At 72.7% G+C, this 413,289-nt stretch carries 374 protein-coding genes, 1 tRNA gene, 1 pseudogene and 2 riboswitches (1 of these 378 running past the window's edge); of the genes and pseudogenes, 187 read left to right on the top strand and 189 right to left on the bottom strand.

All coding sequences use genetic code 11. The annotated features are described in order from the left end of the window. Positions 1-92: 92 nt before the first annotated feature. The 5 genes from VQH23_RS15585 to hemC all read right to left on the bottom strand — a co-directional run bounded on the left by VQH23_RS15585 (position 93) and on the right by hemC (position 5,043). Positions 93-167 (bottom strand) — tRNA-Thr (locus VQH23_RS15585). A gap of 113 nt (positions 168-280) precedes the next feature. After that, complete coding sequence (locus tag VQH23_RS15580) at positions 281-1,573, bottom strand: heme biosynthesis HemY N-terminal domain-containing protein (RefSeq protein ID WP_338661656.1); 1,293 nt, start codon at positions 1,571-1,573, stop codon at positions 281-283. Continuing rightward, entirely contained in the window at positions 1,573-3,225 is a 1,653-nt protein-coding gene (locus tag VQH23_RS15575; RefSeq protein WP_338661655.1) for a mitofilin family membrane protein, read from the bottom strand. Before VQH23_RS15575 ends, VQH23_RS15580 begins: the two co-directional genes overlap by 1 nt. Positions 3,226-3,253: 28 nt before the next feature. Next, positions 3,254-3,994: a uroporphyrinogen-III synthase gene (locus tag VQH23_RS15570; protein WP_338661654.1), complete on the bottom strand. Its 741-nt coding sequence runs from the start codon at positions 3,992-3,994 to the stop codon at positions 3,254-3,256. 35 nt (positions 3,995-4,029) lie between these two features. Beyond that, positions 4,030-5,043, bottom strand: a complete 1,014-nt coding sequence (gene hemC / locus VQH23_RS15565; protein ID WP_408904218.1) for a hydroxymethylbilane synthase — start codon at positions 5,041-5,043, stop codon at positions 4,030-4,032. A 48-nt stretch (positions 5,044-5,091) separates the two neighbouring features. Here hemC and tsaD point away from each other — a divergent pair, with 48 nt between their 5' ends. From tsaD to VQH23_RS15550, 3 genes are read left to right on the top strand one after another with little or no spacing between them, the layout of a single operon-like run. Then, positions 5,092-6,126, top strand: coding sequence for a tRNA (adenosine(37)-N6)-threonylcarbamoyltransferase complex transferase subunit TsaD (tsaD, locus tag VQH23_RS15560; RefSeq protein WP_338661652.1), 1,035 nt, complete (start codon positions 5,092-5,094; stop codon positions 6,124-6,126). A gap of 29 nt (positions 6,127-6,155) precedes the next feature. After that, positions 6,156-6,980 (top strand): 23S rRNA (adenine(2030)-N(6))-methyltransferase RlmJ, encoded by an 825-nt coding sequence (locus VQH23_RS15555; RefSeq protein ID WP_338661651.1) that lies wholly within the window; start codon positions 6,156-6,158, stop codon positions 6,978-6,980. Further along, positions 6,977-7,975, top strand: coding sequence for an NAD(P)H-dependent glycerol-3-phosphate dehydrogenase (locus VQH23_RS15550; protein WP_338661650.1), 999 nt, complete (start codon positions 6,977-6,979; stop codon positions 7,973-7,975). Before VQH23_RS15555 ends, VQH23_RS15550 begins: the two co-directional genes overlap by 4 nt. On the opposite strand, the gene VQH23_RS15545 is transcribed toward VQH23_RS15550, so the two are convergent. From VQH23_RS15545 to ccmA, 4 genes are read right to left on the bottom strand one after another with little or no spacing between them, the layout of a single operon-like run. Continuing rightward, the gene (locus VQH23_RS15545) at positions 7,920-9,134 is read right to left on the bottom strand and encodes an alginate lyase family protein (RefSeq protein ID WP_338661649.1); all 1,215 of its coding nucleotides are present in this window, start codon (positions 9,132-9,134) and stop codon (positions 7,920-7,922) included. The genes VQH23_RS15550 and VQH23_RS15545 overlap by 56 nt on opposite strands. Positions 9,135-9,165: 31 nt before the next feature. Further along, complete coding sequence (locus VQH23_RS15540) at positions 9,166-9,579, bottom strand: hypothetical protein (RefSeq protein WP_338661648.1); 414 nt, start codon at positions 9,577-9,579, stop codon at positions 9,166-9,168. Between the two features lie 32 nt (positions 9,580-9,611). After that, a complete protein-coding gene (gene ccmB, locus VQH23_RS15535) occupies positions 9,612-10,265 on the bottom strand; it encodes a heme exporter protein CcmB (protein ID WP_338661647.1) in 654 nt (217 codons plus the stop codon). Positions 10,266-10,270: 5 nt separating this feature from the next. Beyond that, entirely contained in the window at positions 10,271-10,870 is a 600-nt protein-coding gene (ccmA, locus tag VQH23_RS15530; protein ID WP_408904216.1) for a heme ABC exporter ATP-binding protein CcmA, read from the bottom strand. Between the two features lie 94 nt (positions 10,871-10,964). Here ccmA and acnA point away from each other — a divergent pair, with 94 nt between their 5' ends. From acnA to VQH23_RS15515, 3 genes are all read left to right on the top strand, one after another. Then, the gene (acnA, locus tag VQH23_RS15525) at positions 10,965-13,670 is read left to right on the top strand and encodes an aconitate hydratase AcnA (protein WP_338661645.1); all 2,706 of its coding nucleotides are present in this window, start codon (positions 10,965-10,967) and stop codon (positions 13,668-13,670) included. Positions 13,671-13,825: 155 nt separating this feature from the next. Then, positions 13,826-14,728 carry a diacylglycerol kinase family protein gene (locus tag VQH23_RS15520; RefSeq protein WP_338661644.1) on the top strand — a complete coding sequence of 301 codons (903 nt, stop codon included), beginning with the start codon at positions 13,826-13,828 and terminating at the stop codon, positions 14,726-14,728. 10 nt (positions 14,729-14,738) lie between these two features. After that, complete coding sequence (locus VQH23_RS15515) at positions 14,739-15,500, top strand: metallophosphoesterase (protein WP_338661643.1); 762 nt, start codon at positions 14,739-14,741, stop codon at positions 15,498-15,500. A 41-nt stretch (positions 15,501-15,541) separates the two neighbouring features. Here VQH23_RS15515 and VQH23_RS15510 read toward each other — a convergent pair whose 3' ends face one another. Further along, complete coding sequence (locus tag VQH23_RS15510; protein ID WP_338661642.1) at positions 15,542-16,705, bottom strand: MFS transporter; 1,164 nt, start codon at positions 16,703-16,705, stop codon at positions 15,542-15,544. A gap of 134 nt (positions 16,706-16,839) precedes the next feature. Here VQH23_RS15510 and VQH23_RS15505 point away from each other — a divergent pair, with 134 nt between their 5' ends. From VQH23_RS15505 to VQH23_RS15485, 5 genes are all read left to right on the top strand, one after another. Continuing rightward, positions 16,840-19,869 (top strand): helicase-related protein, encoded by a 3,030-nt coding sequence (locus VQH23_RS15505; RefSeq protein WP_338661641.1) that lies wholly within the window; start codon positions 16,840-16,842, stop codon positions 19,867-19,869. Between the two features lie 10 nt (positions 19,870-19,879). Continuing rightward, complete coding sequence (locus VQH23_RS15500; protein WP_338661640.1) at positions 19,880-20,173, top strand: S4 domain-containing protein; 294 nt, start codon at positions 19,880-19,882, stop codon at positions 20,171-20,173. Continuing rightward, the gene (locus tag VQH23_RS15495) at positions 20,170-22,125 is read left to right on the top strand and encodes a hypothetical protein (protein ID WP_338661639.1); all 1,956 of its coding nucleotides are present in this window, start codon (positions 20,170-20,172) and stop codon (positions 22,123-22,125) included. Before VQH23_RS15500 ends, VQH23_RS15495 begins: the two co-directional genes overlap by 4 nt. Positions 22,126-22,263: 138 nt before the next feature. Continuing rightward, entirely contained in the window at positions 22,264-22,596 is a 333-nt protein-coding gene (gene fdxA / locus VQH23_RS15490) for a ferredoxin FdxA (RefSeq protein WP_338666110.1), read from the top strand. Between the two features lie 239 nt (positions 22,597-22,835). Continuing rightward, positions 22,836-23,918, top strand: a complete 1,083-nt coding sequence (locus VQH23_RS15485) for a CarD family transcriptional regulator (protein WP_338661638.1) — start codon at positions 22,836-22,838, stop codon at positions 23,916-23,918. A 13-nt stretch (positions 23,919-23,931) separates the two neighbouring features. Here VQH23_RS15485 and VQH23_RS15480 read toward each other — a convergent pair whose 3' ends face one another. Beyond that, positions 23,932-24,549 (bottom strand): pyridoxamine 5'-phosphate oxidase family protein, encoded by a 618-nt coding sequence (locus VQH23_RS15480; protein WP_338661637.1) that lies wholly within the window; start codon positions 24,547-24,549, stop codon positions 23,932-23,934. Positions 24,550-24,686: 137 nt separating this feature from the next. On the opposite strand from VQH23_RS15480, the gene VQH23_RS15475 reads away from it, so the two are divergent. Both VQH23_RS15475 and VQH23_RS15470 read left to right on the top strand, forming a co-directional pair. Then, positions 24,687-25,580 (top strand): dihydrodipicolinate synthase family protein, encoded by an 894-nt coding sequence (locus VQH23_RS15475; protein WP_338661636.1) that lies wholly within the window; start codon positions 24,687-24,689, stop codon positions 25,578-25,580. Positions 25,581-25,589: 9 nt separating this feature from the next. After that, on the top strand, positions 25,590-26,060 hold the full coding sequence (locus tag VQH23_RS15470; RefSeq protein ID WP_338661635.1) for an Rrf2 family transcriptional regulator: 471 nt from the start codon (positions 25,590-25,592) through the stop codon (positions 26,058-26,060). An 18-nt stretch (positions 26,061-26,078) separates the two neighbouring features. On the opposite strand, the gene VQH23_RS15465 is transcribed toward VQH23_RS15470, so the two are convergent. Next, complete coding sequence (locus VQH23_RS15465) at positions 26,079-26,426, bottom strand: hypothetical protein (RefSeq protein WP_338661634.1); 348 nt, start codon at positions 26,424-26,426, stop codon at positions 26,079-26,081. 24 nt (positions 26,427-26,450) lie between these two features. Here VQH23_RS15465 and VQH23_RS15460 point away from each other — a divergent pair, with 24 nt between their 5' ends. Continuing rightward, positions 26,451-27,101, top strand: a complete 651-nt coding sequence (locus tag VQH23_RS15460) for a Fe2+-dependent dioxygenase (RefSeq protein WP_338661633.1) — start codon at positions 26,451-26,453, stop codon at positions 27,099-27,101. A 43-nt stretch (positions 27,102-27,144) separates the two neighbouring features. Here the strand turns inward: VQH23_RS15460 and VQH23_RS15455 are convergent, their stop codons facing one another. Beyond that, positions 27,145-28,563 (bottom strand): alpha/beta hydrolase fold domain-containing protein, encoded by a 1,419-nt coding sequence (locus tag VQH23_RS15455; RefSeq protein ID WP_338661632.1) that lies wholly within the window; start codon positions 28,561-28,563, stop codon positions 27,145-27,147. A gap of 19 nt (positions 28,564-28,582) precedes the next feature. Beyond that, the gene (locus tag VQH23_RS15450; protein WP_338661631.1) at positions 28,583-29,767 is read right to left on the bottom strand and encodes an L-dopachrome tautomerase-related protein; all 1,185 of its coding nucleotides are present in this window, start codon (positions 29,765-29,767) and stop codon (positions 28,583-28,585) included. Positions 29,768-29,948: 181 nt separating this feature from the next. Here VQH23_RS15450 and VQH23_RS15445 point away from each other — a divergent pair, with 181 nt between their 5' ends. Next, entirely contained in the window at positions 29,949-30,836 is an 888-nt protein-coding gene (locus VQH23_RS15445; RefSeq protein WP_338661630.1) for a dienelactone hydrolase family protein, read from the top strand. Here VQH23_RS15445 and VQH23_RS15440 read toward each other — a convergent pair. From VQH23_RS15440 to VQH23_RS15410, 7 genes are all read right to left on the bottom strand, one after another. Then, positions 30,833-32,023, bottom strand: a complete 1,191-nt coding sequence (locus tag VQH23_RS15440; protein ID WP_338666109.1) for a TIGR03862 family flavoprotein — start codon at positions 32,021-32,023, stop codon at positions 30,833-30,835. The two genes, VQH23_RS15445 and VQH23_RS15440, sit on opposite strands and share 4 nt — an antisense overlap. Beyond that, a complete protein-coding gene (locus tag VQH23_RS15435; protein WP_338661629.1) occupies positions 32,016-32,798 on the bottom strand; it encodes a succinate dehydrogenase iron-sulfur subunit in 783 nt (260 codons plus the stop codon). Before VQH23_RS15435 ends, VQH23_RS15440 begins: the two co-directional genes overlap by 8 nt. A gap of 14 nt (positions 32,799-32,812) precedes the next feature. Continuing rightward, positions 32,813-34,639 carry a succinate dehydrogenase flavoprotein subunit gene (gene sdhA / locus VQH23_RS15430; RefSeq protein ID WP_338661628.1) on the bottom strand — a complete coding sequence of 609 codons (1,827 nt, stop codon included), beginning with the start codon at positions 34,637-34,639 and terminating at the stop codon, positions 32,813-32,815. A 166-nt stretch (positions 34,640-34,805) separates the two neighbouring features. After that, positions 34,806-35,213 (bottom strand): succinate dehydrogenase, hydrophobic membrane anchor protein, encoded by a 408-nt coding sequence (gene sdhD, locus VQH23_RS15425; protein WP_338661627.1) that lies wholly within the window; start codon positions 35,211-35,213, stop codon positions 34,806-34,808. Between the two features lie 13 nt (positions 35,214-35,226). Beyond that, positions 35,227-35,676 carry a succinate dehydrogenase, cytochrome b556 subunit gene (sdhC, locus tag VQH23_RS15420; RefSeq protein WP_338661626.1) on the bottom strand — a complete coding sequence of 150 codons (450 nt, stop codon included), beginning with the start codon at positions 35,674-35,676 and terminating at the stop codon, positions 35,227-35,229. Between the two features lie 152 nt (positions 35,677-35,828). After that, positions 35,829-36,833 carry an aspartate-semialdehyde dehydrogenase gene (locus tag VQH23_RS15415; protein WP_338661625.1) on the bottom strand — a complete coding sequence of 335 codons (1,005 nt, stop codon included), beginning with the start codon at positions 36,831-36,833 and terminating at the stop codon, positions 35,829-35,831. Between the two features lie 90 nt (positions 36,834-36,923). Beyond that, positions 36,924-39,239: a methyl-accepting chemotaxis protein gene (locus tag VQH23_RS15410; protein ID WP_338661624.1), complete on the bottom strand. Its 2,316-nt coding sequence runs from the start codon at positions 39,237-39,239 to the stop codon at positions 36,924-36,926. 141 nt (positions 39,240-39,380) lie between these two features. On the opposite strand from VQH23_RS15410, the gene VQH23_RS15405 reads away from it, so the two are divergent. The 5 genes from VQH23_RS15405 to VQH23_RS15385 all read left to right on the top strand — a co-directional run bounded on the left by VQH23_RS15405 (position 39,381) and on the right by VQH23_RS15385 (position 44,055). Next, the gene (locus VQH23_RS15405; protein ID WP_338661623.1) at positions 39,381-39,809 is read left to right on the top strand and encodes a DUF1489 domain-containing protein; all 429 of its coding nucleotides are present in this window, start codon (positions 39,381-39,383) and stop codon (positions 39,807-39,809) included. Between the two features lie 64 nt (positions 39,810-39,873). After that, positions 39,874-40,725 carry a lysophospholipid acyltransferase family protein gene (locus VQH23_RS15400; protein WP_338661622.1) on the top strand — a complete coding sequence of 284 codons (852 nt, stop codon included), beginning with the start codon at positions 39,874-39,876 and terminating at the stop codon, positions 40,723-40,725. Next, positions 40,722-42,077 (top strand): 3-deoxy-D-manno-octulosonic acid transferase, encoded by a 1,356-nt coding sequence (locus tag VQH23_RS15395; RefSeq protein WP_338661621.1) that lies wholly within the window; start codon positions 40,722-40,724, stop codon positions 42,075-42,077. Before VQH23_RS15400 ends, VQH23_RS15395 begins: the two co-directional genes overlap by 4 nt. A gap of 7 nt (positions 42,078-42,084) precedes the next feature. Further along, positions 42,085-43,074, top strand: a complete 990-nt coding sequence (gene lpxK, locus VQH23_RS15390; RefSeq protein ID WP_338661620.1) for a tetraacyldisaccharide 4'-kinase — start codon at positions 42,085-42,087, stop codon at positions 43,072-43,074. A gap of 132 nt (positions 43,075-43,206) precedes the next feature. Beyond that, positions 43,207-44,055 (top strand): DUF2272 domain-containing protein, encoded by an 849-nt coding sequence (locus tag VQH23_RS15385; RefSeq protein WP_338661619.1) that lies wholly within the window; start codon positions 43,207-43,209, stop codon positions 44,053-44,055. A 55-nt stretch (positions 44,056-44,110) separates the two neighbouring features. Here the strand turns inward: VQH23_RS15385 and VQH23_RS15380 are convergent, their stop codons facing one another. The 10 genes from VQH23_RS15380 to VQH23_RS15335 all read right to left on the bottom strand — a co-directional run bounded on the left by VQH23_RS15380 (position 44,111) and on the right by VQH23_RS15335 (position 52,926). After that, positions 44,111-45,595 carry a carboxypeptidase M32 gene (locus tag VQH23_RS15380; protein ID WP_338661618.1) on the bottom strand — a complete coding sequence of 495 codons (1,485 nt, stop codon included), beginning with the start codon at positions 45,593-45,595 and terminating at the stop codon, positions 44,111-44,113. Next, complete coding sequence (locus tag VQH23_RS15375) at positions 45,592-46,281, bottom strand: SURF1 family protein (protein ID WP_338661617.1); 690 nt, start codon at positions 46,279-46,281, stop codon at positions 45,592-45,594. The genes VQH23_RS15380 and VQH23_RS15375 overlap by 4 nt, the downstream gene beginning before the upstream one ends. An 87-nt stretch (positions 46,282-46,368) precedes the next feature. After that, complete coding sequence (locus VQH23_RS15370) at positions 46,369-47,238, bottom strand: cytochrome c oxidase subunit 3 (RefSeq protein ID WP_338661616.1); 870 nt, start codon at positions 47,236-47,238, stop codon at positions 46,369-46,371. Positions 47,239-47,364: 126 nt separating this feature from the next. Further along, positions 47,365-47,964 (bottom strand): cytochrome c oxidase assembly protein, encoded by a 600-nt coding sequence (locus tag VQH23_RS15365; RefSeq protein ID WP_338661615.1) that lies wholly within the window; start codon positions 47,962-47,964, stop codon positions 47,365-47,367. 4 nt (positions 47,965-47,968) lie between these two features. Beyond that, positions 47,969-48,121, bottom strand: coding sequence for a hypothetical protein (locus VQH23_RS15360; RefSeq protein WP_338661614.1), 153 nt, complete (start codon positions 48,119-48,121; stop codon positions 47,969-47,971). Next, positions 48,121-49,077: a heme o synthase gene (locus VQH23_RS15355; RefSeq protein WP_408904215.1), complete on the bottom strand. Its 957-nt coding sequence runs from the start codon at positions 49,075-49,077 to the stop codon at positions 48,121-48,123. The genes VQH23_RS15360 and VQH23_RS15355 overlap by 1 nt, the downstream gene beginning before the upstream one ends. A gap of 53 nt (positions 49,078-49,130) precedes the next feature. Next, positions 49,131-50,741: a cytochrome c oxidase subunit I gene (gene ctaD, locus VQH23_RS15350; RefSeq protein WP_338661613.1), complete on the bottom strand. Its 1,611-nt coding sequence runs from the start codon at positions 50,739-50,741 to the stop codon at positions 49,131-49,133. Between the two features lie 23 nt (positions 50,742-50,764). Next, positions 50,765-51,682 (bottom strand): cytochrome c oxidase subunit II, encoded by a 918-nt coding sequence (gene coxB, locus VQH23_RS15345; protein WP_338661612.1) that lies wholly within the window; start codon positions 51,680-51,682, stop codon positions 50,765-50,767. Between the two features lie 151 nt (positions 51,683-51,833). Continuing rightward, entirely contained in the window at positions 51,834-52,115 is a 282-nt protein-coding gene (locus VQH23_RS15340) for an ArsR/SmtB family transcription factor (protein ID WP_408904341.1), read from the bottom strand. Positions 52,116-52,233: 118 nt separating this feature from the next. Then, entirely contained in the window at positions 52,234-52,926 is a 693-nt protein-coding gene (locus tag VQH23_RS15335; RefSeq protein WP_338661610.1) for a hypothetical protein, read from the bottom strand. 121 nt (positions 52,927-53,047) lie between these two features. On the opposite strand from VQH23_RS15335, the gene VQH23_RS15330 reads away from it, so the two are divergent. The 4 genes from VQH23_RS15330 (at position 53,048) to VQH23_RS15315 (ending at position 56,568) form a co-directional block, all read left to right on the top strand. After that, a complete protein-coding gene (locus VQH23_RS15330; protein WP_338661609.1) occupies positions 53,048-53,707 on the top strand; it encodes an outer membrane lipoprotein carrier protein LolA in 660 nt (219 codons plus the stop codon). Positions 53,708-53,800: 93 nt separating this feature from the next. Then, on the top strand, positions 53,801-54,607 hold the full coding sequence (locus tag VQH23_RS15325; protein WP_338661608.1) for a gamma-glutamyl-gamma-aminobutyrate hydrolase family protein: 807 nt from the start codon (positions 53,801-53,803) through the stop codon (positions 54,605-54,607). Positions 54,608-55,046: 439 nt separating this feature from the next. Next, complete coding sequence (locus VQH23_RS15320; RefSeq protein WP_338661607.1) at positions 55,047-55,730, top strand: fumarylacetoacetate hydrolase family protein; 684 nt, start codon at positions 55,047-55,049, stop codon at positions 55,728-55,730. Positions 55,731-55,737: 7 nt separating this feature from the next. Next, positions 55,738-56,568: an exodeoxyribonuclease III gene (locus tag VQH23_RS15315; RefSeq protein WP_338661606.1), complete on the top strand. Its 831-nt coding sequence runs from the start codon at positions 55,738-55,740 to the stop codon at positions 56,566-56,568. Between the two features lie 9 nt (positions 56,569-56,577). On the opposite strand, the gene VQH23_RS15310 is transcribed toward VQH23_RS15315, so the two are convergent. From VQH23_RS15310 to VQH23_RS15295, 4 genes are all read right to left on the bottom strand, one after another. Continuing rightward, a complete protein-coding gene (locus VQH23_RS15310; RefSeq protein ID WP_338661605.1) occupies positions 56,578-57,060 on the bottom strand; it encodes a hypothetical protein in 483 nt (160 codons plus the stop codon). 73 nt (positions 57,061-57,133) lie between these two features. Next, on the bottom strand, positions 57,134-59,812 hold the full coding sequence (gene ppdK / locus VQH23_RS15305; protein WP_338661604.1) for a pyruvate, phosphate dikinase: 2,679 nt from the start codon (positions 59,810-59,812) through the stop codon (positions 57,134-57,136). Positions 59,813-59,823: 11 nt separating this feature from the next. Continuing rightward, positions 59,824-62,061 (bottom strand): glycine--tRNA ligase subunit beta, encoded by a 2,238-nt coding sequence (gene glyS, locus VQH23_RS15300; protein ID WP_338661603.1) that lies wholly within the window; start codon positions 62,059-62,061, stop codon positions 59,824-59,826. After that, a complete protein-coding gene (locus tag VQH23_RS15295; RefSeq protein ID WP_338661602.1) occupies positions 62,061-62,960 on the bottom strand; it encodes a glycine--tRNA ligase subunit alpha in 900 nt (299 codons plus the stop codon). The genes glyS and VQH23_RS15295 overlap by 1 nt, the downstream gene beginning before the upstream one ends. A 146-nt stretch (positions 62,961-63,106) precedes the next feature. On the opposite strand from VQH23_RS15295, the gene ubiM reads away from it, so the two are divergent. Next, positions 63,107-64,300 carry a 5-demethoxyubiquinol-8 5-hydroxylase UbiM gene (gene ubiM, locus VQH23_RS15290; protein ID WP_338661601.1) on the top strand — a complete coding sequence of 398 codons (1,194 nt, stop codon included), beginning with the start codon at positions 63,107-63,109 and terminating at the stop codon, positions 64,298-64,300. A gap of 9 nt (positions 64,301-64,309) precedes the next feature. On the opposite strand, the pseudogene VQH23_RS15285 reads toward ubiM, so the two are convergent. Next, positions 64,310-66,586 (bottom strand): annotated as a pseudogene (locus VQH23_RS15285) (heavy metal translocating P-type ATPase); the annotation flags it as partial. A gap of 45 nt (positions 66,587-66,631) precedes the next feature. Between VQH23_RS15285 and VQH23_RS15280 the strand changes: the two are divergent. Then, on the top strand, positions 66,632-67,057 hold the full coding sequence (locus tag VQH23_RS15280) for a helix-turn-helix domain-containing protein (protein WP_338661600.1): 426 nt from the start codon (positions 66,632-66,634) through the stop codon (positions 67,055-67,057). A gap of 49 nt (positions 67,058-67,106) precedes the next feature. Here VQH23_RS15280 and panC read toward each other — a convergent pair whose 3' ends face one another. Further along, entirely contained in the window at positions 67,107-67,955 is an 849-nt protein-coding gene (panC, locus tag VQH23_RS15275) for a pantoate--beta-alanine ligase (protein ID WP_338661599.1), read from the bottom strand. A gap of 117 nt (positions 67,956-68,072) precedes the next feature. Here panC and VQH23_RS15270 point away from each other — a divergent pair, with 117 nt between their 5' ends. Next, positions 68,073-68,456, top strand: coding sequence for a hypothetical protein (locus VQH23_RS15270; RefSeq protein ID WP_338661598.1), 384 nt, complete (start codon positions 68,073-68,075; stop codon positions 68,454-68,456). Next, the gene (locus VQH23_RS15265; RefSeq protein WP_338661597.1) at positions 68,456-68,851 is read left to right on the top strand and encodes a DUF167 domain-containing protein; all 396 of its coding nucleotides are present in this window, start codon (positions 68,456-68,458) and stop codon (positions 68,849-68,851) included. Before VQH23_RS15270 ends, VQH23_RS15265 begins: the two co-directional genes overlap by 1 nt. Positions 68,852-68,869: 18 nt before the next feature. Here VQH23_RS15265 and VQH23_RS15260 read toward each other — a convergent pair whose 3' ends face one another. Further along, positions 68,870-69,373, bottom strand: a complete 504-nt coding sequence (locus VQH23_RS15260) for a ferritin-like domain-containing protein (protein ID WP_338661596.1) — start codon at positions 69,371-69,373, stop codon at positions 68,870-68,872. A gap of 200 nt (positions 69,374-69,573) precedes the next feature. On the opposite strand from VQH23_RS15260, the gene VQH23_RS15255 reads away from it, so the two are divergent. Continuing rightward, positions 69,574-69,804 (top strand): hypothetical protein, encoded by a 231-nt coding sequence (locus tag VQH23_RS15255; RefSeq protein WP_338661595.1) that lies wholly within the window; start codon positions 69,574-69,576, stop codon positions 69,802-69,804. A 6-nt stretch (positions 69,805-69,810) separates the two neighbouring features. Here the strand turns inward: VQH23_RS15255 and VQH23_RS15250 are convergent, their stop codons facing one another. The 3 genes from VQH23_RS15250 to VQH23_RS15240 all read right to left on the bottom strand — a co-directional run bounded on the left by VQH23_RS15250 (position 69,811) and on the right by VQH23_RS15240 (position 72,681). Continuing rightward, the gene (locus VQH23_RS15250) at positions 69,811-70,185 is read right to left on the bottom strand and encodes a hypothetical protein (protein ID WP_338661594.1); all 375 of its coding nucleotides are present in this window, start codon (positions 70,183-70,185) and stop codon (positions 69,811-69,813) included. Positions 70,186-70,282: 97 nt separating this feature from the next. Continuing rightward, the gene (locus VQH23_RS15245; RefSeq protein ID WP_338661593.1) at positions 70,283-71,923 is read right to left on the bottom strand and encodes a glycoside hydrolase; all 1,641 of its coding nucleotides are present in this window, start codon (positions 71,921-71,923) and stop codon (positions 70,283-70,285) included. 110 nt (positions 71,924-72,033) lie between these two features. Beyond that, positions 72,034-72,681: a hypothetical protein gene (locus VQH23_RS15240; protein ID WP_338661592.1), complete on the bottom strand. Its 648-nt coding sequence runs from the start codon at positions 72,679-72,681 to the stop codon at positions 72,034-72,036. Between the two features lie 196 nt (positions 72,682-72,877). On the opposite strand from VQH23_RS15240, the gene VQH23_RS15235 reads away from it, so the two are divergent. The 5 genes from VQH23_RS15235 to VQH23_RS15215 all read left to right on the top strand — a co-directional run bounded on the left by VQH23_RS15235 (position 72,878) and on the right by VQH23_RS15215 (position 77,259). Beyond that, positions 72,878-73,324 (top strand): CoA-binding protein, encoded by a 447-nt coding sequence (locus tag VQH23_RS15235; RefSeq protein WP_338661591.1) that lies wholly within the window; start codon positions 72,878-72,880, stop codon positions 73,322-73,324. 94 nt (positions 73,325-73,418) lie between these two features. After that, the gene (locus VQH23_RS15230) at positions 73,419-74,261 is read left to right on the top strand and encodes a DUF2076 domain-containing protein (protein WP_338661590.1); all 843 of its coding nucleotides are present in this window, start codon (positions 73,419-73,421) and stop codon (positions 74,259-74,261) included. 87 nt (positions 74,262-74,348) lie between these two features. After that, entirely contained in the window at positions 74,349-75,215 is an 867-nt protein-coding gene (locus tag VQH23_RS15225) for a LysR substrate-binding domain-containing protein (protein WP_338661589.1), read from the top strand. Positions 75,216-75,293: 78 nt separating this feature from the next. Then, a complete protein-coding gene (locus VQH23_RS15220) occupies positions 75,294-76,535 on the top strand; it encodes an MFS transporter (protein ID WP_338661588.1) in 1,242 nt (413 codons plus the stop codon). A gap of 7 nt (positions 76,536-76,542) precedes the next feature. After that, positions 76,543-77,259, top strand: coding sequence for a TRIC cation channel family protein (locus VQH23_RS15215; RefSeq protein WP_338661587.1), 717 nt, complete (start codon positions 76,543-76,545; stop codon positions 77,257-77,259). On the opposite strand, the gene VQH23_RS15210 is transcribed toward VQH23_RS15215, so the two are convergent. Together VQH23_RS15210 and dctA are read right to left on the bottom strand one after the other, a co-directional pair. Beyond that, complete coding sequence (locus VQH23_RS15210; RefSeq protein ID WP_338661586.1) at positions 77,157-78,263, bottom strand: hypothetical protein; 1,107 nt, start codon at positions 78,261-78,263, stop codon at positions 77,157-77,159. The two genes, VQH23_RS15215 and VQH23_RS15210, sit on opposite strands and share 103 nt — an antisense overlap. A 78-nt stretch (positions 78,264-78,341) precedes the next feature. Beyond that, positions 78,342-79,667 (bottom strand): C4-dicarboxylate transporter DctA, encoded by a 1,326-nt coding sequence (dctA, locus tag VQH23_RS15205; RefSeq protein ID WP_338661585.1) that lies wholly within the window; start codon positions 79,665-79,667, stop codon positions 78,342-78,344. 451 nt (positions 79,668-80,118) lie between these two features. Between dctA and VQH23_RS15200 the strand changes: the two genes are divergently transcribed. Then, positions 80,119-81,753, top strand: a complete 1,635-nt coding sequence (locus tag VQH23_RS15200; protein ID WP_338661584.1) for a glycerophosphodiester phosphodiesterase family protein — start codon at positions 80,119-80,121, stop codon at positions 81,751-81,753. A 71-nt stretch (positions 81,754-81,824) separates the two neighbouring features. Here the strand turns inward: VQH23_RS15200 and VQH23_RS15195 are convergent, their stop codons facing one another. Then, the gene (locus tag VQH23_RS15195; RefSeq protein ID WP_338661583.1) at positions 81,825-82,958 is read right to left on the bottom strand and encodes a pyridoxal-phosphate dependent enzyme; all 1,134 of its coding nucleotides are present in this window, start codon (positions 82,956-82,958) and stop codon (positions 81,825-81,827) included. A 68-nt stretch (positions 82,959-83,026) separates the two neighbouring features. Here VQH23_RS15195 and VQH23_RS15190 point away from each other — a divergent pair, with 68 nt between their 5' ends. Together VQH23_RS15190 and VQH23_RS15185 are read left to right on the top strand one after the other, a co-directional pair. Further along, complete coding sequence (locus VQH23_RS15190; protein ID WP_338661582.1) at positions 83,027-84,142, top strand: M20/M25/M40 family metallo-hydrolase; 1,116 nt, start codon at positions 83,027-83,029, stop codon at positions 84,140-84,142. Between the two features lie 362 nt (positions 84,143-84,504). Beyond that, entirely contained in the window at positions 84,505-85,011 is a 507-nt protein-coding gene (locus tag VQH23_RS15185; protein ID WP_338661581.1) for a DUF4142 domain-containing protein, read from the top strand. A gap of 25 nt (positions 85,012-85,036) precedes the next feature. Here the strand turns inward: VQH23_RS15185 and VQH23_RS15180 are convergent, their stop codons facing one another. The 4 genes from VQH23_RS15180 to VQH23_RS15165 all read right to left on the bottom strand — a co-directional run bounded on the left by VQH23_RS15180 (position 85,037) and on the right by VQH23_RS15165 (position 88,624). Continuing rightward, positions 85,037-85,621: a cob(I)yrinic acid a,c-diamide adenosyltransferase gene (locus VQH23_RS15180; RefSeq protein WP_338661580.1), complete on the bottom strand. Its 585-nt coding sequence runs from the start codon at positions 85,619-85,621 to the stop codon at positions 85,037-85,039. Between the two features lie 8 nt (positions 85,622-85,629). Continuing rightward, positions 85,630-86,574 carry an energy transducer TonB gene (locus tag VQH23_RS15175; protein WP_338661579.1) on the bottom strand — a complete coding sequence of 315 codons (945 nt, stop codon included), beginning with the start codon at positions 86,572-86,574 and terminating at the stop codon, positions 85,630-85,632. 82 nt (positions 86,575-86,656) lie between these two features. Further along, positions 86,657-87,544, bottom strand: a complete 888-nt coding sequence (locus VQH23_RS15170) for a cation diffusion facilitator family transporter (protein ID WP_338661578.1) — start codon at positions 87,542-87,544, stop codon at positions 86,657-86,659. A 147-nt stretch (positions 87,545-87,691) separates the two neighbouring features. After that, positions 87,692-88,624, bottom strand: coding sequence for a metalloregulator ArsR/SmtB family transcription factor (locus VQH23_RS15165; RefSeq protein WP_338661577.1), 933 nt, complete (start codon positions 88,622-88,624; stop codon positions 87,692-87,694). 58 nt (positions 88,625-88,682) lie between these two features. Between VQH23_RS15165 and VQH23_RS15160 the strand changes: the two genes are divergently transcribed. Together VQH23_RS15160 and VQH23_RS15155 are read left to right on the top strand one after the other, a co-directional pair. After that, entirely contained in the window at positions 88,683-89,051 is a 369-nt protein-coding gene (locus tag VQH23_RS15160) for a hypothetical protein (RefSeq protein ID WP_338661576.1), read from the top strand. 103 nt (positions 89,052-89,154) lie between these two features. Beyond that, entirely contained in the window at positions 89,155-90,153 is a 999-nt protein-coding gene (locus VQH23_RS15155) for a tripartite tricarboxylate transporter substrate binding protein (RefSeq protein ID WP_338661575.1), read from the top strand. Positions 90,154-90,195: 42 nt separating this feature from the next. On the opposite strand, the gene VQH23_RS15150 is transcribed toward VQH23_RS15155, so the two are convergent. The 7 genes from VQH23_RS15150 to VQH23_RS15120 form a co-directional block, all read right to left on the bottom strand. Continuing rightward, positions 90,196-90,534: an NIPSNAP family protein gene (locus VQH23_RS15150; protein WP_338661574.1), complete on the bottom strand. Its 339-nt coding sequence runs from the start codon at positions 90,532-90,534 to the stop codon at positions 90,196-90,198. Between the two features lie 111 nt (positions 90,535-90,645). Continuing rightward, a complete protein-coding gene (locus VQH23_RS15145; protein WP_338661573.1) occupies positions 90,646-91,164 on the bottom strand; it encodes an N-acetyltransferase family protein in 519 nt (172 codons plus the stop codon). Between the two features lie 64 nt (positions 91,165-91,228). After that, on the bottom strand, positions 91,229-92,419 hold the full coding sequence (locus tag VQH23_RS15140) for an amidase (protein ID WP_338661572.1): 1,191 nt from the start codon (positions 92,417-92,419) through the stop codon (positions 91,229-91,231). Positions 92,420-92,505: 86 nt separating this feature from the next. Continuing rightward, on the bottom strand, positions 92,506-93,873 hold the full coding sequence (locus VQH23_RS15135) for an esterase-like activity of phytase family protein (protein WP_338661571.1): 1,368 nt from the start codon (positions 93,871-93,873) through the stop codon (positions 92,506-92,508). Positions 93,874-93,977: 104 nt separating this feature from the next. Continuing rightward, on the bottom strand, positions 93,978-94,418 hold the full coding sequence (locus VQH23_RS15130) for a DUF3429 domain-containing protein (RefSeq protein WP_338661569.1): 441 nt from the start codon (positions 94,416-94,418) through the stop codon (positions 93,978-93,980). Between the two features lie 52 nt (positions 94,419-94,470). Beyond that, positions 94,471-94,833, bottom strand: coding sequence for a hypothetical protein (locus VQH23_RS15125; RefSeq protein WP_338661568.1), 363 nt, complete (start codon positions 94,831-94,833; stop codon positions 94,471-94,473). A 112-nt stretch (positions 94,834-94,945) separates the two neighbouring features. Continuing rightward, complete coding sequence (locus VQH23_RS15120) at positions 94,946-95,656, bottom strand: GNAT family protein (RefSeq protein WP_338661567.1); 711 nt, start codon at positions 95,654-95,656, stop codon at positions 94,946-94,948. A 167-nt stretch (positions 95,657-95,823) separates the two neighbouring features. Between VQH23_RS15120 and VQH23_RS15115 the strand changes: the two genes are divergently transcribed. The 8 genes from VQH23_RS15115 to VQH23_RS15080 all read left to right on the top strand — a co-directional run bounded on the left by VQH23_RS15115 (position 95,824) and on the right by VQH23_RS15080 (position 105,121). Beyond that, on the top strand, positions 95,824-96,597 hold the full coding sequence (locus VQH23_RS15115) for a ferredoxin--NADP reductase (RefSeq protein WP_338666107.1): 774 nt from the start codon (positions 95,824-95,826) through the stop codon (positions 96,595-96,597). Positions 96,598-96,735: 138 nt separating this feature from the next. Further along, entirely contained in the window at positions 96,736-97,872 is a 1,137-nt protein-coding gene (locus tag VQH23_RS15110) for a TRAP transporter substrate-binding protein (RefSeq protein ID WP_338661566.1), read from the top strand. An 18-nt stretch (positions 97,873-97,890) separates the two neighbouring features. Next, on the top strand, positions 97,891-98,559 hold the full coding sequence (locus VQH23_RS15105) for a TRAP transporter small permease subunit (RefSeq protein WP_338661565.1): 669 nt from the start codon (positions 97,891-97,893) through the stop codon (positions 98,557-98,559). A gap of 28 nt (positions 98,560-98,587) precedes the next feature. Continuing rightward, positions 98,588-99,988, top strand: a complete 1,401-nt coding sequence (locus tag VQH23_RS15100) for a TRAP transporter large permease subunit (protein WP_338661564.1) — start codon at positions 98,588-98,590, stop codon at positions 99,986-99,988. Next, positions 99,985-100,635, top strand: coding sequence for a hypothetical protein (locus tag VQH23_RS15095; RefSeq protein ID WP_338661563.1), 651 nt, complete (start codon positions 99,985-99,987; stop codon positions 100,633-100,635). The genes VQH23_RS15100 and VQH23_RS15095 overlap by 4 nt, the downstream gene beginning before the upstream one ends. Before the next feature lie 205 nt (positions 100,636-100,840). Beyond that, the gene (locus VQH23_RS15090) at positions 100,841-102,541 is read left to right on the top strand and encodes an MFS transporter (RefSeq protein WP_338661562.1); all 1,701 of its coding nucleotides are present in this window, start codon (positions 100,841-100,843) and stop codon (positions 102,539-102,541) included. A gap of 124 nt (positions 102,542-102,665) precedes the next feature. After that, entirely contained in the window at positions 102,666-103,481 is an 816-nt protein-coding gene (locus VQH23_RS15085) for an enoyl-CoA hydratase (protein WP_338661561.1), read from the top strand. Beyond that, positions 103,481-105,121: an AMP-binding protein gene (locus VQH23_RS15080; protein WP_338661560.1), complete on the top strand. Its 1,641-nt coding sequence runs from the start codon at positions 103,481-103,483 to the stop codon at positions 105,119-105,121. Before VQH23_RS15085 ends, VQH23_RS15080 begins: the two co-directional genes overlap by 1 nt. A gap of 9 nt (positions 105,122-105,130) precedes the next feature. Here the strand turns inward: VQH23_RS15080 and VQH23_RS15075 are convergent, their stop codons facing one another. Beyond that, a complete protein-coding gene (locus VQH23_RS15075; RefSeq protein WP_338661559.1) occupies positions 105,131-105,508 on the bottom strand; it encodes a hypothetical protein in 378 nt (125 codons plus the stop codon). 194 nt (positions 105,509-105,702) lie between these two features. Between VQH23_RS15075 and VQH23_RS15070 the strand changes: the two genes are divergently transcribed. Next, on the top strand, positions 105,703-106,761 hold the full coding sequence (locus VQH23_RS15070; RefSeq protein WP_338661558.1) for an ROK family protein: 1,059 nt from the start codon (positions 105,703-105,705) through the stop codon (positions 106,759-106,761). A gap of 47 nt (positions 106,762-106,808) precedes the next feature. Then, on the top strand, positions 106,809-107,687 hold the full coding sequence (gene bla / locus VQH23_RS15065; protein ID WP_338661557.1) for a class A beta-lactamase: 879 nt from the start codon (positions 106,809-106,811) through the stop codon (positions 107,685-107,687). Here bla and VQH23_RS15060 read toward each other — a convergent pair. The 6 genes from VQH23_RS15060 to VQH23_RS15035 form a co-directional block, all read right to left on the bottom strand. Then, positions 107,674-108,645 carry a tripartite tricarboxylate transporter substrate binding protein gene (locus VQH23_RS15060; protein WP_338661556.1) on the bottom strand — a complete coding sequence of 324 codons (972 nt, stop codon included), beginning with the start codon at positions 108,643-108,645 and terminating at the stop codon, positions 107,674-107,676. The two genes, bla and VQH23_RS15060, sit on opposite strands and share 14 nt — an antisense overlap. 89 nt (positions 108,646-108,734) lie before the next feature. Beyond that, positions 108,735-109,289, bottom strand: coding sequence for a DUF1643 domain-containing protein (locus tag VQH23_RS15055; RefSeq protein WP_338661555.1), 555 nt, complete (start codon positions 109,287-109,289; stop codon positions 108,735-108,737). Beyond that, positions 109,286-109,681 (bottom strand): DUF3592 domain-containing protein, encoded by a 396-nt coding sequence (locus VQH23_RS15050; RefSeq protein WP_338661554.1) that lies wholly within the window; start codon positions 109,679-109,681, stop codon positions 109,286-109,288. Before VQH23_RS15050 ends, VQH23_RS15055 begins: the two co-directional genes overlap by 4 nt. Positions 109,682-109,691: 10 nt before the next feature. Next, positions 109,692-110,822, bottom strand: a complete 1,131-nt coding sequence (gene prfB / locus VQH23_RS15045; RefSeq protein ID WP_338661553.1) for a peptide chain release factor 2 — start codon at positions 110,820-110,822, stop codon at positions 109,692-109,694. Between the two features lie 112 nt (positions 110,823-110,934). After that, entirely contained in the window at positions 110,935-113,580 is a 2,646-nt protein-coding gene (locus VQH23_RS15040; protein WP_338661552.1) for a PBP1A family penicillin-binding protein, read from the bottom strand. 258 nt (positions 113,581-113,838) lie between these two features. Then, entirely contained in the window at positions 113,839-114,960 is a 1,122-nt protein-coding gene (locus tag VQH23_RS15035; RefSeq protein ID WP_338661551.1) for an N-acetylmuramoyl-L-alanine amidase, read from the bottom strand. Between the two features lie 651 nt (positions 114,961-115,611). On the opposite strand from VQH23_RS15035, the gene VQH23_RS15030 reads away from it, so the two are divergent. From VQH23_RS15030 to VQH23_RS15015, 4 genes are all read left to right on the top strand, one after another. Continuing rightward, positions 115,612-118,710 carry an Rne/Rng family ribonuclease gene (locus tag VQH23_RS15030; RefSeq protein WP_338661550.1) on the top strand — a complete coding sequence of 1,033 codons (3,099 nt, stop codon included), beginning with the start codon at positions 115,612-115,614 and terminating at the stop codon, positions 118,708-118,710. A 33-nt stretch (positions 118,711-118,743) separates the two neighbouring features. Continuing rightward, positions 118,744-119,772: a bifunctional GNAT family N-acetyltransferase/(deoxy)nucleoside triphosphate pyrophosphohydrolase gene (locus VQH23_RS15025; protein ID WP_338661549.1), complete on the top strand. Its 1,029-nt coding sequence runs from the start codon at positions 118,744-118,746 to the stop codon at positions 119,770-119,772. 212 nt (positions 119,773-119,984) lie between these two features. Continuing rightward, entirely contained in the window at positions 119,985-120,659 is a 675-nt protein-coding gene (locus tag VQH23_RS15020) for a hypothetical protein (RefSeq protein WP_338661548.1), read from the top strand. A gap of 226 nt (positions 120,660-120,885) precedes the next feature. Beyond that, positions 120,886-121,659: a competence/damage-inducible protein A gene (locus VQH23_RS15015; RefSeq protein WP_338661547.1), complete on the top strand. Its 774-nt coding sequence runs from the start codon at positions 120,886-120,888 to the stop codon at positions 121,657-121,659. 15 nt (positions 121,660-121,674) lie between these two features. Here the strand turns inward: VQH23_RS15015 and VQH23_RS15010 are convergent, their stop codons facing one another. Together VQH23_RS15010 and VQH23_RS15005 are read right to left on the bottom strand one after the other, a co-directional pair. Then, positions 121,675-123,297 carry a hypothetical protein gene (locus VQH23_RS15010; RefSeq protein WP_338661546.1) on the bottom strand — a complete coding sequence of 541 codons (1,623 nt, stop codon included), beginning with the start codon at positions 123,295-123,297 and terminating at the stop codon, positions 121,675-121,677. A gap of 70 nt (positions 123,298-123,367) precedes the next feature. Continuing rightward, a complete protein-coding gene (locus VQH23_RS15005; protein WP_338661545.1) occupies positions 123,368-124,303 on the bottom strand; it encodes a succinylglutamate desuccinylase/aspartoacylase family protein in 936 nt (311 codons plus the stop codon). Between the two features lie 157 nt (positions 124,304-124,460). Here VQH23_RS15005 and VQH23_RS15000 point away from each other — a divergent pair, with 157 nt between their 5' ends. After that, positions 124,461-125,624 (top strand): aminotransferase class V-fold PLP-dependent enzyme, encoded by a 1,164-nt coding sequence (locus tag VQH23_RS15000; protein WP_338661544.1) that lies wholly within the window; start codon positions 124,461-124,463, stop codon positions 125,622-125,624. Between the two features lie 238 nt (positions 125,625-125,862). Here the strand turns inward: VQH23_RS15000 and VQH23_RS14995 are convergent, their stop codons facing one another. Further along, positions 125,863-126,792, bottom strand: coding sequence for a LysR family transcriptional regulator (locus VQH23_RS14995; protein ID WP_338661543.1), 930 nt, complete (start codon positions 126,790-126,792; stop codon positions 125,863-125,865). 284 nt (positions 126,793-127,076) lie between these two features. Here VQH23_RS14995 and VQH23_RS14990 point away from each other — a divergent pair, with 284 nt between their 5' ends. Next, on the top strand, positions 127,077-127,718 hold the full coding sequence (locus tag VQH23_RS14990; RefSeq protein WP_338661542.1) for a hydrolase: 642 nt from the start codon (positions 127,077-127,079) through the stop codon (positions 127,716-127,718). A 198-nt stretch (positions 127,719-127,916) separates the two neighbouring features. Here VQH23_RS14990 and kynA read toward each other — a convergent pair whose 3' ends face one another. Both kynA and VQH23_RS14980 read right to left on the bottom strand, forming a co-directional pair. Beyond that, positions 127,917-128,813, bottom strand: coding sequence for a tryptophan 2,3-dioxygenase (gene kynA / locus VQH23_RS14985; protein WP_338661541.1), 897 nt, complete (start codon positions 128,811-128,813; stop codon positions 127,917-127,919). Next, positions 128,806-129,597 carry a DsbA family protein gene (locus VQH23_RS14980; RefSeq protein WP_338661540.1) on the bottom strand — a complete coding sequence of 264 codons (792 nt, stop codon included), beginning with the start codon at positions 129,595-129,597 and terminating at the stop codon, positions 128,806-128,808. Before VQH23_RS14980 ends, kynA begins: the two co-directional genes overlap by 8 nt. A gap of 209 nt (positions 129,598-129,806) precedes the next feature. Between VQH23_RS14980 and VQH23_RS14975 the strand changes: the two genes are divergently transcribed. The 4 genes from VQH23_RS14975 to VQH23_RS14960 all read left to right on the top strand — a co-directional run bounded on the left by VQH23_RS14975 (position 129,807) and on the right by VQH23_RS14960 (position 134,728). Then, a complete protein-coding gene (locus tag VQH23_RS14975) occupies positions 129,807-131,234 on the top strand; it encodes a gamma-glutamyltransferase (protein ID WP_338661539.1) in 1,428 nt (475 codons plus the stop codon). Positions 131,235-131,358: 124 nt separating this feature from the next. Next, complete coding sequence (locus VQH23_RS14970; RefSeq protein ID WP_338661538.1) at positions 131,359-132,483, top strand: aminotransferase class I/II-fold pyridoxal phosphate-dependent enzyme; 1,125 nt, start codon at positions 131,359-131,361, stop codon at positions 132,481-132,483. 39 nt (positions 132,484-132,522) lie between these two features. After that, positions 132,523-133,521 carry a hypothetical protein gene (locus VQH23_RS14965; RefSeq protein WP_338661537.1) on the top strand — a complete coding sequence of 333 codons (999 nt, stop codon included), beginning with the start codon at positions 132,523-132,525 and terminating at the stop codon, positions 133,519-133,521. 157 nt (positions 133,522-133,678) lie between these two features. After that, a complete protein-coding gene (locus VQH23_RS14960; protein WP_338661536.1) occupies positions 133,679-134,728 on the top strand; it encodes a tripartite tricarboxylate transporter substrate-binding protein in 1,050 nt (349 codons plus the stop codon). A 48-nt stretch (positions 134,729-134,776) separates the two neighbouring features. Here VQH23_RS14960 and VQH23_RS14955 read toward each other — a convergent pair whose 3' ends face one another. The 3 genes from VQH23_RS14955 to VQH23_RS14945 form a co-directional block, all read right to left on the bottom strand. Then, on the bottom strand, positions 134,777-136,375 hold the full coding sequence (locus VQH23_RS14955; RefSeq protein ID WP_338661535.1) for an alpha-amylase family glycosyl hydrolase: 1,599 nt from the start codon (positions 136,373-136,375) through the stop codon (positions 134,777-134,779). 236 nt (positions 136,376-136,611) lie between these two features. Next, positions 136,612-137,139 (bottom strand): chromate transporter, encoded by a 528-nt coding sequence (locus tag VQH23_RS14950; RefSeq protein ID WP_338661534.1) that lies wholly within the window; start codon positions 137,137-137,139, stop codon positions 136,612-136,614. Continuing rightward, positions 137,140-137,727, bottom strand: coding sequence for a chromate transporter (locus VQH23_RS14945; RefSeq protein WP_338661533.1), 588 nt, complete (start codon positions 137,725-137,727; stop codon positions 137,140-137,142). 173 nt (positions 137,728-137,900) lie between these two features. Here VQH23_RS14945 and VQH23_RS14940 point away from each other — a divergent pair, with 173 nt between their 5' ends. Both VQH23_RS14940 and htpG read left to right on the top strand, forming a co-directional pair. Next, positions 137,901-138,113, top strand: a complete 213-nt coding sequence (locus tag VQH23_RS14940; RefSeq protein ID WP_338661532.1) for a hypothetical protein — start codon at positions 137,901-137,903, stop codon at positions 138,111-138,113. 91 nt (positions 138,114-138,204) lie between these two features. Next, on the top strand, positions 138,205-140,037 hold the full coding sequence (htpG, locus tag VQH23_RS14935) for a molecular chaperone HtpG (protein WP_338661531.1): 1,833 nt from the start codon (positions 138,205-138,207) through the stop codon (positions 140,035-140,037). A 322-nt stretch (positions 140,038-140,359) separates the two neighbouring features. On the opposite strand, the gene argJ is transcribed toward htpG, so the two are convergent. Further along, positions 140,360-141,595, bottom strand: a complete 1,236-nt coding sequence (gene argJ / locus VQH23_RS14930) for a bifunctional glutamate N-acetyltransferase/amino-acid acetyltransferase ArgJ (RefSeq protein WP_338661530.1) — start codon at positions 141,593-141,595, stop codon at positions 140,360-140,362. A 13-nt stretch (positions 141,596-141,608) separates the two neighbouring features. Further along, on the bottom strand, positions 141,609-142,628 hold the full coding sequence (locus tag VQH23_RS14925) for a peptidylprolyl isomerase (RefSeq protein ID WP_338661529.1): 1,020 nt from the start codon (positions 142,626-142,628) through the stop codon (positions 141,609-141,611). Between the two features lie 280 nt (positions 142,629-142,908). Here VQH23_RS14925 and secA point away from each other — a divergent pair, with 280 nt between their 5' ends. The 3 genes from secA (at position 142,909) to VQH23_RS14910 (ending at position 148,074) form a co-directional block, all read left to right on the top strand. Next, on the top strand, positions 142,909-145,653 hold the full coding sequence (gene secA, locus VQH23_RS14920; protein WP_338661528.1) for a preprotein translocase subunit SecA: 2,745 nt from the start codon (positions 142,909-142,911) through the stop codon (positions 145,651-145,653). Between the two features lie 114 nt (positions 145,654-145,767). Continuing rightward, positions 145,768-146,865 (top strand): hypothetical protein, encoded by a 1,098-nt coding sequence (locus tag VQH23_RS14915; RefSeq protein WP_338661527.1) that lies wholly within the window; start codon positions 145,768-145,770, stop codon positions 146,863-146,865. A 201-nt stretch (positions 146,866-147,066) separates the two neighbouring features. After that, positions 147,067-148,074, top strand: a complete 1,008-nt coding sequence (locus VQH23_RS14910; protein ID WP_338661526.1) for a tripartite tricarboxylate transporter substrate-binding protein — start codon at positions 147,067-147,069, stop codon at positions 148,072-148,074. Between the two features lie 31 nt (positions 148,075-148,105). On the opposite strand, the gene VQH23_RS14905 is transcribed toward VQH23_RS14910, so the two are convergent. From VQH23_RS14905 to VQH23_RS14880, 6 genes are all read right to left on the bottom strand, one after another. Further along, on the bottom strand, positions 148,106-149,614 hold the full coding sequence (locus VQH23_RS14905) for a lyase family protein (protein ID WP_338661525.1): 1,509 nt from the start codon (positions 149,612-149,614) through the stop codon (positions 148,106-148,108). 92 nt (positions 149,615-149,706) lie between these two features. Beyond that, a complete protein-coding gene (locus VQH23_RS14900; RefSeq protein WP_338661524.1) occupies positions 149,707-150,687 on the bottom strand; it encodes a tripartite tricarboxylate transporter substrate binding protein in 981 nt (326 codons plus the stop codon). A gap of 64 nt (positions 150,688-150,751) precedes the next feature. After that, positions 150,752-151,882: an acyl-CoA dehydrogenase family protein gene (locus VQH23_RS14895; protein ID WP_338661523.1), complete on the bottom strand. Its 1,131-nt coding sequence runs from the start codon at positions 151,880-151,882 to the stop codon at positions 150,752-150,754. A gap of 13 nt (positions 151,883-151,895) precedes the next feature. Then, positions 151,896-153,098: an acyl-CoA dehydrogenase family protein gene (locus tag VQH23_RS14890; protein WP_338661522.1), complete on the bottom strand. Its 1,203-nt coding sequence runs from the start codon at positions 153,096-153,098 to the stop codon at positions 151,896-151,898. An 11-nt stretch (positions 153,099-153,109) separates the two neighbouring features. Next, positions 153,110-154,288, bottom strand: coding sequence for an acetyl-CoA C-acyltransferase (locus VQH23_RS14885; RefSeq protein WP_338661521.1), 1,179 nt, complete (start codon positions 154,286-154,288; stop codon positions 153,110-153,112). Continuing rightward, on the bottom strand, positions 154,285-155,934 hold the full coding sequence (locus tag VQH23_RS14880; RefSeq protein WP_338661520.1) for an AMP-binding protein: 1,650 nt from the start codon (positions 155,932-155,934) through the stop codon (positions 154,285-154,287). Before VQH23_RS14880 ends, VQH23_RS14885 begins: the two co-directional genes overlap by 4 nt. Positions 155,935-156,122: 188 nt before the next feature. Between VQH23_RS14880 and VQH23_RS14875 the strand changes: the two genes are divergently transcribed. The 4 genes from VQH23_RS14875 to VQH23_RS14860 all read left to right on the top strand — a co-directional run bounded on the left by VQH23_RS14875 (position 156,123) and on the right by VQH23_RS14860 (position 159,116). Then, entirely contained in the window at positions 156,123-156,938 is an 816-nt protein-coding gene (locus tag VQH23_RS14875; protein WP_338661519.1) for an IclR family transcriptional regulator, read from the top strand. A gap of 35 nt (positions 156,939-156,973) precedes the next feature. Continuing rightward, on the top strand, positions 156,974-157,450 hold the full coding sequence (locus VQH23_RS14870; RefSeq protein WP_338661518.1) for a nucleoside deaminase: 477 nt from the start codon (positions 156,974-156,976) through the stop codon (positions 157,448-157,450). A gap of 198 nt (positions 157,451-157,648) precedes the next feature. Next, positions 157,649-157,837: a hypothetical protein gene (locus tag VQH23_RS14865; RefSeq protein WP_338661517.1), complete on the top strand. Its 189-nt coding sequence runs from the start codon at positions 157,649-157,651 to the stop codon at positions 157,835-157,837. 118 nt (positions 157,838-157,955) lie between these two features. Then, positions 157,956-159,116 carry a PHB depolymerase family esterase gene (locus tag VQH23_RS14860; protein WP_338661516.1) on the top strand — a complete coding sequence of 387 codons (1,161 nt, stop codon included), beginning with the start codon at positions 157,956-157,958 and terminating at the stop codon, positions 159,114-159,116. Here the strand turns inward: VQH23_RS14860 and VQH23_RS14855 are convergent, their stop codons facing one another. The 8 genes from VQH23_RS14855 to VQH23_RS14820 all read right to left on the bottom strand — a co-directional run bounded on the left by VQH23_RS14855 (position 159,117) and on the right by VQH23_RS14820 (position 167,250). Then, on the bottom strand, positions 159,117-160,103 hold the full coding sequence (locus VQH23_RS14855) for a Gfo/Idh/MocA family oxidoreductase (RefSeq protein WP_338661515.1): 987 nt from the start codon (positions 160,101-160,103) through the stop codon (positions 159,117-159,119). Next, entirely contained in the window at positions 160,100-161,068 is a 969-nt protein-coding gene (locus VQH23_RS14850) for a zinc-binding dehydrogenase (RefSeq protein WP_338661514.1), read from the bottom strand. The genes VQH23_RS14855 and VQH23_RS14850 overlap by 4 nt, the downstream gene beginning before the upstream one ends. Before the next feature lie 97 nt (positions 161,069-161,165). Beyond that, entirely contained in the window at positions 161,166-162,074 is a 909-nt protein-coding gene (locus VQH23_RS14845) for a glycosyl hydrolase (RefSeq protein WP_338661513.1), read from the bottom strand. Further along, entirely contained in the window at positions 162,071-162,841 is a 771-nt protein-coding gene (locus VQH23_RS14840) for a TIGR04290 family methyltransferase (RefSeq protein ID WP_338661512.1), read from the bottom strand. Before VQH23_RS14840 ends, VQH23_RS14845 begins: the two co-directional genes overlap by 4 nt. Next, positions 162,838-163,953 carry a glycosyltransferase gene (locus VQH23_RS14835; protein WP_338661511.1) on the bottom strand — a complete coding sequence of 372 codons (1,116 nt, stop codon included), beginning with the start codon at positions 163,951-163,953 and terminating at the stop codon, positions 162,838-162,840. Before VQH23_RS14835 ends, VQH23_RS14840 begins: the two co-directional genes overlap by 4 nt. Then, positions 163,950-165,062, bottom strand: a complete 1,113-nt coding sequence (locus VQH23_RS14830) for a glycosyltransferase family 4 protein (RefSeq protein WP_338661510.1) — start codon at positions 165,060-165,062, stop codon at positions 163,950-163,952. Before VQH23_RS14830 ends, VQH23_RS14835 begins: the two co-directional genes overlap by 4 nt. Then, positions 165,059-166,141: an SDR family NAD(P)-dependent oxidoreductase gene (locus tag VQH23_RS14825; RefSeq protein WP_338661509.1), complete on the bottom strand. Its 1,083-nt coding sequence runs from the start codon at positions 166,139-166,141 to the stop codon at positions 165,059-165,061. The genes VQH23_RS14830 and VQH23_RS14825 overlap by 4 nt, the downstream gene beginning before the upstream one ends. After that, positions 166,138-167,250, bottom strand: a complete 1,113-nt coding sequence (locus tag VQH23_RS14820; protein ID WP_338661508.1) for an NAD-dependent epimerase/dehydratase family protein — start codon at positions 167,248-167,250, stop codon at positions 166,138-166,140. Before VQH23_RS14820 ends, VQH23_RS14825 begins: the two co-directional genes overlap by 4 nt. Positions 167,251-167,597: 347 nt before the next feature. On the opposite strand from VQH23_RS14820, the gene VQH23_RS14815 reads away from it, so the two are divergent. The 5 genes from VQH23_RS14815 to VQH23_RS14795 are packed head-to-tail and all read left to right on the top strand — an operon-like array spanning position 167,598 to position 173,236. Continuing rightward, the gene (locus VQH23_RS14815) at positions 167,598-168,677 is read left to right on the top strand and encodes an inositol-3-phosphate synthase (protein WP_338661507.1); all 1,080 of its coding nucleotides are present in this window, start codon (positions 167,598-167,600) and stop codon (positions 168,675-168,677) included. Between the two features lie 7 nt (positions 168,678-168,684). Continuing rightward, positions 168,685-169,284, top strand: coding sequence for a histidine phosphatase family protein (locus VQH23_RS14810; RefSeq protein WP_338661506.1), 600 nt, complete (start codon positions 168,685-168,687; stop codon positions 169,282-169,284). After that, positions 169,281-170,369, top strand: coding sequence for a glycosyltransferase (locus VQH23_RS14805; protein ID WP_338661505.1), 1,089 nt, complete (start codon positions 169,281-169,283; stop codon positions 170,367-170,369). Before VQH23_RS14810 ends, VQH23_RS14805 begins: the two co-directional genes overlap by 4 nt. After that, complete coding sequence (locus VQH23_RS14800; RefSeq protein WP_338661504.1) at positions 170,366-171,463, top strand: glycosyltransferase; 1,098 nt, start codon at positions 170,366-170,368, stop codon at positions 171,461-171,463. Before VQH23_RS14805 ends, VQH23_RS14800 begins: the two co-directional genes overlap by 4 nt. Before the next feature lie 21 nt (positions 171,464-171,484). Then, positions 171,485-173,236, top strand: coding sequence for a hypothetical protein (locus tag VQH23_RS14795; protein WP_338661503.1), 1,752 nt, complete (start codon positions 171,485-171,487; stop codon positions 173,234-173,236). 22 nt (positions 173,237-173,258) lie between these two features. On the opposite strand, the gene VQH23_RS14790 is transcribed toward VQH23_RS14795, so the two are convergent. Further along, positions 173,259-173,636 carry a RidA family protein gene (locus VQH23_RS14790; protein WP_338661502.1) on the bottom strand — a complete coding sequence of 126 codons (378 nt, stop codon included), beginning with the start codon at positions 173,634-173,636 and terminating at the stop codon, positions 173,259-173,261. 218 nt (positions 173,637-173,854) lie between these two features. Here VQH23_RS14790 and VQH23_RS14785 point away from each other — a divergent pair, with 218 nt between their 5' ends. Together VQH23_RS14785 and VQH23_RS14780 are read left to right on the top strand one after the other, a co-directional pair. After that, positions 173,855-174,019 (top strand): hypothetical protein, encoded by a 165-nt coding sequence (locus VQH23_RS14785; protein WP_338661501.1) that lies wholly within the window; start codon positions 173,855-173,857, stop codon positions 174,017-174,019. A gap of 63 nt (positions 174,020-174,082) precedes the next feature. Continuing rightward, positions 174,083-174,229: a hypothetical protein gene (locus VQH23_RS14780; RefSeq protein ID WP_338661500.1), complete on the top strand. Its 147-nt coding sequence runs from the start codon at positions 174,083-174,085 to the stop codon at positions 174,227-174,229. Positions 174,230-174,283: 54 nt separating this feature from the next. Here VQH23_RS14780 and VQH23_RS14775 read toward each other — a convergent pair whose 3' ends face one another. Next, positions 174,284-175,240, bottom strand: coding sequence for an acetyl-CoA carboxylase carboxyltransferase subunit alpha (locus VQH23_RS14775; protein WP_338661499.1), 957 nt, complete (start codon positions 175,238-175,240; stop codon positions 174,284-174,286). A 168-nt stretch (positions 175,241-175,408) separates the two neighbouring features. On the opposite strand from VQH23_RS14775, the gene VQH23_RS14770 reads away from it, so the two are divergent. Both VQH23_RS14770 and VQH23_RS14765 read left to right on the top strand, forming a co-directional pair. Next, complete coding sequence (locus tag VQH23_RS14770) at positions 175,409-176,398, top strand: tripartite tricarboxylate transporter substrate binding protein (protein WP_338661498.1); 990 nt, start codon at positions 175,409-175,411, stop codon at positions 176,396-176,398. 7 nt (positions 176,399-176,405) lie between these two features. Further along, positions 176,406-177,143: an SDR family oxidoreductase gene (locus VQH23_RS14765; RefSeq protein ID WP_338661497.1), complete on the top strand. Its 738-nt coding sequence runs from the start codon at positions 176,406-176,408 to the stop codon at positions 177,141-177,143. A 17-nt stretch (positions 177,144-177,160) separates the two neighbouring features. On the opposite strand, the gene VQH23_RS14760 is transcribed toward VQH23_RS14765, so the two are convergent. Then, positions 177,161-178,048 carry a tyrosine recombinase gene (locus VQH23_RS14760; RefSeq protein ID WP_338661496.1) on the bottom strand — a complete coding sequence of 296 codons (888 nt, stop codon included), beginning with the start codon at positions 178,046-178,048 and terminating at the stop codon, positions 177,161-177,163. A 15-nt stretch (positions 178,049-178,063) separates the two neighbouring features. After that, on the bottom strand, positions 178,064-178,210 hold the full coding sequence (locus tag VQH23_RS14755; protein WP_209369910.1) for a hypothetical protein: 147 nt from the start codon (positions 178,208-178,210) through the stop codon (positions 178,064-178,066). A gap of 88 nt (positions 178,211-178,298) precedes the next feature. Here VQH23_RS14755 and aroB point away from each other — a divergent pair, with 88 nt between their 5' ends. Together aroB and VQH23_RS14745 are read left to right on the top strand one after the other, a co-directional pair. Further along, a complete protein-coding gene (gene aroB / locus VQH23_RS14750; RefSeq protein WP_338661495.1) occupies positions 178,299-180,017 on the top strand; it encodes a 3-dehydroquinate synthase in 1,719 nt (572 codons plus the stop codon). Between the two features lie 47 nt (positions 180,018-180,064). Beyond that, on the top strand, positions 180,065-180,610 hold the full coding sequence (locus tag VQH23_RS14745) for a DUF2889 domain-containing protein (RefSeq protein ID WP_338661494.1): 546 nt from the start codon (positions 180,065-180,067) through the stop codon (positions 180,608-180,610). Between the two features lies 1 nt (position 180,611). On the opposite strand, the gene VQH23_RS14740 is transcribed toward VQH23_RS14745, so the two are convergent. Both VQH23_RS14740 and VQH23_RS14735 read right to left on the bottom strand, forming a co-directional pair. Further along, positions 180,612-181,604: a hypothetical protein gene (locus VQH23_RS14740; protein WP_338661493.1), complete on the bottom strand. Its 993-nt coding sequence runs from the start codon at positions 181,602-181,604 to the stop codon at positions 180,612-180,614. 172 nt (positions 181,605-181,776) lie between these two features. Then, positions 181,777-182,049: a BolA family transcriptional regulator gene (locus VQH23_RS14735; protein WP_338661492.1), complete on the bottom strand. Its 273-nt coding sequence runs from the start codon at positions 182,047-182,049 to the stop codon at positions 181,777-181,779. Between the two features lie 103 nt (positions 182,050-182,152). Between VQH23_RS14735 and VQH23_RS14730 the strand changes: the two genes are divergently transcribed. From VQH23_RS14730 to VQH23_RS14710, 5 genes are all read left to right on the top strand, one after another. Then, positions 182,153-182,743 carry a J domain-containing protein gene (locus tag VQH23_RS14730; RefSeq protein ID WP_338661491.1) on the top strand — a complete coding sequence of 197 codons (591 nt, stop codon included), beginning with the start codon at positions 182,153-182,155 and terminating at the stop codon, positions 182,741-182,743. Between the two features lie 49 nt (positions 182,744-182,792). Further along, complete coding sequence (gene cobS / locus VQH23_RS14725) at positions 182,793-183,797, top strand: cobaltochelatase subunit CobS (RefSeq protein ID WP_338661490.1); 1,005 nt, start codon at positions 182,793-182,795, stop codon at positions 183,795-183,797. Positions 183,798-183,923: 126 nt separating this feature from the next. Beyond that, positions 183,924-184,553, top strand: a complete 630-nt coding sequence (locus VQH23_RS14720) for a glutathione S-transferase family protein (protein ID WP_338661489.1) — start codon at positions 183,924-183,926, stop codon at positions 184,551-184,553. Continuing rightward, positions 184,550-186,427: a cobaltochelatase subunit CobT gene (gene cobT / locus VQH23_RS14715; RefSeq protein ID WP_338661488.1), complete on the top strand. Its 1,878-nt coding sequence runs from the start codon at positions 184,550-184,552 to the stop codon at positions 186,425-186,427. The genes VQH23_RS14720 and cobT overlap by 4 nt, the downstream gene beginning before the upstream one ends. Next, a complete protein-coding gene (locus VQH23_RS14710) occupies positions 186,424-187,467 on the top strand; it encodes an esterase-like activity of phytase family protein (RefSeq protein ID WP_338661487.1) in 1,044 nt (347 codons plus the stop codon). The genes cobT and VQH23_RS14710 overlap by 4 nt, the downstream gene beginning before the upstream one ends. A 13-nt stretch (positions 187,468-187,480) precedes the next feature. On the opposite strand, the gene VQH23_RS14705 is transcribed toward VQH23_RS14710, so the two are convergent. From VQH23_RS14705 to VQH23_RS14690, 4 genes are all read right to left on the bottom strand, one after another. Beyond that, complete coding sequence (locus VQH23_RS14705; protein WP_338661486.1) at positions 187,481-188,242, bottom strand: ATP-binding protein; 762 nt, start codon at positions 188,240-188,242, stop codon at positions 187,481-187,483. Positions 188,243-188,388: 146 nt separating this feature from the next. Continuing rightward, positions 188,389-188,685 (bottom strand): 50S ribosomal protein L28, encoded by a 297-nt coding sequence (gene rpmB, locus VQH23_RS14700; RefSeq protein ID WP_209369901.1) that lies wholly within the window; start codon positions 188,683-188,685, stop codon positions 188,389-188,391. 116 nt (positions 188,686-188,801) lie between these two features. Further along, on the bottom strand, positions 188,802-189,059 hold the full coding sequence (locus VQH23_RS14695; RefSeq protein WP_338661485.1) for a hypothetical protein: 258 nt from the start codon (positions 189,057-189,059) through the stop codon (positions 188,802-188,804). 166 nt (positions 189,060-189,225) lie between these two features. Next, the gene (locus VQH23_RS14690; protein ID WP_338666106.1) at positions 189,226-191,145 is read right to left on the bottom strand and encodes an ABC transporter ATP-binding protein/permease; all 1,920 of its coding nucleotides are present in this window, start codon (positions 191,143-191,145) and stop codon (positions 189,226-189,228) included. Between the two features lie 227 nt (positions 191,146-191,372). Here VQH23_RS14690 and VQH23_RS14685 point away from each other — a divergent pair, with 227 nt between their 5' ends. Together VQH23_RS14685 and VQH23_RS14680 are read left to right on the top strand one after the other, a co-directional pair. After that, positions 191,373-192,218 (top strand): DUF4743 domain-containing protein, encoded by an 846-nt coding sequence (locus VQH23_RS14685; RefSeq protein WP_338661484.1) that lies wholly within the window; start codon positions 191,373-191,375, stop codon positions 192,216-192,218. Beyond that, positions 192,215-192,856: a VOC family protein gene (locus VQH23_RS14680; RefSeq protein ID WP_338661483.1), complete on the top strand. Its 642-nt coding sequence runs from the start codon at positions 192,215-192,217 to the stop codon at positions 192,854-192,856. Before VQH23_RS14685 ends, VQH23_RS14680 begins: the two co-directional genes overlap by 4 nt. 25 nt (positions 192,857-192,881) lie before the next feature. On the opposite strand, the gene VQH23_RS14675 is transcribed toward VQH23_RS14680, so the two are convergent. Beyond that, on the bottom strand, positions 192,882-193,616 hold the full coding sequence (locus VQH23_RS14675; RefSeq protein ID WP_338661482.1) for an SDR family oxidoreductase: 735 nt from the start codon (positions 193,614-193,616) through the stop codon (positions 192,882-192,884). Positions 193,617-193,734: 118 nt separating this feature from the next. On the opposite strand from VQH23_RS14675, the gene VQH23_RS14670 reads away from it, so the two are divergent. Further along, a complete protein-coding gene (locus VQH23_RS14670; RefSeq protein WP_338661481.1) occupies positions 193,735-194,955 on the top strand; it encodes an MFS transporter in 1,221 nt (406 codons plus the stop codon). Here VQH23_RS14670 and VQH23_RS14665 read toward each other — a convergent pair. The 4 genes from VQH23_RS14665 to VQH23_RS14650 form a co-directional block, all read right to left on the bottom strand. After that, the gene (locus VQH23_RS14665; RefSeq protein ID WP_338661480.1) at positions 194,933-195,739 is read right to left on the bottom strand and encodes a lipid-binding SYLF domain-containing protein; all 807 of its coding nucleotides are present in this window, start codon (positions 195,737-195,739) and stop codon (positions 194,933-194,935) included. The genes VQH23_RS14670 and VQH23_RS14665 overlap by 23 nt on opposite strands. Positions 195,740-195,845: 106 nt before the next feature. Further along, on the bottom strand, positions 195,846-196,484 hold the full coding sequence (locus VQH23_RS14660) for a histidine phosphatase family protein (RefSeq protein WP_338661479.1): 639 nt from the start codon (positions 196,482-196,484) through the stop codon (positions 195,846-195,848). A gap of 47 nt (positions 196,485-196,531) precedes the next feature. Continuing rightward, complete coding sequence (locus VQH23_RS14655; protein ID WP_408904213.1) at positions 196,532-197,347, bottom strand: ABC transporter permease; 816 nt, start codon at positions 197,345-197,347, stop codon at positions 196,532-196,534. Then, entirely contained in the window at positions 197,344-197,718 is a 375-nt protein-coding gene (locus tag VQH23_RS14650; RefSeq protein WP_338661478.1) for a hypothetical protein, read from the bottom strand. Before VQH23_RS14650 ends, VQH23_RS14655 begins: the two co-directional genes overlap by 4 nt. Before the next feature lie 121 nt (positions 197,719-197,839). Here VQH23_RS14650 and VQH23_RS14645 point away from each other — a divergent pair, with 121 nt between their 5' ends. The 8 genes from VQH23_RS14645 to VQH23_RS14610 all read left to right on the top strand — a co-directional run bounded on the left by VQH23_RS14645 (position 197,840) and on the right by VQH23_RS14610 (position 207,555). After that, a complete protein-coding gene (locus tag VQH23_RS14645; protein ID WP_338661477.1) occupies positions 197,840-198,895 on the top strand; it encodes a spore photoproduct lyase family protein in 1,056 nt (351 codons plus the stop codon). Positions 198,896-198,965: 70 nt separating this feature from the next. Next, positions 198,966-200,042, top strand: a complete 1,077-nt coding sequence (locus VQH23_RS14640; protein WP_338661476.1) for a spore photoproduct lyase family protein — start codon at positions 198,966-198,968, stop codon at positions 200,040-200,042. A gap of 141 nt (positions 200,043-200,183) precedes the next feature. Then, entirely contained in the window at positions 200,184-202,637 is a 2,454-nt protein-coding gene (locus VQH23_RS14635; protein WP_338661475.1) for an EAL domain-containing protein, read from the top strand. A gap of 85 nt (positions 202,638-202,722) precedes the next feature. Next, entirely contained in the window at positions 202,723-204,162 is a 1,440-nt protein-coding gene (gene radA, locus VQH23_RS14630) for a DNA repair protein RadA (RefSeq protein ID WP_338661474.1), read from the top strand. Positions 204,163-204,279: 117 nt separating this feature from the next. After that, positions 204,280-204,858, top strand: a complete 579-nt coding sequence (locus tag VQH23_RS14625; protein ID WP_338661473.1) for a CvpA family protein — start codon at positions 204,280-204,282, stop codon at positions 204,856-204,858. A 5-nt stretch (positions 204,859-204,863) separates the two neighbouring features. Further along, positions 204,864-206,342: an amidophosphoribosyltransferase gene (gene purF / locus VQH23_RS14620; RefSeq protein WP_338661472.1), complete on the top strand. Its 1,479-nt coding sequence runs from the start codon at positions 204,864-204,866 to the stop codon at positions 206,340-206,342. After that, positions 206,339-207,046: an SDR family NAD(P)-dependent oxidoreductase gene (locus VQH23_RS14615; protein WP_338661471.1), complete on the top strand. Its 708-nt coding sequence runs from the start codon at positions 206,339-206,341 to the stop codon at positions 207,044-207,046. The genes purF and VQH23_RS14615 overlap by 4 nt, the downstream gene beginning before the upstream one ends. 86 nt (positions 207,047-207,132) lie before the next feature. Next, positions 207,133-207,555 (top strand): hypothetical protein, encoded by a 423-nt coding sequence (locus VQH23_RS14610; protein ID WP_338661470.1) that lies wholly within the window; start codon positions 207,133-207,135, stop codon positions 207,553-207,555. 26 nt (positions 207,556-207,581) lie between these two features. Here the strand turns inward: VQH23_RS14610 and VQH23_RS14605 are convergent, their stop codons facing one another. The 4 genes from VQH23_RS14605 to VQH23_RS14590 all read right to left on the bottom strand — a co-directional run bounded on the left by VQH23_RS14605 (position 207,582) and on the right by VQH23_RS14590 (position 212,333). Beyond that, positions 207,582-208,553 carry an FkbM family methyltransferase gene (locus VQH23_RS14605; RefSeq protein ID WP_338661469.1) on the bottom strand — a complete coding sequence of 324 codons (972 nt, stop codon included), beginning with the start codon at positions 208,551-208,553 and terminating at the stop codon, positions 207,582-207,584. A 65-nt stretch (positions 208,554-208,618) separates the two neighbouring features. Continuing rightward, positions 208,619-209,977: a ribosome biogenesis GTPase Der gene (der, locus tag VQH23_RS14600; protein WP_338661468.1), complete on the bottom strand. Its 1,359-nt coding sequence runs from the start codon at positions 209,975-209,977 to the stop codon at positions 208,619-208,621. Positions 209,978-210,316: 339 nt separating this feature from the next. Continuing rightward, positions 210,317-211,663 (bottom strand): PQQ-binding-like beta-propeller repeat protein, encoded by a 1,347-nt coding sequence (locus tag VQH23_RS14595; protein WP_338661467.1) that lies wholly within the window; start codon positions 211,661-211,663, stop codon positions 210,317-210,319. A gap of 16 nt (positions 211,664-211,679) precedes the next feature. Beyond that, entirely contained in the window at positions 211,680-212,333 is a 654-nt protein-coding gene (locus VQH23_RS14590; RefSeq protein WP_338661466.1) for a tetratricopeptide repeat protein, read from the bottom strand. 158 nt (positions 212,334-212,491) lie between these two features. Here VQH23_RS14590 and VQH23_RS14585 point away from each other — a divergent pair, with 158 nt between their 5' ends. The 3 genes from VQH23_RS14585 (at position 212,492) to VQH23_RS14575 (ending at position 214,835) form a co-directional block, all read left to right on the top strand. Next, the gene (locus VQH23_RS14585; RefSeq protein ID WP_338661465.1) at positions 212,492-212,860 is read left to right on the top strand and encodes a hypothetical protein; all 369 of its coding nucleotides are present in this window, start codon (positions 212,492-212,494) and stop codon (positions 212,858-212,860) included. Between the two features lie 128 nt (positions 212,861-212,988). Beyond that, positions 212,989-213,333, top strand: coding sequence for a hypothetical protein (locus VQH23_RS14580; RefSeq protein WP_338661464.1), 345 nt, complete (start codon positions 212,989-212,991; stop codon positions 213,331-213,333). Between the two features lie 56 nt (positions 213,334-213,389). Then, positions 213,390-214,835, top strand: a complete 1,446-nt coding sequence (locus VQH23_RS14575; RefSeq protein WP_338661463.1) for a hypothetical protein — start codon at positions 213,390-213,392, stop codon at positions 214,833-214,835. A gap of 58 nt (positions 214,836-214,893) precedes the next feature. Here the strand turns inward: VQH23_RS14575 and VQH23_RS14570 are convergent, their stop codons facing one another. Next, positions 214,894-216,228, bottom strand: a complete 1,335-nt coding sequence (locus VQH23_RS14570) for a dihydroorotase (RefSeq protein ID WP_338661462.1) — start codon at positions 216,226-216,228, stop codon at positions 214,894-214,896. Between the two features lie 132 nt (positions 216,229-216,360). Here VQH23_RS14570 and VQH23_RS14565 point away from each other — a divergent pair, with 132 nt between their 5' ends. Continuing rightward, positions 216,361-217,455, top strand: coding sequence for an AbrB family transcriptional regulator (locus VQH23_RS14565; RefSeq protein ID WP_338661461.1), 1,095 nt, complete (start codon positions 216,361-216,363; stop codon positions 217,453-217,455). Positions 217,456-217,463: 8 nt separating this feature from the next. Further along, positions 217,464-217,679 (top strand): DUF1289 domain-containing protein, encoded by a 216-nt coding sequence (locus tag VQH23_RS14560; protein WP_338661460.1) that lies wholly within the window; start codon positions 217,464-217,466, stop codon positions 217,677-217,679. Positions 217,680-217,684: 5 nt separating this feature from the next. Here VQH23_RS14560 and VQH23_RS14555 read toward each other — a convergent pair whose 3' ends face one another. Further along, positions 217,685-219,037 (bottom strand): hydrolase, encoded by a 1,353-nt coding sequence (locus VQH23_RS14555; protein WP_338661459.1) that lies wholly within the window; start codon positions 219,035-219,037, stop codon positions 217,685-217,687. Between the two features lie 427 nt (positions 219,038-219,464). On the opposite strand from VQH23_RS14555, the gene VQH23_RS14550 reads away from it, so the two are divergent. Then, positions 219,465-220,721, top strand: coding sequence for an O-antigen ligase family protein (locus VQH23_RS14550; RefSeq protein ID WP_338661458.1), 1,257 nt, complete (start codon positions 219,465-219,467; stop codon positions 220,719-220,721). Here the strand turns inward: VQH23_RS14550 and VQH23_RS14545 are convergent. Genes VQH23_RS14545 through VQH23_RS14535 form a run of 3 tightly spaced genes read right to left on the bottom strand, consistent with a single transcriptional unit; the run spans position 220,663 to position 223,483 of the window. Then, positions 220,663-221,775, bottom strand: coding sequence for a glycosyltransferase family 4 protein (locus VQH23_RS14545; RefSeq protein ID WP_338661457.1), 1,113 nt, complete (start codon positions 221,773-221,775; stop codon positions 220,663-220,665). The two genes, VQH23_RS14550 and VQH23_RS14545, sit on opposite strands and share 59 nt — an antisense overlap. Beyond that, positions 221,772-222,545 (bottom strand): glycosyltransferase, encoded by a 774-nt coding sequence (locus VQH23_RS14540; protein ID WP_338661456.1) that lies wholly within the window; start codon positions 222,543-222,545, stop codon positions 221,772-221,774. The genes VQH23_RS14545 and VQH23_RS14540 overlap by 4 nt, the downstream gene beginning before the upstream one ends. A 32-nt stretch (positions 222,546-222,577) precedes the next feature. After that, positions 222,578-223,483, bottom strand: a complete 906-nt coding sequence (locus tag VQH23_RS14535; RefSeq protein ID WP_338661455.1) for a glycosyltransferase family 9 protein — start codon at positions 223,481-223,483, stop codon at positions 222,578-222,580. 120 nt (positions 223,484-223,603) lie between these two features. Between VQH23_RS14535 and VQH23_RS14530 the strand changes: the two genes are divergently transcribed. The 3 genes from VQH23_RS14530 to VQH23_RS14520 all read left to right on the top strand — a co-directional run bounded on the left by VQH23_RS14530 (position 223,604) and on the right by VQH23_RS14520 (position 226,162). After that, positions 223,604-224,419, top strand: a complete 816-nt coding sequence (locus VQH23_RS14530) for a folate-binding protein (protein WP_338661454.1) — start codon at positions 223,604-223,606, stop codon at positions 224,417-224,419. Between the two features lie 68 nt (positions 224,420-224,487). Continuing rightward, positions 224,488-225,273 (top strand): GntR family transcriptional regulator, encoded by a 786-nt coding sequence (locus tag VQH23_RS14525; RefSeq protein WP_338661453.1) that lies wholly within the window; start codon positions 224,488-224,490, stop codon positions 225,271-225,273. After that, complete coding sequence (locus VQH23_RS14520; protein ID WP_338661452.1) at positions 225,185-226,162, top strand: D-glycerate dehydrogenase; 978 nt, start codon at positions 225,185-225,187, stop codon at positions 226,160-226,162. Before VQH23_RS14525 ends, VQH23_RS14520 begins: the two co-directional genes overlap by 89 nt. Before the next feature lie 4 nt (positions 226,163-226,166). Here the strand turns inward: VQH23_RS14520 and VQH23_RS14515 are convergent, their stop codons facing one another. The 3 genes from VQH23_RS14515 to VQH23_RS14505 form a co-directional block, all read right to left on the bottom strand. Further along, positions 226,167-226,418, bottom strand: coding sequence for a hypothetical protein (locus VQH23_RS14515; RefSeq protein WP_338661451.1), 252 nt, complete (start codon positions 226,416-226,418; stop codon positions 226,167-226,169). A 49-nt stretch (positions 226,419-226,467) separates the two neighbouring features. Continuing rightward, positions 226,468-227,253, bottom strand: a complete 786-nt coding sequence (locus tag VQH23_RS14510) for a DUF1194 domain-containing protein (protein ID WP_338661450.1) — start codon at positions 227,251-227,253, stop codon at positions 226,468-226,470. A gap of 155 nt (positions 227,254-227,408) precedes the next feature. Next, entirely contained in the window at positions 227,409-229,622 is a 2,214-nt protein-coding gene (locus tag VQH23_RS14505; protein WP_338661449.1) for a glycosyltransferase, read from the bottom strand. Between the two features lie 141 nt (positions 229,623-229,763). Here VQH23_RS14505 and VQH23_RS14500 point away from each other — a divergent pair, with 141 nt between their 5' ends. Together VQH23_RS14500 and VQH23_RS14495 are read left to right on the top strand one after the other, a co-directional pair. Beyond that, the gene (locus VQH23_RS14500) at positions 229,764-231,137 is read left to right on the top strand and encodes a glycosyltransferase family 1 protein (RefSeq protein ID WP_338661448.1); all 1,374 of its coding nucleotides are present in this window, start codon (positions 229,764-229,766) and stop codon (positions 231,135-231,137) included. Positions 231,138-231,249: 112 nt separating this feature from the next. Continuing rightward, positions 231,250-231,537: a DUF3297 family protein gene (locus VQH23_RS14495; protein ID WP_338661447.1), complete on the top strand. Its 288-nt coding sequence runs from the start codon at positions 231,250-231,252 to the stop codon at positions 231,535-231,537. Between the two features lie 67 nt (positions 231,538-231,604). Here VQH23_RS14495 and VQH23_RS14490 read toward each other — a convergent pair whose 3' ends face one another. After that, positions 231,605-233,164: a cation:proton antiporter gene (locus tag VQH23_RS14490; protein ID WP_338661446.1), complete on the bottom strand. Its 1,560-nt coding sequence runs from the start codon at positions 233,162-233,164 to the stop codon at positions 231,605-231,607. A 261-nt stretch (positions 233,165-233,425) separates the two neighbouring features. On the opposite strand from VQH23_RS14490, the gene ileS reads away from it, so the two are divergent. The 6 genes from ileS (at position 233,426) to VQH23_RS14460 (ending at position 240,564) form a co-directional block, all read left to right on the top strand. Then, entirely contained in the window at positions 233,426-236,254 is a 2,829-nt protein-coding gene (gene ileS / locus VQH23_RS14485) for an isoleucine--tRNA ligase (RefSeq protein ID WP_338661445.1), read from the top strand. After that, complete coding sequence (gene lspA, locus VQH23_RS14480) at positions 236,254-236,772, top strand: signal peptidase II (protein ID WP_338661444.1); 519 nt, start codon at positions 236,254-236,256, stop codon at positions 236,770-236,772. Before ileS ends, lspA begins: the two co-directional genes overlap by 1 nt. A gap of 66 nt (positions 236,773-236,838) precedes the next feature. Beyond that, on the top strand, positions 236,839-237,414 hold the full coding sequence (locus VQH23_RS14475) for a DUF3035 domain-containing protein (protein ID WP_338661443.1): 576 nt from the start codon (positions 236,839-236,841) through the stop codon (positions 237,412-237,414). 81 nt (positions 237,415-237,495) lie between these two features. After that, the gene (locus VQH23_RS14470) at positions 237,496-238,935 is read left to right on the top strand and encodes a pitrilysin family protein (protein WP_338661442.1); all 1,440 of its coding nucleotides are present in this window, start codon (positions 237,496-237,498) and stop codon (positions 238,933-238,935) included. Then, on the top strand, positions 238,932-240,194 hold the full coding sequence (locus VQH23_RS14465) for a pitrilysin family protein (protein ID WP_338661441.1): 1,263 nt from the start codon (positions 238,932-238,934) through the stop codon (positions 240,192-240,194). Before VQH23_RS14470 ends, VQH23_RS14465 begins: the two co-directional genes overlap by 4 nt. 79 nt (positions 240,195-240,273) lie before the next feature. After that, positions 240,274-240,564, top strand: a complete 291-nt coding sequence (locus VQH23_RS14460) for a hypothetical protein (RefSeq protein ID WP_338661440.1) — start codon at positions 240,274-240,276, stop codon at positions 240,562-240,564. A gap of 40 nt (positions 240,565-240,604) precedes the next feature. Here VQH23_RS14460 and VQH23_RS14455 read toward each other — a convergent pair whose 3' ends face one another. The 5 genes from VQH23_RS14455 to VQH23_RS14435 all read right to left on the bottom strand — a co-directional run bounded on the left by VQH23_RS14455 (position 240,605) and on the right by VQH23_RS14435 (position 245,542). Further along, complete coding sequence (locus VQH23_RS14455) at positions 240,605-241,219, bottom strand: superoxide dismutase (protein WP_338666104.1); 615 nt, start codon at positions 241,217-241,219, stop codon at positions 240,605-240,607. Positions 241,220-241,338: 119 nt separating this feature from the next. Further along, positions 241,339-242,046: a hypothetical protein gene (locus VQH23_RS14450; protein ID WP_338661439.1), complete on the bottom strand. Its 708-nt coding sequence runs from the start codon at positions 242,044-242,046 to the stop codon at positions 241,339-241,341. Next, positions 242,043-243,155 carry an ABC transporter permease subunit gene (locus VQH23_RS14445; RefSeq protein ID WP_338661438.1) on the bottom strand — a complete coding sequence of 371 codons (1,113 nt, stop codon included), beginning with the start codon at positions 243,153-243,155 and terminating at the stop codon, positions 242,043-242,045. The genes VQH23_RS14450 and VQH23_RS14445 overlap by 4 nt, the downstream gene beginning before the upstream one ends. Before the next feature lie 39 nt (positions 243,156-243,194). Beyond that, a complete protein-coding gene (locus tag VQH23_RS14440) occupies positions 243,195-244,280 on the bottom strand; it encodes an extracellular solute-binding protein (RefSeq protein ID WP_338661437.1) in 1,086 nt (361 codons plus the stop codon). 107 nt (positions 244,281-244,387) lie between these two features. After that, positions 244,388-245,542, bottom strand: a complete 1,155-nt coding sequence (locus tag VQH23_RS14435) for an ABC transporter ATP-binding protein (RefSeq protein ID WP_338661436.1) — start codon at positions 245,540-245,542, stop codon at positions 244,388-244,390. A 267-nt stretch (positions 245,543-245,809) separates the two neighbouring features. On the opposite strand from VQH23_RS14435, the gene VQH23_RS14430 reads away from it, so the two are divergent. Further along, positions 245,810-246,829, top strand: coding sequence for an enoyl-CoA hydratase/isomerase family protein (locus VQH23_RS14430; protein WP_338661435.1), 1,020 nt, complete (start codon positions 245,810-245,812; stop codon positions 246,827-246,829). A gap of 2 nt (positions 246,830-246,831) precedes the next feature. Here the strand turns inward: VQH23_RS14430 and VQH23_RS14425 are convergent, their stop codons facing one another. Continuing rightward, a complete protein-coding gene (locus VQH23_RS14425; protein ID WP_338661434.1) occupies positions 246,832-247,398 on the bottom strand; it encodes a chalcone isomerase family protein in 567 nt (188 codons plus the stop codon). Between the two features lie 74 nt (positions 247,399-247,472). Further along, on the bottom strand, positions 247,473-248,360 hold the full coding sequence (locus VQH23_RS14420; protein WP_338661433.1) for an S-methyl-5'-thioadenosine phosphorylase: 888 nt from the start codon (positions 248,358-248,360) through the stop codon (positions 247,473-247,475). 179 nt (positions 248,361-248,539) lie between these two features. On the opposite strand from VQH23_RS14420, the gene VQH23_RS14415 reads away from it, so the two are divergent. After that, positions 248,540-250,354, top strand: a complete 1,815-nt coding sequence (locus VQH23_RS14415; RefSeq protein WP_338661432.1) for a GGDEF domain-containing protein — start codon at positions 248,540-248,542, stop codon at positions 250,352-250,354. A 156-nt stretch (positions 250,355-250,510) separates the two neighbouring features. Here VQH23_RS14415 and VQH23_RS14410 read toward each other — a convergent pair whose 3' ends face one another. From VQH23_RS14410 to petA, 3 genes are read right to left on the bottom strand one after another with little or no spacing between them, the layout of a single operon-like run. Further along, positions 250,511-251,323 (bottom strand): cytochrome c1, encoded by an 813-nt coding sequence (locus tag VQH23_RS14410; RefSeq protein ID WP_338661431.1) that lies wholly within the window; start codon positions 251,321-251,323, stop codon positions 250,511-250,513. Further along, positions 251,323-252,600, bottom strand: coding sequence for a cytochrome b/b6 (locus VQH23_RS14405; protein ID WP_338661430.1), 1,278 nt, complete (start codon positions 252,598-252,600; stop codon positions 251,323-251,325). Before VQH23_RS14405 ends, VQH23_RS14410 begins: the two co-directional genes overlap by 1 nt. An 11-nt stretch (positions 252,601-252,611) precedes the next feature. Beyond that, positions 252,612-253,223 carry a ubiquinol-cytochrome c reductase iron-sulfur subunit gene (petA, locus tag VQH23_RS14400; protein ID WP_338661429.1) on the bottom strand — a complete coding sequence of 204 codons (612 nt, stop codon included), beginning with the start codon at positions 253,221-253,223 and terminating at the stop codon, positions 252,612-252,614. A gap of 209 nt (positions 253,224-253,432) precedes the next feature. Between petA and hemF the strand changes: the two genes are divergently transcribed. Continuing rightward, complete coding sequence (gene hemF, locus VQH23_RS14395) at positions 253,433-254,377, top strand: oxygen-dependent coproporphyrinogen oxidase (protein ID WP_338661428.1); 945 nt, start codon at positions 253,433-253,435, stop codon at positions 254,375-254,377. A gap of 2 nt (positions 254,378-254,379) precedes the next feature. Here the strand turns inward: hemF and VQH23_RS14390 are convergent, their stop codons facing one another. Further along, positions 254,380-254,553 carry a hypothetical protein gene (locus VQH23_RS14390; protein ID WP_338661427.1) on the bottom strand — a complete coding sequence of 58 codons (174 nt, stop codon included), beginning with the start codon at positions 254,551-254,553 and terminating at the stop codon, positions 254,380-254,382. Positions 254,554-254,640: 87 nt separating this feature from the next. Between VQH23_RS14390 and VQH23_RS14385 the strand changes: the two genes are divergently transcribed. Continuing rightward, the gene (locus tag VQH23_RS14385) at positions 254,641-255,630 is read left to right on the top strand and encodes a tripartite tricarboxylate transporter substrate binding protein (protein WP_338661426.1); all 990 of its coding nucleotides are present in this window, start codon (positions 254,641-254,643) and stop codon (positions 255,628-255,630) included. A 71-nt stretch (positions 255,631-255,701) separates the two neighbouring features. Here the strand turns inward: VQH23_RS14385 and VQH23_RS14380 are convergent, their stop codons facing one another. Further along, the gene (locus VQH23_RS14380; RefSeq protein WP_338661425.1) at positions 255,702-255,917 is read right to left on the bottom strand and encodes a hypothetical protein; all 216 of its coding nucleotides are present in this window, start codon (positions 255,915-255,917) and stop codon (positions 255,702-255,704) included. A 3-nt stretch (positions 255,918-255,920) separates the two neighbouring features. Continuing rightward, positions 255,921-256,121 carry a hypothetical protein gene (locus VQH23_RS14375; protein WP_338661424.1) on the bottom strand — a complete coding sequence of 67 codons (201 nt, stop codon included), beginning with the start codon at positions 256,119-256,121 and terminating at the stop codon, positions 255,921-255,923. Positions 256,122-256,214: 93 nt separating this feature from the next. On the opposite strand from VQH23_RS14375, the gene VQH23_RS14370 reads away from it, so the two are divergent. After that, positions 256,215-256,877 (top strand): tyrosine-protein phosphatase, encoded by a 663-nt coding sequence (locus VQH23_RS14370; protein WP_338661423.1) that lies wholly within the window; start codon positions 256,215-256,217, stop codon positions 256,875-256,877. A 48-nt stretch (positions 256,878-256,925) separates the two neighbouring features. Here the strand turns inward: VQH23_RS14370 and VQH23_RS14365 are convergent, their stop codons facing one another. The 7 genes from VQH23_RS14365 to VQH23_RS14335 all read right to left on the bottom strand — a co-directional run bounded on the left by VQH23_RS14365 (position 256,926) and on the right by VQH23_RS14335 (position 262,617). Next, positions 256,926-257,474, bottom strand: a complete 549-nt coding sequence (locus VQH23_RS14365; RefSeq protein ID WP_338661422.1) for a HutD family protein — start codon at positions 257,472-257,474, stop codon at positions 256,926-256,928. An 11-nt stretch (positions 257,475-257,485) separates the two neighbouring features. Further along, positions 257,486-259,255 carry an ABC transporter ATP-binding protein gene (locus VQH23_RS14360; RefSeq protein WP_338661421.1) on the bottom strand — a complete coding sequence of 590 codons (1,770 nt, stop codon included), beginning with the start codon at positions 259,253-259,255 and terminating at the stop codon, positions 257,486-257,488. 84 nt (positions 259,256-259,339) lie between these two features. Further along, the gene (locus VQH23_RS14355; RefSeq protein WP_338661420.1) at positions 259,340-259,738 is read right to left on the bottom strand and encodes a DoxX family protein; all 399 of its coding nucleotides are present in this window, start codon (positions 259,736-259,738) and stop codon (positions 259,340-259,342) included. A 45-nt stretch (positions 259,739-259,783) separates the two neighbouring features. Next, the gene (locus VQH23_RS14350; protein ID WP_338661419.1) at positions 259,784-261,067 is read right to left on the bottom strand and encodes a CCA tRNA nucleotidyltransferase; all 1,284 of its coding nucleotides are present in this window, start codon (positions 261,065-261,067) and stop codon (positions 259,784-259,786) included. A gap of 10 nt (positions 261,068-261,077) precedes the next feature. Beyond that, complete coding sequence (locus VQH23_RS14345) at positions 261,078-261,329, bottom strand: hypothetical protein (RefSeq protein WP_338661418.1); 252 nt, start codon at positions 261,327-261,329, stop codon at positions 261,078-261,080. Between the two features lie 41 nt (positions 261,330-261,370). After that, the gene (locus VQH23_RS14340; protein ID WP_338661417.1) at positions 261,371-261,973 is read right to left on the bottom strand and encodes a CoA pyrophosphatase; all 603 of its coding nucleotides are present in this window, start codon (positions 261,971-261,973) and stop codon (positions 261,371-261,373) included. Next, positions 261,970-262,617: a DUF1285 domain-containing protein gene (locus VQH23_RS14335; RefSeq protein ID WP_408904212.1), complete on the bottom strand. Its 648-nt coding sequence runs from the start codon at positions 262,615-262,617 to the stop codon at positions 261,970-261,972. The genes VQH23_RS14340 and VQH23_RS14335 overlap by 4 nt, the downstream gene beginning before the upstream one ends. Before the next feature lie 116 nt (positions 262,618-262,733). Between VQH23_RS14335 and VQH23_RS14330 the strand changes: the two genes are divergently transcribed. The 6 genes from VQH23_RS14330 to VQH23_RS14305 all read left to right on the top strand — a co-directional run bounded on the left by VQH23_RS14330 (position 262,734) and on the right by VQH23_RS14305 (position 272,135). Then, a complete protein-coding gene (locus tag VQH23_RS14330) occupies positions 262,734-263,750 on the top strand; it encodes a MoxR family ATPase (RefSeq protein ID WP_338661415.1) in 1,017 nt (338 codons plus the stop codon). Positions 263,751-263,775: 25 nt separating this feature from the next. Continuing rightward, positions 263,776-264,621, top strand: coding sequence for a DUF58 domain-containing protein (locus VQH23_RS14325; RefSeq protein WP_338661414.1), 846 nt, complete (start codon positions 263,776-263,778; stop codon positions 264,619-264,621). Positions 264,622-264,661: 40 nt separating this feature from the next. Next, positions 264,662-267,379, top strand: coding sequence for a DUF4159 domain-containing protein (locus VQH23_RS14320; protein ID WP_338661413.1), 2,718 nt, complete (start codon positions 264,662-264,664; stop codon positions 267,377-267,379). Further along, positions 267,379-269,460: a glutamine amidotransferase gene (locus tag VQH23_RS14315; protein WP_338661412.1), complete on the top strand. Its 2,082-nt coding sequence runs from the start codon at positions 267,379-267,381 to the stop codon at positions 269,458-269,460. Before VQH23_RS14320 ends, VQH23_RS14315 begins: the two co-directional genes overlap by 1 nt. Before the next feature lie 33 nt (positions 269,461-269,493). Further along, a complete protein-coding gene (locus VQH23_RS14310; protein ID WP_338661411.1) occupies positions 269,494-270,450 on the top strand; it encodes a nitronate monooxygenase family protein in 957 nt (318 codons plus the stop codon). Positions 270,451-270,545: 95 nt separating this feature from the next. After that, the gene (locus VQH23_RS14305; protein ID WP_338661410.1) at positions 270,546-272,135 is read left to right on the top strand and encodes an ABC transporter substrate-binding protein; all 1,590 of its coding nucleotides are present in this window, start codon (positions 270,546-270,548) and stop codon (positions 272,133-272,135) included. A 29-nt stretch (positions 272,136-272,164) separates the two neighbouring features. On the opposite strand, the gene VQH23_RS14300 is transcribed toward VQH23_RS14305, so the two are convergent. Together VQH23_RS14300 and VQH23_RS14295 are read right to left on the bottom strand one after the other, a co-directional pair. After that, on the bottom strand, positions 272,165-272,830 hold the full coding sequence (locus VQH23_RS14300; RefSeq protein ID WP_338661409.1) for an RraA family protein: 666 nt from the start codon (positions 272,828-272,830) through the stop codon (positions 272,165-272,167). 7 nt (positions 272,831-272,837) lie between these two features. Then, positions 272,838-274,115, bottom strand: coding sequence for an ArgE/DapE family deacylase (locus tag VQH23_RS14295; RefSeq protein WP_338661408.1), 1,278 nt, complete (start codon positions 274,113-274,115; stop codon positions 272,838-272,840). 178 nt (positions 274,116-274,293) lie between these two features. Here VQH23_RS14295 and VQH23_RS14290 point away from each other — a divergent pair, with 178 nt between their 5' ends. From VQH23_RS14290 to VQH23_RS14240, 11 genes are all read left to right on the top strand, one after another. Next, entirely contained in the window at positions 274,294-275,310 is a 1,017-nt protein-coding gene (locus VQH23_RS14290; protein ID WP_338661407.1) for a tripartite tricarboxylate transporter substrate binding protein, read from the top strand. 76 nt (positions 275,311-275,386) lie between these two features. Further along, positions 275,387-275,761 (top strand): hypothetical protein, encoded by a 375-nt coding sequence (locus VQH23_RS14285; RefSeq protein ID WP_338661406.1) that lies wholly within the window; start codon positions 275,387-275,389, stop codon positions 275,759-275,761. Positions 275,762-275,858: 97 nt separating this feature from the next. Continuing rightward, positions 275,859-276,596 (top strand): ankyrin repeat domain-containing protein, encoded by a 738-nt coding sequence (locus VQH23_RS14280; RefSeq protein WP_338661405.1) that lies wholly within the window; start codon positions 275,859-275,861, stop codon positions 276,594-276,596. Between the two features lie 32 nt (positions 276,597-276,628). Further along, positions 276,629-277,237 (top strand): chemotaxis protein CheW, encoded by a 609-nt coding sequence (locus tag VQH23_RS14275; protein WP_338661404.1) that lies wholly within the window; start codon positions 276,629-276,631, stop codon positions 277,235-277,237. Between the two features lie 7 nt (positions 277,238-277,244). After that, complete coding sequence (locus tag VQH23_RS14270) at positions 277,245-278,723, top strand: protein-glutamate O-methyltransferase CheR (RefSeq protein WP_338661403.1); 1,479 nt, start codon at positions 277,245-277,247, stop codon at positions 278,721-278,723. Continuing rightward, on the top strand, positions 278,723-279,328 hold the full coding sequence (locus VQH23_RS14265) for a chemotaxis protein CheW (RefSeq protein WP_338661402.1): 606 nt from the start codon (positions 278,723-278,725) through the stop codon (positions 279,326-279,328). The genes VQH23_RS14270 and VQH23_RS14265 overlap by 1 nt, the downstream gene beginning before the upstream one ends. A 5-nt stretch (positions 279,329-279,333) precedes the next feature. Then, on the top strand, positions 279,334-281,004 hold the full coding sequence (locus tag VQH23_RS14260; RefSeq protein ID WP_338661401.1) for a methyl-accepting chemotaxis protein: 1,671 nt from the start codon (positions 279,334-279,336) through the stop codon (positions 281,002-281,004). Positions 281,005-281,022: 18 nt separating this feature from the next. Then, positions 281,023-283,287 (top strand): response regulator, encoded by a 2,265-nt coding sequence (locus VQH23_RS14255; protein WP_338661400.1) that lies wholly within the window; start codon positions 281,023-281,025, stop codon positions 283,285-283,287. A 30-nt stretch (positions 283,288-283,317) separates the two neighbouring features. Beyond that, positions 283,318-284,370 (top strand): chemotaxis-specific protein-glutamate methyltransferase CheB, encoded by a 1,053-nt coding sequence (gene cheB / locus VQH23_RS14250; RefSeq protein WP_338666103.1) that lies wholly within the window; start codon positions 283,318-283,320, stop codon positions 284,368-284,370. After that, on the top strand, positions 284,367-286,124 hold the full coding sequence (locus VQH23_RS14245) for an ATP-binding protein (protein WP_338661399.1): 1,758 nt from the start codon (positions 284,367-284,369) through the stop codon (positions 286,122-286,124). Before cheB ends, VQH23_RS14245 begins: the two co-directional genes overlap by 4 nt. Beyond that, positions 286,121-288,001: a response regulator gene (locus VQH23_RS14240; RefSeq protein WP_338661398.1), complete on the top strand. Its 1,881-nt coding sequence runs from the start codon at positions 286,121-286,123 to the stop codon at positions 287,999-288,001. The genes VQH23_RS14245 and VQH23_RS14240 overlap by 4 nt, the downstream gene beginning before the upstream one ends. A gap of 7 nt (positions 288,002-288,008) precedes the next feature. Here the strand turns inward: VQH23_RS14240 and VQH23_RS14235 are convergent, their stop codons facing one another. Continuing rightward, entirely contained in the window at positions 288,009-288,203 is a 195-nt protein-coding gene (locus VQH23_RS14235; protein ID WP_338661397.1) for a hypothetical protein, read from the bottom strand. Positions 288,204-288,298: 95 nt separating this feature from the next. Further along, positions 288,299-288,673: a glyoxalase superfamily protein gene (locus VQH23_RS14230; RefSeq protein ID WP_338661396.1), complete on the bottom strand. Its 375-nt coding sequence runs from the start codon at positions 288,671-288,673 to the stop codon at positions 288,299-288,301. Positions 288,674-288,798: 125 nt separating this feature from the next. Here VQH23_RS14230 and VQH23_RS14225 point away from each other — a divergent pair, with 125 nt between their 5' ends. Genes VQH23_RS14225 through VQH23_RS14210 form a run of 4 tightly spaced genes read left to right on the top strand, consistent with a single transcriptional unit; the run spans position 288,799 to position 292,589 of the window. Next, positions 288,799-289,929, top strand: coding sequence for a TRAP transporter substrate-binding protein (locus VQH23_RS14225; RefSeq protein WP_338661395.1), 1,131 nt, complete (start codon positions 288,799-288,801; stop codon positions 289,927-289,929). A 23-nt stretch (positions 289,930-289,952) separates the two neighbouring features. Beyond that, positions 289,953-290,501 (top strand): TRAP transporter small permease subunit, encoded by a 549-nt coding sequence (locus VQH23_RS14220; protein ID WP_338661394.1) that lies wholly within the window; start codon positions 289,953-289,955, stop codon positions 290,499-290,501. 28 nt (positions 290,502-290,529) lie between these two features. Continuing rightward, on the top strand, positions 290,530-291,939 hold the full coding sequence (locus VQH23_RS14215) for a TRAP transporter large permease subunit (protein WP_338661393.1): 1,410 nt from the start codon (positions 290,530-290,532) through the stop codon (positions 291,937-291,939). A 2-nt stretch (positions 291,940-291,941) separates the two neighbouring features. Next, on the top strand, positions 291,942-292,589 hold the full coding sequence (locus VQH23_RS14210; protein ID WP_338661392.1) for a GTPase: 648 nt from the start codon (positions 291,942-291,944) through the stop codon (positions 292,587-292,589). Between the two features lie 6 nt (positions 292,590-292,595). On the opposite strand, the gene VQH23_RS14205 is transcribed toward VQH23_RS14210, so the two are convergent. Then, a complete protein-coding gene (locus VQH23_RS14205; RefSeq protein WP_338661391.1) occupies positions 292,596-293,312 on the bottom strand; it encodes a hypothetical protein in 717 nt (238 codons plus the stop codon). Between the two features lie 19 nt (positions 293,313-293,331). Between VQH23_RS14205 and VQH23_RS14200 the strand changes: the two genes are divergently transcribed. The 3 genes from VQH23_RS14200 to VQH23_RS14190 all read left to right on the top strand — a co-directional run bounded on the left by VQH23_RS14200 (position 293,332) and on the right by VQH23_RS14190 (position 296,497). Beyond that, positions 293,332-294,777: a GTPase gene (locus tag VQH23_RS14200; protein WP_338661390.1), complete on the top strand. Its 1,446-nt coding sequence runs from the start codon at positions 293,332-293,334 to the stop codon at positions 294,775-294,777. Between the two features lie 75 nt (positions 294,778-294,852). Next, complete coding sequence (locus VQH23_RS14195; protein WP_338661389.1) at positions 294,853-295,824, top strand: alpha/beta hydrolase; 972 nt, start codon at positions 294,853-294,855, stop codon at positions 295,822-295,824. Between the two features lie 127 nt (positions 295,825-295,951). Continuing rightward, the gene (locus VQH23_RS14190) at positions 295,952-296,497 is read left to right on the top strand and encodes a hypothetical protein (RefSeq protein WP_338661388.1); all 546 of its coding nucleotides are present in this window, start codon (positions 295,952-295,954) and stop codon (positions 296,495-296,497) included. Between the two features lie 74 nt (positions 296,498-296,571). Here the strand turns inward: VQH23_RS14190 and VQH23_RS14185 are convergent, their stop codons facing one another. Next, the gene (locus VQH23_RS14185) at positions 296,572-297,390 is read right to left on the bottom strand and encodes an aspartate dehydrogenase (RefSeq protein ID WP_338661387.1); all 819 of its coding nucleotides are present in this window, start codon (positions 297,388-297,390) and stop codon (positions 296,572-296,574) included. Positions 297,391-297,501: 111 nt separating this feature from the next. Here VQH23_RS14185 and VQH23_RS14180 point away from each other — a divergent pair, with 111 nt between their 5' ends. Further along, a complete protein-coding gene (locus VQH23_RS14180) occupies positions 297,502-298,299 on the top strand; it encodes an SDR family oxidoreductase (RefSeq protein ID WP_338661386.1) in 798 nt (265 codons plus the stop codon). 80 nt (positions 298,300-298,379) lie between these two features. Next, positions 298,380-298,757, top strand: coding sequence for a response regulator (locus VQH23_RS14175; RefSeq protein WP_338661385.1), 378 nt, complete (start codon positions 298,380-298,382; stop codon positions 298,755-298,757). Between the two features lie 89 nt (positions 298,758-298,846). Here VQH23_RS14175 and VQH23_RS14170 read toward each other — a convergent pair whose 3' ends face one another. Beyond that, a complete protein-coding gene (locus VQH23_RS14170) occupies positions 298,847-299,137 on the bottom strand; it encodes a hypothetical protein (protein WP_338661384.1) in 291 nt (96 codons plus the stop codon). A gap of 200 nt (positions 299,138-299,337) precedes the next feature. Then, positions 299,338-300,183 carry an aldo/keto reductase gene (locus tag VQH23_RS14165; RefSeq protein WP_338661383.1) on the bottom strand — a complete coding sequence of 282 codons (846 nt, stop codon included), beginning with the start codon at positions 300,181-300,183 and terminating at the stop codon, positions 299,338-299,340. A 73-nt stretch (positions 300,184-300,256) separates the two neighbouring features. Here VQH23_RS14165 and VQH23_RS14160 point away from each other — a divergent pair, with 73 nt between their 5' ends. The 3 genes from VQH23_RS14160 to VQH23_RS14150 are packed head-to-tail and all read left to right on the top strand — an operon-like array spanning position 300,257 to position 301,964. Then, positions 300,257-300,889: a hypothetical protein gene (locus tag VQH23_RS14160; protein WP_338661382.1), complete on the top strand. Its 633-nt coding sequence runs from the start codon at positions 300,257-300,259 to the stop codon at positions 300,887-300,889. A gap of 29 nt (positions 300,890-300,918) precedes the next feature. Beyond that, positions 300,919-301,464: a hypothetical protein gene (locus tag VQH23_RS14155; RefSeq protein ID WP_338661381.1), complete on the top strand. Its 546-nt coding sequence runs from the start codon at positions 300,919-300,921 to the stop codon at positions 301,462-301,464. Further along, positions 301,464-301,964, top strand: coding sequence for a hypothetical protein (locus VQH23_RS14150; RefSeq protein WP_338661380.1), 501 nt, complete (start codon positions 301,464-301,466; stop codon positions 301,962-301,964). Before VQH23_RS14155 ends, VQH23_RS14150 begins: the two co-directional genes overlap by 1 nt. Before the next feature lie 26 nt (positions 301,965-301,990). On the opposite strand, the gene VQH23_RS14145 is transcribed toward VQH23_RS14150, so the two are convergent. From VQH23_RS14145 to VQH23_RS14135, 3 genes are all read right to left on the bottom strand, one after another. Further along, complete coding sequence (locus VQH23_RS14145) at positions 301,991-303,646, bottom strand: caspase family protein (protein ID WP_338661379.1); 1,656 nt, start codon at positions 303,644-303,646, stop codon at positions 301,991-301,993. Positions 303,647-303,764: 118 nt separating this feature from the next. Then, positions 303,765-304,475: a VTT domain-containing protein gene (locus tag VQH23_RS14140; RefSeq protein ID WP_338661378.1), complete on the bottom strand. Its 711-nt coding sequence runs from the start codon at positions 304,473-304,475 to the stop codon at positions 303,765-303,767. A 64-nt stretch (positions 304,476-304,539) separates the two neighbouring features. Beyond that, on the bottom strand, positions 304,540-305,268 hold the full coding sequence (locus tag VQH23_RS14135; RefSeq protein WP_408904340.1) for a glycosyltransferase family 2 protein: 729 nt from the start codon (positions 305,266-305,268) through the stop codon (positions 304,540-304,542). A 258-nt stretch (positions 305,269-305,526) separates the two neighbouring features. Here VQH23_RS14135 and VQH23_RS14130 point away from each other — a divergent pair, with 258 nt between their 5' ends. From VQH23_RS14130 to VQH23_RS14100, 7 genes are all read left to right on the top strand, one after another. After that, positions 305,527-306,609, top strand: a complete 1,083-nt coding sequence (locus tag VQH23_RS14130; RefSeq protein WP_338661376.1) for a COX15/CtaA family protein — start codon at positions 305,527-305,529, stop codon at positions 306,607-306,609. Then, on the top strand, positions 306,606-308,099 hold the full coding sequence (locus VQH23_RS14125; RefSeq protein WP_338661375.1) for a PAS-domain containing protein: 1,494 nt from the start codon (positions 306,606-306,608) through the stop codon (positions 308,097-308,099). The genes VQH23_RS14130 and VQH23_RS14125 overlap by 4 nt, the downstream gene beginning before the upstream one ends. Next, the gene (tldD, locus tag VQH23_RS14120) at positions 308,096-309,544 is read left to right on the top strand and encodes a metalloprotease TldD (protein ID WP_338661374.1); all 1,449 of its coding nucleotides are present in this window, start codon (positions 308,096-308,098) and stop codon (positions 309,542-309,544) included. The genes VQH23_RS14125 and tldD overlap by 4 nt, the downstream gene beginning before the upstream one ends. 1 nt (position 309,545) lies before the next feature. Then, positions 309,546-310,256, top strand: a complete 711-nt coding sequence (locus tag VQH23_RS14115) for a TSUP family transporter (protein WP_338661373.1) — start codon at positions 309,546-309,548, stop codon at positions 310,254-310,256. Positions 310,257-310,261: 5 nt separating this feature from the next. Then, complete coding sequence (locus VQH23_RS14110) at positions 310,262-310,708, top strand: GNAT family N-acetyltransferase (protein ID WP_338661372.1); 447 nt, start codon at positions 310,262-310,264, stop codon at positions 310,706-310,708. 114 nt (positions 310,709-310,822) lie between these two features. Then, a complete protein-coding gene (locus VQH23_RS14105) occupies positions 310,823-311,896 on the top strand; it encodes a TRAP transporter substrate-binding protein (protein ID WP_338661371.1) in 1,074 nt (357 codons plus the stop codon). Continuing rightward, the gene (locus VQH23_RS14100; protein WP_338661370.1) at positions 311,886-313,469 is read left to right on the top strand and encodes a methyl-accepting chemotaxis protein; all 1,584 of its coding nucleotides are present in this window, start codon (positions 311,886-311,888) and stop codon (positions 313,467-313,469) included. Before VQH23_RS14105 ends, VQH23_RS14100 begins: the two co-directional genes overlap by 11 nt. Here VQH23_RS14100 and VQH23_RS14095 read toward each other — a convergent pair. The 4 genes from VQH23_RS14095 to VQH23_RS14080 are packed head-to-tail and all read right to left on the bottom strand — an operon-like array spanning position 313,466 to position 316,291. Next, entirely contained in the window at positions 313,466-313,903 is a 438-nt protein-coding gene (locus VQH23_RS14095) for a hypothetical protein (RefSeq protein WP_338661369.1), read from the bottom strand. The two genes, VQH23_RS14100 and VQH23_RS14095, sit on opposite strands and share 4 nt — an antisense overlap. 5 nt (positions 313,904-313,908) lie before the next feature. Beyond that, complete coding sequence (locus VQH23_RS14090) at positions 313,909-314,214, bottom strand: nucleotidyltransferase domain-containing protein (RefSeq protein WP_338661368.1); 306 nt, start codon at positions 314,212-314,214, stop codon at positions 313,909-313,911. After that, complete coding sequence (locus tag VQH23_RS14085) at positions 314,211-315,554, bottom strand: glutamate--cysteine ligase (RefSeq protein ID WP_338661367.1); 1,344 nt, start codon at positions 315,552-315,554, stop codon at positions 314,211-314,213. Before VQH23_RS14085 ends, VQH23_RS14090 begins: the two co-directional genes overlap by 4 nt. An 8-nt stretch (positions 315,555-315,562) precedes the next feature. Further along, positions 315,563-316,291 carry a 16S rRNA (uracil(1498)-N(3))-methyltransferase gene (locus tag VQH23_RS14080; RefSeq protein WP_338661366.1) on the bottom strand — a complete coding sequence of 243 codons (729 nt, stop codon included), beginning with the start codon at positions 316,289-316,291 and terminating at the stop codon, positions 315,563-315,565. 17 nt (positions 316,292-316,308) lie between these two features. Here VQH23_RS14080 and ubiA point away from each other — a divergent pair, with 17 nt between their 5' ends. From ubiA to VQH23_RS14065, 3 genes are all read left to right on the top strand, one after another. After that, positions 316,309-317,220, top strand: a complete 912-nt coding sequence (gene ubiA / locus VQH23_RS14075) for a 4-hydroxybenzoate octaprenyltransferase (protein ID WP_408904339.1) — start codon at positions 316,309-316,311, stop codon at positions 317,218-317,220. A 20-nt stretch (positions 317,221-317,240) separates the two neighbouring features. Beyond that, the gene (locus VQH23_RS14070) at positions 317,241-317,864 is read left to right on the top strand and encodes a 50S ribosomal protein L11 methyltransferase (RefSeq protein WP_338661364.1); all 624 of its coding nucleotides are present in this window, start codon (positions 317,241-317,243) and stop codon (positions 317,862-317,864) included. A 143-nt stretch (positions 317,865-318,007) separates the two neighbouring features. After that, positions 318,008-318,427 carry a response regulator gene (locus VQH23_RS14065; RefSeq protein WP_338661363.1) on the top strand — a complete coding sequence of 140 codons (420 nt, stop codon included), beginning with the start codon at positions 318,008-318,010 and terminating at the stop codon, positions 318,425-318,427. Here the strand turns inward: VQH23_RS14065 and VQH23_RS14060 are convergent. From VQH23_RS14060 to VQH23_RS13995, 14 genes are all read right to left on the bottom strand, one after another. Next, positions 318,398-319,807 (bottom strand): PAS domain-containing protein, encoded by a 1,410-nt coding sequence (locus tag VQH23_RS14060; protein WP_338661362.1) that lies wholly within the window; start codon positions 319,805-319,807, stop codon positions 318,398-318,400. The genes VQH23_RS14065 and VQH23_RS14060 overlap by 30 nt on opposite strands. Positions 319,808-319,900: 93 nt before the next feature. Next, on the bottom strand, positions 319,901-322,705 hold the full coding sequence (gene treY, locus VQH23_RS14055) for a malto-oligosyltrehalose synthase (protein ID WP_338661361.1): 2,805 nt from the start codon (positions 322,703-322,705) through the stop codon (positions 319,901-319,903). Further along, positions 322,705-324,738: a 4-alpha-glucanotransferase gene (gene malQ / locus VQH23_RS14050; RefSeq protein ID WP_338661360.1), complete on the bottom strand. Its 2,034-nt coding sequence runs from the start codon at positions 324,736-324,738 to the stop codon at positions 322,705-322,707. Before malQ ends, treY begins: the two co-directional genes overlap by 1 nt. Before the next feature lie 2 nt (positions 324,739-324,740). Continuing rightward, positions 324,741-326,498 (bottom strand): malto-oligosyltrehalose trehalohydrolase, encoded by a 1,758-nt coding sequence (gene treZ / locus VQH23_RS14045; RefSeq protein ID WP_338661359.1) that lies wholly within the window; start codon positions 326,496-326,498, stop codon positions 324,741-324,743. Further along, positions 326,495-328,606, bottom strand: a complete 2,112-nt coding sequence (gene glgX, locus VQH23_RS14040; protein WP_338661358.1) for a glycogen debranching protein GlgX — start codon at positions 328,604-328,606, stop codon at positions 326,495-326,497. The genes treZ and glgX overlap by 4 nt, the downstream gene beginning before the upstream one ends. Positions 328,607-328,625: 19 nt before the next feature. Then, positions 328,626-330,764, bottom strand: coding sequence for a 1,4-alpha-glucan branching protein GlgB (glgB, locus tag VQH23_RS14035; RefSeq protein ID WP_338661357.1), 2,139 nt, complete (start codon positions 330,762-330,764; stop codon positions 328,626-328,628). Then, the gene (treS, locus tag VQH23_RS14030) at positions 330,761-334,033 is read right to left on the bottom strand and encodes a maltose alpha-D-glucosyltransferase (protein WP_338661356.1); all 3,273 of its coding nucleotides are present in this window, start codon (positions 334,031-334,033) and stop codon (positions 330,761-330,763) included. The genes glgB and treS overlap by 4 nt, the downstream gene beginning before the upstream one ends. A 14-nt stretch (positions 334,034-334,047) precedes the next feature. After that, positions 334,048-337,308 carry an alpha-1,4-glucan--maltose-1-phosphate maltosyltransferase gene (locus VQH23_RS14025; protein WP_338661355.1) on the bottom strand — a complete coding sequence of 1,087 codons (3,261 nt, stop codon included), beginning with the start codon at positions 337,306-337,308 and terminating at the stop codon, positions 334,048-334,050. Between the two features lie 207 nt (positions 337,309-337,515). Beyond that, positions 337,516-338,973 carry a Ppx/GppA family phosphatase gene (locus VQH23_RS14020; protein ID WP_408904338.1) on the bottom strand — a complete coding sequence of 486 codons (1,458 nt, stop codon included), beginning with the start codon at positions 338,971-338,973 and terminating at the stop codon, positions 337,516-337,518. Between the two features lie 75 nt (positions 338,974-339,048). Further along, the gene (locus VQH23_RS14015) at positions 339,049-341,262 is read right to left on the bottom strand and encodes an RNA degradosome polyphosphate kinase (protein WP_338666102.1); all 2,214 of its coding nucleotides are present in this window, start codon (positions 341,260-341,262) and stop codon (positions 339,049-339,051) included. 385 nt (positions 341,263-341,647) lie between these two features. Next, positions 341,648-342,394: a chromosomal replication initiator DnaA gene (locus VQH23_RS14010; protein ID WP_338661353.1), complete on the bottom strand. Its 747-nt coding sequence runs from the start codon at positions 342,392-342,394 to the stop codon at positions 341,648-341,650. Further along, positions 342,394-343,431 (bottom strand): AI-2E family transporter, encoded by a 1,038-nt coding sequence (locus VQH23_RS14005; protein ID WP_338661352.1) that lies wholly within the window; start codon positions 343,429-343,431, stop codon positions 342,394-342,396. The genes VQH23_RS14010 and VQH23_RS14005 overlap by 1 nt, the downstream gene beginning before the upstream one ends. Before the next feature lie 164 nt (positions 343,432-343,595). Continuing rightward, entirely contained in the window at positions 343,596-344,255 is a 660-nt protein-coding gene (locus VQH23_RS14000) for a CDP-alcohol phosphatidyltransferase family protein (RefSeq protein WP_338661351.1), read from the bottom strand. Next, entirely contained in the window at positions 344,239-344,958 is a 720-nt protein-coding gene (locus tag VQH23_RS13995) for a hypothetical protein (RefSeq protein WP_338661350.1), read from the bottom strand. The genes VQH23_RS14000 and VQH23_RS13995 overlap by 17 nt, the downstream gene beginning before the upstream one ends. 150 nt (positions 344,959-345,108) lie before the next feature. Here VQH23_RS13995 and purM point away from each other — a divergent pair, with 150 nt between their 5' ends. Genes purM through VQH23_RS13980 form a run of 3 tightly spaced genes read left to right on the top strand, consistent with a single transcriptional unit; the run spans position 345,109 to position 347,060 of the window. Then, on the top strand, positions 345,109-346,185 hold the full coding sequence (gene purM, locus VQH23_RS13990) for a phosphoribosylformylglycinamidine cyclo-ligase (protein WP_338661349.1): 1,077 nt from the start codon (positions 345,109-345,111) through the stop codon (positions 346,183-346,185). Next, positions 346,173-346,889: a phosphoribosylglycinamide formyltransferase gene (purN, locus tag VQH23_RS13985; protein WP_338661348.1), complete on the top strand. Its 717-nt coding sequence runs from the start codon at positions 346,173-346,175 to the stop codon at positions 346,887-346,889. Before purM ends, purN begins: the two co-directional genes overlap by 13 nt. A 12-nt stretch (positions 346,890-346,901) precedes the next feature. Beyond that, positions 346,902-347,060, top strand: coding sequence for a preprotein translocase subunit SecE (locus VQH23_RS13980; RefSeq protein WP_338661347.1), 159 nt, complete (start codon positions 346,902-346,904; stop codon positions 347,058-347,060). 151 nt (positions 347,061-347,211) lie between these two features. Here VQH23_RS13980 and VQH23_RS13975 read toward each other — a convergent pair whose 3' ends face one another. The 4 genes from VQH23_RS13975 to VQH23_RS13960 form a co-directional block, all read right to left on the bottom strand. Then, positions 347,212-347,871 (bottom strand): hypothetical protein, encoded by a 660-nt coding sequence (locus VQH23_RS13975; RefSeq protein WP_338661346.1) that lies wholly within the window; start codon positions 347,869-347,871, stop codon positions 347,212-347,214. Between the two features lie 64 nt (positions 347,872-347,935). Then, entirely contained in the window at positions 347,936-352,141 is a 4,206-nt protein-coding gene (locus VQH23_RS13970; protein ID WP_338661345.1) for an AAA family ATPase, read from the bottom strand. Continuing rightward, the gene (locus VQH23_RS13965; RefSeq protein ID WP_338661344.1) at positions 352,141-352,797 is read right to left on the bottom strand and encodes a thioredoxin domain-containing protein; all 657 of its coding nucleotides are present in this window, start codon (positions 352,795-352,797) and stop codon (positions 352,141-352,143) included. The genes VQH23_RS13970 and VQH23_RS13965 overlap by 1 nt, the downstream gene beginning before the upstream one ends. A gap of 76 nt (positions 352,798-352,873) precedes the next feature. Then, a complete protein-coding gene (locus VQH23_RS13960; RefSeq protein ID WP_338661343.1) occupies positions 352,874-353,323 on the bottom strand; it encodes a DUF721 domain-containing protein in 450 nt (149 codons plus the stop codon). A gap of 124 nt (positions 353,324-353,447) precedes the next feature. Here VQH23_RS13960 and VQH23_RS13955 point away from each other — a divergent pair, with 124 nt between their 5' ends. Continuing rightward, on the top strand, positions 353,448-354,566 hold the full coding sequence (locus VQH23_RS13955) for an A/G-specific adenine glycosylase (protein ID WP_338661342.1): 1,119 nt from the start codon (positions 353,448-353,450) through the stop codon (positions 354,564-354,566). Next, positions 354,563-355,081 (top strand): biotin transporter BioY, encoded by a 519-nt coding sequence (locus tag VQH23_RS13950; protein WP_338661341.1) that lies wholly within the window; start codon positions 354,563-354,565, stop codon positions 355,079-355,081. The genes VQH23_RS13955 and VQH23_RS13950 overlap by 4 nt, the downstream gene beginning before the upstream one ends. A 65-nt stretch (positions 355,082-355,146) precedes the next feature. Here the strand turns inward: VQH23_RS13950 and VQH23_RS13945 are convergent, their stop codons facing one another. Further along, on the bottom strand, positions 355,147-355,545 hold the full coding sequence (locus tag VQH23_RS13945; RefSeq protein ID WP_338661340.1) for a rhodanese-like domain-containing protein: 399 nt from the start codon (positions 355,543-355,545) through the stop codon (positions 355,147-355,149). A gap of 82 nt (positions 355,546-355,627) precedes the next feature. Here VQH23_RS13945 and ftrA point away from each other — a divergent pair, with 82 nt between their 5' ends. Next, the gene (gene ftrA / locus VQH23_RS13940; RefSeq protein ID WP_338661339.1) at positions 355,628-356,716 is read left to right on the top strand and encodes a transcriptional regulator FtrA; all 1,089 of its coding nucleotides are present in this window, start codon (positions 355,628-355,630) and stop codon (positions 356,714-356,716) included. Here ftrA and VQH23_RS13935 read toward each other — a convergent pair. Both VQH23_RS13935 and VQH23_RS13930 read right to left on the bottom strand, forming a co-directional pair. Next, positions 356,610-357,671, bottom strand: a complete 1,062-nt coding sequence (locus VQH23_RS13935) for an Ldh family oxidoreductase (protein ID WP_338661338.1) — start codon at positions 357,669-357,671, stop codon at positions 356,610-356,612. The genes ftrA and VQH23_RS13935 overlap by 107 nt on opposite strands. Positions 357,672-357,674: 3 nt before the next feature. After that, positions 357,675-358,685, bottom strand: a complete 1,011-nt coding sequence (locus VQH23_RS13930; protein WP_338661337.1) for a tripartite tricarboxylate transporter substrate binding protein — start codon at positions 358,683-358,685, stop codon at positions 357,675-357,677. A 120-nt stretch (positions 358,686-358,805) separates the two neighbouring features. On the opposite strand from VQH23_RS13930, the gene VQH23_RS13925 reads away from it, so the two are divergent. The 3 genes from VQH23_RS13925 to VQH23_RS13915 all read left to right on the top strand — a co-directional run bounded on the left by VQH23_RS13925 (position 358,806) and on the right by VQH23_RS13915 (position 361,591). Then, a complete protein-coding gene (locus VQH23_RS13925; RefSeq protein ID WP_338661336.1) occupies positions 358,806-359,711 on the top strand; it encodes a LysR substrate-binding domain-containing protein in 906 nt (301 codons plus the stop codon). Positions 359,712-359,918: 207 nt separating this feature from the next. Further along, positions 359,919-360,305, top strand: coding sequence for a DUF2231 domain-containing protein (locus VQH23_RS13920; protein ID WP_338661335.1), 387 nt, complete (start codon positions 359,919-359,921; stop codon positions 360,303-360,305). After that, positions 360,302-361,591, top strand: coding sequence for a sorbosone dehydrogenase family protein (locus VQH23_RS13915; RefSeq protein WP_338661334.1), 1,290 nt, complete (start codon positions 360,302-360,304; stop codon positions 361,589-361,591). The genes VQH23_RS13920 and VQH23_RS13915 overlap by 4 nt, the downstream gene beginning before the upstream one ends. 51 nt (positions 361,592-361,642) lie before the next feature. Here VQH23_RS13915 and VQH23_RS13910 read toward each other — a convergent pair whose 3' ends face one another. The 12 genes from VQH23_RS13910 to VQH23_RS13855 form a co-directional block, all read right to left on the bottom strand. Continuing rightward, positions 361,643-362,287, bottom strand: coding sequence for a hypothetical protein (locus VQH23_RS13910; RefSeq protein ID WP_338661333.1), 645 nt, complete (start codon positions 362,285-362,287; stop codon positions 361,643-361,645). Positions 362,288-362,333: 46 nt separating this feature from the next. After that, positions 362,334-363,428: a site-specific DNA-methyltransferase gene (locus tag VQH23_RS13905; protein ID WP_338661332.1), complete on the bottom strand. Its 1,095-nt coding sequence runs from the start codon at positions 363,426-363,428 to the stop codon at positions 362,334-362,336. Between the two features lie 104 nt (positions 363,429-363,532). Then, the gene (locus tag VQH23_RS13900) at positions 363,533-364,207 is read right to left on the bottom strand and encodes a ribonuclease HII (RefSeq protein ID WP_338661331.1); all 675 of its coding nucleotides are present in this window, start codon (positions 364,205-364,207) and stop codon (positions 363,533-363,535) included. Positions 364,208-364,217: 10 nt separating this feature from the next. Next, entirely contained in the window at positions 364,218-364,976 is a 759-nt protein-coding gene (locus VQH23_RS13895) for an SDR family oxidoreductase (protein ID WP_338661330.1), read from the bottom strand. A 60-nt stretch (positions 364,977-365,036) separates the two neighbouring features. Beyond that, positions 365,037-366,230 (bottom strand): pyridoxal phosphate-dependent aminotransferase, encoded by a 1,194-nt coding sequence (locus VQH23_RS13890; protein ID WP_338661329.1) that lies wholly within the window; start codon positions 366,228-366,230, stop codon positions 365,037-365,039. Between the two features lie 80 nt (positions 366,231-366,310). Beyond that, a complete protein-coding gene (locus tag VQH23_RS13885) occupies positions 366,311-367,294 on the bottom strand; it encodes an acetylhydrolase (protein WP_338661328.1) in 984 nt (327 codons plus the stop codon). Continuing rightward, the gene (locus tag VQH23_RS13880; protein WP_257716739.1) at positions 367,267-367,716 is read right to left on the bottom strand and encodes a GNAT family N-acetyltransferase; all 450 of its coding nucleotides are present in this window, start codon (positions 367,714-367,716) and stop codon (positions 367,267-367,269) included. The genes VQH23_RS13885 and VQH23_RS13880 overlap by 28 nt, the downstream gene beginning before the upstream one ends. Further along, positions 367,713-368,288 (bottom strand): NUDIX hydrolase, encoded by a 576-nt coding sequence (locus VQH23_RS13875; RefSeq protein WP_338661327.1) that lies wholly within the window; start codon positions 368,286-368,288, stop codon positions 367,713-367,715. Before VQH23_RS13875 ends, VQH23_RS13880 begins: the two co-directional genes overlap by 4 nt. Further along, on the bottom strand, positions 368,285-371,179 hold the full coding sequence (gcvP, locus tag VQH23_RS13870; protein WP_338661326.1) for an aminomethyl-transferring glycine dehydrogenase: 2,895 nt from the start codon (positions 371,177-371,179) through the stop codon (positions 368,285-368,287). Before gcvP ends, VQH23_RS13875 begins: the two co-directional genes overlap by 4 nt. After that, a complete protein-coding gene (gene gcvH / locus VQH23_RS13865; RefSeq protein ID WP_338661325.1) occupies positions 371,176-371,553 on the bottom strand; it encodes a glycine cleavage system protein GcvH in 378 nt (125 codons plus the stop codon). The genes gcvP and gcvH overlap by 4 nt, the downstream gene beginning before the upstream one ends. Beyond that, positions 371,550-372,665, bottom strand: coding sequence for a glycine cleavage system aminomethyltransferase GcvT (gcvT, locus tag VQH23_RS13860; protein WP_338661324.1), 1,116 nt, complete (start codon positions 372,663-372,665; stop codon positions 371,550-371,552). The genes gcvH and gcvT overlap by 4 nt, the downstream gene beginning before the upstream one ends. Before the next feature lie 47 nt (positions 372,666-372,712). Next, positions 372,713-372,806, bottom strand: a riboswitch (glycine riboswitch). Positions 372,807-372,809: 3 nt separating this feature from the next. Beyond that, positions 372,810-372,913: riboswitch (glycine riboswitch) on the bottom strand. Between the two features lie 90 nt (positions 372,914-373,003). Next, a complete protein-coding gene (locus tag VQH23_RS13855) occupies positions 373,004-373,564 on the bottom strand; it encodes a hypothetical protein (RefSeq protein WP_338661323.1) in 561 nt (186 codons plus the stop codon). 160 nt (positions 373,565-373,724) lie between these two features. On the opposite strand from VQH23_RS13855, the gene ispH reads away from it, so the two are divergent. From ispH to VQH23_RS13810, 9 genes are all read left to right on the top strand, one after another. Further along, positions 373,725-374,744 (top strand): 4-hydroxy-3-methylbut-2-enyl diphosphate reductase, encoded by a 1,020-nt coding sequence (ispH, locus tag VQH23_RS13850; protein ID WP_338661322.1) that lies wholly within the window; start codon positions 373,725-373,727, stop codon positions 374,742-374,744. A gap of 63 nt (positions 374,745-374,807) precedes the next feature. Then, entirely contained in the window at positions 374,808-375,797 is a 990-nt protein-coding gene (locus VQH23_RS13845; protein ID WP_338661321.1) for a homoserine kinase, read from the top strand. Then, positions 375,787-376,260 (top strand): ribonuclease HI, encoded by a 474-nt coding sequence (gene rnhA, locus VQH23_RS13840; protein ID WP_338661320.1) that lies wholly within the window; start codon positions 375,787-375,789, stop codon positions 376,258-376,260. The genes VQH23_RS13845 and rnhA overlap by 11 nt, the downstream gene beginning before the upstream one ends. A gap of 313 nt (positions 376,261-376,573) precedes the next feature. Then, a complete protein-coding gene (locus VQH23_RS13835; RefSeq protein WP_338661319.1) occupies positions 376,574-376,828 on the top strand; it encodes a hypothetical protein in 255 nt (84 codons plus the stop codon). Positions 376,829-377,281: 453 nt separating this feature from the next. Further along, on the top strand, positions 377,282-378,136 hold the full coding sequence (locus VQH23_RS13830) for a GIY-YIG nuclease family protein (protein WP_338661318.1): 855 nt from the start codon (positions 377,282-377,284) through the stop codon (positions 378,134-378,136). A 51-nt stretch (positions 378,137-378,187) separates the two neighbouring features. Further along, on the top strand, positions 378,188-378,859 hold the full coding sequence (locus VQH23_RS13825) for a hypothetical protein (RefSeq protein ID WP_338661317.1): 672 nt from the start codon (positions 378,188-378,190) through the stop codon (positions 378,857-378,859). 620 nt (positions 378,860-379,479) lie between these two features. Further along, complete coding sequence (locus VQH23_RS13820) at positions 379,480-381,864, top strand: TniQ family protein (RefSeq protein WP_338661316.1); 2,385 nt, start codon at positions 379,480-379,482, stop codon at positions 381,862-381,864. Between the two features lie 106 nt (positions 381,865-381,970). Beyond that, positions 381,971-382,636 carry a hypothetical protein gene (locus tag VQH23_RS13815; protein ID WP_338661315.1) on the top strand — a complete coding sequence of 222 codons (666 nt, stop codon included), beginning with the start codon at positions 381,971-381,973 and terminating at the stop codon, positions 382,634-382,636. Positions 382,637-382,644: 8 nt separating this feature from the next. Beyond that, positions 382,645-383,331 (top strand): hypothetical protein, encoded by a 687-nt coding sequence (locus VQH23_RS13810; RefSeq protein ID WP_338661314.1) that lies wholly within the window; start codon positions 382,645-382,647, stop codon positions 383,329-383,331. Positions 383,332-383,524: 193 nt separating this feature from the next. Here VQH23_RS13810 and VQH23_RS13805 read toward each other — a convergent pair whose 3' ends face one another. Next, positions 383,525-384,919, bottom strand: coding sequence for a hypothetical protein (locus tag VQH23_RS13805; protein ID WP_338661313.1), 1,395 nt, complete (start codon positions 384,917-384,919; stop codon positions 383,525-383,527). Between the two features lie 326 nt (positions 384,920-385,245). Between VQH23_RS13805 and VQH23_RS13800 the strand changes: the two genes are divergently transcribed. The 5 genes from VQH23_RS13800 (at position 385,246) to VQH23_RS13780 (ending at position 391,081) form a co-directional block, all read left to right on the top strand. Further along, complete coding sequence (locus VQH23_RS13800; RefSeq protein WP_338661312.1) at positions 385,246-387,456, top strand: P-loop NTPase fold protein; 2,211 nt, start codon at positions 385,246-385,248, stop codon at positions 387,454-387,456. 1,209 nt (positions 387,457-388,665) lie between these two features. After that, the gene (locus VQH23_RS13795) at positions 388,666-389,391 is read left to right on the top strand and encodes a hypothetical protein (protein ID WP_338661311.1); all 726 of its coding nucleotides are present in this window, start codon (positions 388,666-388,668) and stop codon (positions 389,389-389,391) included. Positions 389,392-389,537: 146 nt separating this feature from the next. Then, entirely contained in the window at positions 389,538-389,846 is a 309-nt protein-coding gene (locus tag VQH23_RS13790) for a hypothetical protein (RefSeq protein ID WP_338661310.1), read from the top strand. 67 nt (positions 389,847-389,913) lie between these two features. Then, complete coding sequence (locus VQH23_RS13785; RefSeq protein WP_338661309.1) at positions 389,914-390,318, top strand: DUF4186 domain-containing protein; 405 nt, start codon at positions 389,914-389,916, stop codon at positions 390,316-390,318. Positions 390,319-390,325: 7 nt separating this feature from the next. After that, the gene (locus VQH23_RS13780; protein ID WP_338661308.1) at positions 390,326-391,081 is read left to right on the top strand and encodes a hypothetical protein; all 756 of its coding nucleotides are present in this window, start codon (positions 390,326-390,328) and stop codon (positions 391,079-391,081) included. Positions 391,082-391,267: 186 nt separating this feature from the next. Here the strand turns inward: VQH23_RS13780 and VQH23_RS13775 are convergent, their stop codons facing one another. The 4 genes from VQH23_RS13775 to VQH23_RS13760 all read right to left on the bottom strand — a co-directional run bounded on the left by VQH23_RS13775 (position 391,268) and on the right by VQH23_RS13760 (position 397,315). Beyond that, complete coding sequence (locus VQH23_RS13775) at positions 391,268-392,368, bottom strand: energy transducer TonB (RefSeq protein WP_338661307.1); 1,101 nt, start codon at positions 392,366-392,368, stop codon at positions 391,268-391,270. A gap of 257 nt (positions 392,369-392,625) precedes the next feature. Further along, positions 392,626-393,756 (bottom strand): serine protease, encoded by a 1,131-nt coding sequence (locus tag VQH23_RS13770; protein ID WP_338661306.1) that lies wholly within the window; start codon positions 393,754-393,756, stop codon positions 392,626-392,628. Positions 393,757-394,460: 704 nt separating this feature from the next. Further along, positions 394,461-396,290, bottom strand: a complete 1,830-nt coding sequence (locus tag VQH23_RS13765) for an ATP-binding protein (protein WP_338661305.1) — start codon at positions 396,288-396,290, stop codon at positions 394,461-394,463. Beyond that, positions 396,251-397,315, bottom strand: a complete 1,065-nt coding sequence (locus VQH23_RS13760; RefSeq protein WP_338661304.1) for an SIR2 family protein — start codon at positions 397,313-397,315, stop codon at positions 396,251-396,253. Before VQH23_RS13760 ends, VQH23_RS13765 begins: the two co-directional genes overlap by 40 nt. 138 nt (positions 397,316-397,453) lie before the next feature. On the opposite strand from VQH23_RS13760, the gene VQH23_RS13755 reads away from it, so the two are divergent. The 4 genes from VQH23_RS13755 (at position 397,454) to VQH23_RS13740 (ending at position 405,234) form a co-directional block, all read left to right on the top strand. Continuing rightward, positions 397,454-398,734 (top strand): DNA repair exonuclease, encoded by a 1,281-nt coding sequence (locus VQH23_RS13755; RefSeq protein WP_338661303.1) that lies wholly within the window; start codon positions 397,454-397,456, stop codon positions 398,732-398,734. 7 nt (positions 398,735-398,741) lie between these two features. Next, positions 398,742-402,248 (top strand): AAA family ATPase, encoded by a 3,507-nt coding sequence (locus tag VQH23_RS13750; protein ID WP_338661302.1) that lies wholly within the window; start codon positions 398,742-398,744, stop codon positions 402,246-402,248. Positions 402,249-402,412: 164 nt separating this feature from the next. Beyond that, positions 402,413-403,477 carry a DUF4011 domain-containing protein gene (locus VQH23_RS13745; protein ID WP_338661301.1) on the top strand — a complete coding sequence of 355 codons (1,065 nt, stop codon included), beginning with the start codon at positions 402,413-402,415 and terminating at the stop codon, positions 403,475-403,477. Between the two features lie 1,247 nt (positions 403,478-404,724). Beyond that, positions 404,725-405,234: a C39 family peptidase gene (locus tag VQH23_RS13740; RefSeq protein WP_338661300.1), complete on the top strand. Its 510-nt coding sequence runs from the start codon at positions 404,725-404,727 to the stop codon at positions 405,232-405,234. An 845-nt stretch (positions 405,235-406,079) separates the two neighbouring features. Here VQH23_RS13740 and VQH23_RS26625 read toward each other — a convergent pair. Then, entirely contained in the window at positions 406,080-406,301 is a 222-nt protein-coding gene (locus tag VQH23_RS26625) for a KTSC domain-containing protein (RefSeq protein WP_408904337.1), read from the bottom strand. A gap of 158 nt (positions 406,302-406,459) precedes the next feature. On the opposite strand from VQH23_RS26625, the gene VQH23_RS13735 reads away from it, so the two are divergent. Further along, complete coding sequence (locus VQH23_RS13735) at positions 406,460-408,547, top strand: AAA family ATPase (protein WP_338661299.1); 2,088 nt, start codon at positions 406,460-406,462, stop codon at positions 408,545-408,547. 35 nt (positions 408,548-408,582) lie between these two features. Further along, positions 408,583-410,313: a class I SAM-dependent methyltransferase gene (locus tag VQH23_RS13730; RefSeq protein ID WP_338661298.1), complete on the top strand. Its 1,731-nt coding sequence runs from the start codon at positions 408,583-408,585 to the stop codon at positions 410,311-410,313. 82 nt (positions 410,314-410,395) lie between these two features. Here the strand turns inward: VQH23_RS13730 and VQH23_RS13725 are convergent, their stop codons facing one another. After that, positions 410,396-410,815, bottom strand: coding sequence for a hypothetical protein (locus VQH23_RS13725; RefSeq protein WP_338661297.1), 420 nt, complete (start codon positions 410,813-410,815; stop codon positions 410,396-410,398). 765 nt (positions 410,816-411,580) lie between these two features. Here VQH23_RS13725 and hxsA2 point away from each other — a divergent pair. Beyond that, complete coding sequence (hxsA2, locus tag VQH23_RS26620; protein ID WP_408904209.1) at positions 411,581-411,859, top strand: His-Xaa-Ser repeat protein HxsA2; 279 nt, start codon at positions 411,581-411,583, stop codon at positions 411,857-411,859. Between the two features lie 361 nt (positions 411,860-412,220). Continuing rightward, positions 412,221-413,289: the 5' portion of a His-Xaa-Ser system radical SAM maturase HxsB gene (gene hxsB, locus VQH23_RS13720; RefSeq protein ID WP_338661296.1), read on the top strand. 389 nt of this gene lie beyond the right edge of the window; only the first 1,069 of its 1,458 coding nucleotides appear in the window; its start codon is at positions 412,221-412,223; the stop codon falls past the right edge of the window.

The raw sequence follows: 413,289 nt of genomic DNA, 5'->3' as shown, positions 1-413,289 counted from the left end.
CATGAAGCCCGAGCATGCCAAGCAGTCCGCACAGACCTGGGACACTCGTGCTCGACAGGAAAGTGTCGGCAACTGCTTCGGAGCGAGAGAGGTGGTGCCGGGTGCGAGAATCGAACTCGCGACCTATCGATTACGAATCGATTGCACTACCGCTGTGCTAACCCGGCCCATCCAGGCGCGCCGATCTTCTCCGGCCCGCTGCGGTGCCGCGCCTTCTAGCGGCAGCCGCGCCCCGGGGCAACCTCACCCGCGCGAAAACCCCGCGCGGGTAAGGCACGTATCAGGTGGTGGCGACCGCGCCGCCCTTGCTCGCCACCCCGCCCGTCCACTCGATCCGGCCGGGCGTGCCGCACGCCTCGCAGAGAGGTTCCCACCGGGCGTGCACCGTCCCGCAGTTCAGGCACTGCCAGCGCGGCTCGGGTGGCGCGGCCGCGGCGGCGCGCAGCCACTTCGCCTCGGCGGCGCGCCCGGCCGCGCTTTCGCCCAGCTCCACCGCGTCCATGTCCACCATCGCCAGGAAGGCGCGGCGGTCCGCCGTGCCGGAGTTCACCAGCGCCTCCAGTTCCGCCCTGGCCCGCCCCGTCAGCCCGGCGGCCAGGGCCGCGCGGCCGAGGACGAGGCGGCTCTCCGGATGTCCCCGGTTCTCCTGGGTCAGCGTCTCGGCGCCCTTCACCCGCGCCAGCGCATCGACCTCGTCCGAAAGATAGGCCTCGGCGATGTCGGGGTGCGGCGCCGCCTTCCAGGCGGCCTGCAGAGTGGTCTTGGCCCGGCGCGGGCTGCCCTCCCCCGCCTGCCGCCGTGCCACCGCCAGGGCGGCCGGCGCGAAGCCCGGATCAGCCGAGAGCGCCTGCTTCTCCAGGGAGGCGGCCAGCGCCGGCTCAGGCTCCTGCAGGGCGGCCGACAGCGCCAGCGCCGCGCGCCGGTGCCCTGTCAGCTGGTCGGAGGGCGAGAGCGCCAGCGCCTCCCGCCAGTCCCGCGTGCGCAGGGCCAGCGCCGCGCGCTCCTCCTTCACCCAGGCCGCGCCGGGCTGGGCGGCCTCGGCCTCCCGCGCCAGGCGCTGGGCGGCGGGCCAGTCCTCGCGCTGCATGGCGTCCCGCAGCAGCCCGCGCAAGCCAAGGAACTTGCCATCCTCCCGCTGGGATAGCAGGCGGAAGGCCTCGTTCGCGGCGTCGTTGCGCCCGGCCATGCGCTCGGCCTCGGCGGTCAGCAGCAGGGTGTGCGGCGTGTCGCCCAGAAGGCCACGGGCGCGGCGGATCTCCAGCCGCGCCTGGTCCGGCGTGCCGGCGGCCAGCGCCACCAGGGCGCGGGTCACGGCGGCGTCGCCGTCGCGCCGGTGCCGCGCCTCGCGCCGCGCGCGCAGGCGGGCGGGCCAGCCCCGCAGGGACTTCCAGCCCGAGAGAAGGCCGTGCAGCACCAGGAACAGCACCACCAACCCCAGCAGCCCGAGCCAGACGGGCACGCCGATGAAGGTGTTGCCGACGGTGATCTCCACGTTCCCGCCGGTCTCGCGGAGGAAGAGCGCCGCCCAGACCCCGAGCGCGAGGAGGAAGAGAAGCCAGATCGCGCGGAGCATCAGTTGCTCCCCGCGCCGGTGCCGGTGCCGGTGCCGGAGGCGCCCGGGGTGCCAAGGTCGCGCAGGGCCGCCCGGGCCTCGACGAGGTCGCGCGCCTGCCCGATCCAGCCCGCCATGGCGTTCCGGGAGGGCGGGGGCAGCCTTTCCAGCCGCGCCACCGCACCGGGCAGGTCCCCGGCGTCCAGCGAGCGCCGCGCCTGCTCCAGCTCGCCGGAAACGGCGTCCCCGACCACCACCTGCTCGCCGCGCCGCACCGTCACCAGCCCCTGGAGCCGGGCCAGCGCCGATTCGGTCACCGTCCCGCCCTGCGGCTCGGCCGCCAGCCGTGCCGCGCGGGCTGCATCCTCGAAGGAGAGGCGCAGCGCGGACTCCGTCGGCGGGGCCGCCTGCCGGTAGCGGGCCAGGGCCACCGGCGGCTCGCCAGAAAGGCCGGAGAGCGCCTGCCCGAGAGGCCGTCCGGCCTCCAGCGCCGTCTGGATCTGCCCGCGCGCGGCCAGCGCGCCCAGTCGGCGCTCCGCGGCCTCGGCCTGGCCCAACCGCTGCTCGAACCCCTGAACCCGCCCGGCCAGCCCGGCCTCCTGCGCGGCGATGCGCTCGTTCAGCGCCGCCTCCGCGCGGGAAAGGCGCTCATCCATGGACCGGGCCGCCGCGTCCACGCGGCCGGTCATCGCCTGCCCGGCCGCTTCCACGCGCTGGTTCAGCGCCTGGTCCAGCGCGGCCAGGCGCGGGCCGAAGGCCTGCTCCGCCGCCGTCACCCGCGCGGCCAGGGCCTGCTCCGCGCCGGTCAGGCGATTCGCGAGCGTCCCCTCCGCCTGCGCGATCCGGGCCTCGGCGCGGCGGCTCTCCTCGGCCATCCGTGCCTCCAGCGCGCCCAGGCGCTCCTCCTGCCGCCTCTGCGCCTCGGCGGCAGCGTTGCGCGCCTCGGTCACGGCGTTGCGGGCGGCCTCCAGCGCGGTGTTCAGCCCGGCCACGCCGCTGCGCGCCTCGGGATCCACCACGGGCTTCGTCGCCAGTTCGCGCGCGGCGGCCTCGGCGGCGTCCAGGCGGCGCTCGGCGTTGGCGGCGCGCTCGGCCAGCCCCTGGGCCGAGGGCCGGGCCTCCAGCGCGGCGATCCGGGTCTCGACGGAGGCGGCGCGGGCCGCATCGGCCTGCTGCACGGCGGCCGGCGCCGGCTGCCGGTCCCGCGGGCTGGAGACGAGGTAGGCCACCGCGCCGCCGAGCACGACGACGGCGGCGGCGATGGGGAGGATGGCCGGCTCGAAGCGGCGGGCGGGGGTGTTCAGCGCCGCGGGCGGCGGCGGGGCCGGAGGCGTCACGGGGGCGGCGGCCGGCGCGGTTCGGGCCGCCGCCGTCTCCCTGGTGCCGGCGTCCGCGGACCGGGAATCGGTGCCGGACGGTTCGGGCACCGCGCCCTGCGTGGGGGGCACCGGCCCAGGGGCGGTTCCGGCCGCGGCCTGCCCGGCCGCAGGCGTCGCGCCGGTGCCGGCGACCGGTGCGCTCCCTTCCGCCAGCTCGGCGGCGGAGGGGACGGGTTCGACAGGATTGGCGGCGCCTCCCGCCTTTCCACCCTTCACGCCGGGACCGGCGGGGCTGACCTTGGCGCGGGCGCCGCCCATTGGAGCTTCCCGGGGAGGCTTCGGCGTGTCGCTCATGGGATGAGGGTCTATCCTTCTGGTCGGGCTAGGAGGCCGGCGAGGGAGCGGGACCGAGCAGGTCCAGCAGGGCGTCCTGATCCGGTCGCGGCGCCACGTCCAGCCCTTTCCATGTAAGTTTTGTAAGGGCCTGGTCCGTGAGAACCTGGGCCACGCGGGCGCTCAACGCCAGGGCGCGAATGCCGGTTGCTGCGGCGCCGAGCCCGGCCGCCTCCAGCAGGGCGACCGCGGCGCGGGCGCTGCGCGGGGAGAGGAACAGGGCAGCCCCTACCCGCCCGGCCCGGAGAGCATCGCGAACCTCCGGCGGCAGTTCGGTCGCCTCGGCCGCCGCGTAGGCCTCCCGCAGGATCACGGCGAATCCGCGCGCGCGGAGGTCTGAGGCGAGCTCCTCCCCGTAACCCCGCCCGGCCGCCAGCAGCAGCGGCCCCGCGCGCGGGTCCAGCCGCGCCGAGGCGAGGGCGGCGAGCGAGGCGGCATCGCCCCCGGCCGCCTCCACGGAAGCGAACCCCGCCGCCCGCGCCGCGGCGGCTGTTCCCTCCCCCACCGCCAGCACGGGCAGTCCGGATGGGACAGCCGCGGCCAGGGCGGGAATGGCGGCCGCGCTCGGCAACAGCGCCGCCCGGGCGCCCGGCACCGGCTCGATGGACAGGGGGGACAGGATCAGGGCCGGCGCCAGCACCGGCCGCCATCCCAGCGCAGCGACCCTGGCCGCGGTCGCGGCGGCGCCGGGCTCCGGCCGGGTGATGAGGCAGGCCAGGGTTTCGGGCACCCGGGCGGCATTGCTGCCCGGCTCGGCCAAGCGGATCAGCCGAAGATGTCGGCCGGGCTGTCGGCGCGCAGGCTGTCGCCGAGCTCGGCCCCGATCGCCTCCGCATCCGCCACCGCGCCGTGCAGGCCCCGCTTCAGCAGGAAGGAGCCGTCGGGCCGCGCCACCAGCCCCGTCAGGTGCAGGCGCCCGTCCGGCAGCAGCCGAGCATGGCCGCCGATCGGCGTGCGGCAGGAGCCGTCGAGCGAGGCGAGCAGCGCCCGCTCCGCGCGGGAGACGGCGCGCGCCTCCCGGTCCTCGATCCCGCCGAGCAGCTCGTGCAACTCCGTGTCCTCCTCCCGCACCGTCACGCCGATGATGCCCTGGCCGGCGGCCGGCACCATCGCCTCGGGGTCCAGGATCACCATGCCCGGCGGAGAGAGGTCCATGCGGCGCAGCCCGGCCAGCGCCAGCAGGGTGGCGTCCGCCTCCCCCTCCGCCAGCTTGCGAAGCCGCGTCTGCACGTTGCCGCGGATCATCCCAACGGCCAGGTCCGGGCGGGAGTGCAGGATCTGCGCCTGCCGCCGCAGGCTGGCCGTCCCCAGCCGGGCGCCGGCGGGGATGCTGCCGATCGGGTCCGCCGGGTCCAGGGCCGCCATGCCCGGGCCGGGAATCAGCACGTCCCGGCTGTCCTCCCGCTTCAGGGTGCAGGCCAGCACCACCTCCGGGGGCATCTCCGTTTCCAGGTCCTTCAGGCTGTGGACCGCGAAGTCGATCCGCCGGTCCAGCAGCGCCTCGTGGATCTCCTTGGCGAAGAGGCCCTTGCCGCCCACATCCGCCAGGCGCCGGTCCTGGATGGCGTCGCCCGAGGTCTGGATGACGTGCTCCTCGAAGGCGCCGGCGTTGCGCAGCACCGGGCAGAAGCGCAGCACCATGTCCAGGAAGCAGCGCGTCTGCCACACCGCCAACGGCGAGCCGCGCGTGCCGACGCGCAGCGGCAGGCTCCGCATCTGCGGATGCGGACGCACTCGCGAGGTACCCGTCGGGGCCTGGGCAGGGTGGGCAGACGACATGGCGGCGTCTTAGAACCGCGCCGCGAAACGTGGAAGGCATGTGACGGAATGGACCTCAACGGTCCCGTCCCCGGACCCATCCTGGGAATAGAGAGCAGCTGCGACGAGACGGCCGCCGCCGTGCTGGCGCCGGACGGCACCATCCTGGCCGAGACGGTGTTCAGCCAGACCGAGGACCACGCCCGCTACGGCGGCGTGGTGCCGGAGCTGGCCGCGCGCGCCCACCTGGCCCGCCTGCCGGACCTGGTGGCGGAGGTGCTGGGCCGCGCCGCCGTGGCGCCGGGCGACCTGGGCGGGGTGGCGGCCACTTCCGGGCCGGGACTGATCGGCGGGCTGATCGTCGGCGCCGGCTACGGCAAGGGCCTCGCCATGGCCCACCGCCTGCCCTTCGTGGCGGTGAACCACCTGGAGGCCCATGCCCTGACGCCGCGCCTCCCCGGCCTGCTGCCGGAGGGGGCGCGCTTCCCCTACCTCCTGCTCCTTCTCTCCGGAGGCCACTGCCAGTGCGTGGCGGTGGAGGGGCTGGGCCGCTACCGCCGGCTGGGCACCACCCTGGACGACGCGGTGGGCGAGGCCTTCGACAAGGCCGCGAAGCTGCTCGGCCTGCCCTGGCCCGGCGGCCCGCACCTGGAGCGGCTGGCCGGCGAGGGCGATCCCACCCGCATCCCCCTGCCCCGCCCCCTGATGGGCCGGGCGGGCTGCGACTTCTCCTTCTCCGGCCTGAAGACCGCCGTGGCCCAGGCCGTGGCCAAGGGGGGCGACAGGGCGGACATCGCCGCCGCGTTCCAGGCCTCCGTCGCCGCGGTGGTGGCGGACCGCGCCCGCCACGCCCTCGCCATGGCGCCCGGCTCGACGGCCCTCGTCGTCTCCGGCGGCGTCGCGGCCAATACCGGCCTCCGCACCGCCCTGGCGCGGGTGGCGGAGACGGCCGGGCTGCCCCTGGTCGCCCCGCCCATCCGCCTCTGCACCGACAACGCCGTCATGGTCGCCTGGGCGGGGATCGAGCGGCTGCGCGCGGGCCTGACCGACCCCTGGGACCACGCCCCCCGCCCGCGCTGGCCGCTGGACGAGCTGACCGCCTGAGATGAACGAACACCGATGAACCCCCGCGCATGAACTACAGGCACGCCTTCCACGCCGCGAACTTCGCGGACTGCATGAAGCACGCCCTGCTCCACGCCCTGGTGGCGGCGCTGGCCCGCAAGCCCGCGCCCTTCCGCGTGCTGGACACCCATGCCGGCATCGGCCTCTACGACCTGCAATCCGAGGAGGCCCGCCGCACCGGGGAGTGGCGCGATGGGATCGGGCTGCTGGAAGGCGTGGCGGAAGGTCCCCTGCTGCCCTGGCTGGAGGTGGTGCGATCCTTCCCGCGCGGCACCTATCCCGGCAGCCCGGCCCTGATCCGGGCCATGATGCGGGAGGATGACCATCTCGCCCTCTGCGAGCTGCACCCGGAGGACGCCGAGACCCTTCGCGCCGCCTACCGGGGCGACCCGCAGGTCTCCGTCCACCGCCGGGACGCCTACGAGGCCCTGGCCGCCCTCACCCCCTTCCCCGAGCGCCGGGGCCTCGTGCTGATGGACCCGCCCTTTGAGCGGGAGGGCGAGTACGAGCGGCTGGTGGCGGGGATGGGGAGCGTCGCGCGCCGCTTCCGCCCGGCGGTGCAGGCCGCCTGGTACCCGGTGAAGCACCGCGCCCCTGTTCGCGCCTTCCACGATGCGCTGCGGGAATCCGGCCTGCGGGACGTGCTGGCCCTGGAGCTGTGGCTGCGGGAGCCGACGGACCCCACCCGGCTGAACGGCAGCGGCCTCGTCGTCCTCAACCCGCCCTTCGGCTTCGCGGACACCGCCCGCGCCATCCTCGCCGCCCTGGGCGCGGCTTTCAGGACCAGCGAGCCCGGGCAGGGCTGGACCGTGACGGAGATCGTGCCGGAATGAGCGGGGATGCGCAGCCGGCCGGGAAGCTCGCCGTGATCGGCGCCGGCGCCTGGGGCACGGCGCTGGCGATCCAGGCGTGCCGGGCGGGCGGGGAGGTCTCCCTCTGGGCGCGGGACCCGGCGCGGGCCCTGGCCATGCGGGCCCTGCGGACCAATGCCCGCCACCTGCCCGACACTCCCCTGCCCCCCGGCCTGGCCGTGACGGCCGATGCGGGGGAGGCGCTGTCCGGCGCCGCGCTGGCCGTGCTGGCCGTGCCCACCCAGCACCTCGGCGCCGTGCTGGAGGACCTGCCGCGCCTGCCGCCCCTTGTCGTCGTCGCCAAGGGGGTGGAGGTGGCGACCCTGCGCTTTCCGCTCGAGATCCTGGCCGAGGCCCGCCCCGGCCTGCCCGCCGCCGTCCTCTCCGGCCCGAACTTCGCGCACGAGGTGGCGGGCGGGCTGCCCGCCGCCGCCGTGGTCGCCAGCGCCGATGCCGGGCTGCGCGCCGCCGCCATGGCCCGGCTGGGCACGCCGGGCTTCCGACTCTACGCGGGGTCGGACCCGCTGGGGGTGCAGGTGGCGGGGGCGGCGAAGAACGTGGCGGCCATCGCCGCCGGCGCCGCGATCGGTGCCGGGCTGGGGGAGAACGCCCGCGCCGCCCTCGTCACCCGGGCGCTGGCCGAGATCGCGCGCCTGGCCGTGGCACTGGGCGGGCGGGCGGACACGGTGGCGGGACTCGCGGGGCTGGGGGACCTGATGCTGACCTGCTCCGGCGCCGCCAGCCGCAATTTCTCCCTCGGCCTCGCCCTCGGCCGCGGGGAACGCGCGGAGGATGTCCTGGCGGGCCGCACCTCCGTGACGGAGGGCGCGGCCACCGCCCCTGCCCTCCTCGCCCGCGCTGCCGCAGCCGGGGTGGACCTGCCGATCTGTGCCGCCGTAGCCGGGGTGCTGGAAGGCCGGCTTACCGTGCGGGGGGCGATGGAGAGCCTTCTGGGCCGCCCCCAGACGGCTGAGTAGCGGGCGGAGCAGCGATCGGCGCGACGGGGAGCCACCACCCCGTCACCTCGCCCCCCAGCCACGGATCGGACAGGGGCCGGAACGGGGCCAGGGCGGCCTCCGTCTCCGGGTCCGGCATGGCGGCGGCCGCGATCTCCAGCCCCGCGGCGCGGGAGAGCGGCGGGGCGTCGCCGAGCCAGGGGTCGGACTGCTCCACCCCCGCCAGCGCGCGCATCCGCGCCGGCTCCCGCGCGTGCACCAGGCAGAAATCCCGCAGACGGCGATAGGCGGCGCCCTCCGCCTCCGTCAGCCGGGCCCCGTTAGCGGCGCCCAGCCGCTCCAGCGCTGCCACCGCCGCCAGGGCGCGCAGATGGCCGTGCAGGGCCAACCCGGCGCGCCGTATCTCCTGCGGCAGGGCGCCGCGCTCATCCACCCCGGCAAGCTGGGCCCGCATCTTCCCCAGCCCCCAGTCCAGCAGCGCCGTATCCCCCGCCGCCACCCCAGAGGCGGCGGCGGCCAGACCGGCCCAGGCGGCCTGGTGGTTGCGGGTGTCGCTGATCAGCGCCTCGGAGCGGCGGTCGTAGCGGGGCCGCGCCTCGTTCGCGACGGCTGCCAGCCAGCGCGCCACCCGGTCCACCCGCGCCGGCACCAGCCCCGGCGCCCCCCGCAACGCGAGGAAGGAGAGCGAGGCCCCCGCCAGGACTTGGATCCGGTGATAGCCCGCCTGCAGATTGAAGGCGCCGAGCAGGGCGTCGTTCCGCGCCCAGCTGTCCATGGCCTCCATCGCGCAGGCCGCGGCGCCGGCCGTCCCCGCCCGGTGTGCGGCCAGGGCGCGCTGCACCACGGCCAGCCAGTCCCGCAGTGGCTTCGCCGCCGCCTCGTCCATCGCGAAACGGCTGGGATCGGGGCGGGAGAAGGCGGGGTCGAGGAAGTAGCCGAAGCCCTCCAGGTTCCGCACCGGGCGCCCCACCGCCTCGCAGGCGGCATTCGTGCCGGAGGAGGCGGGCGCCGGCCGGAAGGGGCCGACCAGACGGCGCCGCTCCGGCCGGGGGCCGAGCGGCGGCGGGCTGGCGGCGGGCGGGCCGCGCCGGTTCCCGGTTCCAGCCTGGGAGAGGGCGGCGCCCGGCAGCAGGGCCAGGAGCGCGGGCACGGCGAGGACGGCACGGCGGCGGGGCGGCATGGCCCCATTCTGCCCGCGCGAGAGGGCCGCGTCAGGTCTCCGGGAAGAGGGGCAGTTCCCCGTTCTCGCCATGGCGGCGCCTGAGGCGTGCCGCCTCGGCGGCCCGGTGGCGCAGCAGCTCGTCCAGCAGCCGGTCCATCGTCTGCCAGAGCGGCTCCGTCCCCTTGCGCTCCTTCATCATCAGCGCGTGGGCGGCCAGCGTCACGTTGAGGGTGCCCCGGGTCGTTTCCGGCCGCGGCATCCGCATCTGGACGAGGGCCTTCTCCACCTCCTCCAGCGGCGCGCCGATCGCCTCCGCGATTCGCGCGGGCTCATGGCCCAGGCGGCGCAGGCGCCGCGCCTCGTCCCGCTGCTTCGGCGGCAGCGCGATCGCGGGACGCAGCGCGACCGTGCGCCGCGACATCTCGCCGGAGCCCGAGCCGGGCGGCTTACCCTTGAAGGCCATGGCTTTGACAACGCACTAAAACCGGCGGGGATTCAACCCTCCCGCAGCGCGGCCCCGGTGGCGAGGGGCGCGAGCGGCAGGGCGGCGGCCAGGAAAGCGGCCAGCAGGAGCAGAAAGGGGCGGGGTTCGCCGCCCCCCGCCCCGGCCTCGATCGCGCCGGCGGCGAAGATGACCACGGGCACGGCCAGGGGCAGCACCAGCAGGGGAAGAAGCACGCCGCCGCGCCGCGCGCCGAGAGTCAGCGCCGCCCCGAGCGTGCCGAGCAGCGAGAGCACCGCCGAGGCGAGCCCCAGCGCCAGGACCGCCACGCCCCAGCCCTCCACCGGCAGGGCCAGCAGCGCCGAGGCGACCGGCGCGGCGAGCAGGAGCGGCAGGCCCGTGACGGCCCAGTGCGCCGCCGCCTTGGCGAGGGCCAGGAGAGCCGGCGGCAGGCCGGAGGTGAGGAGCAGGTCCAGCGAGCCGTCCTCCGCCTCTCCCGCGAAGAGTCGGTCCAGCGGCAGCAGCGCCGCCAGCAGCGCGGCGGTGACAAGGGCGCCCGGCGCCAGCCGCGCCAGGGCCTCCGGGGAGGGCCCGACGCCGAAGGGGAAGAGCGCGCAGACGATGACGAAGAACAGCACCGCCGCCAGCGCCTCCGCCGGGTGGCGCAGGGCCAGGCGCAACTCCCGGAGGAAGACGTGACCCGCCATCGGGATCACAGCCGCAGCTCCCGCGCGCCCGGCAGGGGCAATGGCAGGTGGGTGGCGGCCAGCACGATCCCGCCCCGGGCCCGGTGCGCCGCCAGCAGCCCGCCCAGCCGTTCCACCGAGGCTGCGTCCAGGCCCAGCGTCGGCTCGTCCAGCAGCCAGAGGGGGGCGTCGCCCAGCGTCAACCGCGCCAGGGCCAGGCGCCGCCTCTGCCCGGCCGAGAGGGTGCGGCAGGGCAGCGCCGCGAGGGGGGACAGGCCCACCGCCGCCAGCGCCGCCTCCGGATCGCCGCCGCGCAGCCGGGACCAGAAGCGCAGGTCCTCCATCGGCGTCACGGCCGGCTTGATCGCGTCCTGATGGCCCAGATAGCGGGTGCGGGCGCCGTGGGCTGCCGGGTCCGAGGCCACGTTCTCCCCTTCCCAGGTCACCTGACCCTCCGCCGGCCGCAGCAGCCCGGCCAGGGCCCGCAGCAGGGTGGACTTGCCCGCCCCGTTCGGCCCCAGCAGCAGCAGCGCATCGCCCGGCGCCGCGGAGAAGGAGAGCCCGGCGAAAACCACCCTTCCGCCGCGCCGCGCGGCAAGATCCATTGCCGCCAGCAAGCCAGCCATACCCCCCGCGAAAGGTTCCGGCCCCTGGACCGGAACCCCCACGCCATGCTTCAAGCGCCCTTGAATTTCAAGCACGCGCGGGGAATTGCGACGCATGAGCAAGTACGGCCAGGACACCCTCAAGACGAAGCGCACGCTGGCGGTGGACGGGAAGACCTACCACTACTTCTCCATCCCCGAAGCGGCGAAGGCGCTGGGCGCCGATTTCACCCGCTTGCCCAATTCCCTGAAGGTGCTGCTCGAGCACATCCTCCGCTTCGAGAACGGCGGCTCCTACAAGGTCGAGGACGCGAAGGCGATCTCCGGCTGGCTCGAGAAGGGGCAGTCCTCGAACGAGGTGCCCTTCCGCCCCGCGCGCATCCTGATGCAGGACTTCACCGGCGTCCCCGCCGTGGTCGATCTCGCCGCCATGCGCGACGGCATGCTGAAGCTCGGCGGCGACCCGCAGAAGGTGAACCCACTGGTCCCCGTGGACCTCGTCATCGACCACTCCGTGATGGTGGACGTGGCCGGCACGGCGGACGCGCTGACGAAGAACGTGGACCTGGAGTACGAGCGCAACGGCGAGCGCTACGAGTTCCTGCGCTGGGGCCAGGGCGCCTTCAACAACTTCCGCGTCGTGCCGCCGGGCACCGGCATCTGCCACCAGGTGAACCTCGAGTACCTGGCGCAGGTGGTGTGGACGGACACCGACGCCGGCGACGTCTACGCCTACCCCGACAGCTGCTACGGCACGGACAGCCACACCACCATGGTGAACGGCCTCGGCGTGCTGGGCTGGGGCGTGGGCGGCATCGAGGCGGAGGCCGCGATGCTCGGCCAGCCCATCGCCATGCTCATCCCCGACGTGATCGGCTTCAAGCTGGTGGGCAAGCTGAAGGAGGGCGTGACGGCGACCGACCTCGTGCTCACCGTCACGCAGATGCTCCGCAAGAAGGGCGTGGTCGGCAAGTTCGTGGAGTTCTACGGCGCCGGCCTCACCAACCTGCCCGTCGCCGACCGCGCGACCATCGGCAACATGGCCCCCGAGTACGGCGCGACCTGCGGCTTCTTCCCCGTGGACGAGGCGACGCTCGGCTACCTGCGCCTCTCCGGCCGCGACGAGCACCGCATCAACCTGGTGCGCGAGATCTCCAAGGCGCAGGGCATGTGGCGCGACGACAGCACGCCCGACCCGGTCTTCACGGACACGCTGGAGCTGGACCTCTCCACGGTTCTGCCCTCCATGGCCGGCCCGAAGCGCCCGCAGGACAAGGTGGTGCTGACGGAGATCTCCAACTCCTTCGCCAAGGAGCTGCCGAACCTGGCGGTGGAGGGTGCGCCCCCGCTCGGCGCCCGCGTGCCGGTGGCTGGCGCCAATTACGATCTCGGCCACGGCGACGTGGTGATCGCCGCCATCACCTCCTGCACCAACACCTCCAATCCCTACGTGCTGGTGGCCGCCGGCCTCGTCGCCCGCAAGGCGCGTGAGAAGGGGCTGACGGCGAAGCCCTGGGTAAAGACCTCCCTCGCCCCCGGATCCCAGGTGGTGACGGACTACCTGAACGCCTCCGGCCTCCAGGCGGACCTCGACGCGCTGGGCTTCCAGACCGTCGGCTATGGCTGCACCACCTGCATCGGCAATTCCGGCCCGCTGGAGGACTCGATCGTCGCGGCGATCGAGGATCACAAGCTGGTCGCCGCCTCCGTGCTCTCGGGCAACCGCAACTTCGAGGGCCGCGTGCACCCGAACGTGCGCGCCAACTACCTCGCCTCCCCGCCGCTGGTGGTCGCCTACGCCATCGCCGGCACCATCACGAAGGACATCACGACCGAGCCGCTGGGCACGGGCAAGGATGGCCAGCCGGTGTACCTGAAGGACATCTGGCCGGAGCAGGCCGAGATCAACGACACGGTCCACCGCGTCCTGACCCGCGAGATGTTCCAGTCCCGCTACGCCGACGTGTTCAAGGGCGACGAGCACTGGCAGGCGATCAAGGTCGATGCCGGCACGGACACCTACCGCTGGAATTCCGGCTCCACCTACGTCCAGAACCCCCCCTACTTCGAGGGCATGGGCGTGGAGCCGAAGCCCGTCGCCTCCGTGCGCGGCGCGCGCGTGCTGGCGGAGCTGGGCGACAGCATCACCACCGACCACATCTCCCCGGCCGGCTCCATCAAGAAGGCCTCGCCCGCCGGCGAGTACCTGCTGGAGCACCAGGTTCGTCAGGCCGACTTCAACTCCTACGGCGCCCGCCGCGGGAATCACGAGGTCATGATGCGCGGCACCTTCGCCAACATCCGCATCAAGAACGAGCTGGTCCCGGGCATCGAGGGCGGCATCACCAAGCACTACCCCTCGGGCGACGTGCTGCCGATCTACACGGCGGCCATGCGCTACAAGGAGGAAGGCGTGCCGACGGTGATCTTCGGCGGCAAGGAGTACGGCACGGGTTCCTCCCGTGACTGGGCCGCGAAGGGCACGATGCTGCTGGGCGCCAAGGCTGTGATTGCCGAGAGCTTCGAGCGCATCCACCGCTCCAACCTCGTCGGGATGGGCGTGCTGCCGCTGGTCTTCAAGCCGGGCGAGGACCGCAAGACCCTCGGCATCACCGGCGAGGAGACGGTGGACATCCTCGGCCTCGAGGACCTGAAGGCGCGGATGCTGCTGGACATCGTCATCCACCGCCCGGACGGCACGGAGACCCGCACCCAGGTGCAGTGCCGCGTCGATACCGCGGACGAGGTCGAGTACTACAAGCAGGGCGGCATCCTGCACTACGTGCTCCGCAGCATGGCCGGGGTGAAGGTCGCCGCCTGATCCGCCGCGCAGAACGGACATGAAGGGGCGCGGGCCGAAAGGTCCGCGCCCTTTTCGCGCCCGCGGCGTCCCTGCCGGCCCGGCGGCGCAACCCCGCAGCGGGCGCCGCGTTCGCCCGCCGGCAGAGGGGTTCGGGTACGCATGATCGGCGACGCATGAGGCGGGCCGTCTTGGTGATGAACGAGCGGGCCGGAACCCTGGCCGGGCGGCCGGACCTGCCCGCCCTGATCGAGGCCGCCCTGCGCCGGGTCGGCTTCGACCTGACCGTCATCCACGGGCACGGCGACGACATCGCCGCCCGGCTGGAGGTGGCGATCGCCACCGATGCCCCCATCGTGCTCGTCGGAGGCGGGGATGGCACCATCCGCGGCGCGGCGGCCCGGCTGGCCGGCACGGACCGCGTGCTGGGCGTGCTTCCGCTCGGCACGCTGAATCTTCTCGCCCGCGACCTCGCCATCCCGCTCGACCCGCTGGCGGCCGCCGAGGCCCTGGCCCGCGCCGAGACGCGCCCGATCGACGTGGGCGAGGTGAACGGCCAGGTCTTCCTCTGCCAGTCCGTGATTGGCATCCCCAACACCATCGGCCGCACGCGCCAGCGCTTCCGGCGCAAGGGCGGGCTCTACGCCGTGCTGCGCGCGGCCCTGGCGGTGCTGCGCGCCCTGCTGCGGCAGCGCCCGATGCGGCTGATGGTGAACGCCCCGGGGTGGCAGAAGCCCTGGCGCCTCTGGACCCGCGCCATGTCCATCGTGAACAACGGCTACGAGGAGGGGACGGGGCTGATGTTTCATCGCTCCCGCCTCGATAGCGGCACGCTCTACCTCTACGTCAGCAAGAACTTCTCGATCGGCTGGACGGCGAAGATGATGATCGCCATGGCGCTCGGCATGTGGAAGCGCCGCAGCGATATCCACATCCTCACCAGCCCCGCCTTCGCCATCCATTCCCGCCGGCGGCGCCTGCTGGTAATGAACGACGGGGAGGGGTCGGTCCTCCGCACCCCGCTGCAATACGCGCTGCGCCCGCGCGCCCTCCACGTCCTCTCCCTGCGCGCGGCGTGAGCGGGCGGGCATGCGGATCATCGACCACATCTCCGACCTGCACTTCTGCCGGGTGGACGGGCGGGCGGCGGACGCCCTGCTGGCGCGCCTCAACGCCGATCCCGCGCACCTCGTCGCCGTCTCGGGCGACCTCACGATGCGGGCGCGGCGGCGGGAGTACCGCGCCGCCCGCGCCTTCCTGGACGGGCTACAGGTGCCCTGGGTAGCGGTTCCCGGGAACCACGACATCACCGCCTACTATCCGTGGGAGCGCTTCCTCTCCCCCTTCGGCCGCTGGGAGAGCTTCATCGCTCCGGACACGGAGCCGATGTTCGAGGACGAGGAGATCCAGGTGATCGGCCTCAACACCGTCTCCCGCGGCGGGCTGCACCTGCAGTGGGAGAACGGGAAGGTCCCCCGCGCCGGGCTGCTGCGCCTGCTGCGCCGCCTGCGCCGCCTGCCGGAAGGGCCCTTCCGCATCGTGGTCGCGCACCATCCCTTCCTGGCCCCGCCGGACCAGCCGGGCACGCCCGTGGTGCAGCGGGGGGAGCGCGCGCTGCGCGACCTCGCGCAGGGCGGCGTGCGCCTCGTCCTCTCCGGCCACCTGCATGTGGGCTTCCACAACATCCACAGGATCACGGCGGAGGAGGGGGACCGGCTGACGGTGCTCCAGGCCGGATCCGCCATCTCCACCCGGCTGCGCGGGGAGGCCAACTCCTACAACCGCGTGGTGGTGGAGAACGGCCGCGCCCGCTGGACGGTGCACCACTGGGACGGCGAGGCCTGGCGTTAGCCAGGCTGCTGCCGCGCGGCCGGACGGGCCGGGGCGGATGATTACCGCCCGGCCCTCCACGCAAGGGCGACGGGCACGGCCAGGGCGCAGAGCGCGGACATGGCCAGGAAGGCGCCGGCGCCGGCCTGGGCGTAGAGCCATCCCGCCATCAGCAGGCACAGCGCCTGCGCCCCCGTGGTGCCGAGCGCCGCGTGCAGCGCCTGCGCCGCCAGGGCCTCCCCGGGCGGCGGGTTGGAAGAGAGCCACCGCATCGCGCCCATGTACTGCACCCCGAAGGTCAGCGCGTGCAGGAGCTGCAGCGGCACCAGCAGCGGCAGGGCGGTGGTGGCCGCCAGCGCCGCCCAGCGCACCACCCCCGCCCCGGCCGCCAGCAGCATCAGCGCGCGCGGGGAGAGGCGCCCGAGCAGCGGCCGCGCCAGCAGGAAGAGCAGCACCTCCGCCGCCACCCCGATGCCCCAGAGCAGCCCGATCGTCTCCGCCGAGTGCCCGGCTTGGGCCCAGTGGATGGAGGAGAAGCCGTAATAGGCCGCGTGGCTGCCCTGGATCAGCGCGGAGAGGAGCACCAGCCGCCCGAACCCCGGCCGCCGCAGCAGGTGCAGGGCGAAGGCGCCGCGCAGCCCGCCCCGCCCGACCGGGACGGCCTGCGGGGCGCCCCTCTCCGGCCGCGGCAGGGCGAGGGCGGCCAGCACCGCAGTGGCGTAGCACCCCGCCAGCAGCCAGGGCACCGCTTCGTACCCCTTCCACGCCGCCAGGCTTCCCGCCCCGACGGAGCCGAGGATGAAGGCGACCGAGCCCGCCGCCCGCACCGGCCCGAACTCCGCCCCGGCCCGCCGGGTGGCGGCCAGGGTCATCGCCTCCCCGATCGGGCCGAGGGGCGCCACGGCGGCCGCCATGACGATCTGCACGGCCAGCAGCGCCACGAAGCCCTGCGCCGGCAGGAGGAGGGGCGCCGCCAGCGCGGCGAGGAGCGCGCAGGGGATCATCACCCGCCGCCCGTCCCCCAGCCGGTCCGCCAGCCGGCCCAGCGCGGGGCTGACGAGGAAGCGGACCAGGGAGGCGGCGAAAAGGAGCTGCGCCACCGCCTCCGGCCCCAGTCCTTTCGCGGCGAGGAAGGGCGGCAGGAACGGCATCGTCACCCCCACGCCGAGGAAGCTGGCGGCGAGGAGGAAGGCGAAGCGGCCCAGGAAGGTCGGGGCGGAACTCATCTGGGCGTCAGAATCCCGGACGGGCGAGGGCTTGCCAAGGGCGCCGCCTCCGATGCCCGGCGAGCCATGTTCAGCCCCCATGTTCAGCGTATGTGCTTGCCAACCCGGGTTCGGCCCCCCACACCTCCCCGCAGATGAGCTCCTTCTCAGACCGCCAGATGTTCGCATCCCGGGTGAAGGCCGTCCTCGGCCCGACCAACACCGGCAAGACCCATCTGGCCATCACCCGCATGCTGGCCCATTCCAGCGGCATCATCGGCTTCCCGCTGCGCTTGCTGGCGCGGGAGAACTACGACCGGATGGTCGCCGTGAAGGGGGCGAAGCACGTCGCCCTCATCACCGGGGAGGAGAAGATCCTGCCCCCGGACGCCAAGTGGTTCGCCTGCACGGTGGAGGCGATGCCGCTGGACCGCCGGGTGGAGTTCGTGGCGGTGGACGAGATCCAGCTCTGCGCCGATGCGGATCGCGGCCATGTCTTCACCGACCGGCTGCTGCACGCCCGCGGCATGGTGGAAACCATGTTCCTGGGGGCGGAGACAGTCCGCCCCCTTCTCCAGCGCTTGGTTCCGCAGGCGGAGGTGGAGAGCCGCCCCCGCCTCTCCCAGCTCACCTATGCCGGCCCGGCCAAGCTCACCCGCCTGCCCTCCCGCTCCGCCGTCGTCGCCTTCTCGGCCGGCGAGGTCTACGCGATCGCGGAGGCCATCCGGCGCCGGCGCGGCGGCTGCGCGGTGGTGATGGGCCGCCTCTCCCCCCGCACGCGCAACGCGCAGGTGGAAATGTACCAGAACCGGGAGGTGGACTTCCTGGTGGCGACGGACGCCATCGGGATGGGGCTGAACATGAACGTGGACCATGTCGCCTTCGCCTCCATCCAGAAGTTCGACGGCCACCGCCCCCGCCAGCTGACGGCGCAGGAGGCGGCGCAGATCGGCGGCCGCGCGGGCCGCGGCATGCGGGACGGCACCTTCGGCGTGACAGCGGACTGCCCGCCCCTGCCGGAGGACATGGTCCACAAGATCGAGAACCACCATTTCGAGCCGCTGACGCAGTTGGCATGGCGGAACAGCGACCTGGATCTCTCCAGCCTGGACGCGCTGCTGACCGGCCTCTCCCTCCCCCCGCCCCGCCCGGGCCTGGCGCGGGGCAACGACGCGACGGACCACATTACGCTGGAGCACCTCTCCCGCGACGCCGAGATCCGGGGGCTGGCGCGGGGCCGCGCGCGGGTGCGGCTGCTGTGGGAGGCCTGCCAGATCCCGGATTTCCGCAAGCTCTCGGACGAGTCACACACTCGTTTCTGCGCCCGTGTCTTTCGGCATCTCGTGGAGGATGGCAATCTGCCGGCGGACTGGGTCGCCTCCCAGATCCGGTACCTCGACAACACCGAGGGCGACCTCGATACACTCATGGCCCGGCTTGCGGGGATCCGCACCTGGACGTATGTCGCCGCCCGCTCCGACTGGCTGAAGGATGCCACCGCCATGCAGGAGGCCGCCCGCGCTGCCGAAGACCACGTCTCCGACGCGCTGCACGAACGCCTCACCGCCCGCTTCGTGGACCGCCGCGCGGCCCACCTGATCCGCAAGCTCGACGAGGGGGAGGAGAACCTCCTCTCGGCGGTCGCGCGGAACGGTGAGGTCACGGTCGAGGGACACGTCGTCGGCTCGGTGAAGGGCTTCCTCTTCGAGACCGCCGCCGACGCGGAGGACGAGGAGGAGCGCAAGGTCATGCTCCGCGCCGCCCGCCGGGCGTTGCGCGAGGAGATGCCCCGCCGCGTCGCCGCGCTGGAGACGGCGCCGGACGACGCCCTGAGCCTCACGAAATTTCAGCGCATCGCCTGGAAGCCGGAAGGCGCGGACGAGGCCGCCGAGGTGGCGAAGCTGAAGCCCGGCACCACGGCCGAGAAGCCGGTGATCGAGCCGATCGATTCCGAGTTCGTGGACGGGGCCGAGCGCGAGCGCATCCGCGCCAAGCTCGCGGCCTGGTTCGAGGCCCTGGTCGCCCGCGACTTCGCGCCCCTGATCGAGGCCGAGAAGAAGGCCGAGGAGGACGCGGAGCTGCGCGGCCACCTCTTCCGCCTGCGCGAGTTCCTGGGCCTGCTGCCCGGCGGCACCGAGAGGGAAATCACCCCGGAGATCCGCGCGAAGCTGAAGGCCATCGGCGTGCGCGCCGGCCGCTTCGCCCTCTACATCCCGGAGATGCTGAAGCCCCGCCCCATGGCGCTGCGGGCCCAGCTCTGGGCGCTGAAGGCGAACCAGGCGGTGCCGGAGCTTCCCGGCGGCGGCCTCGTCTCCATCACGCCCCCGCGGGACTGGCCGCGCGGCTTCGGCGCCACCATGGGCTGGGTGCAGGCCGGGCCGATGCTGGTGCGTCTGGACGTGGCGGAGCGCATCGCCGGCGAGCTGGGCCACCTGACCCGCCGCGCCGCCGCCGCCCTGCCCGTGGACGTGGCCAGCCGCCTGGGCGCCAAGGCCGATACGCTGCCGGCGGTGCTGACCGCGCTCGGCTTCCGGCTGGTGACGCCAGAGCCGCTCGCCGAGGACGTCTTCGGCCCGCCCGCGCCGCAGCTCGTCGCCGCCCGGCGGGAGGAGCACCACCACAACCGCGGCGGCCGCGGCGGCGAGGGTCGCCGCGGCGACCGCAACCGCCAGGGGCAGCGCGGAGGTCCGGCCGGCGCGCAGGCCGATGCGAAGCCCGCCGAGGGGGCTGCCGAAGGGGCCGACGCAGCGCCCGCCGACGGGGCGGCCATTGAAGGAGTGGCCGCCGGGGACGCGACCGCCGAGACCGGAACCGCGACGGAGGCGCGCGAGGCCCGTCCGCAGCGCGGCCCGCGGCGCGACGATCGCGGCGGCCAGCGGGACGGCCATCGTGGCGGCGACCGCGGCGGGAACCGTGGTGAGCCTCGGGGTGAGCATCGGGGCGAGTATCGCGGCGACCGCGGCAGCCGCGCCCCCGGCGAGGATCGCGGCCCGCCCCGCAACGGGCGCCCGGAAGGCCGCCCGGAAGGCCGCCCTGGCGGCGGCTACGGCAACGGCCCGCGCCGCGACCGGCGCGATGACGGCCCGGCCACCCCGCGGCCCGTCTTCGAGCCCGCGCGCGGCAAGGGCCCGGACCCCGACAGCCCCTTCGCCGTGCTCGCGAAGCTGAAGCTCGGGAAGAGCTGACCCGGCGCGCATGGCGGAAGCGGAAGACCGGGACTGGCAGCGCCTGGACAAGTGGCTCTGGTGCGCCCGCCTCTCCAAGACCCGCTCCGCCTGCGCAGCGCTGGTGGAGGCCGGCTCCGTCCGACTGAACCGCCAGCCCGTGGACAAGCCCCACGCCCGGCTGCGGCCGGGTGACGTGCTCACCCTCGCGCTCGGCGGGCCGGAGCGCGGCGTGGTGAAGGTGTGGCGCGTGCAGGCCCTGGCCGGGCGCCGCGGCCCGCCCGCCGAGGCCCGCGCCCTTTACGAAGAGATCGCCCCGGGTTGAGCCCGGCCCCCGCCGGCCGTGTCTGGCGCGGCGCCGCCGGCGCATGGGCCATCGGCTTTCTCGTCTTCGCCGCCTGGGCATTGTGGGCGGGCGAGGACACGAACTGGGACCTGCAGAACTACCACGATTACGGCCCCTACGCCCTGCTGCACGGGCGGCTGGGGTTGGATGTCGGCCCGGCGGGCATCCAGGGCTACTTCAATCCCCTGCCCTACCTTCCCCTGTACGGGCTGCGACAGCTCCTGCCCCCGCCGGCCGTCGCCGTGGCGGTGGCGGCGATCCAGGCGCTGACCGTCGCCGCCGCCTGGATGCTGGCCGGGGCACTGGGCGCGCGGGACGGCACTGTCCGCGCGGTGGCGGTGCTGGCGGGCGCGACGGGCGCCATGGCCATCTCGGAGATCGGGACGAGCTTCGCCGACCTGGCCCTGGCCGCGCCGGTGCTGCTCGGCCTCCTCGCCCTGATCCGGGGATGGGAGGGAGACCGGCGGCTCTTCCTCCTCTCCGGGGTGCTGGTCGGGGGAACGGTGGGGCTGAAGCTGACCAACGCTGTCTTCATCCCGGCCCTGGCCGCGGCGGCCCTGCTGCCGTGGCGCGGCTTCGCCCCCACCCTCGCCGCGGTCTGGCGTGTCGCCGCCGGCGGGGCCGCCGGCCTGCTGCTCACCGGCGGCGCCTGGGCGGCCTATCTCTGGGCGACGCTGGGCAACCCCGTCTTTCCCGCGATGAACGGGCTGTTCCGCTCGCCCTCCGCCAACCCGGACTCCTTCGCCGACCTCCGCTTCGTGCCGCAGGGGCTCGGGCAGGCCTTGCTCTACCCCTGGTGGATTGCGACGGGCGCGCATCCCACGGCGGAGTTCCCCTCCGCCGATCCGCGCCTCCTCCTGGCCCTGCCGGTCGCGCTCCTGGCGCTCGCCGCCACCCTCATTCGGCCCCATCGCGCGCGGGAGGAGGAGGCGCGGCAGCGGGCCATGCTGTTCCTGGTGGTCGGCGCCGCCGTCTGGCTGCTCGGCTTCGCCATCCACCGCTACGCCATCGTGCCGGATCTGCTGGCGGGGATGCTGCTGGTGATTCTGGCCGCCGCCGCCCCTCCCATGCGCCTGTCCCTGCCCGCGGCGCTGGCCGTGGCCGCCCTTCTCCTCGCGGCCACCCGTGCCCCGGACTGGGGCCACCGGCCCTGGGGGGAGGCGCGGCCCCTCGTGCCGCCCCTATCCCTCGGAGCCCCCGCCGCCGTCCTCGTCACCGCGCATCCCATGGGGATCTGGGGGCCGGTGCTGCCGCGGGAGTCCCGCCTCCTCGCGATGACCGACACCGGGCTGGCGACGGGCGGGCCGCTGCGGGCGAGGATCGAGGCCGGGCTGCGCGCCCCGCCGGGCGGACGGCTCCTCACCCTCGGCCCGGACCTGCCGATGGAGGAGTCCACCCGCGCCACCCTGGCCGCCTACGGCGTGGTGCCGACCGGCCCCTGCGAGCGAGCCCCGGGCGCCGCCGGCACCCCCGCCATCGCCTGCGTCGCTGCCCTGGCGCCGCCCCGCCGCCTTGCCGCGCCCGATCTGGCGGAGGGAGAGGCGGTGGACTTCACCGCTTCCGGCCCGGGTTGGGTCCACCTCGTCGCCCGCCCGCTGCCCGCCGCCCCGGGGTGGGACCCGGCCGGGCCGGAGGGAACGCGGGCGGCGGACGGCGCCCGGCTGGTGCTGCGCCTCGTCCCAGGGTCCGGCCCGGGGCCGCACCGGCTCGCCTTCGGCCTGCGCGCGGCAGGGGATGGGCCGGCGCGCATCACCGTCTCGGCTGGCGGCCGCCCGGCGGCGACCTGGGCGCTGCCCGCTTCCGGAGAAGCGGAGGGCCATCTCTGCCTGACCCAGGCGCCCGGCGTGGTCGAGCTCTCCTTCTCGGGCGGCGCCTTCCTGCTGCGCCGCATGGCCCTGCGCGCGGCCGGGCCGGGGGAATGCCCGGCCTGATGCCCGTCCGAGTTCCGGCCACCCGGCCCGGCGCACCGCTGCCCCGACGAAAGCCTCGCTTGCATGCCGCGCCGCAACGGTCCATCTGCGGCGCACGGGAATTCTGCTCCGCCCCGCGGGCCGTGAAGGGACGTGCTTGTGACCTACGTCGTCACCGAGAACTGCATTCGCTGCAAGTACATGGACTGCGTCGAGGTGTGTCCGGTGGACTGCTTCTACGTCGGCGCCAACATGCTGGTGATCCACCCCGACGAGTGCATCGACTGCGGCGTTTGCGAGCCCGAATGCCCTGCCGAAGCCATCTTCCCCGACAGCGACGAGCGCGCCACGGACTGGGCCGAGCTGAACCGCACCTACGCTGCCCAGTGGCCGAACATGTCCCGCAAGGGCGAGCCGCCGGCCGACGCGAAGGAGTGGGACGGCAAGCCCGACAAGAAGGCGCTGTTCGACCCCGCTCCCGGCGAGGCCTGAAGGCGCCTCAACCGGGGGCCGCGCGCCGCGTTGCCTTCACGTGGACACGGCGGCGTGACGGAATCGACATCCTGTGATAGGGTGCCGCCTGGAACGCGAGCGCCCCGCGCCGGACCGGCGCGGGCCTGTCGTGCCGCAAGGCAGCAACGGCGCCTGCGGGGCCAGGGCAGCCCCGGGTGGCCGGCGCTCCCGGCACCGGCAGCCCCGGCACCGGCGGCGCCACTAGGATCGCGGAGAGCATGATGAAGGCACCCGCCGGAGGCAAGGCGTCCGACAGCAAGGGGGCGGGCAAGGCCCCCGAGGCGGGCGCCGGCAAGCCCGCCGCGCCGAAGCCCGCCGCCAAGGCCAAGCCCATGGCCACCGCCCGCAAGAGCGAGGCGCCGCAGGCCGAGCCGAAGCCGGTGGCGAAGGCCCTGCCCGCTGCGAAGCTCTTGTCCGCTGCGAAGCCCTTGCCCGCTGCGAAGGCCGATGCCGCGGCACCGGCGGCCAGGCCACTCCCCGCGGCGGCGGCGGCGAAGCCCCTTCCTGCGGCATCCGCCAAGGCAACCGCCCCGAAAGCCGCCGCTGCCCGCGCCAGCAACCCCGCCAAGGTCGAGCCTGCGCCCCGGACCGCGCCCGCGGAGCCGGCCGAGACCTCCCCGCCACCCTCCCGCGCCACCGCTCGCCCCGCCGCCCCCACGGGCGCCGCGGAGCCCCCGGCGCCCGCACCGAGCATGACCAGCACCACCCCGTCCGAGCCCGTCATCCAGGCCCCCATCCGCCCGGCCCCGCCGCCCAAGCCCCTCGGCAATGCCGGGAAGGACTTCAAGGCGGGCGACCACGTCGTCTATCCCACCCACGGCGTCGGCCAGGTGCAGGGGATCGAGGAGGTGCCCGTGGCGGGCCTTACCCTCAAGGTGATCGTCGTCACCTTCGAGGAGAACCGCATGACCCTGAAGGTCCCGATGGCCAAGGCGGCCTCCTCGGGCCTCCGCAAGCTCGCCTCCGACAAGGTGATGGGCGAGGCGATGGACACGCTGAAGGGCCGCGCGCGCATCAAGCGCACGATGTGGTCCCGCCGCGCCCAGGAGTACGAGCAGAAGATCAACTCCGGCGACCCGATCGCGATCGCGGAAGTGGTGCGCGACCTGCACCGCAACGCCGGCCAGCCCGACCAATCCTTCTCCGAGCGCCAGATCTACGAGCTGGCGCTGGATCGGCTGGCGGCCGAGGTCGCCGCCATGGACCGCACGGACAAGGCGGTGGCCACGCAGAAGCTGCTCGACCACCTCAAGACCGCCGACAAGGGCGAGAAGCCGGAAAAGGCCGAGAAGGAGAAGTAGGGGGTTCAGGCCCCTACCACATCGTCTCCTTCGCCCGCGCCGCCCAGCCGGCATCGTAGGGCTCGCCCCCAACCTGCCCCTCGCTCAGCGCGGCCAGGATCCGGCCCGGCGTGGGCAGGCGCCCCGGTGCCACTCGCGCCTCCGGGTCCCAGAGCCCGGCGCGGATCACCGCCCGGGCGCACTGGAAGTAGACGCTCTCCACTCTCACCACTGCCACGCTGCGCGGCGCCTTGCCCTCTACCCCGAAGCTTTCCAGCAGCGCCGGGTTGGCCGAGAGGTGGGCGCGCCCGTTCACCCGCAGCGCGTTGCCGTGGCCGGGGATGAGGAACATCAGCGCCACGCGCGGGTCCCGCACGATGTTGCGCAGGGAATCGATGCGATTGTTGCCGCGGCGGTCGGGCAGCAACAGCGTCCGCTCATCCGCGATCCGCACCAGCTCCCCCGTCCGGTCGCCGCGCGGGGAGCAATCCAGCCCCTCCGGCCCGACGGTGGCCAGGGCGAGAAAGGGCGAGGCCTCGATCATCGCGCGGTACTCCGGCGTGATCCCGGGCACCTCCTTCACCGTGGAGGCGTCGTTCGGCACGCCGTAGAGGGCCTCGAGGGCCTCGACGGTGTCGATGCGATGGGTCATGGCGGATTCCTTTCGCCCCCGTGCTGCGCCCGCCGTGCCCGGCCCGCAAGCGCGCCGTGCAGGCCCTCGGCGCATCCCCGCGCCGGCGTTGCGCCGGGGCCTGGACAGGTGGCGAACCTGTCGCCTTAGCTCGCGCCATGCAGGACCTTCACGGCGTCTTCCCTTACCTCGTCTCCCCCATCGGCCCGGACGGGCGGGTGCTGGACGAGGTGCTGGCCCGGCTCTGCGAGCACCTGATCGCCGCCGGCGTGCACGGCCTCACTCCACTCGGCAGCACGGGGGAGTTCGCCTACCTGAACGCGGAGCAGCGCCGCCGCATCATCGAGGTGGTGGTGGAGGCCGCGGCCGGCCGCGTGCCCGTGGTGGCGGGGATCGCCGCAAACACCACGGCCGAGGCGGTGCGCCAGACGAAGGAGGCGGCCGCACTGGGCGCGGACGGCGTGCTCGCCATCCTGGAAGCCTATTTCCCCGTGCCGGAGGCGGGGGTGGTGGACTACTTCACCGCCGTGGCGGACGCGACGGAGCTTCCGGTGGTGCTCTACACCAACCCGCAGTTCCAACGTTCCGACCTCTCCCTGCCCGCCCTCGCCACCCTCTCGCGCCACCCGCGCATCGGCTACGTGAAGGACGCCTCCACCAACACCGGCCGGCTGCTCTCCATCATGGACCGGACGGAGGGGCGGATGCGGGTCTTCGCGGCCTCCGCCCATATCCCGGCGGCGGTCATGCTGATCGGCGGCGTGGGCTGGGTGGCCGGGCCCGCCTGCGCCATCCCCCGCCAGAGCGTGCGCCTCTACGAACTCTGCCGCGCGGGCGACTGGGCGACCGCCATGGAGCTGCAGCGCCGGCTCTGGCGCCTGAACGAGCTCTTCGCGCGCCACGCCCTCGCGGCCTGCATCAAGGGCGCGCTGGAGATCCAGGGCTTTCCCGTCGGCGTCCCCCTGCCCCCGCAGCCCGCCCTCTCCGCGGCGGGCCGCGAGGAGGTGGCGGCAGCCCTGGCCGATCTGGAAATTCACGCGGACGATGCGTAGATAGGGCCGATGCAGCCGAATCTCCGACTTCTACGCCAGGACCGCGCCCTCACGGCGGTCTCCGTCCTGCTGGACGTCGCCTTCCATGCCGGGCGCGGGGGCAACGGGCCCGTCGCCGGCGGCGCGGAGGTCGCGGACCGCCTGGGCGCCGCGCGCCGGGGGATCGAGCCGGTCTTCCAGGCCCTGTCCCGCGCCGGCCTGCTGGAAGGGGTGCGCGGCCCGCGCGGCGGCTACCGCCTAGCCCGGCGCCCGCGCGACATCCGGCTCTCCGAGGCCGTGGCGGCGGTGGTGGACGGGGCGGAGGCGGGCAGCGACCTCTCCGGCCCTCTCCACGCCCTTGTCGTCACCCCCCTCTGGGCGGAGCTGGACGAGGCGCTGCGCGAGAGGCTGGAGGGGCTGACCCTGGAGGATCTCCTGCGCCGCTCCGCGGCCGCCGGGCTGAACCCGCCGGCCTCGGAGCCGCTGAACTTCGTGATCTAGGCCGGCGACCCGCGCCGCCTAACGGCGGCCTTCGCCCTCACCCTCGTTCTCCCCTTCACCCTCGCCTTCGCCGCGCTCACCCTGGCCGAAGAGCGGGCGTCGCCGGTCGCGCTCCCCCTCGCCCTCCCCTTCGCCCTCACCGCGACGATACCTGCCCTCGCCTTCACCCTCTCCCTCCCCTTCGCGGCGGTAGCCGCGCTCGCCCTCGCCGCGCTCGCGCTCACCGATGGGACCGAAGAGCTGCGCCGGCCTGACCGGGCCGGCGGCCGCAGAGGCCTCGGGGCGGGGAACGGGGTTGGCCGCAAGAGCCTCTGCCGGCATCAGGGAGAGCAGGCCGAGGCCGGCCCAGAGCTTTACGCGCGTCACGGAGATCCCCCGATGGTACTGTTCATGTCAGACCTCCTAGACGCGGCGCTCGTGGCGGAGTTGCGGCGCTGGCTGGACGGGGCCCGGTTCGCCGATGGCCGCGCGACCGCCGGGCGCGACGCGCGGCTCGTCAAGCACAACGAGCAGGTCGGGCGCGACGATGCGGACGGCGCGGAGATGGGTGAGCGGGTGAGCGAGGCGCTGCGGCGGAACCGCCTTTTCGCCGCCGCGGCCCGGCCGCACACCATCCGGCCGCCGATCTTCTCGCGCTACGTGCCGGGCATGGAGTACGGGACGCACATGGACGACGCGCTGATGGGCGGGATGCGGACCGACCTCTCGCTCACCGTGTTCCTGTCCGATCCCGGAAGCTACGACGGCGGCGAGCTGGTCATTGAATCCAGCGCCGGCGAGCAGGAGGTGAAGCTGCCCGCGGGGTGCGGCGTGCTGTACCCGACGGGCGCCCTGCACCGGGTGGCGCCGGTCACGCGCGGGGAGCGGCTGGCGGCCGTGACCTGGGTCCGCAGCCTCGTACGCGACCCGGGCGCGCGGGAGATCCTGTTCGACCTGGAGAACGCGCGGCACCTGCTCAAGGAGAGGCTGGGGCAGACGCCCGAGATGCTGCTCCTCTCGAAGGTGCAGGGAAACCTGCTGCGCCGCTGGGTGGAGGACTGAGCGAGGTCCCCCGCCGGCCGGGCCGCTCCACCCGCGCCCGCGGTCAGTTCACCTCGCGCCACTCCCGGCGGGCCTGCTCCGCGGGCATGGAGAGCAGCACCCGGCGCCCCTCCACCGCCGCCACGGCCTCCAGCCCCAGCGCGTGGTGCTTCCCGCCTGAGGCCGGATCGCTCTTCGTCAGCATCAGGCGGCCGCCATCAAGGTAGTCCACGGTGCCGACAGGGCCGCCATCGCTGCCGACGACCTCCATGTGCTCCTCGATCCGCGCGGCGAGCCCGAGCCGGCGCGCCGGGCCGGCGGGGGGCAGCTCCGGGCTGACGGTGCCGAAGGCGGTGCCGAGCCGGGCGGCGACATAGGCCTGCGCGTCGGCCGCGGCGTGCACCACCGGCCCCATGCCGAAGAACTCGTGCGTCACCCCCGGGTAGTTGCGGGAGGCGACGGGCACCCCCGCCTCCTGCAGCTTGTCCCCCAGGGCCTGCCCGTCGCTCCGCAGCGGGTCGATGCCGGCGGTGACGATGGTGGCGGGCGGCAGGCCCGCCAGGTTGGCGCGGCCGATCAGGTCCACCCGCGGATCCTGCCGGTCGGCATCGTTCCGGAGGTAGTGGCCCATGAACCAGCCCATCATCGCCCGGTTCAGGGGCTGGGCGTTCGCGCTCTCGCGGTAGGACTCGCGGTTCATGTCCACGCCGGCCATGGGATAGACCAGGACCTGTGCCACGGGAGCCTGCACCCCCGCGTCGCGCGCGGCGATGGCGGTGTTGGCCGCCAGGTTGCCGCCCGCGCTCTCCCCCACCACCGCCACGCGGCGGGGATCGCCGCCGAGGCTGGCGGCGTTCGCCACGACCCAGCGATAGGCCGCGAAGGCGTCGTCATGCGCCGCGGGGAAGCGGTTCTCCGGCGCCTGACGGTAGCGCACCGCCACGGCGATCGCGCCGGTGAGGTGGGACAGGGCGCGCGGCGTCGCATCGTAGGTGTTGAGGTCGGCGATCACGAAGCCTCCGCCGTGGAAGTATACGATCACCGGCCGCGCCACGCCCGCACCGCCCGCCACGGGGCCGTCCGGCGTGTAGACCCGCGCCGGCAGCGCCCCGCCCGGCCCGGGCAGGGTGATGTCGCGCGCCGCCACGCCCCGGCTGGGCGCGGGGGGCTGGTTGTTCCGGCGCAGCAGTTCCTGCACCGCATCGGCGGCGCCCGGCTGGCGGCGCGCCTCCTCCGGCGAGAGCTCCTCGATCGGTCTCGGCTTCAGCTCGTTGAGGGCGGCGAGCACGCGCAGCATGTCCCGGTTCGCGTTGGCGGCGGGGTTGCCGGCGATGGCGCGGGTGGCGTCGCCGAGGCGCTCCCCGAGGCTCGGGGGCTGCTGGGCGGCGACCGGCGGCTGCGGCGCCGGGGCGGGGCTGGTGCCCTGCGCCAGCGCGGCGGCGGGGGCGAGCAGCAGGGCGGCGAGGGTCGCGGCGGGCTTCATGGCCGTGTCATTCCCTGCTTCAGCGCGCGGGCTGCACGCGCCACAGCGCGTAGGCCTGCTGCGGGGTGGCGCCCCTCTCATGGTAGCGGGCCATGTCCTGGATCTGGGAGGAGGTGACGTAGATCGCCCCGTCCGGTCCCTCGGCCAGGCTGTCCGGCCAGCGCAGGCGCCTGTCCTGCACCAGCACGTCCATCCGCCCGTCCGGCCTGCGCACCTTGAGGGAGTCGTCCTCCGGGCTGGTGACGTAGAGGTTGCCGGCACGGTCCATCCAGTAGCCGTCGGCCACGCAGGTGGTGCCGACCTTCTCCACGGCGGAGGCGAGGCGCGTGGGAGGGATGCTCTCGTCGGTGAGGGAGGCGACAGGGAGGCGGTAGAGGGTGCGCCCCGTCAGCGCCTGCCAGTAGAGGTACCGGCCCTCCGCATCGAGGGCGATGCCGTCCGCGGCGAAGAGGGTGGGGCGGCCATCCGTGCGGCGCAGCTCCCCCCCGCCCGCCTTCACAATCACGTCCGGCTCCGGCTGCGTCGGGCCGGCGCCGTCCAGCACGCGGCGCGCGCGACCGGTGGAGAGGTCCACCACCACGATGGCGCCGCGCTGGCCGCTATCCGTGATGAAGGCCCAGCGCCCGTCCGGCGTCACGCGCACGTCATTCAGGTAGGAGCCCTGCGGGGCCGAGGCGCTGTCGAAGGCGACGGTCTGGACCACCTTGTTGCTGCCGAGGTCCACCTTCAGCATCTTCACGCCACCGGGCATGTTGAACTCGTTCCCCGGCGCGGCCGGGTCGAGGATCCACAGGAAGCCCTGCGGGTCCACCGTCACGCTCTGCACGCAGATGAAGTGGTTCGCCAGGTCGCGCGGGGCGGCGTTGCGGTAGGCGTTCCACTCCGCGTCCGGATAGGGCTTGAGGGAGCCGTCGCGCCCGACCTCGGCGACCGAGATCTCCACGTCCTTCTCCCAGCGCGGGAAGCAGACGAACATGCGGCCGTCCTTCGAGACGGCGACGCCGGTGACCTGCGCCTCGAAAGCCGCCACGCGCTCCAGCCCGGCGCCGGGCGCGGCGGCCTGCTGCGGGGCGGCCGCCAGGGGTCGGGAGGTTTGGGGTTGGGAGGTTTGGGCTTCGGCAGCGGCGGTCCGCAGCGCGGCGAGGCTGGCGGCGGCGCCGAGCAGGGCGGCGCGGCGTCCGCCGGCAGAGGCGTTGGAGGGCATGGGAGTCTCCTCGGACGTTCTGGCCCGGGTGTCCCGGCTGGACGGACCGGGCAGGGCCGTTGCGCGATAACGCCGGGGCGTCGCGACCGTTCGTCCGGGCCGGGGATGAAGCTTCCTTGAAGGCAGCGCGCCGGAGGGGGCGCCGCGTGTAAGCTGCCGCCATCCCGAGAGGAAACGACCCATGGACCGGCTGCCCGAGACCCCGCCCGCCGGGGAGATGATCTCCCCTCCCCTCCTCGAGCGCCTGGGCCGGCGCGGCTTCCTCGGCTCCTCCGGTGCCGTGGCGGGCTACACCCTCGCCGCCGGACCGGTGATGGCGCAGACGATCGTGACCACCCCGGCCGACGGGCTGGTGGCGGGGGACGTCATGATCCCGGCAGGGGACCGCGACATCCCCGGCTACCGCGCCCGCCCGGCCCGCGGGAGCGCCTGGCCGGTCGTGGTCGTGTGCCAGGAGATCTTCGGGCTGCATGAGTACATCAAGGACGTCTGCCGCCGCTTGGCGGCGGAGGGCTACCTCGCCGTGGCGCCGGACTACTACGTGCGCCAGGGCGACCCGAAGAGCGCGGAGAACGTCCAGGCGGCCGCCGCCATCGCCATGCGCAAGCCGGATGACGAGCTGTTCCGCGACCTGGACGCCACCTGCGCCTGGGCGGCTTCCGACGGCGGCAACGGCGAGAAGCTCGCGATCATCGGCTTCTGCCGGGGCGGGCGTAACGTCTGGGCCTATGCCGCGCAGAACCCGCGGCTGAAGGCGGGCGTGGCCTGGTACGGGCCGGTGGCCGGGCAGGCCAGCGCTCTCACCCCGCGCGTGCCGCTGGATATGGCGGCGGACATTAAGTGCCCCATCCTCGGCCTCTATGGCGAGGCCGATACGGGCATCCCCGTGGAGGGGCTGCGGACGATGGAGACCCGGATGCGGGAGGCCGGCAAGCGCTTCACCCTGGTGATCTACCCGGGCGCACCGCACGGCTTCCACGCCGACTACCGCCCGAGCTACCGCGAGGAGCCGGCGAAGGCCGGGTGGCGGCTGATGCTCGATTTCCTGAAGGGGAACGGCGTCGCCTAGCGCCCCATCGCCCGCAGCATGCCCCGGGCAGCGGCTCGCCCGGTGGCGAGACAGGCCGTGAGGAGGTAGCCGCCCGTCGGCGCCTCCCAGTCCAGCATCTCCCCGGCCGCGAAGAGGCCGGGGATGCGGCGGACCACGTAATCGTCGCCGATCTCCTCCCACCGGATGCCGCCGGCCGAGGAGATGGCGCGGTCCAGCCCGGACACGCCGGTGACGCGGAGGTTCAGCGCCTTCACCGACGCTTCCGGCGGGCCCTCCCCTTCCCGCAGCAGGGCGATGGCGGCGGGTGCCAGGGAGAGCTGGCGGCGCAGGTGGTTGGAGAGGGACTGGCCGCGGCGCGGGGCATCCATCCGGCGCGCCACCTCGTCCGCCGGAAGGTCCGGGCGCAGGTCGAGGGTGATCCGCGCCTCGCCATGGGCGGCGACGGCGTCCCGGATCGCGGCGGAGAGCGCGTAGACCGCGCCCCCCTCCAGCCCGTGCGCCGTGACCATCGTCTCACCCCGCACGGTGCGCCCGCCGAAGGTGATGGCGATGCGCTTGAGCGGCGCGCCGGCGAAGCGGCCCCGCAGATGGGCGGACCAGTCGATCAGGATGCCGCAATTGGCCGGCGCGAAGGGCGCCACCGCCACGCCGCGCGCGGCCAGGATCGGCGCCCAGCCACCATCCGAGCCGAGCCGCGGCCAGGACGCGCCGCCCATGGCGAGCAGCGCGGCGTCCGGCACCAGGCGCAGCGGCTCTTCGCCCGGGCGGTTGAACAGGAACGCGCCGGACTCGTCCCACCCCGCCCATTCGTGGCGGGACAGCAGCGTGACGCCCCGCCCCGCCAGCCGCGCGAGCCACGCGCGCAGCAGCGGCGCGGCCTTCATTGCATCGGGGAAAACCCGGCCGCTGGTGCCGGCGAAGGTGGGCTGGCCCAACCCCTCGCACCAGGCGCGAACCGCATCCGGCGGGAAGTCGCGGATCGCCGGTTCCAGCCTCTCCCGCACCACGCCGTAGCGGGCCAGGAAGGCGTCCAGCGGCTCGGTATGGGTGATGTTCAGCCCGCCGCGCCCGGCCATGAGAAGCTTGCGCGCGGGGCTGGGCATACGGTCCAGAACAGTGACCGCGATGCCCGCTTCCGAAAGGAGTTCCGCCGCCGCCAGCCCCGCGGGGCCGGCGCCGACGACGATCGCGGTCAGATCAGCGATCGCGCTCGACCAGCAGGGTCTTGATCTCGCCGATGGCCGCGGCCGGGTTCAGCCCCTTCGGGCAGGTCCGGGCGCAGTTCATGATCGTGTGGCAGCGATAGAGCCGGAACGGGTCCTGGAGCTGGTCCAGGCGGTCGCCCTGGTACTCGTCGCGGCTGTCGGCAATCCAGCGATAGGCCTGGAGCAGCACGGCCGGGCCGAGATAGCGGTCGCCGTTCCACCAATAGGAGGGGCAGGCCGTGGAGCAGCAGAAGCACAGGATGCACTCCCACAGTCCGTCGAGCTTCGCGCGCTCCTCCTTGGACTGGCGGCGCTCCTCGTCCGGCGGGGCGGCCGTGTCGGCCTTCAGCCAGGGCTCGATCGAGCGGAGCTGCGCGTAGAGCTGGCTCAGGTCCGGAACCAGGTCCTTCACCACGGGCATGTGCGGCAGCGGGTTGATCCGCACGTCGCCCTGCACGTCCTCGATCGGCTTGAGGCAAGCCAGGGTGTTCAGCCCGTCGATGTTCATCGAGCAGGAGCCGCAGATGCCCTCGCGGCAGGAGCGCCGGAAGGTGAGGCTGGTATCCACCTCGTTCTTGATCTTGATCAGCGCGTCCAGAACCATCGGGCCGCACTTGTCGAGATCGATCTCGTAGGTGTCCATCCGCGGGTTCTCGCCCGTGTCCGGGTCCCAGCGGTAGATCTTGAAGGAGCGCACGTTCTTCGCCCCGGCCTCGGCCTTGTAGGTCTGGCCGGGCTGGACCGTGCTGTTCTTCGGGAGGGTGAAGGTCGCCATGGTTCCGGGGCTTCCTAGTAGACGCGTGCCTTGGGCGGGAAGACCTGGACCTCGTTGGTGAGGGTCCGCATCTTCACGTCCCGGTAGTCGAGCTTCACGCGGTACTGGTCGTTCACCCAGGCCAGCGTGTGCTTCATCCAGTTCTGGTCGTCGCGGTCGGGGTAGTCCTCGTGCGCGTGGGCGCCGCGGGACTCGTGCCGGGCCTCGGCGCCGACCACGGTGGTCAGGGCGTTGCCGATGAGGTTGTCCAGCTCCATCGCCTCGACGAGGTCGCTGTTCCAGATCAGGCTGCGGTCCTTGATGTGGATGTCGCTGTAACCATCGGCCACCTTCGCCATCTTCTCCACGCCCTCCTTCAGGAGGTCGGAGGTGCGGAACACCGCGGCGTGGTTCTGCATGGTGCGCTGCATGTTCACCCGCAGCTCGGAGACCGAGGTGTCGCCCTTCGCGTAGCGGACGCGATCCAGCCGGGCGAGCGCGTTCTCGCCCGCGCCCTCCGGCAGCGGCGCCTGCACGGCGCCGGGGCGGATCGTCTCCTTCGCGCGGTGCGCGGCGGCGCGGCCGAACACGACGAGGTCGAGCAGCGAGTTGGTGCCGAGGCGGTTGGCGCCGTGGACCGAGACGCAGGCCGCCTCGCCCACCGCCATCAGGCCGGGGACCGTCGCGTCCTGGTCCGTCGCGGTGGGGCGCAGCACCTCGCAGTGGATGTTCGTGGGGATGCCGCCCATATTGTAGTGGACGGTCGGGAGCATCGGGATCGGCTCCTTCGTCACGTCCACGCCGGCGAAGATCTTCGCCGTCTCGGAGATGCCGGGCAGGCGCTCGTGCAGCAGCTCCGCGCCCAGGTGCTCCAGGTGCAGGTGGATGTGGTCCTTGTGCTCGCCCACGCCGCGGCCCTCGCGGATCTCCATCGACATGGCGCGGGACACCACGTCGCGGGAGGCGAGGTCCTTCGCTGTCGGGGCGTAGCGCTCCATGAAGCGCTCACCCTCCGAGTTCGTCAGGTAGCCGCCCTCGCCGCGCGCGCCCTCGGTGACGAGGCAGCCGGAGCCGTAGATGCCCGTGGGGTGGAACTGCACGAACTCGTTGTCCTGCAGGGGCAGGCCGGCGCGCAGCACCATGCCGCCGCCATCGCCGGTGCAGGTGTGGGCGGAGGTGCAGGAGAAGTAGGCGCGGCCGTAGCCGCCGGTCGCCATCACCGTGGTCTGGGCCCGGAAGCGGTGGATGGACCCGTCCTCGAGGTTCCAGGCCATCACGCCGCGGCAGGCGCCGTCCTCGTCCATGATGAGGTCGAGGGCGATGTACTCGACGAAGAACTCGCAGTTATGCTTCAGGCTCTGCTGGTAGAGCGTGTGCAGGATCGCGTGGCCCGTGCGGTCGGCCGCGGCGCAGGCGCGCATGGCCGGCGTCTTGCCGTAGTTCTGCATGTGACCGCCGAAGGGCCGCTGGTAGATCTTGCCGTCCTCCGTGCGGGAGAAGGGCACGCCGTAGTGCTCCAGCTCGATAATCGCCGGCACGGCCTCCCGGCACATGTACTCGATGGCGTCCTGGTCCCCGAGCCAGTCGGAGCCCTTCACCGTGTCGTACATGTGCCAGCGCCAGTCATCCTCGCCCATGTTGCCGAGGGAGGCGCCGACGCCGCCCTGGGCGGCGACCGTGTGGGAGCGGGTGGGGAAGACCTTCGTGATGCAGGCCGTTTTCAGCCCCGCCGCGCCCATGCCGAAGGTGGCGCGAAGGCCGGCGCCGCCGGCCCCCACCACCACCACGTCATAGGTGTGGTCCACGATCCGATAGGCGCCGCCGTTGAGGCCGGGGCGCGGAGGCTGGCTGATGGCGTTCATTGCGGGTTCTCGTACGTCCTGGCGCCGGTCGCGGCGCATGTCGTGGCACCCTGGCGGGCGCTGAAGCACTTGCGCCCGGGAAGGCGCGACGGCCGGGCGCGCGAACGCCCGGCGAACATATGGGAGGTCCCCGCGCGGCCCGGAAGGTCTTGCCGCGCCGGGCGCATCAGACCGCCAGCCTGACGACGGCCAGCGCGGAGAGGAGGCCGAGGACGAGGCAGATCCCCTTGATGACCAGCCCCGCCACCATCGCGCGGCGCTCGGGGCGGATGTAGTCCTCGATCACCACCTGCAGCCCGGCCTCCGTGTGGTGGAAGGTGATCCCGATCAGCAGGATCATCAGCACGGCGTTGAAGGGCCGCCCGACCCACTCCGCCATCACCTCCCAGGGGGCGCCAGCGTGGATCGCGATGCCGAAGACGAACCAGAGCGTCAGCGGCAGCAGCGCGACGGAGGTGACGCGCTGCATCCACCAGTGGTGGGTGCCGTTCCGGGCGGAACCCGAGCCGCGCACGCGGCCGAGCCCGGTCTGCATGCTGGTCTGGCGGTTCGCCGCCGGGATGTGCTCGCTCATCGGCGCGCTCCTCTCACGAAGCCCAGGCGATGATGCCGACGATCCAGGTCAGGACCGTCATCACCCCGGTGCCGATGATCACGGCCCAGCCCGTGCGGTAGGTGGTCGGGATGTCGTAGCCGTAGCCCGCATCCCAGACGAGGTGCCGCACGCCGTTCAGCGTGTGGTACCAGACGGTGGCAGTGAGCCCGAGGAGCACGATCACGCCGACGAAGCTGCCGAAGAACCACTGGGCCCGCGCGTAGGATTCCGGCCCCGCCGCCAGGGCGAGGATCCACCACACGAAGAAGACCAGCCCCACCGACCAGGCGCTGCCGGTGATGCGGTGGGAGATGGAGGTGGCGCTGGACATCTGCAGCATGTCGTAGACCTGCAGATGCGGGGAGAGCGGCCGGCGGACGGTGGTGCCGTCCGTGCGGGTGCCGATCATGAGGGCTTCGCGCGCGTCGGGGTTATGGGCCATGCGGCGTCCTGCAATGCTGCCGGGCGCGACACGTCCGCGCGGGGCTGGCCGCTTTTATGGTGCGGCACCGCGAAGCGTCAATCTCACGAAATCAAGGCGTTGCGAAGGGGTCGCAAGTAGAATGCCGGGGGGCTTGCCATACCCCTGTAACTTCAACCCCGTAGGGCGCCGCGCCGCAACAACTCCTCAGCGATCTGAACCGCGTTCAGGGCGCCGCCCTTGCGCAGATTGTCCCCCGCGCACCACAGGGCGAGTCCATTGGGCACCGTCGCATCGGGCCGGATGCGGGAGACAAAGATCGGGTCCTCCCCCACCGTGTCCAGCGGGGTGACGTAACCGCCATCGTCCCGCCGATCGAGCAGGGTCAGGCCGGGCGCGCCGCGGATCGCCTCCCGCGCCTCCGCCTCATCCACCGGCCGGTCGAAGGTCGCCTGGATCGTCAGGCACTGCCCGATGAAGACCGGCACCCGAACGCAGGTGGCGGCCACCGGTACGCCGCCCAGCAGGCGCCCGGCATCCTCCGCGATCGCCTCCTCCTCATCCGTCAGCCCGCCCTCGCCGAAGGCGCCGACCTGGGGGATGAGGTTGAAGGCGATGGGCTTGGGGAACTGCTCCGGCACCGAGGGATCATTCACGAAGACGCCGCGGGTCTGGCTGAACAACTCATCCATCGCCTCACGCCCCGCCCCCGAGACGGGCTGGAGGGAGGTGACGGACACCCGCACCAGCCCGGCCAGGGATTGAAGGGGGTGCAGCACCATCGCCAGCAGAATGGCGCCCGCCACAGGGGAGGCGACGATCCGGGGATCGGCCGCCAGCACGCCCGGGTTCACCTCAGGCACCATCACCGGCGCGTCGGGGTTGGCGAAGCCGCTGGCATCCACCACGGCGCAGCCGGCCGCCGCCGCCTTGCGAGCCAGGGTCACGGGCCCGACCGTGCCCGGTGCCAGGAAGAGAAGGTCGGTCCCGGCCCAGTCGTGCCGCTCCACCGCCTCCACCTTCACGTCCCGTTCCCCGAAGGAGAGCGAGCCGCCGACCGAGCGCCCCGAACCGAGGGCGGCCATGGAGGCCACAGGGAATTCCCGCTCCGCGAGCGTCTTGATGATCTCCCGCCCCACCTGCCCGGTGGCGCCGGTGACCGCGATCCGATGAGCCATGCCCGAAACCCCTCCCCGCCAGCATCCCGGCCGGGAAGGGCGGGCCGCAGATAGGGTGGCGCGCCCCCCTCCTGCAACCCGCCTTCCGCCTCAGGCGGCGCGCACCGCCCGAAGGAAGCCCGAGGACTTCTCCCGCAGGATGGCCGTCTGCCCCGCCAGCGCCTCGGTGGCGGAGAGCATGCCGCCGGCAGCACTCCCCGTCTCCTCCGCCGCGGCGCGGACGCCCGCGATGGCCTGGTTCACCGTGTCCGTGCCCCCGGCCACCTGGGCGGCGCTGCGGGCAATCTCCCGCGTGGTCGCGCCCTGCTCCTCCACTGCGGCGGCGATGGCGGTCGCGATGCCGCTGGTGCGCTCCACCGTCTCCCCGATGCCGCGGATCGCCTCCACCGCCCCGGTGGTCGCCGCCTGCATCTGCTGGATCTGGCTGGAGATCTCCTCCGTCGCCTTCGCGGTCTGGGCGGCCAGGGTCTTCACCTCGCTCGCCACCACGGCGAAGCCGCGCCCCGCCTCGCCGGCGCGGGCCGCCTCGATGGTGGCGTTCAGCGCCAGCAGGTTTGTCTGCCCGGCGATGTCGCCGATCAGGCGGACCACATCGCCGATCCGCGCGGCGCCCTCGGCCAGCCCGCGCACCGTGCTATCCGTGGCGCGGGCCTCGGAGACGGCCTGGGCGGCCACCTCGGCGGCCTCGGCCACGCGGCGGGTGATCTCGGTGATGCTCGCGGCCATCTCCTCGGCCGCGGCGGCCACGGCGCCCACCTCGCCGCTCGCCCGGGCGGCGGCGTCGGCCACCTGCGCGGCCTCCCGGCCGGACCGCCCGGCGGTGTCGTGCACGCCGCCGGCGGCGCGGCGGAGCGATTCCACCTCCCCGGCCAAGGCCTCGACCACGCCGCCCACCTCGGCCTCGAAGGTGTCGGCCAGGCGGGCCTCCTCCGTCACCAGGCGCCAGGTCAGCATCGGGCCGGCATAGGCGCCCGTGCCGTCGGTAATGGCGCTGGCCTGCAGGTCCACCATCTCCTCCCCCACGCGCAGCCGGGCGCGGTGCGGCAGGGCGGCGGGGTCCGCCAGGGTGGCGCGCAGCCCGGCCATCCCCTCCAGCGGCAGCTCCTCCAGCGCGCGGCCGACCACCGGCTCCGTCACGCCCAGGCGGGACAGCACCTCGGCCATCTCCGCATTGGCGTGGGTCACGCGCAGCGCGGGATCGGCGGCCATCAGGCCCAGCGGCATCTGCTCGATCATCTGGGCCTGGGCGAAGGCGCGGCCCACCGTGCCGCGCAGCTCCTCCAGCGCGGCGGCGATGCGGCCCGTTTCGTCGCGCCCCTCGCGGTCCCGCGTCTCGTCGGCTCCGCCCGGGCTGGTGTCGCCGGAAGCGATGGCGCGCACCCGCACCGCCGCGCGGCGCAGCGGCCCGCCGATGGCCCGGCTGGCGGCCCAGGAGGAGAGGAGCTGGATCAGCGCCACGGCGGCGCCGATCCAGAGGGTGAAGCCCACCACGCTCCCCAGCCCGGACGCCATCTCCGCGCTGCGCCCCGCGGCATCCTCCTGCAGCAGGCCCGTGGCCTCGCCCAGCCTCTGGCGCAGCGCGGCGGCGGCGGGCCCGGTCTCCTCGGCCTGGACCTTCGCCACCTCCGCCAGGGAGGTGAGGATCGTCTCGCAGCCCTCGGCCAGGCCGGCGGCCACGGTGCCGATCCGGGCCACGTCGTCCTTCAGCCGCGCCGTCACGGCGTAGGACTGCACGCCCCGCAGGTGGACGCGCTGCTGCGCGATCGCGCGCCGCACGCGGCGGGCCTGCCCGTCCTCCCCGGTGACGAGGAAGCGCTGGATCGCCAGCCGCGCCTCGTTCACCGCGTTGCCGAAGGCCATCACGCGGCCCCGCACCTCGTCCACCTGGGAACGGTCGGGCACCTCGAACTCCAGGGCGCCGAGCACCGCCTCCATCCCCTGGTCGAACTCGGCGGTCAGGCGGTAGAGCCGGTCGTCCCGCGCCTCGATCATGCGGGCGCGGGCCTCGAGCATGTGGCCAATGGCGGCCTCGTAGCGGCGCGTCTCGGGCAGGGCGGCCAGCGCGGCCTCCCGCGCGGCGGGAAGGGTGATCTCGGCCGCGGCCTCCTCCACCAGCTTCCGCGCGGCGCCGAGGGCGGTGCCAGCTTCCGCGGCGGCGGCCCGGGCAGCGGGCAGGTCCTGGGCGTTGCCCAGCTGCGCCTCCTGCACCGGCGCCTGGGCGGCCCGGCCGGCCGCTTGCTCCATCACGGCCTGCACGCGCGCCGCCACGCGCAGCCGCTCCTGCTGCTGCGAGACGTCCTGCAGCTCGGACCAGACGAGGCCGACAAGGCCCCCGAGAAGGCAGAGTGTGAGCCCGGCGGCTGCGCCGAGCTTCCGGGCAACGGAAAGGTTCTGGAAGGCGCGCATGGCCTGGAAGGGCTCCTCGGCTGTGACCGTGCCCCGATCATCCGTGCGAATCCCTAACCGCCGGATAACCCCTCGCCCCGCCCCACATCCCTAGCGCCCGGTCCCTTGCACCCGTGGGGGCGCGGGCGCAGATCGGGCGCCGTGCTGCACCTCATCAAACTGGCCGTGGGGCCGAAGGACGTCGCGGCGATGGAGCGCGGGCAGGTTCTGCGCGCCCGCGGGCCGGAAGGGCTGCGCCACGTCACCCGCATGGCCCCGAAGCGCGCGGCCGAGATCCTGGAGGGCGGGGGCTCCCTCTACTGGGTGGTGGCCGGGGTGCTGCGGGTGCGCCAGCGCATCCTGGCGATCGAGCCGGTGAAGCGGGCGGACGGCGCGGCGGCCACGGCCCTCGTCCTCCAGCCCGGGCTGGTGCCGGTGCATCCCCGCGCCATGAAGCCCTTCCAGGGCTGGCGCTACCTGGAGGCCGCCGACGCGCCGAAGGACCTGTCGGAGGGCGCAGTGGGGGTGGAGGGCATCGAGGAGCTGCCGCCAAAGATGCGGCAGGCCCTGGCGGAGCTGGGTCTTCTGTAGGGGCCGGAATCTGGCCCCCGGCCCCGGCCCATGCTAGGCCGCGCCGACCCATGGCCCCCCCTTCATGCTCAAGCGGCTGACGCGCCACCCCCGCTTCCTCGCCGCCATGGCGTGGCTGCTGGGGCTCTACATCGCCCTCGTCCACCGGACCACGCGCTGGACCCTCGTCGGCGACGCGGCCCTGGAGGCGCTCCGGGCGCAGCCCGGCAACATCATCCTCTCCTTCTGGCACGAGCGGATCGCCCTCGGCCCGCGCCCCTGGCTGGACATCATCGGGCAGATCCCGGCGCTGCGCCCGAAGCGGCCGCAGGTCCTCGTCTCCCGCCACCGGGACGGGGTCTTCATCGGCAACGTCGTGGCGCGCTTCGAGCTGGAGACGGTCCACGGCTCCACGTCGAAGGGGGGAAGCCAGGCGCTGCGGACGATGCTGCGCATCCTGCGCGGCGGCGGCGTGGTGTGCATCACGCCGGACGGGCCGCGCGGGCCGCGGCGGGTTGCGGCACCGGGGGTGGGGCAGCTCGCCGCCGTCTCGGGCGCCATGGTGCTGCCCTATGCCGGGATCACGACCCGGCACATCCGCCTGCGCTCCTGGGACCGGATGGTGGTGCCCCTGCCCTTCTCCCGCGGGCTGATGCTGCTGCATCCCATGTTCGCCGTGCCGCCCCACGCGGCCGAGGCCGGGCGCGCGGCGGTGGAGGCGGCGCTGACCGAGGCCTGCGAGGCGGTGGATGCCTGGGCGGCCGCGCGCCGCGCCGGGGGCACGGGCGAGGCGGAAATGGCCGCGGTGCGGGCCATCGCCCGGCGCGCGCCTCCAAGCTTTCCCGTGCCGGCCCCTGCCGCCCCGGGGAGGCACCCGGCCGAGAGGCCCACCCCGCCGGATGATGCGCCCCACGCCTCCGGGGACAGCGCGGCGTGACAGGCGGGGTTCAGGAAGCGGACCGGCGCGGCGCCCTCCCGCTGCTGGCTTGGCGCGCGGCGACGACCCTGGCGGCACCGCTGCTGCCCCTCTGGCTCGCCCGCCGCGCCCGCCGGGGCAAGGAGGACCCCGCCCGCCTGCGGGAGCGGTGCGGCGAGGGGGCGGAGCGCCCGCCCGGACCTCTTCTCTGGCTGCACGGCGCCAGCGTGGGGGAGAGCCAGTCCGCGCTGCCCCTGATCGAGGCCCTGGCCGAGGCCCGCCCGGCGCTGCGCTTCCTCGTCACTACCGGCACCCTCACCGCCGCGCGCTTGCTGACGGATCGCCTGCCCGGGGCGCTCGCCGGCCGCGTGCAGCACCGCTTCGCGCCGCTGGACGTGCCCGCCCACGTCGCCCGCTTCCTGGACGGCTGGCGCCCGGACGCCGCGGTGTTCATCGAGAGCGAGATCTGGCCGAACCTTCTCCTCGCCGCCCGGGCGAGGGGCATCCCGATGGCGCTCATCAACGCCCGCATCTCCGACCGCTCCGCGCGCGGCTGGGGGCGCCTGCCCGGGGTCGCGCGGCGGCTCTTCGGGGCCTTCGACCTCGCCATCGCCCAGACCGAGGCCGATGCCGAGCGCCTGCGCGCCCTCGGCGCCCGTACGGCGCGCGCCTGGGGCAACCTGAAGTTCGCCGCCCGCCCCCTGCCCGCCCCGGAACCCGCCCTGGAAAGGCTGCGCGCCGCCATCGGCGCCCGGCCCGTGCTGCTGGCCGCCAGCACCCATCCCGGGGAGGAGGCGCAGGTGGCCGAGGCGCATGCGCGCCTGCGGCAAGACCTTCCGGACCTGCTGACGATCATCGCCCCCCGCCACCCCGAGCGCGGCCCGGCCCTGGCGCGGGAGCTGGAGGGCTTCGACCCGGCGCTGCGCTCCGCCGGCGCTCTGCCGGGGCCGGAAACGGCGATCTACCTCGCGGACACGCTGGGGGAGCTCGGGCTGCTCTACCGCGTCGCCGGAGCGGCGCTGATCGGCGGCTCCCTCGTGCCCCATGGCGGGCAGAACCCGCTGGAGGCGGCGCGGCTGGGCTGCCCCGTGCTGCTCGGCCCGCACACCGGCAACTTCACCGCCATCGCGGACCGGATGCTGGAGGCGGGTGCCGCGCTCCGGGTGGCCGATGCCGCCGCGCTGGCCGAGGCGGCGGGGGGCGTGCTAACGGATGCGGACCGGGCCCGGTCCATGACCACGGCCGCTGCCCGGATCGCGGCGGATGCCGGGGCCCTGCCCGAACGGATGGCCGCCGCGATCGGGACCCTCCTGCCCGCCCCCGCCCCCGAAGGGGACGGTGACGCGGCGGCACACGGATATAAGGACGCCTGACGGCACCATGCGTGCCCCCGACTTCTGGACCGGGGATGGCGGCGGAATCGCGCCAGTCCTGCTCTCCCCCATCGCCGCGCTCTACGCGGCCGCCACGGCGCGGCGCGTGGCGAAGCCTGGCTGGCGCGCGCCCGTGCCGGTGATCTGCTGCGGCAACGCCACCGCCGGCGGCGCGGGCAAGACCACCCTGGCACTGGACCTCGGGCGGCGCCTGGCGAACCGCGGCATCGCCGTGCACTTCCTCACCCGCGGCTACGGCGGCACGCTGAAGGGCCCCGCGCGGGTGGAGCCCGGCCGCCACGACAGCGAGACGGTGGGCGACGAGGCCCTGCTGCTGGCGGCCGAGCGCCCGACCTGGATCGCCGCGGACCGCGCCGCCGGCGCCCGCGCCGCGGTGGAGGCCGGGGCGCAGGCCATCGTCATGGATGACGGGCTGCAGAATCCGACGCTGGAGAAGGACCTCTCCTTCCTCACGGTCGATGGCAGCTACGGCTTCGGCAACAACCGCGTCATCCCCGCCGGGCCGCTGCGCGAGCCGGTCCTCGCTGCCGCCGCCCGGTCCGGGGCCGCCGTGCTGATCGGGGCCGACGAGGCCGGCGCTCTCGCCATGCTTCCGCCCGGCCTGCCTGTGCTGCGCGCCCGCAACGTGCCGGGGCCGGAGGCGAAGCAGCTCATGGGGCAGTCCGTCTTCGCCTTCTGCGGCATCGCCAATCCTCGGAAGTTCTTCGCCACCCTCTCCGAGTCCGGCGCCATCATCGCGGGCCGCGCCCCTTACGCGGACCACTACCCCTTCGATGCCGGCGACATGCGCGAGCTGCTGGCGGAGGCGGACCGGCTGCGCGCCATCCCCGTGACGACGAAGAAGGACTTCGTCCGGATCCCCCCCGCCTTCCGCGCGCGGGTGACGGTGGTGACGGTGGGGCTGGAGTGGGAGGAGCCGGCGATGCTGGAGGCGATGCTGGAACCCCTGGTCGGGCGCGTGCCGGTCCCGGCCTGACCGGGGCGCCGCGCCCGTTCCCGGGCCGCGCATCTGTGGCGGGCGGGCATCACCGCAAGGCCGATCGCAGCGCCGGGAACATTCCGCCTGTCCGGTACGAAACCGAACCTTGCTGCGGCGCGATACGCGCCCATGCGCCGGCTGCTCCTTCTCCTCCCGATCCTTCTCGTGGCCGGCTGCGCCACCACACCGCCATCCGACCCCAAGCCCGCGGAGGCGCGCAATGCGCCGGCCCGCCAGCTGGCCGGGCCCGGGGCCGCGCAGCTCGTCGCCGCGGCGGAGCGGGAGTGGCGGGACTGGGGGCGCATCGCCGTCGAGGGCTGGCCCGTGGCGCTGGACCGCACGCCGGACGCCACGCCCGAGCTCTTCGACAAGCTGATGTCCTACTGGTCCGCCACGCCGGACGGGCCGGGGATCATCAACGCCCACATGCATTTCCGCGACACGATCGCGGTGCCGAGCCTCGCCTCCGCCTCGCTCGACCCCGTCTCCGGCCTGCCCTTCAACGTGGTGCCGGCGAACGTCGCCATCTCCTCCTACAACACCCCGGCCTGGTCGGCGGCCTTCATCAGCTACGCGATGAACTCGGCCGGCGTGGCTCGCTCCGACTTCCGGCCCTCCTCGGCGCACGTCTTCTACATGGACGGGATGATCGACAACTTCCTGGCGGACCCGCAGGGCGCCGCCTTCATCCCCCACCACGTCCACGACCACGCGCCGCGCCCGGGCGACCTGCTCTGCTACGACCGCTCGGCCAGCCCCCTGTCGAACTGGGAGGCGCGGATGGCGGAGCGCGGGCGCTCACGCCCCTCCCACTGCGACATCGTGGTGCGGGCGGGCGGGGGCACGATCGACATCATCGGCGGCAACGTGATGGACGTGGTGCTCCGCCGCCGCATCCCGACCGACGCGCAGGGCGTCGTCCTGCCGCCGCCGCTGGAGCGGCCGCCCTTCTTCGTGGTGTTCGAGAACCGGCGCTGAGCGCGGCCAGGGCAGCTTCCCGCTTTCTGGCGGTGCCGCCCTCCAGCGATCTCCTCTAGGCCGTGAGGTAGCGCGCCCGAAGGTGGTCCATGAAGGCCGAGGGGTCCAGCGGACGCCCGGTGGCGGCCGTCATCAGCTCCTGGAAGCCGAGCAGCGAGCCCTTGCCGTGGACCGAGGTGCGCAGCCAGCCCAGCAGCGGTCCGAAATCTCCCTGACCCAGCGCCGCGTCCAGCCCCGGCAGCGCGGCGCGGGCGGCCCCCATGAGCTGCGCCGCCGCCATGGCGCCGAGGGTGTAGGATGGGAAGTAGCCGAAATTCCCGTCGTACCAGTGGATGTCCTGCAGGCAGCCCCGCCGGTCGTCGGGCGGGGTGATGCCGAGCAGGGATTGCAGCCCTTCCGCCCAGGCGCCGGGCAGGTCGGCCACGGTGAGGCCGCCGCCGATCAGCGCGCGCTCCAGCCGGAAGCGCAGGATGACGTGGGCGGGGTAGGTGATCTCGTCCGCCTCGGTGCGGATGTACCCGCGCTCCACCCGGCGCCACAGCCGGCCGAGATTGGCGCCCGAGTAGGCTGCCGGGTCGCCGCCGAAGGCCGCGTGCAGCTCCGGCCCAAGCCAGGCGAGGAAGGCGTCGGAGCGCGCCGCCTGCATCTCGACGATGAGGCTCTGCGATTCGTGGGCCGCCATGCCGGCGGCCTCGCCCACGGGCTGGCGGGCATAGGGCTCGGGCAGGCCGCGCTCGTACAGGGCGTGGCCGGTCTCGTGAAGGATGCCCAGCAGGGCCTGGCCGAAGGAGTCCGGCGTGTAGCGGGTGGTCAGGCGCACGTCGGTGGGCGTGCCGCCGCAGAAGGGGTGTGCGCTCTCGTCCAGCCGGGCGTGCTCGTAGTCCAGCCCGGCGCGCTCCGACAGGCGGCGGCCCAGGGCGCGCTGCACCTCGGTCGGGAAGGGGCCCTCGGGTTGCACCGGCGCGGGGCGGGCGGCCTGGATCGCCTCGGCCCGCGGCAGGGCCTCCGCCAGGAAGGCCTCGTAGGCGGCGAAGACCGGCTCCACGTCGGCGGCGGCGATGCCGGGCTGGTAGGCGTCCATCAGCGCGTCGTAGGGCGAGAGGCCGGTGGCGGAGGCCAGCGCGGCGGCGGTCTCGCGCTGAAGCCGCACGACATCCTCCAGCCAGGGGCGCACGGCGGCGAAGTCCGATCGGGGCCGGGCCTCGCGCCAGACCTTCTCGCAAGCGGAGTTGGCGCGGGCCACCGCTTCCACGAGGTCGGAGGGCATTGCGGTGGCCCGGCGATGGGCGCGGCGCATCAGGGCGAGGTTCGCCTCGTCCCACGCGCCCTCCGCCACCGCCTCGTCCAGTTCCCCGGCCACCTCCGGCGCGACCAGCATGGCGTGGGAAAGGCCGGCCAGCACCGCCAGCTGCTCCCCCCGCGCCGCGCCGCCGCCGGGCGGCATCATGGCGGAAGCGTCCCAGCCCAGCATCGCCGAGCACTCCCCGAGGGTGGCGATGCGGGCGAAGCGGTCCTTGAGGCGGGCATAGGAGGCGTTCACGCGTCGTCCTTCCGGATGATCCAGGCGATCAGCACGCCCAGCAGCGAGGCGGCGAGGCCGTACCAGGTGATGACGTAGCCGAGATGGGAGTTGGACGGGCGCGGCAGGGTCGCGGCGGGCTGCGGCAGGGCGTCCCGCGGGGTGTCGGGCGCCCGCAGGGCCACCAGCATGTCCGGCATCGTTCCGGGCAGGCCCAGCGCCGCGCCGATGGCCGGCGCATCGGCGGTGTAGAAGCGCCGCCCGGCCGTGTCGTCCGTGGCGGCGAAGAAGTCCCGGCCGTGCGGGGGGGAGACGTAGCCGGTGACCGTCACCGGCCCCTCCGGCCGCGCGATCGCGGCGCCGCCCCGCTCCAGCGGCGCCCAGCCGCGGTCCACGAGGATGGGGGGCAGCCCCTCCGCCTCCAGCGGGGTGACGAGTTGCGTCCCGAGGACCGTGCCGCGCACCTGGACGCCGAGCGTCGCCTCCAGTTCGTGGCGGAAGCGCCCGGTGACGGAGACCTTGGTGAAGGGCTGCGGCGCGGCAGTGAGAGGCACTGGCGGCCCGGCTTCCGCCGCCGCGATGGTGGCCAGCAGCTCCGTCTTCCAGTGCAGCCGCCGCACCTGCCAGGTGCCCAGCGCCAGCAGGACCGCCAGCACGGGGATGGAGGCCAGCACGGCCGGGAGGATGCGGCGCCGGCGGGGCGTCATGCGGAACCCTTCAAGGACGAACCCCGCCCGGACGGCCGAATACTTTCGGCCATCCGGACGGGGTTCGGTGATCCGTGGGGCCGGGGCTTAGTGCTCGGCGATGGGCCCGGCGCCCCAGACGTAGATGCAGACGAAGAGGAAGAGCCACACCACGTCCACGAAGTGCCAGTACCAGGCCGCCGCCTCGAAGCCGAAGTGCCGGCGCGGGGTGAAGTCGCCCCGCCAGGCGCGGAAAAGGCAGACCGCCAGGAAAATCGTGCCGACGATCACGTGGAAGCCGTGGAAGCCGGTGGCGAGGAAGAAGGTGGAGGGATAGATGCCGCCGCCGGAGAAGGCGAAGGGCGCCTCCGCGTACTCCACGGCCTGCAGGAAGGTGAAGAACAGGCCGAGCCCGACGGTGAGGGCGAGACCCTGGATCATCCCCTTCCGGTCACCCTCGATCAGCGCGTGGTGCGCCCAGGTGACGGTGCAGCCGGAGAGCAGCAGGATCATCGTGTTCAGGAAGGGCAGGCCGAAGGGGTCGAAGGTGTGGATGCCCTTGGGCGGCCACATCGCCTCCGCCGCGCCGGAGACGTGCTCCGGGTAGAGGGCGAAGTGGAAGAAGGCCCAGAAGAAGGCGACGAAGAACATCACCTCGGAGGCGATGAACAGCGCCATGCCGTAGCGCATGCCGATGCGCACGATCGGCGTGTGGACGCCCGGCTGCTTCGATTCGCGCAGCACGTCCCGCCACCAGAAGAACATGGAGGCCAGCGTGCCGAGGACGCCGAGGCCGAACATCCAGTGGATGTTGTAGTGCGACCAGAGGACGATCCCGAAGAGCAGCGCCGCGCCGGAGAAGGAGGCGACGAGCGGCCAGGGGGACGGATCGACGAGGTGGTACGGGTGCTTGTGCGGCGCCGGCGGCTCGTTCGGGTCGAGCGTGATATCGGCGGTGGTCGTATCGAGGGTCGCCATAACACGTCCTGGTTCTTGGGTCTCGTTGTGGGGAGCTGTGCCCCGGCGCGTTCCCGCATCAATCCCGCAAACGGGGATGGGGATCAAGGGTTCGCCCCCCAGAACAGCGCGGCGGGCTGCCCGTCCTCAGGGCGTGGTGGCGCGCCCGACATGCGGCCCGGCGCTGGCGAGCGCGCCCGTACGCTCCGCATCCGCCAGCGTCCGGAAGAAGGTGTAGCTGAGGGTGATGGTGCGGATGTCCCGCGTGTTCGGGTCCTGCGCGATGGCGGGGTCCACCCAGAAGGAGACGGGCATGTCCACGGACTGGCCGGGCTGCAGGGTCTGGGCGTCGAAGCAGAAGCAGGCGGTCTTGTGGAAGTACTTGCCCACCACCTCCGGCGTCACGTTGTAGGTGGCCACCCCCTCCACCGGCCGGTCCGTCCCGTTCTCCGCGCGGTAGAAGGCCAGGCCCTGCTCGCCGAGATGGACGGGCATGGAGCCCTGCGAGGCCTGGAACCGCCAGGGCAGGCCGGGATGGGTGGTGGCGGCGAATCGGACCGTCACCTGCCGGTCCGTCGCGCCGGGTGCGGCCGGGCCGCCCGTCTGTACCGTGCCGTTGTAGCCGGTGACCTGGCAGAAGATGGCGTAGAGCGGCACGGCGGCGAAGGAGAGGCCGGCCATCCCGGCCACCACGCCGAGCACGGCGATCCCGGTGCGGCGGTTCCGGCGGGCGACGGGGTCCTGCACCGGCTCAGCCCCCTGAGGTCAGCTTGGCCATGGTGATCGCGTAGAAGATCGCCACCAGCGCGACGAGCACCACCAGCATCCCGATGTTGCGGCCGCGGCGGCGGCGATAGAGGGCGGCCACCTCCTCATCCGACAAGCGGGCGGGTTCAGGAGCCATCAGCCGAGAACTCCCGCCAGGTGCAGCCAGTGATCCAGGGCGAGGGCCGCGAAGAGCCCGGCCAGGTGCATGAGGGAGAAGCGGAACGCCCCGCGGGCAGCCCGGTCGCCCTCCAGGGACACCCCGGCGGCATCCTGTCGCTCGCCCAGCACGCGCCAGGCGTGGAGGAGGAAGCCGGCGCCGAGGGACAGGGCGTAGGCGCCGTAGACCCAGCCCGCCAGCCCCAGCAGGGTCGGCGCGAGGCCGAGGGGGGCGAGGAGGAGTGTGTAGGCCATGATCTGGCGCCGCGTCTCCCGCGCCCCGGCGGTGACGGGCAGCATCGGCACGCCGGCCCGCTGATAGTCGTCATGCGCCCACAGGCTGAGCGACCAGAAGTGCGGCGGGGTCCAGACGAAGACGATGGCGAAGAGGAGGAGCGGCAGCACGTCCACCCCTCCCGTGACCGCCACCCAACCGATCACCGGCGGGAAGGCGCCGGCGGCACCACCGATGACGATGTTCTGCGGCGTCCGCCGCTTCAGCCACATGGTGTAGACGAGGACGTAGAAGAGGATGGATCCGGCCAGCCAGGCCCCGGCGGCCGCGTTGGTCGCCAACCCCATCAGCAGCACGGACATCACGGCGAGGACGATGCCGAAGGCCAGGGCCGCCCCGGGCTCCACCCGGCCGGCCGGGATGGGGCGGCGGGCGGTGCGGCGCATCACCGCGTCGATGTCCCGGTCGTACCACATATTGATGCAGCCGGCCGCGCCCGCCCCGACGGCGATGCAGAGGATGGCCACCGCCCCGAGGGTGGGGTGGATATTGCCGGGGGCGACCAGCATCCCCACCAGCCCGGTGAAGACAACCAGCGTCATCACCCGGGGCTTGAGGAGCGAGATCCAGTCCCGCAGCTCCGACCAGTCGGCGGAAACGTCGAGGGGGGCCGCAGCCCCCCTCCTCATCAGGTCACTCATGGCGGGTGTCTTCTACCCTTCCGAAGCCTGAAATCGCAATGGAAAGCTGCGCTTCAGCGGATGCGCGGCAGTTCGTCGAAGGTGTGGAACGGCGGGGGAGAGGAAACCTGCCACTCCAGCGTCGTCGCGCCTTCGCCCCAGGGGTTCGCCTCGGCCCGCTGCTTCCGGACGAAGGTCAGGAAGACGACGTAGACGAAGAGCAGGAAGGAGGCCGCCGAGATGTAGGAGCCGACCGAGGCCACCATGTTCCAGCCGGAGAAGGCCTCCGGGTAGTCCGGGTAGCGGCGCGGCATGCCCTGGGCGCCCAGGAAGTGCATGGGGAAGAAGGTCAGGTTCACCCCGATGAAGGTGAGCCAGAAGTGCAGCTTCCCCCAGAACTCCGGGTACTGGTAGCCGCTCATCTTGCCGATCCAGTAGTAGAAGCCGGCATAGATGCCGAAGACGGCGCCCAGCGACAGAACATAGTGGAAGTGGGCGATGACGTAGTAGGTGTTGTGCAGGATCACCGTGACGCCGGCATTGGCCAGCTTCACGCCCGTGACGCCGCCGACGGTGAAGAGGAAGACGAAGCCGATGGCGAAGAGCATCGGCGTCTTGAAGGAGAGCGAGCCCCCCCACATCGTCGCGATCCAGGAGAAGATCTTGATGCCCGTGGGCACCGCGATGATCATCGTGGCGGCCATGAAGTAGGCCCGCGTGTCCACCGAGATGCCGGAGGTGAACATGTGGTGCGCCCAGACCACGAAGCCCACCACGCCGATCGCCACCATGGCGTAGGCCATGCCGAGATAGCCGAAGATCGGCTTGCGGCTGAAGGTGGACAGCACGTGGGAGACGATGCCGAAGGCCGGCAGGATCATGATGTAGACTTCGGGGTGGCCGAAGAACCAGAACAGGTGCTGGAACAGCACGGGATCGCCGCCACCCTCGGGCTTGAAGAAGGCCGTGCCGAAGTTGCGGTCCGTGATCAGCATGGTGATCGCGCCGCCGAGGACCGGCACCGAGAGCAGCAGCAGGAAGGCCGTGACGAGCATCGCCCAGACAAACAGCGGCATCTTGTGCAGCGTCATGCCCGGGGCGCGCATGTTGAAGATGGTGGCGATGAAGTTGGCGGCACCGAGGATGGAGGAGGCGCCCGCCAGGTGCAGGGCGAAGAGCGCCATGTCCATGGAGGGGCCGGACTGGTAGGCGCTGTCCGAGAGCGGCGGGTAGATCGTCCAGCCCGCGCCGGCGCCCTGGCCGACGAACATGGACGCGCCGAGCAGCATGAAGGCCGGCACGATCAGCCAGAAGGAGATGTTGTTCAGCCGCGGGAAGGCCATGTCCGGCGCGCCGATCATGATCGGCACGAACCAGTTGCCGAAGCCGCCGATCAGGGCGGGCATGACCACGAAGAACACCATCACCAGCCCGTGGGCGGAGACCATGGCGTTCCACATCTGGCCGTTGGCGAAGATCTGCATCCCCGGCTGCTGCAGCTCCATCCGCATCAGCACGGAGAGGCCGACGCCGAGGAAGGCCGCCACCACCGAGAAGATGATGTAGAGCGTCCCGATGTCCTTGTGGTTCGTCGAGAAGAACCAGCGCGAGACGAAGCCCGGCGCGTGGTCGTGGTGGTCGTGCCCGTGATTGTCGTGGGCGGTGTCGTGCGCGGCGTGCGCCATGGTTGTCTTCCTGTCAGGCCGCCTTACCGGCGGGCCTCCCCGGGGGAAGTGGCGGAGGAGATGGTGTCGGTGCCGAGAGCGGCCACGGAGGTGGCCCGGTCACGCTCCGGCCAGCCGGGCCCCTGCCCTTCGGCGAACCTCGTCCGGGCCTCGGCCGTCCAGCGGTCGAACTCCTCGCGGGGCACGGCGCGGACGGCGATCGGCATGAACCAGTGGTTGTTGCCGCAGATCTGGTTGCACTGGCCGTAGAAGGTCCCCTCCCGGTCGGCGCGGAACCAGGTCTCCAGCGTGCGGCCGGGGATGGTGTACTTCTGCACGCCGAGCGAGGGCACGAAGAAGCTGTGGATCACGTCGTGCCCGGTGGTCATCACCCGCACCGTGGCGCCAACCGGCACCACCAGGGGGTTGTCCACGGACAGGTTGCGGAGCTGGCCCGGCTTCAGGTCGGCATCGGCGATCGGGTAGCTGTCGAACTCGAAGTTGCCGTTGTCCGGGTAGCCGTAGTGCCAGTACCACTGCCGGCCCTGGACGTTGATCGTCATGTCCGCGTCCCGCGCCCGGTCCTCGTAGTAGATGAGGCGGAAGGACGGGATGGCGATGATCAGCAGGATCAGCACCGGCACGACCGTCCAGGCGATCTCCAGCATCGTGTGGTGGCTGGTGCGGGAGGGGACGGGGTTGCGGCGGGAATCGTAGCGCCAGATCACCCAGGCCAGCAGGCCGGCCACGAAGATCGTGATGGCGATGATGATATAGAGGACGAGGTCGTTGAAGCCGTGAATCGCCGCCTTCACCGGCCCGAAGGCCTCCTGCAGCCCCAGCCCCCAGGGTTGCGGCACGCCCAGCGCCTCGCCGGCCGGCACGGGGGCCTGGGCCATGGCGACCCCGGCAAGGCCCAGCAGGGCCGCCAAGGCCAGGGCTGTTGAGAGAATCCGCCGCATTCCGCTGTCCTGATCCGGTTTTCCGCCCAGCCGTCCCGCCCGCCATGGCGCGCGGCCGCCCCGCCCCCGCCAAGCTGAACGCGGTACGGAACGCAGCCGGACACTAATCACGCGGCGCCCCGTGACACAAGGTTGCGGGACGCGGCTAGCCTCAGTTCGGGGAGGCGACCTCGCCCTCCGCCTCGCCCTCGGCCACGTGGTCCACCATGTCCGTCAGCATGGAGCGGATGTGCTCGTCCATCACGGCGTAGAAGACCTGCCGCCCCCGCCGGTCCGCCTGGAGCAGCCGGGCGGCCCGCAGCAACCGCAGGTGGTGGGAGACGAGGCTGCCGGAGATGCCGATCCGCTCCGCCATCTCGCCGACCGAGGCCGGGGCGTCCAGGCAGGCCAGGATGATGCTCAGCCGCGTGGGGTCGCTCATCAGCCGGAACATCTCGGCCAGCTCCACCACCTGGTCCTCGCCGATTCTGCCCCGCACCTGCCACCTCGCGTTTCCCGGGGCGAGTCTCGGGGCGGCGGGCGGGTCTGTCCAGGGCGGGGCGATGCCCGGCTCAGCCGGGAACGGCGCGCAGCCCGGCCGCAGCAGGGCTGCGCCAGGGGGACCCGCGCTCCGTCCAGGCCGCGCCGGCGCCCGCCCGCAGGCCGCCGGAGGTCCACCCTTCCATCGCCGCCTGGGCGCGGCCGGAGAGCGCGACGGGCAGCCGGGCGCCGGCCAGCAGCCTCTCCCAGAAGCCGGCGCGGCGGGTCACGAGGTCCGCGCCGTCCCGCAGCGCCGCCAGCAGGGCATAGGCCCAGCGCGGCGTCACCGGGCGGCCGGGGGTGGTGAGGAGCAGCGGCGCGCCCGGCACCCCGAGGGTGACGGCCCATGCACCCGCCTGCCGCATCGCCAGAACCGTATCCCCCAGCCCGTCCTCCACGCGCAGGGGGAAGGGGTAGCCCGGCGCCAACCCCTCGGCCACGGCCAGCGCCTCCGGTTCCGCGGCCAGGATCAGCACGGCGAGGGAACCCGGCGCGGCGGGCAGGTCGCCCGCGCCGCGCGACCTCGCGAGCGATTCGAGCACCGCTCCCAACCCGCGGGTATGGCCTGGCGGGACGGGGACGAGCACCAGGGCCAGGGGCGTGGCCAGCGTTCCGACCGGGCCGGGAACCCTGCCGAATCCGGCATCGGCACCAGCACCCGGCGCCGCGCCGGGGTGCGCGCGGGAAACGACGAAGCGATCCGAATCGGCGGTGAGAGCGTCCATGCCCCGCAGGGGACGCCCGCGCCCCTTGCCGCGCGGTTAACGCGCGCGGGGATGCAGGGGTGACGCAGAGGTGTGCCGCACGCCCCTTCCCCCGCCGCGCCGGCCGCGCCATCTCCCGCCCATGCGCCGCCGCCAGATCCTCCCCGCCCTCTCCCTCCTGCCGCTGGCCGCGCCGGCGCTCGTCTCCGTGTCGCTGGCCCCCGCGGCCCTCGCGCAGAGCGCCCCCTCCGCCCGGGACCGGCCCGACCTCCAGCGGGTGGAGGCCTATCTCAACGGCATCACCACGCTGCGCGCCCGCTTCATCCAGATCGCCCAGAACGGCGCCACGGCCCAGGGCACGGCGCTGATCTGGCGGCCCGGCCGGATGCGCTTCGACTACGACGCGCCGGAGCCGCTGCTGCTCGTCGCGAATGCCGGGCAGTTCATGCACTACGACAAGGAGCTGCGGCAGCCCTCCATCGTCCCGGTGGGCTCCACCCCGCTCGGCATCCTTCTGCGGGAGCGCATCACCCTCTCGGGCGAGGTGACGGTGAGCGGGCTGCAGCGCGAGGCCGGGTTCCTCCGCGTCACCCTCTTCCGCACGGCCAACCCCTCCGAGGGGCGGATCACCCTGGTCCTTGCCGAGAATCCCATGGAGCTGCGCCAGTGGCTCGTGGTGGACGGCCAGGGCCACACCACCCGCGTGACGCTCTCGGGCATCGAGACGGGCATCCGGCTGGAGCGCGCGACCTTCGATTTCAACGACCCGCGCTTCATGCAGGGGCCGGTGGACAACAACTAGGGCCGCCAGCCCCCTTTTTCGGGGAGGCCGCCCCGCGATTTCGGCGAGTCTTTCGCCTTGAAGCCGCCACGGTGCATCCGCAACATATCGGTCATGCGGCCCCTGATCGGCATTTCCTGCTGCGTGAAGCCCTTCGGTCCCACCGGGATGCCGAACCACGCGGCGTCCGACCACTACGTCCGGGTCATCCTTGGCCCCGTGGGCGGGATGCCCGTTCTTCTGCCCGCGGCGGGCGAGGCCATCTCGCGGGAGCTTCTCTCCAGGCTGGACGGGCTGCTGCTGACGGGCAGCCGCTCTAACGTCTGCCCCGTCTACTACGACGGCCCGGTACACGCGGAGGGCACGCCGGAGGATGAAGCGCGGGACGCCACCACCCTCCCCCTCATCCGCGCGGCCGTGGCGGCCGGGGTGCCGCTCCTGGCGATCTGCCGCGGTTTCCAGGAGCTGAACGTTGCGCTGGGCGGGTCGCTGGACCAGCGGATCCAGGACATGGAGGGCCGAATGGACCACTCCACCCCGTCCGACCAGGCCATCGTCCGGGTGCGGACGGGCAAGGCCCATTCCGTGCGGGTGGCACCGGGCAGCGGGTTGGCACGGCTCTGGGCCGGGCTGGACTATGATGCGGCGGCGGTGCCCGTGAACTCGCTGCACAATCAAGGGGTCGCGCGCCCCGCGCCCCGGTTGCGGCCGGAAGCCTGGGCCCCCGACGGCACGATCGAGGCTGCCAGCATCGACGGGGCGCCCGGATTCGCCGTAGGGGTCCAGTGGCACCCCGAGTATGACTGGGACCGGGATCTCCTCTCCCGCCGAGTCTTCGAGCGCTTCGGAGAGGCGGCGGAGTCCTTCGCTCATCGCCGGGCAGGGAGTGGGGCGATGGCCACTGCCGTAGCGGCGGAATAACTCCCCGCGGCGACGCCGTTCCCCGCGTCAGGAATCCTGCCCTCCCTCACGGTCCTGTGATTGTGGAGGCGCTTCCGCGCTTTGCATTCCTCCTGTGGATATGGGTAATGTTCCTTCGCCGGCCCAAAGCCGGTGGTGCTCCGGTATCCCCTGCCGGCTCACCCGACCAAAGAGAACTCCGATCGGAAGTAGCGTATCCGGCGCCCGGTGACCCCCCTCACCGGGCGCCATTTCTTTGCTCGGTCTGGGGCTCTCTCGTCGCGTCTAGCCCACTCGCCGGGCTTGCCTGGGCTGCCAACAGCGGGCGGCGGGGCTGGTTGCATCCTCGCGGCACCTTCTCCGCCACGGTGGCCGGGCGGGCACGCCCCGCCGGGGTATCCCCGCCGAGCGGGCGGCTTTATATCCTGGCGCCGTCCCCAGAACCGGATCGGATCGTCCCATGGCCGACTACGTCATCGCCCCGCCCGCGGTCGCCGCCCTGCCCGTGCGCGGCGGCGGGCTATTCCCCGTGCGCCGGATCTTCTGCGTGGGCCGCAACTACGCCGAGCACGCGCGCGAGATGGGCAGCGACCCCGACCGCGAGCCGCCCTTCTACTTCACCAAGCCGGCCGATGCGGTGGTGACCGGCGGCGCCGACATGCCCTACCCCAGCATGACGAAGGACCTGCACCACGAGATGGAGCTGGTGGTGGCGATCGGCGTCGGCGGCAGCGACATCGCGGAGGCGGACGCGCTGAACCACGTGTGGGGCTACTGCGCCGGCCTGGACATGACGCGGCGCGACCTGCAGGCCGAGGCGAAGAAGGGCGGCCGGCCCTGGGACATGGGCAAGGGCTTCGACCACTCGGCCCCGATGGGCGAGCTGGTGCCGGTTGCCGGGGTCGACGTGAGCAAGGGCCGGATCGAGCTGAAGGTGAACGGCCAGGTTCGCCAGACCTCCGACCTCTCGAAGCTGATCTGGTCCGTGCCGGAGGTGATCGCCAACCTCTCCCGCCTCGTGCGCCTGGCTCCGGGCGACCTCATCATGACCGGTACGCCGGAGAACGTCGCCGCGGTGCAGCGCGGCGACCTGCTGGAGGGCGTGATCGAGGGCGTGGGCACCGTCACCGCCCGGATCGCCTGATCCCCCCGTGACCGTACCGGCCGCGGTGGCCACGCCCCTGCGCGTGGCCACCTGGAACATCAACTCCGTCCGCCTGCGCGCGCCGCTGATGCGGCGGCTGGTGGAGGAGCTCGACCCGGACATCCTGTGCCTGCAGGAGACGAAGACCCCGGACGAGCACTTCCCGCACGAGGCGGCGGAGGCGCTGGGCTTCGCCCACCGCATCATCACGGGGATGAAGGGCTACAACGGCGTCGCCGTCCTCTCCCGCCATCCCCTCACCCGCATCCCGGACTGGCAGGACTGGTGCGGCAAGGGCGACTGCCGGCACCTCGGCGTCGCCGTGGACCTGCCGGGCGGGCCGTTGGAGGTGCACAACTTCTACGTGCCCGCCGGCGGCGACGTGCCGGACCGGGAGGCCAATCCCAAGTTCGCGCACAAGCTGGACTTCCTGGCGGAGGTCACGGCCTGGACCGCCGCGCGCGGCCCCGCCCGCCGCTCCGTGCTGGTGGGCGATCTCAACATCGCCCCGATGGAGCACGACGTGTGGAGTCACAAGCAGCTCGTCGACGTCGTTTCCCATACGCCGGTGGAGGTGGAGGCCATGGGCCGCTGGATCGCGGCCGGGGACTGGTACGACGCGCTGCGCCATTTCGTTCCGGCGGACCAGAAGCTCTACACGTGGTGGTCCTACCGCGCGAAGGACTGGCGCGCCGCGGACCGGGGCCGGCGGCTGGACCACATCTGGGTCAGCCAGGACCTGGCTGGCGGGCTGCGGCGGCACGCGGTGCTGAAGGACGCGCGCGACTGGGAGAAGGCGAGCGACCACGTCCCCGTGCTGATGGAGATCGCCCCCTAGGGCGGCGCCTCAGCCGCGGGGGGAGCCGGCGGCCCCTGCCGCGGCAACCTTCGCCTGCAGGGCCTCAATCGCGTGGATAATGTCCTGCGCGGGCTTGTTGAGGTCGGCGGGCTCGTGCTGCCCCTGCACGCGCTGGGTGATGGTGCGGACCCGCCGCTCCGCCTCCTCGTACTCCGGCTGGTTGCGGTAATCGGCGGGCGCCGTCCGCACCACGCCCACCGCCTCCTGCATGGTGCGCAGCACCTCCTGGCGGGCAACGCGCTCGCTGCTCCCGCCCTCGGTCGCGCTCCTCGTATCCGGCCGCTCGGCGGCGCTGCGGAGCTTCTCCAGCACGGCCTGCAACTGTCGGCCATAGGTGGGCAGGTCGGGCGCGGGGGTGGAATCGCCGGCCGGGGCGCCGCTGATCGGGCCGGACTGGCCCAAGGTCTGCGCCGACAAGGCCGCCGGAGAGGCCGCAAGGGCAAGGGCCACCATCATCGCCGTCGCGCGCATCGCCGCCTCCAAACCCCTGGGGAGAGGGGAACGAGCGGCCTCGGCGCGGGGTTGCGGCCCCGCGCCGGCGGCTTCAGGCCGTGCGGTCGGCCATGGCGGGCGCGGCGTTCGCCAGGGCCGCCTGCGCCGCCGCCAGCCGCGCGACCGGCACGCGGTAGGGCGAGCAGGAGACGTAATCGAGCCCGATCCCCTCGCAGAAGCTGATGGAGGCCGGGTCACCGCCGTGCTCGCCGCAGATGCCGAGCTTCAGGCCGGGCTTGGTGGCCCGCCCTTTCTGCGCCGCGATCTCCACCAGCGCGCCCACCCCGTCCACGTCGATGGACACGAAGGGGTCCTTCGGCAGGATCCCCTTCTCCACGTAGAGCGGCAGGAACTTGCCGGCATCGTCGCGGGATAGGCCGAAGGTGGTCTGCGTCAAGTCGTTCGTGCCGAAGGAGAAGAAGTCGGCGGTCTCGGCGATCCTGTCGGCGGTGAGGCAGGCGCGCGGCAGCTCGATCATCGTGCCGACGAAGTAGTCGATCGTCATGCCGGCCTCGGCGAAGACCTCGCGCGCCACCTTGTCGATCCCGGCGTGGCTGATTTCCAGCTCCTTCTTGGTCGCCACCAGCGGCACCATGATCTCGGGAACCGGCGCCTCGGCCTCCTTCGCGACAATCACCGCCGCCTCGAAGATGGCGCGGGCCTGCATCTCCGCGATCTCTGGGTAGGTCATCGCCAGGCGGCAACCGCGGTGGCCGAGCATCGGGTTGGCCTCCGACAGGTCGGCGGCGCGGCGCTTCATGGTGGCGAGATCGGCGCCCAGGCTCTCCGCCACCTCGGCCAGCTCCTCCTCCTTGTGGGGCAGGAACTCGTGCAGCGGCGGGTCCAGCAGGCGGATCGTCACGGGCAGCCCCGCCATGATGCGGAACAGCTCCACAAAGTCGTCGCGCTGGAAGGGCAGCAGCTTCGCCAGCGCGTCGCGCCGGCCGCCCTCGGTCTCGCTCATGATCATCTGCCGCACGGCGGAGATGCGCGCAGGGTCGAAGAACATGTGCTCCGTGCGGCAGAGGCCGATGCCCTCCGCGCCGAACTTGCGCGCGGTCTCGGCGTCCAGCGGCGTCTCGGCATTGGCGCGCACCTTCAGGCGGCGCACCTCGTCCGCCCAGGACATCAGCGTCTCGAAGTCGCCGGAGAGCTTCGGCTCCACCATCGCGACGGTGCCGGCGAAGACCTCGCCCGTGCCGCCGTCCAGCGTGATCGTCTCGCCGGCCTGAACAACCACGCCACCGGCCGAGAGGGCCTGGGCGGCGTAGTCCACCACCACGCCGCCGGCGCCGGCCACGCAGGGCCGGCCCATGCCGCGCGCCACCACCGCCGCGTGGCTCGTCATGCCGCCGCGGGTGGTGAGGATGCCGCGGGCGGCGTGCATGCCGTGGATGTCCTCCGGGGAGGTCTCCACGCGGACGAGGATGACGCTCTCGCCCTTCTGGGCGCGCACCTCGGCCTCATCAGCGCTGAACACCACCACACCGCTGGCGGCGCCCGGGGAGGCGGGCAGGCCGCGCGTCAGCACCGTGCGCTTCGCCTCCGGGTCCAGCGTGGGGTGCAGCAGCTGGTCGAGCGAGCCGGGGTTCACCCGCCGCACGGCCTCAGAGTGGTCGATCAGCCCCTCATTCGCCATGTCCACGGCGATCTTGAGCGAGGCGGCGGCCGTACGCTTCCCGTTGCGGGTCTGCAGCATGTAGAGCTTGTTGCGCTGGACCGTGAACTCGATGTCCTGCATGTCCGCGTAGTGCTTCTCGAGCGTGGCGCGCACCGCCACCAGCTCCGCGTAGGCGGCGGGCATGGCCGCCTCCATGCTGCGCTCGCCGGGCTTGGCGCGGGCCTCGCTCATCGGCTGCGGCGTGCGGATGCCCGCCACCACGTCCTCGCCCTGCGCGTTGATCAGGTACTCGCCGTAGAAGATGTTCTCGCCGGTGCTGGGGTCGCGCGTGAAGCACACGCCGGTCGCGCAGTCGTCGCCCATGTTGCCGAAGACCATGGCCTGGACGTTCACGGCCGTGCCCCAGTTCGCGGGGATGTCGTGCAGGCGGCGATAGGTGATGGCGCGCTGGTTCATCCAGCTGCCGAACACGGCGCCGATCGCGCCCCAGAGCTGGGCCCAGGGGTCCATCGGGAAGTCCGCACCCGTTACCTGGCGGACCATCTCCTTGTAGCCCGCGGCAACGCCCTGCCAGTCCCCGGGGGTGAGTTGCGTGTCCTCGTGGACGCCGCGGGCGAGCTTCGCGTCCTCGATGATCTCCTCGAAGCGGTGGTGGTCCACGCCGAGCACGACGGAGCCGTACATCTGGATGAAGCGGCGATAGCTGTCCCAGGCGAACCGGGCATCGCCGGAAGCCTTCTCCAGCCCCACCACCGTCTCGTCGTTCAGGCCGAGGTTCAGCACCGTGTCCATCATCCCCGGCATGGAGACGCGGGCCCCCGACCGGACGGAGACGAGCAGCGGGTTGGCGGCGTCGCCGAAGCGGGCGCCCACCGCGGACTCGATGCGCGCGAGCGCCTCCTTCACCTGCGCGTCCAGGTCGGCGGGATAGGCGTTCCCGTTCTCGGTGAAGTAGGTGCAGACCTCGGTGGTGATGGTGAAGCCGGGCGGCACGGGCAGGCCGATGGAAGCCATCTCCGCCAGGTTGGCGCCCTTGCCGCCCAGCAGGTTCCGCATCTCCGCGCGCCCGTCGTTGCGCCCGGCGCCGAAGCCGTACACCCAGCCTGTCATGACCTGATTCCTCAGCCTTCGATGCGGGCGATGTCCGCCACTTCGTCCATGGCCGCGCGCAGCAGCGCCAGCAAGCCTAGCCGATTCGCGCGCTGCGAGCGATCCGGGTCATTGACGGTGACCCGGTCGAAGAAGGCGTCCACGGGCGCGCGGAGGGGGGCCAGCGCCGTCATGGCGCCCGCGAAATCCTCCCGCGACAGGGCGGCGCCCACCGCCGGGCGGGCCGCCTCCAGCGCGGCGGCCAGGGCCATCTCCTCCGGTGCCCGCAGCAGCCCGGGATCGATGGCGGGCGCGTAGGCGCGGCCGTCCTTCTTCTCCTCGATCCGCAGGATGTTGGCCGCGCGACGATAGGCGGCCACGAGGTCCGTCCCCGCCTCGGTGGAGAGGAAGTCGCGCAGCGCGTCGGCGCGGGCCAGCAGCCGGTTCAGGTCGTCGTCGCCGGAGGTGCCGAAGGCGGCGGCCACGAGATCGTGACGCAGCCCCTCCGCCCGCATCTGCACGCGCAGGCGCTCCGCCAGGAACTCGATCACCCCCTGGGCGAAGGCGGCCACCATCGGCGGGTGGGCCGGATCGGCGGGCGGCTTCCAGCCGGCGTTCATCCGCTCCGCCGCCACGGCCATGCCGAACTCCGGCGTCGCGGTGCTGCCCTGGGCCATGGGATAGCCGAAGAAGGCCTCCGCCAGCGCGTCCGCCAGCGGCAGGCGCAGCCCGTTCTCGCGGATGATGCGGATGACGCCGAGGGCGGCGCGGCGCAGCGCGTAGGGATCGCCGGAGCCGGTCGGGCGCTCATCCGCCGCGAAGAAGCCGGCGAGCTGGTCCAGCTTGTCCGCCAGCGCCACGGCGATGGCGGTGGGCTCGGAGGGAACGGCGTCGCCCGGGCCGAGAGGCCGGTAATGCGCGCCCACCGCCTCCGCCACGCGGGAATCTTCGCCGGCGTGCAGGGCGTAGTAGCGGCCCATCACGCCCTGCAGCTCCGGGAATTCGCCCACCATGCCGGAGGCGAGGTCCGCCTTCGCCAGCCGCGCGGCGCGCCCGGCCAGGTCCGACTCCGACCCCACCATCGGCGCGAGGTGACGTGCCAGCCGCTCCAGCCGCCGCACGCGGTCGCCCTGCGTGCCGAGCTTGGCGTGGAACACCACGGAATCGAGCTTCGGCAGGAAGGCCTCCAGGTTCCCCTTGCGGTCCAGGTCCCAGAAGAAGCGCGCGTCGGAGAGGCGGGCGCGCAGAACGCGCTCGTTCCCGCCCACGATCGCCGCGCCGCCGTCCGTCGCGTCGATGTTGGCCACCAGCGCGAAGCGGGCGGCGGCCTCGCCGTTCGGCTTGCGCAACGCGAAGTAGCGCTGGTTCACCCGCATGGTCGTCCGCATCAGCTCGGGCGGCAGGTCCATGAAGGCGTCGTCGATCCGGCCCAGCAGCGGCACGGGCCACTCCACCAGCCCCGCCACCTCGGCCAGCAGGCCGCGGTCCGGCACCACCTCAAGCCCCTCGGCGGCGGCAAGGGCCGTGATGCCCTCCTCGATCATCCGCTCGCGCTCCGCGGCGTCGGGGATCACGGAGCGCTCGCGCAGCCCGGCCTCGTACTCGGCGGCGGACGCCACGGCGAAGGCGCCGGGCGACTGGATGCGGTGGCCCTCGGTGACGTCGGCGGAGTGCAGGCCGTGCGCGTCGTCCGCGCCATCGCCCAGCCTGAAGGGAACCACCTTCCCGTCCAGCAGGCAGAGGATGCGCTGCATCGGGCGCACCCAGATCAGGTCCGAGGTGCCCCAGCGCATCGACTTCGGCCAGGGAAAGCGGCGGATCAGGGCGGGGATGGCCTCGGCCAGCACCTCCGCGCTGGAACGGGCGGGGTTGGCGAGGCGCAGCAGGAAGGAGGCGCCGGACTTCTCCGGCCGGGCCAGGATCGTGAGCCCCTCCCCCTCATAGACCGGCGCGTCGGAGGCGCCCGTGGCCGCCCGCATCGCCGCCACCGCCGCATCCGGCAGGGAGAACTTGCGGGCGAAGCCCCCCAGCGCCTGCTCCGGCGCGCCCAGGCGGGGGCCCTTCTCCTCGCGCTCGGTCGCGGGGGTCGCCGCCGGCATCTCCGCGATCAGGGCAATGCGGCGCGGGCCATACAGCGTGCGCGCCCCCTCCAGCGCCAGCCCGGCGGGCTTCAGCGCCTCGGCGGTCAGCCGCGCCAGGTCCTCCGCGGCGCGGGCCTGCATGCGGGCGGGAATTTCCTCGGAGAGGATCTCGAGAAGGAGCTCGGGCATCACACCGTCTCCCCGGCGAGCCAACCTTCGCAGCACCGCTTCGCCAGCGCGCGGACACGGCCGATGTAGGAGGCGCGTTCCGTCACGCTGATCGCGCCGCGCGCGTCGAGCAGGTTGAAGGTGTGGCTGGCCTTGATGCACTGGTCGTAGGCCGGCAGCGGCAGCTCCGCGTCGCAGAGCGCGTTGCACTCGGCCTCCGCCTCCGCGAAATGGCGGAACAGCACGGGGACATCGGCGCGCTCGAAGGAATAGGCGGAGAACTCCCGCTCGTTCCGCAGGAACACGTCGCCATAGGTCAGGCCGGCCGAGTTGAAGGCCAGGTCGTACACGTTCTCCACGCCCTGGATGTACATGGCTAGGCGCTCCAGCCCGTAGGTCAGCTCGCAGGAAGGGACGGCGCAGGGGATGCCGCCAACCTGCTGGAAGTAGGTGAACTGCGTCACCTCCATCCCGTCGCACCACACCTCCCAGCCCAGCCCCCAGGCGCCGAGGGTCGGGCTCTCCCAGTCATCCTCCACGAAGCGGATGTCGTGCAGCATGGGGTCGATGCCGATGGCCCGGTAGCTCTCGATGAGGAGGGATTGCGGGTCGGGCGGGCTCGGCTTCAGGATCACCTGGTACTGGTAGTAGGCGCCCAGGCGGTTCGGGTTGTTGCCGTAGCGGCCATCCGTGGGGCGGCGGCTCGGCTGCACGTAGGCCGCCCGCCAGGGCTTCGGCCCCAGGGCCCGCAGGGTGGTGGCGGGGTGGAAGGTGCCCGCCCCCATCTCCAGGTCGTAGGGCTGCAGGATGGCGCAGCCCTGCTTCGACCAGAAGGCGTGGAGCGCCAGGATCATGTCCTGGAACGGCAGGGGCGTGGTCTGCCCCACGGGCGGCTGGTTGGACAGCGTATGATCGGCCATGGCGCGCCGGTATACGGCCCGCCCCGGAAAGCCCGCAAGGAAGCCTCTCGGCCCGCCGCGCGGGGCTGCCGCATTGCCCCCGGGCGGCTCCGCCCCAAATTGCGGGACCTGCCCGGAGATCGGGCAGGCGTGAAGGAGCAACCCCATTGCACGACGTGGCGATCATCGGTGCGGGTCCGGTCGGGCTGGCCCTGGCGGTGCTCCTGGCGCGGGAGGGGCTCTCCACCGTGCTGGTAGAGCGCCAGCCCGAGGCGGCGCTGGCGGACCCGGCCTACGACGGGCGGGAGATCGCCCTCACCCACCACTCCCGCGCCCTGCTGGAGAGGATCGGCGCCTGGGACCTGATCCCCGCCGAATCCGTCTCGCCCCTGCGCCAGGCACGGGTCCTGAACGGGACCGACCCCTTCGCGCTCACCTTCGACACGGGCGGGGCCCCCGGCGGGGCGGAGGCGCTGGGCTTTCTCGTCTCAAACCACCTGATCCGGCGGGCCCTGCACGGCGTGGCGCGTTCCGTTCCGGCCATCGACCTGCGCACCGGCACCGCGGTGGAGCGCGTGGCGACCGGTGCCGCGTCCGCCGAGCTGCGCCTGCGGGGCGGAGAGGTCCTGCGGGCGCCGCTGGCCGTGGCGGCCGATACGCGCTTCTCCCAGGCGCGGGAGCAGATGGGCATCACCGCCTCGGTCCGGGATTTCGGGCGCTCCATGCTCGTCTGCCGGGTGGAGCACGCCGCGCCGCACGGGCATGTCGCGACGGAGTGGTTCGACTACGGCCAGACCGTCGCGCTGCTGCCGCTGAACGGGGGCGCCTCCTCCCTCGTGCTGACCCGCGCGCCGGAGGAGATCGCCCGGCTGATGGAGCTGCCCCCGCCGGCCTTCGAGGCGGAGGTGATGCGCGCCCTTCGCCGGCGCGGGCTCGGCCCGGTCCGGCTGGCCGGCACGCGGCACAGCTACCCACTGGCCGCGACCTACGCCCGCCGCTTCGCCGCGCCCCGCTTCGCCCTGGCGGGGGACGCCGCCGTGGGAATGCTCCCCATCACCGCGCACGGCTTCAACCTCGGCCTGCGCGGGGCGGAGACGCTGGCGGACGCGGTGGCGGAGGCGCGGCGGCGGGGCGAGGACATCGGCGCCCCCGCCATCCTCCGGCGCTTCGAGGCGGCGCACCGGCTGGCCACCGGGCCGCTCTACGCCGCGACCAACGCCATCGCCGCCCTCTACTCGCGGGAGGACCTGCCGTCGCGGCTGGCGCGCCACGCGGTGCTGCGGATCGGCGGCGCGCTCTCCCCCATCCGCCAGGCGGTCGCGGCGATGCTGATGGACCGGGGGGCGGCGCCGCGGCGCTGAGGCCTATCCCCGCCAAGCCAGCAGCCGCATCGCGTTCGCCGTCACGAGCACCGTCGCCCCCGTATCCGCGAGGATGGCGGGCCAGAGGCCGGTGACGCCGGCCAGGGTGGTCACGAGGAACACCGCCTTCAGCCCGAGGGCGATGGCGATGTTCTGATGGATGTTCGCCATGGCGGCGCGGGAGAGCGCGACCATGCGCGGCAGGTCCGCCACTCGCCCGTGCAGCACCGCAGCGTCCGCCGTCTCCAGCGCCACGTCCGTGCCGCCGCCCATGGCGATGCCGATATCGGCGGCGGCCAGGGCGGGGGCGTCGTTGATGCCGTCCCCCACCTTCGCCACGCGCTTCCCCTCGGCCTGCATGGCGCGGACGATGCGCTGCTTGTCCTCCGGCAACAGCCCCGCGCGCACGGGCAGGCCGAGGGAGGCACCGATCGCCCCGGCGGCGCGGGGGTTGTCGCCCGTCAGCATCACCGGCGCGACGCCGAGGGCCTTCAGCGCGTCCAGCCCGGCCCTCGCATCGGCGCGGGGCTCGTCCCGCAGGGCGATCACGCCCTGGAAACGCCCGTCGGCGAGCAGGGCGGATACGGACTTGCCCTCCAGGTGCAGCGCCTCGATCCGCGGCGCCCAATCCGGCGGGACGGCGTCGCCGGCGGTCGCGGAAGCGGGCGCGCCGAGGAACAGGGCCTGCCCGCCCGCCCGGCCCGCCACGCCCTCGCCGGGCCGGGCGGCGGCGTCGGTCGCGGGGGGTATCTCCAGCCCGTCCGCCTCGGCCCGCGCCAGGATCGCAAGGGCCAGGGGGTGGCTGGAACCCGTCTCCAGCGCGGCGGCGCGGGCCAGCAGGGCGCGCGCGTCGCCCTCGGCGGGAAGGATGTCCGTTACCCGCGGCCGGCCCTCGGTCAGGGTGCCGGTCTTGTCGAGCGCGATCGCGTCGATCCGGCCCAGCCCCTCCAGCACCGCCCCGCCCTTCATCAGCAGCCCGCGCCGCGCGCCCGCGGAGAGGCCGGCGGCGATGGCGGCGGGGGTGGAGATGACCAGGGCGCAGGGGCAGCCGATCAGCAGGATCGCCAGGCCCTTGTAGATCCACTCCGCCGGGGCACCGCCCAGGACCAGGGGCGGCAGAACCGCCACCAGGGCGCCGAGCGCCAGCACGGCCGGGGTGTAATAGCGGGAGAAGCGGTCGATGAAGCGCTCGGTCGGCGCCTTGCTCTCCTGCGCCTCCTCCACCAGCCGCACCACGCGGGCGATGGTGTTGTCCTCCGCCGCGGCGGTCACGCGCAGGCGGAGGACCCCTTCCCCGTTCACCGTGCCGGCAAAGACCGCGTCGCCCGGCGATTTGCGCTTCGGCACGCTCTCGCCCGTCACCGGCGCCTCGTCCACGGCGCTCGTGCCCTCCACAACCGCGCCATCGGCCGCGATCCGGTCGCCGGGGCGGACGAGGATCGTGGCGCCCACGGCCAGTTCCGCCGCCGGCACCTCCCGCGTCCGCCCGCCCTCCTCCAGTAGCGCGGTGGCGGGCACGAGGCCGGAGAGCGCCCGGATGCTGGCGCGGGCCCGCCCGGCGGCCATCCCCTCCAACATCTCGCCGACGAGGAAGAGGAGGACGACGGTGGCCGCCTCCTCCGTGGCGCCGATGAGGGTGGCGCCGATGGCGGCGATTACCATCAGCGTCTCGATGGAGAAGGGCGTGCCCAGCTGCGCGGAGACGAGGGCGCGGCGCGCCACCGGCACCAGCCCGACGAGCATGGCCGCACCGAAGGCCCAGGGCGCCGACGCCGGAATCAGGCGCCCGAGGACCCAGGCCGCGACGAGGGCCAGGCCGCAGGCGATCGTCAGCAGGGCGCGCGGATTGCGCCACCACGGACCATCGATGGGTCCGTGGTCGTGCGCGTGCCCATGCAGGCCGGCCTCCGCAGCCTCGTCGTGATCGTGGCCGTGGTCGTGGCCGTGTTCATGGGCGTGGCCGGCACGGGCGTGCGCATCGTGGCTGCGGTCAGGCGCGGTGCGGCCCTGCTGTGCGGTGGCGGGGCTGCGCGGCGGCAGGGGTATCGCGGCGTAGCCGCCCAGCGCGCCCACCTGCCGCAGCACCGCCTCCTGAAGTCCTGGCTCGTCGGCGTGGCGCACCGTCATCGTGCCGGCGGTGACGGAGACATCCACCTCCTCCACCCCCGGTACGCGCCTGACGGCCGTGCTGATGCGCGCGGCGCAGCCGGCGCAGTCCATCCCGTCCACGCGGTAGCGGGTGCTGGTCCCGGCCATCGCCCTCGCCTTCTCCATCCTGCCCGCCATGCCTACATCCTCCAGCGACTAGAGGATCAAGCGGAAAGGACGGCCATGGACGGGGACCGGACAATCGGGGCGCTGGCCCGGCTGGCAGGGGTGAAGGTGCCGACCATCCGCTACTACGAGGCGATCGGCCTCCTCCCCGCCGCGCCGCGCACGGAGAGCAATCGGCGCCTCTACGGCGAGGAGGCGGTGCGGCGCCTGCGCTTCATCCGCCACGCGCGGGACCTGGGCTTCGAGGTGGAGGCCATCCGCCAGCTCCTCGCCCTGGCCGACCAGCCGGAGCGGCCCTGCGCGGAGGTGGACGGCATCGCCCGCGCCCACCTGGCGGAGATCGACGACCGGATCGCCCGCCTGACGGCCCTGCGCGCGGAGATCGGGCGGATGACGGAGGGCGGATCCCACGGCCGGGTGGGCGACTGCAGGGTGATCCAGGTGCTGGCGGATCACGGCCTCTGCGCCCACGCGCGGCACTGAACCACCCCGTGCCCGCCCCCATGCCCTGCCCGGCAGGCGGCCCCCGGGCCTACCCCGGCAGGCAGGCCGGCATGTTGTCCAGCAGCCGCACGTCGCCCAGCCGTGCGGCGGCGAGCAGCCGGGCCTCGCCCGCGCCGCCCGCCGGCCAGGGGCGCAGGGTCTCCGGCTCCACCAGCGCCAGGTAGTCCGGCGCGAAGCCGGCCGCGCGCAGGCGCGCCAGCGCGGCCTCCAGCGCGGGTTCCGGCGCCTCGCCGCCCTCCATCGCCGCGATCGCGCCGCGCACCTCCCGCGCCAGGATGGGCGCCAGGGCCCGCTCCTCCGACGAGAGGCGGGCATTGCGGGAGGAGAAGGCGAGCCCGTCCCCCTCTCGCACGGTTGGGTGGCCGACGACCCGGATGGGCATGTCGAGGTCCGCCACCACGCGCCGCACCACCTGCAGCTGCTGCCAGTCCTTCTCCCCGAACACCGCGGTCGCCGCGCCGGTCTGCTGGAAGAGCTTCGTGCAGACAGTGGCCACACCGCGGAAGTGGCCCGGACGCGCCGCGCCCTCGAAGCCCTCGGCGGGGCCGCCCACCTCGATGATTGTGGCGGCGCCCGGCGGGTACATCATCTCCACGCCGGGCATCCAGACGAGGTCGCAGCCGGCGCCGCGCAGCTTCTCCAGGTCGCCCGCCTCGTCGCGCGGGTAGCGCGCCAGATCCTCGTTCGGGCCGAACTGGAGCGGATTGACGAAGATGGAGACGGCCACCGCCTCCGCGTGCCGCCGCGCCTCCGCCACCAGCTCGAGATGGCCGCGATGCAGGGCGCCCATGGTGGGCACCAGGGCCAGGCGGCGCCCGCCGGCGCGCAGCGCGGCGGTGGTGGCCCGCAGCGCGGCCAGATCGCGGATGACCTGCACGGCCCCCTCCCCTTCCCGATGGCGCCGATGCCATGGGCCAGGGGGCGGCGGCCGGTCAACCGGCCTGCCACGATGTTGCCGCTTGCGCGCGGGCCCCGATCGCGCGATCCCCGTGCCATGCGCGCCACGAAGCACGACCTGATCGCCGTTCTCGCCGTGGTCGCGGCCATCGGGCTGATAGTGCTCTACCGCTACCTGCAGGTGGAGCCGCGCCACATGGGGGCGCTCTGCCTCGACCTCTCCACGGCGCCCTTCGCCTGCAAGCCGCGCGCGGCGCTGCTCTGGCTGCAGCACTGGCAGCTCTGGGGCGCCGGGGCCCTGGCGCTGGGGATCTGGGCCTTCATCGGCGCGCCATTCGCCGTGCGCGCGGCCGCCGTGGCGCTGGGCGTGATCGCCGCGCTGAACTTCAACGCGACCTGGGGGATGCTCGGCGCCGCGCTCGGCGCCTGGGCCTGGGTGGAGGCCGCCGCGCGCGCGGCCGCGGCGCCCCGCCGCGCCTGATGGCCGGAGCCCCGCGCGAAGCGCCCTGGCGCCCGGTGCCGGGCGGGCTGCAACTGCGGGTGAAGGCGCAGCCCCGCGCACGCCGGCCCGGGCTGCAGGGCCTTGCGGAGAGCGCCGATGGCCCGCGGATCAGGGTGGCGGTGAACGAGGCGCCGGAGGACGGGCGCGCCAACCGCGCGATCCTCTCGCTGCTGGCCGAGGCGCTGGCGGTCCCGCCCTCTCGCCTCGCCGTGACGGGCGGCGCCGCCTGCCGCGAGAAGACGGTGACCGTGAAGGGCGAGGCCGGCCCGCTGGCCGCGCGCCTGGCGGACATCCTGGCCCGGAAAGGGGAAGCGCCGGTCCTCATCCCCGATCGGGATGATGGCCGGCGCCCCTTGCCCCTGGTGGATCGATAGAGGCCTGCCCCTAACGACTCAGGCCGCCATCCGGTTCACCTTGCTCTCGGCGAGCATGGTCAGCTTCTTGTCCGTCGCCTTTTCCTCGGCAAGGTTCTCCTCCAGCACGGAGGCGCAGTCGTTGCGGCCGAGCTGGCGGGCGAAGGCGATCAGCGTGCCGTAGCGCGTGATCTCGTAGTGCTCCACGGCCTGGGCGGCGGAGAGCATGGCGGCGTCCAGCACCTCCTTGTCGCCCACCTCGCCCATGATCTCCTCGGCCTCGGCCAGGATTCCGTCCATGGCGGCGCAGGTGACGCCCTTCACGGGCTCCCCGTGCATCTGGAACACCTTCTCCAGGCGGGTGATCTGGTTCTTCGTCTCCTGCAGGTGCAGCTCGAAGCTCTGCTTCAGCTGCGGGTCCGTCGCCTTGTCGATCATCTTCGGCAGCGCCTTCGTGATCCGGTTCTCGGCGTAGTAGATGTCCTGCAGCGTGTGGACGAAGAGGTCGTTCAGCGTGTTGATCGGCTTCGAGAAGAGGCCCATGGCGGTCTTCCTTCCGGGAAATCTGTCATCTCAGGGGGGGGTGGCCGGCCCATTCGCCGCCGCCTCTGGAACGCCCGGGCCCGGGTGGATGTTGCAGGCCATTCCCAGCCGGTGCGGCTCAGACCCCTGCCAGGGCGTACCCCGCATTTCGGTGGCTGGCGGCCCCGGATTTTGGTTTCATTCCGGCGGAGGAACCGGACATGAACGCCACCACGGAACCCCTGGTGCTCGACCTCGTGGAATGGGTCGCGCGAGCGCCGCGCCCCTATGCCGATTGCATGGACGCCTGGCGCACCTCCTGCCCCCGGCTCGGGGTCTGGGAGGAGGCGCTGGATCGCGGGCTGGTGGAGCGGGGCGCCGCGGTGCGCGCGACGCCACTCGGCCTTCGCCTCCTCTCGGAGCACGGCCGGGCGGTGGCGCCGCCCGGCTGAAGGGCGCTACTCCGTCATCGCCCGCGTGGTGCCGGCCTGCCGGTTCCAGAACAGGGTGATCCGGGAGATGTTGCAGAGGTTCACCTTGGACCACTCCGTCTCGTCGCCATCCGTGTAGACGACCTTGATGTCCCACTGACAGCCGCGCGCGCCCGGGCTGAAGCGGATGTCGGTGTGATTGCCGTTGACCAGCGTGTCCTGCCCCAGAACGTCCCTGCCCCAGTTGGAGGAGGCAGAGGAGGAAACGTAGACCTCGTTGATCTCGTAGCCGGTGCGATTCACCAGGCTGAAATCAAGGCGACTCTGCGCCGCCGCCGGGGTGGCGAGCGAGGCGAGGGCGAGAGGCGCCAGCAGGGCGGGCAGGACGAAGCGGCGGTTCATGATGGATGTCCCCGGGCCGGCGAAGGCCGGCCACGGCGCCATCATGTGCGCAACCCGGATACGGAACGCTTAACGCGCCCCGATCAGCGCAGCCGGATCAACGCGCCCGGGCGAAAGGCCCCACCCGCAGCAGCGGCGCCAGGGAGAGGCCGATCGCGCAGGCGCTCCAGCCCAGGGCCTGGATGTTGTGCACCCCCTCGTTCACCGCGCTGGCAATGGCGCAGAGCAGCAGCACTCCGCCCGCCAGCCACTCCGCCCAGCCGCCACCGCGCCGCGGCAGGTCGCCCAGCAGCGCGCGCGCCACCACCGCCACCAGCGGCACCGCGAAGGTGGCGAAGGGGAAGTCGCGGTAGCGCGGGTCAAACAGCAGCATCATCTGCAGCACGGCCGCGGTGAAGATGAAGAGGAAGAGCAGGTCCTCGAAGGCGAAGCCGCGCCAGTCCCGCCAGCGGAACCGGCCGCGGAACAGGGAGCGGATGTTGGCGCTGGCCTGCGCGCCGTTGCGCGCGGGCTCCACGAAGTCGCCGGAGAGGCGCTGGCCGGCGCGGCGCAGCAGCAGCGCCGCCAGCAGCGCCTGCCCCGCGAAGTTGACGACGAAGGCGAGCTTCAGGTGCTCGTCATAGGCGTAGGGCCAGCCGCCGCAGAAGGCGTAGGCAAGCGCGTTGCCGAGGGCCGCCGAGAGCAGCGCCAGCTTCCAGGCGGGGGCGGCCGGCCAGGCGCGGATCGCCAGAAGAAACATCGCGGCGCCGGAGAGCAGCGCCGCGCCCGCGTAGAGGAACCAGAGCGGGTTCTCCCGCACCGGGCCGGAGAGATCGAACTTCGGCGTCCGGTCGGCGGTCCAGAGGCCCCATTCCGCGCCCACCGTGCCCTCGTTCCGGTATTTCCAGACCTGGTCGAAGGCCTCGATGAAGTTGTAGTCGAAGCCCGCCTCCCGGCTCAGCTGGATGAAGCGGCGCATGAACACGGCCTGCTCCACGCGGGAGGGGATGGCGCCCTCGCGCCAGCGGCCGGCGCTGGGCCAGCCGATCTCGCCGATGGCGATGGGCTTGTTCGGGAACAGGGCGCGCACGCGCTGCACGATCTGGCGCGTGTGCTCCATGGAACGGTCCACGCCGAGCGGCTCATCCTCCCAGTAGGGCAGGATGTGGATGGTGATGATGTCCACGTGGTTGGCGAGCTCGGGGAACTGCACCCAGAACTCCCACACATCGGCATAGGTCACGGGCTGGCGGATCGCGGCCTTCACGCGGTCGATCTGGCGGGCCAGCTCCTCCACCGGCAGGTCGCGGCGCAGCAGCACCTCGTTGCCCACCACCACGCGCTCCACCGTGTCGGGGTAGGTGTTGGCGGCGTGGATGAGCGCGTCGATCTCGCGGTCGTTCTGGCGGAGGTCGCGGCCGAGCCAGGCGCCCTTCCACATCCTCACCCCGTGGCGCTGGGCAATGGCGGCCGTCTCGTACTGTCCCTCGATGCTCGCGTAGCTGCGGATGGCACGCACGCGCGGGGCGATGAGGGCGATGTCCTCCTCTACCTGCGCCGCGCTGGGGAAGATGTCGCGAAGCGGGCTCTGCCCCTCCCGGAAGGGGGCAAAGGAGACGGAGTTGAAGCGGTCCGCCACCATCGGCACCTCCGCCGCCCTCTCCCGGTTCGGGAACCACCACGCCAGGATCGTCACGAGCGCGGCCGCGAGAAGCGGGAGGAGCAGCGCAGGGGCGGTCAGGGAACGGGGTGCGGGCATGGGGCGGGTGTAGCCGCGGCTTACGGCTCACGAAAGGCGGCGCGGTCCCGGGACCGCCGCAATCCCTGCCCCGTGGGCGCCCCCTCAAGGGGCCCACGGGGCGGTCCGGATCAGACCAGCGCGATCTTCTCGACCTCGGAGAAGCGCAGGCTCTCACCACCGATGTTGATCACGCCCTGGAAGGTGGCGGGCTGGCCCTGGGCGTTGGTGAAGGTCACCTCCTGCTGCCCCTGGGCGTTGCTGCCCACGTGCATCTGGAGGTTCGTGTTGCCCTCCAGGGTCAGCGAGGACTGCAGCTGGTGCAGGCTCACATTGTCCAGCTGCAGCGTGTCGTTGCCCGCGCCGCCCTGGAACTGGTCGCTGCCGTCGCCCGGCGCCCAGATGAAGCTGTCATTGCCCGCGCCGCCGAAGGCCAGGTCGCTCGCGCCGTCGCCCACGCCGCCGTCCAGGCTGTCATTGCCCTCGCCACCCTGGATCTGGTCCTGGCCGGCGCCCCCGTTCAGGGTATCCTGGCCCTCTCCGCCAAAGAGCAGATCGTTGCCGGCGCCGCCCGCGAGTACATCGTTCCCTGCTTCGCCAAAGGCCTGATCGTTCCCGGCGCCGGCCGCAATGGTGTCGTTGCCGGAACCGGAGAAGATGACGTCGGCAGCACCGGTGCCGGTCACTGCGTCGTTCCCCGCCCCCGTCTGCTGGAAGGCGCCTCCCACGACCTTGTCCAGGTCCTTGATATCCAGCGGCTTCTTCTCGGTCATCGACATGTGGTGCTCCTCGATCCTTCTCGACACGGAAAGACTACCAACAATTTTGCGTAATCCGTGAGACCTTCGTGCAACTTGCTGCAATAGTTTCCATCTATGGCTTCCGACCGCGCCCTGGGGCTCGTTCTGACACGCCCGTTGTCGGCACCCCCTGTCCCTTCCCATGTGCAGGGCCGTTCCGAGCGAAGGAAATGCCATGCCGGTTGACGGCCTGACCGATGACAGGGTTCGCGACATCCTCCTCAGAACCCGCCGCATTGCGGTGGTCGGGGCCTCGGACAAGCCGAATCGCCCCTCCTACGGGGTGTTCGGTTTCCTGCTGGGCCGAGGCTACACCGCCATCCCCGTGAACCCGGCGCTGGACGGGCGCACGGTGCACGGCATGGCGGCCGTCGCCTCGCTGGAGGAGGCCGGGCCGCTGGACATGGTGGACGTGTTCCGCCGCAGCGAGGACACCGGCCCGGTGGTTGACGAGGCCATCCGGCTGGGTGCGAAATCGATCTGGCTCCAGCTCGGCATCTGGAACGAGGAAGCCGCCGGGCGCGCCCGGGCCGCGGGCATCCCGATCGTGATGGACCGCTGCCCCGTAATCGAGTGGGGGCGCCTGGGCCTGCCCGCGCGGGTGCCCGCCGGCCTCGCCTGAGACGCACGCACATTAAAATCTTGAAAGATTACACGCGCCGGGCCATCTCGGGCCCGTCGCGGGCATCCGCCCGCAACATGGAGCTTCGAGGGACATGACTGAGGAAGAACGCCGCATCATCACCGGCTACGTGGAGCGTGTCGCAGGCGTCGCTCAGCAGCCGGTGGCGACGTCATCCGGCCCCTGGGGCGGCCGCAGCGTGCCCGGCACGCAGCCGGCCCCCAACCTGCCGCCCGTTGACCCGGACGCGGACCGGCTGATCACCGACCTGTTCTCCCGCCACCCGGAGGCGCGGTACCGCATCACCCAGACCGCCTTCGTGCAGGAAGCGGCCCTGGTGCAGGCGCAGAACCGCATCCAGGAACTTGAGTGGCAGCTGGAGAACACCCAGCGGCAGGCCCAGGCCAACGCGCAGCCGCAGGGCGGTGGTGGCCTCTTCGGCGGCCTGTTCGGCGGTGGCAACCGGCAGCGGCAGCAGGTGCCCTTCACCCCGCGCCCGCAGCCGATCCAGCCGCCCCCGGGCGCGATGAACCCGGCGATGATGCAGCAGCAGGGCGGCCGCGGCAGCGGCTTCCTCGGCACGGCGCTGACCACCGCGGCCGGCGTGGCCGGTGGCATGGTGCTGGGCAACGCGCTGATGGGCATGTTTTCCGGCGGCGCGGCCCAGGCAGCCACCGCGGCGACCGATGCCGTGTCGGGCGCGGCCAGCTCGGCCTCCGACGCCGTATCCGGCGCGACGGGCGCTTTCGGCGAGCAGGCGGTGAACACCCCGGCCTCCTCGCCCTGGACCGACCCCGCCGGCGCGGGCAACGACGCCACGCCGGTGTCGGATACGGGCGGCTGGGGCGGCAACGACGCGGCCGGCTACAATGACGCCGGCGGCTTCGACGACGCGGCCGGCTACGACGACGCCGGCGGCTTCGACGAGGACGTCTGAGGCATCAGCGCCGCTCATCGGTCCCGCGGCTAACCCGCGGAACCATCATTGACGGGGTCGGGGGTCCAGGATCAGCCTGGGCCCCCGATGCGTATTCCGGACCTTGATCTCGACCTGCTCCGCTGCTTCGTGCAGGTGGCGGAGCGCGGCGGCTTCACCGCGGCGGGGCCGGCGCTCGGCCTCACACAATCCGCCATCTCCCTGAAGGTCCGCCGGCTGGAGGAGCTGCTGGGCCAGCGCGTGCTGGAACGCACCAGCCGCACCGTGGCCCTGACCCCGCAGGGGGAGACGCTGCTGGCCTATGCCCGCCGCATGCTGGCGCTGAACGAGGAGGCAGTGCTGCGCCTCGTCGCCCCGCCCGTCGCGGGGCGGCTGCGACTGGGGGTGGCGGACCACTTCGTGCCGCGCAGCCTAGCCCCTCTCCTCGCCCGTTTCGCCCGCACCCATCCCGGCATCCGGCTGGAGGTGGAGGTCGGCCGATCCCACGAGCTGCGCCGGGCCATGGAGGCCGGGTCGCTCGACCTCGTCCTCGGCAAGCGGCGGGAGGGCGAGAGCGAGGGCAGCGTGCTCTGGACCGAGCCGGTGATCTGGGCCGCCTGCCCGGGCTGGGCGCCCCCGCCGGACCGCCCCCTGCCGCTGGCGATGCTGCCCGCCGGCTGCATGTTCCGGGACCGGGCCCTGGCCGCCCTGGCCCGCGCCGGGCTGGCCTTCGAGGTCACTTACACCTCCGCCAGCCTTCTCGGCGTGGCGGCGGCGGCGCAGGCGGGGCTGGCGGCCACCGTGATCGGCGCCTCCGGCCTGCCGGAAGGGCTGGCCCCCCTGCCCGGCCTGCCGCCGCTGGAGCCGGCGGAGATGGCGGTGTTCGGCGACCTGGCCGGGCTGGCGCCGCTCGCCGCGCCGCTGGTGCAGGCCATCCGGGACACGGCGGGCGCGCCCGCGCCGCTGGCGGCCTGACCTTCCTGTCCTCCGTGTAACACCCCCGGCGAAGCGCGAGATTGACCGCCGTGCGGCAGGGGGCGCAGTTTCCGGCCCATGCAGAACGGCAACGTCCAGATGGCTGAGGCCCCGCGCGACAAGGATTGGCGCATCATCGGCCTGATCGGGACGGGCCACTTCCTCTCCCACTTCTACATGCTTTGCCTCGCGCCCCTTTTTCCCCTGTGGCGGGAGGAGTTCGGCGTCTCCTACGCCGTGCTCGGCCTCTCGGTGGCGCTGATGAGCGGGGTGACGGCCCTGCTGCAGACCCCCGTGGGCTTCCTGGTGGACCGGCACGGGGCGCGGCCCTTCCTGGTGGGGGGCACGCTCCTCATGGCGCTCTCCATCTCCGCCATGGCGCTGGCGCCGAACTACTGGGTGGTCCTCGGCCTCGCGGTCCTCTCGGGCGTCGGCAACTCGGTCATCCATCCGGCGGACTACGCCATCCTCGGCAGCAGCATCGGGGAGAAGCGGATGGGCCGCGCCTTCGCCATGCACACCTTCACCGGCAACCTCGGCTTCGCCGCGGCGCCGCTGGTGCTGGCGATGATGACCCAGACCTTCGGCCTGGGCTGGCGGCCCACCCTGCTGGCGCTGGGGCTGCTGGGCGTGCCCGTGGTGCTGGCCATCCTGCTCCAATCCCGCATCCTGCAGGACCAGGCGCGGCCGAAGAAGGGAGTGGCCCCGGTAGGGCGGGAGGTCCTGCTCTCCCGGACCATGCTGATGTTCTTTGCCTTCTTCCTGCTCTCCTCCATGGCCGGCTCCGGCGTGCAGGCCTTCCTAATCACAACCCTGGACCAGCTCTGGGGCACGCCGCTGGCCATCGCCTCCCTCGCGCTCACGGGCTACGTGACGGGCGCCACCGGCGGCGTGCTGGTGGGCGGCTGGTACGCGGACCGGTACAGCCGGCACTTCACCTTCGTCACGGGGCTGACGGGGCTCTCCGTCGCGCTCTTCCTCGCCATGGGGCTGCTGCCCCTGCCGGACGCTGTGCTTCCCTTCATGGCCCTCGTCGCGGGCGGGGCGCTCGGCGCCTCCCGCACGCCGCGGGACGTGATGGTGAAGAACGCCGCGCCCCCGGGGCAGATGGGGAAGGTCTTCGGCTTCATCTCCTCCGGCCTGCCGCTGGGCGGCGCCATTACCCCCGTGCCCTTCGGCCTGATGCTGGACCATGGGCTGGCCTGGATGGTGCTGCCGAGCGTGGCGCTGCTGCTCCTCGGCTCGCTTCTCTGCGCCGGCACCGCGCGGGGCGAGGCGCTGCGCACGGCCCGGCCGCCGGCGCCGCTTCCGGCCGAGTAGGCCGGGCATGGCGGCGCCCTTCGACCTGGCGCTGGAGGCGCTGGGCTGGACCGGCACGGCCGCCTTCGCCACCGCCGGCGCGCTGACGGCCGCGCGCAAGCGGATGGACCCCGTGGGCTTCCTGCTGGTCGCGGGGGTCACCGCCTTTGGCGGCGGCGCGCTGCGCGACCTGCTTCTGGGCCTGCCCGTGGCCTGGCTCCTCCGCCCCGACCTCGCCCTGCTGGCCGCCATCTGCGCCCTGGCCGTGTTCTTCGCGGCGCCGAGAGTGGAGCGGCGCGTGGCGCTGCTGCTCTGGGCCGATGCGGCGGGGATGGCGGTCTTTGCCGTTCTGGGGGCCGAAGTGGCCTCCCGCGCCGGGGCCGCGACCTGGGTCTGCGTGCTGATGGGGGTGATGACCGCCAGCTTCGGAGGCCTGATCCGCGACGTGATCTGCGGCGAGATCCCGCTGATCCTGCGGCGGGAAATCTACGCCACGGCCGCCGCGGCGGGTGCCGGCCTGTTCCTGGCCCTGCACGCGCTGGGGGCGGAGCGGGCGGTGGCGGTGGGGGCCGGGGCGCTCGCGGCGTTCCTCATCCGCGCGGCGGCGCTGGGCGGGGGCTGGTCGCTGCCCGCCTATGGCGGTCAGGCCGCCAGCGGCGCGGCCGATCCGGTGCCGGAGACGGCCGCGCCCCGGATCGAGGCCGCGAGCGCGGAGGCCACGCGGCGCATCTCCTCCGCCCCGTAGCGCTGGTCCAGGGGCAGGAGAAGCACGCGGTTCGCCAGCGCCCGGGACCGGGCGCAGGGGCCGGGATCGGCCGGATCGGGCCACATGACCGGGCAGAACACCCCCGCCTCCGCCATCCGGGCGGAGAGGGCGGAGGCGTCCGGCACCTGCAGGGGCAGGCCCTGCGGCACCCAGGCCGGGCGGTCGGAGGCGGGCTCCAGCAGCAGGTCCGGCGGGACCAGCGGCCGCAGCGCGGCATGGTTCGCGCGGCGGGCGGCGGCGATGGCATGGAAATCCTGCCGGTCCAGCAGCGCCGCCGTCAGCCGCGAGGGGGCGCCGGGCGCGACGGCCATCCCCGCCTCCTCGGCGCGGTAGGCAGGGAACCAAGCGGCGTTTCCGCTCTCATCTTCGAAGCGGCGCAGGGCCGGTGGGGACTCCGTCGGCGAGGGTCCGGGTTGCTGCTCCGCCAGTGGGCGAGCGCGGGCCGCGCCGCGTGGCGTGATGACGAGATAGCCGCCATCCGGCACGCCGAGCAGTTTTCGCGGGCTGTAGAGCAGGGCATCACCCCAGGCCGGGCCGGGCCAGAGGGCGCCCGCCCGGTCCTCGATCCAGGTCACGTCCTGCCGGAGCCCGGCGAGGCGCCGCAGGGCGGCGGAGGAGGGGCGGCCGAAGTAGCTGACGGCGAGCACCGCGTCCCCGGGCGCCAGATGGGCGGCAAGGAAGCGCGGATCCGGGGAAAGGGGACCTTCCGGGGCCAGCGGATAGGCGGCCAGGCGCCGGGCATGGCCCAACCGCAGCATCGCCCCTGCGGCCTCCGCCAGGGCCTGACAGGCGAAGCCGGTCATCCACAGCGTCCCGAACGGTCCAAGGGCTTTCCCCACGCCGAGGGCGAGGGCGCTGCGCCCGTTGCGGTAACCGTGGTGCGGCAACCCGCGGAACCAGCGCCGCGCCACGCTCTCCCGCCCTCCCGCGCCGAGGGGCGGGCCGGGATCAAGGGGCAGGAAGCCGCCGATCGCCCCGGTCATGCAGCCCCCTTCCCTCCGCGCCGCCCGCATCTTGCGTGGCCGGGCCTAACGGAGGGTTGAGGGCGTTCCGCCTGTGCTTCAGTTCCCCGCGCGCGGCTCCGGCAAGGGCACCACCGGCCCGGGCTGCGGCCCGGCGCCCGCGACCGGCGGCGTGCCGGACAGGGCCTGCCGCAGCTGCACCGGATTCAGCTCCCCCTCCCAGCGGGAGATGGCGATGCAGGCCACGCCGTTGCCGATGAGGTTCGTCAGCGCCCGGCACTCGCTCATGAACTTGTCGATGCCGATCAGCACGGCCAGCGAGGCCAGAGGGATGTCGGGGATCACCGAGAGGGTGGCGGCAAGTGTGATGAAGCCCGCGCCCGTGACGCCGGACGCGCCCTTGGAGGTGAGCATGGCCACCAGCAGGATCGTCAGCTCCTGCCCCCAAGTCAGGTGGGTGTTCGTGGCATAGGCCAGGAACATGGTGGACAGCGTCATGTAGATGTTCGTGCCGTCCAGGTTGAAGGAGTAGCCCAGCGGCACGGTGATGCCGACCACCTTCGGGGAGGCGCCGAGCGCCTCCATCTTCCGCATGACCTGCGCCAGCACGGATTCCGAGGAGGAGGTGCCGAGGACGATCAGCAGCTCCTCCTTGATGTAGGTGACAAAGCGGAAGATCGAGAAGCCGCAGAAGCGCGCGATGGTGCCGAGCACCACCACCACGAAGAAGATCGCGGTGAGGTAGAAGGTGGCCACCAGCTCCGCCAGCCGGATGAGCGAGCCGAAGCCGTAGGCGCCGATGGTGAAGGCCATGGCGCCGAATGCGCCCACGGGGGCTGCCTTCACCACGATGGAGACGATGCCGAAGAACACCGCGCCCGCCGCGTCGATGGCATGGGAGATGGGCTCGCGCAGCCGGTCCGGCAGGGCGTTGATGGCGAAGCCCGTCAGCACGGCCAGCAGCAGCACCTGCAGCAGGTCGCCGCCGGCGAAGGCGCTGACGAAGGTGTCGGGGATGATGTTCAGCAGGTGGGCCGCCACGCTGTCATTCGCCGCGCGCTGGGCGAAGCCCTGCACGGCGTTGGCGTTCATCTGGCTGGCATCGATGTTGAAGCCCTCGCCCGTGCGGAAGATCTTGGCGACGCCGAGGCCGATGATGAGGGCGAAGGTGGAGACCACCTCGAAGTAGAACAGCGCCTTCACGCCCACGCGGCCGACGCTCTTCGCGTCCCGCACGGAGGCGATGCCGTGGACGATGGTGAAGAACACCACCGGCGCGATCACCATGCGGATGAGCTTGACGAAGCCGTCGCCCAGCGGCCGCATCGCCTCGCCGGTCCCCGGCCAGATCACGCCCACGGCGATGCCGAGGGCGATGGCGATGAGGACCTGCACGTAGAGCAGGGAGAGGGCGCGTCTGATCATCGGGGGGTCCGTTCCGTGCCGGCAGGCGGCCGGAACGCCTTGGCCCGACCTCTCGGTGGCGAGGGCATATGACAGACAACTTACACAGGACAATAGTTGAGGCATCGGAGGGGCCACGCAGCGAAGTCATGGCTGCACCGGTTCCGCCCCGGCACGAATGACACGCTGTTAACGTAAGTAAAGCTGTGCGCCGTGCACCCGGCCTTGCCGGTTGGATACTGGACCGGAACATCGCGCAGGGCTCGGGCCTGCACGGGCGCACAGAACTTGCGGCGCCCCTGACTTCCCCCGGACAGACCATGATTAACTTCGGCGTAACCTTTTGATCATTCCCGTGTCATGCGCAGCACCTAACCCCGCCCTTACCCGGCCGGGAGGATTCGGCCCGCCCTCCGACAGGAGCTGCGGGGCCGAACGGCCGGGCTGCTAAGACCCGAGGGAAATCACATCCGTGGCCAGCTATGACACTCTCGATGGGCAGGCGCCCATCGTCGTCTCGCACCGGGGCGCCAGCGCCGTGCGGCCCGAGCACACGATCGAGGCCTACCGCAAGGCCATCGAGCTCGGCTCCAAGTTCATCGAGCCCGACCTGGTCACGACCAAAGACGGCGTGCTGGTAGCCCGCCACGAGCACACGCTGGCCGGCACCACGGACATCGCGGACCACCCCGAGTTCGCGGACCGCGAGTGGGTGATCGAGAACTTCACCCTCGCCGAGCTGAAGACGCTGCGCGCGATCGAGCGCACCGGCGACCAGCGCCCGGAGAGCTCCTCCTACAACGGCCAGTTCGAGATCGCGACGCTCGACGAGATCATCGCGCTGGTGAAGGGCCACGAGGCGGCCACGGGCCAGAAGATCGCCATCGTGCCGGAGCTGAAGAGCCCGAGCCTGCTCCTCGCCAAGGGCTACGACACGGCGCAGATGCTGGTGGACGCGCTGGTCGCCAACGACTTCACCGACCGCGGCCGGGTCTTCGTCCAGTCTTTCGAGTCCGGCAACCTGAAGGCGCTGCACGAGACGATCATGCCGGCCGCCGGCGTGGACTTCCACATCGTGCAGCTCGGCAACACCGCAACGCCCGAGGGCCTGGCCGCCATCGCCGAGTACGCCGACATCGTCGGCCCCAGCATCAACGCCATCCTGCCTCGCGCGCGCCTGACGGCGCCGGTGGACGGCGACGGCGACGGCACCGCCCAGATCACCACCCGGCTGACGGGCCAGGTCACGGACCTCGTCGCCAACGCCCACGCCGTCGGGCTGAAGGTCATCCCCTACACCGTCCGCGCCGAGGAGCCCTACCTGGCCCTGAACCCGGACGGCACGGTGCAGACCGCCGCCCAGGAGATCCAGAAGCTCATCGACGCCGGGGTGGACGGCTTCTTCACCGACCACACCGACATCGGCCTGCGCGCCGTGAAGGACGACCTGACGGCCGACGGCACCCGCGGGGGCGACGAGCTGCAGGGCACCGCCGGGACGGACTACCTCTACGGCGGCGCCGGCGAGGACACGATCAGCGGCGGCGCGGGCGACGACTTCCTCTACGCCGGCGCCGACAACGACGTGGTCGATGGCGGTGCGGGCAATGACCGCCTGGTGGGCGATGCCGGCAACGACCGCCTCACGGGCGGCGAGGGCCATGACCGCCTGATCGGCGGCGCGGGCAACGACACGCTCCTCGGCGGCGCGGGCGACGACACGCTGATCGCCGATGCCGGCAGCGACCTGCTGGTCGGCGGGGCGGGCTCCAACCGCCTCACCGGCGGCGAGGGCGCGGACACCTTCCGCTTCGAGGCCGCCGCCGGCCGCGGCAACCTGACCCGGCTCATGGACTTCGCCTCGGGCGAGGACCGGATCGAGCTGGACGGCGCGGTCTTCACGGCGCTGGAGGGCGAGGGGCAGCTCTTGGCCGAGAGCTTCGGCCTCGGCCGCACGGCCACCACGGCCGAGCAGCACCTGCTCTACGACGGGGCGACCGGCGACTTCCTCTACGATGCCGACGGCGCGGGCGGCGCGGCCGCAATCCGCATCGGCACGCTGGTGGCCGGCACGGAGCTCTCGGTAGGCGACATCTGGGTGGTCTGATCAGGGCCCCCTGAGACGGTGGGCCGCTGCGCCGGAAGGCGCGGCGGCCCACAGCTTTCCACGGGGCTGCGTCAGACCGGTCCGAGCCCCAGGAACTCGGCGTAGCGCGGGGTCGCCTTCAGCCCCGTCCCGGTGAGCACGACGACAACCCTCTCCCCCGGGCGGATGGACCCGTCTGCGGACAGGCGTCCCAGTGCGGCCGCGGCCTGGGCGCAGGTCGGCTCCACGTAGAGGCCCTGCCGCGCGAGCCCGAGGGCCGCGGCGGTGATCTCGCCCTCCTCCAGCAGCACGGCGCCGCCGCCGCTCCGGCGCAGGGCGCCCAGCACCTCGGCCGGGCGGATGGGCTGGGCGATGGCCGTGCCCTCCGCGACTGTCGGGCGGGGCGGCTCCGGCGGAAGGCCGAGGAACGCGCGCGCCATGGGGCCGCAATGGGCGGGCTGGGCGGCGTAGAGCCGCGGCAGCCGGGGGATGGCACCGGCGCGCAGCAGCTCCCCGAAGCCGATGTCGCAGCCCAGCACGTTCGATCCGGCGCCGCAGGGGATCACCACCGCGTCCGGCGCCTCGAAGCCGAGATCCTCCCACAGCTCGTAGGCCAGGGTCTTCGTGCCCTGGAGAAAGAAGGGGTGCCAGTTGTGGCTGGCGTAGAAGAAGCCGGATTCCGGATCGTTCCCCTGGCGCAGCGCCTCGTCCGCGCAGTCCTGCCGGCTGCCGGGGGTGAGCTGGATTTCCGCCCCCGCGGCGCGGGACTGCACGGTCTTGGCGGGGGAGGTGCTGTCCGGCACCAGGATGCGCGCCCGCATCCCGCCGGCGGCCGCGTAGGTGGCGATGGCGGCGCCGCCATTGCCGGAGGAATCCTCCAGCACCGCCGTGATCCCCTGGTCCCGCAGCAGGGAAAGCATGACGGAGGCGCCGCGGTCCTTGAAGGATCCGGTGGGCATCATCCACTCGCACTTGAACAGCGCCTCGGACCCCTCCCAGGCGCGGGGGACGAGCGGGGTGCGCCCCTCCCCCATCGCGATCGGCGCGGCGGGGCGGAAGGGCAGCGCGGCGGCGTAGCGCCACAGGCCGGGGGCGGCGGGGTCGATCGCGTCCTGCCCGATGCCCGGCAGATCGGTCAGCATCAGCGGCTGGCCGGCATCGCCGCACCAGCGCGGAGCATCCAGGGGCCAGGTCTGTCCGGTGCGCGGGTCGAGATAGGCGGTCATGGGCGCTCCTGCTGGCGAGGCGGCGCACCCTGTCTTGCGGCGCAGTGGCCCGCAAGGGATACACCGGCATGACCGACCGCACTGATGCCGAGGCCGTTCGCGCCCTGGCCGCCGACCTTGTCCATATCGACAGCCGATCCTTCGTCTCCAACCTGCCCCTGTCGGAGCGCGTGGAGGCGGAGCTGAAGGGCTTCGCGATTGAGCGACTGGACTACGAGGATGCGAACGGCGTGCCCAAGCGCGCGATCGTCGCGCATCGCGGCGGGCCGGGCGGGATCGCGCTCTCCGGCCACATGGACACCGTGCCCGACACGGGCTGGCAGGAGGATCCCTTCTCCGCCCGTGTGGACGAGGCGGGGCTGATGCACGGGCTGGGCACGGCCGACATGAAGGGGCCGGTGGCCGCCTGCATCGTCGCGGCGCAGGGCATGCCCGCCGGCGCGCCGGTGACGCTGCTGATCACCACGGACGAGGAGACGACGAAGGCCGGCGCCGCGATCATCGCGGAGCGGTCCGAGCTCGCGCGCCGCGCGGCGCTGCGCGGGATCGTGGTGGCGGAGCCGACGCGGCTGGCGCCCATCCGCGGCCATCGCGGCACCGTCAACTTCGAGGTGACCGCCAGCGGCACCCAGGCGCACTCCTCCACCGGGATCGGGGTGAATGCCAACCTCGCGCTCATCCCCTTCCTGGCCGAGATGAAGGCGCTGCACGACCGGCTGCGGGAGGAGCCCGCCTGGCGCGTGCCGGACTACGAGCCGCCCTTCCCGGATTTCAACATCGTGTTGGACAACCACGGCACGGCGATCAACGTGACGGTGGCGCGCGCCACGGCGCGGATGAAGTTCCGCTACTCCCGCGCGCTGGACCCGGCGCCGGTGATCGAGGCGGTGCAGGCGGCGACGGAGCGGCACGGCCTGGCGCTGCGCTTCGTGGTGGACGGCTCCCCGCCCGAGCTGCCGGTGGAGCACCCGCTGGTGCGGCTGGCCGAGGCGGCCACGGGGCAGGCCGCGCGCACCGTGCCCTTCGGCACGGACGCCACGCGGCTGAACGCGCTGGCGCCCTGCGTGGTGCTCGGCCCGGGCGATATCGGCGTGGCGCATTCCCCCGGGGAGTACGTACCCGTGGCGGAGCTGGCCGCGGCGGTGCCGCTGTTCCGCCGCCTGCTGCGCGAGGGCGCACAGTAATCAACTTCCTCATTAACGTAGGATAGGAAACATAGGTTAATACTGGTCTGCCCTGGCCAAGTATAATTCCTGGCAGTTCGAATCAACCAATCCGCATCACCCCACGTTCAGGCATCCGGTACTCAAGATGCCTGGGTCAAGGGATCGGGGAGGCGCAACGGGATGACTGGACCGCGTGGGACGGCGGCAGGTCGGCCAGGGCGCGCGCCTGCGGACACGGCTCCGGCATGCCGGGAGGCAGGGCGGCAGCCCCGGCCCTTCCCGGCGCGGAACGGCGCGACCCCGGATCCATGGGGCGTGACGAAGGGGCGCGCGGCGCCCCGGACGACTGCCCTCACCCCATCCTCGTGGAGCCCCACCCAATGATCGACCGTCGCGCCCTTGCCCTCGTCGTGGCCGGCGCCGGCCTCGCCGGCTGCGCCGCCACCGCCCAGACCGACATGGCCGGCGGCGCTCCCTCCGCCATGCGGATGCGCGCCACCCAGGGCGGCGTCTTCCTGATGCAGACCGCCCAGCTCGGCGCCCAGAAGGCCGCCCGGCCGGAGCTGCGCCGCTTCGCGCCCTTCGAGGTGAGCGAGCAGCAGGGCCTCATGCAGGCCATGATGCAGGTCCACGGCGCCATGACGCCGCCGCCCGTCGCGGAGGACAAGGCCGCGATCCTGCGCCAGCTCCAATCCGCGAGCGGGACGGAGTTCGACCGGCTCTTCGTGACGGCCCAGGTTCAGGGCCACCAGGAGGCGCTGCAGCTCTACACGGCCATGTCGCAGGACGCCTCCGCCCCCGCGCCGGACCGCGCCATCGCCCTGCTGGCCGCCGACCGCATCCGCGAGCACCTGGCCTTCCTGCAGGCCGTCGGCCCGCGCGCCTGATCCCCGCGGGGGCTCAGGCGGGGGCTCAGCGGTTCCCGCCGGGCTCCCACAGCACGTCCTGGCCCATGTTCAGCGCGCGGGCCAGGACGAAGAGGTGGTCCGAGAGGCGGTTCAGGTAACGGATCGCCGCCGGGTTCACCCCGTCCTGGGACGCTTCCGCCGCGCCGAGCGCCACCACGGCGCGCTCGGCGCGGCGGGCGAGCGTGCGGGCCAGGTGGGCGTACGCCGCCGCCGGGGTGCCCCCGGGCAGGATGAAGGAGCGGAGCGGCGGGAGCTCCGCGTTCATCTCGGCCAGCTCCCGTTCCAGCCGAAGGCACTGGGCGTCGGTCACGCGCAGCCTCTCCTTCCCCCCCTCCTGGTGCGGCCCATCCCCCTGGTGCGGAACCGATAGGTCGGCGCCGAGGTCGAAGAGGTCGTTCTGGATCCGGGCGAGCATCGCGTCCTCCTCCTGCGCCGTGTGCAGGCGCAGCAGGCCGATGGCAGCGTTGGCCTCGTCCACCGCGCCCAGCGCCTCCACGCGCGGCGCGTGCTTCGGCAGCCGCGTGCCGTCGCCGAGCGAGGTCTGGCCGCCGTCGCCGCCGCGGGTGGTGATGACGTCGAGCTTGACCATGCGGCCCCTCAGTTCAGCTGGAAGACGACACGGTAGTCCCGGCTGCCCCAGACGGGCACCCCGTCCCGCAGGGCCGGGATGAAGCGGCAGCGCCGGATGCCGCGCTGCGCCGCCTCGTCCAGCGCCTGGACGCCGCTGGGCTCGGCGATCCGCGCCTCCACCACCCGCCCATCGTCGGAGACGCGGAGGCGCAGCCCGACCGCGCCGGTGACGCCGCGCTCGCGCTCGGCCGCCGGGTACCCGATCACGTCCTGGCAGCCCGGCCGGGGGGCGCCCACGGCGCGGCTCTCCCCCGGCGAGCCGGCGGTGCCGGCGCCCAGCCGCACCGCGCCGGGGGCCACCGGAACCTCCACCGTCCGCATCGGGGCGCCGGCGGGTTGCGGGTCGGGGGCGGCCGCCACGGGCGGGGGCGCCGGGCGGGCGGGTGCGGGCGGCGCGGGGGGAGGCGGCAGGGGCAGCGGGGCCGGCTCCGCCGCGCGGGGCGGGGTGGGCTGGGCCACTGGGCCCGGCGGCGCCGCGGCCGGCGGAGCGACCGGCGAGGGGGACGGTGCGGGAGGGGGCGCGGCCACGGCCGGCGGGGGCGGCAAGGGCGGTGCCGGCGCGGGGATGGGTGCGGCCGCCGCCGGGGATGGCGATGGGTCCGGCGCGGGTGGATCCGGCTGGGGCGGGGCCTCCGCCTCAGCGGGGGACGGCGCGGCGGTGGAAGGCGGGGCCTGCGGCGCCGGAGGCGGGGACGGGAGGGCGGGCGACAGCTCCGGCGCCCCCTCCCCCGCCCCGACCGGGCCTTCCCAGACCAGCGGCGTTCCCTCCACGATCCTCGGTTCCGCCATCTCGCGGGGGCCGAGGTCGAGCAGGGCCGCGGCGAGTGCCATCGCGTGCAGGGCGGCCGCGGCCAGCAGGGTCCAGCGGACCGGCCGGTCCTGGCGCCCGCGCGGCCGCCAGGACGGGGCCACAGCGGGAACGCCCTTGGGAGGGCCCGGGAATGCTCCCAGGCGAAGGCCCGCCGGGGAGAGGGAAAGGGCGCCGCTCACGGCGTCACAGCACCAGCACCCCGCTGTGCTTGGCCTTACCCTCCGGCTCCACGTGAATGGTGATCACCGCGTTGCCGAGCCGGTCCTTCAGCGCGGTCTCGATGCGGTCGCAGATGTCGTGCGCCTCGGAAACCGGCATCGCGCCGGGGACGACGAGGTGGAATTCCACGAAGGTGATTCGTCCGGCGTGGCGGGTCCGCAGGTCATGCGCCTCGATCGCCCCATCGGCGTGCGCCGAGACGGTGTTGCGGATGGCGGTCAGCTCCTCCGCCCCCACCGCCTCGTCCATCAGCCCGCCCACGCTCTCCCGCAGAAGCCGGGCGCCGGAGACGAGGATCATCACGGCCGTGACGCCCGCCATCAGGGGATCGAGCCAGAGGAGGCCGGTGGCGGCAACGAGGCCGACGCCCGCGATGACGCCCGCGGAGGTGACCACGTCCGACATCAGGTACTTGGAATCCGCCACCAGCGCGGGGGAGCCGAGGCGGCGCCCCCGCCGCCGCAGGATCGTGGCCCAGGTGCCGTTGATCAGGGTGGCAATCGTCGAGAGGACGATGCCGACCAGCGGCTGCTCCGGGGCGCGGGGCCTGAAGACCGCCCCGTACACCTCCTGCAGGATCATGGAGGCGGCGACAAGGATCAGCGCCCCCTCTAGCACCGCGGAGAAGTACTCCACCTTGGTGTGCCCGTAGGGGTGGTTCTCGTCCGCCGGCATGGCGGAGTAGCGCACGGCGGCGAGGGCGGCGGTAGCGGCGGCGACGTTCACCACCGTCTCCAGCATGTCCGCGAAAAGGGCCGTGCTGCCCGTCAGCCACCACGCCGCCCCCTTCAGGGCGAGCACGAGCAGGCCGACGGCGAGGCTGGTCCAGGCCGTGGATTCGGTGGGGCTCATCGGCCCTCGAATACCCCGCCCCGGGGCGGGCGGAGAAGGGCCGCGCGCGGGTGGTGCCGTGGGATCGGGAGGGTGGGTTGTGCCCGGTGCGGTTGCCATTCGCCGCGAAGCATGATCCCCGCCCCGGGAACGGCCAGGGCGGGTGCCCTAGGCCGGCTGCACGGCGGCCGCGCGGTGGGCGGACCACAGGCGCACCCCGAGCGGACCGGGGATCTCCACCGGCGGGGCCAGGGCGCAGCCGACCTCGCCGAGCCAGCCGGCCATCCCCGCATCATCGAAGCCGGGCCAGCGATGGGCGTGGCGCTCCATCAGATCGGCGCGGTCATGGGCGGCGAGGTCCACCACCACCAGCACGCCCTCCGGCGATAGGACGCGCGCGGCCTCCGCCAGGGCCGCGGCCGGGTCCTCGGCGTAGTGCAGGACCATCTGGAGCGTCACCGCGTCGAAGGATTCGTCGGGGAAGGGCAGGCGGTACATGTCGGCCTGCCGCACGGCGCAGCGCGGGGCCAGTCCGCGCTCCGCCAGGCGGCCGCGCGCCAGGGCCAGCATGTCGCGGCTGGCATCCACCCCGAGCGCGGCGTCGCAGCGCTCCGCCACCAGCTCCAGCAGCTGCCCCGTGCCGGCACCGATATCCAGCAGCCGGCCGACATGCGGCGGCAGGGCATCCAGCAGCGCGCGCTCGATCCCCGCGGCGGGCAGGCCCAGGGCGCGCATCTCGTCCCAGTCGGCGCCGGCGCTGCGGAAGGCCTCGCTGGCCGCGCGCACCCGCTCCGCGCCCAGCCGGGCGGCCAGGCGGCGATCCGCGGCCAGTAGGGGGTCGTCCTCCGGCAGCCGGGCCAGGATGGCGCGGGCCAGGTCCGCGCGCGGCGCGAGGGAGAAGTAGACGTTGGAGCCCTCCGGCATCCGCTCCAGCAACCCGGCCTCCACCAGCAGCTTCAGGTGGCGGGACAGGCGCGGCTGGGACTGGCCGAGGGCGGCGCAGAGATCGGTGACGCAGAGCGCCCCGCGGGCGCAGAGCGCGAGCAGGCGCAGCCGCGTGGGCTCGGCGGCGGCGCGGAGCTGGGCCAGGGTCTCTTCCATGGACCTGAAAATGACATAACGATATCTTTATGTCGATTGGAAAGAGGTGCCCCCGCCCATGCCCGTCTTCGCCGATGGCCGCATTCCCGTTCTGATCGTGGCGGACGAGGCCGCGCTGGCCGCCAGCCTCGCCGGGGGCGGCAAGGCCGCGCTGCTGGCCGAGGAGCCGCCCGCCGGCCTGCCGCCCGGGATCGTGGCCAGCGCGGGCTTCGAACCGGGCGACACCCACCCTGCCGCCTGCACCTGCTGCGCCGGGCGCGTGCCCATGGCCCAGGCGCTGGACGCGCTGTTCCTGGACCGGGTGAAGGGGCGCGCGCCTTGGTTCGACCGCGTGGTCGCCCTGCTCCCCTCTCCGGATCGACGCGCGGAGCTGGACGTGATCCTCCACATGGACGGGGTGGTCTCGGCCCGCTACCGGCCGGGCTGACGCCGCCCGGCGCCGGTTAAGGGGCCGGTTGCCGGGCCGCTGGGGCCGTGCTGCACTTTCGTTTCGAGCAGGGACGAACCTGCCGGGAACAGGGAGGAAGGGCATGAGGCGACGCCCGTTGGTGGCGGCCGCGCTGGGCATGGCGGCGGGCTGGGGCGCCGGGCGTCCGGCGCAGTCCCAGACCCAGATGCAGGCCCAACTTCAGGGCTGGCCGAGCCGGCAGATGCGGATGGTCGTGCCCTTCGCGGCAGGCGGGGCGACGGACATCCTGGCGCGCGCGCTGGCGAACCGGTTCCAGTCGGAATGGACGCAGCCGGTGGTGGTGGAGAACCGCACGGGGGCGGGCGGGACGATCGGGACGGAGGCGGTGGCGCGGTCCGCGCCGGACGGGCACATGCTGCTGCTCGGCACCAGCGCGACCCAGGCGATCACGCCGCACCTCTATCCCGGCCTGTCCTACGACACGCTGCGGGACTTCGCGCCGGTCTCCATGGTGGCCACGGTGCCCATGGTGCTGGTGGTGCACCCCTCCGTGCCGGCGCGGGACGTGGCAGGACTGGTGGCGCACGCGAAGGCGCGGCCGGGCGGGGTGACCTTCGCCTCCTCGGGCCAGGGGGCGATCACGCACCTTGCCTCCGAGCTCTTCGCCTCCAGGGCGGGGATCCAGCTCACCCACGTGCCCTACCGGGGCAGCGCGCCGGCCATCGCGGACCTGCTGGCGGGCCGGGTGCTGATGATGATCGACCACGCGCCGACGGTGCTGCCGCATATCCGCGCGGGCGGGCTGGTGGCGCTGGGCACGGCGGGGCCGGAGCGGACGCCGATGCTGCCGGAGGCGCCGACCCTGGCCTCGGCGGTGCCGGGGGTGGAGGTGACCTCCTGGTTCGGGCTGCTGGCCCCGGCCGGCACGCCCGCGCCGGTCGTCGCGGCGCTGAACGAGGCCACGCGGCGCGCGCTGACGGATGCGGAGGTGGTGGCGCGGCTGCGCGAGCAGGGCGCCGATGCCGGGGCGGGCACGCCGGAGGCCTTCGCGGCCTTCATCGCCGAGGACAGGACGCGCTGGGGCGGCGTGGTGCGCGGCGCGGGCGTGACGGCGGGGTAGGAAAGGCACCGCCCCTGCGCGGCAGGGGCGGTGCGGCCCGGCTCAGGCCCCGGCGGCGCGCAGGGGGGCGGGGGCGAAGCCCACGGGGGTCATCAGCTTGTTCTCCTGCTTCACCAGGTAGCCGGCATCGGCGCTCAGTTGCAGGAAGGCGGCCCAGGCGGGGTCCGCCTGCATGGCGGCGCGGCGGCGGGCGCGATCGGCGGCGTCCTCGTACATCCAGATATGGACGTAGCTGTTCACGTCGCCGGTCTCGGTCGTGAGATAGGCCAGGGGCTGGCCGAGATGGCGGGTCTGCACCGCCCAGCCATGCTCCTCATAAAGGGCGAGATGGCGCTTCAGCGTGCCGGGCCGGCAGGTATAGGTGCGGTGGTCCAGGAGCATGCCCGTCCGTTTCCCCTCGTCGTTGCCGGGGCCAGGCGGGCCCCGGTTCAGGCGGGCGCGAGCAGTCCATATCCGCCGGGACGCGTCAACGCGCCGCGCCGACGCGGGCGATCAGGCGGGAGTGTTGCGGTCGCCTTCGCCCAGCGCCTTCTGCATGGTGACCACGTCCACCCAGCGGCCGAACTTCAGCCCCACCGCCTTCAACAGCCCCGCCTGCCGGAAGCCGAGGGAGAGGTGCAGGCCGATGGAGCCCACATTCTCCGAATCGCCGATCACCGCGACCATCTGGCGGAACCCCTCCGCCTCCGCCCGGCTGAGCAGCTCCGCGACGAGCGCCTTGCCCACGCCCTGGCCCCGCACGTCGTCCCGTACGTAGATCGAGTCCTCCGCGGTGTGGCGGTAGGCGGAGCGGGCGTGGAAGTTCGCGTAGTAGCCGTAGCCGAGGACCCGGCCCTCCTCCTCGACCACCAGCCAGGCATGGCCTGCGGCCTGCACCTTCGCGATGCGGGCGCCCACTTCCTCCACCGAGGGGGGCGCCTCCTCGAAGGTGCCGGTGCCGTGCAGCACGTGGTGGGCGTAGATCGCCGCGATGGCGGGGGCGTCGTCAGGGGTCGCGTCGCGGATCGGCATGAGCGATGCCTAGATCAGAACGCGGCCCCGGGGAAACACCCTCTTACGTTAAAATCACGCACCCTCAGACCGACAGGCCCAGCCGTTCCGCCACGCGCTCTGCCAGCGCCAGCAGCGCCCGATCCCGCCCCGGCGCCGCGACGAGGGAGAGGCCCACTGGCGCCCCGTCCACCCGGGCCGCGGGGATGGAGACCTCGGGCAGCCCGGCCAGCCCGGCGATGGCGGTGACGCCGATCGTCACCTCCCGGGTCCAGAGCTGCTCCTCCGGCGAGGCGCCGAGCTTCGGGGCGGGCATGGGCGAGGTGGGATAGACCAGGACCGCCCCGCCCCCGAGCAGGCCCAGCAGGCGCTGGCGGAAGCCCTGGCGGAAGGTACGGCCGGCGGCGCCCTGCCCCGGCTCCATGTCGCGCGCCATGGTGAAGCGCTCCCCCACGCCGGGTCCGAAGGCGGGCCCTGTCGAGGCCACCCAGTCGCCGAGCGTCGCCCAGGCCTCCTCAGCCTGCGCGGAGCGGAACCTCTCGTAGAGGACCGCCAGCGTCTCGGGGATCAGGGAGATCTGCAGGCAGCCATCCATCGCCGCGTCCACCGCGTCCAGCGCAGGGCTCAGCGCGCTCGCCACGGAGGGGTGGGCATTCATCCAGGCCTCCTGCACGCGCAGGCAGGGCCCCAGCTGCCCCTCCCCGCCTCGGGGCAGCAGCACCTCCCCCGCGCGGCGCAGGACGGAGGCGCGGGCGGCGAACCAGCCCGCCGTGTCGAAGGAAGGCGCTAGGCCGCGCGCGCCCGTCAGCGGCACCGAGCCCCAGCTCGGCCGGATGCCATAGATGCCGCAGTAGGAGGCGGGGATGCGGACCGAGCCGCCCGTGTCGGAGCCCAGGGCGATGTCCGCCTCCCCCGCGGCCACGACGGCGGCGCTCCCGCAGGAGGAGCCGCCGGGAAAGCGGTCCGGCGCCGCCGGGTTCACGGGCGTGCCGTACCAGACGTTCTCGCCCGTCAGCCCATAGGCGAGCTCCACCGTCTTCGTCTTGCCGAGGAACCGCGCCCCCGCCTCCACCAGCGCCAGCACGGCGGGCGCGGTGGAGGGCGGCACGGGGTGGGTGCGGGCCCAGTCGGGGTTGCCGTAGGTGGTGGGGGAACCGGCGACGTCGTAGAGGTCCTTGGCCGCGAAGGTCAGCCCGGACAGCGGACCGTGCGCCGCGTGCGCAAGGGCGGCCCGCTCGCCCGGCATGAAGCCGCTGCCGTCAATCCCGTCCGCCATGCCGCCCCGAATCCCACTGTGGATGCGGGGCGGGATGCTGCGGCAGCGTCACGGACCTGTCCATCCGTGGCGCTGCCGCCGGCGCCTCAGCGCGCGCGCAGCAGTTCCGCCACGCGCAGCAGGATCAGCTCGTTGTCGTCCGCGCGCGTCAGGTGGCGGCCGGCGCTGAAGGGCAGGTTGTTGTCGTTGCCGACGATGATGTGGTCGGCATCCACCATCGCCACGTTCTCGATGGTGAAGAAGGGGAAGGCAAAGCGGTCGCGCGGCACGTCGGCACCGAGGTCGCCGCGCACCCGCGCCACGCCCTGCGGGTCGCGGATCGCCATCAGGTCGATGTAGCCGATCTTCTTCACGTAGCCCGCCGCGTCGGTCTCGCCGAGGTCGATGAGGGACACGCGCTTCACCCGCGCCGGGGCGTGGAAGCAGGCGGGCGGCACCTGACCGGCCGCGCAGGCGCGGGAGGGATCGCCCTCGAAGTCGTCGCGCTCGATCACCAGGGCGCGGCGGTCGTCGATCATGTTGAAGTCGCCGATGGAGGTCGCGCCCTCCGCGAAGCGGAAGCGCATCGCGCGGCCCGTCCAGTTCCCGTTCGCCGTGTCCAGCTCGAGGATGCGGAGGGTGTTCTCCTCCGGCCGGCCTTCCGCGCCGAACAGGGGCTTCTCCAGCAGCGCGTAGAGGCGGGAGCCGTCCGGGCTCAGCGCCATGCCCTCGTAGCCGCCGCTGCGCTGCGCCTGGACGGAGACCGTGGCGGACGGCGTGGCGGGGGAGACGAGGTCCGGGTGGTCCGGGCTGCGGATGGCGCGGCCCTCCAGCGCCGTCTCCACCACGCGCCGCACGCGGCCTTCCGCGTCCACCTGGATGAGGAAGGGGCCGAACTCCTCGCCGATCCAGAAGCCGTCGGCCACGGGCTGCAGGCTCTCCGGGTCGAAGTCGGCGCCGGTGAGGTAGCGGCGCTCCGTACCCTCGTTCGTGATGCGAAAGGGCACGCGGCGCTCAGGGTCCGAGAGGAAGACCGTGCGCTCGATCATCACCTGCCCCGTGCGGAAGTCCACGCGCAGCTTGTGGAACATCAGCAGCGCGTCGGCGGAGTTGCGCTTGTTGCCGAAGCCGTTGTCGGTCAGCACCCAGTAGGCGCCGGGCTCGCCCGCCACGGGCTTGATGCCGGAGAAGCCCTGCACGGCCTGGCCGTTGAAAGGCAGGGAAAGGCCGGTGGGGCGGCCGTTCGGCGCGGGGCCGGTGGTGCCGGCCAGGCTGCCGTCCATCCGCCGGTTGTTCGGGCCGGTGTACTTGCCGGCCTGCCGCGCATCGGCCGGGGCGTCCGCCGGGGCCGGGACGATCGTGTTCGCCGGGAGGACCGCGTGGCCCTCCAGCGTGGCCTCGAAGCGCCTCTCCTGCGCGCCGGCGGCGGCGGAGAGGGTCAGCAGGGCGGCGGTGGCCAGGAGGATGGCGCGCATGGAATCGAGAGGTCCCGGAGAGATCGGGGCCGGGGCTTACGAGCAGCAGATGTCGCCGCTCTTGCAGCCCGGTGACAGAGCCGTGTCGGTCACGCCGGGGCGGGTCAGGCAGCGGCGCCGAGCAGGAGGCAGGCGGCCGCGCCGAGGCTCAGCCCCCAGCGCAGGCGAAGGTAGGGGGCGGGCACCAGGCCGCGCCGGGCGGCCAGGGTCTCGACGAGCGCGGTCGCGACGAGGATGGCGGCCAGGGCGATCAGGCCGGGCCGGTATACCGGCAGCATCAGCGCGACCCAGGCCGCCAGGGCGGGCAGCACGCCCAGCCCGATCCGGCCCCAGGCCGCCCCTTCCTCCCCCGGGGCGGGGTGCAGCGCGAGACCCCAGTGGACCGCGCCGAGGAAGGAGGCGATGGCCGCCCCGTAGGCCAGCAACCCGCGCAGGGCCTCCGGGCGCCATTCCGGTGAGGCCAGGGCCAGCAGGGCGAGCCCGGCGAAGGGGATCAGCCCGGCCGGGCCGAGGATGCGGGCGGGGGTGGGGAGGACTTCGCGCATGGGCCGCATCTCGGGGCTGGCGCCCGCAGCGCAAGCCTCGCGGAGGCGCGCTTCAGGGCCGGGAGGCCGGTCCCCGCCCCGCCAGGGCGCGGCTTGGCGCCGCCAGCGCCCACCGGATCCAGCGGTACAGCAGGTACCCGATGAGGAGCATCATCGCGCCCATCAGCACGAAGCCGCCCGGCGCGGCGCGGGTGGGGAAGACGGCATCGGTCAGCACCGCCGCCAGGATCACCGCCGCCATGAAGCCCGCGACCTGCAGCACGAACTGGAGCGCGTAGCGCCGCACGAAACGGTCCCGCTCCTCCCGCGAGACCGGGACGGGCGGCCCCTTCGCGTTCTCGCGATAGACGTAGCCGTCGCCGGAGGGCTGGAACTGGCTGGCCATGCCGAAGCCGAGCAATTCGCTGAGGCTCATCCACTCTCCCTCGTTCAGGCTTCCTTCCCCCCGCACATCGCGGGCCGGGATGACCGATATAGGCTAACGCGGGGCCCGGGCATCCCTGGCGCCCCACCCCAGGTCGGCACCCTCAGCCGGCCAGCCAGGGCAGCGGCGGGTGGCCCGCGCGGGCCATCGAGGCCTTCGGGCGGCCCTCCCCGTCCCAGTTCGCTTCGTCCAGCCAGGTGGCGATCGCGTCCCGCCGCGCCGGCCACTCATCGGCCAGGATGGAGAACTGCGCCGTGTCCCGCAGCCGGCCCTTCACCACCTTCACCGCCCGCAGCGTCCCCTCGTAGCGGAAGCCCAGCCGGGCGGCGGCGTCGCGGGAGGGCTGGTTCATGGCGTGGCACTTCCAGACCAGGCGGCGGTAGCCGAGCTCGTCCATGGCGTGCCGCATGAGGAGGAACATCGCCTCCGTCGCCGCCCGGGTCCGCTGGAGGCGGGGGGAGAACCAGATATGGCCGATCTCGATCGCGGAATCGGCGGGAAAGATCTCCATCAGGGTCAGCCAGCCATCGGCGGTGCCGGTGCGGTGCGGGCGCACGGCCCAGGCGATCGGGTCGTGCTGGGCCGCGAAGGCGGCGACGTGGCGGCGCATAGCCTCCTCGTCCGCGAAGGGGCCGTAGCCGAGATAGGCCCAGCCCGGCTCCGCCCCAGGCGCCTGGGACGCCTGCCACAGCTCCGCGGCGTGGCGGGTGTGCAGCGGCTCGAGGTCCAGGCTGGCGCCGCGATGGGCGGTGCGGGCGGGCAAGGGGCGCGGGGTGGGATCGACCTCGGGGCCGAGCGGCGGTGAATCGGGCATGGCGGGATGCTGCGCCCGGCCGCCCCGGCCCTCAACCCGCCCCGCCCGTTCCGGACCCGGCGTTCCGAACCTGCCGCATTGCGAAAGCGGCGGGGCCATCCCATACCCGTCCGGCCATGAACGATGCCTCCCCCTCCAAGACCGGCCCCGACCCCAAGCGGCCCGCCATGTCCGCCTTCCACGAGGCCGAGGTGCTGGAGGTCCGCCACTGGACCGACCGCCTCTTCTCCTTCCGCTGCACGCGGGAGCCGGGCTTCCGCTTCCTCGCCGGGCAGTTCGCCATGATCGGGCTGGTGGTGGACGGCAAGCCGCTGCTGCGGGCCTATTCCGTCGCCTCCCCGCCCTGGGAGGAGACGCTGGAGTTCCTCTCCATCAAGGTGCAGGACGGCCCCCTCACCTCGCGCCTGCAGAACATCCGGGTGGGCGACACGGTGCTGGTCAACCGCAAGCCCGTGGGCACGCTGCTGCTGGACAACCTGCTGCCCGGGAAGAACCTCTGGTTCCTCTCCACCGGCACGGGCCTCGCGCCCTTCATGTCCCTGATCCGCGAGCCCGAGGCCTATGACCGCTTCGAGAAGGTGATCGTCACGCACACCGTGCGCGACGTGGAGGAGCTGGCCTACCGCGAGTACATCACGGGGGAGCTGATGCAGCACGAGTTCCTGGGCGAGATGGTCCGGGAGAAGCTGGTCTACTACCCCAGCGTGACGCGGCAGGACTTCCCGACGCGCGGGCGGATCACGGAGCTGATGGACAGCGGCCGCATCTACGCCGACCTCGGCCTGCCGCCCCTCTCTCCGGAGAATGACCGCGTCATGCTCTGCGGCTCGCCGGAGATGCTGGCCGACACCAAGGCGCGGCTGGAAGCGCTGGGCATGAAGGAAGGCAGCGCGCACGAGCCCGCACATTTCGTGGTGGAGCGCGCCTTCGTCGACAAGTAGGGCGTCGACAAGTGAGGCGCCGATAAGGGAGGCGTCGCGAAATCGGGACAGGTGAAGATTAAGTTGCGACCTCGTTAGAATCGAGGCAGGCTTTCCCGTGAGCGCGCCCGCCAGATGGCGCGCCACGAGGGAAGCTTCATGTCCGAGAAGAATGGGGCGGGCCGCCGCGGCCTGTTGCGGGCGGCCGCCGTGGGCGCAACCGGTGCCGCCGTCCTCGCCGCGCCAAGCGTCAGCCGCGCGCAGACGGTGACGCTCCGGTTCCAGTCCACCTGGCCGCAGCGCGACATCTTCCACGAATTCGCCCAGGACTACGTGGAGCGGGTGAACCGCATGGCCGGCGGGCGGCTGCGGGTGGAGTTGCTGGCGGCCGGCGCCGTCGTCGGCGCCTTCCAGGTTCTGGACGCAGTCCACGCCGGCACGCTGGATGGCGGGCACGGGGTGGTCGCCTACTGGTACGGCAAGAACAAGGCCTTCAGCCTCTTCGGCACCGCCCCGCCCTGGTTCGGCGACGCCAACCAGATGCTCGGCTGGTTCTACCACGGCGGCGGCGAGGCACTGTACCGCGAGCTGCTGCAAGACGTCCTGAAGGTCAACGTCGTCGGCTTCCTCTCCGGCCCCATGCCCACCCAGCCCTTCGGCTGGTTCAAGCAGCCGATCGAGCGGGCGGAGCAGATCCGCGGGCTGAAGTACCGCACCGTGGGCCTGGCGGCGGAGCTGATGGCGGAGATGGGCGCCGCCGTCGTCTCCCTGCCCGGCGGCGAGATCGTGCCGGCGCTGGAGCGCGGGGTGATCGACGGGGCGGAGTTCAACAACCCCTCCTCCGACCGCGTGCTCGGCTTCCCCGACGTGGCCAAGGCCTACATGATCCAGAGCTACCACCAGCGGGTGGAGAGCTTCGAGATGCTGTTCAACAAGAGCAAGTACGAGAGCCTGCCAGCGGAGATCCAGGCGATCATCCGCCACGGCGCGGAGGCCGCGAGCGCGGACATGTCCTGGAAGCTGCAGGACCGCTACTCCAAGGACCTGCTGGAAATGACGCAGCGCCAGGGCGTGCAGGCCCGCCCCCTGCCCCGCCCGATCCTGGAGGCGCAGCTGGCCGCCTGGAACAAGGTGATCGAGCGGCTGGAAGGCGACAACTCCAACCCGAACAACGGCCCCTTCTTCAAGAAGGTCTGCGACAGCCAGCGGGAGTGGTGCCGTCGCGTGGGCAACTTCTTCCTGCGCTACGAGGCGAGCCAGGTGGCCGCCTACAACCACTTCTTCGCGGCGCGCTAGGGGGCACGGGACGGCGCCATGCAGCGGGTCCTCCTCGGGATCGACAGGCTCTCGACCTTTGTCGGGCAGACCTTCGCCTGGTGCATCGTCGGCCTCACCTTCGTCGTCACCTACGAGGTGGTGGCGCGCTACGCCTTCCGCGCGCCGACCACCTGGGCCTACGACGCCACCTACATGCTCTACGGCGCGCTGTTCATGATGGCGGGCGCCTACGCGCTCTCGCGCAACGGGCATGTGCGCGGGGACTTCCTGTACCGGATGATGCCGCCGCGCCGGCAGGCCACGCTCGACCTCGTGCTCTACATCCTGTTCTTCTTCCCCGCGATCCTCGCCTTCATGATCTCCGGCTGGCACTTCTTCGAGGAGAGCTGGCGCCAGAACGAGCGCTCCATGTTCTCCCCCACCGGGCCGGTGATCTGGCCCTTCAAGTTCCTCATCCCGCTGGTGGGATTCCTGCTGCTGCTGCAGGGGCTGGTGGAGGTGGTGCGCTGCCTGCGCTGCATCCGGGAAGGCGCCTGGCCACCGCGCCTCTCGGACGTGGAGGAGATGGATCAGCTCATCCTCGCCCAGGCCGAGGCGCGCGGGGCGGAGGCGCTGGCCGCGGAGCTGGCGCGCGGTGCGGAGATCACCCCCCCTGCCGAGGCCGTGCGGCGCGAGCGCGCGGGCGACGGGCAGGACGGCCGTTGACAACACCCGGACGAGACCCTGCGCCCCGATGAGCGATCCCGCCCTCGGCCTGACCATGCTCGGGCTGTTCCTGTTCTTCATTCTGCTGGGCTTCCCCATCGCCTTCACCCTGATGGCGATGGGCCTGTTCTTCGGCTACCTCGGCATGGGGGAGCGGATCTTCGATTTGTTGGTGCAGCGCACTTACGCCGTGATGGCGAACGACGTGCTCATTTCCGTCCCGCTCTTCGTCTTCATGGGCTACGTGATCGAGCGGGCGAACATCCTCGACCGTCTGTTCCGATCCCTGCAGATGGCCTCCGGCAACATCCCCGGCAGCCTCGCGGTGGCGACCATGGCAACCTGCGCGCTCTTCGCCACCGCCACGGGCATCGTCGGCGCGGTGGTGACGCTGATGGGGCTGCTCGCCTTCCCCGCCATGCTGAAGGCCGGCTACGACGTGCGGCTGGCGGCGGGCGTCACCTGCGCCGGCGGGTGCCTGGGCATCCTCATCCCGCCCTCCATCATGCTGATCCTCTACGGCGCCACGGCGGGCGTCTCCGTCGTGCAGCTCTACGCCGCGGCCTTCATCCCCGGCGTGACGCTGGCGGTGTGCTACATGCTCTACATCATCATCCTCGCGATGCTGCGGCCACAGGTCGCGCCGCCCCTGCCGCCGGAGCAGCGGAACGTGCCCTTCGGCAAGGTCCTCTGGGCGCTCGTCAGCTCCTTCGTGCCGCTCGCCCTGCTGATCGCCTCCGTGCTCGGCGCCATCCTCATGGGGCTGGCCACGCCGAGCGAGGCGGCGGCCATGGGCAGCCTCGGCTCCATCGTGCTGGCCATCATCTATCGCGCCTTCACCTGGGCGAAGCTGCGGGAAAGCGTGTTCCTGACGGCCCGCACCTCCGCCATGGTGTGCTGGCTCTTCGTCGGCTCCTACGTCTTCTCCTCCGTCTTCGGCTACCTCGGCGGGCAGTCGGTGGTGGAGGAGTTCGTCAAGTCGCTGCCGCTGAACTCCTTCACCTTCATGATCCTGGCGCAGGCCATCATCTTCGTCCTAGGCTGGCCGCTGGAATGGACGGAGATCATCGTCATCTTCGTGCCGATCTTCCTCCCGCTGCTGGACGATTTCGGCATCTCGCCCCTCTTCTTCGGGGTGATGATCGCCCTCAACCTCCAGACCTCCTTCCTCTCCCCGCCCGTCGCGATGGCGACCTTCTACCTCAAGGGCGTGGCGCCGAAGCACGTGCGGCTGGAGGACATCTTCGCGGGCGTCATGCCCTTCATCTACATCGTCGTCGCGACCATGGTGCTGATGTACCTGGTGCCGGAGCTCGTGACCTGGCTGCCGGAGACCCTCTACGGCGGCGACGCGCCGGCCGATCCCGCCACCTCCATGGAGGCGCCGCCGAGCGGCGGCTTCACCGAAGAGGAGACGCTGCGCGAGTGACCCGGGCCGCCCGCGCCGCCTCCTGGATCGCCGAGGCGCTCTCCACCGGCCGCCCCCTCGCCGCCCTGCCGCCCGAGATGGCGCCGCGCGGCCGCGCGGAGGGCGAGCGGGTGGCCCTCGCCGTGCTGGACGAGCTGGGCATCGCGCCCTGCGGGCTGCGGCTGCTGCACGGCGCTGTCGGGCCGATGATCGAGGCGCGGCTGCTGCCCGACGGCGCCACGGCCGCGCCGCTGCGGCATCCCGTGGCCACCGCCGCGCTCGTCGGCGTGCTGGCCGAGTCCCTGCGGCCCGACGAGGACGAGCGGCCGCGGCTGGCGGCGCTGCACGCCGCGATCGACATCGCGGACCACCGCTTCACCCATCCGCCGGAAGCGCGCGGCGCGCGGGTGGCGGATCTGAACGGCCTCGGCTTCGTCATCGCCGGGCCGCCGGTGGATATCCCGCCCGGAGAGTTCACCCTGCACGGGAAGCCGCTGCCAGCGCGCGACATCCTCGCCCCCGTGGCGGCGGAGGCGCGGCGCCTGGGCGGGCTGCCCGCCGGCGCGCTGCTCATCGCGGCAGGACTCTCCGATCCGCTCTCGGCAGAGGACGGCGTGGTGACGGTGGATTTCGGGGCTGCGGGCCGGATCTCGGCACGGATCTCCTGAGCGCGCGGCGTGCGCCCCGTAAAATCTTCGGCGCTGATGTCGGTTCCGTGATCTTTCGCTCTGGCGATACGCCCCGGCATCGTTTTACGCTTCCGTCGATGGGTCTGCGCGACGGCCTATCCCCGTGCGGCCGGAACCGGCCGAGCGAGGCAACCGAGGTCCGGGCAGCGTCGCGCCCCGGGGGGATTCAGGACCAAGTCCAGACATGAGCACCGCTTACTCAACATCCGTGGCGGCCGACCGGAACCGCCCGATGACCCGGGAGGAGAGGAAGGTCATCCTCGGCTCCTCGCTCGGCACGGTCTTCGAGTGGTACGACTTCTACCTCTACGGCAGCCTCGCCGGGCTGATCGGCACGCACTTCTTCAGCCAGTACCCGGAGGGCACGCGCAACATCTTCGCGCTGCTGACCTTCGCGGCCGGCTTCCTCGTCCGCCCCTTCGGCGCCATCGTCTTCGGCCGCATCGGCGACCTGGTGGGGCGCAAGTACACCTTCCTCGTCACGATCGTCATCATGGGCGCGTCCACCTTCGTCGTGGGCCTGCTGCCCGGGTCGGACACCATCGGCATTCTCGCGCCGATCCTCCTCATCGTGCTGCGCTGCCTCCAGGGCCTGGCGCTGGGCGGCGAGTACGGCGGCGCCGCCACCTACGTGGCCGAGCACGCGCCCAACGGTCGCCGCGGCTTCTACACCTCCTTCATCCAGATCACGGCCACAGCGGGCCTGTTCCTGTCACTGCTGGTGATCCTCGGCGTCCGCACCTGGACCGGCGAGGCGGAGTTCGCGGCCTGGGGCTGGCGCGTCCCCTTCCTGCTCTCCATCGTGCTGCTCGGCATCTCCGTCTGGATCCGCTCCACGCTGCACGAGAGCCCGGCCTTCAAGAAGATGAAGGAGGAGGGTACCGGCTCCAAGGCGCCGCTCTCCGAGGCCTTCGGCCAGTGGAAGAACGCGAAGTGGGCGCTGCTGGCGCTGCTCGGCCTCACCATGGGCCAGGCGGTGGTCTGGTACACCGGGCAGTTCTACGCGCTGTTCTTCCTCGGCTCGATCCTGAAGGTGGACGGCCCGACGACGAACCTTCTCATCGCCTGGGCGCTGCTGCTGGGCTCGGGCGGCTTCGTCCTGTTCGGCTGGCTGTCCGACAAGATCGGCCGCAAGCCGATCATCCTCGGCGGCTGCCTGCTCGCCGCGCTGACCTACTTCCCGCTGTTCAAGCTGCTGACGGCGGAGGCCAACCCGGCGCTGCACCAGGCGCAGCAGACCATCCCCGTGCAGGTGCTGACCGATCCCTCGGCCTGCTCCTTCCAGTTCAACCCGGTCGGCACGGCGCGCTTCACCCAGCCCTGCGACATCGCCAAGGCCGCGCTCTCCCGCGCCTCGGTGCAGTACTCGGTGGTGCCGGGCACGGCGGCGGGCGAGACGGCGGTGCGCATCAACAACGGCGCGCCGATCCGCGCCGCCGATCCCACCTTCGCGCAGCAGCTCTCGGCGGGGCTGACGGCGGCGGGCTACCCGGCGGCGTCCAACCCCAGCGTTGTCAAGATGGCCGGTCCCTTCGACATCTTCCGCGAGCAGACGGCCGTCATCATCGGCGTCCTCACCCTGCTCGTGATCTACGTCACCATGGTGTACGGCCCGATTGCGGCGGCGCTGGTGGAGCTCTTCCCCACGCGCATCCGCTACACCTCCATGTCGCTGCCCTACCACATCGGCAACGGCTGGTTCGGCGGGCTGCTGCCGGCCACCTCGCTCGCCATGGTCGCGCAGACCGGCGACATCTACTACGGCCTCTGGTACCCGATCGTCATCGCGCTCGCGACCGTCGTCATCGGTGCCATCTTCATCCCCGAGACCAAGGACCGCGACATCTTCGAGGCCGAGGAATCCGGGACCAACGCGCGGGCCTGATCGCCCTCGCGTCACCTTGGGGGCGTCGGGAGGGATCCCGGCGCCCTTTCCTTTTCCGGCGCCCCTTGCACCCCCCGGCCGCCCCACCCCAAGCTGACGGGAACAAGGAGCGGGAGGAGGCAAGATGCCGGATGGCAGCTCGGGGGTTTCCCTCCCCGTCCTCCTGCGCGAGGACCGGGACGCCGTGACGACCCTCACCTTGAACCGGCCGGCGGCGCGGAACGGCCTCTCCCTCGCCCTGCTGGACGCGCTGCGCGCGGAGCTGGAGAGGATTGCGGCGGACAACGCGATCCGCTGCGTGGTGATCCGGGCCGAAGGGCCGGTGTTCTGCGCCGGGCACGACCTGAAGGAGATCACCGCGCATTTCGGCGACGCCGATGGCGGCCACGCCTTCTTCGCGGATTCCATGGCCCGCTGCGCGCGGGTGATGCAGGCCATCCCCGCCCTGCCCCAGCCCGTGATCGCCGCCGTGCAGGGCATGGCCACCGCCGCCGGCTGCCAGCTCGCCGCCGCCTGCGATCTGGTGATCGCCGCCGAGGAGGCGCGCTTCTGCACGCCGGGCGTGGAGATCGGCCTGTTCTGCTCCACCCCCGCCGTCCCTCTCGCCCGCGCCGTGCCGCGCAAGGCGGCGATGGAGATGCTGCTGACGGGTGAGCCGATCGGGGCGGAGGAGGCGCGGCGTATCGGGCTGGTGAACCGCGTCGTGCCCCGCGCGGCGCTGGACGGGGAAGCGGCGGCGCTGGCCGCGCGCATCGCCGGCCGCTCGGCCCTCGCGGTGCAGCTGGGCAAGCGGACCTTCCACCGCCAGGCCGGACTGCCGCTGGAGGAGGCCTACGCGGCCGCGACCGCCGCGATGGTGGAGAACCTGCTGGCCGAGGACGCGGCCGAGGGCATCGGCGCCTTCCTCGCGAAGCGCGCCCCGGAGTGGAAGCACCGCTGATGGACACGAACCCGTCGCTCTCCGCCAAGCAGGCCTATGACGCCCTGCCCCGCACGCAGGCGAACCACCGCGCCCTCACCCCGCTCCTCTTCGTGGAGCGCGCGGCGGCGACCTTCCCGGACCGCGTGGCCGTCATCCACGGCGAGCTGCGCCAGAGCTGGAGGCAGCACCGGGACCGCTGCGTGCGCCTCGCCTCCGCCCTCGCCGCGCGCGGCATCGGGCGCGGCGACACGGTGGCGGCGCTGCTGCCGAACACCCCCGCCATGATCGAGTGCCACAACGGCGTGCCGATGTCGGGTGCGGTGCTCAACACGATCAACACGCGGCTGGATGCCGACACCATCGCCTACATCCTGGACCACGGGGAGGCGCGCGCCATCATCGTGGACAGCGAGTTGGTGCCGATCCTCGGCCGCGCGCTGGAGATGGCCTCCGCGAGGCCCCTCGTCGTCGAGGTGAAGGACCCCGTCGCGCCCTTCGACCACACCCTGGGCGGCGAGGATTACGAGGGCTTCCTCGCCTCCGGCGACCCGAGCTTCGACTGGCAGCCCCCGGCGGATGAGTGGGACGCGATCGCGCTGAACTACACCTCCGGCACCACCGGGCGGCCGAAGGGCGTGGTGTACCACCACCGTGGCGCCTATCTCGGCTCCCTCGGCGACATCCTGGCCTGCGGCATCCCACCCGCGCCCGTCTATCTCTGGACGCTGCCGATGTTCCACTGCAACGGCTGGTCCTTCCCCTGGGCGATCGCCGCCGTCTCCGGCACGCATGTCTGCCTGCGGGCCGTGCGCGGGCCGGCGATGTGGGAACTCATCAGGGCGCACGGCGTAACGCATATGTGCGGCGCCCCCATCGTGCTGCAGACGCTGGTGAACGACCCCAACCGCATCGCCGGCACAGGGCTGGTCTTCGGCACGGCGGGCGCCTCCCCGCCGGAGGCCGTGCTGGCCGCCGCGGACGCGGCGGGCGTGACGGTGCGCCACATCTACGGGCTGACGGAGTGCTACGGCCCGTCTGTGGTGAATGAATGGCACCCCGAGCACGACGCGCTGCCCGCGCCGGAGCGGGCGGCGCTGATGGCGCGGCAGGGCGTGCGCTACGTCACGCTCGAGGCGTTCGACGTGCTGGACGCGGAGGACAACCCCGTGCCCGCCGATGCCACGACGATGGGCGAGGTGGTGATGCGCGGCAATACCGTGATGAAGGGCTACCTGAAGGATCCGGCCGCGACGGAGAAGGCTTTCGCGCGCGGCTGGTTCCGTACCGGCGACCTCGGCGTGAAGCACCCGGACGGCTACGTGCAGCTGAAGGACCGCGCGAAGGACATCATCATCTCCGGCGGCGAGAACATCTCCTCCATCGAGGTGGAGGACGCGCTCTACAAGCACCCCGCCGTGGCCGTGGCCGCCGTGGTGGCGGCGCCGGACGAGAGGTGGGGCGAGGTGCCCTGGGCCTTCGTGGAGCTGAAGCCCGATGCGGAAGCGACGGAGGCGGAGCTCATCGCCCATGCCCGCGCGAGGCTGGCGGGCTTCAAGGCGCCCAAGCGCGTAATCTTCCAGGAGGTGCCGAAGACCTCGACGGGCAAGCTGCAGAAGGTGCCGTTGCGTCAGGCGGTCCGGGCGAGGGAGGTCGGCTGAGGCCGGCCGTCAGAGCGGCTCGTCGAAGGGGCTCTTCAGGTTCCTGGTGGGGTTGGCGCCGCCGGCCACCCGGTCCAGATCGGCGGGGTCCAGGCGCCGCGGTCCCGGCGCGGGCCGCGGAAGATCAGCGGGCGCGATGTTGTAGCCGGCAGCCCGCAGCAGGGCAGCGGCAGCCTCCGGGCCGGCGGTGCCATCAAGCGCGGGGGCGAGGCGCGCGCGCAGCGCGGCATCGGCCTCCAGGTCCTGCTTCAGGCGCTGCGTCTCGCTTGTCACGGGCGTCTCCTCGTCCTCGGCGGTCAGGATAGCGCTGACGGCGGCGGCGGCCAGGCCACCCGTCATCCTCAGGCGCAGCCGCTCCTGCTCCTGCTCCTGCCCGACAATTCCCATAGGACAGGGCCGCGCGACAGCCGCTCCCAGGGTATCGCCGCCATAGCCGGCATCTATTCACGCCCCATGGGTCATGCCCGATGGGAACCGGCCGGCCCCATGCCCGGCCCCGTCCCCGGGCCGGAGAGACCCGCCGTTGAACCGGAACGGGGCGGGCGCGTTGTCCCCGCGCATTCCGGGAAGACACGAGAACCATGCCCGAAACCCCCGCGCCGCCCGTCGCCGGCCACGGCGCCGCGCGGCTCACCAGCGTTGTGCTGGACGCCTACAACGCCGAGCTGCGCGACAAGGAGGGCTTCATCGGCGACCGCGCCAGCAAGCGCGCCTTCCGCGCCACGCTGGAGGAGTGGCGCGACCGCCTGCGCAAGCTGGGCGAGGACGACCCCCTCGGGGACGAGCCGAGCGACGACATCTCCTGGCGGCGCCTGGAGCGGCTGCTGAAGGACGAGCGGCACGAGGCCGCGGCCCTGATCCACACGGCGATGGAGGAGTTCTCCCAGGAGCTGGCCGCTGTCACCCGCCGCTTCCTGAAGCTGAAGGGCTGGAAGGATACGCAGCGCATCGTGGTGGGCGGGGGCATGAGCGGCAGCCGGATCGGCCATATCTGCATCGGCCGTGCCTCCCTGCTGCTGAAGGCGGATGCGCAGGGGGTGGAGCTGCGCCCCATCGTCCACGACCCGGACGAGGCCGCCCTCATCGGCGCCGCGCACCTGGCGCCGAGCTGGATCTTCGCCGGGCATGACAGCCTGCTGGCCGTGGATATCGGTGGCACGAGCATCCGCGTCGGGCTGGTGGAACTGAACCTTCGCAAGGCAAAGAACCTTGCCGCCGCCCGGGTCGTCGGGCTGGAGGTCTGGCGCCACAGGGACGACGGGCCGACGCGGGAGCAGGCGGTGGAGCGCATCGCCACCATGCTGCGCGGCATGGTGGCGCTGGCGGAGGCGAAGAAGCGCGCCCTGGCCCCCTTCATCGGCATCGGCTGCCCCGGGATCATCGAGGAGGACGGCTCCATCGACCGCGGCGGCCAGAACCTGCCGGGCAACTGGGAGAGCAGCCGCTTCAACCTGCCGCGCGAGATCGCCGAAGCCATCCCGGAGATCGGCGGCTACGCCACCACCGTGCTGATGCACAACGACGCGGTGTGCCAGGGCCTGAGCGAGATCCCGAACATGGGGGACGTGGAGCGCTGGGGCATCCTGACGATCGGCACGGGGCTGGGGAACGCCCGCTTCACCAACCGCCGCGCGGATTGACACCCCCGCCGCCCGGTGGTCCCTCCGCCCCCGCGGGAGGGACGGGGATGATCGACAGGCGGGTGCTTCTCGGGCTGGCGCTGGGCACGGCCCTCGCGCCGCCCGTGCGGGCGGAGGAGGCCTTCGGCGGCGCCCCCTTCGCGGCGGCCATCCGCGCGGCGGAGGAGGTGGGTGGCGGCCGGCTGGGCGTGGCCGTGCTCGACACCGGCAGCGGCCGGCGCTTTTCCTGGCGCGGGGAGGAGCGCTTCCCCCTCACCAGCACCTTCAAGATGGTCCTCGCCGCCGCGATCCTGGCCGAGGCCGATGCGGGGCGGGTGAGCCTGGACCGCCGCGTCCCCATCGCGGCCTCTGACCTGCTGGAATACGCGCCCGTCACGGCCCGGCATCTCGGGCCGGAGGGGATGAGCCTCGGCGAGCTCTGCGAAGCCACGGTGGTCTGGAGCGACAACCCGGCCGCGAACCTCCTCCTCCCCGTGATCGGCGGCCCCGCCGGGCTCACCGCCTTCGCCCGGCGGCTGGGGGATGAGGAGTTCCGGCTGGACCGGACGGAGCCGACCCTGAACGAGGCCACCCCCGGCGACCCGCGCGACACCACGACGCCGGATGCCATGCTCGGCACGGCGCACCGCCTGCTGCTCGGCCCGGCCCTCTCGCCCGGATCCCGCGCGCGGCTGACGGAGTGGCTGGTGGGGTGCCGCACCGGGGACGAGAAGATCCGCGCCGGCCTGCCCGCGGGCTGGCGCTGCGGCGACAAGACCGGCGGCGGCCGGCACGGCACGAACAACGATGTCGCCATTCTCTGGCCACCCGAGCGGGCGCCGATCCTCGTCGCGGCCTACCTGACCGGGAGCGCGGCGCCGCTGGCCGCCCGCAACGCCGCGCTGGCGGCGGTGGGGCGGGCGGTGGCCGCCGCTATTCCAGCCTGATCCCGGCCTCCTGCACCAGCCGCCCCAGGCGCTCGGCGTCGCGCCGCACCAGCTCGGCCGCCGCCGCCGCCGTGCCGCCGCCGGGGATGTAGCCCGCCTCCACCAGCCGGCGGTTGATGCCGGGATCCTCCAGGGTGCGGGCATAGGCCCGCTCCAGCCGCCGCAGCGCCTCCGGCGGCAGCCCGGCCGGGCCGAGCACCATGTACCAGACGGACATGTCGTAGCCGGCGAAGCCCTGCTCCTGCACGGTGGGCGTCTCCGGCAGGGCGGTGGCGCGCTGCGGCAGGGTGGTGGCCAGCGCCCGCATCCGCCCATCCCGGATATAGGGCAGGTAGGTGGCGAGGGTGTCGATGTTCACGTCCACATCCCCCGCCAGCAGAGCGTTCACGGACTGGCCGGTGCCGCGGAAGGGGATGTGGGTCATCCGCATGCCGGTGCGGCGGGCCATCAGCTCGCTCGACAGGTGCTGCTGGCTGGCCACGCCTGACGTGCCGTAGTTCAGCCCGTCCGGGCGAGTTTCGGCGTAGCGGACAAGCCCGGCGATGTCGCGCGCCGGGTTCTCGGCCCGCACGACCATCACCAGCGGCAGGGTGCCCACCAGCATGATCGGGGTGAAGTCGCGCAGCTGGTCGTAGGGCGGCGGCCGCATCAGCGGCGCCACGGTGCACTGCGTGCTGACCGTCCCGGTCAGCAGCGTGTACCCGTCCGGCCTCGCCCGCGCGACGACGCCGGCGGCGAGGGTCCCGCTGGCGCCAGGGCGGTTCTCCACCGTGATGGGCTGGCCCAGCTCCTCCTGGATGCGCGGGCCAAGCATGCGGGAGACGATGTCGGTGCCGCCGCCCGGGGCGAAGCCGACCATCATGGTGATGGGACGGTTCGGGTAGCCTTCCTGCGCGCCGGCGGCGACGGGCATCGCCGCCGCGCCCAGGCCCGCGAGAAGCTCGCGCCTACGGATCATGGTTCCCTCCCCTCTTCTTTTCTGGGGGAAGCCTGGACCACGGCCCGGCGCCGCGTCCAGTCACGGCTTGTCGGCTGCGGCCCCGCGGATCAGGGCCAGGGCACCGGTTCGGTTGTGCCGGCGATGTAGAGGGGATGGCCGGGCTGGCCATCCGCCGTCACCTTCAGCGCCAGCGGCCTCGCGCCCGCCGCCCCCAGCAGCGCGGCCAGCTGCGCCGCGCGCCAGCGCAGCGGCTTCGGCGGCAGGCCCCAGGCGACGACCAGCCGTTCCGCCCGCCCCGCCCATTCGGCGATCGCCGCGTCGTTCCCCGGCCCCACCGGGTCCTCCGCCTCCAGCAGCATGGCAGGCTTCGTGGCGCGCAGGGCGAAGGCGTTCAGCACCACCATGGCCCCGAAGCCCCAGCGGCGCGTGAAGTCCCGCGCGCGGCGTACGGTGGGGTCGTCCACCGTCTCGTCCGCCGTGCTGGGGTTCATCATGATCCAGGCGCAGACACCGGGGGATCCGAAGGGCAGCCCGTCCCAGCGGCGTTCCAGCACGGTGCGGTAACGGCCATCGGGGGAGAACTCCGCGCGGCTCACCACCTCGGCGCCGATCTTCAGGCGCACCTTGCCGCCGGGATCGTGCAGGTCCTGCGGGCGGCTCACGGCCGCGACCTCAGCCAAAGGAGGAATCCGAGGAGGACCAGTCCCAGGACCGTCGGCCAGACCACCAGCAGGCCCCGCTGCCAGGGGCCGACCAGCTCCACCCGGCGCGGGTCGGCCGGGTCGTAGGCGACGAGGACCGCCTCCCCGCGATGCGGGGCGTTGCGCTGGGCCGGACGCGGGCCGCTCAGGGTCGCGGTGACGGGGCCGGATGGTCCTTGGAAAGCCACGTCGTAGCCGCGCCCGTGGGGGTTGGACGGGTCCTCGGGATCAACCCCGCGCGCCTCCGCCCGCACCCAACCCCGCTGCCGCAGGCGGGCGCGGACCAGCGCGGTGGTGGCAAGCGCCGGCACGCCGATCATGAAACCCCAGAAGACGATCGCGACGGGGTTCACGCCCACCCGATCAGCGCGCGCTGGCGCTCGCCTCGGACCGCGTGGCGCCCACGCGGGTGGCGAGTGCCGCCGCCATGAACTCGTCCAGGTCGCCGTCGAGCACGGCGGCCGGGTTGCCCTTCTCCACCCCCGTCCGCAGGTCCTTCACCATCTGGTAGGGCTGCAGCACGTAGGACCGGATCTGGTGGCCCCAGCCGATATCGGTCTTCCCCGCCTCGGTGGCTGCGGAGACCGCCTCGCGCTTCTGCAGCTCCAGCTCGTAGAGGCGGGCGCGCAGCATATCCATCGCGATGGCGCGGTTGCGGTGCTGGGACCGGTCCTGGGTGGAGGCCACCACGATCCCCGTCGGGATATGGGTGAAGCGCACGCCGGATTCCGTCTTGTTCACGTGCTGGCCGCCGGCGCCCGATGCGCGGAAGGTGTCGGTGCGCAGGTCGGCAGGGTTGATGTCCACCTGAATCTTGTCGTCGATCACGGGGTAGACGTAGACGGAGGCGAAGCTCGTCTGCCGCTTGTCGTTGCCGCCGAAGGGCGAGATGCGGACAAGCCGGTGCACGCCCATCTCGGTCTTCAGCCAGCCATAGGCATTGGGACCGGAGACCTGGATGGTGGCGGACTTGATCCCGGCCTCGTCACCCTCGCTCTGCTCGGTGATCGCGACCTTGTAGCCCTTCGCCTCGGCCCAGCGCGTGTACATGCGGAGCATCATCTCCGCCCAGTCCTGCGCGTCCGTGCCGCCGGCGCCGGAGTTCACCTCCACATAGGCGTCGTTGGCATCGGCCTCGCCGGAGAGCAGGCTCTCGATCTCGCGCCGCTTCGCCTCCGCGGCCAGGCGGTGCAGGTCGGCCACGGCGGCGTCGGCGGTGCCGCCATCATCCTCTGCCTCGGCCAGCTCGATCAGGTCCAGCGCGTCCTGAACGTCCCCCTCCAGCCTCTTCACGCCGTCGATCTGGTCGGACAGGCGCGTGCGCTCGCGCATCAGCTTCTGCGCCTCGGCGGCGTCGTTCCAGAGGGAGGGGTCCTCGGCGCGCGCGTTCAGCTCGTGCAGGCGCACGGTGGCGGCGTCCCAGTTCAGGTGGCGGCGCAGCAGGGCGACGCTGTCGGCGATCTGGGCCTTCAGGCCCTCGGCATCGGCACGCATGGTTCGGCAGATCCAGTCGGACCGCGCGAACCGCCGATCCGATCCTCTCGAAAGTGAAAGGGGCGCCCCATCCAGGATGGGACGCCCCCGAGATGGGGCATCCTGGCCCGACCTAGTAGAGCCCGCCCAGGCTGCTGTCCACGGCGGAGGCCGTGGCCCCGCCCGATCCGCCGCCCCCGCCATAGGCACCGTCGCCCCCGCCGCCGCCGGAGCCGACATTGCCGCCCATCGGCGGCCGGGCCGCGCTCTCCGTGCCGGGCCTGAAGGGCTCCAGGATGGACTGGCCGTTGCTCGTGGAGACGCGGACCAGGGCCACCCCGGGCGGGGCGCGGAAGGGCACGGGCGGGCTGTCGGCCAGCGCCGCCTGCACCACCTCGTTGAAGATCGGGGCCGCGTTGCCGCCGCCCGTCTCGCCCTCGCCGAGGCTGTGCGGGTCGTCGAAGCCCACCCACACCGCCACCACGATGTCCGGCGTGAAGCCGACGAACCAGTTGTCGAAGTAGTCGTTCGTCGTGCCCGTCTTGCCCGCCACGGGGCGGTTCAGGCCCTTGGCCGCCGCCACGCCCGTGCCGCGCGTGGTCGCGCCCTGCAGGATGGAGACCATCTGATAGGCCGCGATCGGGTCCACCACCTGCGGCCGCTGGTCCTCCAGCTGGGGCGGGCCGGCGGCGACGTCGCGGTCGCAGCCCACGCAGCGCCGGGCGTCGTTGCGCCAGACCACGTGGCCGAAGCGGTCCTGCACGCTGTCGATGAGGCTCGGCTCCACCCGCCTGCCGCCATTGGCGAAGGAGGCGTAGCCGGCGGCCATCCGCATCACCGTCGTCTCTCCGGCGCCGAGCGACATGGAGAGGACGCGCGGCATGTTCGGGATCACCCCGAAGCGCCGGGCGGTCTCGGCCACCTTGTCGATGCCGATCTCCTGCGCCAGCCGCACCGTCACCTGGTTCAGGGACTTCTCCACGGCGGTGCGCATGGTCACCCAGCCGTTGGAGTTGCCGCTGTAGTTGCCGGGGCGCCAGACGCCCTGAGGCGTCGCCATCTCGAAAGGCGCGTCCAGCAGCTGCTGGTTCGGCGGGATGCCCTGCTCCAGCGCCGTGACATAGACGAAGGGCTTGAAGGACGATCCGGGCTGCCGCATCGCCTGGGTGGCGCGGTTGAACCAGGACCGGTCGAAGTTGAAGCCGCCGGACATGGCCAGCACGCGGCCCGTGGCGGGATCGAGCGCGACCACCGCGCCCTCCACCTGCGGCATCTGGCGCAGCGCCAGCCGCTCCCGCGCCGGGGCGCGGCCCTGCGCCGCCGCCTGATTGCCGCCGACCGTCTCCACCATCACCACGTCGCCGGGGGTCACGATATCGGCCATGCGGCGGGCGCCGACCGCGCGGGTTCCCTCGCGCTGCACGCGGCTCCACGCCACGTCCTCCATCGCCAGCCGGCCCTCGCGCGGCTGGGCGGGGGAGCGGGGGCCGCCGGGGCGCTCGGCCCAGCCCAGCCGGGCCTCGCGCGCGCCCACCTCCAGCACCACGGCCAGGCGCCACTCCGGCAGCATGCCGGAGACGCGCTGCACGCCCTCCAGCGCCGGCATCCAGTCGGCCGGGGCGGCGGAGACCTTCGTCACCGCGCCGCGCCAGGCGCCGCGGCGGCGGTCATAGGCCATCAGGTGGTTGCGCAACGCCCTCTCGGTGGCGTCCTGCAGCTTCGGGTCCATGGAGGTGCGGACCACGAGGCCGCCCATGGTCGTCTGCTCCGGCCCGAAGCGGGCGTTCAGGTCGCGGCGCACCTCCTCGGTGAAGTACTGGCCCACCGCCACCATGTCCGGCCGGGCGCGGCCGCGGTACTGGATCGGCTCCTGCTTGGCCGCATCGGCTTCCTGCCGAGTGACGGCCCCGTCCTCCACCATGCGGTCCAGCACCCAGTCGCGCCGGGCCTTCGCGGCCTCTGGGAAGCGGGCGGGGTTGTAGTTGTTCGGCGCCTTGGGCAGCACCGCCAGAAAGGCGGTCTCGCCCAGCGTCAGCTCGTCCAGGCCCTTGTTGAAGTAGTTCTGCGCGGCGGCGGCCACGCCGTAGGCCTGGGCGCCGAGGAAGATCTCGTTCAGGTAGATCTCGAGAATGCGCTCCTTGCTCATCGCCTGCTCCAGGCGGTGCGCCAGGATGGCCTCCCGGATCTTGCGCATGATGGTGCGGTCCGCGCCCACCAGCATGTTCTTCGCGACCTGCTGGGTGATGGTGGAGGCGCCGCCGGCGCGCCGCCCCGTTCCCATCTGCTCCAGGTTCGTCATCACCGCGCGCGCGATGCCGATGGGATCGACGCCGTGGTGGTCCCAGAACCGCTGGTCCTCCGCCGAGACGAAGGCCTGCTGCACGCGCCGGGGAATGGCCGCGATCGGCACGAAGACGCGGCGCTCCAGCGCCATCTCCGCCATCAGCCGGCTGTCGGCGGCGTAGATGCGCGACATCTGCGGCGGCTGGTAGTCCGACAGCCAGGCGTGGTCCGGCAGGTCCGCGGTGGCGGTGCGCCACACGCCGTAGGCAGCGATGGAGCCGAAGATCACGCCGATCATCCCGACGGCGACGACGAAGCCGGCGGTGCGCCGCAGCCAGATCCCCCGGCGCGGGCGCTCCCGCTTCCGGGCCGGGCGCGCGGGCGGCACCGGCGGGATGTCCATGGGATCCCCGTTGTGGTCCGCGGGAGCGGAGCCGTCCCGGGGGCGGCGCTCGCCCACCAGGGGGCGTTCGGCGCGGAGATCTCTGGAAGCCATTCCCATCCTCATGGCCACCACCATCCGGGGCGGCCTCGACACTCATCTAGCAACTGGCGCGGCGCGGGGGCGAATGACAGGCCCGTGCCCCTTTTGCCAACCCTCTCCCTAGCACCGGATGGCGGAAGGCCGCCCCCGCCGGTGCGTCGCCCCACCCCCGCGCGGGGATCAGGGCGTTCAACCCGCCCGCGGCGCCCCGGTTTTCCCGGCCCGGCGGTTCCCCCGCCCCTGTGGCCCCGGTGCCATGGTGCCCTCCCCCTATCCCACGGAGGCCACGCCCAGCCCCGGGCGCTCCAGGTAGTCCTCCACCGCCCCAGCGAGGGCGGCGGCCACCACCGCCCGGTGCTCCGGCCGCTTCAGCTGCGCCTCGTCCCGCCGGTCCGAGAGGAAGCCGATCTCCACCAGCATGGAGGGCACGTCGGGCGACTTCAGCACGGCGAAGGCGGCCTGGCGGTGGGTGTTCGGCAGCAGCGGCACGCGCGGGCGCAGCGCGCTGACCGCCATGCCCGCCAGCCGTGCGGAGCCCTGCCGCGTCTCCTGCCGCACGAGGCTGAGGAGGATGCGCTGCACGTCCGCCGGCACGGGGGGCAGGTTCAGCCCGCCGGCCGAATCCGCCGCGTTCTCCCGCCGGGCGAGCGCGGCCGAGAGCGCGTCGGAGGCGGTCTCCGAGAGGGTGTAGACGCTCGCGCCCCGCGCGCCGGGCGCGGAATCCGCGTGGATGGAGACGAAGAGCACCGCCCGGCTGCGGCGGGCGAACTCCACCCGCCGGGCCAGCGGCACGAAGGTGTCGCGACTACGGGTGAGGAGGACGCGGCACCGCCCGCCCGCCTCCAGCCGCCGCTTCATCTCCTGCGCGGCGGCGAGGACGATGCGCTTCTCATAGGTGCCGGTGGCGCCGATGGTGCCGGGGTCCTTGCCGCCATGGCCGGGGTCCAGCACCACCACAGGGCGCGGCGCCCCCTGGCCCGTGGCGATCGGGCGGCCGGGCCCGGCCATGCGCGCGAAGGCGGCGGCAGGCCCCGGGCGGATAGAGAGGACGAGCGCCCCCCCTTCCCTCGAGACATCCGGCATCGCCACGGGGCCGGAAAGGTCGATCACCAGCCGCCGGGCGCGGGCGTCCCAGCTCGCGGCGCGGACGGGGCCGGCGCCGTGCAGGCTCCGCGGCCCCTCCCAGTCGTGGCTGGGCAGGCTGAGGACTAGGCGCGCTGGCCGGGAAGCGGCGGTCAGGCGCCAGGCGCTACCGGCGGCGCCGGGCAGAACCAAGCGGGCGGCCCCGCCATCCCCGCCCAGGCTCGCCGATTCGGCGGCCGCCAGGCCGGGTGCCGCCAGCGCGGCGAGCGCGGCGACCAGCAGGCCGCGGCGCGGAAGAGTCGGTCCCATCCCCCTCAAGCCCCCAATCCCCGGTACGTTCGGCGCATCCCCCGATGCGCCGCATCACCGGCACATCGTAGCACCGGGATTGCGGTTGAAGCGTGACGGAGGGAAACGGGGCGCTTCGCCCGCCGGTGTGTCCTGCCGCACACAGCGCCTTGCCCCCTGCCCACCCCCTGCGTATGGTGAGTTGCCCCGGCGGCACGCCGCCGGTGGAGGGTTTCGGGCGCGGCCGTAGCAGGGCCGCCGGTCCTTCTCAACAGGACGCCCGCCCCGTATCGCCCTGGCAGGGGCCGTCGCCAGAGCCGGATTCCGGCCGCGCGCCGGCCCGGGGGGCGGGCGGGAGAACATCCTTCCCCGGCGCGCGCCATGCGGCGCGGCAGGGCCGATCGCCCCCGATGGAGATCCCGAGAACGGGGGATCCCGGGGGCCATGGACCGCAACGCGCCAGTCGCCGGCCCGCCCGCGCGCCGTATGGCCGCGCCTAAGGGGTCGCGCACGGCACGCCGAAACCATTGGGGCATCCCCGGATGCCCGTACGGGAGAGAGGACGGATGACGGCGATGCTTCGCTCAGCCCCGCGCCCCGCCTTTCCCGCTCCGCCAACCCTCGACGCCGCCGGCTGCCACGGGCCCCGCGCGGCGCGGAGTGACGCCTTCCATGACCAAGCGCATGCTGATCGATGCATCCCACCCCGAAGAGACGCGGGTGGTGGTGCTGGACGGCAACCGTCTTGAGGATTTCGACCTCGAGACCCAGAACCGCCGCCCGCTGAAGGGCAACATCTACCTCGCCAAGATCGTCCGCGTGGAGCCGAGCCTCCAGGCCGCCTTCGTCGAGTACGGCGGCAACCGCCACGGCTTCCTCGCCTTCGGCGAGATCCACCCGGACTACTACCAGATCCCCGTCGCCGACCGTCAGCGCCTGCTGGAGATGCAGGCCCAGGAGGATGAGGACGAGGACCCCGAGGACGAGATCGAGACCGCCGCCGAGCGGCTGGCGCCGAACGACGACGCCGACCTGATCCGCCGCGAGAGGCGGGCCGGGAAGGCCGCAGGGACTTCCGAGAGCGCCGATGCCGCCGCGGAGACGCCCGCCGCGGGCGAGACGCTGGACGAGACGGGCGCGACGGCCGCCACGCTGGAGGAGGCCCCCTCCCCCGCGCCGGAGCCCGCCACCGAGCTCCCCACGGATGTCGAGGCCGATACCGCGGCCAATCCTACCCCCGATACCAACCCGGGCGAGACGGCCGGCGAGGACGGCGCCCCGCTCTCCCCGCCCCGCGCGCAGCCGATGACCATGCACGTGGACCGGGTGAGCGAGGGCGACCCCGTTGCCGAGCCGATGGCCACCGGGGCTTCGGATGGAGCCTCCGCCGAGGACGGCGAGGTGGAGACGGTGACCGAGGACGAGACCCCGCCGGAGACGGTGGGCGGCGATTCCCGCGACTCCGACGAGGGCTCCGAGGGCGAGGGCGACGAGGAGCGGCGCGAGCGCCGCATCCCCTCCCGTTTCCTGCGCCACTACAAGATCCAGGAGGTGATCCGCCGCCGGCAGATCATCCTCGTCCAGGTCGTGAAGGAGGAGCGCGGCAACAAGGGCGCGGCGCTGACCACCTACATCTCCCTGCCCGGCCGCTTCTCCGTGCTGATGCCGAACTCGCCCAAGGGCGGCGGCGTCTCCCGCAAGATCTCCTCCGCCTCGGACCGCAAGCGCCTGCGCGAGGTGATCGACGAGGTGGGCCTGCCCAAGGGCATGGGCATCATCGTCCGCACCGCCGGCGCCCAGCGGCCCAAGCCGGAGATCCGGCGGGACTGCGAGTACCTTCTGAGCCTCTGGGACAGCATCCGCGAGCGCACGCTGAAGTCCATGGCGCCCGCCCTGGTCTATGAGGAGGCCGACCTCCTCAAGCGGTCTCTCCGCGACAACTTCTCGAAGGATATCGAGGAGATCCAGATCGAGGGCGAAGACGCCTTCCGCCAGGCGCGCGACTTCACCCGCGCCCTGATGCCGCAGAACGAGCGCAAGATTAAGCTGCACCGCGACCCCGGCATGCCGCTCTTCGCCCGCATGGGCGTGGAGCAGCAGCTGGACGCGATGATGTCGCCGACCGTGCAGCTCCGCTCCGGCGGCTACATCGTGATCAACCAGACCGAGGCGCTCGTCTCCATCGACGTGAACTCCGGCCGCGCCACCCGCGACCGCCACATCGAGGACACGGCGCTGCGGACGAACCTGGAGGCGGCGGACGAGATCGCCCGCCAGCTCCGCCTGCGCGACCTCGCCGGCCTCATCGTGATCGACTTCATCGACATGGAGAGCAGCCGCCACGACGCGATGGTGGAGCGCCGCATCAAGGAGGCGCTGCAGCAGGACCGCGCGCGCATCCAGGTCGGCCGCATCTCCCACTTCGGCCTGCTGGAAATGTCCCGCCAGCGGCTGCGGCCGAGCCTGACGGAGCACTCCTTCGTCACCTGCCCGCACTGCCAGGGGCTGGGCATCGTCCGCTCCGACGAGAGCTCCGCCCTGCACGTGCTGCGCGCCATCGAGGAGGAGGGCGCCAAGCGCCGCGCCGCCGAGATCGTGGTGCACTGCTCCCCGGCTGTGGCCATGCACATCCTCAACCGCAAGCGGGAGCGCCTGGGCGCCACCGAGGCGCGCTACGCGATGTGCGTGGTCTTCGAGCCCGACGCGGAGATGACGGCGGCCGCCCACCGGATCGACCGCACCCGCCCGCAGACGCAGCAGGTGCCCGCCAGCACCGCCGCGCCCGCGCTGCGGATGGACTACGCGCCTGAGCCGGTCTTCCTCCCGAGCGTCGAGGACGAGGAGGACGAGGTCGGGACCGCCGAGGTGGCCGTGAACGGGACCTTGGGCAATGGAGGCTCGGGCGAGACGGCCGAGGACGGCTCGGGCGAGGGCAACGGGGAGCGCGGCCGCCGCCGCCGCCGCCGCCGCCGGGGTGGCCGCCGCGAGGACGGCGCGCCCGGCGAGGCCAACGGGACCGAGGAGGGCGAGTCCGAGTCCTCCCCCGCCGCTGAGGAGGGCGCGGATGAGTCCGCCGCTGGGGACGCCAATCTCGGGGAAGCCAGTGTCGGAGAATCGAGTGTCGGGGAAGCCAGCGTCGGGGAGGCCGAGCTCGGGGAGACCGATGCCGGGGCCGCGCCGCGTGCCCCCGAGGAGCGGCCCGAGGGCGATGGCCGCCGCGGCCGCCGCGGCCGCCGTGGCGGCAGCCGCTTCCGCCGCGAGGACGAGGCACCGCGCGACGAGGCGCCGCGCTACGCCGGCCCCACCCCCGCCGATCCCTTCGCCGGGATCGACGACGCGCTGATGGACGCGATGGACGCGGCGGAGGCCTCCGCCGAGACGTCGGCCACCGGGACGCCGCCGCGCAGCGTGCGGGAAATCCCGATCGGCGAGGCGCCCCTGCCCGCGGAGGCTCCGGCGGATGCCGGGGCGGAGGAGGCCGCTCTCGAGAACCTCTCCGCCCCCCCTCATGGCGAGGGGCCGGCCGAGGCCACCCGCCGCGCCGAGCCCGAGGTGACGTCCGAGGCCGCGCCGACGGCGCCGGTCGAGGCGGCTCAGGCCGAGGCGACCCCGGCCCAGGCAGCAGCCCCGACCGAGGCAGCCCCGACCGAGGCAGCCCCGGCCGACGCAGCCCCGGCGGAGCCCGTGGCGGGCGCCATCGTGCAGCCCGTCCTGCTCGGCGCCGAGGACGCCCCGGCTGCCCCGGCGAAGAAGGGGTGGTGGCGCCGCTGACCCCGGCGCTGCCCCTGACGGGGAGGCGCTAGGGTGTCCGACGCGATCTTCGCGCCACTTGGGGCCGGACCGCTGACGCTGCGCGCCCTGCGCGCGGTGGACGCGCCCCAGCTCCATCGGCTGGTGAATGACTGGGAGGTGGCGCGCATGCTGGCGCGCGTCCCCTTCCCTTACTCGCGCGAGCTGGCGGAGGAATGGATCGCCTCCACCCGCGCCCAGATCGAGGCGGGCACGGCCTGGCATCTCGCGGTGGAGCGGGACGGCGCGCTGGTGGGCTGCGTCGGCCTCACCACCGCCCGCGACGCCCCGCGTCACGCGGAGCTGGGCTACTGGGTGGGCCGCCGCCACTGGGGCCAGGGAATCGGGCCGGAGGCCGCGGGGCGGGTGGCGCGCTGGGCGCTGGCCAACCTCGACATCGACGTGATCCACGCCTCCGTGCTGGAGGAGAACGCGCGCTCCGCCGCCGTACTGGCGCGGATCGGCTTCCTCGAGGACGGGATGGCGGAGCAGGACTTCACCGCCCGCAACGCCCGCCTGCCCGTGCGCCGCTTCCGCGCCGGGCGGGCCGAGCTCTCTGCCGCCCCGGAGCCGTTGCCGAAGACGGTGCCGGAGCCGGGAGCGCCCGCCGCAACCCCGGCCCCGGCGCAGGGCGCCAACCTGCTGCTGGTGGCCGCCTGCGCGCTGATCGATTCCGACGGCCGCGTGCTCCTCGCCCGTCGGCCGGAGGGCAAGCCCATGGCCGGGCTCTGGGAATTCCCCGGCGGGAAGCTCGCCCCCGGGGAGACGCCGGAGGATGCGCTGATCCGCGAGCTGCACGAGGAGCTGGGGATCGACGTCTCCGCCGCCTGCCTCGCGCCCTTCGCCTTCGCCTCCCATCCCCTGCCCTCGGACAGGGGTGGCAGGCACCTGCTGATGCCGCTCTACCTCTGCCGCCGCTGGAACGGCACGCCGGAGGGGCGCGAAGGCCAGGCCCTGGCCTGGGTGCGGCCGAACAGGCTGGCGGACTACGCCATGCCGCCGGCGGACAAGCCGCTCGTCGCCCTGCTGCGGGACTTTCTCTGATGCCGAGGCGCTGCGCCCAACGATCCGGATGTCCCGGGCGGGGCGCGGCAAGGACATCCCGCCACTAGCAACCGGATCGGAGGGAGGCGCCTGCCCGAACGGGCGGGCCGCCGCCGGTCAAGGAGTGCTGGCCAATCCGGTCCGGTTCCTGCTCTATACCGTTGCGTCATCGCCACGATAGCGGCGGCGCGGGGCAAATCGGGGAGGACAGGATGACAGCGATCGAGGAACTGAAGCGCGATCCGCTCGCGTTCCTTCGTCACTACGCTCTCGCGCTGGACATGCCCCTGTGGGATCCGAAGCCGCCCCATCTGCTGAGCGACGGCACGGTCCGCGTGACGCTGCGGGACGATTCCGACGGCTACACGCCGCACCGGCCGCGCAACCGCGTCGGCCTCGGCCAGCTCATGGCCAAGTTCGGCGGCGACAGCGAGAGGAGTAAGGCGACGAAGCGGTTCACCGTAAAGTGGGCATCGGCCGGGGATGCGCAGGCGCTCCACTGCTACATCGCCCCTTACATCCTCAACAGCGGCCGGGTGAAAACGCTCGGCACCAAGGCCGACATCATGTTCACGGCCGAGATGAGCGGGTGCAGCTTCGCGGTCGGATCGCCCAGCTCCACCGGCGCGCAGTCGGTCATGCACACCAACGCCTCGGATTCCGGCCAGATCAGCCTGCAACAGCAATCCACCGACCAGCACACGATGGCGGGCAATGCTCTCGGGCAGGGAACGATTTTCGAGCCGTCCCACTATCGCAACAGTGACAAGGAGCGCGCCACCGTGATGGGGATCCGCAAGGGCTACGGATGGCGGTTCTACGCCCAGCGCTTCGTGATGACGACCGAGGCGGGACTCGGCGTGATGGACGTTGTCAGGATCGGCTGACCGCAAGCCCGGCCGGCACCTTCCGCCTCGCGCCGCGCGGCCCGCCACCTCGGCGGCGCCCCCCTGTCACGGGCCGGGCCCCTGACCAGACTCGCAGCCGCTCCGGCCTCCAGCACCGGAGAGGGACGGCGCCGGTCGCGTCGCCCCCTCCTCACGCCGCATGCCCGCCCTTGACGCCGCCGTGGAACGCACGACCCTCCATGCATCGCCGGAGAGACGTTCCCGAATGACCGCCACCCCCACCGCCGCACTGCTGATCATCGGAAACGAGGTTCTCTCGGGCCGGACGCAGGACGCCAACCTGAAGTTCATCGCGACCCGCCTCGGGGAGCTCGGCATCCCGCTGCGGGAGGTGCGCGTCATCCCGGACGTGGCGGAGACGATCGTCGCCACCCTCAACGAGATCCGCGCCGCCTTCACCTACGTCTTCACCACCGGCGGCATCGGCCCGACGCATGACGACATCACCAGCGAGTGCGTGGCCCGCGCCTTCGGCGTGCCCTGGGAGGTTCACGAGCCCTCCCGCGCGATCATGGAGGCCGACTACGCCCGCCGCGATCCGCCCGTCTCGATGAACGCCGCGCGGCTGCGCATGGCGACCCTGCCGCGCGGGGCCGAACCGATCCTCTGTTCCGAGACCTCCGCGCCGGGCTTCCGGATGGAGAACGTGCACGTTATGGCCGGCGTGCCGCGCATCATGCGCAGCATGTTCGAGGTAATCGCGCCCACGCTCCAGGGCGGCACCCCCGTGCGGTCCCGCGCCGTCCACGCCAACGGGCTGCTGGAGGGAACGATCGCGGAGGCGCTGACGGCCGTCCAGAACCGCTTCCCCGCCCTCGATATCGGCTCCTACCCCTATTACCGCGCGGGCGGGAACGGCGTGGCGCTGGTGGCGAAGGGCACGGACGAGGCGGCGCTGGACGCGGCGGCCGCCGAGATCGCCGCGCTGATCCGCGCCGACGGGAAGGAGCCGGTGGAGGGCGAGCCTCCCGCCGCCTGACCCAACCGGCCTCAACTACGGCCCCCCGCCCGTCCAGCAGGGCGGGGCCGCGCTCGTGCGGTCCGCCGGGCGCCGGGGCGGCTCCCGCACCCAAGGCGAGACCAGGGGCTCCGGCAGCGGCGCCAGGTAATGCGCCCACTCCGTGGTGCGCGCAAAGACCGACTGCCGCGCGGCCTCGAGAAGGTCGCAGGTCTCGCTGGCCCTCCAGGCGGGCTTGAGGAGCAGGCTGGCCTCCATCGCCGTGCCGGCCAGCGCCAGGGCGCCGCAGGCCAGCAGCGCGCGGCGCGCAATCCGCCCGGCCCGCTCCGCCGCCGGGGCAAAGAGGGCGGCGTTCGCCGCCGGGGCAAAGAGGGCGGCGTTCGCCGCCGGGGTGAGGAGGGCCGCGCCCGCCGCCACCGCCAGCACGGCCAGGGGCGCCATGCCGCCCCGCGCCGTCATCTCGTTCCCCGGCCCGAAGACGTAGAGCGGCAGCAGGCAGAGCAGGGCAACGGAGACCCCGAAGGTCCAGCCGCGCACCAGCACCGCCGCGGGAACGGCCCAGCACAGCACCTCCACCACGAGGAAGAGCAGCCAGACGAGGAAGCCCTTCAGCGGCGGGTGCACCAGGAACAGCACCCCGTGCGGCACCGCCGCCGTTCCGGCGACGAGGTAGGCGCAGACCGGCAGGGCGAAGACCACGGCGAGGAGGTTGGCAGGCGAGACGGCGTGCCGGACGGCGCCCCACCCCCCTGCCCGCAGCAGCGCCGCGCCGGCCAGCACGGCGGCGCCTGCGCTCGCCAGGGGACTCCAGAAGGCGCCGGCCGCGAAGGGCATGGCCAGGCCGCGGGCAAGATCCGGGTGGCGCCCGTGGCGCAGCACCAGCAGCGCCAGCAGCCAGGCCGGCAGGGCGTGGTTCGGCGCCCAGAGGATCGCGGTGACGTGGCCGGAGTACTGGAAGAGCCGCGGCCACCACTCCCCGCCCCGCCCCCAGCTGGCGAAGGGGCCGGTGCCGAAATTCCAGTCCAGCCAGATGTTCGGGAGGATGTCGACGCCGTGGAACAGGACGAAGACGCCCGCCATCACGGCGAAGGCGCGCCCCGGCCGGGCGGGCGCCACCGCCCGCGCCAGGAGGGCGAGCAGCATCAGGACCAGCGCGAAGCCCAGCCCCGTCCAGGCCCAGAGGGCGATTTGCGCGGCCGGGAAGCCGAGCGCCCGGCCCAGCAGGCCCGGCACGGTGTAGAAGCCCAGCGGGGCCCGGAGCAGCCATTCCACTCCCCGGTCCGCATCCAGGTAGGCCACCGGCCAGGCCTCGACGGCGAGGTCGCGCAGCACCGCGTCCCGGATCTGCCAGTCGGCGGAGCTGTAGACGAGGTGGTGGGACCCCGTGGCGCCCGCCCAGAGCAGGCCCAGCGCGAGGCAGGCCAGCGTCATTCCCGGCGAGAGGGGCCAGGCCCGGCGCCAGCCCGGCGCGAGCAGGACCGCGCCAAGCCCCGCCAGCCCGGCGGCCGCCGCGGCCCAGGGCTGCGCCCAGCCGCCAAGGAAGACCAGCGCGGGAAGGGTGAGATAGGCCAGCAGCAGCACCGCCAGCCGGTCCGGCGCCGCGTCGCCGAGCAGGCGGTCGAGGTCGAGCCGCGGGGGGCCCTTCGGCGCGGACGTCATCCCCGGGTTGGTCGCGGCTCTGTCATGCGGCCCGCTACCACAGGGTGCCCGCGCCTGACAGCAGCCCCGGTTAGTCCGGCGCCCCGGCCCGGCGCGCCAGCCGCACCGCTACGTGGCCGCGCATCACGCGGGGGCTGGGCATCACCAGCATGCAGTCGTCGTGCGGGGTGCGGATCTCCGCCTCCCCGTCCCGGGCGATCAGCGTGCCGGCGCGCGGAATTACCGCGCCGCCGCGAAAGGCCTCGGTGAAAGCAAAGTAGCGGGAGGCGGCGATCACGCAGCGGGACAGCGTCCAGACCTCCGGCCGAATGTTCGGGGCGCCCGCGGCCGGCGCCATCCCCAGGGCGCGCAGCAGCCCGGCCGCGCAGGCCTCCGCCACGGCCTCCGTCCCCGGCTCCCAGTGCGGCCCCGCCTCGGCCAGCAGGGCCAGGCGGCGCGCGCCAGGCGCGAAGGCGGCGTGGTCGATCAGGCGTGGCCCCTCCGGCCGCTCCCCGTCCACCAGGATCACCGGGGGTGCGGCGATCGCGCGGGCCAGCTCCAGCGCGGCGGGGGAGGCGCCGGCGATCATCACCGGGTCGGAGGGCCAGAGCATGGAGTGCAGGTCCAGCACCACCTCCGCCGCCTCCACCACCGGGCGCAGCGCCCGGGCGCGGCGCATCTCCAGGCTGTCCCGAGACCCGTCCAGCAGGGCGGGGCTCCAGACCCGGTTCAGGTCCTCGTCCACGTAGCGGGAGAGGGTCGGGTCCTCCGGGTCGAAGCGGGAGAAGGCGTCGAGATTGGCGAAGACGAGGGTGAGCGCGCCGCGCGCCGGACGCAGCCCCGCGCGCAGCCAGCGTGCCAGCACCGTGGCCCCCTGGAACTCGTTCCCGTGCATGAGGGAGATGATCGCGGCCCGCGGGCCCGGCCGCGCCGAATCCAGCTGCCACACGCCGGGGATGCCCGTATTGCCTGCGGCCACGTCCCGCAGGTCCGGCACGGGCACGCGGACGGGGAAGGCCTCATCCATGCGGCCATCCGTGCAGCAATCCGGGCGGGGCCGCCGCCCCCCCGGCGCCGGCCGGGGCGGATCGCTGCGCGCCGCTCGGCACAAGGCCCTTCGCCATTCCCGGTCCCCCCGCGCCACTCTATACGCCTGCCCCACGGCGACAATCCGGAGCCCTTCCTTGGACCTGCGCGCGCACTTCTCCCGCTTCCTCTCGGCCGAGCCGGGCCGGCTGCACTTCGCCGCACACAGCCACCATCCCTGGCCCGACGTGACGCGGGAGGCGCAGCTGCGTGCCTGGGACGACGCGGCGCGGCTGCAGGACAACAAGTGGGAGGAGGTGCTGGGCCCGGTGCTGGATTCCTGCCGCGCCCATGTGGCCGGGCAGCTGAACCTGCCCGAGCCCGACACGCTGGCCTTCGCGCCCAACACGCACGACTTCGTCCGCCGCATCCTCTCCTGCATGCCCACCGGCCGCCCCGCACGGGTGCTGACGACGGATGGCGAGTTCCACTCCTTCGCCCGCCAGGCCGCGCGGCTGGAGGAGGAGGGGCTGCTCGCCGTCACGCGCGTCGCCTCCGAGCCGGGCGGGAGCTGCGCGGCGCGGCTGGCGGAGGCGGCGCGGGGCGGCTTCGACCTGATCTGGGTGAGCGAGGTGTTCTTCCACTCCGGCCACGCGCTGACCGGGCTCGAGGCGCTGGCGAAGGCGGCCGGGGACGCCGTGCTGGTGATCGACGGCTACCACGCCTTCATGGCGCGGCCGGTGGGCCTCTCCCGCATCGCGCACCGCGCCTTCTACACGGCGGGCGGCTACAAGTACGCCATGGCCGGCGAGGGCTGCTGCTTCCTGCACTGCCCGCCGGGATGGCTGCCGCGCCCGCGCGACACGGGCTGGTACGCCGCCTTCGGGGCGCTGGCCGCGGGCGACGGGAAGGTGGGCTACGCGGAAGGCGGCAATCGCTTCCTTGGCGCCACCTTCGACCCCTCCGGCCTCTACCGGCTGGACGCGGCGATGCGCTGGGTGGCGGAGCAGGGGCTGACGGCCGATGCCATCCACGACCACGCGGTGGCGTTGCAGGAACGCTTCTGCGCCGGGCTTGAGAACATGGGGCCTCCCGGCACGGGGCTGGACCCGGCGCGGCTGGCCGTGCCGCTCTCCGAGCCGAGCCGCGGCAATTTCCTCGCCTTCGACCTGGATGATGCGGAGGGCTGGCAGGCCCGGCTGCAGGCGATGGGGATCATCACGGACCGGCGCGGCCGGCGGCTGCGCTTCGGCTTCGGGATCTACCAGACGGACGAGGAAGTGGACGCGGCGCTGGAGCGGATCCGTCGGCTTCCGGATTGATGCGCTGGCGCTCGGTCCGTGACAGGTCGGGCCTCAGCTGTCGCCGAGGGTGCGTGAGCGGACCCGGCCGGCGCCTATCCTGGCAATCTGTGTCGCGATGCCCTCTGCCGGAGGGCGGACATCCCGCCGAGCCGCACATCGCCACTGGGGCGGAAAGGAGCCTGACGGGCTTCAGACAACAGGCATCCGGAACCGGCCTTGTTCATCGCCATGATGGGGGCGACGGCGCTTGCCCCAGCTACGGCGGCTGGTCTGCGATTAGGCCGCCGAACAGATCTCGATCCCAGAACGGCTCACCGAATGCGTCGACCAGAAATTCGATGAAAACGCGCGTGCGCGCCGTCTGATTGCGCATCGATGGGTGCAGCGCATGCACCGCGATCGGCGGCCGCATGTGGTTTGCAAGCACGATCGAGAGCGCGCCGCGCCTCACCGCGTCGTGGGCAATGAACGTCGGAAGCATCGCCACGCCGAGCCCGGCAATGGCCGCTTCCCGGACAGCATCGCCGTTCGTGAAGTCGATCCGGCTGGTCACGGACGGCACGACGTTGCCGGCGAATTTCCAGTAGGAGGCTTCTTCGACGTTCGAGTAGGCCACCCCGGGAAAGCGCGAGAGCTCCTCGGGCTTCTGCGGCGTCCCGAGCCGCTGGAGCAGCGCGGGGCTGGCAACACACACGTGCCGGATGGTGGCGAGCCGGCGCGCCACGAGCGAGGAATCAGGCAGCCTCGCGATTCGGATCGCGAGATCGAAACCGTCGCGCACCAGATCGACCATGCGGTCGTCCGTGTCGATCGACAGCGTGACGGCAGGATGGCGCTCCAGGAAGCGGCCCACCGCCGGGGCCAGGCAGTGCGTGGTGAAAGAGACCGGCGCCGCGATACGGATGCGACCCTTCAGCTGGTGGCTCGCGCTCGAAGCCGCCTCCTCCGCTTCAGCAAGACCTGCCAGAAGCTCGACCGCACGATCATGAAACTCGCGGCCGGTCTCGGTAAGCTGGATGCGGCGCGTCGTCCGGTTGAACAGCCTTGCGCCGAGCCGGTCCTCGAGCTCACGGATGCGACGGCTCACCGCCGACTTGGCAACGCCGAGGCGCTCCGCTCCTGCAGCAAACCCGCCGCCGGAAACGACGGCAACCAGCGCTCGCAGATCTTCGAACCGATCGGCCATGACACATACTGAGCGCGCAAGGATCGAACATCAACGCGCAGGTTCAAAGGAACAGAACAATCTGTGCTCCGGACGGCGCCTTCTCGAGAACGGGAAACAGCGTAAATCCTGCCCGCACCGGTCGCCTCGCAGGATCTCAGGACCGATCCAAGCGGCGACCGGACGCGTCGCCGAGCATGTGCCCCGTGCAGCGCGCGCGATCCCTGATCCCGAGTTGGACCCACTGCGCCCGCAACTGTCCAGCCTGAGCTGATCGCCATCCCAACCGAGAGGGAGACCTACCCATGACGAGCGAACCGATCCGCAACCCCCGGACCGACCATCTTCTCACGCCCGAGAATTCGGCCCTCATCATCATCGACTACCAGCCGATTCAGGTCTCCTCGATCCGTTCGATGCCGCGCGAGGAACTGGTGTTCAACATCGTGAGCACCACCAAGGCGGCACTCAACTACAACGTCCCGATCATCCACTCGACGGTCAACGTCGAGACGGGCCGCAACAAGCCGCCGATCAAGGAACTTCAGGAGATCATCGGACACCTGCCGACCTATGACCGGACGACGGTCAATTCCTGGGAGGATGTGGGCTTCAAGCAGGCGGTCAAGGCGCTCGGCCGCCAGAAGCTGATCATGACCGCGCTGTGGACCGAGGTGTGCCTGGCCTTCCCCGCGCTCGACGCGATCCAGGAAGGCTACGAGGTCTATGTCCCCGTGGACGCCGTGGGCGGCACCTCGGTCGCCGCGCACGAGACGGCGCTGCGTCGCATGGAGCAGGCGGGTGCCAAGCTGATCAGCCGCGTCCAGTTGTACTGCGAGCTCCAGCGGGACTGGGCGCGCGAGGCGACCATCCCCGGCTTCATGGGCGTCTTCGAGAGCTTCGACGGCTTCAACCCCGAGAAGGCCGCGCAAGCGCACGCAGCCTGAACAACGGCTGAGGTCCAGGGACGGCGGCGATCGCAATGGCGTTCGCCGCCTCCATGGACTGGGTGGTCAGGAGCCCCGAACCCAACGGTCGCTTTCAGCGCCGGCGCGGCCCGCCGTCGATCGTCGGGGAAGGGTGGAAGGTTGCCGAGTGGCGGATGCTTGGACCCATTTGCCGTCCTTGCAATCGCGGAGCCGCCGCTACAGCCGCCCGCGCACCGTCCAAAGCTCTGGGAAGAAGCGCCGTTCCAGCGCGCGCCGCAGATACGCCACGCCCGCCGATCCGCCCGTGCCGGTGCGCATCCCGATCACCCGCTCCACCGTGGTGACGTGGCGGAAGCGCCACTGCTGGAAGGCGTCCTCCAGGTCCACCAGCTCCTCGGCCAGCTCGTAAAGGTCGAAGTGCCCGGCGCTGTCGCGGTAGATGATTTCCCAGGCGCGCACCACGCCCTCGTCCTCGGCGTGCGGCGTCGCGGGATCGCGGTTCAGCACCGCATCCGGCACGGGGATGCCGCGACGGGCCAGCAGCCGCAGGGCCTCCTGGTAGAGCGAAGGGGAGTCGAAAGCCCCGCGCAGACGCGCCGTCAGCGCGGCGTCGTGCGCGTGCGGCTTCAGCATGAACTCGTCCCGCGCGCCGAGCAGGATCTCCAACAGGCGGTACTGCCAGGACTGGAAGCCCGAGGACTGTCCGAGCACGTCCCGGAAGGCCAGGTAGTCCGCCGGCGTCATGGTGGAGAGCACGTCCCAGGCCTCCACCAGCTGCCGCTGGATCCGGGAGACGCGCGCCATGCCCTTGAAGGCCGGGCGCAGGTCGTCCGCCCGCACGCAGGCCGTCGCCACCTCCAGCTCCCGGATGATGAGCTTCATCCAGAGTTCCTGGACGTGGTGGATGACGATGAAGAGCAGCTCGTCGTGCCGGTCCGAGAGCGGCTCCTGCGCGGAGAGCAGGGTGTCCAGCTTCAGGTAGCCGCCGTAGGACATGGTGCGGGAGAAGTCGGTCGCGAGGCCGCGCCCCTCCTCCCGCGCGTGGTCGGGCGCCTCCGCTCCGCCGGAGGGGGTGTCCCGTCCGGGCGAATCCCCCTCCGCCGGCTCAGCCACGGCGGCGCGCCTCGGCCACCAACCGCTCCAGCTCCGGCAGCTCCACCGCGCCGGGGACGAGGGTCTCGCCGATCACCAGGGCGGGCGTCCCCTCCAGCTGCAGGCGCTGGGCCAGGGCCATGTTGCCCTGGATGCGCTCCATGATCGCCGGGTCGTCCATGTCCCGCCGCAGCCGGGGCCAGTCCAGGCCGGCGCGCTGCGCCTCGGCCTGGATTACCCCCTCCGTCGGCTCCGTCCGCAGCCGCAGAAGCGCGTCGTAGAGCGGCTCGTACTTGCCCTGCTTCTGCGCGGCCAGGAGAGCGCGGCTGGCGACGACGCTGGCCGGCCCGAGGATCGGCAGGTCCTTCATCACCACGCGGATGTTGCGGTCCCGCTGCAGCAGCGACTGCATGTTCGGGTGCAGCGCCTTGCAGTAGCCGCAGCGCGGGTCGAAGAACTCCACGATCGTCACGTCGCCGCGCGGATTGCCCTTGATGGGGTCGCGCGCGTCGTTGAACAGCGCGTCGCGGCTGGCGGCCAGGGCGGCGCGCTGGGCATCGGCCTGCTCCCGGCGCTGCGCCTCCTGCACCGCGCCGATCGCGTCCCGCAGGATGGAGGGGTCGGATCTCAGCGCTTCCCGCAGGATGGAGACGATCTCCTCCCGCTGCTGCGGGGAGAAGGCCGGGGCGGCGGACGGCGCGGGGGGGACGCCCTGTGGCGGCGGGCCCTGCGGGGCCGCCACCTGCGCCAGGGCCATGCCGCCGCCCAGCGCCAGCGCGGCGCCCGCCATCAGGATCTGCTTCATCGTGTTCCGTTCCTCTGCCGGGGCGGCCCCGGCGCGGGCCTTCAGGGTGGCAGCCTATCATGGCCCGCGCCGCCCCGCATTCCAGCCCCGTCCCCTTTCCCGGGCGCCGGTTCCGCCCCGGTGCCACGCCCGGTCGCAGGCCGGGGAAGCCCGCCATCGCGCCCTGCCCCCCTTGCGCCCCTGCGCCCCCCGGTGCGAGGAACGCGGCGATGACGACCACCGTGGGAATGGCCCAGGACAGCATGGCGAACCCCGAGAGCGCCCTCGCGCCCCGCCCCCTCACGCGCTTCCCCGCGCGGCAGGCGCCCGTGCGGCAGGCGAAGGCCGCGTCCCTCGCCCTCGCCCTGGCGGCGCTGGCGGGCTGCTCCACCATCGACCGGGTGAGCAACGCCATCACGGGCGGGCCCTCCCTCCAGCCCGGCCAGGCCGGCTACGTGCAGGGCTTCCTCGGCAACGTGGCGGCGGAGGAGCCGCGCGCGGCGACGGTGGCGCGGGACGTCCTCTCGGCCGGCGGCTCGGCCGCGGACGCGGCGGCGGCGGCGGGCTTCGCCCTCGCGGTCACCCTCCCCTCCCGCGCCGGGCTCGGCGGCGGCGGCGCCTGCCTGGGCTACGATCCCCGGCGCAACGAGGTCGAGGCCTTCCTCTTCCAGCCCGGCGCGCGAGAAGCCGCGCCGCGCGGGGCGGACCGGCCCGCCGCGATCCCCATGATGGCCCGCGGCCTCTTCGCCCTGCATGCCCGCCAGGGCCGCCTGCCCTTCGAGCGCACCATCGCCCCGGCCGAGGGCATGGCCCGCTTCGGCACCCCCGTCTCCCGCGCGCTGTCGGCGGACCTGGCGGCGGTGGCCGGCCCCCTGCTGGCCGACCCCGTCTCCCGCGCCGTCTTCGCCCCCGGTGGCAGCCCGGTGGCCGAGGGCACCACGCTGACCCAGACGGAGCTGGCCTCCACCCTCTCCAGCATCCGGACCGCGGGGGTGGGCGACTTCCACGGGGGCGGGCTGGCGCGGCGGGTGGAGGAGGGCAGCGCGGCGGCCGGCGGCTCTCTCACCGTTGCGGAGATGCGCGCCGCCGTGCCCCAGGCCGTGGCGGCGGCGCAGGAGCGGGTGGGATCGGACGTGCTGGGCACCCTGCCCGCCACCGTGGATGGTGGCGCGACGCTGGCGGCCTTCCGCGCCACGGCCGCGGGCGGCGCGCCCGCCGTCGTCGCCGGAAGCTTCGGCGCCAGCACCTCCGTGGTGGTGCAGGACCGGGAGGGCGGGGCGGTGGCCTGCGCCTTCACCATGAACAACCTCTTCGGCACCGGGCGCATGGTGCCGGGCATGGGCTTCCTGCTGGCGCCCGCGCCGGGGATGGGCGGCGTGCAGCCGCCGCCGCTGGGCGCGGTGCTGCTGGCCAACCTGAACGTGAAGACCATGCGCTACGTCGGCGCCGGCTCCGGTCAGGGCGCGGCCCCGGCGGCCGCCGGCGGACCCGCGGGGCTGCATCTCGGCCGCCGCGTGCCGCTGGCCCAGGCCGTGGCCTCCGGCGCGCCGGAGCCGGGGCGCGGCGTCGCCATCACCTGCCAGGGCAGCGTCCGGGCCTCCAACTGCTCCGCGGTGGCGGATGCGCGGGGCTTCGGCATCTCCACCGGGAACGACTGAGGTGGCGGGCCTTTCCGGGGGCTTGCCTTTGGGGGGCTCGCCTTTGGGAAGCCTGCCTTCAGGAAGCCCGCTTTCCGCGGGCCTGAAGGTCGGGCGGGGCGCCAGCGCGCCGCCCTTCCTCGTCATGGACGTGATCGCGGCCGCCAACGCGCGGGCCGCCGCGCTGCGGCCGGGCGAGCCGGGCATCCTGCGGATGGAGGTGGGGCAGCCCGGCACCGGCGCCCCGCGCGGCGCCGCCGAGGCCGCCGCCCGCGCCCTGCGGGACGGCCACCCCATGGGCTACACGGAGGCCTTCGGCCTTCCCTCCCTCCGCGCGCGCATCGCCGCCCGCTATGCCGGGCACTACGGCGCCGCCGTGCCGATGGAGCGGATCGCGGTGACGGTGGGGGCCTCCGGCGCCTTCCCGCTGGCCTTCCTCGCGGCCTTCGACGCGGGGGACCGGGTGGCGATGGCCGCGCCCTACTACCCACCTTACGCCAACATCCTCACGGCGCTCGGCATGGTGCCGCAGCTCCTGCCCTGCGACGCCGCCACCCGGTTCCAGCCGACGGCCGCGATGCTGGACGCGCTGGACCCGCGCCCGGCCGGGCTGATCGTCGCCAGCCCCTGCAATCCCGCCGGCACGATGCTGTCCCCGGGGGAACTCGGCGCCATCGCCCGCTGGTGCCACGCCAACGGGGTGCGGCTGATCTCGGACGAGATCTACCACGGCCTGTCCTACGGCATGGAGGAAGCGACGGCCGCCGCCCTCTCGCCGAGCGCGATCGTGGTGAACAGCTTCTCCAAGTACTTCAGCATGACCGGCTGGCGCGTGGGCTGGACCGTGCTTCCGGAGGACCTGGTGCGCTCGGTGGAACGGCTGGCGCAGAACATGTTCATCTCCGCCCCCCATGTCGCGCAGGTGGCGGCGGAGGCGGCCTTCGACTGCATCGAGGAACTGGAGGCGAACCGCGCGACTTACCGTCGCTCCCGCGACGTGCTGCTGGCCGGGCTGCCGGAAGCGGGGTTCGACCGGATCGCGGCGGCGGACGGCGCCTTCTACATTTGGGCCGATGTCGGGCACCTGACGAATGACAGCCCGGAGTTCTGCCGGCGCATGCTGGAGGAGGCCGGGATCGCCGCCACCCCGGGGGTGGATTTCGACCCGAAGCGCGGGGCGCGCTTCCTGCGCTTCAGCTATTGCGGGCCGGAGGCGGCCATGGCGGAGGCACCGGGGCGGCTGCGGCGCTGGCTGCGGGGCGCCGGCTGATTTGACAGCTTTTGGGGGCTCGAATAGTTCGATCCCCTAATGATGCTCCGAGACGCAGCACGGCTGGTGCCGGCGATCCGCCGGTTGCAAGACGCCCGCAACGCCCTCGCGCGGGAGCGGGACGAGTTGGCGGAGGAGCTCCGCCTCATCCCGAGGCCCAGCCCCTTCTTCCACTACAACGCGGTCTTCGACCCGCTCACGGTCCTGATGCGTCACGCGCAGGAAGGGCTGCAGCCGCGCCCCGGTCACGTCACCAACTTCCTCGGCGTGCAGGTCGACACCGCCGTGCTGCCCGAAATCCTGGGACCGATGGCCGGCACCGTGGAAGGCCTGCCCAACCCCGCCAACTGGCACGCCGATCTCGCGGAGTTCGGCGCCGCGCTGCGCGCGGTGGAACTGGCACGGGAACGGTTCACCGTGGTGGAGCTGGGCTGCGGCTGGGGCTGCTGGCTGAACATCACGGGCGTGGCGGCGCGGCGGGCCGGGCTGGACGTCGCGCTGGTCGGGGTTGAGGGCGACGAGAGCCACCTGGAGCTCGCCCGCAAGGTCACCTCCGTCAACGGCTTCACCCCGGACCAGCTGGATCTGCAGCACGGCGTCGCCGCGGCGGTCGCCGGCACGGCCCTCTTTCCGGTGCAAGGAGTGGAGGGCGGCAACTGGGGGCTGGAGCCCGTCTTCGGTGCCACCGACGCGCAGCGCGAGGAGGCGCTCCGCTCGGGCTCCCACACCGCGCTGCCCATGCTGCCGATGTCGCAGGTGCTCGCGCCCTATGCCCGCGTCGATCTCCTGCACGTGGACATCCAGGGCGGCGAGGTGCCGCTGATCGAGGCCACGCTCGACCTGCTCTCCGGCAAGGTGGCCTACCTGCTCATCGGCACCCATAGCCGCCCGATCGAGGGGCGCCTGTTCGAGCTGCTCTCCGCGGCCGGCTGGCGGCTGGAGGTCGAACGGCCGGCGATCCTGAACATGCACGACCCCGTCCGCGTCGTGACGGTGGATGGCGTGCAGGGATGGCGGAACCCGGCCCTGGTGTCCTGAGCGCCGGCAGGTGCCTTGCCGGGCCTGCCGGCAGCGGTCCGGCGCCCGGAGTACCTCGCCGCAGGTAGGAGCGGGAACGGCCGGTCAGGCCCTCCACTCCCGATGAAGCCCGGACCCGGGAGCGGCCCGTGCCGTCCGCTTTTCCCAGGTGCGATCCTTGCAATCCTGCCGCCGCCAGCCTTACGGCGACATGGCCGGGCCGCCGCTCCTGCCGACGAGGCCCCGCCCCTTCTCCCTGGACATGCCGATGAACCGCCGTTCCCTTCTCGCCCTGCCGGCCCTGGCCGCGCTGCCCCGTCCCGCCGCCGCTCAGGCGCGCCCGACGCGGCTGATCGTGCCCTTCCCCGCCGGCGGCGCCACCGACGCCGTGTCCCGCCTCTACGCGCCGCTTCTCGCACAGCGGCTGGGCACCACCGTGGTGATCGAGAACCGCCCCGGCGCGGGCGGCGTGCCGGCGGCGGAACTGGTGGTGCGGGCGCCGACGGACGGGCTGACGCTGCTGCTCGCCACCTCCTCCATCCACTCCACCGCGCCCGCCACGGGGGCGAACCTGCCCTACGACGTGGAGAAGGACTTCACCCCGCTGGCCCTGATCGGCGCGGCCCCCTCCCTCGTGCTGGTGTCGAGGACCGTGCCCGTAAACGACCTACGCGGCCTCGTCGCCTGGGCGAAGGCGCGGCGGGGCGCGGTGAATTACGGCTCCTCCGGCGTCGCCACCACGCCGCACCTGAACGGGGCGCTGCTGGACAGCCTGGGCGATCTCGGCATGGTCCACGTGCCCTATCGCGGCACGGGGGCGGTCTATGCGGAGCTTCTGCGGGGCGACGTGCACGTGCTGCTGGACGTGCCGGCGACGGCGGCCTCCCACATCCAGGCCGGCACGGTGAAGGCGCTGGCCGTCACCTCGGAGCGGGAGACGCCGCTGGCGCCGGGCGTGCCCACGGGCGAGGCGGCGGGGCTGCCCGGCCTCGTGTCCGAGACCTGGTTCGGCATCTTCGGGCCGGCGAACATGCCGCCCGCCCTGGCGGCGCGCATCACCGAGGCCTCCGGCGCCGCGATGGCGGACCCCGAGCTGCGTGCGCGGCTGCTGGGCCTGGGCGTCGATCCGCGCGCGGGCGACGGGGCGGCGCTGGCGGAGGCGGCGCGGGTGGAGCGGGAGCGCTGGACCGGGCTGGTGCGCCGGCTGAACATCCGCGCCACGGAGTAGCGCGGCGCCAGGCCCATGCGCGGCACCGGCGGGCCGCGCATGGGGCGGTCAGCCCGGATGGAGGGCCAGCACCACGCCTTCCCCGGGACCGAGTTGCAGCTCGGCCGGCACGGGCGCCGCCTCACGGCCGGGATGCGTGGAGAGGAGGAGGTCGGCGCCCGCCGCGTCCTCCGGCAGCGCCAGCCGCGCCGGGGCCCCGCCGAAGTTCAGCGCGACGAGGAGCCGCGCGCCGCCCACCCGCCGCTCGAAGGCCAGCACCTCGCCCTCCACCTCGACCCCGACGTAATCGCCCGCGCTCAGCGCGGGGTGCTGCCGCCGCAGGGCGATCAGGCGGTGATAGAGGTGCAGCAGGGAATCCGGATCGGCCGAGAGTGCGGCCACGTTCCGCGTCGCGCGGTCCTCGTTCAGCGGTAGCCAGGGCCGGCCGGTGGTGAAGCCGGCATCCTCCCCCGCCTCCCAGGGCATGGGCGTGCGGGCCGGGTCGCGCCCGAGGCCGAGTCCCGGCTCGTTCCGCTCCCACGGGTCCTGGGCGCGGTCGGGCGGGATTGCCACGTTCTCCAGCCCCAGCTCGTCGCCGTAGTAGAGGGTGGGGGTGCCGCGCAGCGTCAGCAGCAGCATAGCGGCCAGACGTGCGCCCGCCTGCCCGACGCGCGATGCGATGCGCTTCTGGTCGTGGTTGCCCAGCACCCAGTTCGGCCATCCGCCCGCGGGCAGCGCGGCCTCGTACTCGGCGACGATGGCGGCGATGCGCCGGGCATCCCAGGCAGCGAAGATGAGCTGGAAGTTGAAGGGCAGGTGCGCGCCCTTCATGTCACGGCCGTAGTAGGCCATCAGCCGTTCCAGTGGCAGGTAGATCTCCCCGATCAGCACGCGCTCCTCGTACCCGTCAAGGACGGCGCGCATCTCCTCCACCACCTCCAGCGTCTCCGGCCGGTCGGCGGAATAGACCTGCAACAGCCTGTTGATGCTCGCCTCGTGCGGCTGCCAGGCGGGGTTCGGCGGGTTGTCGCGGAACGCCTCGTCCTTCACCAGCAGCCAGATCACGTCCACGCGGAAGCCGTCCACGCCGCGGTCCAGCCAGAAGCGCAGCGCGTCGTACATGGCCCGGCGCACCGCGGGGTTGCGCCAGTTCAGGTCGGGCTGCTCCTTCAGGAAGCTGTGGAAGTAGTACTGGCCCGTGGCCTCGTCGAACTCCCAGCCGCTGCCGCCGAAATTCGCCAGCCAGTTGTTCGGCGGGCCGCCATCCGGCGCCGGGTCGCGCCAGATGTACCAGTCGCGATAGGCGCTCCCGCGCGAGGAGCGGCTCTCCAGGAACCAGGGGTGCCGGTCCGAGGTGTGGTTCGGCACGAAGTCCAGGATCACCCTCAGGCCGCGCGCGTGCGCCTCCGTCAGCAGGCGGTCGAAATCCTCCATCGTGCCGAAGATCGGGGCCACGCCCGTGTAGTCGGCGATATCGTAGCCGAAATCCGCCATGGGGGACGGAAAGATCGGCGAGATCCAGACCGCGTCCACGCCGAGCCAGCACAGGTGGTCCAGCCGCCGGCGGATGCCCTCCAGGTCGCCGATGCCGTCGCCGTCGCTGTCCTGGAAGGAGCGCGGGTAGACCTGGTAGACGACGCCGTGCTGCCACCAGAGGGTGTCGGCCATGCGGGACCTCCGATGGGCCGCGCGGGTACAACCCGGCGCCGCCCGCGTGACGGGGTGCCGGGGACGCCCCGGCCCGCGGGAGAACCCGTGGGCGCCAGGCGGGTTGCGGGCGGTGCCCCGGCCGGAACGGGGTCATGTCCGGGTCCGGGGCGAAGGCGGGCGGGACAAGGGTCTACCGTAGGGTCGGGGCGGGTTGAATCCCGGACCGGAGATGTCCGGCAACCCGCCAGAGGCCTCTACGACCAGAACAGCACGAACGCCGCCGCGCCCATGCCGAGCGGCAGGAAGGGGCTGACGCGGGTGAAGAGCAGCAGCGCGGTGGAGACGGCCGCGACGGCCCAGGCGAGCCACCCGCCCTCCGCCGCGCGCAGCACGGTGGCGGAGGCCGCGAGGATCATCCCGGCCGCCACCGGCGCCAGCCCCGTCTCCACCACGCGCTGCCACGCGGCACCCCGGTGCCGCGCCCAGACCCGCGCGAGGCTGTAGACGAGCACGGAGGAGGGCAGGAAGATCGCAGCGGAGGCGAGCAGCGCCCCCGCCCATCCCGCCGCCTGCCAGCCGACGAGGGTGGCGAGCAGCGAGCCCGGCCCGGGCGTGAGGCGCGACAGCGCGTAGAGGTCCAGGAACTGCGCGTCTGTCATCCAGCCCTGCACCGCCACGGCCTGGCGGTGCACGTCCGCGATGATGCTCTGCCCGCCGCCGATGGTGAGGAAGGAGAGCGGGACGAAGACCTTCAGGATCTGCAGGAGCTTGTAGAGCAGCACCTAGCGCCCCTCCCCGCCCGCGCCGCGCAGCCGGTACCAGGCGGCAGCGAGGCTAAGGGGCGCCATCACCAGCACCACCGCCGGCAGCGGCAGGCGCAGGAAGAACAGGGCGCAGAAGGTGACCAGCAAGACCAGCGCCGGCACGGGCGAGACGGCGGACCGACGCGCCGCGCGGATGCCCATCTGGAGCGAGAGCCCCACCGCCGCCGCCGCGACGCCGCTGAGGACGACGTGGGTGAGGCGGAGATGCGCGACCTCCGCGAACAGGGCGGCGGCGCCGATGGCGACGAACATGGCCGGCACCACCATGCCGAGCGCGCCCACCAGCGCCCCCGCGCCCCCGCCCAGCCGGTAGCCGATCCAGATGGAGAGGTTGACGACGTTCACGCCGGGGAAGGCCTGGGCCAGGGCGAGGCCGCTGAGGAACTCGCCCTCGTCCAGCCAGCGGCGCCGCTGGACGAATTCCCGCAGCATCCAGCCGCTCAGCCCGCCGCCGAAGCTCGTCAGGCCGATCTTGGTGAAGGCGAGGAAGAGCTGGAGCAGGCCCGGCGAGGCCGGGGGCGTCACGCCGACGGTCTGCTGGTCCATGTCCGCGCTGCTGCAGGAGCCATGGCCCAACCTCTAGGCCCTCCCCGGGCCTCCCACAATGCGGGGCGCGGGCGGCGCGGCCGCCGATCCGGATCGGTGGCCCGCTCCGGCCGGGAGGGGCCCGGGGCAACCTAGGTGAGCGACGCCCCGGTCCCGCAGCGCTACGGGGCGCGATGCCCATCCACGCCGCTTCCGGCCAGCCCGGCCCGCCCGGCCCGACACGGTCCACCGACTGGCTGGTGGCGCAGACCTTCCAAGTGATCGAGGAGAGCTGGCGCATCCTCGCCGCCAGCCGACAGGCGGATCACTGGCCGCGCTTCCGCCGGGCCCTGCCCGCCGATGCGAGGGGGGCCGAGGCCTCTCCCGACCGTCCTGAGGCCGGGTGACGGGCCGGGCATCCGCCCCGCCCCCTTGAACGGCCCCGGCCCCTCTTTCATATCGCGCCGCGAGTTGTTTCCTACTTCCCGGAGGACACGTGTGAGCGAGACGGTGGAGCGCCACGAATTCGGCGCGGAGGTCGGGCGCCTGTTGGACCTGGTGGTCCATGCCCTCTACTCGGACCGTGAGATCTTCCTGCGCGAGCTGGTGGCGAACGCGGCGGATGCCGTGGACCGCCGCCGCTTCGAGGCCCTGACCGGCGCGGCGCCCGGCGTGCCGGAGGGCGGCGCCGTGCGCGTGGTGCCAGACAAGGCCGCCCGCACCCTGACGATCTCCGACCCCGGAATCGGCATGGCCAAGGCCGACCTGGCGGAGAACCTCGGCACCATCGCCCGCTCCGGCACGCGGGCCTTCACCCAGTCCCTCGCGGATGCCAAGCCGGGTGAGCGGCCGAGCCTCATCGGGCAGTTCGGCGTCGGGTTTTACTCCGCCTTCATGGTGGCGGAGCGGGTGGAGGTCACATCCCGCCGCGCCGGGTCCGAGGAGGCCTGGACCTGGTCCTCCGAGGGCAAGGGCGACTACACGCTGGCCCGGGCGGAGCGCGCGGAGCCCGGCACGGACATCGTGCTGCACGTGAAGCCCGATGCGGAGGAGTTCCTGGAGCCGATCCGGTTGCGGACGGTCATCCGCAAGTGGGCGGACCATATCACCATGCCCATCACCGTCGCCGAGGACGGGAAGGACGAGCCGGCGAACGAGGGCACGGCCCTGTGGCGCAAGCCGAAGGCCGAGATCACGGCGGAGGGCTACGCCGAGTTCTACCGCCATCTCGGCCACAACTTCGACGAGCCCTGGGCCACGCTGCACTGGCACGCCGAGGGCACGGTGGAGTTCACCGCCCTTCTCTTCATCCCGGGCATGAAGCCCTTCCAGGTGGTGGAGGGCGAGCGGGAGAGCCGCGTGCGCCTGCATGTCCGGCGCATGTTCATCACGGACGAGGCGGCGCTGCTTCCGCCCTGGCTGCGCTTCGTGCAAGGCGTGGTGGACACGGAGGACCTGCCCCTCAACGTCTCCCGCGAGATGCTGCAGGCCACGCCGGTGCTGGCGCGCATCCGCCGCGCGGTGACGAACCGCGTGCTGTCGGAGCTGAAGACCCGCGCGAAGGAGGCCGAGACCTATGCCGGCTTCTGGGAGAATTTCGGCCCGGCCTTGAAGGAGGGCATCTACGAGGACACGGAGCACCGGAACGATCTCGCCGGGCTGCTGCGCTTCCGCTCCTCCGCCGCGGAGGGCTGGACCTCGCTCGCCGACTACGTCTCCCGCATGAAGGAGGGGCAGGAGGCGATCTACGTCCTGTCCGGCGAGTCCGCGGAGGCGCTGGCGAAGTCCCCGCAGTTGGAGGGCTTCCGTGCCCGCGGCGTGGAGGTGCTGCTTCTCTCCGATCAGATCGACGCCTTCTGGCCGGAGCGGCTGGGGACCTTCGAGGAGAAGCCGATCCGCAGCATCACCCAGGGCAACGTTGATCTCTCGGGGATCGGCGAGGCGGCGGAGGGGGGCGAGGCGGCGGACGTCTCCAAGCTGCTCCCGCTGCTGAAGGACGCGCTGAAGGAGGATGTCTCCGAGGTGCGGGCCACGGACCGGCTGGTGGACAGCGCCGTGGTCCTCGCCGCACCGGAGTTCGGGCCGGACCTGCACATGCAGCGCCTGCTGCAGCGCGCGGGGCGGGACTTCGGCGCGATGAAGCCCGTGCTGGAGATCAACCCGCGCCACCCGCTGATCCGCGGGCTGGCGGCGAAGGCCGAGGCAGGGGACGTGTCGGACGCCGCCGGGCTGCTGCTGGACCTCGCCCGCGTCCAGGACGGCGACACCCCGCGCGACCCCGCCGCCTTCACGCGCCGCGTGGCGGAAGCCCTGGCGGCGGGCCTGGGCTGAGGGCCGGGGACCTCTCCGGGGTCAGGGGCGGCTGTCCTGGCTCCGGGAGTGATCCTGACGAGGACACGCTCCCGCCGTGTTGCTCAGCCGGTCCTCTCGGGGAGGGAGCGCGTCATGCCCGGAACAGCGGTTGCCGCGATCCTGTGCGGCCTGGCTTGCCTTGCCGCGGCGGCCTGTTCAGCGCCACCGAGGGACCCCGGCCTCGAGCGGAGCGGCCGCGAGCGGTTCGACCGCTTCTACGTCGGCCGAAGCTCCCCCTTCGCTCCACGCGGCGATCTCTTCGATCGCCCTTGAGGAGGGGGCGCCCCGGCACCCGTCCGGATCAGCTCCGGTACGAACCGTTGATGTCGATGTAGCCATGGGTCAGGTCGCAGGTCCAAACCGTGGCTTCGCCCTTGCCCAGGCCGATATCAACCTCGATGTCGATTTCCCGCCCCTTCATGTGCGCGACGACAGGCGCCTCGTCGTAGCCCTCCACCACGCCGCCATCCCTCGCCATCCAGACCCCGCCGACCGCGACGGAGAGCTTGTCCCGGTCCGCCGGCTCGCCCGCCTTGCCCACGGCCATGACGATGCGGCCCCAGTTCGCGTCCTCGCCGGCGATGGCGGTCTTCACCAGGGGCGAGTTGGCGATCGCCATGGCGATGCGCTTGGCCGAGCTGTCGGAGAGGGCGCCGCGCACCTCCACCTTCACCAGCTTCTGCGCCCCTTCCCCGTCCCGCACCACCTGGAGCGCGAGGTCGAGCAGCAGGGCGTTCAGCGCCTCCCCGAAGTCGTCCAGCGCCGTGCCCGGCAGGGCGGAGACCTTGTCGTGCCCGGCCTGCCCGGTGGCGAAGAGCAGCACGGTGTCGGAGGTGGAGGTGTCGCTATCCACCGTGGTGCGGTTGAAGCTGGCTTCCACGCCCTTCCGCAGCAGGGATTGCAGCGCGGCGGCGGGGATGGCGGCGTCGGTCGCCACGAAGGCCAGCATCGTCGCCATGTCCGGCGCCACCATGCCGCTGCCCTTGGCGATGCCGACGATCGTCACGGTCTTGCCGTGGATCGTGGCGGTCCGGGCGCAGGCCTTGGGGAAGGTGTCGGTGGTCATGATGCCGCGCGCGGCATCGGCCCAGCCGGCCTCCTTCAGCTCCGCGCGCAGGGCCGGCAGGGCGGCGGCCAGCTTCTCGTGCGGCAGCACCTGGCCGATCACGCCCGTGCTCGCCAGGAACACCTCGGAGGGCTTGCAGCCCGCCAGCGCCGCCGCGGCCCCGGCGGTGGCCTCGCAGGCCACCACGCCGGCGCGGCCGGTGAAGACGTTGGCGTTGCCCGCGTTCACCACCAGGGCGCGCGCGGCCTCCCCCTTCAGCGCCGCGCGGCACCAGTCCACCGGGGCGCCCGGGCACTTGTTGCTGGTGAAGACGCCCGCGACCGTGGTGCCGGGGGCGAACTCCATCATCATCACGTCCGGGCGGCCCTGGTAGCGCAGCCCGGCCGCGGCCACGCCCAGCCGCACGCCCTTCAGCGGCGGCAGGGGCGGCAGCTCGACCTTCAAGGGGGAGACGGGGATCGCCTGGGCCATGCTCGGTCCTCCCTCAGCGCCGCTGGGCGGGAGCGGCCGCGGGGGGCTGGGCCCCACCCGGGGCGGGAGCAGCGCCCCCCCCCGGTGCCACGCCCGGGGCCGGCGGGGTCGCGCCGTCCAGCAGGCTCGGCGCGCGCTGGGGCGAGCCGTCGAGGTTGAAGCGCTCCACCCGGGCGGCGCTGCGGATGCGCTCCACCGAGGCGTTCACCGCCTCCTCGAAGGCGGCCTGGCGCAGCGCCTCCTGGCTGTCCTCGAAGCTCGCCGCGGGGGCGGTGCGGCGCTCCTCCACCTTGATGACGTGCCAGCCGAAGGGGGTCTGGACCGGGCGCTCGATGATCTGGCCGGGCTGGAGGGCGAAGGCGGCCTCCGCGAATTCCGGGATCATGTCGGACTTCTTGAAGAAGCCGAGATCGCCGCCCTGCTGGGAGCCGGGGCCGGTGGAGAGGCGCCGGGCCACCTCCGCGAAGTCGGCGCCGGGCTTGCGCACCTCGGCCATGGCTGCATTCGCCGCCGCCTCGGTGGGGACGAGGATGTGGCGAGCATGCACCTCCTCCTCGCCCCGGCGGCTGGCGGATTCGCGGGCGTAGCGGGCGCGCAGCGCCTCCTCCGTCAGGGCCGGGGCCACTTCCCGCCGCAGAAGGGCCTGCTGCAGCTCCTGGTCGGTCGCGCGGGCGACGCGGCGTTGCACCTCCGGGTCGTTCTGCAGCCCCTCGGCCCGCGCCTTCGCCACCAGGGCCCTCTGCGCCACCAGCTGGTCCACGATCAGCGGGTAGAGCATGGCGGGCGGGGCGTTCTTCAGCTCGTCCGGCAGCTCCTGCGCGGCCTCCCGCACGTCGGAAAGGCGGATCTCCTGCCCGTCCACGCGGGCGACCACGGGATCCGCCGCCGGTGTGCTCGCAGCGGGGGTAGCCGGGGCGGGAGTGCCCGCAGCGGGGGCGGCCGGGGCGGGGGTGGCCGCAGGCGCCTGTGCCAGGGCCAGCCCCGCGGAGAGGAGCGCCGGAAAGGCGGAGGAGAGGAGAAGAAGGCGGCGCATCGGAGGGGAGCCCCAGGAGAAGGGGGCGCAAGATGGCCGAGCCCTCGCCCCCTCACAAGGCGGGGCCACCCGGACCGCCGGCCCTCTCCAAGCGGATGTGATGGGCTCCCCTTCCGGCGCGGCTCCCCTCCGCCGGGGCTTCGTTGACCGGCCGCCCCCCCTTCCCTATCTCTGCCCCCTGCACGCTGGGCCCTGTCCGGCCCCCGCCCGACCGGCCGCCCCGCGGTCCGCCCGGTGGCGGCCCCGGCCATTCCCCGGCGCCCCGGAGACGCACTGCCCGATGTTCGCCCGCCTTGCCCGCGCCATTCTCGGCACCTCGAACGACCGCGCGCTGAAGGCGTACCGGGCGCGGGTGCCGGCCATCAACGCCCTCGAGCCCCAGATGGCCGCCCTCTCGGACGAGGCGCTGCAGGCCAAGACCCCGGAGTTCCGGGAGCGGCTGGCGAAGGGTGAGAGCCCTGACAGTCTGCTGCCCGAGGCCTTCGCGGTCTGCCGCGAGGCGAGCAAGCGCGTGCTGGGGATGCGGCACTTCGACGTGCAGCTGATCGGCGGCATGGTGCTGCACGAGGGCCGGATCGCCGAGATGAAGACCGGCGAGGGCAAGACCCTGGTGGCCACCCTGCCCGCCTACCTGAACGGCCTGACGGGGAACGGCGTGCACCTGGTGACGGTGAACGACTACCTCGCCACCCGTGACGCCGGCGAGATGGGGCGGCTCTACAACTGGCTGGGCCTGACGGTGGACACCATCGTCTACGGCAAGACGGACAGCCAGCGCCGCGACGCCTACGCCGCCGACATCACCTACGGCACGAACAACGAGTTCGGCTTCGACTACCTGCGCGACAACATGAAGTACTCGCTGGCCGAGATGGTCCAGCGCCCCTTCGCCTACGCGATCGTGGACGAGGTGGACAGCATCCTCATCGACGAGGCGCGGACCCCCCTCATCATCTCCGGCCCCACCGACGACACCTCGGACCTCTACAACCGCGTGAACGCGGTGGTGCAGGTGATCGCGCAGACGCCGGAGAACTTCGAGAAGGACGAGAAGAACCGCACCGTCTCCCTCACCGATGCGGGGAACGAGGCGGTCTCCGCCGCGCTGACGGAAGCGGGGATGCTGGAGGAGGGCGACCTCTACGACTTCCAGAACGTCACTCTCGTGCACCACGTCAACCAGTCGCTGCGCGCCCACACCCTCTTCGCGCGCGACGTGGACTACATCGTCTCCCGCGACGGCAAGATCGTCATCATCGACGAGTTCACGGGCCGCATGATGGAGGGGCGCCGCTACTCCGACGGGCTGCACCAGGCGCTGGAGGCCAAGGAGGGCGTAGAGGTCCAGCCGGAGAACCAGACCCTCGCCTCTATCACCTTCCAGAACTACTTCCGCCTCTACCCCAAGCTCTCCGGCATGACCGGCACGGCCTCCACCGAGGCCGACGAGTTCGCCGAGATCTACAAGCTGGAGGTGGTGGAGATCCCCACCAACCTGCCGGTGGCGCGCGCGGATTCGGACGACGAGGTCTACCGCTCCGCCCGCGAGAAGTACGAGGCGGTGGCGAACCTTGTGAAGGAGGCCCGGGAGCGCGGCCAGCCCTGCCTCGTCGGCACCACGAGCATCGAGAAGTCGGAGCTCATCTCCGCCCTGCTGAAGAACAAGGGCGTGCCCCACCAGGTGCTGAACGCCCGCTACCACGAGTCCGAGGCGGGCATCATCTCGCAGGCCGGGCGCCCGGGCGCGGTGACGATCGCCACCAACATGGCGGGCCGCGGCACCGACATCAAACTCGGCGGCAACGCCGAGATGCTCGCCCGCGCCACCTTCCCCGGCGAGCCGGACGGGCCGGAGTTCGAGGCGCGGCTGGCCGAGATCCGGCGCGAGGTGGAGGGGAGCGCGGCGAAGGTGAAGGAGGCCGGCGGCCTCTTCGTGATCGGCACGGAGCGGCACGAGAGCCGCCGCATCGACAACCAGCTGCGCGGCCGCTCCGGCCGCCAGGGCGACCCGGGCGCGTCCCGCTTCTTCCTCTCCCTGGAAGACGACCTGATGCGCATCTTCGGGTCCGACCGCATGGGCGGGATGCTGGAGAAGCTCGGCCTGAAGGAGGGGGAGGCGATCATCCACCCCTGGATCAACAAGGCCCTGGAGAAGGCGCAGAAGAAGGTCGAGGCGCGCAACTTCGACACGCGCAAGAACCTGCTGAAGTACGACGACGTAATGAACGACCAGCGCAAGGAGGTCTATGCCCAGCGCAAGTCCTTCATGCACGCGGCGGACGTTGCGGAGACCGTGGCGGAGATGCGCCGCGAGGTGATCGAGGACATGGTGGCCGCCGCCATTCCCGAGAACGCCTACGCGGAGCAGTGGGACACGGAGGGGCTGCAATCCAAGGTGCTGGACATCCTCGGCCTGGACCTGCCGATCGTGGAGTGGGGCCGCGAGGAGGGGATCGACGAGAGCGGCATCCGCGAGCGCCTGCTGGAGGCTGCCGACACCTCCTACGCCGCCCGCGCCGCCAATATCGGGCCGGAGCGGATGCGGGAGGTGGAGAAGTCCCTCCTGCTGATGGTCTTCGACAAGGTGTGGAAGGACCACCTCCTCTCGCTGGACCACCTGCGCCAGGGCATCGGGCTGCGCGCCTACGGCCAGCGCGATCCGCTGAACGAGTACAAGTCCGAGGCCTTCAACCTGTTCAACGCCATGCTCGGCGAGATGCGCGAGGAGACGACGCGCTGGCTAATGCAGGTGAACCTCACGCCCGACGCGCCCCTGCCCTCCCCCGAACCGGTGAGCTTCACCGACCTGCGCCACCCCGCGCCGGAATCGGGCGACCCGCTGCTGGGCTACGACGAGACGGCGAGCGAGTACGGCGCCGCCGCCCCGGTGACGGCGCGGGCCTCCCTGCCCTCCGCTGAAGGGGTGGACCCGGAAGATCCCTCCACCTGGGACCGCACCCCGCGGAACGCCCCTTGCCCCTGCGGGTCCGGCCGCAAGTACAAGCACTGCCACGGCCGCGGTTGAACGGCGGCGCTCCCGGCTCGCGCGGCGGTGTTCCGCCGCGCCCTGCGGGACAACCCGGATAATTGACGCCCGGGAGGTCTCCGGGCATGACGGTGCGACACATTCCAGCAAGCCATGACGCGCAGCAGAATTGAGGTCCACGCCGCGGCGGAGGACCGGAGCGGCCCGCTCTCACTCGTCCTCACCGTGCGCTCCTCCGCCGAGTGGTCCGGCCGCCGGCTGTCCCTGACCCTCGGCGGGCGCGAGCTGGCCTTCATGCCCCTCGACGACGGCACCCAGCTGCACGTGGCGCTCGACGTGACGGCGCTCTGGGGCCGGGAGGACTACAGCGTCGGGCTCTGGGACGAGGCGGGGAACGACTTCTCGGGCGCGGCGGAATGGGTGCTGAGCGGCCCCTTCTTCGAGGCGATGCGCGTCACGCCCGACGAGTTCCTGGACAAGGTGCAGCTGCACCACTCCCGCTTCGAATCCGGGCACCTGCTGGAGCTGGCGGCGCACGGCTTCTACCTCCGCCACCCGGAGGCGGAGTTCGTGCTGCGCGGGGCCGCCCTCACGATCCTCAGCCACCGCTACCTGGAGAAGCCGCCGGACTCGCTGAAGCCGCAGGAGGCGGCGCGGGTGGGCTGGCTGCTCGGCCAGGCCGGGCCGGTGGTGGCGGAGGGCGCGGCCCTCGTCGGGGCCGCGGAGGCGGAGGACCGGCGCGTGGACTGGCGCCACGTGCGCTGGACCGTCTCGCTCGCTACCGTGGCCGCGCACCTGTCGCTCTACGACGAGAACTACCCTCAGGCCCTCCTCTTCTTCGGGATGGCGACGCGGCACACGCACCTCGTGCACTACGCGAAGGTCTCCGCGCTGAACCTCGTGATCTGCGCCTTCGCGGAGGGCGTGATCGCCCACCTGCTCGATCAGCCCGACCAGGCGCGGGCGGCCCTGGTCCGCGGGGTGGAGGCGGTGAAGCCGATCGTGCAGGCGCAGAACCTGATGGAGAATGTCTGGGTCCTGGGCGATCTGCAGAACGTGCTGCGCGCCTCCCGCCAGTGCTACATCGCGCTGCTGCGCCTCGGGCTGATCCCGCTCCGGACCTCGCCGCCAATGATCGATGCCTCCATGCAGATCGAGCTCGGCGAGGTGCGGAGCCCGCTGCAGCGGATCGTAATGGCGGAGTGCGTGCCGTCCCTGGCCGCGCACCTGGCCCGCCACGGCGGGATCTGAGACGGGATCAGACGCTTTCTGCTGGCCCGCGTCCGGGGACTGAGCATCGCCCGCCTCTATCGGGGGCACAACGCCCCTTTCCTGACCAGCAGCTGCCAGATACGGCGCGATACCCGGCAGGAGCGGCCGAAAGCCCGGCTACCGGGGCCCGTGGCGATCGCCTATGACGGAGTCGCAATCAGACGCGCCGAGGAGTCCGACATGCTCCGCAGAACCGCCCTTCGACTGACGGCCCTCCGACTGGCCGCGCTGGCCGCCCTGGCCCTGCCCGCGGCGGCCGACGCGCAGGAGGCGCCCTGGCCCAACCGGCCGATCACCATCATGGGCGGCTTCCCCAACGGTTCCGGCGTGGACATCTACGCCCGCAAGCTCGCCGAGCCGCTCTCCCAGGCGCTCGGCGTGCCCGTGGTGGTGGACAACCGCACGGGGGCGGGCGGCAACATCGCCAGCGAGCACGTCGCCCGCGCGCGGCCGGACGGCTACACCTTCCTTCTCGCCACCGCCGGCACCCACGCGATCAACGCCACGCTCTACAGCCGCCTGCCCTTCGACCCGCTGAACGACGTGACGCACATCGCGCTGCTGGGCGACGTGCCGAACGTGCTGCTGGTCAGCCCGCAGCACTCCCCGAACATCCGGACCTGCCGGGACCTGATCGAGGCCGCGAAGGCGAGGCCGGGGGCGCTGGCCTATGCCTCCACCGGCAACGGCGCCTCCACCCACCTGGGCGGGGTGCAGTTCTCGCTGGCGGCGGGGATCGACACGCTGCACGTCCCCTATCGCGGCCAGGGGCCGGCCATGGTCTCCCTGCTGGCCGGGGAAACGGCCTTCTTCTTCAACCAGAGCGGGCCGAGCATCGGGGCGATCGGCCAGGGCCAGGCGCGCGGCCTGGCCGTCAGCACCCGCACGCGCCTGCCGCCCCTGCCGGACGTGCCGACGGCGGAGGAGGCCTGCGGCCTGCCGGGCTTCGAGAGCACCACTTGGTACGGCCTTCTGGCCCCGCCCCACCTGCCGGCGCCAATTCAGGCCCGCATGGCGCAGGAGGTGGCGAAGATCATCTCCCAGCCGGACTTCGTGACCTGGCTAACGGACAATCAGGGCATCTCACCACCTAGCGATCCCAGCCCCGCCAATTTCCGCCGTGTGCAGGAGCGGGATATCGGACGCTGGGCCGAGATCGTGCGCCGCTCCGGCGCGAAGGTGGACTGAGGCGCCGCCGGAAGGGCGGCGCCCTTCCGGCCTATCGCGCGCGGGCCAGGAGGCGGCCGAAGTCGCCGTCCAACGAGGCCAGCGCGCCGTCGATCCGGCCGCGCTGGGCCCGGATCCACTCCTCCTGCTCCGCCAGCGTCCGGTTCGCCGCCGCCACCATCCGCGTCATCTCCGCGGGCTGCGGGCCGCCGGCGGTGGCGCGGTTGCGGATGATCGCCACGGGGTCGAGGGTGGAGCGGAACTCCTCCTCGCTCATCGGCAGTTCGCCGCCCTCCACCTTCATCTCGCGGAGCGTGTCCGCGTAGATCCTCCGCGCCTCGGCGTAGGGGAAATCGGTCGGGCGGATCTCGTGCTCCTTGGCGTAGTCCACGATCTCGGAGGCGAAGTGGTGGCCGACGCGGAAGGGCAGCCGGTACTTCCGCATCAGCACGTCCGCCACCTCCTGGGAGGCCGTCCAGTCGCTGTTCAGCTCCTCCAGCGCGCGCTCCGGGCTGATGACCATGGCGTTCAGGATGCGGTCCCAGTTCTCCAGCACGCGGATCGCGCCGGCGATGACGGCGGCGTTGTCCCTCGGGCTCTTCGGGTCGCTCATCCCCGGCGGGATGTTGTGGGCCTGGATGGCGCGGCCGATGCCGAGCGTTACGACGCGCGACGCCTCCGCCCGCGTGTCGTTCAGCAGGCCGGGGTTGCGCTTCTGCGGCATGGCGGAGGAGACGTAGGTGTTGCCCCCGCCCTCCTGCAGCAGGATCCAGGGACGGGACTGCGCGTACTGCGTCATCACGTCCTCGACGAAGGCGCCGGCATGGATGGCGATGCCCGTCGCCAGCGCGCCCAACTCCACCGGCATCTCGGCGGCCGTGATCTGCGCGGCATCGTAGGCATTGTCCACCGTAGCGGGGAAGCCGAGGTAGCGCGCCATGCGGTCGCGGTTCAGCGGCCAGCTCGTGCCGTTCAGCACGGTGGTGCCCATGGGGGAGCGGTCCACGCGCGCGAAGGCCTCGCGCAGGCGCTGCGCGTCGCGCTCCAGCCCTGCCACATGGCCCAGGAGGTAGTGGCCGTAGCTGTTCGGCTGGGCGGCCACGCCGTTGGTGTAGTTCGGCACCACCGTGCCCGCGTGGCGCTCCGCCAGGCGGGTCATGGTGGCCGTGGTCTTCCGCAGTTGCTCCGCCAGGCGCAGCAGGTCCTCCCGCATCATCGCCGCGCGAACGGTGGAGAGCATGTCCTGGCTGGACCGGCCGGCGTGCAGCAGCGTCGCCTCGACGCCCGCGGCGTCGATCAGCAGCGGCTCGAAGGTGATGACGAGGTTGGGGCGCCGGCCGTTCGGTGCGTCACCGGCGCGCAGCACCTGGTCCAGCCCGGCGGCAATGCGTGGCGCGACGGCGGGGTCGAGAAGACCCTCTTCCGAGTTGATGACGGCGCTGGCCTTGTTGATCTCGCCCAGCCAGTAGAAGTCGTCCCGCCGCGACGCCTGCTGCGCCAGGGCGGGAAAGGCGACGGCACACATCAGCAGCGCTCCGGCACAGAATTTCGCGACGGGCATGATCCCCTCCCGGGTCGTTTGCCCGGGAGGCTGCTCCTGAAAACCGGGGCTGGCAAACCCCTCGCGGGCCGCTCCGCGAGGGGTTGGTGGCGTCAGCTCGCCTTCAGGCCGAGGCGGCGGATCATCGCGCCGTCCTCCTCGTACTGCTTGCGCGCGGCGGCCGTGTAGTCGGCGCTGCCGAGGAAGGCGGGCGCCATGTCGTACTTCTCCAGCAGCGCGGTGTGCACGGGATCCTGCGCCGCCTCGCGCAGCGCCGACTCCAGCGCCTGCACCACCGCCGGCTCCATCCCCGCTGGGCCGCCGATGCCATAGGGCGAGGTGGAGACGATGTCGATGCCCAGCTCCTTCAGCGTCGGAACCTCCGGGAAGCGCTTCGCGCGCTCGCCGCTCCACACGCAAAGCAGGCGGAACTGGCCGGACAGCACCAGCTCCGACCAGGCGCTCGTCTCCGCGCAGACCTGGGTGTTGCCGGCGAGAAGCGACTGCATGTTCTCGGAGGCACCGCGGAAGGGCACCTGCGTCCACTCGATCCCCTGCTGCGACGCGATCTGCTCCATCGTGATGTGCAGCGAGGTGCCGGAGCCGGGGGTGCCGTAGTTGATCTTGCCGGGATTGGCCTTGGCGTAGGCCAGCAGCTCCCTGAAGTCCTTCCACGGCGCATCCGCCTTCACCGCCACGCCGAAGAGGTAGCCGGTGACCTGCGCGATGTAGGTCAGGTCCTTCATCGGGTCGAAGGGCGGGCGCGCGACCATCTGCGGGTAGCGGAAGATGGAGATGGGCGTCTGGGTGAGGATGTAGCCGTCCGGCCGAGAGGTGGAGACGAGCTGCGCGCCGAGGATCCCGCCGGCACCGGAGCGGTTCTCCGGGATCACCGGCTGGCCGAGGCGCCTGGATGCCTGCTCCGACAGCGCGCGCATCAGGATGTCGCTGGCACCGCCGGGCGACCAGGGCACGACCATGCGGATAGGCTTGTCGGGGAACCGCCCCTGCGAGAGGGCCGGCCGCGCCAGCGCCGCCGCGCCCGCGCCGAGGCCGAGCAGGAGGGCGCCGCGGCGCGGCATGGTGGTGGTCATGGATCCGTTCTCTCCGTCTGTCCGGCCGTTCGGCCTGTCGTTCCGATGGGGGCTGGAGGGGTCCTCAGACCTCCTCCAGCAGCCCGCCTTCCTGCATCACGGCGCGGAGGTGGTGATCCGTATCGCCGAAGATCATGTCGTTGGTGGTCAGGCGCTTGAAATAGTGGCCCGCCTTGTACTCCCAGGTCATGGCGATGCCGCCATGGAGCTGGATCGCCTCCTGCCCGACCTGCCGACCGGAGCGGTTCACCTGCGCCTTCGCCGCGGCCAGGGCCGGGCGCCGCGTGAGGAGGTCCGTCTCCTCGGCCATCATGGCCGCGTAGACCGCCATGGAGCGCGCCTGCTCCACCGCCACCAGCATGTCCGCCGCGCGGTGCTGCAGGGCCTGGAAGGAGGCGATGGGCACGCCGAACTGCTGGCGCGTCTTCAGGTAGTCCACCGTCACGCGGTGCAGCTCCTCCATGGCACCGAGGCTGTCGGCGCAGAGGGCGGCCAGCGCCACGTCCACCACGTGGCCGGCCAGCGGCAGCCCGCCATCCACCTCGCCCAGCACGCGATCGGCGGGCACGCGCACGCCGTCGAAGGCGATCTCCGCCACGCGCGTGCCGTCCTGCGCGGCGCTGCCGCGGCGGGTGACGCCCGGCGCCTCCGCATCGACGAGGAAGAGGGTGATGCCGTCATGGTCGCGCCGGCCGCCGGCCGTGCGGGCAGTGACCACCAGAAGCCCGGCATCGTCGCCGCCCAGCACCACGCCCTTGCGGCCATCCAGCACGAAGTCGCCGCCGTCCCGCTTTGCGGTTGTGGAGACATCGTAGAGGTCGTAGCGCGAGCCCTTCTCCAGCTGCGCGAAAGCCATCTTGAGGGAGCCCTCCGCGACCTGCGGGATGAACTCCGCCTTCTGCGCGGCATTGCCGCCCAGCCGCAGGAAGCCGCCGCCCAGCACCACGCTGGAGAGATAGGGCGCGGTGATCAGGCCGCGGCCCAACGCCTCCATCACGATCATCGTCTCGACGGGGCCGCCGCCAATGCCGCCATCCTCCTCCGGGAAGGGCAGCGCCAGCACGCCCAGCTCCGCCAGCTGCGGCCAGAGGTCCGGCGCCGTGCCGTGCGCGGCCGGATCGCGCGCATTGTCCGCGGCGAAGCGGTCGATGCTCTCCTTGAGGAGGCGCTGTTCCTCGGTCAGGTCGAAGTCCACGTTCCGCTACCCCTCAGAGACCCAGGAAGGCTTTGGCGATGATGTTGCGCTGGATCTCGTTGGAGCCGCCGTAGATCGAGACCTTGCGGTAGTTAAAGTAGAGCGGCGCCGCCGCATCCGCCCATTCCGGCGAGACGGCGGGCTCGTTCCAGCCCTCCGGCTGCTCATGGTCCGGCGCGGGGATGGCGTAGGGGCCGGCGACCTCCAGCAGCAGTTCCGTGGTCAGCTGCTGCAGTTCCGATCCCTTGATCTTCAGGATGGAGGAGGCCGGGTCCGGCTTGTCCGCGTCGCGCTTGGTCTGGTTGGCGACCACCCGCATCTGAGTGATCTCCAGCGCCTTCAGCCCCACCTCGATCTCCGCCACGCGGCGGCGGAAATCCGTGTCCTCCCACAGGGTGCGGCCACCGGCCTCCGTCTCCTTCGCCAGCCGCTTGGCGCGGGCCAGGCGCTGCTTGGAGAGGCCAATGCGGGCGATGCCCGTGCGCTCATTCGCCAGCAGGAACTTGGCGTAGTCCCAGCCCTTGTTCTCCTCGCCGACCAGGTTCTCCTCGGGAACCTCCACCTCGTCGAAGAAGACCTCGTTCACCTCGTGCGCGCCGTCGATGGTGATCACGGGGCGCACGGTGATGCCGGGGGACTTCATGTCGATCAGCAGGAAGGAGATGCCCTTCTGCTTCTTCGCGGTCTTGTCCGTGCGGGCCAGGCAAAAGATCCAGTCCGCGTGCTGGCCCAGCGTCGTCCAGGCCTTCTGGCCGGAGACGATGTACTTCCCGTCCCGCTTCTCCGCCGTGGTGCGGAGGGAGGCGAGGTCGGAACCGGCGCCCGGCTCGGAGAAGCCCTGGCACCACCAGATATCCACGTTCGCGGTGGCCGGCAGGAACTTCCGCTTCTGCTCCTCGGAGCCGAAGGTGGCGATCACCGGGCCGACCATGAAGACGTTGAACTGCAGCGGCAGCGGCACGGCGGCGCGCTGCAGCTCCTCCGTGAAGATGTAGCGCTGGACGGGGGTCCAGTCCTTGCCGCCCCAGGCCACCGGCCAGTTCGGCGTGGCCAGCCCGGCCTCGTTCAGGATGCGCTGGGAGGTGACGATGTCCTCCTTGTCGAGGTGGCGCCCCTCCGCGACCTTCTTGCGGATCTCGGCGGGCACCTTCTCGCGGAAGAAGCGGCGGAGGTCGTCGCGGAACGCGATCTCCTCTGGGGTGAAGCGCAGGTCCATTCCGGCTCTCCTTACGCAATCTCGATGAGGCCGGCGGCGCCCTGGCCACCGGCGACGCACATGGTCACCACCGCATACCTGGCCCCGCGCCGGCGCCCTTCCAGCACCGCGTGGCCCACCAGCCGCGCGCCGCTCATCCCGAAGGGGTGGCCGACGGAGATGGCGCCGCCGTTCACGTTCACCTTCTCCGGATCGATGCCCAGCTTGTCCCGGCAGTAGATGGACTGGGAGGCGAAGGCCTCGTTCAGCTCCCACAGGTCGATGTCATCCACCGTCAGCCCGTGGCGCTGCAGCAGGCGCGGCACGGCGAAGACCGGGCCGATGCCCATCTCCTCCGGCTCGCAGCCGGCTGTGGCGTAGCCGCGGAAGATCGCGAGCGGGGCCAGGCCGCGCCGCGCCGCCTCCTCGGCGGACATGAGCACGGAGGCGCTGGCGCCATCCGAGAGCTGGCTGGCATTGCCGGCGGTGACGAACTTGCCCTCCTTCACCGGCTTCAGCTTCAGCAGCCCCTCCAGCGAGGTGTCGGGACGGTTTCCCTCATCCTTGGAGAGGGTGATCGTCTCCTCCCGCACCTCGCCCGTGGCCTTGTCCGTCACCCTCATGGTGGCGGTCATCGGCACGATCTCGTCGTCGAAGCGGCGGGCCTGCTGGGCGGCGGCGGTGCGGCGCTGGCTCTCCAGCGAGAACTCGTCCTGCGCCTGGCGGGAGATGCCGTAGCGCTCCGCCACCAGGTCCGCCGTGTCGATCATCGCGTCGTAGATGGAGGGCTTGTTCGCCTCCAGCCAGGCGTTCCGGTAGTGGTTCCGGTTCACCGTGGGCTGGACCAGGGAGATGGATTCCACCCCGCCCGCCAGTGCCACCGGCACCTTGTCCACGATGATGCGCTTCGCCGCCGCGGCGATCGCCTCGAGGCCGGAGGCGCAGAAGCGGCTGACCGTCTGGCCGGAGGAGGAGACGGGAATGCCGGAGCGGATCGCGGAGTGGCGGGCGATGTTGCCGCCCGTCGCACCCTCCGGGTAGCCGCAGCCGAGGATCACCTCCTCCACCGCGTCCCGCTCCAGCCCGATGCGGTCCATGGCGGCGACCATGGCGTGGGATGCCATCTCCGCGCCGTGGGTGTTGTTGAAGGCGCCGCGATGCGCCTTGCCGATCGGCGTGCGCGCGGTGGAGACGATGACGGCGTCGGTCATGCGTTGGTTCCCTGGTTCTCTCGGGCCTGCTCCTCGGCGACAAGGGCGCTGGCCATCAGTTTTCCGGCGGGGGTTCGGGGAAGGCTCTCGCGCAGTTCCAGCGCCACGGGCATCTCGTGCCGCCCCACGCGGTCGCGCAGGAAGGCCTTCAGCGCGTCCAGAGTCAGTTCCCGCGCGCCGGGGCGCAGGGTGACGAAGGCTTTGGCGGACTGTCCGCGATAGGCGTCGGGGATGCCGATTACGATGCACTCCGTCACGTCCGGGTGCTCGTAGATCGCGCTCTCCACCGCAGCGGGGTACACGTTGAAGCCGCCGGAGATGATCATGTTCTTCCGCCGGTCCATGAGGAAGAAGACGCCGTTCTCCTCCATCCGGCCGATATCGCCGGTGAGGAACCAGCCATCCACGAAGGCGGCCCGCGTCTCCTCCGGCTTGTTCCAGTACCCCACGAAGACATTGGGGCCGCGGATCGCCATCTCCCCCGCCTCGCCGGGCGGCATCTCGCGGGCGGGATCCTCCAGCGCCACGATCCGCATATCCACGCCCGGCAGCGGCACGCCGATGATGCCCGGGCGCGGCGTGACGGAGGCGGGCACGCGCGTGCCGGCGGGCGCGGTCTCCGTCATGCCCCAGCCGATCCGCAGCGGGCGGCCCAGGAGTCCCTCCACCCGCGCCGCCACGTCGAAGGGCAGCGGCGCGCCGCCCGAGACGCAGGCGCGGAGGGAGGAGAGGTCGAAGGTGGCGGCGCCGGGGTGGTTCAGCAGCGCGATCCAGATCGTCGGCACGCCGGATAGGCAGGTCACGCGCAGCGTCTCGATGTCGCGCAGCACCGCCTCCGCCTCGAAGCGCGGGCGCAGCAGCACCTCGTTCCCGTCCGCCAGGTGGCGCAGCAGCACGGAGGTGAGCGCGTAGATGTGGAACAGCGGCAGCACGGCCAGCACCCGCTGCTCGCCCGGTACCAGCACGTCCGCATCGTGCCAGTTGCGGTAGATGGAGACGGCAGCGGTCAGGTTGCCGTGCGTCAGCATGGCACCTTTCGGCATGCCCGTGGTGCCGCCCGTGTACTGCAGCAGCGCCACGTCGTCCGGCGAGACAGCGGGCCACGCCGCGGGGGGCTCTGCCATGACGGAGGAGAGCGGGACGGCGCGCGGATCACCCGCTCCCTCCTCCCCGCCCCAGGCTGCGTCCTCACCGAGCAGCAGCCGGTCCACGACGCCGGATTCCAGCAGCTCCAGCGCCGGCGGCAGCAGGTTCGGCAGGTCCGTGCCGATCACCACCCGCGCCCCGCTATCCGTCAGCTTGTGGTGCAGCACGCGGCGGGCATCGAGCGGACTGAGGTGCACCACTCGTGCCCCGATCCGTGTCAGCGCGAGAAAGCAGATGGGGTGCCAGGGCGTGTTCGGCAGCAGCAGCCCCACCGCCTGGCCGGGCGCGATCCCAAGGGCCAGCAGCCCCGCCGCCAGCCGATCCGCGGCGTGCTTCAGCGCGGCGTAGGTGATGCGCCGCCCGCGATACTCCAGCGCGGGCCGATCCGCCCAGCGCTCCGCCATCCCGTCCAGCAGGGAGCCGAGCGTGCCGATCTCGAGCGGCGCGTCCCAGCGCGCTCCCGGCGGGTACACAGCCTCCCACGGGCGGGCGGACGTCACGCGCCGCCGCTCCAAGCCATCCCGAACGCCGATCGAACCGGCCGCATCCCGCTTCCTCTCCGGCTTTTTGCACTATCTATTTCCGCAATGCGAAAATATGTTCTGCCGTCTTGGTGATTAGGTATCGGAAGCCCCGCCGCACGGTCAAGCGCCAGGGATTGAGGAAGCCGGGGGTTGAGGAAACGGTGATGCGGAAACGCCGCGCGGCGGAGGATCTGGACGACCTGGCCGAGGACCGGCAGTTCGTGGCCGCCATCGCTCGCGGTTTCGACATTCTCCACGCCTTTCGGGCGGAGGACCCGATCCTCGGCAACCAGGAGCTGGCGGAGCGCACCGGGCTGCCGCGCGCCACCGTCTCCCGCCTCTCCCACACCCTCACGCGGCTGGGTTACCTCACCTACCTGCCGCGCTACGGCAAGTACCAGCTCGGCCTCGGCGCCGTGCCGCTCGGTCACCTTGCCCTCGCCAACATGGCCATCCGCCGCCTGGCCGCCCCGCTGATGCGGCGGCTGGCGGAGGAGACGGACGCCTCCGTCTCGCTCGGCCACCGGCACGGGCTCTCCATGCTCTACGTGGAGCACATCTCCCCGCGCACGGCCGTGGCGCTGCAGCTGGAGGTGGGCTCGCGCATCCCCATCGCCGTCACCGCCATGGGCCGCGCCTACTACGCCGCGGCCGGGGCGGCGGAGCGCGCGGAGATTGAGGCGGCGCTGGAGCCGCGGCTGGGCGCCGAGTGGCCGCGCACGCGCGACGGGCTGCACGAGGCGGCGGCGATGCACGCCTCCCACGGCTTCGCCCTCTCGCCGGGCGATTGGAACGCGCGGGTGCACGCGGCCGGCGCCGCCATTCCCCTGCCGGACGGCACGGTCCTCGCCATGAACTGCGGCGCCCCGGCCTTCATGCTGCCGCCGGAGCGGCTGGTGGCGGAGATCGGGCCGCGCGTGGCCGCCGTGGCACGGCGCGTGGAATCCCTCTCGGGCGGGGGCAGCAGCCGGGCGGATTGACCCGCACCCGGCCCAGCCCCGCACAGGAGGCCCGGATGCCCGAACCCGACCACGCAACGTTCCTGCGCGGCGCCTACGAGGTGGCGCGGCGTGCCCGGGCCCGCGGAAATCACCCCTTCGGCGCCACGCTGGTGGACGGCGACGGGCGCGTGCTGATGGAGCAGGAGAACGCCTACCACCCCGACCACGACATGACCGGCCACGCGGAACGCGTGCTGATGACCCGCGCCAGCAAGGCTTTCCGCCCCGCCGAGCTGCGAAGCTGCACCCTCTACAGCTCCGCCGAGCCCTGCGCGATGTGCGCCGGGGCCGCCTACTGGGCTGGGGTGGGCCGCGTGGTCTACGGCCTGTCGGAGGCGCGGCTGAAGAGGATCACGGGCGAGCACCCGGAGAACCCGACGCTGGACCTGCCCTGCCGGACCGTCCTCGCCGCCGGCCAGCGGGCCGTGGAGGTGATCGGGCCGCTGCTGGAGGAGGAGGGCGCGGCCCTGCACGAGGGCGCCTGGGGCTGACCATTCCGATTGACGCGGAGGGCCGGGCACCCCATTTCACGTTGGTCAAACTCGTCAGCCTCCGCCTGCTCTTCCGCGCCCCCGAGCGCGGAGGCTCCCGCCCGGCTCCTCTCGATGCTTGATCCGCCCGCGCCGCCGCACGGGCGGCGTCCGCACGGCCCCGCCGCCCCGGGCCGCGCCAAGTCGCGGAACACCGCCATGTCGCAGACCAAGCCCAAGCCCGCCCCCACGCCGGAGGAGACCGAGGCGCTGGAGGAGACCATCGCCTACCTCGCGAAGCGCCACCGGGTCTCCCAGGCCATCGTGCGGGAGATCGCCCGCAAGCTGGGTTCCTCCGAGCGCACGGCCATCGAGCGCGAGATCGCCCGCGGCAAGTCCCGCCGCTAGCCTTCCGGCCGCGATCGCGACGCGGCCTTACATCGGCGGCCCCTCGACCCAATCTCGTGCTGCACCGCAGCATGACGACGCCTTCGCCAGGGCTGGACGGTTCGAAGGGGCAGCTGCCATGAACAATCGCCTGGATCTCGCGGCGCTGATCCGTTGGCAGAACGCCCGCCAGCGGGCCACCGCCGCGGCCGGCCACGGTGACGAAGGGGGGTTGGAGGAAGTCTCGGGCTTCGGGACCAATCCCGGGGCACTCCGCATGCTGGCCCATTTGCCGGAAGGATTGCCCGCAGGCGCACCCCTTGTGGTGGCCCTGCACGGTTGCACCCAGTCGGCTGCCGGCTACGACCGTGGCTGCGGCTGGTCTGCCATGGCGGACAGCCTGGGCTTCGCGCTGCTGCTACCGGAGCAGCAGCGGGCCAACAACTCCCACCTCTGCTTCAACTGGTTCGAGGCGGGCGACACGGCCCGCGACGCGGGCGAGGTGCTGTCCATCCGGCAGGCCATCGATCACCTGGTCCGGACGCACGCGCTGGACCCCCGCCGCGTCTTCATCACCGGCCTCTCCGCCGGGGGCGCCATGACGGCCGCCATGCTCGCGGCTTATCCCGAGGTCTTCGCGGGCGGTGCGATCATCGCTGGCCTGCCCCATGGCAGCGCCTTGGGCGTGAGCGAGGCGCTGCGCGTCATGGCCCGCCCGCAATCTCTCTCCGCCGCCTCGCGCGGCGGATCGGTGCGGATGGCCAGCGGACACAAGGGCCCCTGGCCGCGCGTCTCCATCTGGCACGGCGAGGCAGACCACACGGTCCATCCCGACAATGCCGAGGAGAGCGCGAAGCAGTGGCTGTTCCTGCACGGCCTGGCGGATGCGCCGGCGGCGGAGGAGCGGAACGGCGGCCACCTGCGGCGCCGCTGGACCGGGCCGGACGGGACGGCCCGCGTGGAGTTGCACCGGATCGCCGGCATGGCGCACGGCGTGCCGCTGGCCCCTGGCGAGGGCGACGGCAGGTGCGGCGAGGCCGGTGCCTTCCTGCTGGATGTCGGGGTCTCCTCCACCCACGGCGCCCTGGCCTTCTGGGGGCTGGAGGAGGAGCGCGCGATGCAGGCCGCATCCCGGCCCGCGCCGCGCCCGGCGCCGGAACCCGCCCGGGCCGCCGCCTCCACATTCCCGGGCATGTTCCCTGGCATGCTTCCTGGCACGTCCTCGGGCCCTGCCTCGGCCGGCGCCATGGACCCGGGCGCGACGATCAACCGGGCGCTGAAGGCGGCCGGGCTGCTCTGATCAGCGGCCGTAGATGCCGTCCAGCACCTCGGCCACGGTAACCAGCCCTTCGGCGGCGGGATCGAACCCCTCCCCCGCCGCTAGGCGCCCCGCCCAGTCCGCCGCGGCGCGGCCGCCCCACTCGTCGGGCGGCCCCGCCAGCGTGTCGCGGGCGGTGCCGCGGAAGCGCTCGGCGGTGAAGTCGTAGAAGGAGCCGTTCACGTTCCGCAGCGCGGCGCCTCCGCCCGTGCCGTGGAACTCCGCGGCGATCACCGCGTCCTGCCCCGCGCTCAGGTTCCAGGAGCAGGCGAGGCGCAGCACCGCGCCCGTCTCCAGCCCGATGGTCGCGACCGCATAGTCCTCCACCCGGTCCGTGCGCCCCGCCAGCGGCTCGCCACCCGCGAAGAGGGCGCCCGAGACGGAGGTGACCTTCGGGAAGTCCAACAGCCAGAGCGCCAGGTCCACGAGGTGGACGCCGAGATCCATCACGCAGCCACCGCCCGAGAGCTTCGGATCGCGGAACCACGGCTTGTCCGGGCCGTAGGCGTTGTGGAAGACGAGATCGGCCGCGTAGATCCGGCCCAGCTCGCCGCTCGCCGCCAGGTCCCGGATGCGGCGCATCCCCTCCGTGAAGCGGTAGGAGAGATCGACGCCCAGCAGCCGGTCGGCGGCGCGCGCGGCATCGACCGCGGCGCGCACCTCCTCCGCCGTGCGGCCGAGCGGCTTCTGGCAGAACACCGCCGCGCCTGCCCGCAGGGCCTGGATCGTTTGGGCTGCGTGCAGGGCGCTGGGAGTGGCGATCACCACACCGTCCAGCCCGAGCGACAGCATCTCATCCAGGCCGGAGACGATCCTGGCGCCCGGCGCCAGCTTCCCCGCCTCCGCCACCATCTCCGGCGAGGGATCGGCGATTGCGGCCGCCTCCACCGCGCCGGTCTCGAGGATGGCGGCCATCCGGTGCCGGCCGATCCAGCCGACGCCGAGAAAACCCAGGCGCGGCTTGTTCATGCGAAGCGCACCACCGCCTTGAGAAAGCCGTCCGGCCGGTCGCGCGTGTCGTTCAGCGCGGCGTCCAGGCGCTCCAAAGGATAGTCGTGGGTGAAGAGCGGATTGGGATCGAAGACCCCGGCCCCGATCGCCGCCACCGCGTCGCGGATACCCTGTACGTAGACCTTCGGGTCGCGCTCATGCGCGTTGATCACGTCCAGGCCGCGCCAATTCCACAGCCACATGTTCACCTGCCGCGGCCCGTCCTGGTGGTAGCCCGCCACGATCAGCCGCCCGCGCTCCTTGCAGAGCTCCGCGGCCAGATCGAGCGGCCACTGCTTGCCCACCGCCTCGATCACCACGTCGCAGAAAGTGCCGCCCGTCAGCTCCTTCACGCGTCCGATGATGCCGTTGTGGTCCTCCATCGGGATCGTCTCGACCGCGCCCATGTCGCGCGCGAGGTCCAGCGAGAAGGGCCGGCGGGAGATGGCGATGACGCGGGCGCCGGCATTGGTGGCCAGCCGCGTGAGGATGGCGCCGAGGAAGCCGATGCCGATGATCGCGACCGTCTGCCCCGCCTCGATCCCGCTGCGGCGGAAGATGTTCATGGCGCAGCCCAGCGGCTCACCGGGGAAGGGCTGGCCGGCCATTCCCTCCGGCAGCGGCACCACGTTCACCGCGTCGGCGATGTCGTACTCCGCATAGCCGCGATAGGTCAGCGCCGCGACGCGCTGGCCGATGGAGAGGCCCTGCACCCCCTCCCCCAGCGCGTCCACCGTGCCCCAGGCCTCGTGGCCAAGGTCACCCGGCTCGGTCGGGAACTTCATCCAGTCCGGGCCGGACCAGGGGGTGAGGTTGGAGGCGCAGACCCCGCAGCCCTCCAGCCGCAGCCGCACCTGCCCGGCCCCGGGCTCCGGGCGTGACACCCTCTGCACCTCGACCTTGCCGGGTCCGGTCAGGACCGCGGCGCGCATCGTCTCGCTCATCGGGATGATCCTGGCGCACCGTGGCAACCCGCCCGCGGCAGCCTTGAAGAAAAAGATGAGGGGTCCGGGGGAGAATTCCTTCTCCCCCGGCCTTTTCTCAGGCCGCGACGCTCGCCTTGGCCGGGGCGTAGCGCCGGATCATGGAGGCGCAAAACTCCGCGAACTCCTCCGGCACCTGCGGCGCGCTGGTGTGGTGCGGGGCGATGCCCCGGTGCTCCGGCGTGAAGCAGAAGGTCACGGTCACGTCGAAATCCGCCAGCGCCTCCATCTGCCGATCGAACCAGTCCAGGGCGTTCGGCCGGAAGCTGTCCGCCCAGGAGAGGCCGGTGCGGAGATAGGTGACGCCGAGGCGCTTCATCCAGGCCACCGCATCGTCCAGACGCGGGTCCTCGAAGTGGAACCACTGGCACAGGCCCATGGCGGGTGCGTGCTTCGGGAAGTGCTCGATGGAGGGCTTGGGCGATCCGTCCTCGCGCAGCAGGCCCATGTAGAAATGGCGGTAGTAGGAGGAGCCCTCCGCCTCACGGTGGCGCGTGGTGGCGCCCCAGGACTGCGGCAGGTCGTACAGGCTGTACCAGTGAATGCGCGGCGCGCGGCCGATCAGCAGCTCCGCCGTGCGGTTCAGCCCGAAGACCTGCACCTCCTCCGCCCCGAAGGTGGAGATGCCGACCTCGCTAACCCAGATCGGCTTGTCCGTCACTGCGCGGATCTCGTCGATCTTCGCGGGCCACTCGTCGATCTTCCAGAGATTCCAGTCCAGCGGGAAGCCGTGCACGGCCACCACGTCGATCTCGTCCATGGCGCCGCGCATGGCCATGTTCTGGATGAAGGTGTGGTCGATGGGCGAGATGCCGCCGAGCACGCGCGGGATGGCGGGGTTCGCCTCCTTGATGGCGCGGCCGGCCAGCTTCACCATGTGGCCGAACTTCTCCCAGCCCGGATCGACCTCCGGGTCCCAGTGGGACTTGTTGTTCGGCTCGTTCCAGATCATCGCGGCTTCGATCATGCGCGCGGTCCCCTCACAGGATAGGCGGCGCCGGCGCCCCAGGGCGCTTCGGCGCGGCGGCAGAGATAGACCTCCTGCTCCGGGTGCTCGAGGATCGCGAAGCCGGCGGAGCGCAGCATCGCCTCCGCCGCCGCCGCGTTCGGCGCCCACCAGTTGGTCGGGTCGTTCGAGTAGCGCTTCTCGATGAAGTGCAGCTTCGGGTAGGCCGGCTCGTCGAAATGCGCCGTCTCGGTGAACGGGTAGTCGTCCTCCGGCACCATCGCCTCCGCCGCGCCGCGCTGCATGGACTGGAACAGCAGCAGGTCGCCCGCGACGTGCTCATGGATCAGGTCCAGCGCCAGTAGCGGGTGGCGCAGGTGATAGAGCACGCCCATGAAGATCACGAGGTCGAATCGCTCGCCCAGTGCGCCCACCTCATAGACGGAGAGGTTGCGGAACTCCGCCTCCAGCCCTGTCACCTCGGAGGCCAGCCGCGCCTGCGCCAGGTAGCGGTCGTCGCTGTCGATGCCCAGCACGCGCGCGGCCCCGCGCCGCTTCATCTCCAGGCTGTAGAAACCGGCGTTGCAGCCGATGTCCAGCACCGACTTCCCCGTCAGGTCCGCGGGAACGACGTGGGAGAAGTGCTTGAACTTGTTCTCGGGATAGCCCCAGAGAAAATGGTTCGGCGCGGTGCGAACGCCGCCCAGGTCCATGTCGTGGAACCACTCGCCCAGCGCTTCCACGCGGCGCCGGATCTCGTCCTGCGTCATCTTCAGCGCCGCGCTCACGCCGCATCCCCCAGCGGCCGCGGTGCGGCCCCGAGCTGCGCGAGGATCCCCAGCAACTCGTCCACGCGGTGCGCGCAGCTGTGGCCGGCGCGGATCGTCTCCAGACCGCTCCTTACCAGTGATGCGCGCAACGCCGAATCGTTCCGAAGGGCGGAGAGGTGGCGCACCATCTCCTCCTCATCCCCAGCCGTTAGGTAGTCCTGCCCGGGGCGGAACAGGTTCTCGGAATCTTGCCAGGGCGCGGAGACGAGCGGGATGCCGCAGGCCAGCGCCTCGAAGACGCGGATGGTGGGGATGCCCGGCAGCATCTGGACGTAGAAGCGCCGCGGCACGTGCACGGTGGCGAGGTGCCGCGCGAAGATCTCCGGCGCGCGGGCATTCGGCAGCCAGCCCCGGTAGTCCACGCCGTAGCGGGCCAGCGTCGCCAGCGCCTCCTCCGGATAGCGGACGCCGTAGATCTCCAGCGGCATCCCCACGCGCTGCGCGGGGCGGAACAGGAAGCTCTCCAGCTCCGCGCTGCGCTCGCCATCGCCCCAGTTGCCGATCCAGACCAGCCCCTCGCGCGGGCCTTCTTCCGCCGGCGGGTGGAACAGCCGAGTGTCTGCCGCCTCATGCCAAGTGAAGACGCGCCCGCCCCAACCCCAGCCACGATAGACCTCGGACAGGGTCTCCCCGAAGGCCAGCACGCCGTCATACCCGTCCAGGTCGAAGGTGCGGATCGCCTCCGGGTCGGAGACAGCGCGGTGATGCGTGTCGTGAAACAGCAGCGTGAAGCGCGCCCCGTTGCGGCGCAGGCGCCCGATGGCGGCGACGAGGGCGGGCTCGTTCCACTCATGGACGATCACCACGTCGGCGTCCGCCACCGCCTCCTCCGCCTCGGCGTCCGAGGTGAAGACGCGTGCGGACAGCTCCGGGTAGTTGGCGCGATAGGCCGCGAGGCCCGCCTCGCCATGGTCGCGCAGCAGGTTCTCCAGGCTCCAAGCGCCATGCGGCTCCAGCGCCAGCACCTCGTGCCCGCGCAGGGTCAACTCCCGCAGCACGCCGCGCAAGAAGTGCGCGTTGCCATGGTTCCAGCAGGAGGCAAGCGAGTGGGTGAGATAGACGAGCTTCAAGCAGCGATCCCCTGCGCCAGGACGCCCCGATACACCCCGAGCATGCCCTGCACCATCGCCTCCACCGTGTAACGCGACGCACGATCGCGCGCAGCGGCACCGAGCCGGGCGCGCTCCGCCGGGTTCACCGACAGCCGCTCGATCGCCTCCGCCGCCGCCTCCTCGTCCCGTGCCGGAACGAAGAGGGCCGTACCCTCCCACAACTCCCGGAGACCCGGAATGTCCGACAGGACAAGCGGGCAGCCCGCCTGCGCCGCTTCCGTCACGGCTAGGCCGAAAGGCTCGTACAGGGCGAGAGAAACATAGATCGGCCGGCAGGCCAGCAGCCCCGCCAGTTCCGCCCCGCCCAGCTGGCCGAGGGGGCGAAGGTGATGCGCTTCCACCCGCGCCCCGTTCGGGCCGGACAGATCGCCGGCGGCCAGGACGGGCAGGTCCAGCCGGGCGGCCGCACGGTCGAGGGTGCCGAGGTTCTTCCCCTCATCCCACAGCCGCCCCGCGGTCAGCGCGAAGAGCGGCGGTGCGTCCGGCGCGGGCTCCACCGCCGGCGCGGCGCGGCGGCCGTTGTAGACGGTGACGGGCGGCCTCGGCAGGCCGTACCGGCGCGCGGTGGCCTCCGCGAAGGCGCGGCTGGGCATCACCAGGGCCGAGGCGCCGAGCATGCCGCGCCGCACCAGATCCGTGCGCCAGGCGAAGTCCTCCGGCAGTTCCCCGCCCCGCACCGCGTCCCACCAGGTGGCGACGCAGGAATGGGAAACGGCCACCACCGGCACGGGAAAGGTGGCCCCCGCCGCATGGGCGGGGCTGTTGAGGTGAATCAGGTCCACCCCTTCCGTCCGCGCCAGCTCGGCGATCGCCGAGGCGGCGTCCAGAACCTCCCCGGGCGATGCGGCCAGCCAGTCCAGCGGAAGGTCGGTGATCCGGAGCCGGAGGCCCGGCACCGCGGCGGCGCGGGCCGCCAGCGCGGGCGCAGGAGCCGGACCGAGCACCGCCAGCACCACCTCGATGCCTTGCCCCGCCAGCCCCTCGGCCAGATCGAGCGCATAGGTCCAGACGCCGCCGGCGGCATCCGACGTCATCAGCAGCCGCATGCCCTTCGGCAGCGCCGTCACGCGCTGGCGGGCTCCGGCGCCACGCGCTCCTGCCGCAGCCACTGCGCGAGCGCCGCGACGCCCTCCCGCCAGGGCCGGGCCGGGCGCAGGCCCAGCTCGCGCGCCGCGCGGGCGGTGTCGGAGACGTAGTAGCGCTGGTCGCCCGCGCGCCAGTCGGAGTACTGCGTCTCCACCCTGCGGTTGGTCAGGTCCCCAATATGGGCGAGGAGCTGGCGCAGGCTGACCGCATTCGCCGGCCCACCACCGAGGTTGAAGGCCCGGCCGGACACGGCTCCGATGTTCCGCCACGCCGCGAGGTAGGCATCCACCGCGTCGCCCACATCCATCACGTCGCGCACCTGGTAGCCGTCGCCGTAGATGCTGATCGGCTCGCCCCGCAGCGCGCGCAGAAGGAAGTGCGCGACCCAGCCCTGGTCCTCCGTGCCCATCTGCCGCTGCCCGTAGATGCAGCTCATCCGCAGCACGGCCGTGGGCACGCCGAAGGAGCGGCCGAAATCCAGCACGTACTGGTCCGCCGCACCCTTGGAGCAGCCATAGGGCGTGTGGAAGTCCAGCGGCCGCTCCTCGCCGATGCCGTTCGCGCGCACGGAGGAGTCGGCGGGAACATAGGCCTGGTCCTCCAGCACGAACTCCAGGTCGGCGAGGTCGCCGTAGACCTTGTTCGTGCTGGCGAAGACCAGCGGCACCTGCCCGCCCCGCCGCCGAAGGGCGTCCAGCAGCGAGAAGGTGCCGCCGAGGTTGATGTCGAAATCCTCGCGCGGATCGACGAGGCTGGTGGTGACGGCCACCTGCGCCGCCATGTGGAACACGGCCGAGGCCTGCCCCGCCGCCGCCGCCAGCGCCGCCGAATCCCGCACATCCGCCGTGACGGAGGAGATGCGCCGGGGATGGCGCTCCTTCAGCCAGGCCAGGTTCGTCTCCACGCCGGGGCGGGAGAGCGCGTCGTAGATCAGGACGTCATGGCCCTCGGAGGCCAGCCGGTCCGCGAGGTTGGAACCGATGAAGCCCGCGCCGCCGGTGACGAGAACCGGCTGCCTGCCATTGATAGCCGGAGAGGACGGCGCCGCCCCCCCGCTCACGCCACCAGCCCCCGCAACTCCAGCTCGTTCCGCGCCTGGCTCACGCGGTCCTGCGCCTGCTGGCGGGCCACCCACTCCGCGAGCTCTCGGAGATCGGCGGTGAAGTCCAGGTGCTGCGTCTCGTAGCCCAGCTCCTGCCGGGCCTTGGTGATGTCGGGGATGTTGTGCCGGATGTCGCCCGCGCGGGTCTTGCCCGCGATCTCCGGCGCGATGTTCTTGCCCATGGCCCGCGCCAGGTCCGCCGCCACGTCCTGCACCGTGCGGTCGACGCCGCTGGCGATGTTGTAGACCCCGCCCGCCGCCTCCGGCCGGTCGAGCGCGAGGAGGAAGGCCCGCGCCACGTCCTGCACGTGCACGAAGTCGCGCCGCTGCAGCCCGTCCTCGAAGATCATCGGCGGCTGGTCGTTCTGCAGCCGCGCCGCGAAGATCGCGAGCACGCCGGTATAGGGGTTCGAGAGCGCCTGCCCCGCCCCGTACACGTTCCACAGCCGCAGCGCGACGCCCTCCATCCCGTAGGTGGGGGCCACGGTCAGCGTCAGCCGCTCCTGCACGTACTTGCTGATGGCGTAGACGGAAGCGAGATTCGTCCGCTTCCACTCCGGCGTCGGCACCGGCACCATCGGCCGGCCCTTCTCATCCGTCGGGTCCCAGGGGGCATCCGGGCCGCTGCGGGGGCGGCGCACCGCGTCCTCCACCAAATTGCCGTCGGCGTCGCGGTACAGCCCCTCGCCGTAGACGGACATGGAGGAGGCGACGACGAAGCGCTTCACCGGGTTGTCGATCAGCGCCTGGAACAGCACCGCCGTGCCGTGGTCGTTGACGGAGACGTAGCGGTCGATCGCGTACATGCTCTGCCCGACGCCGACCTCGGCCGCGAGGTGGACCACCTTGTCCACGCCCTTCAGCGCCCGCGCCACGGCCTCGGGATCGCGCACGTCGCCGCGCACCACCTCCACCTCGGAATCCAGCCCGTCCGCGCCGCGATCCGCGTGGACCTGCTCGATGAAGCTATCGAGGATTCGCACATGGTCGCCGCGGTCCAGCAGCGCGCGCGACACGTACCGGCCGATGAAGCCCGCACCACCGGTGATCAGGATCGATTCCGCCAAGCCCAAATCCTCCGGCCGTTTGCCGCGCCCAGTGCAAAAAATGGGGTGCGGAACGGGCAGGGGTGCTTCCGTATCCGCGATCCGCACTCCCTCGCGGCGCTCTGGAACCCTTACCCCCTTCATCATGTAAGTAGAAGGCCAGGAAAGCGATCACATTTTCTTGTAACGCGTCAGTGATCCCGCGGCCAGGGAGGGTGGCATTGATCCATGATCCGTGGCCCAGCTAAGTTGATCCTCAGCGCGCGCCTCCCGGGGAGGCCGAGGTAAGGCGGGGGTTTTAGGATTTTGGTCTGTTACTCTGGATGCACCCGCCGTAGACCAGCCATCGGCATGGGGCACCGCGCGCCATGACCCGTCGCCCCGTCCGCGTCGCTGTCGTCGGGGTAGGCAACTGCGCCTCCTCCTTCGTGCAGGGCCTTTCCTACTATCGCGATGCCGCCTCGAACGAGCCCGTGCCGGGGCTGATGAACGTCGAGCTCGGCGGCTACCACGTCCGCGACATCGAGATCGCGGCCGCCTTCGACGTGAACGCGAAGAAGGTCGGGCGGGACGTGGCCGACGCCATCCTGGCCAAGCCGAACAACACCCAGATTTTCGCGGAAGTTCCGCGCACAGGCGTGACTGTGCGCCGCGGCCCGACGCTGGACGGCATCGGCCGCTACCTCGGCGGCGAGATCGCGGAGTCAGACGAGCCGGTGGCCGACGTGGCCGCGGCGCTCGAGGAGGCGGGCGCGGAGGTGCTCGTCTCCTACCTGCCCGTCGGTTCGCAGAAAGCCACCGAGTTCTACGCGGAGCAGGCGCTGAAGGCCGGCTGCGCCTTCGTCAACTGCATCCCCGTCTTCGTCGCCTCCAACCCGGAATGGCAGAAGCGGTTCGAGGCGAAGAACCTTCCCATCATCGGCGACGACATCAAGAGCCAGGTGGGCGCTACCATCGTCCACCGCGTGCTGGCCAACCTGTTCAAGGAGCGCGGGGTGCGGCTGGACCGCACCTACCAGCTGAACTTCGGCGGCAACGCCGACTTCCTGAACATGCTGGAGCGCGAGCGGCTGGAATCGAAGAAGATCTCCAAGACCCAGGCCGTGACGAGCCAGTTCGACGTGCCCTTGCCCGCCGAGAACGTGCATGTCGGCCCCAGCGACCATGTGCCCTGGCTGACCGACCGCAAATGGGCGCAGATCCGGCTGGAGGGCACGGGCTTCGGCGGCATGCCGCTGAACGTCGAGCTGAAGCTGGAGGTGTGGGATTCGCCCAACTCCGCCGGCGTGGTGATCGACGCCGTGCGCTGCGCCCGGATCGGGCTGGACCGCGGCGTCGGCGGCGCGCTGATCGGCCCCTCCTCCTACTTCATGAAGTCCCCGCCGCAGCAGTTCGACGATAGCGAGGCGCGCGCCCGCGTGCAGCGCTTCGTGGCCGGCGAGAGCTAGGGCGGGCGTGGCCGCCACGCTCCTCCTGCTGCGCCACGCCGCGCATGACCGCGTTGGCAGCACCCTCTGCGGCCGGATGCCGGGCGTGACCCTCGGGGAGACCGGGCGCGCCCAGGCGGCCGCGCTGGCCGGGCATCTGGGGCGCGCCGGCATCGAGGCCGTCCATTCCAGCCCGATGGAGCGCGCGCGGGAAACGGCGGCGCCGGTCGCCTCGCGCCTCGGGCTGGATGTCCGCACGGACGAGACCTTCACGGAGATCGACTTCGGTGCCTGGACCGGCCGCAGCTTCGACTCCCTGCATGACGATCCGGACTGGGCGCGCTGGAACACGCAGCGCGCTACCGCCGCCACACCGGGCGGCGAGACCATGGCCGGGGCGCAGGCCCGCGCCGTGGCCGGCGCGGAGCGCCTGCGCGCGGCGAACCCGGAGGGCCGGATCGCCGTGGTCAGCCATGCCGACGTCATCAAGGCCGTGCTAGCGCACTTCCTGCGCCTGAGCCTGGACCAGATCCATCGTTTCGAGATCGCCCCCGCCTCCATCAGCGCGATCGCGCTGTGGGACGGGGACGGAAAGGTGCTGAGTATGAACGAGGTGGTGCCCGCATGAGGATCGCCTTCTACGGATCGAGCCTCCTCTCCTCCTACTGGAACGGGGCGGCAACCTATTACCGGGGCATGCTGCGCGACCTCGCCGCGCGCGGACACCATGTCACCTTCTACGAGCCGGACGCCTTCGACCGGCAGAAGAACCGCGACATCGAGCCGCCGGAATGGGCGGAGGTGCGCGTCTACGACGCCACCGAGGACGCGCTGCGCGCCGTGATGGCGGAGGCCGCGCGCGCCGACGTGGTGGTGAAGGCCAGCGGCGTCGGCGTCTTCGACGACGAGCTGATCGGCGGCGTGATGAAGGCCGCGCGCCCAGACGCCATCCGCATCTTCTGGGACGTGGACGCGCCCGCGACGCTCGCCGAGATCACGCCGGCCCCGGATCATGCCCTGCGCCGCGCACTGCCCGGGCTCGATTACGTCCTCACCTATGGCGGCGGCCCGCCCGTCATCGCGGCCTATGAGGGCCTCGGCGCCCGGCGCTGCATCCCCATCTACAACGCGCTGGACCCGGAGACGCACCACCCCGTTCCGCCCGATCCGCGCTTCGCGGGCGACCTGAACTTCCTCGCCAACCGCCTGCCGGACCGCGAGGCGCGCGTGGAACAGTTTTTCCTCGACGCCGCCGCGCGCCTACAGGACCGCAAGTTCCTCCTCGGCGGCAATGGCTGGCACGACAAGCCCATGCCGGCGAACGTGCGGCAGATCGGCCATGTCGGCACGCGCGACCACAACGCCTTCAACACCTCCTCGCTCTCGGTCCTGAACGTGGCGCGGGACAGCATGGCGCAGGTCGGCTACTCCCCCGCCACCCGCGTCTTCGAGGCCGCCGGCGCCGGTGCCTGCCTCATCACCGATGCCTGGGTGGGCCTGGAGCTCTTCCTGAAGGAGGGCGAGGAGGTGCTGGTCGCGCGCGATGGCGCCGATGTCGCCGAGCACGTCCGCAGCCTGACGCCGGAGCGCGCGAAGGCGATCGGCGAGGCGGCGCGGGCCCGCATCCTGGCGGGACACACCTACACCCGCCGCGGCGCCGAGGTGGACGCGCTTCTGCGCGACACCGCCGCGCGGAAGCGGAGCGCGGCGTGAGCGCCCCGCTGCGCCTGGTGGTGCTGGGCCTCAGCCTCTCCTCTTCCTGGGGCAACGGCCACGCCACCACCTTCCGCGCCCTGCTCCGCGCCTTCGCCGCGCGCGGGCACGACATCCTGTTCCTGGAACGGGACGTGCCCTGGTACGCGCGGCACCGCGACATGCCGGAGCCGGATTTCTGCCGCCTCGCCCTCTACCCCGATCTCGGCGCGCTGGAATCCTGGCGCCCGGCGATCGCGGGGGCGGATGCGGTGATCGTCGGCTCCTACGTGCCGGAAGGGGTTGCGGTCGGGCGCATGGTGCAGGCCACCGCCCGCGGCGCCACCGCCTTCTACGACATCGACACGCCCGTCACGCTCGCGAAGTTGGAGCGCGGGGACGAGGAGTACCTCTCCCCCGCCCTCATCCCGGGCTACGACGTCTATCTCTCCTTCACCGGCGGCCCGACCCTGCAGCGGATCGAGCGGGGATACGGCTCCCCCGCCGCGCGCCAGCTCTACTGCTCCGTGGACGAGGCCGCGTACCAGCCGATGGACCTGCCGCCGCGCTGGGACCTCAGCTATCTCGGCACCTACAGCCCGGACCGGCAGCCCACGCTGGAGCGGCTGCTGATCGAGCCCGCCCGCCGCGCGCCGGAACTGCGCTTCGCCGTCGCCGGCCCCCAATACCCCGATGACATCGACTGGCCCGCGAATGTGGAGCGCATCGACCACGTCCCGCCCGCCGACCATCCCGAATTCTACGCCAGCAGCCGCTTCACCCTGAACGTGACGCGCGCAGACATGATCCGCGCGGGCTACAGCCCGAGCGTCCGCCTCTTCGAGACCGGCGCCTGCGGGGTGCCCATCATCTCCGACACCTGGGACGGCATCGACACGCTCCTGCAGCCCGGCAGCGAGATCCTGCTCGCCGAGGGGCCGGAGGAGGTGCTGCACGCGCTGCAGGACATGCCGGAGGAGCGTCGCCGCACGATGGGCCGCGCCCTCCGCGCCCGCGTGCTGGACGAGCACACGGCGTCCCATCGCGCGGCCGAGTTGGAAGGGCACCTGCGGGAGGCGATCGCCCGGCGGGCGGAGGAGCGCGTCGCCTCCTGAGGCCGGCGCTGTGATCGTCCCATGATCGTCTACGGCGACGCGCCCCGGCGCGAGGACCCGCGCGCGAAGCTGGCGGCCCTGGCGGACGCCCTGCGGAATCTCCCGGCGCGGCCGCCCGGACTTTCCCGGCACGCCGCCCTGGTCGGCGCGCTGATTGAAACGGGGGAGGTCGCCCAGGCCCTGGCCGACGCCGCCTTCGCCGAACGCGGCCAGGACGCCCCCTCCCCCACCGGCGACGCCGCGATGGCCCTGCTGATGGCGCTGGCACGCAGCGCCTGGCTGTCCTGGCAATCCGGCCTCGCCCGGATCGGCCCGGTGCCGGAGGCCGAGATCGCCGCCCTTCTCGCCCAGCCGATGCCGGCGGTGGTCGAGCCACGGCGGGCGGAGGGCTTCGCCTACTACGCCCTCTACCCCGAGGCCTACGGCCTGGCCGCGGCCGCCCTGCCCGCCTCCCCGCGGGTGATCGGCCTGCGCTCCATCGGCACGACCCTGGCCGCGGTCGTGGCTGCCGCGCGCGGCGCGGAGGCGCCGGCTACGGTACGGCCGGTCGGGCATCCGTTCCGGCGCGAACTGGCCCTGGACCGCGGCCTCGCCGCTGCCTTGCTGGCTGGTGGGAGCCCCTCATACGCCGTCGTAGATGAAGGGCCGGGCCTATCCGGCAGCAGCTTCGGCGCCGCGATGGACTTCCTCCAGCGCGGCGGCGTGGACCTCTCCCGCATCCACCTCCTCCCCGGCCACGCCGGCGCGCCGGGGCCCGAGGCGGGGGAGGCCGCGCGGGCGCGCTGGGACCGCGTGGCGCGCCACCCCGCCTCCTTCGAGGATCTTCTCCTCCACACGCCGCGCCCGGAGCACCGCCTGGAGGAATGGGCCGCCGCCCTCCTCGGCCCCGCCGAGGCGCCGATGGAGGAGATTTCCGGCGGCGCCTGGCGCGCCCGCCGCTTCTCCTCGGAGGCTGAGTGGCCGCCCATCCACCCCTTCATGGAACGGCGCAAATTCCTGTTTCGCGCGCGCGCCGGCACCTGGCTGCTGAAGTTCGCCGGCCTCGGCCGCCACGGGGAGGCAGTCCTGGCCCGCGCCCGCCACCTGCACGACGCCGGCCTCACGCCGGAGCCCGCCGGCCTCCTCCACGGCTTCCTGGCGGAGCGCTGGATGGAGGAGGCCCGCCCCCTCGACCCCACCCGGGCGGATCGTCGCGCGCTCCTCGCGCATCTCGGCCGCTATCTCGGCTTCCGCGCGCGGACCATGCCGGCGGAGGCGGGCGCGGGGGCGGAGGCGCTGCTCGCCATGGCGCGCCAGAACACGGCCGAGGCCCTGGGCGAGGTCGCTGCCGCCCGGCTGGACCGCTGGAAGCCCCATCTTCCCGCCCTGGACGCCGCAACGCGACCGGTCTGGACGGATAATCGCCTGCACGCCTGGGAATGGCTCCTCCTCCCTGGCGGGCGGCTGCTGAAGGCCGACGCCGTGGATCACGCCGCGGCGCACGACCTGATCGGGACCCAGGACATCGCCTGGGACGTGGCCGGCGGTGCCGTGGAGATGGGCCTGACCGGCCCCGAGAGGGACGCGCTGGCCGCCGCCGTGGGCCTGGAGGCCGGGCGGTCCGTGAACCCTGCCCTGCTGAGCTTCCTGACGTCCTGCTACCTCGCCTTCCAGCTCGGCTACCACGCCATGGCCGCGGACGCGCTGGGCTGGAGCCCGCCCGAGGCCGGGCGCGCCCGCGCCGCCGCCAGCCGCTACGCCGAGGGGCTGGACCGGGCGCTGGCGCAGGGCTAGCGCCCGGGCCCCGGGGGCGGCCCTACCCGAGCTGTGCCGTCGCGATCAGCTCGATCCGCATGCCCGGCGCCAGCAGCTCCTTCACCACCACCGTCGCCCGGCAGGGGTAGGGCTCGGCGAAGAACTCCCGGTACACGGCGTTCATCCCCGCGGCGTCGGAGGCCTCGGTCAGGTAGATCTGGCAGAGCATCACGTCCGCCAGCGTCCCACCCGCCGCCTCTACCGCCATGCGCAGGTTCTCCAGCGCGCGCCGGGTCTGCACGGCGATGTCGCCCTCCACGATGGTGCCGGTCACCGGGTCCTTCGGCACCTGCGCGGTGATGACGAGGCCGCCCTTCCGCACCGTGCCGCTGATCGGCCCCTTGGACCGGATGATGCCCGTCTCGACGGCCTCGAACATTCGCATTCCCCTTCACCGGTTGAGCGCGGGCCGCGCGATGGCGCCGCCGCAAGGTCCGGCCCTGCCCCGACGGCCGCCCCCGACTCGACCGGCGCCGCCCAGCCGGCCACATGCACCACCGCGCCCCTTTCCAGAACCCTCCCGCACGGGTCGCGCAGCCCGTCGGGAACCCTTACGCTGCGGCAGCGTTGGCGCCTCGACAACTCCAGGAGGAACGGATGAGCGATTCGAACCGGGGCTTCCGCTCCACCGCCCTGCTCACCGCCGGCACCCTCGTCCTCGCCGGGCTCGCGGCATGCGCGCCGGTGGGGCCCGGCCCCTACCAGCAGCAGGCCAACTACGCCGGCTACGCCTGCCAGCAGGGCAACACGCAGGCCTGCTAAGACTACCAGGCGCTGGCCCCCGCCGCGAACGCCGAGGCGGCCCAGGCACAGCAGAACGCCGCCGTGGGCACGGCCTTGGCGGCGGGCGCGGTGGGCGCCATCGCGGGCGCCGCGATCGCCAGCAGCTCGCGCCGGAGCTACCGGCACCGCGGCTACTACCGGGATCGCGGTTACTACCGCGGCGGGCGGCACTATCACCGCGGCTGGTAACGCCCCGGGCTGAACTGGCCCGGCCCGGACAGGGCCGGCGCCAGACGGCCGCCGTTAGACTAGGCCGGTGCGGCCCATCTCCAAGAACTTCTCCCGGCGCCGCGCCCGCAGCGTGGCCCCGTCGAGCGCGAGCAGCGGCTCTAGGCACGCCTCGATGCGGTCGCCCACCGCCGCCACCATCCCCGCCGGGTCGCGCTGCGCCCCGCCCATCGGCTCCGGCACCACGCTGTCCACGAGGTTCAGGCGCTTCAGGTCCTCCGCCGTCAAACGCAGGGCCTCGGCCGCCGTGGAAGCCTGGGCGGCGTCGCGCCACAGGATGCTGGCGCAGCCCTCGGGGCTGATCACGCTGTAGATGGAGTGCTCCAGCATCATCACCCGGTCCGCCGAGGCGATGGCGATGGCCCCGCCCGAGCCGCCCTCCCCGATGATGGTGGCGATGAAGGGCACCGGCGCCTCCAGCCCCGCCTCGATGGAGCGCGCGATGGCCTCCGCCTGGCCGCGCGCCTCCGCCTCCACGCCGGGGAAGGCGCCGGCGGTGTCGACGAAGGTCAGGATCGGCAGGTTGAAGCGCCCGGCCAGCTCCATCAGGCGGCGGGCCTTGCGGTAGCCCTCTGGCCGGGGACTGCCGAAATTGTGCTGGATCCGGCTCTCCGTGTCCGTGCCCTTCTCGATACCCAGCACCATCACGTTGCGCCCGCGGAAGCGCCCCAGGCCGCCCACCATCGCCTGGTCGTCCGCGAAGGCGCGGTCACCGGCCAGCGGCGTGAAGTCCTCGATCAGCCCGGCGATATAGGCCAGGCATTTCGGCCGGTCCGGATGCCGCGCCACCTGCGCCTTCTGCCAGGGGGTGAGCTTGGCGTAGGTGGCCGCCAGCAGCTTCTCCGCCTTGTCCCGCAGCTTGCCGATCTCGTCGGCCACGTCGATGCCGCCGGCATCGGTCGTGCGCCGCAGCTCCTCGATCTGGCCTTCCAGCTCGGCAAGGGGTTTCTCGAAGTCGAGGAAATGGCGCATCCAGGGGTCCGGTCCGAGGGCGCGGGGGGGATAGCAGGGGGTGGTCCGGGGGAAAAGGGCCGGGCACCCGGAGGGCGCCGGCACATGTCCTTGCCGCCATCCGCGCGGCGGCCCTAGGCTTCCGTCCAACCGCCGGCACGACACGGCGGATTTCCGGAGGACCGTCCCGTGACGCAAGCGACCCGGCGCGCCCTGCTCGGCGCGGCCCTGGCCTCACCCCTCGTCCTGCCCCGCGCGGCGCGGGGCCAGGGAGGCTTCCCCGACCGCCCGATCCGCGTCGTCGTCCCCTTCTCCGCCGGGGGCACCACCGACATGCTCGCCCGCGTCTTCGCCCAGCGCATGAGCGAGGGGCTGGGGCAGCCCGTGGTGGTGGAGAACCGCGGCGGCGCTGGCGGCTCGGTCGGCGCGGACGTCGTCGCGAAGGCGGCGCCGGACGGCTACACCCTCCTCTTCCACAACCTGACCTTCACCTCGACCACCGCGGCCCTGCAGCTGGCCAACCGCGCCCCGCACGACATTGAGCGCGACTTCGCCCCCGTCTCCCTCGCGGTGAACGTGCCGATGCTCCTCGTCGCGTCGCAGTCCGTGCCGGCCAAGGACCTGAAGGAGTTCGTCGCCTTCGCCAGGTCGCAGCCGGCCGGGCTTTTCTACGGCTCCACCGGCCCCGGCAGCATCATGAACCTGGCGGGCGAGGTGCTGAAGCGGGACGCCGCCATCAGCATGGAGCACGTCCCCTTCCGCGGCGCCGCGCCGCTGGTGCAGGAGATGGTGGCGGGCCGCATCCAGTTCGGCGGCGACCAGCTCTCCACCGCCCTGTCGCATGTCCGGGGCGGGGCGCTGAAGCCCATGGCGACGCTCGCCGCCCAGCGCTCCTCCGCGCTGCCGGACGTGCCCACGGTGCGGGAGCAGGGGTTCCCCAACATGGAGCTGCGCGGCTGGAACGGCTTCTTCGCCCCCGCCCGCACGCCGGAGGCCGTCATCGCCCGCCTGCAAACCGAGATCGCCGCGGCGGCCGCCCATCCCGAGATCCGGCGCCGCCTGGCGGAAGTGGGGGCGGAACCCGTGGGATCGCCCCCCGCGGAACTGCGCCAGGCCGTCGCGGAGCAGGTCGCGCAGGTCCGGCCGCTGATCGCGGAACTCCGGCTGCAGGTGGAATAGGGTGGGCGTGATCGTCATCACCGGGTCCGGCCGCGGCATCGGCGCCGCCGCCGCCCGGCTCGCGGCCCGGCGCGGCCACGCCGTCGTGGTGAACTTCGCCGAGCGGGAGGACCGGGCCCGCGCGGTGGTGCGCGAGATCCTGGACGGCAGCGGGCGCGCCATCGCGGTGCGGGCCGACGTCTCGCGGGAGGCGGAGGTGAACACCCTCTTCGCCGAGGCGGACCGGGCCTTCGGGCCGCTGACGGGACTGGTGAACAACGCCGGCATCACCGGCCCGGCCACCCGGACGGAGGGTTACGACGCGGCGACCATCCGCCGCGTGCTGGAGGTGAACGTCACCGCCACCTTCCTCTGCACCCAGGCGGCGGTGCGGCGCATGTCCACCAAGCACGGCGGCGCCGGCGGCGCGATCGTGAACCTCTCCTCCATCGCAGCGACCAATGGCGGCGGCGGGCAGTGGACGGCCTATGCGGCGGCTAAGGGCGCGGTGAACAGCCTCACCGTCGGCCTGGCGCGGGAACTGGGGCCAGAGGGCATCCGGGTGAACGCGGTCCTGCCCGGACTGATCGACACGGAGATCCACGCCGCCGCCGGGCTTGGGGACCGCCTGGCGACGATGGGCCCCTCGATCCCCATGGGGCGCGTGGGCACGGCGGAGGAGGTCGCGGAGGCCATCCTCTGGCTGCTCTCCGGCGAGGCCGCCTACCTGACAGGCGCGCTGATCCCGATAGCCGGGGGTCGATAGGGCGGCCGGTAAGGCCCTCAGGCCCCGCGCGCCAGCGGGTGGTGCGCCTCCACCAGCGCGCGCAGCCGCTCCTCCAGCACATGGGTATAGATCTGGGTGGTCGCGATGTCCGCGTGCCCCAGCAGCACCTGCAGGCTGCGCAGATCCGCCCCCCGCCCGAGCAGGTGCGAGGCGAAGGAGTGGCGCAGCACGTGCGGCGAGACCCGCTCCGGATCGATCCCCGCCGCCAGCGCCGCCTCCCGCAGCAGGTTGTTCAGCGTCTGACGCGTCAGGTGCCCGGAAGCCCCGCGCGATGGAAACAACCAGCGCGATCCTTCTGGGGCGCCCTCTCGCGCGGCCAGCGCCGCCTCCCGCGCGCGGGCGCTGATCGGCACCAGCCGCTCCTTGCCCCCCTTGCCGCGCACCGTCACCAGCGGGCTGTCCGCCCGCATCGCGGCCGCCGGCAGTTCCACCAGCTCGCTCGCGCGCAGGCCGGAGCAGTAGAGGAGCTCGCACACGGCTACGGCCAGCGCCGCCCGCCGCTCCGGCAGGCGCCCGGCGGCGGCGATCAGCGCCTCTACCTCCGCCTCCCGCAGCGGGCGGGGCAGCAGGGCGGGCTTGCGCGGGCTGTCCAGCGCCTCCGTCGGGTCGTCCGCCCGCACGCCCTCCCGCGCCAGGAAGCGGTGGAACTGCCGCAGGGCGGAGAGGCGCCGGGCGGCGGTGCGGGGGGAGAGCCCGGCATCCGTCAGCCCGGTCACGTAGCGCCGCAGCGTCTCCGCGCTCATCGCCCCAGGCGCCTCGCCCGCCTTGCGGGAGGCGAAACCGGCGGCGTCCTCCAGGTCGGCCTGATAGGCGGCCAGGGTGTTGCGCGCGGCCCCGCGCTCCGCCGCCAGCATCTCGAGGAAAGCCTCGACGTGCCGGTCCATGCCGCCGGCCGTGGCCTAGCGCGTGCCGAAGCGCTCGTTCGGCAGCACGCGCTCCACCGGCTGCTGGGAAACGCCCGGCGGGAAAGCGCCAACAGCCAGCAGCGCCGCGATCAGCGCGCCGATCAGCAGCAGCACGAGAAGGAGAAGGGGGCGTCGGAACATCGGGTGATCGGCTTCCCCAGGCTGCGGCGATCGGGCGGCGGGCCACCCGGCAGGACGCGGCGGCGGGGGTGTGCTAGCGTTGCGCGCCGTGTCACGCAACCTCGCCGATCCCCTCGTTTCCCCTCCGGCCCACGAAGGGGTCGCGGAGGCCCCCTCTCTCCCCGCCCCGCCGCCCCCGCCGGGGCGCAGCATCGTGCTCGTCGGCATGCCCGGGGCCGGGAAATCCGCCGTGGGCCGCCGCCTCGCCGCGCGGCTGGGCCTGCCCTTCCTCGACGCCGACACGGAGATCGAGAACGCCGCCGGCATGACGGTGGCCGAAATCTTCGCCCGCTACGGCGAGGCCCATTTCCGCGACGGCGAGCGCCGGGTGATCGCCCGCATCGCCGCCGGCCCGCCCGTGGTGCTGGCCACCGGCGGCGGCGCCTACGCCGATCCCCGCACCCGCCGGGCGCTGCGGGAGGAGGGCGCCCTCACCCTCTGGATCCGGGCGGAGATCCCCGTGCTGAAGCGCCGCATCGCCGGGCGCAGCAACCGCCCCCTCTTCATCGGGCGGGACCCGGAGGAGGTGCTGCGCGGCCTCATGGCGGCCCGCTACCCCGCCTACGCGGAGGCCGATCTCGCCATCGACTGCGGCGAGGACACGCCGGAGGTGACGACGATCCGGGCGGAGCGCGCCATCGGCGGATGGCAGCGCCCCGCGCGCCTGCCCGTGGCCCTCTCCGCGAATGCCTACGAGGTGGTGATCGGCAGCGGCCTCCTCGCGCGCGCCGGCGGGCTGCTCTCGCCCTACCTATCCTCCCGCCGCGTCGCGATCGTGTCGGACGCTACCGTCCACGCCCTGCACGGCGCCACCCTGCGCGCGGGGCTGGAGGAGGGCGGCTTCGAGATCCGCGCGGAGGTGACGGTGCCCCCCGGCGAGGGCTCCAAGCGCCTGGGCGTGCTGGAGGAGGTGCTGGAGGGTATCCTCGCCGCCGGCGCGGATCGCGGCACGGCCGTCATCGCCCTCGGCGGCGGGGTGGTCGGGGACCTCGCGGGCTTCGCCGCCGCCGTCGCCCTGCGCGGCCTGCCCTTCGTGCAGCTCCCCACCACGCTGCTGGCCCAGGTGGACAGCTCCGTCGGCGGCAAGACCGGGGTGAACCTGCGCGCAGGCAAGAACCTCGCCGGCGCCTTCCACCAGCCCCGCATCGTGCTGGCCGATACCGGCGCCCTCTCCACCCTGCCCGCGCGGGAACTGAGGGCGGGATGGGGTGAGGTGGCGAAGCACGGTCTCCTCCAGGGCCCGCTCTGGGAGTGGTGCGAGGCCCATGGCCCCGCCGCCATGGCCGGCGACCCGGAGGCGCTGCGCCACGCCGTGCTGGAATCCTGCCGCCTGAAGGCCGGGGTGGTGGCGGCGGACGAGTTCGAGACGGCGAAGGACGGCGGCCGCGCCCTGCTGAACCTCGGCCACACCTTCGCCCACGCGCTGGAGGCGGAGTGCGGCTACGACGGCACCCTGTTGCACGGGGAGGCGGTGGCAGTGGGCCTCGGCCTCGCCGCCGCCCTCTCCGCCCGCCTCGGCCACTGCGCCCAGGAATGGCCGGGGCGGGTGATGGAGCACCTGGCCGCGGTGGGCCTGCCCGCCCGCATCCGTGACCTGCCCCGCGGCTTCTCGGCAGAGGCGCTGATCGGGCGCATGCGGAAGGACAAAAAGGTGCGGGACGGCGCCATGCGCTTCGTCCTGCTGCGCGGCGCGGGGGAGGCCTTCACCACCGCCGATGTCCCGCCCGAGGCGGTGGAGGCGCTGCTGCGGGACGAGGGCGCGGGCTGAAACGGCGCTGGCCGGGGGCGGCACTGATGCTTATGTTGCGACGCATCATGCCGCTCTCAGCCCCCGCCGACCGGAAGCCCCTGCACCGCCGCGCCATCACCATGCACGGCTACCAGCGCGAGGACGGTCTCTTCGACATCGAGGGGCACCTCGAGGACACGAAGAGCTACACCTTCTCCGGCCTGGACCGCGGCACCATCAAGCCCGGTGAGCCGCTGCACGGGATGTGGCTGCGCCTGACCGTGGACGACGACCTGACGATCATCGCCTGCGAGGCCTCGACCGACTTCTCCCCCTACGCCATCTGCCCCCAGGCCGCGCCGAACTTCGCGGCGCTGGCGGGGATCCGCATCGGCCCCGGCTTCACCCGCGCGGTGAAAGAGCGGGTGGGCGGCAGCGCCGGCTGCACCCACCTGCGGGAGATGCTGGCCCAGATGGCGACGGTGGCCTTCCAGACCATCTACCCCGTCCGCCGCCGCAAGGAAGCGGAGAACCCGGAGGCGCTGGAGGCCTCGCGCAAGCGGATGATCGGCACCTGCCTCGCCTACGCGCCGGACAGCCCGATCCTGGCACGGCGCTTCGCGCCGGGCTGAACTAGCCTCCGGGCCGCGTCGGGAGGTTCGGGCGGCGCCGCATGGCGGCCCGGAGCAGCGCGAGAAATGGCCGGCCGAGGGCCGCGCCCCGGCGGAGCCACAGGGCCCGCCCCGCCCGCCGCTGGCCACGCCGGGCCATGGCGCCGAGCCCTTCCGCCTCCGCGCGGCGGAAGCTCTCCAACGCCTCCTCCGGCGCGCCGAGGGCGAGAAGGGCGTTGCCGCGGATGTGGTAGGAGCGCCCGGTGGGCAGGTCCTGCAGGGGCAGCAGCCGCGCCCGCAGCGCGGCACCGGCGCTGGGGGCGAGGCCATGGGCGGTGCCACGGGCCTGCCACTCGGCGGCGGCCTGGCCCAGCGCATCCACCTCCTCCGCCGCCGTCATCCCGTTCCGCCGCGCCGCGTCCAGCAGCGCCCCGCCCTCCGACACGCGGCCCTGCCCCAGCCGCGCGGCCCCGAGCACGCCGCGGGCTACGGGCAGGGCCCGGCGCCGGGCCCGCAGAAGCCGGCGGAAGGCCGGCAGGTCCTCCGCCAGCAGCGCCCGCAGCGCGGCCTCCAGCGCCGCCCCCCCGGCGAGAAGGCGGATGGTCCCGTGATAGATCCCGCGGATCGGGACCGGACGCAGGCCGGGCTGCGCCATCAGCGCCATGTTGGCCGCGTCGTCCCCGTGCATCGGATCGTACACCGCCCAGCTCACCGGCGGCGCATCGCCCGGCCGCACCCGCATGTCACGGTGCAGGGCGCGGCGGTAGAACTCCCGGTGCCGCAGGTCCTCCGGCACGTCCCCCGGCGCGATGGAGGCCTGCGGCGAGAGGGCGAGCGCGTGGCTGAGGCCGAGCCGCCGGCCGTAGCGCAGCGCGGCGTAGCCGCCCATGCTGAAGCCGTAGCCGATCGCGACCGGGCCGAGGCGGCCGCGCAGCGCCCCCGCGGCCGCCTCCACGGAGGCGGCGGGGAACCAGTTCGGCCGCCGCGCGACGAAGCCGAAGCCCGGCCAGCCCATCCGCGCCACCGCCTCAGACCCCCAGAAGCCCTCCGGCCCAGGCCGTTCCTGGGCGTCGCCGAAGGTGACGACCGCCGGCCGCGCCGGGTCGCCGGGAAGGGCGCGCAGGACCAGTTCCGCGTCCTCGAACAGCGTCTCCGACAGGGTGGCGCCTCCCCCAGCCTCGGCGGCCTTACGCCTCGCCGGGCGCCCGCAGCTCCAGCGCCAGGGCGTGCATCCCGCCGCCGAACTCCTCCGCCAGCGCGGCGTGCACGGCGCGGGACCGCGCGAGCCGCGTCATGCCCGCGAAGCCCGGCGCGACGACGCGCACGGAGTAGTGCGTCTCCCCCTCCGGGCGGGCGCCGGAATGGCCGGCGTGGCGGTGGCTGTCGTCCTGCACGGCCACCTCCGCGCCGGGAAAGGCGTGGAGGAGGGTGGCGCGGAGGCGCTCGGCGCGGCTGCTCATGCGGGGGTGCTCATTCAAGGGGTTTTCCATGGGTTAAGGGCATATGGGAAGGGACGTTTCGTGCCTTGCCGGAGCGGTCATCCGCGCCCATAAGGTCCACATCATGGCCCGACGCGGCAGCGCACCACTCCGATCCACCATCCCCCCCGGCAGCTCCGCCCGGAGCTGCGAGGCCCCCGGCTGCGAGGCCCCCGGCGAGTTCCGGGCGCCGCGCGACCGCTCCCGCCTGCGCGACTACTACCATTTCTGCCTTGAGCACGTGCGCGCCTACAACCAGGCCTGGGACTTCTACCGCGGTATGAGCCCGGAGGAGATCGAGCGGAACCTGCGCGACGATTCCGGCTGGCAGCGCCCCACCTGGCCCCTGGGCAGGCTGGGAGGGCAGGCCCATATCGGGCCTGAGGGCTTGCGCGACCCGCTCGGCCTCTTCGCCGACACCAAGCCGACGCCGAAGAAGACCGCAAAGGAAGCGCCGCCGGAGTTGCGCGCCGCCCTCGACGTCCTCGGCCTCGGCTGGCCGATCGACGAGGACGGGCTCCGCGCCCGCTACAAGGATCTCGCCAAGCGCTACCACCCGGACGCGAATGGCGGCGACCGATCCTCCGAGGAGCGGCTGAAGGACATCAACCGCGCCTACAGCCTCATCCGCAAGCGCCTCGCGACGCTTGCACCCCAGCCGAGCCAGGCGGCCTGAGACCGAAAGGCCCGCCGCCCATCACCTTCCCAGCGAACCGGACCCGTCCATGAACAACGTCGCCAGCATCTCCGAGAGCCGTTCCACGGCCACGATCGACATGCCCGACACGAAGGTGTCCGTGCGCGAGGTCTTCGGGATCGAGAGCGACATGGTCGTGCCCGGCTACTCGGCGCGCACGGAGCACGTGCCGGAGATCGACACCACCTACAAGTTCGATCGCGACACCACGCTGGCCATCCTCGCGGGCTTCGCCTTCAACCGCCGCGTGATGGTCCAGGGCTATCACGGCACCGGCAAGTCCACCCATATCGAGCAGGTGGCGGCCCGCCTGAACTGGCCCTGCCTGCGCGTGAACCTGGACAGCCACATCTCCCGCATCGATCTCGTCGGCAAGGACGCGATCGTGCTGAAGGACGGCAAGCAGATCACGGAGTTCAAGGAAGGCATCCTTCCCTGGGCCCTGCAGCACCCCTGCGCCATGGTGTTCGACGAGTACGATGCCGGCCGGCCGGACGTGATGTTCGTGATCCAGCGCGTGCTGGAGGTCGAGGGCAAACTGACCCTGCTGGACCAGAACCGCGTGATCCGCCCGCACCCGGGCTTCCGCCTGTTTGCCACCGCCAACACGGTGGGCCTGGGCGACACCACCGGCCTGTACCACGGCACCCAGCAGATCAATCAGGGCCAGATGGACCGCTGGAACATCGTGGCGACCCTGAACTACCTGCCCCACGCGCAGGAGACCTCCATCGTCGCCGCCAAGATGGGCGTGGCGGAGAACGACTCGAAGGGCCGCAAGCAGATCGAGGCGATGGTGGCCCTGGCCGACCTGACCCGCGCGGGCTTCATCGCCGGCGACATCTCCACCGTCATGTCCCCGCGCACCGTCATCACCTGGGCGGAGAACGCGAAGATCTTCGGCGACGTGGGCTTCGCCTTCCGCCTCTCCTTCCTCAACAAGTGCGACGAGGCGGAGCGGTCCACCGTGGCCGAGTACTACCAGCGCTGCTTCAACGAGGAGATCCCGACGGGTCTCTACGTGAAGCGCTAGGGGCGGCATGGAGGCCGGGCACCGCGCCCGGCTTCCGCTGAGCTTCCCGGCACGCCACCCAGCCAGCGCGCCCAGCGGGCGCCGGAGCGGGATGGCGGCTAACGCGATCACGGGCCGAGGTCCTGCATGTCCCGCTTCCTCCTCCACTTCGCCCCCCGCACCCGCGCCGTCGGCAGCCTGTGGCTGCTGGAGGAGGCGGGCGCCGGCTACGACCTGCACGAGCTGGACATCACGGGCGGCACGCAGAAAAGCCCGGACTTCCTGGCCCTGAACCCCGCCGGCAAGCTGCCAGTGCTGGAGGATCGCGGCCCCGGAGGCGACTGGACCGGTACCGTGATCTGCGAGGCCGCGGCCATCGTGGCCTATGTCGCCGACGCCCTGCCCGAGGCCGGCCTTGCCCCCGCCCCCGGCACAAGGGACCGGGCCGCCTACCAGTTCTGGATGACCTACGGCCCCGGCGTGGCGGAGCCCGCGATGGCCGACCTTGCCTGGCCGCGCGCGAAGGAGGCCGAGCCGGTGGCCATCGGCTGGCCGCCCTTCCCGGCTGTGCAGGACCGGATCGAGGCCGCCCTCGGCGGCCGCGACTGGCTGCTTGGCCCGCGCTTCTCGGCGGCGGACATCACGGTGGGCGGGCTGCTCGCCTTCATGAACACTTTCGGCATGCTCCAGCCCGGCCCCAACATCGCCCGCTATCTCGCGGCCATCGCGGCGCGCCCGGCCCGGCAGGCCGCCCTGCGGAAGGGAGGCATGGCATGAGCGGCAGCAACAAGGACACCACTCGGCAGGAGGAGTTCAAGCGGGCCACCGCCGGCGCCATCCGCGCCATGGCCCGCTCCTCCGAGGTGCAGGTCGCTTTCCAGCCCGGCCCCTCCGGCCTTGCCGGCAAGCGCGCCCGCCTGCCCCTACCCACCCGCGCCCTGCCGCCCACCGAGATGGCGAAGCTGCGCGGCGCCGCCGATTCCGTGGCCCTGAAGCTGCGCCATCACGACGAGGCCACCCACGCCGCCCGCACCCCCGGCCGCCGCGAGGCGAAGGAGGTCTTCGACGCGTTGGAGCAGGCGCGCGTGGAGGCGATCGGCGGCCGCCAGATGGCCGGCGTCGCCGCCAACCTCCGCGCCCGCCACGCCGAGCAGGCGGAGGCCGAGGGCTACGACCGCATGACCCGCAAGGACCAGCTGCCGCTGACGGCGGCGCTGTCCCTGCTGGCGCGGGAGAAGATGACCGGCGAGCCCGTGCCGGAGGCCGCGCGCCGCGTGGCCGACCTGTGGCGCGACACGCTGGGCCCGCGCGCCGACGACGCCCTGGCCGAGATGGCCACCGCCGCGGAGAACCAGGAGGCCTTCGGCCGCGCCGCCCGCAAGCTGCTGGCCGCGCTCGACCTCGCCGAGGCCGAGGCGGAGGCCGAGAGCGAGGAGTCCCAGGACCAGGAGGACGAGGGCAGCGAGACCTCCGGCGCCCAGGACCAGTCCGGCGAGGGCGAGAGCAAGCCCCAGGAATCCGAGAGCCTGATGGGCGCCCAGCCCGAGCAGACCGAGGGCCAGGCCGGAGAGGAGGAGGCCGGCGAGGAGGAAGAGGACGACGGCGCCGCCGCCGAGGGCGAGGACCGCCCGGGCGGCCCGCAGCAGCGGAAGGAGGTGCCCGTCACCGACGACGCCTCCGCTTACCGCGCCTACATCCGCCAGTTCGACGAGGAGGTCTCGGCGGACGACCTCTGCGATCCGGAGGAGCTCGCCCGGCTGCGCCAGCAGCTCGACCAGCAGCTCTCCCACCTGCAGGGCGTCGTCTCCAAGCTCGCCAACCGCCTGCAGCGCCGGCTCCTCGCGCAGCAGCAGCGCGCCTGGGAGTTCGACCTGGAGGAGGGGATGCTGGACGTGGCCCGCCTCGCCCGCATCGTCGCCTCCCCCACCCACTCCCTGACCTACAAGCGCGAGCGCGAGGCGGATTTCCGCGACACGGTGGTGACGCTGCTGATCGACAATTCCGGCTCCATGCGCGGCCGGCCGATCACCGTGGCGGCCATGTGCTGCGACATCCTCGCCCGCACGCTGGAGCGCTGCGCGGTGAAGGTGGAGATCCTCGGCTTCACCACCCGCGCCTGGAAGGGCGGCCAGAGCCGCGAGCGCTGGGTACAGGACGGCAAGCCCCGCAACCCCGGCCGCCTGAACGACTTGCGCCACGTGGTCTACAAGGCCGCCGACGCCCCCTGGCGCCGGGCGCGCAAGAACCTCGGCCTGATGCTGCGCGAGGGGCTGCTGAAGGAGAACATCGACGGCGAGGCGCTGGACTGGGCCTACAGGCGCATCCTGGCCCGCCCGGAGAAGCGCCGCATCCTGATGGTAATTTCGGACGGCGCGCCGGTGGATGACAGCACCCTCTCCGTGAACCCCGGGAACTACCTGGAGCGGCACCTGCGCAAGGTGATCCACGACATCGAGGGCCGGGACATCGTGGAGCTGATCGCCATCGGCATCGGCCACGACGTGACGCGCTACTACCGCCGCGCCGTGACGATCGTGGACGCCGAGGAGCTGGGCGGCACCATGATGAAGAAGCTGGCGGAGCTGTTCGACGAGGACGCCGCCACCGCCTGGCAGCGCGCCGCGTCCGAGCGGGCGCCGGTGATGGTGTGATCCCCGGCCCCCTCGCTGCATCAGGGCGCAGGGGGCTGAAGCGAAGGCAGTTCGGCCGTCGCGCGGCCCTTGCCGCGCTGACGGGGGCCGCCGCCTGCGCGGGGCGGCCGGGGCTGCTGGCCTACCCCGTCCCCCTGCCGCCAGGGCGCCCGGACTCAGGGCATCCGGACCGGCCGCTGCGCCCGCTGGGCGTGCTGCGGGTCGAGACGGGCCAGCTCGGCGCGGACGGGCTCTCCGGCCTGCATATCGGCCCGGACCTGACCCTCACGACAATCTCCGACCGCGGCCGCTGGGCCCAGGCCCGGCTGGTACTCGCCGCGGACGGCACGCCGCTAGCGCTGGAGGCACCGCGATCCGGCCCGCTGCGCGACACGGCCGGCCGCGCCCTGCCCCGCGACATCGCCGGCGACGCCGAGAGCCTCGCCCGCCTGCCTGACGGTAGCTGGCTCGTCGGCTACGAGCGGGAGCACCGGATCTGGCGCTACCGCGACCTCGATTCGGCCGCGGTGCCGGTGGCGAACCCGCCGGGAATCGAGATGTCCGCCGCCAACGGCTCGCTGGAGGCGATGGGCGTTCTGACGGACGGGCGCTGGCTCGTCATCGCCGAGACCCTTTCCCCGCCGGAGGATCCCGCCGCCCGCCTGGCCTGGATCGGCGGCCCCGGGCGCTGGCACCGCTTCATCTATCGCCCGCGCGCCTGGCACAGCCCGAGCGACCTCTGCCCCCTGCCGGACGGCGGCGCGCTGGTGCTGGAACGGCACTTCAACTGGAGCGAGGGCTTCAGCGCCGGCATTGCACGCCTGCCCCCTCCCCCGGCCGCGCCGGCGGTGCTGGAGGGGGTGGAGGTGGCCCGGCTCGAGCCGCCCCTGCCGAGCGACAACTGGGAGGGGATCGCCGCGTTCCGCCACAACGGCCGGGACCTCGTCGCCGCCATCTCGGACGACAATCAGATGGTTCCCCTCCAGCGCACGCTGCTGATGGTGCTGGGCTGGGCGGATGAGGGCCGGCCGCCGCAGGATCTCCCCCGGCCGGAAGCGTGAGCCTCCGCGCGCGTCAGGCCGCCGCCCCGTCCTCCAGCACCCGCGCGCGGGGCAGGGTCAGCCAGGTGCGGGCGCCGATCCCCGGCGCCGCCTCCAGCGTCAGCTCCCCGCCATGGGCCCGCATCAGCTCCCGCGCGGCAGAGAGCCCGAGGGATAGGCCGCGCGTGCCCTCCCCACCGGACAGGTCCTCGCGCGGCAGGCCGGCGCCCTCGTCCTCGATCACCAGCGCTACCGTCTCCGCCGCGCGGACGAGGCGGAGGGCGATCCGGTCCCCGGCCCGCGTTTCCCGCGCCGCCCGGGCCAGGGACTGGCCGAGGATACGGCCCAGGGCGCGGCGGTCGGCCAGCACGGTCAGCGCCTCGGCCTCCGGTGCCACCTGCCAGTGCCGCGCCCCCTCCCCGAGGGAGAGAGTGACGTTCCCCACCGCTTCCCGCAGCAGGGGGCCGAGGGGAAGGCGGCTCTCCTTCAGGCCGCGCGATCCGGGGGCGGCGGTGAGGTGATCCGCCACCTCATCCGCCAGGTTCAGCAGGCGCCGCCCTTCCGTCTCGGCGGCGGGGAGGAGCGCCGGGGGTAGCCGGGCGGCCAGGCCGAGCAGCGCCAGCCCGGAGATCTCGAGCTCCCGCGCGGCGAGGCCGAGGGTCCGCCCCGCCGCGTCCAGCCGCAGCGCGGACCGGGCCTCCCGCGCCTCCGCACCCCGCGCGCGCCTCAGCAGGCGCCAGGCCAGGATGGTGGGGAGGACGGTGCTGGCCGCCAGGACGAGGGGGAGGGTCTCCATCCCGGCAAGCTGGCACGGCCATCCTGCCCGCCGGTTAACGCGCCCGGGCGGGTCGGGCACCGGACATGACCCCACCAGACATGACAACGGCGCGAGGGAGGTCCCCCGCGCCGCTGAACGCGATCCTCAGGTGAGGGAGAGGTGCCTCAGGCGGCGGCCTTCTTCGCCTGCGCCTTCTCGATGCGGCGCTTCAGCACCTTCGCCTCGACCGTCAGCGCGCGGTCCGGCGTGCCGAGCAGGAAGGAGTCCAGGCCGCCATTGTGCTCCACCGTGCGGATGCCGCGGGTGGAGAGGCGAATCTGGATGGAGGTGCCCAGCACGTCCGAGAAGAAGGAGGTGTGCTGGAGGTTCGGCAGGAAGCGCCGGCGGGTCTTGTTGTTGGCGTGGCTGACGTTGTTGCCCGTCAGGACGCCCTTGCCGGTGATGCCGCAGCGGCGGGACATGGTGGAAACCCCTGGGTCTTCGGGCCGCGCGGCCATGCGGGAGGGCACGGGGCACGGGTTGGTGTTCGGATAAGAGGGGCGCGTATGGCCTCCGCGCCCCCGGGAGTCAAGTCAGGTCAGGACACCGGTGGCCTCTCCGCCCGCATGGCCTGCAGTTCCCCGCTCTCGACGGAGTTGAGGGCGCTGCGGAGGACGTTGGCGATCGCCTTGTCGTCCATCTCCCGCGCCATCAGCCCCAGCGCGCCGCCCAGCAGGGCGGAGGCGATGGAGATGGGGGCGATGCCCTGCTCGATCATGTACTCGATGGCCTTGTCGGTCACGGAGCCGGCGTGGCTCAGGTCTTCCGGGGCCATTCCCGTCGGGTCCAGGGACATTCCCGGGCACTCCTGTCAAATATTGCCCCCAGATGGTCAACTCGGGGCCGAAGATGAAGACCCGGGCGGTATAGCCGCCCGGACCATCGGGAAAAGACCCCAGGGGCCACCCGTGCCATCGGCCTGTCGCCGGGGCCGGTCGCTGGAGCCGGTCGCCGGGGCAGGCTTAGCCCGGGGCTGGAACGGGCCCCGGGGTGGGAGGCGCGGCGACGGGCGGGGCGTCCTCCCGCGTCGCGGCGGCCGCCTCGGCCAGCGCCACCGCCTGGGCCTGGCGGCGCCACATCCCGGCATAGATGCCCTCCGCCGCCACCAGCTCGGTATGGGTGCCGCGCTCCGCGATCCGGCCATCGGCGAGAACGATGATCTCGTCCGCCTCCACCACGGTGGAGAGGCGGTGGGCGATCACCAGCGTGGTGCGCCCCTTCGCCACGCCGCGCAGGGCGGACTGGATCTCCTGCTCCGTCCGGGTGTCCAGCGCGCTCGTCGCCTCGTCCAGGATGAGGATGCGCGGGTCCTTCAGGATGGTGCGGGCGATGGCCACGCGCTGCTTCTCGCCGCCCGAGAGCTTCAGCCCACGCTCACCGACGCGCGTGGCATATCCCTCCGGCAGCCGCATGACGAAGTCGTGGACCTGGGCCAGCCTCGCGGCCGCCTCGATCTCCTCCTGGCTGGCGCCGGGGCGGCCATAGGCGATGTTGTAGGCGATGGTGTCGTTGAACAGCACCGTGTCCTGCGGCACCACGCCGATCGCCGCCCGCACGCTCTCCTGCGTCACGTCGCGGAGGTCCGCGCCGTCGATGGTGATGCGCCCGTCCCACACGTCGTAGAAGCGGAACATTAGGCGGGAGATGGTGGACTTGCCCGCCCCCGTCGGCCCGACGATGGCGAGCATGCGCCCCGGCGGCACGGTGAAGCTCACCCCGTGCAGGATCTCCCGGTTGCGGCCGTAGCCGAAGCGTACATCCTCGAAGCGCACCTCGCCGCGGCCGGGCGGCAGGGCGGGGGCGCCGGGGCGGTCGGAGACCTCGCGCGCCTCCCGCATCAGGGTGAACATGGCCTCCATGTCCACCAGCCCCTGCTTCATCTCCCGGTACACGAAGCCCAGGAAGTTCAGCGGCAGGTAGAGCTGGATGAGGTAGGTGTTCACCAGCACGAAGTCGCCCACCGTCATGGTGCCGCGCGCGACGCCCTGCGCCGCCATCAGCATCACGGCCGTCAGGCCGATGGCGATGATCGCGGCCTGGCCGATGTTCAGCCAGTTCAGCGAGACCTCGGACTGGATGTAGGACTTCTCGTAGCGCGAGAGGGAGGCGTCGTAGCGCCGCTCCTCGTGCCGCTCGTTCCCGAAGTACTTCACCGTCTCGTAGTTCAGCAGGCTGTCGATCGCCCGCGTGTTCGCCTCCTGGTCCGTCTCGTTCATCCGGCGCCGAAACTGCAGCCTCCAGTTGGTGAAGACCAGGGTGAAGGCGACGTAGAGCGCGATGGTGCCGAGCGTGACGGCGGCGAAGGTGAAGCTGAACATCCGCCACAGGATCACCGCGACCAGCAGGATCTCCACGATGGTGGGGATGATGTTGAACAGCATGAAGTCGAGGACGAAGTTGATCCCCCGCGTCCCCCGCTCGATCACGCGGGAGAGGCCGCCCGTCTGCCGGTCCAGGTGGAACCGCAGGGACAGGGCGTGCATGTGGGTGAAGACCTGCAGCGCGATCCGCCGCCCGGCGCGGGCCTGCACCTTCGTGAACACCGCGTCCCGCAGTTCCCCGAAGGCGGCGGAGGCGATGCGCAGCAGGCCGTAGCCCACCACCAGCGCCACCGGCACGGCCATCACCGCCCCCGCCGTGACGGCACCTGCGGCCGCACCGGCGCCGACATGCGGCGTCAGCGCGTCCACCGCCCGGGCATAGGCCATGGGCACCAGGATGTTGGCGACCTTCGCCGCCAGCAGCAGCACCAGGGCGACGACGACGCGGGCGCGCAGCCCCGTCTCGCCCTTCGGCCAGAGATAGGGGGCAAGGCTTTTCAGCGTCTCCCAGGTGCCCCTGGGGCCATTGGGCAATTCGGCGGGCGGGCTGGGCGGGACCATGGAATCGGGCACGCGGGAACTCCGGGGCGCGGGCCGCAGGGGCGGGCTCGGGCGGCCCGTGGGATGAGGTCCCTGGGGCCGGCGACGCGCCGGGGCGGTCCGGTATGGGGGTGCCGTCCCATCAGGACGGCATTCGGGGAGGGAGATGGGGCTTCCCGCCGTCCGGCACCAGCCGCGACCGCGCATGCGGGGGTGCCGGAACGCGCGGGGCAGGGCAGGATGGGTGCATGAACCCTTTCGCCCGGCACATCGCGGCCTGCAACAACATCCCCTCCCCTGCCGGCTACCTGCCCTTCCGGATCGGGGAGGAGCAGGTGGGCTGGCTGGAGGCCGAGGCCGCCCGCGCCCTCACCTTTCTGCCGAAACTCGTCCATTTCGGGCCGGAGGGCGTCTCCCTCGCCGCCGGCCTTCGCGGCGTGGCCGCCCGCACCGGCGCCCTGGCGGAGATCGGCCAGGCCCTGGCGAAATCCGGCTTCGGCCGTATCCGGGGGGAGGAGTTCGACGTGCGCGCCCACCCCACCGGCCCGGTGCTGGCCACGGTGGATCGTGGCGTGCTGCCGGCCATGGGCATCGTCAGCCAGGGCGTCCACGCGAACGGGCTGGTGCGCCGGCCGGACGGGCTGCACCTCTGGGTGGGCTGGCGGGCCAAGGACAAGGCGATCGCGCCGGGCAAGCTGGACAACGTGGTGGCCGGCGGCATCCCCGCCGGGATGGATCCGGAGCGCTGCCTGGCGAAGGAGGCGGAGGAGGAGGCCTCCATCCCCGCCGATCTGGCGGTGAAGGCCCGCCTCGTCGGCCGCGTCTCCTACGTGATGCGGACCGAGGAGGGGATGCGCCGGGACCTGCTGCACCTCTTCGACCTCGACATGCCCGAGGACGTCATCCCCCGGCCGAACGACGACGAGGTGGAGCGGTTCGAGCTCTGGCCGGTCGGGAAGGTGCTGGAAGCGGTACGGGACACGGACGACGTGAAGTTCAACGTGAACCTCGTCCTCATCGACCTCTTCCTCCGCGAAGGATTGGTGGAGGATCCGGACGGGGTCCTGCGGGCAGGGCTGGACCAGCTCGGATGACACTCGTCCTCGACCACCTCGTGGTCGTGGCGCCCGGCCTGGAGGAGGGCGTGGCGCATGTCCGCGACCTCCTGGGAATCGAGATGGGGCCGGGCGGCGCGCATCCGGAGATGGGCACGCATAACCGCCTGCTCCGCCTCGGTGACGGCGCCTTCCTGGAGGTGATCGCGATCGACCCTGCCGCCGCCGCTCCGGCCCGCCCCCGCTGGTTCGGGCTGGACGACACCGCCGCCCGGCGCACCGACTGGGAGAAGGGGCGGCGCCTCCGCGCCTGGGTCGCCCGCACGGACGATCTGAACCCGGTGCTGGCCCGCCACGCGGCGCTGCTCGGGGAGGCTGTCCCTGTCTCGCGGGGGGACCGGCGCTGGCGCTTCGCGCTGCGGCCGGATGGCGCCCTGCCCGCCGGTGGCGCCATGCCCTGCGTCATCGACTGGGGCCCACGCGGCTGCCCCGCCCCGGCCATGCCGGACCAGGGCGCGCGGCTCGCCTCCTTCACCCTTGAGCATCCCGACCCCGAAGGCGTGCGGAGCCTCTACGACACACTGGGGCTGGCCGACGCGCCGACCGTGCGGGAGGGCCCCGAACCGCGCCTCCACGCCGTCATCGACACACCCGCTGGCCCGCGCGCCCTCTTCTGAGGGCCGGGGCAGGCGCGGCCGGCTCTCAGACGTGCTGCCCGCCGTTGATGTGGATCTCCGCCCCGTTCACGTAGGAGCTGGCCGGGGAGCAGAGGAAGAGGATCGTCTCCGCCACCTCCTCCGCCGTGCCCAGCCGCCGCATGGGGATCTGCCGCTCCACGATGTCCTCCGTGCCGGGGGAGAGGATGGCCGTATCGATCTCCCCCGGCGCGATGGCGTTCACGCGGATGCCGTGGGCACCGAACTCGTAGGCCAGTTCCCGCGTCAGCGCCGCCGCCGCCGCCTTGGAACAGGCATAGGCAGCCCCCGCGAAGGGGTGCACGCGCGATCCCACGATGGAGGTGACGTTCACGATGCTGCCGCCCCCCGCCTTCAGCTCGGGGAACAGCCCCCGCGCCAGGGCGGCGGTGGAAAAGAGGTTCACGTTGAACACCGCGGTCCAGGCCTCGTGGTCCGTGTCCAGCGCCCCCAGCCGCGCCCCGCCCTCCCCCTTCGGCGAGATGCCAGCATTGTTCACCAGCGCGTGCAGCTGCCCGCCCGGCAGGCGAGACCGGACCTCCTCGATCATCGCCCTCACCTGCACGGGGTCGGACAGGTCCGCCTGGATGTGCCCCCAACGCGCCCCGGGCCAGCGGCACTCCTCGGAGAAGGGCTGGCGGGAGACGGTGAGGATGCGCCACCCCTCCCCCTGGAAGCGCTTCACCGTGGCGTGGCCGATGCCCCGGCTGGCACCGGTCAGCAGCATGATCCTGGCGGTCATCGCGGTCGCTCCGGCGGGGTGGCCCCTCATGCGACGGCCCGGCGCCCCGGCGCAAGCACCGGCATTGCGGCGCAACGGGCGGAGGGCGCGGGCGGCCCGGATCGGGCAGGCAGGGGCCATGCCGAACCCCATCCGCCGCCTCGCCCTCTCCAACCTCGCCGCCCAGGCCTCGGAACAGGTCGCGCTCGCGGCCGCGCCGCTGCTGGCCGTGCTCTCCCTCGGCGCGGACGCGGCGGCGACGGGCTGGCTCCAGGCCGCGCAGACCCTGCCCTTCCTGCTGCTCGCCCTGCCCGCCGGCCTGCTGGCGGACCGCGCCTCGCGCCTGCGCCTGATGATCGGGGCGGAGGCGCTGCGTGCGGCGGCCCTGCTCGCGATCCTCGTCCTGGCGGGCACGGGGCATCTTGGCCTGGTTGGGCTGGCGGCGCTCGGCGCCCTCGGCGCGGCGGGCACGGTGGCCCAGGGCGTGGCGGCGCCCGCCATCGTGCCGGCCCTCGTGCCCCGCGCGGGGCTGGCCGCCGCGAACCGCGCCCTGGAGCTCGGCCGCAGCCTCGCCTTCGCGGCGGGGCCGGCGCTGGGCGGGGCGCTGATCGGCTGGCTCGGCGCCGGCCCGGCCTATGGGCTGGCGATCGGGCTCTCCCTGCTGGCGGTGGCGCCGCTCGCCGGGCTGCGGGAACCGCCCCGCGCCGTCCTCGCCCGCCGGAAACCGGCGGCGGAGTTGCGGGAGGGGATCGGCTTCGTCCTCTCGCACCCGCTCCTGCGTCCGATCCTGGTCACGGCGGTGCTGTTCAACACCGCCTGGTTCGTGCTGCAGGCCGGGCTGGTGGTCCATGCCGTGCGGAACCTCGGCCTCTCCGCGACGGGGGTGGGGATCCTTCTCGCGCTCTTCGGGGCGGGAATGATCGCCGGGGCCCTAGCCTCCTCCCGGCTGGCGGCGCGGGCACGGCTCGGCGCGCTGATCGCCACCGGTCCCCTCGCGGCGCTGCTCGGCTCGGGGCTGATGCTCGCCACCACCGCCCTGCCCTCCCCGGCCCTGGCGGGGGCGGCGCTCTTCCTGTTCGGGGCGGGGCCGGTGCTCTGGACCATCCACACCACGTCGCTGCGCCAGGCGGTGACGCCCGGGGCCATGCTCGGCCGCGTCTCGGCGACGGTGATGACAGCCACCTACGGCGCGCGGCCCCTGGGCGCCGCGATCGGCGCGATGCTCGCGGCGCGCTGGGGCGTGGAGGCCTGCCTTCTTGCCTCAACCCTCGGCTTCGCGGCTCAGGCGGGGGTGCTCCTCTCCTCCCCTGCGCCGGGGCTGCGCTCCCTGCCGCAGGCTAGCGCAGCGTCTCCCGCATGACCGTCCCGCTCGGTGCCGCCTGCATCGGCGGCATCCCACCCGCGCCCGGGGGCGGCGCCATCATCGGCTGCGGCGCCCTGCCGCCGCCCGGCGCGCTGAAGCGCATCAGCGCCGCCCGCAGCGGGTCGGCCGCCGGGTTATGGGCCTGCATGTCGATCACGATGTTCCGGGAAGCGACGGAGCGCCCGTAATACCCCGTGTTGAAATCGTTCCGGCTGGAGAGGAGCGACCCCTCCAGCGAGATGCCGGCATAGAGCCCCCGCGCGCGGGCGTAGCTCACGATGTCCGCCCCCACCGCCGCGGTGGTGGCGCCGCCGATCCCCGCCCCGATCGTCGCCACCGAGATGGCGGCGTCCGCGCCGATCTTGAACTGGCTGTCCAGCACCGCGTTCAGCCCACGCTCCGTCAGGATGATCATCATCACCTGCATGTCCTGTACGCCGATCTGCAGGCCGAAGCTGGCGGAGCCAATGGTGTAGAAGGCGGGGGAGGACCAGGAGCCCGCGCCGTCCCGCGCCGTCAGTACGCAATCCCCGCCCTGGCCGCCGAAGAGGAAGCCGGCCCGGAAGATCCGGGGGCAGATCATCACGGCCCTCGCCCGGGCGAGGGAGCCGGTGGCGTCGTGCAGCGCGTTCGGATCGCCCTGGGTCAGCATCTCCGTCACCGTCAGCGTGGCGCGGTCCACCAGCGCCTGCTGCTCCACCTGCTGCGCCCCCGCGGCGCGCGGCAGGGCGCCCATGGCCAGGGCCGCCAGTGCACCCAGCGCAAACATCTTGCGGCGCATGAAGTCTTTCCCCCAACCCCTTGTCGCAATAGGCAGACTATACCGCCGACCGTGGCGAGACCAGGGCGGCGCCGTGGCAGGCTTGCGGGGCTTCAGGCTTCAGGCTTCAGCCCGGCGGCTGGGGCATCGGCGGCTCCTCGTTCACCCCGCCCACGCGCCAGTGGCCGTTCTCCTTCTCCAGCCGGGTGAGGGAGAGGTTCTTCACGCTGAACTGCAGCGCCTGGTAGGGCGAGAGGCCGCAGGCATGGGCCAGCGCCGCGCGGATGGAGCCGCCATGGGCGACGATCACCGCGTCCCCGCCCGGGTTCTCCGCCGCCACCGCCTCCAGCGTGGGGCCCACGCGCCCCACCACGTCGGACAGGCTCTCCCCGCCCGGCGGCCGCTCATCGGCGCCGTGGTTCCAGAAGGGGTGCGGCGGGTCGCGCAGCACAGCGGTGAACGCCTCATGCGTCATCCCCTGCCACTCGCCGAGGAACTGCTCCACGAAGTGCGGCAGCTCCGTCAGCGCCGCCTCCGGGTAGCCGGCGGCGAAAACGGCCATCGCGGTGGCGCGGGTGCGGGCCAGCGGGGTGCAGTACCAGCGCGCCTCCGGCGGCAGGCGTTCGGCCAGCCAGGTATGGGCGGGCCGTTCCCGCGCCAGGGTCTCCTGGCACAGCGCCACGTCCATGGAGCCGTAGGCCGTGAGGCGCGCGGCGGGCTCCACCAGGGCGTGGCGGATGAGGAAGATCCTGGTCGTGTCCGGCATGGTGCCGCCTTAGCCCTCCCGCTCCGGCGCGGCTACCTCTCGCCCGGCTACTCTCCCATGTTGAGCAGCGCGCCCCGTTCCCGCGCCCGCCGGAACTGGGCCATGAAGAGCCAGGCGCCGAGGCCGAGCCACACCAGGTTGAGCGCGAAAGCGAGGCCGAGGTGCCCCCAGGCTACCCGCCCATCCAGCAGGGCGGCGCGCATCCCCTCGAACACATGGGCGGCGGGAATGGCGTAGGCCACGGGCTGCAGCCAGCCCGGCAGGACGGAGACGGGGTAGAACACCGCCGAGAAGGGCGCGATCCCGAAGAGCACGGACCAGGCGAGCGTCTCCGCCCCCGCGCCGTGACGCAGGATCATGCTGGTGACGCCCAGCGCCACCGCCCAGCCCATGATCATCAGCGCGGCGAAGAACAGCACCACCACGGGGCCGAGCGAGAACAGGCCGAAGCCGTACAGGATCCACGCCAGCAGCACCGCCGGCAGCACGCCCGCCAGCATACGGATCGCGCTCAGCCCCACCAGCGCCGCCACCAGCTCCCAGGGGCGGAGCGGCGAGACGAAGATGTGGCCGAGGTTGCGGGACCAGATCTCCTCCAGGAAAGAGATGGCGAAGCCCATCTGGCTCCGCAGCGCCACCTCCCACAGCAGCACGCCGCCGAGCAGCGCACCGGCGGCGATGCCCGCGGTGTTCTGCTGCACCCCCGCGATGTAGGCCGTGACGAAGCCCCAGACGACCATCTGCAGCACCGGCCAGTACATCAGCTCCACCACGCGCGGCCAGGAGCGGCGGAACAGGGCGAGGTGGCGGTACGCCACGCCCCAGATGCGCCGCGCCGAGGCGCGGATCGCGGGGGTGGTCACTTCACCCCCGTCCAGGGCTGCGGCTTCGCGCCGCTGTCGCCGCCGAAAAGCATGGCCAGGAAGGCGAGCACGGCCGCGGCGATCATGAGGACGGACCACCACTGCATCGGCACGAAGAACAGGGAGTGCGAGGTGCGGAGGAGCACGCGCTCCCCGGTCCGGGCATCCACCAGCTCCCGCGCCGGGCGGCCGTTCAGGCGGCGGCCGAGGACCCAGTTCGCCGCGGCCGCGGCGACCAGCCCGAGGACGAAGCCGTAGCCGACATGGGCGCCTTGGGACTCCAGGAGCGTGCCGGCGGCCAGGGTCACGCCCCCTCCCACCAGGGCGAGGATCACGACGGTCAGAATGCCCCAGCCGCGCCAGATGATCATGGCCGCCCTCCCGATGGATGGCCCCAGGAAGCCCCAGGACGCCCCCGCCGGCAACAGGGCGCACGACCAGGCCGCGACCGAACCTGGGCAGGTGCGCCCGCCATCCCCACATCCCCACCGGATGGCCGCGCTCCCCCTCGACATCGCCCGGATCTACGTCGAGCCAGCCGCGGAGGCCCTTCCGCGCGGCCGGGAGATCCTCGCCCGCTTCCCGGAGGCCGAGCGCATCCCGGTTGAATCCCACTGGCGCATCCCGGAGCTGCGGGAGGGCGATCCCGGCGATTACCTGGCCGCGAAGAGGCAGGCGCTGGTGCTGGGCGTGAAGAAGGGCCTGACCTTCCGCCCCAATGGCCGCAGCGCGGACTTCATCGCGCCTTCCTCCTCCAACGGCTGCGCCATGGCCTGCGCCTACTGCTACGTCGCGCGCCGCAAGGGCCACGCGAACCCGATCACCGTCTTCGCCAACATCGAGGCGATCCTGGCCGCCACCGCGCGCCACGCCGCGAAGCAGGGCCCGAAGGCGGAACCGAACCAGGTGGACCCGAAAGACTGGGTCTACGACCTCGGCGAGAACGGCGACCTCTCCGTGGACGCCGGCATCTCCGACAACGTGCGCGACCTCGTCGCCCTGTTCCGCACCCTTCCCAACGCGAAGGGCAGCTTCGCCACCAAGTGGGTGAATCCCGACCTGCTGGGCTACGATCCGGGGGGCCGCACGCGCATCCGCATGTCCCTCATGCCGCCCGTCCTGGGGAAGCTGCTGGACGTCCGCACCTCCCTCATGGCCGAGCGCATCGCCGCCATCCCCGAACTCCACCGCGCCGGCTACGAGATGCACCTGAACTTCTCCCCCGTGGTCCTGCGCGAGGGGTGGGAGGCGGAATGGGGCGCGCTGTTCGAGGAGCTGGACGACATCCTGCCCGCCGCCGTGAAGGACGGGCTGGCGGCCGAGATCATCATGCTCACCCACAACAGCGACCTGCACGAGATCAACCTCGCCTGGCACCCGAAGGCGGAGGAGCTTCTCTGGCGCCCGGACATCCAGGAGGAAAAGGTTTCCGAAAGCGGCGGCGTGAACCTGCGCTACCGCACGGGCTGGAAGGGCCGCTGGCTGCAGCGCTTCAAGGACCTGCTCGCCGCCCGCATGCCCTATTGCCGGGTGCGATATGCCTTCTGACGCGCCCCAGGGCGCGATGCCTTCCGACGCGCCCCAGGGCGCGATGCCTTCCGACGCGCCCCAGGGCGCGATGCCTTCCGACGTCCTGGAGGCGCCTGCCCGCGCCCATCCCCTCTGGAAGCCCAGGCGCCTCCTCATCACGCCCTCCGCCTTCGGCTGGCCGCAGGGCGAGGCCATGGCGGAGCGCGCCGCCGCGCTGGGCGCCGAGGTGGTGCGGCTGAAGGCCGACCGCCTGAGCGGCCTGCCCGACACCTATCGCGACGCCAAGACCACCATGGCCGTCGTCGTCGCCTCCCCTAGCCGCCGCAAGCCGCAGCCCATCCCGCCCAGCGCCGACTGGCGCTTCGACCTCGCTGAGGGTTGCCCGGCCCATTGCAGCTACTGCTACCTCGCCGGCTCCCTCGCCGGCCCGCCCATCATCCGCGCCTATGCCAACCTGCCGGAGATCCTGGCCGCCCTGCCGCCCCTGCTCGGCCAGGGCGCGGTCACCTCCCGCAACGCCGCCCGCGCGGCGGAGGGCACGACCTACGAGGGCTCCTGCTACACCGATCCCCTGGGCATCGAGCACATCACCGTCAGCCTCGCCGAGACGATCCGGTTCTTCGGGGATTGGGAAGCGGAGGCCCAGCTCCGCTTCACCACGAAGTACGACGGCATCGGCCCCTTGCTGGACCTGCCGCACCACCGCCGCACCCGCATCCGCTTCTCCGTCAATGCGCGCGCGGCGGAGCGCTTCGAGGGCGGGGCGCCGCGCGTGCGGAACCGCCTGCACGCCATGCGGCAGGCCGCGCTGGCCGGCTATCGCATCGGCCTCACCGTCGCGCCCATCCTGAACCTGCCGGACTGGCGAGAGGCCTACAACGCGCTGCTGGCCGACTGCGCCACCGCCCTGCAGGGCGCGGCAGATCCGGACCTGACGGTGGAGCTCATCACCCACCGCTTCACCGAGGGCTCGCGCGAGGTGCTGCAGGGCTGGTACCCCGGCAGCGGGCTGGAGATGGACCCGGAGCAGCGCAGCCGGAAGCTGACGAAGTTTGGCTCGGCCAAGTACGTCTTTCCCAAGGCCCTGATGGCCGACCTGCGCCGGGAGCTCGAGGCGGGGGTCGCCCGCCATTTGCCGAGCGCACGCGTCCTCTACTTCACCTGAAGCCTCGGACCGTCCGCCGTCTCGGGCGCCGCAGGCCGGCTTCCCCGCCGTGGACACGCCTTTGCGAATTTTAATCATGCAATCTGCGGTTGTATAAGCCTCTCCGCCGTTGCACTCTCAGGAGAATGGGCAAGAGAGCCGATGCTGCACGCCCTGGGTTGCCTTCAGTACGACCACAACCCGGCGCTGCTCGTCCTGGCAGCCGCGGTGTGCTTCATGGCGTGCTTCGTCTGCACCAACCTCGTCCGGCGGGCCGGGTCGGTGAAGCCGGCGCATCGCAAGCTCTGGAACATCGGCGCGGGCGTCGTCTACGGCTCCGGCGTCTGGGCCACGCACTTCATCGCCATGCTCGCCCTCCAGCCCGGCATCCCCATCAGCTACGCGCCGGGCCTCACCGCCCTCTCCGCCCTCGTCGCGGTCGTCGGCGCGGCCCTTGCCTTCCAGATCGGGCAGATCCCCGGCATCGGGCAGTCCAGGAACCGTTCAGCGGAGATGCGCGCCCTGGTGGCCGGCGCGGTGCTCGGGCTCACCGTGGGCGCCATGCACTACATGGGCCTCAGCGCCATCCTCCTGCCGGGCCACATCGAGTTCTCCCCGGTATACGTCGTGATCTCCGTCCTGATCGGGGGCGGGCTGGCCGCCGCGGGGCTCTCCTGCCGGTTGGACGACCGGCCGCGGCGCCTGCTCGCCAGCGGCCTGCTGGCGGCCTCTATCATCGGCCTGCACTTCACCGGCATGGCCGGCACGACGCTCGTGCCGCATGGCGGCCTCTGGGCGGCCCATGCCGGCGTGGACGAGCGGGTCCTCGCCATCACCGTGGCCGCCGTGGTGGGCACGGTCGCGGTCGTCAGCCACATCAGCGTGGCGCTGGAGGAGAAGCTGTGGGGCCAGGGCACGCGCGATGCGGCCCGGCTGCGCCGGCTGGTGAACAACACCTCAGACGGCCTTTTCATCCATCGCGGCGGCAAGATCCTGGACGTGAACGAGCCCCTGGCGCGGCTCCTCGGGCGCCCGCCGGAAGCGCTGGTCGGCCAGGACATCGCGGGCATCCTCCCGGCGGAGGCCGCGGCGCGTCTGCGCGACGCCGCCTCTCCGGTGGATGACCCCGGCCCGGCGCTGGAGGTGGAGCTGACCACCGGGAACGGCCGCCGCATGGCCGTCGAGATCCTCTCCCGCGTCATCGAGGAGCCGGATGCGGCGGACCGGAAGGATCTGCCGCCCGCCCATGCCGTGGCCGTGCGCGACCCGACCGAGCGCAAGCGGGCGGAGGAGCGGATCCGCTACCTGGCGCACCATGACGGGTTGACCGGCCTGCCCAACCGCACCCTGCTGGCCGACCGGGCGAACCAGGCGCTGGAAACCGCCATGCGGGAAGGCCACGGCATCGCCCTGCTCTGCCTCGACCTCGACCGCTTCAAGACGGTGAACGACCTTCTGGGCCATGACGGCGGCGACAAGCTCCTGCTGCAGGTGGCGGAGCGGCTGCGCGAGCTGGTCCGCGGCGGGGACACCATCGCCCGGCTGGGCGCCGACGAGTTCGCCATCGTGCAGGCCAACCTCGACGCACCGGAGGACGCCGCCGCCCTCGCGGGCCGGATCATCCAGGCCCTCTCCGCGCCGTTCAGCATCGAGGGCCAGGTCTTCCAGGTCAGCACCAGCGTCGGCACCGCGATCTTCCCCGCCGATGGCCGGACCGTCCCCCGGCTGCTCCGCAACGCTGACACCGCCCTCTACCGGGCGAAGCGCGAGGGCCCGGGCACCCACTGCTTCTTCGAGGCCGCCCTGGAGCAGCGCCTGATGGAGCGACGCGCCCTGGAGCGCGACCTGCGGACGGCGATGGAGCGCGGCGAGCTGCACCTGGCCTACCAGCCCCAGTTCGACACCCGCACGCGGGAGATGGTGGGGGCGGAGGCCCTTCTGCGCTGGAATCACCCGCAGCGCGGCGCCGTCTCCCCGGGCGTGTTCGTGCCGGTGGCCGAGGAATCCGGCCTCATCCTCCCGCTCGGCCGCTGGGTGCTGGAGACGGCCTGCGCCGAGGCGGTGAGGTGGCCGGTTCCCTGCCGGGTGGCCGTGAACATCTCCCCCGCCCAGTTCCGGCAGCCCGACCTGATACCCGCCATTGGCCGGACGCTGGAACGCACCGGCCTGCCGCCGACCCGGCTGAAGATGGAGGTGACCGAGGGGCTTCTGATCGACGACACCGAGCGCGCCCTGGCGACCCTCCATGCCCTGAAGGAGATGGGCATCGCTCTCGCGCTCGACGATTTCGGCACGGGATACTCCTCCCTCAGCTATCTCCGGCGCTTTCCCTTCGACGAGATCAAGATCGACCAGTCCTTCGTGCGCGGCCTGGGCCGGGACGTGGAGTCGGCGGCGATCGTGGAGGCGGTGCTCGCCCTCAGCCGCAGCCTCGGCATGAGCGTCGTGGCGGAAGGGGTGGAAACCGAGCAGCAGCTGGAGATGCTGCGCAGCCGCGGCTGCCCGCGGGTGCAGGGCTATCTCCTCGGCCGCCCTGTCCCGTCCGCTGCGCTCTTCCGCGCGCCGGGGGCGGGGCTGGTGCGGGGTTCGGCGAGCCAACCCGCCGGGCCGGCCTGACCCGAGGCGGGCCCGCCCCTTCTAACCGCCCCCTCCCCGCGCTACATCCCGGGATGTCCACGTTTCGTTCCTGATCGGGCATCCCTTGGCCAAACCCACCCACCGCTTCGTCTGCCAGTCCTGCGGCACCGTCCACCCGAAGTGGCAGGGAAAGTGCGAGGGCTGCGGGGAGTGGAACACCCTGGCCGAGGAGGTGGTGGAGGCCCGCGCCCCCGGCCCGGCCAAGACCGCCGCGCTCGGTGGCCGCAAGGTGGAGTTCGTGGCCCTGAAGGGCCAGGCCGCCCCCCCGCCCCGCACCCGCACGGGCATCGCGGAGCTGGACCGGGTGCTCGGCGGCGGCTTCGTGCCGGGCTCGGTCGTGCTGGTCGGCGGCGATCCCGGCATCGGCAAGTCCACCATCCTGCTCCAGGCCGCCGCCCGCGTGGCCGAATCCGGCAGGCGCACCCTCTACGTCTCGGGCGAGGAGGCGATCGAGCAGGTGCGCCTCCGCGCCCTGCGGCTGGGCGTCGCCGGCGCCCCGCTCGGCCTCGCCGCCGCCACCTCGCTGCGCGACATCCTCGCCAGCCTGGAGGAGGAGCGCGACGCCGGGCTGGTGATCATGGACTCCATCCAGACCGTCTGGCTGGACAGCCTGGACTCCGCCCCCGGCACCGTCTCCCAGGTCAGGGCCTGCGCCGCCGAGCTGGGGCGGCTCGCGAAGTCCAAGGGCTTCGCCCTCGTCCTCGTCGGCCACGTCACGAAGGAGGGGACGCTGGCCGGCCCCCGCGTGCTGGAGCACATGGTGGACGCCACCCTCTACTTCGAAGGCGATCGCGGCCACCAGTTCCGCATCATGCGCGCCACGAAGAACCGCTTCGGCGCCACGGACGAGATCGGCGTCTTCGAGATGACGGAGACCGGGCTGGCCGAGGTAACCAACCCCTCCGCCCTCTTCCTCGCGGAGCGCCGGGGCAACGTCTCCGGCTCCGCCGTCTTCGCCGGGCTGGAGGGCACGCGGCCCGTGCTGGTGGAGGTGCAGGCCCTCCTCTCCCCCTCCGCCGGCGGCAGCCCGCGGCGGCAGGTGGTGGGGTGGGACTCCGGCCGCCTGGCGATGCTGCTGGCGGTGCTGGAGAGCCGCTGCCGCATGACGCTGGGGATGAACGACGTGTACCTGAACGTCGCCGGCGGGCTGCGAATCCAGGAGCCCGCGGCCGACCTGGCCGTGGCCGCCGCCCTGCTGAGCGCCGCGACCGACCGCCCCTGCCCGCCCGACACGGTGTTCTTCGGCGAGGTCGGCCTCTCCGGTGAAATCCGCCAGGTGTCCCAGACGGAGCTGCGGCTGCGGGAGGCGGCGAAGCTCGGCTTCTCCGCCGCTACCCTGCCCCGCCGCGTGGCGCGCGGCGGCCGGGCGCTCTCGGCGCCGGACGGGCTGCGGATGACGGAGATCGGCCACCTCGCCGACCTCGTGGCCCCCTTCGCCGCCGGCACCACCCGCAGGCCGGCCGCGAGGAAGGCGAAGGAGGAGGAGCCGGCCGAGGCGGAGTGAGGGACGCCGCGGGCGCCGCCATGGCCCCCGTCATGGCACTGCAACATGCCTCCCCCGCGAGCCCCGGGTCCCCTTCCCCGTGACGCCGCGCCGCAGCACCGCTATACCCCGCCCCCGATGACCTGGGTCGACGCCGTCTTCCTCGCCGTGGTCGCCATATCCGGCGTCATCGGCTACATGCGCGGCCTGATCCGCGAAGTGCTGGGCGTGGGCGCCTGGATCGGCGCCATCCTCTTCGCCTTCTACATGCTGGAAGGCACCCGCCACGCCTTCACCGGCGTCTTCCCGGAGAAGTGGACGGCCGCCGCCCCCTGGCTGGTGGACGTCGTGGCGCTAGCCGCCGTCTTCATCGTCACCCTCATCGTCCTGAAGATCCTGATCGCCCTCATCGCCGGGCTGGTGCGGAACTCCATCATCGGCGGGGTGGACAAGGCGCTGGGCATCGTCTTCGGCATCGGGCGGGGTGTAGTCGTGATCCTCGTTGCCTATATCGCAACGGGAGCCTTCGTCCCCGATACCTCCATCTGGCCCGAGCCGGTCCGCCAATCCCGTTTCCTGCCCGCCATCGCGGACGGCGCGGCCTGGTTGAACGAGCAACTGCCCGCCCAGTACCGCCCCCGCCTGCCCGATCCGCCCAGCGGCCGGGCACCCACCGCCGAGGAACTGTTGCGCCCCCCTGCGCGCAACCGGATCTGACCGCCATGACCGAGACTACGACGAACCCGTTCGAGTCCGACGACGACGCCTTCCACGAGGAATGCGGTGTCTTCGGCGTCTGGAACGCCCCGGACGCCGCGGCGCTTACCGCGCTCGGCCTCCACGCGCTCCAGCACCGGGGTCAGGAGGCGTCAGGCATCGTCACCCATGGCGAGAAGGGGTTCCGCACCCACAAGGGCCTCGGGCTGGTGGGCGACATCTTCGGGGATGCCCGCGTCATCGCCTCCCTCCCCGGCCGCGCCGCCGTGGGGCACAACCGCTACGCCACGGCCGGCGAGACGGCGCTGCGCAACGTCCAGCCCCTCTACGCGGACTTCGCCTTCGGCGGGCTGGCCGTGGCGCATAACGGCAACCTGACCAACGCGCTGGCGCTGCGGCGCCAGCTCGTCCGCCGCGGCTGCCTCTTCCAGTCCTCCACGGATTCGGAGGTCTTCGTCCACCTCATCGCCATCTCCCTCTACGCGACCGTGCAGGACCGGCTGATCGACGCGCTGAAGCAGGTGGACGGTGCCTACTCCCTCGTGGCGCTGCACGACGGCGCCATGATGGGCGTGCGCGACCCCAACGGCGTTCGCCCGCTGGTGCTGGGCCGCCTGGGCGCGGACCAGAACAACGCCTGGGTGCTGGCGAGCGAGACCTGCGCGCTGGACATCGTGGGCGCCGAGTTCGTGCGGGACGTGGAGCCCGGCGAGATCGTGGTGATTGACGACACCGGCGTGCGCAGCGTGAAGCCCTTCGCCAGCACGGCGAACCGCTTCTGCATCTTCGAGTACATCTACTTCGCCCGCCCGGACTCCGTGGTGGAGGGCACGCCCGTCTACGAGACCCGCAAGCGCATCGGCGCGGAGCTGGCGCGGGAGAGCGGGGTGGAGGCGGACGTGATCGTCCCCGTGCCCGATTCCGGCGTGCCGGCCGCCATGGGCTACGCACAGGAGGCGGGCATCCCCTTCGAGCTGGGGATCATCCGCAACCACTATGTCGGCCGCACCTTCATCGAGCCGACGGACAACATCCGCCACCTCGGGGTGAAGCTGAAGCACTCCGCCAACCGCGCCGCAATTGAGGGCAAGCGGATCATCCTGGTGGATGATTCCATCGTGCGCGGCACCACGAGCAAGAAGATCGTGGAGATGATGCGCCAGGCCGGCGCGGCGGAGGTGCACATGCGCATCTCCTCCCCGCCCACCACGCATTCCTGCTTCTACGGCATCGACACGCCGGAGCGGGAGGCGCTGATGGCCGCCAACCACGGGGTGGAGGAGATGGCGCGCATCATCGGGGTGGACAGCCTCGCCTTCATCTCGCTGGACGGCCTGTACCGGGCGCTGGGCCGCCCGGGGCGGGACGCGAAGAACCCCGGCTACTGCGACGCCTGCTTCACCGGCGACTACGCGATCCCCCTCACCGACCTCGTCGGCCACAAGGAGCGCGAGCCGGCCCTGCTGGCGCTGAACGGCGTATGAGCGGGCCTCCCCAGGGGCCGCTGCAGGGGCGGGTCGCCCTCGTCACCGGCGCCTCCCGCGGGATCGGCGCCGCGACGGCGATCGAGCTGGCCCGGCTGGGTGCCCACCTCGTGCTCACCGCGCGCGGCCAGGGCGGGCTGGAGGAGACGGACGACGCCATCCGCGCCCTCGGGGGCAGCGCCACCCTCCTGCCCTTCGACCTCGCGAAGGACGCGGAGAAGCTGGACCCGCTCGGCCCCTCGATCGTGGAGCGCTTCGGGCGGCTGGACATCCTCGTCCACGCGGCCGGGGTGCTGGGCACCCTGACCCCCGTGGCGCACATCACCCCGAAGGACTGGGCCGACGTGGTGGCGGTGAACATGACCGCCGCCTGGCGCTTGATCCGCACGCTGGACCCGCCGCTCCGCGCCTCCGACGCCGGGCGGGCCGTGATCCTCACCACGGACCGCGCGCGGCATCCCCGGCCCTACTGGGGCGCCTACGGCGCCACGAAGGCGGGGCTGGAGCACCTGGTGCGGACCTGGGAGCAGGAGGTGGCCACCACCCCGCTGCGAGTGGTCCTGCACGACCCCGGCCCGGTGAGGACCCGCCTGCGCACCACCGCCATGCCGGGCGAGGATCCCGCCGGCCTCGCCCAGCCCGCCGACGTGGCCCCTGCCATCGCCGCGCTCTGCCTTCCCGGCCAGGCCATCCGGGCGGCCTGAGCCTGGCCGGCCTCCTCACCCGCGCCACCGCCCTCCTGGCCGTCTTGGCTTGCGCGGTGCCGCCCGCCGCGGAGGGCTCGCCGGCGATGTCCGCCAGTCCCGATTTCGCCGCGATCATCGACGTGTGCGAGGCGACCACCCTCGACGAGGCGGCGGACAGGGGCGGGCGGCTCGGCTGGCCCGCCGCCCCCGAGGACCGCGACTGGCGCGCCGGCTTCGAGCGCCACAATGGCGGCCCGGTGCGGGTCGTCGGCTGGCGTCGTGCAGAGCGCGAAGGCGACGGCCTGCTGTCTTACTGGGTGGCATCGGGGCGCGCTCCCCACAGGGCGTGCAGCTTCGCCACGGATCGGCCGGGCTTGCTGGAAGCTCTGCGCGACCGCTTCGGCCCCCCGGATACCATCGAGGAACACGGCGACATCGTCAGCGCCTTCTGGAGGCGTGGAGAGGCCGAGGTGGCCTTCACCCGGGTCGGGACGAGCAGCGGCCTCAACATAGCCCGCCCGGGCTGAGGCGTCCCGGCGTCGGGAAGCTCACATCAGGGCGCCTGCCGTGCGACGAGGATGTTCCGCACCCCCGCCCCGCTCTCCCCCGCCAGCGCGTCCGCCTCCACCGGCGTCAGGCTCGAATCGAATCCGATGTTCCAGAACTGGAAGCCCAGCCCGGACAGCAGTTCCACCGTCTCCGCCGGCCCCATACCCTGGGCCGCCATCATGCCCGGGGCGAACTCCATCATGATCCGCACCTCCGGGGAGCGGGCGAGCAGCGCGCGCATCCCCCGCAGGGCGTGACCCTCATGCCCCTCCACGTCCATCTTCACGAGGTCCAGGCGGAAGCCGGGATCGGGGAAGAGCCGGTCCAGCACCGCGATGCGGCAGAGCCGGCCCGCCTCCGCCGACCCCGTCGGCACCAGGTGCCCGCCGCCCGGCCAGTCGTCGTTGTAGGCCAGCCGCACCTCGCCCTCCTCGTCCCCCACGGCCATCTCGTGCAGGGTCACGCGCTCCCCGAAGCCGTTCACGGAGATGGAGCGGCGCAGCAGCTCGCAGAGGCGTGGATTCGGCTCGAAGGCGTGCACGCGGGCATCCCTGGCGCCGCCGAGGATGGCGTAGACGCCGAGATTCGCCCCGATGTCGAGCACGGTGGCGCCTGGCCGCGCCAGCCGCTCGAACAGCGCGGTGTACCCCGTCTCCCAGACCCCGTGGACCATCAGGTGCGGCGCGATGTCGATGCCGCGCGTGTCCACGTAGAGCATGTGCCGTCCCTGCAGCAGGGTCAGCGCCGTGTGGTCGCCCAGGTAGTTGGCATGGGTGTGGTGCAGGGGATGGGTGCGCTGCGCGAAGTAGGCGGTGACCTCCTCCAGCCGGCGGGAGAGCCGGTCCAGCTTCTCCTCCGCCGCCAGGGCCCGCCTCGTCAGCGCGTTGTCCATCTCCGCCATCCGGCGCAGCAGCGCCTGCTCCCCGGCCGAGGAACTGCCCCGGAGCGATCGAAGCATGGAGCGCAGTCGGGGCATGACGAATCCTTCCGGGGGCGGAGGCAGGCTAGCCCGCTGCCGGAAGGGAAGGCCACCCGGCCGCCTTACCCCTCGGCGTCGTCCGCGTAGGGGTTCTCCGTGCCCCGCGTGTTCAGGCGGATCGGCACGCCCGGCATGTCGAAGGCGTCGCGGAAGGAGTTGGTGAGGTAGCGGCGGTAGTCCTCGGGCATCTGCTCCGCCCGGGTGCCGAACACCACCAGCGTCGGCGGCCGCGCCTTCGGCATGGTGACGTAGCGCAGCTTCAGCCGCTTGCCCGCCACCAGCGGCGGGGCGTGGCGCTCCAGCGCGTGCTCGAACCAGCGGTTCAGCGCCCCCGTGGGCACGCGCTTGTTCCATAGCGCGTAGGCCTCCCGCACGGAGGGCATGAGGTTCTCCACCCCCCGTCCCGTGGCGGCCGAGAGCGGCACGATGAGAACGCCCTTCAGCTGCGCGAGGGAGGCGGTCAGAACGTCCTCCAGCCGCCGGCGGGCCGCGTTGCGGTCCTCCACCGCGTCCCACTTGTTGAAGGCGATCACCACGCCGCGCCCCTCGCGCTCCGCCAGGCGGGCGATCCGCAGGTCCTGCTCGTCCATGCCCTGGACGGCGTCGATCACCAGCACCGCCACCTCGCACTCCTTCAGCGCGGCGATGGTGGCGGCGGTGGACATCTGCTCCAGCGCCTGCGTGATCCGCGCCCGGCGGCGCAGCCCGGCGGTATCCACCAGCCGCACCGGCTTGCCCGTCTCGTCGGTCCACTGCACCGCCACGGAATCGCGGGTCAGCCCCGGCTCCGGCCCAGTGATCATCCGCTCCTCGCCCAGCAGGGCGTTCAGCAGCGTGGACTTGCCGGCGTTCGGGCGCCCGACGATCGCCAGGCGCAGCGGCCGGTTCTCGTCCGCCTCGTCCTCGTCATCCTCCTCCGGCGGCTCCGGCGGCAGGGCCTCCCGGATCTCGTCGTGCAGCTCGCCCATGCCGTCGCCGTGCTCGGCCGAGACCAGCAGGGGCGAGCCCAGGCCCAGCTCATAGGCCTCCAGCGCGCGGGCGGAGCCCTCCCGGCCCTCCGCCTTGTTGGCCAGCAACAGCACGGGCTTGCTGTGGCGGCGCAGCCACTGGGCGAAGGACCGGTCCGCGGCCGTCAGCCCGGCCCGCACGTCCACCACGAAAAGGACGAGGTCCGCCGCCTTCAGCGCCGCCTCGGATGAGGCGCGCATCCGGCCGGGAATGGTGTCCGGCGCCGCCTCCTCAAGCCCGGCGGTGTCGATCAGCAGCACGTCCCGCCCGGCGATGCGCGCCACCGTCTCCTTGCGGTCTCGGGTGACGCCGGGCGTGTCGTCCACGATGGCGATGCGCCGCCCGGCGAGGCGGTTGAACAGGGTGGACTTGCCCACATTGGGGCGGCCCATCACGGCGATACGGGGAAGCATGGGGCGCAAGAGCACCGCCCGGGCGCAGGGGTCAAGCTCGGCGTTCGACCGGCCCCGTGTTCTGGTGGGTCCGGGACCAGGGAGCGTCGCCCCCTAGAACCCCCGCCGGGGTGGCGACGGCCACCCCGGACCCCGCGCTCGGGTTGCCGCGGCGCTGACCTGATATGTCAGGCTCTGCGCTCGGTTTCGATCCTGCCCTGGCAGTCGCCTCGGGTCATCGACCCGAGGCGCAGCGCCAGCCGAATGACTGCAAAGCCTGGAAGAAGAAAATGATGGTGAGGGGTCCGGGGAGCGGAAGAATTCCTTCCTCCTCTCCCGGGCCAGCCTGTCAGCGCAGGATCATGCCCCGCGCAGCGCCACCAGCGCCCCGTCATCCGTGACGAGGTAGATCATCCCGCCCACCGCGATCATGGGCAGGGAGGTGCCGCCGGGCAGGCGGACGCGGCCGGCGACCTTGCCGTCCGCCGGATCGACCAGCAGCAGCTCGCCCAGTGAGGAGGGGACGAGGATTCGCCCGCCGGCCACCAGGGGCCCGCCGAAGCTGGCCGGGTTGCGCCGGCGATCGCGGGCGGAGCGCTCGTCCAGCGCGGACAGCCAGCGCACGCGCCCGTCGGTCCGGCCCATGGCGACCAGCTGGTTCTCGGGCGTGACGAGGAAGATCCACTCCCCGGCCACGGCGGGGGAGCGGCCGCTGCCCACGTCGCGCTCCCACAGGCGGCGACCGGCGCGGATGTCGACCATCAGCGTGTTGCCGGCCTGGCCCGTGGCGATCACGCGGCCATCGGTGATCACCGGCAGCCCGGAGATGCCGGAGAGCTCGCCCAGCGTGCCGGCCCGCCCGTCCGGGCCGCTGGCGGCGAGGCTCTCGGTCCAGACCACCCGGCCGTCGCTGACGCGCAGCCCGGCCAGCTCGCCGGAGGGGAAGCCGGCCACCACCGTCTCGCCCTCCACCGCGGGGGCGGGAAGGCCTAGCGGCAGGGCGCCCACCTGCGTGCCGCGATAGGTCCAGAGGGTGCGGCCATCCTCGGTGGAGAGGGCAAGGAGCTGGTTCTCCACCGTCGGCACGAAGATGCGGTTGGCCGAGACGCTGATCCCGCCCCGCGTCGGCGCGGGGACGGAGGCGCGCCAGCGGATCTCCCCACTGGCCGGGTTCATGGCCAGCACCTCGGCCATTCCGGTGGCGACGTAGAGCGTGCCGTCGCTGAAGGCGAGGCCGGCGCCCACGGCGCCCGTGTCGTCCTTCTCCGGCACGGTCTCCCGCGTCCAGCGCCGGCCGCCCGAGCCGGCATCGAAGGCCGAGACGGTGCCGAAGGCGTCCGCGGCGAAGATGGTGCCGTTGGCCAGGATCGGCCCGGTGGTGATGCGGCGGCGGTAGGAGGAGCCGGTGCCGACGCTGGCGCGCCACGCCTCGCGCAGGCCTTCCCCGACCAGGACGTGGCCGGGGTCATGCGCCAGGTTGCCGCCGGCCTGGGGCCATTCCGCCAGGGCGGCCGGGGCCGGCAGGGTCACGGGCTGCCCGGCCAGGGCCGGGTCCACCGAGACGTCGCGGTCCGCCTCGATCAGCGGCCGGCGCTCGCCCGGAAGCGGCTTCTTGGACTCGCCGAAGATGCTGTCGATCGTCTCGCAGCCCGAGAGGGCGAGGGCGGCGCCACCCAGGAGGAAGGCGCGGCGGGAGGGAGAGGTCATCGCGTCTCTGGTCCTATCACGCGCTCGGTAGCTGCGCCATCACGCGGCCCGCGCGCTCGCGCAGGGCCTGGGGCGCCGTGGTGTCGGCCGCCAGCCCCTGCAGGATGCGCCGGGCCTCCGCCGCGTTGCCCTGGCGGATGGCGACCAGCGCCTGCAATTCCCGCGCGGAGGCGCGCCAGGGGCTGGACTCACCGGCCAGCGGCGCGATGCGGGAGGCGAGGGTGGCGGGGTCCTGCGTGTCCATCCCGTGCAGCACCCAGTTCAGGCTCGCCAGGTCGCGGTAGAGCGGGTCCGCGGCGCTGTCGCCAGCCACGGCGTCCCACTCGGCCATCGCCCCTGGCAGGTCGCCCGTCTCGGACTTCAGCGCGGCGGCGCGGAGCCGGGCGAGCGTGCGGTAGCCCCCCGGCGCCTGGGCCGCAATGGAATCGAACCGGCCGGCCGCTGCCTTCAGGTCGGCGCCCGGGGCCTCCGTCTCGCGGTGAACGACGAGGAAGGCGTTGGACGCGGCCTCGGATTCGCGCCCCTGGTACCAGCGCCAGCCCTGCCAGCCGCCGACGCCGACCACCACCAGCAGCGCCAGCGCCGCGAAGGCGCCGCCGTAGCGCATGCCGAGCTGCCGGGCGCGCTCGGCGCGCAGATCCTCCTGCACCTCGTCGAAGATATCGGGCACGCGGGTTCCTTTTCCCTGGCGGGTCCCTCAAGGGGCCCTGGTTCCCTGGTGGGCCCCCTCAGGGCCCTGGCGGTCCGGCCTCGGCCAACAGGCAATCGGGGCCGGGGTATAGCGGGCGCGTCACGGGGCGTTAAGCCCGGCGCGTGTCTCATGGGGCCATGCCGCGCCCCGCCCCTCCTCTCGCCCTGCTCCTCCTGCTCCCCCTGCTCCTCGCAGTTCTGCCGGGGTGCGAGGCGGTGGTGCCGATCGCCGCCGTGAACGGGGTCTCCCTGATGCTCACCGGGCGCGCGGTGCCGGACCTCGTGGTCTCCGGCGTCTCCGGGCGGGACTGCTCCATCGCCTATCTCGACGCCGGGGAGCGCTACTGCCGGCCGGAGGCGGTGACGATGGAGCAGCCTCGCTGCACCCGCAGCCTCGGGGCGGTGGATTGCTGGTCAGGCCCCGTTCCCGGCGACCCGCCCCCCCGGGGCGTGGGGGATGCGAGGCCAGGCCCGCCACCCGAACCCTGGCCGGAGCGGCTGATCTGAGCGCGAAAAGCCCGCCCGTTCAGGCCCTTGAAGCTTGGTTTTCGGGCGTTCCATCCCCATTTTCCCGGTCCGCGCGGCAGGCTGCCGCCCCTTCCCGAACCCCCGTCCCGAATCGAAGAGAGCCCCCCATGGCCCGATCGCCCGCCGCGGCGCCCCGGCGCGCCCCCTCGCCCACGCGCGCCGCCTTCACCCGCCTCTCCACCGTGCTCCAGCGCGGCGCGAGCCCGGACCGCATGGCGCGGGAGGTGGACGCGGTGGTGGACGACCTGCGCGCCTCCGGCGAGGCCGAGGACGTGCGGAACTGGCTGGAGGAGCTGCGCGACGGCTTCGGCGAGGCGGCGGAGGCCGCGGCCGAGGCGGTGGACGAGGTGGATCCGAGCGAGAAGGCGGCCCGCCGCCACGCGGAGAACGCCGCCCAGGCCATGGCCGCCATCCGCGACGCCTTCGCGCGGCACCTGCAAGCGGCGGCCTGAGCCGCCCGCTGAAGCCCCCCTGGACGGCAACGGGCCGCTGCGGCCTATTGCCGGCCATGTCCACCAGCGCACTGCCCCGCCCCGCTTCCACGATGACGGGCGGTCTGCCCTGGATCGAGCGCGCGCCGGGCGCCCCCTACTTCGTCACCGCCGCCGGCGAGCCCTGGACGCCGATCGGCCAGAACGACGCGATCTCCTGGCCCGAGCTGTCCGGCCTGCTCGGCCGCCGCGACCTGCCGGGGGTGGAGCGGCACCTGCGCGGGTTGCGGGCGAGCGGCGTCACCTGCCTGCGGCTGATGCTGGAGTACGCGGAGGGCGAGGAGCACTACTTCGAGCGCCCGGCCGGGACCTTCGTCCCGGCCATGGTGGAGTTATGGGACGACCTTTTCGCCCTGTGCGAGCGGGTCGGGCTCTACATCCTGCTCACGCCGATGGACACCTTCTTCACCTGGATCCGCTTCGACAGCCATCCCTGGAACCGTGCCCATGGCGGGCCCTGCGCGGACCGTTCGCAGCTCATGGTCTGCCCGGAGACGCGCGCGCTGCTGAAGGCGCGCCTGGCCTTCGCCACCGGGCGCTGGGGCGGCAGCGGCGTCCTCTTCGCCTGGGACCTGTGGAACGAGATGCACCCGGCCCAGGGCGACAACCGGCCGGACGCCTTCCCGAACCTCATCGACGACGTGAGCCCCTTCCTGCGGGAGCTGGAGATCCGGCTGCACGGGCGGGCGCACCTGCAATGCGTCTCCGTCTTCGGGCCGGAGCTGATCTGGAAGCCCTGGATCGTGGAGCCGATCTTCCGCCACCCGCTCCTCGATTTCGCCAACAGCCACTTCTACGAGGAAGGCACGATCGACGACCCGATGGACACGGTGGCCCCCGCCGTGAGCGCGGGGCGGCTGACGCGGGAGGCGCTGGCGGAGATCAACGACCTCCGCCCCTTCTTCGACTCCGAGCACGGGCCGATCCACACCTTCAAGGACCACGGCATCACCCTGCCCGCGGCCTATGACGACGAGTACTTCCGCCACATTCAATGGGCGCACCTCGCCTCCGGCGGCGCGGGCGGCGGGATGCGCTGGCCGAACCGTTCCCCGCACGAGCTGACGCCGGGGATGCGCGGTGCCCAGGCCGCGCTCTCGCGCTTCCTGCCGCTGATCGACTGGCCGCGCTTCCTCCGCCGCAACCTGAACGACGAGATCGCGGTGGAGGCGGGCGCGGTGCACGCCTTCGGCTGCGGCGATGCCTCGCAGGCGGTGGTGTGGCTGCTGCGGCAGGAGCTGGGCGAGGCGCTGGAGGGGCGGCGCTTCGTGGCCTCTGCCGGCACCGTCGAGGCCCGGCTGCGGATGCCCGGCCTCGCGCCCGGCCGCTACCGCGTGGTGCTCTTCGACACCCGGGCCGGTGAGGAGGCCGGGCGCATGGAGGCGACGGCGGACGGCGCGGGGCTGCGCCTCGCCCTCTCCTTCACCGGGGGCGACGTGGCGCTGGCGATCGTGCCGGCCTGATCGGCCACCGGGGCCGGGCTGGCGGCCCCGCCGGAGTGCGGGTCGGGGCTGACCCGCCCTATTCCACGCGCGTCCCTCCGAAACGCACGGGCTCGCCGGAGGGCGCGCCGATCACCTCATCTTCCCGCATCACGGCGCGGCCACGGATCACCGTCATCACGGGCCAGCCCTGGCAGCGGGCGCCCGCGAAGGGGCTCCAGCCGCAGGGGGCGGTCAGCCAGTCGGGCTCGATCGTGCGGGACCTGCCCATGTCCACCACGGTGAAGTCCGCGTCGTAGCCCGCGGCCAGGCGCCCCTTGCCGATGGCGCCATAGACCCGCGCCGGCCCCGCCGACATCAGGTCCGCCAGGCGCGAGAGTGAGAGCCGCCCCTCCGACACGTGGTTCAGCATCAGCGGCACGATCGTCTGCACGCCCGTCAGCCCCGCGGCGGTGGCGGGCCAGGGCCGCTCCTTCGCCTCCCTGCTGTGCGGCGCGTGGTCGCTGCCCACCGTGTCCACGGTGCCGTCCGCCACCGCCGCCCAGGCGGCGTCGTAGTGGCGCTTGTCGCGGATGGGCGGGTTCATCACGGCGTAGCCGCCCAGCGCCTCGTAGGCGTCCGGCGCCCACTGGGTCAGGTGGTTCAGCAGCACCTCCACCGTGCCCACGTCGCGGAAGTCCTTCATGTACTCCAGCTCTTCCGCGGTGGAGACGTGCAGGATGTGGGCGGGGCGGTTCGTCTTCCGCGCCAGCGCCATCAGGCGGCGCGTCCCGAGGAAGGCGCACTCCACGTCGCGCCACTCCATGTGGAGCCGGTGGGGGCCGCCGGCCGCGAACATCGGCTTCCTCTGCTGCAGCCGGTACTCGTCCTCGGAGTGGTAGGCGATGCGGCGGCCGCCGTTGCGCATCACCCGCTCCAGCGTCTCGTCGTCCTCGATCATCAGGTCGCCGGTGGAGGAGCCCGCGAAGACCTTGATGGCGCAGACGTTCGGCTCCCGCTCCAGCGCGCCGAGCTCGCCCACGTTGCTGCGCGCCCCGCCGATGTACATGCCGACATCGCAGTACGCCGTCTCGCGGATATGCCCGCGCTTCCAGTCCAGTTGTTCGCGATCGGTGATGGAGGGCTGGGTGTTCGGCATGTCGAACACCGCCGTCAGCCCGCCCAGCACGGCGCCCTTCGTGCCCGTGCCCATGGTCTCCACCTTCGGGTCGCCGGGGTCGCGCAGGTGGACATGTGGGTCGATCAGCCCGGGCAGCACGTGCAGCCCGGCGCAGTCGATGACCTCGGCCGCCCCGTCGGTGCGGAGGTCGCCGATGGTCACGATCTTCCCCGCCCGCACGGCGACATCGGCCACCGTCTCGCCCCAGGGCAGCACCAGCGTGCCGCCGCGCAGGATCAGGTCATAGCTCGCCATCGCGCCACCGGCCTCCGTTCGGGATGCTCCGGTGATAGCTCAGGCCCCGTCCCTGGGGGAGGGCCCACCGGGCGGGGCGAAGTGGGGTGGGGCGGCCATGACGGCCCCTTCCCCGCCTGTTAGGTTGCCGCGATGCAGCAGACGGGCACCGGCATGGGACATGGCATCGCGCGGCTGCCCCGCCCGGCCCAGTGGGCCCTCCTCGTCGCCGGGGCCGCCCTGCTCTCCCTCGGCTTCCACGAGGCCGGCCTGCCCGGATCGGCCCTGATGGGGCCGATGCTGGCGGGCATCCTCGTCAGCGTCTCCGGCGCCACCCTCCGCCTGCCCAGGCCGCTCTACCTCGGGGCGCAGGGCATGGTGGGGGCGCTGATCGCCACGATCGTCACCCCGGGCATCCTGCACTCCTTCCTGGACGACTGGCCGCTGATCCTGCTGGCGGTGCTCGCCACCCTCGCCGCCAGCAGCGTGCTGGGCTGGCTGATGAGCTTCTGGCGCGTGCTGCCCGGCACCACCGCCATCTGGGGGAGCGCGCCCGGCGGTGCCTCCGCCATGGTGGTGATGGCGGAGGCCTTCGGGGCGGATGTGCGGATGGTCGCGCTGATGCAGTACACGCGCGTGGCCTGCGTGGTGGCCAGCGCGGCCGTCATCGCCCACTGGCTGGCCGTGGCGCCCCCACCGCCCGCCCCGTGGTTCCCAGTCATCGAGCCCATGCCCTTCGCCAACGCCCTGGTCCTGGCGCTGGGCGGCGCCTGGCTCGGCAAGGTCCTGCGGGTCCCGGCCGGGCCTATCCTCCTGCCGTTGATCGTCGGCTCGGCGCTGCATTCCATGGGGCTGCTGGAGCTGCAGCTGCCGCAATGGTTCACCGCCATCGGGTTCGGGGCCATCGGCTGCCAGATCGGGCTCGGCTTCACCCGGCCCGCCCTGGCCCAGGCGGCGCGGGTGCTGCCGAAGATCCTGCTCTCGGTCGTGGTGCTCATCGCGCTCTGCGGCGCCATGTCCCTCGGCCTGGCGAGGATCCTCGGGCTGGACCCGCTGACGGCCTATCTCGCGATGAGCCCGGGCGGGATCGATTCCGTGGCCGTGATCGGCGCGGCCAGCGGCGCCGACATGTCCTTCGTCATGGCGCTGCAGACCATGCGGATGCTGGTGGTGGTGCTGGTCGGCCCGCCCCTGTCGCGCGCCCTGGCCCGGGGGCTGGACCGCCGCGCGGACACCCCCTCCCCCTGAGCGCTGGGATGACCCGGGAGGGCGACGCCGTCCCCTCCCCCTGCACCGGCCTGTGCCGGCTGGACGCGGCGGAGGTCTGCCTGGGCTGCGGCCGCGCCATCGGGGAGATCGTCGCCTGGCCGGGCGCCGATGCCGCCGCCCGCAGGGCTATCCGGGCGCGCGCCGAGGCGCGCCGGGCCATCCTCGCCCGCGCCGAGGCGCACCGCCAGGCCGGCCCGGGCTGACGGCCCTACCAGGTCAGCTCGGCCACCGTGATCCGGTTCTCCGCCAGCGGCCATGCGCGGGCGACGACGCGCTCCTCGTTGAACAGCCCGACCACCGGCGTGCCGATCCGCTCCGCCGGCAGGCGCGCGGTGGCGGTGGCGCCGGCCGCCACGCCGCGCGGCACCTCCGCCGGTTCCTTGCCGTCCAGCAGCACGACATCGCGCGGGATGCCGAAATAGCCGCGCGGGCGGGTGAAGCGCAGCAGCGCCGCCGCACCGCGATCCGCCGCCGCGGGCGGTGCGGCCGGGCGCAGATGGACCACGTCCGAGGAGCGGGGGAAGGGGTTGCGGTAGGAATGGGTGATCGGGTGGTCCGGCGCGGCCACCACGAATTCCAGCAGCCAGTTCGGCCCGACCGTCAGCGGCCCCCAGAGCCCGTCCGCCCCCGTCATCTTCGCGTGGATCGGCCCGCCCATGCGCTCACCCGAGCCGGGGTGCACGCGGAACACCTCCACCATCGCGCCGGCGACAGGGCGGTTGGTCTGCACCCCGCCCGGCGTGCCGGTGACGCGGCCGTTCAGCACCACCCGCTCCTCCGGCACCACGTCCAGCCGCTCCGGCTCCCGCCCGGCGATGAAGCGGAAGATCTCGCGGAAGGCGCGGGCGGAGTAGGCCGTCTCCCGGTGGTCCACCCCCGGCAGCACGATGTTGGTGGCCCCGCGCAGCTCCGGGCTGTCGTAACCCACCCCCGTCGGCGTGCCGGGCCGGCCGAGGTAGCGGCCGTCCGGCTGGGCGTAGAGGTCGTTGCTGTCGGACCGGATGGTGAGGAAGGCCGTGCCCGGCACCACCTGGGACTCCCCCGCGTTCAGCCGGCGCAGCAGGGCGGAGCGGGCGCTGAACTCGCGGTTGGCGTTCGCGTCCCAGTCCCAGATCCCGTTGTTCGGCGTGCCGCAGGTGACGGCGTGCGACACCTCGGCCCCGCCCCCGTGCAGCGCCACGTGGTTGCGGATGGGGTATCCGCCGCGGGAATTGCCCACCAGCGCCACCCGCGCCGCGCCCGTGCGCCCGCGCAAGGCCGCCACCTCCTCCGCCAGCTCGCTCCGCGCCTCGTCGGAGGAGGAGCGCAGCGGCTGCGGCACCGCGTCGTCGTCGCGCGCCAGCGGGTCGGTGAAGTCCAGCGCGCGCAGCCTCGCCCGCGGCCAGCCATTGCTCTCGAAGCGCCAGAGGGTGGTCATCCAAAGCGCCGCGTGGTCGCCGTTGCCGTGCACGAGGAGAACGGGGGTCAGGGCGGCCTCCTCGGCGCGCTGCGGGAAGGCGGGGCGGGGGAGCAGCGGTCCGAGGGCCAGTCCCCCCAGCAGCGCGCGTCGGGCCAAGCGCATCGGCAGGATCTCCTCGTCCCTCTCGGGTCCGCCCCGATCTACCACTCGATCTACCAGAGGAACGGCCGCGGCACACCCGCGAGAGAGGCTTGCATTTTTTGTTATTGATAGTCATTCTCAATACTCGAGTGCTTACCCGGGAGCGGCCCCTGGACGGATGGGCCGGGAGTCCCCCGCGGCGCCTCTCCCGGCAGGGGTGGGGCGCCTCGACCCATCCCCGCCTCTGACGGGCGACGATAGTTGTTCCGATCCGCCGGCGGGGCGCATCCCCCCACCGGCGCGGCAGGTGCCGCCCCCCGGCCCCCGCCGATACCGGGCCGGCCTCGCCCTTGCGCGGGCCGGCCCGGAAGGTTCCCCAGCCGCTTGCGCCCCTGCCCGGACTGGTCCATCCCCCGCCGCACCCTCCGCCCGGAAACCGCCCCAGAGAATGCCCATCTCCCGAGCCAGCATCCCGCCGGGGGCGGCCCTGCCCGCAGGGATCCTGCTCCTGGCGGTGCCGCTCGTCGCCTTAGGGCAGTTCCGGGGAATCGCCCTGGCCGCCACCATCGGCCTCGTGGCGGTCGTCGCCGGGCACCTTCGCGCGGGCGGCCGGTTGCCCCGGCCGGGGCGCACCGCCCTTCTCGCCCTGCTCCCGCTCCTCTGGTGCCTCGTCTCCGCGGCCTGGGCGCCCGCGCCGGCGCTCGCTGCCACCACCGCCCTGGTGATGGGCGGGTTCATCCTGCTCGGCGCCCTCGCCTGCGGCGCCGTGTCCACCGCCACGCCGGAGGAGGCGGAGGCGATCCTGCACCGCCTGGCCCTGGGCCTGGGCCTCGCCATCCTCCTCGCCCTCATCGACCACGCCCTCGGTGGCGCGCTGCGGGCGGCCCTGCGCGGGATGCGGGACGCGCCGGGGACCCTCTCCTTCAGCTTGAAGCCCGCCGTCTCCACGATCGCGGTGCTGCTGCCCGTCATCCCGTTCCTGCGCGGCATCCCCCGCGCCGCGCGGGCAGCGCTGGTGCTGGGCGGGCTGGTCACCGCCTTCCTGCTGCCGGCGGAGTCCGCGAAGATCGCCATCGTGGCGGGGCTTCTGGCGGCCGGGACAGCGGCTTGGATCGGGGCCTGGACCGCCCGCGCGATCGGCGCAGCGCTGGCCGTCGGCTTCCTGGCCGCCCCCTTGATCACCGGCGCGCTGCTGCCGCGCCTGCCCTCGCTGGAGACGATGCAGCCCTCCGCCGCGCACCGCATCCTCATCTGGGACTTCGCCCTGTCCCGCATCGCGGAGCGCCCCGTCCTCGGCTGGGGCGGGGAGGCGGCCCGGACCATCCCCGGCGGGCAGGACCGCTTCGACGCCACGATCCTGGAGCGCTACGGCCTCACCTCCCCCTTCTCGCAGGCCTGGTTCGGACGGCGCGAGGCGCAGCGCCTGCCGCTGCACACCCACAACGCCCCGATCCAGGTCTGGCTGGAGCTGGGCGGGGTGGGCGCGGCGCTCGTCGCGCTGCTGATGCTCGGGCTGGGCGCCGCCGCCGCCCTGGCGGGCCCGGCGGGTGCGGGCGTGCTGGCCGCCGCCGCCACGGTGGGGATGCTCAGCTACGGCATCTGGCAGGAGTGGTGGATCGGGCTGCTGCTCGTCGCCGCCCTGGCCCTCACCGCGCTGCGTCTTTCTGCAGGGCGAGATAGCGCGGCAGCGCCGCCGCCCAGGTGAACTCGGCCCGAGCGCGCCGCGCCGCCGCCTCGCCCATCCGGCGGCGCAGGGCCGCGTCCTCCAGCAGCCGGGCCAGGGCCGCTTCCACGGAGGCCGCGTCGGCGCCGTCGCAGACCAGCCCGGTCTCCCCCTCCGCCACCGCCTCCGCCGCGCCGCCCTCCTGCCCGGCCAGGGCGGGCAGCCCGTGCCAGGCGGCCTCCAGGTAGACGAGGCCGAAGCCCTCCACCGAATTCCCCTCCCGCCGCACCGGCATGGCGAAGAGGTCGGCCCCCGCGAGGAGCGCCGCTTTCATCCCGTCCTCCACCCGGCCGAGGAAGCGCACCCGATCCGACACGCCCAGCTCCGCCGCCAGCGCGCGCAGCCGGGGCAGGTCCCCTCCCCCGCCCGCCACGGCGTGGCGCAGCCCGGGGTGCCGCGCCGCCAGGGCGGGGATGGCGCGGATCACCATGTCCACGCCCTTGCGCGGCTCCAGCCGGGCCAGGGAGAGGATCAGCGGCCCCTCCCCGCGCAGGCGCGCCACCGCCGCCCGATCGGCATCGCCCGCCTCCGGCTGCGTCTCGATCGGCGGCAGCACCACGGAGAGGGACGGCGCCCTGCCCGGCAGGAAGGGCCGCGCCAGCCCGGCGGTGAAGGCCGAGTTGGCGGCCACCGCGTCCGCCTTCGCCAGCGCCCGCTCGATCCGCCCCCGCTTGCGGGCGGAGGGATCGCGCGGGAACTCCATGCCGTGCGCCAGGACGAGGGTCGGGACCCGCGGGCGCGGCAGGGCTTCCAGGCTCTTCCAGCTATCGGCAATCACCACCTCCACCGGCCGGCGGGCGAGGGCGCGGCGGGCGGCCAGCGCCTTCACCAGCCGACGCAGCGGGCGCGGCCCGCCGTAGCGGCGCAGCTCCAGCCCCGGCGACCATCCCGGCTCCGGCAACCCTCGGCCGCGGATGTGGTCGGCCAGCACCAGCACCTCCCGCCCGCCCTCCGCCAGGGCGCGGGCCATCCCGCCCATCAGCGTCTCGATGCCGCCGGGATCGGGCGGGAAGTTCTGGGTGAGGAGGAGGATCAAGCGTCCTCGTTCCTGTGCCGTTCCGGCTCCAGCCGCGCCTTGAGGTGGGACAGCACGGGCACCATCCCCGCGAGGACGGCCAGCAGCACGCCCCACCCCCCTTCGCGCCAGCCGCCATGCCGGAAGAAGGAGCCGAAGGAGCCCCGAACGGCGCCCACCAGCGCGCCCGGCAGCGTGCCCGGACGCCCGGCGGCCAAGCGGTCGGCCGCCTCCGCATCCGTCTCCCGGTCCAGCCGGCGCAGCAGGCCGGAGACGTCCGTGTCCACCACCCGGTGCAGGCCGGCGGCCAGGATCGGCGGCCCCTCGGACCCCTCCCACTCGGCCTCTGCCTCCGTCCTCTCCCGCCAGCGCTTGGCGCCCCGGCGGGAGAGGACGGGCTTCTCCGCCGCGCCCAGCCGGCCGGTCCAGCCCCGCCGGATCAGCCGGTCGCCGAGGTGGTTGTCGATCCGCAGCCGGTGCCAGGCGTGGGGGGAGGATTGCGCGACGCGCCGGATCTCCGGCCACAGGGCGGGCGGCACGATCTCGTCCGGCTCCACCTCCAGAACCCAATCGCCGGTACAGGCGGCCAGCCCGGCGTTGCGCCGCTCCCCCTCTGTCGCCCAGGCGCCCTCGATCACGCGGTGGGCGCGCTTCCAGGCGATGGCGAGGCTGGCATCCGTGCTGCGGTCCAGCACCACCACGATCTCGTCCGCCGGTTCCAGGCTGGCGAGGAGGCCGGGCAGCCGCTCCGCCTCGTTGCGCGCGACGATGAGGGCGGAAATTCGGCTCATGCTGCGCTCCCGGCGATCCTTGGCCCCGGACCTTAGACCGTGGCGGGCGAGGGCAGCAGGGCCGTCGCGGCCTCCCTCGCCATGTCGACGGAGAGCCCCTCCATCCGCCCGTCCGGCGCCAGCACCGCCCGCGCGGCGCGGCCCACCGGGCCGTACTCGGAAGCGGGGGTGGGGCCGAAGAGGCCGAGCGTCGGCGTACCCGCCGCGGCGGAGAGGTGCATCAGCCCGGAATCATTGCCCACGAACAGGCTCGCCCGCGCCAGCAGCGCCGCCGCCTCCGGCAGGGAGAGCCCGCCGATCAGGTCCAGCGCGCCGGGAAGCGCCCGCACCACCGGGGCCGCCATGGCCCGCTCCGCCTCACCCGGCCCGCCCAGCAGAACGGGGCGCGCGCCCGCCAGCGGGCCGCCGGGCGCGATCAGCGCCCCGGCCAGGGCCACGAAGCGCTCCGCCGGCCAGACCTTGCCCGCCCAGTTGGCGGTGGGGCCGAGGGCGAGGATCGGCCGGTCATCGCCCAGCAGCGCGGCGGCCCGCGCGGAATCCTCCTCCGCGAACCAGGCCACCGGGCGGGGCGGCGGGTCCAGCCGGAGCACGCCCGCGATATGGCCGATGCGGTGGCCGGGACGCCGCCCGCCGCGCATCACCACCCGCCGCCGTGCCGGGACCAGGTAGCCCAGCGCCGATCCGCGCAGGTCCACCACCAGGTCCCAGAAGGTGCCGGCCACCTGCGCCCAGAGGTCGATCCAGTGCAGCGACAGCGCCCGCTTCGTGACCACGATGGTGCGCTCGCGCCCCGGCATGCGGGCGAAGACGCCCTCCGCCACCGGGCCGCAGGCCACCGTGATCCGCGCGCCGGGATGGGTGCGGATCAGGTGGTCCAGCAGGCCGGTGGAGAGGACGGCGTCGCCGATCCGCGTGGAGGTGACGAAGAGGATCCGCATGGGCGCGGCCCTTGTAGCACGCCGTCGGGCAGGATGGACCATGCGCGGGGGTGGGCGCGGGGGTGGGCACGGGAACGGGCACGGGTTGCAGCGCGGGCAGGCGCGCCCGATCTCACCCCCATGCCAGCCACCCCCCTTCCCGACCGCGGCCTCGTCGCCGTCTCCGGCCCCGACCGGGAGACCTTCCTCCAGGGCCTCGTCTCCAACGACGTGACGGGGCTGGGCACGGGGATGCGCTGGGCCGCCCTGCTCTCCCCCCAGGGCAAGTGGATCAGCGACTTCCTGGTGTTCGAGGCGCCGGGGATCGCGGAGGACGCGATCCTGCTGGACCTGCCGCGCGCGGACGCGGCGATGGTGGTGGAGCGCCTCTCCCGGTTCCGGCTGCGGTCCAAGGTCATTCTCTCCGACCTCTCGGAGGGGGTGCCCGTCGGCGCCGTCTGGGCGGATGAGCCGCCCATGGCCGCCACCGCCCGCCGCGACCCGCGAGTAGAGGCGGCGGGCTGGCGGATTTACGGCACGGCGCTGGAGGGCGATCCGGCCGCCTATGACCGCCACCGCCTGGAGCTTGGCCTGCCCGACGGCGTGCGGGACCTGGACCGCGACAAGACCGTGCTGCTGGAGGCCGGCTTCGACGAGCTGGGCGGCATCGCCTGGGAGAAGGGCTGCTACATGGGCCAGGAGCTGACGGCCCGCACCCGCTACCGAGGCCTGCTCAAGCGCCGGCTGGTGCCGGTGCAGGTGCAGGGCCCGCTTCCCCCGCGCAACGCGCCGGTGACGCTGGACGGCGCCGTGGTGGGCGACATGCGCTCCGGCCGGGACGGGCGCGGCCTGGCGCTGCTGCGGCTGGAGGCGGCCCGGGCCGATGCGCTGGGCTGCGGGGAGGCCGTGCTGCGCCCGGCGGTGCCGGAATGGATGCGCCTGCCCACCCCCGCCTGAGCGAGGCCACCTGAACCAAACAGTTCGGCGCCCTTGCGGGATTCTGCTGAACTGCCATAGCGTCGCGCGTGCCCCACCCGCTGCAGCCGCTCGTCGCCGACGATGCCCCGTCCCTCGCCGAGCGCGCCTATGAGCGGCTCTGCGAGGCGATCGTGGACGGCACCCTGCCGCCGGGCCGCAAGCTATCCGAGCGCAGCCTCGCCGCCGCCCTCGCCATCTCCGCCCAGCCGATCCGGGAGGCGTTGCGGCGGCTGGAGGGCGAGGGGCTGGTGGAGAGCCGCCCGCGCAGCGGCACCTTCGTCGCCGCCCTCGACGAGGACCGGCTGCTGGAGATGGGCCTGATCCGCGCCTCGATGGAGGGCGTGGCCGCCGGGCTCGTTGCCCGCGGCGCGACGCCGGAGGATCTGGCCGCCCTGCGCGACCGGATGGAGGCGATCAGCGCCGCCACCGCCGCGGACGATCCCGAGGGGCTGCAGGAGGCGAACGAGGCCTTCCACGGCACCCTGCACGCCATCACCGGCAACGCCCTGCTGATCCGCACCCTGCGCGCGCTGCGCGCCTACCACGTGATGAGCCGCGGCCGCGTGCTGGCCAGCTCGACGGAACGGGCGCTGGCCGAGGCGGAGCACGCCGCGATCCTGAACCGGATCGAGGCGGGCGCGGCGGAAGAGGCGGAGGCGCTGATGCGCGCCCACACCCTGCGTTCCCTCTCGGTTGCCTTCCCCGGCGCTGGGCTGGAGGCCGCGAGACCGATGGAGACGATGCGTGACGGCGAACACGACGGAGCAGATTCCGGGCGGCGTGCTGGTGGCGCGGCGCGTGCCGCCAGCGGTGGCAGACCGTGCGCGGCGTGAGTTCGGCGCGCTCGTCGCCGAGCACGACATGTCGGCCGAGGAGGCGATCGGCATCGCGGCGGAGAAGGGCCTCGCCGCGCTGGTGATCGGCGGCTCCGCCAAGATCAACGCGACCCACGCCGCCGCCCTTCCCCCCGGCCTGAAGATCGTCGCCAACACCAGCGTCGGCTACGACCACATGGATGCGGCCGCGGTGAAGGCCGCGGGCGTCATCGTGACGAACACGCCGGACGTGCTGACGGACTGCACGGCCGACCTCGCCTTCATGCTCCTGCTCAACGCCTGCCGGCGCGGGCACGAGTACGAGGCGATCATGCGCGCGGGCTGGCGCAAGCCCTTCGGCATGCCGGACAACCTCGGCATCCAGCCCAGCGCCAAGACGCTCGGCATCGTCGGGATGGGGCGGATCGGCCGGGCCATGGCGCAGCGGGCGCGCGGCTTCGGGATGAAGATCCTCTACAACAACCGCAGCCGCCTGGCGCCGGATCTGGAGATGGGCGCGGAGTACGTGGCCGACCTGCGGGCGATGCTGCCGCGCTGTCAGATTCTGTCGCTGCACCTGCCCGGCGGTTCGGCAGGCACGCTGATGACGGCGGAAACCTTCGCCCTGCTGCCGCGCGGCGCCGTCTTCGTGAACACCGCGCGCGGGTCGCTCGTGGACGAGGACGCGCTGATCGACGCGCTGAAGTCCGGCCACCTCTTCGCCGCCGGGCTGGACGTGTTCCGGCAGGAGCCGGCCTTCGACCTGCGCTTCGCGGAACTGCCCAACGTGTTCCTGACGCCGCACGTCGCCAGCGCCACGGTGGAGACGCGCGACGCCATGGGCTTCAAGGCGCTGGACAACGTGGCGGCGGTGTTGCGCGGGCAGCCGCCGATCGATCCGGTTTAGGGGTCTACCCGAAGCGGCGGCGCATCGGCGGGCGGCGGGGCGGGGGCTTCGGCCCCATCACCTCGTCGATCTCCGCCTTGGCCTGGTTCAGCAGGTCGATCAGCAGTGGGGAACCGGTGGCCGGCTGCACCTCGCGCGGGCGCCCCAGCCGCGCGGGCGGGTGCACCACCACGGAATGGGTGCCATTGCCGCGCTCCTCGATCTCAAGGACGTGCTGGCGGTAGTCGCGGGTGGAGACGATGGTCAATCGGGCCATGAGACTCCGTACCGCAAGATGAGACAGAGAAACAGGCTTGACATCCCGTTCACCCGGAAACCCGGTCTACCACGGGCGTCCCGGCGAAGCGCGTCCCGGCCTCCATCCCCGCGATCTCCCGCGCGATCTTCCGGCGCACGGCGCGGTCGAAGGCCTCGAACCCTTCCGCCACCACGAGGAAGGCACCGAGCCCGCCGATCACCTCCTCCCGGTAGTAGTCCTCCAGCGCGGCGGCGCCGTCACCCGGCCCGCGGCTTCCGCCGCTGGGCGAGCGGTCCAGCACGGCCAGGCCGTTGGTGACGATCCCCTCCTCCAGCATCCGGCCGCGCACCCCATCCAGCCGCCGGCCGGAGTTGTTCATTCCGTCGCCGGAGATGTCCAGCACGCGCCGCGTGCCCTCGTAGAGACCCTGGCCGTAGAGCCGCATCGCGTGCTCCATCGCGCCGGAGATGGAGGTGTAGCTCCAGGTGCGCCGCGGCGCGGCGTCGATGGCGGCGGCGAAGCGCTCGGCCGATCCCTCGTCGCTGATCCGCATCCACGGCACGAGATCCTCCTGGCTGTCGCTGTCGGACCAGGTGAACAGCGTGCAGGAGATGGCGCCGATGCCGCCGCCCTTGATGGAGCGGATCACCTCCGGGTCGCGGAAGGCGGCGGCGTAGCCGCGCATCTGCGTCTCGTGCTCCTGCGCGTCGATGGAGCGGCTGACATCCACCGCGAGGATCAGCTCCACGTCCACCGGCTCCGGCGCAGGGCTCGCGGCGCGGGCGGGGCGCAGGATGGCTGGGGCGCAGAGCACCCCGGCGCCCGAGAGGCGCAGTAGTTGGCGACGCTGCATCGGCTCCGTCCTTCAGGATGGGCCATGGCCGGCTGTTCGATCCCGCCTCTGGGGCAGGTTATTGTGCGATGCAGCATAAACCTGTCCGGCTCGATGCGCCAGCCCCCCTGTCGTTTCGGCGGCGTCCGCCTCGCCGCCCGGCACCTCCGGGCGGGCTAGAGCGGCAGGGCCGGGACCAGCAGGCGGTTCTCCAGGTAGGCCACGCGATCTCCCGGCTCCCCGGCCCGCATCAGAGCCACGGAGACAACGCCCGTCCCCACCGGGGTGCCGTCCTCCAGCCTGCCGCCGGGGGTGCTCTCCAGCACCAGCCGCAGCCCTGGCTCGCCGGGGCCGATCTCCAGCGCCACCTCGCCGCCTGCCCCCGCCCGCCGCTCCGCCACCACGGCGGCGGCGCCGCTCCGGGCGAGCGTCAGGCGGACCACCCCCTCCGCCCCCGGCGGCGGGCGGAGCGCGAGGGCCACGCGGGCCGGCCCTTCGAAGGGCGCGGGAAGGGACAGGGCGGCGCGGCCGGGGCGGGTCCAGGCGCCCCATTCCTCCGCGGGGTGCCAGCCCCCGCCCTCCGGCACGGCAGCGGCCCGCGCCAGCCCGCCATGCGGCCCGGGCGAGCCGCCATGGCCGAGGCGGATGGCGTGGGCGAGCGGCAGGGGCGGCGCTGGGTCCTGCGGCTCCCGCGCCAGGCGGCGGGCGCCGGCCAGCATCTCCTCCGCCACCTCCGCCCAGGGGCGCAGCCCGCCGTGGCGGGGGATCCGGGCGGCGGCGGCGGCCAGGCGCGCCGGATCGGCGAGCAGCCCTTCCACCACCGTGGCCAGGTCGTCCGCGCTGCCGGGGGTGAAGAACAGGGCGCCGTTCCGCCCGCTCTCCATCAGGGAGGGGATTTCCGACACCACCGGCACGCGCCGGTGCAGCAGGGATTCCGAGACGGGCAGCCCCCACCCCTCGTGCCGGCTGGGATAGAGGGTGAAGAGGCAGCCCCGGTAGAGGCGGGCCAGGGCCGCGTCGTCGGGTGCGTGCAGGGCCGTCACCCGCGCCGCCAGGGCAGGATCGGCGGCCAGGGCCGCGAGGACCGGCCCGTCCCCCGGCGCCCGGCGCCCGGCGAAGACGAGGCGCGGCGTGCCCGCCGCCCCGCGTCGGTCCAGCAGCATCCGCCAGGCGGCGAGCGCCAGGAGGTGGCCCTTCCGCGGCTCCAGGCTGGAGACGAGGAGGACGAAGGGCTCGTCCGGCAGGTCCGGATGCGCCGGGCCGCGCGTGGCCGGGGCGCGCGTGGCTGCGGCCGGGCGTGCCGCCTCCCGCAGGATCGGCAGCCGCGCCAGGCGGCGCACCGGCGGGTTCGGGGCGGGGGGAGCGGCCGGAGGCTCCCCGGGCTCCTCCGCCGAGGGATCGTAGCCATCGGGCGTGACGACGATGACGGGCGGTGCCGGCCAGTCCGGCAGGTGCCGCGCCATCAGGCGGCGATACTCCGCGGCGGTGGCGTGGGAGACGGCCAGCACGCCGTCCGCCAGCACAGGCAGGGTGGAGAACCAGCGCCCGAACTCCGCTCGCAGCTCCGGCGCGGCGGGGTCGGGCAGGACCAGCGGCCCGCAATCGTGCAGCAGCGGCACGTGGCGGGCCCCGGCGGCGCGGGCGGCGCGCAGGGCGGTGACGTAGCGCGGCAGCCACCAGGCGGTGCCGGGCGTCAGGATCAGCGTGCCCGGCCCGGGTTTCAGAGGCGGGCCGGACCGGCGCCACGCCTTCAGCACCTCCAGCGTATCGCGCCAGGCGGGATCCTCCGCATCCGCGCCGGCGCGCGAGAGGTCGTGCAGGCGCCGGAACAGGGGGGCCGGCAGCACGCGCCAGCCGTCCTCCTCCGGATGCATGGCGCAGAGCGTCGCCTGACCGGCCAGTGCCGCCGCAACCTCCGCCTGCACGCGCTGGATGCCGCTCGGCGCCCGGCGGTGGAAGAACCAGGAGACGAGGTCGGAGAGGTCCAGCACCGGCCCGTCCGCGCGCGGGGCCGGCAGGTGCGACAGGGCGGCGCGCCATTCCGTCCAGGCAGCCGTCTCCTGCGGGTCCAGCAGAAGGGCGCGGCCATAGGCTTCCGCTGCGGCCTCCCGCCGGCCCAGCAGCTTCAGCGCGTGGCCGATCTGGATGTGGATGTCCGGGTCCCCCGGCTCCATCGCCTCCGCGCGGCGGTAGAGGTTCAGGGCGCCGCCGGGGTCGCCATCCTCCTTCAGGCAGTGGCCGCGCTGGACGAGGATGCCGCGATCCTCCGGGCGCAGGCGGAGATACGCGCCATAGGCCTCCGCGGCCTCGGCCCAGCGGCGGGCATCCCGCGCCGCATCGCCGCGGGCCAGCAGCGCACCCGCATCCCCGTCACCCCGGCTCTCCGGCAACGCCCATTCCCCTTCCCGGCACGCGGGCCGACCATGCCGCGCCGGGGGCAGCAAGGCCAGGGTCGGGCGCAGGGGGCGCGCAGGGGCTGCGCCATCCCATGCGGTTGGCGACGGGGGAGCATCGCCAGTAGGGTCCGGCCGATGCGCCCCAGAATCCTGATCGACGGCTTCAACCTTGCCCTGGAGCACGGCACCGGCGTCTCCACCTACGCCCGGAATCTCTCGTACCGGCTGGGCGCCGCGGGGGCGGAGGTGGAGGTTCTCTACGGCCGCCACGTGAACCCGAAGTGGAGCGACCTGATCCGCGAGGTCGCCTTCTTCGACGATCCGGCGATCGAGCGCATGACCCTCGGGCGCCGGATCCGGCGCTTCCGACGCACGCTGGCGGCGGGTTTCGGCGAGACAGCGTCGCACATTCCCGTGACCGGCCAGGTGGTGGCGGACAACTACGCCGGGCGTATGCCGCATTTCGACCGGCTGTGGAACATCGAGGACGTGTTCAACCGCGCCCACAACCGGTTCAAGATGTTCCCGGGCTACGTTCCCGTCAGCGTAGGGAACAAGCCGCCGGCGGTGGCGCACTGGACCTACCCGCTGCCCATGCGAATGCCCGGCGCGAAGAACATCTACACCTTCCACGACCTGGTGCCGCTGCGCCTGCCCTTCACCACCCTGGACCACAAGCGCCGCTACTACCGCCTGTGCCGGATGCTGTTGGCCCAGGCCGATCACATCGTGACGGTGAGCGAGACGTCGCGCCGCGACGTCATCAGCCTGCTCGGCGCGCCCGAGGAGAAGGTGACGAACACCTACCAGTCGGTGGAGCTGCCGCCCGCCCTCGCCAACAAGCCGGAGGACCAGGCGCGGGACGAGATCCGCGGTGCCTTCGGGCTGGAGTGGAAGGGCTACCACCTGTTCTTCGGTGCCATCGAGCCGAAGAAGAATCTCGGCCGCCTGATCGAGGCGCACCTCGTCTCCGGCATCAAGACGCCGCTGGTGATCCTCGGCAAGCAGGCGTGGAAAAGCGACCAGGAGATGCGGCTGCTCTTCGAGGACCACCAGCGCTGGATGACGCAGCAGGGCGAGCAGAAGCTGACGCAGCGCAAGCTGCGGGAGCAGATCATCCTGCTGGACTACGCGCCGTTCCGGCTGCTCGTCTCCGTCATCCGCGGCGCGAAGTCGGTCCTCTTTCCCTCCCTCTACGAGGGGTTCGGCCTTCCGGCGCTGGAGGCGATGAGCCTCGGCACGCCGGTGCTGACCTCCAACACCTCCTCGCTGCCGGAGGTGGTGGGGGACGCGGCGGTGAAGGTGAACCCCTACGACATCCGCGCCATGGTGGAGGGCATCCGCGCCCTGGATACCGACGAGGAGCTGCGCGAGCACCTCTCCTGGGCCGGGCAGCGCCGGGCCGCCACCTTCAGCGCCGCTGCCTACGAGGCGCGGCTGGCCGAGCTCTACGCGCGGCTGGGGGTGAAGCTGGAGCCCGGCGTGAACGAGGTGCGAATGGGGGCCTGAGTGTCGGAACCACAGGTCCGGCCAGGAAGTCGGCCCAGGGCTTGGACTTCGCCACGCCCCCAGCTAACACGCCCCACCCCTCCGCACCCTTCGCCCGCCGACGAGGCCCGCCATGACCGACACCCCTCCCGACCGCCTCTCCGCCGACCCCGCCAGCCCCTTCTTCGACCAGGCCCTGCTGGAGCGCGGCGTGGGCATCCGCTTCAAGGGCGTGGAGAAGACCAACGTGGAGGAGTACTGCGTCAGCGAGGGCTGGGTGCGGCTCTCCGTCGGCAAGGCCGTGGACCGCAAGGGCAAGCCGATGACGATGAAGCTCCAGGGCAAGGTGGAGCCCTATTTCCGCGAGCCCGCCGCCCCCGCCGATGAGGCCCGGGCCGAGGGCGCCGCGCCCGACGCCTGAAGGGTGGGGCCTGAGGACTGGAGCCAGAAGGCTGGGGCTTGAGGGCTGGGACCTAAGGCCTGAGGCCTCAGACCGGCCGCACCCGCGGGTCCGCGGCCAGCTCCATCAGGTCCAGCTCCTCCTCCAGTATGTGGAAGGCATCGTCCCCGATGGTGCCGTCGCCTCGCAGCGCCTCCAGCGCGTCCCGCGCCGCCTCCACCGCGCGGCCCTGCAGCGCCGCCGTGCCGTCCGGCGCCGGCGCGCCGATCCCTGCCTCGTCCAGCCTCGCGCGCGCCTTCATGTCCCGCAGCAGGGCGTCCCGGGCGGGCGAGGCGGGCGCCTCCTCCAGGGCCCGCATGGCGGCCTTGGAGGTCTTCAACCGGGCCAGCCGCACCTCCTCCTCCACCATGTCGTTTTCCGAGGGCCCGATCCGCCGCAGCAGCGGGCCGATCGTGCTGCCCTGGACCACGAGCGTGACGAGCACCACGGAGACGGCCGCGAAGACGATCGGGTCCCGGAAGGGCAGGTCCTCCGGCAGGGCGAGCGCCGTGGCGAGGGTGACGATGCCGCGCATCCCCGCCCAGGAGATCACGAGCCCGCCCCCCACCGTGGGCGCCGGCAGGGGCTGGCCGCGGGGCGCCTGCGGGCCGAAGCGGCGCAGCGCCCAGCGGGCCGCGGCATTGTAGGTCATCACCCAGCCCATCCGGGCCAGGATCACCGCCAGGCAGGTCCCGGCGGCGAGCAGCAGGACCCCCTCCCACTCCCCGTCCAGCCGGCCGAGGATCACGCGCACCTCCAGCCCGATCAGCAGGAAGGCCAGGGCGTTCAGCACGAAGACCGCCACCTCCCACACCGCGTAGGCGGCGATGCGGCGCCGGGCGCCGGTGCGGCGCGGGGCGTGGCGGCCCAGCGTCATGCCGTAGGCCACCACGGTGATGATGGCGGAGACATGCAGCGCCTCCGCCAGGATCCAGACGCCGAAGGTGCCGAGGAATTGCAGGATCACGCTGATCGGCATGTCCAGCGAGACCCGGAGGGTGAAGGCGAGGTAGAGCCGCGCCGCCGCCCAGCCGAGCGCGGCGCCGCCGAGGGCCGTCACCACCAGCATCGGGGCGGCCGAGGCGAGGGAGAAGCCGCCCGTGGCCGCGGCGGCGAGGGCCAGGCGGAAGACGAGCAGGGCGCTGGCATCGTTGAACAGGCTCTCCCCCTCCAGGATCACCATGATCCGGTGGGGCGGCTTGAGCCGGCGCAGCACGGCCGTGGCGGCGGCCGCGTCGGGCGGGGCGACGATGGCCCCCAGCGCGACCGCGGCGGCCCAGGGCATCTCCGGCAGGACCCAGCGGGCCACCACGGCCACCGCGGCGATGGTGACCCCCACCGCCACCAGGGCGAGGGTGGCGACGGGGATCAGGTTGTCCCGCAGGTCGCGCGGGGAGGCGTCGAAGGCCGCGTCCAGCAGCACGGGGGCGACGAAGAGGGCCAGGGCCAGCTGCGGGTCGATCGTGACCAGCGGCACGCCGGGGATGAAGGCCGCCGCCAGCCCGCCAAGCGCCAGCAGCGCCGGGGCGGGCACCCGCAGCCGCTGGGCCAGGGCCGTGAGCAGGGCCGCCGCCAGGAGGAGGCCGATGATCGACTCGAAGAGCGCCATTCCCAGAGGGTAACGGGGCGGGACGCCCGGGTGGAAGCGCGGGGGGCGGAAGCGTGGGGGGCGGGACAGCCCCACCGGGACGGTCGCTTGACCCCCGCCCCGCCCCCTCCGCATATGGCGCCCATGATCTTCCGGCCGCGACCGGCCCCGACGGGGGCGCGAATTCCCGGCCCGGTCCTCCCCTGAGGGCCGGGAAACGCCGCCGCAGCCCCTTCTCGCCGCGCCCCCTGGCCGGGCGCCGCCCCGAACACCGGACCGACCATGACCGACGCCCCCGCTCCTGAAGCCCGCGACTACCGGAGCACCGTCTTCCTGCCGAAGACGCCCTTCCCGATGCGCGGCGACCTGCCCAAGAAGGAGCCCGCGACGCTGGCGCGCTGGGCGGCGCAGGATCTGCGCGGGCAGCTCCGCGAACGCTCCCGCGGGCTGCAGAAGTTCGTGCTGCATGACGGCCCGCCCTACGCGAACGGCCCGCTGCACATTGGCCACGCGCTGAACAAGATCCTGAAGGACGTGATCAACCGCGCCGCCCAGATGTCGGGCCGCGACGCGGACTACGTCCCGGGCTGGGACTGCCACGGCCTTCCGATCGAGTGGAAGGTCGAGGAGGAGTACCGCGCCAAGAAGCAGGACAAGGATAGCGTGCCGGTCCTGGAGTTCCGGGAGGAGTGCCGCGCCTATGCCCGCAAGTGGCTGGACATCCAGCGCGAGGAGTTCAAGCGCCTGGGCGTGCTGGGTGACTGGGAAGGCCGCTACGCCACGATGGACTTCACATCGGAGGCGGTGATCGCCGAGGAGATCGGCCGCTTCCTGATGAACGGCTCCCTCTACCGCGGCCTGCGCCCGGTGATGTGGAGCCCGGTGGAGAAGACAGCGCTCGCCGACGCCGAGGTGGAGTACCACGACGTCACCTCCCCCACCCTGCACGCCGCCTTCCCGGTGGTGAGCACGAAGGCGCAGGGGCTGGAGGGCGCGCGTGTGGTGATCTGGACCACCACGCCCTGGACCATCCCCGCCAACCGCGCCGTGGCCTATGGCGAGGAGATCGACTACGCGCTGGTCCATGTGGACGGCATCGAGGAGGGATCGCGCCTCGCCACCGGCGACAACCTGATCGTCGCCCTGTCCCTGCTGCCCGCCTTCGCGAAGGAGGCGGGGCTGGCCGCGCATTCCGTGCGGCGCGTGATCAAGGGCACGGAGTTCGCCGGCACGATCCTCGCGCACCCCCTGCGCGGCTGGGCCGCCGGCGAGGGCGCCTATGACCACGATACGCCGATGCTGGCGGGCGACTTCGTGACGGCCGATGCCGGCACGGGCTTCGTCCACATCGCGCCCAGCCACGGCGAGGACGACTTTGCCCTCGGCCGCGCCAACGGGCTGCCGGTGCCGGAGATGGTGGGCGACGACGGCACCTACACGGTGCAGGCCGTCGGCTTCGCCGGCCTGCACGTCTTCAAGGCGCATGAGGCCGTCTGGGCCGCGCTGGAGACCATGGGCACGCTGGCCGCGCGGGGTTCGCTGAAGCACAGCTACCCGCATTCCTGGCGCAGCAAGAAGCCCGTGATCTTCCGCGCGACGCCGCAGTGGTTCATCGCGATGGACGACGCGAACGAGATCCGTGCCAAGGCGCTGCAGGCCATCGCGGACACGCATTTCGTCCCGGACCAGGGCCGCAACCGCATCGGCTCCATGGTGGCAGCCCGCCCGGACTGGTGCATCTCCCGCCAGCGCGCCTGGGGCGTGCCCATCGCCGTCTTCGTCGAGAAGAAATCCGGCGAGGTGCTGCGCGACCCCGCGGTGATGGACCGCATCATCTGCGCCTTCCGCGATGAAGGGGCGGATGCCTGGTACAAGCCGGACGCCGCCGCGCGCTTCCTCGGGAACAGCCGCAATCCCGACGACTACGAGCAGGTGATGGACATCGTGGACGTGTGGTTCGAGAGCGGGAGCACCCACGCCTTCGTCCTGCCCGACCACGGCCTGCCCTTCCCGGCGGACCTCTACCTCGAGGGCTCGGACCAGCACCGCGGCTGGTTCCACTCCTCCCTGCTGGAATCCGTGGGCACGCGCGGCATCGCGCCCTTCAAGGCCATCCTGACCCACGGCTTCGTGCTGGATGAGTCCGGGCGGAAGATGTCCAAGTCCCTCGGCAACGTCACCGCCCCGCAGGAGGTGATGAAGGACTACGGCGCGGACATCCTGCGCCTCTGGGTGATGAACTCGGACTTCGCGGACGACCTGCGGATCGGCAAGACCATCCTCGGCCAGCAGGCGGAACTGTACCGGCGCATCCGCAACACGCTGCGCTGGCTGTTGGGCAGCCTGGAGGGCTTCGCGGACGCCGAGAAGGTGCCCTACGCGGACCTGCCGGAGCTGGAGCGCTTCATCCTGCACCGCGTGGCCGGGATCGACGCCCGCATCCGCAAGGCGGCGGAGGACTACGACTGGTCCGGCGTGATGCCGGAAATCCACAACTTCTGCGCCTCCGACCTTTCCGCCTTCCTCTTCGACATCCGCAAGGACAGCCTCTACTGCGACCGGCCGGACGAGCCGCGCCGGCGCGCCGCGCGCACGGTGCTGGACATCCTGCACCGCTGCCTCTGCACCTGGCTCGCTCCCGTCCTCGTCTTCACGGCGGAGGAAGCCTGGCTCGCCCGCTTCGGGGAGGGCGCGGACAGCGTCCACCTCCAGACCTTCCCGGAGATCCCGGAGGAGTGGCGGGACGAGGCGCTGGCCGAGCGCTGGGCCCGGGTGCGCGCCGTGCGCGGCCTGGTGACGGGCGCGCTGGAGAAGGCGCGGGCGGGCGGGGTCATCGGCTCCTCGCTCCAGGCCGCGCCGGAGCTGGCGCTGGCCTCCGCCAACGCCGACCTGTCGGACCTGCCCTGGGCGGAGCTCTGCATCACCTCCGACCTCACCCTGCTCGACAGTCTCCCGACCGGCGAGGGGGTGGAGGTGGCGCCCGAGGCCGCGGTGCGCTTCGCCCCGGCGCCCGGCGACAAGTGCGAGCGGTGCTGGCGCGTGCTGCCGGAGGTGGGGCGCTCCGCCGCCCATCCCGGCCTCTGCCTGCGCTGCGAGGCGGCGGTCGGCTGATGGCACCCCTGATCGACGGCCGGGCGAACCTCCGCAGGGGTCTGATCCTCGCCCTGCTGGTCCTCGTCGCGGACCAGGCCAGCAAGTGGTGGATCCTGGAGGTCCTCCAGCTCCCCCTCCGCCGCAACGTGCCCCTGCTGGGCGGTGGCGATTTCGGGCTGGATTTGACCATGGTCTGGAACCGCGGCGTCACCTTCGGCCTGCTCTCCGGCAGCGCCCCCTGGCACGCCTGGGCCCTGGCGGCGCTGGCGGCCGGCATCGCCGCCTTCCTCGTCCGCTGGATGGCGAAGGCCGAGAACCGGCGCACCGCCCTCGCGCTCGGCGCCATCGTCGGCGGCGCGGTGGGCAACGTGATCGACCGCGCCCGCTTCGGCGCCGTGGTGGACTTCGTGGACGCCTATGCCTGGGGCTGGCACTGGTACGTCTTCAACGTGGCGGATGCCGCCATCGTCCTCGGCGTGATCGTGCTGCTGATCGAGGCCGTCACCGCCCGCCCGCCGGAGCGGGAGGCGGCATGACAGAACCGACAGGTCGAAGCCTTGGGTTCCCGCCCCCCTCACATTCTTGCTAGAGAAGCGGTCGCCATGACATCCCGCCCCATCCTCCTGGCCTCGCTGCTGCTGCCCTCCATGCTGGCCATCGCCGGCTGCCAGGACACGGCGCGCACGCTGGGCCTGACGCGTGAAGCCCCGGACGAGTTCCAGGTCGTCACCCGCGCCCCCCTCTCCATCCCGCCGAGCCTCGGCAACCTGCCGCCGCCGCGCCCCGGCGCCGTGCGCCCGCAGGAGCTCTCCGCCCGCGAGCGGGGCGAGAGCACGCTGGCCCCCTCCACCCTCCTCGGCGAGGGCCGGACGGACCGCCCCTCCTCCGCCGAATCCGCCCTGCTCTCCCAGGCCGGCCGGGCCTCCGGTGCGGGCAACGTGGATGACAGCATCCGCCGCCGCGTGGACGAGGAGAGCCTCCGGCTCGACCGCCCGCAGCAGAACGTGGTGGAGCGGATGATGTTCTGGCAGGACCCGCCCCGCCCGGGCACCGTGCTGGACCCGCAGAGGGAGTCCCAGCGGCTGCGGGAGAATTCGGCCCTCGGCCGCTCCCCGGAGAACGGGGAGACGCCGATCATCCAGCGCCGCCAGCGCGGCCTGCTGGACGGCCTGTTCTAGGATGCCGGCCGGGCCGGGTTTTCACATCGGTGAGCCCGCCCGGCCATTCCCGCACGCCCCACGCCGCCCCACATGCCGGGAATGCCCCACCTGACCCGCCGCGCCGCCCTGGCCGCCGCCGCGGCAAGCCCCGCCCTGGCCCGCCGCGCGCCCGCCGCACCGGCGCCCGCCGCCGCCACCGAACCGCTGGCGACCCCGGCCGTCCTGCCGGCCCCGCAGCCCATCCCGGCGGATCGGCCGCTCTTCGGCGCTACCCTGTGGCGGATGCCGAACGGGCTGCGCGTCGCCCATGTCGGCACGCGCGGCGCGCCCGTGGTGGCGCACTACCTGTTCTACGGCGTCGGCGCCGGGGATGACCCGGAGGGCCGCTCCGGCCTCGCCCACTTCCTTGAGCACATGATGTTCAAGGGCAGCGAGCACGTGCCGGACGGCGAGTTCTCCCGCCGCGTGGCCCGCGAGGGCGGGCAGGACAACGCCTTCACCTCCCGCGACGTGACCGCCTACCACCAGACGGTGGAGGCCACCCGGCTGAAGCTCGTGGCGATGATGGAGGCGGACCGCCTCCGCGCGCCGCTCTACCCGGCGGAGGGCGTGGAGCCCGAGCGCGCCGTGATCCTGGAGGAGCGGCGGCAGCGCACGGACAGCAACCCGCGCGCCCGCTTCCGCGAGCTCTACGACGCCACCCTGTGGGGCCGCCAGCACTGGCGGGGGCGCCCGATCATCGGCTGGCCGGAGGATATCCGGGCCATCAGCCGGGACGACATCGTCGCCTTCCACCGCCGCTGGTACAACCCGGCCAATGCCGTGCTGGTGGTCAACGGCGCGGTGGAGGAGGCGGCGCTGCGCCGCGTGGTAGAGGACGAGTACGGCGGCGCCGAATCCGGCGAGCCGATCGTCCGCCGCCGCGCCGACCCGCCGCCCGCCCCGCTGGAAGCCCGCATCGTCCGCAACGACTCCGGCGTGCGGGAGGCGCAGATGCTGCGCTCCTGGATCGCGCCCACCCTCACCTGGGGCCGGGCGGAGGCCGACATGGCCCATTCCCACCCGCTGGAGGTGCTCGCGCACCTCCTCGGCGGCGGGCCGGGCTCGCGCCTGCACCGGGCGCTGGTGCAGGGCGGCCTCGCGATCGCGGCGGGCGCCGGCTACGACAGCGACAGCCTCGGCGCGGACTCCTTCGCCCTCTACGCCACCCCGCGCGGCGACACGACGCCCGCGAGGCTGGAGGCCGCGGTCGAGGAGGAGGTCTCCCGCGTGCTGGACGGGGGCGTAACGGCGGAGGAGGTGGCGCGCAGCCAGCGCCAGCTCACCGCCGGCGTCATGCTCTCGGTCGACGGCATCGGCGCCGCCCCGCGCCTGCTCGGCGGGGCGCTGGCCATCGGCTTACCCGCCGATTCGGTGGAGCACTGGCCCGCCCGCATCCGCGCCGTGACGCCGGAGGCGGTGATGGCCGCCGCCCGCGCCGTCTTCACCCACCCCTCCCTCACGGGCTGGCTGCTGCCGGAGGGCGTCCGCGCACCATGAGCGAGGGAACCCCCAGCGGCTTCACCCTGCCCGTGCAGGTGGTGGAGTCGGCCGGCGTGACCGCCTGGCTGGCGGAGGACCACTCCGTCCCCGTCATCTCCATCGCCTTCTCCATCCCCGGCGGCGCCGCGCTGGACCCGGCGGGGCAGGAGGGCGCGGTGGCCCTCGCCTCCGCCCTGCTGACCGAAGGCGCCGGCAGCCTGGACGCCAACGCCTTCCAGGAGGCGATGCGCGACAACGCCATCTCCTTCAACTTCTCCGCCGACCGGGACGAGTTCTCCGGCAGCTTCCGCTGCCTGAGCGATGCCCTGCCGGAGGCGACCCGCCTCGCCCGGCTGGCGCTGACCGCGCCCCGGATGGAGGCGCGCGACATCGAGCGGGTGCGCGCCCGCGCCATCGCCGGCGCCCGCCAGGCGCTGGAGAACCCGCGCGGCCAGGCCGGGCGCGCCTTCTGGTCCGCCGCCCTTCCCGGCGCCTACGGCCACCCGCCCGGCGGCACGGCCGAGACCATCGCCACCCTGACCGGCGACGCGCTGCGCGGGATGCCTGCGCGGCAGCTCCGCAAGGGCGGCCTCCTCGTCGCCGCCTCCGGCGCGATCACGGTGGGGCAGCTGCGCGACGTGATGGCCGCCCTCTTCGGCGACTGGCCGTCCGAGGAGCCCTCCGGCCTTCCGCGCATCCCGCCCTTCGCCGCCACCGGCGTGACCGTGGTGCCGATGGAGAGCCCGCAATCCGCCGCCGTTTTCGGGCACCAGGGGCTGGCGGTGGACGACCCGGACTGGGAGGCGGCGGGTGTCGTCCTCCGCATCCTCTCCGGCGGGGGCTTCTCCTCCCGGCTCATGCAGGCGGTGCGGGTGGAGCGGGGCCTGGCCTACGGCATCGGCGCGGGGCCGGAGCCCGTGGCGGGGCGCAGCCTCATCATGGGGTCGGTCGCGACCGAGAACGCCCGCATGGCCGAGACCCTCTCCGTCCTGCGCGGGGAATGGGCGAAGATGGCCGCTTCCGGCCCCACGGCGGCGGAGCGGGAGGAGGCGATCGCCTACCTCACGGGCAGCCAGCCTCTCTCCTTCACCTCCACCCGGCAGGTGGCGAACATCCTGCTGGCCCTGCGGCGGAACAACCGCCCGCTTGACTGGCTGGCCAACCGCCCCGCCCGGCTGGAGGCGCTGACGCGGGAGAGGCTGACGGAGGTGGCGGCGCGGATTCTGCTGCCGGATTCGCTGGCGGTGGTGGTGGCCGGGAGGCCGGTCGGCCTTTAGCCGTACCGGACATCGGCGGCACCTTCCCACTCTTCCGGCACAGACCCTAGAGTGTCGCCCGGGATCAGGGGAGGCGTGGATGCGGATCATCGCCGTCGCGGCAGGGCTTCTCGTCGCCGCAGGCTCGGCGCAGGCCTCCGACTGCAATGCCCCGGACGCGCCGGGGCCTTTCCTGGTGCGGGTGAGCGACCAGAAGGTGCCGCTCTTCTACGCCATGTCCTGGAGCACCCGGCCGCCGACGCCGCGGGCCGTATCCGCGTCATGCCTGAGCGGCCGCGGGAACGGGGCGGCGCAGCAGGTCTCCGACAGGCCATCGGCGACGGACCGACCCGCCCCTCCGCCTCGCCGGCCGAGGCCGCGACGGGACTGACAGGGTCCGGGGAGGCCGGAGCCTCCCCGGACGGGGCGCCTCAGACCCCCAGCGTGCCGGCCTTGGCCGCCGCGTAGCGCTCCGCCACCCGGTCCCAGTTCACCACGTTCCACCAGGCCGCCAGGTAGTCCGGCCGGCGGTTCTGGTACTTCAGGTAGTAGGCGTGCTCCCAGACGTCGTTGCCGAACAGCACGCGCTGCCCGTCCATCAGTGGCGTGTCCTGATTCGGGCGGGTGGTGATCGCCAGCCTGCCGTCCCTCGCCGCCGTCACGAAGACCCAGCCGCTGCCGAAGCGGCCGACGCCGGCGGCGTTGAAATCCGCCTTCATCTTGTCGAGCCCGCCGAGATCGCGCGTGACGGCCTCCGCCAGATCGCCGGAGGGCGCGCCGCCGCGGCCGCCCATGACGGGCCAGAACATGCTGTGGTTGGCGTGCCCGCCCGCGTTGTTGCGCACCGTGGTCCGGATGGATTCCGGCACCTGGTCCAGCCTCGCCAGCAGATCGGGAAGCGAGAGGGCGGCGAGCTGGCCGTGGTCCTTCAGCGCGTTGTTCAGCGCGGTGACGTAGGCCTGGTGGTGGCGGCCGTGATGGATCTCCATCGTCTGCGCGTCGATGTGCGGCTCGTTGGCGTTCGGCGCGTAGGGCAGCGGCGGCAGGCTGTGCGGGCCGGCTGGCGCCTGGGCCGGAGCCTGTGTCTGGGCCTGGGCGGGCCGGACGAGGGCTGTGGCGGCCAGGGCGGGGATCCCGGCCAGGACGAGGCGGCGGTTGAGGGTGGTCACGGCGTCTTCTCCTCTGAGGTGGGGGCTCGTGGCGCAGGGAGAACGCCGGAGGACGCGCCCGGCCGCCCCGGGCGGAGCAACAAAACGGCACCGAGGACGAGCGCGACGAGCACGGGCGCCAGCGGCGGGCCGCCGGCCAGCACCGAGGCCGGCAGGGTCTCCGCCCGGAGGAGGACGGCCGCCCCGCTCTCCCCCAGCGAGAGGGCGAGGACGAGCGCCGCGCCGAGCGCCGTCGCGCGCCGGAAGTGCGGCCGCAGCAGCAGCCGCGCCGCCGCCTCGGGCTCCGCCCCGCAGGCCTGGGCCGCCCGCGAGAGGCGCGGGTCCACGCGATCCAGCGCCGCGAGGGTGAGCGCGGCCACCATCGGCGCGCCGAGCAGCGCGTGCCACAGCGCCAGGCCGGGCAGCCGCGTCCCCTCGCCCAGGCGCTCCACGGCCAGCAGAACGGCGGCGGCCGGGAGGACGGGCGGCAGCAGGACCGGCAGGGCCACCAGCGCCAGGACGGGGCCGCGCCCGAGGAAGCGGCCCCGCAGCCCCGCCCCGGCCATGGCGCCGAGCGGCGCCGCCACGGCGGCGGCGGCGAGAGCGACGAGAAGGCTGTTCAGGAGCGCCGCTCCCGTGCCCTCCCCCGCGCCGCCCGCCAGGAGGAGCCCCGCCAGGGGCGCCAGCAGCAGCGCGACAGACAGGAGGGCGAGAGGGCGGCTCACGCCCGCATATCCCGGCCCCGCATGCCCCGGCGCAGCAGGAAGGTGGCGGGCAGCAGCGGCAGGAGGAGCAGGGCGGCCAGCGCGCCCGCCTGCCCCCAATCTCCGGCGCGGGCGGCGGCGGCCAGCACGCCGGCGGTCAGGGACAAGCCGGGATCAAGCAGCCCTGGCACGATGAAGCCTCCCAGCGCCTGCGCGAGGACGAGGGCGCAGCCCACCGCGATCCCCCGCCGGGCGAGGGGCAGGCGGACGCGCCAGAACACCTTCCGCGGCGGCAGCCCGAGCGCCGCCGCCGCCCGCGGCAGGCGCGGCCCCGCCCGGCGCAGGGAGAGGGCGATCGGCAGCACCATCAGCGGCAGCAGGCCGAGGATCGTCGCGATAAGGGCCACCCCCGGCCCGGCCTCCAGCAGCGCGGCCCAGCCGGCGGCCCGCGCGGCCTCGCCGGAGAGCAGGGGAAGCAGGGTCAGGACGGCCAGCGCCGCGGCCCGGCCCGGCCGCGCCTCCGCAATCAGCCGGGCCAGCGGCCAAGCGAGGAGAAGGCAGCCCAGCACCGCCAGCACCGCCGCGCCGAGGCCGCGCGCGAGGACGGCCCGCGCGTGGGGCCCCCGCGGGCTGTCCTCCAGCCCCCCCTCGGCCGTGAGCCGCAGCCCGACGGCGGAGAGAAGATGGAAGCCCGACGTCCCCTGCCCGGCCCGGCGCAGCGCCGCCCAGCTCTCGGGGTCGCCCCAGGCGGGATCGGCGACGAGGATAGCGGCGGCGCGGGTGGTGCGCGTCCTCTCCGCGATCTCGGCGGTTCCGGGCAGCACCTCGCGCAGGGCGGGCACGTCGGCGGCCAGGCGCTCCGCCGCGCGGGCCATCGCCTCCGCCCCCGCCGGCCCCGCGGCCCGCAGCGCGGCCAGATCCGCCGCCAGCGCCTCGAAGGCCACGTCGTCGGGCAGGTTGTTCCCGTCCCACTGGCGCAGCACGCGCAGGGTGCGCGGCAGGGCCGGCGCCACCTCCGTCTCCGCCGTGCCGCGCCGGAGCAGGAGGCCCAGCGGCGCCAGGGCCCCGAGCAGGACCAGCAGCGCCAGCGGGGCCGCCAGCAGCGCGGCGCGGAGGGGTTCCGGCCTCAACGAGCCCATCCTCAGCGCACCCTCATCAGCGCACCCTCATCAGCGTCCGGGGCCGCCGGCCGCCCAGGCGGAGAAGCGGCGCTCCAGCCGGTCCAAGTTGGCGCGCCAGAAGGCGTCGTCGACCCGCAGGGCGTCGCGGGCGTTGTCCGGGGCGGTGGGCAGGTTCGCCAGCACGTCGTCCGGCAGCCCGCTCTCCGCGCCCCGGGCCGTGACGCCGTAGGGAATGCGCGGGGGCAGCCCGGCCTGAACCACGGGGTCGCCGGCGAAGCGCAGGAAGGCCAGGGCGCGCTCACGGTTCGGGCTGCCGCGCAGGATCGCCCAGCTGTCCTGCGCCAGGAGCTGCCCGGCCCAGACGATGCCGAGATCGGCCGAATCCTCGCGATTGGCGGCGTCGATCCGGCCATTATAGGCCACGGCCATCGTCACCTCGCCGGCGGCCAGCGCCCGCGGGGGCTCGCTGCCCTGGTCCCACCAGCGGATGGCCGGGCGGATCGCGTCCAGGCGGCGGAAGGCGCGGGCCAGCCCTTCGTCGGTCGCGAGCGCGGGATAGACGGCCTCGGGCGCCATCCCGGCGCCCAGCAGGGCGATCTCCAGCGTCGTCTTGGCGCCGCGGCGCATCCCGCGCGGGCCCGGGAAGCGGGCGGTGTCGAAGAAATCGGCCCAGCCCTCCGGCGCGACCCCGCCGCGCCGGTAGGAGAGGACGAAGCCGTAGAGGATGTTGCCAACGCCGCAGCGGGTGAGCGCGCCCGGCAGGTAGCGCTCCGCGCCGCCCACATCCTCGGGCGCGATTCGCTCCAGCAGCCCTTCCTCGCAGCCGAGCAGCAGCTCGTCCCCCTCCAGCTGCACGAGGTCCCAGCGGGCGGTGCGGGAGCGGTCGCGCAGCGAATCCATGCCGCCGTCCCAGGTCTCCTCCAGCAGGCGGCCGTTGGTGGCGCGCTGGAAGGGGCGGAAGAACACCTCGCGCTGCACGTCTTGGTAAGCGCCGCCCCAGGAGACGACCGTGAGGTCCCGCGCCTGCGCCCGGGCCTCCGGCGCGGCCAGGGTAAGCAGGGCCGGGGCCAGCGCGGCCGGGGCGAGCCGCCTGCGCCCGATGCGCCACGCCGATGGAGGCCCTTGCTGGGGCATCGCGCCTCTCACCCGTCCTGTCCGGTGTTGCGCGGAGCTTAACCCATGCGTCACGCCAGGCGAACCGCCCGGGGGCGCGCCCGGCGATGCCGAGCGCGTGATGCCCTTCAGGACGCGTCCCGGTGAACCCGCGCGGCCGCGAGGTCCCAGGCGATGGAGGCCTCCTCGCCCAGTTCCGGCAGGGGCAGGCCGGGCGGGCGGTGCGCCACCAGCTCGCCCCCCTCCCCGATCGAGAGCCGCAGCCGCACCTCGCCCCCGGCGAAGCGGGCCTCGATCAGCCGCGCCGCCACCGCGTCCTCCCCCATCGCCTCCGGCGGCAGGGGGGCGACGGCCACGTGCTCCGGCCGGATCACCAGGGTGCAGTTCGCGCCCGGCAGGGGCGATCCCTCCGGCCCCGTGACCGGCAGGCCCGTCGCCTCCAGCCCGCAATCCAGCCGCACGAGGCAGACCCCGTCCTCCACCGAGAGGACGCGGCCGGGCAGGCGGTTGCAGGGCCCGGTGATGGCGGCCACCACCGGGTCGGCCGGGTTCTCGTAGAGCCCCCGGGGCGTTCCGGTCTGGCGCGCGCGGCCGCCCTCCAGCACCACTATGCGGTCCGAGAGGAGGGAGGCCAGGACCGGGTCGCGCGCCGCGTGCAGCACCGTCAGGCCCAGCGCCCGCCGGAGCCGGGCGAGATCGGCGGCCAGCACCTCGCGCTCCTCCCCGTCCAGCGCGCGGAGGGGATCGTCCAGCAGCAGCAGCGCCGGGGCATGGACCGTGGCGCGGGCCAGGGCCACCCGCACCTGCCGCGCGGGGGAGAGGGCCTCCGGGCGGAGGCGGGCCAGGGCGGGCGGGATGCCCCAGCGCTCCAGCATCGCGGCCGCGCGATCCTCCCGCTCCGCGCGGCCCACCCCGCGCGCCTCCAGCGGGAAGGCGGCGTTGGCGAGCACGTCCATCTCCGGGAACAGGTCCGGCTGGTCCAGGACGAGGCCGATGTCGCGCCGCCAGGGCGGCAGCCGGGCCAGCCTCTCTCCCTTGAGGAGGATCCGTCCCGCATCGGGCTGGAGGAAGCCGGCGACGAGCTCGATCGCCACGCTCTTCCCCGCCCCGGCCGGGCCGAGGAGGGTGAGGAATTCGCCGCGCGCGAGCTGCAGCTCCAGCCAGGCAAGGGCCTGGGTCCCCTCGGCCTGGCCGGCCTTGCGCACCCCCTCCATCACCAGGAGGGGCGGCCCGCCTGCGGGGGTCGCGGCCGTTGTGCCGGGACTGACGGGTTGCTGCGCCATGCCGCATGGGATCGCGGCGCGGCGGGGCGGTGTCAACCGCGCCGCCCTTGCCGGCCCAAACCGCACCGGCCTTGCCGCCCCAACCGCGCCGCCCTTGCCGCCCCAACCGCACCGGCCTTGCCGCCCCAACCGCACCGGCCTTGCCGGCCCAACCGCACCGGCCTTGCCGGCCCAACCGCACCGGCCTTGCCGGCCCAACCGCACCGGCCTTGCCGGCCGGGGCGCCGGCGGCTAGCCCGGAGGAAAGCGAGCGGGAGCGGGACGGCGATGGAGAGGGCCGAATCGGGCGTGGTGGCCGGGATCGAGGGGCGGGCAGGCACGATCCTGCTGGACCGCCCGCGCGCGCTGAACGCCCTGGACCAGCCCATGATCGACGCGCTGGCCGAGGCCGCGCACCGCTTCCGGGACGACCCCGCGGTGGATTTGGTGATCCTGGAAGGCGCGGGCGGCCGCGCCTTCTGCGCCGGGGGCGACGTGCGCGCCGTGCGCAGCGCCGCCCTGGCCGGGGACGCCGCGACGATCGAGCGGTTCTTCGGCAGCGAGTACGCGCTGAACCGCGCTATCGCGGAGTACCCCAAGCCCTGGATCAGCCTTATCGACGGCGTCTGCATGGGGGGCGGCATCGGCGTCTCCGTCCATGGCAGCCACCGGGTGGTGACCGAGCACGCGCTGCTGGCGATGCCGGAGACGGCCATCGCGCTGTTTCCGGATGTCGGCACCTCCTTCGTGCTGCCGCGGCTGCCCGGGCGGCGCGGGGCCATGGGCAAGTGGCTCGCCCTCACCGGCGCGCGCCTGCAGGGGGCGGAGGCGGTGGAGGCGGGGCTGGCCACCCATTACGTCCCGCGGGAAAGGCTGCCGGCGCTGCGCCAGGCGCTGCTGGCGGGGGACGCGGGGGTAGTGGCGCACCACGCCGCCGCCGTGCCGCCCGGCCGGATCGAAGCGGAGCGCGCGGCGATCGAGCGCGGCTTCGCGCCCGACGACCTCGTCTCCATCACCGCCGTGCTGACGGCGGAGGGGACCGCCTGGGCGGAGGCCCAGCTGGCGATGCTGCGCCGCATGTCCCCCACTTCCATGGCCGTGACGTTGGAACTGCTGCGGCGGGGGGCGGAGATGGACCTTCCTTCCTGCCTCGCCATGGAGCTGGCGCTGACGCGCGGCGTGACGGCCCACCCGGACTTCGCCGAAGGCGTGCGCGCGCTTCTGGTGGACAAGGACAACGCGCCGCGCTGGACCCCCGATTCGATCGCCGCGCTGGACCGCGACGCCGTGCTGCGGCTCTTCGGCTGACCTCAGCCGAGGCCGAGCAGGCCCCGGCGCAGCCCCTCGCTGCTCGAGTTCGGGCCGATGAAGCTCGCCAGCATCATCCGGCCCTGGTGGGCGGTGACGCGCACCGGCGCCTCCCCGGCATAGGCGATCTCCCCGTGGTCGGGCAGGAAGAGCCACTCCTCCAGCTGCCCGGATGGCAGGTCGCGCAGCCGGGCGCGGAAATCGGGCGGCATCTCGCAGCCGCAGCCCTCGCGGAACCCGTCCTCCCAGCCGCTCACCAGCCGGCCGCGGGGTACGGAGACCTCGTAGCGCAGCCGCAGCAGCTTCACCCCGGGGGAGGCGAGGATCGCCCCGTCATCCGTGCTCCGCCGCTCCAGGTAGAGGGCGCCGCGGATCACGGGGATGGCCAGGAAACGACGCACCCCCGTGCCGTTCAGCACCAGCCGGCGGCCGGCCACGTCCAGGACGGCCGGCACGTCGCCTGCCGTGCCCTGGGCGGCAGCCGGGCGGATCGTCAGCGCGGCGAGGGCGAGCGGCGCGAGGGCGCGCCGATTTACCAGGGGCTGATCCGCCGCGCTGTTCCCCCTCATGCCGCCACTCCTCCGTTCCATCCTTAACGCAGGAGATGGCATCGCGGCCGTGGCGCGCCAGGGCTGAGGCGGCCTCAAGCCGCCCGCAGCACCCGGCCGGCCACCGCGTCCAGCTTCGCCATCAGCGCCGGATCCCGGTTCGCGGCCGGGGTGACGATGGCGCTCTCCAGCGCGCGGTCGCAGCCGTAGGGGCAGGCGCCGCGCGGGGCGCCGAGCATCGGCACGACCCGGCGCACCAGCGCCTTCGCGCGGCTGGCGTTCTCCGTCATCACCTTCACCACCGCGTCCACCGTCACGGCGTCGTGGTCGGGGTGCCAGCAGTCGAAATCCGTGACCATGGCGACGGTCGCGTAGCAGAGCTCCGCCTCGCGGGCGAGCTTGGCCTCCGGCATGTTCGTCATGCCGATCACGTCGCAGCCCCAGGCGCGGTACAGCTCGCTCTCCGCCTTGGTGGAGAATTGCGGCCCCTCCATCACGAGGTAGGTGCCGCCGCGCTTGTACTTCAGGTCGATCTCCCGCGCCGCGCCCTCCAGCGCGTCGCCCAGCCGCGGGCAGAGAGGGTGCGCCATGGAGACGTGCGCCACGCAGCCCGTCTCGAAGAAGCTCTTCTTCCGGGCGAAGGTGCGGTCGATGAACTGGTCCACGATCACGAAGGTGCCGGGGGGCAGGTCGCCGTTGAGGCTGCCCACGGCGGAGAGGGAGAGCACCTCCGTGCAGCCCGCGCGCTTCAGCACGTCGATGTTGGCGCGGTAGTTCAGCTCGCTCGGCGGGATGCGGTGGCCGCGGCCGTGGCGCGGCAGGAACACGCAGCGCACCCCGTCCAGCACCCCGAAGAGAAGCTCGTCGGAGGGCTCGCCCCAGGGGCTCTCCACCCGGCGCCACTCGCGGTCCTGCAGCCCGTCGATGTCGTAGAGGCCGGAGCCGCCGATGAGGCCGATGACAGGGGTGATCTGGTCGGGCATCGCGGGCTCCGTTCGCTGCCGGGGCATGCGGGAGGGGGGTGGCCTCGGCGGCCCCGCTCTAGCCGAGAGGCCGGGGCGGCACCAGGGGCGGGAAAGGAGGAGCAACCTCGGGTTGCTTTCAGCAACCCCAGGTTGTCCAATGGCGTTCGAATCGCGTGAATATGGGATTGGGGGGCAAGATGCCGGAAGCCTGGTCCGGGAACGAGGCCGAGCGGCTGCTGGACGTGGCCGATATAGCATCCTTCGACAAGGTGACGGAGGAGTTGATGGGCGCCTTCGTCCGGGTGGCGAGCGACCTCGTCGGCGTGCCGATCTCGGGCGTCTCCCTCGTCGGCGAGCACGAGCAGTTCTTCAAGGCCATCCAGGGGCTGCACGCCGGATCGACCCCCAAGGACGACGCCTTCTGCGCCTACGCCATCGAAAACCCCGAGCAGGTGATGGTGGTGCCGGACCTGAAGGAGGACCCGCGCTTCGGCACGAATCCCCTGGTCCTGAGCGACCCCAACCTGCGCTTCTACGCGGGCGCCCCGTTGCGCGGCGGGCGCGGGACGCCCGTGGGCACGCTCTGCGTCATGGACCGCAAGCCGCGGGAGCTCACCCCTTCCATGGTGGCGCGGCTGCAGGATCTGGCGCGCGGCGTCTCCGCGGCGCTGACGCTGCGGCACGCCATCCGGGAGGTGCACCGCGCCGCCCGCACCGACGCGCTGACTGGGGTGTGCAACCGCAAGGGCATGGAGGAGATGCTCGCGGAAACGGAGCCGCGGGACTTCGGCATCCTCATGATCGACCTGGACGGCTTCAAGCCGATCAACGACACCTACGGCCACGCGGGCGGCGACCGCGCGCTGGTGGAGGTGGCGCGGCGGCTGAGCGCCACGGTGCGCTCCATGGACACCGTGGTGCGGCTCGGCGGGGACGAGTTCGTCGTGCTCGTGCGCGGGGTGGACAAGCCGGAGGCGGGGATGGGGCTGGCCGGCCGCATCCACGCGGCGCTGGCGGACACCTTCATGCTCAACGGCTCCCCCGTGCCGCTGCGCGCCTCGATCGGCTTCGCCGGCATCCCCTGGCACGCGGGCGACGTTCCCTCGCTGCTGGAACGGGCGGACGCCGCGCTCTACGCTGCCAAGCGGGCCGGGCGCGGTGTCACACGCTCCGCCGGTACCAGCACGAGCGGGGAGACGGTGGGCCGCGCGGCGCTGGAGACGCGGCTGCGCGAGGCCTTCGCGCCAGGTGGCACGGTGCCCTTCCACCTCGTCTTCCAGCCGATCGTGGAGCTGAAGACGGGGGTGGTGAGTTCCGTGGAGGCGCTGCTGCGCTGGCGCACGGACACCGGTCTCTCCCTTCGTCCGAGCGACGTGCTGCCGGTGATCGAGGGGATGGGTTACTCCGGCGCACTGGACCGATGGGTGGTGGATGAGGCCTGCCGCCTGATCGCGCTCGGCCACCCGCCCTTCACCATCGCCGTCAACGCCTCCGCCAGCACCTTCGGCATGCCTGGCTTCGACGCCCAGGTGGCGGGCGCGCTGCGCAAGCACGGCATCGGCGGCGACCGGCTGGTGATCGAGATGACCGAGGGCTCCCTGGCCGGGGAGGCGAGCGCGGCGATGGCAAACATGCAGGGGCTGGCGAAGCTCGGCGTGCGCGTGGTGCTGGACGACTTCGGCGGCGGGCACGGGACGCTCGCCCGGCTGCGCGGCTACCCCTTCGACGCCATCAAGATCGACCGGTCCCTGGTGACGGACTGCGCGCGCGACGCCCAGGGCACCGCGCTGATCGAGGCGGTGGCGGGGATGGCGCACGCCTTCTCCGTCCCGGCCGTGGCGGAGGGGGTAGAGGACGCGGCCCAGCTGCACGTGCTGGCGCGCTTCGGGGTAGAGCGGGCGCAGGGTTTCCTGCTCTCCCGCCCCGTGGCCTGGGACCGGCTGGAGGAGCTGGCAGCCAGCATCCCCGCCCGTGTCCAGGCCGTGCTGGAGGCGCCCGCCCCCGCCGCCTGACCGCCCGGGCCAGGGGGCCCGGATCAGGAGAGCCCGGGCTCAGACCTGAGCCCGGATATGGGCCCAGAAAGGACGAAGGCCCTGCCCGGTCACCCGGGCAGGGCCTTTGCTGTCATGCCACCGGGGTCCGGGGCACACGCTGCGTGGTGGGCCCGTTCAGGGCGCCGGCTCGGTCTGGTGCAGCCGCGCCCAGATCTTCTTCTTCACCAGGAAGACCAGCCCGCCGAGGATCGCCAGGTAGATGAGCATCCGCACGCCCATGGACCGGCGCTGCTCCAGCTCCGGCTCGGCGGCCCAGGCGAGGAAGGTGCTCACGTCGATCGACATCTGCTCGACGGTCGCCCGCGTGTTGTCGGCGTAGGTGACCTGGCCCTCGCTGTTCAGCGGGGCGGGCATCGCGATCTGATGGCCGGGGAAGTACTTGTTGTAGTGCATCCCCTGGGCGACGGTGACGCCGGGCGGCGGCTCCTCGTAGCCGATGAGCAGGGCGTGCATGTAGTCCGCCCCGCCCTCGCGCGCCTTCACCATCACGGAGAGGTCGGGCGGCAGGGCGCCGTTGTTCGCGGCGCGCGCCGCGGCATCGTTCGGAAAGGGCCGGCGGAAGTGGTCCGAGGGGCGCGCGGGCCGCTCGAACATCTCGCCGTTGTCGTTCGGCCCGTCCTGCACCTGGAACTGGGAGGCGAGCGCCGCGACCTGCGCCTCGGACAGCCCGATCCCCCGCAGGTGGCGGTAGGAGAGGTGCCGCATGGAGTGGCAGGCCGAGCAGACCTCCTTGTAGACCTGGAAGCCCCGCTGGGCGGAGGCGCGGTCGAAGGTGCCGAAGATGCCGTCGAAGGAGAAGTCCGTGTTCGGCAGCACGATCGTCTCGTGCCCCTCGGCGGCCCGGGCGCCCGTGGAGGAGAGGGCGGGCGCCAGGGCGAGGGTGGCGGCCAGGGCCGCCACCTTCAGGGTCGTCGCGAACCGGCGCATCACGCCTTCTCCATCGGCTTGGCGGTGGCGCCGGCGGGCAGTGGACCCCCGCCGCGGTGTTTCAGGACCGAAGCGGCGATGCTCTCGGGCAGGGGCAGCGGCTTCTCGAACTTCGCCAGCAGCGGCAGGATCACCAGGAAGTAGGCGAAGTAGTAGGCCGAGCAGATCTGGGCGATGAGGATGTAGGGCTGCTCCGCCGGCTTGCCGCCCACCCAGCCCAGGACGAAGAAGTTCACGGTCCAGAGCAGGAAGAACCAGCGGGCGATCGGCCGGAACCGCATGGAGCGCACGGGCGAGGAGTCCAGCCAGGGCAGGACGAAGAGGATCACGAGCGCGCCGCCCATCATCGCCACGCCGCCGAGCTTGTTCGGGACCGCGCGCAGGATCGCGTAGAAGGGCAGGAAGTACCATTCCGGCACGATGTGCGCGGGTGTCACCAGCGGGTTGGCCGGGATGTAGTTGTCGGGGTGCCCCAGGAAGTTCGGCATGAAGAAGACGAGGATGGCGAAGACCATCAGGTAGACGATGATCCCGACGCTGTCCTTGATCGTGTAGTAGGGGTGGAAGGGGATCGTGTCCTTCGGCCCCTTCGGCTCGATGCCCAGAGGGTTGTTGGAGCCGGTGATGTGCAGCGCCGCGATGTGCAGGAACACCACGCCCGTGATCACGAAGGGCAGCAGGAAGTGCAGCGAGAAGAAGCGGTTGAGGGTGGGGTTGTCCACCGAGAAGCCGCCCCAGAGCCAGGTGACGATGTGCTGCCCGACGACCGGTAGCGCCGAGAAGAGGTTGGTGATGACGGTGGCGCCCCAGAAGGACATCTGGCCCCAGGGCAGCACGTAGCCGAGGAAGGCGGTGGCCATCATCAGAATGAAGATGATGACGCCGAGCATGAACAGCAGCTCGCGCGGCGTCTTGTAGGAGCCGTAGTTCAGGGCGCGCCAGATGTGGATATAGACCACGATGAAGAACATCGAGGCGCCGTTGGAGTGCACGTAGCGCAGCAGCCAGCCGTAGTTCACGTCGCGCATGATGCGCTCGACGGAATCGAAGGCGAGCCCGGTGTTCGCCACGTACTGCATGGACAGGATCACGCCCGTGGCGATCATGATCACCAGGTTGATCATCGCCAGCGCGCCGAAGTTCCAGAAGTAGTTGAAGTTCCGGGGCGTGGGGAAAGTGCCGTATTCCCGCTGCACCATCGAGATGATGGGCAGGCGCTGGTCGACCCAGCGCAGGACGGGGTTCGAGACGTCGGAGTCGTGAAGGCCCTCGGCCATGGTGTCTCTCCTCAGCCGATCCGCACGCGGGTGTCGGAGGTGAAGGAATAGGTGGGCAGGGCCAGGTTCAGCGGCGCGGGGCCGCGGCGGATGCGCCCTGCGGAATCGTAGTGGCTGCCGTGGCAGGGGCAGAACCAGCCGTCGAAGTCGCCCTTCGGGTCCGTGGACTTCTGCCCCAGCGGCACGCAGCCGAGATGGGTGCAGACGCCGATCACCACCAGCCACTGGTCCTTGCCGGGCTTCACCCGCGCCGAATCGGGCGCGGGGTCGCGCAGCTCGCCGACATTGACCGCGCGCGCCTCCTCGATCTCCTTCGCGGTGCGGTGGCGCACGAAGACCGGCTTGCCCCGCCACATCACGGTGATCGCCTGCCCCTCGGCGATCGGCCCCAGCTCCACATCCGTGGAGGAGAGGGCGAGCACGTCGGCGCTGGGGTTCATGGAGTGGACGAAGGGCCAGGCGATCACGCCCACGCCCACCGCCGCGAAGGAACCGGCGGCGAGCTTCAGGAAGTCACGGCGAACCGGCCCTTCCCCTTCATGCACCGTGCCCGCGGGATCGGCATGGCGGGGCCCGGGTTCGGAGGGGCTCGTCTTCGGCGGGGAAGCCAGCACATCGGCCATTCGATCGCTCGTCCTGTTCTCCGTTCCCGTCCCGAGCGCGGGGCGGGCGGTTGCTTCCTCCCCCGCACGGCCAGGTCTAGGGCCGGGATCGGGGCGCGAGCCGGGCATGCGCGGGCCGCGCCATGCCAAGTCGACGATGGCGCCATATAACGGTGCGAAACGCAGGGTGGCAACGGCACGCCCCCCGCCACAACCTCGCGATGGCCAGAATGACACAACCCTCTGCACCACCCTCTGCGCCATCCTCTGGCCCACCCGCGCCGGCCGGTGCGTCCGACCCGGCGGCGCATCCCCTCGCCGCCCCTGCCCGCGCGTGGTTCGAGGGGCTGCGGGACCGCCTCTGCGCCGCCTTCGAGGCGATCGAGGACGAGGGCACGACCGGCCCCCATGGCGGCCTCCCCCCCGGCCGCTTCGTCCGCACGCCCTGGAACAGGGAGGGCGGCGGCGGCGGCGTCATGTCCGTGATGAAGGGCCGGGTCTTCGAGAAGGTCGGGGTGAACGTCTCCACCGTCCACGGAGAGTTCAGCCCGGAGTTCCGGCGCCAGATCCCGGGGGCGGAGGAGGATCCGCGCTTCCTCGCCACCGGCGTCTCCCTCGTCGCCCACATGCGCTCGCCCAAGGTGCCGGCGGCGCACATGAACACGCGCTTCATCGCCACCAGCCGCGCCTGGTTCGGCGGCGGCGGGGACCTGACGCCAATGTTCCCGGATTCGGCGGAGGCCCAGGAGGATGCGGCGGGCTTCCACGCCGCCTTCCGGGGCGCCTGCGACGGGCACGACCCGGCCTACTACCCGCGCTTCAAGCGGTGGTGCGACGAGTACTTCTTCCTGCCCCACCGGGGGGAGCCGCGCGGGCTAGGCGGCATCTTCTACGACTGGCTCGGCCGGGAGGACCCGGACGAGTCCCGCCTGCCCGACCACTTCGCCTTCACCAGGGACGTGGGCGAGGCCTTTCTCCTCTCCTACCCCGCCATCATCCGGCGCCGGATGCACGAGCCCTGGACGGAGGCGGACCGGGACCACCAGCTGGTCCGCCGCGGCCGCTACGTGGAGTTCAACCTGCTGCACGACCGCGGCACGCTGTTCGGCCTGCGGACCGGCGGGAACGTGGAGGCGATCCTCATGTCCATGCCGCCGGAGGTGCGCTGGCCCTGAGACTAGCGGCCGCCGGGCAGGCCGGCGCAGCGCAGCTGCGCCCGCCCGCCCTCATGGCGGCGGCGGTTCCCGAAGGTCATGTCGCGCCCGCGCGGGCAGCAGCCATTGGCCTTGTGCGGCTTGCACAGGAGGCAGCCGGCACGGCCGTTCTTCGGCCTTCTCCGCTTGAAGTGCATCCCCTCCCTCCCCGGCCTCATAGGACTTGGACGCGGCCGTAACGGGCTGGCACAGTCCGCGCAAGAACGACGTCCGAGGGAGCCTTCATGATCGCGCGCCGCACCCTTCTCGGGGCCGGGCTGGCCCTGCCTGTCCTTCACCCCGCCCTGGCGCAGACCGGGGCGCCCCCGGGTGAATGGCCCAACCGCCCCATCCGCTTCATCGTCCCCTTCCCGCCCGCCGGCTCCACGGACGTGATGGCGCGGATCTACGGGGAGCAGCTCCAGAGCCGCCTCGGCCAGAACATCCTGGTGGAGAACCGGCCGGGCGCGGGCGGCAACATCGGGATGGATGCGGTCGCGAAGGCCCCGGCCGATGGCTACACCTTCGGCATGGCCACGATCGGGCAGTTCTCGATCAACCAGTTCCTCTACTCCCGCATGCCCTGGGAGATCGACCGGGACTTCATCGCGGTGGCCCTGACCTACGAGCTGCCGAACGTGGTGATAGTCAGCAGCCAGCACTGCCCGGCGAGGACGCTGCAGGAGTTCATCGCCTGGGCCCGGGCGCGGCCGCAGGGCATCAGCTACGGCAGTCCGGGGGTGGGCACCACCGCGCATCTCTGCGGCGGCCTCTTCACCAGCCGCCTGGGGCTGAACGCGGAGCACGTGCCCTTCCGCGGCGCGGCGCAGATCACGCCGGCCATGCTCTCGGGCGACCTGACCTGCGCGATCGACAACCTCGCCTCCTACGTCCCGATCATCCAGGAGGGACGGATGCGCGCCTTCGCGGTGACGAGCGCGGAGCGCTGGCCGAGCCTGCCCGACCTGCCGACCATGGCGGAGGCGGGGATGCCGGACTTCGTCGTCACCTCCTGGGCCGCCCTCGTCGCGCCCGCCGGCACGCCGAAGGTGGCGGTGGACCGGATGAACGCGGCGCTGAAGGCGGTGGCGGAGGACCCGGCGGTGCAGCGGCGCTCGCTCCAGGCCGGGACGAAGCTGCTCTGGTCCACGCCGGAAGGCGCGTCGGAGCGCGGGAGGCGCGAGCGGCCGATGTGGCAGGAGGCGGTCCGCATCACCGGCGCGCGCGCGGATTGATAAGGGTTGGATTAAAAAGGGCCGGAGCGGTCCTCCCGCTCCGGCTCCCTTCGCCGATCTAAACGGACGCCTCAGTAGCCCGAGCGGTCGCCCTTCTTCTCGGGATCATGTGTGTGGTGGCTGTCCCGCTCACCGCCGCCGCCGGAGACTTGGCTCTTGTCGCTGTTGGTCGCCGGGCCGGGCACGGTCTTGCCTTTCTCCCGGTGCGCCTCGCCGTGGCTGCCGCCCTGATGGCTGCTGCCGGGGCCGCCGCCGGCGTTCTCCTTGTTCTCGGTTCCCTTGACCATGGTTCAACGATCCTGCTGGTAGCCCTGGTGGTGGGTGTTGATCCCGGTGTTGCCCTGCTGGCCCTGCTGGCCGGGGTCGGACTTGCCGCGGTTCTCCGCGGTGTTCCGGGCATCCTTGGGGTTCACGTCGCCCTCGCCGGGGTTGTTGCCCCCGTGGGGCGCCTGGTTGGCGGGCGGCACGGGCGGCAGATGGGCCTTCGACATGGCGGGCCTCCTCTTCTTCCTTCGAGGACGGGGTAACGCCCCGTCACCCCGGGCCGTTGCCCCTTCCCCCCCGCGCACCCTATTTCCCGGCCCATGCCTCAAGACCTGACGACCCCCGCCGGACGCCGGGCCGCGGTGATGAACAGCCTCTTCGTGGACCACGCGATCCTGCGGCAGGGCTGGCGCAACTGGGGCGTGGTGGCGCCGGGGCGGCTCTACCGCTCCAACCACCCCTCCCCCTGGCAGCTGCGGGACGCGGCGCGGCGCTACGGGCTGCGGACCGTGGTCAACCTTCGCGGGGAGCGGGTGGATTGCGGCTCCGACGCCCTCTCCCGCGCCGAGGCCGCCCGGCTGGGCCTGACTCATATCGACGCCCCCTTTGAGAGCCGCGGCGCCCCGCACCGGGACCGCATCCTGCGCCTCGCCGGGATCCTGAAGACGATGGAGGAGCCCGCCCTCCTCCACTGCAAGTCCGGCGCGGACCGCACGGGGCTGGTGGCCGGCATCTTCCTGCTGCTGGAGGGTGGGACGAGTGCGGAGGCGCTGGGGCAGCTCCACTGGCGGCACGGCCACGTCTCCGCCTCCCGCACCGGCATCCTGGACGCCTTCTTCCGCCTCTACGCCCGCCGCGCCGAAGGGCGGATCCCCTTCCTGGACTGGGTGCGGGACGAGTACGACGAGGCCGGGCTGCGCGCGGATTTCCGCAGCCGCCCCTGGGCAGACCGGCTGGTGGACGGGGTGCTCCGGCGGGAGTAGGCGCCCCTCAGCGCCGCTTCCTTAGCGTCGCTCCCCATAACATCGCCCCTACCGTCGCCGGGTGATCCCGACGGTGATCGCCACCGTCCCGGCCTCTGCCGCCTCGATGCTGGCGAGGCCGGGGTGCAGGACGGTGTCGCCGGCGCCGAGGCGGTCCGGCCCGACGGTGAGGGCGCCGCGGGCGCAGAACACCGCCATCCCCGCCACCCGCGCGGGATGGCCGGGGAGGAGGCCGAGCACGGAGACCGCGGCCTCGAAGTTGCGGCCCGCCACCACGTTGAAGGCCCGGGCCGCGCCGCCTTCGGGGCGATAATGGGTCGGGCGGTCCCCCGGGAAGGCTACGGGCACGAAGGGCAGGCAGGGCAGCCGGGCGTCGTCCACCGTGAGGGTCGCGCCCTCCCCCCCGAGCAGGGTGAAGATCCGGTTGCAGCCGGGGAAGTGGGAGAAGTCGGCGGCCTCCCCGAGGTCGGCGATGCCGAGCTGCCAGCCGGAGACCTCCGCCCCCTCCCCGCCCGTGGCGACCGTGCGCGTGAGGCCCTTGCCATTGGGCCAGAAGCGCGGCTCCAGCGCGGCGTGGCGGATGACGGTTCCCGACATTCTCTCTCCTCTCAGGCGGTCGCGAAGGCCTGGGCGCGGACGAGGCCGGCATAGAGCCCGCCCGCGGCCAGAAGCTCCGCATGGGTGCCGGATTCGGCGACGCGGCCGGATTCCATCACCACGATCAGATCCGCATCCCGCACGGTGGAGAGGCGGTGCGCCACCACCAGCGTGGTGCGGCCGGCGCGCAGCGTGGCGAGGGCGGCCTGCACCGCCGCCTCGCTCGCCGTGTCCAGCGCGCTCGTCGCCTCGTCCAGCAGCAGCACGCGCGGGTTCCGCAGCAGGGCGCGGGCGAGGGAGATGCGCTGGCGCTGCCCGCCCGAGAGACGCGCGCCGCCGGGGCCGAGCACCGTGTCGTAGCCCTCCGGCAGGGCGGTGATGAAGTCGTGGGCGGCGGCGGCGCGGGCGGCGTCCTCCACCTCCACGGCCGTAGCGCCGGGGCGGCCGCAGGCGATGTTGGCAAAGGCCGTGTCGTCGAACACCACCGCGTCCTGGCCGACATAGGCGATGGCGTCGCGCAGGCTCTCCAGCGAGACGCCGCGCAGGTCCGCGCCGTCCATCGTCACGCGACCGGAGGAGGGATCGTAGAGGCGCGGCACCAGGGCCAGCGCCGTGGACTTGCCGGCGCCGGAGGGGCCGACGAGCGCGACGGTCCGGCCCGGCTCCGCCACGAGGGTCACGCCGTCCAGCGCCACGCGCCCGTCCTCATAGGCGAAGCGCACCTCCTCGAAGGCCACGCGGCCCTGTCCCGGCGGCAGGGCGGGGGCGCCGGGGCGGTCGTCGATCCCGCGCGGCGCGTCGATCACGGCGTTGACGCGGGATAGACCGGCCAGCCCCTCCTGCAGCGCCGCGTTCAGGCTGCCCAGCGCGCGCACGGGGCGGGAGGCGATGAGGAGGGCGGCGACGAAGCCGGTGAACTCGCCCACCGTCCCCTCCCCCTGCGAGACGCGCCAGCCGACGAGGGCGAGGATGGCGGCCACGGCCACGCCGCCGATGGCCTCCAGCATCGGGTCCAGGCTGGCGCGGGTTCGGGCGATGGAGAGAAGGCTGGCGCGCAGATTGGCGAAGAGCCGCGCGGCCCGCGCCTCCTCCGCCGCTTCCAGCCGGTAGGTGCGGACCACGCGGGCGGCGGCGAAGCTCTCCGTCAGGGTCGCTGCGGCCTCCCCCACCCGCTCCTGCATGCCGCCGGAGGCGCGGCGGATGCGCTTGCCGAGCTTCAGGATAGGCACCACGGCCACGGGGTAGAGCAGCGCCGCCACCAGCGACATCCTCCAGTCCAGCCAGACCATGGAGGCGACGAGGCCCACCACCGTCAGCACGTCCGCCACCGCGTTGATGGCCTTCGTCAGCGCCTCCCGGATGGCGGCGGCATCGGCGGTGAAGCGGGCGGCGTGGCGTGCGGGGGCTTCCCGCGAGACGGCGGCGAAGTCGGCGTGGGTCAGCGCACGGAAGAGGCGGTTCTGCAGCCCCTCGATCACCCGCAGCACGGTGGACTGGATGGAGACGGCCTGGCCGTACTGCGCCAGCGCCTTGGCCACGGTGAGCGCGATGATGGCGGGCGGCACCGCCCAGACGATCCGCGCATCCCCCGCGGCGAAGAGGTCGAAGGCCTGCTGGATCACCACGGGGTAGAGGGCGGTGAGGCCGGCGACGAGACCGGTGCAGAGCAGGGCGACGAGGATCCGGCGGGGATGGTGCCGCACCTCCTCCCGCCAGAGGCGGAGGATAAGGGCGCGGCTCGCCTCCGGGTCGAGGCGCCGGGACTTGGAAGGGGGGGCCATGGGCGGGCGGTTAGCGCAGGGGACCCGCCCATGACCAGTGGACGCGGGACGGCGGGGCGGAGGAGGGCCGCCCCGCCGGCCGGATCAGGCCTTGTTGCGGGCCGCGTCCACGCTCCAGGGGCCGGGGCCCGCGAAGACGAGGTAGAGGAAGACGAAGCAGTAGAGGATGGAGGCGTCACCGCCGTTCAGCGTGGGGTAGAGGTTCCGGGGCGCGTGGAACATCCAGTAGGCCACGGCCATCTCGCCGGAGAGGATGAAGGCGACCGGGCGGGTGAAGGCGCCGATCAGCAGCAGGAGGCCGCCGACGAGCTCGAGGATCGCGCCGACCCAGAGGAGGGACATCACCGGCGGTAGCGCACCGCCGGCCGGCGGCCCTGGAAAGGCGAAGAGCTTCTGGGTGCCGTGCAGCAGGAAAATCAGCGCCGCGACGATTCGCAGCACGGAGAGCACGCGGGGCGCCCAGACGATGAGGGCAGGCGACATGGGAAACCTCGGATTCGCGTTATGAAGAAGGCGTAACCCGTCCGATCACGTTTTCGGAAGCGTCTCCGTGTGAATGGCCCTCATCATTTCCACCAATCGGGAACGGCAGGCCTCCCGATCGGCGGTGCAGCCGCCCTCCAGCCACCAGCGGCGCGTCTCCGCCAGCAGGCGGCCCATCTCCGGGCCGGGTTTCACGCCCAGCGCCAGCGCGTCCCGCCCCTGCAGGGGGAAAACCGGCACGGGCAGCGCCTCCAGGCGTGCCCGGAAGCGGTTCCAGGCGGCATCGTCCGGCCCCTGCCAGCCCCAGGCGCGGTTCACGGCCTGCCGCAGCCAGGCGGCGTCGGCCAGCCGGTCTCGGGACTGATCGGCCAGCAGGCGGCGCAGCGCGTCGTCCTCCGGGCCGCCCGCCGCAATGGCGGGCTGGATCGGCAGGATGTCGTGCCCGGCGCGGTAGCGGGCCACCAGCCGCGCCACCTCCTCGCCGCTCGCCTTCAGGCGCCGCGCGGCCCTGGCGGCCCCGTGGGTCAGCAAGGCGTCGAAGCGCAGCATGGGGTCCGCCGGGGCGCCGATGGCGGCCAGGGCCCGCAGCACCCCGGCGGCGCCGAGCGTGGCGGGGCCGAGCACGGCAGGCAGCACCCCCGTCTCCTCCATCAGCGCCACGGCCTCGGCCGGGTCCGGCGCGGCCAGCAGGCGCTTCAGCTCCATCCAGATCCGCTCCACCGAGAGGCGGGAGAGGGAGGGCACGGCGCCGCGGATGGCCGCCACCGCCGAAGGATCGGGCTCGCCGCGCCCGTAGCGGGCCTGGAAGCGGAAGTAGCGGAGGGCGCGGAGATGGTCCTCGGCCAGCCGCGTCGCCGGGTCCCCCACGAAGCGCACGCGGCCGGCTTCCAGGTCCGCGCGGCCGTCGAAGTAGTCCCACAGCTCGCCTTCCGCCGAGAGCGAGAGGGCATTCATCGTGAAGTCCCGCCGCGCCGCGTCCTCCCGCCAGCTCGTCGTCCACTCCACCACGGCGTGCCGGCCATCCGTCATCACGTCCCGGCGCAGGCTCGTCACCTCCACAGGCAGACCGTTCAGCACGGCGGTGACGGTACCGTGGGCCAGCCCCGTCTCGTGCACCCGCAGCCCGGCGGCGGCCAGGCGGGCCGCGATCTCCTCCGGCGGGAAGGGCGCGGCCACGTCCACATCCGCCACGGGGCGCCCCGCCAGGGCGTCGCGCACCGCCCCGCCCACGGCGCGGCCGCCGGGCAGGGCCGCCAGGACGGCGGCCGGGGCGGCCTCGGCCAGGATGGCGGGGGGCGCGATCCGCGCGACCGGAGGGTCCTCGGTCACGGGACCTCCGTCATGGGGCGCGCGCCGGCGGCACCGGGCGGGCGGGGCCGTCCGCCTCGATGCGGGAGGGAACGTAGAGAGTGGTGGTGCTCTGCCCGCGGGAGAGCCCGTAGATGATTGCCCCGCCGATCGTGACGACGAGCCCCGCCACCGCCAGCGCGATCACGTGCGCCGCCACGGCCCGGCCGGGATTGAAGCGCAGCCACACCGCGTAGAGCGCGAAGGGTGCAAGGAAGAGGATCGCCTCAACGAGATAGGGCATGGATGGCCTTTATGCCGCCGCGCCGGGCGGGCCGGTAGGCCTCAGCCTCTCAGCGCCAGCGCGAGGCTCCGCAGCATGCTCGCCGTGGCGCCCCAGATCGTCTGCGTCTCGTGCGGCCACTGCCAGTAGTGGCGCGTGCGCCCGCCGAAGACGCCGCTGCGCTTCTCCGGCCCGGCCGGGTCCAGCAGGCGGTCCAGCGGGTACTCGAAAATCTCCGCCACCTCGTCCGGCGAGGGGGTGAGGGTCACGGGCGGGTCCAGCAGGGCCACCACGGGAACCACGTGGAAGCCCGTGCCCGTCACCATCCCCGGCAGGCGCCCGGCCAGGCGCGGCAGGCGCGGGTCCAGCCCCACCTCCTCCGCGGCCTCGCGCAGGGCCGCGGCCTCGGGCGTCTCGCCGGGTTCGATCCGCCCGCCGGGAAAGGCCACCTGCCCGGCATGGGAGGAGAGGGTGGCGGCGCGCCGGGTCAGCAGGATTGTCGGCGCGTCGTGCAGCAGGATCGGAACCAGCACCGCCGAGCGACGATGGCCTTGCGGCGGCTGCATATCGCCCTCGGCGCGGGCCAGGCGGGCGGGCTCGGCCAGGCGCGCCTCGACCGCGGCCGGGGCAAGGCCCGGCCGGAGCACCGGAAGGGCGTCCGTCACGCCAGCTCGTCGTCCAGCTCTTCCAGGTCCTCGGGCAGGTCGTCCGTGTCCGGGGCCGGGCTGTCGTCGATGATGAAGAAGACGCCCTGGCTCCAGACGCCCATCACCTCGCGCCCGTCCACCGTCTCCGGCTGGGCGAGCGCCACCAGCTCGTAGAAGACGGGGCGGCTGATCCGGGCCTCAAGCCCCGGGCGCACCGTGATGTAGGGGCGGGGCTCCCGCGTCACGGGGTCAACCTCGACCCGGATCGGGTGGCTCTCATCGGCCGAGACCATCTCGTCCAGGTTGGTGCGGAAGGTCAGGCACTGGCGGGCGGGGGGCTTGCGGGTGCCCGTTTCGCAGGCGCCCTCCCCACAACAGTGGCCCCAATTCAGCTCCACGGCCACGAAGGGGGCGTCCTCCACCTCGATCCGGCCACGCTCCGCGGGAGTTTCCAGCCAGTAGCTGCCGTCCTCCTCCCGCTTCAGCACAGTGGCAAAGAGGCAGACCAGTTCCTTCCGCCCAATCGGGCTGCCCTGGTAGTACCAGGTGCCGTCCTTCGCGATCCGCATGCGGAAATCGCCGCAGATCGTGCGGGGCGATCGGGCTATCGGGGGCATTTCTGCTTTCCGGCCTTGCGTAACGTCATGCATCCCCAGCGCCATGTGACTTCCTCCGCGCCATCGAAGGGCCCTACCCTCCCCTTTCACCGTCCCGCCTCCATCTTCGGAGGGGCGGAGGCCAGGGCGTTACCGTCCAGCCATATGAGAAGGGGCCACGCATGGTTGAAGTGCCCGGCGTCACGGAAGTGACAGGTGATGCCGAAAGGCTACTGGGCGAGGCCGAGGCCCTCTCCGCCCGCCTCGCTCGGGTGCGGGCCGCGGTGGGCCAGGTGATCCTGGGGCAGGAGGAGGTGGTGGAGCAGGCGCTCGTCACCCTGCTCGCCGGCGGGCACATGCTGCTGGTGGGCGTGCCGGGACTGGGCAAGACGAAGCTGGTGGAGACGCTGGGCACGGTGATGGGGCTGGACGCCCGCCGGGTGCAGTTCACGCCGGACCTCATGCCCTCCGACATTCTCGGCTCCGAGGTGCTGGAGGAGGCCGAGGGCGGCCGCCGTGCCTTCCGCTTCCTGCGCGGCCCGGTCTTCTGCCAGCTGCTGATGGCCGACGAGATCAACCGCGCCTCTCCCCGCACCCAGTCCGCGCTGCTGCAGGCCATGCAGGAGCGGCGCGTGGCGGTGGGCGGCGAGGTGCTGGACCTGCCAGCCCCCTTCCACGTGCTGGCGACGCAGAACCCGATCGAGCAGGAGGGCACCTATCCCCTGCCCGAGGCCCAGCTGGACCGCTTCCTGCTGGAGATCGAGATCGGCTACCCCGACGAGGCGGCGGAGCGTGCCATGCTGCTCGCCACCACCGGCGCCACCGAGGCCCGGCCCCAGGCGGCGCTGACGGCGGCGGAGCTGATGGCCGCGCAGTCCCTGATCCGCCGCCTGCCGGTGGGCGAGGCGGTTCTGGACGCCATCCTGCGCCTGGTGCGCGGCGCCCGGCCGGACACCGCGACCCTCCCCGCCGTGCGGGAGCACCTGTCCTGGGGCCCCGGCCCGCGCGCGGCCCAGGCGCTGATGCTGGCGACGCGCGCGCGGGCGGTGCTCGATGGCCGCCTCTCCCCGAGCGTGGAGGACGTGATCGCGCTGGCCGAGCCGATCCTGCGCCACCGCATGGCGCTGGGCTTCGCGGCGCGCGCGGACGGCGTCCGGCTCTCCGAGGTGATCGGCGCGCTGAAGGCCGATCTTGGCTGACGGGGGACCGCTCTCCCGCGGAGGTTTGCCCCTCAGGGCCGAGGCCGCCGCCGCCCGGCTGCCGCCGCTGGTGGTGGCCGCGGAGCGCGTGGCCGCCACAGTGATGCAGGGCGTCCACGGACGCCGCCGCTCCGGCCAGGGGGACAGCTTCTGGCAGTTCCGCCCCTACCTGCCCGGCGACGACGCCGCGCGGGTGGACTGGCGGCAGAGCGCCAAGTCCGACCGGCTCTACCTGCGGGAGACGGAGTGGGAATCCGCGCAGACCGTGGCGCTGTGGCGGGATGCCGGGCCGGGCATGGACTGGTCCGGCCATCCCGCGCGCGCGACCAAGCGGGCGCGGGCAGACCTGCTGCTGCTCGCCCTTTCCTCCCTGCTGCTGCGGGGCGGGGAGCGGGTGCGGTTGCTCGGCGGCGGGCGCGGGCTCTCCGGGCGCGGCGCCCTGCCGGCGCTGGCGATGCGCCTGGAGGGGCAGTCCGGCCCGCCCGCCGACAGCGCCCTGCCCCGCCACGCCCGCGGGGTGCTGTTCGGCGACTTCCTCTCCCCGCTGCCGGACATTCGAGCCGCGCTCGCGCCGCTCGCCGCCGCCGGGCTGCGCGGGACGATGGTGGTGCTGACGGACCCGGCGGAGGAGACCCTTCCCTATGGCGGCCGGGTGCGCTTCGAGCCGATGGACGGCACGGACCCCGCCCTGGTGCCGCGGGTGGAGGGCGTACGCGGGCTTTACGAGGAGCGGCTGGCGGCGCACCGGGCCGGGCTCTCCGCGCTCGCGGCGTCGCTGGGCTTTCGCGTGCTGTCGCACCGGACGGACCATCCGCCGGAAGCCGCGCTGATGGCGCTCTGGCAGGCCCTGGCCCCGCAGGGGCCCCGATGACCCGGGACGCCCCGGGGAACACGATGCAAGAAAGGCGTTCATGACCGGCGCCCTCTCCTTCGCCGCGCCCTGGCTGCTGGTGGCGCTGGCCGCCCTCCCCGCCCTGTGGTGGCTGCTCCGCGTCACGCCGCCCACGCCGCGCACCCAGTCCTTCCCGCCTTCCCGCTTCCTGCGCGACCTGCCGGCGGTGGAGGAGACGCCGGCGCGCACGCCCTGGTGGCTGCTGCTGCTGCGGCTTGTTGCGGCGGCGCTGATCATCCTCGGCCTCGCGCGGCCGGTCTGGAACGCGGCGCAGGGGGATACGGGGGACCAGCCGCTGCTGATCGTGGTGGATGACGGCTGGGCCTCCTCCGCCGACTGGCCGGACCGGATGGCGGCGGCGGGGGCGGCGCTGGACGCCGCGGCCCGGGCCGCGCGGCGCGTGGCGATCCTGCCCACCAGCCCCGGCGTGACGGGCGAGCCGCCGCGCCCCACGGGCTGGATGCCCGCCGAGGAGGCGCGCGCCCGGCTGGCGGCGCTGCGGCCGCATTCCTGGGCGCCGGACCGCCGGGCGGCGCTGGACGCGCTGCGGGGATGGCGCAACGGCACCTTCGCCAGCCTCTACGTCAGCGATGGCTTGGCCCATGTCGGTGACGACGGCGCGGCGCTGATGACGGCCCTCTCCGATGCCGGTCCCTTGCAGGTGGCGCGCGGGGCGCCCGGCACGGCGCGCGTGCTGCTGCCCCCGCGCGCGGAGGCGGACCGGCTCGTGCTCGGCCTGCGCCGCGCCCCCGGCGGGCCGGCGGGAGAGGCCGCGGTGCTGGCGATGACGCCGGATGGCCGCACCCTCGGCCGCGCCACCCTGCCGCTCGCGGCCGGCGCCACGGAGGCGGAGGGGGCGCTGGAGCTGCCGGTGGAGATCCGCAACAGCGTGACGCAGCTGATGCTGGAAGGCGGCTCCACGGGCGCACCACCCGGCGCCGCCGGCGTGGTGCTGCTGGACGAGCGCTTCCGCCGCCGCCCCGTCGGGCTGCTGGCCGCGCAGGAGGAGGCGGCGGACACGCCGCTGACCGGCTCGCTCTACTACCTGGACCGCGCCCTCTCCCCCTTCGCGGAGGTGCGGCGCGGCACGCTGGAGACGCTGCTCTCCCGCCGCCTCGCCGTGCTGGTGCTGGCGGACCGTCCGCTGGCCGAGGGCGCGGAGACGGAGGCGGTGGCCCGCTTCGTGGAGGGCGGCGGGCTGCTGCTGCGCTTCGCCGGGCCGCGGCTGGCGGAGAAGGGCGACGCGCTGCTGCCCGTGCCGCTGCGCGCGGGAGAGCGGGCGCTGGGCAGCGCGCTGTCCTGGGAACGCCCGCAGACCCTGGCGCCCTTCGCGGAGGGCAGCCCCTTCGCCGGGCTGACGCCCCCGGCCGAGGTGACCGTGACCACCCAGGTCCTCGCCGAGCCGATCCCGCGCCTGGCGGAGCGGAGCTGGGCGCGGCTGTCCGACGGCACGCCGCTGGTGACCTTCGAGAACCGGGGACAGGGGCGGATCGTGCTGTTCCACGCCACCGCCAATGCGGACTGGTCCAACCTGCCGCTGTCCGGCCTCTACATCGACATGCTCCGGCGGATCGTCGCCCTCTCCTCCGGCGTGGCCGGTTCCGAGGGCGAGGCGCCGCTGGCGCCGGTGGAGACGCTGGACGGCTTCGGCCGCCTCGGCGCCCCGCCGCCCGTCGCCGGCCCGATCCTCGCGGCGCGGCTGGATTCCACCACGCCCGGCCCGCGCAACCCGCCGGGCTGGTACGGCACGCCCGGCGAGGGCGGGGAAAGGCGGGCGCTGAACCTCTCGGCCCGCCTGCCCGCGCCATCGCCTGCCGCCGCCCCGCCTTCCGGCGCGCGGGAGACGCGGATCGGCGGCATTCCGGCGGAGCGCGACCTCGGCCCCTGGCTGCTGGCGGCGGCACTGGTGCTGCTGGCGGCGGATCTGCTGCTGTCCCTGCAGAGCCGCGGGCTGGGGCTGCGCGCGCGGGCCGCGCTGCTGGCGCTGGCGATCCTCGTGCCGGGGATGGCGCAGGCGCAGGCGCCGAGGCAGGAGGGCACGGCGGCGCTGGCGACGCGGCTGGCCTATGTCGTCACGGGCGACACGGCCACGGACGACGTCTCCCGCCAGGGTCTCGTCGGACTGTCCGAGTACGTGAACCGGCGCACCGCCGCGAACCTGGCCGAGCCCGCCGCGCTGCGGCCGGGGGTGGACGACCTCTCCCTCTACCCCCTGTTGCTCTGGGTGGTGCTGCCGGACGCGGCGGCGCCGGATGCGCGCGCGGTGGAGGCGCTGAACGCCTTCATGCGGAACGGCGGCATCATCCTCTTTGACACGCGCAACGAGGGATCGGGCGAGGGCGTCTCGCTCGGCGCCGACGCCGCGCTGCGCCGGCTGACCTCCCGCCTGCAGGTGCCGCCGCTGGCGCCGCTGCCGGACGATCACGTGCTGAAGCGCGCCTTCTATCTGCTGCCGGACCTGCCCGGGCGCTACGCCGGCGGCCCCGTCTGGATCGCGCGGGACACGGACCGGGCGAATGACAGCGTCTCCCCCGTCATCATCGGCGGGCACGACTGGGCCTCCGCCTGGGCGGTGGACGGGCGGGGGAGCAATCCCTACGCCGTCATTCCCGGCGGGGCGCGGCAGCGGGTGCTGGCCTACCGCTTCGGCGTGAACCTCGTGATCTACGCGCTGACCGGCAACTACAAGGGCGACCAGGTGCACGTGCCCGCCATCCTCGAGAGGCTGGGGAACTGATGGTCCGCTCCCTCTCCTCCATCGACTTCGCGCCCGTCCTCCCGGCCTGGCTCGTCGTCGCGCTCGCCGTGCTGGCGGTGCTGGCGCTGTTGCCCGCGCTGGTCCGGCGCGCGCGCGGGGCCGGGTGGCGCGCGCTGGCCTTCCTGCTGATCCTCGGCGCCATCTCCAATCCCCGGCTGGTGCAGCAGACGCGGGAGGTCCGGCCGGACATCGCGCTGCTGGCCGTGGACAACAGCGCCTCCACCACCGTGGCCGGGCGCGAGGCCGCGATCGCCGCGGCGCGGGCGCAGATCGAGGCTCGCCTCGGCCGCCTGCCGGACCTCGAGGTCCGCACGGTGGTTGCGGAGGAGGGCGGGAACCAGGGCACGCGCCTTTTCGCCGCCATCGAGCGCGGGCTGGCCGACATCCCCCGCGCGCGGCTGGCGGGGATCGTCGCGCTCAGCGACGGGCAGGTGCACGACGTGCCCGTGAGCTTCCCCGCGGAGGCGCCGCTGCACCTGCTGCTGCCGGGACGCGCGGGCGAGGTGGACCGGCGGCTGCGCGTGATCGAGGCGCCGGGCTTCGGCATCGTCGGGCGCGGCGTGGAGATGCGCGTGGTGGTGGAGGACCTGGGCGCGCCCGCCTCCGACGCCCCCGTGCGCCTCTCCATCCGGCGCGACGGCGGCACGCCGCGCGTGGAGAGCGTGGTGCCCGGGCGGGAGCACCGCATCGCCCTGCCGATTGAGCGCGGCGGGCCGAGCGTGGTGGAGATCACCGCCGATGAACGGCCGGGCGAGGTCTCCGCCCTGAACAACCGCGCGATCGTCACCGTGAACGGCGTGCGGGACCGGCTGCGCGTGCTGCTGGTCTCCGGCGAGCCCCATGCGGGGGAGCGCACCTGGCGGCGGCTGCTGAAGGCGGACCCGAACGTCGACCTCGTCCACTTCACCATCCTGCGCCCGCCGGAGAAGGACGACCTGACGCCGCTGAACGAGCTGGCGCTGATCGCCTTTCCCGTGCGGGAGCTGTTCCAGCTGAAGCTGCGCGAGTTCGACCTGATCGTCTTCGACCGCTTCTCCAACCGCGGCATTCTGCCGCCGCAGTACCTGCGGAACATCGCGGACCACGTGCGCCAGGGGGGCGCGCTGCTGATGTCCGTGGGGCCGGAGTTCACCGGCCCGGCATCGCTGGCCAACACGCCGCTGGGCCAGGTGCTGCCCGCGCGCCCCCTGCCCGGCGGCGCGGCGCTGCTGGAGGCGCCCTTCCGCGCCCAGGTGAGCGAGACCGGGCTCCGCCACCCCGTGACGGAGGGGCTGACCGGCGCCAACGCGAACGCCGCCGCGCAGCCGGGCTGGGGGCGCTGGTACCGGATGCTGCGGGCGGAGGCGCGCAGCGGCGCCAACATCATGAACGGGCCGGACGGCAATCCCCTGCTGCTGATGGACCGCGTGGGCGAGGGGCGCGTGGCGCTGCTGCTGTCGGACCAGATCTGGCTCTGGTCGCGCGGGCATGATGGCGGCGGGCCGCAGGCGGAGCTCCTGCGCCGCATCGCCCACTGGCTGATGCGCGAGCCGGAGCTGGAGGAGGAGGACCTGACCGCCGCCATTGCCCAAGGGCGGCTGACGGTGACGCGCCGCAGCCTCTCCGACGCGCCGCCGCCGGAGATCACCGTCACGGCGCCGGATGGCACGGTCAGCCGCCATGCGCCGGAGCGGCGCGAGGGCGGGCGCGCGGTGGTGGAGTTGCCGGCGGCCTCGCCCGGCGTGTGGTCCGCGACCGATGGCACCCGCACCGCCTTCGCCGCCGCCGAGGCAGCCAACCCGCCGGAAGTGGCCGACCTGCGCGCCGATCCCGGGCGCATGGGGAATCTGGTGCAGGCCAGCGGCGGCGCCGCGCGCTGGATTGGCGACGGATCGGCCCTGCCGGATGTGCGCCGCGTCTCCATGGGGCGCGACGCCAGCGGCCCCGGCTGGATCGGGCTGGTGCGGCGGGAGGACCACACGATAACCGGCATCTCCGCCCTGCCGCTTCTGCCGCCCTGGCTGGCGCTGCTGCTGGTACTGGGCGTGGCCGTGGTGGCGTGGCGGCGGGAGGGGCGGTAGGCTCCGGGCCGAGGAACCGCACGGGAAGAGCTCATGGGACTGCGTGACCTGCTGCGGCAGCGGCTCCGGCTGCCGGTGATCGGATCCCCGCTCTTCATCATTTCCGTGCCGGATCTCGTCGTGGCCCAGTGCACCAGCGGGATCGTGGGCAGCATGCCCTCGCTGAACGCGCGGCCGGCGGAGCAGCTGGACGAGTGGCTGGCGGAGATCCGGGAGAGGCTGGACGCGCACGACGCCGCGCACCCGGACCGGCCATCGGCACCCTTCGCCATCAACCTCATCGTCCACCGCTCCAACGACCGGCTGGAGCACGACCTCGCCCTCTGCGCGAAGCACCGGGTGCCCCTCGTCATCACCTCTCTCGGCGCGCGGCCGGACGTGAACGAGGCGGTGCACGCCTATGGCGGCTACGTGCTGCACGACGTGATCAATCAGACCTTCGCGCGGAAGGCGGTGGAGAAGGGCGCGGACGGTCTGGTGCTGGTGGCGGCCGGCGCGGGCGGGCACGCCGGCAGCATCTCCCCCTTCGCGCTGGTGCAGGAGACGCGCGCCTGGTTCGACGGGGCCATCGCCCTCTCCGGCGCCATCGCCACAGGCCGCGCCATCCTGGCGGCGCAGGTGATGGGGGCGGACGTGGCGTATATCGGCAGCGCCTTCATCGCGACGGAGGAGGCGCGCGCCGCCGAGGGCTACAAGGCGATGATCGTGGAGGGGGCCGCGGGAGACATCGTCTACAGCGACCTCTTCACCGGCGTGATGGGCAACTACCTGCGCCCCTCCATCCGCAACGCGGGGCTGGACCCCGACGACCTGCCGCGGCCCGACCCGTCCTCGGTCAACTTCTCCGCCAACCGCAGCAAGCCCTGGAAGGACATCTGGGGATCGGGGCAGGGCATCGGCGCGATCGGCGCGGTGCAGCCGGCGGCGGAGCTGATCGCGCGGCTCCGCGCCGAGTACGAGGCGGCGAAGGAAACGGTGCGGGCAGTCTGACCGCCGGCTGCGGCCGTCGTGAGCACCCCGGCCGGCATGGATCGTGCTAAACGTTCCGGGAATGTGCGGCGGTTTGGACCGCCGAAGGAGCTCCCATGCCGCTGCGCCGCCTCGCCCTCCACCTCGGCGCCTGCACCGCGCTGACCTGGGCCGCTCTCGCCCCGGCCGGGCCCGCCGCCGCGCAGACCACGCTGCGGATCTCGCTGAACCTGCCGGCGGCCAGCCTCGATCCCGTGCAGTCCACGGCGGCCACGGTCCGCAACCACGGCTTCTTCGTCTACGACCAGCTCTTCGGCCTCGACAGCAAGGGCGTGCCCCGCCCGCAGATGGTGCGGGACTGGACCGTTTCCGACGACCGGATGACCTGGCGCTTCACCCTGCGCGACGGGCTGGCCTTCCACGACGGCCAGCCCGTGCGGGCGGCGGACGCCGTCGCCTCCATCCGCCGCTGGGCGCAGCGCGACGTGGTGGGCCGGGCCATGGCGGCCGCCACGGGCACGATGGAGGTGGTGGACGAGAGGACCTTCGAGATCCGCCTCGCCCGCCCCTTCGGCCTCGTGCTGGAAGCCCTGGCACGCCCGACGGGCAGCGCGCTGTTCATCATGCCCGAGCGCATCGCCCGGACACCGCCCAACACAGCGATCACGGAGGCGATCGGCTCCGGCCCCTTCATCTTCCAGGCGAGCGAGTGGCGGGCGGGCGACCGCGCCGTGTACCTCCGCAACCCGAACTACCGCGCGCGGGAGGAGGCGCCGGACGGCCTGGCCGGCAGCAAGGCCGTGCACGTGGACCGCGTGGAATGGGTGACGATGCCCGACGCCACCGTGGCGGTGAACGCACTGGGCAATGGCGAGCTGGACTTCGTGGAGCAGCCCCCGCCCGACCTGATCCCGACGCTGGAGCGCAACCGGCGCGTGAGGGTGGCGCCTGTGAACCCGGTGGGCAATATGGCCTGGCTGCGCCTGAACCACGCGCAGCCTCCCTTCAACGATCCGCGCGCCCGCCAGGCGCTGCTCCTCGCGCTGAACCAGCGCGACGTGCTGGAGGGGATGGGCATCCGACCCGCGGAGCAGGTGCCCTACTGCCCCTCCTACTTCATGTGCGGCACGCCGCTGGAGACGGCCGCCGGCGCGCGCGGCCTGCAGCGGCCCGAGCTGGACCGCGCCCGCACCCTGCTGCGCGAGGCGGGGTATGACGGCCGGCCCGTGGTGTTCCTCAACGCCACCGACAGCGGGCTGAACAACGCCGCCACGCTGGTGATGGCCGAGGCCTTCAAGAGCATCGGGCTGAACATGGACGTGCAGGCGATGGACTGGGGCACGCTGACCGCCCGCCGCAACCGGCGCGAGCCGCCGGCGCAGGGCGGGTGGAACCTGTTCATCACCATCGCCAACGCGCTGGACTCCGCGGACCCTCTCTCCAACCTCTACCTCGCCAGCACCTGCGACGCGGCGCCGGCCGGCTGGCCCTGCGACGAGGAGCTGGAGCGGCTGCGCGCCGCCTGGGCGGCCGAGGGCGACCCGGAGAAGCGCCGCGCGCTGCTGGATGGGGTCCATGCCCGCGCCTACGAAGTGCTGCCCTACATCAACGGCGGCCAGTTCCGCACCAACGCGGCCTGGCGCAGCAACGTCACGGGAATCCGGCCGACGACGGTGCCGGTGTTCTGGGGCGTGCGGAAGGAGTAGGAGCGGCGGGGCGCCCCCACCCGGGCGCCCTACCCTCCGGTCACGCGCGCGGTCGCGCCCGAGAGCGCGCCCATGCGGACCTCCCCCGCGGCCACGCGCCGGGCCGTCTCGATCCCGCGGGCCTGGGTCTCGATCGCGCGCCGGGCCTCGGCCTCCGCCTCGCCGGGCGGCAGGACCAGGACGCCGCTGTTGTCGCAGATCACCGCGTCGCCCGGCATCACCACCGCGCCGCCGATGCTGACCGGCACGTTCATCCCCCCACCCATGTCCAGCACCTGCGTGGTGACCGGGGCGAGGCCGCGGCACCACACGGGGAAGCCCGCCTCCTCGATCTCCTCTAGGTCCGTGCAGGGCCCGTCCACCACGGCGGCCACGGCGCCGGCCGCCTGCGCCGCCACGGCGAGCCCGCCGCCGATGCAGGCGTGGCGGTCGTCGCCGAGCCGGTCCACCACCAGCACGTCGCCGGGGCGCAGATGGTCCAGCGCGTGGGCGAGGATGGTGCCGTCATTGGCGGGCAGCATCACCGTGAAGGCGGTGCCCGCCACGCGGCGGCGCGGCAGCAGGGGCGCGACGCGGCGGTCCACGAAGCCCCAGTGGCGCCAGTGCCCGATGGTGGCGGTCTCCGCCTTCTCCAGCAGGGCGACCAGCGCCGGGTCCAGCGACGGCGGCAGGGCGCCGGTGACGTAGCGGGCCATGGCGGGGCTACTCCACCCCGCACCAGTCCGCGATGAAGGCGGCCATGGAGAGCGTGGTCTTCTTCAGCAGCTCCAGGTTCGTCCGCTCGTCGAAGCCGTGATTCCCCTCGCCGCCCGGGCCGTAGCAGAGGGCGGGGGTGGCGTAGTAGCGGCCGTAGTAGCGCGTGTCGTTCACGGCGGTGGAGAGCCGCGCCTCCATCCCTGCGCCGAAGGCCTGCTGATGCGCGGCAGCCAGCACGCGCTCCGCCTCGCTGCCCTCCTCCAGCACGTAGCCGTCGGCGACGAAGCCGTGCCAGGTGATCTCCGGCGGGTTGTTCGCCAGGAAGGTGTCGCCGGCGCGCGCCGCCTCCACCGCGCGCTCGATCCCCTTCCGCACCTCGGAAACCTCCATGGAGGGCGTGAGGCCGATGCGGCAATCCACCTCGCACCAGGAAGGGGTGGAGGAGGCCCAGTCGCCGCCGCGGATGATGCCGGGGTTGAACTTGATGGGGTTCTTCACCCCGCCGAAGGAGGGATCGGCCTTCGCCTTCTCGTTCAGCTCCGCGGTGAACCTCTGCAAGGCCTGGATCAGGTGCATGGCGGAGAGGATGGCGTTGGTGCCGCTATCGGCCACCGCGACATGCACGGGCACGCCGCGCACGCGCAGGCGGAACCAGATGGTGCCGGTGTGCGCACGGGTGATGGTGCCCCCGGTCGGCTCCGGGATGAGGCAGGCATCGGCGCGGTAGCCGCGCAGCAGAGTGGAGAGGGCGCCATTGCCCGTGCTCTCCTCCTCCGTCACGGTCTGCACGTGGATGTCGCCCTTCGGCGTCAACCCGGCCTCCTTCAGCGCGTCCATGGCGAAGACCATGGCGGCCACGCCGGCCTTCATGTCGTTCGCGCCGCGGCCATAGAGCCAGCCGTCGCGCACCACCCCGGCGTAGGGCGGGTGCGTCCACATGCTCGTCGGGCCTTCCGGCACCACGTCGATGTGGCCCTGCAGGATCAGGCTGCGCCCGCCCGCCTCCCTCGCGCGCTTCGTCGCCACCACCTGCACGGAGCCGGCGGGGTCCACGTCCACCATCGGCGCCGCCTTCTCGTGGCTCTCCAGCGGCACGTCGGCCAGGGTGTAGCGATCCACCTGGTAGCCGCGCCCGGCCATCTGCCGCGCGAACCAGTCCTGCAGCGGCGCCTCCCGCCCGCGCAGGCTGGGGAAGCGCACCAGCTCGGAGAGGAAGGCGGTCTCGGCCTCGAAGTTCTTCTCCACGGCGGCGCGCAGGCGGTCGAGAGTGGCGGGATCGGGCAAGGCGGGCTTCCTTCCGGTGCTGCGGCGCGAAAGGTTGCGCCGACATGGACCGAGGCGGAAGGGGGTTGGGCGAAAGGGGAGCGGGGCGCCGGAAAGCGGGGACAGCCCCGCGTCCCCCGCAATTGCGAGTGAGTTGCGGAATGGCTATCCCCACGCCTCCAACCGGACGAAGCCCGCCATGGACCTCGGCTCCCACCGCACCTCCCGCCGCCGGCTCCTCCTCGCCTGCGGGGCGGCCGCGCTGCCCCTGCCCGCCCTCGGCCAATCCGTCTTCAGCCTGCCCGGCGCGGGCCGCCAGCCCGTCACCATCATCGTGCCCTTCACCCCCGGCGCGCCGCCGGACATCGTGGCCCGGGTTGTCGCGGAAGGGCTGCAGAAGCGGCTCGGCGGGCCCGTGGTGGTGGACAACCGGCCGGGCGCCAGCGGCAACATCGGCGCCGGCCTCGTCGCCCGCGCCGCGCCGGACGGGCACACGCTGATGGTCCACACCACCACGCTGGTGATGAACGCCGGCCTCTACGCCAGCCTTCCCTACGACCCGATCGCCTCCTTCGCCCCGATCGCGATGCTGACGGAGGTGGACTACGCCCTGGTCCTGCACCCCTCCGGCGGCGCGGACCTCGCGGAATTCGTCGCCCGCGCGAAGGGCCGGCCGGAGGCGCTGAACTACGCCTCTCCCGGCATCGGCACGCCGCACCACCTGCTGATGGAGCTGTTCCAGCGCCAGGCCGGGCTGCGGCTGCTGCACGTGCCCTATCGCGGAACGGCGGGCGCCGTGACGGGCGTGACGGCGGGCGAGGTGCAGGCGATGTTCATGCCCGTGAGCGGCGCGGCGGAGCTGACCCGCGGCGGCCCGCTCCGGGCCGCCGCCGTCACCGCCCCCGCGCGCCTGCCGCTGCTGCCGGATTCCCCCACCCTGGCCGAGGGCGGGGTGGAGGGCGTGACCGTGCGGGACTGGTTCGGCCTCCTCGCCCCCGCGCGGACGCCCCCCGCCGTGCTGGCGGGGCTGAACGAGGCGGTGAACGCCGTGCTCGCCTCCCCGGAGGCGGGGCAGGCGCTCGCCTCGCAGGGCTACAACCTCGCGGGCGGCACGGCGGAGGCCTTCGGGCGGCGGATGGCGACAGACATGGAGCGCTGGGGCAGCCTCGTGCGCGAGGCCGGAATCACGGCGGACGGGCCGGCGCCCAATCGCTGAGCGGGCGTGCCGAGGGAGGGGCCGAACCGTGAACACGGCCCTTCCGCAGGGGCGCCGGGCATCCCAGATAGAGAGCATGCGACGCGCCCTCTCCCTCCTCCCTTTCCTCGGCCTTGGCCTCGCCCTCGCCGCCTGCGCCACAGGGCCTACCCTGGACCAGCGGCTCGCCACCTTCGTCGGTCGGTCCGAGCTGGAGGTCGTCTCGACGCTCGGCGTGCCGACGCGGCACTACGAGACGGGCGGGGAGAAGTTCCTGCAGTACGACGAGCAGCGCACCGTCGCCTTCCCCGCCGGCTTCGGGGGTGGCCCCTTCTACGGCCCCTACGGGCGCGGCTTCTACGGGGGCGGCTATGTCGGCACCACCTACGCCCCCGTGCAGTGCGACGTGACCTTCGCGCTGCGGGAGGGCCGCGTCTCCCGGTACACCTTCCGCGGCCAGGGCTGCGCCTGACGCCCCTGGCGGCGAGGGCGCGATCCGGGGGCGGGCAGGCCGGGATTATCCCTATCGGGATTGGCCCCATCGGGCGCGGGGGACTATAGAGGGGACCATGCGCCGCCTCCCCCTCCTCCTCGTCCTGGCCGGCCCGCTGCTGGCATCCCCCGTCCTCGCCCAGACGGGCGGCGGCATGATCGGCCGGAGCGCGCCCATGCCGACGGCCCAGGGAGGGGGCAGCCGCCCCCCGCCGCCGGCCCTGCCGGGCCTGGCCAACCGCCGGGCGGTGGAGCCCATCCCCTCGGAGACGCCGAGCGCCAGCCTCTCCCCCAACGACGCGCTGTTCGACGCCGTGAACCGCGGCGACCTGGCGGCGGCGCGGGAGGCCATGGGGCGCGGCGCCGACCTCAACGCGCGGAACCAGCTCGGCCTAACCCCGGTGGACGCGGCGGTGGACCAGGGGCGGAACGAGATCGCCTTCTACCTTCTCTCCGCCCGCGGCAGCGCCGGGAGCGGCCCGACCTTCGCGCCATCCGAGCCGGCGCCGCCGCCCGCCGCCCGCCGCGGCCGGAACGGGCGTGAGGCACCCGCCGCCGCCGCCCGCGCAGGGGCGGAGGAGGAGGCCGATGCGCCCGCCCGCCCCTCGGGCCTTCTGAGCGACCCGCCGCGCGGGGCCCGGACGGGCTCCTCCGCCCCCGCCGCGCCGGTGCGCGCGCGGCTCTTCGCCGGGGATGGCGGCAGCCCGCGCCCGGAGATCGGCTTCCTCGGCTTCGATGCCGGCCGCCCCGCCGGGGCCGAGCCGCTGGCGCAGCCCGCGGAGCGCCCGGCCACCCGGCGCGGCCGCCGGGCCTGAGTGCCCGAAAGCCTGAATGCCCAAAAGCCTGAATGCCTGAGCCGGAGGCCCGCGGCGGCGACCCTCGCCCTGCGCCGGTGCTCGCCCCCGAGCCGCGCCCAGTCGGCTTCCCCGGCGCGCTCGTGCTCTTCTCCGCCGGTGGGGCGCTCCTCGCCCTCCCGCAGGCGGCCGTGCGGGCCCTGCTCCCCCTGCCCCGCCTGGACTCGCCCCCGGGGCTGCCAGGGCCTCTCGCCGGCTTCCTGAACCTTGGCGGGGCCGCCGTGCCCGTGGTGTCCCTCGCCGCACTGCTCGGCCTGCCGGCCGGGGAACCCCATCCCTATCGCCACCTGATCCTGCTGACGGCCGCCGGTCCCGGAGGAGCGGTGGAGCCTTCGCTCGACGGGCCGGTGGCCCTGCTGGTGGACCGGGCGGCGGACGTGCTGCCGGCCGGGCTGCCGCTGCGCCCCGTGGAGGAGGGCACCTCGCTCGGCGGGGTTGTGGCGGGCGCGGTGGAGCTCCCTGCGGCCGCCGGGGGCGGCACGGCGCATCTCCTCGCCCCGGAGAGGCTGCTGATGGCGCGGGAGGCGGCGATCCTCGGCGCGCTGACCGGGCAGGCGCAGGACCGGCTGGCGCGCTGGACGGCGACGGCGGAGGAAGCGTGACCGCCGCATGAGCGACGCGCCCCGGCCGGACGAGGCCTTCGCGGCCCTCAAGCGCCTGATCATCGCCCGCACCGGCCACGCCTACTACGAGGACAAGGACGCCGCCCTGTGGGAGCGGGTGCGAGCCCGGATCCGCGCCACCGGTGCCGGCGATGCCGCGGGCTACGCCGCCCTGCTGCGCGATGCGGCAGAGGGCGAGGCGGAGTGGGCCGCGCTGGAATCGGCCATCACCATCGGCGAGACCTTCTTCTTCCGCGACGCCCGGCAGTTCGCCGCGCTGCGGGAGGGCATCCTGCCCGGGCTGATCGCGCGCCGGGCGGAGGCGCGGCGGCTGCGGGTCTGGTCCGCCGGCTGCTCCACCGGGGCGGAGCCCTACTCGGTCGCCATCCTGCTGCGCCGCCTGCTGGGGGTGGAGCACCGGGCGTGGAGCATCTCGATCCTCGGCACGGACATCAGCGAGGCGGCGCTGGCCGCCGCCCGCGCCGCCCGCTTCTCCCCCTGGGCGCTGCGCGGGATGGAGGGTGCGGAGCGGGCGCGGGACTTCCTGCCCGTGGAGGGCGGCCGCGCCTGGCAGCTGCGCCCGGAGCACCGAGGCACGGTGCGCTTCGAGCGGCAGAACCTGCTGGGCCTGCTGGACGGCACGCTGCCACTGGGCATGACGGATTTCGACCTGATCCTCTGCCGCAACGTGCTGATCTACTTCGACCGCGCCGCGGTGCCGGAGATGGTGCGCGCCCTGGCCGGGCGGCTGGCGCCGGATGGCTGGCTGCTGCTGGGCCATGCGGAGCCCGACCCGGCCTACGGCGCTTTCCTTGAGGCGGTGACCCTTTCCGGCGCCACGGCCTGGCGCGCCCTCCGGAGCGGGCCGCCGGAGCGGCCGGCCTTCGTTCCGATGCTGCCCGAGGCCAGGGAACCGCAGGTGGGGGAGCCGGAGGTGGTGGAGCGGGGCCCGCAGCCCTGGCAGCCGCTCCTCCCGCCGCTCCGGCCCGCGCCGGCCGCCCCTGCCGCCCTCGTCGATCCCGCCCCTCCCGCCGCCGCGGCCGAGGACCCGCGCGCCGTGATCGGGCGGGCGCGGGCGGAGGCGGATTCGGGCGCGCTGGACGATGCGCAGGCCACGCTGCGCGCCGGCCTGGCCGCCCACCCGACCGCGGCGCCGCTGCACTACCTGGACGGGCTCGTCGCCCGCGGCCTGGGGCAGGCGGCGGCGGCCGAGGCGGCGCTGCGGCGCGCCCTCTACCTCGACAAGGGCTTCGTGGCGGCGCACTACCAGCTGGGCCTGCTGCTGCTGGACCGGGGGGCGGAAGCGGCGGGGCGGCGCAGCGTGGCCAACGCCGCGCGCCTGGCCCGCGCCCTACCCGGCGACACCGTGCTGGAGGAAGGGGACGGGATGACGGCGGAAACCCTGCTCGGCCTCGCGCGGCACCACCTGGAACCGAAGCCCCTGGAGCCGAAGTCCCTGAACTCGAAGTTGGGCGGGGTGGGCTGATGGCACTGCGTTTCCTGCCCGATCCCGGCATCCTCGGCGCCATCGGCGAGGCGCGGGCGGCGCGGCTGCTGGAGGAGCGCGCCGAGGCCCTGGCGCGGCGCGGCGCGCCGGAGCCGCCCCGGGGCGCGCCCGTGCTTCACCTCCTCGTGGGGGCGGAGAGCTTCGGCGTGCCCCTGGACCGCGTGGCGGAGGTGCTGCCGGCCGAGCCCCCCTGCCCGTTGCCCGGCGCCCCGCCCGCCCTGCTGGGGCTGCGCGCCCGCGCCGGGCGGCTGCACGCCGTCCTGGACCTCGCCGCGCTGACAGGCGCCGCGCCCAGCGGCATGGCCGAGGATGCACCGGAAGGCGGCGGGCACGACGTGCTGCTGCGGCCGGGGTCCGGCGGGCGGCGCCTGGCGCTGCGCGTCGGCCGCGCCCTCTCCGCCGTCGAGCCCCTGGCCCTGCCGGCGGAGCGCGCGCCGGCGAGCCCGGGCGACGCGGTGGCCTTCCACGCCGTCCTGCCGGAGACCGACACCGTCCTCGCGGTGCTCGACCTCGACCGCCTGTTGCGGCCCTATGCCGCCCCCCTCCCTCCAGACGCACCCCTGTCCAACACCCACGGAGCCTGAACCGCGTGTCCATCACGAACCGCGCCCTGCTGGGCTTCGTCGGGCTGACGCTGCTGACCATCCTGCTGGGCTTCTGGAGCCTGGACCAGTTCGAGACCGTGCGGGATTCCACCCGCCTCGTCGCGACGCGCGACGGCAGCGTCGCGCGGCAGGTGGACGACGTGCGGAACGCGCAGATCAGCCTGCGCAACACGCGCGCCCGCATCATGATCGCCTATCTCGGCCGGCGCGCCGCGCCGGAGGCCGCCCCCGCCGCCGTGCCGACGGCGGAGTGGCAGCAGGGCAGCGCGCGCATGGCGACGCTGCTGGGCAATGCAATCGTCGCCGCGCAGGGCTTCGCCGCCGGGGCCATCGCGCCGGACCGGGTGGATGCCTGGCAGCGCGTGATCGCCGCGCTGAACGAGGTGAACACCACCCTGCAGCGCCACCGGGACCGGGTGGAGGCGAAGCTCCGGTCGCTCGCCGCGGACGACGTGGCCGCCGTGCTGGCCGCCGAGTCCGGCGTGGCCGAGAGCGCGACAGAGCTGGACCAGGCGCTCGACCGGGTGGACGCGGCGATCGAGCGGCTGGGCGTCATCGGGCAGCAGCGGCTGGACGAGATCTCCGAGCGGTCCCGCGTGCTCATCCTCGGCGGGATGGGGCTGGCGGTGCTGATCGCGGTAGCCGTCACCCTCCTCGTGCGCCGGGCCATCGCCAGGCCGCTGGAGACCCTGGTGGAGTTCGTGCAGCGCATTGGCCGCGGCGACCTCTCCGGTACCCCGGCGCGGGAGGGGAACGACGAGTTCGGGCGGCTGGGCGAGACGCTGAACGCCATGGTGGCGGGGCTGCGCGACCTGGCCCGGCAGAGCCGCGACGCCACCCACCAGCTGGACGCCGCCACCGCCGAGATCCGCGCGAGCACCCAGGAGCAGGCAGCCTCCGTGGAGGAGCAGCTGGCGGCGGTGCAGGAGACGGCGGCGACGGTGGACGAGATCACCCATTCCGGCGCCCAGATCGGCAAGCGCGCGCAGGAGGTGATCGCCGCCGCCCAGGCGACCGTCCGCACCAGCGACGGCGGGCTGCGCGCGGTGGAGGAGACGGTGCGCGCCATGGACAACATCCGCGAGCAGGCGGAGCGCGTGGCCGAGAACATCGTGGCGCTGAGCGAGAAGACCCAGGCCATCGGCGAGATCACCGCGACGGTGAACGATATCAGCGAGCGCAGCCACCTGCTGGCGCTAAACGCCGCGATCGAGGCGGCCGCCGCCGGGGAGCAGGGCCGCAGCTTCGCCGTGGTGGCCGCCGAGCTGAAGTCGCTCGCCGACCAGGCTAAGGAGGCAACAGCGCAGGTGCGCGCGAACCTCGGCGACATCCAGCGCGGCATCAACTCCTCCGTCATGCTGACGGAAGAGGCGGTGAAGCGCGCCGCCGCCGGGCGCGAGCGCACGGCGCAGAGCCACAAGACCATCCGCGAGATCACCGCCAGCGTGCAGGAGGCGGTGCAGACCTTCCAGCAGATCGTCGCCAGCACGAACCAGCAGCAACTCGGGATCGAGCAGGTGATGGGCGCGCTGTCCAACATCCGACAGGCCAGCCAGCAGACGGCGGCGGGCACGCGGCAGCTGGACCAGGCGGCGGCGAACATGGGCGAGCTGAGCCAGGGGCTGGTGCGGCTGGCCGACCGCTACCGCATCTAGCGGCGGGGGAAGCCGGGCATGTCCGACTTCCGCGCGGAGCTGCTGGCGGCCTTCGCGGCCGAGCACCGCGAGCACCTGGGCGCGATCCGCGAGGCCCTGTCTGCCGAGGACGGCGACGGGGCCGTGGAGCTGGAGCCGGCGGCGCTGCGAGAGGTGTTCCGCCGCGCCCATTCCCTGAAGGGTGCCGCCCGCGCGGTGGACCTGCCGGGGCTGGAGGCGGTGGCGCACCGGGTGGAGTCGCTGCTGGCGCGGGAGATGGAGGCGGCCGCCGGCGGCCCCGCGCGCCTCTCCCCGCCCACCCTAGCGCTGCTGCACCGCGGGCTGGACGCGATCGAGGCCTCCGCCTCCGCCATGGCCGCGGGGGCGGAGGCGCCGCCGGTGGAGGCCGTGCTGGCGGCGCTGGACGGCGACCCGGCCCCTTCCCAGCCACCACCCGCCGCGCCGCGGGCGGCCGAAGGGCCGGCTCCTGCGCCGCCCGCCGCGCACCCGACCCCGCCCACGGCCCCGACCCCGACCGCGGCCCCGCCAACCGCCCCGTCCACACCAGGAGAGGGCCACCTGCGGGTGGAGGCGGCGCGGGTGGAGCGGCTCTCCGCCGCCATGCACGGGCTGAAGGTGCTGATCGGGCGCCAGGATTCCACCATCGCCGGGCTGCGTGGGCTGGAGGCGGAGCTGCGCGCCCTGCGCCGGGGCTGGGACGGGCTGCGCGCCGCCCTGCCGGCCGACCCCGCCCTCGCCCCGCGCCTGCGCGGCTTCGACGCGGCGCTGGGGGAGGCGGTGCGGCGCCTGTCCGGCCTTTCCCGCCAGGGGCGGGCCATGGAGGACGCGCTGGACCGCGCCGCCTCCACCCTCCAGGAGGAGGTGGAGGCCATTGCCCTGGTCCCCGCCGCCACGGTTCTCGGCCCGCTCGCCGCCGCCGCGCGGGAAATGGCGCGGGAGGCGGGGCGCGAGGTGACGGTCCGCACCGAGGGGCTGGAGGCGCAGGCGGAGCGCCGCGTGCTGCAGGCGCTGAAGGACCCGGTGCTGCACCTGTTGCGGAACGCCCTCGGCCACGGCGCGCCGCGGGACGGGCGGCGGGCGGAGATCGGGCTGCGCGTGGCCGCGACCGGCGGCGGGCTGCGGGTGACGGTGTGGGACAACGGGCCGGGCCCGGACCTCGGCTCCATCGAGGCGACGGCCATCCGGCGCGGCCTGCTGGCCCCGCGCGCGCCGGGCTCGGCCCCGCCATCGGCCGATGCCCTCCTCGCCCTCGTGTTCGAGCCGGGCTTCTCCACGGCGGCCGAGGTGGACCGGCTCTCCGGCCGCGGCATGGGGCTTTCCGTGGTGGCGGAAGCGGCGGCGGCGCTGCACGGCGGCGCGGCGCTTCGCCCCCGGCCCCCGGTCGATGGTGCAGGCGGGGCGGAAGTCGTCATCGCCCTCCCCCCCTCCACCGGCCGGCGCTCCCTCCTGCTGGTGGAGGCGGGGGGGCAGGTATTCGGCCTGCCCGGCGGCAACGGGCTGGTCTCGGTGGGGCCGCTGCTGCGGATCGACCCCGCCTCCATCATCGCCGCCGAAGGCCGGCCCGTTGCCCGGCTGGGGGTGGAGGGCGGGGAGGCGCTGGTCCCGCTCGCCTCCCTCGCCGCCCTCATCGGCCGGGCGGAGGAGCCCTCGCCCGGCCCGGTGCCCGCTGTGCTGCTGGCCCGCGGCGGGGCGCGGCTGGCGCTGACCGTCTCCGCCCTGCGGGACGCCCGCAGCCTCGTGGTGACGGAGGTGGACGCGCCGGGGGTGGACACGGCCCTGGTCTCCGGCGCCGCCCTGCTGGAGGACGAGGCGGTGGCGCTGGTGCTGAGCCCGGACGGGCTGCTGGACCGCGGGCTGCGGGAGGCCGCGCGACCCGGCGCCGCCCGCCCCCTCGCCCCCGCCGCGCCGGAGCGGCGGCGCCACATCCTGGTGGTGGACGACTCCATCACCACCCGCACGCTGGAGCGCAGCGTTCTGGAGGCCGGCGGCTACCGCGTGACCCTGGCGGTGGATGGGCTGGACGCGCTCAACTCTCTGCGCGAACCCGGCGCCTCGGTTGACCTCGTCCTCGCCGACGTCGAAATGCCACGCATGGACGGGTTCGGGCTCATCGAGGCCATCAGGGCGGATCCGCACTTGGCGGAGCTGCCGGTGATTCTCATGACCTCCCGCGACAGCCCCGGCGACGTGCAGCGGGGCATGGAGCTGGGCGCGAGCGCGTATCTGACGAAGCAGGGCTTCGATGGCGGGGCCCTGCTGGCTGCCATCGGCCAGCTGGTCTGAGGCCCCGAATTGGCCTCTCCCGTGCGCGTCATGATCGTGGAGGACAGTGCCGTCGTGCGGCACCTCCTCTCCCACATCGTCTCCCGCGACCCCCGGCTGCAGCTCGTCGCCGCGATCCCCTCCGCCGAGGAGGCGCTGGCGGAGATCACGCGCGTCCGGCCCGACGTGATCTCCATGGACATCCGCCTGCCCGGGATGGACGGGCTGGAGGCTACCCGCCGCATCATGGCGGAGCACCCCACCCCCATCGTGGTGATTGCCGACGCGGTGGAGGAGGGGGGACTCCGCATCTCCATGAACGCGCTGCGGGCGGGGGCGCTGACCGTGGTGGAGAAGCCGCTGGGCCCCTCGCGCGAGGGGTGGGAGCGGGCGGCGGAGGGGATCTGCACCCAGCTCTTCATCATGAGCCAGGTGCCGGTGATCCGGCGCCGGGCCGGGGGCCTCGGGGCGCCTCGCTCTGCCCCACAGCTGGTCTTTCCCCTTCCTACTCCCTCCCAGCCCGCGCTGGTGGGGATCGGCGCCTCCACCGGCGGCCCGCCGGCCCTGGCGCGGGTGCTGGGGGCGCTGCCCGCGGACTTTCCCGTGCCGGTGCTGGTGGTGCAGCACATGGGCGCGCCGTTCATGGAGGGGTTCGCGGCCTGGCTGGACGGGCTGGTGGCGCCGCGCGTGACGGTCGCGCAGGACCGCACCCTGCCCCGCGCCGGCCATGTCTACGTGGCGCCGGGGGACCGGCACCTCGGGATCACCGCCGGCGGGCTGATGCAGGTGAGCGAAGCGCCGCCCGTGGGCGGGCAGCGCCCGGCGGCGGACGTGCTGTTCCAGACCATGGCCCGCAACCTCGGGCCGCGCGGCATGGGGATCCTGCTGACGGGGATGGGCGAGGACGGGGCGCGGGGCCTGACCGCGCTGCGGAACGCCGGCGGGCTCACCCTGGCGGAGGACGAGACGACGGCGGTGGTCTACGGCATGCCGGCGGCCGCGGCGCGGCTGGGCGGGGTCTCCTCCCTGCTGCCGCTGGACCTCATCGGGCCGCGCTTGCTGAAGGCGGCAGGCAGCCCCGAGACGGGCGCGAGGACGAAGTGAGCGCCGAGTCAGCATGGCCCGCTGAGGGGGGCCCGGAGGGCGGACGGGAGGAGGCACCGCGCATCCTGCTGGTCGAGGATTCCGAGACCCAGGCCCTCCAGCTCCGCCGGATGCTGGAGGCGGAGGGCTTCGCCGTGACCCGCGCCGCGACGGCGGAGGCGGCGCTGGACGGGCTGAACGGCCCTCTGCCCGCCCTGGTCATCGCGGACTACCATCTGCCCGGCATGAACGGCGACGAGCTGGTGCGCCGAATCCGCCTGAACGTGCGCGCCCGGGCGCTTCCCGTGCTGATGCTCACCGATGGCGGGGGCGGGCACGGCGCCGACCTGGAGCGCCAGGGGCTGGAGAGCGGCGCCGACGCCTACGCGCCGAAATCCGCCGGGCGGGAGTTGATCCTGGCCCGGCTGCGCGCCCTGCTCCGCCGCAGCGACGCGGAGGGGATGCCGGACTCCCCCGGCGCGGGCTTTCGGCGGGCGCGGCTGCTGCTGGTGGATGACGGCCCGACCCACCGCCTCTGGCTCTCCTCCCTGCTCGCCGGGGACGGGGACAGCGTGGAGGCGGTGGACAGCGCCGGCGCGGAGGCCGCGGCCGGGCGGGAAGGCTGGGACGGGGTGCTGATCAACCTCGCCGGGCTGGGGCCGGAAGGGCTGGCGCTGTGCCGGCGCCTGGACGCCATGCGATCCGCCGATGCGGCGCGGGCGGGCGATGCCGACGCCGCCTTCCGCATCGTGGCGCTGGAGGGCGCGCGGGCCAGCCCTGTGGCCGCCTTCGAGGCCGGGGCCGACGACGTCCTGCCCGCCGAAGCGGTGGGCGAGGCGATCCGGCTGCGCGTGCGCGCCCTGGTCCGCCGCAAGCTGCTGCGCGAGGAGAACCGCCGGATCGAGGCCGCGCTGCGCGAGCGGTTGCGCGAGGTGGAACGCGCCCGGGCCGAGGCCGCCTCCGCCGAGGCCCGCGCCGCCCTGGCCGACGCGCTGGAGCGGGCGAACACGGAGCTGGGCGCGGCCAACCACGCCCTGCGCGACACCCAGGGCAAGCTGGTGCAGGCGGCCAAGATGGCCTCCCTCGGCGAGCTGGTGGCGGGCATCGCGCACGAGATCAACAATCCGCTGGCCTTCATCCTGGCGCATCAGGGAACGGTGACGCGGCTCCTGGACGGGCTGGCCCCGCGCGTGGCGGAGGACCCGGAGGCGGCGCGCGCGGTGGGCAAGGCCGTGCAGCGCGCGGAATCCATGGCGGTGGGGCTTCGGCGCATCCAGGAGCTCGTCTCCAACCTCCGCCGCTTTTCCCGCATGGAGGAGGGCGGCGCGCAGGAGGTGGACGTGCCGGAGGCGATCTCCACCGTTCTCGCCCTGCTGACCCACAAGCTCTCCGACCGGATCGTGGTGGAGCAGGACTTCCAGGCGCCGCGAATCCTGCGATGCTCCCCGGCCCTCCTCAACCAGGTAGTGATGAACATCGTCGGCAACGCGGCGGACGCGATCCAGGGCCCGGGCGGGATCCGCGTGGCGACGCGCCTGGACGGCGGCGACTACGTGATCGAGGTGAGCGATTCCGGCCCCGGCGTGCCGGAGGCGATCCGGGCGCGCATCTTCGAGCCCTTCTTCACCACCAAGCCCGTGGGGGCCGGAACGGGACTGGGGCTGTCCATCGCCTACACCGTGGTCGGGGCCCATCACGGCAGCATCACCGTCGACGACGCGCCCGGCGGCGGGGCGCGCTTCACCGTGCGCGTGCCCGCGGAGGGCGCGGCGTGACGGCGGGTGCGATGCCGGGCGGGCGCGCCACGATCCTCCTCGTGGACGACGAGGCGGAGATCCTGACCGCGTTGACGGACCTGCTGGAGGACGAGTTCGAGGTCGTCTCCACCACCCGGCCGGAGGAGGCGCTGGGGATGCTGGCCGGCGGGCTGCGCCCGGCCGTCATCCTCTCCGACCAGCGCATGCCCGGGCTGACGGGCGACGTCTTCCTCGAGCGGGCCCGCGCCCATTCCGACGCCGAGGCGCTGCTGCTGACGGGCTACGCCGAGCTGGACGCGGTGGTGGGCGCGGTGAACCGCGGCCGCATCGCCGGCTACGCGGCCAAGCCCTGGGAACCGGCCGCCCTGCTCTCCATGGTCACGGCCGCGCGGGACCGGCACGGGTTGCGGCGCGCGCTGGAGACGGAGCGCGCCCTGATGCGCGGGCTGCTGGAGAACCTGCCGGAACAGCTCTCCTTCAAGGATGCGGCAGGACGTTTCATCCGGCTGAACGGCCCCAAGGCGGCGGCGCTGGGCGGGACGGTCGAGTCCCTTCTCGGCCGGCGCGAATCCGAGTTGCTCCCGGCCGAGGCCGCGTCGCGACTGGCGCGGGCCGAGGCGGGCGCGCTGGCGGAGGGCGCCGTCTCCGAGCTCGTCGAGGAGGCGGGCGAGGAGGGCGGCAGCCGCTGGATGCAGGTGAGCCGCGTGGCGCTCGGGGGCGGCGTGCTGGTGACGATCGGGCGCGACGTGACGGAGGCGCGCCAGATGGAGGCGCGGCTGCGCCAGGCCGACAAGATGCAGGCGCTGGGCACCATGGCCGGGGGCGTGGCGCACGACTTCAACAACCTCCTCACCGCCATCCTCGGCAGCCTGCAGCTGGCCGGGCGGCGGGTCGGGGAGGATCCCGGGCTGCGGCGGCTGCTGCGCAACGCCACCATGGCGGCGGAGCGCGGATCGGCGCTGACGCGGCGGCTGCTGGCCTTCTCCCGCCGGAACGAGCTGGCGCTGCGCACCGTCTCCGTGAACGCGCTGGTCCTCGGCATGGGGGACCTGCTGGCGCGCAGCCTGGGCGGGCCGAACGGGAGCACGGTGGAGCTGCGCCGGCGGCTGGCGCCGGAGCCGGTGACCGCGATGGTGGACCCGGAGCAGCTGGAACTCGCCCTGCTGAACCTCTGCATCAACGCGCGCGACGCCATGCCGAACGGCGGCACCATCACCATTGCCACCGAGGACGTGACGGTGGCGGCGGAGCAGGTGCCCGATCTGCCGGCGGGAGACTACGTGCGCGTCACCGTCGCCGATACGGGCACGGGCATGCCGCCGGAGGTGCTGGCGCGCGTGCTCGAGCCCTTCTTCACCACGAAGGAGGTGGGCAAGGGCACGGGGCTGGGCCTGCCCATGGTCTACGGCCTGGTCCAGCAATCCGGCGGCGGGCTGACCATCGAGAGCCGCCCCGGCGAGGGCACGCGCGTCGCCCTCTACCTGCCGGCGGGGGACGGGGCGGCGACGCAGGCGGGTGCCGAGGCGCGGGAGGTGGCGCCCGCGCGGGAGCCGGTGCGCGTGCTGGTGGTGGACGACGACGCCACGGTGCGGGAGGTGACGGCCGGCTTCCTGGCCGATCTCGGCCACGAGACGGTGGAGGCGGATGACGGGATCGCCGCCCTGCGCGTGCTGGAGAGCGACCCCTCCGTCCGGCTGATGGTGGCGGATTTTGCCATGCCGCGCATGACGGGGGCGGAGTTGTCCGAGCGGGCGCGGGTGATGCGGCCGGACCTGCCGATCCTGCTGGTCACCGGCTACGCGGAACTGGCGGCGCTGGCCGCGAACATCCCGGTGCTGCACAAGCCCTATCGCCAGGCGGACCTGGCGGAGCACGTGGCGGTGCTGCTGGGCTGAGGCCCGCTCAGTCCCCGGAAGCCGACTGGGCGGCGGCGGCGCCGGCCAGGGCCGCGATCTCGCGCAGGGCGGCGAGGGTGAGGGGCACCTGGGTCAGCGCGCCGTCAATCCCGTGCAGGTGCAGGGCCACGCCGGCCGGCCCCTCCAGCAGGGCGGCGGAGTGGATGGGGCGGAGGATGCGGGGGGAAGCGGAGGGGGTCATCGGTCGGTCCGGTCTCGTCCTGAGGGGGCGCCGGCTCTTCCGGCCCGCACAGCATTCCCGGCCCGACATGAACGAAGGATGAACCGGTCGCTCCCTCAGCGCGGTTCCTCGAAGGTCAGGCGGTTCCCGGCGGGATCGGTCACGCTCAGGATGCGGGCGCCCCAGGGCGCCTCCTCGAGGCCTGGCCGGGCGAAGCCGTAATCCCCGGCCAGGGCGGCGTGGAAGGCCTCGATTCCCTTCACTCGCAGCAGCAGCGCCGATCCCGGCGTGGCGTCGCCATGGTGCTGGCTGAGGTGGAGGGCCACGCCGCCGAGGGAGATCGCGGCATAGAGCGGCAGGTCCGGGGCGAAGCGGTGCTCCCAGTCCCAGGAGAAGCCGAGATAGCCGAGGTAGAAGGCGCGCGTGGCCGGCACGTCGAACATGCGGAGGATCGGGATGGCGGGCCCGAAGGCCGGAGGGGCGGGGGACATGGCCGCACCGTAACCCGGTCGGCACCTCTCGGACACGCGATCAGTGCTAGGCAGCGGGGCCATGGAAGGTTAAGGGCGGAGGGAACGCCCGCGTTCTGACGGGCCTGCCGGGAGACGAACATCCGATGAATCGCCGCCGTTTCGTCGCGGGCGCGCCGCTGGCTGCCGCCGCGGCCACGACGCTCGCTGCCCCCCTCAGCGCCCCCGCCATCGCCCAGACGGCGCCGGAGCTGCGCTGGCGCATGGCCTCCTCCTTCCCCAAGAGCCTGGATACGATCTACGGCGCGGGAGAGATCGTGGCGCGGCGGGTGGCGGCGCTGACGGATGGCCGCTTCCGCATTACCCCCTTCGCCGCGGGCGAGATCGTGCCCGCCTTCGGCACGGTTGACGCCGTGCAGCAGGGCAACATCGAGTGCGCCCACACCGCCTCCTACTACTTCGTGGGCAAGGACCCGACCTTCGCCTTCGACGGCACCGTCCCCTTCGGCATGAACTTCCGCCAGCAGAACGCCTGGCTCAACGCCGGCGGCGGGCACGAGGTGATGCGCGAGTTCTTCGAGGGCTACAACATCGTCTCCTTCCAGGCCGGCAACACGGGCGCCCAGATGGGCGGCTGGTTCAGGAAGGAGATCCGCACCGTCCAGGACCTGTCCGGCCTGAAGTTCCGCATCGGCGGCTTCGCCGGCAACGTGGTGCAGAAGCTCGGCGCCGTGCCGCAGCAGATCGCGGGCGGCGACATCTACGCGGCGCTGGAGCGCGGCACGATTGACGCGGCCGAGTGGATCGGGCCGTACGACGACGAGAAGCTCGGCTTCAACCGGGTGGCGCCCTACTACTACTACCCGGGCTGGTGGGAGGGCGGGCTGAACCTCTCCCTCCACATCAACAAGGCGAAGTACGACGAGCTGCCGCCGCTGTATAAGGAGGCGCTGACCAGCGCCTGCCGCGACGCGACGGTCGAGACCATCGCCAAGTACGACAACCAGAACCCGGCGGCGCTGCGGCGCCTGATCGCGGGCGGCGCCCAGCTGCGCGCCTTCCCGCGCGAGGTGATGCAGGCCTGCTACCGCGCCACCTTCGAGCTCTACGACGAGACGGCGGCGGCCAACCCGCGCTTCAAGAAGGTGTACGACCACTTCAAGGCCTATCGCGACACCCAGCTCCAGTGGTTCCGGGTGGCCGAGAACTCCTATGACAGCTTCGTCTACCTGATGCAGGCGCAGGAGCAGCAGCAGGCCGCCCAGCCGCGCCGCTGAAGGTTCTAAGGATTACGGATACGATGAAGCCACTGCTCGCCTTCAGCCGCTTCGTGGACGACCTGAACGCGAAGATCGGCCGGATTGCCGACTGGATGACGCTGCTGGCCTGCGCCATCAGCGCCGGGAACGCCTTCGTGCGCTACGGCGTCTCCTACTCGTCCAATGCCTGGCTGGAGGTGCAGTGGTACCTCTTCGCGGGGATGGTGATGCTCGGCGCCTCCTACACGCTGTTCCGGAACGAGCACGTGCGGGTGGACATCCTTTACGGCAACCTGTCGGAGCGGGCGCGGCTGTGGGTGGACGTGTTCGGCTTCGTCGTCTTCCTCCTGCCGGCCATGATCCTGCTGGCCTGGATGACCTGGCCCTTCTTCCTGGACAGCTGGCAGCGCCTGGAAGGCAGCCAGAACGCCGGCGGCCTTCTGCGCTGGCCGGTGAAGCTGCTGATGCCCGTCGGCTTCGCGCTGCTATCGCTGCAGGGCGTCTCGGAGCTCATCAAGCGCATCGCGCTGCTCCGCGGCCTGAAGCCGGAGAGCGAGGCGGTCGTCGCCTACGAGCGGCCTCTTCAGTGAACCAGACGACGACCGGACGGATCTTTCCATGAACCCCGACTACATGCCGCCGCTGATGTTCGGCGGCCTGGTGATCTTCCTCCTGCTCGGCTTTCCCGTGGCCTTCTCGCTCGCCGCGGTAGGGCTGTTCTTCGGCTTCATCTCCATCGAGCTGGGCTTCTTCACCACCGCCTATCTCGGCAACCTGCCGCTCCGGGTTTTCGGCACGCTGTCGAACGACCTGCTGCTCTCCATCCCCTTCTTTACCCTCATGGGCGCGATCCTGGAGCGCTGCGGGCTCGCGGAGGACCTGCTGGAGGGCACGGGGCAGCTCTTCGGTAAGATCCCGGGCGGCCTAGCCTATGCCGTCATCCTCGTCGGCGCCGTGCTCGGCGCCATCACCGGCACGGTGGCGGCCTCGGTCATCGCCATGGGCATGATCTCCCTGCCGATCATGATGCGCTACGGCTACGACATGCGGATCGCGACGGGCGTGATCGCGGCGTCGGGCACCATCACGCAAGTCATCCCGCCCTCCCTCGTGCTCATCGTGCTGGGCGACCAGCTCGGCCGCTCGGTGGGCGACATGTACGCGGGCGCCATCGGGCCCTCGATCCTGCAGATCCTGCTGTTCATGGCCTTCATCGCGGGCGTCTCCATCTTCGCGCCCCACAAGGTCCCGGCCCTCCCGCCGGAGGCGCTGGGGACGCGGGGCTGGCCGCTCTACTGGCGCGTGCTCAAGGGCATGGTGCCCTCCATCGTCCTCATCTTCCTTGTGCTCGGCACCATCTTCCTGGGGCTGGCGACGCCGACGGAGGCCGGCGCCATGGGCGCCGTGGGCGCGGTGGCGCTGGCCTGGGTGAACGGGCGCTACTCCTGGCCGCTGATCCGGGAAGCGATGTCCAACACCATGCGGATCACCGCCATGGTGATCTTCATCCTCATCGGCTCCACGGTCTTCTCCCTGGTGTTCCAGGGCGTCGATGGCGGGCTCTGGCTGGAGCACATGCTGTCGGGCCTGCCGGGCGGGCAGGTGGGCTTCCTCATCGCCGTCAACGTCTTCGTCTTCTTCCTGGCCTTCTTCCTCGACTTCTTCGAGATCGCCTTCATCATCGTGCCGCTGCTGGCCCCCGTGGCCGCCAAGCTCGGCATCGACCTGGTGTGGTTTGGCGTGCTGCTCTGCATCAACCTGCAGACGAGCTTCATGCACCCGCCCTTCGGCTTCGCGCTGTTCTACCTACGGGGCATCGCACCGAAGTCGGTCCTCTCGCGCGATATCTACTGGGGCGCGGTGCCCTGGCTGCTGCTGCAGCTCCTGCTGGTCGCCATCGTCATCATCTGGCCGGAGAGCGTGACCTACTGGATCGACAAGGGCACGGGCGTGGATCCCAACTCCGTCCGCATCGAGGTGCCGATGCCCGACATGGGCGAGGACGCGCCGCCGATCACCTTCAACTGAGGATGGGCCTTCTGGACCGGGCCTGGGGGGCGCTTCGCGGCGCCATCCCGGGCCTTTTCCGTTCCGCCCTCCCGGCGCCGCCGGACTGGGCGGCGGGGCGCGGCCGAATCCTGCTCGTCGGGCCGACCGGCGCGGGGAAGAGCGCGCTGGTGAACGTGGTGCTGGGGGAGGAGGTGGCCTCCTCCACCGCCGGCGCGCCGGTGACGGCGGGGACGCGCTGGCATGGCCGCGATTCCGCCCTCGGCCTCGCCCTGGGCGACACGCGCGGGCTGGAGACGGCGGAGAGCGCGGCGCAGGTGGCGCAGCTGGAAGCGGCCATCGCGGAGGCGGGCCCGGCGCGGCGCCCCCATCTCGTCTGGCTGGTGCTGAACGCCGAGGGCGGGCGCGCCTTCGCCGGGGAAGGCACGCTGGCCGCCTTCGCGGAGGCGCTGCGGCAGGCCTCCATCCCCTTCCTCGTCGTCCTCACCCATGCCGAGCCCGGTGCGGGGGCCCATGCGGGCCTGCGCGCGCGGATTGCGGCGGCGATGGGCGATCCCGCCGTGGTGGCGGTGAACACGCGGCCATTGCTGGGCGAGGACGGGGCGGTGCTGCTGCCCGCGCACGGGGTGGATGGCCTGCTGGCGGCATCCCGCCCCTTTCTGCCGGGCTGATCCCGCCTACCCGCCCAGCCCGCCGCGGAAGGGCAGCAGCAGCAGCTCGTACCAGGCCATGTGCGCCACCCCGTAGAGCCCGGCCTTCCACATCAGGGCGGAGCGGAAGCCGAACATCACCACCAGCATCGGCAGCAGCCCCAGCGCGGCGGTCCAGAGCAGTTCCCGCTTCACCGGGCGGGCCAGGGCGTCCGCCAGGGCCAGGGCCACGCGGTCCCGGTCGTCCTGGTACACCACCCGGGCCAGGCGGATGCCGAAGCGGGGGATGAGGGAGGCGGCGCGGCCGATCTCCTCCATCTTCGTCTCCAGCGTGGTGATGGCGTAGCGCGCGAGGACGAAGAGGGCGAAGCGGAACACCGGCGCCCCCCGCAGGAGGAACAGCGCCCGCGCCAGCGGCCACGCGGAGACGACACCCTGCGCGAAGTGGACGAGGTACCAGAGCAGCACCGCCCCCGCCGCGGCCAGCGCCCAGGTGATGCTGGGCAGGTAGGGCGCGATCGCCGCCAGGGCGAAGAAGACCGCGGTGACGCCGATGGCCACCATCGCCTCCTCCGCCACGTAGCGGAACACGGCGTTGCCGATGAAGGCCTCCACCGCCGGTTCCAGCTCGGCGGCCAGCTCCCCCTCACTCCCCGCGAGGAGGGCGGCGATGAGGGAGGCGCTGTCGCCCTCCGGCGACGGTTCCGCGAAACGCGCGGACTGGGGTTGGACGGGTCCGGCCATGCCGGGCAGACTCCTCCCGATGTTCAGCAGGACCGTCAAGCCGGACCCCATCGCCGTGGCGCTGGAGCACGCCCGCCGGGCGGTGGCGGGGGGCGATCCCCTGCCCCTCCTCCTCGTCTGCACGGGCGAGGAGCGGGGGAGGATCGCGGCGGCCGCCGGGCTGGCCGAGACGGAGCCGCTGCCCCTGGCCCGCGCCCTGCGCCCCCTGCTGGTGGAGGGCGCCGGCACCCCCCCTGCCCTGCCCGCCCTGCTGACGGCGCTGCGGGTCCGCAAGCTCTCCGCCCTCGGCGACACCTCCCCCGTGGCCCGGGGCTTCACGCGCCCGGCGCCGCAGCGCGGGAACTGGGTCGGCCGCCTGCTCGGGCGCGGGGCGACGCTGCTGGACGACGCGGTCTCTGCGGTGCCGGGGATCGAGGACCGGATGGCGGGGATGCAGCGCTGCAACGTGCTGCTGGCCGGGCGGTCCGGGGCGGGGAAGAGCACGCTGGTGAACGCCGTCTTCGGCCGGGTGGCGGCGCGGACCGGCGAGGGCGCGCCCGTCTCCACGGTCGCCACCTGGTACCGCCACCCCTGCGCCCCGCTGCACCTGGCCGACACGCGCGGACTGGAGCCCGGCGCCTACCGGGAGACGCGGGCGGCGGTGGAGGCGGAGCTGGCGGGGCTGGCGACCCTGTCGGAGGAGGAGCGGCTGCACCTCGCCTGGCTCTGCATCGACGCGGCGGGGGAGCGGGTGGAGCCGGCGGACCAGGACCTCGCGCGGCTGCTGGCGGCGCAGGGCGTGCCGGTGATCGTGGTGCTGACCAAGGCCTGGGGCGAGGACCGGCTGTCCGACGCCGTGCGGGTGCTGATCCCGGAGGCGCGGGCGGTGCTGCGCGTGGTCGCCGCGCCGCGCCTCTTCCCCGGCGGCGGCAAGGACGGCGGAGCGCGGGTGGAGGCGCGGGGGCTTGAGGCCCTGGTGGCGGCCACGGTGGAGGCGCTGCCGGAAGGGCGGCGCGCGGCGGCGGCGGCGGCCAACCTCGTCGCCCTGGCCCCGAAGATCGCGGAGGCGGAGGCGGCGATCGCCGCCCACGCGAAGGTGGCGGCGGCCCTGGCCGCCACGCCCATCCCCTTCGCCGACGCCGCGCTGCTCTTCGGCGTGCAGGCGAAGATGATCGTGGACGTGACGGTGCGGATGGGCACCCCGGCGGAGGAGATGCCGCTGAAGACCGTGGCCGCCGCGCTGCTGGGCCCGGCCGCCGCCGGGGTGGGCGGGCGCGTGGCGGGGCGGGCCTTCGGCACGCTGCTGAAGTTCATCCCGGGCATCGGCACCGTGGCCGGCGGCGCGGTGAACGCGGCCCTGGCCTATGGGCTGACCACGGCGCTGGGGCAGGCCTACCTCGCCTTCCTGAAGGACCGCTGGGCGGTGCTGCAGCACCCGCCGAGCCTGCAGGAGGTGGTGTCCTTCCTCGGCCGCTTCCGGGGGTAGGCGCGGCAACGCGGCCGGGCCAGGGCCGTTCCCCTCCCCACCTGCAACGCCGTCCCGGGACACCGCGCCATTCCCTTGCTCGACATCGACGAGAGCGACCTCGAGGAGGCGCGGCGGCTCAACCGGAAACTGGCCTGGGCCCCCCGCTTCAAGATCCGCCACAGGCTCGACCAGTTCTTCATCCAGTCGCTCCTGCGCCTCTCGCAGATCGGCGCGGACCGGGCGGTGCGGCGCGCCGGGCTCGAGCTGGAGGAGCGGGTGGTGGAGGCGGACGGGCTGCGCGTGCCCGTGCGGATCCTCCGCCCCCGCGGGGCGGTCCGGGGCGTGGTGCTGGACATCCATGGCGGCGGCTGGGCCATCGGCAATGCGCGGGTGGATGACGGGCTGAACGCCGGGATCATCCGGGCCTGCGGCGTGGCCGTGGTCTCGGTGGAGTACCGGCTGGCCGGCCGCAACCCTGTGCGGCTGCTGATCGAGGACTGCACCGCCGCCGCGCGCTGGCTGCTGGGCGGCGGGCTGCCGGACCTCTCGGCGCTGCCGGTGATGATGACGGGCGAATCCGCGGGCGGCCACCTGGCCGTGGCGACACTGCTGCGGCTGAAGACGGAGCCGGAGCTGCTGCGGCGCGTGCGCGGCGTGCTGCTGCACTACGGCGTCTACGACCTGGCGGGAACTCGGAGCCTGCGGGAGGCCGGGCGCGACACGCTCGTCCTGCCCGGCCGCGACCTCAGGAAGGCGCTGTGCCGCCTCACCCCGGAGATGAACGACGAGGAGCGCCGCGCGCCGGATCTCTCGCCGCTCCACGCGGACCTCTCGGGCCTGCCGCCGGCGCTGATGTTCGTCGGCGCGCTCGACCCCCTGCGCGACGATACGCTGGAACTGGCGGAGCGCTGGCGCGCGGCCGGCGAGGCGGAGATGCACCTGATTCCCGAGTCCCCGCACGGCTTCCTGCACTTCTCCACGGGCATCGCCGCGAAGGTACGCGCGCACGGCCATGCGTGGATCCGGGAAAGGCTGGGCCAGGAGAGTGCGGGCCGGCCGTCCTAGCGGCGGCCATTCCCGCCTCTCTCTGCCCGCATAGGCCTCATCTATGGCCGCGACAGCAACGCCCGTCTTCCTCGAAGCCACCGCCGACGGCTACAGTCCGGTCCGACGCCGGAACAAGGATCGTCCCGTGACCTCCAAGCCCATCCCGCTCGACCCGACGGCCCTGGAGGGCGTGACGGGCGGCACGGTCCACGTCGGCAACTCCGGCGCCGAGCGGATCGTCGGCAGCAACGGCGCCGACCTCCTCCTCGGGAATGGCGGCGACGACGCCATTGCCGGCGGCGGCGGGAACGACCAGATCGACGGCGGCTCGGGCCGCGACGTGCTCCAGGGCGATGCCGGAGACGACCGCCTGTCCGGCGGCGCGGGCGACCGGACGGCGGACATCGCCTTCGGCGGCGACGGGAACGACAGCTACACCTGGATGCCCGGCGACGGAAACGACAACTTCAGGGGGATGGCCGGCCAGGACACGCTGAACCTGCCGAGCATGTCCCTCGGCCAGCTGCAGGGCGCGCTGCACCTGACCAGCACCGGCCTCAACATGCAGGTCAGCGGGAACAGCATCAGCTTCACCGATGCCTCCGGCCGCCCGGCCAGCTTCGGCGGGACGATCAGCTACGGCGGCGAGACCCTGACCTTCACCGAGGTCGAGCGAATCCAGATCCGCTGACCCTACGGCGCGTCCGCACCTGCGAGGCCGGCGACGCCCGGGGCCCGAATACCCCGGGCGTTCGCCTCAGGTCCTCAGGTCCCCACCCGCAGCGGCGCGCCCATCTTGCGCAGGCAGGCGACGACGGAGAGCGCGGTGATGCGCCCGGTCTTCGGGTTCTCGCTCGGGATGTTCTCGATCTGCATGGAGAAGGAGGCGGAATCGGCGTCCACCTCGATCCGGTGCGTGTTGCGCGTCAGCGCCGGGTCCGCCCAGATCTCCAGCTCCGTCCGGTCCGGCCCGATGCCGGCGAGAGAGAGCGCGACGGCGACGTTGAGGTTGGCGGGGAAGCCGATCGCCGCCTCGCGCGGGCTGCCCCTGAAGACCCGCAGCGGCTCCTTGATGCTCTCGATAGCGATGTTGTTCTCCACGAGGTAGGGCGCGCCCACCAATCCGCGCACTGGCTTGCGGGTGACCATCCGCACGGCATGGATCGTGCCCTCCGCCGCCGCCGCCACCGCGTCCAACCCGAGCAGCGCGCCGGTGGGCACGGTGATCTGGCCGCCATGCGCGCGCGCCAGCTCCAGCAGGTGCTCCGCGCGCAGCAGCGCGCCCGCGCTCAGCACCACCACGCCCTTGCCGGCGCGCAGGAAGGGTTCCGCGATAGCGGGCAGCAGGGCAGCGGGGGCGGCCTCCACCACGATGTCGGCCAGCGGCTCCAGCGCCTCCACCGGCACCACGGGCACGTCGCGGGACGTGGCGGCGGAGAGGCGGGCCTTCGCCGCCCCGATGTCGCGCGCGGAGACGGCGGCGAGCTCGCAGCCAGGCAGGCCCTTCTCCAGCGCGGCCACCACGGCCATGCCCACCGCGCCGAGGCCGGCCACGGCGATCCGAAGGGGTGGTCTGGTGCTCATGCCCGTCCTCTCGTCACGCGAATCGTGAGAATGCCCGACCGCCGCGCCCGGAAACCATGCGCGCGCCGCCGCGTCGAGCACCCGGCATAGCGCGGGAAGGGTGCGGCGCACATGGATCTCGGCATCAGGGGCCGCGTGGCGGTGGTGACGGGCGGCGATTCCGGGATCGGGCTGGAGACCGCCCGCTTCCTCCTCGCCGAGGGCGCGAAGGTGATCCTCTCCGACAAGGATCCCGCCGCGCTGGAGAGGGCCGCGGCGGGGCTGGACGGCGCCGTGCGGGCCGTTGCGGCCGACCTGACGGTGCCCGCCGAGGTGGAAGCCCTCGCGCTCGCGGCGCGCGAGGCCTTCGGGCCCGTGGGCATCCTGGTGAACGCCGCCGGCATCACCGGCCCGACTGGTCCCTTCCACACGTTGAAGGACGAGGACTGGCGGACGGCGCTGGACGTGGACTTCCTCTCCGCCGTGCGGATTTGCCGCGCCCTGATCCCCGGCATGGTCGAGCAGGGGTGGGGCCGGGTGGTGCTGATCGGCTCCGAGGACGCGGTGCAGCCCTATCCGGACGAGCTGCCCTACTGCGCGGCGAAGGCGGCGATCCTCAACCTTACCAAGGGGCTGTCAAAAACCTATGCGCGCCAGGGCGTGCTCGTGAACAGCGTCTCCCCCGCCTACATTGAGACGCCGATGACGGACGCCATGATGGAGAAGCGCGCGAAGGAGCGCGGAACCTCCTTCGAGGAGGCGGTGCAGAGCTTCCTGAAGGAGGAGCGACCCACGCTGGAGCTGCGCCGCCGCGGGCGCGTGGAGGAGGTGGCGGCGGTGATTGCCCTCCTCTGCTCGGAGCGCGCCAGCTTCGTGAACGGGGCGAACTACCGCGTGGACGGTGGTTCGGTTGCCACCATGGCCGTCTAGGGGTTCCATCGGGCCCAACACTTTCACCCGCGAGACGTTAGGTGCGGGGAAGAGGGCGGGTGATGGCCAGGACGGGACCGATGTTCGACGTGGTTGTGCTGGAAGACGACGACCTCGTCCGCGATGTCCTGACCGACATCATCGAGGCGGAGGGCTTCGCCGTGCGCCCGGCGGCCACCGCCGACGTGGCGCTGGCGCACCTCGACTCGAGCGCAGGGTGCAGCCTGCTGCTGACCGACATCGACCTCGGCCCCGGCCCCAACGGCTTCGACACGGCGAGGACGGCGCAGGAGAAGCACCCCGAGCTGCCGGTGATCTACCTCACCGGCCGCCCCGCCCATGCCAATGCCCGGGATTTCGGGCCGAACGAGCGATTCCTCCGCAAGCCCTTCCGCACGCGGGAACTGGTGGAGGCGATGCGGAGCCTCGGCGTGAACCCGCCCTCCGAGGACGCGTAGAGGACAACACGGACCCAACCACCGGCTGTACCAGGAGAGGAACGCGGTCCGGCCGAGGTGCCGGGTTGAGCCTGGGTGGACCTGTCGTGCTACCCGATCCTGCCCCGCTTCCAGGGTGCGGCCGGCCCGTCCCGCCAGGCGCACCACCCCTCCGGCAGGTCCGCGAGGTCGTTCAGCGTGCCGTCGCGGAGCACCATGCTGCTCAACGCCACGATCATGGCCTCCTCCTCGGGCGGCTCGCCCGGCGTGCTGTCGTGGAACTGCCAGCTCCCGTCATCGGCATCGTGAAAGACCCGGGCGATCCACGCCCCCTCACGAACGATGCTCCGCGTCGTGAACACGGCCACGTTCGGGGGATCGCTGAACATCCACTCCGTCATGCCATCCCTCCACCGGGACCGTGCCGCGCTCCGTCCAAGGCCGCGGAACGCCCTCCAGAGCCGGGTGAGCCGCCACACCGGCCCGGTCCGGTTACCACCTCCCCGGACAGGGAAGGAACTCTCTCCATCCGGGGCGCCGGTCGGCCTTCCGCAACCACGGTCACCGGCCAGGTCCGTCACACATGCCGGTGCCCCGGCGCTCAGAGCATTGCCAGCGCCTGCTTGCGCCGGGGCGGCGGGAAGGCGGCGTCCAGCGCGCGCAGGTCCTCCTCCGTCAGCACGATGTCCCGCGCCGCCGCGTTCTGCCGGACATGGGCGGGGTCGGCGGCCTTGGGGATGGCGATGATCCCCTCCCACCGCAGGGTGAAGGCAAGGGCGATCGCCGCCGGGCCGGTGCCGTGGCGTGCCGCCACCTCGCGCAGCGCGGGGCTCCGCAGCAGCCGCCCGCCCTGCCCGACGGGGGAATAGGCCATCACCGGCATGCGGTGGTCCCGGCAGAAGGGCAGCAGGTCGTATTCCGGACCCCTCGCCTCCAGGTTGTAGAGGACCTGGTCCGTCGCGCAGTCCGGCAGGGCGGCGCCGAGCTCCTCCAGGTCGTCCACGTCGAGGTTGGAGACGCCCCAGCGGCGGATCTTCCCGGCCTCCACCAGCCGCCCGAAGGCCTCCACCGTTTCGGCCAGCGGCACGCCGCCGCGCCAGTGCAGCAGGTAGAGGTCGATCGTCTCCACCCCCATCCGGCGGAGGCTGGCCTCGAGGCTGCGGGCCATGCGCGCGCGGGAGGCGTTCTGGGGATAGACCTTGCTGACGAGGAAGGCCTCCTCCCGCCGCCCGGCGATCGCCTCCCGCACCACCTCCTCCGCGCCGCCATCGGCGTACATCTCGGCCGTGTCGATGAGGCTCATGCCGAGATCCAGGCCGAGGCGCAGCGCCTCCGCCTCCGCCCGCCGGTCGCTCCCCCGCTCCCCCATGTGCCAGGTGCCCTGGCCGAGGGCGGGCACCTCCGTCCCGTCCGGCAGGCGCGCGGTTCGCTGTGGCTTCTCGGTCATGCTGCGGCTTCCCCGTCACCCGTCACGCGATCGCGCGCCGCGCGGCGCGCGCGGCCGTGCGAATGTGGAGGGGATGACGCGGCTTGTCGCCCTCCTGCTCCTCCTCTCCGGCCCGGCCCTCGCGCAGGGGAACGGGACCGATCCGGTCGGCTCCTGGCTCCTCTCCTGCTCGGTGGACCGCATGACGGACCGGTCGGAGTGCCGGATGCTGCACCGCCAGCCCGTCTCCCCCGCCTCGGCCGGCCTCGCGGCGCTCGGGCTGGAGGTGGCGGACCGGGGCGGCAGGCTCGTGCCGGTCGTCGCGGCGCGGGACCTCTCGCTGGAGGGCGCGGGGCGCGGGCTGCTGGCCCTGACGGGCAATGCCCAGCTCCGCTTCCCGCCGAACCGCCTCTTCGACATGCCCTGCGGGCTGGAGGGCCGCTCCCTCGTCTGCGCCCCGCGCGAGGGGGACCTGGCCCGCGCCGCCGCCGAGCTGCCGGCGGCCACCCGCGTCCTCGTCCGCATCGACGGGCTGCTGGTGCCGGAGGCACAGGCGATGCGGGAGCCCGTGGAGATCCCCCTCGCCGGCACGGCGGAGGCCCTGACCCGCTTCCGGGCGCGCCAGCCGGAGGGGGCGGCCCCGCCCCCGCCGCCCTCCGGCCTGCCGGGGCTGCGGGAGATGCTCACCCGCCTCATGGCCCTGATCGGCCCCCTCGTCACGCCGTGAACCGCCCGGGAAGGACGCACCAGGACAGCATGATGCAGCACGACCGCAGGCCGCCCCGATCCCGGGGCGCCCCCCTCCTCCTCGCCCTGCTGGGCCTGACCCTGCCCGCCTGCTCCGAACTGCTGAGCGAGACGACGGCGGCCGGCGCCGGCCTCGGCAGCGCCGCCATCTCGGACGCCGTCGGCGCCAGCGCCACCGTCACCACCGGCATCGGCCTCGGCGTGCAGGCAGGGGTGCGGGCCGGGCTGCACTACGCCCAGCGGCGCGCCCACGCGGCGGCGCAGGCAAACGTGGCGGCGGCGGCCGGCCCGCTGCCGGTGGGCGGCGTCGCCCCCTGGTCCATCGAGCACAGCGTGCCGATCGAGCCGGACGAGCGCGGCGAGGTGACGGTGGTGCGCCTGGTCGAGGCCGGGGCGATCCGCTGCAAGGAAATCGTCTTCTCCGTGGACGCCACCACCCGGCCGGAGGAGCAGCCGCGGCGCGCCTTCTACACCGCCTTCGTCTGCCAGGACGGCGCCGCCTGGCGCTGGGCCTCCGCGGAGCCGGCGACCGAGCGCTGGGGCAGCCTGCAGTGATGCGCCGCCTCGCCCTGCCCTTCCTGGTCCTCGTGCCGCTCTCCAGCTGCGGCCTCGCCACCGACCTGACGAGCGCGGCGGCGGGCGTGGCTGCCGGCACGGCCACGGCGAACCCCGCGGTGGGCTTCGGCATCGCGGTGGGCACCCGCGCGGTGGTCCAGGCCGGGCTGAACTGGGCCGTGCGCGTCCGGGCGCGCGGGGAGCAGGATTCGGTGGCGGAGGTGATCGGCCGCCTCAACCCCGGCGAGGCCCTGCCCTGGCGCAGCGACCACACCATCCCCATCGGCAACGAGGAGGGGGAGGCCCGGCTGGTGCGGGAGATGGTCACGCCGCTCGCCACCTGCCGGGAGGCGCTGTTCTCCATCGCGGAGGGCGAGGGGGAGGAGCGGACGCATGAGTGGTTCCTCACCACCGCCTGCCTCCAGAGGGGACCGGACGGGGACCGCTGGAAGTGGGCGGCCGCGGAACCGGCCACGGCCCGCTGGGGCAGCCTGCAGTAGTAGCTCCCCGGGCGGGGCCGGCCGGCCTACCAGCGCGATCCCCGGTAGCCTCCCCCGCCGCCCATCACCCCGCCGGAGCCGCCATAGCCGGAGCCGCCGAAACCAGGGACACGCGGAACGCGGTCGCCGTTGCCCTGCGGCCCGATGGCCGGGCCGGTTCCCCCGCCGCCCATGCCGGGGCGGCCATAGATCACCCGCCCCCCGGAGTAGGTGGGGACGGGGAAGCGGGACACCTCCGCCTCCTGCACCGGCTCGGGCGCGGGCCGGGCCGTCCGGCGCGGCTGCGGCTGCGGCTGGGGGGCGGCCTGCACGGCGGCGAGGCGGCGGGCGGCGTTCCGGCCGGCCTCGCCGCCCGGGTCCAGAATCCGGGCGCGGTCGTAGGAGCGCCGCGCCAGGGCGGTCTGGCCGGCCGCCTGCTGCGTCACGCCCAGGGCCAGAAGGGCGGCGGCGTGCTGGTCCGCGGGCGGAGGCTCGCGCATCGCGGCCAGGGTCACGGAATCCATCGGCTCGGTGGAATCCCGGCCGGCGGCGGAAAGCCAGGCGCGGTAGGCCTCCTGCGTGCGCGCGCCGGCCACGCCATCCGTGCCGCCGGTCTCGAAGCCCATGCCCGTCAGCAGGCGCTGCGCCTCCGCCACCCCGGCGCGGTCCAGCGGCTCGCGCTGCAGGGCGGGTTCCGGCTCGGCGGCGGGAGGCTTGCCGACGATGCGGGAGGTGGTGGCGGCGGTGCTGCCCAGGCGGTCCAGCCGGGCGCGGGCCAGGGCGGCGAACCGGCCCTGCGGGAACGCGGCGAGGTAGGCCTCCAGCTCCCCCCGGTCACTCGTGCCCTGGATGGAGTTCCAGAAGGCCAAGTCCAGGGCCGCGCTCCCGTCCGGGGCGGCGCCGGGCGTGGTGGCCGGCTCGGCGGGGCGGGCGAGGCCGGCCAGGAAGACGTCGTTGAACAGGCCGTCATTGCTCCAGGGCGTCTGCCTGCCGCCGGTGGCCTGGTACACCCGCTGCCGGACGCGGGTGAGCATCTGCCGCACCTCGATCCCCTCGGTCGGCAGGTAGTCGATCAGCGCCGCGGCGAAGGGGCTCGTGCCGTCCGCGCCGTCGAGCGCGACGTTGCCCGGCTCCGTCGAGAAGACCAGCAGCGTGCCGCGCTGGGAGGTTTCCACCCGGGCCAGCCCGCGCGAGACGCCGCGCGTACTCGTCTGCCCCGCCATCCCCGCCGCGAAGGGGTTGTCGCGGCAGGCGTCGAGGATGACGATCCGCGTCCGGGCGCCGTCCAGCCGCTCCAGCAGCCGCTCCAGCCCGATCGCCTCGTCCTCCACGTCCCGCACGTCGGCCAGGCGCGCGTCGATCGGCAGCAGGTAGTTCTCCGCGCTCGTCCCGCGGCTGACCTGCACGCCGTGGCCGGCGTAGAACACCAGGGCCACCTCGGCCCCCTGCGCCCGGTCGCCGAACTCGCGCAGGGCGCGCATCATCGCCGCCCGGTCGGTGTCCAGGTGGGCCGAGGTCTGGAAGCCCAGCTTCTGCAGCGCGGCGGCGACGCTGCTGGCGTCGCTGGCGGCGTTCGCCAGGGCGCCGTGCCGCTGGTAGGCGCCGTTGCCGATGACGAGGGCGATCCGCTGGGCCAGGGCGCCTCCGCTGGGGATCAGCAGCGCCAGGGCGAGCAGGAACGCAGGAATCCTGCCGGGCTTCATGTCCGGTCTCCGTCCGGGGGAACGCGGCGTGTCAACTTCTTGCCGCGAGGGTCGCCGCTACCGTTAGTCGTTTTTACGGATCAGACCCAGAGCAAAACGGCTTTCCCCGGCCGGACGGTCAGCCCGCCGCCGGCTCCCGCCGCAGCAGAAGGATGCCCAACACGACCGAGACGACGAAGAGCGCGGCCCCGAGGGCGAGTTGCGCCGTGCGGTCCACCGCCACCCCGTCCCCCAGCAGGACGAAGACGAGGGTCTGCGGCAGGTATCCCAGCGCGGAGGCCGCCAGAAAGGGCGCGAGGCGCAGGCCGGACAACCCCGCCAGCAGGTTGAGGGCGAGGTTGTTGCCCACGGGCAGCAGCCGCAGCGCCAGGGTGGCGCCGAAGGGGCTGGCGGCCAGCCGATCGTGCAGCGGGCGCAGGCGGCGCCCGAATCGCCCCTGCAGCCGCCGCTCCGCCCAGCCGCGCCCGACCATGCGGGCCCAGAGGAAGGCCACGGCGCAGCCCAGCACCTGCGCCAGCAGGGACAGCGCCGTGCCGATCGAGGCGCCGAAGGCGTAGCCGCCGAGGAAGGCCACGGCCTGCCGGGGCAGGCCGGCGGCGGTGGCGGCGGTGCCGGCGGCGACGAACAGCGCCTCCCCCAGCAGCCCCTGGCCGCGGATCCAATGGTCCACCCAAGCCATCCCGCTCTCCCCGCCCGGCGCCAGGCCGAGGGTGCGGATGATCCAGCCCGCCACGCCCAGTCCGGCGGCCAGCAGCGCCATCCGCCCGGCCGCCGCCACGGCGCGGCGGGTGCGGGTGGCCGGGGTTCCGGCCCCGGTCGTCGCGCTCACGGCGTCGCGCTCACGGCGTCGCGTTCGTGGGGGGTTGGCGTCCCCCGGGGATTCGAGGGGAACCTCAAGAGGGCGCGGGATCGTCGGGCAGCAGGCGCGGGCGCTTCCAGCGGCGCTGCAGCCAGATCATCCCCAGCAGGTCCACCACCCCCACCGCCAGCCGGTCCAGCGTCCCGTAGTTGGAGACGCCCCGGAGGCGCGGGCGATGCCCCACGGGCTCGCTCACCACCCGGCCGCCGGCGCGGATCACCAGGGCGGGCAGGAAGCGGTGCATGTGGTCGAAGGGCGGCAGGGTGAGGAAGAGGTCCCGCGGGAAGACCTTCAGCCCGCAGCCCGTGTCCGGGGTGGCATCCCCCAGCAGCCCGGCGCGGATGCGGTTGGCGATCTGGCTGGTCACGCGCTTCGTCGCCGTGTCCTTGCGGGTGGTGCGCCAGCCCGCCACCATCGTGTCCATCCCCTCCGCCCTCGCGCGGGCCCATGCGCGGGGGATGTCCGCCGGGTCGTTCTGCCCGTCCCCGTCCAGCGTGGCGATCCAGGGGGCGCGGGCGGCGCGGATGCCCGTGACGATGGCGGCGGACTGCCCGCAGGAGGCGGCGTGGCGCAGCAGCCGCACGTTGCCCAGCGCCCGGACCGCCGCCGCCGTCCCGTCGGTGGAGCCGTCATCCACGTAGATGATCTCGTGCGGGGTGCCCGCCAGGGCGGCGGCGATCTCCGCCACCAGCGGCCCGACGTTCGGCGCCTCGTTCCGGACCGGCACCACCACGCTGATCTCGGGGCTGATCTCGGGGCTGATCTCGGGGGCGCCGATCCCAGGGGAGCCGGCCCCAGGGGAGCCGATCGCAGCGGGGCCGGCCGCGAGGGCGCCGGGGCCATCGTCAGGGCTGGGGCCGTCCGGCGGGCTGGAGGTGGGAGGCATGCGGCGGCGGGGGGTAGCAGGGGGCGGCGGGTGCGTCCAGCACGGCGGTTGCGGCCCCCCTTAGACAGTCCGATATTAGAGCCCATATTGCGCCACCCGCGGCGCGCCCTTCCCCTCTCCCAACTGCGGGACGCCATGCCTTTCGACGCCCAGGCCCCATTTCTGAGCACCGCGGCCGCTCCGGCCGGGCGAACCCGCGCCGTCGCCTGGTGGCTGCTGGCGGTCGCGGCCATGGTCTGGGTCATGGTGGCCCTCGGGGGCGCCACGCGGCTGACGGGCTCCGGCCTCTCCATCATGGAATGGGCGCCGCTGCGCGGCACCCTGCCGCCGATGAGCGAGGCGGAGTGGAACCGGCTCTACGACCTCTACCGCACCATCCCGCAGTACGAGCTGGTGAACCGCGGCTTCGGGCTGGAGGGCTTCAAGGGCATCTTCTGGCTGGAATGGTCCCACCGCCTCTGGGGCCGGCTGATCGGGCTGGTCTACGGGCTGGGGCTGCTGTGGTTCTGGCTGCGCGGGGCGATCCCAAAGGGCTATGGGGCGCGGCTGCTGCTGCTGCTGGCCCTCGGCGGGCTCCAGGGCGCGGTGGGCTGGTTCATGGTCGCCTCGGGCTTCGAGGCGGACCGCACCGCCGTCTCCCCCTGGCGGCTGGTGATCCATCTCGGCCTCGCCCTGCTCCTCTTCGGGGTGCTGCTCTGGACCGCCCTGTCCCTGCTGCGGCCGGAGCGGGACGCGCCGCCGGAGGCGCGGTCCCTGCGCCCCCTGGCCCATGCCACGGCGGGGCTGGTGGTGCTGACGATGCTGGCGGGCGGCTTCGTGGCCGGGATCAAGGCGGGGCTGGACTACAACACCTTCCCCCTCATGGGCGGTAGGCTGGTGCCGGAGGGCTACGGCGGCACCGCCTTCCTCCACGCCCTGGTGGGGGACGTGGCGACGGTGCAGTTCAACCACCGGCTGCTGGCCACCCTCGCCGGCCTCGCCGCCCTCGCCCTCGGGGCGCTGGGGCTGGCGCGCCTGCCGGCCGGCCGGGCGCGGCGCGCAACGGCCGGCTTCGCGGCGCTGGTGGCCCTCCAGTACGCGCTCGGCGTCGCCACCCTGCTGCTCGTGGTCCCCCCCGCGCTCGGCACGCTGCACCAGACGGTGGCGGTGGCGGTGCTGGCCGGCGCGCTGGTTCTGCTGCACGCGCTGCGGCGGCCCCGCGCGGGCCGACCTGCTTGAGCGACCCCCCTGCCCCTGAGGATCTTTTCAGGACTGTCCTCGAGGCTCTGCCGCACGGCGTCTGCGTTTATGGCCCGGACCGGCGGGTGCGGCTTGTGAACGCGGCCTACCAGCGCATCATGGAGGGGTCCGAGGTGGCGGTGGGCGAGCACCATGCCGACATCGTCGCCCGCCGCGTGGCGAGCGGCGAGTACGGCCCTCAGACGGAGGAGGCCCTGCGGCTGATGCAGGAGGACTTCTCCAACCCCCGCGCCTACGAGCAGATCCGCACCCGGCCGAACGGCACGGTGGTGGTGGCGCGGATCGTGCCGCTGCCGGATGGCGGGCAGGCGGCCGTGTTCACGGACGTGACCCGTCGCGCCAAGGCGGAGGCCGCCGCCCGGCAGCGCACCCAGACCCTGCAGGCTATGCTGGACAACCAGCCCGACGGGCTCGCCCTGTTCGACGGCGAGGGCTTCCTGATCGCGGCCAACGCCCTGGCCGCGCGGCTGACGGGGCTGGGCGAGGAGACGATGCGCCCCGGGCGCCACGTGGACGAGCTGCGGCTGCTCCAGCTCGCCTCCCTCGAGTTCGGGGACATAAGCAGCCCGGCGGCGCGGGACGCGATCGCGCGCAGCCGGGGCACGATCGCGGAGACGGGCCGCTTCGTCCGCACGCGCCCGGACGGCACGGTGCTGGAGGTGCGGACCGACCCCATGCCCGGCGGCGGCTTCATCCGCGCCTATCGCGACGTAACGGAGGAGCGGCGGGCGCGGGCGGAGCTGGAGGCGGCGCGGGACGCGGCCGAGGCGGCTTCCCGCGCCAAGACCGGCTTCCTGGCGACGATGACGCACGAGCTGCGCACGCCGCTGCACGCCGTGATCGGCTTCTCCGAGGCGATCCTGGAGGAGGCGCGGCCGGAGGTGGTGCGGGACCACGCGAAGGAGGTGCTGGCGGCGGGGCGGCAGCTTCTCGGGCTGGTGGACGGGCTGCTGGAAGCGACGCGGATCGAGGCCGGCACCCTCTCCCTCCGCGGCGCGGTGCTGGACCCCCTGCCCATCCTGCGCGCCGCCGCCACCAGCGCCCGCCGTGCGGCCGATGGGGCAGGGATCGCTTTCGAGGAATCCCTTCCCGCGGCGCTGCCTGCCATGCGCGGCGATGGCGGGCGGTTGCGCCAGGTGCTGGACGCCCTCATCTCCAACGCCGTGAAGTTCACGCCCGCCGGCGGGCGGGTGACGCTCTCCGCCGCGCCGCTCGAGGGCGGCGGGATGGAGATCGCCGTCGCCGACACGGGTATCGGCATGGCGGCGGAGGATATCCCCCGCGCCTTCGAGGCCTTCACCCAGCTCGAGGCCGGGCTGAGCCGGCGCTACGCCGGCTCCGGCCTCGGCCTCTACCTCTCCCGCGCCCTAGCAGGGGCGATGGGGATAGGTCTGGAGCTGCACAGCACGCCCGGCAAGGGCACCACCGTCCGGCTGGCCGTGCCGCCGGCCGAGGAGAGTTCGGCATGAGCCAACAGACCACGGGCGATACGCCGCTCGACGCTACCGCTCGCCTGTTCTTCCGCGAGCTGGACGGGGGCGAAGCCGCCCGCATCACCGCCGAGGCGCTGTCCGGCGCCGAGGACGGGGAGCTGTTCCTGGAGTACCGGGAGAGCGAGATGACGAGCCTGGAGGACGGCCGCATCCGCTCCGCCACCTTCGACACGCAGCGGGGCTTCGGCCTGCGCGCCGTGCGCGGTGCGGCGGCGGCCTACGCCCATGCGGGCGAGGTGACGGGCCCAGCCCTGCGCCGCGCCGCCGCCGCGGTGCGCGGGCTGCCGGGCGAGGGCAGCATTCGCGTAGCCGAGCCGCCGCGCGCGACGAATGCCCGGCTCTACGATTCCGCCAACCCGCTGCCCGCGATGGACTTCGCGGCGAAGACGGCGCTGCTGGCGGGGATCGACGCCTATGCGCGCGGCCGGGATTCCCGCGTGGTGCAGGTGATGGCCTCGCTCTACGGCGAGTGGCAGGCGGTGCGGATCATCCGGGCCGACGGGCGCGAGGTGGCGGACCTGCGCCCGCTGGTGCGGCTGAACGTGAACGTGGTGGTGGAGAAGGACGGCCGGCGCGAGACGGGCAGCTACGGCACAGGCGGCCGCTTCTCCTACGACCGCGTGCTGGGCGAGGCCACCTGGAAGGCCGCGGTGGACGAGGCGCTGCGCGGGGCCGTGCTGAACCTGGACAGCGTGCCCGCGCCGGCGGGCGAGATGGAGGTGGTGCTCGGCCCGGGCTGGCCGGGCATCCTGCTGCACGAGGCGATCGGCCACGGGCTGGAAGGCGACTTCAACCGCAAGGGCACCAGCGCCTTCGCCGGGCTGATGGGCCAGCGCGTGGCCAGCAAGGGCGTGACGGTGGTGGATGACGGCACCCTGCCCGACCGCCGCGGCAGCCTGACGATCGACGACGAGGGCACGCCCAGCGGCCGCACCGTGATGATCGAGGACGGCATCCTGACCGGCTTCATCCAGGACCGGCAGAACGCGCGGCTGATGGGCGTGAGCCCCACCGGCAACGGGCGGCGCCAGAGCTACGCCCACGCGCCGATGCCGCGCATGACGAACACGGTGATGCTCGGCGGCGATCACCACCCGGAGGAGATCCTGCGCAGCGTGAAGCGCGGCATCTACGCCGTGAACTTCGGCGGCGGGCAGGTGGACATCACCTCCGGCAAGTTCGTCTTCTCCGCCTCCGAGGCCTACATGATCGAGGATGGCCGGCTCGGCGCGCCGGTGAAGGGCGCGACGCTGATCGGCGACGGGCCGAGCGCGCTGACCCAGGTCTCCATGATCGGCAACGACATGGCGCTGGACGCGGGCATCGGGACCTGCGGCAAGCAGGGCCAGGGCGTGCCGGTGGGCGTGGGCCAGCCGACGCTGAAGATGATGGGGCTGACAATCGGCGGCACGGCCGTCTGAGTTGGGCGGCTGGGACCTCCTCCTCGCGGGTCTCGCCGTTGCCGTCGCGTCCGTCGTGCAGCTCTCGGCGGGGCTGGGGCTGACGCTGGTGGGGGTGCCGATGCTCGTCGCGATCGACCCGCGGCTGGTGCCGGTGCCCTTCATCCTCTCCGCGCTGCCGATGATGTTCGGGCAGTGGCGGGTGGATTCGCGCCATGTGCCGAAGGGGCTGCTGCTGCCCTCCGTGCTCGGCGTGGTGCTGGGCACGGCGGCGGGGATGGCGCTGGCCGTGTTCAGCCCGGGCATCGCGACGCCGCGCGGCTACGGGATCGTCACGCTCGTGGCCGTGGCGCTGGCCGTCGCCGTGCCGCGGCTGCAGCCCACCACGCCGATGCTGGCGGGGGCGGGCCTCGTCTCCGGCGTGATGGGCGGGATCTCCGGCGTGCACGGGCCGCTGATGGGGCTGGTGGTGTCCCACCTGCCGGCGGGGGCGGTGCGGGGCTTCCTCGGGCTGTTCTGGCTGCTGGCGCACCTCACCCTTCTCGCCATGGCGATCCCCGCCGGGCGGCTGGGCTGGGGGGAGGTCTGGCTGGCGCTGGGCCTGCTGCCGGGCGTGGCGCTGGGGGCCGCGCTCTCCGGCCCGGCGCGGCGGTTGCTGCACGGGCCGAGGCTGCGCTGGGCCATCCTCGGCATCTCGGCGGCGGGCGGGATCGCCCTGGTGATGAGAGGATGAATCCGATGCGCCCTGCGAGGCCCGACGAGGCGGAGGCAATCCGCGCGCTGGTGCAGCGGGCCTATGCCCCCTACGTCCCGCTGATCGGCCGCCGCCCCGCACCGATGGACGACGACTTCGCCGCGCGGATCGCGCAGAGGCAGGCGCACGTGATGGAGCGGGACGGCGTCGTCATCGCCCTGGCGGTGATCGAGGCCCGCGCGGACCACCTCTGGATCGAGAACTTGGCGGTGGAGCCCGGGCTGCACGGCGGCGGCATCGGCCGAGCCCTGCTCGCCTTCGCGGAGGCGGAGGCGCGACGGCTGGGCCTGCCGGAGCTGCGGCTGCTGACGAATGCGCGGATGGAGCGCAACCGCGCCGTCTACGCCCGGGCCGGCTTCCGGGAGACGGAGGAGCGGGAGGAGCACGGCCTCCACCGCGTCTACATGGCCCGACGCCTGAACCCGGCCTGAACCCGGCCTGATCCGGCGGCCGGGCGAGCCCCCGGCCCTGGCGGCACGCCGCGGGCCGGGGCTATGGTCCGCGCGACCGGGTGCGGGCCGCGGCCTGCCTGCCAAGGGATGCCGATGCGCGAAACGCCCCCCCGCCTTCTCCGCCTGCTCGGCGCTTTCTTCGGCGGGGCGGCGCTGCTGGCCCTCGCCGGCGCGGGCGGCGCGGCGGCGCAGGAGCCGCTGCGGCTGCGCGTGGTGGGCGGCCTCGGCGGCGTCTCCCAGTACACGCGCCACGAGGAGCCCTTCTGGCGGGAGCGCGTGCCGGAGCTGACGCGGGGCCGGGTGGTGGCGGAGATCACCCCATCGGACCGCTCGGGCATCCCGCCGGACGCGATGCTGGCGCGGATCGGGCGCGGGGACGTGCCCTTCGGCACCATCCTGCTGGCCGGGGCCGCGGCGGAGGAGCCGGAGTTCCAGGCGCTGGACCTGCCCCTGCAGAACCCGGACATCGCGGCGCTGCGCCGGACCGTGGGGCTCTACCGTCCCCACCTCCAGCGCCTGCTGGCGGAACGTTACGGGGTGGAGCTGCTCAGCGTCCTCACCTATCCCGCCCAGGTCGTCTGGTGCCGCCAGCCCTTCGCCTCGCTGAAGGACCTCGCGGGGCGGCGCATCCGCATCTCCTCCCTCGGCCAGGGCGAGGTCTTCGAGGCGCTCGGCGCCACCCCGGTCTCCGTGCCCTTCGCCGGCATGGTGGGGGCCATGCGGGACGGGGCGGTGGAGTGCGCCGTGACCGGCGCGCTCTCCGGCGGCGCCATCGGACTGCAGGCGGTTTCCACGCACATCCAGGACATGGCGCTGAGCTGGGGCGTCTCCATCTTCGTCGCCAACCGCGCGGCCTGGAACGCCCTGCCGGAGGATCTCCGCGCGCCGCTGCGCGCGGGGCTGGGCGAGCTGGAGGCGGCCATCTGGGCGAGCGTCGAGGGCGAGACGGCGGAGGGGATGCGCTGCGCCACGGGCGCGGCGGGATGCACCGGCACGGCGGGCCGCCTGACCGCCGTGCCGATGACGTCCGACGACGCGGAGCTGCGGCGCGGCCTCCTCAACTGGACCGTGCTGCCGCGCTGGATCGACCGCTGCGGGCCGGACTGCGCCGCGGTGTGGAATGCCTCCCTCGCCGCCGGGTCGGGGGTCCAGGCCCATGCCCGCTGATCCGCCGGCGCGACGACGCCTGACGGCCTGGAGCGGGCGGATCAGCGTCCGTGCCGCGGGGATCGTGCTGCTGATGCTGGTGGTGCTGGGCACCCTCTCCGGCGGGGCGGCGCTTCTCGGGGCGCGGCAGGCGGCCATCATCGAGGAGCTGGGCATCCGCCAGCGCGGCCAGACGGAGGCGGTGGACGGCTTCGCCAGCGCCCTGTTCGCCTTCAGCGGCTTTCTCTCCAACGTCGCGCTGGGGGAGGTGCGGCCGGCCGTGGCCGCCCGGCGCGTGACGCGGCAGGCCGAGCTGCTGACGGCGGAGTACGACCGGCTGATCGAGCGCATCGGCGGCCGGCTGGACCCGCTGCTGGTCACACTCACGCGGGACATGGCCCGGCGCATGGGGCCGCTGGCGGAGGAGATGCGCCAGGCCTTCGCCGAGGAGCGGCGGGAGCGCTACGCCCCGCTGAACGATGCCTGGCGCGTGCGCGCCGTGACCTTCGACAGCCTGGTGGACGAGGCCCGCCGCGTGGTGCGCGACGAGGCGGCCGGGAACCTGGACCGGGCGGCGGGGGTGGCGCGGACGGCGCAGGTGGTGAACGCCGCCGGGCTGGCCGTGGGGCTGGTCGGGCTGCTGCTCACCTGGCTCGTCCTCGTCCGCCTCACCGCGCGCCCGCTGGCGCGGGTGGCGGGCGCGATGGAGCGGCTAGCGCACGGGCAGGCGGAGGCCGAGGTGCCGGAGACGGCTCGCCGCGACCAGGTGGGCGAGATGGCGCGCGCGCTGCTGGTGTTCCGCGACAACCTCCTCACCACGCGCCGCCTCGGCGAGCAGGCGCTGGACGGCGCGCGGCGCACGGCGGTGGCGACCACCCAGGCCTCCGACGCGATCGGGCAGATCTCGGACGGCGCGATGACGCAGCTGGCGGAGCTGAACCACCTGGCGGAGGCGCTGACCCATAGCCGCGACGCGATCCGCTCCGTCGGCGGCATCACGCAGGGGTCCCACGAGACGACGAAGGCCGCCCGGCACCTGCTGGCGGAGAGCCTGACGAAGATCGCGGGGCTGGTGGACGTGGTGGATTCCGTGGGCGAGGACACGGAGCGGGTGACGCGGATCGCCAACACCATCGGCCGGATCGCGACGCAGACGAACATCCTGGCGATCAACGCCGCCATCGAGGCGGCGCGGGCCGGGGAGCACGGCCGCGGCCTCTCCGTAGTGGCGGAGGAGGTGCGGGCGCTTGCGGTGAACACGGAGGCGCTGGCGCAGGAGATCGCGGACGCCGTGGTGCGCGCCGGCACCCGCGCGCGGGAGGGACGGCAGAACGCCGCCGCCGTGGGCGAGGCGATGGACGAGCTGGAGCGGCTGGTGGGCGAGAGCGCCCGGCTCTCGGGTGCCACTGCCATCGCCATGGAGCAGCAGGAGGCGACGGTGGGCAGCATTGCCGAGCGCGTGGGGGTGCTGACGCGTATCGGGCAGAGCAACGCCACCTCCGCGGAGGAGATCACGGTGACGATGATCGACCTCTCGCGGTTGGCGGACGAGACGCGGGCGGCGGTGGAGACGGTGGCGGCGGAGGGGCGTTAGGCGCCGGCCTCCGGCAGCATCGCGACGGTTTCCAGCAGCACCCTAGCCGCCGCCGCGCGGTCGAGGATCGCAGCCGACTTCGCCGGCTCGTCCGGATAGACATGGAACAGGATGTTGCGGATCCGCGCCGCGTCCAGGAAGGCGGCGGCGGAGGGAATGCGGCCCAGCCGGTCCATCAGTTCCACCACGTCCCGGCGGGACATGCGGGCGGGGTCGCGCCCCTCCTCTTCCATGGCGATGCGCCGGAAGACGGAACCCTGGAGATGGTTGGCGAGGTTCTCGAAGCGCAGCAGGAAGGCGTCGAGTGCCTCCCCGTGGGCAGCATCCAGTACCGGCAGGGTCTCGGCATCCAGCAGCAGGTGCGGCGCGAGCCAGTCCAGCGAGCGGCGCAGCCGGGCGGCCAGATGCCGCGCCGTGCCGACAGCCTCTGCCACCCCGCTCAGAGCAGAACCCCGGTCTCGGCCGCCACGCGCTCGATCCGGCTCGGCGGGCGGGTCAGTGGGCGCAGGATGAGGTCGGTGGAGAGTTCGTCCAGCGCCGCCTCGATCGCCGCGCCGGCGCGGATGGCCACGGCCTCGTCCACCGATTCCGGCACCTCCACCAGCAGGTCCAGGTCGCCGCCGCGCACTTCCAAACGCGTGCGGGACCCGAAGACGCGCACCGTTGCCGCGGGGCCGAAGCGCTCGGCCACGATCCGCTTGATGGAGGCCACCTCGGCACCCGTCAGGCGGACCGGCGGCGTCACAGCGCCGCCTCCCCGAACACCTTGGACACGTCCCCGCCCCACTCCCCGGCGTTGCGGCGCAGCCAGTGGTCGGCCTGGGTCTCGCCGGAGGAGACGATGCGCTCCAGCGGCGCCAGGAAGCGCTCCTCCCCGTGGCCGCGGGCGCGCAGCCCGTCACGCGCGATGGCCAGGACCTGCTGTCCCACCTCGCGCAGCGGCACGTCGTTGATCACGGAATCCAGCGCGCGGCGCGGCACGTCGGCCCGCAGCGCGTGCATCTGGGCGACCGACCAGTCCCGCACCAGCGCCGCCGCCGCTTTCTGCGCAGCGTCGTCGTAGAGCAGCCCCACCCAGAGGGCCGGCAACGCGCAGACCATGGCGGCGGAGCCCATGTCGGAGCCGCGCATCTCCAGGAAGCGCTTCAGGCGGACATCGGTGAACACGGTGGTCACGTGGTCCGCCCAGTCGCCCATGGTGGCGCGGATGGAGGGGTCGGAGGGAAGGCCCTTCTCCATGAACCCCCGGAATGTGCAGCCCGTGGCGTCCACGAAGCGGCCCTCGCGCATGATGAAGTACATGGGCACGTCCAGCACCCAGTCCGCGAAGCGCTCGAAGCCGAAGCCGTCCTCGAACACCACGGGCGGGATGCCCGTGCGGTCCGGGTCGGTGCGCGTCCAGACCAGGCCGCGCAGCGTGCGGTACTCCGTCGCCTCGCCCTCCCGGAAGGGGGAGTTGGCGAAGAGGGCAGTGGCGAGCGGCTGCAGCGCGAGGGAGATGCGGAGCTTCTCCACCATGTCCGCCTCGTCGCCGAAGTCGAGATTCGTCTGCACGGTGGCGGTGCGGAGCATCATATCCAGCCCCATGTCGCCCACGCGCGGCATGTAGTTCCGCATGATGGCGTAGCGGGACTTCGGCATCCACGGCATCGCCTCCCGCGTCGCCAGCGGGTGGAAGCCCAGCCCGGCGAAGCCGATGCCCAGCGGCTCGGCCACCTCGCGCAGGTCGCGCAGGTGGTCCTCCAGCTCCGCCTCCGTCTCGAGCACGGTGGAGACGGGGGCGCCGGAGAGCTCGAACTGCCCGCCCGGCTCCAGGCTCACGCTCGCCTCGCCGCGCTTGAGGCCGATGAGCTTGCCGTTGTCCTCGATCCGCTCCCAGCCCTTGGCCGTCAGGCCTTCCAGCAGGGCGGCGATGCCCTGGGGCTCGTAGGCGGGGGGCGCGAAGCCCTCCTGCCGGAAGCCGATCTTCTCGTGCTCGGTTCCCACGCGCCAGGCGTCGCGCGGCTTGCTGCCGGCGGCAAACCAGCCGGCTAGGTCGCGCGCGGACCCGATGGGCGTGAGATCGGCCTCCCCAGGATTGGACATGCGTGCTTCTACTCGTCCCCGTGGTGGGCCCAATCGCCGCGGATCGCCTGCACCACCGCGAGCGCCGAGACCGCCGCCGTCTCCGCCCGGAGGATTCGGGGGCCAAGGCTGGCCACTGCAACAAAGGGACGAGTGGCCAAAGCGTCAAGTTCCGGTCCCGTGAAGCCCCCCTCCGGCCCGACCAGCACCGCGGGGTCCGGCGCGGTCACGCAGGCGGCCAGGGGCGTGGCGCCGCGGCGCTCGGCCGCCACGATCAGGGGCGTTCCGTCCCAGAGGTCCAGCACGGCGTGCAGGGGCTGGGCCTCTGCCAGTTCCGGCACGTCCAGCCGCTCGCACTGCTCCGCCGCTTCCCGCGCGATGAGGGTGAGACGGGCCCGGTTCACCCGGTCCGGCACGGAGCGGGCGGTGAGGACGGGGCGAATGGCGCGGGCGCCGAGCTCGGTCGCCTTCTCCACCACCCACTCCATCGCCTCCCGCTTCAGGGCGGCCACCAGCAGGACCGGGCCGGCGGCGGGGGGCTGGGGGCGCAGCATCGCCTCCGGCACCAGGGTGGCGTCGTCCTTGCGGATACCGGCGATGCGGGCGCGCCACTCCCCGTCCCGCCCGTTGAAGAGGGTCACCTCATCCCCGGCGGCCTTCCGCATCACCGATCCGAGATAGCGCCCCTGGCCGGGGGCGGCCGGAATGCCCTGCCCTTCCCGCAGGTCATGCTCGGTGAACAGGCGCGGGATGGACAAGGGCGGTGATCCGTCGGATGGGGGCAGGCGTGGCCTCTTACACCGATATCCGCCGCGAAGGCCTCCCCGCCTGGCTGCCCACGGCCTGGGTGCCCTACGCGCTGCTCATGCGGCTGGACCGGCCGATCGGGTCCTGGCTCCTCTACCTCCCCGGCCCCTGGGCCTTCGCCATGGCCGCCCCCTCCTGGGGCCGGGGGCTGTGGCTGGCCTTCCTGTTCGGCCTGGGCGCGGTGGTGATGCGCGGCGCGGGCTGCGTGGTGAACGACCTGTGGGACCGCGACCTGGACCGGCAGGTGGAGCGCACGCGGGGGCGGCCCCTGGCCTCCGGCGCCGTCTCCCCGCGGGGAGCGCTGGTGTTCCTCGCGGGGCTGATGCTGGTCGGGCTGGCGATCCTCGTGCAGCTCCCCTGGCCCGCGATCCTTTTCGGCGCCGCCTCGCTCGTCCCGATCGCCCTCTACCCTCTGGCGAAGCGCGTCACGGACTGGCCGCAGGCAGTGCTCGGCTTCGTCTTCACCTGGGCGGCGCCGACGGGATGGCTGGCCGCGACCGGCCACTTCGCCGCGCCCGCCTTCCTCCTGTGGGGCGCCGCCTTCTTCTGGACCCTGGCCTACGACACGATCTACGCCCACCAGGACCGGGAGGACGACGCCCTGGTCGGTATTCGCTCCTCCGCCCTCACCCTCGGCGCGCGGACGGCGCCCTTCCTCGGCGTGACCTTCGCCCTCTGCATCCTCCTGCTGGCGGCAGCGGGCCTTTCGGCGGGGCTGCACCCGCTCTTCCTCGCGGGGCTGCTGCTGCCGGCCGCCCATTTCTCCTGGCAGGTGCGGCGGCTGGACATCCACGACCCCGCCCTCTGCCTGCGGCTGTTCCGGTCCAACCGGGATGCGGGGCTGCTGGTGGTGCTGGCCTTCCTGCTGGGTCGCCTGTGAGGGGTGACCCGGAGGCCTTCGTGGCCGCCCATACCGCGATCGCCCACCCGCCCCTGGTGCCGGAGATTTCGCTCTACCTCGCCACCGAGATCACCCCGATCTGGCAGGCCACCGAGGCCTGGCTGGGGGAGCAGGGAATCGAGCCGCCCTTCTGGGCCTTCGCCTGGCCCGGCAGCCAGGCCCTGGCGCGCTGGGTGCTGGACGACCCCCTCCCCGTGGCGGGAAAGCGGGTGCTCGACTTCGCCGCCGGCGGGGGCTTGGCCGCCATTGCCGCCGCGCGGGCCGGGGCGGCGGTGGTGGAGGCGGCCGAGATCGACCCGCTGGCCCATGCCGCCACCCGCCTCAACGCAGGTTTGAACGGCGTGGCCGTGCTGGAGGCGCAGGGGGACGTTGTCGGCAGCCCCGGCCGCTGGGATACGATCCTCGCCGGGGATGTCTGCTACGAGGCGCCGATGACGAACCACATCCTGCCCTGGCTTCGCCGCCTGGCCGCGGATGGGGCGACCGTGATCCTGGCCGATCCAGGTCGCGCCTACCTTCCCGGCGCCGGGCTCCTCCCCGTCGCGCGCTACACCGTGCCGGTGACGCGGGAGCTGGAGGACCGGGAGGAACGGGGGGTGACCCTCTTCCGGATTCAGCAGTGAAGGGCGCTCCCGACTGCCCCCACCGGACGGTGTGTCGGGCGTGTGACAGGCGTGGCGCGCCGGGCCGCAAAACGATGCGCCATCCGAAACCCCCGCCCCTCCGGCCGGTTCTTCCCACCGCCGTTAACCTGGATTGAGTGTAGATGTCCCTGCGCGCGCTTATCGTGGAGGACGAGGCCCTGATCGCCCTCGACCTCGTCTACTCCCTCGAGGCGCTGGGGCATGAGGTGATCGCCATGGCCGCCGATTCAGTCGAGGCCCTGGCCGCGGCGCGGGATGGCGTGGACCTGGCCCTGGTGGACCTGAACCTGCGGGACGGCCCGACCGGCCCGGCGCTGGGCGAGACCCTGGCGCGGACCCATGGCGCGACGGTGATCTACCTCACCGCCAATCCCCGCCAGATCGGCCCGGGCGTGCACGGCCCGGTGGGTATCCTGCCGAAGCCCTACACGGAGGCCACTCTGACCCAGGCCGTGCGCTTCGCCACCTCCCTCCGGGAGGGCCGGGCGGCCCTGCCGCCCGCGGAGCTGCGGCTACTGGCGGGGGCCGCGCCGGCGATCTAGCGCTCCTGCCGGCAGGCGGGCTTCCAGCTCCAGCCCCTCCGGCCGCCAGTGGCGGGTGATGCGCCCGCCCAGCTGGCCCTGCACGCTGACCGTCGCGAGGCGGGTCCCGAAGCCCTCATGCGCCGGCGGCCCGGCCACGGCGGGCCCGTCCCACTCCCGCCAGCGGAGCAGGAGCTCCTCCCCCTCCACCTCCACCCGGATCGCCACGCGGCCATCGGGCACGGAGAGGGCGCCGTACTTTGCCGCGTTCGTCGCCAGCTCGTGGAACAGGAGCGCGAGCGGGGTGGCGGCGCTGTCGTCGAAGCGCCGGTCCTCCCCGGCGATGGAGATCCGCGGCTCCTCGTCCGCGATCGGGTCGTAGGAGGCCAGGACCTCCCGCAGGAAGGCGAGGAGCGTGTGGTCGTGGTGGCCGGGCCGGCTGGCCTGGCTGTGCGGGCGGGCGAACTCGTGCGCGCGGGCCAGGGCGTTGACGCGCCCGCGCAGGTCGGCCGCGAAACCCGCCGCCTCCGGGAAGCCCCGGGCGGAGAGGGAGATGAGGGAGGTGATGACGGAGAAGATGTTCTTGATCCGGTGGCTCAGCTCGTGGCTCAGCACCTCCCGCTCCTCCGCGGCGCTGCGGATGTCGTGGATGTCCGTGCAGGTGCCGAACCAGCGGGTGATGCGGCCGCGCGCGTTGCGCACGGGCAGGCCGCGCGCCAGCACCCAGCGCCAGTCCCCATTGGCCGTCCGCAGCCGGTACTCCACCTCGTAGGGGTCCCCCACCTCGACGGCGCGGAGCCAGCGCTCCCGGGCCAGGGCCCGGTCCTCGGGGTGTACCGCCTCAAGCCAGCCCGCCCCCTCGGACTCGACGGGCCGGATCCCCGTCATCTCGTGCCAGCGCCGGTTGAAGTAGTCGGCCTTGCCGTCCGGCGCGGTGGACCAGACGGCCTGGGGCATGGTGTCGGCAATGGCGCGGAACCGCGCCTCGCTCTCGCGCAGCGCCGCCTCGGTGTCCTTCTGGTCGGAGATGTCCAGCGCCACCCCGGCCAGGCGGGTAGCCGTGCCGCGGTCGTCGCGCAGCACGCGGCCGCGCAACTGCACCCAGGTGACGTCGCCGCCCGGCGGCCAGGTGCGGTACGCGATGTTCAGCGGCGTGCGGCCGGCGAGCGCCGAGGCGAGGGCCCGGTCCAGGGCCGCCCTGTCCTCCGGCACGACGTGGACGAGGAGGTCCGGCCCCGGCGCGCCCCTGCGGCCCAGCGCGGGGTCCATGCCGTGCAGCGCGCAGGCCCGGGCATCGCCGTGGATCAGGTTCGTCTCGGCGTCCCAGTCCCAGGCTCCGGCGATACCGGACGCTTCCAGGGCCAGGGCGAGGCGCTCCTCGGCCCAGCTCCTGGACGGCATGTCGGGCTCAGGGGCAGCGGCTGCGGTCAAGACGATGTCCCGCGCGATGGGTCGCCATCCTAGCGCCGGCGCGGCGCTTTGGCATCACACGGGCTAAATGGGGGCGGATTCCAGAAGGGCCACCGGCAAGGCCGCGAGGAGTTCGCGCAGGGGCAGGGCCTCCCTGGCCGGGACCGCCTCCTCCCCCAGCGCGTCGCGCCAGGGAAGCCCGGCCAGGGCGGGCGGCAGGCGCAGCGCGGTGTCGCCCCAGGCCTCAGCGGGCACCAGCGGCAGGCCGTCCTCCCCCAGCAGCCGCGCGGGCAGGCGGGTGACGACGGTGAGGCTGGCGGCGTCGCCGTGGCGGCGGGCGAAGGCGAGGACGTGCGCCGCCCTCTCCCCCTCCGCCTCCACCGGGATGTACTCGCCCTTCGCGAAAAGCTCCGGCCGGCGGGCGCGAAGGGACAGGGCGCGGGCGATGGTGGCGGCCTTCACCCGCCCGTCCTTCCAGTGCGGCAGCAGGGCGGCGGGGGCCTCCCCGGCCTCCAGCGCCGCCTCCCGTGCCGGGAAGTCCACGGGGCGGCGGTTGTCCGGGTCCACGAGGGAGAAGTCCCAGAACTCCGTGCCCTGGTAGAGGTCGGGGATGCCGGGGGAGGTGCAGCGGATGAGGGTCTGCGCCAGGCTGTTGGAGGCGCCGGCCGGGGCGAGGCGGCCCACCAGCGCCGCCACCTCCTCACGCAGGCGGGAGGGGCGGTCCTTCCCCAGCATCGCGGTGAGGAAGTCGCGGCAGGCCGCCTCGTAGGGCTCGTTCGGCACGGCCCATTCGGAGCGGCGCTTGCCCTCGCGCAGCGCCTTCTCCTGCCAGGCGGCGAGGCGCTTCACCAGTGCCTCCAGCCCCTCGTCATCGGCCGGGTCGAGGTCCAACGGCCAGGCGCCGATGAGCGACTGGTAGAGCATGATCTCGTCGGTGGCGTCCGGCGCGGGCTCGCCGTCCACCTCCTTCCTCAGCACCGCGTTCAGCCGGGTCCAGCGCGTGAGGGTGGCCGCCCATTCCTCCGGCATCTCGGAGATCACGGCGAGGCGCGCGCGCGTGTCCTCGCCGCGCTTCGTGTCGTGGGTCGCGGTGGCCAGCATCTCGTTTGGGAAGAACCTAGCGCGGTCCCGGCAATCCGAGTGGAAGGCGGCCGGAGTCTCCGCGAAGTGGGAGGGCTCGGAACCCACCTCGTTGCGGGAGATCAGGCGGCCGTAGCGGTAGAAGGAGGTGTCCTCCACCGACTTCGCGGCGACGGGGGCGGAGAGCTGCTGAAAGCGGATGGCGGCACGCTGCCGCTCCCGCCGCTGGCCATGGGGCAGCGCGCGCGGCGGATCGCCGCCGAGCCAGGAATCCAGCAGGTCCAGCAGGGGGCGGTCCGTCTCCCGGATCGTGCGGCGGGCACCGGCGATGGCCCAGTCCAGCAGGCGCCGATCCGCCTCGCTGCGCCCGGCGAGGCCGAGATAGGAGCGGTAGGCGGGGAAGTGGACGAGAACCTCCGTCAGCGCGCGGCGAATGCCGGTGAGCGTGAAGTCGCGCGTGGCGAGGTCGCGCATGGCGATGCGGCGCAGCGCGACGGTGGTGGTGTTGAGTTCGGATGCCAGATTGTAGCGCAGGATCTGGCGCCGGGCCTCGCGCGCCTCCTCGCCGAAATCGGCGGAGCGGCCGGTCATGGCGTACCAGGTGGCGGCGAGCGGCTCGCCCCCGGCCGGGTCGTGCAGCACGCCCGAGACCTCGTCCATGAAGTTGTAGCCGGTGGTGCCGTCCACCATCCAGTCCAGCCGCAGCTTTTCGTGCGGGGCGAGGATCTTCTCGATCAGCAGCAGCGGGTGGCCCTTCGGCGCCGCCGCCGGGCGGCGCGGCGTCAGCGCCTCCAGCCGGCGGCGCAGCTTGCGGCAGTAGCCGCGCGGGTCGGCCATGCCGTCCACGTGGTCCACGCGCACGCCGTCGATCATGCCGTCGGCGTAGAGCTTCAGGATCAGCCGGTGCGTCGCCTCGAAGACCTGCGGCCGCTCCTGCTGCAGCCCGCCGAGGGAGGTGACGTCGAAGAAGCGGCGCCAGTTGATCTCGTCCGTCGCCGCGCGCCACCAGGCCAGGCGGTAGTTCTGCGCCTCCAGCAGCGCGTGCAGGCGGGCGCGGCCGGCCTCGTCCTTGGGGTCGTAAGCCGCGATCACCGCGTCGATCTGCGCGCGGCCCTCCGGCGTCTCGGCGTGGTGGCGCAGCATGTCGAGCGCGAGGCCGGCGGCGGCGCGGATCGCCTCCGGCTCACCCTCCACCGCCAGGGCGCGGAAGACCTGGGCGAGGCCGGCGAGCTGCGGCTCATCGGTGGCGGAGAGTAGCTCCGCGTAGCTGCGCGGGGCGAGCGGGAAGCGGTGCTCGAAGTACTCGGCGTAGATCTTGCCGCTCTCCGGCTCGAAGTGCAGCGCGAGATCGCCGGATTCCAGCACGGTGCCGTAGGGCGCGCCGAGGAAGGGCGCGAGCATCCGGTCGTTCAGCGCGGGGTCGGGCGGGTTCCAGTCGATGTCGAAGAACTTGGCGTAGGGCGACTTCGGGCCCCATTCCAGCACGTCCAGCCACCAGCCGTTGTCGGCGCCGCCGACGCCCATGTGGTTGGGCACGATGTCCAGGATCAGCCCCATGTCGTGGGCGCGCAGCGCGGCCACCAGCCGCTCAAGCGCCTCCTCCCCGCCCAGCTCCGGGTTGATCCGGTCGGGGTCCACGATGTCGTAGCCGTGGGTGGAGCCGGGCCGCGCCTTCAGCAGGGGCGAGGCGTAGAGATGGCTGATCCCCAGCCTTGCGAAGTACGGCACCAGGGGCACCGCCGCGTCGATCGGGAAGTCCTTGTGGAACTGCAGGCGCGCGGTGGCGCGCGGCGTCGTCGGGGCGGTCATCAGCGGGCTTTCGCGAAGGCGTTCAGGCGGGCGGCGGTCTCGGGCTGGTCCAGCATCGTCGCGGCCTCGCCGGGCAGGCGGCGGCGCCAGTTGGGATGGGCGCCGGTGGTGCCGGGCAGGTTCGGCGCCTCCTCCAGCGCCAGGGCGTCCTCCAGCGGCAGCAGGGCCAGGGCACAGGCGGCGGAGGCGACCTGACGGGCGGCGACGGTTGCGACCTTCCCGCCCTCGTCGGCGTCGGGCATGTCGCCCTCCGCCGTGCCATTCTCCCGCATAGCCTGCCAGAGGCGGGCGCGGTCCAGCAGGCGCTCCTGGCGCTGCTCGCTGCCGTCCTTGCCCTCGCCGAACAGGCCGAGCCTCGCGCGCCACGCGATGTCCCTGCCCTTCCACCAGCCGGCAACGGTGGGCAGGTCGTGCGTGGTGGTGACGGCGACCGCACCGGGCGACCAGTGGGAGGGCGGGACGAAGGTCTTGTCCTCGCGCTGCTCGAAGTAGAGCACGCGCAGGCCCATCAGCCCGGTGCTGTCCAGCCGCTCGCGGAAACCCTCCGGCAGCGTGCCGAGGTCCTCGCCCACCACGATCGCGTTGTGGCGCTGCGATTCCAGCGCGACGAGGCGCAGCATGTCGTCCACGGGGAAGTGCAGATAGGCGCCCTCCGTCGCGGCCTGCCCGTTCGGCACGAGCCAGAGGCGGGCGAGGCCCATCACGTGGTCGATCCGCACGCCGCCGGCGTGGCGCATGGCCGCGCGCAGCATTTCCAGGAAGGCGGCGTAGCCGTTGTCGCGCAGGCCCCTCGGTGAGAAGGCGGCGATGCCCCAGGACTGGCCGAGGGGAGAGAAGATGTCGGGCGGCGCGCCCACGTTCACGCCCTGCAGGATCTGCCCCTGGCGCGACCAGCCGTGGCTGCCGCCGCCATCCGTGCCCACGGCGAGATCGGCGATCAGCCCGATCCCCGCGCCCGCCGACTTGAACGCTGCCTGCGCGTCCCCGAGGCCGCGATCGGCGATCCATTGCAGGAAGGCGTGGAAGGTCACCTCCCGCGCGTGCTCCTCCGCGAAGCGCGTGACGCCGGGCGCATCCGGCCTGGCGTACTCCGAAGGCCAGTCCTTCCAGTGCCACAGCGCGGGGTCGCCGCCGTACAGGTGCGCGTGCAGCGCCTCGAAGCGCGCGTGGCTCTCCAGCGCCTCGCCGCCCTCCGCGCGAAAGCGGTCGAAGGCGGGGTCGCCGGGGAAGCGGTCGAACATCGCGCGGAACAGGGCGAGGCGAAGGCGGGTGGCGGCGGGCCAGTCGACCAGATCGAGCGCCTCTAGCCGGGCGAACTCCTCCGCCAGCCGCGTCTCCGCCAGCGCCGCGCGCAGGGCTTCCTCGCCCAGCGCCGCGGGGTCGGCGTGCAGCACGTTCAGGAACAGGCGCGAGGAGGGCGCGTAGGGCGAGAAGCGCTCGGGATCGGCGGAGAACTGCGCGTGGACGGGCGAGATGGCGATGGCGTCCGCCCCGTGCCGCGCGGCGGAGGTGGCGAGCTGCGCGAGGCCGGTGAAGTCGCCGATCCCGCCATCGCCGCGGCGCCGCGGAGAGTAGAGCTGCGCGGCCAGGCCCCAGGGCCGCGTGCCGGGCGTGATGCCGTGGCAGCGCTGAGGGCAGACGGCGAGGGTCGTCTCGTGCTCGCCGACGCGCAGGCGGTGGTAGCCGGTCTCATACACCGCCGGCAGGGTGAGGAGCCCGTCCTGCTGCCAGGCGCGGCCCTGGCGCACCTCGCCGCTCTCCAGGGTCAGGTGGAACTCCGGCTCCCCAGGCAGCCCGAGCAGGATCGGGCGGTCCTGGAGGGCGGTGCAGAGCGGCGGCAGGCCGCGCCGCTCCGCCGCCAGCTTCCCGCGGCTCTCGCGAATGGCCGATGCGCTGTCGGCGGGCAGCTCCAGCGCGGCGAGGATGGCGCGCATCGCCTCCGGACCGACCTCATGGTCCTTCCCGTGCACGTCACGCCACTGCGCGGCGATACCGGCTTCCCGGGCGAGGTCGCGGAGGTCGTCTGCGCTCATGGTCAGGAAGGGTCCAGCAGGGCGATGGTCGTACGGGGAGTTAGCGTGCCGCCGGAAAGCGCGGCGGCGTCGCCCGGGTTGCCCTCGAAGAGCATGCGCCCGCCGGAAGCCTTGGCGGTCACCGGGTCGGCGCCGAAATTCGTCGCGATCGTCAGGCGCGCGCCGTCGCCCATGCGCCAGCGGGCCAGCACCGCGGCGGGGCCGATCGCCTCCGCGCCCTCCGCCATGGCGCCCTTCAGGCGGGGGATGATCTCGGCGTGGCGCAGGGCCAGCAGGGCCTTGTGGTGCGCCAGCACGGCGTCGTGCGGCGGGCGCGCGGCCTCGTCGAAGTCGGGGCGGGAGGCGTCGAAGGTCCTCGGGTCGTTCGGGTCGGGGATGCGGGCGCGGGCGGCCTCGTCCTGGAAGGCCTTGAAGTGGGCGAACTCCTTGCGCCGTCCCTCCTTCACCGCCTCGGCGAGCTTCGGATCCTCGAATCCCGTGAAGAAGAGGAAGGGCGCGGTGGCGCCCCACTCCTCGCCCATGAACAGCATCGGTACCTGCGGGCTGAGAAGCAGCAGCGCCGCCGCGGCGCGCAGCGCGGCCGGGTCGGCGAGCGCCGAGAGCCGCTCGCCCATCGCGCGGTTGCCGACCTGATCGTGGTTCTGCAGGAATAGCACGAAGGCGGTGGGCGGAAGATGCGCCGACGGCTCGCCGCGCGGGCGGCCGAGATGCGGCATCTCTTCACCCTGGAAGAGGAACCCCTCCCCCAGCACGCGGGCCAGCTTCTTCGCACCGTCCTCCGCGAAGTCCTCGTAGTAGCCCTCGCGCTCGCCTGTCAGCAGCGGGTGCAGCACGTTGTGCCCGTCGTCGTTCCACTGCGCGTCGTAGAGACCGACGGTGAGCTTGGAAGCGGTGTTGCCCTCGTTCTCGAGCACGAGATGGACTTCCCGCCCCGTGATCTCGCTCCGGATGCGGCGGGCCAGCACGTCAAGCCAGGGCTGGTCGGCGATGGCGTGCACCGCGTCCAGCCGCAGCCCGTCCATATGGTAATCGCGCAGCCACATGATCGCGCACTCCTCGAAGAAGGCGCGCACCTCGGGCTTCTTGAAATCGATCGCCGCGCCCCAGGGCGTGTGGATGCCCTCGTCGAAGAAGGGCTTGGCGTAGGCGTGGATGTAGGCGCCGTCCGGCCCGAAATGATTGAAGACGCAATCGACGAAGACGGAGAGGCCGAGCGCGTGCGCCTCCTCCACCAGTGATTTCAACTCGTCCGGGGTGCCGTAGGAGGAATCCGGGGCGAAGGGCTGGACCCCGTCATAGCCCCAGTTGCGGCCACCGGGGAAAGCGGCCAGCGGCATCAGCTCCACCGCCGTGACGCCGAGTTCCTTCAGGCGCGGCAGCAGCGCCTTCACGCCGCTGTAGCCGCCGCAGGCGCCGGCATGCAGCTCGTAGAGGACCGTCTCGTGCCAGGGGCGGCCGCGCCAGGCGCCGTCCTTCCAGGGATAGGCCGCGTGGTCCACCAGAACGGAGGGGCCGTGCACGCCGCCCGGCCCCGCGGCGCGCGCGGCGGGATCGGGCACCACCAGGTCGGGCGAGGTGCGGAACGAATAGGTCGCGCCAGGGCGGGCCGGCGCGTCGGCGGTGAACCAACCCCCGCCCGCGGCCGTCATCGGGATCGGGGCCGCGCCCTCCACCTCCAGCGAGACGGCTTCGCTGGAAGGCGCCCAGATGCGGAAGGTCGCGCCGGCCTGATGGATCACCGGCCCCCAGAGGTTGGTCATGCCGGGTCCAGCCGGCTCCAGAGGAGCACCACAGATCGCCCGCAGACCGTGACCACCGTCTCGTCCTCCTCCAGCATGCGCTCCTCCGCCTCCGGGTCCGCGCTGTCCAGCACCATCGTCGGGTTCTGCACCGAGGGCGGCAGGGCGAAGGGCTGGTCGGCGCTGTCCGCGTTCATCATCAGCAGCACCGTCTCCACTCCCCCCGTCGGCTCGATGTCGGCGCGCAGCATGGCGAAGGTCTTGGCGATGGGATCCCGCCAGGCCTCGGGCGTCATGGGCTGACCGTCCTGTCCGAACCACTCCGTATCGGCCAAGCCGGGCATGGGTTGCGACTGGCCGTGCGGAAAGCGCGGCGGCCGCAGCGGCAGCAGCCGGTGGCGCAGGCGGATGAGGCGGGCGGTGTAGCGAATGAGGGACTGGGCGGAACTCTCCGCCGCGCGCTTCCAGTCCACCCAGGAGGTCTCGTTGTCCTGGCAGTAGGCGTTGTTGTTGCCGCCCTGGGTACGGTTCATCTCGTCGCCCGCCAGGAGCATCGGCGTGCCGGCGGAGAAGAGGACGGTGGCCAGCAGGGCGCGCTTCAACCGGGCGCGGGTCTCGTTGATCTCGGCGTCGGTGGTCTCTCCCTCCACGCCCCAGTTGCGGCTGTGGTTCTCGCCGTGGCCGTCGCGGTTGTCCTCGCCGTTGGCCTTGTTGTGCCGGTGCTCGTAGGAGACGACGTCGTGCAGCGTGAAGCCGTCATGGGATGCCGCGTAGTTCACGCTGGCCCAGGGGCGGCGCTTGCGGCGGTCGAACAGCTCGGCGGAGCCCGTCAGGCGCGCGGCGAGGTCCGGGCGAACGCCCTCGTCCCCCTTCCAAAACCGGCGCACGCCGTCGCGGAACTTGTCGTTCCACTCGGCGAAGCCCGGCGGGTGGTTGCCCAGCTGGTAGCCGCCCGGCCCGATGTCCCAGGGCTCCGAGATCAGCTTCACGCGGGAGAGGACGGGGTCCTGGCGCAGCGCGTCGAAGAAGCCCGCGCCGGGATCGAAGCCGCCGTACTCGCGCCCCAGCACGCTGCCCAGGTCGAAGCGGAAGCCGTCCACGTGGAAGCCCTCGACCCAGTAGCGCAGGCTGTCCATCACCATCTGGACCACCCGCGGATGCGACATGTTCACCGTATTGCCGGTGCCGGTGTCGTTGATGCAATGACGTGGGTTATCCGGCAGCAGACGGTAGTAGGAGGCGTTGTCGAGGCCGCGCCAGGAGAGGGTCGGCCCCATCTCCGATCCCTCGCAGGTGTGGTTATAGACCACGTCCAGGATCACCTCGATCCCGGCCTCGTGCAGGCGGCGCACGGCGGCGCGCAGCTCGTTCAGCTGCCCCGTCGCGAGATAGGCGGGCTCCGGCGCGAAGAAGGAGAGGGTGGAGTAACCCCAGTAGTTCGTCAGCCCCTTCTCCACCAGGAAGCGGTCCTGCAGGAAGGCGTGCACGGGCAGCAGTTCCACCGCCGTTACGCCGAGCTTCACCAGGTGCTCGATGACGGAAGGGTGGCCCAGCGCCTGGAAGGTGCCGCGCACCGGGCCGGGCACCTCCTCCTTCAGCATCGTCAGCCCCTTCAGGTGGGCCTCGTAGATGACGGTGGTGGGCCAGGGGTTCTCCAGCGGGCGGTCCCTGCCCCACTCGAAGGCGCGGTCATCCACCACCACGCCCTTGGGCATGGCAGCGGCGCTGTCGCGGCGGTCGATCGTCAGGTCGCCGCGCGGGCCGCCGACGCGGTAGCCGAACAGCGCGTCCGACCAGGTGATCCCGCCGGTGATCTGCTTGGCGTAGGGGTCCAGCAGAAGCTTCGTCGGGTTGAAGCGGTGGCCGCGGTTGGGCTCGTAGGGGCCGTGGGCACGGTAGCCGTAGACGGTGCCCGGCCCGGCCTCCGGCAGGTAGCCGTGCCACACCTCGTCCGTGCATTCCGGCAGGTCGTAGCGCGCCACCTCCCGCCGCCCGTTGGCGTTGAAGACGACGAGCTCGATCCGTTCGGCATGCGCGGAGAAGACGGCGAAGTTCACCCCCAACCCATCCCAGTTGGCCCCCAGCGGGTAGGGCTTTCCGGTCTCCAGGCGGTCGGGGGTATCGGGCATCGGCTCTCCGTTCTCTCTCCTATGGCGAGAGGATGAGGGTGGAGAGGGGCGGCAGGGTCAAGACCAGGGATGCCGGATGCCCGTGGGCGGGCTCCCCTTCCGCGTCCACCCCGCCCCCGTTGCCGAGGTTGGAGCCGCCGTAGCCGCCGGCATCCGTGTTCAGCACCTCCCGCCACCAGCCGCCCTGGGGCACGCCGATCCGGTAGCCCTGGCGCGGCACGGGGGTGAGATTGCAGACCACCAGCGCGGGCGGCGCGCCCTCCGCGAAGCGCAGGAAGGCGTAGACGCTGTTGCCAACATCATCCCCGATCACCCAGGCGAAGCCGGCGGGGTCGGTGTCGCGGCGGTGCAGCGCGGGCAGCTCGGCATAGGCGCGGTTCAGGTCCCGCACCAGGGCCTGCACGCCGCGGTGGCGCGGGTCGTCCAGCAGGTGCCAGGGCAGCTGGGAGTCGTGGTTCCACTCCGTCGGCTGCGCCAGCTCGCCGCCCATGAAGAGCAGCTTCTTGCCGGGGTGCGTCCACATGAACCCGAAATAGGCGCGCAGGTTGGCGCGCTTCTGCCAGTCGTCGCCGGGCATCTTGCCCAGAAGCGATCCCTTTCCGTGCACCACCTCGTCGTGGGAGAGCGGCAGCATGAAGCGCTCGGAGAAGGCGTAGACGAGGCCGAAGGTCATCTGGCCGTGGTGCCAGCGCCGGTTGACCGGATCCTCCTGCATGTAGTGCAGGCTGTCGTGCATCCAGCCCATGTTCCACTTGTAATGGAAGCCCAGGCCACCTTCCGAGACGGGGGCGGAGACGCCGGGCCAGGCCGTGCTCTCCTCCGCCACCATGATCGCGCCGGGGCAGCGGGCGCGGACCGTCTCGTTCAGCTCCTTGATGAAGTCCACCGCCTCCAGGTTCTCCCGCCCGCCGTAGCGGTTGGGGATCCACTCCCCGGCGTTGCGGGAGTAGTCGCGGTAGAGCATGGAGGCCACGGCATCCACGCGCAGCCCGTCGACGTGGAAGTGCTCCAGCCAGTGCATGGCGGAGGCGATGAGGAAGCCGCGCACCTCGTTGCGGCCGAAATTGTAGATCAGGGTGTTCCAGTCCTTGTGGAACCCCTCACGCGGGTCGGCGTGCTCGTAGAGCGCCGTCCCGTCGAACTGCCCGAGCCCGTGCGGGTCGGACGGGAAGTGCGCGGGCACCCAGTCCAGGATCACGCCGATCCCAGCCGCGTGGCAGCAATCCACGAAGCGCGAGAAGCCTTCCGGCGTGCCGAAGCGCGCGGTGGGCGCGAAGAGCCCGAGCGGCTGGTAGCCCCAGGAGCCGCCGAAGGGGTGCTCCATGATCGGCAGCAGCTCCACATGCGTGAAGCCCATACCCTTGACGTAGGGGATCAGCCGCGACGCCAGCCCGTCCCAGTCCGGCGCCTGCCCGTCCTCGGCCCGCCACCAGGAGGTGGGGTGCACCTCGTAGATGGAGACCGGCGCGTCCGGCGCCTGCCGCGCGCCCCGCGCCTCCATCCAGGCCGCGTCGCCCCAGTCGAAGGGCGTGGGATCGGCCACCACGGAACCCGTGGCCGGCGCCAGCTCGCCCTGCGCCGCGACGGGATCGGCCTTCAGCGGCAGCACGCCGCCATGCGCGCCGCGGATCTCGTACTTGTAGCGCTCGCCGGGGGTGAGGCGCGGGACGAAGACCTCCCAAACCCCCGTGCCGCCGCGCAGCCGCATCGGGTGGCGCCGGCCGTCCCAGGAGTTGAAGTCGCCCACCACCGAGACGCGCTGCGCGTTCGGCGCCCAGACGGCGAAGCGCACGCCGGGCACGCCGTCCACGGTCACGACATGGGCGCCGAAGACCTGACCCATCTCGCGGTGCCGCCCCTCGGCGAAGAGGTAGATGTCCATTTCCCCGAGCAGCGGGCCGAAGGAGTAGGGGTCCTCCGTTTCCTGCACGCCCCCGGGCCAGGCGACGCGGAGCGTGTAGCGGCCGCCCGGCACCTCGCCCTCGAACAGCCCGTTCTCGTGCACCCTGCCCAGCGCGACGGGCGCGCCGCCCTCCGGCACCGCCTCCACCGAGAGGGCGCCGGGCTGGAAGGTCCTCACTGTGCCGCCGTGGCGGCCCAGCACGGCGAAGGGGTCGCCGTGGCGCCCCTCGGTGATGGCGTGGAAGGCGTCGTTCATGGGCTCACCAGTCGGTCGGCCAGCGCGGCGAGGCCGCGCAGCGGGATGGGGAGCCAGGCCGGGCGGTTGGACGCCTCGTAGCGCAGCTCGTAGGCGGCCTTCTCCAGCAGGAACAGGTCGAGCAGCGCGTCGCGCGTGCCCTCCGGCGCCCATTGCCGGGGCGACTCCTCCTCGGCCGCGCGGTAGGCGGCCATGAAGGCCGCGCCCGCCTCCTCGCGGAAGCGCGCCAGCAGCGCATCGCGCCGCTCGGCGGGTGCGGTGCTGAGCGCGCCAGCAGCGGCCGCCGAGGCGTAGTCCAGGCTGCGGAGAAGCCCGGCCACGTCGCGCAGCGGGCTGCCCTTGGCGCGGCGCTCCTCCAGCGTGCGCGCCGGCTCGCCCTCGAAGTCCACGATCACCGCGTCGCCCTGCGCCACCAGCACCTGGCCGAGGTGGAAATCGCCGTGTACGCGCGTCATCAGCGCGCCGTCGGCGGATTGCGCCAGCTTCCGCGCCGCGTCGCGCAGCGCCTCACGCCGGGAGAGGAGGCTGTCGGCCAGGGCCTTCTCCTCGCCTTCCAGCGCCGCCTTTTCGAGCAGGTCCAGCGCCGGGTCGAGCTGCGCGATCGCACCCTCCGCCCAGGCGGTGCGCGACGCCTCGCCCGCCACCTCCGGGGAGAAGGCAGGGTCGTCGCTCGGCCGCGCCAGCACGGCGTGCAGCTCGCCCAGCCGCTTGCCGAGGGCGGCGATGAAGGACAGGTAGCCCGCCAGCGCGTCCTGGTCCGGGTTGGTCTGGTCGGCAGCGCGGGCCAGCCAGTCCAGCGTCCAGCCCCAGCCATCGCCCTGGTTGCGGACGAAGCCCTGCAGCAGCATCAGCGTGACGGGCACGCCGTCCTTCCCGTTGCGCACCACCTCGCCGCGCAGGGGCGCGATGTTGGTGTAGCCCGCATCGGTCAGGTAGCGCGTCATCTCCGCTTCCGGGTGAATGCCCTGCACGAGCTTGCGGAGGATCTTCAGCACCACCTCCTCCCCCACGATGATGGAGGAGTTGGACTGCTCGCCCGGCAGGCGCCGGACCGCGGGCTCGTCGCCGAGCTCCAGCGCGGCCATGCGGTCCCCGCCCATGAAGACCACGGGCCCGTCCTCGGTCTCGGCCACCGCGCCCTCGCGCAGGGCCTTCAGCACGCGGTGGACAAAGTGGTCGGAGGCGAAGGCATCGGTCAGATAGCCCACCTGCCGCCCCTGCCGTACGCGGGAGACGGCGAGCTGATGGGCCAGCGGCCCCGTGCTCTCATCCTCGCCCATGGCGGCCAGCGGCATGCAGTAGCGCTCGGTCCGGCCGGGCAGCGTCACCTCCACCTCGGCCAGCAGCGTGTACTGCCCGCCGGGAATGGGCGCGATGGCGCGGAGGGAGACTCCCTCCAGCCGCTCGTCCTTGGCGGCGAACCAGCGGCGCTTGGGCAGCCAGGCCGGCAGCACCTCCCGCTCCAACTCGCCGCGCTGCGCGGCCCCGAAGGCGGTGGCATTGGTCGGGAAGACGATGGTGCGGAGGTCGGGCAAGGGTTCGGGTGCCTTCACATGCCAGGGCGGCAGCGCCTGCTCGGTTGCGAGGACGAACCAATAGAACCCGTAGGGCGGAAGCGTCAGCAGATAGGTTAGTTGCCCGATCGCCGGAAAAGCCGTGCCGCCCAGCATCTCGACCGGCACGCGCCCGGCCATGTCGGACAGGTCCAGCTCCACCGCCTGGGCGGAGCGGGAGAGGTTGAAGACGCAGAGGATGGCCTCGTCGCCGTTCTCGCGCAGATAGGCCAGCACCTTGCGGTTGCCGGGGTAGAGCAGGCGCATCGTGCCGCGCCCGAAAGCCTGGCTGCGCTTGCGCGTGGCCAGCATCCGCCGGGTCCAGTTCAGCAGCGAGTGCGCGTCGCGCGCCTGCGCCTCCACGTTCACGGCCTGGAAGCCATAGAGCGGGTCCTGGATGGCCGGCAGAACCAGCCCGGCGGGATCGGCCTTGCTGAAGCCGCCGTTGCGGTCCGGCGACCACTGCATTGGCGTGCGAACGCCGTCGCGGTCGCCGAGATAGATGTTGTCGCCCATGCCGATCTCGTCGCCGTAGTAGATCACGGGCGTGCCGGGCATGGACATCAGCAGCCCGTTCATCAGCTCCACCCGGCGGCGGTCGCGCTCCAGCAGGGGCGCTAGGCGGCGGCGGATGCCGAGGTTGATGCGCGCGCGCTTGTCGGCGGCATAGGTGTTCCAGAGGTAGTCCCGCTCCTTGTCGGTCACCATCTCCAGCGTCAGCTCGTCATGGTTCCGCAGGAAGATCGCCCACTGGCAGCCCTCCGGGATGTCCGGGGTCTGGCGCAGGATATCGGTGATCGGGAAGCGATCCTCCTGCGCGATCGCCATGTACATGCGCGGCATCAGCGGGAAGTGGAAGGCCATGTGGCACTCGTCGCCCTCGCCGAAATACTGCTGCGTGTCCTCCGGCCACATGTTGGCCTCAGCCAGCAGCATCTTACCGGCGCCGGCATAGCCGCGCTCCAGCTCGCCGCGGATGAGCTTCAGGACGTCGTGCGTCTCGGACAGGTTCTCGTTGTTGGTGCCGTCGCGCTCGATCAGGTAGGGCACGGCGTCCAGCCGCAGCCCGTCCACGCCGGCATCCAGCCAGAAGCGCATCACGCCGAGCACCCGGTCCACCACCTCCGGATTGTCGAAGTTCAGGTCCGGCTGGTGGGAGAAGAAGCGGTGCCAGAAGTACTGGCCGGCCACCGGGTCCCAGGTCCAGTTGGACTTCTCGGTGTCCAGGAAGATGATGCGCGTGCCCTGGTAGATCTCGTCCGTATCGGACCAGACGTAAAAGTTCCGCTCCGGCGAGCCCTTCGGCGCGTTGCGGGCGGCCTGGAACCAGGGGTGCTGGTCGCTGGTGTGGTTGATCACCAGCTCCGTGATCACGCGCAGCCCGCGCCGATGCGCCTCGTCCAGGAAGCGCCTGGCGTCCTCGACGGATCCGTAGTCGGAGTGAACGCCCGTGTACTCGGCAATGTCGTAGCCGTCGTCGCGCCGCGGGCTGGGGTAGAAGGGCAGCAGCCAAAGCGTGTCCACGCCCAGCTCCGCGATGTAGTCCAGCTTCGCGATCAGTCCGGCGAAATCGCCGACGCCATCGTCGTTGGAGTCGAAGAAGGACTTCACGTGCAGCTGGTAGATCACCGCGTCCCGGTACCATTGCGGGTCGCGCGGATCGGGCTGGTGGTTCGGCAGGGCGTCGTTGCTGGGAAGGGCTGCGTCGTCGGGCATGTCTGTGTCTCGTCTCAGCCGCCGATGGGGCGGACGCGCCAGATGGCGAAGGGAAGGCCGGCGGGATCAAGGCGCATGTGCTGCGTCTTGCCCTGCCAGGTGAAGCGGTTGCCGTTCATCAGGTCCTCGACATCCAGCCCGGCGCCGTCGGGCAGGCCGAAGCGCCAGAGCGGCAGCTCGAAGCCCGCCTCCTGCACCTGCGACGGGTCCATGCTGACCGCGACCAGCACCACGTTGGACCGGTCCGCATTCGCCTTCTCGTAGTACAGGATGTTGTCGTTGAAGGCGGGCAGGAAGGTGACGCCGAGATGCGTCTGTAGCGCGGGATTGGCGCGGCGGATCATGTTCAGCCGCGTCACCTCGTCCACGATGTCGCCGGGGCGGCGATCGGGCCAGACGCGGATCTGGTATTTCTCGCTGTCCAGGTACTCCTCCTTGCCCGGAAGCGGCGTCGCCTCGCAGAGCTCGAAGCCCTGGTACACGCCCCAGAGGCCGGAGAGGGTGGCCGCCAGCGCCGCGCGGGTCAGGTGCATTGGCCGCCCGCCGGTCTGAAGGTGCACGGGGTTGATGTCCGGCGTGTTGACGAAGAAGTGCGGGCGGAAGAAGTCGCGCGGAGCCGTGGTGGACAGCTCCGTCAGGTAGTCCGCCATCTCCGCCTTCGTCTCGCGCCAGGTGAAGTAGGTATAGGACTGGCTGTAGCCGGCCTTTGCCAGCCGATACATCACCTTCGGCCGCGTGAAGGCCTCCGACAGGAAGATCACCTCCGGGTTCTCCGCCCGGATCTCGCCGATCATCCACTCCCAGAAGGCGAAGGGCTTGGTGTGCGGGTTGTCCACGCGGAAGGTCTTCACCCCCTGCCGAACCCAGAACTTCACCATGTCGTGGACGGCGACCCAGAGGGAGGGCATCGCCCCCTCCGCGTACCAGTCCACGTTCACGATGTCCTGGTACTTTTTCGGCGGGTTCTCCGCGTACTTAATCGTGCCGTCAGGCCGCCAGTCGAACCACTCCGGGTGCTGCTTCAGCCAGGGATGGTCCGGGGAGCACTGCACGGCCACGTCCAGCGCCAGTTCCAGCCCGTGCTCCATCGCCGCGTCGCGCAGGCGGTGGAAATCTTCCAGCGTGCCGAGCCGCGGGTGGATGGCGTCGTGCCCGCCCTCCTCCGCGCCGGTGGCGTAGGGGCTGCCCACGTCGTCCGGCCCAGGGGTCAGGGTGTTGTTGCGGCCCTTGCGGTTCTTCCGCCCGATTGGGTGGATCGGCGTGAAGTACAGCACGTCGAAGCCCATCGCCTTCACGCGCGGCAGCTGCCCGATCACGTCCAGGAAGGTGCCGTGGCGGCTCTCGTCGCCGGACTGGCTGCGCGGGAACAGCTCGTACCAGCTCGCGTAGCGCGCCTGGATGCGCTCCGCCTCGATGCTGCCCACCGGGTCCTGGCGCTCGCGGTGCGGACGGTCATCCGCCACGTCCATCAGCCGCGCCGTCTCGGGTGCCAGCAGCGCCGTCAGCCGCTCCGCCTCCCCCGCCGCCTCCAGCGACTTTGCCAGCGCGGACAGCGCCGCCTTCGCAGGCGTCTCGCGCGCGGCGGCGCGGGCGACGTGCAACCGCCCCTCCTCCAGCTCCACCGTCACGTTCACGCCGGCGGCGTGCTTCTTCGTCAGCTCGTCGCGGTAGCCGGCATAGACGTCCAGCCAGGCCTCCACGGCGAAGAGGATGCGGCCCATCCGCTCCAGTGGAAAGCTCGCGGTCCAGCGGTCGTTGCCCAGCGGCGCCATGCGCGCCTCGCGCCACGCCGCCTCGTCGGCCGCGCGCCACAGCAGGGCCACGCCGAAGGTCGCGTGGGTGTCGGCCACGATGTCGGCCTCCACCGTCACCACCTCGCCCACGGTGCGCTTCACGGGGAAGCGGCCGCCGTCCACCAGAGGCGTCACCGCCTCGATCCCGATGCGCGGCAGCGCCACGCCCTGCTCCGGCGTCAGCCGCGCGGCGGCGGGGCGAACCACGGCCTTCATGCGCCGCGCTTCCAGCACGCGCACCTCGCCGGGGGAGAGCAGCACGGGGGTTCCGGGCACAAGGCTCTCCACCCCGTCCGCGCCGGTGAAGGGCGCCGGGCCGCCGCCGATCGCCGGAAGCACCGCCTCAGGCGCCAGGGTGGCGGAAGCGTGGCGATCGGGGTTCGCGATCACCAGCGCGGCAGCATCGGACATGCGCGGGTCGGCGGCGGAGCGCAGCACGGCCAGCACCGGCGTGCCCGGCCCGCTCAGCGGGCGCAGCGGCGCCCCGGCCTGCGGCGCCAGCCGGGCCAGGGTAGCATTCGCCTCCCGGATCTCGGCGGAGAGGTCGTAGGGCGCGTTCTCCCGCGCCCAGGCCAGGTCGCCCGGGCGGTCCTGCGCGGGGCTGGCCTGCCGGCGGGCGCCGAACTCGAAGCCCTGCGGCACCAGGATCGCCTCGCAGAGCGTGGCGGCGAGGCGGAGCGTGAGAGCGGCGGCGCGGGCGCGAGCGGCCTCGTCCCCCTCATCCATCGCGGCGCGGGCGCCGAAGGGCACCTCGGGGAAGCCGATCAGCGGGGCGCCCAGAGCCTCGTGCTCGGCCAGCAGCCAGGGATCGCGCCCGTTCCACCAGGCCAGCGACGAGGCGAGCCAGCCGAAGCCCGCCCCACGCAGCGCCGTCGCGTCGTTCCAGGGCATCCCCGTGGTCCAGCCGACGAAGCCGGCGCCCGGAGCGGCGGCGGTCAGCCGCCGCCAGGCCTGCCCCGGCACCTCGCCGGGCCGCACGGCGCGAAAGCCCGCCACCCCGGCCGAGCCCCAGTCCCGCAGCCGCGCCTCCCAGAAGCCCAGTGGTCCCTCGGCGGACAGGTCCATCCGCGCCAGCCCCAGCGGCGTGCGGGAGGCGCGCGGGTCCGGGAGGGAGGCGCCGGGGCTCTCGAACCAGTCGGGATGCGCCGCCGCCAGCGCGCCCTCGGAGGCGACGTGGTGGGGCAGCAGGTCCAGCCACAAATCCAGCCCGGCGGCGCGGCAGGCGCGGGCCAGGGCGGCGATCGCCGCCGTGCCGTCCGTGCCGGCCTCCAGCATCGGGTGGGGCCGGTCATGGTCCGCCACCTCCAGCGGATTGCCGGAGCGGCCGGGCGCCAGCGGCGGCGGCAGGGAGACCCCGGTGAAGCCGAGGGCCGCGATCCGCGCCAATTCCCCGCCCCAGTCGGAGAGCGGGCCCAGCAGCAGCGGGTTCAGATGATAGAGGCTCAGGGGGCGCATCGGCGAGGAACGGCGGTCGGCGGTCATGGTTCCCGTCTCGGCTCCGTTGATCGAAACTGCAGGGGCGAAGGTTCAGGGGATCGCAGCCCAGCGGCCCGCGGCCAAGCTTACCGCGGCGCAACAAGGCGTGAGGACGCGATCCGTCACCGCCCTGAACACCGGGCGTTCACAAGGGTTTAATGCTGCCGCCTTCTTTCCCGGCCCGCGGGGCTCGGCGCGGACTGGCCGCCCCCCTCAGCCGAGGGCGGGCGCCATCTCCACGGCGGCGGTGAGGCCCATGGCGGCCGCCAGGGCGTCCACGCGGCGCTTCACGCTCTCCCCGGCGAAGACGCCGCTGCCTTCCACCAGGCGCAGCGCCAACCGCCCGCTGCCCGGGCGCAGGCTGGTACCCGCCAGCAGCGCCGGCGTGCCGCCGGAAAGGGTGTAGGCCAGGCGCAGCGCCGCCCCCAGCCGTTCCGCCCGGAGCTGCAGCCCGGCCGGCAGCAGGCTGCGGGCCGGGGCGAGGAGGGCGCCCTCCTCCGCGTCGTAGCGCAAGGCGGTGGTCAGGGCGAGAAAGGCGCGCGCCTGATGCTCCAGCCCCACCCCGGGCTGGCGCAGCACGCGCAGGAAGGCCTGCTCCGCCCGGTAGTCCGGGTGGTCGTGGCTGCCGGTGTCGGAGACCTGGCAGGCGGCCTGGCGCAGCGCCGCCTCCGCCACCGATTCACCGGGGAAAAGCGGCGCGGTCCAGGCCATCAGGGCGGGGGGCATGTCCGTCTCCCGCCCGAAGCGCGCCGCGAGGTCCTCGCCGGCCGCCAGCAGCGGATCCTGCTCCCGCACGGCGCGGTCGAGGAGGTGGGCGTACCACCCCTCCCGCAGTCCGTTGGCGGAGAAGACCACGCGCCGCGCCGCCGTCTCCCGCAGCAGGCGCCGCAGGACGGTGGCGGCGTAGGGCAGGTCCGCCACGCGCTTGGAGGGGGCGCCGGGCAGGCGATTGGGGCGGTCGCCCGCCGAGATGACGGCGGCGCAGAGATCGCGCGCCTCCTCCCGCCGCAGCACGTAGTGGTGGACGATAGAGAGCGGGTAGCCCACCTGCGTCATGTGGACCTTCGCCAGGGCCCGCCAGGCGCCGCCGACGAGGTAGAGGTCCCTCCCCTGCCCCCGCTCCAGCCAGGGCACGGCGGACAGGGCCTCGTCCGCGATGCCGCGGGCGCGGCCGGGATCACCGCCCGAGCGCTCGGCCAGCCGGATCACGCCCAGCGGCAGGCTGACGGAGGCGGTGGGCCGCCCGCCCGAGAGCTCCACCAGCTCCAGGCTGCCGCCGCCGATGTCGCCGAGGATGCCGTCGGCCCCGGGCACACCGAGCAGCAGCCCCTCGGCCGAGACCGCCGCCTCCTCCTCGCCGGAAAGGATCCGCAGCGGCACGCCGGGCATGCGGGCGCGCAGCGCCTCCGCGAAGGCCGGGCCGTTGGCGGCGTCGCGCATCGCCGCCGTCGCCAGCACCTCCACCGGGTCCGCGTGCATGGCGCGGGCGATGGCGATGTAGCGGCCCATGATCGTCAGGGCCCCTTCCACCGCCGCCGCGTTCAGCTTGCCCGTGGCGTGCAGGCCGCGGCCGAGGCCGAGCACCGCCTTCTCGTTGAAGATCGTCACGGGGTTGCGGCCGCGCCCCTCGAAGATGACGAGGCGGACGGAGTTGGAGCCGAGATCGACCACCCCGGCGCGCGGCGGCGCAGCGCTGTCGGCGCTGCTGGTGCGCGGCGGGGCGAGTTCTGCGGAAAGGCTCAAGTTTCAGTCCTGTGCGACGCGGTCCGGCCGGCGCCGCGCGGGCGCAGGGCTGCGGGGCGCGTGGTGCAGCGCGCTGCCCCGGCCGGAGAGGGAGGGGTTGGTCATGAAGTACTCGTGCACGGAGAGCGGCGGCGTGCCCTGCCCGGCATGGGGCTCGATGCGGCGGTATACGCCGTCCGGGTGCAACTCCCAGGACTGCACGCGGTCCTTCAGGTTCACGACCATGATCTGGTCCAGCACCTGCGCGTGCACCGTGGCATTCTCCACCGGCACCATCGTCTCCACGCGCCAGTCCATGTTGCGCGCCATCAGGTCCGCGCTGCTGATGAACACACGCGCGCGCCGGCTGGGCAGGCGGTGGCCGTTGCCGAAGACGAGGATGCGCGAGTGCTCGAGGAAGCGCCCGACAATGGATTTCACCCGGATGTTCTCGGAGAAGCCCTTCACCCCGGGCCGCAGGCAGCAGATGCCGCGCACCACGCAGTCCACCTTCACCCCGGCCTGGCTCGCGCGGTAGAGCGCGTCGATCAGCCGCTCATCCACCAGCGAGTTCATCTTCAGCCAGATGCCGGAGGGCCTGCCCTCCCGCGCATTGGCGATCTCGCCCTCGATCAGCCCCATCAGCGTCGGCCGCAGCGTCAGCGGCGCGAAGGCGAGGCTCTCCATCGTCTCCGGCCGCGCATAGCCCGTCATGTAGTTGAACAGCCGCGCGGCATCGCGCGTCAGCCCGGGATCGGCGGTGAAGAAGGAGAGGTCCGTGTAGATGCGCGCGGTGACCGGGTGGTAGTTGCCCGTGCCGAAATGCGCGTAGCTGCGCAGCCCCCCGGCCTCGCGCCGTACCACCAGCGAGACCTTTGCGTGGGTCTTCAGGTCGACGAAGCCGTAGACCACCTGCACGCCGGCAGCCTCGAGTTCGCGCGCCAGGGCGATGTTGCGCTCCTCGTCGAAGCGCGCCTTCAGCTCCACCATCGCCGTCACGGACTTGCCGCTGTCCGCCGCCTCGATCAGCGCGCGCGCGATCGGGCTGTCGCGGCTGGTGCGGTAGAGGGTCTGCTTGATCGCGACCACGGCGGGGTCGCGCGCGGCCTGCCGGAGGAACTGCACCACCACGTCGAAGGATTCGTAGGGGTGGTGGACCACGATGTCCTTCGCGCGGATCGCCGCGAAGCAGTCCCCGCCGAAATCGAGGATCCGCTCCGGGAAGCGCGGCGTGTAGGGCTTGAAGAGAAGGTCCGGCCGGTCGTCCAGGATCAGCTGCGTCAGGTCGGAAAGGCCGAGCAGCCCGTCGGAGTGAAAGATCTCCGCCCTTGGTGCGTCCAGCTCCTCCGCCACCAGGTCCACCATGTCCGGCGGCGTGTCGGCGGTGACGGAGAGGCGGATGGCGCGGCCGCGGCGGCGGCGCTTCAACGCGCTCTCGTAGGAGCGCACCAGGTCCTCCGCCTCCTCCTCGAACTCCACGTCCGTGTCGCGGATCAGGCGGAACAGCCCGCGCTCCGCCAGGATGAAGCCGGGGAAAAGGTGCCGCAGGTTGAGGAGGACCACCTCCTCCAGCAGCACGAAGCGCGCCGGTTCCCGCGTGCCGTCGGCGCGCGGCGCACCGGTGCCGGGCAGGCGGATGAAGCGCTCCAGCTGCGGCGGCAGGGGCAGCAGGGCGCGCATCGTCCCGCCATCCTGCTCCCGCACCAGCTTCATGATGAGGCAGAGGGAGAGGTTGGCGATGAAAGGGAAGGGGTGCGCCGGGTCCACCGCCAGCGGCGTCAGCACGGGGAAGGCGCGGTCCATGAACCAGGCGGCCAGCCAGTCCCGGTCCGCCTCCGAAAGCTCCGCCGGGTCCGCCACGCGGAGGCCGGCATCCGCCAGCTGCCCGCGCAGACCCAGCCATGCCGCCTGCTGCCCGGCCAGCAGCCGCCCCGCCCGCTCGTTGATGGCAGTGAGCTGCTGCGTGGGCGTCAGCCCGTCCGGCGAGACGGTGACCACCCCTTCCCGCTCCTGCCCCAGCAGCCCGGCGACGCGGACGGAGTAGAACTCGTCGAGGTTGGAGGAGGAGATGGCGACGAAGCGCAGCCGCTCCAGCAGAGGGTGGGCGGGGTTCGCCGCCTCCTCGAGGACGCGCTCGTTGAAGGCCAGCCAGGAGAGCTCGCGGTTGATGAAGCGCCCCGGGCCGTGCGTCGACGGGTCGGGCAGCTCGGGGAGGCCGGGGGCGGGCTCCCTCGGCATCTCCGGCGCGGGGGCGGTCTCCGCCTCCGGCGTGCCGCGGAGCGAGGCCTGCCGGTCCGCCCGGATGGCGCGCGCGGCGGAGGGCTCGGCCGCGCGCATCCCCGTTGGCGGTTCCGCGGCGGGGGCGGGCGCCGTGCGCGAGGTGGCCGGGCGGGCGGTGGGCGGCCGGGAAGTGGCCGGGCGGGCAGTGACCGGGCGGGGGGCGCGCCGGCCGGCCGCCTCCGCGGCGGGCTCCGGCGCCTTCGCGGCCACGGCCTCCGGCGCGCCGCGCAGAACCGGCGGGCGGGCCGGCCGGGCCGCCCGGGGGGCGGAGGGCCCCTCCGGCCGCGCGGGTTCCGGCTTGCTCGCCTCGGGCTTGTCGGTGTTCGCGTCCATCCCGGAGGTTCTACAGCAGCGTGCCCATGGAAACAGAGACCGGCGGGGTGCTTGCCACGGAATCGTCATCCCCGGAATCATCGTACTCGTCCGGGGCGCCGTCCCCGCTGCCGTCGATCAGCCCGGCGAGGCAGGCGCGGGCCAGGGCGCGGGTGACGCCCCCGCCATCGGCGAGCGCGGCCCGGTCCAGCCGCGCCGCCGCCTCGGCCAGCGCCGCCGCTTCCCGCGGAAGACGGGCCAGCAGCCAGTCCTGCACCGCCGGCTCCACCCGCAGCTGGCGCCGGTCGAAGTGCCGGGCCAGCAGGGCACGCAGCAGCGCGTCGGTGGGCTGGCCCAGCGGCGCGGCGGCGGTGGCGCGCAGCCGGCTGGCCAGGTCCGGCAGCCGCGCCTCCCAGCGGGATGGGGCCTCCCGCCCGGCCATCAGCAGCAGGTGGCCGCTGGCCGCACAGGCGTTGATGAGGTGGAACAGCGCCGGCTCTTCCGCCGCGCAGTCGGCGTCGTCCAGCGCGGTGGGCGCGCCGTCCGGCACGCCGCGCAGCGCGGGGCCGGAAAGGCGGCGCAGCCCCAGGCGCCGCGCGGCCTGGGCGAGGAAGGCGGATTTCCCGCTGCCCTCCGGCCCGTGCAGGGCCAGCCGCCCGGCGGGCCAGCTCGTCGGATCCCCCAGCCAGGTGCGGGCCACGGCGTTGGAGGAGTCGGGGATGGGCTCGATCTCCACCGCCTCCCTCGGCAGGAGCGGCAGGGGAAGCTGGCGCGGCATCAGGCACCCGTCCGGGGCGGGTCGAGGTAGAGCGGGCTCTCGAGGTAGCGGCGCAGCCAGTAGCGGGCCAGCACGCCGATGGCCGCCGCGATCGGCACGGCCAGCAGCACACCGAGGAAGCCGAAGGCCACGCCACCGGCGAACAGGGCGAAGATCACCCACACCGCGTGCAGCTCCACCCGGTCCCCCAGCAGGCGGGGGTAGATGATGTAGCCCTCCACGATCTGGCCGATGAGGAAGACGCCCGCCACCATCGCCACCCCGCGCAGCGACCCGAACTGGCCGACGGCCAGCAGGATCGCCGTGGCCATCCCCGTGAGGGATCCGACATAGGGGATGAAGGTGAAGATCCCTGCCAGCAGCCCCACCAGCAGCCCCAGTTCCAGCCCCACCGCCGAGAGCACGAGGGCGTAGTACACGGCCAGAAGCCCGCAGCAGATGAGCTGCCCGCGCAGCCAGGCCGAGAGCACGCGGTCCGTATCGTGCGCCAGCTGGCGCAGCACGGCGGCGTTGCGCCGGGGTAGCCAGGTTTCCAGCCGCCCGATCAGCCGCGGCCAGTCCCGCAGCAGGTAGAAGGCCACCACGGGGGTGACGACGGCGAAGGTGAACACGTTGAACAGCGCGTAGCCGCCGCCGATCAGCCGGGTGGCGGAGGTGCCCAGCCAGACGAGGATGGACCCGACCTGGGAGACGGCGAGGTCCGTCAGCCGGGGGTCCAGCATCATCGGCTGCATCGCCTGTTCCAGCGCCGCCAGCGCCTCCTGCACCCGGGCGCCGATGGTGGTGACGTAGACCGGCAGGCGCGCCAGCAGCACGCCGATCTGGGAGATCAGCAGCGGGTAGAGCAGCAGCAGGCAGATCAGGGCGAAGGTCATCAGCCCCGCCACCAGCAGCCCCGCCCCGAGCCAGCGCGGCACGCCGATCCGCGCCAGGCGCGCGGCCACGGGGTCCAGGAAGTAGGCGATGCAGACCGCCAGCACGAAGGGGGTGAGAATCCCCGAGAAGAACCAGAGGGCCAGGATCAGGGCCGCGAGCACGCCGAAGATCAGCCCAAGCCGCTGCGCCCGGGTGGCGCTGCGCGGCCCGGGGGGCCTGGGGAGGGCCGGGCCCGTTGCCGGGCGGGGCAGGACCGCGCCCGAGACCGCACCCGGGGGCGGCACCGGGGACGGCATCGGGGGCTGGGCGGGCGGCAGAGGCGCGCTCATGCCGGGAGGGAGCGCGCGGCGCTCCGCACGTAGGCGGCGCCGGAGGCGATTGTGGTGCCGGTGACGAGGCCGATCAGGACCGGGAGCAGCGGGCCGCCATCCAGCCCGAACCCCGCCAGGAACAGGGCGGTGCCGGCGAGGCCGATCTGCAGCGCCGTGTTCAGCTTGGAGACCAGCAGGGGCTTGATCGCCGGCCGCAGCCCCATGAGCGCGAGCAACAGTAGCCCGCCCACGATCAGCAGGTCCCGGAACACCACCAGGATCGCCAGCCAGTCCGGCAGCACGCCGATGATCGCCAGGGTGACGTAGACCGAGACGAGCAGCGCCTTGTCCGCCACGGGGTCCAGCACGGAACCGATGAAGGAGCGGGCGTTGCGGACCCGCGCCAGCCACCCGTCCAGCGCGTCCGAGATGCCGGCGCCGACGAAGACGAGGAAGGCGATGTCCAGCCGGTGCTGGATCACCAGCCACACCACGGCCGGCACGGCGCAGAGCCGGCCGAGGGTGATGAGGTTGGGCAGGGTGAGGGCACCTGCGCCCGCCGGGACCGGCTGAGTGAGCGGCTGGGTAGCCGATTGGATACCCGACTGGGCGGCCGGGTCGGGGCGGGCCGCCCCCCCGCGGGTCGAAGGGCCGGGATCAGGCCCCTCCGGCAAGGCCGACCCGCCACTCGGAACCGGGAACCGGGCCGGGCATCCCCGGCACGGGCGGCTGCGCGGGCGCCAGGGCGATCCCGCCCGCCGCCAGTTCCTGCGCCGCCGTGGCCGGCGGGGTGCGGAGGCCGATGCGCAGCCGCGCCCCTTCCGTGGAGATGGCGAGGATCTCCACGCTGCCGACCGAGGGCTGGGCGAGCAGGCGGCGCCGCAGCGCCAGCCACTCCTCGAGGGAGCGGAAATTCGTCCGGGCGTCCAGCAGGGCCGCCACCGGGTTTAGGGGCGGCCCGGGCGGCGGGACATAGGCCGCATTGTCCCCGGACGGGGCCGGCCGGGGCGCGGCGGGGGCACCCGAAGCGCCCGTACCGGCGGAGGCGCTGGAGGAGGAGCCGGCGCCGCGGAACCGGACGGTGTAGCGCCCGGAATAGCCGTTGAGGGTGGAGCGCTCCTGCTCCACCACCATGCTCGTCACCAGCGATTCGATGGTGGAGGCGGAGGCGTTGGGGTCGCGCCCCACCGCGGCGGCGTAGCGCTGGTAGGCGATGCGCTGGGCATTGGCGATCGCGCGCTCCCTCGCCAGCACCGCATTGGCCGCTGTCGCCTCCGCGGGCACGCCGCGCTGCACGGCCGGATCGTCCTGCGCCAGGGCGGCCGTGGAGACGGCGACGGAGGCGGCCGCCTGGACGCCGATCAGGGACAGCGCCACGGCCGCGCCGCGAATCGCGCGCCGCAACCCGGCCCTGCGCAGGGGCTGGATTGCGCCCGCGCCGCGAAAATGATGGGTTCCGCGACCGTCCGTATCCTGCATAAGCCGCTCCCCAAGGACCTGCCCTGGGATAGCCGATCAAGGACCGCCATGACCAGACTGACCTACCGCGACGCCGGCGTGGACATTGAGGCCGGCGACGCGCTGGTGGACCGGATCAAGCCGCTGGCGCGTTCCACGAACCGGAGCGGCACGATGGGCGGCCTCGGCGGCTTCGGCGCGCTGTTCGACCTGCGCGCGGCGGGGTTCCAGGACCCCGTCCTCGTCTCCTCCACGGACGGCGTGGGCACGAAGCTGCGCCTGGCGATCGACGCGAACCACCACGCCACGGTCGGAATCGACCTCGTTGCCATGTGCGTGAACGACCTCGTGGTGCAGGGCGCGGAGCCGCTCTTCTTCCTCGACTACTTCGCCACCGGCGCGCTGGACGTGGCCCAGGCGGCCGATGTCGTCTCCGGGATCGCGGAAGGCTGCCGGCAGGCCGGCTGCGCCCTGGTGGGCGGCGAGACGGCCGAGATGCCGGGCATGTACCACAAGGGCGACTACGACCTGGCCGGCTTCTCCGTGGGTGCCGCTGAGCGCGGGGCGCTGCTGCCCTCTGGCGATGTCGGCCCAGGCGACGTGGTGCTGGGGCTCGGCGCCTCGGGCGTGCACTCCAACGGCTACTCCCTCGTGCGCCGGATCATCGAGGCGGGTCGGGAGGCGGGCGGCGCGGGCCTGACGGATGCCGCGCCCTTCGCGGACGGAAAGACACTGGGCGAGGCGCTGCTGGAGCCTACCCGCATCTACGTGAAGCCCGTGCTCGCCCTGCACCGTGCGGGGCTGGTGAAGGCCGCCGCCCACATCACGGGCGGCGGGCTGCCGGGCAACCTGCCGCGCGTTCTGCCGGAGGGGACGACGGCGGTGATCCAGGCCGGATCCTGGCCCGTGCCGCCCGTTTTCGCCTGGCTGGCCCGCACCGGCGGGGTGGAGCCGGAGGAGATGCTGCGCGTGTTCAACTGCGGCATCGGCATGTGCGTGGTGGTGGAGGCCGGGAAGGCGGAGGCCGCGATCGCTCTGCTGAAGGAGCACGGTGAGACCGCGCACCGGATCGGCGCCATCAAGGCCGGCGAAGGGCCGGAGCCCGAGGTCCGCATGGAAGGCCTCTCCGCCGCATGGCCGAACTGAAGAAGCGTGCCGCGGTCCTCATCTCCGGCCGCGGCAGCAACCTCGGCGCGCTGATCGAGGCGGCGCGCCGCCCGGACTACCCGGCCGAACTCGCCCTGGTGCTCTCCAACCGCGCGGACGCCGCCGGGCTGGACCGGGCGCGGGCGGCCGGCATCCCGACCGCCGTGGTGGAGAGCCGCCCCTTCGGCCGCGACCGCGCCGGCTTCGAGGCGGCGATGCAGAGGGTCCTGGACGGCGCCGGCATCCGGCTGATCGCCCTGGCCGGCTTCATGCGCGTGCTGACGGAGGGCTTCGTCTCCGCCTGGGACGGACGGATGCTGAACATCCACCCCAGCCTGCTGCCCGCCTTTCCCGGGCTGGACACCCACGCCCGCGCCCTTGCGGCGGGGGTGCGGCTGCACGGCTGCACCGTCCACTTCGTGACCCCCGGCGTGGACGAAGGGCCCATCATCGCCCAGGCCGCCGTGCCCGTGCTGCCGGAGGACGATGAGGCCGCCCTGGCCGCCCGCGTGCTGGCCCAGGAGCACCGGCTCTACCCCGCAGCCCTCGCCTGGGCCGCCTCGGGCGCCGCGCGGCTGGAGGGCGGGCGCGTGGTGCTGGGCACGGCGATGGCGGATGGCGCTTTCGCGAACCCCTTGCCCGGCCATTCCGGCCTGCCTACAGAAAAGGCCGCATCGCCGCCCCGGACCGGGGCCGGCCCATAAGGAGGCGGATCCATGGCCGAGGCCCAGCAGCACGTCGATTACGTCCCCGTGGAGTCGAAGGACATCCTGCCGGAGCGCCAGGCCGGCTGGGCCATGTTCACCCGCGCCGCCGCCTGGGGGATCGTGGCCGTGGTGGCCCTGCTGATCTTCATCAAGGTCTTCTTCGGCTGAGCCGCCCGGGCTGAGCCTCATGGGCTGACCCGCCGGCCGCGGCCCTGGAGCATCCCCGGCGTCCACCGCCGGTGCTTCAGGCCCATGGTCCAAAGGGCCTCGGGGGCGGCCCCGCACTTCCGGGCGCTTCGCCGCCCCGTCGCGGCCCGCCCTAGCGCCGCGGCAGGCTCAGGCCCAGGCTGCGGGCCATGTCGCCGAGATCCACGCGGCGATAGCCCTCCGGCACCCTGAAGCGCGCGGGGTCCTGCCGGCCATAGGCGACGCGCGTCGCCTCCACCCCCTCGCCCCGCTCGTTCACGCCGCGCAGCAGCACGCCGTCCGCGGTGATGCAGGCCGTGCCGCGCTGCCCCTGTTGTTCCCAGCGGTAGTTCGTGCAGCGCTCCCCGGCCTGGCTGCCCGTGCCCGCGCGGGTCAGCCGGGCCGTCTCGGCCATGCGGAGGTAGCGCGTGGACTCCTCCGGCCTCAACGGGCTGGGCGTGACCAACCGCATGGAGTCCATCACCACCTCCATCCGCCCGGTGCGCCGGTCCGCCAGCCCCCAGCCCGGAAGGGCGGAGGTCTCCACCCGCAGCAGCCCCTCCGAGGCCAGCACCGCCACGGAGAACTCCCGCGGCGCCTGGGGGGAGCGGGCGCCGAGCACGTCGTAGGTCACGGCCACGTCCCGCGTGGGGAAGGTGGCGGGGCGGCTCTGGCCCCCGGTCTGGGTCCTGGTCTGGGCCCCGGTCTGGACTCCGGTCTGGGCCACGGCTTCGGAAACCGTGGCGCCGGTTACGGCGAGCGAGAGGGCCAGGGCAGGCAGCAGGGGGCGCATCGGACCCTCCGGTTCAGGTGGGGCGGAGAGAAGGGGGCGGCGGGCCGGCCCTGCAAGGCCGGGCTCAGGCCGCGCCCGATTCCGCCAGTTCCACCGCCCGGCCGAGATCGACGGAGAGCAGCCGGGACACCCCCCTCTCCTGCATCGTCACGCCGTAGAGCCGGTGCATGCGCGCCATGGTCAGCGGGTGGTGGGTGACCACGAGGAAGCGCGTGCCGCCCTCCGTCATCGCCTCCAGCAGGGTGCAGAGGCGCTCCACATTCGCGTCGTCCAGCGGCGCGTCCACCTCGTCCAGCACGCAGACCGGGGCGGGCTGGCACTTGAAGACCGCGAAGATGAGGGAGAGCGCCGTCAACGCCTGCTCGCCACCGGAGAGCAGCGAGAGGGAGGAGAGCTTCTTCCCCGGCGGCTCGGCGTAAATCTCCAGCCCGGCCTCCAGGATGTCGTCCGAGCCCACCAGCGCCAGATGCGCCCGCCCACCGCCGAACAGGCGGGAGAACAGCGCGCGGAACTCCGAATCCACCCGCTCGAACACCGCGCGCAGGCGGTCGCGGCCCTCCCGGTTCAGGTGGCCGATGGAGCCGCGCAGCTTGGCGATGGCGTGGCCGATCTCCTCCCGGTCCTTCTCCAGGTTAACCAGCCGCCCCTCCACCTCCTCCATCTCCACCTCGGCGCGGAGATTGACGGGGCCCATCTCCTCCCGCTCCCGCGCCAGGCGCTCCGCCTTGCGGCGGGCCCTCTCCTCGGCGGTGTCGGAGAGGTCATCCGGCGGCTCGGGCAGTTCCGTGTCGGGGCCGAGCTTCTCCAGGATCCGGGTGGCGACCGCCCGCCCCTCATCCTCGGCGCGGGCGGCGGCACCGTCGGCGCGAGCCTGCGCCTCGCGGGCGGCGGCGAAGGCGGCATCGGCCAGGCGGCGGGCCTCGGCCGATTCGCGGGCCTCCGTCTCGGCCGCGTGCAGGGCAGCGGCGGCCTCCGTGTGCGCTGCCTCCACCTCGGCCAGCATGCGGGACGCGTTGGCGAGGAGGGCGGCGGCCTCCTCCGGCGCGTCGGCGGCGGCAGCGGCCTCGATCGCGGCCGCCTCCTGCCGGGCGGTCAGCTCGATCAGGCGCGCGGCGGCATCGGCGCGGCGGGAGGCCCAGGAAGCGGCCTCCTCCTCCAGCGCGGCGCGGCGGGTGGCGAGGCGCTCCGCCTCCGCGTCCAGCGCCTGACGCGCGGCACGGGCCTCCGCCTCCTCGCGCCGGGCCTCGGCCAGGGCGTTGCGGGCGGCCAGGGCGGCGTTGCGGGCCAGTTCGGGGTCGGGATTGCCCGCACCTTCCCGCTCCACCGCTTCCCGCGCGGCCTCGGCCTCGGCCTTCTGGTCGGCCAGACGGACGATCTGCGGTTCCAGCGCGGCCAGGCGGCCCTCGGCGGCGGCGGCGCGGGAGGCCAGGGCGGATCCCGCGCTGCGCGCCGCGTCCAGCCGGCCTTCCGCCTGCCGGCGCGCGTTGCGCGCGGCGTCCTCGGCGCCCGCGGCCCCGCGCAGCGCGGCGATGGCGGCATCGCGCGCGGCGCGGGCGGCGGCGGCGTCGGGCGCGGCCCCCTGGGCGGCGCGGGCGGTCTCCAGCAGCGCCTCGGCTTCGGCCCGCTCCACCTCGGCCCGCTCCAGGGCCGGGGTCAGGGCGGAGAGGCGGCTCTCCGCCATCGCGGCGCTGGCCGAGAGACGGGACGCCTCCTGCCGGGCGCAGGAGAGGCGTGATTCGGCCTCTCGCCGCGCGTTGCGGGCGGCGTTCTCGGCCGTGCTGGCGGCGGATTCGGCGGCGCGGGCGGCCTCGGCCTCGGCGCGGGCCGTCGTCAGGGCGGCCTCGGCCTCGTCCCGCGCCTTCTCCTGCGCGCGCAGGCGGTTGCGCTGGCGCAGGCGCTCGGCGCCGGGGCTGGGGGCGCTGGGATTGGCCCCCTGCCCGTCCCAGCGCCAGAAGCCGCCGTCGCGCGTCACCAGGGCCTGGCCTGGCGTCAGGGCGGGCTGCATCGCCAGTCCGCGCGCCTCGTCCTCCACCAGCCCGATCCCGGACAGGGCGCGGGCCAGCTCCGGCGGCGCCTGCACGAGGTCGGAGAGCGGCGTGGCCCCTTCCGGCAGGCGCGGCACGGGATCGAGCGGCGGCAGGGAGCGCCAGTGGCGGGGTGCCTTCGGGTCGACGGGAAGGTCCAGCCCCTCTCCCAGCGCAGCGCCCAGGGCGGCTTCGAGCCCCGGCGGCACGGCGACGGAATCGAGGATCGGCGCGGCGTTCCCGCGCTCCCCGGCCCGCAGCAGGGCGGCGAGGCCCTGGGCCTCCGCGGCGGCGCGGGCGCGGGCGGCGCCGGCCTCCGATTCGGCGGTGCGGGCGCGGCCGAGAGCGGCGGATGCGGCGGCGCGGTCCGCTTCGGCCTTGGCCAGCGCATCGGCCGCAGCCTCCGCGGCGCGGGCGGCCTCCGTCTCCTCCTTGCGGGCCGCGTCCAGCCGGTCGGCCGGGATGCAGGCGGCCTTGGCACCCTCGTGCTCCCGCTTCAGCCGCTCATGGCCCTCGGCGGCGCGGCGGGCGCGCTCCCCGGCGATGCGGGCGGCGTCGCGGGCGCGGGTTTCCTCGGCCTCGGCCTCGGCGGCGGCGCGCTTGGCCTCGGCCTCCTTCGCGGCAGCGGCGGCGCGGGCGGCCTCGGCGTTCTCGAAGCCGGCGCGGGCCTCGGCGAGGGCGGCCTCGGCGTTCGCGGCCTCGGCGGCAGCGCTGGAAAGTGCCTCGGGCGAGACGTTCGCGGCCTGGGCCTTGGCGCGCTCCTCCTCCAGCCGCGCGGCCTCGGCGGCCACGCGGCGCAGGTTCGCCTCGGCGGCGCGGCGGGCGTCCTGGAAGCGCTCGAAGGCCAGCGCGGCCTCCGAGGCCGCCTCGGCGGCGCGCTCGGCCTCCGCGTCGCGCTCGCGGGCGGTGTCCTCGGCGGCGGCGAGGCGCTCGGCGGCGGCCTCGATCCGCGCGGGCAGGCCGGCCAGGGCGCCGGCCAGTTCGCCTGCCTCGGCGTTCAGGCGGGATTCGGCCGTCTCGGCGTCGTGCACCACCGTCGCGGCATGGGCGTGGTCCGCCCCGATCTGGGCGAGGCGGCCGGTCGCCGCGTCCAGCGTGGCGCGGGCGCGTGCCTCGGCGGCGGCCAGCCCCTCGCCCTCCACCCGGCGGCGCTCCAGCGCGGTGCGGGCGGTCGCCTCGGCGGCGCGGGGGCCGGGCAGCGCCATGTCGGCGGCGTGGGCGCGGCGGGTGGCGGCCTCGGCGGCGGCCTCGGTCGCTTTGGTGGTGGCGCGGGCGGCGTCCAGCGCCTGCCGGGCGGAGAGCAGCTGCCCCTCGGCGCGCGCGGCCAGCAGGGCCATCCACTCCGCCTCCGCGGCGCGCGTCAGGCCGGAGAGGTTGCGGTAGCGCGCGGCCTGCCGGGCCTGCTTCTTCAGGCTCTCCCGCTGCCCCTCCAGCTGGGTCCGCAGGTCGTCGGCGCGGGTCAGGTTCGTCTCGGCCTGGCGCAGCTTCAGCTCTGCCTCGTGGCGGCGGGCGCGGAGGCCGGCGGTGCCCGCGGCCTCCTCCAGCACGGAACGCCGCTCCTCCGGCTTGGCGCCGATCAGCGCGGCGACCCGCCCCTGGCTGACCATGCCGGAAGCGCGCGCGCCCGATCCGATATCGGCGAAGAGGGTGGCGACGTCGCGCCCGCGCGTCTCCTTGCCGTTGATGCGGTAGCCCGTGCCCGCCCCGCGCTCGATGCGGCGGGTGATCTCCAGTTCCGCCACCTCGGCGTTCGGCGGCGGGGCGAGGCCGGCGGCCTCCTCCAGGCTCAGCGTCACCTCGGCCTGGTTGCGGCCGGCGCGGCTGGAGGTGCCGGCGAAGATGACGTCGTCCATCTCCCCGCCGCGCATGTGGCGGGCGTTGGACTCGCCCATGGCCCAGCGCAGGGCCTCCACCACGTTGGACTTGCCGCAGCCATTCGGGCCGACGATGCCCGTCAGCCCCGGCAGGACCTCGACCGTGGTCGCCTCGGCGAAGGACTTGAAGCCGGCGATGCGCAGGCGGGAGAGGACGGCCGTGCGCGGCTCGCGCGGGCCGTCATCACCGGCATCGTCGGCCTGCGCCGCGGCGTCCTGCGCTGCCTCGGCCTCGGCGCCCTGCGCCGGTGCAGCCTCGGCGTCCTGCGATGTCGGGGCCTGGGCGTCCTGCACCGCGGTGGCGGGGTGGTCCTCCCCCGCCTGGCTCTCCAGGGCCTTCGCCCCGGCCAGATCGGCGGGGTTGGTATCCATCAGCCGGCGGAGACGCCCGCCAGCTGGACGAAGCGATCGAAGGTCACCTCGCCCGGCTGGGCCTTGTTGTTGAAGATGAATGTGGGGGTGGAGCTCACGTTGAACTCCTGCTGCGCCTTCATGCGCATCTCCAGGACGCCGCGCTGCAGGGGCGTGTCCTTCAGCACCTCGTCCACCTGCGCGCGGCTCATCCCCGCCAGCGCCGCGACTTTCGCGATCTCGCCGATGTTGTCCGCGCCGCGGGCGAAGGCCCAGCGGTCCTGGGAGGAGAAGAGGGCGCCGACGAAGCCCTCGTAGCGCTCGGCCGGCAGGGCGCGGGCGACCATGGCGGCGGCGAGCGCGAGCTGGTCCAGCGGGAAGTCCCGCCACACCATCCGCACCTTGCCCGTGTCCACCAGGCGCGACTTCACCTGCGGCCAGGTGTTGTTGTGGAAGTTCGCGCAGTGGGAGCAGGTGAGGGAGAAGTACTCCACCACCGTCGCCTGCGCGCCCGCGCGGCCGGCGGCGCGCTCGCCGAGGCGCGGGTCATTCGCCGGCGTGGCCCCGGGCGTGGTCCCGGGCGCGGTTCCGGGCGCGCTCCCCTGGGCCAGAGCGAGGGAGGGCAGCAGCCCGATGGCCGGGGCGGCGAGGAGGAGGCTGCGGCGGGTCGGGATCATGAAGTCCGGGGCTCCCAGTCGTTCGGTAAGGGGTCGTGCGGCAAGGGGTCGTGCGGCAAGGGGGGCGGGGGTCGTGTCAGCGGGTTCGATAGACCCCGCGGCCCAATCTTGCCAGGGCGTCCCGCAGTTCGGGGCTACCGACCGTGTCCAGCCTGCCACGAACCGTATCGGGAAGCGGCGCCTCCGGCCGGGGCTGCGGGGCGGGCGGGCCGGGCGGGGCTTGCTGGACGAACTTCAGGGTCTGGACGGTCACGGAGCCCAGGGCGGCGTTCACCCGGCCGATGAGCTGCGGCGCCAGGTGCTGCAGCTCCATGGCGATGGGGCCGGAGCAGCCGATCGTCAGGGTGCCGCCCGTCAGGCGCCTGGGCACCGTGACCGCCGCGATGGCCGGGCCGACGATCCCGTGCCAGTCCGCCATCAGCAGGGCGCCGGCGGGGCTGCGGCGCTTGAAGGCCGGGCGGGTCAGGCGGGGGATGAAGCCGCCGAGCGGGCGCAGGCCGAGATCGGGGCGGCGCGGGTCGATCATCGCCGGGGCCGCCGGCTGTGTCCCGGCCCCCGCGATCGGCGCGGCCCGCCGCGGGCGCGGCGTTCCGGGGGGGCTGGACTTCGGCCCCGACCCGCCCTCCCCTGCCCGCGTTTTGCCTGACGCCATGAACACACCCCCGCCCGCCGGGCCCCTGCTCGCCTGGTATGACCGCCACCGCCGAACCCTTCCCTGGCGCGGCGAAGGCGATCCATACCGCATCTGGCTGTCCGAGGTGATGCTTCAGCAGACCACCGTGGCGGCGGTGGGGCCGCGCTACGCCCGCTTCCTGGCGCGCTTCCCCGATGTGGCGGCCCTGGCAGCCGCGCCGTGGGAGGATGTGGCGGCCGAATGGGCGGGGCTGGGCTACTACGCCCGCGCCCGCAACCTGCACGCGGCGGCGAAGGCCGTGGCGGCTCGGGGCGGCTTTCCGGACACGGAGGCCGGGCTGCGGGAACTGCCGGGGATCGGCGCCTACACGGCCGCCGCCGTCGCCGCCATCGCCTTCAACCGCCCCACCGTGCCGGTGGACGGGAACGTGGAGCGGGTGGTGGCGCGGCTGATGGCGATCACCGCCCCCCTGCCCGGCGCCCGCCGCCTGATCGGCCCGGTCGCGGCGCGCTTCATGGAGCAGGAGGAGCCCCGGGCGCGGCCAGGGGATTTCGTGCAGGCCCTGTTCGACCTGGGCGCCACGATCTGCACGCCGCGCCGCCCGGCCTGCGCCCTCTGCCCCTGGCGGGAGAGGTGCCGGGCGCGGCAGGACGGCATCCAGGAGAGCCTGCCCGCCAAGGCGCCGAAGGGGGCGCGCAAGCTGCGCCACGGGCTGCACTTCCTGGCGCGCGACCCCGCCGGGCGCCTGCTCCTGCGCCACCGCCCGCCGGAAGGCCTGCTGGGCGGGATGCTGGAGATTCCCGGCGCACCGTGGCGGGAGGAGCCCTGGTCGCTGGAGGAGGCCCTGCCCCACGCCCCCCTGCCTGGAATGGGCTGGGTTCTGCGCCCCGGCCTGGCGCGGCACGGCTTCACCCACATGGACCTGGACATGCGGCTGGCCGAGGCCGCCGTCCCGGCCGGGCCCGCCCCGGAGGGGATGGCGTGGATGGGGCCGGACGCCGCCCTGGCCGCCCTGCCCACCGCCATGCGCCGGCTGCTCCCCCTGGCCGCCCCCCCGCTTGCGGAGGGCGCGGGGCCCGTGGCAAGCGAGGGACCAAGGGCGCCGGGCGCCCGCAGGAGAAGGACTTCGGGATGACCGCCATCCAGCATCTCGCCGCGCGGCCGGCGCTGCGCTTCTGGGGCATGGCCCTGCTGGGCAGCGCCGCGCTGGCGGCTTCCGCGCAGGTCACCCTGCCCATGTGGCCGGTGCCGGCCACGCTCCAGACCCTGGTGGTGCTGCTGCTCGGCGCGCTCGGCGGCTCCCGCCTCGGCGCGGCGACCGTCGCGCTCTACCTCGCCGAGGGCGCGATGGGGCTTCCGGTCTTCGCCGGCGGTGCCGGCCCCGCCGCGCTGATGGGCCCGACGGCGGGCTTCCTGCTCGGCTTCATCCCGTCCGCCCTCATCGCCGGCTTCGCCGGGCGCGGCGCGCTGCGCCAGGGCACGGTGCTGACGGCGGCGCACCTGGCGGTGTTCGTGCCGGGCGTGCTGTGGCTCTCCACTTTCGTCGGGTTCGAGAAGGCCTGGATGGCCGGCTTCCTCCTCTTCGTGCCGGGCACCCTCGTGAAGACGGCGCTGGCCTTCGCGACGATGCGGGCCCTGCGGCGGGGCTGATACCCCACGCCATCGAGTGGTTCAGAGCCGCCCGCCCCGGGATCCCGGGGCGGGCGGTCTCTGTTTCAGCGGCCGGGTTCCAGCGTGAAGCCCTCGTCCAGCCAGCCCGTCACGCCGCCGATCATGATCTTTACCGGGCGCCCCAGACGGGCCAGCCGCAGTGCCGCCCGGTCCGCCCCGTTGCAGTGCGGCCCGGCGCAGTAGACGACGAAGAGCGTCCCCTCCGGCCACTCCGCCATGCGCGCCGCCTCCATCTCCCGGTGCGGCAGGTTCAGCGCGCCGGGGACATGGCCGCGGGCGAAGGCGTTGGGGCCGCGCACGTCCAGCAGCACGAATCCCGGATCGCCTTCCGCAATGGCGGCCTGCACGTCGGCGCAATCGGTCTCCATGGAGAGGCGGCGGGCGAAGTGGGCCTCCGCCTCGGTGCTGGCGGCGGCGGGGATGGCGGTGACGGCATTGGTCATGGTTGTGGCTCCTTCCGCACGCAGACTGCCCGGAGGCGCGTTGCGCTGGAGAGTGGCACGAAGGACGATTATCGTCGGGATCGTGCCAAAGACGCCGCGCCCCTCCCCGCCCGAGAACCCCCTTGTCGTCGCCCTGGCCTATGACGGGCTCTGCACCTTCGAGTACGGCGTGGCGGTGGAGGTTTTCGCCCTGCCGCGGCCGGAGATGGGGCCGGGCTGGTACCGCTTCGCCACCGCCGCGGTTGAGCCGGGCCCGCTGCGCGCGATGGGCGGGCTGCTCGTCACCGCCGATGGCGGGATGGAGCTGCTGGCACAGGCGGGCACGGTGATCGTGCCGGGCTGGCGCGGCGCCGATGCCCCGGTGCCGCCCGCGCTGCTGGAGGCGCTGCACGCGGCCCATGGGCGGGGCGCGCGGATCCTCTCCCTCTGCTCCGGCGCCTTCGTGCTGGCGGCCGCGGGGCTGCTGGATGGCGGGCGGGCGACGACGCACTGGCGCTACGCCGAAACCCTGGCCGTGCGCTACCCGGCGGTGACGGTGGCGCCGGACGTGCTCTACGTCGATTCCGGCCGGGTGCTGACGGCGGCGGGCACGGCGGCGGGGATCGATCTCTGCCTCCACCTCATCCGCCGCGACCACGGGGCGGAGGCGGCGAACAAGGTGGCACGCCGGCTGGTCGTGCCGCCGCACCGGGAGGGCGGGCAGGCCCAGTTCATCGAACGGCCCGTGCCCTCGGCGCGGGAGGGATCGCGGCTGTCCCCGCTTCTGGACCGGATGCGGACCCAGGCCGGGGAATCCTGGCCGGTGGATCGCATGGCGGCGGAAGCGGGGATGAGCCGGCGCAGCCTCATCCGCCGCTTCCGGGCCGCGACGGGCGAGACGCCGGCCGCCTGGCTGGCCGCCGCGCGGCTGGCCCGGGCGCGGGACCTGCTGGAGACGACCGGCCTCGGGATCGAAGCGGTGGCGGAAGGGTGCGGGCTCGGCTCCGCCGCCGCGCTGCGGGCGGGGTTCCGCGCCCGGTTCGGCCTCGCGCCCTCCGCCTGGCGGGCGCGCTTCCGGGGCGAGGTCAGCCCAGGGCCGACGCCTCCACGCCCAGCCGCGCCGCGTGGCCGCGCAGGGCCTCCGCCAGCGCCGGGGGCACCGGAACCCCTTCCCTCTCCGCCCGCGCGATGAGGCGGGCGGCCTTCTCGCCGGGCAGGCGCACGGGGGCCTCCGGGTCGATCGCCGGGTTGGCGTGGATGCGGTCCGCCAGGAAATCCATCTGGGCGACGAAGGCGTCCCGGCCGGCGAAGGCCTCGGGATCGAGGAGCTGGAGGAAGACGTTGGCCCCCCAGCGCGTCGGCGCCTCCTTCCGGCCGTGGCCGGCCAGGCCGCCCGTCAGCGCCTCTACCATCAGCGCCAGGCCGAAGCCCTTGTGCCCGGCATCGGTCCCGCCCAGCAGCATGAGGCTGCCGCGCGCTTCCCCGCCTTCCACCACGGAGGGGTCGCGGCTCGGCCGCCCCTCGTGGTCCAGCACCCAGGGGTTGTCGAAGTGCTGCCCGGCCGCCGCCTTCTCCCGCGTCATGGAGAGGGAGGTGATGGAGGAGGAAATGTCCACCAGCACCGGGAATTCCGTGGCGGGGAAGCCGATGGCGAAGGGGTTGGGGCTGAACAGCCCCTCCTTCCCGCCGAAGGGCGCGACGATCTTCGTGTGCGGCCCGGAGGAAGCGATGATCGCCATGAGGCCGCGATCCGTCGCCCCCTTCGCCAGGGCGGCGAGGCAGCCGATGTGGTGGCTCTTGCGCATCGCGAGCGTGAAGGTGCCGTGCTGCGCCACCCGCTCAAAGCCGAGGCGCATCGCGCGGTCCATCAGCCAGAGGCCGGGCCGGTAGCCGCCGTCCCAGACCACCGTGCCGCCGGTGTCGCGCAGCACCTCCGGTTCGCCGCGCCCCTCCATCAGCCCGCGCTCCACCTGGTCCAGGTAGGCGGGCACCTGGGCGAGGCCGTGGGTGCGGCGGCCCATCATGTCCGTCAGCACGAGGAGGCGGGCGGTGCCCTCCGCCTTCTCCGGGTCCAGCCCCGCCGCCGCGAACAGTGCGGCGGCGAGGCGCGTCAGCTCCGCCGGTGGGCGGAGAAGCTCCTGCGGCACCCCTTACTCGGCCCGGATGTTGTTGGCCTGCACGATGCGCCCGAAGGCGGGGGTGCTGCGGGTCAGCCACTCGCGGAAGGCCTCCGGCCCGTCCGTGCGGGCCTCGGCGCCCAGCTCCTTGAAGCGGGTGGCGATGGCGGGGACGGCCACCACTTGGCGCAGCGCGGCGTGCAGCTTCTCCACCAGGGGCCGGGGCGTGTTGCCCTGGACCATGATGCCCTGCCAGGTGCCGGAATCCTGCATGGGCCAGCCCAGCTCCTTGAAGGTCGGCACGTCCGGCAGCCCCTCCAGCCGGTGCTCGCCGGAGACGGCGATGCCGCGCATCTGGTTGTTCTTCACGAAGGGGATGGTGGCCGTGGCGCCGTTGACGATCAGGTCCGCCTCACCGGTCGTCACCGCCAGCAGCGCCGGCGCGCCGCCGCGGTAGGGAACCTGGGTGAAGTTCCCGCCGAGGAAGGTGCCGAGCTCCGCGGAGGTGAGGTGCGTCAGGCTGCCCACGCCGGCATTCGCGACGTTCAGCCCCGGGTTGGCCTTGGCATAGGCCGCGAAGGTGGCGGCATCGCGCACCGGCAGCGCCGTCTTCGTCGCCAGCAGGTAGGGCGCGTAGATCAGCATGGAGACGGGCGCGAGGTCTTTCTGCACGTCGAAGGGCATGCGCGGGAAGAGCGAGGGGTTGATGGCGAGGGTGGAGACATCCATCAGCAGCAGCGTGTGGCCGTCCGGCGCGCTCTTCGCCACGGCGTCCGCGCCGATGTTGCCGGCGGCGCCCGCGCGGTTCTCGATCACGACGGTCTGGCCGAGGATGCGCGTCATCTCCGGCGCGATCAGCCGGGCCAGGATGTCGCTGGTGCCGCCCGGCGCGTTCGGCACGATGATGCGGATGGTGCGCTCGAAGCCCGCCGTCGTCCCCGGGGCAGTTCCAGGGGCAGTTCCTTGGGCCCGCACGGCCGGGGAGGCGAGGGCCGGAAGCGCCGTGCCGGCCAGGACGGCGCGCATGAGGTCGCGGCGGTTCATCTCGTTCGTTCCCACTCGGTTGTCCGGGCCCCTATGGACCCGTTGCGGCCGCAGACTGGCGGGGGCGACCAATGCTTGTCCAAGCTTGAATGCAGATCGTTCGATCCACAAACTGGATCAATGTTCGAACTCGGCCAGCTCCGCTGCTTCGTCGCCGTCGCGGAGGAGCTGCATTTCCGCCGCGCCGCCGCCCGGCTGAACATGACCCAGCCCCCCCTCTCCCGGCAGATCCAGATGCTGGAGCAGGAGCTGGGCTTTCCCCTGTTCCTGCGCAGCAGCCGGGCGGTCCGGCTGACGCCGGCGGGGGCGGTGTTCCTAGACCAGGCGCGCAACCTGCTGCGGATGGCGGAGGGCGCGGCGCAGGAGGCGCTTCGGGTGGCGCGGGGCGAGACCGGCAGCCTGACGATCGGCTTCACCGCCGCCTCTAGCTACGCCGCGCTGCCCCGGCTGGTGGCGCTGGTCCGCGCGGGCGCGCCGGGGATCGAGCTGAACCTCCGGGAGATGGTGACGGGCGAGCAGTGGACGGCGCTGCGCGCGGGCGCGATCGACCTGGGCCTGCTGCGCCCGCCCGCCCACGGCCTCCCCTTCCTGCGGCTGGAGCGTGAGGCGCTGCTGCTGGCCCTGCCCCGCGCGCACCCGTTGGCAGGAGAGGAGGCGGTGGACCCGGCGGTGCTGGAGGGCCAGCCGCTCATCACCTACCCGCCCCTGGATGGGCGATACCTGCACGATCTCGTCCTCTCCGTGCTCCGGCTCTCCGGCGTGGCGCCGGGGCGGGTGCAGCACGTCAGCCAGACCCACTCCATCCTCGCCCTGGTGGGCGCTGGGATCGGCCTCGCGCTGGTGCCGCAGGCGGCGGAGCGGTTCCGGCCCGTGGACGTGGTGCTGCGCCCGCTGCGCGGCACGCCGCCGCTCCTGGCGGAGCTGATCCTGACCTGGCCGGAGGCGGGGAACCCCGTGCTGGAGGCCGTGCTGGCGGTGCTGCGGCGGGAATGGGCCGAGCCAGCCCGGGGCACGCCACGGACCTGACCAGGATGCGCGGAGGCGGGGAGAAGCGGACCGTCGGAAGACGGTTCGGGTCGCCGCAACCCGGCCAGCCCCGTCCCGTTCACCAACGGCGTCTCCGACGGACACAGGGCAGGTGCCGCGCCCCGCCGGATCGGATCGGATCGGGACACGAGGGAATCCACCGTGGCTGTCATCTCCGCGCCAGGGCCAGCAAGGCCGCTGCATCCCTTGCACGCGATCCTGCTCGCCTTCCCCTTCCCGCTCTTCCTCGGGGCACTGCTCAGCGATTTCGCCTACCGGTCGAGCTTCCAGGTGCAGTGGTTCAACTTCTCATCCTGGCTCATCGCCGGCGGCCTGGTCGGCGGCGGCTTCGCCATGCTCTGGGCCCTGGTGAAGCTGATCCGGAGCGGAGCGGCACGGAGGAAGCGCGCGGCGATCTACTTCGTCGTTCTTCTCGTCATGTGGGTGCTCGGCCTCGTCAACGCGCTCGTCCACGCGAAGGACGCCTTCGCCATCATGCCGGAGGCGCTCTACCTGTCCTCCGTCACGACGGCTCTCGCGCTCGTCGCGGCCTGGATCGGCTACTCGGGCTATCAATCGAGGGAGGCGGCATGATGCGCGCAGCTCTTCTGGCCGGCGTCGCGGCCCTTGCCCTCACCGCCTGCGACGGCGACCCCGCCCCGCAGCAGCACGGCGCCAGCCCGAACCTCCCCGCACCGCATCGCGGCCTGCTGCCGGACATGACGATCCCCCGGCCGGCGGCCTGGGGGAACGACCGCCCGACCGTGCCGCAGGGCTACACGATCCAGCCCATCGCCACGGATCTCCGCATCCCCCGCCAGCCCTACGTGCTTCCCAACGGCGACATCCTCGTCACCGAGGGGACGGGCGGCCAGGCCGCGCCCCGCCTGAACCCCAAGGCCTTCATCGCGGGCATCATCAAGAGCTGGGGCCGGACCTCCGTGGCGGGCGGCAACCGCCTGACGCTGCTGCGCGACGCCGACGGCGACGGCACCTACGAGACCCGGAGCGTCTTCGCGGAGAACCTGAACGGCCCCTACGGCCTCGCCCTGATCGGCAACGCCCTCTACGTCGCCAACCAGGACGCGCTGGTGCGCTTCGACTACCGGGAGGGGCAGACCGTGGCGAGCGGGCCGCCGACGCTGGTGACGAACCTGCCCTCGGCGATCAACCACCACTGGACGAAGGCGATGGCCGCCAGCGCCGATGGCCGGTTCCTCTATGTCGGCATTGGCTCCAACAGCAACATCACCGAGCGCGGGATGGAGGCCGAGGTCGATCGGGCCATGGTGTGGCAGATCGATCCGCAGACCGGCGCGCACAGGCCCTACGCGACCGGCCTTCGCAATCCCACGGCGCTGGCCGTCCAGCCGGGCACGGGCCAGCTCTACGCCGTGGTGAATGAGCGCGACGAGATCGGCCCCGACCTCGTGCCGGACTACCTGACCTCGGTGCGGGAAGGCGGCTTCTACGGCTGGCCCTACAGCTACTGGGGCCAGAACGTGGACACGCGGGCGCAGCCCCAGAACCCGGAGCGCGTCGCCGCGGCGATCCGCCCGGACTACGCGCTCGGCGCGCATGTGGCGGCGCTCGGCGTGGCCTTCTCCAACCCTTCGATGGGCACGAACTTCACGGAGGGCGTGTTCGTCGGCCAGCACGGGAGTTGGAACCGCAACGTGCCGGTCGGCTACAAGGTCGTCTTCGTGCCGTTCCGCGAGGGCCGGCCGGCCGGTGATCCGATCGACTTCGTGTCCGGCTTCCTGAACGCGGAGGGGAACGCGCGCGGCCGTCCGGTCGGGGTGTCGGTGGACCCGCGCGGCGCACTGATCGTGGCGGACGACCTGTCGAATACGGTCTGGAGGATCACGGCGGCCCGGTGACGCCGCGGCCCTTCGAAGGGCCGCGGCTGCAGGTCAGCTCCGCGGGCTGCTTCAGGTGCGCAGACCCGATGCCGGGGTGCCATCCTGCATCCCGAGGCCGCGGAACGCCTGGAGGATGGCGGCCGCGAGCACGCCGGCCGCAACCGGCTCCGCCGGGTTGAAGAGGGACACCCTCACCTTCATGAACCGCCCCCTCAGGACGGTGACGCAGACGCTGTCGCCCGTGGGCGTGCCGTCGCGCTGGATGATGGAGTAGTTCAGGCAGCGCAGATCGGCCGGTGCTCCCCGCTGGCCCAGCTCGATCGCGGTGCTGAACTTCACCGAACGGTAGAGGCCGGTCCTGATGGCCGCGTTCAGCTCCGCGGTTGTCGCCCGCAGCTCCTCCGGCACGTCCGGGCTTGCGGCGCCTTCCGGCGCACGGGGTCGGCCACGATCGTAGATGTAGACGGTCGCCACCGTGCGCTCGCCGTTCGAGGCAGCGTAGCGGACGCCGGCGCCGAGGCCCGCGCCCCCGGGCTGCGCCTCGAAGTCGAGGACGTCGCCGGTGCGGCGAAAGGTGTCGAACTCGGCCGGCAACGCCCGGGCTTCCTCGAGCGGCGTCGGCCGGGAGGCCGGGGCGGGTACGCCGCCCGGCCCACCCGCCCCGGCGCAGCCCGCCAGCAGCAACAGCGTGAGAGAGACTGGAAGGAAGCGCATCAGGTCCGCCCGCCGCCTGGGGTTGTGTCCGGTCCGTACATGAGGATCAGGAGCCCGGTGCCAACTCCTGGCGCAGCTCGTCGATCACGCGCAGGGACCCGTCGCGCCGCTCGATGTGCCAGAAGGTCCAGCCGTTGCAGGAGGGTGCCTCCTGCACGGCGGCGCCGACCTGGTGGATGCTGCCGGCCACGCGGCCGCAGCGCAGCGTGGCGTCCGCGCCCACCTCGGCCATCCAGCGGCGGTGCCGGTCCCACAGCTTCGTGCCGGGCGGGACGAGGCCGCGCTCCACCAGGGCGCCGAAGGGGATGCGGGGCTGGTCGCGCTTGGCCGGCAGGGCGAGGGCGATGCTCTCGGAGAGCGGCTCCACCGCCGCGATGCGCGCCTCGGCGGCGTCGGCATAGCCCTCGTCACGCTCCAGCCCGATGAAGCGGCGGCCCAGGCGCTTTGCCACGGCCGCCGTGGTGCCGGTTCCCAGGAAGGGGTCGAGGATCACCTCCCCCGGCGCGGTGCAGGAGAGGATCACGCGGTGCAGCAGCGCCTCCGGCTTCTGCGTGGGGTGCAGCTTGCGCCCATCCTCGCCGCGCAGGCGCTCGCCACCCGTGCAGAGCGGGATGAGCCAGTCGCTCCGCATCTGCTTGTCGTCGTTCATCGCCTTCATGGCGGCGTAGTTGAAGCGGTAGCGGCTCTCCTCGCCGCGCGCGGCCCAGATCAGGGTCTCGTGCGCGTTGGTGAAGCGGCGGCCGCGGAAGTTCGGCATGGGGTTGGACTTGCGCCACACCACGTCGTTCAGGATCCAGAAGCCCAGGTCCTGCAGCGCGACGCCGAGGCGGAAGACGTTGTGGTAGGCGCCCATCACCCAGATGGTGCCGTCCTTGCGGAGGATGCGGCGGCACTCCGTCAGCCACTCGCGCGTGAAGGCGTCGTAGGCCGCGAGGTCGTCGAAGCGGTCCCACTCCTCGTCCACTGCGTCCACGAGGCTGTCATCCGGGCGGCGCAGCGCGCCCTTGAGCTGCAGGTTGTAGGGCGGGTCGGCGAAGATGGCGTGGACGGAGGCAGGCGGAAGGGCCTTCAGGCTCTCGATGCAATCGCCGCGCAGGACAGAGTCCAGCGGCAGGTCCAGCCCGGTTCCCAAACGCGCCATCTGCTCCGCATCCCCGTCGGCGGCGGCGTCGCGTCCCCGCGTCGCGCCGCGCCGAGCCCCCTTCCCACCATGACCATGCTCGAGTCGCCCGGTCAAGGCGCGGCTCAGGCCAGGGCTTCGGACAGGGTTTCAGATCGGGCCAGAACGGCTTGATCCACCGGGCTGAATCCGCGCCGGTGATGCGGCGTGGGGCCCAGCCGTGCCAGCGCCGCGCGGTGCGCGGGCGTCGGGTAGCCGGCGTGGCGGGCGAAGCCGTAATCCGGCCAGCGCGCCCCCAGCCGTGCCATGGCCCGGTCCCGCACCACCTTCGCCATGATCGAGGCGGCAGCGATGGAGAGGGACAGGCCGTCCCCGCCCACCACACAGCGCACGGGGCAGGACAGGCGCGGCGGCGCGTTGCCGTCCACCAGCGCGAGCGACGGCGGCAGCGGCAGGCGGGAGACGGCGCGCAGCATCGCCAGATGTGTGGCGCGCAGGATGTTCAGCCGCCCGATCTCGTCGGCGCTGGCAGCGCCGACGCCGACCAGCACCGTGCCTTCCGCCTGCGCCGCCAGCAGCGCGGCATGGGCAGCCTCGCGCCGGGCGGCGTCCAGGCGCTTGCTGTCGTCCAGCAGCGCCGCGAGTTCCGCGGGCGGGTGTCCGGGGAAGATCACGGCCGCGGCCAGCACCGGCCCGGCCAGGGGGCCGCGCCCGGCCTCATCCACCCCGGCCACCAGACCGTCATGGGCGGATTCCAGCGAGAAGTCGGGCCGGGCGGTCGGGCGGGGCTTGGCGGCCATCTCCCCGGTTCTAGAGGGTCAGGCCCCCATCCACCAGCAGGGTCTGGCCGTTCACCATGGCGCCGGCGAGGCCGAGGAAGAGCACCACCTCCGCGATGTCCTCCGGCACGCAACGGCGGCCGAGCGGGCAGTTGTCGATGGATTGCTGCCGCTGAGCATCCGTCCACTCGATCTGCCAGGTGCTGTCCACGGCACCGGGCGCCACGGCGTTCACCCGGATCTCCGGCCCCAACCCGCGCGCGAGGTGGCGGGTGAGCGCGATGACGCCCGCCTTGCTCGCCGCATAGGCCATGGAGGAGCCGCGCCCCGTCATCCCCGCGACCGAGGCGATGTTCACCACCGCGCCGCGCGCTTCGCGCAGGGCCGGCACGGCGGCGCGGGTGGTGCGGAACAGGCCCTTGAGGTTGGTGTCCAGCACCGAGTCCCAGAGATCGTCGGTGATCGCGTCCAGCTCCCGGCCGGGGATGGTGCGGGTGACGCCGGGGGTGCCGGCGTTGTTCACCAGCAGGTCCAGCCGGCCGAGCGCGGCAACCGCCGCCTCCACCATGGCGCCCTCCGTGCCGTCGCCGATGGCGCCGGGCGCCTCCACGATCCGTGCGCCGGTGGCACGCAGCTCGTCCGCGACCTGCGGGCCGCGTGGATCACCGGGCAGGAAATTCAGGGCCACCGCGCAGCCGTTCTCGGCAAGCGCCCGCGCGGTGGCGAGGCCGATGCCGGAGGCGGCGCCTGTCACCAGGGCCGCGCGGCCCGCCAGGTCGTAACGGGGCATGGTGCTTCCTCCTCCCCGGCAGGGTCGCCCCGGCCGAGGTCGGGGGCAACCCGGGGAGGGCTACTTCTCCCCCAGAACCCGCGTCAGCCGTGCCACCGCCTCCCGCGCCAGGCCGGGGCTGACGGCGAAGCAGATGCGCACGAACCCCTCCCCTTCCGGCCCGAAGGCGGTGCCGGGGGCCACGCCCACCTTGGCGTCCCGCAGCAAGCGGAAGGCGAGATCGAGGCTTGTCTCGGCCGTCTCGATCTTCGCCATGAGGTAGAAGGCGCCCTCCGGCTGGAAGACCGTCACGCCCTTCAGGCGGGACAGGCCCTCCAGCATGATGGCCCGGCTCTCCGCGCAGCGGCCGACCATGGTGCGGATGAAGGCGTCGCCCTCCTCCAGCGCCGTGACGCAGGCGTGCTGGATGAAGGTGGGGATGGAGGTGGTGTTGTACTGCGCCAGCTTGGAGAAGGCGCCCGTCAGCCCCTCGGGGAAGATGATCCAGCCGGCGCGCCAGCCCGTCATCGCCCAGTTCTTGGAGAAGGTGTTGGTGACGATCAGCCGGTCCCGCGGCGTGGTGATCTGCAGGAAGGAGGGGGCGATCGCGTTGCCGTAGGTGAAGTGGGCGTAGACCTCGTCCGAGAGGATCCAGAGGTCCCGCTCCCGCGCGAGCCGCAGCAGCGCCTCCATCTCCGCCAGCGGCATCACCCAGCCCGTGGGGTTGGAGGGAGAGTTCACCACCACCATCCGGGTGCGCGGGGTGATTGCGGCCTCGATGTCCTCGATCGGGAGGGAAAAGCGGCCATCGGCGCTGCGGCGATAGGGCACGGTGACGGGGGTGGCGCCGTTCACCCGCGCGGCCTCCGCCAGGTTGGGCCAGTTCGGGGTGGGGATGATGATCTCGTCCCCCGGCTCCAGCAGGGCCTGGCAGGCCTGCATGATGGCGTTCATGCCGCCGGCGGTGATGGCGAAGCGCTCCGGCGCCACCTCCACGCCCCAGTGGCGGCGGTGGTAGTCGGACAGGGCCTGGTGCAGCTGGGGGATGCCGCGGGAATAGGTGTAGCGGGTCTCGCCGGCCAGCATGGCCTTGTGGGCGGCTTCCACCACGAAGTCGGGGGTGGGCAGGTCGCCCTCACCGATCCAGAGCTTCACCACCTCCGGGTCGTCCCGCCCCCGGTCCGCGACGAGGCCGATCTGGCTGGTGCCGACGCCCTTGATGTGGGCGGGAAGGGTCTCGGCCAGGTCGGCTTCGAGGCTGGTGGCGACGCTCATAGGGACAATCCTCTTGGGCCGCCCTGGAGGACGGCCGAAGAGACCTTTCTGCCGCCACGCGGCCCGCTGGGAAAGGGGCCTCAGAAACCCCGTGAGACGAACTCGTCCCCCGGCCCCAGCAGCTCCGCCGCGCCCCCACGTAGAAGTTCCCGGGCAGCCCCGTCCCCGCGCAGGACGGCGTCCAGGAAGGTGACGGATAGGGCGGCGGCGCGGCCATGATATGTGCTGTCGGCCCAGCGCGCGCCCGCCTCCGCCTCGTCGGCGAAGGAGGCGTGGGCGGCGCCGTTCAGCACGGCCAGTGCCCCGGGGTTGCGGGATTCCTCGAAGGGTGCGCGGCGGGCGGGGGCGCGGATGCCCTCGATGTAGCCGTGATCCTCCGTGCCGGTGACGTGCAGCATGGGCACGGCGTAGCCGCCATAGGCCAGGCGCGGCGGCAGGCCGATGGCGGGAATCGGCGAGAGGGCGACGCCGGCCTTCAGCCGCGGGTCCGGCAGGCCCAGGCCGCGGTCGCCGCCGGGCAGGCGCTCGCCGAGCATGTGCTGCACGGTCCAGGCGCCGAAGGAGTGGCCGGCGATGGCCAGGCGCGCGGGATCGGCGCGCTCCGGCAGGTTGTTCAGCGCGAACTTCGTGTCCAACAGCCGATCCAGCGCCGCCTGAACGTTCAGCGCCCCGGCCGCGAGCCCTATCATCCGGTCCCCGCCGCCGCGCCAGAGGCTGTCGTCGGAGCCGATGTGCTGGAGGTGGACCGCGAGATAGCCCTTCTCCGCCAGGGCACGGCCGAGGAAGGCCAGGCCCTCGCGCGAGCCGCCAAGGCCGTGGGAGATGAGAACGGTCGGCGCCGGGCCGGTTCCGGACGGCGCCCGAATGAGCACGGGAATGTCGCGCGCGCGGGCGGCGTCGCGCCAGGTGGTGCGGGATTCGGTGATGCCGGCCTCCGTCGTCCTCGCTGTGGCCAAGGGCGTGGCCGCGCATCCCGGCGTGGCGAGCATCAGCGCGGGCGCCGCGAACAGCGCCCGCCGGTTCAGCAGCCCGGGCGTTACAGCGGGATGTCGTAGGTCCGCCACGGCGTCAGCTTCGCCACGCGGTCGTACACCGCGCGGGCGCGGCTGTTGTCCTCGGCTGTGATCCAACGGATGACGCTCCAGCCGCGGCGGCGGCCTTCCTCGGCAAGGGCTTCGATAAGCGCGTCGGCGACCCGCTTGCCCCTCATCTGGGGATCGACGAAGAGATCGTCCAGATAGCCGCCCGTCGTCGCGGAGAGCGGACGGGCGAAGGCGCGAAAATGCGCGAGGCCGACGGCGCGGCCCTCCGCGTCCTCCGCCACGAGGCCGTTCGTCTCATGCGCGGGATCGTGGATCCAGGACCAGACGCGATCGCGCATCTCGGGCGTCTGCGTCACCCGGTAGAACTCGGCATAGCCGGCGTAGAGCTTGTCCCAGTCGGCGCGGTGGCGCTGCTCGACGGGGAGGATGCGGATCTCGCTCATGGCGCGTCCTTCAGGCGGAGGTCGAGGCGGCCGGCGGCGTTCAGCGCCAGCAGCAGGGCAGAGACATGCATGGCCTGCGGCAGCAGTCCATCCCGCAGCCCGGCCAGCACGCGCGGGATCGGCCAGAGCTCCACCGTGATGTCCTCCCCCGCCTCATGCGCCGTGGGGTGGGTGGGTGCGGCATTCAGCGCCAGCACGGCGCGGGAGAGGTTGCGGTGCGTGGCCGTGTTCGGGCTCAACGCGCCCACGGAGCGGTACTCGGCGGCGGTGTAGCCGGTCTCCTCGCGCAACTCGCGCGCGGCGGCGGCACACTCATCGGCATCCGACGCGTCGATCGCGCCAGCCGGCAGTTCCAGCACCCAGGCCCGGGCACCGTGGCGGTACTGGCGGACCAGCACCAACTCATCCGCCGGCGTGATCGCCACCACCTGCACCCAGTCCGGGTAGGACAGGCTGTAGAAGGGGTCCAGCACGTTCCCCTTCGAATCCCGCACCGCGTCCGCGCGCAGCTCGATCCAGCGGTCGCGGACCACGGTGCGGGAGGAAAGCACCTCCCAGGGGGGAGGCGTCACTCCGCCGCCACCTTCGGGGGTTCCTGATACGCCTCCAGCGGCGCGCAGGTGCAGGCCAGGTTGCGGTCCCCGTAGACGTTGTCCACGCGCTTCACCGGCGGCCAGTACTTCGCGGCCGCCACCCAGGGCAGCGGGAAGGCGGCCTGCGCGCGGGTGTAGGGGTGGGACCAGGCCTCCGCCGTCACCTCCTGCGCGGTGTGCGGGGCGTTCTTCAGCGGATTGTCGGCCTTGTCGGCCACGCCCTGCTCCACGGCGCGGATCTCCGCGCGGATGGCGATCATCGCCTCCACGAAGCGGTCCAGCTCCTCCTGCGGCTCGCTCTCGGTCGGCTCCACCATCAGCGTGCCGGCCACGGGCCAGGACATGGTGGGGGCGTGGAAGCCGTAGTCCTGCAGGCGCTTGGCGATGTCCTCCACCAGCACGCCGCCGCCCTGCTGGAAGCCGCGGCAGTCCAGGATGCACTCGTGCGCCACCATCCCCGCCTTGCCGCGATAAAGGACGGGGTAGTGCCCTTCCAGCCGCTTCGCGACGTAATTGGCGTTGAGGATCGCCACCTCCGTCGCGCGCGTCAGCCCGGCCGCGCCCATCATGCGGATATAGGCGTAGGAGATGGGCAGGATGCCCGCGCTGCCGAAGGGCGCGGCGGAAACGGGGCCGAAGCCCGTTCCCGGCCCGGCTTCCGCCAGCATGGGATGGTTCGGCAGGTGCGGCGCGAGGTGCGCGGCCACGCCGATCGGCCCCACGCCCGGCCCGCCGCCGCCATGCGGGATGCAGAAGGTCTTGTGCAGGTTCAGGTGGCAGACATCGGCGCCGATCGCGGCCGGGCTGGTGAGGCCGAGCTGCGCGTTCATGTTGGCGCCGTCCATGTAGACCTGCCCGCCGGCGGCGTGCACGGCCTCGCAGATCGCGCGGATGTCCTCCTCGAACACGCCGTGCGTGCTGGGATAGGTCACCATCAAGGCGGAGAGCTTCTCCGCATGCGCCTGGATCTTTGCGCGCAGGTCGTCCAGGTCCACGTTGCCGTCGCGGTCGCAGCCCACCACCACCACGCGCATCCCCGCCATCACGGCGGAAGCAGGGTTGGTGCCGTGCGCGGAGGAGGGGATGAGGCAGATGTCCCGGTGCCCGTCCCCGCGCGCCTTGTGGTAGGCGCGGATGGCGAGGAGCCCCGCATACTCGCCCTGGCTGCCGGCATTGGGCTGCAGCGACACGGCCGCGAAGCCCGTGCAGGCGCAGAGCCAGGATTCCAGCCGCCGGATCATCTCGATGTAGCCCTGCGCCTGATCCACCGGGGCGAAGGGGTGGATCTCCGCGAAGCCGGGGAAGGTCACGGGGATCATCTCCGCCGTGGCGTTCAGCTTCATCGTGCAGGACCCCAGCGGGATCATGCTGCGGTTCAGCGCGACGTCCTTGTCCTCAAGCCGCTTCAGGTAGCGCAGCATTGCGTGCTCGGAGCGGTGCGCGTGGAAGACGGCGGCGGTGAGGAAGGGCGTGCTGCGCGCCAGGGCGGCGGGCAGGCGATCGGCCGCGGCCAGCGCGTCCAGCCCCGCCCGCTCGCACCCCGCCACGCCGCAGAGCGCGGAGACGAGCGCGATCAGGTCCTGCCGCGTTACCGTCTCGTCCATCGCGACGGCGACGCAGCCCGCATCCACGCGGCGCAGGTTGAAGCCGGCGCGCAGCGCGGCCGCCATCAGCGCGTCCGCCTTGTCGCCGGCCTCGATCGCCACCGTGTCGAAGAAGCTCTCGTGGCGCAGGGCGAAGCCGGCGCGGGTCGCGGCATCGGCCAGCAGGCCGGCCAGCAGGTGCGCGCGCCGGGCGATGCGGGTCAGCCCCTCCGGCCCGTGCCACACGGCGTACATGCCGGCCATCACGGCCAGCAGCACCTGCGCCGTGCAGATGTTGCTCGTCGCCTTCTCGCGGCGGATGTGCTGCTCGCGGGTCTGCAGGGCTAGGCGCATGGCCGGGCGACCGGCGGCATCGACCGAGACGCCGACGAGGCGGCCGGGCATGAGGCGCTTGAGGCTGTCCTTCACCGCCATGTAGGCGGCGTGCGGCCCGCCATAGCCCATGGGCACGCCGAAGCGCTGCGTGCTGCCCACCACCACGTCCGCGCCCATCTCGCCGGGCGGGGTGAGGAGCGTCAGCGCCAGGATGTCGGCCGTAACGATGGCCAGCGCGCCCGCCTTCTGCGCGGCGGCGATCCCCGGCGCGATGTCGCGCACCTCGCCCGTGGTGCCGGGGTAGGAGAGGACGACGGCAAACGGCTTCAGCGCGGCATAGTCGTCCGTGATCTCCACCGTGATGCCCAGCGGCTCCGCGCGGGTGCGGAGAACGGCCAGCACCTGCGGGTGCAGGTCCGGCGCCACGGCCAGCACGGTGGATTTGCCCTTATGGGCCGCGAGCGCGAGCGCCATGGCCTCGGCCGCCGCCGTCGCCTCGTCCAGCAGGGAGGCGTTGGCGACGGGCAGCCCCGTCAGGTCGCACACCATCGTCTGAAAGTTGATCAGGGCCTCCAGGCGGCCCTGCGCGATCTCGGCCTGATAGGGCGTGTAGGCCGTGTACCAGCCCGGGTTCTCCAGCACGTTGCGCAGGATCACCGGCGGGGTGTGGGTGCCGCTGTAGCCGCAGCCGATCAGCGACTTCACCCGCGCGTTCCGCTCGGACAGCGCGCGCAGTTCCGCGATCGCCTCCCACTCGCCCACGGGCGGCGGCAGCGCGTCCAGGTGGCTGTCCCGGATGCCGGCGGGCACGGTCCGGGCGGCCAGGTCGTCCAGGCTCGCCGCGCCGACCACCTTCAGCATGGCGGTGATCTGGTCCTCGCCCGGCCCGATGTGGCGAGTGGCGAAGGCGGCGTGGTCCTCCAGCGCCGCGAGCGTCTCCAGCGCGCTCAATGCGCCTCCTCCGCGTGCTTCGCGTAGCCCTCCGCGTCCATCAACTTGCCGATCTCCGCCGTGTCCTTCGGCGTGATGGTGAAGAACCAGCCCTCGCCCATGGCACCGCTGTTCACCAGGGCGGGGTTGTCCACCAGCGCGTCGTTCACGGCCGCGACCGTGCCGGAAATCGGGGCGTAGATGTCGGAAGCGGCCTTCACGCTCTCCACCACCGCCACGGCCTCCCCGGCCGTCACCTCGCGCCCCACCTCCGGCAGATCGACGAAAACGACGTCGCCCAGGGCGTTCTGCGCGTGGTCGGAAATGCCGACCACGGCCACGTCGCCGTCCAGGCGCACCCATTCATGGCTCTCGGCGAAACGGGTCTCGCTCATGCGGTGGCTCCTGAACGCTTGTATCGGTGGGGGATGAAAGGGGTGGGCGCGGTCCGGGCGGGCAGCGCCCGGCCGCGGACCATCAGTTCAAGCGCCGTGCTATCCTCGGCATGGGCGCGCGCGACGTAGCCCATGGCCACCGGCGCCCCGAGGCTGGGGCCGAAGCCGCCGCTGGTCACCTCGCCCACGGGCACGCCGTTCAGGGCGATCTCGGTATGCGCCCGGGCGGGCTGGCGGCCTTCCGGCAGTAGGCCGACGCGCAGGCGCTTGGGGCCGTTGTCCAGCTCCTCCCGCACCCGCTCCGCGCCGGCGAAGTCCCAGGCCACGCGGCGGCGCTTGCCGAGGCTGAAGACCAGCGCGGCCTCCACGGGGGAGGTCGTCTCGTCGATGTCCTGGCCGTAAAGGGGCAGCCCCGCCTCCAGCCGCAGGCTGTCCCGCGCGCCCAACCCGGCAGGGGCGGCGCCGGCGGCCAGCAGGGCGCGGGCCACCGCCTCGGCGCCTTCCGCGGGGATGCCGATCTCGAACCCGTCCTCTCCGGTGTAGCCGGAGCGGGTGATGAGGGCGGGCACCCCGGCCACCGGGGTCTCCAGAACGCCCATAAAGGAGAGCGCGGCCACGCCCCCGGCCAGCCCGGCCAGGATCGCCTCCGCCCCCGGCCCCTGCAGGGCCAGCAGCGCGCGGTCCGGCCGCGGCACGATGGAGACGCCGGGCGGCAGGGCGGCGCCGATCGCCTCCACGTCCACCGCCTTGCGGGAGGCATTGAGGACGAGGAACAGCCGGTCGCCGAGGTTGGCGACCATGAAGTCGTCGACGATCCCGCCCGCCTCGTTCAGCAGCAGGGCATAGCGCTGTCGGCCGGGCTTCAGGGCCTGGATCTCGGCCGGCGTCACCCGCTCCAGCGCGGCCGCGGCGCCGTCGCCCCGCAGTTCGGCCTGCCCCATGTGGGAGACGTCGAACAGGGCCGCGCCGGAGCGGCAGGCCAGGTGCTCCGCCATGATGCCGGCCGGGTACTGAACCGGCATGGCGTAGCCCGCGAAGCCCACCATGCGGCCGCCGAGTTCGCGGTGCAGGCCGGCCAGCGGCGTTTCGTGCAGTGTTTCGGTGTCGGCCACGCATCCCCCAACGCCGCGCGAGCGCGGCCGGTTCAGATCGTGGCCCCCCTCTGTCCCGAGACCTGAGAGATTCGGCGCCCTGGCACGGGTGCCTTACTCCGTCGGTGCCGGTGCCCTCTCGGGCGCCGGGCTTTCCAGAGGCCCCTTCCCCGCGCGGTCCTTCTGCCTGAGCGTTTCCGGGGGCCGGTTGCGCCTTCGGCGGGGGCGGCCAGTGAAGCCTGGGCGCCCCTCTCTCCCGCGCGGGATCAGCGGGTGCCCTCCCTGGTGCCCGAATGCGGCGCCCGGCGCAACCTCGCCGGTGCGGCGCCGAGGGGCGCGCGATGTCGAGGGGTGCGCCCCTAGCGCGGCCCGCGCCGCCGGTTGGCGGCCAGTTCCTCCGGCGTCAGCTGGAAGCCGATCAGGACCACCTTCTCCGCCGCCCGACGCACGTCCCCGGGAATGCGCACCATCATCTGCTCGCCCTGGGCGGCCGTGCGGCGCTCGTTCCCGGCGAAGATCACGCGCACCGTGTCGGCCCCGCGGTTCAGGACCCGGCCCTCCGCCTCGTCGGTCACCGCGACGACATAGGGGAGGTCGGCCGTGCGGAGCGTGCCGATGCCGCGCTCCGCCTCCACCTGGACCACCAGGGTCACGTCCAGCCCGGCACTGCCGGGGGCATAGTCGCAACTGCCCACGGGCTGGAGCATGCGGGCCTGAAGCTCCACCGCCCCCGAGGCGCCGGCCCCGTAGCGGGTCAGGTCCACGGCGTCGGCCAGGACGGCCACGCGCGGGCATGGCGCCTGGGGCCGCTGGCTGAGGATGTCGCCGCCGCCCCGGCCGCAGGCGCCCAGGAGGGGCAGGAGCGAGAGGGCCAGGAGGGCCGCGGGGCGGAAGGGCCGGGGGCGAGGGGTTCGGGTCACGCGAAGGGCACTCCTTGCGCCATCGTCTTCTCGGGATCGTCGTCTCGGACAGGTCCGGCACGAACCCCTGGGCGGCGGGGCCACGGGCGGCTAGAAAAGGGGCGCCCACGGTCCGGCCGGGGGCTGTTCGCGCCGGCACCGAGGGACCAAGTCGCACGCCATGGACCAGACCGCAAACCTCTCCCTCCCCGCCGAGGCCGGGACCGCCAGGCCCACCCTGAAGGTCCTGCTGGCCGGTCCGCGCGGCTTTTGCGCCGGGGTGGACCGGGCCATCAAGATCGTGGAGCTGGCGATCGAGCGCTTCGGCGCCCCGGTCTATGTGCGGCACGAGATCGTCCACAACCGCTTCGTGGTGGAGACGCTGCAGGCCAAGGGCGCGGTCTTCGTCGAGGAGCTGGACGAGATCCCCGATGACGGGCAGCCCGTCATCTTCTCCGCCCACGGCGTGCCGAAGTCGGTCCCGGCCGCCGCCGAGGCGCGGCAGATGATGTACCTGGACGCCACCTGCCCCCTGGTGAGCAAGGTCCACCGCGAGGCGGAGCGGCACTTCAAGGACGGCGCCCACATCCTGCTGATCGGCCATGCCGGCCACCCCGAGGTGATCGGCACCATGGGCCAGCTGCCCGCCGGCAGCGTGACCCTGGTGGAGGACGCCGAGCAGGCGGCCCTGGTCCAGCCGCCCGCGGGCCCGCTGGCCTACGCCACCCAGACCACCCTCTCGGTCGACGATACGACGGAGGTGCTGGACGTGCTGCGCGCGCGCTTCCCCGACCTCTCCGCCCCGATCAAGGAGGACATCTGCTACGCGACCACCAACCGCCAGGCGGCGGTGAAGGCGATCGCGGAGCGCTGCGAGTTCATGGTGGTGGTGGGCGCGCCCAACTCCTCCAATTCCGTGCGCCTGCGCGAGGTGGCGGAGAAGGCCGGCTGCCCGCGCGCCGTTCTGGTGCAGCGCGGCCGGGATTTCGACCCCGCCCTGGTGGACGGCCTCTCCACCATCGGCATCACCGCCGGCGCCAGCGCGCCGGAGGTGCTGGTGGGCGAGGTGCTGACCCGCCTGCGGGAGCGCTTCACCCTGGAGATCGAGGACGTGACGGTGGCGGAGGAGAAGATCATCTTCAACCTGCCCCGCCCCCTGCGGGACCGCCCGTCCCGCGTGCCGGCACCCGCCGCGGGGTAGCTTGCCGATCCGCCCGCCCTGGGGCATGGACCCCCGCCCCCATGGCTGTGGAGGGGGGGTTCCATGGCTGTCTATACCGAGGTGTCCGACGAGGCGTTGCGCGCCTTCCTCTCCGGCTACGACCTGGGGGAGCTGATCGCCTTCCGCGGCATCGCGGAGGGGGTAGAGAACAGCAACTACGCCCTGAAGGTCACGGGCGGGGACTTCATCCTTACCCTCTACGAGAAGCGCGTGGACCCGGCGGAACTCCCCTGGTTCCTCGGCCTGATGCGCCACCTGGCCGCCGGCGGCCTGGCCTGCCCGGAGCCTGTGGCCGGGCGAGACGGCGAGGCGCTGCGGGAGCTCGCCGGGCGCCCGGCCGCGATCTGCACCTTCCTGCCGGGCGTCTGGCCCCGGCGCCCCGCGGTGACCCATTGCGGCCCGCTCGGCGGCGCGCTGGCCGCCCTGCACGCGGCCGGGCAGGGCTTCACGGCGGAGCGGCCCAACTCGCTCGGCCCGCAGGGCTGGGGGCCGCTGCTGGAGCGCTGCCGGCCGAATGCGGACACGGTGCAGCCCGGCCTCTGCGCGGAGCTGGACGGGCATCTGGCGGGAATTCTGCGGGAGTGGCCGCCCCTCTCCGGTCAAGGCTCCCTGCCGCGCGGGCAGATCCACGCCGACCTCTTCCCCGACAACGTCTTTTTTCTGGAGGAGGCGCGCGGGAAGCCCCGCGTTTCCGGCCTTATCGACTTCTACTTCGCCTGCACGGACATCCTGGCCTACGACGTGGCCATCTGCCTCAACGCCTGGTGCTTCGAGCCGGACCTCTCCTTCAACATCACCAAGGCTCGCGCCCTGCTGGCCGGGTACGACGCTGTGCGGCCGCTCTCCGCCGCCGAGCGCGACGCGCTGCCCGTACTGTGCCGCGGCGCCGCGCTGCGCTTCCTGCTCACCCGCCTCTACGACTGGACCAACACGCCCCCCGGCGCGCTGGTGACGCGCAAGGACCCGCTGGAGTACCTGCGGCGCCTGCGCTTCCACGCGCAGGCCACCGGAGTTTCCGCTTATGGCGTCTGAGGACGTGCCCGCTCCCGCCTCCGCTGAGGCAGTGGTGGAGATCTGGACGGATGGCGGCTGCAAGCCCAACCCCGGCCCGGGCGGCTGGGGCGCCATCCTCCGCTTCGGTGCGCACGAGAAGGAGATGACGGGCGCCGATCCCGCCACCACCAACAACCGCATGGAGCTGACCGCCGCCGCCGCCGCTCTGGAAGCGCTGAACAAGCCCTGCCGCGTGGTGATCCACACGGACAGCGAGTACGTGCGGAACGGCGTGACCCGCTGGGTGCACGGCTGGGTGCGGAACAACTGGCGCAACGCCGCGAAGGAGCCGGTGGCGAATTACGAGCTGTGGCAGCGCCTGCTGGCCGCCGCCAAGCCGCACCAGATCGAGTGGAAGTGGGTGCGCGGCCACGCCGGGAACACGATGAACGAGCGGGCGGACAAGCTGGCGACGGCCGCGCGGATGGGCCTGGGGCGCTGACGTGTCCGCTAGGCCATAAAACAGCTTTGACCGCCCGCTAGCCCAGCCACCCCCAACTACACCGCTCTCACATCTAAGGTATCGAAACCTGCCGCCTCAACAAGAAACCAAGTACCGTCCAGATATGACTGCAATACAAGTCCAGACTGCAGACGCTCAGGATCAATAGATCCCAGAGCAATACACGACACCCTCCCGGCACCCCGGGAGGGGTCCCGCCCAGCATCAAATCGAGTGACCAACGCCCGGCACAGGGATGGTCTCTCTTGCCAGGACGGCAGGCATCCTGATCCCCTGTCGGGGGAGCAAGACTATGGACGACGAGACCCGGGACCCTGTGGCCGTGGGCATCCGGCAGATTGAGGACCTCATCCGCGGCGGGCACATCGGCGCCGCCGGGGTCGCCTTCGAACTGACGGCCAGCGGGCTGGCTCCCCATGCCGATGCCGCGCAGATGTCTCGCCTGCGGCAGCTGGCCAGGACGCTCGGGGCAGACGAATCCTTCCTGGAGGGGCATCCCCAAGCCGAGGCGGAGGTGGCCCAGGCATCACGGTTCGGGATGCACTGATGGCCGACTGCGCCTGGGCCGAGCGGTACGGCCATGGCGCCCGCCTGCCCCCCTGTCTCGTCCGGCAGCACCGCGAAGCCAATCCCGATTCACGTAGAGAGCGGACGCACCATGGGAGGACCTCCAACCGGGCCGTCCTGTGGTCGAGGGTAGCCTCGGGTGACCTCAGGGCGGGGCGATGCGACCCCAGCGACCGGGTCCGCGGGTACGAGGCCAGAGGCCTGAACCTGGGACAGTAGCCTGACCGGAACGTCATGGAGTCCAGCGCCCCACGAGGGACAACAGAGGCATCCAGGAAGGCGTCCGTCCTGCGGCTACGGTTCCTAGCCCGACTTGCGCATGCTCTCGCCCCGTGGGTTCATCGCCCGCCAGCCATCCACCCCATCCATCCGTCCAGTCCTGTGGGCCTTCTCCCCAGTCAGACACTCCGAGCCTCGGATACCCGAACCGACCATGCCTGAACTGACAGCCGAGACTCTGCTGAACACCGGTTTCAAGGACATCGGTGTCTGGTCGGAGTCGAAGGATGGAAAGGGGATCGAGTACCATCTGGATGGCATCAACCCCGAGGCGGACCGCCTGCTCCTAGCCGAGAGGAACGCCCTGTACGCGTTCGTACATGGGGAGAAGGTCAACTATGTCGGCAAGACCGCCCGAAGCATCCTCAAGCGCTTCGTCGGGTACCGGAAACCTCACAAGGGACAGCGAACGAACTGGCGCTGCAACGAGAAGATCCGGGAACTCCTCGCTCGCGGCGAGACCGTGAGGATTTACGTCTTCACCCCTCTTTCCCACCTCCGCTACGCAGAGTTCGAGATCAACCTGGCCGCCGGTCTCGAAGACGCTCTGATCGCTGCCTTCGATCCTCCCTGGAACGGCCGCGATGGGGCGAGGCCGGTCACCGAAGAGGCTGAGCGCGAGGCGCTGGAGGAAGAAGGCGATCTGGAAGCCGCTTCCGGGTCTGGGAGTCCGCCGCCGGGAATGGCTGCCCTGAACATGCCAGGAACTGCGTCCTTCGGTATCCGCCTCGGGGAGGCCTATTACCGGCAGGGGTTCATCAATCCAGGTGTCGACGCCAGCCGCTTCCTTGGAGGGGATGGCGAGCCGATGAGCATCGTCTTCGACGACGGCACAGAGGAGGTGATCTCCGCGATCAACAGGAAGGCGAACCGCACCGGGTCGGTCCGTGTGGTCGGCCGGAACCGCCTGATCGCGGAGTGGTTCCAGAAGCACTTCAGGGAAGGAGAGACGGTGGAGGCGCGCGTCCTGAGCCGGAACAGGATACTTCTGATCTCCAAGGCGGCCTGAGATGCTGATTCTTTACTCTGGTCATCCTCAATGAAAACGTCGGACAGCCCCATGATCGTCGCTGCCGATGCCACCCACCGGGGCGGGATCTGTGCCTGGGCGGTGGTGTTCGCGAACGGGCATGCGGCGACAGGCAGTGCCGATTCAAAGAGCATCAACGAGGGCGAGGTGCGGGCTGCCATCCTGGCACTGGACGAGACAGCGCCTGGAACGCCGCTCGTCATCATCAGTGACAGCGAGGCGCTCCTGCAAGCGATCCAACGAGGGAGAGGTGATCTGACACGGCGTCAGGTCTGGGCGGACTACCAGGAGGCCACGAGAAAATTCGGCCCTTCTTTCCTTATTCGGCGCGATGAATCAGCCGGAGAGGCAGAACTGCACAGGCAGGCCCACCATCTGGCACGTGCGGCGTGGATGGCAGCGAGTGATGAGGACGATCTGCTCGGCGACGCAAGGAAGGGCTGGCGTAGCACAAGGCTGTCCAGGCCAGGCATGGATGTGATCCTCAGCCGCGGCGGCTTTGATCTAATGTTCCACAGGGATCTGACGGCTTCCCAGCTGCGCGGCACACAAATCGAAATGGCGGGGATCATGGCGACCTGTGACTGCCGCTGGATCTCCGGCAAACACCTGCGCCTGTGTCCCAAGGAGAAGGACACGAGCCGGATCCTGACGGCCATAAAGCGCATCGTGACCGATATAGAGGGTCCATCGGGCGGGTGATGCTCGTCAGCCAAAAACTCTGACCGTGCCTAGTCGGCGCTACTCACCTGAAATCTGCAACGGCCTCCGGCATGATACCAAGGCGCCCGCTATAGAGCGTACCTCGCCGTCCCCCACGATCCCTCACCAGGGTGCGGGGCATACGGCGTCCGCCCCGGCCGTCCTGGGCGGTCAGGACCGGCCTGCCATAAAGCAGCGAGGGAACACGGGAGACTACTCCACCAGAAGGGCTCGCAGATCCGGCCAGCGCTCGACGAGCAGTCCGCAGAGTCCGGACTCTCCTTCAATTTCGACGAGTGGCATCTGCCGCCACCTTTCCTGACTGTCGGGCGGGATGGCGCCGTCGCAAGCCAGCGAGCCACCGCCGAAACGTGCGGACGCAGGAGTGCCCCCCTTTCCTCGATGATCATTCTCGACAGCCTGTAGAGAGCCGACTAGCGTCCCCTCCATGGACGGCATCCCGCCCTTTGCGAATGAGCTGCCCCGAAGCCTCCATGCTTCCCGGGTCGGCTGCGCCGTGCCGTCCGGCTGCACGCCCGAAGTCTCCCTGATAGCCGACGCCGCGGCCTGAGGCCGCACTGCCGCCCTGCGGCCCGCGTCGCCATCACCGAGACCCGTCCATGTCCCAGCCCCACACGACCGCCCGCGCCGGACAGCCTCCCGGCGGCCATGCCCTCCGCGAGGGTGGCAGCGCCCCGTCCAGGAACACCTCCCTCCCCCGCTACCGGCTACCCGATCCCCTGCCCCCGCTGCCCGGGGAGAGCCTGCCCGGCCTCGTCATGCGGAACGCAGCCAGGTACCAGCTGCAGGATCCCCGCCTGCTCTTCAGCCGCCTCGCCCTGCCCCCGCTCGGACTGCACACCCTCTGCCGCGCGGCGCCGAGGAGCGAGCAGGCCGAGGCCATGCGCGAACTGCTCGGCCTCCAGCCGGACGAGTGGGACCGCCTCGCCATGGGCACCGGGAATGACACGACCGTCCGGCTGGTCGGCCACACCGTCTCCCGGCATCTCGCCCGGATCGACCGGCGCCATGTATGCCCGGCCTGCCTGACCCAGGCGCCGTACCACCGGGCGTTCTGGTTCATCGACGCCGTTCCCATCTGCACCGAGCACCGATGCCGCCTGGTCGGGGACTGCCCAAGGTGCAGGTCCCCCCTCCGCTGGCAGGGGGCGGGCGTCCAACTCTGCGGTGCATGCCACTTCGACCTCCGCCAGGCCACCACGACGCCGGTCCCTGCAGAGGAACTCGCCGGAGCCATCGCCCTCAGGCGCCTCTTCGACCGCCTGGAGACCACCGGCGCTTCCCACCTGCCCCTGGAGTTCGGCGAGGCCCTCCGCCTGTCCATCCTCTTCGGCAGCCTGGCGGCCGATATCGGCATCTCGGACGGGCTGGACGCCATGATCCGGCGCGAGGGCCGCCGGATCCACCAGATCGTCGGTCTCGGCTGGCAGGTGCTGGAGGACTGGCCCCGGGGGTTCCACCGGTTCCTCGACGACCGGCTCGCGCGTTCGGCGGCGAGACCCGGCAAGACGGGCCTGCGCAAGGCGTTCGGCAGCCTCCACCAGCGCATCGGCCTCTGGCCGGACGGGCCGACCAGGGACCGCGTCATGGGAGCGCTCGCGATCTACATCACCGCCCGTCCGGATCTCGCCATCACTGCCCACGTCATGGCGCGCTTCCGCTCGGATGACGCCCTGGCCGCGCGCAACGTCACGATGAACGAGGCCCGCGACATGCTGGAGGTGTCGCCGGTGACCATGAAGCGGCTGGCCGACAGGCATGATCTCTTCCTCGTCCCGCCCTCAGGATCGGGCATCCCGAGCCTGCTGTCGGCCGAGAAGGTCCGGGACCTCCAGGCACGGCTCCGGGAAGGCCTCCTGGTGGAGGAGTGCCGCCGGATCGTCGGCGTCGGCCGCCCGGTCCTCGACCAGATCGAGAAGGCCGGACTCCTGGTCCGGATGCCCAGCGACCGGGCCATGACCAGCCATGTCTTCCACAGGGAGGACGTCGAGGCTTTCGTCCGCGCGTGCCGCGGAACCGCGCCCGTCCTGTCCATGGAGAAGGCCCGCTCCTCGTCGCTGGCTACCATCGCGGGAATGGTCTGCCCCGGCCGGTCCTATCCCGACATTTGCCGTGCCCTGGCGGAGGGACGCCTGCACGCACGGGCGGTCGTCGCCGGAGTTGCGGGGCTGCCAGGGATCCGCGTCCGCGCCGACGAGGTCAGGCAGGCCATCGCGGTCGGATCCGGCGACATGTCGGCCGTCGAGGTAGGTCATCTCCTCGGGGTCAAGCACCAAGCCGTGCGTGTCTGGGCGAGACGGGGGATGCTCCCTTCATCGCAGCAAGCTTCGGGTGACGGGTCGCTGCGCTTCCTGCGAAAGGATGTTGAGCGGTTTCGCGAGGTCTTCATACTGGGAGGAGAGGTCGCGGAACGGGCGGGGACGCCTGGATGCGGGACGTCCGTGCGGCACCTGGCCTTCCTCGGTATCGATCCGGTCTCCGGCCCCAAGGTCGATGGCTGCAGCGCCACCCTGTTCCGGAGGGCCGACGTCACCCCCGAGGTGCTGGCGTCGATCGCCCGACATCGCGCGGGGGAGGATCTCCCTCTCCAGGCACAGCGTGCCCGCTGCTCGTCCCAGGTCGGCAAGGCGATCGCCGTCCTGACGGCACGGTCCGGCCCTGGCACCCGGCGCGTGAACAACCGCCTGGAGGACCCCACGACGGGGCGGATCACGCAGGTGATCTCAGGCCGCAGGCACAGCATCGGCGGGACGTTCCGCTTCAGGCTGAACCGGGAGTCCCTGGACCGCCTTCTTGCGGCACGGGATGCCTACGTCGCGCTGGTGCCCGACCAGGGAGGGGAGTTCGTCCACGCCCCTGTCGCCGATGTCCTCGCCTTTGCGACGCCCGACCGGCAGGCGCTAGGTCTCCGCTTCGACCCCCTGGGGACGCCACTGGATCTGACCGGGCATGCGGTCTCCCTGGAGGCAGGAAGCGCACGGTAGCGCCGCCTGCCCAGGACAGCGGGCCTCGGTGCCGGATGCTGGAAATGGTCTGGCAGCCGTCGACACCGCAGGGCATACGGCCCCGAGAAAAGCACCAGGATCAGCCATGCCGATGGGCGAAGATGGTCTCGAGGTCTTCCAGGATCTCCTGCTTCATGGCCCTACGGAGCGGCAATCCGTGCTGCTGCAGGCCCTGGTGGCCCGGGCGACAGCGCCATGGCGTCACGTGCCGGACGCCGGGCAGAGGATCGCTGTGCCCACGTCCGACGAGGTGGTGGCGTTCGAGCGCGAGGCCGGGGACGGGCTGAAGGCGGCGGGCCTCGTGCTGTGGCAGCGCCTGGAGGGCTACGAGGTAACCAACATCGTGCCCCGGGATGGCCGCGAACTGGGCCGCGATGGATACAACGCGATCCTGATGGACTTCGTGCGGCGGATCGCGGAACCCGCAGCCAGCGAGAGCGGATTCTCCCTGGAGATCTCGGCCCCCACCCGCAGGCTCGAGGACTGGCTCTCGGCCGATGCGGCCCATGCGCTCCGGCGCTTCTCGGGCTCTGCGAACAAGTCGACAGGATCGTCCCATCCACTCGACCGGCGGCGCTGGCTGGCCTTCCTGCTACAGGTCCACCACGACGCGCGCCGGATGGACGGCTCCGAACTCTCGCGCTGGCTGGTCCAGGTCGAGGGCTGGCAGGAGGACCAGGCGTCGGAACTCGCCTCGGAGTACGACTTCGGCCTGGAACTCCTTGCTGCACGCGATCGTCAGGCGCCGTGAACGGGGAGATGCTGGCCAGGATCGCTGGTCTTGCCCTCCCCGTGCTCTGTCTGGACACCTGCACCGTCCTGGACGCGATGCGGGACCCTACCCGTGAGCAGGTCAAGCCGCACGAACGCGAGGCGGGGCTCTCGCTGCTCCTGGCCGCCGAAGGCGGGACTGCCCTGGTGGCGCTGGCCGCCGATCAGGTCCGGCTCGAGTTCGGCGGCAACATCGATTTGGTAGAGGCCGAGGCGTCCCGGTCGCTCGCCCGCCTGCGGGAGCAGCTGGGCCGGATAGAAGGGATCGCCGCCGTCTACGGCGCCCGGGGGACGGCCGACCTGGCGCATCTCGACGACCACGTGCCCCGCGCCCGGCGTGTCGCCGAGCGCTGGATGGCGGCGGCCATCGAGGTGGAGCGGTCGCCCGAGGTGGCGGCGCGGGCATTCGCGCGCCTGAACGCCGCACGGGCACCGGCCCGCAAGGGCAAGGATTCGATGAAGGACTGCGTCGTGGTGGAGACCTACATGGAGGTGGCCGCCAAGCTTCGCGCGGCGGGTCTCTCCTCGCCCATCGTCTTCGCGTCGTCCAACACGGCCGACTTCACGGATGGTCCGGGAAGCCGACCGAGAGCGGAACTCGTCGACGACTTCGCGGCGGCCCGCATCGAGTATGCCCCGAACCTCGGCGCCGCGAGGCATCTACTGGGCCTCTGAGGCTACCCTCGGAGCGAGGGCATCACGGCTCGCGGGCGTGGAAGGCGCTTGCCGAACCTGTCGACGGCCGAGCCGGGTCATCGCAGCCCCTCCAGCGACCCGATCGCGACCCTGCGGCAGGCCGGGCCGCCAGTCCGCTTCTAGGGGAGGACGCCCGTCCTGGTCCTCGGGCTTCAATCACGCCGGAGCCGATCTAGTCGTCGGCGCGCTGGACCTCGAAGCGGATCGTGCCCCGGATAGGATCGAGGGGCTCGTTGGCCGTGATGACATATTCGGCGTCGAAGGAAGCGATCTCATCCGCCGCTTCGAACGAGATGATGAATGGATCAAGGCTGGACACGTGGTGATGCTTGAGGCTGTCCAGCACGTAATGGACCCGGCGCTCCGCCGCATGTACCGATGTCGAGCGGTGGGTGTCCCGGAATGGGCCAAGTAGGGATATGCTATCCGGAAATGCGGCCGCCCGGACGATGCTGGCTCCCGGTCCTACTGGCCGCAGTGGCGGCGGTTCGGGTGCCTTGGGCTTCTCGGGCAGCTTTCTCTCCTCATCGTAGAGTACGATGCCGTGAGGGAAGGTGACGTTGACGTCGATTCCTGTCGCGGGGAGTGTCCCGGTGTTCTCCAGGACAAGTTCTACCTTCCTTGAACGCCTGACCAGCCGCGTCCACTCGGCTACCTCGTCCAGGTAGCAAGCGTATGACGAGTAGTATCGCTGGACAGAGGAGTTGTAGCCTTCGGTCTCCTCGCGGCTCCATTCGCTCGGCCGCGGTATTCTAAGCCCCTGGAAGATCGACGTGCGTTCACCCGCAAGGCGGGTGGTCGCTGGGGAGCGATGGGAGGCCGCCACGGGAAGCGGCAACATCGGCGTTTCCGCATTGATCTCCTCGAGGCTCTTCACCCCCTTCAGCTGGACGTCCTGAGAGATGATCCAGAGCTTACCGTCTTCGTCCCCCCACGTGACGACGAGCTCTGGCTGACGATGGCTGCTGCGACGTTCGGCGCGCTGGGCGGCCTTCGCCAGCCCGAGCCCCGGCACAATCCGTTCCCGCAGCTGCGGCTTCAGGGCTGCAGCAGCCTCCCGGATCGTCTCCTCCGTCGCATCCTTCCGAAGCTTGTAGGAGACGGGCGCCCGCCAATGCCGGAGGTCGAACGGCAGGTACTTCAGAGCCGCACCTTCGGCCTGGTTCATGACGAGCACGATGCGCTCGTGCGTGAGAACATTCATCGCGTAGCCGAGCTCGACCATGACGTTCGGGTTCGGCACCCGCTTGCCCGACGGCGTCGTGCAGATGGGTGTTACGTCGGCGACGAAGACCGCGGCCTCCCGGATCTTGCGCAGGATGGTCTCTGCGATCGGCGGCGACCCTCCTACGCCCTGCGTGTCGTGATCCACCTCGACACGGTCGCCTTCGAGAGGTGGCCCCTGCTCCCCGACCTCCTCATCCAGCGCATCGGCATCTGGCCGCTCGGCATCTTCAGCGCCATCCAGACCGTTGAGGTCGCGCGCAAGCTCGGCGAGGACATTCCGGACGAAGTACCGTCCGCAGGGCTGATGGGTGTCGCTCTGCCAGGACCAGAAAATCTTCATGCCCGGAGCATAGGAGTGCCAGCCAGGGTCAGGAAGTCGCTCCCGCGCCGTCCCCGGACGTGGGAGCCGGTCCGGAGGGCCGAAAACCCAGTCCGCGATGCTGAAGGCACTCAGGTCGTCCGGAACCGAAAGCATCAGGGTCTACCGTGGCGGCTGGCCATCGGACCGGGGCACCGGGGTTTGGTGGTCCTCGCGTCGCACCGCGACCGGACCCTGGCGACAGACCACCCTTAAACCCGTTCAGGAGCAGCTGCGCTGTCCGCAGGCCCGACCATGTGGTCGTGATGGGTTGCCCTCCTGTGATGTCTGGGTCATCCCGGGATGCCATGATCCCCGACACCCTGCTGAACGACAGCCCGATCGCGACCCCAGAAGCGGACGCCTACGGCCTGGATGCTTTCGCAGCCGCCCTGGCACGTGGCATCGCGCGGATGTCCGCCCCCGAAGGGTTTGTCATCGCTCTCGACGGTTCATGGGGGAGTGGCAAGAGCAGCGTGGTCAACCTCCTGCTCCATCACCTCCGGAACGACACCCCGGAAGGCCGCATGGAGATCCTCGCTTTCAGCCCCTGGTGGTTCGCAGGGGCCGAGGCGATGACCCGAGGCTTCTTCGAGACCCTTGCCGACACGGTCCAGGGATCGCTCAAGGGCCGGACACGCAGGAAGGCGAAGGAGGCGATGCAGGCGGTCTACGACCGTGTCCGCCCGGCCAAGCCGTTCGCGAGCGTGGCAGGGGACGCGGTGGCAGGCGCGGTGCCTCTCGGTTCCACCGCGGTCGCGCTGGCGGATGCCGCGATGGATCGGCTCGGAGCCAAGCGTCCATTGGCCGAGGAATACGCGCGCCTTGCCGACGCGCTCAGGGGCCAGGACCGCCGGACCCTGGTCGTGGTGGACGACATTGACCGGCTGGACCCCGACGACGCCATGCTCGTCTTCCAGCTCGTGAAGTCCGTGGGCCGCCTGCCGAACGTGCTCTACCTGCTTGCCTTCGACGGGACGGTCGCGGCCCGTCACCTCGAACGCCGCTTCGGGGCTGCCGGGGCCGACTACCTCGACAAGGTCGTGCAGGCCACCTACGGGCTGCCCGTCCCCGACCGCAGCCAGCTGCTGGCCGCCCTGCTCGCGGCCGTAAGTCCAATTTTCGGCGCCGCCGGGCCGTCGCGGAACCTGACACGGTTCGGCAACCACATGCACGACTGTGCCGCCCCCTGGCTCAGGACGCCCCGGGATGTCGTCCGGCTCGTCAACGCCATAACCGTCGGGTGGCCCGCAGTCGCAGGCGAGGCAGATGCCGCCGACTTCCTGGCCCTGGAAGCGATCAAGTTGTCCCATCCCGGGGTCCACCGGGCAATCCAGCGCAGCGCCTCCCGGCTCTGTGGGCTCGAGAACCTCGACTTCCGGCAGCGCCGGTCCGATGCGGATCGCGCGGCCGAATATGATGAACTCCTCCTCTCGGAAGTGGCGGAGGCGGACCGTGTGGGCCTCCGGATCGCCCTTCGGCGCCTCTTCCCCCGGCTGGACGGCGTCTATGCGAATACGTTCTACAGTGGGGATCGAGGCTCTGGCTGGCTGCGGGACCGGCTGGTCTGTTCGGCGCCCCACTTTGCTACCTACTTCCGGCTGTCGCCCTCGCGGGAGGTGCTGTCCTCAAGCGAGGTGGCGACGCTCCTCGCCGCACTGTCCGACGCTCCGCAGCTCCGCGGCCTTTTCCTAGCAGCGGTCGGGGAGAGGCGGGGAAGCAGTAGAGTCACCCAGGCCTCCCTCCTTCTGGAGGAACTCCGCCTCAGGGTCGAGGACATACCCGCTGCATCGCTGCAGCCGATGCTGGGTGCACTTTTCGAGGTGGCGGACGACATCGACAGCCGCGAGGATAACATCCGGGGCTTCCCAGGATGGGGAAACCAGCTCCGCCTCTGGTGGCTGCTCCGCGAGCTCCTGCCGCGGCACCTGGACCAAGACGGGCGCTCGACACTCCTCCTGTCGATCATTCAGCACGCCCAGGTCGGCTGGTCGTGCTATCTGGCTGAGATCGCCTGGGACGAGCACCACCCGACCGAACCTGCCAAGGAGGTGCCGTTGGACGAACGCCTCGTGACCCTCGATGGGGCAGTCGGCCTGCGGGCGTCGGCTCTCGAGGCGATCAGGCGGTCAGCCACGACCGGCGAACTGATAGCGCACCCGAGCCTGCGGTCACTCCTCTTTGCCTGGAAGAGGCTGGCTGAGGACGAAGGCAGACAGGTCCGCCGATGGACCCGGGCGCGCCTTGAGGAGGACCGTAGCGTCCTCAAATTCGCCGAGACCTTCATCTCCTACGGGGAGACGTATGCCCTGGGCGGCCTTGGCTCGCTCGGGGACCGGGTCGCTACCAGGATCCCACAGGTGGACCGGAGGGCCCTCGCCCGCGTCTGCGATATCGCACATCTCGACGAGAGGGCGGCCACCCTGCTCGCTGAGGGTGTCAGTCCGGAAAACGAAGCGATCCTGAAGCAGTTCCTGGAGACCAGAAAGCCGGAACCTACCGGGCCGGACCAGCCGTGAAACTTGGCACCTAGCGATCCGGCCAGTCGACATTGCAACGCCGGTGACCTCCTCCGATCAGCCCGGCAAGGATGTCCCGCGTGCGGGCCGGGGCCGTGGCCGCCGCCGAGGCACCGCGTGCATCTGCTCTGGTCCGATCCGATGCGCTTGCATCAGCCTCCGGCTGCTCCGGACCAGCGGCTCCCACAGGACGCCATCTCTGGGTTCGAATAGGCTCCACACCTCGTCTGCGGCGCGGATCAGCGCTCGGTCAGGGTGACCCGGCTCGCATCCCGCCCCGGCCCAGTCCTTGGGGGACATGCTGTCCGGATCGCGGAATATCTCGACCCACCAAGAGTCATACCCCGTCCAGCGCCGTGACCAGGCCTCCTCCGCCACTGTTCCGGCCAATGCGACCATCCGCTGCCTGTGCCGGGAGAACCGGGCGAACTCGGAGGACCGATGCCACATCTGCCCGATCCACGCCTTCTCGAAGGGACCGCACTGACGGCGCGGAGATATCCAGGCCCCGAGATCTCGCAGTCCCAAATGAGCACCGACGACGAAATGGCCTGCCTCATGCACGGCCGCGTGCCTACGGTCGTAGGCGAGGTCACGAGCGGCGTTCCACCTTGGAAAGAACTCGTTGGCCGGACTGGCCGACCCAGAATTGCAGCTGCAGTCCTGGCTGCCGTGATCCACACCCGCGATGACCATCTCGTCCCTCGCCCGAAGCGCGGACGACGACATCCGCCTTCCAGGCTACACCCGGCCCGCGAGTTCCGTATCCTTCATCGTGCATCCGGTACGGGAAGAAGCGCAGCGGTTCCGGGCATCAGGATTGCCGCTCCGGTCAGAGCCGTGGGCGCTTCCATGGATCCCTCGACATGAGGCACGGCCCCGGTGTGTCGTGCAGACGCCCGGTCTGCCGGGCAAGGACCCCGATGCTCTATATATCGAGCACTAACGCCGATAGTGATCGATATATGAGACATGGGCTGATCAAACGGCCGATGCCTCGGACTCCCCGGCCACTGCGGCTCCTAGCAATCGTATCCTTGTCAACAGTGATCATGCGTGCGTCGCCACAGCGACCCGGCATCGCTGAACTACACGACACTGTTGTGCACCGAGAAATCCTGTTTAGTAGAGACGTCGGCCCCCGATCAGCAGGGGTCCGACGGATGAGGATCGGACCTCCCGTCGTGCATGCACACGAGGAGATCCATCATGATCCGCATCCTTTCCGCGCGGCCTCCCGACAAGGTCGACCGCTCCGCGCCCCTGACTCCGCCGGTGCTGCCGACCGCTCCGACCGGTGCCGCCACGATCCACGCACACCAGAGCAGCCCCCGGGCGAGCAGCAGGTTGCGCACTGCAATGTCGGAGGTCGTGACGCATCTCTATCCCGCCATGCGGAGCACTACATTCTGGGACGAGGAGGGCCAGAACCGGTGCGTCTGGTCGTCTGCTGCGGCAGCCGAGCATCTCCGACGTCGGGGCGTCCGGGCGCGCGTGATCTACGGCGCGTGCATGGTCAACCTCGTCGATGCAGCGGGGGAGACGCAGTGGCTAGGTGGCGCCCTGCGCATCGGCCTGCCTGATGCCCGCACCGGGCATCCTGGGCTGCACGCCCTCGTCGAGGTTGCCGATACGAGCGGCCCCTGGCTGCTGGAACTCAACCTGTGGCAGGCGAAGCGGCCTCGCTTCCCCGGCCTGCCGGATGCTGCTCTCGTCAGCAAGGATCTCAATCGCCGGATCGACGCATATCCCGAGTACAGGGTCGGCGGGATGCTGCCACGAGACACGGACGGCTACCGGGTGCACCTGCTGACCGCTCCGACGCGCCGATGGAGGCCCGGAAGCTACGGCGACCTGCAGCATGACAGGGCCACATCAGTCGCTGACATCGTGGAGGAGCGGGTCCGGACGCAGGTTGATGCCCTGGCCACCTAGGAGGGCACGCCCGCTGATTCACCAAGTCTCCAGATAGGGGTACCCTGTTGGCCGCAACCTAGCCTTCGTCCCGGGCAGATATTGGACAAAATACTACCCACTAAGCCTATTTTCTGGCATTAGAGGCTATGTCGTTAACCCTTAGCTTGTGGTCCCCAGGCGAGGTCATCGAAGGCGTCGCCGAACGCGCCAAGCGGCGACGGCTGGATCTGGGCTACACCCAAGCCGAGCTGTCGGAGCGCTCCGGGGTCAGGCTGGGCACCTTGAAACTGTTCGAGAGGACGGGGCAGGCATCATTGCAGACCGTCGTCATGATCGCCTTTGCCCTGCGCGCGGAGGGCGAACTTACCGCGCTTTTCCCGCGGCAGGCACCCATGACCATCGATGATGTCGTCGAGAAGCCCCTGCGTCAGCGAGGGCGACGTCGAAGAACACCGGCCGGGTCGGCGACGTGAGGACCCTCTCCGTGGGATGGCGCGGATGCCAGCACCGTCAGGCTGGCTGCCAGGGACCAAGAGCACGATGAGGGAGCTGGACGAGGTCTTCGCAGCACTGGCGAGATCCGATTTCAGGCGGCGTTTCCGGCTTGGCAGCCGGGATGCGGACTATCTGCGTGCAAGAGGGCGGGAGATCGTGCTCTCGCACGCGCGGCGTTTCGTCATGGAACGCCTCGCGCCCGCTCAGCCCTTCCGTGATGGCGAACAGACGCCGATGCGGGGCCACCCTGTCTTCATCGCTCAGCACGCGACAGGCACCTGCTGCCGGACCTGTCTTGCCAAGTGGCACGCCATCCCGGCCGGGAGGGCGCTCACGGAGGCCGAGCAGGAGCACGTCGTTCAGGCCCTCGCGCGCTGGCTCGATGCCCAGGATGCGATGCGCGACGCGCAGCCAGGATTGTCCTTCCAGTGGTCGGTGTCGGAGAGGTAGCGGGCGCATGCTGAAGGTCGCTGGCTGGATCCTTGCAGGGCTCGTAGGCCTCGCGATCCTCGGATCCCTGTTGGGGGGCGAGCCATCTGGCAACCAGTGGCGGGTCGTGGGGCGGCTGGACGGCGACAACATGTGGCGCTTCGTGCGCCTAGCGTCTGGCGCGGAGACAAGCCGTGCCGTGTATGACGAGGCCGCTTCCAGGCTCTGCGGGCAACCGGGGTCGCCACGGATATGCTTCCTCCACTTCTTCGGCCCGAACGACACGGTGCCTGCGGACCAGCCGCGCCGCACCTTCTTCGAGAATGGTGGCTTCAGGAGCTATCCCACCCTGGCGACCTATGCGCGGAACCAGAACAGCGGCCTCGCTGAGTTCGGCAGCTGGGACTGCGACAGGGCTGGCGTGGAGGGCGCCCCGCTCAGCGCCTTGTGCGGCGTGGGCGTCAAGGAGACCTATGAGGCGGTCCTCAGGGTCGCGAGCAGGACCAGTACCGCATCCGGCTGCGGCTGGCCGCCGACGGAAGACGTGGCCAACTTCGAGCGCTTCCTCGCGACCGTCGCCGACATCCCAAGGCGTGAGCAGTACCGTCAGGCTTTCGCCCAGATGAACACCGGCCGCGGGCCGGACGACCGGGCCGACTGTGCCCGGCTGAGAGAGAGGCTGGAGGCCAACGCGAGGCAGGCACGGGACCGGCTCGGAATGCCTCAACCCCCGGCGGCGTCGCGCACACCGCCTCCGAACCGGCAGAGCCAGCCGCGAAGGTGAACCATTCCTCACCTCCCGGACGAGCAGCCACCCGGGCCTTGCAGGTCGCGAACAGGGCATCGTGACCGTCTGCGGATGACCACACCCGGACCATGGCAGCCGTACAGGCCTGAGGGCCTCGTCGCCATGGCACGCTTGTCCCGGAGCAAGGCGTACCACCCGGTTTCGACCGCCCGCCGGACGCCCTCAGGGGGCGGCTAGTCGCACCGAGGCGCGCCCGGACCCATTGGTGGCGATCGAGAAGTTCGCCACCGCGCGCGGATAGGCGGACACGGCAAGCCCGTCGCGCATCGCGGGACGGAAGCGCCATCTGAACGCCGTCAGCCTCGCGGCATCGTCCAGGCTTCCGAAGCCCGACGACTTGTCGACGTCCACGACGATGACCCTGCCGTCCTCGGCTACCCGGAGGACCAGTCCGACCTCGCCCGCCTCCCCTGCCCGGCGTGCGCCGTCGGGATAGGTCAGCTGAGCCGAGGGCTCAATGAGCGTTGCGGGGCTGGTCGGTCCCCCTGGTGTGCCGCTCGGAGCGCCAGGCAAGCCTGGAGGCGCAGCGCGCGGCCGCTCGGCGAAGGCGATGATCTCTAGCCAGGTACCAACGCTTCGCGACAGCGCCCGCCGGTGGACGGCAGGGATCAGGCCGTCTGCAGCAAACTGCCGATAGACCCGCAGACGCTCGTCCTGGGTGACCGACTGGAAGTAGGGCAGCGGTTCGGCCCTGGGCATCTCCTTGAGGAATGCCGCATGGATGGCGGACGATGCGAGATCGAGGGAGCCGCAGGCCTCGTAGGACCACCGGAGTTGCGCCCTGCTGAGACTGGGAGGGCGCCGTTCGGCCCAGCAGTCCTGGAGCCGCGCGATCAGGCCGGACATCCCGGCCTGCTTGTAGATGATATCGAAGAGTTCCACGCCGCGGGCGACGGCGGTTTCGGACGGCCTGGTCATGCCCGTGTCGGCGCTCGGGAGGTCCGGGCTGCCCGGTTGCGCTCCATCCGCCAGGACCGGCTGGGCGGCAGAGATGCCAAGCGCGTAGGACCAGATGTCCCGCGCATCCGGATCTGCCACCTCGGCCACGATCCAGGCCACGCGGTTGCTCGAGCCGTCCGGCAGGCGGCCGTCCACGTCGAGCGCGAAGCGTCCGAGCCGGTGCAGCCAGTCCATCGCGCGGGACCGGCGCGCGGCCCTGGATGCGCCGGGGGCGTCCGGGGAGGCTGAGCGAGCGACTTCGACGACCAGCGCACCGCCCCGGCCGCCGACATTGGGATCGGCGCCACGCCGGAGCAGCGTCATGCCGACATCCAGGCAGTGCAGCCGTTGGGCGACGTAGAGGGGCGTCCAGAGGACACCGTCGGTCGTCGGCCCGGTCGAGACCCTGTCGGCCGGGATCGAAGGCAGGGCGGCCGCGAGCCCAGGACAGGAGGAGCAGGCCTCGGGAGCGCCGGTCAGATCGCACGCAGGCACCCGGCCTTGCTGCCGCTGCGGCTGGGCGGAAGCGCCCTGCGCCAGGAGGAGACCGGCGGCTGCGGCCAGGAGGGCTGCTACTGCTCTCACTGTGCAGCTCCCAGGCAGAGGACCTTCACGGTGACCTTCTGTGCCTGCGCCGTCACGTCGGCCTGTGGCAGGTCGGGGCCGCGGCGCTCGAACACCGGCTCGACGTTGTGTGCCTGGAGGAAGCCGAGCGCGACCGAGCCCTTCATGGCGAAGTTGACGTTCTGGGGGATGTCTCCCGACGCCATGGCGACGTTCACGGCGTTCAGCTTGCTCTGCACGATCCCGACCAACCGCCCCCCCATGTCGAGGAGCGGGCCTCCCGAGTTGCCCGGCTGCACGGGAGCGCTGATCTGGAGCATGCGGCTGTCGTCTCGCAGTCCGACCAGCGCGCTGACGTTGCCGAAAGTGACGTTCCCCATCGAGGCGAGGAGCCCTCCCAGAGGGTAGCCGTAGGCCACGACAGCCTCGCCGTTCCGGAGCGACTCCATCCGGAGGGCGATCACGCTGGGCAGGGGCGACGCTGCCTTGAGCAGTGCCAGGTCGTTCCGCGGATCCCGGCCGACCACCTCTGCAGCGATCTGTGTGCCGCCGACCTGGATGATCCGGAGCCCGCGGCATCCTTCGATGACATGGTCGGCCGTGAGGATATGCCCGGTGTCGGACACCACGACCCCGCTACCCGAGCCCGTGACCCTGGGTTCGGAGGGCGGCACGGGGGACGGCGGCCGCTGGGCCACCGCCGCGGCCTGGGGTGGCGGTGGGGCCGGTAGGGCGGACGCAACCGTGGGAGGCGGCGATGGCCGAGGGGGAAAGACCACCTCTCCAGCACGGACCTTCAAGGCGCAGCCGACCAGTTCGGCGAGCGCGCCGTAGGTGCCCCGTAGCGCGTAGCGCTGGCGGCCACTGTCCACAACGATGTTCACCGCCCGGCCTTCGCCAAGGCGCCGGAACGCGCTGGCGCCAGCCCGGTTCAGGATGGAACCGACATCCAGGAGGAGGCCTGTCGGGGTGACAGCACCGGAGAAGGCGAACTCGGGCTCGTCGTCCACCCAGGCCCTGGGAGGGGCAGAGGAATCCGCCGGGACCCAGCCGGGCACCTCGCTGCCTCCCTTCGTGACGCTGATGCCCAGCGTCATGCCGGTCGTGAGCATCAGCTCGACCCGGTCTCCGTTCGAGAAGTCGCTCAACGCGGAGCAGCCCGCCGGACCTGCCCCTGCTGCCGGGTAGGCGACGCCTCGCCACGACCCGACCGAGAATTGCGGTATGTCCTGCGCTGAGGCGGCCACCCCGAGAAAGGTGCTCGCCAGGAGGGTGCCGAACAGTCCCGGACGAAGAACACGTGAACACCTCGCCCTTGGGCGCTCTCCGGCTGGCGGCATGGACTTTCCGAACTGCAGGACGTCCTCGGGAATTTGCTAAGGAGTGACTGGAGACGCAATGGGGTTGATGCAGTGGCAAACGGGCCTGCTGCCCTGAATCGGGGAGGTCGTTCCCAGCATTGTTGTAGATGCCCTTTCCATTACCCAGGCCAGGGCTCCGGCCGCGGTGGTCGGCACCACGCGAAGCCCTGCCAGAGCTGCCGCTTCCTCTTCGGAAGAGGAACCTACCAGGGTAGGCAGCACAACCATGCCGCTGCCCTCAATCTAGGAGCTGTGCCATGTTGCCCGACCAAAAGACCGGCGGTAGCACCAGCTATTCTTGGACGTTCCGGCAGGATGGGAGCGTTCTTGATCGAGTGATCTGAACCACAGCAGGCCTCTAGAATACGTCAAGCTTCGCGCGCCAGGGCCCGTCTATCCTCGTCGCTCTACGCACCTGTTGAGAACTGCCACGGTTAGACATTGCTTGTCGGCCGGTAGCGTCCCACTTGTTGACGCACTTCCTGAACTTCTTAGACCCGAGATTGTTTTCTCATATTTTCGACCGCCTTTCTCAGATCGACAGAACACTTGGGAGCGTCCCATCGACTCCAGAAGGGAATGGTTGCACTTCTCGGCACGCTCTTCGGTTCATCTAACTTGATTCGAGTTGGAAGAAGAATTGCGTCGCCGACGATTACTGCTTCACCGACATCTAGCGTAGGGAGCACTTCCATCAAGCTTTCAAGACTTTCAGGGAGGAGCTGCCGTACAACGCCTTGATCGATCTTGTTTGCAAGCCGCAGGCTCACGATGTTACTGCATTGACTAAGGATTGTTGCGCTTACATCTGATGGCCGTTGGCTTACTACCATCAAGCTAACGCCGTACTTCCTGCCCTCCTTGGCAATACGCTCGAAATTCTCAAGAGCTCGCCGTTCGAGTGGTCCGACATCATTTTGGGCACTGGGTAGATACAGGTGAGCTTCATCACAGATGAGGGCGATAGGATGTCGGTGATCACCATCAGCACCAGGGTCACTCCAGAACTGCAATTGATATACTAACCTTGCGACAAGCCCCACAACAACCGGCAGAATATCCGATGGAACCTCCGAGAAGTCGATAATTTTTATCCCGGAATTGACATTTCCGGTCGAGTCTCCCGACCCGAGAAGTAGTTCGGCAAGTTTATGCAGTGCATCATACTCATCGCACTCAACAGGCGGCTGGTACATAAAGGCGTATCGTCGATCTTTGATCTTCGTCCGCATCCGAATCAGGAATCGGGAGAGCTTTCCGTAAAGTGCTCCCCTCTCCATTTTCGGCTGCCCCTTGCGAGGCCCCGACGCGTATACCTCCCCGGTGTCACTCTCATCTTCATTCTTGGCAGTTTGTGCAGCCAGCAACGCTTGCAAGCTAAATGGGACAGGCGTGTCAATTGTAAAACCATCCAGCAGATCTGGTTTGCCAAACGCCTCGATTGCGCGTTGCTTTAGCTCGATCACTGCTTCCATGAGGGCTAGAGCTTGATTTGGAGCGTTTTCCCCAGAGCGGTCAATGAAGAGCGACTGCATCTCATCGTATGTGAGAAGCCAAAACGGCAGAAATAGTGCGTGGCTGTTTGGAGCCTTGAGATCACCTATACCGGCGACCCTGAAGTGACGAGCAAAGGACATACTCGAGTATTCGCCATGCAGATCAAGAATAATCGCATTCGCATGAGGAAGCTTTGCTGCCTGTTCTAAGATCGACGCGACAGCGTACGATTTTCCGGAACCAGTGCTGCCGACGAGAGCCATATGTCTCTGGAAGAGCTTGTCCCCGTCCACATAAGCAATTGCTCGCTCATCTAAGGTATACCGCCCGATCTTGAGAGGTGTTGTCGCAGCCGACTTCGTGGACGAGCTGAGAATCCCCATAAAGTCTTCCAGGGATTTTTCATCCAGTGGATAAACTGGGCGGTTGATTTCAGGCAGCGAAAAAACCGCTCGCGAGAAAACATTTCTGCGCTTTCCATCTCGCTCTCGGTATGTGCCAACCAGACTAATCGTGACGCCGTTTTCCTCCGCCGGTACCTCAGGCGCTGACGCTCCGTCGCTGATACCCTCAATTCGCTCAACCTCTATGGCGTGACGCCATACCCGGTCCAGAATTCCGATTAGCCACTCGTCACCCACGGACTGGATTGCCACTAGGCGACCTACTCTTGCTCTCTGCAAGCGAGTAGGATCAGTCACCCGAGCGATAATTTTGGAACTCTCGACACTTCGAACCTCGCCGATGGAATGATGAAGAGAAAACGCGAAGATTCCCATCGAAATCACTCCAAGAAGGTTTTCAGAAAACAATCGAGCGTCCAAATAGGTTCGTTTGAGACGTATATACTTCCGTCGGCATGGCAGGACGAACCATCTGGATGCTCCGAGATGGAGATTATATGTGGGTGGTCAGCCAAGAGAGCTTCGATGTTGGCGGTTAATTTCTTGGTTAGTATAAGCATGGGCATGCGATAGCGCAGCCTGTCACGGATGGCGCCTTGAAGGTGTGCATCGTTGAAGCCGAAGCCTAGGCACATCAACCCCGAAGCGTTTCTTATACAGGCGTTCATTTCAGTCCGCACGGAATCGAAGAGTGTCATCACCAGAGCGTCTTCGTACTTTGATGGCCCCGGAATTACTATAGCTCTGGAGCCAGCATCTGCATGATTGAGTATCTCTACAGGCCCATAGTCAGTCGAGTGCCATGCAACCGACCCGTGGGGCTTGAGAAGTCTGATGTTGGTGAAATGCCTGTATTCGAATTGCATGATGTTCTTTACTTGCACGCTTTCCCGACGATAGAGAGTGCGATAGATAGTGCCCTCCCGAAAAAATCTATGCCGATGGCCCTCGAACCCCGTATCCAGAGGCAGCTTCGCGAAATCGCAAAACAACTCTAGGAGCGTGTCGTAGTTGGTGGTGATAATCGGCGCGCACTCAGTGTTCTGTGGTATTCCGGCGTAAATGCGCTTTAGAAGACGCGCGGGTGCCTCTGTTTGGGGATTCTTTACACTTCGGATCCTGCATTCGGCGTCCGCAGTACGATTAACGATAAGCCGTGAGATAAGCTTCCGGATCTCGGCCACGAGCTCTTCGCGAGCTGGTGCGCCACTAGGGATTTGGTTGAGCCCTTTCTCGAAGTCCTCGTTGATCTCTGCCCTATGTGCTTCCCAAAGTGAGAATGCATCGCGCGACATGGAAGAAGAATTCAGCGCTCCGATCAGATGCTGAGCAACCTCCCACATACCCGGCAACCCGTAACCGCACGAGAAGCCGCTACCTACTAGAAGCACAGGAGATGGTCTGAATAGGTCTTGGATGCGCTTAATGACCTCGTCCGGGATCACGAAGGTACTCCTGACGCGGCGCCGATTCCTTGTTCAACGTTACCTGCGCGCATAGGTCCTTCAAAGGGGTGGGTAGGCGTCATCTATGTCGGCCCATTCGCTTGATCGCCGCCAAGCGGCACGGCATGATGGTAAAGCTTGAGCAGCTTCCGCTTCATCCACGCCGCCGACCTGCACCTGGACAGCCCCCTCCGTGGGCTTGGTGCCGATGCTCCGGCTTCCCGTATTCGCCAAGCCACCCGGGACGCCCTGACCAACCTCGTCGACCTCGCCATCCGGGAGAGGGTCGACTTCGTGGTAGTGGCGGGCGACCTCTACGACGGTGATTGGCCCGATTTCCGAACCGGACAGGCCCTCGTCGCCGCCTTCGCCCGGCTCACCCGCGCCCGGATCCGCATCGTGGCCATCCGCGGCAACCACGACGCCGAGAGCGTCCTCACCCGTTCGCTTAGCCTGCCGGAGGGCGCCACCCTGCTCCGGGCCGACCGGCCAGACACGGTAGAGTGGCCGGAGTTCGAGGTCGTCCTGCACGGCCAGAGCTTCCAGACCCGCGACGTCCAGCAGAACCTCGCCCAGGGCTACCCGGCCCCCGCCGCGAACCGCTTCAACATCGGCCTGCTGCACACCGCGGCCACGGGCCGACCCGGTCACCAGTCCTACGCCCCCTGCACGGTCGAGCAACTGGCCGCCCACGGTTACGACTACTGGGCGCTCGGCCACATCCACGCCCGTGAGGAGGTGCTGCAGGACCCCTGGATCGTCTTCCCCGGCAACCTGCAGGGCCGACACGTCAACGAGGCCGGGGCCAAGGGCGCCAGCCTCGTCACCGTCCGCCACGGCCGCGTGGTGGGCGTCGAGCACCGGGCGCTGGATGCCGTGCGCTGGGCACGGCTGACCGTGGACTGCGAGGGCGCCGCCGACGAGGAGGCCGTACTGGTCCGTTGCCGCCGCGCCATGGGCGAGGCGGTGGACGCCGCCGAGGGCCGCCTCTTGGTCCTGCGCCTTCGGCTGGAGGGCGCCTGCCCTGCCCACCTCGTCCTTGCCCGCGACCCGGCCGTTCTGCGGCAGAAGCTCGTGGCCGCCGCACTGGAGGTGGCAGAGGCCGACGCGGTCTGGATCGAGGACGTCCGCGTCGCGACCCGCCCCATGCAGGACATCGGCGCCTTGCGGGCGCGCGACGACGCCGTCGGGCGGCTCGTGCGCGCGATCGACGCCATGGCCGAGGCGCCTGAGGAGGCGACCGGCCCTGCTGCCGCGGCGCAGGGCTACGCCACGGCGATGCTGGATCGTGGTCTGGGCGGCCTGCGCCAGGCGCTCGGCCCGGACCACCCCGCCGTCCAGGCGGCGGAGGGGCGGCTGCCGCCGGAGCTGTTGCAGCGGGCACGGGACCTCCTGCTCGCCCGCCTCGCCCAGGGCTGAGGCGTCCATGCGCCTGACCGGCCTCACCCTGCGCCGCTACGGCCCCTTCGAGGAGACGGCACTCACCTTCGACCCTGCCCCGGGGCGCATCAACCTCGTCCTGGCCCCGAACGGGGCGGGCAAGTCCGTCCTCCGCCAGGCCTTCCAGGACCTGCTCTTCGGCATCGGCGGGCAGACGCCCATGGGCTTCCGGCACGGCTACCCGGGCATGCAGATCGCCGCGACCGGCATCGGTCCTGACGGCGCCCCCTTTGCCTTCACCCGCCGCAAGGGGAACCGGAACACACTGACCGGCGAGGGCGACGCCCCGCTCGACCAGACCTGGCTGGACAGACTGCTGGGACGGGCTGACGGCAAGCTGATGTCGCAGCTCTTCGCGCTCGACACCGAGCGGCTACGGCAGGGCGGGCGCGAACTCCTGACCTCGGGCGGCATCCTGGCCGACGCGCTGCTGGCTGCGGCCGGTGGGCTGCGGGAAGCTTCGTCCCTGCACCGTGCGCTGGAGGGGGAGCGCGACGCCTTGGCTCCCCCCCGCAAGACCGCCTCTCGCCCCTTCTATGTCGCCCTCGACCGCTGGTCGGAGAGCCGCCGCCAGCTCAAGGACAGCCTCGTGCGGCCGCAGGAATGGGCGGAGCGCGAGAGGGCGCTGCGGGACGCGGAGGCGCGTCGGGACGAGAGCAACCGCGCCGCCGCCGAGGCAGGCTCAAGGCTGCGCCGCCTGGAGCGTGTCCGCCGCACCCGGCCTCTCCTGACAGCACACGCTATGGCCACGGCCTGGCTTGCGGCGAGCCCACACGCCCCGCGCCTTCCTGCTGACCTAGCCGGGCGCCTGCCTGCCGCGCGCGGCGCCGTGGCGCAGGCACGCCACACCCTGGAGACGGCCCGCGCCTACCTCGCGCGGCTTGACGAAGACGTTGCCCGGGTCGCGGTGGATGACGTCCTGCTGGCCGTGACCGAGGAGATCCAGGCGCTAGCGGGGATGGTAGGACTCGTCGAGAGCGCCATGGCCGGGCTGCCGGGCACGGAAGAGGCTCTCGCGGAAGCCCGGGACCGGGTTGCGGAGCAGGCCAGGATCCTGGGCCGGGCCGACGCGACCGAGGCGGCCTCCCTCGTGCCTCCTTCATCGCTGGTGGCGCAGCTCCGTCGCCTGAAGGCCGAACAGGAGGCGCAGGAAACGGCGCTCGCTGGCCTTCCCCGGCGGGCCGCGGAGCAGGAAGCGCGCCTCGCCCAGGCGGAGCAGGCCATGGCCGCGCTACCACCACCTGAGGACATGCGGCAGCTGGAGGAGATGCTCGGCGAGATCCAGCGCGAGGGTGACCCGACGCGCAACCTGGCTGCGGCACGGCGCGGGGTGGAGGAGGCCGAGGCACAGTTCGCAGGTGCGCTGGCCCGTCTTCCGGCACTGCTCCGCGACCCGGAGACACTGGCCGGGCTGGATCCGCCGACGGAGGCCGTGCTGACCCGGCTGGCGGCCGCGCGGGACGCTGCCCGGCTGCTGCTGGAGCGTCATAACGAGGCCATACGCCGGGCCGAGGGATCCCTGGCCGCAGTGAAGGCGGAGAAGGCAGCACTCGAGGTGGGCGGCGCGCCATCGACCGGGGCCGACCTCCTCAAGGCCCGCAGGCATCGCGAGGCGGGATGGGATCTCGTGTTCCGCCGCCTCTCCGGCGAGGCCATCGATCGTGAGAAGGAAGAGGCCTACGGAGATGGACGTTCCCTGCCTCTCGCCTACGCCGAGGCCGTGAGCGCCGCGGACCGGATCGCCGACGCTCGCTGGTCCGATGCCGAGCGGGTGGCAGGCGCCGAAAGGCTCGTGCGCGCGCTGGCTGAGCGCGAGGCCGAACTCTCGGCCGCCCTGGATGAGGCGCGCGGGGCACGGGAGGCGTCCGACGCGGCCCAGGCGGCCTGGGCAGCGGCCATCCATCCGCTGGGGCTACATGGGAGGGCGGGGTTGGCCGAAGTGCAGCGTCTGATCGCGGCACGAGAGGCTGGACTGGCGGCACGGCAGGCCCTGACGACCGCGCAGGCTGCCTTGACCGAGGTGCGGGCACGCCAAGAAGGGGCCGCGACCAGACTGCTCCGGTTGCTCGACGATGCCGCGCCGGGAGATCTGTCCGTCGTTCTAGATCGCGCGGCCTCCACGGTCCTTCGAAGGCGTGCGGCCCAGGACCGGAGGCGTGAGTACGAGGCCGCCGCCACGGCTGCGCACGACGCGCTCCGGGACATCGGAGGGGAACGCGAGGCGGCGGCCGAGAGCCGCTTGCGCTGCCAGGCCGAGTGGGGCGCGGCGCTGGAGCGCCTGGGCCAGGCGCCGGACCTGCCGCCGCAGGCCCTGGACGGGATACTGGAAGCCAGCGACATCCTTGCGGGGAGCCTGCGCAGCGCCGCCGAGCTGGAGGTCCAGGCCTCGGCATGGCGAGGGGCGCTTGCGCGGTTCCGGACCGTCTACGCGGCAATATGCGAGCGCCTCGGCGGCACCCCTGGGGAGGATGCCCTGGGCGGGCTGCGCGAACTGGACCGCCGTCAGCGGATCGAAGCCGCGCTGGCCGAGCGGCGCGCCGCGCTGCTCGGCCAGCGCGAGAGGGAACTGGGCACGCTGCGCCAGCACGAGGCGGCCCTCGCCGAAGCGGAGGCCGCGCTACGGGCGGTGATCGCCGAGGCCGGTGCCGCCACAGTGGAAGTCGCGGAGGAGCGCATCCTGCTCGGCCAGGAGCGCGCCCGGCAGGAGGGGCTGCGCGACGCAGCCGCGGCCGACCTGTTGACCGGGGGTGACGGGCTGGACCTGAACGCGCTGCGGACCGAGGCGGCGGCGCTTGCGGCGGATGATCTGGAGGGAGCGCTGCGAGAGGCTGAAGAGGCCCAGCGCGGCCATGCTGCCGCCGCACAGGAACAGGTGGCCATCGTCACGACCCTTGAGGTGGAACTACGGCAGCTCGCCGGGGACGAGGCCGCCCTCAGGGCGGCGGCCAACGAGGCTTCGGCTGCAGGCCAGATCGGCCAGACGCTCGAGGACGCGCTCGTTATGCAGGTCGCGGCGGGGTTGCTGGAGGCTGCACTCGGCGCCGTGCAGGATGGCGGTGATGACGCGCTGCTCCGCCGGATCGGCGAGACCTTCTCCGAACTGACCAACGGCACCTATAGCGGCGTCGCCTCCCGGGAGGACGATCGCGGTACGGCACGGCTTGTGCTGCGTATGCGGGACTTCCCCGAGGAGGAGGTCGAGGTCGACCAGCTCTCCGAAGGCACGAGGGACCAGCTTTTCCTGGCCCTCCGCCTCGTCGCCATCGCTGACGAGGCGGCCAGCGGGACCGTCCTGCCCTTCATCGGCGACGACATCCTGCAGAGCCATGACGATCGGCGTGCTGCGGCGGCCTTCCGCGCCCTGCTACGACTGAGCGAGACGACCCAGGTCATCCTGCTCACCCATCATGAGCACTTGCTCGGAGTGCTGCGGGACCCGGTCAGCCTGTCCAGCATCCATGTCCAACACCTCGGACTGCCCCGGGACCAGTAGGTTGCCGTCCCGATTACCTTCACGGGAGGGCGGACGTGGACCTCGGTGTAGGCGCCACAGCCCCTCTTCGCAGTTGTGCTGCCTGGCAGATGGCCGGGCTGAGCGCCTTGCGTGATCCAGGCTTCCTTGTACCATTTCGCTAACAGAAATTGAGTGACACAGGCATGGCGGACGGGCCGGTTTCGGTGTTTCAGGGCGACCTTCCGATCGCCGCCAAGCTCGAGAAGGCACGGGCCGAGCTACTGGACCTGTCGGCCCGCAACCGCCTCCTCAACGTTCCGCGGTTCTCCGCATCGGCCAAGACAGTCGACGTGGTCGACGAGCGGTCCTCCGAGGTCTTCCGGCTCCTGGTCCGCGAGAGCAAGGCCTGCACCTTCCTGCCCGGGCGGGAGACGGCACAGGAGAAGGCGGACGCCAAGGCGGTCGACGAAGCCTTCCTGGCCGAGCTGCCCCAGCCCGCAGATGACGAGGGGGGCGACGAGAAGGGTGTCGCGAGCCGCCATTCCGACACCAAGCTGCAGACGCGGATGACCTCGAAGGGCCTGCAGAAGCGCCTTTTCGACCTCTACGGGGATGCCCTCACTCTGGAGGAGGAGCAGGGCGTCAATGTCCTCTACCTGGCCTTGGGGATGCTCAAGTGGATCGATCCCCAGAACAGGGAAAACGTCCGGCACGCGCCGCTCGTCCTCGTGCCGGTCAGGCTGGAACGCGGCACGGCCGGAGAGCGCTTCCGCGTCCGCGCCAGGCCCGAGGATCTGTCGGCCAACCTCTCCCTAGAGGCCTATCTGGACCGGGTGCACGCCCTGAAGCTCCCGGAACTCGAGGCGGACGACGAGTTCGAGCCGACTGCCTACTTCAAGGCCGTGGCACGGGCCGTCGAGACGAAGGACGGCTGGGAGGTCAAGCCGGACGACATCGTCCTCGGCTTCTTCTCCTTCGCCAAGTTCCTCATGTACCGAGACCTCGATCCGGCGAACTGGCCCCAGGGCGAGACCATCGCCGATCGCCCACTGATCCGATCCCTCCTGGCCGACGGGTTCGACGGCCGGGACGAGCTGCTTCACGAGGACACCCCGATCGACCGGTACATCGCCCCGGTCGACATGCTGCACATCGTGGACTGCGACAGCTCCCAGACGCTGGCGGTCCACGACGTACGGCAGGGGCGTAACCTCGTCATCCAGGGCCCGCCCGGGACCGGCAAGTCTGTACCCCACAAAACAAGTTAACCCATTTCAAAAAAGTATGCCCAAACGAAAATATGTGTGCCCAAAATCCCCGAGTATCCCTGGCCACGCGTCAGGGACGTCTAGCAACGCCCAAGTAGCCTCATGCCCCGCGCACACGGATCCGTGCTGCTTCTACGCTCACCAAGGATGTCCGTACCCAGACAGCATAAGCGCCGGTGCCGGATCGCGAGGGGTCACTCTTCTCTGCCCCTCCAAATAGCCACATGATAGTTGCATTATCGGACCGTTTTTCATGGGAACTGTCATGAGCCCCTCGTACCCTCCGCTCAAGCTTACGGACCCTCGGCACACTCAAGTCGAGCAATCCGGCACAAGGCCTGTCCAGGAGCGGACGCCGCCGCAGCAAGGCAGCACGACCGCGCCGACGATACGCTCGTCCTCAGCATGCGAGGTGACCCGCCTCCGACCGCTGTGTGCCCTCATGGCAGGCGTCGGCTTGGCGTTGGGAGGGTGCTCCGGTTTCGAGGTCGATGCGCTCACTCCAGATGGGCGTAATATCGCCGGACGGGAGGGCATCCGATACTACATGCCAAAGCCATACCTTCTTGTCATGGCGCTTCCTGGTGGCGTCTCTGCTGCGGGAGGTCTCCAGACGCGAGAGGTCCGGCCACGAGGTCTGCCAACAAATCCCCTCGGAGGGCCGGAACCGGGCGTTTCCGAGGGTTTGGCAGGTGCGGGCGGTACCGGGCGGGAGCGCCTTTCACCGGCCGGTGCTGACGCGGCTTCGGCCACCGCGCCCTCGCCCGGAAACGGCAGCTTCTCTGCGCAGAATACCCGGTATGTCGCCCGCCTTGTCTACCTGCCCGACCTAAGCCGCCCCATGGCGATCAGGCAGACCACCGGGTTGTTCAGTTCCGGCCAACTCAGCGTGACCCTTGAGGACGGATGGCGCCTGACTTCTCTGAATGGCTCAGTGGACAACACAAAGAACGCAGAGGTGCTCAAGAACCTCTTTGAGGCAGGCCTCAACGCCGCTCGGTTGGCGGGTGGAATGCCGCCAGCGGGCGGGTCACCGGACCGCGGTGGCGGCGGGAGGCCTGATCCAATCCCGGTCCTCGCTCCGGGCCTCTATGACTTCCGCTATGACATCGCTGGCAGCCTCGTTGGGCTGTGCGCCATGACCCTTTTCACGGAGACGGGTCCCCGTCAGGCGACACCGGGTACATGCCTGGGTACACTTGGCATCGCGCCAAGCGTTCAGACGCCGCTTCAAGGAGCACCTGCAGGTGAGCGCTGACGGGCTGGTGCTCCCGGTACCGTTCATCAGGCAGCCTGACACACAGCTCTGCTGGGCGACTTGTTGCTCAATGGTACTCCGGGCGAACGGGAAGCGGATCGACCCATGCGCGATCGCGGCGCAGGTCTTCGGCGAAGCGGGCTGCCCGAACGAACCGGCCCTCCCCGAAGATGGGTACTATCCCTATGATGTACCTTTCGAGGGACCCCTCGAAGGGTACTTCGGAATGGACACCATTGTGGACGAGATCACAGTGTGGAGACGTCCGGTCGAGGTGTACATACAGTACGACGATCCAGCGCCCGGAGGTGCTCCCGCACACGTCGTACTCATCATCGGGGTCTATCAGGGCGATGCCGTCCTAGTCCACGATCCGCTGAGCGACCGTCCTCTGTGGTGCACTCATGAGGAGCTTGTGCAGGGATTTGGGCTGGGACCGTGGACACACACGTATCATCGGATCGGAGGCGCCCTTGGTCACGCTCCGCTCACTTCCTGAAGCCGCCGTTTCGTCCCTCCTGCAAGAGATGCGGGAGAGGCTTCCCGGCGAGGAAGGGCTACACCTGGAAAGCGTTCGCAGCGCCCCGCGGACAAACCCGCTGGTGGATCGATTTACGATCCGTGAAAGCCTTGAGATCTGGTCATTCGGTGGCATTTCGATCGCGCAGCCGGATGTCGAACTCAGACGGACGGCCCATCCGACGCACAGGATCCATCATCAAGCCGAGGTCTCCGGAAATCTGCGGAGCGTGCGCTCCAGCGAAGTCGAGGGCCGTCCACGCCTAGTCTCCTGTGGCAATCCCGAGTTGGCTGCGGCCATTCAGGAAATGCTGCGGGATATAGAGGCGACGAATCCTCCCCTCGAAGGGGAATGTCGCCTCCTCGTCTGTCCTTCGCTCGGCCTCAGAGCCATTTGGTTGGAACCACCGGACCACGGTGCGGAGACCGTCCGCCCTCTAGACATACCTTTTGCAATGTCCCCCCTGCTCGAGCGCAGGCCGTACCCAAGACCTGACTTCCTACGCGTCCTCGCGACCTTACCCTCACCGACCCGGCATAGCGGTCCGCCAGTCGCCCGCGGCTTGGCGTCACAGGTCAGACCAGGAAGGGGGTGAAGCACAGCCCGAGGTCCGGCGGGTTCCGTGTTCCGCTTTACGCCAAGGAAGACGAGACGAGGCGCCTCCGTCCCATCCGCTTCCTTGGCCACCGCCACCATGGTCAGTTCGCCAGGGCCGCCGTCCAGCACGGAGACGACATCCCCTGGGGAGGCATCGCGGAATCGCTTGGCAGTCACCGCCGGGAACAGGCGTCCGGTGGAGGGAGCGAGATCCGTGTCGGGCATGGTCACCGCGACCCGTAGTGCGGCTTAACGTGATCGCCGTAGTAGGAACCCTTTAAGGCTGCGGCGAGGAAGGCCCGGTAGATCGCCTCGGGGACCCCATCGTGGGAGTAGGCGCCGCCGCCGGAGGTGAACCAGACGTCCAGGCGACGAGTTGCGGCGTCGTATTCGATCCGGCTGGGCTGGCGCGCTGCAGCGGGGCGACAACGTCTTCCGACCTCCTGCACAGCGTGGTTCACCACGCCCTCACCTCGACCACCTTCCGCGAGCGTGTCGGGTCCTGCCTGGCAGCCTGGGCGGGGCTACCGGACGAGCCTCCCCACCCGCCCGGACCGTTCTTCCTTCGTTCCTGAATGCGGTATAACGTATGAACGGGAGGGCCAAGATGAAGCTGGTCGCGTTCAGGGTCATGAACTACCGCAACATCGACGATAGCGGCTGGATCGATCTGGATCGGGTGACGGCCCTCGTTGGAAGGAACGAATCCGGGAAGACCACACTTCTCAGGGCACTGCACAAGTTCAATCCGGCAACCTCGGACCCCTACGACGCCCAGCGCGAGTTCCCCCGGGACCGCTACACGACGGAGTACGGTAGGCGGTCCGGCTGGGCTGTATGCCAGACCCGCTTCAAGATTGAAGGCGAGATTGTAGACACCCTGTCCGGTATCCTGCCGGATGGATCCGCCGTCCCGCAGTTCGCCGAGGCCACGCGTTTCTATGACGGAAGCCTGGCGGTAGGCTTCCAGCCACCGCTTGCCTCCGCCGAGGTCTCGCCTGGCCCGCTTCTGGAGGCCCTCGTCCCTCTAGAGAAATCGACCCGGCGGCTAAAGGCGGCCACACCCGACGGAGCAACGGCTACATCGGAAGCGAAGACCGCCCTCCTCGCCTGGACTACAGGCGCCCGCGAGGTCCTCAACGGCGTCGGGAATATGCGCGGGGAGGCAGGGACCAAGCTGCTGCAGCGACTCCGGACGGAACTGGACGCCCTGTCCGACGCGAACACCGCGGATCTCATCGAGGCCTTCCTTGAGGTGCTCGACCACCACACCGCCGAGGCGAAAAAGCCGGATCCTGCTGCCGCGGCGAGGGGGGCGATCCGGGATGCCCTGCCCGTATTCATCTACTTCGAGAACTACGGTGTCCTGGACAGTGCCGTCTGGCTGACCCGCTTCCTGGAGGATGCCCAAGCCGATCCATCGAATCCCAGGATCCGAACCATCAAGGCCATGTTCAGCCATGTCGGGTTGACCGCCGAGGATATGCAGGAACTCGGGACCGACCGCCTTAGGGTGCCGAGACAGGGTGGGTCGCCTACGCAGGAGATGTTGGCGTCCGAGCAGCGGCGAAAGGAGGAGCGTTCCATCAAGCTCAGCTCCGCCTCGTCGGCGATCACCAGGCTCTTCGGCGAGTGGTGGTCACAGCGGCGTCACCGGATCCGATACGATGCGGACGGTGACTTCTTCCGGATCTGGGTCGCGGACAATCGGCGCCCAGACGTGGAGATCGAGCTGGAATCTCGGAGCAAGGGCTTCCAGTGGTTCTTCTCCTTCTATCTCGTGTTCCTCGTGGAGTCCGAGGAAGGCCACAAGGATGCGGTACTCCTTCTCGACGAGCCTGGCCTGAACTTACATCCGACGGCCCAGCAGGAACTGCTCGCGTTCTTCGAGAAGCTCTCGAAGGACAACCAGATCCTGTACAGCACGCACTCCCCTTTTCTCGTGGATGGCGACAACCTTCAGCGGGTCCGCCCGGTCGTGGAAGGTGACGATGGTCATTCCCGCATCTCCCCACCGGGGATGTGGCCCAAGGATAGGGAGACCATCTTCCCGCTGCAGGCGGCGGCTGGCTACGCCATGGTGCGCGGCCTCCTCTCGATGCATCGCAACGTTCTGGTCGAGGGGATGACCGACTTCTACCTTCTCCATGCAATCAGCCACCGCTGCCGTGACCTGGGTCTCGCCCATCTACCCGAGGACGTCCACGTCGTGCCGTGTGGCGGCGTGCCGATGGTGGGAAAGATCGCTTCCCTGTTCCTCGGAGAGGGAAGCCGCCCTGTGATCCTGCTCGATGGCGACCAGGCTGGGCGGGGTACCCGGACCAACCTGCAGAAGGACCTCTACAAGGGGAATGAATCGGCGGTGCTGCTGCTGGACGACGTGCTGGGCGGAGAAGGCAACGAGGTCGAGGATATCCTCGGGGACACCCTGTATGTCGCTGCAGTGAATGAGGCGCTCGGCCTGGCGCTTCATGTCCCGCCGGTGGACGCGGGCGCTGCTGGAAGCGTCATCAAGCGCACAATGGCGGCTGCCAGCGCAGCGGGGATGGACCTCCCGGAGGGCTGGAAGGTGACCACATCGCTGTACTTGGTGCGGTCCTGGGCCGAGGGAAAGGCGGAATGCCCGGCGGAGGTCGCGAGACGGGGCAGCACTCTCTTCCAAGCTCTGCTGGAGCGTTCAGCGAAGCCGAACTGATTCGAAGTGGCACGGTATCTGCGCCAAGGAACGCCATGAGCCTCCCGTGCATCGGATGGTACGATGCCAACGCCGCCCGGCTGGCGGCCGCGTATGAGGCGGTGCCTCCGACCGTCACCCGGGACTGGCTGGCCGACCTGCTTCCCAGGCCACCCGCCCTGGTCATCGACGTCGGTGCAGGAACCGGACGGGACGCCGGGGCCTTCGCCGAGGCGGGATACGAGGTTATCGCCATAGAGCCGTCATCCGGTATGCGGGCAGAGGCCGAGCAGCGGCACACGTCTCCCAGGATCCGCTGGCTGGCCGACAGCCTCCCAGGCCTGACGATAGCTTCCCGTGCTGGCCTCGCCGCCGACGTCGTATCCCTCAGCGCGGTCTGGCAGCACGTCGCCCCGGCGGACCGACCGCGGGCCTTCCGGAAGATCGTCGGTCTCCTGCGGTCCGGCGGGCTGCTGGCCATGACGCTTCGCCATGGCCCCGACGATGGTCGGGGTGGATATCCCGTGACCCTGGCCGAGGTGGAAGCCCTGGCCCGGGGCCACGGCATGCAGGTCGTCCGGGCCGTGGCGTCCCCCGACCTCCAAGGGCGCCCGAACATCTCCTGGACGGCCGTGGTGCTCCGCCTGCCGGACGATGGGACGGGCGCCCTGCCGCTCCTCCGGCACCTCATTCTCCAGGACGCCAAGAGCGCGACCTACAAGCTCGGCCTCCTGCGCGCCCTGTGCCGGGCGGCAGACGGCTCGGCCGGGCTGGCGGTGGAGGACGGCGACGACCACGTCCGCCTCCCGCTGGGACTGGTCGCCCTGAGCTGGCTGCGGCTCTACCTGCCGCTGGCCAAAGCCGAGCTGCCCCAGGCCCCTGGCAACCGCCGCGGTGCGGAGGGCCTGGGCTTCGCAGGGCCGGGCTGGCAGGCGCTGCAGGCGGGCGCCCTCTCCCCCCTGGACCTGAGGGTGGGCGCCGTCCTCGGGGAGGCTGCCGCCCACGCACTCCACGGCGCTCTGCGCGAGGCCGCGGACCACATCGTCCGCATGCCTGCTCACTACCTGACCTACCCTGGCGGCGCCCGCATCCTCGAGACTACGCGCACCCGGGCGGACAGGCCTTCCGGAGGGCTGCTGGTCGACGGCGCCCTCCTCGCCCGCTTCGGCACGATGCGGGTGCCGCGCCACCTGTGGATGGCGATGCAGCGCTTTGCGGTCTGGGTGGAACCGGCGCTCGTCAGCGAATGGATGCGCCTCATGCAGGGGTACGCCGCCGCCCAGGGCAGGACGGTGGAGGTCGGTGCTATGGCGGCGGCAATGACCTGGTCCGATCCCGCCCGCGACGTCGCCATACCAAGGACGAGGGCGCTGGCGCTGATGGAGGGTGGGGCCGCCATCCACTGCGTCTGGAGCGGAAAGCGACTGGCGCCAGAGACCCTGGACGTGGATCACTGCCTCCCATGGTCGGCTTGGCCGTGCAGCGATCTCTGGAACCTGATGCCCGCCCACCGACGGGTGAACCAGCATAGCAAGCGTGAACGGCTGCCTTCTGCTGAGGCCCTGCAGCGAGCTGGATCGGCGATCATGGACTGGTGGTCCGCGGCCTACCTCCAGCGCGAGGATGGCATTCTGCCCGTGCGTTTCGCCTCCGAGGCCCGGGCCAGCCTACCTGGACTGGAAAGCTCTGAACCAGCGGCGGTCCGCGAAGTGCAAGCCGCCATGGGACTGCAGCGAACGCGTCTGCGCCAGAATCAGGGGATCCCGGAGTGGCATTGGCGGCCGTAGCGACAAGGGCGAGGAGCCGTTCGGAGACCATACTGCCACCTCCCCCTGCGAGATGGTGCCCGCCACGGTTCCATCCGGTCGGTCACCACAACGGCCAGAGCAGGGCAAGCGCCGCCGTGATCGTGCCAGTCGCGAACGCACCCAGACTGAATGCAAACAGTCCGCAGGCAGCGATCCTCCAGCGGTTCGACGCAGCCACGCGCAGACGGATTGCTGCATTGTGGGAGAGGGTGACGCAGGCAGACACCAGGAGCGCCAGCATCACTCCTGCCGCGTAGGCAAGCAACGAGGGTCCGACACGCGGCAGCAGGCTCTCGATCGTCGCCGCTCCCCGCCCCGCCATGTTGCCGAGCAGGGTGAGAAGGGCGACCGCGCCTCCTGCGTTGACGACGAGCGCCTGGCCAACAGCTAGACGTGACGCCTCCGCTCCGGCCTTCGCGAGTTCGGTCAGCGTCGTCACCTGCAGCTTCCAGAGGTCGACTTCGACCTGATGCCGCTGCACGGCTGCTTGGCGTTCCTCAGGCGACAGGCCCTCCAGATCCGGAAAGGGTGGCACCGGTGCGTAGCTTGGCGACGACGTCCTCGGGTCAGGTTCTCCCCTCGGAGATCCCTTGATAGCGGACATGGCCGATCACTCTGCGGCAGCGAGGAGGATGGAAGGTGGGCTGCTCGCGCATGCAAGCACGCCAACGGTAATTCCCCTTGCTGCAAGTTCGATCGCGAGGCTGCCACGTGGCGGGCCGGACGGAAGCAGTTCAGCGGGTGGTGACGCCAGCCGAGGCGCCCTCCATGCCATCACCCAACTGACTGCCTGATCGATCATGGGCTGCGGCAGGGCAATATGGGCAGCCAGGATCGTGGACCGTACACAGTGCCTTGTCTCTGTATCCGGCCTGCCACGCCGGATGGCGTCGTCCCGGCGGGCGACCGCCAGGGCGGCTGTTCCCCGCGAGAGCCAAATCGGGGCCGAACGAGGGAGGAGGATGGGCTTCAACATCAGCTGGAACCTAGATGGCCGAATCCGAACAAAGCAAGAACAAAAGCCCAGGACAGGATGACAGACCTAGGCCAAGCTTCCGGGCATAGCGGTTCTGTTCGGAGAAGCTGGAACTGACCAAGACAGCAAAATTACCGGCACGTCATCTCGGTGGTGCCCAGGCATGGAGTGAATACCACAGGTTGAATTTTCCGGGACAAGCCGGAACGTTCTACCTTGACGAACATTCCTGATAACGGGAACGTTATCTCCGCTCAGCGGAGTCCAACTGTGAAGAAGCACATCCCTCTTCTGTCCCTTGCGGCCGCGATTGCCGCATTGCCGACGACCTCTGATGCGGCCCGTACGCCGGATGTCGCGCCTGAGAGCAACGAGAGTCACCGCTCTGGCGTGTCCCGCATCATCCCGAACCAGATTGTGGTGTCCGGAGACGATCTCCTGGGCTTCCTTGTGACGCGCGCCGAGGACGGTACGGTTGTCGCCCAGCATTCATCGCACGTCTCCCACAGCTCCCACTCGTCGCATCGTTCCCACTACTCCAGCCGGTAGTCCCAACGTTGTCTGAGCTAGTGCTGACCTTCGCACCCGAGGCCCAACCGGAAGGGCCGCTTCGAGAAGCCGCATATCGCGTGGCAGCACTGGCTACCTGCCAGGTGGACTGGCTGGATGGCAGGTGGGCCTGTCGGCTCGAGGCGACTGCACACGGTCGCCGCAAGGGCCTCACGGATGAGACACTCCGTGCCCACTTCCTGGCAGTGCTGAATGACGAGAACCTACGAGCGCGGGTCGGGCGAGAAACGCAGGGCCTGCGCGATGTCATTGTCGCTCTAGCCTTCGGTGCTCTCGCGCGCGATGCGAAGGCATCGGCCAGCAGCTAGACCGTCACGCTTCTCGTCCAAGGACAGTCCTGGTGGCGCGCTTCCAGACCATTGATGCCTATGCCCCCGGCGATGGGCAACTCTCACTACTCCCGCTACGCTTCGAGAGGCTTTCCGCGGGACGGGTGGTCGTCGCCAATGCTGTCGGCGATCTCCTCGTCCTGAGCCAAGCGGAACTGGACCGTCTTGTCGCCCTGGCTCTGCGTCCCGGCGACGGCCTATACGAGCGCGCTACCGAGCGCCTCCTGGTTGCCCGCGAGGGGGCCAAGGCGCCACTGCAGCTCCTCGCACTTCGCCTTCGGAGCCGGATGGCGTTCCTAAGGGATGCGACGGCCCTCCACATCCTCGTGGTCACGCTCCGGTGCGAGCACTCCTGCCCCTATTGTCAGGTCTCCCGCCGGAACACGGGAGCCGAGCGCTACGACATGAGCGAGGAGACCGCTCTCCTCGCCCTTGAGGTCGCGATGGACTCCCCGTCGAAGGCGATCAAGGTGGAGTTCCAGGGTGGCGAGCCGCTTCTGAACTTCCCCTTGATCCGCTTCGCGGTAGAGGCCGCGGAGAGAATGGCAACGGTTCGGGGCAAGGTCGTCGAGTTCGTCATCGCGACCAATCTTGCTCTGCTCGACGATGAGATCCTGACTTTCTGCCGCGACCACCACATCCATCTCTCGACCTCCCTCGACGGTCCGGCCGATCTGCATAACCGCAATCGCCCCCGGCCTGGCGGGAACAGCCATGCACTTGCTGTCGCCGGTATCCAGAGAGTCCAGGAGGTTCTAGGACGCGATCGCGTCGGTGCCCTCATGACGACTACGGATGCATCCCTCGACCGGGTCGAGGAGATCATCGACGAATATGTCGGTCTCGGACTCGACGGGGTCTTCCTGCGCCCCCTATCTCCTTACGGCTTCGCGATGAAGACCCGGTGGTACGATGGGTACGACAGTGACCGTTGGCTTGCGTTCTACGAGCGCGGCCTCCGTCACATCCTCGACCTCAACCATCGGGGTATCCGCTTCCCCGAGTTCTACGCTTCCCTCCTCCTGCAGCGCATCCTGACCGATCAGCCGATCGGTTACGTGGACCTGCGTAGTCCGGCTG

It is taken from the genome of Pararoseomonas sp. SCSIO 73927 (assembly GCF_037040815.1).
Taxonomy (GTDB): Bacteria; Pseudomonadota; Alphaproteobacteria; order Acetobacterales; family Acetobacteraceae; genus Roseomonas.
Note: the sequence above shows the minus strand (reverse complement) of the source record. Positions and strands in the feature narration are given on the sequence as shown.

Bases quoted from the DNA above. Each gene is read 5' to 3' on its own strand.
- coxB (WP_338661612.1), bottom strand. From the start codon at position 51,682: ATGCGGCGGATTCTCTCAACAGCCCTGGCCTTGGCGGCCCTGCTGGGC.
- VQH23_RS15255 (WP_338661595.1), top strand. From the start codon at position 69,574: ATGAACGCCACCACGGAACCCCTGGTGCTCGACCTCGTGGAATGGGTC.
- sdhA (WP_338661628.1), bottom strand. From the start codon at position 34,639: ATGAACGCCATCAGCCAGCCTCCGCGCCCCGGCCTCAACGGCGGCGCC.
- VQH23_RS14595 (WP_338661467.1), bottom strand. From the start codon at position 211,663: ATGACCTCTCCCTCCCGCCGCGCCTTCCTCCTGGGTGGCGCCGCCCTC.
- VQH23_RS14105 (WP_338661371.1), top strand. From the start codon at position 310,823: ATGCGCGAAACGCCCCCCCGCCTTCTCCGCCTGCTCGGCGCTTTCTTC.
- VQH23_RS15545 (WP_338661649.1), bottom strand. From the start codon at position 9,134: ATGCCGCCCCGCCGCCGTGCCGTCCTCGCCGTGCCCGCGCTCCTGGCC.
- VQH23_RS14440 (WP_338661437.1), bottom strand. From the start codon at position 244,280: ATGCCCCAGCAAGGGCCTCCATCGGCGTGGCGCATCGGGCGCAGGCGG.
- VQH23_RS15070 (WP_338661558.1), top strand. From the start codon at position 105,703: ATGCCCGAAACCCCCGCGCCGCCCGTCGCCGGCCACGGCGCCGCGCGG.
- VQH23_RS14610 (WP_338661470.1), top strand. From the start codon at position 207,133: ATGTCCGCCAGTCCCGATTTCGCCGCGATCATCGACGTGTGCGAGGCG.
- VQH23_RS15540 (WP_338661648.1), bottom strand. From the start codon at position 9,579: ATGGCCTTCAAGGGTAAGCCGCCCGGCTCGGGCTCCGGCGAGATGTCG.
- VQH23_RS15115 (WP_338666107.1), top strand. From the start codon at position 95,824: ATGTCCGCCTTCCACGAGGCCGAGGTGCTGGAGGTCCGCCACTGGACC.
- ccmB (WP_338661647.1), bottom strand. From the start codon at position 10,265: ATGGCGGGTCACGTCTTCCTCCGGGAGTTGCGCCTGGCCCTGCGCCAC.
- VQH23_RS15015 (WP_338661547.1), top strand. From the start codon at position 120,886: ATGACCGCCACCCCCACCGCCGCACTGCTGATCATCGGAAACGAGGTT.
- VQH23_RS14900 (WP_338661524.1), bottom strand. From the start codon at position 150,687: ATGACCACCACCATGCCGCGCCGCGGCGCCCTCCTGCTCGGCCTCGGC.
- VQH23_RS14685 (WP_338661484.1), top strand. From the start codon at position 191,373: ATGAACCCTTTCGCCCGGCACATCGCGGCCTGCAACAACATCCCCTCC.
- VQH23_RS13745 (WP_338661301.1), top strand. From the start codon at position 402,413: ATGGCGGACGGGCCGGTTTCGGTGTTTCAGGGCGACCTTCCGATCGCC.
- VQH23_RS14225 (WP_338661395.1), top strand. From the start codon at position 288,799: ATGAATCGCCGCCGTTTCGTCGCGGGCGCGCCGCTGGCTGCCGCCGCG.
- VQH23_RS14905 (WP_338661525.1), bottom strand. From the start codon at position 149,614: ATGCCCGTCGCGAAATTCTGTGCCGGAGCGCTGCTGATGTGTGCCGTC.
- VQH23_RS15295 (WP_338661602.1), bottom strand. From the start codon at position 62,960: ATGGCCGATCATACGCTGTCCAACCAGCCGCCCGTGGGGCAGACCACG.
- VQH23_RS15555 (WP_338661651.1), top strand. From the start codon at position 6,156: ATGAACTACAGGCACGCCTTCCACGCCGCGAACTTCGCGGACTGCATG.
- VQH23_RS14550 (WP_338661458.1), top strand. From the start codon at position 219,465: ATGCCCATCTCCCGAGCCAGCATCCCGCCGGGGGCGGCCCTGCCCGCA.
- VQH23_RS14730 (WP_338661491.1), top strand. From the start codon at position 182,153: ATGGCCCGACGCGGCAGCGCACCACTCCGATCCACCATCCCCCCCGGC.
- VQH23_RS13880 (WP_257716739.1), bottom strand. From the start codon at position 367,716: ATGAGCGAGATCCGCATCCTCCCCGTCGAGCAGCGCCACCGCGCCGAC.
- VQH23_RS14060 (WP_338661362.1), bottom strand. From the start codon at position 319,807: ATGCCGTCCAGGAGCTGGGCCGAGGAGCGCCTCGCCCTGGCCCTGGAA.
- VQH23_RS14915 (WP_338661527.1), top strand. From the start codon at position 145,768: ATGACGCGCAGCAGAATTGAGGTCCACGCCGCGGCGGAGGACCGGAGC.
- VQH23_RS15165 (WP_338661577.1), bottom strand. From the start codon at position 88,624: ATGGAAGAGACCCTGGCCCAGCTCCGCGCCGCCGCCGAGCCCACGCGG.
- VQH23_RS15260 (WP_338661596.1), bottom strand. From the start codon at position 69,373: ATGGGCCTCTTCTCGAAGCCGATCAACACGCTGAACGACCTCTTCGTC.
- VQH23_RS14875 (WP_338661519.1), top strand. From the start codon at position 156,123: ATGCGGAAACGCCGCGCGGCGGAGGATCTGGACGACCTGGCCGAGGAC.
- VQH23_RS15060 (WP_338661556.1), bottom strand. From the start codon at position 108,645: ATGATCCGTAGGCGCGAGCTTCTCGCGGGCCTGGGCGCGGCGGCGATG.
- rnhA (WP_338661320.1), top strand. From the start codon at position 375,787: ATGGCGTCTGAGGACGTGCCCGCTCCCGCCTCCGCTGAGGCAGTGGTG.
- VQH23_RS14160 (WP_338661382.1), top strand. From the start codon at position 300,257: ATGACGCGGCTTGTCGCCCTCCTGCTCCTCCTCTCCGGCCCGGCCCTC.
- VQH23_RS15320 (WP_338661607.1), top strand. From the start codon at position 55,047: ATGGCCGACTACGTCATCGCCCCGCCCGCGGTCGCCGCCCTGCCCGTG.
- VQH23_RS14470 (WP_338661442.1), top strand. From the start codon at position 237,496: ATGCCCCACCTGACCCGCCGCGCCGCCCTGGCCGCCGCCGCGGCAAGC.
- VQH23_RS15410 (WP_338661624.1), bottom strand. From the start codon at position 39,239: ATGCGCGCCTTCCAGAACCTTTCCGTTGCCCGGAAGCTCGGCGCAGCC.
- VQH23_RS13950 (WP_338661341.1), top strand. From the start codon at position 354,563: ATGACCGCCATCCAGCATCTCGCCGCGCGGCCGGCGCTGCGCTTCTGG.
- VQH23_RS14370 (WP_338661423.1), top strand. From the start codon at position 256,215: ATGCCTCAAGACCTGACGACCCCCGCCGGACGCCGGGCCGCGGTGATG.
- VQH23_RS14890 (WP_338661522.1), bottom strand. From the start codon at position 153,098: ATGGACCTGCGCTTCACCCCAGAGGAGATCGCGTTCCGCGACGACCTC.
- VQH23_RS13980 (WP_338661347.1), top strand. From the start codon at position 346,902: ATGGCCGAGGCCCAGCAGCACGTCGATTACGTCCCCGTGGAGTCGAAG.
- VQH23_RS15415 (WP_338661625.1), bottom strand. From the start codon at position 36,833: ATGGCTCATCGGATCGCGGTCACCGGCGCCACCGGGCAGGTGGGGCGG.
- VQH23_RS14270 (WP_338661403.1), top strand. From the start codon at position 277,245: ATGAGCGACGCGCCCCGGCCGGACGAGGCCTTCGCGGCCCTCAAGCGC.
- VQH23_RS15240 (WP_338661592.1), bottom strand. From the start codon at position 72,681: ATGTCGATGACCGAGAAGAAGCCGCTGGATATCAAGGACCTGGACAAG.
- VQH23_RS14345 (WP_338661418.1), bottom strand. From the start codon at position 261,329: ATGCCCTATCTCGTTGAGGCGATCCTCTTCCTTGCACCCTTCGCGCTC.
- VQH23_RS14290 (WP_338661407.1), top strand. From the start codon at position 274,294: ATGGACCTCGGCTCCCACCGCACCTCCCGCCGCCGGCTCCTCCTCGCC.
- VQH23_RS14085 (WP_338661367.1), bottom strand. From the start codon at position 315,554: ATGTCCAATCCTGGGGAGGCCGATCTCACGCCCATCGGGTCCGCGCGC.
- VQH23_RS14625 (WP_338661473.1), top strand. From the start codon at position 204,280: ATGACCTGGGTCGACGCCGTCTTCCTCGCCGTGGTCGCCATATCCGGC.
- VQH23_RS15085 (WP_338661561.1), top strand. From the start codon at position 102,666: ATGCCGGATGGCAGCTCGGGGGTTTCCCTCCCCGTCCTCCTGCGCGAG.
- VQH23_RS13795 (WP_338661311.1), top strand. From the start codon at position 388,666: ATGATCCGCATCCTTTCCGCGCGGCCTCCCGACAAGGTCGACCGCTCC.
- VQH23_RS15310 (WP_338661605.1), bottom strand. From the start codon at position 57,060: ATGCGCGCGACGGCGATGATGGTGGCCCTTGCCCTTGCGGCCTCTCCG.
- VQH23_RS14865 (WP_338661517.1), top strand. From the start codon at position 157,649: ATGTCGCAGACCAAGCCCAAGCCCGCCCCCACGCCGGAGGAGACCGAG.
- VQH23_RS15215 (WP_338661587.1), top strand. From the start codon at position 76,543: ATGGCGGCGCCCTTCGACCTGGCGCTGGAGGCGCTGGGCTGGACCGGC.
- VQH23_RS14760 (WP_338661496.1), bottom strand. From the start codon at position 178,048: ATGGACCGGCACGTCGAGGCTTTCCTCGAGATGCTGGCGGCGGAGCGC.
- VQH23_RS13915 (WP_338661334.1), top strand. From the start codon at position 360,302: ATGATGCGCGCAGCTCTTCTGGCCGGCGTCGCGGCCCTTGCCCTCACC.
- VQH23_RS14570 (WP_338661462.1), bottom strand. From the start codon at position 216,228: ATGGCGAGCTATGACCTGATCCTGCGCGGCGGCACGCTGGTGCTGCCC.
- VQH23_RS14025 (WP_338661355.1), bottom strand. From the start codon at position 337,308: ATGACCGCCGACCGCCGTTCCTCGCCGATGCGCCCCCTGAGCCTCTAT.
- VQH23_RS14430 (WP_338661435.1), top strand. From the start codon at position 245,810: ATGGAGAGGGCCGAATCGGGCGTGGTGGCCGGGATCGAGGGGCGGGCA.
- VQH23_RS14680 (WP_338661483.1), top strand. From the start codon at position 192,215: ATGACACTCGTCCTCGACCACCTCGTGGTCGTGGCGCCCGGCCTGGAG.
- VQH23_RS14585 (WP_338661465.1), top strand. From the start codon at position 212,492: ATGCCGCGCCCCGCCCCTCCTCTCGCCCTGCTCCTCCTGCTCCCCCTG.
- VQH23_RS15160 (WP_338661576.1), top strand. From the start codon at position 88,683: ATGCCCGTCTTCGCCGATGGCCGCATTCCCGTTCTGATCGTGGCGGAC.
- purF (WP_338661472.1), top strand. From the start codon at position 204,864: ATGACCGAGACTACGACGAACCCGTTCGAGTCCGACGACGACGCCTTC.
- VQH23_RS14465 (WP_338661441.1), top strand. From the start codon at position 238,932: ATGAGCGAGGGAACCCCCAGCGGCTTCACCCTGCCCGTGCAGGTGGTG.
- VQH23_RS14170 (WP_338661384.1), bottom strand. From the start codon at position 299,137: ATGACGGAGTGGATGTTCAGCGATCCCCCGAACGTGGCCGTGTTCACG.
- VQH23_RS15450 (WP_338661631.1), bottom strand. From the start codon at position 29,767: ATGCCCTCCAACGCCTCTGCCGGCGGACGCCGCGCCGCCCTGCTCGGC.
- VQH23_RS15135 (WP_338661571.1), bottom strand. From the start codon at position 93,873: ATGCGCGCCATCCTCCTGGCCACCGCCGCCCTGCTGACCCTCTCCGCC.
- purN (WP_338661348.1), top strand. From the start codon at position 346,173: ATGGCCGAACTGAAGAAGCGTGCCGCGGTCCTCATCTCCGGCCGCGGC.
- VQH23_RS14335 (WP_408904212.1), bottom strand. From the start codon at position 262,617: ATGGCGCTGGGGATGCATGACGTTACGCAAGGCCGGAAAGCAGAAATG.
- VQH23_RS13955 (WP_338661342.1), top strand. From the start codon at position 353,448: ATGAACACACCCCCGCCCGCCGGGCCCCTGCTCGCCTGGTATGACCGC.
- VQH23_RS14365 (WP_338661422.1), bottom strand. From the start codon at position 257,474: ATGTCGGGAACCGTCATCCGCCACGCCGCGCTGGAGCCGCGCTTCTGG.
- VQH23_RS15445 (WP_338661630.1), top strand. From the start codon at position 29,949: ATGGACCGGCTGCCCGAGACCCCGCCCGCCGGGGAGATGATCTCCCCT.
- hemC (WP_408904218.1), bottom strand. From the start codon at position 5,043: ATGTCGTCTGCCCACCCTGCCCAGGCCCCGACGGGTACCTCGCGAGTG.
- VQH23_RS14200 (WP_338661390.1), top strand. From the start codon at position 293,332: ATGTTCAGCAGGACCGTCAAGCCGGACCCCATCGCCGTGGCGCTGGAG.
- ppdK (WP_338661604.1), bottom strand. From the start codon at position 59,812: ATGACAGGCTGGGTGTACGGCTTCGGCGCCGGGCGCAACGACGGGCGC.
- VQH23_RS14970 (WP_338661538.1), top strand. From the start codon at position 131,359: ATGGACGTGATCGCGGCCGCCAACGCGCGGGCCGCCGCGCTGCGGCCG.
- VQH23_RS15280 (WP_338661600.1), top strand. From the start codon at position 66,632: ATGGACGGGGACCGGACAATCGGGGCGCTGGCCCGGCTGGCAGGGGTG.
- VQH23_RS13780 (WP_338661308.1), top strand. From the start codon at position 390,326: ATGCTGAAGGTCGCTGGCTGGATCCTTGCAGGGCTCGTAGGCCTCGCG.
- VQH23_RS13845 (WP_338661321.1), top strand. From the start codon at position 374,808: ATGGCTGTCTATACCGAGGTGTCCGACGAGGCGTTGCGCGCCTTCCTC.
- VQH23_RS14540 (WP_338661456.1), bottom strand. From the start codon at position 222,545: ATGAGCCGAATTTCCGCCCTCATCGTCGCGCGCAACGAGGCGGAGCGG.
- dctA (WP_338661585.1), bottom strand. From the start codon at position 79,667: ATGATCAGACGCGCCCTCTCCCTGCTCTACGTGCAGGTCCTCATCGCC.
- VQH23_RS15035 (WP_338661551.1), bottom strand. From the start codon at position 114,960: ATGGGACCGACTCTTCCGCGCCGCGGCCTGCTGGTCGCCGCGCTCGCC.
- ccmA (WP_408904216.1), bottom strand. From the start codon at position 10,870: ATGGCTGGCTTGCTGGCGGCAATGGATCTTGCCGCGCGGCGCGGCGGA.
- VQH23_RS15100 (WP_338661564.1), top strand. From the start codon at position 98,588: ATGAGCGATCCCGCCCTCGGCCTGACCATGCTCGGGCTGTTCCTGTTC.
- sdhD (WP_338661627.1), bottom strand. From the start codon at position 35,213: ATGAGCGAGCACATCCCGGCGGCGAACCGCCAGACCAGCATGCAGACC.
- VQH23_RS15090 (WP_338661562.1), top strand. From the start codon at position 100,841: ATGAGCACCGCTTACTCAACATCCGTGGCGGCCGACCGGAACCGCCCG.
- VQH23_RS14205 (WP_338661391.1), bottom strand. From the start codon at position 293,312: ATGGCCGGACCCGTCCAACCCCAGTCCGCGCGTTTCGCGGAACCGTCG.
- VQH23_RS14775 (WP_338661499.1), bottom strand. From the start codon at position 175,240: ATGCGCCATTTCCTCGACTTCGAGAAACCCCTTGCCGAGCTGGAAGGC.
- VQH23_RS13800 (WP_338661312.1), top strand. From the start codon at position 385,246: ATGATCCCCGACACCCTGCTGAACGACAGCCCGATCGCGACCCCAGAA.
- secA (WP_338661528.1), top strand. From the start codon at position 142,909: ATGTTCGCCCGCCTTGCCCGCGCCATTCTCGGCACCTCGAACGACCGC.
- VQH23_RS14705 (WP_338661486.1), bottom strand. From the start codon at position 188,242: ATGGAGACCCTCCCCCTCGTCCTGGCGGCCAGCACCGTCCTCCCCACC.
- VQH23_RS13735 (WP_338661299.1), top strand. From the start codon at position 406,460: ATGAAGCTGGTCGCGTTCAGGGTCATGAACTACCGCAACATCGACGAT.
- VQH23_RS14130 (WP_338661376.1), top strand. From the start codon at position 305,527: ATGCCTTTCGACGCCCAGGCCCCATTTCTGAGCACCGCGGCCGCTCCG.
- VQH23_RS15455 (WP_338661632.1), bottom strand. From the start codon at position 28,563: ATGAAGCCCGCCGCGACCCTCGCCGCCCTGCTGCTCGCCCCCGCCGCC.
- VQH23_RS14845 (WP_338661513.1), bottom strand. From the start codon at position 162,074: ATGATCGAAGCCGCGATGATCTGGAACGAGCCGAACAACAAGTCCCAC.
- VQH23_RS14385 (WP_338661426.1), top strand. From the start codon at position 254,641: ATGATCGCGCGCCGCACCCTTCTCGGGGCCGGGCTGGCCCTGCCTGTC.
- glgB (WP_338661357.1), bottom strand. From the start codon at position 330,764: ATGAACGACGCCTTCCACGCCATCACCGAGGGGCGCCACGGCGACCCC.
- VQH23_RS15040 (WP_338661552.1), bottom strand. From the start codon at position 113,580: ATGGCTTCCAGAGATCTCCGCGCCGAACGCCCCCTGGTGGGCGAGCGC.
- VQH23_RS14665 (WP_338661480.1), bottom strand. From the start codon at position 195,739: ATGCGCCGCAAGATGTTTGCGCTGGGTGCACTGGCGGCCCTGGCCATG.
- VQH23_RS14805 (WP_338661505.1), top strand. From the start codon at position 169,281: ATGAGGATCGCCTTCTACGGATCGAGCCTCCTCTCCTCCTACTGGAAC.
- VQH23_RS14635 (WP_338661475.1), top strand. From the start codon at position 200,184: ATGCTGCACGCCCTGGGTTGCCTTCAGTACGACCACAACCCGGCGCTG.
- VQH23_RS15235 (WP_338661591.1), top strand. From the start codon at position 72,878: ATGCCGGTTGACGGCCTGACCGATGACAGGGTTCGCGACATCCTCCTC.
- VQH23_RS15580 (WP_338661656.1), bottom strand. From the start codon at position 1,573: ATGCTCCGCGCGATCTGGCTTCTCTTCCTCCTCGCGCTCGGGGTCTGG.
- VQH23_RS13810 (WP_338661314.1), top strand. From the start codon at position 382,645: ATGCTGGCCAGGATCGCTGGTCTTGCCCTCCCCGTGCTCTGTCTGGAC.
- VQH23_RS14410 (WP_338661431.1), bottom strand. From the start codon at position 251,323: ATGCGCCGGTTCGCGACGACCCTGAAGGTGGCGGCCCTGGCCGCCACC.
- VQH23_RS13975 (WP_338661346.1), bottom strand. From the start codon at position 347,871: ATGCGCCCCCTGCTGCCTGCCCTGGCCCTCTCGCTCGCCGTAACCGGC.
- VQH23_RS13905 (WP_338661332.1), bottom strand. From the start codon at position 363,428: ATGGCGCGTTTGGGAACCGGGCTGGACCTGCCGCTGGACTCTGTCCTG.
- VQH23_RS15155 (WP_338661575.1), top strand. From the start codon at position 89,155: ATGAGGCGACGCCCGTTGGTGGCGGCCGCGCTGGGCATGGCGGCGGGC.
- VQH23_RS15230 (WP_338661590.1), top strand. From the start codon at position 73,419: ATGACTGAGGAAGAACGCCGCATCATCACCGGCTACGTGGAGCGTGTC.
- VQH23_RS14460 (WP_338661440.1), top strand. From the start codon at position 240,274: ATGCGGATCATCGCCGTCGCGGCAGGGCTTCTCGTCGCCGCAGGCTCG.
- VQH23_RS15225 (WP_338661589.1), top strand. From the start codon at position 74,349: ATGCGTATTCCGGACCTTGATCTCGACCTGCTCCGCTGCTTCGTGCAG.
- VQH23_RS14555 (WP_338661459.1), bottom strand. From the start codon at position 219,037: ATGCGCTTGGCCCGACGCGCGCTGCTGGGGGGACTGGCCCTCGGACCG.
- gcvH (WP_338661325.1), bottom strand. From the start codon at position 371,553: ATGAGCGAGACCCGTTTCGCCGAGAGCCATGAATGGGTGCGCCTGGAC.
- VQH23_RS14640 (WP_338661476.1), top strand. From the start codon at position 198,966: ATGCCTTCCGACGTCCTGGAGGCGCCTGCCCGCGCCCATCCCCTCTGG.
- VQH23_RS13970 (WP_338661345.1), bottom strand. From the start codon at position 352,141: ATGGATACCAACCCCGCCGATCTGGCCGGGGCGAAGGCCCTGGAGAGC.
- VQH23_RS14320 (WP_338661413.1), top strand. From the start codon at position 264,662: ATGACCGGCGCCCTCTCCTTCGCCGCGCCCTGGCTGCTGGTGGCGCTG.
- VQH23_RS13820 (WP_338661316.1), top strand. From the start codon at position 379,480: ATGTCCCAGCCCCACACGACCGCCCGCGCCGGACAGCCTCCCGGCGGC.
- VQH23_RS14925 (WP_338661529.1), bottom strand. From the start codon at position 142,628: ATGCGCCGCCTTCTTCTCCTCTCCTCCGCCTTTCCGGCGCTCCTCTCC.
- tldD (WP_338661374.1), top strand. From the start codon at position 308,096: ATGAGCCAACAGACCACGGGCGATACGCCGCTCGACGCTACCGCTCGC.
- VQH23_RS13775 (WP_338661307.1), bottom strand. From the start codon at position 392,368: ATGACGCTGCTCCGGCGTGGCGCCGATCCCAATGTCGGCGGCCGGGGC.
- VQH23_RS14530 (WP_338661454.1), top strand. From the start codon at position 223,604: ATGCCAGCCACCCCCCTTCCCGACCGCGGCCTCGTCGCCGTCTCCGGC.
- VQH23_RS14275 (WP_338661404.1), top strand. From the start codon at position 276,629: ATGCCTGAGCCGGAGGCCCGCGGCGGCGACCCTCGCCCTGCGCCGGTG.
- lspA (WP_338661444.1), top strand. From the start codon at position 236,254: ATGGCACCCCTGATCGACGGCCGGGCGAACCTCCGCAGGGGTCTGATC.
- VQH23_RS14310 (WP_338661411.1), top strand. From the start codon at position 269,494: ATGGGACTGCGTGACCTGCTGCGGCAGCGGCTCCGGCTGCCGGTGATC.
- VQH23_RS14315 (WP_338661412.1), top strand. From the start codon at position 267,379: ATGGTCCGCTCCCTCTCCTCCATCGACTTCGCGCCCGTCCTCCCGGCC.
- VQH23_RS15575 (WP_338661655.1), bottom strand. From the start codon at position 3,225: ATGAGCGACACGCCGAAGCCTCCCCGGGAAGCTCCAATGGGCGGCGCC.
- VQH23_RS15385 (WP_338661619.1), top strand. From the start codon at position 43,207: ATGCGCCGGCTGCTCCTTCTCCTCCCGATCCTTCTCGTGGCCGGCTGC.
- treS (WP_338661356.1), bottom strand. From the start codon at position 334,033: ATGCCCGACGACGCAGCCCTTCCCAGCAACGACGCCCTGCCGAACCAC.
- sdhC (WP_338661626.1), bottom strand. From the start codon at position 35,676: ATGGCCCATAACCCCGACGCGCGCGAAGCCCTCATGATCGGCACCCGC.
- VQH23_RS14755 (WP_209369910.1), bottom strand. From the start codon at position 178,210: ATGTTCCGACGCCCCCTTCTCCTTCTCGTGCTGCTGCTGATCGGCGCG.
- bla (WP_338661557.1), top strand. From the start codon at position 106,809: ATGATCGACAGGCGGGTGCTTCTCGGGCTGGCGCTGGGCACGGCCCTC.
- prfB (WP_338661553.1), bottom strand. From the start codon at position 110,822: ATGCGTGCCGATGCCGAGGGCCTGAAGGCCCAGATCGCCGACAGCGTC.
- VQH23_RS14980 (WP_338661540.1), bottom strand. From the start codon at position 129,597: ATGAAGCAGATCCTGATGGCGGGCGCCGCGCTGGCGCTGGGCGGCGGC.
- VQH23_RS14675 (WP_338661482.1), bottom strand. From the start codon at position 193,616: ATGACCGCCAGGATCATGCTGCTGACCGGTGCCAGCCGGGGCATCGGC.
- cobT (WP_338661488.1), top strand. From the start codon at position 184,550: ATGAGCGGCAGCAACAAGGACACCACTCGGCAGGAGGAGTTCAAGCGG.
- VQH23_RS14300 (WP_338661409.1), bottom strand. From the start codon at position 272,830: ATGGCCCGCTACGTCACCGGCGCCCTGCCGCCGTCGCTGGACCCGGCG.
- petA (WP_338661429.1), bottom strand. From the start codon at position 253,223: ATGGCCGATGTGCTGGCTTCCCCGCCGAAGACGAGCCCCTCCGAACCC.
- VQH23_RS14580 (WP_338661464.1), top strand. From the start codon at position 212,989: ATGGCCCGATCGCCCGCCGCGGCGCCCCGGCGCGCCCCCTCGCCCACG.
- VQH23_RS15250 (WP_338661594.1), bottom strand. From the start codon at position 70,185: ATGAACCGCCGCTTCGTCCTGCCCGCCCTGCTGGCGCCTCTCGCCCTC.
- VQH23_RS14785 (WP_338661501.1), top strand. From the start codon at position 173,855: ATGAGCGATTCGAACCGGGGCTTCCGCTCCACCGCCCTGCTCACCGCC.
- VQH23_RS15485 (WP_338661638.1), top strand. From the start codon at position 22,836: ATGATGAAGGCACCCGCCGGAGGCAAGGCGTCCGACAGCAAGGGGGCG.
- VQH23_RS15030 (WP_338661550.1), top strand. From the start codon at position 115,612: ATGACCAAGCGCATGCTGATCGATGCATCCCACCCCGAAGAGACGCGG.
- VQH23_RS15105 (WP_338661565.1), top strand. From the start codon at position 97,891: ATGCAGCGGGTCCTCCTCGGGATCGACAGGCTCTCGACCTTTGTCGGG.
- VQH23_RS14180 (WP_338661386.1), top strand. From the start codon at position 297,502: ATGGATCTCGGCATCAGGGGCCGCGTGGCGGTGGTGACGGGCGGCGAT.
- VQH23_RS14305 (WP_338661410.1), top strand. From the start codon at position 270,546: ATGCCGCTGCGCCGCCTCGCCCTCCACCTCGGCGCCTGCACCGCGCTG.
- VQH23_RS14155 (WP_338661381.1), top strand. From the start codon at position 300,919: ATGATGCAGCACGACCGCAGGCCGCCCCGATCCCGGGGCGCCCCCCTC.
- VQH23_RS14100 (WP_338661370.1), top strand. From the start codon at position 311,886: ATGCCCGCTGATCCGCCGGCGCGACGACGCCTGACGGCCTGGAGCGGG.
- VQH23_RS14235 (WP_338661397.1), bottom strand. From the start codon at position 288,203: ATGACCCCCTCCGCTTCCCCCCGCATCCTCCGCCCCATCCACTCCGCC.
- VQH23_RS14605 (WP_338661469.1), bottom strand. From the start codon at position 208,553: ATGCCCCGACTGCGCTCCATGCTTCGATCGCTCCGGGGCAGTTCCTCG.
- VQH23_RS14695 (WP_338661485.1), bottom strand. From the start codon at position 189,059: ATGTCCCTGGACCCGACGGGAATGGCCCCGGAAGACCTGAGCCACGCC.
- VQH23_RS15125 (WP_338661568.1), bottom strand. From the start codon at position 94,833: ATGAGCCTCAGCGAATTGCTCGGCTTCGGCATGGCCAGCCAGTTCCAG.
- VQH23_RS14110 (WP_338661372.1), top strand. From the start codon at position 310,262: ATGCGCCCTGCGAGGCCCGACGAGGCGGAGGCAATCCGCGCGCTGGTG.
- VQH23_RS14740 (WP_338661493.1), bottom strand. From the start codon at position 181,604: ATGGGCTGGCCGGGCTTCGGCTTCGTCGCGCGGCGGCCGAACTGGTTC.
- VQH23_RS15150 (WP_338661574.1), bottom strand. From the start codon at position 90,534: ATGCTCCTGGACCACCGCACCTATACCTGCCGGCCCGGCACGCTGAAG.
- VQH23_RS14285 (WP_338661406.1), top strand. From the start codon at position 275,387: ATGCGACGCGCCCTCTCCCTCCTCCCTTTCCTCGGCCTTGGCCTCGCC.
- VQH23_RS14560 (WP_338661460.1), top strand. From the start codon at position 217,464: ATGACCCGGGAGGGCGACGCCGTCCCCTCCCCCTGCACCGGCCTGTGC.
- VQH23_RS14165 (WP_338661383.1), bottom strand. From the start codon at position 300,183: ATGACCGAGAAGCCACAGCGAACCGCGCGCCTGCCGGACGGGACGGAG.
- VQH23_RS14210 (WP_338661392.1), top strand. From the start codon at position 291,942: ATGGGCCTTCTGGACCGGGCCTGGGGGGCGCTTCGCGGCGCCATCCCG.
- VQH23_RS15080 (WP_338661560.1), top strand. From the start codon at position 103,481: ATGGACACGAACCCGTCGCTCTCCGCCAAGCAGGCCTATGACGCCCTG.
- VQH23_RS14215 (WP_338661393.1), top strand. From the start codon at position 290,530: ATGAACCCCGACTACATGCCGCCGCTGATGTTCGGCGGCCTGGTGATC.
- VQH23_RS14565 (WP_338661461.1), top strand. From the start codon at position 216,361: ATGCAGCAGACGGGCACCGGCATGGGACATGGCATCGCGCGGCTGCCC.
- VQH23_RS13925 (WP_338661336.1), top strand. From the start codon at position 358,806: ATGTTCGAACTCGGCCAGCTCCGCTGCTTCGTCGCCGTCGCGGAGGAG.
- VQH23_RS14265 (WP_338661402.1), top strand. From the start codon at position 278,723: ATGGCACTGCGTTTCCTGCCCGATCCCGGCATCCTCGGCGCCATCGGC.
- VQH23_RS14010 (WP_338661353.1), bottom strand. From the start codon at position 342,394: ATGCCGCGCCAGCTTCCCCTGCCGCTCCTGCCGAGGGAGGCGGTGGAG.
- VQH23_RS14575 (WP_338661463.1), top strand. From the start codon at position 213,390: ATGTCCACCAGCGCACTGCCCCGCCCCGCTTCCACGATGACGGGCGGT.
- VQH23_RS14790 (WP_338661502.1), bottom strand. From the start codon at position 173,636: ATGTTCGAGGCCGTCGAGACGGGCATCATCCGGTCCAAGGGGCCGATC.
- VQH23_RS13960 (WP_338661343.1), bottom strand. From the start codon at position 353,323: ATGATCGACCCGCGCCGCCCCGATCTCGGCCTGCGCCCGCTCGGCGGC.
- VQH23_RS13945 (WP_338661340.1), bottom strand. From the start codon at position 355,545: ATGACCAATGCCGTCACCGCCATCCCCGCCGCCGCCAGCACCGAGGCG.
- VQH23_RS14975 (WP_338661539.1), top strand. From the start codon at position 129,807: ATGACGACCACCGTGGGAATGGCCCAGGACAGCATGGCGAACCCCGAG.
- VQH23_RS13815 (WP_338661315.1), top strand. From the start codon at position 381,971: ATGCCGATGGGCGAAGATGGTCTCGAGGTCTTCCAGGATCTCCTGCTT.
- treY (WP_338661361.1), bottom strand. From the start codon at position 322,705: ATGACCGCCCCGACGACGCCGCGCGCCACCGCGCGCCTGCAGTTCCAC.
- VQH23_RS14425 (WP_338661434.1), bottom strand. From the start codon at position 247,398: ATGAGGGGGAACAGCGCGGCGGATCAGCCCCTGGTAAATCGGCGCGCC.
- VQH23_RS14375 (WP_338661424.1), bottom strand. From the start codon at position 256,121: ATGTCGAAGGCCCATCTGCCGCCCGTGCCGCCCGCCAACCAGGCGCCC.
- VQH23_RS14435 (WP_338661436.1), bottom strand. From the start codon at position 245,542: ATGGCGCAGCAACCCGTCAGTCCCGGCACAACGGCCGCGACCCCCGCA.
- glgX (WP_338661358.1), bottom strand. From the start codon at position 328,606: ATGCCCGATACCCCCGACCGCCTGGAGACCGGAAAGCCCTACCCGCTG.
- VQH23_RS13900 (WP_338661331.1), bottom strand. From the start codon at position 364,207: ATGGCCGCCAAGCCCCGCCCGACCGCCCGGCCCGACTTCTCGCTGGAA.
- VQH23_RS14015 (WP_338666102.1), bottom strand. From the start codon at position 341,262: ATGCCGAGGGAGCCCGCCCCCGGCCTCCCCGAGCTGCCCGACCCGTCG.
- VQH23_RS14945 (WP_338661533.1), bottom strand. From the start codon at position 137,727: ATGGACCAGCAGACCGTCGGCGTGACGCCCCCGGCCTCGCCGGGCCTG.
- VQH23_RS15140 (WP_338661572.1), bottom strand. From the start codon at position 92,419: ATGGCGGACGGGATTGACGGCAGCGGCTTCATGCCGGGCGAGCGGGCC.
- VQH23_RS14490 (WP_338661446.1), bottom strand. From the start codon at position 233,164: ATGGCGCTCTTCGAGTCGATCATCGGCCTCCTCCTGGCGGCGGCCCTG.
- VQH23_RS15355 (WP_408904215.1), bottom strand. From the start codon at position 49,077: ATGAGTGACCTGATGAGGAGGGGGGCTGCGGCCCCCCTCGACGTTTCC.
- VQH23_RS14145 (WP_338661379.1), bottom strand. From the start codon at position 303,646: ATGAAGCCCGGCAGGATTCCTGCGTTCCTGCTCGCCCTGGCGCTGCTG.
- VQH23_RS15110 (WP_338661566.1), top strand. From the start codon at position 96,736: ATGTCCGAGAAGAATGGGGCGGGCCGCCGCGGCCTGTTGCGGGCGGCC.
- VQH23_RS15195 (WP_338661583.1), bottom strand. From the start codon at position 82,958: ATGACCGCCTATCTCGACCCGCGCACCGGACAGACCTGGCCCCTGGAT.
- VQH23_RS13835 (WP_338661319.1), top strand. From the start codon at position 376,574: ATGGACGACGAGACCCGGGACCCTGTGGCCGTGGGCATCCGGCAGATT.
- VQH23_RS15335 (WP_338661610.1), bottom strand. From the start codon at position 52,926: ATGGACGCTCTCACCGCCGATTCGGATCGCTTCGTCGTTTCCCGCGCG.
- VQH23_RS15145 (WP_338661573.1), bottom strand. From the start codon at position 91,164: ATGCCGATCCGCGACGCGACCCCTGACGACGCCCCCGCCATCGCGGCG.
- VQH23_RS14380 (WP_338661425.1), bottom strand. From the start codon at position 255,917: ATGGTCAAGGGAACCGAGAACAAGGAGAACGCCGGCGGCGGCCCCGGC.
- VQH23_RS15480 (WP_338661637.1), bottom strand. From the start codon at position 24,549: ATGACCCATCGCATCGACACCGTCGAGGCCCTCGAGGCCCTCTACGGC.
- VQH23_RS14940 (WP_338661532.1), top strand. From the start codon at position 137,901: ATGCCCATCCACGCCGCTTCCGGCCAGCCCGGCCCGCCCGGCCCGACA.
- VQH23_RS15220 (WP_338661588.1), top strand. From the start codon at position 75,294: ATGCAGAACGGCAACGTCCAGATGGCTGAGGCCCCGCGCGACAAGGAT.
- VQH23_RS15340 (WP_408904341.1), bottom strand. From the start codon at position 52,115: ATGTTCCGGCTGATGAGCGACCCCACGCGGCTGAGCATCATCCTGGCC.
- purM (WP_338661349.1), top strand. From the start codon at position 345,109: ATGACCAGACTGACCTACCGCGACGCCGGCGTGGACATTGAGGCCGGC.
- VQH23_RS14860 (WP_338661516.1), top strand. From the start codon at position 157,956: ATGAACAATCGCCTGGATCTCGCGGCGCTGATCCGTTGGCAGAACGCC.
- VQH23_RS15005 (WP_338661545.1), bottom strand. From the start codon at position 124,303: ATGGATGAGGCCTTCCCCGTCCGCGTGCCCGTGCCGGACCTGCGGGAC.
- VQH23_RS14910 (WP_338661526.1), top strand. From the start codon at position 147,067: ATGCTCCGCAGAACCGCCCTTCGACTGACGGCCCTCCGACTGGCCGCG.
- VQH23_RS15120 (WP_338661567.1), bottom strand. From the start codon at position 95,656: ATGCCCGATTCACCGCCGCTCGGCCCCGAGGTCGATCCCACCCCGCGC.
- VQH23_RS14475 (WP_338661443.1), top strand. From the start codon at position 236,839: ATGACATCCCGCCCCATCCTCCTGGCCTCGCTGCTGCTGCCCTCCATG.
- VQH23_RS13805 (WP_338661313.1), bottom strand. From the start codon at position 384,919: ATGAAGATTTTCTGGTCCTGGCAGAGCGACACCCATCAGCCCTGCGGA.
- VQH23_RS15010 (WP_338661546.1), bottom strand. From the start codon at position 123,297: ATGACGTCCGCGCCGAAGGGCCCCCCGCGGCTCGACCTCGACCGCCTG.
- VQH23_RS14735 (WP_338661492.1), bottom strand. From the start codon at position 182,049: ATGAGCAGCCGCGCCGAGCGCCTCCGCGCCACCCTCCTCCACGCCTTT.
- glyS (WP_338661603.1), bottom strand. From the start codon at position 62,061: ATGCCCGAGCTCCTTCTCGAGATCCTCTCCGAGGAAATTCCCGCCCGC.
- VQH23_RS15375 (WP_338661617.1), bottom strand. From the start codon at position 46,281: ATGACGCCCCGCCGGCGCCGCATCCTCCCGGCCGTGCTGGCCTCCATC.
- VQH23_RS14360 (WP_338661421.1), bottom strand. From the start codon at position 259,255: ATGGCCCCCCCTTCCAAGTCCCGGCGCCTCGACCCGGAGGCGAGCCGC.
- tsaD (WP_338661652.1), top strand. From the start codon at position 5,092: ATGGACCTCAACGGTCCCGTCCCCGGACCCATCCTGGGAATAGAGAGC.
- VQH23_RS13910 (WP_338661333.1), bottom strand. From the start codon at position 362,287: ATGCGCTTCCTTCCAGTCTCTCTCACGCTGTTGCTGCTGGCGGGCTGC.
- VQH23_RS14965 (WP_338661537.1), top strand. From the start codon at position 132,523: ATGATGCTCCGAGACGCAGCACGGCTGGTGCCGGCGATCCGCCGGTTG.
- VQH23_RS14500 (WP_338661448.1), top strand. From the start codon at position 229,764: ATGCGCCCCAGAATCCTGATCGACGGCTTCAACCTTGCCCTGGAGCAC.
- VQH23_RS14645 (WP_338661477.1), top strand. From the start codon at position 197,840: ATGGCCGCGCTCCCCCTCGACATCGCCCGGATCTACGTCGAGCCAGCC.
- VQH23_RS15510 (WP_338661642.1), bottom strand. From the start codon at position 16,705: ATGAGTTCCGCCCCGACCTTCCTGGGCCGCTTCGCCTTCCTCCTCGCC.
- rpmB (WP_209369901.1), bottom strand. From the start codon at position 188,685: ATGTCCCGCCGCTGCGGCATCACCGGCAAGGGCGTCCTGACGGGCAAC.
- der (WP_338661468.1), bottom strand. From the start codon at position 209,977: ATGCTTCCCCGTATCGCCGTGATGGGCCGCCCCAATGTGGGCAAGTCC.
- VQH23_RS14065 (WP_338661363.1), top strand. From the start codon at position 318,008: ATGTCCCTGCGCGCGCTTATCGTGGAGGACGAGGCCCTGATCGCCCTC.
- VQH23_RS14990 (WP_338661542.1), top strand. From the start codon at position 127,077: ATGACGAGCGAACCGATCCGCAACCCCCGGACCGACCATCTTCTCACG.
- VQH23_RS15185 (WP_338661581.1), top strand. From the start codon at position 84,505: ATGATCGACCGTCGCGCCCTTGCCCTCGTCGTGGCCGGCGCCGGCCTC.
- VQH23_RS15515 (WP_338661643.1), top strand. From the start codon at position 14,739: ATGCGGATCATCGACCACATCTCCGACCTGCACTTCTGCCGGGTGGAC.
- VQH23_RS14885 (WP_338661521.1), bottom strand. From the start codon at position 154,288: ATGACCGACGCCGTCATCGTCTCCACCGCGCGCACGCCGATCGGCAAG.
- VQH23_RS15550 (WP_338661650.1), top strand. From the start codon at position 6,977: ATGAGCGGGGATGCGCAGCCGGCCGGGAAGCTCGCCGTGATCGGCGCC.
- cobS (WP_338661490.1), top strand. From the start codon at position 182,793: ATGAACAACGTCGCCAGCATCTCCGAGAGCCGTTCCACGGCCACGATC.
- VQH23_RS15020 (WP_338661548.1), top strand. From the start codon at position 119,985: ATGACAGCGATCGAGGAACTGAAGCGCGATCCGCTCGCGTTCCTTCGT.
- VQH23_RS14390 (WP_338661427.1), bottom strand. From the start codon at position 254,553: ATGCACTTCAAGCGGAGAAGGCCGAAGAACGGCCGTGCCGGCTGCCTC.
- VQH23_RS15370 (WP_338661616.1), bottom strand. From the start codon at position 47,238: ATGGCGACCCTCGATACGACCACCGCCGATATCACGCTCGACCCGAAC.
- VQH23_RS14745 (WP_338661494.1), top strand. From the start codon at position 180,065: ATGCCGCTCTCAGCCCCCGCCGACCGGAAGCCCCTGCACCGCCGCGCC.
- VQH23_RS14415 (WP_338661432.1), top strand. From the start codon at position 248,540: ATGCCGGAAGCCTGGTCCGGGAACGAGGCCGAGCGGCTGCTGGACGTG.
- VQH23_RS15470 (WP_338661635.1), top strand. From the start codon at position 25,590: ATGCAGCCGAATCTCCGACTTCTACGCCAGGACCGCGCCCTCACGGCG.
- VQH23_RS14280 (WP_338661405.1), top strand. From the start codon at position 275,859: ATGCGCCGCCTCCCCCTCCTCCTCGTCCTGGCCGGCCCGCTGCTGGCA.
- VQH23_RS15500 (WP_338661640.1), top strand. From the start codon at position 19,880: ATGGCGGAAGCGGAAGACCGGGACTGGCAGCGCCTGGACAAGTGGCTC.
- VQH23_RS14870 (WP_338661518.1), top strand. From the start codon at position 156,974: ATGCCCGAACCCGACCACGCAACGTTCCTGCGCGGCGCCTACGAGGTG.
- VQH23_RS14150 (WP_338661380.1), top strand. From the start codon at position 301,464: ATGCGCCGCCTCGCCCTGCCCTTCCTGGTCCTCGTGCCGCTCTCCAGC.
- VQH23_RS14795 (WP_338661503.1), top strand. From the start codon at position 171,485: ATGATCGTCTACGGCGACGCGCCCCGGCGCGAGGACCCGCGCGCGAAG.
- VQH23_RS15475 (WP_338661636.1), top strand. From the start codon at position 24,687: ATGCAGGACCTTCACGGCGTCTTCCCTTACCTCGTCTCCCCCATCGGC.
- VQH23_RS14720 (WP_338661489.1), top strand. From the start codon at position 183,924: ATGTCCCGCTTCCTCCTCCACTTCGCCCCCCGCACCCGCGCCGTCGGC.
- treZ (WP_338661359.1), bottom strand. From the start codon at position 326,498: ATGACCAACCTCTGGGGGCCGGTGATCCATCAGGCCGGCGCGACCTTC.
- ubiA (WP_408904339.1), top strand. From the start codon at position 316,309: ATGGGGGCAGGCGTGGCCTCTTACACCGATATCCGCCGCGAAGGCCTC.
- VQH23_RS14660 (WP_338661479.1), bottom strand. From the start codon at position 196,484: ATGCCGGACACGACCAGGATCTTCCTCATCCGCCACGCCCTGGTGGAG.
- argJ (WP_338661530.1), bottom strand. From the start codon at position 141,595: ATGGCCCAGGCGATCCCCGTCTCCCCCTTGAAGGTCGAGCTGCCGCCC.
- VQH23_RS14230 (WP_338661396.1), bottom strand. From the start codon at position 288,673: ATGTCCCCCGCCCCTCCGGCCTTCGGGCCCGCCATCCCGATCCTCCGC.
- VQH23_RS13825 (WP_338661317.1), top strand. From the start codon at position 378,188: ATGATCGTCGCTGCCGATGCCACCCACCGGGGCGGGATCTGTGCCTGG.
- VQH23_RS15400 (WP_338661622.1), top strand. From the start codon at position 39,874: ATGCTCAAGCGGCTGACGCGCCACCCCCGCTTCCTCGCCGCCATGGCG.
- VQH23_RS14405 (WP_338661430.1), bottom strand. From the start codon at position 252,600: ATGGCCGAGGGCCTTCACGACTCCGACGTCTCGAACCCCGTCCTGCGC.
- VQH23_RS13785 (WP_338661309.1), top strand. From the start codon at position 389,914: ATGAGGGAGCTGGACGAGGTCTTCGCAGCACTGGCGAGATCCGATTTC.
- VQH23_RS14670 (WP_338661481.1), top strand. From the start codon at position 193,735: ATGCCGAACCCCATCCGCCGCCTCGCCCTCTCCAACCTCGCCGCCCAG.
- ispH (WP_338661322.1), top strand. From the start codon at position 373,725: ATGGACCAGACCGCAAACCTCTCCCTCCCCGCCGAGGCCGGGACCGCC.
- VQH23_RS15265 (WP_338661597.1), top strand. From the start codon at position 68,456: ATGGCCGGAGCCCCGCGCGAAGCGCCCTGGCGCCCGGTGCCGGGCGGG.
- VQH23_RS14515 (WP_338661451.1), bottom strand. From the start codon at position 226,418: ATGGCCCGATTGACCATCGTCTCCACCCGCGACTACCGCCAGCACGTC.
- VQH23_RS15460 (WP_338661633.1), top strand. From the start codon at position 26,451: ATGTCAGACCTCCTAGACGCGGCGCTCGTGGCGGAGTTGCGGCGCTGG.
- VQH23_RS15130 (WP_338661569.1), bottom strand. From the start codon at position 94,418: ATGCGCGAAGTCCTCCCCACCCCCGCCCGCATCCTCGGCCCGGCCGGG.
- VQH23_RS14495 (WP_338661447.1), top strand. From the start codon at position 231,250: ATGACCGACACCCCTCCCGACCGCCTCTCCGCCGACCCCGCCAGCCCC.
- VQH23_RS14255 (WP_338661400.1), top strand. From the start codon at position 281,023: ATGTCCGACTTCCGCGCGGAGCTGCTGGCGGCCTTCGCGGCCGAGCAC.
- VQH23_RS15330 (WP_338661609.1), top strand. From the start codon at position 53,048: ATGCGCCGCCGCCAGATCCTCCCCGCCCTCTCCCTCCTGCCGCTGGCC.
- VQH23_RS14955 (WP_338661535.1), bottom strand. From the start codon at position 136,375: ATGGCCGACACCCTCTGGTGGCAGCACGGCGTCGTCTACCAGGTCTAC.
- VQH23_RS13830 (WP_338661318.1), top strand. From the start codon at position 377,282: ATGCCTGAACTGACAGCCGAGACTCTGCTGAACACCGGTTTCAAGGAC.
- VQH23_RS14330 (WP_338661415.1), top strand. From the start codon at position 262,734: ATGGTTGAAGTGCCCGGCGTCACGGAAGTGACAGGTGATGCCGAAAGG.
- cheB (WP_338666103.1), top strand. From the start codon at position 283,318: ATGATCGTGGAGGACAGTGCCGTCGTGCGGCACCTCCTCTCCCACATC.
- VQH23_RS15210 (WP_338661586.1), bottom strand. From the start codon at position 78,263: ATGACCGGGGCGATCGGCGGCTTCCTGCCCCTTGATCCCGGCCCGCCC.
- VQH23_RS14815 (WP_338661507.1), top strand. From the start codon at position 167,598: ATGACCCGTCGCCCCGTCCGCGTCGCTGTCGTCGGGGTAGGCAACTGC.
- malQ (WP_338661360.1), bottom strand. From the start codon at position 324,738: ATGAGCGCAGACGACCTCCGCGACCTCGCCCGGGAAGCCGGTATCGCC.
- VQH23_RS14995 (WP_338661543.1), bottom strand. From the start codon at position 126,792: ATGGCCGATCGGTTCGAAGATCTGCGAGCGCTGGTTGCCGTCGTTTCC.
- hemF (WP_338661428.1), top strand. From the start codon at position 253,433: ATGACACAACCCTCTGCACCACCCTCTGCGCCATCCTCTGGCCCACCC.
- VQH23_RS15180 (WP_338661580.1), bottom strand. From the start codon at position 85,621: ATGGTCAAGCTCGACGTCATCACCACCCGCGGCGGCGACGGCGGCCAG.
- ileS (WP_338661445.1), top strand. From the start codon at position 233,426: ATGACCGACGCCCCCGCTCCTGAAGCCCGCGACTACCGGAGCACCGTC.
- VQH23_RS14535 (WP_338661455.1), bottom strand. From the start codon at position 223,483: ATGCGGATCCTCTTCGTCACCTCCACGCGGATCGGCGACGCCGTCCTC.
- VQH23_RS13965 (WP_338661344.1), bottom strand. From the start codon at position 352,797: ATGATCCCGACCCGCCGCAGCCTCCTCCTCGCCGCCCCGGCCATCGGG.
- VQH23_RS13895 (WP_338661330.1), bottom strand. From the start codon at position 364,976: ATGCCCCGTTACGACCTGGCGGGCCGCGCGGCCCTGGTGACAGGCGCC.
- VQH23_RS14510 (WP_338661450.1), bottom strand. From the start codon at position 227,253: ATGCAGCGTCGCCAACTACTGCGCCTCTCGGGCGCCGGGGTGCTCTGC.
- VQH23_RS15190 (WP_338661582.1), top strand. From the start codon at position 83,027: ATGACCGACCGCACTGATGCCGAGGCCGTTCGCGCCCTGGCCGCCGAC.
- VQH23_RS13890 (WP_338661329.1), bottom strand. From the start codon at position 366,230: ATGAGCGTCGCCACCAGCCTCGAAGCCGACCTGGCCGAGACCCTTCCC.
- VQH23_RS15075 (WP_338661559.1), bottom strand. From the start codon at position 105,508: ATGGGAATTGTCGGGCAGGAGCAGGAGCAGGAGCGGCTGCGCCTGAGG.
- ctaD (WP_338661613.1), bottom strand. From the start codon at position 50,741: ATGGCGCACGCCGCGCACGACACCGCCCACGACAATCACGGGCACGAC.
- VQH23_RS14855 (WP_338661515.1), bottom strand. From the start codon at position 160,103: ATGAACAAGCCGCGCCTGGGTTTTCTCGGCGTCGGCTGGATCGGCCGG.
- VQH23_RS15170 (WP_338661578.1), bottom strand. From the start codon at position 87,544: ATGAGCCCCACCGAATCCACGGCCTGGACCAGCCTCGCCGTCGGCCTG.
- VQH23_RS14355 (WP_338661420.1), bottom strand. From the start codon at position 259,738: ATGTCGCCTGCCCTCATCGTCTGGGCGCCCCGCGTGCTCTCCGTGCTG.
- VQH23_RS15270 (WP_338661598.1), top strand. From the start codon at position 68,073: ATGCGCGCCACGAAGCACGACCTGATCGCCGTTCTCGCCGTGGTCGCG.
- VQH23_RS15245 (WP_338661593.1), bottom strand. From the start codon at position 71,923: ATGCCCGCACCCCGTTCCCTGACCGCCCCTGCGCTGCTCCTCCCGCTT.
- VQH23_RS13930 (WP_338661337.1), bottom strand. From the start codon at position 358,685: ATGAACCGCCGCGACCTCATGCGCGCCGTCCTGGCCGGCACGGCGCTT.
- VQH23_RS15520 (WP_338661644.1), top strand. From the start codon at position 13,826: ATGAGGCGGGCCGTCTTGGTGATGAACGAGCGGGCCGGAACCCTGGCC.
- VQH23_RS14850 (WP_338661514.1), bottom strand. From the start codon at position 161,068: ATGAGCGAGACGATGCGCGCCGCGGTCCTGACCGGACCCGGCAAGGTC.
- VQH23_RS15360 (WP_338661614.1), bottom strand. From the start codon at position 48,121: ATGGCTCCTGAACCCGCCCGCTTGTCGGATGAGGAGGTGGCCGCCCTC.
- lpxK (WP_338661620.1), top strand. From the start codon at position 42,085: ATGCGTGCCCCCGACTTCTGGACCGGGGATGGCGGCGGAATCGCGCCA.
- VQH23_RS14185 (WP_338661387.1), bottom strand. From the start codon at position 297,390: ATGAGCACCAGACCACCCCTTCGGATCGCCGTGGCCGGCCTCGGCGCG.
- VQH23_RS14690 (WP_338666106.1), bottom strand. From the start codon at position 191,145: ATGGTCCCGCCCAGCCCGCCCGCCGAATTGCCCAATGGCCCCAGGGGC.
- VQH23_RS15435 (WP_338661629.1), bottom strand. From the start codon at position 32,798: ATGGCGACCTTCACCCTCCCGAAGAACAGCACGGTCCAGCCCGGCCAG.
- VQH23_RS14615 (WP_338661471.1), top strand. From the start codon at position 206,339: ATGAGCGGGCCTCCCCAGGGGCCGCTGCAGGGGCGGGTCGCCCTCGTC.
- VQH23_RS15505 (WP_338661641.1), top strand. From the start codon at position 16,840: ATGAGCTCCTTCTCAGACCGCCAGATGTTCGCATCCCGGGTGAAGGCC.
- VQH23_RS14175 (WP_338661385.1), top strand. From the start codon at position 298,380: ATGTTCGACGTGGTTGTGCTGGAAGACGACGACCTCGTCCGCGATGTC.
- VQH23_RS14220 (WP_338661394.1), top strand. From the start codon at position 289,953: ATGAAGCCACTGCTCGCCTTCAGCCGCTTCGTGGACGACCTGAACGCG.
- acnA (WP_338661645.1), top strand. From the start codon at position 10,965: ATGAGCAAGTACGGCCAGGACACCCTCAAGACGAAGCGCACGCTGGCG.
- VQH23_RS14650 (WP_338661478.1), bottom strand. From the start codon at position 197,718: ATGATCATCTGGCGCGGCTGGGGCATTCTGACCGTCGTGATCCTCGCC.
- VQH23_RS14420 (WP_338661433.1), bottom strand. From the start codon at position 248,360: ATGCCCGACCAGATCACCCCTGTCATCGGCCTCATCGGCGGCTCCGGC.
- VQH23_RS15325 (WP_338661608.1), top strand. From the start codon at position 53,801: ATGCGGCCCCTGATCGGCATTTCCTGCTGCGTGAAGCCCTTCGGTCCC.
- VQH23_RS13750 (WP_338661302.1), top strand. From the start codon at position 398,742: ATGCGCCTGACCGGCCTCACCCTGCGCCGCTACGGCCCCTTCGAGGAG.
- VQH23_RS13730 (WP_338661298.1), top strand. From the start codon at position 408,583: ATGAGCCTCCCGTGCATCGGATGGTACGATGCCAACGCCGCCCGGCTG.